Source organism: Bradyrhizobium sp. SZCCHNR3119, from assembly GCF_032487775.1.
Classification (GTDB): domain Bacteria; phylum Pseudomonadota; class Alphaproteobacteria; order Rhizobiales; family Xanthobacteraceae; genus Bradyrhizobium.
On sequence record NZ_JAUEUV010000001.1, the window covers coordinates 227502 to 688874 of the forward strand.

At 64.0% G+C, this 461373-nt stretch carries 414 protein-coding genes, 1 tRNA gene, 3 pseudogenes and 1 riboswitch (2 of these 419 running past the window's edge); of the genes and pseudogenes, 155 read left to right on the top strand and 263 right to left on the bottom strand.

Annotated elements, in window-relative coordinates; genetic code table 11:
- Positions 1 to 52, bottom strand: partial view of a DegQ family serine endoprotease gene (locus QX034_RS01110; RefSeq protein ID WP_315705667.1) — the beginning only. 1343 nt of this gene lie to the left of the window's left edge; only the first 52 of its 1395 coding nucleotides appear in the window; its start codon is at positions 50 to 52; the stop codon falls past the left edge of the window.
- A gap of 59 nt (positions 53 to 111) precedes the next feature.
- Positions 112 to 489 carry a helix-turn-helix domain-containing protein gene (locus QX034_RS01115; RefSeq protein WP_315705666.1) on the bottom strand — a complete coding sequence of 126 codons (378 nt, stop codon included), beginning with the start codon at positions 487 to 489 and terminating at the stop codon, positions 112 to 114.
- Positions 490 to 604: 115 nt separating this feature from the next.
- On the opposite strand from QX034_RS01115, the gene QX034_RS01120 reads away from it, so the two are divergent.
- Positions 605 to 1621 carry a zinc-binding alcohol dehydrogenase family protein gene (locus tag QX034_RS01120; protein WP_315806511.1) on the top strand — a complete coding sequence of 339 codons (1017 nt, stop codon included), beginning with the start codon at positions 605 to 607 and terminating at the stop codon, positions 1619 to 1621.
- A 41-nt stretch (positions 1622 to 1662) separates the two neighbouring features.
- Here the strand turns inward: QX034_RS01120 and QX034_RS01125 are convergent, their stop codons facing one another.
- Positions 1663 to 2973, bottom strand: a complete 1311-nt coding sequence (locus tag QX034_RS01125) for a chloride channel protein (protein ID WP_315705664.1) — start codon at positions 2971 to 2973, stop codon at positions 1663 to 1665.
- 111 nt (positions 2974 to 3084) lie between these two features.
- Positions 3085 to 3879, bottom strand: a complete 795-nt coding sequence (locus tag QX034_RS01130) for an SDR family oxidoreductase (RefSeq protein WP_315705663.1) — start codon at positions 3877 to 3879, stop codon at positions 3085 to 3087.
- Positions 3880 to 4316: 437 nt separating this feature from the next.
- Between QX034_RS01130 and QX034_RS01135 the strand changes: the two genes are divergently transcribed.
- On the top strand, positions 4317 to 6311 hold the full coding sequence (locus tag QX034_RS01135; RefSeq protein WP_315705662.1) for a methyl-accepting chemotaxis protein: 1995 nt from the start codon (positions 4317 to 4319) through the stop codon (positions 6309 to 6311).
- Positions 6312 to 6368: 57 nt separating this feature from the next.
- Here QX034_RS01135 and rplQ read toward each other — a convergent pair whose 3' ends face one another.
- The 43 genes from rplQ to QX034_RS01350 all read right to left on the bottom strand — a co-directional run bounded on the left by rplQ (position 6369) and on the right by QX034_RS01350 (position 45458).
- Positions 6369 to 6782: a 50S ribosomal protein L17 gene (gene rplQ / locus QX034_RS01140; protein ID WP_315705661.1), complete on the bottom strand. Its 414-nt coding sequence runs from the start codon at positions 6780 to 6782 to the stop codon at positions 6369 to 6371.
- A gap of 146 nt (positions 6783 to 6928) precedes the next feature.
- Positions 6929 to 7960 carry a DNA-directed RNA polymerase subunit alpha gene (locus QX034_RS01145; RefSeq protein WP_315705660.1) on the bottom strand — a complete coding sequence of 344 codons (1032 nt, stop codon included), beginning with the start codon at positions 7958 to 7960 and terminating at the stop codon, positions 6929 to 6931.
- A 116-nt stretch (positions 7961 to 8076) separates the two neighbouring features.
- Positions 8077 to 8466, bottom strand: coding sequence for a 30S ribosomal protein S11 (gene rpsK, locus QX034_RS01150; RefSeq protein WP_012045029.1), 390 nt, complete (start codon positions 8464 to 8466; stop codon positions 8077 to 8079).
- A gap of 127 nt (positions 8467 to 8593) precedes the next feature.
- On the bottom strand, positions 8594 to 8962 hold the full coding sequence (rpsM, locus tag QX034_RS01155; protein WP_315705659.1) for a 30S ribosomal protein S13: 369 nt from the start codon (positions 8960 to 8962) through the stop codon (positions 8594 to 8596).
- A 182-nt stretch (positions 8963 to 9144) separates the two neighbouring features.
- A complete protein-coding gene (locus QX034_RS01160) occupies positions 9145 to 10089 on the bottom strand; it encodes an adenylate kinase (RefSeq protein WP_315705658.1) in 945 nt (314 codons plus the stop codon).
- 83 nt (positions 10090 to 10172) lie between these two features.
- Complete coding sequence (secY, locus tag QX034_RS01165; RefSeq protein WP_315705657.1) at positions 10173 to 11507, bottom strand: preprotein translocase subunit SecY; 1335 nt, start codon at positions 11505 to 11507, stop codon at positions 10173 to 10175.
- Between the two features lie 182 nt (positions 11508 to 11689).
- Positions 11690 to 12178, bottom strand: coding sequence for a 50S ribosomal protein L15 (rplO, locus tag QX034_RS01170; RefSeq protein WP_315727913.1), 489 nt, complete (start codon positions 12176 to 12178; stop codon positions 11690 to 11692).
- Between the two features lie 16 nt (positions 12179 to 12194).
- On the bottom strand, positions 12195 to 12386 hold the full coding sequence (gene rpmD / locus QX034_RS01175) for a 50S ribosomal protein L30 (protein WP_315705655.1): 192 nt from the start codon (positions 12384 to 12386) through the stop codon (positions 12195 to 12197).
- A 44-nt stretch (positions 12387 to 12430) separates the two neighbouring features.
- Positions 12431 to 13006, bottom strand: a complete 576-nt coding sequence (gene rpsE / locus QX034_RS01180; RefSeq protein WP_315705654.1) for a 30S ribosomal protein S5 — start codon at positions 13004 to 13006, stop codon at positions 12431 to 12433.
- Positions 13007 to 13059: 53 nt separating this feature from the next.
- Positions 13060 to 13422 (bottom strand): 50S ribosomal protein L18, encoded by a 363-nt coding sequence (gene rplR, locus QX034_RS01185; protein WP_315705653.1) that lies wholly within the window; start codon positions 13420 to 13422, stop codon positions 13060 to 13062.
- A gap of 11 nt (positions 13423 to 13433) precedes the next feature.
- Positions 13434 to 13967 carry a 50S ribosomal protein L6 gene (gene rplF, locus QX034_RS01190; protein WP_315705652.1) on the bottom strand — a complete coding sequence of 178 codons (534 nt, stop codon included), beginning with the start codon at positions 13965 to 13967 and terminating at the stop codon, positions 13434 to 13436.
- Positions 13968 to 13980: 13 nt separating this feature from the next.
- On the bottom strand, positions 13981 to 14379 hold the full coding sequence (rpsH, locus tag QX034_RS01195) for a 30S ribosomal protein S8 (protein ID WP_315705651.1): 399 nt from the start codon (positions 14377 to 14379) through the stop codon (positions 13981 to 13983).
- A gap of 12 nt (positions 14380 to 14391) precedes the next feature.
- Entirely contained in the window at positions 14392 to 14697 is a 306-nt protein-coding gene (gene rpsN, locus QX034_RS01200; protein ID WP_315705650.1) for a 30S ribosomal protein S14, read from the bottom strand.
- A gap of 46 nt (positions 14698 to 14743) precedes the next feature.
- Positions 14744 to 15301 carry a 50S ribosomal protein L5 gene (gene rplE, locus QX034_RS01205; protein ID WP_315705649.1) on the bottom strand — a complete coding sequence of 186 codons (558 nt, stop codon included), beginning with the start codon at positions 15299 to 15301 and terminating at the stop codon, positions 14744 to 14746.
- Positions 15294 to 15608 (bottom strand): 50S ribosomal protein L24, encoded by a 315-nt coding sequence (rplX, locus tag QX034_RS01210; RefSeq protein WP_315705648.1) that lies wholly within the window; start codon positions 15606 to 15608, stop codon positions 15294 to 15296. Before rplX ends, rplE begins: the two co-directional genes overlap by 8 nt.
- Positions 15608 to 15976 (bottom strand): 50S ribosomal protein L14, encoded by a 369-nt coding sequence (gene rplN, locus QX034_RS01215; RefSeq protein ID WP_006611848.1) that lies wholly within the window; start codon positions 15974 to 15976, stop codon positions 15608 to 15610. Before rplN ends, rplX begins: the two co-directional genes overlap by 1 nt.
- A 93-nt stretch (positions 15977 to 16069) precedes the next feature.
- A complete protein-coding gene (gene rpsQ / locus QX034_RS01220; RefSeq protein WP_315705647.1) occupies positions 16070 to 16318 on the bottom strand; it encodes a 30S ribosomal protein S17 in 249 nt (82 codons plus the stop codon).
- Positions 16319 to 16330: 12 nt separating this feature from the next.
- Positions 16331 to 16537: a 50S ribosomal protein L29 gene (rpmC, locus tag QX034_RS01225; RefSeq protein ID WP_315705646.1), complete on the bottom strand. Its 207-nt coding sequence runs from the start codon at positions 16535 to 16537 to the stop codon at positions 16331 to 16333.
- A 5-nt stretch (positions 16538 to 16542) separates the two neighbouring features.
- Complete coding sequence (rplP, locus tag QX034_RS01230) at positions 16543 to 16956, bottom strand: 50S ribosomal protein L16 (RefSeq protein ID WP_315705645.1); 414 nt, start codon at positions 16954 to 16956, stop codon at positions 16543 to 16545.
- A gap of 39 nt (positions 16957 to 16995) precedes the next feature.
- Complete coding sequence (rpsC, locus tag QX034_RS01235) at positions 16996 to 17703, bottom strand: 30S ribosomal protein S3 (protein WP_315705644.1); 708 nt, start codon at positions 17701 to 17703, stop codon at positions 16996 to 16998.
- 18 nt (positions 17704 to 17721) lie between these two features.
- On the bottom strand, positions 17722 to 18102 hold the full coding sequence (rplV, locus tag QX034_RS01240) for a 50S ribosomal protein L22 (RefSeq protein ID WP_315705643.1): 381 nt from the start codon (positions 18100 to 18102) through the stop codon (positions 17722 to 17724).
- 22 nt (positions 18103 to 18124) lie between these two features.
- Positions 18125 to 18403 (bottom strand): 30S ribosomal protein S19, encoded by a 279-nt coding sequence (gene rpsS, locus QX034_RS01245; protein ID WP_008963465.1) that lies wholly within the window; start codon positions 18401 to 18403, stop codon positions 18125 to 18127.
- Between the two features lie 11 nt (positions 18404 to 18414).
- The gene (gene rplB / locus QX034_RS01250; RefSeq protein ID WP_315705642.1) at positions 18415 to 19248 is read right to left on the bottom strand and encodes a 50S ribosomal protein L2; all 834 of its coding nucleotides are present in this window, start codon (positions 19246 to 19248) and stop codon (positions 18415 to 18417) included.
- Between the two features lie 12 nt (positions 19249 to 19260).
- Positions 19261 to 19560: a 50S ribosomal protein L23 gene (locus tag QX034_RS01255; RefSeq protein ID WP_315705641.1), complete on the bottom strand. Its 300-nt coding sequence runs from the start codon at positions 19558 to 19560 to the stop codon at positions 19261 to 19263.
- On the bottom strand, positions 19557 to 20177 hold the full coding sequence (gene rplD / locus QX034_RS01260) for a 50S ribosomal protein L4 (protein ID WP_315705640.1): 621 nt from the start codon (positions 20175 to 20177) through the stop codon (positions 19557 to 19559). The genes QX034_RS01255 and rplD overlap by 4 nt, the downstream gene beginning before the upstream one ends.
- A 1-nt stretch (position 20178) precedes the next feature.
- A complete protein-coding gene (gene rplC / locus QX034_RS01265; RefSeq protein ID WP_315705639.1) occupies positions 20179 to 20898 on the bottom strand; it encodes a 50S ribosomal protein L3 in 720 nt (239 codons plus the stop codon).
- Positions 20899 to 20955: 57 nt separating this feature from the next.
- A complete protein-coding gene (gene rpsJ / locus QX034_RS01270; RefSeq protein WP_002712302.1) occupies positions 20956 to 21264 on the bottom strand; it encodes a 30S ribosomal protein S10 in 309 nt (102 codons plus the stop codon).
- 85 nt (positions 21265 to 21349) lie between these two features.
- Positions 21350 to 22540 carry an elongation factor Tu gene (tuf, locus tag QX034_RS01275; RefSeq protein ID WP_315705638.1) on the bottom strand — a complete coding sequence of 397 codons (1191 nt, stop codon included), beginning with the start codon at positions 22538 to 22540 and terminating at the stop codon, positions 21350 to 21352.
- A gap of 39 nt (positions 22541 to 22579) precedes the next feature.
- Positions 22580 to 24652 carry an elongation factor G gene (gene fusA, locus QX034_RS01280; protein WP_315705636.1) on the bottom strand — a complete coding sequence of 691 codons (2073 nt, stop codon included), beginning with the start codon at positions 24650 to 24652 and terminating at the stop codon, positions 22580 to 22582.
- A gap of 33 nt (positions 24653 to 24685) precedes the next feature.
- The gene (rpsG, locus tag QX034_RS01285) at positions 24686 to 25156 is read right to left on the bottom strand and encodes a 30S ribosomal protein S7 (protein ID WP_315729537.1); all 471 of its coding nucleotides are present in this window, start codon (positions 25154 to 25156) and stop codon (positions 24686 to 24688) included.
- A gap of 29 nt (positions 25157 to 25185) precedes the next feature.
- Entirely contained in the window at positions 25186 to 25557 is a 372-nt protein-coding gene (gene rpsL, locus QX034_RS01290) for a 30S ribosomal protein S12 (protein ID WP_008969396.1), read from the bottom strand.
- A gap of 1043 nt (positions 25558 to 26600) precedes the next feature.
- Complete coding sequence (locus QX034_RS01295) at positions 26601 to 28709, bottom strand: ABC transporter ATP-binding protein (protein ID WP_315705634.1); 2109 nt, start codon at positions 28707 to 28709, stop codon at positions 26601 to 26603.
- Positions 28710 to 28938: 229 nt separating this feature from the next.
- The gene (locus QX034_RS01300; RefSeq protein WP_315705633.1) at positions 28939 to 30993 is read right to left on the bottom strand and encodes an FAD-dependent oxidoreductase; all 2055 of its coding nucleotides are present in this window, start codon (positions 30991 to 30993) and stop codon (positions 28939 to 28941) included.
- Between the two features lie 335 nt (positions 30994 to 31328).
- Positions 31329 to 35528, bottom strand: a complete 4200-nt coding sequence (rpoC, locus tag QX034_RS01305) for a DNA-directed RNA polymerase subunit beta' (RefSeq protein WP_315705632.1) — start codon at positions 35526 to 35528, stop codon at positions 31329 to 31331.
- A 131-nt stretch (positions 35529 to 35659) separates the two neighbouring features.
- Entirely contained in the window at positions 35660 to 39778 is a 4119-nt protein-coding gene (rpoB, locus tag QX034_RS01310) for a DNA-directed RNA polymerase subunit beta (RefSeq protein ID WP_315705631.1), read from the bottom strand.
- A 561-nt stretch (positions 39779 to 40339) separates the two neighbouring features.
- Positions 40340 to 40717, bottom strand: coding sequence for a 50S ribosomal protein L7/L12 (rplL, locus tag QX034_RS01315; protein WP_315705630.1), 378 nt, complete (start codon positions 40715 to 40717; stop codon positions 40340 to 40342).
- Positions 40718 to 40777: 60 nt separating this feature from the next.
- Entirely contained in the window at positions 40778 to 41296 is a 519-nt protein-coding gene (rplJ, locus tag QX034_RS01320; protein ID WP_315705629.1) for a 50S ribosomal protein L10, read from the bottom strand.
- Positions 41297 to 41891: 595 nt separating this feature from the next.
- The gene (locus QX034_RS01325) at positions 41892 to 42842 is read right to left on the bottom strand and encodes a 2-hydroxyacid dehydrogenase (RefSeq protein WP_315705628.1); all 951 of its coding nucleotides are present in this window, start codon (positions 42840 to 42842) and stop codon (positions 41892 to 41894) included.
- 90 nt (positions 42843 to 42932) lie between these two features.
- Complete coding sequence (rplA, locus tag QX034_RS01330) at positions 42933 to 43625, bottom strand: 50S ribosomal protein L1 (RefSeq protein ID WP_315705627.1); 693 nt, start codon at positions 43623 to 43625, stop codon at positions 42933 to 42935.
- 6 nt (positions 43626 to 43631) lie between these two features.
- Positions 43632 to 44060, bottom strand: a complete 429-nt coding sequence (rplK, locus tag QX034_RS01335; protein WP_011088164.1) for a 50S ribosomal protein L11 — start codon at positions 44058 to 44060, stop codon at positions 43632 to 43634.
- A gap of 231 nt (positions 44061 to 44291) precedes the next feature.
- Positions 44292 to 44849: a transcription termination/antitermination protein NusG gene (gene nusG / locus QX034_RS01340; RefSeq protein WP_315705626.1), complete on the bottom strand. Its 558-nt coding sequence runs from the start codon at positions 44847 to 44849 to the stop codon at positions 44292 to 44294.
- The gene (secE, locus tag QX034_RS01345; RefSeq protein WP_315705625.1) at positions 44849 to 45040 is read right to left on the bottom strand and encodes a preprotein translocase subunit SecE; all 192 of its coding nucleotides are present in this window, start codon (positions 45038 to 45040) and stop codon (positions 44849 to 44851) included. The genes nusG and secE overlap by 1 nt, the downstream gene beginning before the upstream one ends.
- A 342-nt stretch (positions 45041 to 45382) precedes the next feature.
- A tRNA-Trp gene (locus QX034_RS01350) sits at positions 45383 to 45458 on the bottom strand.
- A 150-nt stretch (positions 45459 to 45608) separates the two neighbouring features.
- Here QX034_RS01350 and QX034_RS01355 point away from each other — a divergent pair.
- Positions 45609 to 46832: a serine hydrolase gene (locus tag QX034_RS01355; protein WP_316194934.1), complete on the top strand. Its 1224-nt coding sequence runs from the start codon at positions 45609 to 45611 to the stop codon at positions 46830 to 46832.
- Between the two features lie 129 nt (positions 46833 to 46961).
- Here QX034_RS01355 and QX034_RS01360 read toward each other — a convergent pair whose 3' ends face one another.
- Positions 46962 to 47729: an SDR family oxidoreductase gene (locus QX034_RS01360; protein ID WP_315705623.1), complete on the bottom strand. Its 768-nt coding sequence runs from the start codon at positions 47727 to 47729 to the stop codon at positions 46962 to 46964.
- A gap of 125 nt (positions 47730 to 47854) precedes the next feature.
- Positions 47855 to 48562, bottom strand: a complete 708-nt coding sequence (locus QX034_RS01365; RefSeq protein ID WP_315705622.1) for a histidine phosphatase family protein — start codon at positions 48560 to 48562, stop codon at positions 47855 to 47857.
- A 149-nt stretch (positions 48563 to 48711) separates the two neighbouring features.
- On the opposite strand from QX034_RS01365, the gene QX034_RS01370 reads away from it, so the two are divergent.
- The 3 genes from QX034_RS01370 to argE all read left to right on the top strand — a co-directional run bounded on the left by QX034_RS01370 (position 48712) and on the right by argE (position 52993).
- A complete protein-coding gene (locus QX034_RS01370) occupies positions 48712 to 49497 on the top strand; it encodes an SDR family oxidoreductase (RefSeq protein WP_315705621.1) in 786 nt (261 codons plus the stop codon).
- A 377-nt stretch (positions 49498 to 49874) separates the two neighbouring features.
- A complete protein-coding gene (locus QX034_RS01375; RefSeq protein WP_315701243.1) occupies positions 49875 to 50975 on the top strand; it encodes an IS4 family transposase in 1101 nt (366 codons plus the stop codon).
- An 821-nt stretch (positions 50976 to 51796) separates the two neighbouring features.
- Positions 51797 to 52993: an acetylornithine deacetylase gene (gene argE / locus QX034_RS01380; protein ID WP_315705620.1), complete on the top strand. Its 1197-nt coding sequence runs from the start codon at positions 51797 to 51799 to the stop codon at positions 52991 to 52993.
- Between the two features lie 104 nt (positions 52994 to 53097).
- Here the strand turns inward: argE and QX034_RS01385 are convergent, their stop codons facing one another.
- The 3 genes from QX034_RS01385 to QX034_RS01395 all read right to left on the bottom strand — a co-directional run bounded on the left by QX034_RS01385 (position 53098) and on the right by QX034_RS01395 (position 55915).
- Positions 53098 to 53253 carry a hypothetical protein gene (locus QX034_RS01385; protein WP_315705619.1) on the bottom strand — a complete coding sequence of 52 codons (156 nt, stop codon included), beginning with the start codon at positions 53251 to 53253 and terminating at the stop codon, positions 53098 to 53100.
- A 154-nt stretch (positions 53254 to 53407) separates the two neighbouring features.
- Positions 53408 to 54466, bottom strand: coding sequence for a phosphotransferase (locus QX034_RS01390; RefSeq protein ID WP_315727908.1), 1059 nt, complete (start codon positions 54464 to 54466; stop codon positions 53408 to 53410).
- Positions 54467 to 54682: 216 nt separating this feature from the next.
- Complete coding sequence (locus QX034_RS01395; protein ID WP_315705617.1) at positions 54683 to 55915, bottom strand: acyl-CoA dehydrogenase family protein; 1233 nt, start codon at positions 55913 to 55915, stop codon at positions 54683 to 54685.
- Positions 55916 to 56181: 266 nt separating this feature from the next.
- Between QX034_RS01395 and QX034_RS01400 the strand changes: the two genes are divergently transcribed.
- Positions 56182 to 56853, top strand: coding sequence for a TetR/AcrR family transcriptional regulator (locus tag QX034_RS01400; protein WP_315705616.1), 672 nt, complete (start codon positions 56182 to 56184; stop codon positions 56851 to 56853).
- Here the strand turns inward: QX034_RS01400 and QX034_RS01405 are convergent.
- Both QX034_RS01405 and QX034_RS01410 read right to left on the bottom strand, forming a co-directional pair.
- The gene (locus QX034_RS01405; protein ID WP_315705615.1) at positions 56846 to 58075 is read right to left on the bottom strand and encodes a CaiB/BaiF CoA-transferase family protein; all 1230 of its coding nucleotides are present in this window, start codon (positions 58073 to 58075) and stop codon (positions 56846 to 56848) included. The genes QX034_RS01400 and QX034_RS01405 overlap by 8 nt on opposite strands.
- Before the next feature lie 190 nt (positions 58076 to 58265).
- On the bottom strand, positions 58266 to 60365 hold the full coding sequence (locus QX034_RS01410; RefSeq protein WP_315729538.1) for a HAMP domain-containing methyl-accepting chemotaxis protein: 2100 nt from the start codon (positions 60363 to 60365) through the stop codon (positions 58266 to 58268).
- 414 nt (positions 60366 to 60779) lie between these two features.
- Between QX034_RS01410 and QX034_RS01415 the strand changes: the two genes are divergently transcribed.
- Positions 60780 to 61343, top strand: a complete 564-nt coding sequence (locus QX034_RS01415) for a hypothetical protein (RefSeq protein ID WP_315729539.1) — start codon at positions 60780 to 60782, stop codon at positions 61341 to 61343.
- Positions 61344 to 61454: 111 nt separating this feature from the next.
- Here QX034_RS01415 and QX034_RS01420 read toward each other — a convergent pair whose 3' ends face one another.
- Positions 61455 to 62201, bottom strand: coding sequence for an NUDIX hydrolase (locus QX034_RS01420; protein WP_315705612.1), 747 nt, complete (start codon positions 62199 to 62201; stop codon positions 61455 to 61457).
- 94 nt (positions 62202 to 62295) lie between these two features.
- On the opposite strand from QX034_RS01420, the gene QX034_RS01425 reads away from it, so the two are divergent.
- Together QX034_RS01425 and QX034_RS01430 are read left to right on the top strand one after the other, a co-directional pair.
- A complete protein-coding gene (locus QX034_RS01425; RefSeq protein WP_315729540.1) occupies positions 62296 to 63348 on the top strand; it encodes an SPFH domain-containing protein in 1053 nt (350 codons plus the stop codon).
- Positions 63332 to 64267: a sugar kinase gene (locus QX034_RS01430; RefSeq protein ID WP_316194937.1), complete on the top strand. Its 936-nt coding sequence runs from the start codon at positions 63332 to 63334 to the stop codon at positions 64265 to 64267. Before QX034_RS01425 ends, QX034_RS01430 begins: the two co-directional genes overlap by 17 nt.
- A gap of 30 nt (positions 64268 to 64297) precedes the next feature.
- Here QX034_RS01430 and QX034_RS01435 read toward each other — a convergent pair whose 3' ends face one another.
- The 3 genes from QX034_RS01435 to QX034_RS01445 form a co-directional block, all read right to left on the bottom strand.
- Positions 64298 to 66199 carry an alpha amylase C-terminal domain-containing protein gene (locus tag QX034_RS01435; protein ID WP_315768007.1) on the bottom strand — a complete coding sequence of 634 codons (1902 nt, stop codon included), beginning with the start codon at positions 66197 to 66199 and terminating at the stop codon, positions 64298 to 64300.
- An 80-nt stretch (positions 66200 to 66279) separates the two neighbouring features.
- Positions 66280 to 66651 (bottom strand): tRNA-binding protein, encoded by a 372-nt coding sequence (locus QX034_RS01440; RefSeq protein ID WP_315743266.1) that lies wholly within the window; start codon positions 66649 to 66651, stop codon positions 66280 to 66282.
- 234 nt (positions 66652 to 66885) lie between these two features.
- Positions 66886 to 67278, bottom strand: a complete 393-nt coding sequence (locus QX034_RS01445; protein WP_316194939.1) for a hypothetical protein — start codon at positions 67276 to 67278, stop codon at positions 66886 to 66888.
- Between the two features lie 159 nt (positions 67279 to 67437).
- Between QX034_RS01445 and QX034_RS01450 the strand changes: the two genes are divergently transcribed.
- On the top strand, positions 67438 to 68088 hold the full coding sequence (locus QX034_RS01450; protein WP_315705606.1) for a Crp/Fnr family transcriptional regulator: 651 nt from the start codon (positions 67438 to 67440) through the stop codon (positions 68086 to 68088).
- A 64-nt stretch (positions 68089 to 68152) separates the two neighbouring features.
- Here QX034_RS01450 and QX034_RS01455 read toward each other — a convergent pair whose 3' ends face one another.
- Positions 68153 to 68536, bottom strand: a complete 384-nt coding sequence (locus QX034_RS01455) for a DUF302 domain-containing protein (RefSeq protein ID WP_315705605.1) — start codon at positions 68534 to 68536, stop codon at positions 68153 to 68155.
- A 242-nt stretch (positions 68537 to 68778) separates the two neighbouring features.
- Here QX034_RS01455 and QX034_RS01460 point away from each other — a divergent pair, with 242 nt between their 5' ends.
- Positions 68779 to 70500 (top strand): tannase/feruloyl esterase family alpha/beta hydrolase, encoded by a 1722-nt coding sequence (locus QX034_RS01460; RefSeq protein WP_316194941.1) that lies wholly within the window; start codon positions 68779 to 68781, stop codon positions 70498 to 70500.
- Positions 70501 to 70540: 40 nt separating this feature from the next.
- Here the strand turns inward: QX034_RS01460 and QX034_RS01465 are convergent, their stop codons facing one another.
- The gene (locus tag QX034_RS01465) at positions 70541 to 70717 is read right to left on the bottom strand and encodes a hypothetical protein (protein WP_315705603.1); all 177 of its coding nucleotides are present in this window, start codon (positions 70715 to 70717) and stop codon (positions 70541 to 70543) included.
- Positions 70718 to 70846: 129 nt separating this feature from the next.
- Positions 70847 to 70981, bottom strand: a complete 135-nt coding sequence (locus tag QX034_RS01470) for a hypothetical protein (RefSeq protein ID WP_315705602.1) — start codon at positions 70979 to 70981, stop codon at positions 70847 to 70849.
- A 485-nt stretch (positions 70982 to 71466) separates the two neighbouring features.
- On the opposite strand from QX034_RS01470, the gene QX034_RS01475 reads away from it, so the two are divergent.
- Positions 71467 to 72420 carry a proline iminopeptidase-family hydrolase gene (locus QX034_RS01475; protein ID WP_315729544.1) on the top strand — a complete coding sequence of 318 codons (954 nt, stop codon included), beginning with the start codon at positions 71467 to 71469 and terminating at the stop codon, positions 72418 to 72420.
- A gap of 62 nt (positions 72421 to 72482) precedes the next feature.
- On the opposite strand, the gene QX034_RS01480 is transcribed toward QX034_RS01475, so the two are convergent.
- The gene (locus QX034_RS01480; RefSeq protein ID WP_315729545.1) at positions 72483 to 73364 is read right to left on the bottom strand and encodes a winged helix-turn-helix domain-containing protein; all 882 of its coding nucleotides are present in this window, start codon (positions 73362 to 73364) and stop codon (positions 72483 to 72485) included.
- Between the two features lie 284 nt (positions 73365 to 73648).
- On the opposite strand from QX034_RS01480, the gene QX034_RS01485 reads away from it, so the two are divergent.
- Together QX034_RS01485 and QX034_RS01490 are read left to right on the top strand one after the other, a co-directional pair.
- On the top strand, positions 73649 to 74515 hold the full coding sequence (locus tag QX034_RS01485) for an AraC family transcriptional regulator (RefSeq protein ID WP_315705599.1): 867 nt from the start codon (positions 73649 to 73651) through the stop codon (positions 74513 to 74515).
- A gap of 316 nt (positions 74516 to 74831) precedes the next feature.
- On the top strand, positions 74832 to 77210 hold the full coding sequence (locus QX034_RS01490) for a metallophosphoesterase family protein (protein ID WP_316194943.1): 2379 nt from the start codon (positions 74832 to 74834) through the stop codon (positions 77208 to 77210).
- Positions 77211 to 77323: 113 nt separating this feature from the next.
- On the opposite strand, the gene QX034_RS01495 is transcribed toward QX034_RS01490, so the two are convergent.
- The 9 genes from QX034_RS01495 to QX034_RS01535 form a co-directional block, all read right to left on the bottom strand.
- Positions 77324 to 77671, bottom strand: coding sequence for a RidA family protein (locus tag QX034_RS01495; protein WP_315705597.1), 348 nt, complete (start codon positions 77669 to 77671; stop codon positions 77324 to 77326).
- Positions 77672 to 77678: 7 nt separating this feature from the next.
- Positions 77679 to 78812: an FAD-dependent oxidoreductase gene (locus QX034_RS01500; protein WP_315729547.1), complete on the bottom strand. Its 1134-nt coding sequence runs from the start codon at positions 78810 to 78812 to the stop codon at positions 77679 to 77681.
- Positions 78809 to 80224 (bottom strand): NAD(P)/FAD-dependent oxidoreductase, encoded by a 1416-nt coding sequence (locus tag QX034_RS01505; protein ID WP_316190865.1) that lies wholly within the window; start codon positions 80222 to 80224, stop codon positions 78809 to 78811. The genes QX034_RS01500 and QX034_RS01505 overlap by 4 nt, the downstream gene beginning before the upstream one ends.
- Entirely contained in the window at positions 80221 to 80517 is a 297-nt protein-coding gene (locus tag QX034_RS01510; RefSeq protein ID WP_315705594.1) for a (2Fe-2S)-binding protein, read from the bottom strand. Before QX034_RS01510 ends, QX034_RS01505 begins: the two co-directional genes overlap by 4 nt.
- 36 nt (positions 80518 to 80553) lie before the next feature.
- Positions 80554 to 81693 (bottom strand): FAD-dependent oxidoreductase, encoded by a 1140-nt coding sequence (locus QX034_RS01515; RefSeq protein ID WP_315705593.1) that lies wholly within the window; start codon positions 81691 to 81693, stop codon positions 80554 to 80556.
- 8 nt (positions 81694 to 81701) lie between these two features.
- Positions 81702 to 82511 (bottom strand): ABC transporter permease, encoded by an 810-nt coding sequence (locus QX034_RS01520; protein ID WP_315727889.1) that lies wholly within the window; start codon positions 82509 to 82511, stop codon positions 81702 to 81704.
- Entirely contained in the window at positions 82508 to 83401 is an 894-nt protein-coding gene (locus tag QX034_RS01525; RefSeq protein ID WP_315705591.1) for an ABC transporter permease, read from the bottom strand. Before QX034_RS01525 ends, QX034_RS01520 begins: the two co-directional genes overlap by 4 nt.
- The gene (locus tag QX034_RS01530) at positions 83398 to 84441 is read right to left on the bottom strand and encodes an ABC transporter ATP-binding protein (protein WP_315705590.1); all 1044 of its coding nucleotides are present in this window, start codon (positions 84439 to 84441) and stop codon (positions 83398 to 83400) included. The genes QX034_RS01525 and QX034_RS01530 overlap by 4 nt, the downstream gene beginning before the upstream one ends.
- 213 nt (positions 84442 to 84654) lie before the next feature.
- Positions 84655 to 85689: an ABC transporter substrate-binding protein gene (locus QX034_RS01535; RefSeq protein ID WP_315807106.1), complete on the bottom strand. Its 1035-nt coding sequence runs from the start codon at positions 85687 to 85689 to the stop codon at positions 84655 to 84657.
- Between the two features lie 207 nt (positions 85690 to 85896).
- On the opposite strand from QX034_RS01535, the gene QX034_RS01540 reads away from it, so the two are divergent.
- Positions 85897 to 86844 (top strand): LysR substrate-binding domain-containing protein, encoded by a 948-nt coding sequence (locus tag QX034_RS01540; protein WP_315705588.1) that lies wholly within the window; start codon positions 85897 to 85899, stop codon positions 86842 to 86844.
- A gap of 19 nt (positions 86845 to 86863) precedes the next feature.
- Here the strand turns inward: QX034_RS01540 and QX034_RS01545 are convergent, their stop codons facing one another.
- The 4 genes and pseudogenes from QX034_RS01545 to QX034_RS01560 all read right to left on the bottom strand — a co-directional run bounded on the left by QX034_RS01545 (position 86864) and on the right by QX034_RS01560 (position 91917).
- Positions 86864 to 87610: a Crp/Fnr family transcriptional regulator gene (locus tag QX034_RS01545; RefSeq protein ID WP_315705587.1), complete on the bottom strand. Its 747-nt coding sequence runs from the start codon at positions 87608 to 87610 to the stop codon at positions 86864 to 86866.
- Positions 87607 to 90756, bottom strand: coding sequence for a CheR family methyltransferase (locus tag QX034_RS01550; RefSeq protein ID WP_315705586.1), 3150 nt, complete (start codon positions 90754 to 90756; stop codon positions 87607 to 87609). Before QX034_RS01550 ends, QX034_RS01545 begins: the two co-directional genes overlap by 4 nt.
- Before the next feature lie 202 nt (positions 90757 to 90958).
- Entirely contained in the window at positions 90959 to 91210 is a 252-nt protein-coding gene (locus QX034_RS01555; RefSeq protein WP_315705585.1) for a hypothetical protein, read from the bottom strand.
- A 42-nt stretch (positions 91211 to 91252) separates the two neighbouring features.
- Positions 91253 to 91917, bottom strand: a pseudogene (locus QX034_RS01560) (chemotaxis protein CheB).
- 79 nt (positions 91918 to 91996) lie between these two features.
- Between QX034_RS01560 and QX034_RS01565 the strand changes: the two are divergent.
- Positions 91997 to 92392, top strand: coding sequence for a response regulator (locus QX034_RS01565; RefSeq protein WP_315727883.1), 396 nt, complete (start codon positions 91997 to 91999; stop codon positions 92390 to 92392).
- A 324-nt stretch (positions 92393 to 92716) separates the two neighbouring features.
- Here QX034_RS01565 and QX034_RS01570 read toward each other — a convergent pair whose 3' ends face one another.
- Positions 92717 to 92938 (bottom strand): hypothetical protein, encoded by a 222-nt coding sequence (locus QX034_RS01570; RefSeq protein WP_315705583.1) that lies wholly within the window; start codon positions 92936 to 92938, stop codon positions 92717 to 92719.
- An 812-nt stretch (positions 92939 to 93750) separates the two neighbouring features.
- Here QX034_RS01570 and QX034_RS01575 point away from each other — a divergent pair.
- Together QX034_RS01575 and QX034_RS33960 are read left to right on the top strand one after the other, a co-directional pair.
- Complete coding sequence (locus tag QX034_RS01575) at positions 93751 to 96915, top strand: TRCF domain-containing protein (protein WP_315705582.1); 3165 nt, start codon at positions 93751 to 93753, stop codon at positions 96913 to 96915.
- 77 nt (positions 96916 to 96992) lie between these two features.
- Positions 96993 to 97403 carry a hypothetical protein gene (locus QX034_RS33960; protein ID WP_409977829.1) on the top strand — a complete coding sequence of 137 codons (411 nt, stop codon included), beginning with the start codon at positions 96993 to 96995 and terminating at the stop codon, positions 97401 to 97403.
- A 54-nt stretch (positions 97404 to 97457) separates the two neighbouring features.
- Here the strand turns inward: QX034_RS33960 and QX034_RS01585 are convergent, their stop codons facing one another.
- A complete protein-coding gene (locus QX034_RS01585; protein ID WP_315705581.1) occupies positions 97458 to 97760 on the bottom strand; it encodes a hypothetical protein in 303 nt (100 codons plus the stop codon).
- A 756-nt stretch (positions 97761 to 98516) separates the two neighbouring features.
- Here QX034_RS01585 and QX034_RS01590 point away from each other — a divergent pair.
- The 4 genes from QX034_RS01590 to QX034_RS01605 all read left to right on the top strand — a co-directional run bounded on the left by QX034_RS01590 (position 98517) and on the right by QX034_RS01605 (position 102421).
- Positions 98517 to 99521 carry an aliphatic sulfonate ABC transporter substrate-binding protein gene (locus tag QX034_RS01590; protein ID WP_315705580.1) on the top strand — a complete coding sequence of 335 codons (1005 nt, stop codon included), beginning with the start codon at positions 98517 to 98519 and terminating at the stop codon, positions 99519 to 99521.
- A 70-nt stretch (positions 99522 to 99591) separates the two neighbouring features.
- Complete coding sequence (locus tag QX034_RS01595; protein ID WP_315705579.1) at positions 99592 to 100215, top strand: nitroreductase family protein; 624 nt, start codon at positions 99592 to 99594, stop codon at positions 100213 to 100215.
- Positions 100216 to 100318: 103 nt separating this feature from the next.
- The gene (locus QX034_RS01600) at positions 100319 to 101614 is read left to right on the top strand and encodes an O-acetylhomoserine aminocarboxypropyltransferase (RefSeq protein ID WP_315727879.1); all 1296 of its coding nucleotides are present in this window, start codon (positions 100319 to 100321) and stop codon (positions 101612 to 101614) included.
- A gap of 3 nt (positions 101615 to 101617) precedes the next feature.
- On the top strand, positions 101618 to 102421 hold the full coding sequence (locus QX034_RS01605; protein ID WP_315705577.1) for an alpha/beta hydrolase: 804 nt from the start codon (positions 101618 to 101620) through the stop codon (positions 102419 to 102421).
- Here QX034_RS01605 and QX034_RS01610 read toward each other — a convergent pair.
- From QX034_RS01610 to fliD, 24 genes are all read right to left on the bottom strand, one after another.
- On the bottom strand, positions 102390 to 102845 hold the full coding sequence (locus QX034_RS01610; protein WP_315705576.1) for a hypothetical protein: 456 nt from the start codon (positions 102843 to 102845) through the stop codon (positions 102390 to 102392). The genes QX034_RS01605 and QX034_RS01610 overlap by 32 nt on opposite strands.
- A gap of 3 nt (positions 102846 to 102848) precedes the next feature.
- The gene (locus QX034_RS01615; RefSeq protein WP_316168680.1) at positions 102849 to 103622 is read right to left on the bottom strand and encodes a transglycosylase SLT domain-containing protein; all 774 of its coding nucleotides are present in this window, start codon (positions 103620 to 103622) and stop codon (positions 102849 to 102851) included.
- A 30-nt stretch (positions 103623 to 103652) separates the two neighbouring features.
- Positions 103653 to 104192, bottom strand: coding sequence for a YbjN domain-containing protein (locus QX034_RS01620; RefSeq protein WP_316168682.1), 540 nt, complete (start codon positions 104190 to 104192; stop codon positions 103653 to 103655).
- A 68-nt stretch (positions 104193 to 104260) separates the two neighbouring features.
- A complete protein-coding gene (locus QX034_RS01625) occupies positions 104261 to 105016 on the bottom strand; it encodes a hypothetical protein (RefSeq protein ID WP_315705573.1) in 756 nt (251 codons plus the stop codon).
- Positions 105017 to 105023: 7 nt separating this feature from the next.
- Entirely contained in the window at positions 105024 to 106100 is a 1077-nt protein-coding gene (locus tag QX034_RS01630; RefSeq protein ID WP_409977755.1) for a peptidyl-prolyl cis-trans isomerase, read from the bottom strand.
- Positions 106097 to 106696, bottom strand: coding sequence for a hypothetical protein (locus QX034_RS01635; RefSeq protein WP_316194944.1), 600 nt, complete (start codon positions 106694 to 106696; stop codon positions 106097 to 106099). Before QX034_RS01635 ends, QX034_RS01630 begins: the two co-directional genes overlap by 4 nt.
- A 3-nt stretch (positions 106697 to 106699) precedes the next feature.
- On the bottom strand, positions 106700 to 108574 hold the full coding sequence (locus QX034_RS01640; RefSeq protein WP_316194945.1) for a putative porin: 1875 nt from the start codon (positions 108572 to 108574) through the stop codon (positions 106700 to 106702).
- Positions 108575 to 108619: 45 nt separating this feature from the next.
- Positions 108620 to 109363: a TonB family protein gene (locus QX034_RS01645; RefSeq protein WP_315705569.1), complete on the bottom strand. Its 744-nt coding sequence runs from the start codon at positions 109361 to 109363 to the stop codon at positions 108620 to 108622.
- Complete coding sequence (locus tag QX034_RS01650; protein ID WP_315705568.1) at positions 109360 to 109854, bottom strand: hypothetical protein; 495 nt, start codon at positions 109852 to 109854, stop codon at positions 109360 to 109362. The genes QX034_RS01645 and QX034_RS01650 overlap by 4 nt, the downstream gene beginning before the upstream one ends.
- A 20-nt stretch (positions 109855 to 109874) precedes the next feature.
- On the bottom strand, positions 109875 to 110279 hold the full coding sequence (locus QX034_RS01655; RefSeq protein ID WP_008967785.1) for an ExbD/TolR family protein: 405 nt from the start codon (positions 110277 to 110279) through the stop codon (positions 109875 to 109877).
- 4 nt (positions 110280 to 110283) lie between these two features.
- A complete protein-coding gene (locus tag QX034_RS01660; protein ID WP_316194946.1) occupies positions 110284 to 112296 on the bottom strand; it encodes a DUF2341 domain-containing protein in 2013 nt (670 codons plus the stop codon).
- Positions 112296 to 113966 carry a ShlB/FhaC/HecB family hemolysin secretion/activation protein gene (locus QX034_RS01665; protein ID WP_409997821.1) on the bottom strand — a complete coding sequence of 557 codons (1671 nt, stop codon included), beginning with the start codon at positions 113964 to 113966 and terminating at the stop codon, positions 112296 to 112298. Before QX034_RS01665 ends, QX034_RS01660 begins: the two co-directional genes overlap by 1 nt.
- Before the next feature lie 295 nt (positions 113967 to 114261).
- A complete protein-coding gene (locus QX034_RS01670; RefSeq protein WP_315727875.1) occupies positions 114262 to 114705 on the bottom strand; it encodes a hypothetical protein in 444 nt (147 codons plus the stop codon).
- Between the two features lie 46 nt (positions 114706 to 114751).
- Positions 114752 to 115738, bottom strand: coding sequence for a FecR family protein (locus QX034_RS01675; protein ID WP_316194947.1), 987 nt, complete (start codon positions 115736 to 115738; stop codon positions 114752 to 114754).
- Positions 115739 to 116004: 266 nt separating this feature from the next.
- Positions 116005 to 116556 (bottom strand): RNA polymerase sigma factor, encoded by a 552-nt coding sequence (locus QX034_RS01680; RefSeq protein WP_315705563.1) that lies wholly within the window; start codon positions 116554 to 116556, stop codon positions 116005 to 116007.
- A gap of 221 nt (positions 116557 to 116777) precedes the next feature.
- Positions 116778 to 117686 carry a flagellin gene (locus QX034_RS01685; RefSeq protein ID WP_315705562.1) on the bottom strand — a complete coding sequence of 303 codons (909 nt, stop codon included), beginning with the start codon at positions 117684 to 117686 and terminating at the stop codon, positions 116778 to 116780.
- Positions 117687 to 117711: 25 nt separating this feature from the next.
- Entirely contained in the window at positions 117712 to 119469 is a 1758-nt protein-coding gene (flgK, locus tag QX034_RS01690) for a flagellar hook-associated protein FlgK (RefSeq protein ID WP_315727871.1), read from the bottom strand.
- A 27-nt stretch (positions 119470 to 119496) separates the two neighbouring features.
- The gene (locus tag QX034_RS01695; RefSeq protein ID WP_315727869.1) at positions 119497 to 119949 is read right to left on the bottom strand and encodes a flagellar protein FlgN; all 453 of its coding nucleotides are present in this window, start codon (positions 119947 to 119949) and stop codon (positions 119497 to 119499) included.
- A gap of 21 nt (positions 119950 to 119970) precedes the next feature.
- Positions 119971 to 120243 carry a hypothetical protein gene (locus QX034_RS01700; protein WP_315727867.1) on the bottom strand — a complete coding sequence of 91 codons (273 nt, stop codon included), beginning with the start codon at positions 120241 to 120243 and terminating at the stop codon, positions 119971 to 119973.
- Positions 120244 to 120245: 2 nt separating this feature from the next.
- Positions 120246 to 121547 carry a flagellar hook protein FlgE gene (gene flgE / locus QX034_RS01705; RefSeq protein WP_315705558.1) on the bottom strand — a complete coding sequence of 434 codons (1302 nt, stop codon included), beginning with the start codon at positions 121545 to 121547 and terminating at the stop codon, positions 120246 to 120248.
- A 22-nt stretch (positions 121548 to 121569) separates the two neighbouring features.
- A complete protein-coding gene (locus QX034_RS01710; protein ID WP_315727865.1) occupies positions 121570 to 122232 on the bottom strand; it encodes a flagellar hook assembly protein FlgD in 663 nt (220 codons plus the stop codon).
- Between the two features lie 305 nt (positions 122233 to 122537).
- Positions 122538 to 122828, bottom strand: coding sequence for a hypothetical protein (locus tag QX034_RS01715; protein ID WP_315705556.1), 291 nt, complete (start codon positions 122826 to 122828; stop codon positions 122538 to 122540).
- A 256-nt stretch (positions 122829 to 123084) separates the two neighbouring features.
- Positions 123085 to 123513 (bottom strand): flagellar export chaperone FliS, encoded by a 429-nt coding sequence (locus tag QX034_RS01720; RefSeq protein ID WP_315705555.1) that lies wholly within the window; start codon positions 123511 to 123513, stop codon positions 123085 to 123087.
- Positions 123513 to 125072 carry a flagellar filament capping protein FliD gene (gene fliD, locus QX034_RS01725; RefSeq protein ID WP_315705554.1) on the bottom strand — a complete coding sequence of 520 codons (1560 nt, stop codon included), beginning with the start codon at positions 125070 to 125072 and terminating at the stop codon, positions 123513 to 123515. The genes QX034_RS01720 and fliD overlap by 1 nt, the downstream gene beginning before the upstream one ends.
- 1 nt (position 125073) lies before the next feature.
- On the opposite strand from fliD, the gene QX034_RS01730 reads away from it, so the two are divergent.
- On the top strand, positions 125074 to 125241 hold the full coding sequence (locus tag QX034_RS01730; protein ID WP_315705553.1) for a hypothetical protein: 168 nt from the start codon (positions 125074 to 125076) through the stop codon (positions 125239 to 125241).
- Between the two features lie 42 nt (positions 125242 to 125283).
- Here the strand turns inward: QX034_RS01730 and QX034_RS01735 are convergent, their stop codons facing one another.
- Together QX034_RS01735 and QX034_RS01740 are read right to left on the bottom strand one after the other, a co-directional pair.
- Positions 125284 to 126111: a flagellin gene (locus QX034_RS01735; protein ID WP_315705552.1), complete on the bottom strand. Its 828-nt coding sequence runs from the start codon at positions 126109 to 126111 to the stop codon at positions 125284 to 125286.
- 137 nt (positions 126112 to 126248) lie between these two features.
- The gene (locus tag QX034_RS01740; RefSeq protein ID WP_315705551.1) at positions 126249 to 126953 is read right to left on the bottom strand and encodes an RNA polymerase sigma factor; all 705 of its coding nucleotides are present in this window, start codon (positions 126951 to 126953) and stop codon (positions 126249 to 126251) included.
- Between the two features lie 532 nt (positions 126954 to 127485).
- Here QX034_RS01740 and QX034_RS01750 point away from each other — a divergent pair.
- Genes QX034_RS01750 through QX034_RS01760 form a run of 3 tightly spaced genes read left to right on the top strand, consistent with a single transcriptional unit; the run spans position 127486 to position 132109 of the window.
- Complete coding sequence (locus tag QX034_RS01750) at positions 127486 to 129960, top strand: HAD family hydrolase (protein WP_409997634.1); 2475 nt, start codon at positions 127486 to 127488, stop codon at positions 129958 to 129960.
- Between the two features lie 54 nt (positions 129961 to 130014).
- Complete coding sequence (locus QX034_RS01755) at positions 130015 to 131361, top strand: hypothetical protein (RefSeq protein WP_315705548.1); 1347 nt, start codon at positions 130015 to 130017, stop codon at positions 131359 to 131361.
- A gap of 19 nt (positions 131362 to 131380) precedes the next feature.
- Entirely contained in the window at positions 131381 to 132109 is a 729-nt protein-coding gene (locus QX034_RS01760; RefSeq protein WP_315705547.1) for a formyltransferase family protein, read from the top strand.
- A 102-nt stretch (positions 132110 to 132211) separates the two neighbouring features.
- On the opposite strand, the gene bluB is transcribed toward QX034_RS01760, so the two are convergent.
- Together bluB and QX034_RS01770 are read right to left on the bottom strand one after the other, a co-directional pair.
- Positions 132212 to 132868: a 5,6-dimethylbenzimidazole synthase gene (gene bluB / locus QX034_RS01765; protein WP_315705546.1), complete on the bottom strand. Its 657-nt coding sequence runs from the start codon at positions 132866 to 132868 to the stop codon at positions 132212 to 132214.
- On the bottom strand, positions 132865 to 134205 hold the full coding sequence (locus QX034_RS01770) for a cobyrinate a,c-diamide synthase (RefSeq protein ID WP_315745359.1): 1341 nt from the start codon (positions 134203 to 134205) through the stop codon (positions 132865 to 132867). The genes bluB and QX034_RS01770 overlap by 4 nt, the downstream gene beginning before the upstream one ends.
- 35 nt (positions 134206 to 134240) lie before the next feature.
- On the opposite strand from QX034_RS01770, the gene QX034_RS01775 reads away from it, so the two are divergent.
- Positions 134241 to 135380, top strand: coding sequence for a cobalt-precorrin-5B (C(1))-methyltransferase (locus QX034_RS01775; protein WP_316168563.1), 1140 nt, complete (start codon positions 134241 to 134243; stop codon positions 135378 to 135380).
- Here QX034_RS01775 and cobM read toward each other — a convergent pair.
- Genes cobM through cbiE form a run of 3 tightly spaced genes read right to left on the bottom strand, consistent with a single transcriptional unit; the run spans position 135350 to position 137741 of the window.
- Complete coding sequence (gene cobM, locus QX034_RS01780) at positions 135350 to 136111, bottom strand: precorrin-4 C(11)-methyltransferase (RefSeq protein WP_316194949.1); 762 nt, start codon at positions 136109 to 136111, stop codon at positions 135350 to 135352. The genes QX034_RS01775 and cobM overlap by 31 nt on opposite strands.
- A complete protein-coding gene (locus tag QX034_RS01785; protein ID WP_316168694.1) occupies positions 136108 to 136512 on the bottom strand; it encodes a cobalamin biosynthesis protein in 405 nt (134 codons plus the stop codon). The genes cobM and QX034_RS01785 overlap by 4 nt, the downstream gene beginning before the upstream one ends.
- A complete protein-coding gene (cbiE, locus tag QX034_RS01790; RefSeq protein WP_410050926.1) occupies positions 136509 to 137741 on the bottom strand; it encodes a precorrin-6y C5,15-methyltransferase (decarboxylating) subunit CbiE in 1233 nt (410 codons plus the stop codon). The genes QX034_RS01785 and cbiE overlap by 4 nt, the downstream gene beginning before the upstream one ends.
- Before the next feature lie 17 nt (positions 137742 to 137758).
- Here cbiE and QX034_RS01795 point away from each other — a divergent pair, with 17 nt between their 5' ends.
- The gene (locus QX034_RS01795; protein ID WP_315745353.1) at positions 137759 to 138532 is read left to right on the top strand and encodes a cobalt-precorrin-6A reductase; all 774 of its coding nucleotides are present in this window, start codon (positions 137759 to 137761) and stop codon (positions 138530 to 138532) included.
- On the opposite strand, the gene cobJ is transcribed toward QX034_RS01795, so the two are convergent.
- From cobJ to QX034_RS01835, 8 genes are read right to left on the bottom strand one after another with little or no spacing between them, the layout of a single operon-like run.
- Positions 138496 to 139263, bottom strand: a complete 768-nt coding sequence (gene cobJ / locus QX034_RS01800; RefSeq protein WP_316194952.1) for a precorrin-3B C(17)-methyltransferase — start codon at positions 139261 to 139263, stop codon at positions 138496 to 138498. The genes QX034_RS01795 and cobJ overlap by 37 nt on opposite strands.
- Positions 139260 to 140018: a precorrin-2 C(20)-methyltransferase gene (locus tag QX034_RS01805; protein WP_315745351.1), complete on the bottom strand. Its 759-nt coding sequence runs from the start codon at positions 140016 to 140018 to the stop codon at positions 139260 to 139262. Before QX034_RS01805 ends, cobJ begins: the two co-directional genes overlap by 4 nt.
- Positions 140015 to 140647, bottom strand: coding sequence for a precorrin-8X methylmutase (locus QX034_RS01810; protein ID WP_315745350.1), 633 nt, complete (start codon positions 140645 to 140647; stop codon positions 140015 to 140017). The genes QX034_RS01805 and QX034_RS01810 overlap by 4 nt, the downstream gene beginning before the upstream one ends.
- Positions 140640 to 141923 carry a precorrin-3B synthase gene (cobG, locus tag QX034_RS01815; RefSeq protein WP_315705536.1) on the bottom strand — a complete coding sequence of 428 codons (1284 nt, stop codon included), beginning with the start codon at positions 141921 to 141923 and terminating at the stop codon, positions 140640 to 140642. Before cobG ends, QX034_RS01810 begins: the two co-directional genes overlap by 8 nt.
- On the bottom strand, positions 141920 to 145342 hold the full coding sequence (gene cobN / locus QX034_RS01820) for a cobaltochelatase subunit CobN (RefSeq protein WP_315705535.1): 3423 nt from the start codon (positions 145340 to 145342) through the stop codon (positions 141920 to 141922). The genes cobG and cobN overlap by 4 nt, the downstream gene beginning before the upstream one ends.
- Before the next feature lie 9 nt (positions 145343 to 145351).
- A complete protein-coding gene (cobW, locus tag QX034_RS01825; RefSeq protein ID WP_315705534.1) occupies positions 145352 to 146386 on the bottom strand; it encodes a cobalamin biosynthesis protein CobW in 1035 nt (344 codons plus the stop codon).
- Positions 146383 to 146796, bottom strand: a complete 414-nt coding sequence (locus QX034_RS01830; RefSeq protein ID WP_315705533.1) for a DUF1636 domain-containing protein — start codon at positions 146794 to 146796, stop codon at positions 146383 to 146385. The genes cobW and QX034_RS01830 overlap by 4 nt, the downstream gene beginning before the upstream one ends.
- Complete coding sequence (locus tag QX034_RS01835; protein ID WP_315705532.1) at positions 146793 to 147434, bottom strand: HupE/UreJ family protein; 642 nt, start codon at positions 147432 to 147434, stop codon at positions 146793 to 146795. The genes QX034_RS01830 and QX034_RS01835 overlap by 4 nt, the downstream gene beginning before the upstream one ends.
- A gap of 117 nt (positions 147435 to 147551) precedes the next feature.
- Positions 147552 to 147745: riboswitch (cobalamin riboswitch) on the bottom strand.
- A gap of 38 nt (positions 147746 to 147783) precedes the next feature.
- Between QX034_RS01835 and cobU the strand changes: the two genes are divergently transcribed.
- The 3 genes from cobU to QX034_RS01850 are packed head-to-tail and all read left to right on the top strand — an operon-like array spanning position 147784 to position 150444.
- Complete coding sequence (gene cobU / locus QX034_RS01840; RefSeq protein WP_315705531.1) at positions 147784 to 148320, top strand: bifunctional adenosylcobinamide kinase/adenosylcobinamide-phosphate guanylyltransferase; 537 nt, start codon at positions 147784 to 147786, stop codon at positions 148318 to 148320.
- A 23-nt stretch (positions 148321 to 148343) separates the two neighbouring features.
- Entirely contained in the window at positions 148344 to 148952 is a 609-nt protein-coding gene (gene cobO, locus QX034_RS01845; RefSeq protein ID WP_315705530.1) for a cob(I)yrinic acid a,c-diamide adenosyltransferase, read from the top strand.
- A gap of 4 nt (positions 148953 to 148956) precedes the next feature.
- A complete protein-coding gene (locus QX034_RS01850; RefSeq protein ID WP_315705529.1) occupies positions 148957 to 150444 on the top strand; it encodes a cobyric acid synthase in 1488 nt (495 codons plus the stop codon).
- On the opposite strand, the gene cbiB is transcribed toward QX034_RS01850, so the two are convergent.
- Positions 150434 to 151405 carry an adenosylcobinamide-phosphate synthase CbiB gene (gene cbiB, locus QX034_RS01855; RefSeq protein ID WP_315705528.1) on the bottom strand — a complete coding sequence of 324 codons (972 nt, stop codon included), beginning with the start codon at positions 151403 to 151405 and terminating at the stop codon, positions 150434 to 150436. The two genes, QX034_RS01850 and cbiB, sit on opposite strands and share 11 nt — an antisense overlap.
- 23 nt (positions 151406 to 151428) lie before the next feature.
- Between cbiB and cobD the strand changes: the two genes are divergently transcribed.
- The gene (gene cobD, locus QX034_RS01860) at positions 151429 to 152457 is read left to right on the top strand and encodes a threonine-phosphate decarboxylase CobD (RefSeq protein ID WP_315705527.1); all 1029 of its coding nucleotides are present in this window, start codon (positions 151429 to 151431) and stop codon (positions 152455 to 152457) included.
- On the opposite strand, the gene QX034_RS01865 is transcribed toward cobD, so the two are convergent.
- The 3 genes from QX034_RS01865 to cobT are packed head-to-tail and all read right to left on the bottom strand — an operon-like array spanning position 152444 to position 154817.
- Complete coding sequence (locus QX034_RS01865) at positions 152444 to 153169, bottom strand: adenosylcobinamide-GDP ribazoletransferase (RefSeq protein WP_315705526.1); 726 nt, start codon at positions 153167 to 153169, stop codon at positions 152444 to 152446. The two genes, cobD and QX034_RS01865, sit on opposite strands and share 14 nt — an antisense overlap.
- Positions 153166 to 153762 (bottom strand): histidine phosphatase family protein, encoded by a 597-nt coding sequence (locus QX034_RS01870; protein WP_315705525.1) that lies wholly within the window; start codon positions 153760 to 153762, stop codon positions 153166 to 153168. The genes QX034_RS01865 and QX034_RS01870 overlap by 4 nt, the downstream gene beginning before the upstream one ends.
- Positions 153762 to 154817 carry a nicotinate-nucleotide--dimethylbenzimidazole phosphoribosyltransferase gene (gene cobT / locus QX034_RS01875; RefSeq protein ID WP_315705524.1) on the bottom strand — a complete coding sequence of 352 codons (1056 nt, stop codon included), beginning with the start codon at positions 154815 to 154817 and terminating at the stop codon, positions 153762 to 153764. Before cobT ends, QX034_RS01870 begins: the two co-directional genes overlap by 1 nt.
- Positions 154818 to 154992: 175 nt before the next feature.
- Between cobT and QX034_RS01880 the strand changes: the two genes are divergently transcribed.
- Positions 154993 to 157350, top strand: coding sequence for an Orn/Lys/Arg decarboxylase N-terminal domain-containing protein (locus QX034_RS01880; RefSeq protein ID WP_315705523.1), 2358 nt, complete (start codon positions 154993 to 154995; stop codon positions 157348 to 157350).
- 10 nt (positions 157351 to 157360) lie between these two features.
- Positions 157361 to 157930, top strand: coding sequence for a GNAT family N-acetyltransferase (locus tag QX034_RS01885; protein WP_315705522.1), 570 nt, complete (start codon positions 157361 to 157363; stop codon positions 157928 to 157930).
- A gap of 27 nt (positions 157931 to 157957) precedes the next feature.
- On the opposite strand, the gene QX034_RS01890 is transcribed toward QX034_RS01885, so the two are convergent.
- The gene (locus tag QX034_RS01890; protein ID WP_315705521.1) at positions 157958 to 158170 is read right to left on the bottom strand and encodes a hypothetical protein; all 213 of its coding nucleotides are present in this window, start codon (positions 158168 to 158170) and stop codon (positions 157958 to 157960) included.
- A gap of 529 nt (positions 158171 to 158699) precedes the next feature.
- On the opposite strand from QX034_RS01890, the gene QX034_RS01895 reads away from it, so the two are divergent.
- Entirely contained in the window at positions 158700 to 159053 is a 354-nt protein-coding gene (locus tag QX034_RS01895) for a VanZ family protein (RefSeq protein ID WP_315705520.1), read from the top strand.
- Positions 159054 to 159113: 60 nt separating this feature from the next.
- Here QX034_RS01895 and QX034_RS01900 read toward each other — a convergent pair whose 3' ends face one another.
- Positions 159114 to 159503 carry a DUF1236 domain-containing protein gene (locus QX034_RS01900; RefSeq protein WP_315705519.1) on the bottom strand — a complete coding sequence of 130 codons (390 nt, stop codon included), beginning with the start codon at positions 159501 to 159503 and terminating at the stop codon, positions 159114 to 159116.
- 1082 nt (positions 159504 to 160585) lie between these two features.
- Between QX034_RS01900 and QX034_RS01905 the strand changes: the two genes are divergently transcribed.
- From QX034_RS01905 to QX034_RS01920, 4 genes are all read left to right on the top strand, one after another.
- Positions 160586 to 161200 carry a TetR/AcrR family transcriptional regulator gene (locus tag QX034_RS01905; RefSeq protein ID WP_315705939.1) on the top strand — a complete coding sequence of 205 codons (615 nt, stop codon included), beginning with the start codon at positions 160586 to 160588 and terminating at the stop codon, positions 161198 to 161200.
- 67 nt (positions 161201 to 161267) lie between these two features.
- Positions 161268 to 162128, top strand: coding sequence for a DMT family transporter (locus QX034_RS01910; protein WP_315705518.1), 861 nt, complete (start codon positions 161268 to 161270; stop codon positions 162126 to 162128).
- 121 nt (positions 162129 to 162249) lie between these two features.
- Positions 162250 to 162621: an ArsR/SmtB family transcription factor gene (locus tag QX034_RS01915; protein WP_409998215.1), complete on the top strand. Its 372-nt coding sequence runs from the start codon at positions 162250 to 162252 to the stop codon at positions 162619 to 162621.
- Positions 162611 to 163126 (top strand): SRPBCC domain-containing protein, encoded by a 516-nt coding sequence (locus QX034_RS01920; RefSeq protein ID WP_315705516.1) that lies wholly within the window; start codon positions 162611 to 162613, stop codon positions 163124 to 163126. The genes QX034_RS01915 and QX034_RS01920 overlap by 11 nt, the downstream gene beginning before the upstream one ends.
- A 216-nt stretch (positions 163127 to 163342) precedes the next feature.
- On the opposite strand, the gene QX034_RS01925 is transcribed toward QX034_RS01920, so the two are convergent.
- Positions 163343 to 164278 (bottom strand): hypothetical protein, encoded by a 936-nt coding sequence (locus QX034_RS01925; RefSeq protein WP_315765804.1) that lies wholly within the window; start codon positions 164276 to 164278, stop codon positions 163343 to 163345.
- A 293-nt stretch (positions 164279 to 164571) separates the two neighbouring features.
- Here QX034_RS01925 and QX034_RS01930 point away from each other — a divergent pair, with 293 nt between their 5' ends.
- Together QX034_RS01930 and QX034_RS01935 are read left to right on the top strand one after the other, a co-directional pair.
- On the top strand, positions 164572 to 165249 hold the full coding sequence (locus QX034_RS01930; protein ID WP_315705513.1) for a nitroreductase: 678 nt from the start codon (positions 164572 to 164574) through the stop codon (positions 165247 to 165249).
- A 147-nt stretch (positions 165250 to 165396) separates the two neighbouring features.
- Positions 165397 to 169074, top strand: coding sequence for a hypothetical protein (locus QX034_RS01935; protein ID WP_315705512.1), 3678 nt, complete (start codon positions 165397 to 165399; stop codon positions 169072 to 169074).
- 164 nt (positions 169075 to 169238) lie between these two features.
- On the opposite strand, the gene QX034_RS01940 is transcribed toward QX034_RS01935, so the two are convergent.
- Positions 169239 to 171383, bottom strand: coding sequence for an acetate--CoA ligase family protein (locus QX034_RS01940; RefSeq protein WP_316185556.1), 2145 nt, complete (start codon positions 171381 to 171383; stop codon positions 169239 to 169241).
- Between the two features lie 187 nt (positions 171384 to 171570).
- Between QX034_RS01940 and QX034_RS01945 the strand changes: the two genes are divergently transcribed.
- The 13 genes from QX034_RS01945 to QX034_RS02005 all read left to right on the top strand — a co-directional run bounded on the left by QX034_RS01945 (position 171571) and on the right by QX034_RS02005 (position 187587).
- Positions 171571 to 172302 carry a GntR family transcriptional regulator gene (locus tag QX034_RS01945; RefSeq protein ID WP_315705510.1) on the top strand — a complete coding sequence of 244 codons (732 nt, stop codon included), beginning with the start codon at positions 171571 to 171573 and terminating at the stop codon, positions 172300 to 172302.
- A gap of 56 nt (positions 172303 to 172358) precedes the next feature.
- A complete protein-coding gene (gene oxc / locus QX034_RS01950; protein ID WP_315705509.1) occupies positions 172359 to 174089 on the top strand; it encodes an oxalyl-CoA decarboxylase in 1731 nt (576 codons plus the stop codon).
- A gap of 64 nt (positions 174090 to 174153) precedes the next feature.
- A complete protein-coding gene (frc, locus tag QX034_RS01955) occupies positions 174154 to 175431 on the top strand; it encodes a formyl-CoA transferase (protein ID WP_315705508.1) in 1278 nt (425 codons plus the stop codon).
- A gap of 233 nt (positions 175432 to 175664) precedes the next feature.
- On the top strand, positions 175665 to 175802 hold the full coding sequence (locus tag QX034_RS01960) for a hypothetical protein (protein ID WP_315705507.1): 138 nt from the start codon (positions 175665 to 175667) through the stop codon (positions 175800 to 175802).
- Positions 175803 to 176100: 298 nt separating this feature from the next.
- Positions 176101 to 177387: an oxalate/formate MFS antiporter gene (gene oxlT / locus QX034_RS01965; RefSeq protein WP_315705506.1), complete on the top strand. Its 1287-nt coding sequence runs from the start codon at positions 176101 to 176103 to the stop codon at positions 177385 to 177387.
- Between the two features lie 270 nt (positions 177388 to 177657).
- Entirely contained in the window at positions 177658 to 178965 is a 1308-nt protein-coding gene (oxlT, locus tag QX034_RS01970) for an oxalate/formate MFS antiporter (protein WP_315727854.1), read from the top strand.
- Positions 178966 to 179260: 295 nt separating this feature from the next.
- Entirely contained in the window at positions 179261 to 179677 is a 417-nt protein-coding gene (locus QX034_RS01975; RefSeq protein ID WP_315705504.1) for a CBS domain-containing protein, read from the top strand.
- Between the two features lie 132 nt (positions 179678 to 179809).
- Positions 179810 to 180778 (top strand): zinc-binding alcohol dehydrogenase family protein, encoded by a 969-nt coding sequence (locus QX034_RS01980; RefSeq protein ID WP_315705503.1) that lies wholly within the window; start codon positions 179810 to 179812, stop codon positions 180776 to 180778.
- A 111-nt stretch (positions 180779 to 180889) separates the two neighbouring features.
- Complete coding sequence (locus QX034_RS01985) at positions 180890 to 182278, top strand: cation diffusion facilitator family transporter (protein WP_315705502.1); 1389 nt, start codon at positions 180890 to 180892, stop codon at positions 182276 to 182278.
- A gap of 208 nt (positions 182279 to 182486) precedes the next feature.
- A complete protein-coding gene (locus QX034_RS01990) occupies positions 182487 to 184811 on the top strand; it encodes a PAS domain-containing sensor histidine kinase (RefSeq protein WP_315766729.1) in 2325 nt (774 codons plus the stop codon).
- A gap of 297 nt (positions 184812 to 185108) precedes the next feature.
- On the top strand, positions 185109 to 185621 hold the full coding sequence (locus tag QX034_RS01995) for an isoprenylcysteine carboxyl methyltransferase family protein (protein WP_315705500.1): 513 nt from the start codon (positions 185109 to 185111) through the stop codon (positions 185619 to 185621).
- A 169-nt stretch (positions 185622 to 185790) separates the two neighbouring features.
- Entirely contained in the window at positions 185791 to 187092 is a 1302-nt protein-coding gene (locus tag QX034_RS02000; protein WP_315705499.1) for a sorbosone dehydrogenase family protein, read from the top strand.
- A 72-nt stretch (positions 187093 to 187164) separates the two neighbouring features.
- Positions 187165 to 187587 (top strand): ester cyclase, encoded by a 423-nt coding sequence (locus QX034_RS02005; RefSeq protein WP_315705498.1) that lies wholly within the window; start codon positions 187165 to 187167, stop codon positions 187585 to 187587.
- A gap of 26 nt (positions 187588 to 187613) precedes the next feature.
- Here QX034_RS02005 and QX034_RS02010 read toward each other — a convergent pair whose 3' ends face one another.
- Positions 187614 to 188507, bottom strand: coding sequence for a LysR family transcriptional regulator (locus QX034_RS02010; RefSeq protein ID WP_315705497.1), 894 nt, complete (start codon positions 188505 to 188507; stop codon positions 187614 to 187616).
- A gap of 242 nt (positions 188508 to 188749) precedes the next feature.
- Here QX034_RS02010 and QX034_RS02015 point away from each other — a divergent pair, with 242 nt between their 5' ends.
- The 5 genes from QX034_RS02015 to QX034_RS02035 are packed head-to-tail and all read left to right on the top strand — an operon-like array spanning position 188750 to position 194755.
- Positions 188750 to 189226 (top strand): formate dehydrogenase subunit gamma, encoded by a 477-nt coding sequence (locus QX034_RS02015; RefSeq protein ID WP_315705496.1) that lies wholly within the window; start codon positions 188750 to 188752, stop codon positions 189224 to 189226.
- Complete coding sequence (locus QX034_RS02020) at positions 189223 to 190779, top strand: NADH-quinone oxidoreductase subunit NuoF (RefSeq protein ID WP_315705495.1); 1557 nt, start codon at positions 189223 to 189225, stop codon at positions 190777 to 190779. The genes QX034_RS02015 and QX034_RS02020 overlap by 4 nt, the downstream gene beginning before the upstream one ends.
- 10 nt (positions 190780 to 190789) lie before the next feature.
- Entirely contained in the window at positions 190790 to 193669 is a 2880-nt protein-coding gene (fdhF, locus tag QX034_RS02025) for a formate dehydrogenase subunit alpha (protein ID WP_315705494.1), read from the top strand.
- 14 nt (positions 193670 to 193683) lie between these two features.
- Positions 193684 to 194529, top strand: coding sequence for a formate dehydrogenase accessory sulfurtransferase FdhD (gene fdhD, locus QX034_RS02030; protein WP_315705938.1), 846 nt, complete (start codon positions 193684 to 193686; stop codon positions 194527 to 194529).
- Positions 194519 to 194755, top strand: a complete 237-nt coding sequence (locus QX034_RS02035) for a formate dehydrogenase subunit delta (RefSeq protein ID WP_315705493.1) — start codon at positions 194519 to 194521, stop codon at positions 194753 to 194755. The genes fdhD and QX034_RS02035 overlap by 11 nt, the downstream gene beginning before the upstream one ends.
- A gap of 79 nt (positions 194756 to 194834) precedes the next feature.
- Here the strand turns inward: QX034_RS02035 and QX034_RS02040 are convergent, their stop codons facing one another.
- From QX034_RS02040 to QX034_RS02055, 4 genes are all read right to left on the bottom strand, one after another.
- Positions 194835 to 197792 (bottom strand): bifunctional [glutamine synthetase] adenylyltransferase/[glutamine synthetase]-adenylyl-L-tyrosine phosphorylase, encoded by a 2958-nt coding sequence (locus QX034_RS02040; RefSeq protein WP_315705492.1) that lies wholly within the window; start codon positions 197790 to 197792, stop codon positions 194835 to 194837.
- On the bottom strand, positions 197789 to 199249 hold the full coding sequence (locus QX034_RS02045) for an ATP-binding protein (protein WP_315705491.1): 1461 nt from the start codon (positions 199247 to 199249) through the stop codon (positions 197789 to 197791). Before QX034_RS02045 ends, QX034_RS02040 begins: the two co-directional genes overlap by 4 nt.
- On the bottom strand, positions 199233 to 199913 hold the full coding sequence (locus QX034_RS02050; protein WP_315741998.1) for a response regulator transcription factor: 681 nt from the start codon (positions 199911 to 199913) through the stop codon (positions 199233 to 199235). The genes QX034_RS02045 and QX034_RS02050 overlap by 17 nt, the downstream gene beginning before the upstream one ends.
- A 282-nt stretch (positions 199914 to 200195) precedes the next feature.
- Complete coding sequence (locus QX034_RS02055) at positions 200196 to 201776, bottom strand: Do family serine endopeptidase (protein ID WP_316194954.1); 1581 nt, start codon at positions 201774 to 201776, stop codon at positions 200196 to 200198.
- 302 nt (positions 201777 to 202078) lie between these two features.
- On the opposite strand from QX034_RS02055, the gene QX034_RS02060 reads away from it, so the two are divergent.
- Positions 202079 to 202330: a type II toxin-antitoxin system ParD family antitoxin gene (locus tag QX034_RS02060; RefSeq protein WP_316194955.1), complete on the top strand. Its 252-nt coding sequence runs from the start codon at positions 202079 to 202081 to the stop codon at positions 202328 to 202330.
- 994 nt (positions 202331 to 203324) lie between these two features.
- Positions 203325 to 204647, top strand: a complete 1323-nt coding sequence (locus QX034_RS33965; RefSeq protein ID WP_410050928.1) for a phospholipase D family protein — start codon at positions 203325 to 203327, stop codon at positions 204645 to 204647.
- Positions 204648 to 204659: 12 nt separating this feature from the next.
- Here QX034_RS33965 and QX034_RS02065 read toward each other — a convergent pair whose 3' ends face one another.
- The 12 genes from QX034_RS02065 to QX034_RS02120 all read right to left on the bottom strand — a co-directional run bounded on the left by QX034_RS02065 (position 204660) and on the right by QX034_RS02120 (position 218588).
- Positions 204660 to 206144 carry a TRM11 family SAM-dependent methyltransferase gene (locus tag QX034_RS02065; protein WP_316194957.1) on the bottom strand — a complete coding sequence of 495 codons (1485 nt, stop codon included), beginning with the start codon at positions 206142 to 206144 and terminating at the stop codon, positions 204660 to 204662.
- A gap of 2 nt (positions 206145 to 206146) precedes the next feature.
- Positions 206147 to 207295 carry a DNA methyltransferase gene (locus QX034_RS02070; protein ID WP_316194959.1) on the bottom strand — a complete coding sequence of 383 codons (1149 nt, stop codon included), beginning with the start codon at positions 207293 to 207295 and terminating at the stop codon, positions 206147 to 206149.
- 958 nt (positions 207296 to 208253) lie between these two features.
- Positions 208254 to 209597: a methyl-accepting chemotaxis protein gene (locus tag QX034_RS02075; RefSeq protein WP_315807391.1), complete on the bottom strand. Its 1344-nt coding sequence runs from the start codon at positions 209595 to 209597 to the stop codon at positions 208254 to 208256.
- Positions 209598 to 209732: 135 nt separating this feature from the next.
- Complete coding sequence (locus QX034_RS02080) at positions 209733 to 210221, bottom strand: cytochrome c-type biogenesis protein (protein ID WP_315807392.1); 489 nt, start codon at positions 210219 to 210221, stop codon at positions 209733 to 209735.
- A 4-nt stretch (positions 210222 to 210225) separates the two neighbouring features.
- Entirely contained in the window at positions 210226 to 212208 is a 1983-nt protein-coding gene (locus QX034_RS02085) for a heme lyase CcmF/NrfE family subunit (protein WP_315807393.1), read from the bottom strand.
- The gene (gene ccmE, locus QX034_RS02090) at positions 212205 to 212732 is read right to left on the bottom strand and encodes a cytochrome c maturation protein CcmE (RefSeq protein WP_315707369.1); all 528 of its coding nucleotides are present in this window, start codon (positions 212730 to 212732) and stop codon (positions 212205 to 212207) included. The genes QX034_RS02085 and ccmE overlap by 4 nt, the downstream gene beginning before the upstream one ends.
- A 31-nt stretch (positions 212733 to 212763) precedes the next feature.
- On the bottom strand, positions 212764 to 213897 hold the full coding sequence (gene ccmI, locus QX034_RS02095) for a c-type cytochrome biogenesis protein CcmI (RefSeq protein WP_316194961.1): 1134 nt from the start codon (positions 213895 to 213897) through the stop codon (positions 212764 to 212766).
- A 136-nt stretch (positions 213898 to 214033) separates the two neighbouring features.
- Positions 214034 to 214288 (bottom strand): hypothetical protein, encoded by a 255-nt coding sequence (locus QX034_RS02100; protein ID WP_315707367.1) that lies wholly within the window; start codon positions 214286 to 214288, stop codon positions 214034 to 214036.
- Between the two features lie 127 nt (positions 214289 to 214415).
- Positions 214416 to 215837: a hypothetical protein gene (locus QX034_RS02105; protein WP_315707366.1), complete on the bottom strand. Its 1422-nt coding sequence runs from the start codon at positions 215835 to 215837 to the stop codon at positions 214416 to 214418.
- 115 nt (positions 215838 to 215952) lie between these two features.
- Positions 215953 to 217329 carry a sensor histidine kinase gene (locus tag QX034_RS02110; protein ID WP_315707365.1) on the bottom strand — a complete coding sequence of 459 codons (1377 nt, stop codon included), beginning with the start codon at positions 217327 to 217329 and terminating at the stop codon, positions 215953 to 215955.
- A gap of 64 nt (positions 217330 to 217393) precedes the next feature.
- Complete coding sequence (locus tag QX034_RS02115; protein WP_315707364.1) at positions 217394 to 218071, bottom strand: response regulator transcription factor; 678 nt, start codon at positions 218069 to 218071, stop codon at positions 217394 to 217396.
- 364 nt (positions 218072 to 218435) lie between these two features.
- Positions 218436 to 218588 carry a hypothetical protein gene (locus QX034_RS02120; RefSeq protein ID WP_315729552.1) on the bottom strand — a complete coding sequence of 51 codons (153 nt, stop codon included), beginning with the start codon at positions 218586 to 218588 and terminating at the stop codon, positions 218436 to 218438.
- A 249-nt stretch (positions 218589 to 218837) separates the two neighbouring features.
- Between QX034_RS02120 and QX034_RS02125 the strand changes: the two genes are divergently transcribed.
- The gene (locus QX034_RS02125) at positions 218838 to 219827 is read left to right on the top strand and encodes a Ku protein (RefSeq protein WP_315729553.1); all 990 of its coding nucleotides are present in this window, start codon (positions 218838 to 218840) and stop codon (positions 219825 to 219827) included.
- Between the two features lie 31 nt (positions 219828 to 219858).
- On the opposite strand, the gene QX034_RS02130 is transcribed toward QX034_RS02125, so the two are convergent.
- On the bottom strand, positions 219859 to 220023 hold the full coding sequence (locus QX034_RS02130; protein ID WP_315707361.1) for a Flp family type IVb pilin: 165 nt from the start codon (positions 220021 to 220023) through the stop codon (positions 219859 to 219861).
- Positions 220024 to 220265: 242 nt separating this feature from the next.
- Between QX034_RS02130 and QX034_RS02135 the strand changes: the two genes are divergently transcribed.
- A complete protein-coding gene (locus QX034_RS02135; protein ID WP_315729554.1) occupies positions 220266 to 221807 on the top strand; it encodes a thymidine phosphorylase family protein in 1542 nt (513 codons plus the stop codon).
- Between the two features lie 28 nt (positions 221808 to 221835).
- Positions 221836 to 223431, top strand: coding sequence for an MBL fold metallo-hydrolase (locus QX034_RS02140; protein WP_315765776.1), 1596 nt, complete (start codon positions 221836 to 221838; stop codon positions 223429 to 223431).
- A 39-nt stretch (positions 223432 to 223470) separates the two neighbouring features.
- On the opposite strand, the gene QX034_RS02145 is transcribed toward QX034_RS02140, so the two are convergent.
- The 3 genes from QX034_RS02145 to QX034_RS02155 all read right to left on the bottom strand — a co-directional run bounded on the left by QX034_RS02145 (position 223471) and on the right by QX034_RS02155 (position 226272).
- Positions 223471 to 223725 (bottom strand): hypothetical protein, encoded by a 255-nt coding sequence (locus tag QX034_RS02145; RefSeq protein WP_315768048.1) that lies wholly within the window; start codon positions 223723 to 223725, stop codon positions 223471 to 223473.
- 265 nt (positions 223726 to 223990) lie between these two features.
- A complete protein-coding gene (locus QX034_RS02150; RefSeq protein ID WP_315707356.1) occupies positions 223991 to 225577 on the bottom strand; it encodes an MDR family MFS transporter in 1587 nt (528 codons plus the stop codon).
- Positions 225578 to 225756: 179 nt separating this feature from the next.
- The gene (locus QX034_RS02155) at positions 225757 to 226272 is read right to left on the bottom strand and encodes a YcgN family cysteine cluster protein (RefSeq protein ID WP_315729557.1); all 516 of its coding nucleotides are present in this window, start codon (positions 226270 to 226272) and stop codon (positions 225757 to 225759) included.
- Positions 226273 to 226556: 284 nt separating this feature from the next.
- Between QX034_RS02155 and QX034_RS02160 the strand changes: the two genes are divergently transcribed.
- The 5 genes from QX034_RS02160 to QX034_RS02180 all read left to right on the top strand — a co-directional run bounded on the left by QX034_RS02160 (position 226557) and on the right by QX034_RS02180 (position 232227).
- Positions 226557 to 228839 (top strand): PBP1A family penicillin-binding protein, encoded by a 2283-nt coding sequence (locus tag QX034_RS02160; RefSeq protein ID WP_316184305.1) that lies wholly within the window; start codon positions 226557 to 226559, stop codon positions 228837 to 228839.
- 13 nt (positions 228840 to 228852) lie between these two features.
- Entirely contained in the window at positions 228853 to 229431 is a 579-nt protein-coding gene (locus QX034_RS02165; protein ID WP_315707190.1) for a DUF1214 domain-containing protein, read from the top strand.
- On the top strand, positions 229428 to 230012 hold the full coding sequence (locus QX034_RS02170; protein WP_315707194.1) for a DUF1254 domain-containing protein: 585 nt from the start codon (positions 229428 to 229430) through the stop codon (positions 230010 to 230012). Before QX034_RS02165 ends, QX034_RS02170 begins: the two co-directional genes overlap by 4 nt.
- A gap of 113 nt (positions 230013 to 230125) precedes the next feature.
- Positions 230126 to 230626 carry a CYTH domain-containing protein gene (locus QX034_RS02175; protein ID WP_315707193.1) on the top strand — a complete coding sequence of 167 codons (501 nt, stop codon included), beginning with the start codon at positions 230126 to 230128 and terminating at the stop codon, positions 230624 to 230626.
- 110 nt (positions 230627 to 230736) lie between these two features.
- Positions 230737 to 232227, top strand: a complete 1491-nt coding sequence (locus QX034_RS02180; RefSeq protein WP_315707189.1) for an acetyl-CoA hydrolase/transferase family protein — start codon at positions 230737 to 230739, stop codon at positions 232225 to 232227.
- Positions 232228 to 232362: 135 nt separating this feature from the next.
- On the opposite strand, the gene QX034_RS02185 is transcribed toward QX034_RS02180, so the two are convergent.
- Both QX034_RS02185 and QX034_RS02190 read right to left on the bottom strand, forming a co-directional pair.
- Positions 232363 to 233124 (bottom strand): hypothetical protein, encoded by a 762-nt coding sequence (locus tag QX034_RS02185; RefSeq protein WP_315707188.1) that lies wholly within the window; start codon positions 233122 to 233124, stop codon positions 232363 to 232365.
- A gap of 18 nt (positions 233125 to 233142) precedes the next feature.
- The gene (locus QX034_RS02190) at positions 233143 to 233337 is read right to left on the bottom strand and encodes a hypothetical protein (protein ID WP_315707187.1); all 195 of its coding nucleotides are present in this window, start codon (positions 233335 to 233337) and stop codon (positions 233143 to 233145) included.
- Between the two features lie 409 nt (positions 233338 to 233746).
- Here QX034_RS02190 and QX034_RS02195 point away from each other — a divergent pair, with 409 nt between their 5' ends.
- Entirely contained in the window at positions 233747 to 234709 is a 963-nt protein-coding gene (locus tag QX034_RS02195; RefSeq protein ID WP_315707186.1) for a DUF2336 domain-containing protein, read from the top strand.
- A gap of 565 nt (positions 234710 to 235274) precedes the next feature.
- Here QX034_RS02195 and QX034_RS02200 read toward each other — a convergent pair.
- Positions 235275 to 236930 carry a fumarate hydratase gene (locus tag QX034_RS02200; RefSeq protein WP_315707185.1) on the bottom strand — a complete coding sequence of 552 codons (1656 nt, stop codon included), beginning with the start codon at positions 236928 to 236930 and terminating at the stop codon, positions 235275 to 235277.
- Between the two features lie 116 nt (positions 236931 to 237046).
- Between QX034_RS02200 and QX034_RS02205 the strand changes: the two genes are divergently transcribed.
- From QX034_RS02205 to QX034_RS02215, 3 genes are all read left to right on the top strand, one after another.
- Positions 237047 to 237727 (top strand): alpha/beta hydrolase, encoded by a 681-nt coding sequence (locus QX034_RS02205; RefSeq protein WP_315707184.1) that lies wholly within the window; start codon positions 237047 to 237049, stop codon positions 237725 to 237727.
- Between the two features lie 154 nt (positions 237728 to 237881).
- The gene (locus tag QX034_RS02210; protein WP_315707183.1) at positions 237882 to 238355 is read left to right on the top strand and encodes a hypothetical protein; all 474 of its coding nucleotides are present in this window, start codon (positions 237882 to 237884) and stop codon (positions 238353 to 238355) included.
- 101 nt (positions 238356 to 238456) lie between these two features.
- On the top strand, positions 238457 to 238891 hold the full coding sequence (locus QX034_RS02215) for an EF-hand domain-containing protein (RefSeq protein ID WP_316194963.1): 435 nt from the start codon (positions 238457 to 238459) through the stop codon (positions 238889 to 238891).
- 9 nt (positions 238892 to 238900) lie between these two features.
- Here the strand turns inward: QX034_RS02215 and QX034_RS02220 are convergent, their stop codons facing one another.
- Positions 238901 to 239770, bottom strand: a complete 870-nt coding sequence (locus QX034_RS02220) for an FAD:protein FMN transferase (RefSeq protein WP_316194965.1) — start codon at positions 239768 to 239770, stop codon at positions 238901 to 238903.
- A 295-nt stretch (positions 239771 to 240065) separates the two neighbouring features.
- Between QX034_RS02220 and QX034_RS02225 the strand changes: the two genes are divergently transcribed.
- Positions 240066 to 240275 carry a hypothetical protein gene (locus QX034_RS02225; protein ID WP_315707180.1) on the top strand — a complete coding sequence of 70 codons (210 nt, stop codon included), beginning with the start codon at positions 240066 to 240068 and terminating at the stop codon, positions 240273 to 240275.
- A 33-nt stretch (positions 240276 to 240308) separates the two neighbouring features.
- Here the strand turns inward: QX034_RS02225 and QX034_RS02230 are convergent, their stop codons facing one another.
- Together QX034_RS02230 and QX034_RS02235 are read right to left on the bottom strand one after the other, a co-directional pair.
- Positions 240309 to 240749, bottom strand: a complete 441-nt coding sequence (locus tag QX034_RS02230; RefSeq protein WP_315707179.1) for an SRPBCC domain-containing protein — start codon at positions 240747 to 240749, stop codon at positions 240309 to 240311.
- The gene (locus tag QX034_RS02235; protein ID WP_315727838.1) at positions 240749 to 241075 is read right to left on the bottom strand and encodes a metalloregulator ArsR/SmtB family transcription factor; all 327 of its coding nucleotides are present in this window, start codon (positions 241073 to 241075) and stop codon (positions 240749 to 240751) included. The genes QX034_RS02230 and QX034_RS02235 overlap by 1 nt, the downstream gene beginning before the upstream one ends.
- Positions 241076 to 241172: 97 nt before the next feature.
- Here QX034_RS02235 and QX034_RS02240 point away from each other — a divergent pair, with 97 nt between their 5' ends.
- Positions 241173 to 241529 carry a GFA family protein gene (locus QX034_RS02240; RefSeq protein WP_315707177.1) on the top strand — a complete coding sequence of 119 codons (357 nt, stop codon included), beginning with the start codon at positions 241173 to 241175 and terminating at the stop codon, positions 241527 to 241529.
- A gap of 50 nt (positions 241530 to 241579) precedes the next feature.
- Here the strand turns inward: QX034_RS02240 and QX034_RS02245 are convergent, their stop codons facing one another.
- The 9 genes from QX034_RS02245 to flgB all read right to left on the bottom strand — a co-directional run bounded on the left by QX034_RS02245 (position 241580) and on the right by flgB (position 249803).
- Positions 241580 to 242284, bottom strand: a complete 705-nt coding sequence (locus QX034_RS02245; RefSeq protein WP_315707176.1) for a glutathione S-transferase — start codon at positions 242282 to 242284, stop codon at positions 241580 to 241582.
- Between the two features lie 117 nt (positions 242285 to 242401).
- The gene (locus QX034_RS02250) at positions 242402 to 243346 is read right to left on the bottom strand and encodes a Tim44 domain-containing protein (RefSeq protein ID WP_315727992.1); all 945 of its coding nucleotides are present in this window, start codon (positions 243344 to 243346) and stop codon (positions 242402 to 242404) included.
- 140 nt (positions 243347 to 243486) lie between these two features.
- A complete protein-coding gene (cckA, locus tag QX034_RS02255) occupies positions 243487 to 246072 on the bottom strand; it encodes a cell cycle histidine kinase CckA (protein WP_315707175.1) in 2586 nt (861 codons plus the stop codon).
- A gap of 160 nt (positions 246073 to 246232) precedes the next feature.
- Entirely contained in the window at positions 246233 to 247309 is a 1077-nt protein-coding gene (gene flhB / locus QX034_RS02260; RefSeq protein ID WP_315765749.1) for a flagellar biosynthesis protein FlhB, read from the bottom strand.
- An 11-nt stretch (positions 247310 to 247320) separates the two neighbouring features.
- On the bottom strand, positions 247321 to 248088 hold the full coding sequence (fliR, locus tag QX034_RS02265; protein WP_315707173.1) for a flagellar biosynthetic protein FliR: 768 nt from the start codon (positions 248086 to 248088) through the stop codon (positions 247321 to 247323).
- 62 nt (positions 248089 to 248150) lie between these two features.
- Positions 248151 to 248414, bottom strand: a complete 264-nt coding sequence (gene fliQ, locus QX034_RS02270; RefSeq protein ID WP_008974330.1) for a flagellar biosynthesis protein FliQ — start codon at positions 248412 to 248414, stop codon at positions 248151 to 248153.
- 138 nt (positions 248415 to 248552) lie between these two features.
- Complete coding sequence (fliE, locus tag QX034_RS02275; RefSeq protein WP_315707172.1) at positions 248553 to 248909, bottom strand: flagellar hook-basal body complex protein FliE; 357 nt, start codon at positions 248907 to 248909, stop codon at positions 248553 to 248555.
- Positions 248910 to 248925: 16 nt separating this feature from the next.
- Positions 248926 to 249351 carry a flagellar basal body rod protein FlgC gene (gene flgC / locus QX034_RS02280; protein WP_315707171.1) on the bottom strand — a complete coding sequence of 142 codons (426 nt, stop codon included), beginning with the start codon at positions 249349 to 249351 and terminating at the stop codon, positions 248926 to 248928.
- Between the two features lie 44 nt (positions 249352 to 249395).
- Complete coding sequence (gene flgB, locus QX034_RS02285; RefSeq protein ID WP_315707170.1) at positions 249396 to 249803, bottom strand: flagellar basal body rod protein FlgB; 408 nt, start codon at positions 249801 to 249803, stop codon at positions 249396 to 249398.
- 357 nt (positions 249804 to 250160) lie between these two features.
- Here flgB and QX034_RS02290 point away from each other — a divergent pair, with 357 nt between their 5' ends.
- Together QX034_RS02290 and fliP are read left to right on the top strand one after the other, a co-directional pair.
- A complete protein-coding gene (locus tag QX034_RS02290; RefSeq protein WP_316194967.1) occupies positions 250161 to 251333 on the top strand; it encodes a flagellar biosynthetic protein FliO in 1173 nt (390 codons plus the stop codon).
- Complete coding sequence (fliP, locus tag QX034_RS02295; protein WP_315707168.1) at positions 251330 to 252082, top strand: flagellar type III secretion system pore protein FliP; 753 nt, start codon at positions 251330 to 251332, stop codon at positions 252080 to 252082. The genes QX034_RS02290 and fliP overlap by 4 nt, the downstream gene beginning before the upstream one ends.
- Before the next feature lie 120 nt (positions 252083 to 252202).
- On the opposite strand, the gene QX034_RS02300 is transcribed toward fliP, so the two are convergent.
- The 4 genes from QX034_RS02300 to QX034_RS02315 all read right to left on the bottom strand — a co-directional run bounded on the left by QX034_RS02300 (position 252203) and on the right by QX034_RS02315 (position 255870).
- Complete coding sequence (locus tag QX034_RS02300; RefSeq protein ID WP_315707167.1) at positions 252203 to 252796, bottom strand: c-type cytochrome; 594 nt, start codon at positions 252794 to 252796, stop codon at positions 252203 to 252205.
- Positions 252797 to 252854: 58 nt separating this feature from the next.
- Positions 252855 to 253319, bottom strand: a complete 465-nt coding sequence (locus tag QX034_RS02305) for a c-type cytochrome (RefSeq protein WP_315707166.1) — start codon at positions 253317 to 253319, stop codon at positions 252855 to 252857.
- Positions 253320 to 253531: 212 nt separating this feature from the next.
- Complete coding sequence (locus QX034_RS02310) at positions 253532 to 254308, bottom strand: outer membrane protein (RefSeq protein WP_315707165.1); 777 nt, start codon at positions 254306 to 254308, stop codon at positions 253532 to 253534.
- Positions 254309 to 254331: 23 nt separating this feature from the next.
- Positions 254332 to 255870 carry a cytochrome C gene (locus QX034_RS02315; protein ID WP_315707164.1) on the bottom strand — a complete coding sequence of 513 codons (1539 nt, stop codon included), beginning with the start codon at positions 255868 to 255870 and terminating at the stop codon, positions 254332 to 254334.
- Positions 255871 to 256217: 347 nt separating this feature from the next.
- On the opposite strand from QX034_RS02315, the gene QX034_RS02320 reads away from it, so the two are divergent.
- Positions 256218 to 256862, top strand: a complete 645-nt coding sequence (locus tag QX034_RS02320) for a c-type cytochrome (protein ID WP_315707163.1) — start codon at positions 256218 to 256220, stop codon at positions 256860 to 256862.
- A 36-nt stretch (positions 256863 to 256898) separates the two neighbouring features.
- On the opposite strand, the gene QX034_RS02325 is transcribed toward QX034_RS02320, so the two are convergent.
- The 6 genes from QX034_RS02325 to fliL all read right to left on the bottom strand — a co-directional run bounded on the left by QX034_RS02325 (position 256899) and on the right by fliL (position 264220).
- A complete protein-coding gene (locus tag QX034_RS02325) occupies positions 256899 to 257366 on the bottom strand; it encodes an NUDIX hydrolase (RefSeq protein WP_315741850.1) in 468 nt (155 codons plus the stop codon).
- Positions 257367 to 257414: 48 nt separating this feature from the next.
- Positions 257415 to 261149, bottom strand: coding sequence for a tetratricopeptide repeat protein (locus QX034_RS02330; RefSeq protein WP_315766734.1), 3735 nt, complete (start codon positions 261147 to 261149; stop codon positions 257415 to 257417).
- A 104-nt stretch (positions 261150 to 261253) separates the two neighbouring features.
- A complete protein-coding gene (locus QX034_RS02335; protein WP_315741852.1) occupies positions 261254 to 262024 on the bottom strand; it encodes a flagellar protein FlbB in 771 nt (256 codons plus the stop codon).
- Complete coding sequence (locus tag QX034_RS02340; protein ID WP_315707159.1) at positions 262021 to 262506, bottom strand: DUF6468 domain-containing protein; 486 nt, start codon at positions 262504 to 262506, stop codon at positions 262021 to 262023. Before QX034_RS02340 ends, QX034_RS02335 begins: the two co-directional genes overlap by 4 nt.
- A complete protein-coding gene (gene fliM, locus QX034_RS02345; protein ID WP_315707158.1) occupies positions 262503 to 263708 on the bottom strand; it encodes a flagellar motor switch protein FliM in 1206 nt (401 codons plus the stop codon). The genes QX034_RS02340 and fliM overlap by 4 nt, the downstream gene beginning before the upstream one ends.
- 17 nt (positions 263709 to 263725) lie before the next feature.
- Positions 263726 to 264220: a flagellar basal body-associated protein FliL gene (gene fliL / locus QX034_RS02350; RefSeq protein ID WP_315766720.1), complete on the bottom strand. Its 495-nt coding sequence runs from the start codon at positions 264218 to 264220 to the stop codon at positions 263726 to 263728.
- A gap of 384 nt (positions 264221 to 264604) precedes the next feature.
- Between fliL and flgF the strand changes: the two genes are divergently transcribed.
- From flgF to QX034_RS02380, 6 genes are all read left to right on the top strand, one after another.
- On the top strand, positions 264605 to 265369 hold the full coding sequence (gene flgF / locus QX034_RS02355; protein ID WP_315707156.1) for a flagellar basal-body rod protein FlgF: 765 nt from the start codon (positions 264605 to 264607) through the stop codon (positions 265367 to 265369).
- Between the two features lie 28 nt (positions 265370 to 265397).
- Positions 265398 to 266186, top strand: coding sequence for a flagellar basal-body rod protein FlgG (gene flgG, locus QX034_RS02360; RefSeq protein ID WP_315707155.1), 789 nt, complete (start codon positions 265398 to 265400; stop codon positions 266184 to 266186).
- A 17-nt stretch (positions 266187 to 266203) separates the two neighbouring features.
- Positions 266204 to 267271: a flagellar basal body P-ring formation chaperone FlgA gene (gene flgA, locus QX034_RS02365; protein WP_315707154.1), complete on the top strand. Its 1068-nt coding sequence runs from the start codon at positions 266204 to 266206 to the stop codon at positions 267269 to 267271.
- Between the two features lie 5 nt (positions 267272 to 267276).
- Entirely contained in the window at positions 267277 to 268053 is a 777-nt protein-coding gene (gene flgH, locus QX034_RS02370; protein ID WP_315707153.1) for a flagellar basal body L-ring protein FlgH, read from the top strand.
- Positions 268054 to 268813: 760 nt separating this feature from the next.
- On the top strand, positions 268814 to 269230 hold the full coding sequence (locus tag QX034_RS02375; RefSeq protein ID WP_315707152.1) for a type II toxin-antitoxin system RelE/ParE family toxin: 417 nt from the start codon (positions 268814 to 268816) through the stop codon (positions 269228 to 269230).
- A 9-nt stretch (positions 269231 to 269239) separates the two neighbouring features.
- Positions 269240 to 269518: a HigA family addiction module antitoxin gene (locus tag QX034_RS02380; RefSeq protein ID WP_315707151.1), complete on the top strand. Its 279-nt coding sequence runs from the start codon at positions 269240 to 269242 to the stop codon at positions 269516 to 269518.
- A 45-nt stretch (positions 269519 to 269563) separates the two neighbouring features.
- Here the strand turns inward: QX034_RS02380 and QX034_RS02385 are convergent, their stop codons facing one another.
- From QX034_RS02385 to QX034_RS02400, 4 genes are all read right to left on the bottom strand, one after another.
- On the bottom strand, positions 269564 to 270355 hold the full coding sequence (locus QX034_RS02385) for a 2-keto-4-pentenoate hydratase (protein ID WP_315707150.1): 792 nt from the start codon (positions 270353 to 270355) through the stop codon (positions 269564 to 269566).
- A 165-nt stretch (positions 270356 to 270520) separates the two neighbouring features.
- Positions 270521 to 271549, bottom strand: a complete 1029-nt coding sequence (locus tag QX034_RS02390; protein ID WP_316194970.1) for an aldehyde reductase — start codon at positions 271547 to 271549, stop codon at positions 270521 to 270523.
- Positions 271550 to 271737: 188 nt separating this feature from the next.
- Positions 271738 to 272103: an RNA polymerase-binding protein DksA gene (gene dksA, locus QX034_RS02395; protein ID WP_172114412.1), complete on the bottom strand. Its 366-nt coding sequence runs from the start codon at positions 272101 to 272103 to the stop codon at positions 271738 to 271740.
- A 231-nt stretch (positions 272104 to 272334) separates the two neighbouring features.
- On the bottom strand, positions 272335 to 272946 hold the full coding sequence (locus tag QX034_RS02400) for an NAD(P)-dependent oxidoreductase (RefSeq protein ID WP_315707148.1): 612 nt from the start codon (positions 272944 to 272946) through the stop codon (positions 272335 to 272337).
- A gap of 114 nt (positions 272947 to 273060) precedes the next feature.
- On the opposite strand from QX034_RS02400, the gene QX034_RS02405 reads away from it, so the two are divergent.
- Entirely contained in the window at positions 273061 to 273459 is a 399-nt protein-coding gene (locus QX034_RS02405; protein WP_315707147.1) for a helix-turn-helix domain-containing protein, read from the top strand.
- Between the two features lie 12 nt (positions 273460 to 273471).
- On the opposite strand, the gene QX034_RS02410 is transcribed toward QX034_RS02405, so the two are convergent.
- Complete coding sequence (locus QX034_RS02410; protein WP_315707146.1) at positions 273472 to 273885, bottom strand: flagellar assembly protein FliX; 414 nt, start codon at positions 273883 to 273885, stop codon at positions 273472 to 273474.
- Between the two features lie 272 nt (positions 273886 to 274157).
- Between QX034_RS02410 and QX034_RS02415 the strand changes: the two genes are divergently transcribed.
- The 4 genes from QX034_RS02415 (at position 274158) to QX034_RS02430 (ending at position 276762) form a co-directional block, all read left to right on the top strand.
- Positions 274158 to 275282, top strand: a complete 1125-nt coding sequence (locus tag QX034_RS02415; protein ID WP_315707145.1) for a flagellar basal body P-ring protein FlgI — start codon at positions 274158 to 274160, stop codon at positions 275280 to 275282.
- The gene (gene flgJ, locus QX034_RS02420) at positions 275282 to 275659 is read left to right on the top strand and encodes a flagellar assembly peptidoglycan hydrolase FlgJ (RefSeq protein WP_409977567.1); all 378 of its coding nucleotides are present in this window, start codon (positions 275282 to 275284) and stop codon (positions 275657 to 275659) included. The genes QX034_RS02415 and flgJ overlap by 1 nt, the downstream gene beginning before the upstream one ends.
- Positions 275660 to 275708: 49 nt before the next feature.
- Positions 275709 to 276194: a hypothetical protein gene (locus QX034_RS02425; protein WP_315707143.1), complete on the top strand. Its 486-nt coding sequence runs from the start codon at positions 275709 to 275711 to the stop codon at positions 276192 to 276194.
- 181 nt (positions 276195 to 276375) lie between these two features.
- Positions 276376 to 276762: a hypothetical protein gene (locus tag QX034_RS02430; RefSeq protein WP_315707142.1), complete on the top strand. Its 387-nt coding sequence runs from the start codon at positions 276376 to 276378 to the stop codon at positions 276760 to 276762.
- An 83-nt stretch (positions 276763 to 276845) separates the two neighbouring features.
- Here QX034_RS02430 and QX034_RS02435 read toward each other — a convergent pair whose 3' ends face one another.
- From QX034_RS02435 to QX034_RS02450, 4 genes are all read right to left on the bottom strand, one after another.
- A complete protein-coding gene (locus QX034_RS02435; RefSeq protein ID WP_315707141.1) occupies positions 276846 to 277214 on the bottom strand; it encodes a hypothetical protein in 369 nt (122 codons plus the stop codon).
- Between the two features lie 32 nt (positions 277215 to 277246).
- Positions 277247 to 277612: a flagellar biosynthesis regulator FlaF gene (gene flaF / locus QX034_RS02440; RefSeq protein WP_315707140.1), complete on the bottom strand. Its 366-nt coding sequence runs from the start codon at positions 277610 to 277612 to the stop codon at positions 277247 to 277249.
- Positions 277613 to 277966: 354 nt separating this feature from the next.
- Positions 277967 to 279514, bottom strand: a complete 1548-nt coding sequence (locus QX034_RS02445; protein WP_315707139.1) for a flagellin — start codon at positions 279512 to 279514, stop codon at positions 277967 to 277969.
- A 215-nt stretch (positions 279515 to 279729) separates the two neighbouring features.
- Complete coding sequence (locus QX034_RS02450; protein ID WP_315707138.1) at positions 279730 to 281280, bottom strand: flagellin; 1551 nt, start codon at positions 281278 to 281280, stop codon at positions 279730 to 279732.
- Between the two features lie 408 nt (positions 281281 to 281688).
- Here QX034_RS02450 and flbT point away from each other — a divergent pair, with 408 nt between their 5' ends.
- The gene (flbT, locus tag QX034_RS02455; RefSeq protein ID WP_315741854.1) at positions 281689 to 282111 is read left to right on the top strand and encodes a flagellar biosynthesis repressor FlbT; all 423 of its coding nucleotides are present in this window, start codon (positions 281689 to 281691) and stop codon (positions 282109 to 282111) included.
- Positions 282112 to 282179: 68 nt separating this feature from the next.
- Here the strand turns inward: flbT and QX034_RS02460 are convergent, their stop codons facing one another.
- From QX034_RS02460 to QX034_RS02500, 9 genes are all read right to left on the bottom strand, one after another.
- Positions 282180 to 283691: an aspartate aminotransferase family protein gene (locus QX034_RS02460; RefSeq protein WP_315707136.1), complete on the bottom strand. Its 1512-nt coding sequence runs from the start codon at positions 283689 to 283691 to the stop codon at positions 282180 to 282182.
- Entirely contained in the window at positions 283688 to 284935 is a 1248-nt protein-coding gene (locus QX034_RS02465) for a hypothetical protein (protein WP_315707135.1), read from the bottom strand. The genes QX034_RS02460 and QX034_RS02465 overlap by 4 nt, the downstream gene beginning before the upstream one ends.
- Positions 284925 to 286556 carry a hypothetical protein gene (locus QX034_RS02470; protein WP_315707134.1) on the bottom strand — a complete coding sequence of 544 codons (1632 nt, stop codon included), beginning with the start codon at positions 286554 to 286556 and terminating at the stop codon, positions 284925 to 284927. The genes QX034_RS02465 and QX034_RS02470 overlap by 11 nt, the downstream gene beginning before the upstream one ends.
- Positions 286546 to 287325, bottom strand: a complete 780-nt coding sequence (locus QX034_RS02475) for a hypothetical protein (RefSeq protein WP_315707191.1) — start codon at positions 287323 to 287325, stop codon at positions 286546 to 286548. Before QX034_RS02475 ends, QX034_RS02470 begins: the two co-directional genes overlap by 11 nt.
- 106 nt (positions 287326 to 287431) lie before the next feature.
- A complete protein-coding gene (locus QX034_RS02480; RefSeq protein WP_316194972.1) occupies positions 287432 to 289288 on the bottom strand; it encodes a flagellar protein in 1857 nt (618 codons plus the stop codon).
- Between the two features lie 10 nt (positions 289289 to 289298).
- The gene (gene flgK, locus QX034_RS02485) at positions 289299 to 291164 is read right to left on the bottom strand and encodes a flagellar hook-associated protein FlgK (RefSeq protein ID WP_315707132.1); all 1866 of its coding nucleotides are present in this window, start codon (positions 291162 to 291164) and stop codon (positions 289299 to 289301) included.
- A 49-nt stretch (positions 291165 to 291213) separates the two neighbouring features.
- Positions 291214 to 293019 (bottom strand): flagellar hook-basal body complex protein, encoded by a 1806-nt coding sequence (locus QX034_RS02490; protein ID WP_315707131.1) that lies wholly within the window; start codon positions 293017 to 293019, stop codon positions 291214 to 291216.
- A 282-nt stretch (positions 293020 to 293301) separates the two neighbouring features.
- Positions 293302 to 293805 (bottom strand): peptide-methionine (R)-S-oxide reductase MsrB, encoded by a 504-nt coding sequence (gene msrB, locus QX034_RS02495; protein ID WP_315707130.1) that lies wholly within the window; start codon positions 293803 to 293805, stop codon positions 293302 to 293304.
- A 106-nt stretch (positions 293806 to 293911) separates the two neighbouring features.
- Positions 293912 to 295327 carry an FAD-binding oxidoreductase gene (locus QX034_RS02500; RefSeq protein WP_315707129.1) on the bottom strand — a complete coding sequence of 472 codons (1416 nt, stop codon included), beginning with the start codon at positions 295325 to 295327 and terminating at the stop codon, positions 293912 to 293914.
- A gap of 106 nt (positions 295328 to 295433) precedes the next feature.
- On the opposite strand from QX034_RS02500, the gene QX034_RS02505 reads away from it, so the two are divergent.
- Together QX034_RS02505 and QX034_RS02510 are read left to right on the top strand one after the other, a co-directional pair.
- Positions 295434 to 295967 (top strand): histidine phosphatase family protein, encoded by a 534-nt coding sequence (locus QX034_RS02505; RefSeq protein ID WP_315727803.1) that lies wholly within the window; start codon positions 295434 to 295436, stop codon positions 295965 to 295967.
- 77 nt (positions 295968 to 296044) lie between these two features.
- Positions 296045 to 296470 carry a universal stress protein gene (locus QX034_RS02510; protein ID WP_315707127.1) on the top strand — a complete coding sequence of 142 codons (426 nt, stop codon included), beginning with the start codon at positions 296045 to 296047 and terminating at the stop codon, positions 296468 to 296470.
- 114 nt (positions 296471 to 296584) lie between these two features.
- Here the strand turns inward: QX034_RS02510 and QX034_RS02515 are convergent, their stop codons facing one another.
- Positions 296585 to 297172 carry a YdcF family protein gene (locus QX034_RS02515; protein ID WP_315727801.1) on the bottom strand — a complete coding sequence of 196 codons (588 nt, stop codon included), beginning with the start codon at positions 297170 to 297172 and terminating at the stop codon, positions 296585 to 296587.
- Positions 297173 to 297263: 91 nt separating this feature from the next.
- Positions 297264 to 297845 (bottom strand): hypothetical protein, encoded by a 582-nt coding sequence (locus tag QX034_RS02520; protein WP_315727799.1) that lies wholly within the window; start codon positions 297843 to 297845, stop codon positions 297264 to 297266.
- Positions 297846 to 297912: 67 nt separating this feature from the next.
- On the opposite strand from QX034_RS02520, the gene QX034_RS02525 reads away from it, so the two are divergent.
- Positions 297913 to 298347, top strand: coding sequence for a hypothetical protein (locus QX034_RS02525; RefSeq protein WP_315707124.1), 435 nt, complete (start codon positions 297913 to 297915; stop codon positions 298345 to 298347).
- Positions 298348 to 298368: 21 nt separating this feature from the next.
- On the opposite strand, the gene QX034_RS02530 is transcribed toward QX034_RS02525, so the two are convergent.
- Both QX034_RS02530 and QX034_RS02535 read right to left on the bottom strand, forming a co-directional pair.
- Positions 298369 to 299784, bottom strand: a complete 1416-nt coding sequence (locus tag QX034_RS02530) for an MFS transporter (protein ID WP_316189807.1) — start codon at positions 299782 to 299784, stop codon at positions 298369 to 298371.
- A 183-nt stretch (positions 299785 to 299967) separates the two neighbouring features.
- On the bottom strand, positions 299968 to 300474 hold the full coding sequence (locus tag QX034_RS02535; RefSeq protein WP_315727795.1) for a ferritin-like domain-containing protein: 507 nt from the start codon (positions 300472 to 300474) through the stop codon (positions 299968 to 299970).
- Positions 300475 to 300856: 382 nt separating this feature from the next.
- Between QX034_RS02535 and QX034_RS02540 the strand changes: the two genes are divergently transcribed.
- From QX034_RS02540 to QX034_RS02560, 5 genes are all read left to right on the top strand, one after another.
- Positions 300857 to 301951, top strand: coding sequence for a YbhN family protein (locus QX034_RS02540; protein ID WP_315707122.1), 1095 nt, complete (start codon positions 300857 to 300859; stop codon positions 301949 to 301951).
- A 120-nt stretch (positions 301952 to 302071) separates the two neighbouring features.
- A complete protein-coding gene (locus QX034_RS02545) occupies positions 302072 to 304018 on the top strand; it encodes a hypothetical protein (RefSeq protein ID WP_315727793.1) in 1947 nt (648 codons plus the stop codon).
- Between the two features lie 126 nt (positions 304019 to 304144).
- Positions 304145 to 305389 (top strand): ABC transporter substrate-binding protein, encoded by a 1245-nt coding sequence (locus QX034_RS02550; protein ID WP_315727791.1) that lies wholly within the window; start codon positions 304145 to 304147, stop codon positions 305387 to 305389.
- A gap of 264 nt (positions 305390 to 305653) precedes the next feature.
- A complete protein-coding gene (locus tag QX034_RS02555) occupies positions 305654 to 305890 on the top strand; it encodes an antitoxin (RefSeq protein WP_315707119.1) in 237 nt (78 codons plus the stop codon).
- The gene (locus QX034_RS02560) at positions 305887 to 306288 is read left to right on the top strand and encodes a type II toxin-antitoxin system VapC family toxin (RefSeq protein WP_315727789.1); all 402 of its coding nucleotides are present in this window, start codon (positions 305887 to 305889) and stop codon (positions 306286 to 306288) included. Before QX034_RS02555 ends, QX034_RS02560 begins: the two co-directional genes overlap by 4 nt.
- A gap of 149 nt (positions 306289 to 306437) precedes the next feature.
- Here the strand turns inward: QX034_RS02560 and QX034_RS02565 are convergent.
- The 3 genes and pseudogenes from QX034_RS02565 to QX034_RS02575 form a co-directional block, all read right to left on the bottom strand.
- A pseudogene (locus QX034_RS02565) lies at positions 306438 to 306748 on the bottom strand (hypothetical protein).
- A 324-nt stretch (positions 306749 to 307072) separates the two neighbouring features.
- Positions 307073 to 307681, bottom strand: a complete 609-nt coding sequence (locus QX034_RS02570; RefSeq protein WP_315727986.1) for a DUF2147 domain-containing protein — start codon at positions 307679 to 307681, stop codon at positions 307073 to 307075.
- A 162-nt stretch (positions 307682 to 307843) separates the two neighbouring features.
- On the bottom strand, positions 307844 to 308872 hold the full coding sequence (locus tag QX034_RS02575; protein WP_315707116.1) for an NAD(P)/FAD-dependent oxidoreductase: 1029 nt from the start codon (positions 308870 to 308872) through the stop codon (positions 307844 to 307846).
- A 290-nt stretch (positions 308873 to 309162) separates the two neighbouring features.
- Between QX034_RS02575 and QX034_RS02580 the strand changes: the two genes are divergently transcribed.
- Positions 309163 to 309621 carry an acyl-CoA thioesterase gene (locus QX034_RS02580; RefSeq protein ID WP_315729563.1) on the top strand — a complete coding sequence of 153 codons (459 nt, stop codon included), beginning with the start codon at positions 309163 to 309165 and terminating at the stop codon, positions 309619 to 309621.
- A gap of 68 nt (positions 309622 to 309689) precedes the next feature.
- Here QX034_RS02580 and QX034_RS02585 read toward each other — a convergent pair whose 3' ends face one another.
- On the bottom strand, positions 309690 to 310010 hold the full coding sequence (locus QX034_RS02585) for a 2Fe-2S iron-sulfur cluster-binding protein (protein WP_315707114.1): 321 nt from the start codon (positions 310008 to 310010) through the stop codon (positions 309690 to 309692).
- A gap of 118 nt (positions 310011 to 310128) precedes the next feature.
- Positions 310129 to 310515, bottom strand: coding sequence for an Hpt domain-containing protein (locus QX034_RS02590; protein ID WP_315707113.1), 387 nt, complete (start codon positions 310513 to 310515; stop codon positions 310129 to 310131).
- A 398-nt stretch (positions 310516 to 310913) separates the two neighbouring features.
- Between QX034_RS02590 and QX034_RS02595 the strand changes: the two genes are divergently transcribed.
- Entirely contained in the window at positions 310914 to 316445 is a 5532-nt protein-coding gene (locus QX034_RS02595) for a methyl-accepting chemotaxis protein (protein WP_315729564.1), read from the top strand.
- A 100-nt stretch (positions 316446 to 316545) separates the two neighbouring features.
- Here QX034_RS02595 and QX034_RS02600 read toward each other — a convergent pair.
- From QX034_RS02600 to QX034_RS02615, 4 genes are all read right to left on the bottom strand, one after another.
- Positions 316546 to 317492, bottom strand: a protein-coding gene (locus tag QX034_RS02600; protein ID WP_315727984.1) for an IS630 family transposase whose coding sequence is annotated in 2 segments (ribosomal slippage) — positions 316546 to 317144 and positions 317144 to 317492 — 948 coding nt in all. Because the reading frame shifts where the segments join, the coding sequence is not laid out codon by codon here.
- A gap of 193 nt (positions 317493 to 317685) precedes the next feature.
- Positions 317686 to 318561: an MlaD family protein gene (locus QX034_RS02605; protein ID WP_315707111.1), complete on the bottom strand. Its 876-nt coding sequence runs from the start codon at positions 318559 to 318561 to the stop codon at positions 317686 to 317688.
- Between the two features lie 33 nt (positions 318562 to 318594).
- The gene (locus QX034_RS02610) at positions 318595 to 319368 is read right to left on the bottom strand and encodes an ABC transporter ATP-binding protein (RefSeq protein ID WP_315707110.1); all 774 of its coding nucleotides are present in this window, start codon (positions 319366 to 319368) and stop codon (positions 318595 to 318597) included.
- Positions 319369 to 319370: 2 nt separating this feature from the next.
- Positions 319371 to 320504, bottom strand: coding sequence for an ABC transporter permease (locus tag QX034_RS02615; protein WP_315707109.1), 1134 nt, complete (start codon positions 320502 to 320504; stop codon positions 319371 to 319373).
- Between the two features lie 142 nt (positions 320505 to 320646).
- Between QX034_RS02615 and dgcA the strand changes: the two genes are divergently transcribed.
- Complete coding sequence (gene dgcA, locus QX034_RS02620; RefSeq protein ID WP_315727785.1) at positions 320647 to 321642, top strand: N-acetyl-D-Glu racemase DgcA; 996 nt, start codon at positions 320647 to 320649, stop codon at positions 321640 to 321642.
- Here dgcA and QX034_RS02625 read toward each other — a convergent pair.
- A complete protein-coding gene (locus QX034_RS02625) occupies positions 321612 to 322811 on the bottom strand; it encodes an MFS transporter (protein ID WP_315727784.1) in 1200 nt (399 codons plus the stop codon). The two genes, dgcA and QX034_RS02625, sit on opposite strands and share 31 nt — an antisense overlap.
- Before the next feature lie 30 nt (positions 322812 to 322841).
- On the opposite strand from QX034_RS02625, the gene QX034_RS02630 reads away from it, so the two are divergent.
- Positions 322842 to 324425 (top strand): hypothetical protein, encoded by a 1584-nt coding sequence (locus tag QX034_RS02630; protein ID WP_315727782.1) that lies wholly within the window; start codon positions 322842 to 322844, stop codon positions 324423 to 324425.
- Between the two features lie 37 nt (positions 324426 to 324462).
- Here QX034_RS02630 and QX034_RS02635 read toward each other — a convergent pair whose 3' ends face one another.
- Together QX034_RS02635 and QX034_RS02640 are read right to left on the bottom strand one after the other, a co-directional pair.
- On the bottom strand, positions 324463 to 325452 hold the full coding sequence (locus QX034_RS02635; protein WP_315707105.1) for a threonine/serine dehydratase: 990 nt from the start codon (positions 325450 to 325452) through the stop codon (positions 324463 to 324465).
- A 106-nt stretch (positions 325453 to 325558) separates the two neighbouring features.
- Positions 325559 to 326377 (bottom strand): UDP-2,3-diacylglucosamine diphosphatase, encoded by an 819-nt coding sequence (locus QX034_RS02640; protein ID WP_315707104.1) that lies wholly within the window; start codon positions 326375 to 326377, stop codon positions 325559 to 325561.
- Between the two features lie 1034 nt (positions 326378 to 327411).
- Here QX034_RS02640 and QX034_RS02645 point away from each other — a divergent pair.
- Positions 327412 to 327795: a hypothetical protein gene (locus QX034_RS02645; RefSeq protein ID WP_315704308.1), complete on the top strand. Its 384-nt coding sequence runs from the start codon at positions 327412 to 327414 to the stop codon at positions 327793 to 327795.
- A 184-nt stretch (positions 327796 to 327979) separates the two neighbouring features.
- Here QX034_RS02645 and QX034_RS02650 read toward each other — a convergent pair whose 3' ends face one another.
- Positions 327980 to 328672 carry a hypothetical protein gene (locus tag QX034_RS02650; RefSeq protein WP_315704309.1) on the bottom strand — a complete coding sequence of 231 codons (693 nt, stop codon included), beginning with the start codon at positions 328670 to 328672 and terminating at the stop codon, positions 327980 to 327982.
- A 321-nt stretch (positions 328673 to 328993) separates the two neighbouring features.
- On the opposite strand from QX034_RS02650, the gene QX034_RS02655 reads away from it, so the two are divergent.
- A complete protein-coding gene (locus QX034_RS02655; RefSeq protein ID WP_315727780.1) occupies positions 328994 to 329329 on the top strand; it encodes a hypothetical protein in 336 nt (111 codons plus the stop codon).
- A 215-nt stretch (positions 329330 to 329544) separates the two neighbouring features.
- Here the strand turns inward: QX034_RS02655 and QX034_RS02660 are convergent, their stop codons facing one another.
- Positions 329545 to 329778 (bottom strand): hypothetical protein, encoded by a 234-nt coding sequence (locus QX034_RS02660; protein WP_315704311.1) that lies wholly within the window; start codon positions 329776 to 329778, stop codon positions 329545 to 329547.
- A gap of 223 nt (positions 329779 to 330001) precedes the next feature.
- Between QX034_RS02660 and QX034_RS02665 the strand changes: the two are divergent.
- Positions 330002 to 330178 (top strand): annotated as a pseudogene (locus QX034_RS02665) (serine hydrolase); the annotation flags it as partial.
- A gap of 166 nt (positions 330179 to 330344) precedes the next feature.
- Here QX034_RS02665 and QX034_RS02670 read toward each other — a convergent pair.
- Both QX034_RS02670 and QX034_RS02675 read right to left on the bottom strand, forming a co-directional pair.
- A complete protein-coding gene (locus QX034_RS02670) occupies positions 330345 to 331628 on the bottom strand; it encodes an IS701 family transposase (RefSeq protein WP_315727656.1) in 1284 nt (427 codons plus the stop codon).
- A 224-nt stretch (positions 331629 to 331852) separates the two neighbouring features.
- On the bottom strand, positions 331853 to 332599 hold the full coding sequence (locus QX034_RS02675; RefSeq protein WP_315727778.1) for a metallophosphoesterase family protein: 747 nt from the start codon (positions 332597 to 332599) through the stop codon (positions 331853 to 331855).
- A 1359-nt stretch (positions 332600 to 333958) separates the two neighbouring features.
- Between QX034_RS02675 and QX034_RS02680 the strand changes: the two genes are divergently transcribed.
- On the top strand, positions 333959 to 335449 hold the full coding sequence (locus QX034_RS02680; RefSeq protein WP_315727776.1) for a hypothetical protein: 1491 nt from the start codon (positions 333959 to 333961) through the stop codon (positions 335447 to 335449).
- 706 nt (positions 335450 to 336155) lie between these two features.
- Here the strand turns inward: QX034_RS02680 and QX034_RS02685 are convergent.
- The 5 genes from QX034_RS02685 to QX034_RS02705 all read right to left on the bottom strand — a co-directional run bounded on the left by QX034_RS02685 (position 336156) and on the right by QX034_RS02705 (position 342337).
- Positions 336156 to 336962, bottom strand: a complete 807-nt coding sequence (locus QX034_RS02685; RefSeq protein ID WP_315704318.1) for an FkbM family methyltransferase — start codon at positions 336960 to 336962, stop codon at positions 336156 to 336158.
- A gap of 256 nt (positions 336963 to 337218) precedes the next feature.
- On the bottom strand, positions 337219 to 338637 hold the full coding sequence (gene pyk / locus QX034_RS02690; RefSeq protein ID WP_315704319.1) for a pyruvate kinase: 1419 nt from the start codon (positions 338635 to 338637) through the stop codon (positions 337219 to 337221).
- Positions 338615 to 339931 carry a glycerate kinase gene (locus tag QX034_RS02695; RefSeq protein ID WP_315704320.1) on the bottom strand — a complete coding sequence of 439 codons (1317 nt, stop codon included), beginning with the start codon at positions 339929 to 339931 and terminating at the stop codon, positions 338615 to 338617. Before QX034_RS02695 ends, pyk begins: the two co-directional genes overlap by 23 nt.
- A 10-nt stretch (positions 339932 to 339941) precedes the next feature.
- Entirely contained in the window at positions 339942 to 341015 is a 1074-nt protein-coding gene (locus tag QX034_RS02700; protein ID WP_315704321.1) for a tartrate dehydrogenase, read from the bottom strand.
- Positions 341016 to 341038: 23 nt separating this feature from the next.
- Positions 341039 to 342337, bottom strand: coding sequence for an MFS transporter (locus tag QX034_RS02705; RefSeq protein ID WP_315704322.1), 1299 nt, complete (start codon positions 342335 to 342337; stop codon positions 341039 to 341041).
- A 144-nt stretch (positions 342338 to 342481) separates the two neighbouring features.
- Between QX034_RS02705 and QX034_RS02710 the strand changes: the two genes are divergently transcribed.
- The 5 genes from QX034_RS02710 (at position 342482) to QX034_RS02730 (ending at position 348853) form a co-directional block, all read left to right on the top strand.
- On the top strand, positions 342482 to 343399 hold the full coding sequence (locus QX034_RS02710) for a LysR family transcriptional regulator (protein WP_315704323.1): 918 nt from the start codon (positions 342482 to 342484) through the stop codon (positions 343397 to 343399).
- A gap of 113 nt (positions 343400 to 343512) precedes the next feature.
- Positions 343513 to 344292: a formate/nitrite transporter family protein gene (locus QX034_RS02715; RefSeq protein WP_409977716.1), complete on the top strand. Its 780-nt coding sequence runs from the start codon at positions 343513 to 343515 to the stop codon at positions 344290 to 344292.
- Positions 344293 to 344606: 314 nt separating this feature from the next.
- Entirely contained in the window at positions 344607 to 346439 is a 1833-nt protein-coding gene (locus QX034_RS02720; RefSeq protein WP_315704324.1) for an adenylate/guanylate cyclase domain-containing protein, read from the top strand.
- 57 nt (positions 346440 to 346496) lie between these two features.
- On the top strand, positions 346497 to 347441 hold the full coding sequence (locus QX034_RS02725; RefSeq protein WP_315704325.1) for a hypothetical protein: 945 nt from the start codon (positions 346497 to 346499) through the stop codon (positions 347439 to 347441).
- A gap of 2 nt (positions 347442 to 347443) precedes the next feature.
- Entirely contained in the window at positions 347444 to 348853 is a 1410-nt protein-coding gene (locus tag QX034_RS02730; RefSeq protein WP_315727768.1) for a S8 family serine peptidase, read from the top strand.
- A gap of 49 nt (positions 348854 to 348902) precedes the next feature.
- On the opposite strand, the gene QX034_RS02735 is transcribed toward QX034_RS02730, so the two are convergent.
- Positions 348903 to 349838, bottom strand: coding sequence for a helix-turn-helix domain-containing protein (locus QX034_RS02735; protein WP_315704327.1), 936 nt, complete (start codon positions 349836 to 349838; stop codon positions 348903 to 348905).
- 176 nt (positions 349839 to 350014) lie between these two features.
- Here QX034_RS02735 and QX034_RS02740 point away from each other — a divergent pair, with 176 nt between their 5' ends.
- From QX034_RS02740 to QX034_RS02760, 5 genes are read left to right on the top strand one after another with little or no spacing between them, the layout of a single operon-like run.
- Positions 350015 to 351235, top strand: coding sequence for an amino acid ABC transporter substrate-binding protein (locus QX034_RS02740; protein WP_315704328.1), 1221 nt, complete (start codon positions 350015 to 350017; stop codon positions 351233 to 351235).
- Positions 351236 to 351292: 57 nt separating this feature from the next.
- Positions 351293 to 352168 (top strand): branched-chain amino acid ABC transporter permease, encoded by an 876-nt coding sequence (locus QX034_RS02745; RefSeq protein WP_315704329.1) that lies wholly within the window; start codon positions 351293 to 351295, stop codon positions 352166 to 352168.
- Positions 352165 to 353832, top strand: coding sequence for a branched-chain amino acid ABC transporter ATP-binding protein/permease (locus QX034_RS02750; RefSeq protein ID WP_315704330.1), 1668 nt, complete (start codon positions 352165 to 352167; stop codon positions 353830 to 353832). Before QX034_RS02745 ends, QX034_RS02750 begins: the two co-directional genes overlap by 4 nt.
- Positions 353825 to 354559: an ABC transporter ATP-binding protein gene (locus QX034_RS02755; RefSeq protein WP_315704331.1), complete on the top strand. Its 735-nt coding sequence runs from the start codon at positions 353825 to 353827 to the stop codon at positions 354557 to 354559. The genes QX034_RS02750 and QX034_RS02755 overlap by 8 nt, the downstream gene beginning before the upstream one ends.
- Positions 354560 to 354582: 23 nt before the next feature.
- Positions 354583 to 356034: an aldehyde dehydrogenase gene (locus tag QX034_RS02760; RefSeq protein ID WP_316194976.1), complete on the top strand. Its 1452-nt coding sequence runs from the start codon at positions 354583 to 354585 to the stop codon at positions 356032 to 356034.
- A gap of 128 nt (positions 356035 to 356162) precedes the next feature.
- Here the strand turns inward: QX034_RS02760 and glgX are convergent, their stop codons facing one another.
- The 17 genes from glgX to QX034_RS02845 all read right to left on the bottom strand — a co-directional run bounded on the left by glgX (position 356163) and on the right by QX034_RS02845 (position 371266).
- Complete coding sequence (gene glgX, locus QX034_RS02765; RefSeq protein WP_316194977.1) at positions 356163 to 358400, bottom strand: glycogen debranching protein GlgX; 2238 nt, start codon at positions 358398 to 358400, stop codon at positions 356163 to 356165.
- A gap of 28 nt (positions 358401 to 358428) precedes the next feature.
- Complete coding sequence (locus QX034_RS02770) at positions 358429 to 358713, bottom strand: DUF3606 domain-containing protein (RefSeq protein WP_315727760.1); 285 nt, start codon at positions 358711 to 358713, stop codon at positions 358429 to 358431.
- Between the two features lie 54 nt (positions 358714 to 358767).
- Positions 358768 to 359598 carry a carbohydrate ABC transporter permease gene (locus QX034_RS02775; protein ID WP_315704335.1) on the bottom strand — a complete coding sequence of 277 codons (831 nt, stop codon included), beginning with the start codon at positions 359596 to 359598 and terminating at the stop codon, positions 358768 to 358770.
- Complete coding sequence (locus tag QX034_RS02780; protein ID WP_315806745.1) at positions 359595 to 360488, bottom strand: sugar ABC transporter permease; 894 nt, start codon at positions 360486 to 360488, stop codon at positions 359595 to 359597. Before QX034_RS02780 ends, QX034_RS02775 begins: the two co-directional genes overlap by 4 nt.
- 106 nt (positions 360489 to 360594) lie before the next feature.
- Positions 360595 to 361881: an ABC transporter substrate-binding protein gene (locus QX034_RS02785; RefSeq protein WP_315806692.1), complete on the bottom strand. Its 1287-nt coding sequence runs from the start codon at positions 361879 to 361881 to the stop codon at positions 360595 to 360597.
- On the bottom strand, positions 361878 to 362999 hold the full coding sequence (locus tag QX034_RS02790; RefSeq protein WP_315704337.1) for an ABC transporter ATP-binding protein: 1122 nt from the start codon (positions 362997 to 362999) through the stop codon (positions 361878 to 361880). The genes QX034_RS02785 and QX034_RS02790 overlap by 4 nt, the downstream gene beginning before the upstream one ends.
- Before the next feature lie 144 nt (positions 363000 to 363143).
- Complete coding sequence (locus tag QX034_RS02795; protein ID WP_316194979.1) at positions 363144 to 363839, bottom strand: VIT1/CCC1 transporter family protein; 696 nt, start codon at positions 363837 to 363839, stop codon at positions 363144 to 363146.
- Between the two features lie 80 nt (positions 363840 to 363919).
- Positions 363920 to 364483: a cytochrome b gene (locus QX034_RS02800; RefSeq protein WP_315704339.1), complete on the bottom strand. Its 564-nt coding sequence runs from the start codon at positions 364481 to 364483 to the stop codon at positions 363920 to 363922.
- A gap of 138 nt (positions 364484 to 364621) precedes the next feature.
- Positions 364622 to 366025, bottom strand: a complete 1404-nt coding sequence (locus QX034_RS02805) for a HAMP domain-containing sensor histidine kinase (RefSeq protein WP_316194981.1) — start codon at positions 366023 to 366025, stop codon at positions 364622 to 364624.
- Positions 366022 to 366687 carry a response regulator transcription factor gene (locus tag QX034_RS02810; RefSeq protein WP_316168867.1) on the bottom strand — a complete coding sequence of 222 codons (666 nt, stop codon included), beginning with the start codon at positions 366685 to 366687 and terminating at the stop codon, positions 366022 to 366024. Before QX034_RS02810 ends, QX034_RS02805 begins: the two co-directional genes overlap by 4 nt.
- Entirely contained in the window at positions 366687 to 367133 is a 447-nt protein-coding gene (locus QX034_RS02815; protein WP_315704342.1) for a PepSY domain-containing protein, read from the bottom strand. Before QX034_RS02815 ends, QX034_RS02810 begins: the two co-directional genes overlap by 1 nt.
- A gap of 22 nt (positions 367134 to 367155) precedes the next feature.
- Positions 367156 to 367557 (bottom strand): arsenate reductase (glutaredoxin), encoded by a 402-nt coding sequence (gene arsC, locus QX034_RS02820; protein ID WP_316168868.1) that lies wholly within the window; start codon positions 367555 to 367557, stop codon positions 367156 to 367158.
- Positions 367554 to 368609, bottom strand: a complete 1056-nt coding sequence (arsB, locus tag QX034_RS02825) for an ACR3 family arsenite efflux transporter (protein WP_316168869.1) — start codon at positions 368607 to 368609, stop codon at positions 367554 to 367556. Before arsB ends, arsC begins: the two co-directional genes overlap by 4 nt.
- Positions 368610 to 368612: 3 nt before the next feature.
- The gene (locus tag QX034_RS02830) at positions 368613 to 369140 is read right to left on the bottom strand and encodes an arsenate reductase ArsC (protein ID WP_315704345.1); all 528 of its coding nucleotides are present in this window, start codon (positions 369138 to 369140) and stop codon (positions 368613 to 368615) included.
- A complete protein-coding gene (locus QX034_RS02835) occupies positions 369133 to 369495 on the bottom strand; it encodes a metalloregulator ArsR/SmtB family transcription factor (protein ID WP_315704346.1) in 363 nt (120 codons plus the stop codon). Before QX034_RS02835 ends, QX034_RS02830 begins: the two co-directional genes overlap by 8 nt.
- A 183-nt stretch (positions 369496 to 369678) precedes the next feature.
- A complete protein-coding gene (locus QX034_RS02840; RefSeq protein WP_315704347.1) occupies positions 369679 to 370023 on the bottom strand; it encodes a cytochrome c in 345 nt (114 codons plus the stop codon).
- A gap of 10 nt (positions 370024 to 370033) precedes the next feature.
- Positions 370034 to 371266 carry a molybdopterin-dependent oxidoreductase gene (locus QX034_RS02845; RefSeq protein WP_316194983.1) on the bottom strand — a complete coding sequence of 411 codons (1233 nt, stop codon included), beginning with the start codon at positions 371264 to 371266 and terminating at the stop codon, positions 370034 to 370036.
- Positions 371267 to 371524: 258 nt separating this feature from the next.
- On the opposite strand from QX034_RS02845, the gene QX034_RS02850 reads away from it, so the two are divergent.
- The 4 genes from QX034_RS02850 (at position 371525) to QX034_RS02865 (ending at position 375378) form a co-directional block, all read left to right on the top strand.
- Complete coding sequence (locus QX034_RS02850) at positions 371525 to 371842, top strand: metalloregulator ArsR/SmtB family transcription factor (protein ID WP_315704349.1); 318 nt, start codon at positions 371525 to 371527, stop codon at positions 371840 to 371842.
- 47 nt (positions 371843 to 371889) lie between these two features.
- Positions 371890 to 373260: an NAD(P)-binding domain-containing protein gene (locus tag QX034_RS02855; protein ID WP_316184317.1), complete on the top strand. Its 1371-nt coding sequence runs from the start codon at positions 371890 to 371892 to the stop codon at positions 373258 to 373260.
- 15 nt (positions 373261 to 373275) lie between these two features.
- The gene (locus QX034_RS02860; protein ID WP_315704351.1) at positions 373276 to 374463 is read left to right on the top strand and encodes an MFS transporter; all 1188 of its coding nucleotides are present in this window, start codon (positions 373276 to 373278) and stop codon (positions 374461 to 374463) included.
- A gap of 258 nt (positions 374464 to 374721) precedes the next feature.
- On the top strand, positions 374722 to 375378 hold the full coding sequence (locus QX034_RS02865) for a TetR/AcrR family transcriptional regulator (protein ID WP_315729568.1): 657 nt from the start codon (positions 374722 to 374724) through the stop codon (positions 375376 to 375378).
- 11 nt (positions 375379 to 375389) lie between these two features.
- Here QX034_RS02865 and QX034_RS02870 read toward each other — a convergent pair whose 3' ends face one another.
- Positions 375390 to 376112, bottom strand: a complete 723-nt coding sequence (locus QX034_RS02870; protein ID WP_315704353.1) for a GntR family transcriptional regulator — start codon at positions 376110 to 376112, stop codon at positions 375390 to 375392.
- A gap of 191 nt (positions 376113 to 376303) precedes the next feature.
- Between QX034_RS02870 and QX034_RS02875 the strand changes: the two genes are divergently transcribed.
- From QX034_RS02875 to QX034_RS02890, 4 genes are read left to right on the top strand one after another with little or no spacing between them, the layout of a single operon-like run.
- Complete coding sequence (locus tag QX034_RS02875) at positions 376304 to 377197, top strand: VOC family protein (protein WP_315704354.1); 894 nt, start codon at positions 376304 to 376306, stop codon at positions 377195 to 377197.
- 42 nt (positions 377198 to 377239) lie between these two features.
- Positions 377240 to 378790 (top strand): bifunctional 3-(3-hydroxy-phenyl)propionate/3-hydroxycinnamic acid hydroxylase, encoded by a 1551-nt coding sequence (locus QX034_RS02880; RefSeq protein WP_315704355.1) that lies wholly within the window; start codon positions 377240 to 377242, stop codon positions 378788 to 378790.
- 31 nt (positions 378791 to 378821) lie between these two features.
- Positions 378822 to 380147, top strand: coding sequence for an MFS transporter (locus QX034_RS02885; RefSeq protein WP_315704356.1), 1326 nt, complete (start codon positions 378822 to 378824; stop codon positions 380145 to 380147).
- 31 nt (positions 380148 to 380178) lie between these two features.
- Entirely contained in the window at positions 380179 to 381030 is an 852-nt protein-coding gene (locus QX034_RS02890) for a fumarylacetoacetate hydrolase family protein (RefSeq protein WP_316194985.1), read from the top strand.
- 65 nt (positions 381031 to 381095) lie between these two features.
- On the opposite strand, the gene QX034_RS02895 is transcribed toward QX034_RS02890, so the two are convergent.
- The 4 genes from QX034_RS02895 to thiD all read right to left on the bottom strand — a co-directional run bounded on the left by QX034_RS02895 (position 381096) and on the right by thiD (position 385578).
- A complete protein-coding gene (locus QX034_RS02895) occupies positions 381096 to 382691 on the bottom strand; it encodes a DHA2 family efflux MFS transporter permease subunit (RefSeq protein ID WP_315704358.1) in 1596 nt (531 codons plus the stop codon).
- Positions 382688 to 383977 carry an HlyD family secretion protein gene (locus QX034_RS02900; RefSeq protein WP_315729570.1) on the bottom strand — a complete coding sequence of 430 codons (1290 nt, stop codon included), beginning with the start codon at positions 383975 to 383977 and terminating at the stop codon, positions 382688 to 382690. The genes QX034_RS02895 and QX034_RS02900 overlap by 4 nt, the downstream gene beginning before the upstream one ends.
- A gap of 244 nt (positions 383978 to 384221) precedes the next feature.
- The gene (locus tag QX034_RS02905; RefSeq protein ID WP_315704360.1) at positions 384222 to 384677 is read right to left on the bottom strand and encodes an ester cyclase; all 456 of its coding nucleotides are present in this window, start codon (positions 384675 to 384677) and stop codon (positions 384222 to 384224) included.
- 100 nt (positions 384678 to 384777) lie between these two features.
- Positions 384778 to 385578 carry a bifunctional hydroxymethylpyrimidine kinase/phosphomethylpyrimidine kinase gene (gene thiD, locus QX034_RS02910; protein ID WP_315729571.1) on the bottom strand — a complete coding sequence of 267 codons (801 nt, stop codon included), beginning with the start codon at positions 385576 to 385578 and terminating at the stop codon, positions 384778 to 384780.
- Positions 385579 to 385697: 119 nt separating this feature from the next.
- On the opposite strand from thiD, the gene QX034_RS02915 reads away from it, so the two are divergent.
- Entirely contained in the window at positions 385698 to 385943 is a 246-nt protein-coding gene (locus QX034_RS02915; RefSeq protein WP_315704362.1) for an Lrp/AsnC ligand binding domain-containing protein, read from the top strand.
- 541 nt (positions 385944 to 386484) lie between these two features.
- Positions 386485 to 387597: a helix-turn-helix domain-containing protein gene (locus QX034_RS02920; RefSeq protein ID WP_315704363.1), complete on the top strand. Its 1113-nt coding sequence runs from the start codon at positions 386485 to 386487 to the stop codon at positions 387595 to 387597.
- Here the strand turns inward: QX034_RS02920 and QX034_RS02925 are convergent.
- Positions 387554 to 390046 carry an EAL domain-containing protein gene (locus QX034_RS02925; RefSeq protein ID WP_315742000.1) on the bottom strand — a complete coding sequence of 831 codons (2493 nt, stop codon included), beginning with the start codon at positions 390044 to 390046 and terminating at the stop codon, positions 387554 to 387556. The two genes, QX034_RS02920 and QX034_RS02925, sit on opposite strands and share 44 nt — an antisense overlap.
- Positions 390047 to 390310: 264 nt before the next feature.
- Here QX034_RS02925 and QX034_RS02930 point away from each other — a divergent pair, with 264 nt between their 5' ends.
- Complete coding sequence (locus tag QX034_RS02930; protein ID WP_409977717.1) at positions 390311 to 391477, top strand: ABC transporter substrate-binding protein; 1167 nt, start codon at positions 390311 to 390313, stop codon at positions 391475 to 391477.
- A gap of 26 nt (positions 391478 to 391503) precedes the next feature.
- On the opposite strand, the gene QX034_RS02935 is transcribed toward QX034_RS02930, so the two are convergent.
- From QX034_RS02935 to QX034_RS02980, 10 genes are all read right to left on the bottom strand, one after another.
- A complete protein-coding gene (locus tag QX034_RS02935) occupies positions 391504 to 392424 on the bottom strand; it encodes a cytochrome c (protein WP_315704364.1) in 921 nt (306 codons plus the stop codon).
- Positions 392425 to 392559: 135 nt separating this feature from the next.
- On the bottom strand, positions 392560 to 393009 hold the full coding sequence (locus QX034_RS02940) for a c-type cytochrome (protein WP_315704365.1): 450 nt from the start codon (positions 393007 to 393009) through the stop codon (positions 392560 to 392562).
- Positions 393010 to 393126: 117 nt separating this feature from the next.
- A complete protein-coding gene (locus QX034_RS02945; protein ID WP_315704366.1) occupies positions 393127 to 395436 on the bottom strand; it encodes a xanthine dehydrogenase family protein molybdopterin-binding subunit in 2310 nt (769 codons plus the stop codon).
- A 151-nt stretch (positions 395437 to 395587) separates the two neighbouring features.
- A complete protein-coding gene (locus QX034_RS02950) occupies positions 395588 to 396571 on the bottom strand; it encodes a DUF1775 domain-containing protein (RefSeq protein ID WP_315727750.1) in 984 nt (327 codons plus the stop codon).
- 13 nt (positions 396572 to 396584) lie between these two features.
- A complete protein-coding gene (locus QX034_RS02955; protein WP_315729572.1) occupies positions 396585 to 397007 on the bottom strand; it encodes a copper uptake system-associated protein in 423 nt (140 codons plus the stop codon).
- A 2-nt stretch (positions 397008 to 397009) separates the two neighbouring features.
- On the bottom strand, positions 397010 to 399199 hold the full coding sequence (locus QX034_RS02960) for a TonB-dependent receptor family protein (protein ID WP_316194987.1): 2190 nt from the start codon (positions 399197 to 399199) through the stop codon (positions 397010 to 397012).
- A 38-nt stretch (positions 399200 to 399237) separates the two neighbouring features.
- Positions 399238 to 399618, bottom strand: coding sequence for a hypothetical protein (locus tag QX034_RS02965; protein ID WP_315729574.1), 381 nt, complete (start codon positions 399616 to 399618; stop codon positions 399238 to 399240).
- A 182-nt stretch (positions 399619 to 399800) separates the two neighbouring features.
- Positions 399801 to 401333, bottom strand: coding sequence for a murein biosynthesis integral membrane protein MurJ (gene murJ / locus QX034_RS02970; RefSeq protein ID WP_315768513.1), 1533 nt, complete (start codon positions 401331 to 401333; stop codon positions 399801 to 399803).
- 89 nt (positions 401334 to 401422) lie between these two features.
- Complete coding sequence (locus QX034_RS02975) at positions 401423 to 402574, bottom strand: DegT/DnrJ/EryC1/StrS family aminotransferase (protein WP_315751215.1); 1152 nt, start codon at positions 402572 to 402574, stop codon at positions 401423 to 401425.
- A 52-nt stretch (positions 402575 to 402626) separates the two neighbouring features.
- Positions 402627 to 403637: a Gfo/Idh/MocA family oxidoreductase gene (locus tag QX034_RS02980; protein WP_315751216.1), complete on the bottom strand. Its 1011-nt coding sequence runs from the start codon at positions 403635 to 403637 to the stop codon at positions 402627 to 402629.
- A 402-nt stretch (positions 403638 to 404039) separates the two neighbouring features.
- On the opposite strand from QX034_RS02980, the gene QX034_RS02985 reads away from it, so the two are divergent.
- The 6 genes from QX034_RS02985 to QX034_RS03010 all read left to right on the top strand — a co-directional run bounded on the left by QX034_RS02985 (position 404040) and on the right by QX034_RS03010 (position 409243).
- On the top strand, positions 404040 to 405173 hold the full coding sequence (locus QX034_RS02985) for an 8-amino-7-oxononanoate synthase (protein ID WP_315704374.1): 1134 nt from the start codon (positions 404040 to 404042) through the stop codon (positions 405171 to 405173).
- Entirely contained in the window at positions 405170 to 405808 is a 639-nt protein-coding gene (gene bioD, locus QX034_RS02990) for a dethiobiotin synthase (protein WP_316194989.1), read from the top strand. Before QX034_RS02985 ends, bioD begins: the two co-directional genes overlap by 4 nt.
- A complete protein-coding gene (locus tag QX034_RS02995; RefSeq protein ID WP_315741887.1) occupies positions 405805 to 407055 on the top strand; it encodes an adenosylmethionine--8-amino-7-oxononanoate transaminase in 1251 nt (416 codons plus the stop codon). Before bioD ends, QX034_RS02995 begins: the two co-directional genes overlap by 4 nt.
- A gap of 114 nt (positions 407056 to 407169) precedes the next feature.
- Positions 407170 to 407856: a DUF1223 domain-containing protein gene (locus QX034_RS03000; protein ID WP_315741888.1), complete on the top strand. Its 687-nt coding sequence runs from the start codon at positions 407170 to 407172 to the stop codon at positions 407854 to 407856.
- Between the two features lie 800 nt (positions 407857 to 408656).
- A complete protein-coding gene (locus QX034_RS03005; RefSeq protein ID WP_315704378.1) occupies positions 408657 to 408959 on the top strand; it encodes a CopG family ribbon-helix-helix protein in 303 nt (100 codons plus the stop codon).
- Positions 408956 to 409243 (top strand): type II toxin-antitoxin system RelE/ParE family toxin, encoded by a 288-nt coding sequence (locus QX034_RS03010; RefSeq protein WP_315704379.1) that lies wholly within the window; start codon positions 408956 to 408958, stop codon positions 409241 to 409243. The genes QX034_RS03005 and QX034_RS03010 overlap by 4 nt, the downstream gene beginning before the upstream one ends.
- 231 nt (positions 409244 to 409474) lie before the next feature.
- On the opposite strand, the gene QX034_RS03015 is transcribed toward QX034_RS03010, so the two are convergent.
- The 6 genes from QX034_RS03015 to QX034_RS03040 all read right to left on the bottom strand — a co-directional run bounded on the left by QX034_RS03015 (position 409475) and on the right by QX034_RS03040 (position 420247).
- On the bottom strand, positions 409475 to 411700 hold the full coding sequence (locus tag QX034_RS03015) for a tetratricopeptide repeat protein (protein ID WP_315704380.1): 2226 nt from the start codon (positions 411698 to 411700) through the stop codon (positions 409475 to 409477).
- Positions 411701 to 411756: 56 nt separating this feature from the next.
- A complete protein-coding gene (locus QX034_RS03020; RefSeq protein WP_315741889.1) occupies positions 411757 to 413982 on the bottom strand; it encodes a tetratricopeptide repeat protein in 2226 nt (741 codons plus the stop codon).
- 103 nt (positions 413983 to 414085) lie between these two features.
- Entirely contained in the window at positions 414086 to 416308 is a 2223-nt protein-coding gene (locus tag QX034_RS03025; RefSeq protein ID WP_315741890.1) for a tetratricopeptide repeat protein, read from the bottom strand.
- A 72-nt stretch (positions 416309 to 416380) separates the two neighbouring features.
- Positions 416381 to 417793, bottom strand: coding sequence for a mannose-1-phosphate guanylyltransferase/mannose-6-phosphate isomerase (locus tag QX034_RS03030; protein ID WP_315729583.1), 1413 nt, complete (start codon positions 417791 to 417793; stop codon positions 416381 to 416383).
- Positions 417794 to 417820: 27 nt separating this feature from the next.
- Positions 417821 to 418837 carry an NAD-dependent epimerase gene (locus QX034_RS03035; RefSeq protein WP_315704384.1) on the bottom strand — a complete coding sequence of 339 codons (1017 nt, stop codon included), beginning with the start codon at positions 418835 to 418837 and terminating at the stop codon, positions 417821 to 417823.
- Positions 418838 to 418963: 126 nt separating this feature from the next.
- A complete protein-coding gene (locus QX034_RS03040) occupies positions 418964 to 420247 on the bottom strand; it encodes a nucleotide sugar dehydrogenase (RefSeq protein ID WP_315729584.1) in 1284 nt (427 codons plus the stop codon).
- A 209-nt stretch (positions 420248 to 420456) separates the two neighbouring features.
- Here QX034_RS03040 and QX034_RS03045 point away from each other — a divergent pair, with 209 nt between their 5' ends.
- Positions 420457 to 421419, top strand: a complete 963-nt coding sequence (locus QX034_RS03045) for a lysylphosphatidylglycerol synthase transmembrane domain-containing protein (protein WP_315704386.1) — start codon at positions 420457 to 420459, stop codon at positions 421417 to 421419.
- A gap of 19 nt (positions 421420 to 421438) precedes the next feature.
- Here QX034_RS03045 and asnB read toward each other — a convergent pair whose 3' ends face one another.
- The 3 genes from asnB to QX034_RS03060 all read right to left on the bottom strand — a co-directional run bounded on the left by asnB (position 421439) and on the right by QX034_RS03060 (position 426900).
- Entirely contained in the window at positions 421439 to 423409 is a 1971-nt protein-coding gene (gene asnB / locus QX034_RS03050) for an asparagine synthase (glutamine-hydrolyzing) (RefSeq protein WP_316194991.1), read from the bottom strand.
- A 38-nt stretch (positions 423410 to 423447) separates the two neighbouring features.
- Complete coding sequence (locus tag QX034_RS03055; protein WP_315704388.1) at positions 423448 to 425412, bottom strand: TIGR04372 family glycosyltransferase; 1965 nt, start codon at positions 425410 to 425412, stop codon at positions 423448 to 423450.
- A gap of 420 nt (positions 425413 to 425832) precedes the next feature.
- Positions 425833 to 426900 (bottom strand): hypothetical protein, encoded by a 1068-nt coding sequence (locus QX034_RS03060; protein WP_315704389.1) that lies wholly within the window; start codon positions 426898 to 426900, stop codon positions 425833 to 425835.
- Positions 426901 to 427495: 595 nt separating this feature from the next.
- On the opposite strand from QX034_RS03060, the gene QX034_RS03065 reads away from it, so the two are divergent.
- Positions 427496 to 428998 carry an MBOAT family protein gene (locus QX034_RS03065; protein WP_315704390.1) on the top strand — a complete coding sequence of 501 codons (1503 nt, stop codon included), beginning with the start codon at positions 427496 to 427498 and terminating at the stop codon, positions 428996 to 428998.
- 356 nt (positions 428999 to 429354) lie between these two features.
- On the top strand, positions 429355 to 430491 hold the full coding sequence (locus QX034_RS03070; protein WP_315704391.1) for a hypothetical protein: 1137 nt from the start codon (positions 429355 to 429357) through the stop codon (positions 430489 to 430491).
- A 49-nt stretch (positions 430492 to 430540) separates the two neighbouring features.
- On the opposite strand, the gene QX034_RS03075 is transcribed toward QX034_RS03070, so the two are convergent.
- On the bottom strand, positions 430541 to 431650 hold the full coding sequence (locus QX034_RS03075; RefSeq protein ID WP_315704392.1) for a hypothetical protein: 1110 nt from the start codon (positions 431648 to 431650) through the stop codon (positions 430541 to 430543).
- A complete protein-coding gene (locus QX034_RS03080) occupies positions 431572 to 432774 on the bottom strand; it encodes an acyltransferase (protein ID WP_316194993.1) in 1203 nt (400 codons plus the stop codon). The genes QX034_RS03075 and QX034_RS03080 overlap by 79 nt, the downstream gene beginning before the upstream one ends.
- A 309-nt stretch (positions 432775 to 433083) precedes the next feature.
- Here QX034_RS03080 and QX034_RS03085 point away from each other — a divergent pair, with 309 nt between their 5' ends.
- From QX034_RS03085 to QX034_RS03165, 17 genes are all read left to right on the top strand, one after another.
- Positions 433084 to 434625 (top strand): PfkB family carbohydrate kinase, encoded by a 1542-nt coding sequence (locus QX034_RS03085; protein ID WP_410050936.1) that lies wholly within the window; start codon positions 433084 to 433086, stop codon positions 434623 to 434625.
- A gap of 11 nt (positions 434626 to 434636) precedes the next feature.
- The gene (locus QX034_RS03090; RefSeq protein WP_316194996.1) at positions 434637 to 435359 is read left to right on the top strand and encodes a nucleotidyltransferase family protein; all 723 of its coding nucleotides are present in this window, start codon (positions 434637 to 434639) and stop codon (positions 435357 to 435359) included.
- A gap of 104 nt (positions 435360 to 435463) precedes the next feature.
- Positions 435464 to 436402: an SDR family oxidoreductase gene (locus QX034_RS03095; protein WP_315704396.1), complete on the top strand. Its 939-nt coding sequence runs from the start codon at positions 435464 to 435466 to the stop codon at positions 436400 to 436402.
- A complete protein-coding gene (locus QX034_RS03100) occupies positions 436399 to 437007 on the top strand; it encodes an SIS domain-containing protein (RefSeq protein ID WP_315704397.1) in 609 nt (202 codons plus the stop codon). The genes QX034_RS03095 and QX034_RS03100 overlap by 4 nt, the downstream gene beginning before the upstream one ends.
- A gap of 11 nt (positions 437008 to 437018) precedes the next feature.
- Complete coding sequence (locus QX034_RS03105; protein ID WP_315751220.1) at positions 437019 to 438017, top strand: NAD-dependent epimerase/dehydratase family protein; 999 nt, start codon at positions 437019 to 437021, stop codon at positions 438015 to 438017.
- A gap of 50 nt (positions 438018 to 438067) precedes the next feature.
- The gene (locus QX034_RS03110; protein WP_315704399.1) at positions 438068 to 438916 is read left to right on the top strand and encodes a transketolase; all 849 of its coding nucleotides are present in this window, start codon (positions 438068 to 438070) and stop codon (positions 438914 to 438916) included.
- Complete coding sequence (locus tag QX034_RS03115) at positions 438913 to 439836, top strand: transketolase family protein (RefSeq protein WP_315704400.1); 924 nt, start codon at positions 438913 to 438915, stop codon at positions 439834 to 439836. Before QX034_RS03110 ends, QX034_RS03115 begins: the two co-directional genes overlap by 4 nt.
- Positions 439837 to 439844: 8 nt before the next feature.
- A complete protein-coding gene (locus QX034_RS03120; protein ID WP_315704401.1) occupies positions 439845 to 440882 on the top strand; it encodes a zinc-binding dehydrogenase in 1038 nt (345 codons plus the stop codon).
- 9 nt (positions 440883 to 440891) lie between these two features.
- Positions 440892 to 441509 (top strand): hypothetical protein, encoded by a 618-nt coding sequence (locus tag QX034_RS03125; protein WP_315704402.1) that lies wholly within the window; start codon positions 440892 to 440894, stop codon positions 441507 to 441509.
- Positions 441496 to 442542: an aminoglycoside phosphotransferase family protein gene (locus QX034_RS03130; protein WP_315704403.1), complete on the top strand. Its 1047-nt coding sequence runs from the start codon at positions 441496 to 441498 to the stop codon at positions 442540 to 442542. The genes QX034_RS03125 and QX034_RS03130 overlap by 14 nt, the downstream gene beginning before the upstream one ends.
- A gap of 30 nt (positions 442543 to 442572) precedes the next feature.
- The gene (locus QX034_RS03135) at positions 442573 to 443235 is read left to right on the top strand and encodes a class I SAM-dependent methyltransferase (RefSeq protein WP_315704404.1); all 663 of its coding nucleotides are present in this window, start codon (positions 442573 to 442575) and stop codon (positions 443233 to 443235) included.
- A gap of 313 nt (positions 443236 to 443548) precedes the next feature.
- On the top strand, positions 443549 to 443815 hold the full coding sequence (locus QX034_RS03140) for a hypothetical protein (RefSeq protein WP_315732584.1): 267 nt from the start codon (positions 443549 to 443551) through the stop codon (positions 443813 to 443815).
- A gap of 455 nt (positions 443816 to 444270) precedes the next feature.
- Positions 444271 to 445230: a TylF/MycF/NovP-related O-methyltransferase gene (locus QX034_RS03145; protein WP_315704406.1), complete on the top strand. Its 960-nt coding sequence runs from the start codon at positions 444271 to 444273 to the stop codon at positions 445228 to 445230.
- 60 nt (positions 445231 to 445290) lie between these two features.
- Positions 445291 to 446376: a GSCFA domain-containing protein gene (locus tag QX034_RS03150; protein WP_315704407.1), complete on the top strand. Its 1086-nt coding sequence runs from the start codon at positions 445291 to 445293 to the stop codon at positions 446374 to 446376.
- 39 nt (positions 446377 to 446415) lie between these two features.
- A complete protein-coding gene (locus QX034_RS03155) occupies positions 446416 to 447309 on the top strand; it encodes a hypothetical protein (protein ID WP_315704408.1) in 894 nt (297 codons plus the stop codon).
- Between the two features lie 12 nt (positions 447310 to 447321).
- Entirely contained in the window at positions 447322 to 448302 is a 981-nt protein-coding gene (locus QX034_RS03160) for a hypothetical protein (protein WP_315704409.1), read from the top strand.
- Positions 448303 to 448430: 128 nt separating this feature from the next.
- Positions 448431 to 449390: a TylF/MycF/NovP-related O-methyltransferase gene (locus tag QX034_RS03165; RefSeq protein ID WP_316194998.1), complete on the top strand. Its 960-nt coding sequence runs from the start codon at positions 448431 to 448433 to the stop codon at positions 449388 to 449390.
- On the opposite strand, the gene QX034_RS03170 is transcribed toward QX034_RS03165, so the two are convergent.
- The 4 genes from QX034_RS03170 to QX034_RS03185 form a co-directional block, all read right to left on the bottom strand.
- Positions 449360 to 451357 carry an acyltransferase family protein gene (locus QX034_RS03170; RefSeq protein ID WP_316195000.1) on the bottom strand — a complete coding sequence of 666 codons (1998 nt, stop codon included), beginning with the start codon at positions 451355 to 451357 and terminating at the stop codon, positions 449360 to 449362. The genes QX034_RS03165 and QX034_RS03170 overlap by 31 nt on opposite strands.
- Positions 451341 to 452288: a hypothetical protein gene (locus QX034_RS03175; protein ID WP_315747684.1), complete on the bottom strand. Its 948-nt coding sequence runs from the start codon at positions 452286 to 452288 to the stop codon at positions 451341 to 451343. The genes QX034_RS03170 and QX034_RS03175 overlap by 17 nt, the downstream gene beginning before the upstream one ends.
- Positions 452289 to 452629: 341 nt before the next feature.
- Positions 452630 to 454588, bottom strand: a complete 1959-nt coding sequence (locus QX034_RS03180) for an acyltransferase family protein (protein WP_315704413.1) — start codon at positions 454586 to 454588, stop codon at positions 452630 to 452632.
- A 14-nt stretch (positions 454589 to 454602) separates the two neighbouring features.
- Entirely contained in the window at positions 454603 to 456705 is a 2103-nt protein-coding gene (locus QX034_RS03185) for a TIGR04372 family glycosyltransferase (protein ID WP_315704414.1), read from the bottom strand.
- A gap of 851 nt (positions 456706 to 457556) precedes the next feature.
- Here QX034_RS03185 and QX034_RS03190 point away from each other — a divergent pair.
- A complete protein-coding gene (locus QX034_RS03190; RefSeq protein ID WP_315730618.1) occupies positions 457557 to 459500 on the top strand; it encodes a TIGR04372 family glycosyltransferase in 1944 nt (647 codons plus the stop codon).
- A gap of 140 nt (positions 459501 to 459640) precedes the next feature.
- Here the strand turns inward: QX034_RS03190 and QX034_RS03195 are convergent, their stop codons facing one another.
- A protein-coding gene (locus QX034_RS03195) for a TIGR04372 family glycosyltransferase (RefSeq protein WP_315729590.1) crosses the window boundary here: on the bottom strand, positions 459641 to 461373 show its 3' portion. It continues 322 nt past the right edge of the window; 1733 of the gene's 2055 nt are visible here — the last part of the coding sequence; the start codon falls outside the window, past its right edge; the stop codon is at positions 459641 to 459643.

The following is a 461373-nucleotide window of genomic DNA, read 5'->3' on the forward strand; positions in this document are numbered from 1 at the left end:
CCGCAGCCAAGACCGAGAGCAGCAGCGCGGCGAAAGTTCTGATCAACGTCATTCGGCGAATCCTGGAATTGAATGCCTTCGATATAGGCGGAACGTGAGGGACGGCCAAGCTTAGGCCGCGGGATGAGGCGTTTTGACGGTGTCGTGAACGGGCCCGCAGGACAGCCGTTCCTGATGGCTCTCACCCCAGGCCTTGAGGATGTCGATGACCGGCCGCAGGCTCTCGCCGACCTCGGACAGACGGTATTCGACCCGCGGCGGCACCTCCGCATAGACCGTCCGGATGATCAGCTTGTCCTCCTCCAGCGCGCGGAGCTGCTTGGTCAGCATGCGCTGGGTGATCCCAGGCATCCGCCGCCGCAGCTCGCCGAAGCGCTGGCTGCCCTCCTGCAGGTGGTAGAGGATCACCCCCTTCCACTTGCCGTCGATCAGATCGAGCGTAGCCTCCACCGCGCAGCCGGGCCTGCGTTCAAAATCGCGCCGTTTCACCGAGACTTCCCCAATAGTATCCAAACAGGGACTAGTTCCCTATTTTTACAGTACTTGCGTATTCAGCGCCAGCAGGAGAGGAAGCGCGCACGCGCCATTCAAACGGAGGTTCACGATGAAGGCCGTCGGTTACAAGAAATCCCTGCCGATCGAGGATGCGAACGCCCTGATCGATGTCGAAATCGCCAAGCCCGAGCCCAAGGGGCGCGACCTCCGGGTCGCGGTGAAGGCGGTCTCGGTCAATCCGGTCGATACCAAGGTGCGCAAGCGTGCCGCTCCGCCCGAGGGGGAGATCAAGATCCTCGGCTACGACGCGACGGGCGTGGTCGAGGCGGTCGGCCCCGAGGTCACGCTGTTCAAGCCGGGCGACGAGGTGGCCTATGCCGGCTCGATCCAGCGCCAGGGCACCAATTCCGAATTCCACCTGGTCGACGAGCGCATCGTCGGCCGCAAGCCCAAGAGCCTGTCCTTTGCCGAGGCCGCCGCTCTGCCGCTGACCTCGATCACGGCCTGGGAGCTGCTGTTCGACCGGCTCGGCGCCGTCCCTGGCAAGAGCCTGGACCCGCGCACGCTGCTGATCACCGGCGGCGCCGGCGGCGTCGGCTCGATCCTGATCCAGCTCGCGCGCCGTCTCACCGGCCTCACCGTGCTCGCCACCGCGACCCGGCCGGAATCGCGCGACTGGTGCCTGTCGCTCGGCGCGCATGCGGTGATCGATCACAACAAGTCGCTGAAGGAGCAGATCGAGGCCTTGAAGCTGCCGCCGGTCGAACTCGTCGCGAGCCTGACCCACACCGAGCAGCACTACAAGCCAATCGTCGATTTCATGGCCCCGCAGGGCAAGTTCGGCCTGATCGACGATCCGGCCGAGTTTGCCGCCACCACCTTCAAGGGCAAGGCGATCTCGATCCATTGGGAATCGATGTTCACGCGCTCCTCGTTCACGACGCCCGACATCATCGCCCAGCACAACCTGCTGAACGACGTCGCCGACCTGATCGACAAGGGTGTGATCCGCACCACGCTCGGCGAGCATTACGGCACCATCAACGCCGCCAATCTCAAGCGTGCGCACGCCCTGATCGAGAGCAACAAGGCGCGCGGCAAGATCGTGCTGGAGGGGTGGGCGTAAGCCGGCAAAGCTCTGCAGGGTGGGCCGCCCGGCCTGCATCATCACGACTTCGATGCAGCCGCCTCTTCCGCCTTCGCCACGAAGCCCTTGGCGAGCGCGTGATAGAGCCCCTCCTCGCAGATCAGCCGCGAGGTGCCGTAGGCGATCAGCGAGGCCATCATGACCGGCACCACCATCGCGTGGTTGTCGGTCATCTCGGTGACGATGACGAAGGCGGTAATCGGCGCCTGCACGACGCCGGCGAAATAGGACACCATGCCGAGCAGCATGATCGGCGCCAGCGGCGTATCGTGAAACAGCGAGGCGACATTGGCGCCGAGCCCGGCTCCGACCGCCAGCGACGGCGCGAAGATGCCGCCGGGAATGCCGCTGATCGCGGCAAAGGTGGTGGCGAGGAATTTCAACACGCCGAAATTCTGCGGCAGCGGCGTGCCGGTCTCCAGCGCCGACTTCACCTGCGCGTAGCCGGTGCCATAGATCATGTCGCCCGAGACCAGCCCGCACAGCGCAACCGCGAGGCCGCACACCAGCGAGAACGCCAGCGGATAGCCCTTGATCGTTCGACCAACAGCCCCAGGCAGCCCCCGCGCCATCGTGATCAGGATGCGGCTGAACAGCCCGCCCATGGCGCCGCCCACGACTCCGCAAAGCGGGATCGCCAGCCAATCGATGCCCTTGCCGAGCGCGATCGGGGTCGAGCCGAAATAGGTGTAATTGCCCATCAACGCCAGCGAGGTGAGACCGGCGGCAATGACCGTCGCGATGACGAGGCTCGAGGTTCGGGTCTCGTAGGCGCGGCTCATCTCCTCGATCCCGAACACGATGCCGGCGAGCGGGGTGTTGAACGCGGCGGCGACGCCCGCCGCCGCACCCGCCAGGATCAGGCCCGGCTGTCGCCGCGGCGACAACCGGCCGAGTGCGAACATGATGGAGGCGCCGATCTGCACGGTCGGACCTTCACGGCCGACCGAGGCGCCGCATAACAGACCCAACAGCGTCAGAACGATCTTGCCGATCGCGATACGGATCGAGACCAGCGGACTGCGCGCGCTGGTGTCGGACAGGTGCCGTGCCGCGATGGCCTGCGGAATGCCGCTCCCTTGCGCATTGGGGAAGAAGCGCCGGGTGAGATACACCGACAGCGCAAAGCCTGCCGGCGTCACGACCAGCGCGGCGTAGCGAGAGAACGACAGCAGCCAGTTGAAGGCGAGTTGGGCCTGGTCGGCGAGTTTTGCCAGCGCCACCGCCGCGGCGCCGACAACGAGGCCGCCGGCGAGAAAGATCGCGCGCCGCTGCCAGCGCGCCGAGGTCAGCTTCAGCCACCGCTTCCGGCGGCGAGAGATCATGGTCATCAAGCAAGATTCGGTTCAAGGGACGGGTATCCCGGCGCCCTACCCTCGACGAAAATCCGGCGGCGGTCCAGTGCGGCCACGGACCCGACAGGCCGCCGGCGGAAGCATGCGCTATGCGATCGTATCGATGATGCCGCCTTCGACCCGCAGCGCGGCGCCATTGGTCGCGGAGGCTTCTTTCGAGGCCGCATAGACCACCATGTTGGCGACCTCATCGACCCCGGCAAAGCGCTGCAGCAGCGAGCCCGGGCGGTGCTGCTTGACGAAGGAGGATGCGGCCTCGTCTTCCGATTGACCGTTCTGGCGCGCGAGGTCCTTCACGAAGCTCTCGACGCCTTCGGACATCGTGGGTCCGGGGAGAACCGCATTGACGGTCACGCCGGTGCCGCGCGTCAGCTTGGCGAGCCCGCGCGAGATCGCAAGCTGCGCGGTCTTGGTCATGCCGTAATGGACCATCTCGGTCGGGATGTTCAGCGCCGACTCCGAGGAAATGAAAATGACGCGCCCCCAATTGCGCTTCAGCATGCCCTGCATGTAAGCGCGGGCCATCCGCACGCCCGACATCACGTTGACCTCGAAGAAGCGGCTCCAGTCCTCGTCGGGAGTCTCGAAAAAGTCCTTCGGCTCGAAGATGCCGGCATTATTGATGAGAATGTCGACCTCCGGCAGCGCCGTGACGATCTCGTTGCAGCCTGCGACGGTCGCGACGTCGCCAGCGACGCCGCGAACCTTGGCGTCCGAATGCGCGGCCTTGAGCTTGGCAACCGCCGCATCGACGCGATCCCGGCTGCGGCCGTTCAGGACCACCTCCGCGCCCGAACCCGCCAGGCCCTTGGCGATTGCAAAGCCGATGCCGGCAGTGGACCCCGTCACCAGAGCGGTTTTTCCGGAAAGATCGATCTTCATTCAAAATCTCCTCATGTGCGGACGATGTCGGCATCGTGAGATCGAGTCGCAATTACAGCTCACTCATCTGTGAAGCAGGCCTATCGAGACTGACAATCGCACGACGGAAATAACGGCGCGACACCGGCGCGGCGCGTTCATCGCTCTCGGCTCATTGGAGAAACGACGTTCACGACACCTCAATCGCCTTCAACGCGAACGTCGATCCGTCGCGAGCGGCAACTACAAGGACGCGCGCACAGAAGGTCATGAATTCGTCACATGCGACATAGAGCCCTCCCTACCTAATTACTTCACGAATTCTCAACCCCTGCTCGCTAGGCCGTGCGCGCAAAAGGACCGGCGGCTTCAGCGATGCGCATCGCAGACTGCTGCCTCAAACAACAACAAAGTCCCCCACATACTGGCGTCGGACCTTCTCGACAGGAATGCAGGACATGTTTGCGATCGCTCATCCCGACAGCCGAACTTCGAAGATCCTGCGCCGTCTACGCCCAAGTCTGAAGACCCAGATCGCGATGCTCGGCATCTCCGGCGTGCTGGTCGTCAGCGCCACCTGCCTCGGCGGCCTGGATCATGCCGCGCGAATTCAACGCGTGTCGGACGACAGCATGCGATTTGAAGCGGAACTAGCCTCGCTCTCGGATGGATTTCTGGAGTCGCAACAGCTCACCGCGCGCTTTCTTCGCACCCATGACGAAGGACTGATCAAGAAGCACACCGACCGCATCGCGAAGGAACTGCAGGCGCTGGAGACGATCGAGGCTTATGCGGCGGCGGCGCCGGATGGCGATCCCGTCAAGCAGATCGGCGCGCTACGCAGCGGCATCAATCTCTACGCGACGCGCTTCCAGAACATCGTCGGAGCTCAGCGCATCCTTGGATTGAGCGAAAGCGACGGATTGCAGGGCAAGCTGAGCACTGCCGTGCGGCAGCTCGAAGCGAAGCTCGCCGACGTCGACGAGCCGCGGTTGCGCGTGCTGATGCTTTCGATGCGCCAGCACGAAAAGGATTTCATGCTGCGCGGCGAGGAGAAATTCGGCGATCAGCTCAATGAACGCGAGAGCGAGTTCGAGACTGCGCTTGCCGCGACCACCTTAGGCGCCGGCGCCAAGTCCGACATCGTGGCGCTGGCGCGCGGCTACAAATCGGCCTTCGCCGGCGTCATGGTCTCGCGCCAGACGCTTGCCGACCAGGTGGAAGACCTGGAACAGATCTACGACCGCACCCGGCCGGCCTTCGTCAAGGCGGCGGCGGCCGCGTCCGCGCGCTCGCAGGCCGCCGAGCGCAAGGCCGAGGATTTCAGGCAGATGCTGACCTGGGTCACCGCGATCACCGCGTTGACGCTTGCGCTGCTCGCCGTGTTGTTCGGCCGGCGCGTCGCCGGATTGATCAGCCGAATGAGTGCCGCCATGCATGAACTCGCCGCCGGCCGCTTCGATGTGGTCCTGCCCGGACTCGAGCGCAGCGACGAAATCGGCGAGATGGCGCGCGCCGTCGAAACCTTCAAGCGCAAGGCCGAGGAGAAGGCTCGTTTCGAGCTCGAGGCGCGGCTGCAGGAGGACCGTCGCGCCGCCGAGCGGCACAAGGCCGAACTTGCGACGCTGGCGGCCGCTTTCGAAGCCGCGGCAGGCAAGGTGATCGAGCAGGTCTCGTCCGCCTCGGAGCAGCTCGCGACATCAGCGCATAGCCTGACCGATACCGTGCATCACACGCAGGCGCTGTCCACCGCCGTTGCGACCGCGTCCGAGGAAGCCTCGGCCAACGTCCAGCACGTGGCCGCCACGACCGAGCAGATGATGATGTCCGCCTCCGAGATCGGACGGCGGGTCGAGGAGTCCGCTTCGATCGCCCGGGAGGCCGTACAGCAGGCCAAGCAGACTGACGATCATATGGGTCAGCTGGCGTCGGCGGCCGAGCGAATCGGCAGCGTCATCCAGTTGATCGCGGCGATCGCACAGCAGACCAACCTGCTGGCGCTGAATGCGACGATCGAGGCCGCCCGAGCCGGCGAAACCGGCGCCGGCTTCGCCGTTGTTGCGCAGGAGGTGAAGACGCTGGCCAAGCAGACCGCCGATGCGACCGCGGAAATCCGCGAGCAGATCGCCGGCATCCAGACCGCGACCAAGGAATCGGTCGGTGCGATCAGCGGAATCGTCGGCACCATCGGCCGCATCTCCGAGATCGCATCCACGGTCGCGACCGCGATCGAGGAGCAAGGCTGCGCCATCCGCGACATCGCCCGGAACATCCAGGGTGCGTCGGAGCGGACCTCCCAGGTCGCAGGCAGCATCGGCGAAGTGACCAAGGGCGCGTCCAAGACAGGCGAGGCGTCCGCGCACGTCCTCAACGCCGCGACGCTGCTCAGCGAGGGCAACGACCGTCTCCGGCATGAGCTCGACAGCTTCATCGCCACCGTTCGCGCCGGCTGAGGCGCAAAAAAAACGGCGCCCGAAGGCGCCGCTTTGAAACCAGTGATCGGATCAGCCTCAGGCCGCTTCCGAGGTCTCCTGCACCGGACCGGAATCCTGGCCCTTGGCATCGACGTCGCGGTCGACGAACTCGATCACCGCCATCGCGGCATTGTCGCCGTAGCGGAAGCCGGCCTTGATGATGCGGGTGTAGCCGCCGTTGCGGTCCTTGTAGCGGGGCGCCAGCACGTCGAACAGCTTCTTGGCCATCGCCTCGTCGCGCAGCTCCGAGACCGCCTGGCGGCGCATCGAAAGGCCACCCTTCTTGCCGAGCGTGACCAGCTTCTCGACGATCGGACGCAGCTCCTTGGCCTTCGGCAGCGTGGTGACGATCTGCTCGTGCTTGATCAGCGCGGCGCACATGTTCGCGAACATCGCGCGGCGATGCTCGGCGGTGCGGTTGAGCTTCCGATGAACCTTGCCGTGACGCATTGTCTATTCCTTCAGTTTCAATCTGCCGCGACGGTTCGTCGGACATTTGCTCAGGTGGGCTGCCTGCGTTCGCCCGGTAGCAGCAAGTGGCGAATGGAGAATAGCGAGTAGGTCTGCCCTATTCGCTACCCCTACTCGCCATTCGCTCAGTAGTGATCCTCGAAGCGCTTGGCGAGCTCGTCGATGTTCTCCGGCGGCCAGCCCGGCACTTCCATGCCGAGATGCAGGCCCATCTGGGCCAGCACTTCCTTGATCTCGTTCAGCGACTTGCGGCCGAAGTTCGGGGTGCGCAGCATCTCCGCTTCCGACTTCTGCACGAGGTCGCCGATATAGACGATGTTGTCGTTCTTCAGGCAGTTCGCCGAACGGACCGACAGCTCGAGCTCGTCCACCTTCTTGAGGAAGGCCGGGTTGAAAGCGAGATCCGGAATGATCTCCTGCGCGACTTCCTTGCGCGGCTCTTCGAAGTTGACGAAGACGTTGAGCTGGTCCTGCAGGATGCGGGCGGCATAGGCCACCGCGTCCTCCGGCGAGATCGCGCCGTTGGTCTCGATCGTCATCGTGAGCTTGTCGTAGTCGAGGATCTGGCCCTCGCGGGTGTTCTCGACCTTGTAGGAGACCTTGCGGACCGGCGAGAACAGGCTGTCGATCGGGATCAAGCCGATCGGCGCATCCTCAGGACGGTTGCGCTCGGCCGGCACGTAGCCCTTGCCGGTCGTGACCGTGAATTCCATGCGGATCTCGGCGCCCTCGTCCAGCGTGCAGATCTGCAGATCCGGATTGAGCACGACGACGTCGCCGACGGTCTGGATGTCACCGGCGGTGACTACACCCGGCCCCTGCTTCTTCACGACCATCCGCTTCGGGCCTTCGCCCTGCATCTTGATCGAGATGTCCTTGATGTTCAGCACGATGTCGGTGACGTCCTCGCGGACGCCGGCGATCGAGGAGAACTCATGCAGCACGCCGTCGATGTGCACCGACTGCACGGCGGCGCCCTGCAGCGAGGACAGCAGGATGCGGCGCAGGGCATTGCCCAGCGTCTGGCCGAAGCCGCGCTCCAGCGGCTCGGCAACCACGGTGGCGAAACGGGTCGCGTCGGAACCCGGCGTGACCTGGAGCTTGTTCGGCCGAATCAATTCTTGCCAATTTTTCTGGATCGTCACTGTTTCACCCATACGGGCCAGTCTATCCCGGTCTGATCGACTGGCGTTGGAGATCCGCGCATCAGATCGCGGCCATCGAAATATCTCAAAAGCACAAAGAGGCGGACGATGGGCCCGCCTCCGTCACATCACACACGCCGACGCTTGCGCGGACGGCAGCCATTGTGCGGGATCGTCGTCACATCGCGGATCGAGGTAACGGTGAAGCCCGCAGCCTGCAGCGCACGGAGCGCCGATTCACGTCCCGAACCCGGGCCTGCGACCTCGACTTCGAGGGTGCGCATGCCGTGTTCCTGGGCCTTCTTGGACACGTCCTCCGCCGCGACCTGCGCAGCATAAGGAGTCGACTTGCGCGATCCCTTGAACCCCATCGTGCCGGCCGACGACCAGGCAATGGTGTTACCCTGTGCGTCGGTGATGGTGATGGTGGTGTTGTTGAACGACGAGTTCACATGCGCGACGCCGGAGGCGATGTTCTTACGCTCGCGACGACGAACGCGTGTGGCTTCCTTGGCCATATAAGTACCTTTCTTACGATCTCAACGCCGCCGTAGTACCAGCGGCTACACCAAAAAGGCGAATGGTAAACGGCGAAAAGCGAATAGGGCTTCCCCTACTCGCCATTCGCCACCCGCAATCCGCCAATTACTTCTTCTTGCCGGCGATCGCCTTGGCCGGCCCCTTGCGCGTACGCGCATTGGTATGGGTGCGCTGGCCGCGCACCGGCAGGCCGCGACGATGACGCAGGCCGCGGTAGCAGCCGAGATCCATCAGCCGCTTGATATTGATGCCGGTCTCGCGCCGCAGGTCGCCCTCGACCACATAGTCGCGGTCGATCACTTCGCGGATCTGCAAAACTTCCTGGTCGCTCAGCTGATTGACGCGGCGATCCTCGGCAATCTTGACCTTGTCCAGGATGTCGGCCGCGATCTTCGGGCCGATGCCATGGATGTACTGGAGCGCGATCAGAACGCGCTTATTGGTCGGGATGTTGACACCGGCAATACGGGCCACGGACTTCTCTCCTGTCGCCGATCCGTTGCGGAGCGGCTTTCGTTCTCGCTATCTCGGGCAGATGTCCGCAAACGCGAACAAGACGCCCACCCCTCGATTCGTGGGGCCCGGCATCTTTTTGAAAACTATCCGACTTGGATGCGGGCTTATTAATGGATTCATACGCCTGTCGTCAACCGCCCCTAGGCTCTTGACTTCGCTTTTCGCTGCTTTTTTGCAGCCTTTCCAGCGGTCTTACGCGCTCCCTTGGACGCCTTGCTGGCCGCAGCGACGGCGTGCTTGGCCCCCTTCTTGGCGGCCTTTTTCGCCGATTTTCCAGCCTTTTTGGCTTTCGAGGCTGCTTTGGCAGCCTTTTTGGGGGCCGCCTTTGCCGCTTTCTTGGCAACGCCAGCCTTTGCCGCCTTCTTTGCCCCTGCCTTGGCGGTGGTCTTGGCAGCCGCTTTGGCCGTCGTCTTGGCAGCTTTTTTGCCAGCCTTCTTCCCAGCCTTGGGGCCTCGTTTGGCGGCGCTGGCCTTCTTGGCGGCGCGGCTGGTGCCACTGGCGCCGACGGCAGCCAGGATCCGGCTGATTTCCTCCGTCACCTCTTCGACCGACATCATGCCGTCGACCGTGGCGAGCCTGCGATGATCGGAATAGTAATGAACGAGGGGTTCGGTCTGCTCGCGATAGCTCGCCAGCCGCTTGGTCAGCACCTCCGGCGTGTCGTCCGCGCGCACGGCCTCGCCACGCGCCCGGGTTTCCGCGGCCCGCCGCTCCACGCGCTCCAACAGTACGCCCTCATTGACCTTTAGCTCGATCACGGCATCGAGGTTCATCTGCTTCTTCTTGAGCAGCACGTCGAGCGCCTCGGCCTGCGGCACCGTCCGCGGGAAGCCGTCCAGGATGAAGCCGTTGGCAGCATCCGGCTGCTCGATCCGGTCGGCGATGATGCCGACCACGACCTCGTCCGGCACCAAGCCGCCGGCAGCCATGATGTCCTTGGCCTTCAGCCCGATCGGGGTCTGGGCCGCTACCGCGGCGCGGAGCATGTCGCCGGTCGACAGCTGGACGATGCCGTAGCGCTGCACCAAGCGCTGCGCCTGCGTTCCCTTGCCCGATCCCGGCGGTCCCAGAAGAATCAGTCTCATCTCTATTCGCCCCCCGGCACATGGTGAGCGAAGTGACCGCGCACCTTGTTCTTGGCTGTTGGTTTTCCGGGCGCGACCAGCCGCTAGCCGCGGCGCCGCCCCCGCAATTTCGACTTCCTGATCAGGCCCTCATATTGATGGGCCAGCAGATACCCCTGAATCTGCGCCACGGTATCCATCGTCACGCTGACCACGATCAGAAGCGAGGTGCCGCCAAAGTAGAACGGCACGGAAGCGTAGGAAATCAGAATTTCCGGAATCAAACAAACAATTGCCAGATAGATGGCGCCGATGACGGTGATCCGGGACAGCACGTAGTCGATATATTCTGCGGTCCGTTCGCCCGGCCGGATGCCCGGGATGAAGCCGCCATGCTTCTTCAGATTGTCGGCCGTCTCGGTCGGGTTGAACACGATCGCGGTGTAGAAGAAGGCGAAGAACAGGATCAGCGCCAGGTACAGGATCAGGAACAGCGGCCGGCCGTGACCGAGCTGGGTGGTGATCCACTGGAACCACTCCGGTCCCTTGCCCGCGTTGAAGTTGGCGACCGTGGTCGGCAGCAAGAGCAGCGACGAGGCGAAGATCGGCGGAATCACGCCCGAGGTGTTGAGCTTCAGCGGCAGATGCGAAGACTGCCCCTCGAACATCTTATTTCCGACCTGGCGCTTCGGGTACTGGATCAGGAGCCGGCGCTGGGCCCGCTCCATGAAGACGATGAAGGCGATCACGGCGACCGCCATGATGATCACCAGCAGGATCACGCCGGTGGACATGGCGCCCTGACGGCCGAGTTCCAGCATGTTGGCGAGCGCCGACGGCAGCTCGGCCACGATACCAGACAGGATGATCAGCGAAATGCCGTTGCCGATGCCGCGCGAGGTGATCTGCTCGCCCAGCCACATCAGGAACATGGTGCCGCCGGTGAGCGTAATCGCGGTCGACAGCCGGAAGAACAGGCCGGGATCGCTGACGACGTTGCCGGCGCCTTCCAGGCCGACTGCAATGCCGTAGGACTGCACGGCGGCAAGAATCACGGTGAGGTAGCGCGTGTACTGATTCAGCGTCTTGCGGCCCGCCTCGCCTTCCTTCTTCAGGGCTTCCAGCTGCGGCGAGACGGTCGTCAGGAGCTGAATGATGATCGATGCCGAGATATACGGCATGATGTTCAGCGCGAAGATCGCCATGCGGTGAATGCCGCCGCCGGCGAACATGTTGAACATGCCGAGAATGCCGCCGGCCTGGGTACGGAACACCGAATCCCAGATCGCGGGATCAATGCCCGGCAGCGGAATGTAGGTCCCAAGACGATAAACGAGCAGCGCGCCAAGGGTAAACCAGATGCGCTTCTTCAGCTCCTCGTTCTTGGCAAAATCGCCAAGATTGATGTTTGCCGCCAGTTGTTCCGCTGCTGAGACCATCTTTGGCTTTCTCCCGCCGCCCTTCTTGGCCGCCGATTTTGGCCGCATATCCCGCGATGGGCTCGCGGGACGAGTGCTTCGTTTCCGAAGGCGAGCGCCGGATATATTTGGTGCGCGGGTTTAATCTGTCTATCGCCCTGCCCCGCGCCGTTGACGCTTAAGGCAGAGCGATGACGCAGATGTTACGCCGCCTCGCCGCCTTCGACGGGCGCGGGCGCCAGGATCTTCACGGTGCCGCCAGCCTTCTCAACGGCCGCGATCGCCGACTTCGAGGCGCCGTGCACCTCGATATTGACCTTGGCCTTGAGCTCGCCACGGCCAAGCAGCCGCACGCCGTCCTTGGCGCGGCGCAGCGCACCGGACTTCACCAGCGCCTCGGCGTTGATCACGCTGCCGGCGTCAAGCTTCTTGGCATCGATCGCCTGCTGAATGCGGTCGAGATTGATCTCGACGAAATCGAGCCGGAAGATGTTGTTGAAGCCACGCTTCGGCAGACGGCGATGCATCGGCATCTGGCCGCCTTCGAAGCCCTTGATGCGCACGCCCGAACGCGCGGTCTGGCCCTTGCCGCCGCGGCCCGAGGTCTTGCCCTTGCCCGACCCGATGCCACGGCCGACCCGCATGCGCTGCTTGCGCGAGCCGGGATTGTCGGCGATCTCGCTGAGCTTCATCGCCCTTCTCCTTAAATTACTTCTCGTCGACGACGCGGACGAGATGTTGAACCTTGGTGATCATGCCACGAACCTCCGGCGAATCCGGCAGCTCGGCGACCCGGCCAATCTTATTGAGCTTCAACCCGATCAGCGTCGAACGCTGCGAGTGGTGGCGGCGGATCGGGCTGCCGATCTGCTCGACCTTGATCGTCTTGGCGCTAGCCATCGTTTTAACTCCAAGATGCGCTGCGAGCCCCGCAGCGCGAATGATTAGTCGGCCGCGGCCTCGGCATCGCCGCCGACGCGGCGAGCCTGCAGGGTCGACACCTTGATGTTGCGGCGCGCCGCCACCGAGCGCGGCGAGTCCTGGTGCTTCAGCGCGTTGAAGGTCGCCCGCACCATGTTGTACGGATTCGACGAGCCGATCGACTTCGCAACCACGTCCTGGATGCCGAGCGTCTCGAACACCGCGCGCATCGGGCCGCCGGCGATGATGCCGGTACCGGCCGGAGCGGCACGCAGGTAGACGCGGCCGGCGCCGTGGCGGCCGAAGATGTCGTGGTGCAGCGTGCGGCCCTCGCGGAGCGCCACCCGGGTCAGGTTGCGCTTCGCCGAGTCGGTCGCCTTGCGGATCGCCTCCGGCACCTCACGGGCCTTGCCATGGCCGAACCCGACCCGGCCCTTCTGGTCGCCGATCACGACGAGCGCGGCAAAGCCAAAGCGCTTACCACCCTTCACGACCTTCGCGACACGATTGATGTGGACGAGCTTGTCGACGAACTCGCTGTCGCGCTCCTCGCGCTCCCTGCTCCGTTCGCGGCCGCCGCGTTCGCGTTCACCTGCCATGGTGCTATCCAATCTCTAAGGAGGCCCTGAGCCTCTTGATCTATCCGAATAAGTTAGAAGCTCAGCCCGCTCTCGCGCGCCGCATCCGCCAATGCCTTGACGCGGCCGTGATAGAGATAGCTGCCGCGATCGAACACAACTTCCTTGATGCCCGCCTGCACCGCCCGCTCGGCGAGCAGCTTGCCCACCGCCTTGGCGGCATCGATATTGGCGCCGGTGTTGCTGGAAGAACGCATCTCTTTCTCCATCGACGAGGCAGAGGCGAGCGTCTCGCCCTTCTGGTCGTCAATGACCTGCGCATAGATGTGCTTCGACGAACGGAACACCGACAGACGCGGCCGACCGTTCGCGGAGCGGCGCAACGCCAGCCTGACGCGCTGCTTGCGCCGGGCATTCGTAACCTTGGCTCTCGACATGACCGGCTCCGTTACTTCTTCTTGCCTTCCTTGCGGAAGATGAATTCGTTCGCGTACTTCACGCCCTTGCCCTTATAGGGCTCCGGCGGACGATAGGCACGGATCTCGGCCGCGACCTGCCCGACCCGCTGGGAGTCGATGCCCGTGACCGTGATCTCGGTCGGCTTCGGCACGGTGATCGTGATCCCTTCCGGGATCTGATAGACCACGTCGTGGCTGTAGCCGAGCGCGAGCTGCAGGTTCTTGCCCTGCATCGCGGCGCGATAGCCGACGCCGGTGATTTCGAGCTTCTTCTCGAAACCCTTGGTGACGCCTTCGACCAGGTTGGCGATCTGGGCGCGCGCGGTGCCGTAAAGCGAACGCGCACGCTTCGTCTCGGCGCGCGGAGCGACCTTGACCTGGCCGCCCTCGAACTTCACCTCGACATCGTCATGGACGATGAACTGAAGCTGGCCTTTCGGCCCCTTCATCTTGACGGTCTGGCCATCGACGGAGGCCGTCACACCGGACGGCACCGCCACAGGCTTCTTGCCAATACGTGACATTGCTCAATCCTTCTTAGAACACCGTGAAGAGAACTTCACCGCCGACATTCGCGTCCCGCGCGTCATGATCGGCCATGATTCCCTTCGGGGTCGACAACACTGAAATTCCGAGCCCGTTGTTCACGCGCGGCAAATTCTTCACCGAGGTGTAGACGCGCCGGCCGGGCTTCGAAACCCGCTCGATCTCGCGGATCACGGGCTCGCCGTCGAAATATTTCAGCTCGATCTCGATCTCGCTGCGGCCCGACGAATGCTCCACCGTGGCATAGCCGCGAATGTAGCCTTCCGACTTCAGGACCTCGAGCACGCTGGCGCGCATCTTCGAACCCGGGGTCGAGACCTTCGACTTCGAGCGCATCTGCGCGTTGCGGATGCGGGTGATCAGATCGCTGATGGGATCGTGCGTTGACATGAGCGATCCTCCTTACCAGCTCGACTTCACGAGGCCCGGAATCAGGCCCTTCGAGCCGAGCTCGCGCAGCGCGATGCGGCTCAGCTTGTTCTTGCGATAGTTCGAGCGCGGACGCCCGGTCAGCTCGCAGCGGTTGCGGATGCGCGTCGCCGACGAATTGCGCGGCATTTCGGCGAGCTTCAGGGTGGCGGCGAACCGCTCCTCCATCGGCTTTTCCTTGTCGGCGATGATCGCCTTCAACCGCGCGCGCTTCGGGGCGGCGTTCTTCGCCATCCGCTTGCGCCGGTTGTTCTTCTCGATTGAACTCTTCTTTGCCATGCTTGGCTCCTAGGTATCCGCGTTTGAGAGGCTCGAAGTCAGCGTCTCACTGCCGGAACGGGAAATTGAATGCGGTCAGAAGGGCACGCGCCTCTTCGTCGTTGCTCGCCGTGGTGCACACCGTGATGTCCATGCCCCAGCTCTCCCCCGCCTTGTCGAAGTCGATTTCGGGGAAAATGATGTGCTCCTTGATGCCGAGCGAGTAGTTGCCGCGGCCATCGAAGCTCTTCGGGTTCAGGCCGCGGAAGTCGCGGACGCGCGGCAGCGCGACGTTGATCAGGCGGTCGATGAACTCGTACATGCGCGCCTTCCGCAAGGTGACCTTGCAGCCGATCGGCTGGTTCTCGCGCAGCTTGAAGGTCGCGATCGCGTTGCGGGAATAGGTCACAACCGCCTTCTGGCCGGCGATCAGCGACAGGTCGGCCGCCGCCGTCTCCGCCTTCTTGCGGTCGTTCACAGCCTCGCCGACACCCATGTTCAGCACGACCTTCTCGAGCCGCGGCACCTGCATGACGTTGGCGTAGCCGAACTTCTCGGTCAGCTGGCTCTTGATCTTGCGGTCATATTCCGCGCGCAGGCGCGGCACGTAAGCGGTCTCAGCCATCGATCTCTGCTCCCGAGCTCTTGGCGACGCGAACCTTCTTGCCGTCTGCCAGAACCTTGAATCCGACGCGGGTCGGCTTCCCATCCTTGCCGACATACGCGATGTTGGACAGGTGGATCGGCGCTTCCTTGGAGATGATGCCGCCCTCCTGATTGTGGGTCTGCTTCTGGTGGCGCTTCACCATGTTGATGCCGCGCACCAATGCGGTGCTCTCGTCGGGACGCACCTCGAACACCTCGCCGGTGCGACCCTTGTCGCGGCCGGTCAGCACGATCACCTTGTCGCCCTTGCGGATCTTGGCAGCCATCACAGCACCTCCGGCGCAAGCGAAATGATCTTCATGTGGTTCTTGGCGCGCAGCTCGCGCGGCACCGGCCCGAAGATACGGGTGCCGACCGGCTCCGACTGGTTGTTGATCAGAACGGCCGCGTTGCGGTCGAAGCGGATCACCGAGCCGTCGGCGCGGCGGATGTCCTTGCGGACGCGCACCACGACGGCCTTCATGACGTCGCCCTTCTTCACCTTGCCGCGCGGAATGGCTTCCTTGATCGACACCACGATGATGTCGCCCACGGTGGCGTAGCGGCGCTTGGAACCGCCCAGCACCTTGATACACATGACACGGCGTGCGCCAGAATTGTCGGCCACGTCGAGGTTGGTCTGCATCTGAATCATTGATGCACCTCGTCCTCTTTATATGCTCGCGCGAGACAGTCGCGCCTTGATTGCTCCCGAAAGCGAAACCGGCCCCGAAAGGGCCCGCTCGCCTCAGGCGGTTTTCTTGTGTTCGCCCCGGATCACGGTCCAGCGCTTCAACTTCGAGACCGGCCGGCTCTCTTCGATCCAGACCGTGTCGCCCGGCTTGAACTCGTTGTTCTCGTCATGGGCGTGGTAGTTCTTCGAGCGGCGGATCGTCTTCTTGTAGATCGGGTGGGTGAAGCGCCGGTCGACGCGCACTACCACGGTCTTGGCCTGCTTGTCGCTGACGACAACGCCCTGGAGGGTCCGTTTCGGCATGTGTCGAGCCTCTTACTTCGTCTTGGCGCGCTGCTGCGCGGCGATGGTCTTGATGCGGGCGATGTCGCGGCGCGCCTCACGCAGCCGCGAGGTGTTTTCCAGCTGCCCGGTGGCGCGCTGGAAACGCAGGTTGAAGCGCTCCTTCTTCAGGTTGAGGATCGCGTCCTCCATCTGATCGGGGCTCATCGCGCGAATATCGGAAACTTTCATCTCGGCCATGACCGTTACTCCGCAATGCGCTCGACGAAGCGCGTCTTGATCGGCAGCTTGGCGGCCGCCAGCGTCAGCGCCTCGCGCGCGATCTGGTTGCTCACGCCGTCGATCTCGAACATCACGCGGCCCGGCTTCACCCGCGCCACCCACAATTCCGGCGAGCCCTTGCCGGAGCCCATGCGGACTTCGGCCGGCTTCTTCGACACCGGAACGTCCGGGAATATGCGGATCCAGACGCGGCCGGCGCGCTTCATGTGACGGGTCAGCGCACGACGGGCGGCTTCGATCTGGCGCGCGGTGACGCGCTCCGGCTCCATGGCCTTCAGCCCGAACTGGCCGAAGGCCAGCGTCGCGCCCGAGGACGCAACGCCGTGGATACGGCCCTTATGCGCCTTTCGGAACTTGGTTTTCTTTGGTTGCATCATGGCTGTTAGCCCTCAAACCTGTGTTCTCGCGGCGATCGATCAGGCCGCGTCGCGGCGGGAGCGCTGCGAGCCGCCACCGTCGCCTTCTGCCATCCGCTTGTCCTGCGCCATCGGATCGTGCTCGAGGATCTCGCCCTTGAAGATCCAGACCTTCACGCCGCAGGTGCCGAACGTGGTGAATGCGGTCGCCGTGCCGTAGTCGATATCGGCGCGCAACGTGTGCAGCGGCACCCGTCCCTCGCGATACCACTCCATGCGGGCGATTTCCGCGCCGCCCAGACGGCCCGAGCAGTTGATACGGATGCCTTCGGCACCCAGACGCATTGCCGACTGCACCGCCCGCTTCATGGCGCGGCGGAACGCGACGCGGCGCTCGAGCTGCTGCGCGATCGATTCCGCAACCAGGGTCGCATCGAGCTCGGGCTTGCGGATCTCGACAATGTTAATGACGACGTCCGACGAGGTGATGTCGGCGACGCGCTTGCGCAGCTTGTCGATGTCGGCGCCCTTCTTGCCGATCACGACACCCGGACGCGCCGAGTGGATGGTGACGCGGCACTTCTTGTGCGGACGCTCGATGACGATGCGCGCGACGGCCGCCTGCTTGAGCTCCTTGTGCAGGATCTCGCGGATCTTGACGTCCTCATGCAGCAACTTGCCGTATTCGGCCTTGCCCGCGAACCAGCGCGAATCCCAGGTCCGGTTGATGCCGAGACGCAAGCCGATCGGATTGATCTTTTGACCCATCGTATTCTCCCAGCGCCTTTACGCGCTCGCCTCGACCTGACGAACGACGATCGTCAGCTGCGAAAATGGTTTGAAAATCCGGCCCGAGCGGCCGCGGCCGCGCGGCGAAAACCGCTTCATGACGATGCCGTTGCCGACGAAGGCCTCCGACACGACGAGGGCGTCGACGTCGAGGTCATGGTTGTTCTCGGCATTGGCGATCGCCGATTCCAGGCACTTCTTGACGTCGACCGCGATCCGCTTGCGCGAGAACTGCAGGTCGGCGAGCGCAGAAGAGGCCTTCCGGCCGCGGATCATCTGGGCGACCAGGTTGAGCTTCTGCGGGCTCACCCGCAACATCCTGGCGACCGCCTTGGCCTCGTTGTCCGGGAGGCTCCGTTCGCGCTTTGGTTTGCTCATCGCTTAATCCTCAAGCCTACTCTTAGGCCTTCTTGGCTTTCTTGTCGCCGGAATGGCCGTGGAAGGTCCGGGTCGGCGAGAACTCGCCGAACTTGTGACCGACCATCTCCTCGTTGACCGCCACCGGCACATGCTTCTGGCCGTTGTAGACGCCGAACGTCAGCCCGACGAACTGCGGCAGGATGGTCGAACGGCGGCTCCAGATCTTGATCACGTCGTGCCGGCCAGACGCCCGCGCCGCATCTGCCTTCTTGAGCAGCGACGCCTCGACGAACGGGCCCTTCCAGACTGAACGAACCATCTCGGCGTTCCTTACTTCTTCCGCTTGTGGCGGCTCAACAGAATGAATTTATCGGTCGACTTGTTGGTGCGGGTCTTCTTGCCCTTGGTGGGCTTGCCCCACGGCGTGACCGGGTGACGACCGCCGGAAGTACGGCCTTCGCCGCCGCCGTGCGGGTGATCGATCGGGTTCATGGCGACGCCGCGGTTGTGGGGCCGACGGCCCATCCAACGCTTGCGGCCGGCCTTGCCGATCGAGGTGTTCATGTGGTCCGGGTTCGACACCGCGCCGATCGTGCCACGGCAACGGCCGTGCACCAGGCGTTGCTCGCCCGAGTTCAGGCGCAGGATCACGTAGTCCTGGTCGCGGCCGACGATCTGGGCGTAGGTGCCGGCCGAACGCGCCAGCTGACCACCCTTGCCGATCTTGACCTCGATGTTGTGGACGATCGTGCCGACCGGCATGTTGCCGAGCGGCATGACGTTGCCCGGCTTCACGTCGACATAGTTGCCGGCGACGATGGTGTCGCCGACCGCAAGCCGCTGCGGGGCCAGGATGTAGGCCAGCTCGCCGTCCTGATACTTGACCAGGGCGATGAAGGCGGTGCGGTTCGGATCATATTCCAGCCGCTCGACGGTGGCGGGAACGTCGACCTTGTCGCGCTTGAAATCGACCGTGCGGTACGACTGCTTGTGGCCGCCACCAAGAAAGCGGACGGTGATGCGGCCGGTGTTGTTGCGGCCGCCGCTCGACAGCTTGCCTTCGGTCAGAGCCTTGACCGGCTTGCCCTTGTAGAGCGCCGAACGATCGACCATCACCAGCTGGCGCTGGCCCGGCGTCGTGGGGTTGAATGTCTTCAATGCCATGGCAGTACAGCCTTATAGCCCGGTGGTCACGTCGATGCGGTGGCCCTCTTCGAGGGTCACGATCGCGCGCTTGGAGTCCGACTGCGACCCGAAATGGCCGCGGAACATCTTGGTCTTGCCCTTGCGCACGAGCGTGTTGACGCTCTTGACCTTGACGTCGAACAGCTTCTCGATCGCCTCTTTGATCTGCGGCTTGGTCGCCTTGGCGGCCACCTTGAACAGAACCTTGTTGTGCTCGGAGGCGTAGGTCGCCTTCTCGGTCACGACCGGCGAAAGGATGATGTCGTAGTGGCGCGGATCGATGGTCTTCATTTGAAGCGCGCCTCCAGCGCATCGATCGCCGCCTTGGTCAGCACCAGCTTCTGACGGCGCAGAATGTCGTAGACGTTGATGCCCTGGATCGGCAGCACGTCCATGTTCGGGATGTTGCGGGCCGCATTGGCGAACCCGCCGTGCAGCTCGGCGCCGTCGATGATCAGCGCGTTGGTGAGCCCGAGGCCGGAGAAGTGCCCGACCAGCGCCTTGGTCTTGGCGGTCTCGAGCGTCGCGTTCTCCAGCACGACCAGGTCGCCGTCCTTTGCCTTGGCCGACAGCGCATGCTTGAGCGCAAGCGCGCGCACCTTCTTCGGCAGATCAGTGGCGTGCGAACGCACCACCGGACCGAAGGCGCGGCCGCCGCCACGGAACTGCGGCACGCGAGCCGAGCCGTGACGAGCACCGCCGGTGCCCTTCTGCTTGTACATCTTCTTGCCGGTGCGCCAGACTTCGGCGCGGCCCTTGGCCTTGTGAGTGCCGGCCTGGCGCTTGTTCAGCTGCCACTGAACGCAACGCGCGATGATATCCGCGCGCGGCTCAAGACCGAAGATGGCGTCGGACAGCTGGACCGAGCCGGCTTCCTTGCCCTCGAGGGTGGTGACTTTCAGTTCCATGTTATGCGCCCTCCTGCACGGCCGCAGCTTCCGCAGCCTGCTCGGTAGCGACCTTGAACTTGCCGGGCTTCGGCGCTTCCTTCGGCAGCGGCTTCTTCACGGCGTCGCGCACCGAGATCCAGCCGCCCTTGGAACCGGGCACCGCGCCTTCCACCAGGATCAGGCCGCGCTCGACATCCGTCTGCACCACACGCAGGTTCAGCGTGGTGACGCGCTCCACACCCATGTGACCGGGCATCTTCTTGTTCTTCCAGGTCTTGCCGGGGTCCTGACGACCACCGGTCGAACCGATCGAACGATGCGAGATCGACACGCCGTGAGTGGCGCGCAGACCGCCGAAATTCCAGCGCTTCATACCGCCGGCAAACCCCTTACCGATCGAGGTGCCGGTGACGTCGACGAACTGGCCGACAACGAAGTGGTCAGCCTGGATTTCGGCGCCGACCGGAATCAGCGCGTCCTCGCTGACGCGGAATTCGGCGAGCTTGCGCTTCGGCTCGACCTTGGCGACCGCGAACTGACCGCGCTCGGCCTTCGGCATGTACACGGTCTTACGGCTGCCGGCGCCGAGCTGCAGCGCGACGTAGCCGTTCTTGTCTTTGGTGCGGTGACCAACCACCTGGCAGTTGCCGAGCTTCAGCACGGTCACGGGGATATGTTCGCCGGTCTCCGTGAAGACCCGCGTCATCCCGACCTTTTGTGCGATCACTCCGGAGCGCATCGGCGTGCATCCTGTTCTTCTGTGTGTCCGCAACACGCGGACGTGAATCCAAAAATCTTAGAGCTTGATCTCGACGTCGACACCGGCGGCCAGATCGAGCTTCATCAGCGCGTCAACGGTCTGCGGGGTCGGATCGACGATGTCGAGCAGGCGCTTGTGGGTGCGCATCTCGAACTGCTCGCGGCTCTTCTTGTCGACGTGCGGCGAACGGTTGACGGTGAACTTCTCGATGCGGGTCGGCAGCGGAATGGGTCCGCGAACCTGCGCGCCGGTCCGTTTCGCCGTGTTCACGATCTCCCGCGTCGACGTATCGAGGATACGATGGTCGAACGCCTTGAGACGGATGCGAATGTTCTGGCCGTTCATTGCCGTATGCTTTCTCTAGTGAGTGGCGAGTAGCGAGTAGCGAATGGATCTGGTCCACCCGCCACTCGCCATTCCCTATCGCTTGTTACTCGATGATCGCGGCGACGACGCCGGCGCCGACGGTGCGACCACCCTCGCGGATGGCGAAGCGCAGCTTCTCCTCCATCGCGATCGGCACGATCAGGTGCACTTCCATCGCGATGTTGTCGCCCGGCATCACCATCTCGGTGCCTTCCGGCAGATGCACGACACCGGTCACGTCGGTCGTGCGGAAGTAGAACTGCGGACGGTAGTTGGTGAAGAACGGCGTGTGACGGCCGCCCTCTTCCTTGGTGAGGATGTAAGCCTCAGCCTTGAACTTGGTGTGCGGCTTGACCGAACCCGGCTTGCACAGCACCTGGCCGCGCTCGACTTCCTCGCGCTTGGTGCCGCGAAGCAGCGCGCCGATGTTATCGCCCGCCTGACCCTGATCGAGCAGCTTGCGGAACATCTCTACGCCGGTGACCGTGGTCTTCTGGGTCGGACGGATGCCGACGATCTCGATTTCGTCGCCAACCTTGATGATGCCGCGCTCGACACGGCCGGTCACCACGGTGCCGCGGCCCGAGATCGAGAACACGTCTTCCACCGGCATCAGGAACGGCTGGTCGATCGGACGCTCCGGCTGCGGAATGTACTCGTCGACATTGCGCATCAGCTCGAGGATCGCGTCGTGACCGAGCTTCTTGTCCGAATCTTCCAGAGCGGCGAGCGCCGAACCCTTGATGATCGGGATCTTGTCGCCCGGGAATTCGTACTTCGAGAGCAGCTCGCGGACCTCGAGCTCGACGAGCTCGAGCAGCTCCGGATCGTCGACCATGTCGCACTTGTTGAGGAACACGACCAGCGCCGGAACGCCGACCTGGCGGGCGAGCAGGATGTGCTCGCGGGTCTGCGGCATCGGGCCGTCAGCAGCCGACACGACCAGGATCGCACCGTCCATCTGGGCGGCGCCGGTGATCATGTTCTTCACGTAGTCGGCGTGGCCGGGGCAGTCGACGTGCGCGTAGTGGCGGTTCTTGGTCTCGTACTCGACGTGCGCGGTCGAGATGGTGATGCCGCGGGCCTTCTCTTCCGGCGCCTTGTCGATCTGGTCGTATGCAGTGAACGTCGCGCCACCGGTCTCGGCCAGGATCTTGGTGATCGCAGCCGTCAGCGACGTCTTGCCGTGGTCGACGTGACCGATGGTGCCGATGTTGCAGTGCGGTTTGTTACGTTCAAACTTTGCTTTGGCCATTTGACTCTCCGTTCAGTCGCTAACTTGAGCTAACGACAATCAGGCAAACTTCTTCTGGACTTCCGCCGACACGTTGGCCGGCGCTTCCGCGTAGTGGTCGAACTGCATCGTGAAGGTCGCGCGCCCCTGGCTCATCGAGCGCAGGTTATTCACGTAACCGAACATGTTCATGAGCGGCACCATCGCGTTGATGACGTTGGCATTGCCGCGCATGTCCTGGCCCTGGATCTGGCCACGCCGCGAGTTCAAGTCGCCGATGACGGAACCGGTGTAGTCTTCCGGCGTCACCACTTCGACCTTCATGATCGGCTCGAGCAGAACCGATTTGCCCTTCTGCAGCGCCTCGCGGAAGGCCGCGCGCGATGCGATTTCGAAGGCCAGCGCCGAAGAGTCGACGTCGTGATACTTACCGTCGACCAGCGCCACCTTGACGTCGACCACCGGGAAGCCGGCGACCACGCCAGAGCCGAGCACGCTCTCGATGCCCTTCTCAACACCGGGGATGTATTCCTTCGGAACCGCACCACCGACGATCTTGGATTCGAACACATAGCCGCCGCCCGGCTCGTTCGGCTCGACCACCAGCGAGACGGCCGCGAACTGGCCGGTGCCGCCGGTCTGCTTCTTGTGGGTGTAATCCACATTGGCAGGCTTGGTGATGCGCTCACGGAACGCCACCTGCGGCGCGCCGATATTGGCGTCCACCTTGTAGGTCCGCTTCAAGATGTCGACCTTGATGTCGAGATGAAGCTCGCCCATGCCCTTCAGGATGGTCTGGCCGGACTCGTGATCGGTCGACACCCGGAACGACGGATCCTCCGCCGCCAGCTTCGCCAGCGCGATGCCGAGCTTCTCCTGGTCCGCCTTCGATTTCGGCTCGATCGCGATCTCGATCACCGGCTCCGGGAATTCCATCTTTTCCAGGATCACCTGGTGGGTCGGATCGCAGAGCGTATCACCGGTGCGCGCTTCCTTGAGGCCAGCCAGCGCGACGATGTCGCCGGCATAGGCTTCCTTGATGTCCTCGCGATTGTTCGCGTGCATCAAGAGCATGCGGCCGATACGCTCCTTCTTCTCGCGGGTCGAGTTCACGACGCCGGTGCCGCTCTGCAGGATGCCCGAATAGATGCGGCAGAAGGTGATGGTGCCAACGAACGGGTCGTCCATGATCTTGAACGCGAGCAGCGACAGCGGCTCCTTGTCGTCCGCCTTGCGCACGACTTCGTTGCCCTTGTCGTCAGTGCCCTTGATCGCAGGCACGTCGAGCGGCGACGGCAGATAGTCGACAACGGCGTCGAGCAGCGGCTGCACGCCCTTGTTCTTGAAGGCCGAGCCGCATAGCACCGGATAGAAGGCGCCGGTCAGAACCGCTTTGCGGAGCAGCTTCTTCAAGGTCGCCTCGTCCGGCTCCTTGCCGTCGAGATATGCAGCCATGGCGTCGTCGTCGAGCTCGACGGCGGCTTCCACCAGCTTCTCGCGATATTCCTTGGCCTGGTCGGCAAGATCCGCCGGAATGTCGACATAGTCGAACTTCGCACCGAGCGACTCGTCGTTCCAGACGATGCCCTGCATCTTCACGAGGTCGACAACGCCCTTGAAATTGTTCTCAGCACCGATCGGCAGCTGGATCGCAACCGGCTTCGCGCCCAGGCGATCGACGATGTCCGCCAGGCACTTGAAGAAGTCGGCACCGGTCTTGTCCATCTTGTTGGCGAAGACGATGCGCGGCACCTTGTACTTGTCGCCCTGGCGCCACACGGTCTCGGTCTGCGGCTCGACGCCCTGGTTGGAGTCGAGCACGCACACGGCGCCGTCCAGCACGCGCAACGAACGCTCCACCTCGATGGTGAAGTCGACGTGGCCGGGCGTATCGATGATGTTCAGACGCTTGCCGTTCCAGAACGCGGTGGTCGCGGCCGACGTGATCGTGATGCCGCGCTCCTGCTCCTGCTCCATCCAGTCCATCGTCGCGGCACCCTCGTGCACCTCGCCGATTTTGTGGCTCTTGCCGGTGTAATACAGAATGCGCTCGGTGGTCGTGGTCTTACCGGCGTCGATATGCGCCATGATACCGAAGTTACGGTAGTCCTCGATGGCATGTTGGCGGGGCATGGACCTGTTCCTAAATTTCCGTTCGGGTCGCCGTTACCAGCGATAGTGCGAGAAGGCGCGGTTGGCTTCCGCCATGCGATGCACGTCTTCACGCTTCTTGACGGCGTTCCCCCGGTTGTTCGAGGCGTCGAGTAGCTCCGCCGAGAGCCGCTCGGTCATCGTCTTCTCGTTGCGATCGCGCGCCGCGGAGATCAGCCAACGAATTCCCAAAGCCTGCCGACGCGTCGAACGCACTTCGACCGGAACCTGGTAGGTCGCACCGCCGACGCGGCGGGAGCGCACCTCGATGGTCGGCATCACGTTGTCGAGCGCCTGCTCGAACACCGTCAGCGGATTCTGCTTGGTCTTGCTCTCGATGATGCCGAGCGCGCCGTAAACGATGCTTTCGGCGACCGACTTCTTGCCGGCATACATCACCGAGTTCATGAACTTCGTAATGACGACGTTCCCGAACTTCGGATCCGGAAGCACTTCACGCTTTTCGGCAGAGTGGCGACGCGACATGTGTTCTGTTCCCGCTTATCTCGAACGTCTTACTTGGGCCGCTTGGCGCCGTACTTCGAACGGCGCTGCTTACGGTTCTTGACGCCCTGGGTATCCAAGACGCCGCGGAGAATGTGGTAGCGCACGCCCGGCAAGTCCTTGACGCGACCACCGCGGATCATGACCACCGAGTGCTCCTGAAGGTTATGGCCTTCACCCGGGATGTAACCGATCACCTCGAAGCCGTTGGTCAGGCGCACCTTGGCGACCTTACGAAGCGCCGAGTTCGGCTTCTTCGGCGTCGTGGTGTAGACGCGCGTGCAAACACCGCGCTTCTGCGGCGACTGCTGCAGCGCCGGCACCTTCTTGCGCGACTTCTGCACAACGCGCGGATTTGCGATCAGCTGGTTGATCGTCGGCATCTTGGCCTTCACCCTTCTCAACGTTCTTACGAAAACCACGTCGCGTGGCGCCCGCAAATTCCTACTGAGGTTCCCCGCCTCACCGGGCCGCCAGCGCGAAAAACATCTGCGCAAAGCGAAAGCGCGCCAACCGCTCATCGCTGAACGGAAAGCGCTTGACGCCACAGAGGACCGCAGTCAGAGCCGGTCGGCACAGCCGACGGCCACCACCTGAGGTCATGCATCCGAATTCGATCTCAAGAGGACTTGCTCAAGAGAACTAAAATCGTCCTGGCATTGCCTAGCTATAATCGACAGCGTTTGAGCGGCATTCGTCGAGGGTGGTGCCCATCCCTGCCCGTTTCGGGGTGGTCCGGGTGTTCCGTACCGACGCTGGCGAAGCTCACCGCCTGTCGTTAAGTGGGCGCGTTTTATAAGCGGTAAATACCCAAGTCAAGCAAAACGATGCTGCAAGAGACCAGAAGAAAGGCCTCTGGCAGCTGCGCTTTCCGCGGCACCGCAGGCGGCGGCCCGAGCCGGGACGTACCCCCGCGAGGGCGCCTGTCCGCATGTGCATCCGATTGAGAATATACCGATGTTCCAACGAGATAAGTCTTTCTTTGCATTCCGCAAGGCAGCATCGAGCGGCCACCAAAGACAGCGCAGGTGTTGGCATCGAGGACCGTCATCCCTTGGCGGCGGCCGGCCGGCTTGTCCTGTCGGCGTCGCCGCCGAACTGCGCCCCCTCGCCGATCTTGACGGCCAGATCCGCTGGATTTTGCGCTCGCCGGCGCTGCGATTCCAACAGTTCGCGCCCTTTCGCGGTCGATTCGCTTTGCGAGCTTCGGATTGAAGATCTCGGAAAAGTAATTGATTTTATTTGATTTTTTCGAATTCAGATCAGGAGCATGCAGACGGGGCGCCGGGAATCGCAAGTTCGTCAGGGCGCCCGGAGGCGCTTGGCGCCGCAGACAGATCGATTCTGCCGCGATGGGATTCGCCGACCGCCCCGGCCTACGCAACCCACGCAAATGGCCGGCCACCACCCCGCGCGACGATCCCGTTCACGCCGCGTCGTCGTCCTCGTCGTCATCATCATCGTCGGGATCGGTCCGATTGGCCGAATCGGCCGTCTGCGGCATGTGCCCTTGGTCGTCCCAGAGCTTGCGATAGACCCCGTTCTTGGCGAGCAGTTCAGCATGAGTGCCGCGCTCGATCGCGCGGCCGCCGGAGATCACGATGATCTCGTCCATCTCGACGACCGAGGTCAGGCGATGGGTCGACCAGATCATGGTACGGCCCTTGGCGACCTTCAGCAGCGTGTGGTTGATGGCAGCCTCGGTGGTCTGGTCGAGCGCCGAGGTCGCCTCGTCCAGCAGCAGCACCGAGGGATTGCGGATGATCGCCCGCGCAATGGCGATGCGCTGGCGCTGCCCGCCCGACAGCGTGTCGCCGCGTTCACCCACCAACGTATCGTATTTCTGCGGCAGGCTCATGATGTAGCGGTGGATCTCGGCCTTCTTCGCGGCTTCCACGACCTCGGCGTCGGTTGCGCCCTCCTTACCGAGTCGGATGTTCTCCCGCAGCGACATGTTGAACAACATGTTCTCCTGGAACACGACCGCCATGCTCCGGCGCAGCGAGTCGCGGGTCACCTTGCGGATGTCGACGCCGTCGATGGTGACGCGCCCTTCGTCCGGAACATAGAGCCGCAGGATCAGGTTGAGCAGCGTGCTCTTGCCCGAGCCTGACGGGCCGACGATCGCAATCCGCTTGCCGACCTCAAGCTTGAGGCTGAGATTGTCGAGCACCGGCGTCGCGCTGCCCTCGTATTGGAAGGTGACGCGCTCGAAGGTGATGTCGTGGCTGATGCGCGGCAGGTCCGGCGCGCCCGGACGGTCTGCGCCACGGGTCGGCTCGTCCAAAAGCTCCTGCATATGGCGGATGGCCGCGGCGGACGAGATCGACACCGGAATGAAATGCATGACATGGGCGATGTTGTAGGACACCTCCCAGAACGCGCTTTCGAAGGTGACGAAGGTCCCGACCGTGATCTGGCCCTTGGTGGCGAGATAGGCGCCGAGCGCCAGCACCACGAGGTGGAGCAACAGCACCGCGATCGTCACGGTGCGCTCGACCATGGTCGACAGGAACATGGCAGAGGCCATCTTCTGCCGGGCCGCGTCATTGCGCAGGGTGAACCAGCCGAACACCTTGCGGTGCAGACTGAACGCCTTGATCACCGCCTGAGCTGCGATGTTCTCGTGGATCACGCCGAGCAGCGAGGACTCGTTGACCTTCTGCTCGTAATTGGCCACCACCGCCATGGGCGTCAGAATCCGCGGGCCGATCAGCGTGATCGGAAACACCAGGAGCGCCACCACGGCCAGCTGCCAGTTCAGGAAGAGCATCAGGATGATGCCCGCGATCAGTTCCAGAAACGGCAGTGCCGCGCTGTTCGAGAAGCTCTTCACCACCCCTTCGAACGCCGACATGTCGACGGAGAAACGCGACAGGATCTCGCCGCGCTTGGTCCGCTGAAAATAGGCTGCAGGGAGATTCTGGACGTGCTCGAACAGCCGCGTGCGCACATCCGAGATGACGCAGGCGGCGAGCCGCGCGTCCCAGCGCTCGTACAGCACAGCGACGATCGAGGTGAAGATGCCGGCGGCGGCGAGCACGCCTAGGATGCGATAGAGCGCCTCGAAATCCTCCTCGCCGAGCGCGTCGTCGATCAGGAACTTGAGGCTGAGCGGCATGATCACGTTGAACAGCGTCTCGACAAGGACGCCCAAGGTGACGAAGGCCAGCATCTTCTTGTATTTGGCCAGCAGCGGCGCGACGAAGCCATAGACCGTCGCCAACGCACCGGCGGCTTCGCGTGCAGTAAAGACGACGAGGTCTTCGTCGTCGTCATCATCATCGAGGTCGAGGCCCTCCTCCTCCTCGTCCTGCTCGTCTTCGTCTTCGTCCTCGTCATCCTCATCGTCGACCGGAGCCGGCGGTTTGCCGGCGGCCGGCCCTTTGGGCACGGCAGGTTTCGGCGCGCCCGTCTTTGGAGCTTCGGTCTTGAGGGCTTCGGATTTGGCCACAACGAGCTTGGCCGGATCCGAGGCGGGATCGCCTTCGGACGCAGGTTGCCGACCGTCAGACATTGAAGTTTTGGACGCCATTGAACCAACCGATGCTGCACGGCCGGCCTGACCGTAGAAGACTCGAGCGCTCCGGCTTTAACATCTGCGATCCGCCGCAGCCAGCATTCCCACGACAACGCGACGCATCATGGATGACAGAAGACCGTTGCTCGCGGGCCTTCTGCACAGTCGGGCGGGCATTTGCCGTCCGGCTTCCGTTTTTCGGAACATGCCCCCGGCACATAGGGGCACGACAGGCGCGGCCGCCTCAGTCCTCGTCCTTGACCTTGTCAAAGAACGAATAGCGCAGGCTGTCCGCGTCGGCATACCAGTGGCCCGGCCCCTTGTTGGCGGCCAGCGTCGCCGCCCACAATGCGTCGGTACAGTCGTGGCGATGCATCGACAGGTCGAAGCCGTTGCCGAAGAACAGCTCCGACCATTCCCACCAGGTGCCGAGCTTCTTCACGCCCCGCAACAGATCGTAGCGGTCGATCAGCGCCGGCGCCATGTCGGAGGTGATGGAGCCGAACACCAGGCCCGTCTTGACCACGCGGTTGAGTTCGCGGATTGCGCGAGGCACCTGCCTTTCCGCCACATGGCAGAGGCTGGTTTCGAACACGAAGTCGAACTCGCCATCCTTGAACGGCATGTCGGTGACCGAACCGAGCTTGTTGAACTTCTTCAGCGCCTTCGGCGTCTTGCCATGGATGTAGCGGTTGTTCTCGATGCCCCAGGCATCGATACCGCGGTCGCGCAACGCGCCGACCAGTTCGCCGCTCGCCGACCCGGCAACCAGGAGCTTGTAGCCGCGGGCGCGGTTCCAGACGATCTTGATCAGGTCGGTCAGATAGGCCGGATCGGTGAATTGCTGCCAGGCCTCGCTATAAGGCCCTTGCCCGCGATAGTTCTCGAAATACTCGCGATCGATCTTGTCCGAGAGCGGCTTCTCGGACTGCGCCCGGGCGCGACGCAGCCGTATCATCTCGGTCAGGATGATGTCGGTCGCGGCGTCCGACGAATCGAGCAGACCGTTCAAGGTCGAATCGAACAGATAGTCGCCGACCAGCACGATGCCGGGATGCTCCTTCGGATCGGGCCGATGATTGGTCATGACATCGCGCACCGGCAAGCCGCCCGGCAAGGCGTTCACCGACGACAGCCAACGATGGATCTTGCCTTCCATGAAATGCGCGCGGGCGTCGCCAAACGCCGCCGGCAGCGATTTCAGCGCAGCGTCGATCAATTCCTGATCTGACAGATTGGCGAAGGCGAGCGCATCCGAGCCGGCAATCAGCCAGTTCAGGACGCCGTGCCGGCCGACATCATGGCGCGAGCCCTCATTGTAGATGCAGCAGCCGCCGAACGCTTCCGACATGAACCAGGAGCCCGGGATCTTGTCACCCCAGAACGGCTCATCGAACAGGATCGAGACGCGCAAGTAATGCGCAGGACGGTCGAAATAGGCGACGTGCTTGACCATCGACTTACGCAGGCTTTCACCTTCCCAGCCGAGGGTGGCAAGCCAGGAATGCGGCAGGCAGACCAGCACCAAGTCGAACTCCCGCGTCTCCGGCCCCTTGCCGTTCATCATGTTGATCCGGTAGCGGCCGGACGCGGTCTTGCCGACCTTCAGCACACGATGATTGAGCTGGATGTCGGCGTCGACCTCGGAGCGCAAGCCCTCGATCAGCTGCTCATTGCCGTTCTGGATGGAATACAGGCCGATATAGCCGTCGATATCCATCACGAAGTTCTTCAGCGCATTCAGCCCATTGGTGCTGTGGGCCTCGGTCGCGATGTCGGAGCGCGCCATCACCTTGAAGAAGCGCTTGGCGGTGGGATCATCGACTTCCTTGTCGAGCAGCTCCTCGCAGGAGACATAGGCCCAGGGATGCTCGTTATCGTGCGCGCCGACGCCCTCGTAATATTCGACCGGTGACATCACCTCGGTGCAGCGCTGGCGGAACGCCTCGACGGCGGCGGCCGTCTTCGGCCCATATTTGCGGCGCAGGCCGGGAACGTCGTCGAGCAACTCGCCGTCGAGCTGCACCTGGAGCGCATCCATCGGGATGGTCTGCAGGCCGAAATGCTGGATCAGCTCGCGCAGGGGATCCGGCCCGCTCATCGAATAATCGTAGATTTCGGCGACGCCCGCTTCGTAGATCGCAGGCGCGGTATCGAACTTGCGCGTGACGATCTTGCCGCCCAGCCGATCGGACGCTTCGAAGATCGTGACCTTGCAAAGGTCACCCAACTTTTTCCTGAGGTACCAGGCGCTCATCAGCCCGCCGGGGCCACCGCCTACAATCGCAAGGTCAAGCATCTGCGTTCCGCTATCTCCGGACGTCCGTGACGTCGCCGGTCGTCGATCTCAGGGGGTTCTGCCACCCTCGGGGCTCGATCGGCCATAGCGCAGCCAGTCCACACAGGGTTTGCGCTTAAGCAAATCGGCGCGTCGTGATGGCGGTCGGTGGAGATCATTATGGCGGATCAGACGGCACCAGAAGCGCCTCTTTGCCTGAAGGGAAGATGAACAACGGGGATGTGCCCCTGCAACAGGACAAAAAAATGTTAAAAAAAGGCCGGCGACAGCCGGCCTTTTCTCCGTTCGATGAATGAACGCCGGAGCGCGCCGACGCGCGCTCCGTAGATTTACGGCTACTCCGCCGGCGGCAACGCGAGCGGCTGCGGCTCCGGAGTGCTCGGCACGATCGCGGCCTGCTTCTCGCGCTCGTCGAGAATGAGCTTGTCCCGCTTCACGGCGACTTCGCGGATGCGCGCCATGGAGGCGCCGGTGCCGGCCGGGATCAGGCGACCGACGATGACGTTCTCCTTCAGGCCCTCGAGCGGGTCGATCTTGCCGTTGACCGCCGCTTCCGTGAGGACGCGCGTGGTCTCCTGGAACGATGCCGCCGAGAAGAACGAACGGGTCTGCAAGCTCGCCTTGGTGATGCCGAGCAGAACCGGGGTGCCGGTGGCGGGCTTCCTGCCCTCCTCCTTCGCCTTCGCGTTGGTCGCGTCGAACTCGATCTTGTCGACCTGTTCGCCCGAGATCATGTCGGTGTCGCCCTGGTCGGTGATCTCCACCTTCTGCAGCATCTGACGGACAATCACCTCGATGTGCTTGTCGTTGATGAGCACGCCCTGCAGCCGGTAGACCTCCTGGATCTCGTTGACCAGATAGGCCGCGAGTTCCTCGATGCCCTTGATGGCCAGGATGTCGTGCGGTGCCGGATTGCCCTCGACGATGAAATCGCCCTTTTCGACGATATCGCCGTCCTGCAGGTGGATGTGCTTGCCCTTCGGGATCAGGTACTCGCGCGGCTCCTCGGTCTTGTCGACGGGCTCGATCGAGATGCGACGCTTGTTCTTGTAGTCCCGGCCGAAGCGGATGGTGCCTGCGATCTCAGCGATGATCGCTGCGTCCTTCGGCTTGCGCGCTTCGAACAGTTCCGCCACCCGCGGCAGACCGCCGGTGATGTCACGCGTCTTGGCGCTCTCGGTCGAGATACGGGACAGGATGTCGCCCGACTTGACCGTCGATCCGACGTCGACCGACAGGATGGCGTCGACCGGAAGCATGTAGCGGGCGTCGCCGCCGCGGGCGAGCTTCAGCACCTTGCCGTCCTTGCCCTTGACCACGATCGCGGGCCGCAGATCGGCGCCGCCACGCGTCGAGCGCCAATCGATGACGACACGCTTGGCGATACCGGTCGACTCGTCGAGCGTCTCGGAGATCGACTGGCCTTCGAGCAGATCCTCGAAGTCGATGGTGCCCTCGGCTTCCGACAGCACCGGGCGGGTGTAAGGATCCCACTCGGCGATGCGCTGGCCGCGCTTGATCATGTCGCCGTCGTCCACATGCATGCGCGAGCCGTACTGGATACGGTGCGTCGCACGTTCGGTGCCGTCGGGGTCGACGATCGTCACGACCATGTTGCGGACCATCGCGATCAGGTGACCTTCGCTGTTGCGAGCGATCGCCTTGTTCCTGATGACCACCTTGCCTTCGAAGTTCGATTCGACGAAGGACTGCTCGTTCAGCTGCGCAGCGCCACCGATGTGGAAGGTGCGCATCGTCAGCTGGGTGCCGGGCTCACCGATCGACTGCGCGGCGATGACACCGACAGCCTCACCGTGGTTGACCGGCGTACCGCGTGCGAGGTCGCGGCCGTAGCACATCTTGCAGATGCCGTTGACCAGCTCGCAGGTCAGCGCCGAACGGATCTTCACCTCCTGCACGCCCGCCTGCTGGATGGCGTCGATGTGGCTCTCCTCCATCAGCGTGCCGGCTTTGACCAACACGGCGTTGGTGGCGGGATCCCGCACGTCATCGCAGGGCACGCGGCCCAGGATGCGCGAGCCGAGCGAAGCCACCAGGGTGCCGGCGTCGACGATCGCGCGCATCTTGATGCCAAGATGAGTGCCGCAATCGTCCTGCGTGATGATGCAGTCCTGCGCGACGTCGACCAGACGACGGGTCAGGTAACCCGAGTTCGCGGTCTTCAACGCGGTGTCCGCGAGGCCCTTGCGGGCACCGTGGGTCGAGTTGAAGTACTCGAGAACCGAGAGACCTTCCTTGAAGTTCGAGATGATCGGCGTCTCGATGATCTCACCCGACGGCTTGGCCATCAGGCCGCGCATGCCGGCGAGCTGACGCATCTGGGCCGGCGAACCGCGCGCACCGGAATGCGACATCATGTAGATCGAGTTGATGTCGGCATCCGCCCCCGTCGCCGTCTTCTTGGTGACGGAGATCTCCTTCATCATCTCCTTGGCGATCTCTTCGCTGGCCTTCGACCAAGCGTCGACGACCTTGTTGTACTTCTCGCCATGGGTGATCAGACCGTCATTGTACTGCTGCTCGAAATCCTTCGCCAGCGTACGGGTGGTGTCGACGATCTTCCACTTGCCTTGCGGCACGACCATGTCGTCCTTGCCGAACGAGATGCCCGCCTTGAAGGCGTTGTAGAAGCCGAGCGCCATGATGCGGTCGCAGAAGATCACCGTCTCCTTCTGGCCGCAGTGACGATAGACCTGATCGATGACGCCCGAGATTTCGCGCTTGGTCATCAGCTTGTTGATGACCTCGAACGTCACGCGCGGATGCTTCGGCAGGAGATTGCCGAGCATCACGCGGCCCGCGGTGGTTTCGATCCAGCGCTTGGCGACCTTGCCGGTCTCGTCCATGCCCTCCCAGCGATACTTGATCTTGCTGTGGAGATGGATGGCCTTGGCATGCAGCGCATGCTCGAGCTCGGCCATGTTGCCGAACGCCATGCCCTGACCGGCCATGCCTTCGCGCATGATCGAGACGTAGTAGAGGCCGAGCACGATGTCCTGCGACGGCACGATGATCGGCTGACCGTTGGCCGGATGCAGGATGTTGTTGGTCGACATCATCAGGACGCGCGCTTCCAGCTGCGCTTCGAGCGACAGCGGAACGTGCACGGCCATCTGGTCGCCGTCGAAGTCGGCGTTGAACGCCGAGCAGACCAGCGGATGCAGCTGGATCGCCTTGCCCTCGATCAACACCGGCTCGAACGCCTGAATGCCGAGGCGATGCAGGGTCGGCGCGCGGTTCAAGAGCACCGGATGCTCGCGGATGACCTCGTCCAGGATGTCCCAGACCTCGGGCCGCTCCTTCTCGACCAGCTTCTTGGCCTGCTTGACGGTCGTCGACAGGCCCTTCGCGTCAAGCCGCGAATAGATGAACGGCTTGAACAGCTCGAGCGCCATCTTCTTCGGCAGGCCGCACTGATGCAGGCGCAGCTCGGGACCGACCACGATCACCGAACGGCCCGAATAGTCGACGCGCTTGCCGAGCAGGTTCTGACGGAAGCGGCCCTGCTTGCCCTTCAGCATGTCGGCGAGCGATTTCAGCGGCCGCTTGTTGGCGCCGGTGATGACGCGGCCGCGGCGGCCGTTGTCGAACAATGCGTCGACAGCCTCCTGCAGCATGCGCTTTTCGTTGCGGATGATGATGTCAGGAGCGCGCAGCTCCATCAGCCGCTTCAGGCGGTTGTTGCGGTTGATGACGCGGCGGTAGAGGTCGTTGAGGTCCGAAGTCGCGAAACGACCGCCGTCGAGCGGCACCAGCGGCCGCAGATCCGGCGGGATCACCGGAACCACGGTCATGATCATCCATTCCGGCTTGTTACCGGAATGGCGGAACGCTTCCACGATCTTCAGCCGCTTGGCGAGCTTCTTGTGCTTGATGTCGGAGTCGGTCTCCTGCATCTCCACGCGCAAGGTGGCCTCGAGCTTCTCGAGCTCGAGCCCGCGCAACAGCTCGCGGATCGCTTCGGCGCCGATCATGGCGGTGAAGTTGTCCTGGCCGAACTCGTCCTGCGCCTTCAGATACTCGTCTTCCGACAGCAGCTGACGTTCCTTCAGCGTGGTCGTTCCCGGCTCCAGCACGACGTAATATTCGAAGTACAGGATCCGCTCGAGATCCTTCAACGTCATGTCGAGCAGGAGGCCGATGCGCGAGGGCAGCGACTTCAAGAACCAGATGTGGGCGACGGGAGCTGCAAGCTCGATATGGCCCATGCGCTCGCGCCGGACGCGCGACAGCGTCACCTCGACCGAGCACTTTTCGCAGATGATGCCCTTGTACTTCATCCGCTTGTACTTGCCGCACAAGCACTCATAGTCCTTGATCGGCCCGAAGATGCGGGCGCAGAACAATCCGTCGCGCTCGGGCTTGAAGGTGCGGTAGTTGATCGTTTCCGGCTTCTTGATCTCGCCGTAGGACCAGGACAGAATCTTCTCAGGGCTCGCGATCGAGATCCGGATCTGGTCGAAGACCTGAGCCGGCGTCGTCGGATTGAAGAGATTCATAATTTCTTGGTTCATCGTCTTCTCCTCGCATGCCGATCGGGGCCGGCAGCAAATTCGAAAATCTCTTTCATAAAGCGCCCTGCCCTGACCCGTGGGCAAGATGCCGATGCCCGGCCGTCACTCACGGCCGGGCCTGATGACTTGAACTACTCTGCGGCTTCCGATGTCGGCGCCGGTCCCATCTTGGAGTTGTGCAGGTCGACGTTGAGGCCGAGCGAGCGCATTTCCTTGACCAGCACGTTGAACGATTCCGGAATACCGGCTTCGAACGTGTCGTCGCCGCGGACGATCGCCTCGTAGACCTTGGTGCGGCCGGCGACGTCGTCCGACTTCACCGTGAGCATCTCCTGCAGCGTGTAGGCCGCGCCGTAAGCTTCGAGCGCCCACACCTCCATTTCGCCGAAGCGCTGGCCGCCGAACTGGGCCTTGCCGCCCAGCGGCTGCTGGGTGACCAGCGAGTACGGGCCGATCGAGCGCGCATGGATCTTGTCGTCGACCAGATGGTGCAGCTTCAGCATGTAGATGTAGCCGACCGTCACCTTGCGATCGAACGCATCGCCGGTGCGGCCGTCATAGACCGTCGACTGACCGGATGCGTCGAGGCCGGCGAGCTTCAACATCTCCTCGATGTCGGCCTCCTTGGCGCCGTCGAACACCGGCGTGGCGATCGGCACGCCGCGGCTCAGATTGTGACCAAGCTCGATCAACTCGTTGTCGTTGAGCGTCTTGATGGTCTCGTCATCGCCGTAGATCCGCTTCAAGGTCTCCTTCAGCGGCTTGACGTCCTGCTTCGACAGGTAGGCATCGACCGTCTGGGCGATGCGCTTGCCGAGGCCGGCGCAAGCCCAGCCGAGATGGGTCTCGAGGATCTGCCCGACGTTCATGCGCGAGGGCACGCCGAGCGGGTTCAGCACGATGTCCGCATGGGTGCCGTCCTCGAGGAACGGCATGTCCTCGATCGGAACGATCTTGGAGACGACGCCCTTGTTGCCGTGACGGCCGGCCATCTTGTCGCCCGGCTGGATCTTGCGCTTCACCGCGACGAAGACCTTGACCATCTTCATCACGCCCGGCGGCAGCTCGTCGCCACGCTGCAGCTTCTCGACCTTGTCGAGGAAGCGCTGTTCAAGCCCCTTCTTCGACTCGTCGTACTGCTTCCGCATGGCCTCGATCTCGGCCATCAGCTTGTCGTTCGGCGAGGCGAACAGCCACCACTGCGACTTCGGATACTCGTCGAGCACCGCGCGCGTGATCTTGGTGTCCTTCTTGAAGCCCTTCGGACCGGAGATGCCCTGCCGGCCCTCCAGCATGTCGGCGAGACGGCTGTAGACGTTGCGGTCCAGGATCGCCTGCTCGTCGTCGCGGTCCTTGGCCAGACGCTCGATCTCTTCCCGCTCGATCGCCAGAGCACGTTCGTCCTTGTCGACGCCGTGGCGGTTGAACACTCGCACTTCGACAATCGTGCCCTGCACGCCCGGCGGCACCCGCAGCGAGGTGTCGCGCACGTCGGAGGCCTTCTCGCCGAAGATGGCGCGGAGCAGCTTCTCTTCCGGCGTCATCGGGCTTTCGCCCTTCGGCGTGATCTTGCCGACCAGGATGTCGCCGGCACGCACTTCCGCGCCGATATAGACGATGCCGGCTTCGTCGAGGTTCTTCAGCGCTTCTTCCGAGACGTTCGGAATGTCGCGGGTGATTTCCTCAGGACCGAGCTTGGTGTCGCGGGCCATCACCTCGAACTCCTCGATGTGGATCGAGGTGAAGACGTCTTCCTTCACGATCCGCTCGGACAAGAGGATCGAGTCTTCGAAGTTGTAGCCGTTCCACGGCATGAACGCGACCAGCACGTTGCGGCCGAGCGCGAGCTCGCCGAGATCGGTCGACGGACCGTCGGCGATGATGTCGCCCTTCTTGACGATATCGCCGACCTTCACCAGCGGACGCTGGTTGATGCAGGTCGATTGGTTGGAGCGCTGATACTTCATCAGCCGGTAGATATCGACGCCCGACTTGGTCGGATCGAGATCTTCCGTGGCGCGGATGACGACGCGGGTGGCGTCGATCTGGTCGATGACGCCCGAACGGCGGGCCGCGATCGCAGCCCCCGAGTCGCGGGCCACGACACCCTCCATGCCGGTGCCGACGAACGGCGCCTCGGCGCGAACCAGCGGCACCGCCTGGCGCTGCATGTTCGAGCCCATCAGCGCGCGGTTGGCGTCGTCGTTCTCGAGGAACGGGATCAACGCCGCGGCGACGGAGACGAGTTGCTTCGGCGACACGTCCATGTAGTCGACCTTGTCCGGCGTCATCGGCACGACTTCGCCGGCATGACGGCAGACCACGAGGTCTTCGGTGAAGCGCCCCTTCGCATCCAGCGGCACGTTGGCCTGCGCGACGCGATAACGCCCCTCTTCCATGGCCGACAGATAGACCACTTCGTCGGTGACGCGGCCGTCCTTTACCTTGCGATACGGCGTCTCGACGAAGCCGTATTTGTTGACGCGGGCAAAGGTCGCGAGCGAATTGATCAGGCCGATGTTCGGACCTTCCGGCGTCTCGATCGGACAGATACGGCCGTAATGCGTCGGGTGCACGTCGCGCACTTCGAAGCCGGCGCGCTCGCGGGTCAGACCGCCCGGGCCAAGCGCCGACAGGCGGCGCTTGTGGGTGATCTCCGACAGCGGGTTGGTCTGGTCCATGAACTGCGACAGCTGCGACGAGCCGAAGAACTCGCGCACCGCGGCCGCGGCTGGCTTGGCGTTGATCAGGTCCTGCGGCATCACGGTGTCGATGTCGACGCTCGACATGCGCTCCTTGATGGCACGCTCCATGCGGAGCAGGCCGATGCGGTACTGATTCTCCATCAGCTCGCCGACCGAACGGACACGGCGGTTGCCGAGATGGTCGATGTCGTCGATCTCGCCCTTGCCGTCGCGCAGGTCGACCAGGGTCTTGATGACCGCCAGGATGTCTTCCTTGCGCAGCGTGCGCTGGGTATCCGGCGCATCGAGCTCGAGGCGCATGTTCATCTTGACGCGACCGACCGCGGAGAGGTCGTAACGCTCGGCATCGAAGAACAGCGACTGGAACATCGCCTGCGCCGAATCGAGCGTCGGCGGCTCGCCCGGACGCATCACGCGGTAGATGTCGAACAACGCGTCCTCGCGCGTCATGTTCTTGTCGGCCGAAAGTGTGTTGCGGATGTAGGGACCGACATTGACGTGGTCGATGTCGAGCAGCGGCAGGTCCTTGTAGCCCTGCTCGTTCAACACCTTCATGAGCTTGTCGGTGATCTCATCGCCCGCTTCGGCAAAGATCTCGCCGGTCTTCGGGTTGACGAGGTCCTCGGCGATGTAATTGCCGAGCAGTTCCTCGTCGCCCATGCGCAGGGCTTTCAGCCCCTTCTCCTGAAGCTGGCGGGCGGCACGTACGGTGAGCTTCTTGCCGGCTTCGAGCACGACCTTGCCGGTATCGGCATCGATCAGGTCGTTGGCGGTCGAGTAGCCACGGAACCGGTTGGCATCGAACGGCACGCGCCAACCGTCCTTGGCGCGCTTGTAGATGATCTTCTTGTAGAAGGTCGACAGGATCTGCTCGCCATCGAGACCGAGCGCGAACATCAGCGACGTCACCGGAATCTTGCGGCGACGGTCGATGCGCGCGAACACTACGTCCTTGGCGTCGAACTCGATGTCGAGCCAGGAGCCGCGATAGGGAATGACGCGAGCGGCGAACAGGAGCTTGCCCGAGGAGTGGGTCTTACCCTTGTCGTGGTCGAAGAACACGCCCGGCGAACGGTGCATCTGCGAGACGATGACGCGCTCGGTGCCGTTGACGATGAAGGTGCCGTTCATGGTCATGAGCGGAATGTCGCCCATGTACACGTCCTGCTCCTTGATGTCCTTGACCGACTTCGCACCGGTCTCTTCATCGATATCGAACACGATGAGGCGCAGCGTCACCTTGAGCGGCGCAGCAAAGGTCATGCCGCGCTGACGGCACTCGTCGACGTCGTATTTCGGCGGCTCGAACTCGTAGCGAACGAACTCCAGCATCGAGGTGCCCGAGAAATCGGAGATCGGGAACACCGAGCGGAACACCGCCTGCAAGCCTTCGTCCGCCCGGCCGCCTGCCGGCTCGTCCACCATCAGGAACTGGTCATAAGACGCCTTTTGAACCTCGATGAGGTTCGGCATCTCGGCGACTTCCTTGATGTGTCCAAAAAACTTGCGAACGCGTTTGCGACCGGTGAATGTCTGCTGCGCCATCGTGGCCTCTCATTTCGTCGCCCGGAGGGGCGGACCTTCCGAACCTGCGGCTGCCACCGCTATTCGGGTTGAATTTCGATCCATCTCGAAGATCGGAAGCACAAGGTTCGGAACCGAAGCGTCCCAAATTCGTTCTTCAGACCATCAAAACGCAAAACGACGCGCGGGGCGCAAAGACGCACCCGCTCGTCAGAACCATCTCGTTACGGACTGCAAAAGCCCGAAATTGCCTATCTCCCAACGGCCTGCACAGGAAACCTCGCCGCTCCCTGCACGATCGGCTTTTCGTGCTGCCGACCCAATATGGGGCGACAATAACCGAGATTCGAGGGGCAAGCCCCTAGATCCCCACACATTTTCGTGTTTGACGCGCATTGGACGCTCCCTTTGCACGCCTTTTGCACCAGCTCCCGCAGGGCGCCCGATCCAGCACGGGATACCACCACAATCTCTCGTGCGCGATGGCCGGGTGACTTTCGTCCTCCCGACCACCGAAACATTTGGCAAAAGACCCCAACCTCGCCGTCGCTCGGCCAGAATCTCAGCTGAAGCAAGCCGTGCTTACTTGAGCTCGACCTTGGCGCCAGCCTTCTCGAGCTGAGCCTTGATCTTCTCGGCCTCGTCCTTGTTCACGCCTTCCTTCAGCGGCTTCGGCGCACCCTCGACGAGGTCCTTGGCCTCCTTCAGGCCCAGGCCGGTGATGGCGCGGACTTCCTTGATGACCTCGATCTTCTTGTCGCCGGCAGCGGCCAGAACGACCGTGAAGTCGGTCTTCTCTTCGACCGGAGCGGCGGCAGCGCCACCAGCACCCGGAGCAGCGACAGCCACCGCAGCCGCGGCGGACACGCCCCACTTCTCTTCCAGCAGCTTGGCGAGCTCAGCGGCCTCGAGCACGGTGAGGCTCGACAGGTCGTCGACGATTTTCTGCAAGTCAGCCATTGATGTACTTCCTTAATGTGGTTCGGTTCGAAACCAGGTTGTGAGTGTTTGCGAAGGGCGTCAGGCCGCTTCGCCCTTTGAGGCATGAGCCTGAATGACGCGCGCGACCTTGGCCGCGGGTGCATTGGCGAGCTGGGCGAGCTTGGTCGCCGGAGCCTGGATCAGGCCGACGAGCTTGCCGCGCAGTTCGTCCAGCGACGGCAGCGAGGCGAGAGCCTTGACGCTGTCGACATTCAGGACGGTTTTACCCATGGAGCCGCCAAGGATGACGAACTTTTCGTTCGCCTTGGCAAATTCCATGGCAACCTTGGGCGCCGCGACAGGATCGTTCGAAGTTGCGATCACGGTCGGCCCCTTCAACAGGGAACCGATGCCGACGACGTCCGTGCCTTCAAGAGCAATTTTGGCGAGACGGTTCTTCGAGACCTTCACCGACGCGCCCGCCTGCTTCATCTGCTTGCGCAGGGTCTGCATCTGGGCCACGGTGAGGCCGGAATAATGAGCGACGACGGCAACGCCCGTGGTCTTGAAGACCTCGTGCAGCTGCTCGACCGCCTCTTTCTTTGCCGCTCGTTCCACAGCAAGCTCTCTCCGGTTGGCGGCCTTTGCCATAGGCGGGACCGCCGGGTTGCACCCATCGTCCCGCCAAACCTGACCTTCGGTTAAGAACCATTAAGGACACACAGGGCGGCACGACGACTTCAATAGCCTGCCCTTCCGCCCCTTTGAGGAGACGGAGTGTCGAGGTTCGAACCAAACCTGCATCCCAACCGCCGAAAGCGGCGCGATGCGAGAAATCCGGTCTTCACCCGTCTATGCAGGCCATCAGATTAAGCCTTAGAGAATATTCGCATATTCTCGCGGGCGCCTGCAGTCTCGGACAGGATCGGGGCCGCTCGGCAAGCCGAAAGGCCCCTGACTCGCACGCCGCAAAAGAGAACGGCCATCCTTCCTTTCGGGTGATCCGCGAGGGACGTCCTGAAAGGAATGATCTCCTGTTCGTCTCTATTCGGAATGCGAGCATGGACGTGCCAGCCAAGCCAGCACGTCCGGAGCGCGGTATTTAGCCGGTCTCCACCGACTTGCCAAGAGCAAAATTCACACCAGTTCGGGGGCCAGCGGCTCGGGCGCCCAACACGTTCGGACCGCCAGCCTGCGCGCAGGCCGTCTCGTGTCACTTGACCGGGAACGGCAACCTCTCCCCGGCAAAAAACGCCTTCAGATTGGCGACGACACAGCCCTGCATGGCGACATGGGATTCCCGCGTATTGCCGCCGATATGCGGGGTCAGCACCACGTTCGGCAGTCGCGTGAGTTCGTCAGGCGCATGCGGCTCGATTTCGAACACATCCAGCCCGGCGCCGGCGATCGTATGATCGGTCAGGGCAGCAACCAGCGCAGCCTGATCGATCACCGAACCGCGAGAGATGTTGACGACATAGCCATCGGCACCGAGCGCCTTGAGGAGATCCGCATCGACGGCATGATGCGTCTCCGCGCTGGCCCGGACTGCGATCATCAGCACGCTGCACCATTCGGCGAGCGCATCGAGGCTGGGCAAATACCGATACGGCAGGTCGTCGTAGCGGGTACGGCTGAAATAGCCGATGTCGGTCTCGAAAGCCGCGAGGCGCGCCGCGATCTTGCGGCCGATCTCGCCCATGCCGTAAACGCCGACCTTGCGGCCGGACAGGCCTGACGGCGGCCTCATCAGCGGCGACGGCTTGGCCGCAACCCAGTCGCCGCTGCGCACATAGGGATCGATGATCGGAAGCCGCCGCATCGTCGCCAGCAGCAACATCAGCGCGACGTCGGCGACCGACGAGGCGTTGGCGCCCGGGCTATTACCCACCACGATGTTGCGCGCGGCGGCAGCCTTCAAGTCCACGCCATCGTAGCCGGTGCCGTAGCAGATGATCGCCCCGAGCGCCGGCAGCCTGTCCATGTCTGCCGCGCGCAACGGCGTGCCGCCGGCGGTGATCAGCGCGCGAACCTGCGCCAATTCCTCGGCGGCAAACACCTCATTGGCCGGCTTGCCGGCGGTGTCGAGCAGGTCGAAATCCGCAGAGAAACGCTGGGTCAGGGATTTGGGAAGGCGGGAGTAGATCAGGACTTTGTCGGGCATGGCGCTCTCGGGCATCGCGCTCTTCAAAAAGCAAGAGCGGGACCAGTTGCCCGGCCCCGCTCTCAAACTCTCACATGATGTGCCGCCAAATCAGGCGAGCACGGTGCCCGGCTCGACCTTGACGCCCGGGCCCATCGTCGAGGACACCGCGACGCGCTGGACATAAGTGCCCTTGGCACCGGCCGGCTTCGCCTTCACCACCGCGTCCGCGAGCGCCTTGATGTTCTCGACCAGCTTCTCCTCGGAGAACGAGGCCTTGCCGACGCCAGCCTGGATGATGCCGGCCTTCTCGACCCGGAACTCGACAGAGCCGCCCTTGGCCCCCTTGACCGCACCGGTGACGTCCATGGTCACGGTCCCGATCTTCGGGTTTGGCATCATGCCGCGCGGACCGAGCACCTTACCGAGACGGCCGACCAGCGGCATCATGTCGGGGGTGGCGATGCAGCGGTCGAAGTCGATATTGCCGTTCTGCACCTTCTCGACCAGATCCTCGGCGCCGACCACGTCGGCGCCGGCGGCCCTGGCCTCGTCCGCCTTGGCGCCGCGCGCGAACACGCCGACGCGCAGGGTGCGGCCGGTGCCGTTCGGCAGCATGACCACGCCGCGAACCATCTGGTCCGCATGGCGCGGGTCGACGCCGAGATTGATCGCGACCTCGATGGTCTCGTCGAACTTCGAGGTTGCGCGTTCCTTGATCATCTTGATCGCCTCGGGAAGCGCATAGAGCTTCGTGCGGTCAATGCCCTCGCGGGCGGTCTTCAAGCGTTTTCCGATCGCCATGGCGCCTTACCCCGCAACTTCCAGACCCATCGAGCGGGCCGAGCCCTCGACCATCTTCATGGCCGATTCGATGGTGTCGCAATTCAAGTCCTTCATCTTCTTCTCGGCGATCTCGCGCACCTGCGCTTTGGTCACCTTGCCGGCCTTGTCGCGGCCCGGAGCTTTCGAGCCGGACTGGATCTTGGCGGCCTGCTTCAAGAAGTAGGACATCGGCGGGGTCTTCATCTCGAAGGTGAAGGACCGGTCCGCGTAGATGGTGATGATCACCGGAATCGGGGTGTTCTTCTCTTCCTTCTGGGTCTGCGCGTTGAACGCTTTGCAGAACTCCATGATGTTGAGACCGCGCTGACCGAGCGCGGGGCCGATCGGGGGCGACGGGTTCGCCGCCCCGGCCGGGACCTGCAATTTCAGGTATCCCGTTACTTTCTTTGCCATTATTCAATCTCCAATGCGCCCGCGCTTTGCCTGTTACGGACGCCCGCTGCGGGAAAACCCGCGGCGATGGTTTGGGACCGTGGTGCGGCACGCTTGGCTCCGGCTGGCAATGCCGGCCGCGCCTCCCACGAGCGAAATGCCCCCGACACCGGTCGAGAGCGAAGGGCGCCCGATACACGAGATCGGGCGAAAAGGAAAGTCTCAAGCAGGACGGGATGCCCTGCTCCCAGCTTAGCCGGCGATCTTCTCGACCTGGTTGAACTCGAGTTCGACCGGGGTCGCGCGGCCGAAGATCGACACCGCGACCTTCAGGCGCGAACGGGCCTCGTCGATTTCCTCGACCACGCCGGAGAACGAGGCGAACGGGCCGTCGGCGACGCGGACGTTCTCTCCGATCTCGAACGAAACGGTCGATTTCGGCCGCTCCACACCTTCCTGCATCTGGTTCAGGATGCGCATCGCCTCGCCTTCGGAGATCGGCATCGGCTTGTTCTCGGCGCCGAGGAAGCCGGTCACCTTGGGCGTGTTCTTGATCAGGTGGAACGCCTCGTCGGTCAGCTTCATCTTCACCAGCACATAGCCGGGGAAGAACTTGCGCTCGGCATCGAACTTGCGGCCGCGCCGCACCTCGGTGACCTTCTCGATCGGCACCAGCACCTGCTCGAACAGGTCTTCCAGCCCGCGCTGCTTGGCCTGCTCGCGGATCGATTCAGCGACCTTCTTCTCGAAGTTCGAATAGGCGTGGACGATGTACCAGCGCTTGTCGGCGGTTTGCGTTGCGGTTGCCATCAGTGAATGCCCAACACGAGGGTGATGAGATAACGAATGATCTGATCGGCGGCGAAGAAGAAGACCGAGGCCAGCGCCACCATCACGAACACCATGATCGTGGTGATCATCGTCTCGCGACGGCTCGGCCAGGTGACCTTGGCGGTCTCCGAGCGCACTTCCTGCAGGAATTTGAACGGGCTGGTGGCCATCGTGGGGTCCGCGTGGTCTTCAGACGATCAGGTCTTCGGACGATTAAAGAGTTTGCATGGAATCCGAACAGTGCTTTTTGAACAGCCGTCTTTGGCCCACCCTCGTTTCGAGAGATGAGCCGGGAATCGGGCTCGCTTGTTCGGGGAGTGAAAAGCCGCGCCGGAAATCCGCTTTTCTCACGGGCCGGCAGCAGGTTGCGCGATATCTACTGGCAGATGGGCCCAAGGTCAAGATATGGGCATGCGCGAGGCCGCTTGCGCCCGTCTCGTTCACAGCGCGAACCGATCTTTCGCCTGCGCGACCCGATTCTTTGAAAGCTGGGCTTAAGTGCTTGATCTCGCTGGCAGGAGTGGAGAGGCTCGAACTCCCAACCCCCGGTTTTGGAGACCGGTGCTCTACCAATTGAGCTACACTCCTAGCGAACCGGGACTGCGTCGCCGGTTCGCGCTCGTTGAAGCATAGTCGCAGCCCCGAATGCAAGGGTGCAATGGGCCAAATCCGCTGTTCAAACCACAGCATCTCGGCCAGACTTGATGCAAGCCGACAATAATATCCAAGGGAGAGACCATGACTGTGCCCGCCGCCCGCCCCGCTTCGAGTGCCCGCCCGCAGCCACTCCCGGAAGCGCGACCCGAGCAGCTCGGCCTCTCCGCGGCCCGGCTGCAGCGGGCCTCGGATGCCTTCAAGCGCGAGGTCGACAAGGGAACCGTGCCCGGCGTGACCCTGCTGGTTGCCCGCCGCGGCCAGATCGGCTGGTTCGACGCCATCGGCCGGCAGAGTCCGGCTTCCCATGCGCCGATGGCCCGGGATTCGATCTTCCGCATCTTCTCCATGACCAAGCCGATCGTCTCGCTCGCCATCATGATGCTGGTCGAGGACGGCGAACTCCTGCTCAGCGACCCCGTCGCGAAGTTCATTCCCGAATTCGCCGACCAGAAGGTCGGCGTCGAGACCGGCAGCGGTGAGCTGGAACTGGTCCCGCTCGAGCGGCCCATCACGATCCAGGACCTGCTGCGCCACACCTCCGGGATCGCTTACGAGCACACCGGGACCGGCCCGGTGCACCAGCTGTACCAGCAGTCGCGGGTGCGCAGCCGCAAGATCACCAATGCCGAACACGCCTCCATCGTCGCCGGCCTGCCGCTGATCTGCCAGCCCGGCGCCGGCTTCAATTACAGCCGCTCCACCGACATTCTCGGCCGTGTCATCGAGGTCGTCTCCGGCAAGCCGCTCGGCAGCCTTCTCGCCGAGCGCATCCTCGGCCCCCTCGGCATGGCGGATACCGGCTTCTATACCGAGCAGCACAATGCCGGACGTCTGGCCGAGCCGTTCGAGCGCGATCCCTGGACCGGCGAGCAGGTCCAACTCTTCAACATGATCGAGCGCCCGATCATGGAGTCCGGCGGCGGCGGGCTGGTCTCGACCGCCATGGACTATGCCCGCTTCTGCCAGATGCTGCTCAATGGCGGCAGTCTGGACGGCGTCCGCCTGATCGGCCGCAAGACGCTGGAGCTGATGGCCTCCGATCATCTGCCGCACGGCTGCAAGATCGAGGGCACGATCCTCTCCCCCGGTCACGGTTTCGGCCTCGGCTTCGCGGTGCGCAAGGACGCCGGCGTCGCGCCTTTCCCCGGTTCGCCCGGCACATTCTTCTGGAGCGGGATCGCCGGCACCTTCTTCTGGATCGATCCGAAGGAGGAGCTCACTTGCGTCTTCATGGCCCAAGGTCCCGGCCAGCGCGACTACCTGCGCACGCTCGTGCGCGACGTCGTGTATGCGGCGGTGGAGTAGTTTCGCACCTCTCTCCACTCGTCATGCCCGGGCTTGCCCCGGGCATCCAATGCTCTTCCGCGCCCGTCGCTCGACGTGGATGGCCGGGACGAGCCCGGCCATGACGGAGTACTAAGATGATCCCTACCCTCAACTGATCGTCGCGCCGCCGTCGATCACCATGGTCTGGCCGGTCATGAAGTTGCCGGCTGCCGAGCCGAGGAACACCGCGGCGCCCGCGATCTCGTCGGGGATGCCGATCCGAAGCAGCGGCGAGCGCGACGTCGCAGCCTTCAGATTGTCCGGGTTGTCCCACAGCGCCTTCGCGAAGTCGGTCTTGATCAGGCCAGGCGCGATGCAGTTCACGCGCACATTGTGCGGCCCGTACTCGCAGGCGAGATTGCGCGCGAGCTGCATGTCCGCGGCCTTCGAGATCGCGTAGGCGCCGAGGATGGTCGAGCCTTTCAGGCCGCCGATCGAGGACACGATGATCACGGAGCCGTCCTTGCGCTCGATCATCTGCGGCACGACCATGCTGATCAGCCAGTTGTTGGCGACGATGTTGTTGTCGAGGATCTTCCTGAACTGATCGTCGGAGATGCCGGCCAAGGGACCGTAATATGGATTCGAGGCGGCGTTGCAGACCAGCACGTCGATCTTGCCGAAGGCGCGGTTGGCCTCGTCGACAAGGTGCTGCAGGTTCTCCTTGCTGGAGATGTTGGCGGGAACGGCGAGCGCCCTGCCCGCGCCGTACTTGGCGTTGATCTCTTTGGCGACCTGATCGCAAACATCGGCTTTGCGCGATGAGACCACCACCTTGGCGCCGTGCTCGGCCATGCGCTCGGCGATGGCAAGCCCGATGCCGCGGGTGGAGCCGGTGATGACGGCGACCTTGCCGGTCATGTCGAACAGGGTCATGTGTGTTTCCTCCTCGTTTCTGAATGTCGGTCCGGGGCGGCGCACCAGCGACGAACCCGCAGCCTCGAACGTGTGACGCCACTCCGCGTTTAGCCCTGCGGGGCCGCCCCGAATGACGGCTCTCATCAAGCCAGCTTGCTGGTCGTCACCTCCGGCCCCGCCGGCTGATGCATCGCGGCCTGCGCTGAAGCGGCCATCCAGGGCTGCTGGTTCACCATCGGCAAACGCCAGGTGCTCAGGTCTCCGGTCGCGACATGGTCGAGCCGCGTCACCGAGCAATTATCGATATCGAAGGCCAGCGCCTTTTCGACCAAACCGCCGAGCGCAAAGCCGACCGCGGCCTTGATGGTGCCGCCATGGCCAACCGCGATGATGTCGCGGCCCGCCTGCTCGGCGCCGATCCGCACGACCGCTCCCGTGACGCGGCTGTAGAGATCCATGAAGCTCTCGCCGCCGGGCGCGGGTTGATCTATCGCGGCAAACCAGTTGCTGCCGGGCGGCCGGCTCGCCAGGAACGCCGCGCGGTTCATGCCCTGCCATTGCCCGAGATGCTGCTCGGCGAAGGCCGCTTCCTTGATCATCGTCTCAGGTTGCGGAAAGCCGGTGGCCCAGATCGCCTCCGCGGTCTGATGCGTCCGCCTCAGATTGCTCGCATACCAGACCGCGTTGCGCGGCAGGATCTTCGCCACCGCCTCGAACACGATACGGTCGCTGGTGTCGCAGGCAATGTCGGTCTGGCCGTAGATGTTGCCGCCGTCGTTGCGGACCGGAGCGTGGCGCACCCACCACCAGCGCGTGGTGACGACGGCCGGCTTATCCTGATTGTCCGACATCACGATCACTCTTCCCTGTCCAGCATTGTGGCTGTACGTGAGACGCACGGCCGTCTCAAGTGACTTCGCGCGATGGGGCACGTTTGAAACGGCGTTTGAATTCCATCGTGCGGGCAACCCGCCGGGACAACAGCGAGCAGGAGGAAAGCATGGGCCGCCTTCAAGGCAAATCGGTCATTATCACCGGCGCGGGAAGCGGCATCGGCCGCGCCGCCTCGCTGCTGTTCACCCGCGAAGGCGCCAAACTGATCGCGGTCGACCGCACTGACGGCGTCAAGGAGACGGTCGAACTGGTGAAACAACAAGGCGGCGTCGCCGAGGCCGTGCTTGCGGATGCCGGCTCCGAGGCGGACGTGATCGGCTTCGTCGACCGCGCCGTCGCCACTTATGGCCGGCTGGACGTGATCTGGGCCAATGCCGGCATTTCCGGCGGGCTGAAGCCGATCGCCGAGCAGACCGTCGAGCATTGGCAGGAGATCCTGCGCATCAATCTGATCGGGCCGTTCCTGGCGATCAAATATGCGATGCCGCACATGGTGCGGCAGCAGCGCGGCGCGATCGTCTGCACGGCATCGGTCGCCGGCTTGAAGTCGGGCGCCTCGGGCCATCCTTATGCGGCGAGCAAGGCCGGCGTGATCAGCCTGGTGCAGACCACCGCCTATTCGCTGTCCGGCACCGGCGTGCGCATCAACGCGGTGTGCCCCGGCCTGATCGAAACCGGCATGACCAAGCCGATCTTCGACGGCGCCAAGGAGCGCGGCACCGAAGGCAAGATCGGCCAGCTCAATCCGCTCAAGCGCGCCGGCCAGCCGCACGAGATCGCCGCGATGGGCCTGTTCCTCGCCAGCGACGAGGCCTCCTATGTCAACGGCCAGGCGTTCCCGGTCGATGGCGGGCTGACCGCCTCGATGCCCTATGCGGGCAAGCCGATTTAACACCGCAGCAGCTCCCCCTTCTCCAGTCGGCCCACAAAGGGGGGACCTCGGCGCGAGCGCCGTGCGCTCGTCGCCATACCGCGAAGTCTCGCGAGCAACGTAGCCGCGAGACGACAGCCTTTTACTCGCCGCCGCGACGTCATTGCGAGCGATAGCGAAGCAATCCAGACCATCCCCGCATCGGCAGTCTGGATTGCTTCGTCGCTTCGCTCCTCGCAATGACGATCCTGGAACACACACCTTCGCGTTCCCGCGGTACGATTGCGCCCGGGTGATGCTGAATCTGAAACCCTCTTCGATATCGAGGGCGCAGGGAAGACCGCATAGGCGTTAAGTTTATGCTTGAGTGTTGGAATCCGCCGTGATTCGAACAGGGGATGGCAGACGAATCGCTCCTGAACGAGGACTGGACGAGAGTGGTTGCGCAGCTGGGCGGGGCTGCGCAGCTCGAGAAAACTGCGCGCCAGACGAAGGCCTTCGCGCGTCGGCGGCAGATTCCAGATGCGGTGACGTTACTTCGGCTGATGCTGGCCTATTGTTTGGGTGAAAGAGGGCTGAGATCGACAGCCGCATGGGCGGCTTCTGTTGGCCTTGCCGACCTCACCAGCGTGGCGTTGTTCTATCGGCTGCGTCAATGTGGTGATTGGTTTGCGGTGCTGGTGGAGGGCTTGCTCGCTGCGGCAGCTCCGAAGGCGAGCCAAGGCCGCCTGATCCGCATCATCGATGCGACGACAGTGCCTCAGGCGGGACCGGCTGCGCGCAAGAACAGTGAGCTTTGGCGCGTTCATAGCGCATTTGATCTGCCCTATGAGCGCTTTGGTCACTTCGAGCTGACAGATCAGCAAGAGGGCGAAACGTTTGACCGGATACCAGTGGTCAAGAACGAGATCCGCATTGCTGACCGCGCTTATCTGCAACCTGACCGCATTGCGGCCGTCCGCGAAGCCGGGGCCGACGTTTTGATCCGAGCGGGCTGGAAGAACGCACGTTGGCTTGACGCCAAAGGCCTTCCGTTCGATCTGATGGCCCAATTGCGTGCCGCGAAGGCGCGCGGACTGGTCGATCGGGAGATTTGGATCAAGCGCAAGGGCGGCGCGCCTCTGGCTATGCGTCTGGTCGCAATCAAGAAGCCCACCGGTGCGGCTGCTGCTTCTCGGCGTAAAGCCCGGCAAGACGCAAAAGATGAAAACCGCATCATCTCCAAAGAAACTTTGGAGGCTGCGGATTGGGTCATTCTGATCACGTCGCTCGCGCGGGACGAGTTCTCCACCAAAGATGTGCTTGCGCTCTATCGATTGCGATGGCGGATCGAGCTTGGGTTCAAGCGACTGAAGAGTCTGATTGGCCTCAAGACGCCGCCAGGAACCGATCCGCGCTCTGCCAAGCCCTACCTGCTGGCCCACCTCCTGATCATCCTGTTGCTCGAGCCGCTTGCCAGCGACTTCGAGGACTCTCCCCACTGGACGCAGGCCGCTTAACGACGCCTGGCGCTTGGCGGGTCCTGCAGCAGCTCGTTGCATCCTTGCTGCAAGCAATCATTCCACAACCAACCATCCGTTGCTTGCGCCGCAGAAAACGCGCGTTGGGGCGCCACCTTCGCGAGCCTCCTCGAAAACGCAAGTATCAATCGATGCTCGCGCTACCTTAACGCCTATGGGGAAGACCGGGCGCCGGCTGGCGCCCATGGTCCGCGTGCAGCAAAAACGCACGCGGCAGAACCACAGGTGCAGCCGAAATCGCCCGGCCTTCCCTGCGCGATGGTTGGAACGGCTGCTTCGTGCTCTCCCTGGGGACCGGCTTTCTTGCCCCCATGCGACGACGCTTACGCGTCGCGTTGCGCAGGCATCAGCACCGGGATGCCTGGACCACACGACTTGACCGCGCGCATCAACGCTGTTCGTCCGCGTGAGATCACGCTGCAACGTCGATGCGCCCACCGCATCCCGCACCCAACGCTCGTGACGATCGCGAAGCGCCCCTCTCATCGAGGCGGGATGGCGTAAGGAAATCATAATTTCTGAAAAAGAGAAATAGAAATATTTTTCGCGCCGGGACTGGACAGGGGTGATCGCCTTGATCGGGGACGCGAATTTGGCTTCTCGGCGCACGCAGTTTGTGCTGCCCCGTCGGGCACACGAGCACATCGGCGCCACTTTCCCCCGGGAGGTGATTTGCCTAACCCGGCCGTTGGGCCGCGTATCTTTCATTCACATCGTCGATCAGCGATAATGGCGCTTCGCTATTCCTGCTTCCAGTCCTCATTGGGCGAAGGGCATACAGGCCGAGATTCCCGACGATCATGCCAAGTGAACGTACCGACCATATCAAGACACTCCTCGCCGATCTCGTCGGCTTCGACACGGTGAGCGACAAGTCCAATCTGGCGCTGGTCGATTACGTCCAAGATTATCTCGCCGGCTTCGGCCTCACCGCGCAGCGCATCGTCGATGAGACCGGCCGTAAGGCGGCGCTGTGGGTGACGATCGGGCCGGCCGACAGGCCCGGCATCGTGCTGTCGGCCCATACCGATGTGGTGCCGGTCACTGGGCAGGACTGGAGCGCCGATCCGTTCACGCTCGTCGAGCGCGACGGCCGGCTCTACGGCCGCGGCAGCGCCGACATGAAGGGCTTCGTCGCGGTGTGCCTCGCCATGGTACCGGAGATGGCGCGCGCGAAGCTGGCCTCGCCGATTCATCTGGCGCTGTCCTATGACGAGGAGGTCGGCTGCGTCGGCGTGCGCCCGCTGCTCGATGAGATCAACAAGCTCTCGGTCAAGCCGCTCGCCTGCTTCGTCGGCGAGCCGACGCTGATGCAGGTCGCGATCGGACACAAGGGCAAGCATGCGCTGCGTGCGATCTTCCGCGGCCAGGCGTGTCATTCCGCGCTGGCGCCGCACGGGGTCAACGCGGTCGAACATGCCGCCGACCTGATCACCGAGGTGCGCCGCCGCGCGCGAGAGATCGCCGCACATGGCGCACGTGACGAGCTCTATGAGGTCGCCCACACCACCCTGCTCAGCAGTGTCATCCAGGGCGGCACCGCGCTCAACATCGTGCCCGATACATGCGAGCTGCAATTCGAGGCGCGCGGGCTCGGCGTGCACGAGGCCAGGCAACAGACCGGCGAGATCGTCGCGTGGGCCAAACGCGAGATCGAGCCGGCGATGCGGCGCGGCCATGCCGACAGCGGCGTCGAATTCGAAGATATTCTCGAATATCCGGCGCTCGACATGGCGGCCGATCATCCGCTGGTGACGTTTGCCAAAACTCTCGCCGGGCGCAACAGCCACATCAAGGTGTCGTTCGGCACCGAGGCCGGATTGTTCGTGGCGATGGCCGACATCCCGAGCGTGGTGATCGGCCCCGGCGCGATCGCGCAGGCGCACAAGGCCGATGAATACGTCGAGATGGCGGAGCTGGAACGTTGCGCGGGCTTGATCGAGAGATTGATCGCGCAGTGTTCGAAGGCTGATGGACTGGATGTTTTGCGGCAGTAGCCCGGATGAGCGACAAGGACATTCGGGGAATGACCTCGCGGATCGCGCACGCGGGCTACGAACTGAAGCCCGTCATCCGTCCCGACGGGCGGACGGCAAAACCATCAGCCTGACTTGTTCATCTTCTTCACCTTGGCGTCGGTCGCCTCGATCGAGGCCGCCAGTTCCAGCACTGCTTTTGCCAGCAGGTCTGCGGCCTCCTTGGGATCCTGCGACCGTTCGGCGCGCAGCGCGTAGTTCTTGGCTGAGGAGATTGACATTGGCGACCTTTCCCACGGAAAAGCCCGCCGGGTTGAGACGGCGGGCTTCCTTACGCATTACGCTCGCGAGTCGCCCTTGCAGGCCGTCCGCGATTGACATGACCATAGCGGGCACGAGTTAAGAAAATCCTCGTGACCGTGACCGGTCCGCTGCCTATTTCGCGCCCGCCCTCTCGGCGTACTCCCACGCGGTCTTCGTCATCGGCACCATGCGCTTGACGGATTCGATCGCCTTGTCGTTGGCCGCGGTGCCGTCGCGGATGCGGCCGATGATGCCTTGCAGGATGCCGGCCAGGCGGAACAGATTGTAGGCGAAGTACCAGTTCAGGTCGGGCAGCTTCATGCCGGTGGCGCTGCAATAGATCTGCGCCGCTTCTTCCATGGTCGGAATATTGAGCGCGCGATGATCGACGCCGGCCAGACCGGGCATGATCCATTGCATCAACAGATAGGTGAAGTCGGCCATGGGATCGCCGAGCGTCGACAGTTCCCAGTCGAGCACCGCGATGACGCGCGGCTCGGTGGCATGGAAGATCATGTTGTCGAGCCGGTAGTCACCATGCACGATCGAGACGCGCTCCTGCGCGGGCACGGTGCGCGGCAGCCACTCGATCAGCTTCTCCATCTCCGGAATGTGCTGGGTCTCGGAGGCCCGATACTGCTTGGTCCAGCGGTCGACCTGGCGCGCGAAGTAGTTGCCGGGCTTGCCGAACTCGGACAGGCCGATCGCGCTCGGGTCGTACATATGCAGTTTGGCGAGCGTCTTGATCTTGCTCTCGAAGATCGCGGGCCGCTCGGACGGATCGACATGCGGCAGCGTCGGATCCCAGAACACCCGGCCCTCCTCCATCGACATGATGTAGAAGGCGGCGCCGATGACGGAATCGTCCTGGCAGAGCGCATAGGCGTGCGCCACCGGAAATCCCTGCTTGCCGAGTGCGGAAATGACGCGAAACTCGCGATCGACCGCATGCGCCGACGGCAGCAATTTGCCGAACGGCTTGCGGCGCATCACGTAGGAGCGCGCCGGGGTGTTGAGGCGATAGGTCGGGTTCGACTGGCCGCCCTTGAACTGCAGCACGGTCAGAGGGCCGGCAAAGCCCTCGACATGCTCCGCCATCCAGGCGGCGAGTTTCGCCTCGTCGAAGCGATGCCGCTCCTCGACCGGCTTGGTGCCGGAAAAATCTTCGTCCTTCCTCACGGCGTCAGCCAAGACGGGGCTCCCTGTCTCACTTAGTTCTGTGTCTCTTCGTCGATCGTCGTTCCGAGGCAGCAAGCGCAAGGTGGGCAAAGGCGCGTTCATGCATCGCGCGAAGCGCCGTGCCCACCACGGCTTGCGTCCTTGTCACGAAACAGGTGGGCACGCTTCCGCCTACGCCCTTCGGGCTACGGCGGACGGGTCGCTTTGCCCACCCTACATCTTCGTCACTCAGTGGTTCGTGTTTGCATACTTCTTGACTTCGAGCCTGGCAATGGCGCGGTTGTGCACCTCGTCCGGACCGTCGGCCAGCCGCAGCGTGCGGATGTTGGCGTAGTCCTTGGCGAGGCCCGCCTCGTCCGACACGCCGGCGCCGCCGAAGGCCTGGATCGCGTCATCGATGATCTTGAGCGCCATGGTCGGCGCCGCCACCTTGATCATCGCGATCTCGCCCTGCGCGGTCTTGTTGCCGACCTTGTCCATCATGTCGGCGGCCTTGAGGCACAGGAGCCGGGTCATCTCGATATTGGTGCGGGCCTCGCCGATGCGCTGCTCCCACACCGAATGCTCGATGATCTTCTTGCCGAAAGCGGTGCGCGACATCAGCCGCTTGACCATCTTCTCCAGCGCCTCCTCGGCCTTGCCGATGGTGCGCATGCAGTGATGGATGCGGCCCGGACCGAGCCGGCCCTGCGCGATCTCGAAGCCGCGGCCCTCGCCGAGCAGGAGGTTGCTGGCGGGCACGCGGACATTCTCCAGCAGCACCTGGGCGTGGCCGTGCGGCGCATCGTCGAAGCCGAACACCGGCAGCATCTTCTCCACCTTGATGCCGGGCGTATCCAGCGGCACCAGGATCTGCGACTGCTGCTGGTGCTTGGCGGCGGAGGGATCGGTCTTGCCCATCAGGATCGCGATCTTGCAGCGGGGATCGCCGACGCCGGACGACCACCATTTGCGGCCGTTGATCACGTAATGATCGCCGTCGCGGGTGATGCGGGTCTCGATATTGGTCGCATCCGACGAGGCCACCGCCGGCTCCGTCATCAGGAAGGCAGAGCGGATCTCACCGTCCATCAGGGGCCGCAGCCATTGCCGCTTCTGCTCCTTGTTGCCATAGCGCATCAACACTTCCATGTTGCCGGTGTCGGGCGCCGAGCAATTGAACACCTCCGAGGCCCAGGAGATGTGGCCCATCTCTTCCGAGAGCAGCGCATATTCGAGATTGGTGAGGCCGGCGCCGCGGAATTCATCGTCCTCATGCGGCGAGGGCGGCAGGAACATGTTCCAGAGGCCCTCGGCCTTGGCCTTCGCCTTCAGCTCCTCCAGGACCGGGATCACCTTCCAGCGGTCGCCCTGGGCGTCCTGCTGCTTGTAGATCGGCACCGCCGGGCGGACGTGCTTGGTCATGAAGCTGCGAACCCGCTCCAGCCATTCCTGCTGCTTCGCTGACATCGTGAAGTCCATCGGGCCCTCCTTGGGTGTTTCCTTGTCGTCTTTGGCCGCAGTGTTCGCCCGCCCTCGCGCGCCCGCAAGCCTCTATCTTGCCTGCGCCGATCACGATGCGAGCCACCGCAGCGCCGAAATGCCGCCGCGCGAAATCGCTCGCCTTGACATCACGGCCTCCTCAAACGATAGTTTCATACAAGTGTTTGAAAAGCAACTCCCCTGCTCCGCGCCGTTATCGCCTTCTCATGCGCGCGGCGGACTGAGAAAAAAGTGAGGGCTGACCCATGGCCAGCGATCAGACCCGAACCGCCATCATCGCCGCGGCCGAGCGGCTCTATGCCGAGCGCGGTTTCTCCGACGTCACCTTGCGCGACATCGTGGCGGAGGCGAACGTCAACCTCGCGGCGGTGAACTATCATTTCGGCTCGAAGGACGATTTGATCGCGGAATTGTTCGTGACGCATTCGATCGCGCTCAACCGTGCGCGGCTGCGCGAATTGCGGGCGGCGGAGCAGGAAGGCGGCGGGCGGGCCGATATCCACGACATCCTGCGCGCCCTGGTCGGCCCAACCTTGCGCGGCTGCCTGGGGCCGGAGAACCAGCGCTCCACCGCGGCGCGCTTCATGATCCGCGTCAATATCGAGTCGGTGCCGCCGATCCGCCGCATCCGCAACCGCGAGATCGACCATTTGCGCAAATTCATCGCGGCGATGGCGCGCGCCCTGCCCGGCTGCGACGAGGTCGAACTCTATTGGGGGCTGCACTTCGCGCTCGCCATGGCGCAGCAGACCGTGCGCGACAGCGAGCGGCTGACCAAATTGTCCGATGGCAAATGCGACGTCGACGATGTCGAGGCCGTGATCGAGCGCGTGGTCAAAGTCGCCGCGATGGCGCTGACGAGCGCCGCAGCCCCCGGCATGCGTGCCACGGGCCGCGCCGCCGCCAGCGTCAAATAGCGCCGCTCGCCTTCAGCGCGGCGATCCTGTCCGCGTCATAGCCGAGCTTGCCGGACAGGACCTCCTGCGTGTGCTCGCCGAGCAGCGGCGGCGCGCGATAGTCGGTGACCGGAGTCTCCGAGAAGGTCAGCGCGTTGCGGATCAGCGACAGATGCGGCTCGAACGGATGGTTGACCTTCACCTCCATGCCGCGCGAGCGCACATGCGGATCGGCGAAGACATGGGCGAAATCGTTGACCGGCCCGCAGGGGACGCCGGCCTTCTCCAATTCGTCCAGCCAGTGCTGCACGGTGTTCTTCAGGAACAGCCCGGCGAAGATCGCCATGATCTCCTTGCCGTTGACGACGCGGTCGTTGTTCTTGACGAATTTCGGGTTGGTCGCGAGCTCGGGCGCGCCCAGCACGGCGCAGGTGCGCGCGAACTGCGCGTCATTGCCGACCACCAGCATCAACTCGCCGTCCGAACAGCGGAATACGCCGGCCGGCATGCCGCCATTGCCCCAGGTGCCGCGGCGCGGCGGCGACTTGCCGTTGACGAGATAGATCTGCGCGTAATGCGACAGCGAGGCGATCACGGTATCGAACAGGCAGACGTCGATGTGCTGGCCGCCGCCGCCCTTGACGTCCCTGTGGTAGAGCGCGGCGAGAATGCCGATCGAGGTGTTCATGCCGGTCATGTAGTCGACGATCGACGGGCCGACCTTCATCGGCCCCGCGCCGGGCTCGCCGTCCATGTGGCCGGTGACGCTCATCAGCCCGCCCATGGCCTGGAAGATCGCGTCATAGCCGGCGCGCGGCGCGTAAGGGCCGGTCTGGCCGAAACCGGTCACCGAGCAATAGATCACGTCGGGATTGACCGCACGGATCGATTCATAGTCGAGACCATAGCGCTTGAGATCCCCGACCTTGTAGTTCTCCATGAAGACGTCGCAGTCCTTGGCCAGCTCGCGGATGATGTCCTGGCCTTCCTTGCAGGCGATGTTGACCGTGACCGACTTCTTGTTGCGGTTGGCGCAGAGATAGAAGGAATTGTTGTTGTTCGCATTGCCTTCGGGGTCCGGCAGATAAGGCGGGCCGAAGGCGCGGGCGTCGTCGCCGGTGCCCGGCCGCTCGATCTTGATCACCTCGGCGCCGAGATCTGCCAGCATCTGCGCCGACAACGGTCCCGCAAGCACGCGCGTGAGATCGAGAATCTTGATGCCAGAGAGCGGCAGCGCCGACATGAACATTCCTCCGAGAGTCTTATTCCTTGTCGCGGGAACAGCGAGCGTTCTCCGCGAAGCCTCTCGCGATACACTATTTTTGGCGCAAGAGCACTGCGCTGTCGGCATGCCGCCATCCCGCTGTGCGGGACTGACCTCCGGAGCTGGAAGCGCCGAGAGTGCACGCAGGGCGGACGAAGCGCGTCCCGGCTCAGGCCACGCGCAGCTGCCCGACGAACTGATCGACGTCGCGGCGCAGATCCGCCGCCAGCAGCGCCAATGTGCTTGCCGAGTCCAGAACCTCGCCTGCCGCGCGGCCGGTATCGGCAGTGGATTCGGAGACGCCGACGACATGACGCGAAAGCTCGGTCGTGCCTTCGGAGGCCTGCAATACATTGCGCGCAATCTCACGTGTCGCTGCGCCCTGCTCCTCTACGGCGGCCGCGATCGCCGAGGCGATATAATTGACGCGCTGGATCGTACTGCTGATCGCCTGGATCGCTTCGACCGATGAGCGCGTGGCGCCCTGGATATCGGTGACCTGCGCAATGATCTCCTCGGTCGCCTTCGCGGTCTGGTTCGCCAACGTCTTCACCTCGGCCGCCACCACCGCAAAACCCTTGCCGGCTTCGCCCGCACGCGCCGCTTCGATCGTCGCGTTCAACGCGAGCAGGTTGGTCTGCTCGGCAATGCCGCTGATCAAAGCCACGACATCGCCGATGCGCTGCGCGGCGTCCGACAACGCACGAACCTGCTCATTGGTCTTCTCGGCCTGCGTCGCGGCAGCACCGGCGATCGCGGTGGATTCGGAAACCTGGCGGCTGATCTCGTTGATCGAGGCCGAGAGCTCCTCCGTGGCGGCTGCAACCATCTGCACGTTGCCGGACGCCTGTTCCGACACGTTGGCGACCGACGAGGCCTTCGAGCGCCCCTGGTCCGCGATCGCCGACATCGATTGCGCGGTCGCGTTCAACTCGGTCGAAGCCGAGGCGAGCGTCCGCAGCGATGTCGTCACCGTGGATTCGAACGCCTTGATCAGCTTCTCGACCGCACTCTGGCGCCGTTCCTTGCGTTCCTGATCGGCCTCCTTTTCACCGGCCAGACGATCGCCCGCGATCAAGCTCTCCTTGAACACGGCGACGGTGCGCGACATCTCGCCGATCTCGTCGCTGCGATCGAGGCCGACCAACTCGACTGCATAGTCGCGGTCGGCGAGCCGTCGCATCGCAGCCGTCAGGTCCAGGATCGCGGCAGAGATGCGTCGTTGCACGACGAGCAGACCCGTAACCGCCACTGAAATCGCGACCAGCATCGTCACGCTGGCGGCGACGAGGCCCTGGCGCGCCGCACTGATCTGCGCCCCGGCGACAGCGACCATTTCCGCCAGCGCGGCATTGGCTGCTTCGACGCTGTAGTTCAGGATGGCGGTATTGAGTTTCGAGAGGTCGGCGAATGTGACGTCGATCCTCTGGTTGTTACGGAGCGCAGAAACGTAGGCGGCCTGCTGCGCGGCCATCGCCTGCACATTCGGCTGCTTGGAGCGGTTCACCACGTCGAGCAGCGCAGGCGGCGCATCCGGTCGCGCCGCTGCCACCAGCACCTGGCTCCAGGCCTGGGCCTGGCGGCCGACATCCTCGGCGCCCGCCACGATCTCAGCCGGGCTCCACGGCTTGCCGGAGGCGGCTGCGTTCTCGATCCTTACCGCAAACAGGCCGCCGAAATTGCGCGCGGCCCAGGCAGACTGCTTGATGTTGACCATCTGGTCGACCACCGGGTCGACCAGCTTCAGCGTCTCTTCGAGATCAGCGGCGAAGACGAGGATGCCGTCGAGATAATCCTGCGCAGCCTTGCGGAAGGCGTCGGCGGCCTGCATATCGCGCGACGTCTTGGGCAGATGGATGGCTCGCTCGGCATCCGAGCGCAACGCCGCAAGACGGTCATGCGCCGCGCCCAGCGCGCCTAGCCGGTTGGCAAGCCTCGGATCGGCAAGACCGGACAGAGCCTCGAGCACGTTCCTATAAGCGCTCTCCGAAACCTGACGGTTGGCTGCGATCCGCGCATCCGCAGCGGCATCAGCCGCGCCATCGGCGACCAGCGTCGCAAGGAAGGTGCCACGTTCGATGCGGAAGCCGATCAACGTTGCGAACAATTGCTGGTCCGCACCGGCGAGCTGCGCAACGCGCTGGGCAGCGCGATAGCGGCCGAAGGATTCCACCAGGTTCACTCCGAGACACCCGACCAAGAGCAACGCAAGTGCCCCGATGATGAAACCGAGAATGATGCGGATCGAAAGGCCGGCGAGCAGCTTCATGCTTATGTCCATTTGCGGTCAGGATTTTCCGACGGGAAATTAGTTCGCGATCAGTGTTAATTTTCTGTCTGCCGCCATCGTTTCCGCGCGCAAGGGGAGGCGCTTGTTAGTTACAAGGTATCATCATCCTCATATGCCGGGCTCGCAAGAGAGCCGACATGGCTTTGCACGCATGTTCGCGTGCATATCGCGAATCAGTTCGATTCGGCTGATTCGGTCGGCGGATGCAAAACGCCTCGCCGGGAAGGTGCCAGCGCGTCGAGCGGCACGTAAATCCACGGAGGCGCCGGACTTATTGCTTCATTATGTGTGTGACCGGCGCCAGTACATATCGGGAAACACAGCGCAAGAGCCCGTTAATTCCGGGCGATTTTACCTGCTCACAGGTTTTGATGTTTGACCTGGGAGCAAGCCATGACGTCAATCTCTGCAGCCTCTACCACCGCCTATTCGCCGCTCGACCTCTTGAAGCAGGAGCTCGCCAAGGAGGTCTCCTCCGGCAAGGTCAGTTCGTCCGACCAGACCGCGTTGTCCTCGGCGCTCGACGATATCGATTCCGCGCTGAAAAGCGGTGCCGGCAGTTCGTCGTCCAGCACGAGCTCCAGCGCGCCGCCATCGCCGCAGGACATGCAGTCCAAGATCGACAGCCTGATCGACAAAGAGGTATCGAGCGGCAAACTTACCTCCAATCAGGCGAGCGAGCTGAAGAACGTGTTCGCCAGCGCGTTCTCAGCCGGTCCCGGCGGCGCCTCCGCGGCCCAGACGAGTGATAACTCCGCCAGCACCAGCTCGAGCACAGCCTCGACGACCTCGTCGTCATCGTCGAGCACGGATTCGGATATCGCGGATCTGTTGAAGAAGCTGCTGGCTGCCCTGCAGGATGCCAACAAGAACGCCTCCTCGTCATCCTACGGCGCGAACGGCTCGACCTCGTCGAGCACGAGCGGCACCTCGTTGGTGCTGGATTATTCGGCCTGAACCGGCTGGACAGCGATCTCCCCTCTCATGACCTCGCAGGCGTCCGGCCGGATGGTTTGACCTCGGATCGGACGCTCTGTTGCCGAACGATCATCACGCCGCCGGCAAGGATCATTCCGGCGGATTGAACGTCCGCGTGAAGTACACCGGCGTCTTCGCCGCCTTGAGCCGGTAGAGCTGCGCCGGCCGGTTCGGTCCTTTGCGCATTTTCGCGACCGGTTCGATCAGATCCGCCGACAGCATGCGGGTGCGGAATGCGCTCTTCTCCAGCGGCCGGCCGAGCACGATCTCGTAGGTGCGCTGCAGCTCCGGCAAGGTGAACTCCTCCGGCATCAGATAGGCCGGAAGCGAGGTGTATTCGACCTTGTTGCGCAGCCGCTGCACGGCGGCCGCCAGAATCTCGTCGTGATCGAAGGCGAGCTTGACTTTGACTCGCTCTCCGAGAATCTGAAACCATTGCGCATCCGCGGCCAGCGCGCGCTCCGCCACGGAGGCCGGCATCAGCGCATAATAGGCGTGTGTGGCCGACCAGCCGCGCGGATCGCGCGCCGCGCTGCCCCAGCTTCCGAGCTGTTCGAGATAGGGACTGGCGACGCCCGTCTTCTCCTTCAGCTTGCGCGCGGCGCAGGCCTCGAGATCGCGGTCCTTGGCGACATCGACGAAGCCGCCGGGCAGCGCCCAGCCCCCCGGGAACGGCTCGCTGTTGCCCTGTCCCCTCTGAACCAGCAGCACATGCAGCGCGTCCGCCTGGATGGTGAAGATCACGACGTCCACCGTGGTCAGGGGCCGCGGGAAGTCCAAGCCCGCCGCTGTCCGGCCTCTCTCCTGCTGCGCCTTCTGTCCCGGCTTCTCGGCCACGTCTGACTCCCTTCGCTTGCCGCTTGACAATAGCATGCTTAGTTGTACTGTCCAACTTACTTAGTTGGTGTAACGCACTTATAGGAGGCTTGCCATGTTCGGCATTCGTTTCATCAAGGCCCAGCCCACGACTTACCTGCTCAAATACCGCGCCGGCCAGGTGGCCCAGGAAGGCGTCGGCCTCTCCACCTTCTATTACGGCCCGGTCACCTCGCTGGTCGCGATCCCGGTGGGCAGCCGCGACGCCGCCTTCATCTTCCAGGAAACCGCGCGCGACTTTCAGACCCTGACCGTGCAGGGCCATGTCACCTACCGCATCAACGAGCCGAGGAAGGCGGCCGCGATGCTGAACTTCACCCTCAGGGCGGACGGCAAGACCTATGAATCCGACGATCCCGAGAAGCTGCCGCAGCGCATCCTCGGTGCGGTGGAGGTGCTGGCGCAACAGGCGGTGAAGGAGATGACGCTGAAAGAAGCGTTGCGCGCCTCCGACCACATCGCCGATACCATCGCAAACGGCCTCAAGAGCCGCGCCGATGTCGAGGCCCTCGGCCTGGAAATCCTCGGCGTCTCCGTGCGCGCGGTGAAGCCGACGCCCGAAACCGCCAAGGCGCTGGAGGCCGAAGCGCGCGAGGCGATCCTGAAGACCGCCGACGAGGCGATCTTCGCCCGGCGCAATTTTGCCGTCGAACAGGAACGCGCGATCCGCGAAAGCGAGCTCGACACCGAGATTGCAGTCGAGCAGAAAAAGCGCGCGATCCGCGAGACGCAGATGGATGCGGAGGCCAGCGTCGCGGCCAAGCAGAACGAGCTGCGCGAGGCCGGCATGGTCGCCGACATCGCGTTGGAAGGCCGGCGCAGGGATTTCGTCGAACTCAACGCCACCAACACCCGCACCCTCGCCGATGCCGAGGCCTACCGGGTCGGCGCCTTGATGAAGATCTTCGAGGGCGTCGACACCCGGGTCATCCAGGCGCTCGCTGCGAGCGGCATGCAGCCGGGGCAGCTGATCGCGCAGGCGTTCTCTGGCCTTGCCGAAAAGGCCGAAAAGATCGGGCAATTGAACGTCTCGCCGGAGCTTCTGAACGCGCTGATGGACAAGCCCGCCCAGATCGACCGGGAGGCCGCCCGTGTCCGCCGCCAATGACCGCAAGGTGGTGCTGGTCGTCAGAAAGACGCGGCTCGAGGACCTCGTCGCGAGGTTCCTCACCGCCGAGCAGGCGAAGTTCTATGTCGAGCATCTCGGCGCCGATTTCTCCGACTACGAACGCGAGCACGAGGTCTATCGGTCCGCACGGCTCCGTGCGGTGCAGACGCTGGAGCAATGGGGCCGCTACCAGATCATCGACCGCAGCTTCCTGCCCAACTTTCTCTTCGGCCCCCATGACATCGTGGTGGCGCTGGGCCAGGATGGCGTCGTCGCCAACACGATGAAATATCTCGAGGGCCAGCCGCTGATCGGACTGAACCCTGACGCCAGCCGCTATGACGGCATTTTGCTGCCGTTCAAGCCCAACGACCTCCCTACCCTGCTGCCGGAGGTCGCGGCTGACAAGCGCGCGGCGAAGGCAGTGACGATGGCGAAGGCGCGTCTCTCCGACGGCCAGACGCTGTACGCCGTCAACGACCTTTTCATCGGCGCGCGCTCGCATGTCTCTGCCGTTTACGAGATCGCGACCGGGGGCGAGCGCGAGCGTCAATCCTCCAGCGGCCTGATCGTCGCCACCGGCCTCGGCTCGACCGCCTGGTTCAAGAGCATCGTCACCGGTTCGCTGGCGATCGCCGGCAGTTTTGGCGCTCCGTCCGCGAGCGCCCATTATGACGCCCTGCCTTGGGACGCGCGCGAGCTGCGGTTTGCCGTGCGCGAGCCGTTCCCGAGCCGGAGTTCGCAAACGCGCCTGGTCTGCGGCAACCTTGGCGCGGATGAGAGCTTGCGGCTGCGCTCGCTGATGCCGGACAACGGCGTCATCTTCTCGGATGGCATCGAGGCCGACCGGCTCGACTTCAATTCCGGCACCGAGGCCACGATTACGCTTGCCGAACGTCAGGGCCGCCTGATCGTGTGACGGCGGCAAACCACGGACGGCCACGGGCCATCACCCCCGCGCAAACACCAACAGCCCATTGGCGGGAATCGTCAGGTGCGCCGAGCAGGGCCGGCCATGCATCGGCGGGCCTTCCGCCATCACCTCGCGGTTCTCCGCGGGATGGGCGCCCTCTTCATAATCCTCGCTGCAGAACACCAGGTGCCACGCGCCGCCGGCCGGGAAGCCGATCGCATAATCGGTCCACGCGGTCTCGTTCAGGCTCACGACCACCATCAGCGCGTCATCCGAGCCCTCCGCCCAGCGCTCGAAGGCGAGCACGCGGTTGCCATCATGCACATGGACGATCGCGCTGCCCCCACCTGACAAAGCCTTCAGGCTGTGCCGAAGGCCGATCAGTTCGCGGGTGAAGCGCAGGAAATCCAGCGTCGTCTCATCGCCGCCGTCGAGCCGCGCCCAGGCGATCTGGGTGTCGGGATGCGGCGTGTCGCTCCACGGTTTCTCCTCCAGGAGCTCCTGGCCCATGAACAGCATCGGGATGCCCGGCGCGGTCAGGAGCAGGCCCGTGGCGACGCGGCTGCGGCTGCGCGCATACCAGGAGCGCGACGAGAGCGCGTCGGCAAGCCGCGCAATCCGCGGCTCACGGCCGGCATAGACGATGTCGTGGTTCTCGATCGAATGCACCGCGCGGGCCCGTTTGCCAAGACTGTCGTCGGCGATCGCTTCGGCAATCGCCTGCATCGCGACCGGCGCGGTCGCGCCCCCGGCCGCAGCGTAAACAGCCGCGCGCACGCTCTCGCGCAAGCGATCGCTCCAGGTTGCGTCGAAGCCGGCGCCGCCCTCGGCATGGTCCTTCACCACCCAGGGATTGACCGGCCAGTATTCCGCGACCTGGATGGCCTCCGGCCTCTCGGCGCGCAGCGCCGCCGTCAGTTGCTGGCAAGTGGCCCAGCCGCCAAAGCGGTCCATCACGCTGACTTCGTCGAAGCGCAGGCCGTCGATGCGATATTCGCGATAGAGCGACAGCGCATTGTCGACCAGGAACTGCCGGATGTCGGCATTCCAGTAAGCGAACACCTGGCCGCCGGCCCAGCCTTGATCGGTGAAATACAGGCTGTCGTTGGCGTTGCCGTAAGGCTGGCGGTCGAAGAACCAGATGCTGTTCTCGTCGAAGCCGCCACCGGCGTGATTGTAGACCACGTCGAACAGCACGCCGATGCCGTGCACATGGCAGACATCGACCAGCGCGCGGAGCTGGTCGTCGCAATGGCGCAGCACGTCCGCGCTCTCGTAAGGCGCCTGCCCCGCCTTCACCAGGATGTCGTTGGTGCGCGCGAGGTAACCCGCAAGGTGGGCCGGGTCGGCCTCGCCATATTCCGTTTCCGGGCTGAACAGGTCGGTCCCGTTGTAGCCCATGCTGAATGCGGTCGGGAATTCCTGGATCGGCAACAGCTCGATCGCGTTGACGCCGAGCGAAGCGAGATGCGGCACCCGCTCGATCACATCGAGAAAACAGCCGTCGGGATTGCCTGGTTTCATGTCGAAAGTGCCGACATGGAGCTGATAGATCACGAGTTCGTTGAAGGCCGGCGGCTTGAAATCGACCTCATGCCAGGGAAAAGCGTACGGATTGCGCAGCACCGAACGGCAGTACGGAAACGGCGGCTCGACGGTGAGAAGACGCGCATGCGGATCGCGCTTGTAGCCAGCCGAACCCGTCCCCTCGATGAAGTACATATAGGCATCGCCGTCCCTTAAGCCCGGAATGAAGATCGCCCAAAAGCCGGCGCCGATCGGCGCCAGGCGACAGCTGTCGTCCTGGGCCCAATCGTTGAAGTCGCCGGAGACATAGACCGCCTTGGCGTGCGGCGCGAACACGCGGAACGTCGCGCCGCCCGGCACCAAGGTGCCGCCCATCGGGGATTGCAGCAGGTGCAACTGTCTTAGAGACATGCGTGAGCCGACACTGGAGAGCGGCAGGTTAGCACGAGCGACAGTAGTATCCACGATCTTTGTGACTTACGGTTGAAGGATCAGAAAAGGCGGGCGCCGTTGGGGACGCGCTGATCGGGCGCGAACAGCACCACATGGCCCTGCTCGTCCGGAAAGCCCAAGGTCAGCACCTCCGACATGAACTTGCCGATCTGTCGCGGCGGAAAATTGACGACGCCCGCGACCTGCCGGCCGATCAGCGTCGCGGGGTCATAATGCTGCGTGATCTGCGCACTCGAGCGCTTGATGCCGATGGCCGGGCCGAAATCGATCGAGAGCTTCAGGGCCGGCTTGCGGGCTTCCGGGAACGGCTCGGCCGCCACGATGGTGCCGACGCGGATATCGACGGCGAGAAACTGGTCGAAGGAGATCTGTGGCGCCGCGGGCGCGGCGGGATCGTGGGAGAGGTGCATGGCGGACTTCTCGATGGGGGGCGCGACGCAGAACATGTGCCGCTTTGGCTCGGATGACTTTCATAGTGGCCGGCCGAGGATGTGACAATGCGTGTGCCGATGCGATCGTGGCGCCCGCGGTTGCGCAAGACGTATGACGGAGGCAATCCGCTGGCGCGCGGTCTGATCTATGTGCGAGAACGGCACCCAACGCTTGCAAGCGCGTGCCCGCCGCCCGGCCGATAGCGGACTGCGCTATTTCAGGCGATAGCTGGCATGGCAGCTCACACAGGCGGCCATGACCTCGCCGAGCGCTCCGAGGGCGGGCTTCAGGTCGCCTGCCACTGCGGCGTTTTGCGCTTCGATGGCAAAGCGACTGGCCGCCTTATGCATCGCTGTTCCGGCATCCTGCATGCCTTGCGGCATAAACTTCGCAACCTCAGCGGCTCCATGCAGCCGCAACGAACTCATGCCCAGCCTCTCCTCGGCGATCTTTCCCGCCGTCTCCGGCTCGTTGCGGGCCAGCGCGTCGTTGATCTGCTGGAGCGCGAGGAGGTGATCGCGCATGTTCGCGGTGGTGTGGTCGACCAGCTCCGGCGGAAACCTGACGAACTCGCGCGTGTCGGCTTCGGACGAGCCGTGGTGCATATGGTCATGATGCATCTGATGCTGGGCGCCGGCATATCCGACCGACAGAACCAGCGTCCCCGAAACCAGGAGAGCGAGTCTAGCGCGCATGACGAATTTTCCCGATGGACGGCTTGAAGGATAGCAACGAGACGACGCCTCGCATATGATCACGATCATATGCCCATCGAGAAAACCCCGAACGAGACCCGGGCGGCTCCAGTCCTCGATTGGAAGTCCCTGACGCTCGGATCGCCCGTGCTGGCTGCGCTGCCCGGACCTGCCCGGCGGGTGACGCGATTGCTCGATATCCCGCGCCATGCTTCGGTATTCAACCAGGGCGACCATCCCAAGGCCATGTTCTTCGTGCTTTCAGGAGATGTGCGGCTTGTCCGCCGATCAAGCTCCGGCGGAGAGACCATCCTTCAGCGGACGCGACGCGGCTTTCTCGCCGAAGCCAGCATCGATCAGCCGGCCTACCATTGTGGCGCGATTGCCGCGGAGCCCTCGACCGTGCTGGCGATCCCGCGAGGGGCCTTCAGCAAGGCGCTATCCGTCGAGGCGTTCCGCGACGGGTGGATTGCCCATCTGGCGCGCGAGCTTCGCAGGGTGCGCGCTCATTCGGAACGATTAAGCCTCAAGACGGCAAGGGAGCGCATCCTCCATTTCATCGAGACCGAGGGCGAGCGAGGTGCGATCGACCTGAAACAATCCAAGAAGGACTGGGCGGCAGAACTCGGACTGACCCACGAGGCGCTCTATCGCACGCTCGCGCAGATGGAGAAGCGCGGCGAACTAATTGTCGAGCATTCCCGACTGACCGTGCGATGACGCGACGTCGCTGCATGCTGAACAGCGCGGCCGCCCGTCTCGCAACGAGCGACCAGGCCGCAAGCTAGATCGCCTCGATCACAGCCTTCAACTCGCCGGCGACATGACCCGCGATCGTTGCCAGTGCATTGTTCTGGATGGCCTGCATGGACGCCACCGGATCCACGGCGGCGACCTCGGTCTTGCCATCGATCTCCTGCACGACGAGATTGCATGGAAGCATGGTGCCGATCTTGTTTTCGGCCTGCAGCGCCTGATAAGCCATCTTCGGATTGCAGGCGCCCAAAATGACATAAGGTCGCAAGTCGGCACCGATCTTCTCCTTCAGCGTGGCTTGCACATCGATCCGGGTCAGCACGCCAAATCCGCGCGCCTTGAGTTCGGCGATCGCTTTATCGACTGCCTGCTGAAATGGGAGATCGACCGTCTTGGCGAAGTAGTAGCTCATGCTGCTCTCCTGAGGTCGGGCGGCGACGCGATACGATCATGCGTATCATGACCAGCAGGCCCAAGACCTGTCGGGCAGCTGCTGAGCTGACCGGTTGTGATTGTTTACCCCTCGACCCTGCGGGACGGCAAGCGTGGCCGGCGCAGCGTGCCGCATCGCACAACCTCCGATCGTCATCAGCCGGTTATGCGACGCAGCTAGCCTGCGTCCTTAAAACCATAACGAAATCCGGGAGGACGACCATGCATCGACCCGATCTCGTCGCTGCGGCGCTGGGCCTATTCGCCTCAGTCGCGATCATAGCTACGCCCGCCGCTGCCTCGCCCTGCACCAATCTGCAGACGCTCAACCTCATGCACACCACGATCACCTCGGCAACCGATGTCACCGGCGGCACGTTCACGCCGCCGGGTTCCACGCCGATCACCGGACTGCCGCCGTTTTGCCGCGTCACCGCGACGCTGACGCCGACCGCCGATTCCAACATCAAGATCGAGGTCTGGCTGCCGGAGAACAATTGGAACGGACGCTTCCTCGGCACCGGCGGCGGCGGTTATCAGGGCGTCATCACCTATTCCGAGCTCGCCACCAGCATCCAGACCGGCTACGCGGTCGCCAACACCGATCTCGGCACCGGTTCCTCCGGCTGCAATCCGCTGTTCTGCGGCTCCGACGGCAACAAGGGCAACGCCCTCGCCATCGCGTTCGGCGATCCGGCCAACCCGTCGACCGGCCTGTTCGGGCATCCGGAACGGATCAAGGATTTCGGCTACCGCGCGATCCACCTGATGACGGTGAGGGGCAAAGAGATCGTCAAGGCGTTCTATCCGCGGGCTGCGAACAAGGCCTATTTCGCGGGATGCTCGACCGGCGGCCAGAATGCGCTGATGGAAGCGCAGCGCTTCCCGCATGACTACGATGGCATCGTCGCCGGAGCCGCCGCATTCAACCGGACGCATCTCCACATGTGGGCGCTGTCGGTGTGGCAGGACACGCATGCGAGCGCCACGCGCTTCATGCTGCCGGCGCAGATGCCTGTCATCAACAAGGCCGTGCTCGCGCAATGCGCCGGCCAGGACGGCGGCGCCAAGACGGACGCGTTCCTGACCGATCCGCGCGACTGTCGCTTCGATCCCAAGGTGCTGGAATGTAAAGGCGGCGAGGTGCCGCCCGCCTGCCTCACGCCCGACCAGGTGACGACGATGCGCAACTATTATCTCGGCGCCGTCGATCCCGTGACCGGAGAGGTCATCAATCCCGGTCCTGCGCGCGGCAGCGAGACCGACAACGTTCTGGCGCTCGGGCTCGTGTTCGCCGAGCAGCTTCCGGAGCCGGCCTTCGACGGCCTGTTTTATTGGGTCTATGGCGGGAGCTTCGGCATTCCGACCAGCCCGACCAATTTCGCCAATTTCGACTTCCACCACGACATCGGAAGAGTGGACGAGCAGCTCGCGCCCGTCCTGAACGCGACCAGCACGGATCTAAGCGAGTTCCGCGAACATGGCGGCAAGCTGTTGATGTATCACGGCTGGGCCGACCCACTGCTGCCATCGCAAGCCAGCATCAACTATTTCAATGCGCTGGTGCGCAATGGCCGTGCCTTCGCGCAGCCGGCGCATTTGGGGGACGACGACCCTGCCCTCAAGGAGACCCAGAGCTATGCGCGGCTGTTCATGGTCCCCGGCATGTATCACTGCTCGGGAGGCCCGGGACCGAACGTGCTCGACGCGCTGACACCGCTCGTCAATTGGGTCGAGCACGCGGATGCGCCGGAGACGATCCTTGCGACGAAGTTCGTCAACGACACGCCGTCGTCGGGCGTACAGATGACGCGGCCGCTCTGCGTCTATCCCAAGGTCGCGAAATATAATGGCAGCGGCAGCACCAGCATCGCGGCGAATTTCACCTGCGTCCCCGACGGACACGACTTCAACGAGATGCCGGCCCCGCAATACGGACCGTGAGACCCGAACTGCCCCGGCGGGACAGCCGCCGGGGCTGCGCTCAGCATCCCCGGCAGATCCTGAGCTTGCGGTCGAGCGCTGCACTCTCCCTATCGATCGCTTCGATGCCGGACTCGTCGTAGACGACGTCCTTCACGCTCGGCTGGCGGTGGCCAATCGGCGCGGGCAGCGGAGCTACATGCGGCCGCGACGTCGCCGACATCGTCACGGAGGTCACGGGGCAGCACCGGGCACCACGGTCTGAGTCACGGTCTGGGACAGGGCGGCGCGGCCATTGAGCAACGCAGCAAGCAGGAAGGTCTTGACCAGGCTGTGCATGGAATCCTCTCCGTTCGCAGTGCGCGCGCTATCGGTTCGACACGGGCCGCTCGGCTTGGGCCGACAGCTTCCTGGAGGTCGAGGCGAGGTGATACATGAACGGCATGTCGTGCGGCGCGGCCTTGGGCTGGCGGATCGGGATCTCGTGCGGCGTCTGAATCATCGGCTGATCTCGATCGTGCTGGAGCAGCCTTTCCGGATCGCATGGGCTACCGCCAGATTTCAGCGCCCGACAAAACGGTTGCCGGCGTAAAGTGCGGCCATGACATCTGAGGCGCGCGCACGTCGCCTTCCGAGCGCAGCTTTCGGACCGTTGCTCCAAGACATCAGCATGCCGGGAATGCGCGAGATATGTTTCAGCCGTAATTCGATCCGGGTTGCAGGCGGCCAAACGCGCACTAAGTTGCACCTCGCATCGAATCAAATCAGGTCGCGCCGTGTCACGCGCGCCGAGCCAGTTCGCCAGCGGCGACCGCCTCGGCCAGTAAAAACGATGTGATGGAGGCGACGTCCCTCGGTGTAACCCGCCACAACACCCTGAAGACGAACGACACCTGAAGAAGGCATGGCATCCATGCGCAGCAGTTCAAGCCGATTTGCGGCCGCCTTGGCCGCGGATGGCATCCGACATCCGGAGGTCCGCCGGTGATGTCCATGACGCGACGCGAGCTTCTCTGGGGCGCGGCCGGCCTGCCGCTTGCGGCTGCCGTGGCTGCGAGCGTGATCGCGCCTTCGCGCGAGGGCTACACCCAGACCGCCCGCGGCAAGATCTGGTGGAAGATCGAAGGCTCCACCTCGCGCACCCCGTTGCTGTTGCTACACGGCGGCCCCGGCGCCGGACACAATTATCTGGAGCCACTGGCGAGGCTCGCCGATCAGCGTCCCGTGATCTTCTACGACCAGCTGGGATGCGGCCGCTCGGACAAGCCCGATGCGGCCGATCTCTGGCACATCGACCATTTCGTGCAGGAGATCGACCTGTTGCGCGCCGATCTCGGCTTGGATCGCGTCATTCTCTATGGGCATTCCTGGGGTGGATGGCTGGCGCTGGAGTATCTCGCTCGGCACGGCAATCAAGCCAAGGTCGATGCCCTGGTGCTGGCAGGAACATCCGCTTCGGCGCGCCAATTCGCGGATGGCGCCGCGCAGCTGCTCGCGGCCATGCCCGGCGGGCTCGACGCCAGGCGCCGTGAGCTCGAAGCGGCCGGCAAGACCGACACGCTGGAATATCAAGACATCGTGCAGGCCTTTCTCGATGCGCATGTCTATCACGACACCCCGCCCTCTCCCCATTTTGCGAAGACGATCGAGAACATCTCGACCTCGAAAACCTACGCGCCGATGAATGGCCCCAACGAATTCACCATGACCGGCACGTTGCGGGATTGGAACCGGGAGGGCGCGCTCGCCGCGATCGACATCCCGACCCTGGTACTCACCGGTGAATTGGACGAGGTGACGCTCGACTGCCATCTCACGCTTCAACGTGGGATCAGGAATGCGCATCTGGTGGTCATGCCCCATGCGCGACATCTGGCGATGCTGGAGCAGCCGGAAAGCTACAACTGGATCCTGCGAGGCTTCCTGTCGAACAAGGCGTAGTGTTGCGGCGCTACGCTCGTACCTTTTGTCCGAAGTTCACGCCATCGTTGGCGGATGCAGGCTCAGCGCGGCACCTGCAGAAGCTCGTCGTCGCGCCGGACGGACGCGACGAACCGGTAGCCGATGCCGCGTTCCGTCGCGATGATCGGCCCCGCGGAGGATGCTCGCTCAAGGATGCGCCGAAGCCGCAGAACCTGAACGTCGATGCTCCGGTCGGAAATGTCCGCGCGCAGGCGCGTCGCCTGCAAGAGCTGGAGCCGCGTCAAGGTTCGTCCGGGCGCCGCCAGAAACGCCGCAAGCAGCGCGTGCTGGGCGCGATTGAGTTTCACCGCCTTGCCTTCGGGATCGATCAGCGCACGCGTCATGCGGTTCAACGTCCAGCCGTTGAAGCGATCGACACCGCGTTCGCCGGCGGGAACGTGAGCCTGACGCGCCAGGCACTCGCGACGGCACAAGGCGCGCGCGATCGCCCACAATTCCTGTAAGTCGCCGGTCTTCGCAAAGCAGGCATCGGCACCAAGCTTCAGCGCCAGAATGCGATCGGCGGTATCGAGCTCGGTCCCGGTCGCGATGATGGGGATGGCGACTTGCGACCTGATCCAGCGGAGCTGGTCCACCCTGTCCGCAACGACGGGCCAGAGATCGATCAGCAGAAAGCCAAGCAGCGGGCTCTTCAGCAGTGACGCCAGCTGGTCCGACCGCTGTGCCGACCAGACGCTACGGACGCGGCCGTCGAGAAACGAGATGACGCGATCACGGAAATCTCCATCGTCGCTCACGATCACGGCATCGTCGAGCAAATCGGCCCCTGCTTCCGAAGTCCCCCACCCGGCAGCGCGGTCCGGCAGATCCTGCAGGCAACGCCGGTCATGATACATCATCGCCGCCTCTTCGAGGTTGCACTCCGGCGGATTGATCACGGGGCCAGCAAGACCGCTTGTCATCTCGTGCAGCGGATTGTCGAGGCGTGCATTTTTCGACGCCGCGCCACCCCTTCGCGGTCGGGTTCCTTCTGCCCACGCACCTCAGCCTCGCATGGAATTGGCTTGTCGGTTGATCAAAACTGAGGCAACGGTTCGGACCTATGCCGTCATCGACTGCGTGAATCAGGTCGCCTATGCTCGAACAACGTGCCCGCATTTCTGCTGCCGGGTCTGTCTGCTCGCCGTCAAATCGAACGGCACCGGCTGTAACGACCCTGCCCCATGGCGGTCACCAGGTTCGTGACATGCTCGCTGAAGCCTTTCCGAACATATTGTTCGACGCGCCGCCGCGCTCGATCGTCGAGATTGCCTACAGCCGGATCGGCGCCCATCAGATCACCTATATCCGTTCGGGCAAATGGACCGGCGAAACATCGGCTGCGCAGTCGGATGCGCTCGGATTCGGCGAGAGCATCAAGCTGGTCTGGCTGTTGAGCGGATGCATGGCCATTGAAGACCGCGACAGGAGGGTTGCGATCAAGGCCGGCGAGGCCTTGCTGGCGCGCCATTCCTCGGATTGTCTTCTGGCCGGCAGCGACGATTACGAAAGCCTGGTGCTGAGACTCCATCCCAGCGCCGATCCGGCCTGGCGCGACCTCGTCGAGGCCGGCGGGCAGGAGCTGCGCATCGGCTGCAGCAGCGCGGCAGCCGCGGCGCATGCCGGCTTCATGGCCCTGTTGCGCCAGACCAATCACGACAGCACCAGCGAACTCGCGGTGCAGTCCTTGTTCGAGCTGGTCACCCGCTCCGCCAATCGCGGCATCGTGAAGCCGGCGTCGGACCCGGTCGCCCCGAGCCTGTATCGGGCTCGCGAGCTGATCCGGCAGAACATCGCCGACCCCCGCTATACACCGGAGCGGCTGGCGCATGACCTCGGCCTGTCCCGCCGCTCGCTGTATAATCGCTTCGCCGACAACGGAGTGACGCCCGCCGCGTTCATCCGCATGGTCCGGCTCGCGCAGGCGAGACAGGAGATCGAGAACGATCCGTCCGGAGCAACGCCGCTCACCACGATCGCGCTCCGCAACGGCTTTCCCGACAGCTCCAGCCTGTCCCACGCCATCAAGTCGGCCTACGGCGTATCGCCGCGCGCACTGCGCGGCCGTCGATAGGCTTCTCGTCGAAGAGAAGGTCGAGCGCCTCCGCTCGAACCGCGCCAGCCTAAGGTTGCGATCTGCGAACAGGCAGCGGTCGCCGCAGCTCGCCTGCAACCCGTTATCAGACAAGCAGGAAGCGGGCCGGCGCGTCGTCAACCGCCAATTGTCGAACATCTGCGCGTAACGAATCCATCATTAAACGGCCATCCGCAGTTAATGAACTTTTCGTAAGGTCGTCATCGGCCGGTGACGCCGAGCCCCTAGAGCACGCCCGCGATTTCTCGCGCATTCTCATCATCCGATTCCCGTTTTCGCTCCTCAGGAGTTATCGATGCCCGCTCTCGGTTCACGCCGGCGCCTTGCGCTTGCGTCCATCTCGCTCGTCGCGCTCGCCTTCGCGTCTCCTGCGCTCGCGACCACGGTCACCTACGCCCCCTACATCCAGCCCGGCGATCTCGGCCCGCTCGGCAACCGCGACCAGGTGGTCATCGCCTGGCAGACCGACGAGACCGCGCCGAACCCGTCGGCCTACAAGGTCGAGTTCGCCGCCGCGCCGCAGCAGTTCGCGGCCGTGCAGCCTCAGGCGCGCGTCGTCGACAATTACCTCGCCGCCGACCGGGCGCTGCCGGTGCCGCCCGGCGCCTATGGCGCACACTCCAACTACACCGCCGTGCTGCGCAATCTGAAGCCGAACACCACCTACACCTACCGTGTCACCGGCCCCGGCCTGCCCGCCGGCGGCTTCCAGGCGCAATTCCAGACCCGCAAGACCGGCAACAAGTTCTCCTTCACGGTGATGGGCGACGAAGGCTTCTTCCCGGCCCAGGCCAACTCGAGCATGCTCACCGACTATTTCGCCCGCATCGTCCACCTGATGTACAATTCGGGCAAGATCGCGCTGCCGGGCGAGCCGGCCCGACCGGCCGGCGAGTTCGCGCTCAACACCGGCGACAACGTCTACAACACCGGCTCGGAGCAGAGCTACCGCGACTACTGGATGCCGGTCTGGAACAGCGACGTCGATAGCGTCGACCGGGGCGCGCCGTTCATCCGCTCGATGCAGAACTATATCGTCGCCGGTAACCACGACATCGGCGGCAGCGGCGATTACGTCAACCTGCTCGCGACGACCACGAGCGCAGCACGCTATCAGGGCCAGACCGGCGGCGGCGACGCGCTCGCCTACTACAATCTCTATTATTTCCCGCTGAACGGTCCGACCGGTGTCGATCCTGCCTATGTGCTGAACGGCGACACCAACGCCTCGGACATGACCGGCTTCAAGTTCGCCTATAACGGCACCAACTACTCATCGCCGGCGGCAGCGGAAGCTTTCCGTGCCTCGACCGCGGTCGACACCGGTCAGGGCATGAAACGCCAGATCGACCACATGGGCAATTTCTCGTTCGACTATGGCAATGCCCATTTCGTCTTCCTGGATTCCAACCCGCATCTCTTCAATGCCCTGGTCGATTACGCCGCAATCTACGCCAAGGCGCCGTCGGCATTCCCGGCCTACCCGAAGATCCTGCGTGACTGGCTGATCAAGGACCTGGACTCCTCCGACAAGACCTGGAAGATCGTGGTCTACCACCATCCGGCGTTCTCCTCCGGTCATGCGACGCTCCGCAACAACCAGATGCGCCAGATCACCAAGCTGCTCGAGGATCACGCCGTCAACGTCGTGTTCAACGGCCATGAGCACAACTATCAGCGCACACGTCCGCTGCGCGCCGGCGCGACCGTCGCGGCGGTGCCGACGTCAACCGGGCCGGAGGCGGTCTCCGTCGACACCGTGTTCGACGGCGTGAAGAGGCGCGTGCCGGATGGCGTGCTTCACGTGGTCGAGGGCGCCGGCGGCAACCGCGACTTCGACGGCGACGAGGATAGCCCGCGCGGCTCCGGCCGCGGGCTGGACCAGGAAGATTCCGCGACCGGCAGTGTCGTGCTGGGCGACGGCAACAGCTACCCGCAGGGCCAGGCCTCCTGGCTCGACACCCACCTGACCAACGCCGAGATGTCGCCGTTCATCGCCGGCGCCGGCAAGGGAGCGAAGATCACGGTCAACTTCAAGGCCAAGGTGTTCTCGTTCGGCCATGTCGTGGTCGACGGCAACAGGCTGACGCACTATCAGATCAGCGAGCCGCTGCTTGCGACCTCCTCGGCGAGCACGGCGCTGCCGGCCCCTTACGGTCGCGATTATTACGGCAATCCGGTCAAGGATCCGGTGCCGGACACCGTGGTGGATCCCGCGACCGGCAAGGTCGTCACGCCGAGCCAGGACGGCCCGTCCGTTCTGCTCGACAAATGGACGATCGAAAAACCTGATCTCGACGACAAGGTCACGGTGCGGCTGGTCTACCAGAACAGCGGGCTGAAGCTGAAGGTGAAGAACCGTTCGCAATATGCGCTGAACGGCGCGCAGCTCGTGCTGGAAGCCGGCTCCTATTCCGGTCCCATCGACGACACCCACAACGTGATCGGCGACGAGCTGGTCGTGACGCTGGGCCGCATCGCGGCCGGCGACAGCGCGACGCTCGACCTGCCGACGGAGAGCCGTCACATCCACGGCAAGCTGCGCTCGGCGACCGCCCAGCCGATCGAGGTCGATTGCGATCGCAACCGCGACCGTGATTATGACTACGACTCCATCCGCGATCATGTCGAGGATCAGATTCGGGAGCTGCTGGGCAACTATGAGCGCGACTAAATCCCGGTCGCAAGCCGGATAGCAAGCATCGTCGGAGCGGATGGCGCGAACGCCATCCGCTCCCTTGTTTTTCAGCTTCGTGCGTGGCGGTCGTCCCGGCTTCCGAGGGCCTTTCAGCCCTTCAGCGCCGTGACCACGATCTCGATCAGCGCGCCGCCGCCGAGATCGGCGACGCCGACGGTGGCGCGGGTCGGCAGGTCGTCGCCGAAGAACTCGGTCCAGGCCGCGTCCATCTCCTTCTTCTTCGACAGGTCGGTAACGAAGATCTGGCCGCTAACCACGCGCGACTTGTCGGTGCCCGCCTCCTTGAGGAAGCCATCGATCTTGCCGAGAATGTTGCGGGTCTGCTCGCCCATCGACACGGAGGTGTCGTCGGCGATGGTGCCGCCGATGAACACGAAGCCGTTGGCCTCGACGATGCGATGATGGATGGCCGAGCGGATCTTGCGGGTGATGGTCATGATGTCCTCATGCTGTTGTTGAAGGGCTAGAGTTGCGGAACCGCGCGATGCTGAGATCGCCGATGCGGGTTTGCGTGCCGCCATGGACGATCAGCTCCGCCATGACGGCGCCGGCACCCGGGCCGAGCTGAAAGCCATGGGCCGAGAAGCCGAACTGGTGATAGAGGCCTTCGTGAACGGCGCTCGGGCCAAACACCGGGATATCGTCGCGCATCCGTGCCTCGATCCCGGCCCAGGCGCGCACGATGGTGGCGTTGCGCATCACCGCGAACAGCTCGGCGACGGTGCGCGCGCTCTCGGACAGTTTGCGCCAGTCGAGCACGGTCGCGTTGCGGTCCTGATAGGGCGTGGCGAGATGGCCGCCGCCGATCAGCACCGTGCCGTTCTTGAACTGCTTGAAGGAGAGCTTGCGGCCGCGCAGGATCACGACGGGATCGATGAAATGGGCGACGGGTGAGGTGATCATCAACATCGGCGCGATGGTCTCGACCGGCACCGGCTCGCCGAGTGCGGCTGCGATACGGCCGGCCCAGGCGCCGGCGGCGTTGACCAGCACCGGCGCGGCATAGCTCTCGGTCCCAACTTCGACGCGCCAGAGCTTGCCATCCTTGCGGATATTGGTCGCCGGCACGCCTTCATGAACGATTGCGCCAAGCTGCTCGGCCTTGCGGCGGAACGCGGTCGTCGTCCGCGCCGGCTGCGCCGCGCCGTCGCGCCGCGACACCACCCCGCCCGGACAGCTCTCGGCAACCGCCGGCACCAGCCGGCGCAGCTCGGTGCCGTCGATCAATTCCTCATGGATGAAGCCACGCGCATTCAGGTCGGCGACGCGCGCGCGACACGCGGCCAGCTCGGTCTCGTTCTCGGCGACCAACACCTGGCCGTGGCTCTCGAAGCCGCAATCATCGTCGACGAGATCGGCGATGCTTTCCCAAATTCCCATCGAGCGGATCGACAGTGGGATCTCCGCGACATCGCGCGCGAGCTGGCGCACGCCGCCGGCATTGACGCCGGAGGCATGACGGCCGGCATAGTCCTTCTCGATCAGCACCGGCTTCAATCCGGCGAGACAGAGATGCAGCGCGGTGGAGCAGCCATGGATGCCGCCACCGACGATGATGGCATCCTTCCTGACGATCATCCGCGCACCACGGCCTTGGTCGCCTGTTCGTTCTTTGGCAAAGCGGCAAGCTCCGAGAGCATGATCGGCTTCACCGGCGCGCGCAGGCGGTAGTAGCCGATCTCCTGCGGTGTCTTGCCGCGCGCCTCTGCCATCAGCTCGGTGACGGTGAGGCCACAGAGCCGGCCCTGGCACGGCCCCATGCCAGTGCGGCGATAGGCCTTGAGCTGGTTCGGCCCTGTGGCACCGATGGCCACGGAGTCCAGAACATCCTGCGCGGTGACCTCCTCGCAGCGGCACACGATGGTGTCGCCCTTTGGAATGCGAAACTGCTTGGCAGGTTGAAACAGGATGTCGAGGAACCTACGCCCGCGTTCAGCGCGCGCACGCTCGGCGCGCAGATCGGCGACCCCTGCCATCTTCGCTGCGGCCTGCGGCGCCAGCGCCACAACGGCAGCATGGGCCGCGATCCGCCCCCGCCACACCGCCGCTTGCGCACCGCCGATGCCGGCGCCATCACCGGCGATGGCGATGCCGGGAACGGAGCTGTTGCAGTCCTGATCCAGCACCGGCGACCAGCAGAGTTGCAGCTCGTTCCAGCGATGCTCGACACCGGCGGCCATCGCCAGATTGACATTGGGCACCACGCCCTGATGCAACAGCAGGAGATCCGCCGGAATGGTCTCGCGCTTGCCGCCAGCGACATAGCTGACGGTCGCGAGCTTGCCATCGCCGGCGGCGGCAAACTCGGTAACGCCTTTGACCACCGGCACCTTCGCACGCACCTCGCGCATCATCGCCAGGCCCTTCAGGAAATAGGGCGAGGTCATGAAGGCAAAGGCGTGCGGCAGCGCGGCCAGGTAGTTGGCGCGCGGCGTGGTATCGAGCACGCGATCGATGCGGCCGCCGAGGCGCAGGATCTGCGCGGCGAGCAGCCATAGCAGCGGGCCCTGCCCCGCAATGATCGTGCGTCCGTCCGGCACCAGGCCAGAGGATTTCAGCATGGTCTGCGCCGCGCCCGCCGTCATCACTCCCGGCAATGTCCAGCCGGGAATCGGAAACGGCCGCTCCAGCGCGCCGGTCGCGATGATCACGCGCTTGGCCTTGATGAAGGCCGAGCCGCCGCCGACGGAAACGCCGAGCTCGAGATTGCGATCGAGGCTCCACACGGTGGCGCGATGGATGATCTCGGCACCGCTGTCACGCGCGGCCTTCGCGATCTCGGCCCCCGACCAGTAGTCGCTGCCGAGCACGGCCTCGCGCTTCACCGGCGTCGAACCGATCGCGCGCCAGACCTGGCCGCCGGGGCCGGCATTCTCGTCGAGCAGCAACGTCGACAGGCCCGCACCGGCCGCGCTTGCGGTGGCGGCAAGTCCCGCGGGGCCTGCACCGATCACGACGACGTCGTATTGATCCCGTTTCGGCGTGCTCATCGGCCGATCTCCCGCTTGCCCTTCTGGATCTCTATCTTCATCCCCTCCGCGACCTGGACGAGGCAGCCCTGGCGATTGCCGACGCCGTCGATGGTGACGAGACAGTCGAAGCACACGCCCATCATGCAATATGGCAGGCGCTTCGCGCCGCTGACGGCAGTGGCGCGGCGGGCATCAAGGCCCGAGGCAAGCAGCGCAGCGGAGACGCTGTCGCCTTCACGCGCCTCCACAGCCGCGCCTTCGACATAGATCGTCACGGGTGGCCTGCCGTCAGCATCGGTTCGTTTGAACATTCTCAATTCTCCTGGCCGCGCGCGGCCGTATCGATGTCAGTAATAGCCGCTGCCGGTCGCTGCGGTGTCGCCCGAGAAGCGCCGCGCCGAGAACGGCTCGACGAGCTCCGGCTCGAGCGCGCCACGCTGAACCATCCGCGCGATGTCGAAGGCATGGTTCGCGGCCAAGGTCACACCGGAATGGCAGCAGGCGACGAAGGCGCCGGGATGCGTCTCCGACTGGTCGTAGATCGGGAAGCCATCCTTCGGCATCACGCGCAGGCCGGACCAGCTGCGCACCACGTTGAGCCGCGACAGATGCGGAAACATGCGCTGGGCGCGATCGGCCATCACAGCATTGATCGGATGGTTCTGCACGCGATCGTCTAGTTCGTCCTCCTTGCTGTCGCCGATCATCACCGTGCCCTCGTCGGTCTGGCGAATCGTCGTCAGCGCATGCGGCAGGAACGGCATGGTCCGCTCGGTCACGATGATCTGGCCGCGCGTCGGTCCCATCGGCGCGGACAGCCCGACCATCGGCGCCAGCGTCTGGTTGGCGTTGCCGGCGGCGAGCACGACCTTGGCCGCACGCAGCTCGCCTTGCGCGGTCGCCAGGCAGAACTCGCCACCATCGCGCGCGATCGATGAGACCGGCCGTTCCGGAAGATAGTCGACACCGAACTGTTTCATGCCGGTGTGGAAAGCGCGGAAGGTGCGCAGCGAATTCACATGGCCGTCGAACGGACAGAAGCTGCCGCCGGAGACCTCTGGACCGATCAAGGGCAGCATCTTCTTGACCTCGGCGGCAGGCAGCATCTCCATCCGGTAGTCGGCCGCGCTGGCCTGGTTGTGCATGCGTGCCACGAGCTGACTGCGCTGCTCGTATTCGGCATCGCCCAGCGTCAGATGGAAGCCGCCGTTCTGCTGCAACACCACGTCCAGTCCGGTCTGCTGCTTCAGCTCGGCCGCAAGTGTCGGCCAGGCCTGCGAGCCGCGCACGGTCCAGCCGGTATAGGCCGGCATGCCCAGCCCCTTGCTCTGCACCCAGACCAGCGCGAAATTGGCGCGCGAGGCGCGTTTGGCGATGTCGCCTTCGTCGAGCACGGCGACGCGCTGGCCGAGCCGGCCGAGACCCCAGGCGATGGCGGAGCCGAGCAGTCCGCCGCCGACGACGGCGACGTCGTAATCTTTACTCATAGTATCTCCTATCGTCCCGCGTCGCTGCCTTTGGCGGTGAGCACGCGGTCGAGCCCGTAAAAGCGATCGAGCAGGATCAGGATGGTCATGGTGATGGCGATGACGCTGGCCGAGACCGACGTCACCAGCGGATCGATGTTGTCCTGGATGTAGAGGAACATGCGCACCGGCAGCGTCTCGGCGCCGGGCGCCGCCAGGAACACCGTCATGGTCAGATCGTCGAACGACTGGATGAAGGCGAGCATCCAGCCGCTGACCAGGCCCGGCAGGATCGACGGCAGGATCACGCGCCGGAACATGGTCCAGCCGTCGGCGCCGAGCGAAACCGCCGCCATCTCGATCCTGCGATCCATCCCGCTCGCGGCCGCCAGGGTCAGGCGCAGCGCGAACGGAAACACGACGACGATATGCGCGATCAGCAAGGCGATGAACGTGCCGCCGATGCCGGCCGAGGTGAAGAAACGCAGGAAGGCGATGCCGAGCACGACATGCGGAATCATCAGCGGCGACAGGAACAGCGCCGACAGCGCCTCGCGGCCGCGGAAGCGATAGCGGCTGATGGCGAGCGCCGCCGGCACCGCGAACAGCAGGCTCACGAAGGACGAGAGCGCGCCGAGCCACAGACTCGTGCCGAAGGCATGCACGAATTCCGGATAGGCCGCGATCGCCTTGAACCAGCGCAGCGAGAAACTGGTGGTCGGGATCGACAGGAAGCCCTCGGGCGTGAAGGCCACCCAGCACACCACCACGATCGGCGCCAGCATGAAGACGACGAACAGCGCGTGGAAGGTGAGCGCGATCGGTCCGTTCCCCTTCATCGGAACATCTCCTGATAGCGCCGTTCAATCAGCGCATTGCTGCCGACCACGATCAGCACCAGCGCGACGAGCAGGAGCACGGCGACCGCCGCACCGAGCGGCCAATTCAACGTGTTGAGGAACTCGTCATAGGCCAACGTCGCCGCGACCTTCAGCCGGCGGCCACCGATGATCGCCGGCGTGGCGAAGGCGCTCGCGCAAAGCGAGAATACGATGATCGCGCCGGAGAGCACGCCGGGCATGATCTGCGGCAACACGATGCGGCGGATCACCGTCAGCGAGCCCGCGCCGAGCGAGGCCGCCGCATTCTCGATCTGCGGATCAAGGCGCTGCAGCGCGGTCCAGACCGCGAGCACCATGAACGGCATCATCGCGTGCGCCAGCGCCACCACCATGCCGGTCTCGGTGAACATGAAACGCACCGGAGAACTGATCAGGCCGAGCGACATCAGGAGCTTGTTGGCGAGGCCGTTGTTGCCGCCGAACAGCAACGCCCATCCCAGCGTTCGCGCCACCACTGAGATCAGGAGTGGCCCTAAGATGACCAGCAGGAAGATGCCCTTCCAGCGCCCGCTCATGCGATGCAGGATGTAGGCCTCGGGCACGCCGAACACGGCGGTGATCAGCGTGGCGAGCACGGCGACGCGGAAGGTACGCCAGAACATCTCGGCGTAGTAAGGATCGCTGGCGATCTCCTGCCAGTTCTTCAGGACGAAGACCGGCTCGATGCCCTTATACTGTCCCCAGTCGTGGAACGAGAGCATCACCGTCATTGCGAGCGGGATCACGACGACGCCGACGAACAGCATCAAGGCCGGCACGGCCAGCGCCAAGGCGGTGCGCGTCTCGCTCGGCTCTGCCGCAGGGGCTGTGGTGAGGGCCGCGCTCATGCACCGCCTCGCGTCGGGCGAAGGCTCATGTCGTCGGTGCGCCAGGTGAGATGCACCGCCTCTCCCTGCGCGGGCTGCGGCTCGCCGTCGTTCTGGCGGATCACGATCGCGGGGCCGCATTCGGTCTCGCACTGGAATAGCCAATGATTGCCCTGGAAGATGCGGCTCTGAATCCGGCCCGACAATCCGCTCGCGCCGAAACCGATCCTTTCAGGCCGGATGCTGACGGTGACGACGCCCGACAGGCCAGCCGGTGCCGGCGTGCTCCAGGAGCCCGCAACCAGTTTGGCGGTGGAGCCGGAGCGATCGATGCTCGCGGCGAACTCATTGGTCTTGCCGAGAAACTGCGCGACGAAGGCCGACGCCGGGCGTTCATAGACCTCTTGCGGCGTGCCGATCTGCTCGATCCGGCCTTTGCTCATGACCACGATGCGATCGGACAGCGACATCGCCTCGATCTGGTCGTGGGTGACGAGAATGGTGGTGGTGCCGAGATTGCGCTGGATCTGGCGCAGCTCGATCTGCATGTCCTCGCGCAGTCGCGCATCGAGATTGGACAGCGGCTCATCCAGGAGAAGCACGCTCGGACGGATCACCAGCGCCCGCGCCAGCGCGACGCGCTGCTGCTGGCCGCCCGACATCCGCCGCGGATGACGGTCCTCGTAACCGGCCAAGCCGACAAGCGCGAGCGCGGCGCGCACCCGCTCCTCGCGCTCCTTGCGCGCGACCTTGCGCATCTCAAGCCCGAACGCGACGTTCTCGGCCGCCGTCATGTGGGGAAACAGCGCGTAGCTCTGGAACACGATGCCAAGCCCGCGCTTGGCCGGCGGAATTGCAACGAGGTCCTTGCCTTCAAGGTGGATCGTGCCATGCGATGGATCGAGGAAGCCCGCGATCATCTGCAAGGTCGTGGTCTTGCCGCAGCCGGACGGACCCAAGAACGAGACGAACTCGCCCTTGCTCACCGCGAGGCTGAACTCTTCGACGGCCGTGTTCGGACCGAAGGATTTGCCGACGCGGTCAAGTGAGAGGAAGGACATGAAGAATATCCGAGTGGGAAATGAGCACTGTCGCCGAGCGCACAGTGTACTCCCCTCCCCCTTGCGGGGCCGAGACGAGCAGAGCTCGCTCTGAGGGGGTGGGGGTGGGGGTCTTCAGGAACACTGCCGTTGGGGACCCCCCACCCCAACCCTCCCCCGCAAGGGGGGAGGGAGCAGACCGCCGCCGGCGAGAGAGTTGCAACCAGCCACTACTTACCGCTCGACCTCGCGATTCCAGCGCTTGGTCCATTCCTCGCGCTTGTCGTTCACGATGGTCCAATCGGGTGCATAGACCTTGGTGGCACGTTCGCCGATCGGAGCCATCGTGCCGACGCCGGGCGGTACCACGACCGATTTCACCACCGGGCCGTAACCGTATTCCTTCAGCATCACGAGTTGGATCTTCGGGTCGAGCAGCTGCTTGATGAAGGCGGAGGCCAGCGGCGAGACGTTGGGCTTGGCAATCGGACAGGCCGTGGTGAGCAGCATCACCGCGCCCTCCTTCGGATAGACGAAGTCGACCGGGAAGCCGGTATTGGCAAAACTCTGCACGCGGCCTGAGCCCCACACCGCAAGCACCGCCTGCCCGGACTGGAACAGCTCGGTCATCTTGCCCGGCGACGGCTCATAGGCGAGCACGTTCGGATTGATCTCGGTCTTGAAGATCTTGAAACCTGCCTCGACGTTCGACTCGCTGCCGCCGTTCATCTTCGCCAGCATCAACAGCGCATAAAGGCCGTAGGTGTTGTTGATCGGCGGAATGACGAGCTGCTGCTTGTATTTCGGATCCTTCAGGTCGTTCCAGGAGGTCGGCGGTGCCCAGCCCTTCTCGGCGAACACCTTGGTGTTGTACATCAGGCCAGTGGCAACGAGCCCGATCGCGACGGCGCGATCGTCCTTGAAATGCGCGACGTCGTAGAGCTCGGCGCTGGGGACGCCCACGATCTTGTCGCAGAAGCCGAGCTGGATCGCCTGGTACATCGGGCCGTCGTCGAGGATGGCGACGTCGATCTGCTGGTTGCCCTTCTGCGCCTGCAGCTTGGCAAGCGTGTCGGTGGAATTGCCGGCGACGTATTCGACCTTCACGCCATTGGCCTGCTCGAACGGCGGAATCACCTCGTCACGGATCGTCTTCTCGAATGAGCCGCCATAGCCGGCGACATAGAGCGTCTTCTGCTGGGCAAGGCCCGGAGTGGCAGTGGCCAAGACGGCAAGGCTCACCACTGTCAGAAGGCTGAAGGGCTTCATACGGACAGATCTCCCCTATTGGCGCTCATTCGCCGGTATCAAAAGACCACTCGATGAAAGATCCCGCCGGTTCTGCGTTCTTCACGTCACGGCACCGCACAAAAAACGGGCGACCTCTCGATCTGACCAAAAAGATCGCAGCGCACTCTTCCGTCGTCCAATGAATAATGGCACCCTCCTCATGCTAAAATATTATGGAGACACCTGATGGCCCGGATCAACCCGCGGCAGGTCGAAGCCTTCCGGGCGATGATGCTGACCGGCAGCGTGACCGAGGCTGCGAAGCTGATGGCGGTGACACAGCCCGCGGTCAGCCGGCTGCTGCGCGACTTCCAGGCGCTGCTGAAGATGGAGCTGTTCGAGCGGCGCGGCAGCGGGCTGGTGGCGACCGCGGCGGCGACCGCGCTCTACATGGAGGTCGAGCGATCCTTCGTCGGGCTCGACCGCATCACCGCAGCCGCCGAGGAGATCCGCAGCCGCCGCACCGGCACGCTCCGCGTTGCGGCCCTGCCGGCGCTTGCCAACGGCTATCTGCCGCGGCTCGCCGGCACGTTCCTGAGCCAGCGCCCCAATCTCAATCTTTCGTTCTTCGGCGTGATCTCACCGATCGTGGTCGATTGGGTGCTGAACCATCAATGCGATATCGGCTTCGCCGAAGTGCCGATCGCGCATGCAGGTTTGACGAGCATCCGCCTTCCCGCATTGCCGCGCGTCGCCGTGTTGCCGGCGGGACATCGGCTGGCGGCGAAGACGACGCTCGAGCCGCGCGACTTCGAGGGCGAAACGTTCGTGTCACTATCGGCCGGCTCGAGCAGCAGGCACCTGGTCGATCAGGTCTTCAATCGCGTCGATGTTCACCGCGTCCTGCGGGTCGAGACGACGTTATCCGAGATCATGTGCGGAATGGTGTCGTCCGGCCTCGGCGTCGGCATCTGCGATCCGTTCACCGCGCGCGAGTTCGACGGCCGCGGCGTCGTCGCGCGACGCTTCCTGCCGCAGATCGATTTCGAATTCGCCGCCGTGTTCCCGCCGCAGCGCAGCCCCTCCCCGGTCGCGCTCGACCTCGTCGAGACCTTGCGACAGGAGCTGGAGGAGTGGAAACGGCGGCTTGCGAGTGCCGATGCTGCGGCTTCTGATCCCGTCCTCGCCGGCTAGTTTTACCCGGCAAGACTCATCAACCCGGCACACGATAGTGCAGATAGTCCGGGTTGAACAAGGCCGCGTCCTTGAGCGCGTCGAGATCGTGGACCGTCAGCGTCCGCTCCCGCAGCACGATCAGGCCGGACGAGCGCAATTCCTGCAGCGTCCGGTTGACATGAACCACCGATAGCCCGGTCGCGTCGGCAAGGTCGGTCTGCGTGATCGGAAATGCGCAACTGTCGCCATCCAATAGCCCGACCGGCCGCAGCCGCTCGATCACCTCGCACAGGATATGCGCGACCCGCTCGAATGCGTCGCGGCGACCGAGATTGAGCGTCCACTCGCGCTGGATCGCCGCGTCGGACAGCGTCTCGCACCAGAAGGCCTCGCCGAGCACGCGGTCAGCGGCGACCAGAGACTCGAAACGCTCGCGCTCGATCTCCGCATAGACCACCGATGTCAGCGCGGAGATCGAATGGTCCATCCACTCCAGCAAATAGATTTGCGCGTCACAGGTATCACCAGGCAGCGCCAGGTTGACGATCTGTCGCCGCCCGTCTTCGAGCGATTTGTAGCGGGCAGCCCAGCCCGAGAGCATCATTCGAATCCGGTCCGCCGGATCGCCCTCGCAGACCAGCTCCTGTCCGGCCATCGCCGTGATGATGCGGCCGCGAATGGCATCGTCGAGCATGGCCGCCGTCTCCGGCGAAATCTTGCGGAATGCACTCAGGCGACGGATGACGACATCCGCCGTCCGGTCGCTCGTGCGCGCCGTGCTCATGTCACCTGGTCAGGGCCGGGCTTTTGGACGATGACCCGGCTCAGCGGCAACGTGATCGAGAAATGCACGCCGGTCGGGCTGAACATCAACGCGCTTTTGCCCTTGAACTCAAAGCCCAGCGTCCGCTCCAGGATCTCCGTTCCAAAACCCTTCCGCTTCGGCGACTTCACCGGTGGACCTCCCTTCTCGCGCCAATCGAAATTCAGTTCCGGCGGGGTGACGCCCTCGTCGATGCGCCAGCTGATCTCGACGCGTCCGGCAGGTTGGCTGAGGGCGCCGTACTTGACCGCATTTGTCGCCAGCTCGTGAATCGCCAGCGACAGCGTCTCAGCCGCTTTCGGCTGCAACCTTATCGTCGGGCCGGAGATGCGCACCTGTTCGCCTTCGCGTGCATTATAAGCCATCAATTCGTCGGCGAGCAGATATTCCAGATCGACGCCCACCTCGGGATCGCGCGTCACGGCCGCCTGGGTGCGCGCCAAGGCGCCCAGCCGGCCATCGAGATGGGCGGAATATTCTTCGACCGTCGAGCTCGTCTGCGCGGAACGCCGCGCGATCGAGCGCACCACGCCCAACGTGTTCCGCACGCGATGCTGCAGCTCGGCGAGCAGCAGCCGCTGACGTTCTTCCGCCCGCGTGATCGCGGTGACGTCGATGAAGGTGATTACGACGCCGGCGATGAAATTGTCGATGGAGCGATAGGGCAGCATGCGCACGATATAGCGCTTGCCGCTGTCCGGCGCGGTCAGTTCGCGCTCGGCGCTGGCCAGCGTCCGCAGCACCCGACGGATATCGTCGTAGAGGTCCTCGATCGGAATCCTCGCCTTGATGTGGGCAATCGGACGGCCGACGTCCGTCTCCACCAGATGCAGCACCTGCGTGATCGCCGGGGTGAAATTCATCACCCGCATGTCGTTGTCGAGAAACACGGTCGCGATCTGCGTGCTCTCCAGGAAGTTCTTCAGGTCGCTGGTCGCACGCGTCAGCTCCTGGACCCGGTGCGCAAGCTCGCCATTGACCGTGGTGAGCTCCTCGCGCGAGGTCTCGAGCTCCTCATTCGCCGATTGCAGCTCTTCGTTCAGCGACTGATATTCCTCATTGGAGGATTTGAGCTCCTCGTTGGAGCTCTCCAGCTCCTCGATCGTCGCATGCAACCGCTCGCGCGTGGCGCGCAGCTCGCTTTCGATGCGCTCGACATGCTCGCTGCGCACCAGCGAATTCGCGCTTCCGGACGACGCCGAGGACGGCCGCAGCGCGCCGTCCTTGAACAGCACGATGAAGCTGCGCTGCCCTTCCGGCGCGTCGATCGGCTCGACCGTGATGTCGACCCCGACCGTGTGGCCGTTTACCCCGAGCAGCACCTGATCGGTGTGCGACGGTTCGTTGGTGTCCCGCGCGCGGCTCAAGGCGGTTCGCAACTCCAGCCGAAGGTCGCGATGCACGAGGCCGAGCAGATCCAGCGTGGCGGCGCCGGCGGTCGGCTCGATGAAGCGCCCGGTACGGCCGGAGAAATGCAGGATGTGAAAACTATCGTCGGTGATCACATAGGCCGGCGCGTAGCGCTCGGCGATGCGGTGCGCCTTGCGTTCGAGCCCGACATCGGAGCCGAAGCTCCGGGCCGGCGGCAGCTCGACCGAAGTCCGCGCGGCCGTCGTGGTGATAGGGAATTCCGGCGGCAGCCGCGTGCCGTTATCGAGCTTCTTGAAGATCCGGGCGCGGCGGTCGACCGGAGCAAACAGCTTCGGATGCCGCGTCACGTTCTCCGAACTGCCGAGAAACAGAAAGCGCTCAGGCAGCAGCGCGAAATGAAACAGTGGAATCACCAGGTTCTGCAATTCGGCATCCAGATAGATCAGCAGATTGCGGCACGAGACCAGGTCGAGCTTGGAGAACGGCGCATCCTTGATGACGTTGTGCTGGGAGAAGATGCACATCTCCCGCAACTCTTTGACCACGCAATAGGTGTCGCCCTCGCGCACGAACCAGCGCGCCAGCCGTTCCGGCGAGACGTTGGCTTCGATGTCGGTGCGGTAGCGGCCGACCCGGGCGGTGGCGAGTGCCCGGCTGTCGATGTCGGTTGCGAAGATCTGCACCGAAGGCGGCGAATGAAGCTTCGCAAGATGTTCGCACAGCAGGATCGCGATCGAATAGGCCTCCTCGCCAGTGGCGCAGCCGAGCACCCAGACACGGACCTGCTGGCCGGCCTGCTTGCCGTCGAAGATTTGCGGAATGACCTGCTGCTCGAGCACGTCGAACTCCCGCTGGTCGCGGAAGAACTCGGTGACCCCGATCAGAAGATCGTTGAAGAGATGCTGGACCTCGTCCTGGTCGTTGCGCAGGAAATCGACATAGGCCGAGATCTCGTCGATCTGAACCACCTGCATGCGGCGCTGCACCCGGCGCAGGAAGGTGTTCTGCTTGTAGCCGTGGAAGTCATTGCCGGTCTTGTTGCGCAGGATATCGACGATGCGGTTGATCGAGCTGGCGGCGGCCGCAAGCACTTCGTCAAAGCCTTGCCGCTCTTCCAGACGCCGCAGATGGCGGGCATAGACCGTGATGTGATCGGGAATGTCCTCGGCCGGGAGCACGAAATCCGCAATGGCCGCAGGCGTGCTGCCGTCCATCGACCCGTCGCTCTCGTCTCCGGCGACGTGCTCGGCGATGGCAAGCCCGCCATGGTTCTTCAGCGTGGCAACGCCGAGCGTGCCTTCTCCGCCGGTGCCGGACAGGATGACCCCGATCGACTGTTCGGCCCGCCCCTCGGCGAGGGACACCAGGAAGCTGTCGATGGTTGCCCGCTCACCCGGCGCCTGTTCGGCCGGACGTACGCCGAACCGGTCGCCATGCACGGTCGCGATCATGTTGGGGGGACAAAGATAGATCGTCTGCCCCTCGATCTCGGCTCCATCCGCCAGGTTTTTCAGGGTGACGCTCGTGAACGGCCGCAGCACGGCGCGCAGCCATTCCTCATCCAGCGCTTCGCGATGCTGCAGCACGAGCACGACCGCGAGATCATTGCCGAGCGCCAACTTCGACAGGAACCGCTCCAGGCTGCCGGTGTTGCTCGGCGAGGCGCCGACCCCGACGATCAGCGGCCGCCGCCCTCTGGGCGGTTCCACCGACTGAGATTGACCACTATTCGTCATATCTTGCGGTATATACTAATCGTGCCTCAGTCGGACAGAGGTGAAAATCAGCTCGATCAATATGCAAGCGGAATAACGGTTCCGCACTCCAGACGTCGCAACCGGTCGACGCAGGAATTTCGCCAATGGCCGCAACTGCGCCTTTGCCCGGTCGGAGTCGGGCCTGCAATTCCTGAAGCTGGCTCCGCCCGATAGTTGAAGCCTAAGTTGATCCGGCCGCGCGTCGTCGTTTGAGATAGGCGATCCTCTGCTCGATCATGGCGCGGTGCCGCTCCCATTCCGCCAGATTGTCCCGCAGCAAGGCGGCCAACCGCACGGCTTCGGCGTAACCCCGGCCGGACGCCTTCAATTGCAAGACCAAGCCCTCCTGTTTGTGCAAGCGTGTCCAGCCTGAGGCGATATCGGCTTCGCTCTTGCGGAGCTGGTCTTCTTCGCTGCGGATATCGCGGTTCACCTGCCACTCGGCAGGACAAGATGCAGCGCTCGCCATGTTGCATCACCCTGGCCGTCGAAGTGGATCGAGCAACTGCAGCGCCATCTGCCCGATCAAATCGGCATATCCTCGATATTCGATCGCCCCGCGCCGCGTACATCCGCTACCGGGCAGACAGAAATCGATGGAACTCGCCTCCATGGCGTGCCGCGGCATCTCGTCGGCAACCGCATCCGACGGATGCTGCACCACGGCCACCCCGCCACATCGCTTAATTGCGTTGAGGCCCGCCGCACCATCTGATAAAAGTCTGCTGAGGGCCACGCCGATGACGCGAGGTCCGTAATGCAGTGCCGCAGAGCGAAATAGCGGATCGATGGACGGACGGACCAGGTCTCACGCGGACCGCGGCCGGGCATCAGGTGACCGTCTGCAATCAGCAAGTAATGATCCGGCGTAGCCAGATAGACGGTGCCATTCTGAATCGGCAAGTCGTTCGCAGCCTGCGTGACGGGCAGCTTGCCGGCGGCGCGGGCGACGGTCGAGAGAACACCGTTCCCTCGTGCCGGGACGTGCAGCACGACAAACACCGCCGACGGCACATCGACGGGCAAGCGCCCGAGAATGTCTTTCAGGGGCACAGTCGCCCCTGAGGAGCCACTGATGATGACGATGATGTCGCGGTTGGGCACAATCAGGATCCTTCCATGTCGGCTTTCGGAACCCACGGGTTCCTAAGCCGTTTTGCATAAGGTCTGGACCCGGCGGATGTTCCTATTGAGCGCGTGCCGACGACAGGAGAGCCTCATGGGGCAAGGCACACCCATTGCGCCGACGAATCCACTGGCGGGAAAACGCATCCTCATCGTCGAGGACGAGTATTTCCTTGCCGATGACCTCGCCGATGAATTCAGGCGCCTTGGCGCCGACGTGATCGGCCCCGTCTCGGAGGTTGTCGAAGCCCAGAAGGCTCTGCAATTGGGCCGGCCGATCGACGCTGCGCTGCTCGACATCAATCTCAGGAGCGAGATGATCTTTCCTTTCGCCCGCGCACTGCGCGAGCTGGACATCTTCTTCATCTTCACCACTGGTTATGACAAGACATCGATCCGACCTGAGTTCGCCGACGTCCCGCTCTGGGAAAAGCCGCTCGACATCCGCGCCTTCACGGAAGGGGTTGCCGAACTCTTGAAGGGGCGGTGATCCTTTCCTTGTGCTTTCCTTGCGCGAGGACGCGATCTCAGCGCTCCTGCCGGGCCGGCACCGCAAGCGACGGCAGTTCGAAGACGAAGCGGCTATCAGCCCGATGAGCGCCAGCGCCAACATTTGCTTGAACGGCTCCGCAAAGGGAAGCGAAGATGGGCATTGGCTCAGAATCGTCGATCAAACGCTCGTCAACTCGTAACATAAGCCCATCGCGATCAGACGGCCCCGAGAATCCGTCTCAAGATCGCGACACGTCGGCGACGAACCGCCCACCAGCATGGCCGCGACCTCACAGGGGCACGGCCCGAGACGCTGGACTCATCAGCGTCGCGGTGGGTATCGGGTCGGCCCTCGCAAGAACTCCTCGAGTTGCGCAATGGCTTCCGCCTCTCGTGCCCGCCTCAAGAGACGCGCCTGATCGGCGCCTGGCGGCAACTGCTTTGCCGCATCACGTGCTTCACGTGCTGACTTTAGGAGACGCTCTCCGAGGGGAGTCGCCTGTTTGAAGCGACGGCGCCGCTTCTTCTGAGTTTCGATTTCCATCCAAACATGACCACGTTGCGACCTCAACCTGCTCGGAACTTACAGTCCGGCTAACAACCTGCATCAACATAGGTAAATCGGCCCACGATCCTGGTCGGCGCGCGGCTCGTCACCGTGCAGGCAAATGGGTCATCCAGCGGACTAACATCGTCGAGCGTTTTGCCCGCCAGGGGAACGGCCGCAGTGCTCGCAGCCGGCGGACCGATCGACTTGCCGGCTGTGCCCGTCGTTACGCACCCGGATGACGAGATCCTGGCGATCGACGGCCAGCTCCGAACTTTTCGGCATCTGACGATCATTCAATTGACGAACGGTGTCCCAGCGAGCGATCGATGCGAGGCAGTTCGGCTTCGCCGGAAATGCTGCCTATGCGGCTGAGCGCGAGCGGGAGGCGCGGAGCGCCTACGCGCTACTCGGCCTGCATTGCCGGCGTATTCGTCTCGATGCGCCCGATCAGGAGAGCATCTCTTGCGCGCGGCGCTTGACCGACCGCCGTCGGCTTGCGTGACGTCCATACGAACCAAGTGCAAGCCGAAGGCCGGTTCCTATCGAGCAGCGGGGGGCATGCTCTCTGCGGCGGGCTTGCTGCCGGTTGTATTTGCGCCTGGCGGTCAAGACTTGTAGTAGTCGACTCTCACAGCGGGAACTCCGCTGCAACCGCGGTGTTTTCCTTCCAGATGGGCAAGCCTGCACGCGCGCCAAGTTCAAGAAAGGCCGGAAGAGCCGGCAAGCGCGCGCCATCCGCTCAACGGCGCCAGGCACTGTCATCCGCCGCGCCGACCGGACTGATCGCGCTTCATTTGCTGAGGGCGTTGGGAAAATCCGGCGCCCGAGGGCTCGTATTTCTCGCAAAGGACGAAGTGCGCGCCGAGCGCCTTGGCGCGATCCTGCACGCGTTTGACCCGAGCTGCGATGTGTTGGTGCTGCCGTGCTTCGACGCGTTGCTCGTCGACGAGGTCGAGCCGTCGCGGGAGACCACGGGCCGCCGCGCGAGCGTCTTGCGGCGGCTCGCAGCGCGAGCCGCCCCGCCGCTTCTGATAGCCACGGTTGATGCCGTGCTGCCGCGTGTGCCGCAGCCGCAGGCCTGGTCCAAGGCCTGCCTGCGGCTTGCGGTCGGCCAGCCGATCGATGTCGATGAGCTCCGGCGGTTTCTCACAGAGGCGGGCTATGAGCTCGACGAGCCGGCCGATTATCCCGGCGGTGTGTTATGTCACGGCCAGACCATCGAGCTGTTTCCCGCCGGCGCCTTGGGTCCGGTGCGGATCGACCATGACGACGGCTTGATCCGTGCCATCCACACCTTCGATCCGGTGCATCAGACCGACCTCGCCAGCCTCGATGCGCTGGTGCTCGATCCGATGTCGGAGCGCAACCTGCTTGGAAATGGCACGACCGGCGCTGGCATCTTCACCTATCTGGATGGCGTCAGGATCATTGCCGATGCCGAGGTGCCGGTGCGCGCGGCGGCGCGGCTCGCCGCAATCGAGGAGAGCGGCGATGCGCGCAGCCGAGAAGCGACCTTTATCGGCCGACGCGAATGGCAGGAGGTCATGCGTGGTCTGGCGGTGTTACCGGAATCATCGACGCTCGAATCGATCCCCAATTTCTCGCGCGAGACATCGGCGCGCACGGCGCTGCGCCGCTTCATCGCCGCGGCCAAGCGGAGCGGCGCTCGTCTGCTGTTCGCCGCCGCCATCGAGCAGGACCTGCAGCGGATGGAGCGTCTCGCCGGGCTCAAGACGCTACGTCGTGCAGACTGGGCCGGCGCCTCGCGTCCCCCTGCAGGCAAGGTCACATCGCTGCTGGCCGACCTCGATACCGGGTTCAGAACCGGACGCACGCGGCCACTGCTGGTCGTCGCCGCAGCCGATGTGCTCGGCAGCAGGGCGCATCACCTGCAGCCGATGGCGCGGCAGAACCCGACCGCCGCCGACGCCGCAACCCGGCCGGCGCTCGGAAGCGCGGTCGTTCACCTGCAGCGCGGACTTGCGGTGCTGCAAGGTCTCGAGCGGCTGTCGGCGCCCGACCTCAGCGAACGCGAGATGGTACGCCTTGCCTTCGCCGTTGATGAAGCCGTCCTGGTGCCCGTTGGCGAGCTTGCGCTGATCTGGCCTTATGCGAGCGATGCAAGCGGGATCCGGCTTGACGACGCCGATGGGCACTCATGGGCCGCGCGCTGCCTGGAAGCCGAACGCGAGGTCGACCGGACAGCGCAGACGCTGTCCCAGGCGATCCAGGCACGGCGACAAACGAAGGCACCGCGGCTCGTGCCTCCGACCGCCGACTACGAGCGCTTCGTCGCCCGCTTTCCCTATTTCGCAACGCCCGATCAGGCCGCGGCGATCGAGGATGTGCTGAACGACCTCGCCGCCGGCCGTCCGATGGATCGCGTCGTCTGCGGCGATGTCGGCTTCGGCAAGACGGAAGTGGCGTTGCGCGCCGCGGCGGCGACCGTATTCGCCGGCAAACAGGTCGCGCTCGTCGTTCCGACCACGGTGCTCGCCCGCCAGCACGTGCTGACATTCCAAAAGCGCTTCGCCCCGTTCGGGATCGCGGTCGGCCATCTGTCGCGCCTGACTGCCGCCGCCGAAGCGCGATCCGTGAAACAACAGCTGCGCGACGGCTCGCTGCAAATCGTGATCGGCACCCACGCTCTGGCCGGAAAGGATATCGCCTTCGCGGACCTTGGACTCGTCATCATCGACGAGGAGCAGCATTTCGGTGCGGCCGACAAGGACAAGCTGTCGGCGCTGCGTGCCGGCGTCCACACCTTGACAATGAGCGCTACGCCGATCCCCCGCACCATGGCCGCCGCCATGGTGGGCCTGCGCGACTTCAGCGTCATCGCCACCCCGCCGGTGCAGCGGCTGCCCATCGTGACCAAGGTCTCGCCCCTGCTCGATTCGACGCTGACGATGGCGCTGCGGCGCGAACAGCGGCGACACGGCCAGAGCTTTGTGATCTGCCCGCGCATCAGGGATCTCGGTCCCATGCAGGAACGGCTGCATTGTAGCGTACCCGAGTTGCGCGTTGTCGTCGTCCACGGCCGGATGCCGGCGCAGGACATCGACGATCGCATGATGCGGTTCGTCGGCGGTGAGGCCGACGTACTTCTCGCCACCGACATCGTCGAGAACGGCCTGGACATTCCGCGCGCCAATACGATCCTGATCTGCGCACCCGAGCGCTTCGGACTGGCGCAACTGCACCAACTGCGCGGCCGGGTCGGACGCGGGAGCACGCGCGCCTTTGCCTATCTGCTCACCGATGCGCCCGGTGAAGAGGCGCAGAAGCGAATTGCCGCGCTTCAGGAGCTGAGCCGACCGGGAGCCGGATTTCAGATCAGCGCACGCGACCTCGACCTGCGCGGGGCCGGCAATCTGTTATCGGAACAGCAAGCAGGCCACGTCCACGTGTTCGGGCCTGCGCTCTACCATGACCTGCTGGCGCGGGCGCTGCAGGGCCGCCCGCGGCGTGCTTCCGACATGTGGATGCCGGAGCTGCGCATCGAAGTGCCAGCGCTGCTGCCCGCAAGCTATGTGCAGGACGAGGCGACGCGGCTCGACATCTACACCAGGCTGGCGAGGGCGGAGAGCCCGGCCGAGCTCGGCGAGATCGAGGATGAAATCGAGCTTCGCTTCGGGGCGCTGCCGCCGGAGGTTTCGAACCTTCTCGACATCGCCGACATCGGGCTGTCCTGCCGCGCGCTCGGCATCACCAGGATCGATGTCGGGCCGACCGGCATAGCGGCGCAGCTGAGGCCGGATGCGCCGGTTGCGCCGTCATCGCGCCTCATCACGCGCAGCCGCCACCGGCTGGTCTACAAGCACCGGATCAGCAAGAGCCAGATGCTGCAGACCGTGATCCAGTTCATCAACGCGCTCAAGACGCGTCGGGCGCGCGCGCCGCTGCGGCGAACCACCTCCCGCGCGCAAAAGACGGGCCGCCCCGCCACCGCGATCGGCGGGTCATCGTAAGCCGCGCCGCACCGGCGGGTACGCCGTTGGATAAGAACCTTTGCCGGCGGTGGCCGTTGCATCGGCAAATCACGGAGATGGAGACGATCATGGTCGATACTCGCCAGGTACTCGCAGACTTCGTCGTTCGCAAGGCGTTCGATCCGGTGCTGCACGCCAAGCCGAGCGGACGGTCGGCCACCAACCATCATAAGATAAGGCAAGCCAAAAGTATGAGGTGGGCCGAGCAATCTCAGCGCGAGCCCGGAACGCCATCCGCGCCCCCCGCGTTCGATCCAGAACGTTCGACGACGGAGCTGAGCATGGTCAAGGACACGACGAAGAACGATCCCAGAGAAACGCCGAACGACGATCCGAGGGAACGCACGGATTGGCCGAGCAACAAGCAGACCGACAAGCCGTGGCAGGGCAATCCCGAGAAGGACCGGATCGCACCCGATCGCCCCGATATCGATCTGGAGAAGTGGAAGCGCGCGAATACCAGCTGACGGATCGCATGCAGGCTTGCCGCGGCTATGAATGCCGCGACCATTCGATTCGCGTCAGCCCACCGTCTCCGCCAGGACCGATGGCCGCTGCAGCTGCGACGGCGTTGCAGCTTCGATCCATCGCGTCACCGGCGCAAGGTCGTCGCGGGCATTGCGATAGGCTCGGATCTGGGAGTCGGCCGGGCTGCATGACGATCTGGCAGCGCGCGAGCTCGTCCACACAGCCGGGCGCCCTCGGCGTCGAGGCATGATCCGCTCGACCAGCCGGACCAGCATTTCCTGGCCAGTCACGGGTCCGTCCTCGGCCACCAGGATGCAGTCGGCGCCGTAGCGCTGCGCGCGTGATCTGTTCTCCACCGCAATCGCACGTTCGCGCGTTGCCGACGCCTTCGGCGTTCTCAAGGTGGAGATAGAGATGGCGGGCGAGCGCGCTCAACCGGTCTGACGTGCGGCTGCACGAAAGGCGAATATTTCTATTTCTTTTTTTCAGAAATCATGCTATCCATGGCCATCCCGCACCCGGTACAAGGGGCGCTTCGCGATCGTCACGAACGTTGGGCGCGGGACGCGGTGGACGCATCAGGTTGCAGCACGCAAGCAGCGTGCGGACGGAACAACCTTGTTGCGGACGTGAAGTCGTGTGGTCCCGGCATCCCGGTGCTGATGCCCGCGCAACGCGTCAGCGTTGTCGCGACGCGATGATGCTTTGCATCACGCGGATGGGGGCAAGAAAGCCGGTCCCCAGGGAGATCACGTATAAGCGTTAAAACCATCGTGCAGGGAATGCCGGGATGTCTCGGCTGAACCTGTGGTGACTGCCGCCTGCTTTTTTTTCTGCAGGCGGGCCATGGGTGCGGCCAGCGCCCGGCATTCCCTGCGCCCTCGTTTTTCCGAGGGCCGGACGGCAGCAAGACTCGGACGCAAATGGCGCCGCGAGACTGCGAAGCCGTGGCTTCGCGCGGACGCGCAAGAACATAATTCTCGCGCAATCACCCGATGAAGAATTTTACTCTTCCATTGCCCCAATCAGTGAAATTGCACCGGGGGCACTGCTCCTGCAAATGATGCCATGAAAAGGTGGCACGCTGAATTCACCGCCGCCGGGAGACTTTCATGATATTCGCTCTCATATCCATCGGCTCGGCCGCCCTCGCGCGGTCTACCCTCATCCGGCGAGGGCTGCTCGCGGCCGTCTTCGCTTTGCTCGCGATCTCGGCGTTGGCGAACCCCGCCGCGGCCGAGGACATCCGGATCGGCTACCAGAGATCATCGACCCTGACCGCGATCCTCAAGGCCAATGGTGAATTGGACAAGGCGCTGGCGCCGCTCGGCATCAAGGTGACCTGGCACGAATTCTCCAGCGGCCTGCCGCTGCTCGAAGCGATCAACATCGGCAGCATCGATTTCGGCGCCGACGTCGCCGATACCGTGCCCGTCTTCGCCCAGGCCGCGGGCGCCAGGCTCGCTTATGTCGCCGAAGAAGCCGCCTCGCCTTCGGCGCAGGCGATCCTGGTGCCGACTGCTTCCCCCATCAGGTCGCTGGCTGATCTGAAGGGCAAGAAGATCGCGGTCACCAAGGGCGCCGGCAGTCATTATCTGCTGCTCGCGGCGCTCGCACGCGCTGGTCTCAGCTTCAAGGACATCACGCCGGCTTATCTGCCGCCCGCCGACGGCCGCGCCGCTTTTGTCAGCAACAATGTCGATGCCTGGATCGCCTGGGATCCGTTCCTCACCAGCGTGACCAGGCAATCGGGCGCACGCGTGCTCGCCGACGGCTCGGATGGGCTTGCGAGCTACAAGCGCTATTACCTCGCTTCCGCGGATTATGCCGATCGCCGCGCCGATACGCTGAACGTGATCTTCGTCAAGCTGGTCGAGACCGGGCAATGGGTGAAAGCCCACCCGGGTGAAGCCGCAAACCTCTTGGCCGGGCTCTGGGGCATCGATGCGGCCACGGTGGAGGAGGCCAACAGCCATCGCTCCTACCGGGTCGGTGCGGTGACGCCCGCGGGCCTGACCGAACAACAGAAGATTGCCGATGCGTTCTTCGCCGAGCACCTGTTGCCGGCGAAACTCGACACCACTGCGATCAAAATCTGGACACCGAAGGCGCCGTGAGGTTCCGGCGTGATAAGAGGTCCCGTCCCGATCCGGGTGCGGGGCACAGGTAAGAGCAAAGGAGACCACCGTGACTGCCCATCTCATCCCGCCGACCGACCGGACCGCCGACCATCCGGCCCATCGTCTGTTCGTTGACCGCTGGTCACCGCGCGGCTTCAGCGACGAAGCCATTCCGGCGGCGGAATTGTTGACCTTCTTCGAAGCGGCGCGCTGGGCGCCCTCCTCCTACAATTCGCAGCCGTGGCGCTTCCTTTATGCTCTGCGCGGCCAGCCGGAGTTCGACACCTTTCTCGGCCCGCTGGTCGAATTCAATCGTGGCTGGGCGCAGCACGCGGCGGCGCTGGTCTACGTGCTCTCCAAGAAGACGTTCACACCGGCCGGCAAGACCGAGCCGGTGGTCTCGCGCACCCATTCCTTCGATGCCGGCGCCGCCTGGGCCAATTTCGCCCATCAGGCCGCACTCTCCGGCTGGGTCACCCATGGCATGAGCGGCTTCGATGTCGAGGCCGCGCAGAAGGCGCTGCAGGTGCCGGATGATTTCGCGGTCGAAATCGCCGTTGCGGTCGGCCGTCAGGGCGACGGCGCGCAGCTGCCGCCGCAGCTGAAAGAGCGGGAAAAGCCGAGTCCGCGCCAGCCGGTCGCCGCGTTCGCCGCAGCCGGCCTGTTTCCGCAGCGCTTCGCGGGAGGCTGATGAACTTCGGGGCGGCGATGCTCAGCAGCGCCGCCCCTGACGCTCTGCTGCAATTTGTGGCACAAGGGATGCTCCATCCGCCGTTCGAATCCGCGAGTCCAGCATGCCAGCGCCAAAACCACCCGCCTTCGAGACCTTGAGCCTGCATGCAGGCCAGCATCCCGACCCCACCACCGGCGCTCGCGCGGTACCGATCTATCAGACCACGTCCTACGTCTTCGAGGATGCCGAGCACGCGGCCGCGCTGTTCAACCTGGAGCGCGCCGGTCACATCTATACGCGGATCTCAAACCCCACGACGGCCGTCCTCGAAGAGCGGCTGGCCGCGCTCGAAGGCGGCGTCGGCGCGGTCTGCACCGCCAGCGGACAGGCTGCGTTACACCTGGCAATCGCGACACTCTTGAACGCCGGCGACCACATCGTCGCCTCCGCCTCGCTCTATGGCGGCACCATCAACCTGCTCGCGCACACCCTGCCGCGCTTCGGCATCACCACCAGCTTCGTCAAGCCGCGCGATCTCGACGGCTTTCGTGCGGCGATCACGCCGAAGACGCGGCTCGTGCTCGGCGAGACCATCGGCAATCCCGGGCTGGAAGTGCTGGACATCCCGAAAGTGGCTGAGATCGCCCATGCGGCCGGCATTCCGCTCCTGATCGACAACACCTTTGCGACGCCCTATCTCAGCCAGCCGATCGCGCTCGGCGCCGACATCGTCATGCATTCCGTCACCAAATGGCTCGGCGGCCACGGCATCGCGATCGGCGGCGCGATCATCGACGGCGGCAATTTCGATTGGCGAGCCTCCGGCAAGTTTCCGCAGCTGACCGAGCCTTATGCCGGCTACCACGGCATCGTCTTCGACGAACAGTTCGGGCCGGCCGCCTTCATCATGCGCGCCCGCACGGAGGGCTTGCGCGATTTCGGCGCCTGCATGTCGCCGACCAATGCCTTCCATCTTTTGCAGGGCGTCGAGACGCTGCCCGTGCGCATGGAGCGCCACGTGCAGAACACGCAGGCCGTGCTGGAATTCCTGGCGAGCAGCAAGGCAGTCGAATGGGTGCTGCATCCTACGCTGGAAACTCATCCGGACTATCAGCTCGCCAAGAGTCTGCTGCCGCGCGGTGCCGGCTCGATCGTCTCCTTCGGCATCAAGGGTGGCCGCGCTGCCGGCCGCAAGTTCATCGAAAGCTTGAAGCTGATCAGCCATCTGGCCAATGTCGGCGACGCCAAGACCTTGGTGATTCATCCTGCCAGCACCACGCATCAGCAGATGGACGCTGCGCAGCTTGCAGCAGCGGGAATCGGCGAGGAGCTGGTGCGGCTGTCCGTCGGCATCGAAGCGGCCACCGACATCATCGACGATCTCGGACAGGCGCTGCGCGCCTCACAGAAGGTGTGAGCCATGCAGCTCTCCATTGACGGTCATGAGGTGTTCGTCGGAACCGGCGGCCGCAGCTTCGACCCCGCCCTGCCCGCGGTCGTGTTCCTGCACGGCGCGGGCTTCGATCATTCCGCCTGGGCACTGCATGATCGCTGGTTCGCGCATCACGGCTTTGCCGTGCTGGTGCCCGACCTTCCCGGCCATGGCCGCTCGGCCGGGCCTGCGCTCAAGACCATTGCCGCGATGGCGGATTGGGTGGCCGCGCTGCTGGATGCGGCCGGCGCCAAGCCTGCGCATCTCATCGGCCATTCGATGGGTTCGCTGATCGCGCTCGATGCCGCCGCACGCCATCCCGCGCGCGTCACCAAGCTCAGCCTGGTCGGCACGGCAGCGACGATGACGGTCGGGCCCGACCTGCTCAAGGCGGCGGAGGCCAACGATCCCGCGGCGATCGACATGGTATCGATCTGGGGGCTCGGTTATAGCGCCGAGCTCGGCGGCAGCCGCGCGCCGGGCCTGTGGATGCATGGCGCGGCGCAGGCGATCTTGAAGCGCTGTCCGCCGGGTGTGTTGTTCAGCGACCTCTCGGCCTGCAACGCCTATCAGGACGCACTGGGCTCGGCGGGCAAGATCGCGGTGCCGACGACCGTCATCATTGGCGAGAAGGACATGATGACGCCGGCGAAGGCCGGCAAGGCGCTGGCTGCCGCGATCGCAGATGCGCGCACGATCGTGCTGAAGGGTGCGGGACACATGATGATGACTGAGCGGCCCGACGAACTGCTTGCGGCCCTCAGCGGTGCCCCATCCCCGACGGGTAGATGACGGTGGGGCGATACGGCACGGCGGAATGCCCGAAGTTCCTGCCATATTGCTGCTGAACGGCGGGGATGTTCACCGTACCCACCTTGAGATCCGACGACTTCGCGTCGATCGGCGGCAGGTTGAGCACGGGAGGATTGACCTCATCGACCTTGCGCCTCAGCCGCTCGTTGATGCAACCGAACGAGGTGTCGGTTTCGCCCTTGGCCTCGGTGCAACGCCCTTTGTTGCCACCGGCCTGCCCGCCGCCGAGGGCGGGCGCCGCCGTCGCTGCGCCCGGGTTGGAGGGGCTCGGCAGCAGCGGACTTGGCGGCGGCGCATCGACCGTCACCGGCGGCAACGGTCTCGGATCCTGCGCCCGCGCCGGGCTCAACGCCGCGACCAGCGCGACGACGATGATCGCAGGCCTTGCTACGGAGACCAGCATCGCTCACCTCCCACCACGAACCTGCATCACCAGCGTGCTCAGCTTTGTATTCAGCGCGGCGAGGTCCACACGCGCGAGCGCGCCGCCGCCGAGACATTTGCGACCGCAGCCGCCGCCCGCAGCCCTCACCCCGACACTGCCGGGCGCCCCGAAACTCGCAACCGGCACGCTGCCGGTCACCGGAAAGCCGCGCGCCACGAGCTTCGCACGCACGGCCACGCAATAATCGACCGACAGATAGGAGAAGCGCGTCTCGCCATGGCCTGCCCGATATTTCATTGTGGCCGTGCAGAGATCGCCGCCGGCGAGCCGCCACGCCTGCGCCAGATACATCACGCCGTAATGGATATTGGTCTCGGGCACCGCGAGTTCGGCATTGTTACCGTTGAAGCCCAGCATGCGCGCGGTCGAGGGCATGATCTGCATCAGCCCGATCTCGCCGGAGCCGCCGATCGCATTGGGATTGAAGCCGCTCTCGACCGCCATCACGGCCTCGGCGATCGCCGGCGCCAACCCCTGCTGCCCGGCCTCTTTCGTGATCAGCGCCCGATAATACGACAGCGTATCGCCGCGGTTGATCGACTCGTCCGGCTTGGCGGCGGGAACCGATGTCTCGGGCGCAGGGGCGCGCTGGGCAAACGACACCTCGCCCTCGCCCGGCTCGGCGCGCGCCGCGGCGACGATCGTTGCGGCAGTCAATCCGAGCGCCGCAGCCGCACTGCGGCCGTAGGCGCATCGCCTGCCTGTCCCGTACGCTTGCTGCCGCTGCGTCCTCATGAGCCCTCCGCGCGCCCGCTTCTGACGCCGCTACTGAACCGTGCGCGGTGCATCGGATTCGGCAATGCGCGAAGGGATCGTTGCGGTCGGCTGCGCGGGCACCGCATTGCCGGTTTGTGCAGCGGGTGCATTCGCTCTGGCAAGATGCGCCAGCTCCTCGCGCAGGAAACCGACAAGCTGCTGCACAAGATGATCCCAGATTTCGATCTGCGCACGGACATGGGTCTGCGTGACGCCGCCGGCCAGCGAGAAATCGAGCGACAGGGCCAGGAACGGCGGGCTCAACTGCAAGCGCGCGAACCGCCGCGTCGCATTCCAGCGGTTGACCACCTCGATCGGCAATTCGCCCTGGACCTGCAGCACCGCGATCAGCGCGACATCGACGAAGCCCTGCTCGTCACCAGCCGAACGATTGCCAGGACGGATGTCGAAAGCGAGTCCGTTGGTTGCGGATCGCAGGTAGGAAACATTGACAACAGGATCGGTCAAAGTCTCGACACGGTAGCCGGCGAGTTGAAACAGGTCGCGCAGGCCATCGAGCGAGAGCTGGGTGATGGTGGCATCGGACATCGAAAACTCCGTCAGCGTCGTTCAATTACGTCGATCATCGTTGGGCCGGCGAACCTATGTCCCCGGCCTCACTGGAGCGTCTCGCGAAGGGTGACCTGCTCGGGCCAGGCGCGGCGATCGGCATCTTGCTGCGGCGAGAGTCCCGGCGGTCGATCGGGTCCCATCACGGCTCGCACGCCGCGGAGAACATCCGGCAGGATCTGCCCAGCCAGGCAGTCGCAGGTCGCAACCCCCATGCGGATGTGCTGCACCGTGGCCCGCAGCGCGGCCGGTCGCCGCCCGCCTGCGAACGCTTGGACGACACCTGACCGGCCGACAACCATGTCACCGCTGAATCTTGCCTCGATCCGCACCGCCGGTCCTCGTGCATCCGCACCCAGCCGGTCGTTGACCGGCAAATTGCGCAGCGTCGCCTGCGCGTCCGCAATCAACAGCTGCAGATGGCGCAAGGCTTCCTCGCCGCCGACCAGATGGTGGTCGAGATGCACGGTGCCGAGCAGCAGATCGGCATCCACCATGATGCTGAAGCGCTCGTCCTCCACCGCCATCGGGATGGACCTCGATAGCTGCCAACGCGTCACTCTGGCGGCACGCCTGTCGTCGCCGTTGATCACGATGCTGCACTTGACGGTGATGCGCCGGTTACCCGCCTCATCGCGCGTCATCTCATCGCCGAACTGCAGCACGATGCTGCTTCCCACAGGCAGAACATGCCGGCCGGGCGCGACGGCCATCGCGCTGGCAAAACCGCCCGCCGCGAGCAGTGCGCGCATGCGGTCGGCGGTCAGTACCGGCTCGGCTTGTGGTGTCGACGAGACTGACATCGCGCAACTATCTCGCGGCCGGCGACTGTTCGCCGACCAGGCCAGACAGGGCAAGCTCGTTGATGACAGGCGGATGCTGCTTCAGGAGCTCGGCCAGATAAGCGCGCCGCACCGCCGTCGCGCGCTCGTTGCGAATCTGCTGCACCAGCGCATCACGGACTTCCGGCAGCGTCCGTGTGTAGGGCGCCCTGGTATCGATCAGCTTGATCAGGTGCCAACCGTCGTCCAGCTTGATCGGGTCGGCGTACGTGTTCTTGGCGAGCTCCATGACGCGCGGACGGATCTCGGGCCTGATCTGAGCTTCGGCAACCCAGCCGAGCTCGCCGCCGTTCTTGGCCTCATTGACCTCGTCGGCGATAGCTGCAAAATCGGCGCCCGCCGCCTTCAGCTTGCGCTGCACCTCGTCGATGGTTTTCTTCGCTTTGTCCTCAGTCGCCTTATCGGCGTCCTTCGGCACCGGCACGAAGATCTGCGCGAGCTCGAATTGCCGCGGCACCAGGAACGAGGCACGGTTGGCGTCGTAGACCTTCTGCAGATCGTCCTCGTTCGGGAAGTTGGCCGGTGGCGCCGAGACCGACTGCAGATAGAGCTCGACTATCGCGCTCTCGCGCACCCGCTCCAGCTGTTCGGCAATGTTCGGCTGCTGGTCCCACTTCTTCGCCGCGACCTCCTGCAGCACCAGGCGGTTGGCCAGCATCATCCGGACTGCCTGGCTGAGCAGCGCCGGATCCTGGCTGACGGCAGCCCGTTCGCGGGGCGCGAGCGAGGCGACATAGGCGCGGATCTCATCTGTCGAGATGTTGGTCGCGCCGACGCGCGCAATCACATCGTCGCTGGTCTTCGCAGCTGCCGCGCCTTGCGCTCCCGCCGTGGCCGCACCTTGCGTCACCGAAGGCGCAGTTGCCGGCTGCGCAGCGACTGCGGCCGGAGCCGGAGGCTTCGGCTTCACGGCCGGCTGCGCTTGCATCGGGCGGTTCGGGACGGCGCTTTGCGCCGCCACCGCCATCGAAACGCAGCTCAGCGCGCTGGCGACAGCGGCCAAGCGAAGCGGACGGAAAGCACGGACAAGGCAAAAGGAAGTCATTGTGCGGCCTTTTGATCGAGGAACTTGTCGTTGGTGTCTTGGAGGCTGTTCTGGATTTCGACACGGCGCAGCCCGAGCACGGGCTCTCGCGCAACAATTGTGTCGCCGATGGTGACACTTTGATAACGGCCGAGAAGTTCCTGCCCGGCCTTGATCAGCTGCGTATTCTTGGCGACGCAGCCCTGGGTCGACGCCTTGTAGGCGTTGGCCTCAGCCTCGAACTTGGCGCGCGCGGCATCCCGGTCGCGCGCGACATTCGCGGCCTCCTCGTAGGCCGACTTCCATTTCTCCAGAGTTTCGTCCCGCTCGGCGAGCCGCCGGTTGAACTCCTCCACCGCCTCGCGATGCTGCTTCTCGACCTGGCGGACCTCGGCCTTGGCCGCCTCGATCTGCGCTTTCGCCGCCGCCTTCTCGCGCTCCGCCGCGGCAAGCTTGGCCTGCAGCTGCGCGCGCTGGTCTTCCAGCTGGCGCGTCTGCAGCGTCGCCGCGCGCAAGGCCTCCCGCAGCTTGTCGGCTTCGGTTTCCGCGCGCGCCGCTCCGGTCTGCAAGCACAACATAACGGACGCAACGCTCAGGGTGATGATGCGCATGGTCATGGCTCAGAACTTCGCGTTGAGATCGACCAGGAGCACGTCGACCGCGTAAGGCACGCCCCCGATATTGTTGGCGCTCATCCAGCGCACCGAGGCCCAGACGTTCTCGCTCAGGCCGACATTGCCGCCGATGAAATAACCTTTGAGATTGGTGCCGCCGAGACCGAAATCAGGATCGGTGAAGGCATCGAGCGTGGCGTCGGACTCCAGATATTTGTAGCCGACATGCGCGTTCCAATCGCCGAGATGCTTGATCTCCCGGTTGCCGACGGTGACGCGCGCCATCCAGCCCTTATCGCCGCCGTCGAAGGGCCCGTATGTGACCGTCCCGGTCGCGTTGGAGCTGGTTCCGGCGCGATTGTTGATTGCAATGCCCGGCGTGTAGGCCGGCACCGTTCCCGTTCCCGGAAGAGTCAGCGCCCGATTGAACGCCGTATTCCAGACGAATTCGCCATCGATCACGATGTGGTAGGGATGGAAGTCGCCAAGATCGACCGATCCGCCGGCGACCAGCGGTCGATATTTCTGCACCAGGCCCAAATATTGATATTGCAGGATCGCGCCGTTGTTGTTCCAAATTCCGGGCTCGATGTTGCGCAGGTACATATAGGTGTTGCCCTTTTGCGCGAACAGCGGCCGCGACAGATCGGAACTACAGCTATCCGAGCTGACATAGATGACGCAGGATGAAGAAAGCTGTCCCTGCACATTCCCGAAATCGTAATATGCGACGGCGAGACGGAATTCGTGAACCGGATCGAAACGCGACGCGAAGCCCGCCTGAGCTCCGAATAACCATTTGTCGTGGCTCTTATACTTTGAATCGAGAAAGAAGGAATTGTTGCTACTTGCATTGAAGTCGGTGTTGAAGATCGGGAAGGCGCCGATGACGCCGAACGGCGTAAATTCCTCGGAAAGCTGGTGCTTGGCCTGTAACGCAAACCCATCGAAGCCTAGTTCTCGGTACCACACCAAATCGGTCGGCGACCAGAATGGATTATCGAAGCGGCCCACCGACGCCACGAGATCCTGGTTCCAGTTCTGGTAGGTCAGATAACCTCGATCGAGCCAAAGGGAATATTTGGAGAAATTCGAACCGCCACCGCCCAGCGTCTGGTTGGTCGAGACCGGCGAGTTGTCCTGGCCGGTGGCAATTCTGAAACCGGCAGCAAAGCCGTTGGTGAGGTCCGCGTCCATCCCAAGCCGTGCACGCAACCGAACCTGATTTCGATTTTGCGTCGTATTGTAGGTTGGAAAGTTGACGTTACTACTGAGATCGTACGGAGCTCCTGTATTGATCGCCGTTACATTCATCGCATCAAGCTGATCGTTGCCGGTCGGGAAGAAGCTGCCCTGATAGCGGGCGCGGAAGTCGCCGTAGAGGTGGACGCGCTGCGCCCATTCCGGATAGCGGCCGGGCGAAGCCCAATTTTCCTTCTCCGCCTTCGCCATGACCTCCTTCTTGATCTCCTCGCGAAGCTGCCGCTTGACGACCTCCGGCACGTAGGTGACATGGCGAGTGCCCGGCGGCTCGGCTGCGGACGCCGCGGCATTGGCCGCCTTCGCCGCCTCATCTGCCTTGGCAGACGCATTCTTCGCCGCCTGCCGCGATACATAGGCCTCGTCATCGGCCTGCTTGATCAGCGCCGTGGCCTGCTCCTCAGTGAGGACACCCTGCTTCACCAGGAGATTGACCAGATTGATCGTCGCGTTCGGCGAGGTCGGCCTCGCATCCGACAGCTTCGGCCGCTTGGTGTCGGCCTTGCTTGCAGAAGCTTGATTGGCGTCCTGCCCGAAGGCGGGCATACCGGATGCAAGCGCAGCCAGCGAAACGGCGAGCATCAATGTGCGCCGGCGTGCGTTTGAAGTGAAGTCCAACATTGGTCCCCTGTCCTCTTACTCGTCGTCTTGCTTATTCAAATCGTGTCAGGTCGGCCGCCGCGCGGTCACGCGCGTGTCAATCGGCATCGGCATGTCCTTCGGGGGCGGCTCACGCAGGGTCAGGCGCGCCAGCTCGTCGCGGATCGCCGAATCGAGTTCGGCATCGCCGGTCGACGACACGAGCTGAACTCGGCTGACGCGGCCTGTGCTCTCCGCCCACAAGCGGATGCGAACCTGCATGATCGCATTTCGCGTCTTGTTATTGCCGCGCAGCGCAGACTCCATCTGAGCCTGCACCTGCGAGGCGTACCAACCCCAGCGACTGCCACCTCCGCCGCCGCCCCCGAGCGGACTGCCGCCGACCTTGCTGCCGAGATTGAACGAGTCGCCCGGCCCAGTGGCCTTGGCGTCGAGCGCGAGCGGCCCCGGAGGCTCCTCGTTCTTGGCTTCCTTGATCGGCTCCTTTTCCAGCGGCTTCTCGAGCGGCTTCTCCTCCATGAACTTCTGCTCGGCCTCCACCGGCTGCTCGATCATCTTCTGTTCGGGCGGTGGAGGTGGCGGCGGCGGCGGTGGCGTAATGTTGACGATCGTGATCTCATGGATCTGGCGCGGCGGAGGCAGATCGTCCCCACCAAACAGCGAATAGGCTGCGCTACCGACCAACAACACAACGCCGGTTAGCGCTGCACCGTAACGCGAGCCGGGATGTCCAAAATAGGCCCGCAGACCACGGTCCTTGGCCTCCCCTGCTTCGGCATCCTCTTCCCAATCGGTCCTCGGTTGGTTCATGGCGCGCCTCCGCTCTGGTCCAGCTCGCCATGACGCTCGGCGAGATATTGCAGGACGAACTTCACCAGCGTGGCGAACTCGGCCGTCTCCAGCGTCAGTCGCGACGCCGGTACCGCGTCGATTTTCAGGTGAAAGGTCGAGTCCTCGGCGTGAAACTCGACATAAGCATCGCGATCCAGCGACAGCCGCGGCCGGGGGCTGCGCGACATCGTCATCAGGAACGGATCGTCCGCAGCACCGGCCCGCAGCACCCGCTCGCGCAGCGTGCCCGCGAGATTGACCAGCAGCGCCTCGCCGCGAACAGGAAATGCCAGAACCGCCCCCTCACCATGCTCGACATGCGCCTCGGCTGCAGTCGCAATCGCGACGGTGCTCACGACGGCCGGACGAAATCTGGCCAGCGTGCGCAGCAGAGCGTCGCGCATCTGCACGAGGACACCATCATGCGCGTCCTTGTCGCGAACTGGAGTGTGATGGAATGGGCTGCGCATCGGTTCGGATCACCCCCGGCTTATTTCACGAGCGGTTTGGTCGCCAAGCCGACCTGTGTGAGGCCGATGCGGCCGAGCAGATCGAGCACGTCCATCACGCTCTGGTACTGAGCCTGCGCGTCGCCGCGAAGCACCACCGGAAATTCCGGCGTCAGCGCCTTTTGCTGGATCAGTCGCTGCTCGAGCTCGGGCAAAGTCACGGGAATGGTGTCCAGAAAGATCTTGCCATCATTGGCAACCGTGATCGCCTTGGTGGTCTGCGTCGCCAAGCTCGGCGCAGCAGATGCCTTCGGCAGATTGACCTTCTGCCCCTGCACGGTGGCCGTGGTCATGATGATGAAGATCACCAGGAGCACATAGGCGAGGTCCAACATCGGCGTGATGTTGATGTCGTCATAGGGCTTCGAGTCGGATTGGACCTGCATCGCACTACTCCGCGGCCAGCCGGTGATCGACCGGGTCCGGCCGATCGACGGAATAAAGCTCTGCGATGCGGGTAACGAGCTCGTCGACGAAGATCTGCAGGTCGCTGGTCAGGTCCTTGATCCTCGAGATCAAGTAGTTGTAACCGAACAGCGCCGGGATCGCGACGCCGAGGCCCGCCACTGTGGCAACCAGTGCCGCCGCAATGCCGGGCGCGATCGCGTTGACATTGACGTCGCCACTCGCCGCGATCGCCGCAAAGGTGATCATGACGCCGACCACGGTGCCGAGCAGGCCAAGGAACGGACCGCCGGAGATCGCGATCGTCAGGACCACCATCATTCGGTTCAGCCGCTGCATCTCCTTGACGACGGCGCCGTCGAGCGAGGCCCGGATGGCCGCAATCGAGCTCGCCGACAGCACCGGCATTGCCGTGCGGGCGGACCGGCGGCGGACTTCATCGGCGCAGACATGATAGATGCGGTAGAGCGACGACGAGCTTATCCGCGACGCATCGCCGGTCTTGAGCCGTCCCCCGAGCGTTGCGACCTCCTGCTCCGTGCCCCGGCTGAGCAGGGTCAAATCGAAATTGACGTCGCGGTAGCTGCGCAGGAAACGCGCATTGCCGCGGGACTGTCGATTGAGAAACGAGGCGCGGTCAAGCATCACCACCCAACTGATCGCACCCATCACGAGCAGGATGCCGATCACGACCCAGCCGTCGATCGTGACCGACTTCAGGATCACCGCAAAATAGCCTGACAGCCAGCTTGCGGTTTCCTCGTCGACGCTGAACGAGATCAGTTTGCCCTGATCGGGGCCCTGCCCGATCGCTGCAACGCGGATGAAGCCGGCAGGCCGCGCCACTTTGCCGATCTGAAACTCGTCGATGTCGCCGACGAACCCCGCCATCGCTGCCGGCGCCGCCGCTACGGGCGCAGCCGGCGCACTTCCATCCGCAGACGGCGTCGCTGTACTTCCATCGGCGGACGGCGCCGGCGATGAGGATGCCGGCGCCGCCGCGGCAGCCACGGTGGAGGCAGCCGTGTCTCCGCCGACGAAAGCAAGCGTGTTGAGTGCCGGGAGCGGCACGTCGAGCGCGGCATAAGCGCTGCCGTCAAGATAGAGCGTCACCTTGCCGCTGCCGGCGGCCACCGCGATATGATGCCAAGAGTTGACCGCAATCGGCGCAGCCGTGGTGCTGCGCTGCGTAGCTCCCCCGTTGCTGACCTCGACGAACGGCGCGCCGCTGTCGAGGCCGATGACGAAGGCATTCGCACCGTCGCGGCGGCTATACAACGCCGTGTTCGGCTGCAGCGCGGCCGGCTTGACCCATACCGACCACGTCCAGCCGGTGTCGCCAGCGATCGCGAGCGACGACGAGGACGGCAAGGTCAGCGGTGTCACACCGTCAAGCCGCAGCCCCGTGCCGATCAGGGCACCATCGGCCGGCTGGCCCACGCTCTGGGCATTGTTGGCCCAGACCGTCGAATCCAGCGCCGGCGTGCCGCGCTCGGTGAAATGATAGACCAGCGCAGCGTCGGGATCATATGTCCCTTTGGCGTCAGCCGCAGGCACCGCTTTCTTGTTCCCGTAGTAGAGCCAGAACTCGGACTTGGCACCAGGCTGCAAGTTCGGCACCGAAACCCACACCAGGGCCTCGCCGAGCAGCGCATCATATTTTTCGATGTGAAACTTCAGCGGGCTTTTGTCGTCAGCTGCAACGAAGCGCAGATCGCTTCCATCATCCTTGGTGGCGCTGAAGCGGAAATTGCCGGGGTGCAGCCGCACCAAGATGGGTGTGGTGCCGATCGGATCGGTAATATTGGCGCCCGCCGCACTCGCGTCGATCGTGATTTTCTTACGCAGCGGCCATTCGTCGTTCCACCACGCTCGCGCCGGCGAGGCGGACAGGAGCGCCACTCCGACCATGGCGAGCAAGGCCGTGAGCATCACCCTCGTTGCCGCGCCTGCCAGGCGATATCCGGCCCGTAGCATGTCATCCCATCCGAGCGTCATCAGAATTCACCCCAAAGCCGGAAGTTGACGCGCGGATCGCCCGCGCGGGTATAGGTCTGGTTCGCCATCGGCATCGAGACGACGACCACGCCATTGATCGAGTTGAACACCTTGAAGCGCGACCCGAGGCCGTAGCTCCAGAGGTCGAACTGCGAGAATTGCTCGGGCAACGGATGCTGGACGTTGACGTGGCCGATGTCCGAAAAGGCGAACAGCCGCCATTCATTGAAGGTGGTGAATCGCGGCGTACCCTGCCCGGTCTCGTCCTTCATCTGCTTCTGCAGCATTGCGCCGATATCGGGACTGCGAATTTCCACATTGCCGATGACACCGTCATCACCGAGCACCTCGGACTCGAGATAGCCGCGCACGGTGTCGAGACCGCCAGCGCTGAGCTGCTCGCTCGAGACCAGCGGTCCGTCGGCGATCTGGGTCTGCAGCCTGCCCCACAACTGGTAGCCTTCCGGCAGTTCCTGGGTGTGCGAGATATCGACGTTGAAATGCGTGAAGCTCGGCGACGCATGGTAGCGCTTATTGTCGAAGGCGATAAAATCGCTCGACAGCGGCCGCAGATTGTAGGTCAGCGCAGCGTTGAACTGGGTGGTGAACTTCTCGTACTGGAAGGTCGCGCCGTAATTGGCGACCAGCGGATAATACGTCACAGGCGAACCGAAGCTGCCGGAGCCGAGTTGTGTCGTCGTCTGCTCGAAATGCTTGTAGTCGATGCCGGCCGACAGGGTGTGAAAGAAGTTGTCCCGGCTCGGCAAGGTCATCACCGCACGGCCGCCGACGATCTCGCCTGGACCGACGATGTTGGTCCCGCCGACGGTTGCGACGTCGCTGCTCGATTTCACGCCATAGAGCAGTACGCTCAGCCAGTCGATATCCGTACGCGCCAGATATGAGGCCGAGAACACTTCGGCGTCCTGCCGGCGCGCAGGCGCAACCTGATAAGTGAAACTGAAGGAATGGCCGAGCTGCCAGAGATTGTCGTAGTGTACTGTCGCACTGACGCGGGTCGCGGTCGTATTCGGCGACTGCCGATTATTGACTTCGAGACTGCCATGGATAGGCGCCTTGTCCTCGACATTGAGGTCAACGTCCACCGTTCCTGGCGTCACACCCGCGCGCAGCGCCGGCGTCACACGTCGATCCGGCCATTGGTTGAGCGCGACAATGTCCTTGGTGACTTGGTTGAAGTTCGGCACCGTGCCTTCCTTGAGCGACGGCGCCTTGTCCTTGATCTTGTCGAGATCGAAGTAGCGGGAGTTCTTGACGCGCAGTCGCCCGACCTTGAGCTCGGTCACCTTGAGCACGACGACCTTCTGGCTCACATTCTGCTGAGGCACCGCGACGCTGACGGTTTGAAAGCCCTTGTCGTGATAGGCTTTCTCCAGCGCCGCTCGCGCCTTCTCGACATCCTCCGATGTCCTGTTCGGTCCAAGGAACGGATAGATCGCCTCCTCGATCTCGATCTGCGGCAACTTGTCCGCGCCTTGAACGGCGAAGTCGTCGATATCGAAATGCGCAAGCGGCTGCTGCGGTGCCGCTGCGCCCGGCGCAGCAGAACTCGCGGGCTTTTGCTCCGTTGGCTTTTGCTCGCTTTGCGCCGGCGCAGCTTTCTCGGCCGAGGCCTGCCCGATGGCAGCAACGCTGCCGATCACCGCCATCATGGCCAGCCTCAGGCAAAACATCACCGTTCGGGCGGATGCGATTCCGCCACGCCTAAAATCCCGATCAAACTGCACGGACGCTCGCTCGGCCCCCAAACACGCATATGAGCCCGCGGCGGGATGCCGGGTTCATGGTGTCCTTGTTCAAAAGACGATTGAAGCAGGGCGAGACTGAATCGAAATTTTAACGATCATGTGCCCGGCGGCGAAGCGCGAAGCATGACTGTGATATTTGCGCCACGCGCCGATCGCTCCAAGGCGCGACCATCCGAATGGGTCGTGCAAGCAAGATCTAATTTATATTGAGTGAGAGGCGCAGGTTCAGAGGTTGTAGCAGGTCGGGCGGTGGAGACATGCCGACCGTCCCGCGCGCGAGAAGGGTGTGCAGATCCGCATCCGCCTGCACATTCTTCAGCGGCGGAAACGCCACCTTCTCGATCGTGCCTTGCGCACCGACCCAGGTCTGCACCGTGAATGCTTGGGGTGGACCGTCATCCTTGCCGCGGTGCTCGACCAGATAACTCCGAAACCGATTTGCGATTTCATCATCGGCGCTGATGTTCGCTTCGAAATGAGTCGTCACGAGCTTTGCAAAGGCCGCCCAATGCGAAGGCGCGCCGGCGACCGGGCGATAATCCTGCGCCCGTGCTGGGTTGAGCAAGCAGAGCAGCCAGCAGATGATCGCGATCGCAGACGAATATCGATAGCCGACCGATGATCCCGACCTCCATGCCATCTATCGCCTCCCCGCTTTAAGGTCTTCGGGCGCCGCTGTGATGTCCTCAGCTCAACAGGACAAGACCGCCGGGCAGAGTCCGCGCATCGGCACCGAACAGACTCTGCACCTGCGCAATGAAATCATCGAGATGATCGAGATAGAACGTGCCCGATATCATGCGTCGGCCAAGTCCTCCCATCACCACGATCCGGCCCGGCCGATAGCGGTTGATTTCCTGGACCAGCCGTTCCACCGGCCAATCGCGGACGATCAGGAGGCCATTCAACCAGGCCTGTGTCTGCTCGATGTCGGCATCCGAGACCGGCATCAGGCCGGCTTGCGCAGAATAAGAGAGCTTCTGGCGGCCGGCGAGCGCCGCGCGTTGCCCCTTCCATTCGATCTCGACGCTTCCCTCGATGCACGACACCGAAACCCTGCCGTCGAGGCATCTGACGTTGAAGATCGCCTGCTGCGCGCTGATCTGCCCACCGGCTGCACCGATCACAAACGGGACCTCGGCCTCACGTGCGGCCTGAACGGCGGCTTCACCTGAGATCAGCTCGATCGACGGCCGCCCCGGCGTACGCCGAACGGTAACGCTTGTCTGCGTGTTGAGCGTGAGCGAGACGTCCTCCGCCAGAGAAATGCGACGCCGCTCCCCCTTGGCGGTCCGGTAGTCCGCCGACAGTTCCTCCCAAGATGGCCATAAGCCAAATGGCGGTTGCGCAGCCAAATAGATGCCGGCCAAGGACGCAGCAGTTGCCATCCCGCCGCCGATCAGCACGCGGCGGCTCAGGTGTGAATTCGTGGCCAGGCGACGCGCTTCGGTGCGACCGCCACTGTGCGGCTCGGCCTGCGCCGCCAGCGTCCGCGCCGCATCTCCAAGACCACGCCACAGTCTGACGGCGTCGCGAAAAGCGGCATCATGTTCAGGACTGCGCTGCCGCCACAGCGCGAGGGCGGCCGCATCCTCCGATGTTGCCTCTCCCGAATGCAGGCGAATGACCCAAGCGAGGGCTTGGCGCAACAACGGGTCCAGTTCGGAAGGCATTTCGTTGCGTGCAGTCAAAGCCGGTCGCTCTTCTCTCTCCGCCGGAAAGCGGCGGCATTCCCGATCACAGCGCGCAGGTCCTGATCAGTAGACGATCCAGCCCCGACCGGACTGAATCGAAAACATCGCGTCGGCGGGCTTTCAAGCTGTTTGTTGGCTGGAACAATCAATCATTCAAAGCTTTTTGCGTGGAATTTTTCGCGGCCAAGTCCTTCCCGGCCGGCCGCTCCGGCCGAAATCCCAGTGCCGCTTCCCGCGCCAGTCTGTCAGTCGCAGGCTCGCGGCTTGGCTTTCGGTCCAAAACGGCGAAGAACCTTGCGACCGAGGCGCTGGCCGAGGTGCTCCATAGCATATTGCAAATCGAAATCGACCGTCCGAACGTTGATCCCGAGGCGGTCGGCAATCTCGCGATGCGGGAGCTGGTGGACATGGGCTGCGATGAAAACGTCGCGCCGACGGGTCGGCAGTTCCGCCAGCGCCTTCTCGAATTCCTGCATTTCGATGCGCGATTCCGCCGCCGCTGCCGGATCCGGTGCTTCGTCGGCGAGATCGACGATCGTCTCAATCTCCGCCGCGCTCAGGAGCTGCTGATCGCCTCTGCGCCTGTCACGCGCAACGTTGAGCGCGGTCTGAAACAGATAATCGAGCGGGCTGCGGACCTCGACTGCATCACTGACCCGGTCGACACGAAGGAAGGTCTCGTGCAGCGCCTCACGGGCAAAGTCCGCGGAGCCCAGGCGGCGGGCTAAGCGCCTGGTCAGCCCTTCGTAATCGGCCGCAAGGGCCTCTCGCAGCGATTTGCTATTCGAATCGGACACTTACGCTGCCCCATCCCGCTGCCGTTCGGCGCGCAACGGCACTCTGCCCCACCAACGTACCTATCGACCGCGGGTGACAATGGCGTGACGGTGGATGGGGCCGAACAGGCCTCTCACCAACCAGATCGAGCCCGAGCGAGGCTGGCGGACCGGTCGTGCCTCGCCGCGGCCCCCGCTTGTCGATCCCCGTAGTCCCCCGGCGCGAGCAGCGAGCGCGCGACCTATCGCAGATAACTTGCCAGGGTGAGGCTCTGGATCTTCGAAATCGCCGTATAGGATGCAGTAAGCTGGGCCTGATAGGTCGAGAGCTGGGCCGTGATCGACGCCACGTCGACGCTGGTGAGATCGGTGTTGAGGCTCTCGGCGTAGCTCTTGAAATCGCTCTGCAGCGATTTCGCGCTCTCGATCTGCGACGTGGCGTTCGAGAGCTTGGCTTGAACCGTCGCAACATCGTCGACGGCGCTGTCGGCGAGTTTCAGCGCGCTGGTGATGTCGCTGCCCGACAGCGACGAGCTGTTGGCGACGAACTTCAAGACCCGCATCACCTCCTCGACGGCCGAGTTGTCGGCGCTGATTCCATAGGTCACGCTCTGACCGTCCGAGACACGGACGGAGGCGAGCTCGCTGTCGCCCTGGTAGTAACTGGTATCCGTTCCGGTCAGCGAGCCGGTCCCCGAGGCGAAGCTGGACAGATCGACGGCAGCGGTCGAGGTCTTGGCCCCGCTGAAGACATATTGGCCGTCGTATTGCGTGTTGAGAATTCCTCCCATCTGCTGCAACAGCTGTTGCGCGGTGCTGATCGCCGATGCCTGCTCCGTGCTGCTGCCCGTCGTGGCGGCACTGAGCGCGGTCCGCAACTGGCTCACCACGTCCGAGATTTGGCCCACTGCCGAATACAGCACCTGCGCCTTGCTGTCGGCCAGCGTCGCAGCGTCGATGTAGGATTGCGCGCGCGTCACCGAGACCTGGAGATTGACGACGTGCTGGGTGTCGGCGCCGTAGCCGGCGAGATATTCCGACTTCAGACCTGATGCCTCCTGGACCTGCATATTGGCCATGATCGCCTGCGTCCGCAGCGCGCTGGAGACCATCTGGTCGGTATTGGCGAAAGTGGCAATCCGCATGATCATGACACTGTTCTCTCGTCCCGACTAACTAACCCGACTGCATCGCGGTGATGAGCGACGAGAACATGCTGTTGACCGCCGAGATCAGCTGCGAGGCCGCCGCGTATTTGTTTTGCAGCGCGCTGATCCGCGCCGTCTCCTCATCGATATTGACGCCAGTCTCCGAGGATAGCGAACTTGCGTAAGTGGATTGCGCAGTCGTCTTTGCCGTATACGCCGAGGACGCTTGCGACGCCTTACTGGCGACATTGGCCACGATCGCTGCGGCATAGTTGGCGAAAGAGCCGGTGGTGGCGCTCAGCCCACCGGCAGCCGAAAAGCTTCTGGAGCCGGTCAACGCGTTGTAGATACTGTTGATGACGGTCGCCGAACCGGAGGTCAACACCTGACTGCCCGTCGTCAACGTGGCGGAGCCATCGAGCGTATCCGTCGGCAGCCCCGAACTGCCGGACAAGATGCTGCTCCGAACCGCGAAGTCGGAGGCGCCGGTCCCGGTGACCAGATCGTTCATCCCGAAATAGTCGGAGAAGCCTACCCCGCTCACCGAGCTCGTCATGTCGTTGATGGCCACGCCGTCGCCGGACGTGGTCGAACCGATCACCAGATGCCCGCTGGAATCGATCGATGCCGAGACGCCGGAGATGCCGTTCAGCGCCGTCACGAGATCGCCGACCGTCGAGTAGGATGACAGGTCGAGATCTTGATAGGAAACCAGATTGCCGCTCTGGTCGGAGACCGCAATCCGGACCGAACCGGTCGCCGACAAGGCATCCGTGCTCGTGACCGACGCCGTACCGGTCAGACTGGTCGGCGCCGGCACCGAGGATGCCCCGTTGGTGATCGCGTTCAGCGTCGATTTCAACTGCGTCGCAAGTTGGTCGAGCTGCGACTGTTCGGCCGGCAACGTCTGGTCACGCAGCGTGATCAACGCGCCAATCTTGCCTGAAGTGATCTGCGAGGTGATGTCGACCCCGTCGACCGTGATCCCGCTGAAGCCGCCCGAGCTATAGCTGGTCGACGCGGTGACATTTGCCGACGTCGAATAACTCAGTGTATGCGCCGACGAATCCACGAGCGCTCGCCCCGACGACGTGTAGACCTGCAAGTCCCCGTTCGATGCCGTGTAGTAGCTCACGTTCATATAGGACGACAGGTCTTTCAGTGCCGAATTTCGCTGATCCTCAAGATCCGCGGTCGATTGTCCGGCCGCGCCCATCTTCCTGATCTGGACGTTCAGGTCGGCGATCTGCTTCAGGTCGCTATTGATGCTGGTCACCGACGAGCCGATGTCCTGATCCGCGTTTGACCGCAGAGTCTGGATGCCCTGCGAGGTATCGCGCAATTGGGAGGCCACATCGTCGAGCGCGCTCACCACCGCCGACTGCAGCGAGACGCTGCTGGGTGAACTCGCCAGCGACGACAGCGCTGACTCCAACGACGCCAGAGAATTGGCGACCGAAGTGCCCGAGGTCGAGGTACCTGAGCTTGATGCGCGGCCGAACAGCTGCTCGAGCTGCGTCATGTAATTGTTGGTGGTGTCGGCCGAGCCGAGATCGGACGTGGCAGAGATCAACGACTTCAACAACAGCTTGTCGACATTGCTGCTGATCCCGGTGATGGTTACTCCGGTGCCGACACCGCCCGTCACACTGGTGGTCTGATCGGCAGTCTTCTTGGTATAGCCCGCCGTATCTGCGTTCGAGATGTTCGACGACGCCACGCTGATCTGCGTCTCTGTCGCCATGATTCCGCTGAACGCGATCAGCCGTGCAACATCGAGCGACATCGCTTTTGCTCCACTCCTATCCGCGCCTCAGGCTTGAACATTCGTCCCGTAGGATACCGCACGCGCGGTGCGGCGACCGCCCGATCCGTAGGGCGAGACGCTGGCGATCTGCTCACGGATCGCCTGCATGACCGCCTCGATCCGGCGATTGCTCGCCTCGATCGCCGCCCGCAGCCGCATCAGATTCTCGTCCATGGCCACCCGCAGGTTCAGGATCCGCTCCATCAGCTGCTCGCGCAGGACCCGATCCTGGACATGCAGGCTCGCGGTCCTTGCCGCGCATTCGGCGACGCGCTGCTCAAACAGACCCGCAAGACGGTTCTTGTCGTCGAGCTGCTTCGAACGCGACGCCGGCAGGCCTTTGGCAAGCTCCAAGTTCTCCTCGGACACCACCGCCACCAATTCGTCGATCAATGCGATCAACGATTTCACACCATCATCGCCGCCGTGGCCGGGTGCGGCCTGGATTGCTGGATTCATCTTGTCGCTCCCGTATCGTTCTCAATGACCGTTCCGCTGCGGCGAGCCGGCCGTCCGCGCCACACGCGCATAAGTGTTCAATGCCGCGACCCTGACCGCCGCCAGCTTCCGTTCCTCGTCGAGCAGCGCACACTCGCGCAGCAGCTTGCGACGTACCGTCTCGATATCGTCGATCAGCGCGAGCAACTGCATTCGATCCGCACCGTGAACCCCAGCCGCACGGATCTTCAGCCGGCGCAACCGGCGCAGCAATGCCTCGCCCTCACCGAGCCGTTCTTCCTTCAGATCGGCCATGATCACCTCATCGCCGAGATCAGGGTGTCGAACATCTTGTTCACCGACGTGACGACCTGGGATGCCGCCGAATAGGCCTGCTGAGCCGAGATCATGTTGCTGAACTGGCCTGTGGTGTCGGTCGTGCTCGATTCAAGCTCGCTGCCATAGACGGTGCCGGCGCTGCCCTCTCCCGAGGTCTGTAGCTTTGCCGTGCCGGAGTCCGCAGTCGCGGTATACATGCCGTCGCTATGGGCCTGCAGACCATTCGGATCGGCGAAAGTCGCGACGGCCACCTTGTAGATCGGAACGGTCTGGCCGTTCGAATAAGTCGCCTCGACGACGCCTCCCTGGCCGATCGATACGTTGGTCAGCGTACCCAGCGCGGTACCGTCCGAGTTGGCGCTGAAGTCAGTGACGCTCGGCGTGGTGCTGCCCGATGACAGCTGGGTCAGGCCATTCGTGCCGCCGTTCTGCGTACCGAAATTCATCGAGATCGCGCTGCTATTGGCGCCGTCAGTCCACTGGATGTTGAGGGGATCCACCTCACCCGTGGTGGCATCCGTCGGCGAGACGGTGCTGAGGGAGCCGTCACCGTTGAACGTGATCGTATAGGTGGCGGCGCCGCCATTGACTCCGATCGAGCTGACGTCGGAGGCGTTCGCCGGCGCGAAAGTCGCGCTCCACGTGTTACTCGCGGTTTTGGTCCAGGTGACGTCGAGCGTGTGCGCGTCTCCTAAGGAATCGTACACCGTCATCGAGCTGCTGAACGAGCTGCCGTCCGTCGGCGTCGTTGTCGTGGAGGTGTTGACGACCGCATCCGACGGCAAATTGGCGGTAATTGTCGACTTGGTCGTGGCACCGCCGTTCGACTTCGCGATATCGGTCTTGACCGGCTCGAGCCCGCTGCCAACGACGTTGCCGTTGGCGTCGGTGCGATATCCTTCCAGATAGTAACCGTTATTGACGAGATAGCCGCTGTTGTCGGTCGTGAACGCGCCATTTCGCGTATAGGACGTGGATCCCCCTGCATTGAGAGAATTGGTCACGACGAAGAAGCCGGAGCCAGAGATCGCAACGTCCGTGGCATTTGTCGTAGCCGACAACAGTCCTTGTTGCGTGATATTGGAGCGACCGGATACGGCGACGCCGCCGGACGAATAGGCTTTGCCGCTCGTTCCCGTTACCAGCTGATCGAACATCCCCGAGGTGGTCTTGTAGCCCGTCGTATCGGCATTGGCGATGTTGTCGCTGATCATCGCAAGCGACGAGCTCTGCGCATTGAGCGCAGAAATCGCCGAGGAAAGTGCTCCAGAAAGACTCATAATCCAACTCCGAATAATGCTGTCAGGAGGTTACGCCGATGATGTTCGCGGCACTGACCGACGCGCCGCTCACGGTAAGCGAGGGCGTGCTGGTCGAGGTGTCGATACCGGTCACGGTGCCCGTGATCGTCGTGTAGTTGAGGACCGAAGTGCCGGCTGCGTTGGTCGCCGACACCGAGATCGTGTACTGTCCGCCGTCACTGAGCTGATTGCCGGATGAGTCTTTGCCGTCCCAGGTGAACGAGTTAGACCCCGCATTGCCGGTTCCGGTGCCGGTCCAGACAGTGTTGCCGGAGGAGTCCTTGATCGAGATCGACACGTTGGAGGCGACTGAGGACAACGAATAACCGTAGGTCGCCGATCCGTTGGACAGCGTCGCAGTATCGCTCTTCGCCTCGACCGTGTGGCCGATGTAGTTGACCGAATTCAGCGTCACCAGGCTGGAGAATGAGCTCGCCAGCGAGCTCATGCTGGTGTTGGTCGCCGATTGCTCGGTGAAGGTGGCGTAGGACGTCATCTGGTTGACGAAGTCCGTGACGCTCGTCGCATTCAGCGGATCCTGGTTCTGCAGTTCGCTGACGAGCAACTTCAAGAAATCGGTCGAACTCATCGCCGTGCTCGACGACGAACTGGAGGACGACGTTGATGAATTCGAGGTCGTTGAACTCGTTGCCGAAACCGTCATGGCAAACTCCGGACCTGCTCGTGTGGCTCACGCGCCGGGCCACGTCGCAAGCTTGCGATCATGGCGGCGTTTGCAGATCAAACGGACGGCACGCCGAATTCAGGCGGAGAAAGATTGGGCGGAATTATTTGATAAGACGGCAGAATTTGCCGCCGCGCCGCCATGCAGGCGGCAAAAAAACCGATCGACTCGGCCCTGTCGAGACCGGCAGCACGGTGCCCAAACAGAATGGATTAAAATAAGAAACATGGACGCGACGTCGCGTCCGGTAAGGCGCCGGCGAAGCCTATGCGCCCTGGAAGCGATCAGCCCGGATGCGGCGCGTCGACGACGGCCTCAACCGTCCCCTCGTCCGCCGCTGGCGTCACCGCCTCGAGCCGGCCCGCCGCAGCGACGATTCGGTCGGCCAGACCGGCCGGCGCGCGAACCGCTGGCGACGAAAGTGCCTGACGCAACGCGCGCGCCTCTTCGAGCAGCGCGCGTGCTTCCGGCGATGATGCCAATAATTCTGCTGCAATCTGACGCTGCCCTTCGGGCCAGCAGGAGACGTCCTCTCCCAATCGATCGATCAGATCTTCGAATTCCCTGACGTCCATCGTCCGCCCAATCCAGCGTCTCCCGGAGCGTCATAAACCATTCGTGGGCAACACGAAATTGATATCACTTGTCGCAGCAGACCCCCCTAACATGATACCTCAATCCAAGCGAACCGGCAGCATAAATGCACACTACGATGCACAATCGCGACCCAAACCGCGGACGGGGGCGAGCCCCTCCCAGACCCGATTCGCCGAGGTCCGCGAATCAGGCCAGCCGGCCAGAGCGGCGCTCAGTTGCGCCGCAAGGCGACCGTCAACGTCGCGGGATCGAATGCCCGGCAGAGCGTGGCCCACCCTTGGTCGCGGCATCGGTTGCCTCCCAGGCATCCCGCAGTTCGGCAATGCTTGCGATGATGCGTTGGAAGTTTTCCCGCATGTGCGGGCGACCATACGAGCGCAAGGCCGCCAAAATCAGCGAATTGTAGGTCCGGAACAACCGCTCCGCGACCGCACCGCCACGGACCGAATCGAGATGGTGGCTCAAACCACGCAGGATGGCGGTTGCCCGCGTCAAGTGTTCATGCCCTTCCTCGAAACGTCGCGCCTCCTGGGCGTGCAGCGATTTCTGCAAGTACATGGCGGCGCCGTTGAGCAGCATGATCACGGCTTTGAGCGGCGGAACTGCAACGGCTGCACCGCGGTAGGCCTGGTTGGCGCGATAGGCCATCGAACTCTGTGTCATCAGTTACTCGAATTCACATTGAGAAGAGCTTTGAGATAGGTCAGCGTGTTGTTTGCGCTCTGAATCGCGGCTTGATACTTGGCGTATTGCGTCTGGAGCTGGGCCTTATATGTCGACGCAGCACTCTCGATATCGTTGACCTTGCTGGTCATCGTATCGTCCTGGCTCGTCAGATTATCGATCAGCGTCTGCAAGGAGCCACTGGTGCCCGAAGCATCCTTTGCGAGCTGATAGATCTGCGTGGCAAGGCCCTGGGTCGACGTCACCGTGATCGATTGTGAGGTCGAACCGGTATAAGTGAAGGCCATTCCCGCATAGATGGTTCCAGAATTGCCGATAATGGTGTTACCGCTGATCGTGAATAGCGAGCTATCCCCTCCAACCGAGGCCGAGGTGAGATTGCCCGAGGAATCGACGGCCACGTCGAGCGTAAACGATTGCGGCGAGGTTCCGGTGTTGACGACGCTAAGCTGACTGGACGACGTCGTCGTCTGTGCCGACAACAGCGCCGTCACACCACTCAGATTGGTGCTGAGGATCGTCGACAACGTCCCGGTGTCAAGCTGCAGTTCGTTCTTGCTGTTGAAAGAAAGGCCGAGATCAGCCATCGTCATGCCGCCTACCGAAGTGCTCAGCACACTCTGGAGTTGGTTCATGATGTCGCGCATGGTGCCGTCGCCGAACAGCACCGCGCTCGACGAGGCGGTACCGTCTGAATTCGTGGCCTGTTGAGCGATCACAGCGTCCCGAAACGCGTTGTAGTTCGTCACGAAAGTTTGCAGAGCTGACTGAATCTGGCTCGTATCCGTGCCGATGCTGACGTCGATCGAGGTGCCGCTCGGGGTGGCCTGCAGCAGGTTGAAGGTAACCCCGCTCAGCACGTCCGAAACGTCGTTGGTGTCGCGGGTCAATGAGACACCATCGAGGGTGAAATTCGCCGCCTGCGCCGTCTGCAGCACCGTCGAGAACGCCCCCGAGCTGTCGGTTACGCCAAGCTTGTTCAAAATGTCGTCGCCGGACGTGCTCGAATAGGTGATATTGGCGGCATCCTGGGTTCCGGTCAGCACCAATTCGTAGGAGCCGGTCGAAACCTGGAGGATCGATGCCTGTACATTCGTGGTGGAAGTCTGGGCATTGATCGCGTCGGCGACGTCCTGCAGAGTCATGCTGCTCGTCACCGTGATGCTCGTTGTGCTGCCCCCGGAAAGACCGAGCGTAAATGTTCCGGAATAGCCGAGCGCGGTGGTCTGGCTGGACTGGCTGCTGCCGGCGACCTTCTGGGCCGTCGCGATCTGGCTGATCGTCAGCGTGTGATCACCGGTCGCCGCACCACTGTTGACCGACATCGACAGCGCTGACGAGGCGCTCACATCGCCGGTCGAGCTGAGGGTTGCCGCGCGGGTTGCGAAAACGTTGGTCGCGAGCGAATTGACGACCGAGGTGGCCAGCGAGGCCAAGCCGGACGAAAGCGTGCTGAGATTAGTCTGCAGTGTCTGGTAGGCCGAGATTTTCGCCTGGTTGGCGGTGATCTTGGTCTGGATCTGCGTCGCCTGCGTCAACTTGGCATTGACGGCGGAGTCGATCAGACCGGTCCAGTCGATGGAGCTGGTCGTGCTGGTGCCTGATGTCGTGACGGAGCTGGAGCTTGACGAAGATGACGAGGATGACGTCGTACTGCTCGTGCCCGAGGTCGCGCTGCTCACTGTCATGATTTGGGGCCCGCCTTAGCAAGTGCCGGGCCGGCATCGCGCCGGCCCGGAAGATCGCACATCAGCCGAGAAGCTTCAGCAGATATTGCGGCATCTGGTTTGCCGCGGCTTCCGCCGAAACGGCCGCCTGGGTCTTCACCTCGGCGGACGACAGCGTCGCCTGCTCGGCGGCGATATCCACGTCCTTGATCGCCGAGTTGGCGGACTGCAGGTTCTGGGTCTGGGTCGAGATCGAGTCGGCGCTGAAGTTGAAGCGCGATTCCTGCGCGCCGATCTCGGCGCGCGCCTTGGAGACCGTGTCGATCGCGGTGTCGAGCGCCGACAGGGCCGCGGTGGCGCCGCTCTGGGTGCTGACGTCGAGCGAGGTGATCGCGAGAGAGCTCGAGCTCAGGTTGGAGAGCGTGATGTTGATGGTATCGGAGCTGGAAGAGCCGACCATCACGGCGACGCCCGACGTGAAGGTGGCGCTGCTGCCGTCGAGCAGGCTGGTGCCGCTGTAACGGGTACCCGACGCGATCGAGTTGACCTGGCTGATCAACTGCGAGAACTCCGACTGGATGTAGGTGCGGCTGGAGTTGGTCGTGGTGCCCGAATCCGATTCCGAGGCCAGCGACTTCATGCGCGCCAGGATGTCGCTGATGTTGGAGGCCCCGCCGTCGGCGGTCTGCAGGATCGCCGTTGCCTGGGAGACGTTGGTCGCGGCCTGCTGCAGCGTGGTGATGTCCGAGGAAATGCGGGTGGAGATCGCGAGACCGGCAGCGTCGTCGGACGCTGAAGTGATACGCGAGCCGCTCGACAGCTTCGAGAGAGCGCTTGTTTCCTGGTTCGAGTTGATGTTCAGGTAGCGGACGGCCGAGTTGGCCGCAACGTTGGTGGAAATTGCAGGCACAGTGAAGACTCCTGAGTGGTCGGCGCGACAGGCCGGATCGTGGAAGGACTGACGGTGCGGATCAGCCCCGTCTGTTCGATCAAACGGAGAGTCGTGCCGGGATCAGGCGAAAATTCTTTCCGCCGTGGAGCTTATGATTAGCAGTCGGTAAACGCACCGCGGATGTCGCGCTCGTGCCGACGCAGCAATTCACGCAGCTGTTGGCGCCCGCGCTTGAGCAGCGACTCCACCGCGGCGATGGTCGTGTCCATCACGTCGGCGATCTCGCCGTTGCTCATATTCTCATGATAGGACAGGATGACTGCAACGCGCTGCTGCTCAGGCAGCCTCTGCATCGCAGCCTCGAGCAGATCGTTCATCTCGGCGCGTTCGATGACGCTGCTGGCGTCAGGCTTGGAATCCGCAACCTCCGGAACGACGTCGACATTCTCGGTGCGCGGCTTGCGCCGCAGATCGATGCAGCGATTGCTCACCACACGATAGAGCCAGGTCGAGAACTTCGCCCGGCCGTGCTGCCAGCGTCCCCGATGAGTCCAGACCTTCAACATCGTGTCCTGCACGACATCCTCTGCATCGGCTGCGCTGCCGACGATCCGCAACGCGATCGCGTAGGCGCGGTCGATGTGACGCTCGACGAGCTGCCGAAAAGCCGTCTCATCCCCGGTTGCCAGCCGATCGAGCAGATCCTTGTCCTCGTCGAATACGGCATCGCTACAGGGGGGCGCGCCGTCCGGCACGATTGCGGCCGACTCTTGCCAAGGCACCGTCGCAACCTCTTGCTGGGCCGGTTCCTTGACCGCCTCGAACTCGGCGGGAGCCCAGACATCAAGCGCGTAGCTCATTCCTCAATCTCCAACCCCCAGCGCCGAATGCACAGACTCCAAACGGCTTCCACCCCTTGAACGCCGCAGGCGAGCAAGTCAGGCGAACTATTTTCGTTATTTTTCAATAGCTTAGAGGGAATGTTTTGCCCACCTGCAGGCAAAAAATGCCGGACGGAGCGACGCCGCCGTCCAAACAGAGACCAAGTGAAGCATTCAGTCCGCATCGCAGGACATTCATCTGGAAAGGAAAATCAGCAGGAAACGCAGCTGTTACGCGGACTCTACGTGGCTCATGCGGCAGGCGCACGAGGCGGAAGATGATCGGCTCTGCTGAGCAGAGTCTCGCACGAAGCGATCTCAGCACTCGGCAATTTTTTCCGAATCACGAACTCAAAACTATCCGATTTTTCGAATCTGTCAGTCGTCACGCGCGCGTTTTTGAACTGCGCGATGATTTTTTTGAAATTCGAGCGCCTGATTTGGTGCGACCGACCGTTAATAGCATACGGAGCGGGGGATTTTTCAGATGAAGGTCGCAGCGGTCGGCGCAATGCGTCGAGCGAAGCTTGTTGCTGCGTGCTCGTTCGATGTTTTCGATACGTTTGTAGTACGCGCCTGCACTACGCCGGATGGCGTTTTCGAACGGACTTATGAGCTCTCAGGCTTATCTGTCACGCATCCGAATGTTACAGAACATTTCACTCAGCATCGCATTCGCGCGGAAACGCGCGCCCGCGATGAGGCCAAGAAGAAGCGTGGATCGGCCGAAGTCCGGATCACCGACATATATTCTTTCTTTCCTTTCAAGCTGTTTGGACTCGATCGCGACGCTCTGAACGACCTGGCTGTTGCCGAGTTTCGCGCCGAGCTCGATCTCTGCCGCACCAACCCGGACATGCTTCAGCAATATCTGGAAATGAAGCGGCAAGGTTTTCGCGTCGGCTTTATTTCGGACACCTACTGGACCACGAAGCAGCTTGCTCATTTGTTGCGCAACTGCTGTCCCGACTTGAGCTGGGATTTTCTGTACGCCTCATGCGAGCATGGCCACGGCAAGAGCGAAAAGCTGTTCGCCAAATATCTTGCCGAGCAGAAGGTCGACCCGGCGAAGTCGTTTCACATCGGAGACAATGAGCGCGCGGACATCCAGGGTGCGCGCCGGCATGGCATTCGGCCCCGCTACTATCCGCAGGCGAGCGCCCAATTGGCCTCCAAGCTGCAGCGGGAAGCCGCGTTGTTCGAGCTCTTGTCGCCGGGCCGACCGGCCCGACTGGATCATGGGCTGCGCACCTTGCGGCGAATGATCGCCGCCCAGACCGCGGAACGATCTCCCGCGTTCCATCTCGGCATGACGGTGATCGGCCCGGTCATGGCTGCATTCGAGGCCTTTATCGAATCCCGCTGTGCTGCGTTGAGGCAGGCCAGCGGAAAGGTGGCCCTGGGCTTTCTCGGGCGTGACGGCTTTCTCTCGCATCGCGTTTGGCAGAACCGACGTGATGATGCCCACTACATCGAGGTGAACCGCCGCGTGGCCGTGATCGCCGCCGCCGACACGCTCGAGCCGCTGCGCAAACTGCTTGAGACGATTCCCGCACTCGACGCACACAGCTTCTTCGGTATCAGCAAGGTCCTGCCACCGGCTGTGGCCAACTTCTTCGCCACCCATTCCGATGGTGTCGTCAAGGGTTCGGAACTTGCGGACGCCCTTCCCGACCTCATGAGCCGGCGTGAAAGCATGCAACTCGCCTCCGGCATGCGGTCGCGTCTGCTCGATTATCTCCGTGCTGCAATTCCCGAGTTCGACTCCTGCACAGACCTGGTGCTGGTCGATCTCGGCTATTCCGGCAGCGTGCAGAAGGCCTTGCGCCGCGTCTTCGACCGCGAAGGCGTCAAGATCAGGCTGCACGGCACCTATCTGCTCTCCGTCGACGATGCATTTCACGATCTCCCGCGAGGCGACAGCGCCAGCGGCCTGATCTCCGACCTCGTCGTGACGCCGCACATGAAGCGCGCCCTCCTCCGTAACGTCGCGCTGCTCGAACAGCTGTGCAGCTCTGCGGAAGGATCCGTCCGCGACTATTGCGGCAGAGACGTCCTCCACGAAACCAATCCGCTTCCCGCCGCGCAGCTCGCATGCGTGGCCGAAGTCCAGGCCGGCGCCATCGCGTTTGCCTCAGCTGCGCGCGATTTGGCGGCGACCTATCGGCTCCAGCCATTCATCCCGTCGGATGTCTCGGCACGCTGGACCGCGGCGACCTTGGCCCGCCTGCTGTTGCTCCCGGATGACGACGAACTCGCTTTGCTCGGAGGCTTCCAACATGACGTCAATCTCGGGACCGCTACGCTGCAACCGTTGATCGACAGAAGCTTCATCGATAATCAGCTGATCGCCCGTGGCCTTAGCTCTGCGTGCGCCGCCGAGGAGCCGCCGATGTGGCTGGCCGGAAGTCTCGCCTCGATCTCGCCCGCGCATTCCTATCTCTACACGCTGTTCGGCGCCAACCGGCTGCCGCCCGACGTGTTTGGCGAAGCGGCCTGCGACAGGCTCGAGGTTGGCCTATTCAAGGCCGACGGTTCTGCTTCGATGGAACAAATTACCCTATACCGGACGGGGCTCGGCGACATCAGGATCCGCATTCCAGTCTCACGCGGGATGAAGATCGAGATGATCGTGCTGCCGCTCGCCAAATTTGCACGCGCGGGAATTCTGCATGGCATCACCGTTCAGAGCGGCGAGACCGTCGCGGAGGCAGCCAAGTCTGCCGACGTAACAGCCCTTCCCGACGATAGACTGACGTTTGCAAACCTCGAACGTCAGGGCCGCCACTATCACGCCACGAGCGAGGACGGCTGCCTCATCGTTCCAGTGCTGGCCGCCAAGGGCGATGTCAGTGTCTACACCGTCGCTCTCACGTCTCTCAACCATGATCGGATTAGCACCAGCCGACCGGCCGCGTCCGATGAGAACCCCTGGCGAATGATCGCGTCCCAACTCGGCGAACAAGGCACGGCAACGGCGACATGATTAGTCCGCCTGATCCGACGTCGTGATCCGTTCTAGCTCCGAGGAGCCAGGAGCATGATGGGCAGCAACACCGACCGGACCGACGATACCAGCACAGCGCTTGGAGGGGTGTTGAAGTCTCAAGGAGTCAAGCTTGGCGATGCGCAAAATCGCCGGATCGAATGGCTGATACGCAGCTTCGGTCGCGCCGAGATCTGGGGAAGCGGCGCCCGCCCCGGAAGCGGCCGTGTTGTCATCGTGATAGACCCACCGAGCGGCGCAGGCGCGGAGCTATTATACCGCTCGTTGGATCCGACGGCTGCGGTCGTGATCCCGTTCGGCGAAAATCCCGCCTTCGACTTCCTGAAGTCCAAGCTGTCGGAATTCGGAACGGTCGGCACATGCGGTGCCGACGGCCCTCATGAACTCTGGTGGGGCGGCCTCCACTGGAGGTCACCGGCCAGCGCGACACAGGTTAAGGGCCCCCTCGTCGTGTCCTGCTATCCCCGTGCACTCGGCGATATGACGGCCTACCATTTGAAGAGCTCGCTGGAGCGGCTCGGGTTGAGCTTCATTGTCGAGGCTATCGACAGCGTTCACGACGACCGCATGCTCGCATTCGAGAAGGCCGACTTCATTGCCCGCATGTGGGAACGGCACGCTCAGCCGCTACTATTCGTCGATACCGACACGATGCTGCAGTCCGCACCGGAACTGCCGGTCGAAGCGGCCTGCGATTTCGCCGTCCACAAGTGGAACGGCTGGGAGATGTCGGCGCGCACCCTGTATTTCGGGCGCTCGAATGCCGCCGAAGCGATGCTGCGGACATGGCAGACCCTCGCCCATTCCTATCCTGCCGTGTGGGAAGCCTATCTGCTAGACCAGGCCTGGAGCCTGACCTCGTCGCAAATTCCGCTCGACACGCTCTGGCTGCCCCGCGCCTATCACGCCATCGCCGGCGAAGCCGGCGCGAAACTCGCGACGATCGTCCATAATCTCAGACCGACGACTGCAGATCTCGGTCCGGATTCGGACTTTGCCGATAGGGTCCGGGCCGCGCGACGTGCCGGCCGCATCGGCGCACGGGACGCGTTGCTCGTGCTCAATTCGGCGGTCCGATCGAACAAGGCGGTCACCGTGATCCTGCGCGACTTCGAAGCCGCAGGAGCGCGCGCCACCGCAGCCAGCATCCAGGCCGTGACCAGCGCGTTCGCTGCCGACTGCGGCGGCTTCGCGCGGCTCGAGCTGTCGCTCTGCCCCTGGCAGGACGATGTGCAAGTCGCAAAAGAGGCCGCATTCCTCGCCGACAACCGGGTGATCGAGATCGCTCCCACACAGAATCTTCCGAGTGATCTGTTCCGTTCGCTCGCGACCTCCGAGTCCGCGATGCAACCGGCCCGCGTGATGCGCAATCCCCGCTGAATTCAGGACCCGAAGCCACATGCTCAACACGATCATCCTTCTGACCGGCAGCCGCGACCAGCAGATGGCTTTGACCGAACTGCTCAAAGCGCACAATCCGGGCCTGTCGTTCCGCTGCGCCGTCACCCTGGCCGAGCTCGAAGCCATCGACCCCGCGGTGCTCACCAACGCGCGGCTCGTCGCATTTACGACGGGCGTGATCGTCCCGGCACGCATCCTTCGCGCGCTCGGCCATGGCGCCTATAATTTCCATCCAGGTCCGCCGGACTATCCGGGCTGGGCTCCGGCCCATTTCGCACTCTACGACGATGTCAAACGCTTCGGTGCGACCGCGCATGTGATGGAAGCGCGCGTGGATTGCGGCGCTATCGTTGGCCTCGAAGAATTCGACATTCCCGACGGCATCGAAGTCCGCGGCCTGGAACAGATGGCGTTCGTGCGGCTCGCTTATCTGTTCTGGCGCATGGCTCGCGACATCGCCTGCGAAAGCGCGCCGCTGCCGGCGTTGGAGGTTGCGTGGCACGGCATCAAGAGCACGAAGCAGATGTATGCTGCGATGTGCGACATGCCCGCCGGCATCGCGGCGACCGAGATGAAGCGCCGCATCCGAGCCTTCCACGACGACTTCCGCGGCATTCCGCTGACGGTGACGCTGCATGGCATGCGCTTTCAGCTCGTTGGCGCCACCGCACCCCAACCGATTGCAGCGGTGGTCGTGGAAGCGCCGCCGCTCGCGCTCGCGTCCTAGATCATGATGCGATTACAAGGAATCGCATCATGATCTCATCTCTTTGATTGAGTATGATCTTTTCGGAAAACCGGTTTCCACTTTTCCGAATCATGCTCTAACTCAACGTTTGAGCGGCTTGACCGCGGCGTCGCACAGCCGCGCCTCCCAGCCATGACGCTCCAACTCCGGATCGTCATGCTCCTCCTCCGGCCAGCCGACGCAGAGATAGGCTATGAGCGTCCAGTCCGGCGGCAGGTCGAGCGAACTGCAGGCTGCCTGCGGATCGAGGATCGAAACCCAGCCGACCCCAAGTCCTTCTGCGCGGGCCGCAAGCCAGAAGGTCTGGACCGCCGCGACGACGGAATAGCGCAGCATTTCCGGCATCGTCTTGCGACCGAGACCATGGCCGGTCTCGGTCGCTTCGTCGGCGCAGACCACGAGATGCACCGGCGCCTGGGTCAGCCCTTCCAGCTTCAGCCGTGCGTAGATCGCACGCCGCTCGCCGTGATAGCCTTCCAGCGCAGCCTGGTTCGCGGCCTTGAAGTTGGCTACGATGGCGGCACGCCGTCTCGGATCTTCGACCAGCACGAAGCGCCAGGGCTGGCTGAAGCCGACCGAGGGGGCGTAGCACGAGAGCGCCAGCAGCCGCTCGATCAGCTCCGGGCTCACCGGCGCGGACAGGAAGCGGCGGACGTCGCGCCGCCAGCGCACCAGCTGTGCAAAGCGATCCTTGAACGCGGCGTCGAACTTCGGCGGCTCCGGTTTCGGCTCGCTCATGACGCCTCTCCGCTCACGGCGTGAAGAAACGATCCGCTGACCGGACCGCGGCGCGCCCCCGGCTCTGCGATGGCGCCGCCCACTGCATCACAACACTCGATCAGCGGATCGTCGGCTTCCGCCAAGATCGAAGCATAGTGAAATTCGTGGCCGAACACGATCGCATCCCGTGCGCCGAGCGCGCAATCGGCGAGCAGCCGCGCGCGACGGTAGCCGAGATGGAGCCGCCGCTTGGCGAAGGAGGTCTCGAGCGACAGCAGACCCGCCATGGCGTGGCGAGCCCCCTGCGCATCCTCCAGGCCGGTCCCCAACACCATGTAGCCACCGCATTCGCCGTGGATGCGCGCCCCTCTCTCGGCCGCAAGCCGCAAGCCGCCGAGGAAACGATCGGCCGCGGCCAGCCGGCCGGCATGCAGTTCCGGATAGCCGCCCGGCAGCCATACGGCATCGGCCGACCCGTCCGGGGCCTCGTCCGCCAGCGGTGAAAAGGTCACGATCTCGGCACCTGACTCACGCCAATGGCGCGTGAGATGTGGATAGCTGAAGGAGAATGCAGCATCCGAGGCCAGCGCGATCCGTTGCCCCGGTGGCTTGATCCCGAAGCCTGCGGCGCCCGCATCATGTGACCCGCCCGCCATCGGCCGGGCCAACGAACTGATCACGTCGAGATCGGTGGTTTCGCAGATCCGATCCGCTAAACGATCAAGATGCTGCTCGATCGATCCGATCTCCTGGGCCTGAACCAGGCCAAGATGCCGTTCCGGCAGCACGAGCTCTTGGTCGCGGATCAGGGCGCCCAGCAGCTTGATCCCGATCCGCACGAAAGCGGGCTCGATCAACGCGCGATGCCGCGCACTGGCGACGCGATTGAGGATCACGCCGGCAATCTCGATGTCGTCGCGATAGCGTGCGCAGCCGAGCGCGACCGCGGCGGCCGTCTCGGCCTGACCGCTGACGTCGATGACCAGTACGACGGGCCAACCAAGCAGCGCCGCCAAGTCGGCTGCCGAGCCCCTGCCCGCACGACCCGAACCCGGCGCGCCGTCGAACAAGCCCATGACGCCTTCAACGATGGCGAGATCGGCACCGGCCGTCGTGTCGCTCGCCAACCGACGAAGCTGCGGCGCCGACATCGCCCAGCAGTCGAGATTGTAGCTCGTCCGCCGGGCGGCAACCGAATGGAAGGCGAGATCGATGTAATCCGGTCCGCACTTGAACGGTTGGACCCGCGTTCCACGCCGGACCATGGCCCGCATCAGCCCAAGCGCGATCGTGGTCTTGCCGGCGCCGGAACGCGGCGCGGCGATGATCAGCCCTTTTGGTCCGGCCACCGTCATGGCCGTGGTACCGTTCCAACGCAGCAAACTGTGCTATGCGATCGACGATGACTGAAACCGTGGGAGCACCGGAACGTCCCCTGAAGCGTGGCTGGACCACAGGCAGCTGCGCCACTGCTGCTGCCCGCGCGGCTTATGAATTTCTGATCACGAGAACTTGCCCCGCAATGGTCGAGATCACTTTGCCGAGCGGCCAGCGAGTCAGTTTTGCGGTCGCGATGCACGAGGGTGACGCGAGCGCCGCCACCGCTGGTGTCATCAAGGACGCCGGCGACGACCCCGATGTCACCCACGGCGCACTGATCAAGGCGACCGTACGGCGCGGGCCTGATGGTTCGGGTATCGTGTTCCGGGCCGGGCCAGGCGTCGGCACCGTGACCAAGCCGGGACTGCCGCTGCCGCCCGGGGAGCCCGCAATCAATCCGGTGCCGCGACAGATGATCAGCGCGGCGGTCCGCGAGGCAGCCGCCGCATTCGACAGTCCTTCCGACGTAATCGTCGAGATTTCCATTCCCGGCGGCGAGGAGCTTGCAAAGAAAACGCTCAACCCGCGGCTTGGCATTCTCGGCGGTCTGTCGATCCTCGGCACGACGGGAATCGTCATTCCCTTCAGCTGCGCGGCCTGGATTCACTCGATCTATCGCGGCATCGACGTCGCACGCGCGTCCGGGCTTGCGCACATCGCCGGCGCGACCGGATCGACCTCCGAGAAGGCGGTGCAGCACTTGTACGGACTGCCGGATGCGGCCCTGATCGACATGGGCGATTTCGTCGGCGGCATGCTGAAATATCTTCGCCGCCATCCGGTCAAGCGCGTCACGATCGCCGGTGGCTTTGCCAAGATGACGAAGCTCGGCCAGGGCCTGCTCGACCTGCATTCGCGGGCCGGAGAAGTCGATCGCGCCTGGCTCGCGGACGCGCTGTCCGACGCCGGTGCGCCCGATGCGCTTGTGGGTGCCGCGCGCGGCGCCAATACGGCGCTGCAGGTTCTCGACGAAGCCAAGCGGCTGGCTTTTCCGGCCGGCGACGTGGTCGCACGCGCAGCGTGGCGCACCGCAAGGCGTGCGCTTGGCGATGGTATCGCCCTCGACATTGCGGTGTTCGATCGCGTTGGGCAGCTGGTCGGACAGTACGACGGTGCTGATCATTCGCCTCTCCCACGAAAGCGGCGCTGATAATCGGCATCGTAGAGAGCGCTGGCCCGAAAATCCTTTGCAGCGAGTGCCTGCCCGACCAGGATCAATGCCGTACGCTCGATCGGATCGGACTTCGTCGTCGCAACGATCGTGCCCAGCGTTCCGCTGATGATGCGCTGATCCGGCCAGCTTGCGCGATAGACGATCGCGATCGGGCAGTCGGCGCCGTAGTGAGGCACCAGTTCCTCCACCACGCTTTCGAGGACATGGATGGAGAGATGGATCGCGAGCGTCGCCCGGGATTGCGCGAAAGTGGCGAGCGTCTCGGTCTCCGGCATCGCCGAGGCTCGGCCGGAGGTGCGCGTCAGCACCACCGATTGCGCCAGGCCCGGGAGGGTCAGTTCACGCCCCAGCGCCGCGGAAGCCGCGGCAAAGGCCGGCACGCCCGGCGTAACCGTGAATGGGATTCCAAGCTCCTCGAGCCGCCGCAGCTGTTCGCCGAGCGCGCTCCAGATCGACAGATCGCCCGAATGCAGCCGCACGACGTCGTCGCCGGCTGCGGTCGCCCGCGCCATCTCCGCAATGATCTCATCGAGCGCCAATGGTGCGGTGTCGACGATGCGCGCGTCAGGCGGACAATGATCCAACAGCGCCTTTGGCACCAGCGAGCCGGCATAGAGGCACACCGGACAGCGTGCGATCAGGTCGCGGCCGCGGACCGTGATCAGATCAGGCGCACCAGGACCGGCACCGACGAAATGCACGGTCATGCTTGGAACTCCCCGGCAGCCTGCCCCTCTCCTTCCGCGAGCGCGCAGGTCGCCGTCGCATTGGCGATGCGGGGCAGGATCAAACGAGCATGCGCGCCGGCGGCCGCCAGCGCCGCCGTCTCCGCCACCGACGGCACCCCTTTCAGGTGCAGCACGCGATCGCTGTTGGTGACTGCGCTATGCGACACTCTGCCAAGCTCGCTGGCGACGATACCGATGAGCGGACGTCCCAGCCGACGCGCGGCTTCAATGATCCCAGGCTCCTCTGCCTTGGCGCGCTCGGTCGCGACAACGCCAATGGACTCGGCCTGCAACGCTGCCATCGTGAGCGCCTCGGCGATCAGTCTCTCAATATCATCCGCTGATGCGTTGCGGCGGCAGCCGATCCCGAGCGCGATCATGGCTTCGTCACCAGCCATTGCGTGACCGGCATCGCCGGCTTCCAGCCATGCATGGTGCCGATTGGTCTCACATGAGCCACGGCCACACGGACCAATTCGCCGCCATGCTTGTGAAACAACTCAGTCAGCCGCGCCTCGCCTTCGAGCGAGACGGCATTCGCCACCAATCGGCCGGCCGGGTTCAGCCGAGACCAGATTGTTTCGAACACACCTTCATCTGAGATGCCGCCGCCGATGAAAACCACGTCAGGCCACTCCAGATCGTTCAGAGCGGCCGGCGCGGAGCCGACGATGATCCGGAGATCCGGCGTGCCCAGCGCAATGGCATTGCGCGCCGCGCGATCGGCACGATCCTGTCGCGCCTCGATCCCGACGGCACGCAGCGATGGATGTCGCAACAACCACTCGATCGCGATCGACCCGGCCCCAAGACCGACGTCCCAGAGCAATTCGCCCGGCCGCGGCGCCAGCGCTGACAATGTCACGGCGCGAATTTCGCGCTTGGTCAGCTGCCCGTCATGCTCGAACAGGTCATCCGGAAGACCAGGCGCCAAGCTGATGATCGGCGCATCCGGATCGGCAACGACTTCGATCGCGATCGTCGTCAGCGCGCCGATGTCCGTGAGATCGAATTCCTTGGCAATTGCCCGACGCACCCGCTCCTGCGGTCCGCCCATTGCCTCCAGCACGGTCAAGCGCGAGTGGCCCATGCCACGCGACGACAACAGCACCGCGAGCTTCTTCGGCGTCGAACCGTCCCAGCACAGCGCGACGATCCGCGCACGCGGACTGAGATGACGAATGATGCCTTCCAGAGCCCGGCCGTGCAGGCTGATTTGCGCGACGTCCTGCAGCGACCAGCCGAGCCGCGCCGCGGCCAGACTGAACGACGACGGCTGCGGCAGGCACAACATCTCTTCGGCGGCAAACCGCTCGACGAGCTGTTTGCCCACGCCATAGTTGAAGGGATCACCGCTCGCGAGCACAACGACGGCCTTACCGCGTCGCGTAGCGATCTCGTCGAAGGCAAGATGCAACGGGCTCGGCCAAGCCAGCCGCTCGCCGGAGATCAAGGAGCGCGCAAGTTCCAGATGGCGCGCGCCACCAACGACAAGCGATGCGCTTGCAACCAGCCGGCGCGCGAGCGGCGACAATCCGTCCGCGCCATCTTCGCCGATTCCAACGATGGACAGCCAACGTGTCGCGTTGCAAGCTGCGGCCGAACTCATCACGGACCACACCCTTCATGCGCGTTCTCATTCTCGGCGGCACCACGGAAGCCTCGGAGCTGGCGCAACTGCTGGCCGGCGACAACCGATTCCAGCCGACGCTCTCGCTCGCGGGGCGTACGACCTCGCCGAAACCGCAGCCGATTCCGACGCGCATCGGCGGCTTCGGCGGGATCGCCGGACTTGAGGCGTGGCTGCGGGACAACGACATCGCCGCCGTGGTCGATGCCACCCATCCTTACGCCGCGCAGATTTCGGCTCACGCGGTTGCGGCGTGCCAGACGCTGTCCCTCCCGCTCGCCTCTATCGTTCGGCCGCCCTGGATGCGTGCGGACGACGATCGCTGGATTGACGTCGACACGGCGCAGGCCGCAGCGGCCGCGCTCGGCGCCGAGCCCGCCCGCGTCTTTCTCAGTCTCGGCCGTCTCGAACTCGCCGCCTTTAGCGCAGCGCCCCAGCACCACTACATTGCGCGCACGATCGATGCCGCCGGCGACGTGCCGCTGCCGCCCGACATCAGCTTTGTCTACGACCGCGGTCCGTTCGATGAAGCCAAGGAAGAAACCTTTCTGCGGCGCGAACGCATTCAGGCCATCGTATCGAAGAATTCCGGCGGCCCCGCCACCTATCCGAAAATCGCGGCCGCATGCCGACTGCAGATCCCGGTGGCGATGATCGCGCGCCCCGACAAGCCCCGCGGCGTTCCGCTCGACGGTGCGCGCGACGCCCTGCGTTGGCTGGAAGGACTGTCCGCTCACGATGTCGGCTCCATCTCCCGACGCGGCGTGTAGACCCACGGCGCCTTGCCGTCACGCATGATGAGGCGTGTCGCCGACGATCCGATCAGCACCAGCGTTCGCATGTCGGCGTGCGCCGGATCGATCTCGCCGAGCGTCGTCACGATACAGCCGACCTCGCCGGTGCCGGCCGCGCGCACCATCATGGCGACCGTGGAAGCCGGCTTGGTCCGGCGCAGAATATCGAACGCTTCCCCGAGCTGATGCGGCCGCGCCCTCGATAGGGGATTATAGAGCGCGATCACGAAATCGCCGCTGGCTGCGGCCTGCAGTCGCCGCGTGATCGTGCTCCAGCTCTTCAGATTGTCTGAGAGCGAGATCGCACAGAAATCCCCTCCTAACGGAGCACCGACTTCGGCAGCCGCCGCGAGCATGGCAGTCACGCCCGGTTCCACCCTGATGTCGAGCTGGCGCCACTCCGCCGGCCCCATCTCGACTGCCTCGAACACTGCAGCTGCCATCGCGAACACGCCGGGATCGCCGCCCGAAACCACCGCGACGTGCTTGCCATCAGCAGCCAATTCGAGCGCGTGTCGGCCACGATCAAGCTCGACACGATTGTCGCTCGCGTGTCTACGCTGGCCCTCCGGCCGCGCCGCAATGCGATCGAGATATGGGCCATAGCCGACCAGATCAGTCGCGCGCGCGATCGCCTCGGCCGCGGACGGAGTCATGAGCTCCGGCCGCCCCGGGCCGAGGCCGACCACTGTGAGCGTTCCGGTCATAGCTGACGTCCCTGGCCTGGGATCAGAACCATCGAGAAATACGGTCCTCGCTCATCGTCGCAGGCCGACAACGGAACGATGCGTTGGTTGTCCATCGTCCCGCGCTCGACATAGAGCGCGCGCGACAGCAGCCCGGCGCTTGCGACCGCACGTTTGACCTTCGGCAGGTTACGCCCGACCTTCATGATGACAGCCGCTTCGCAATGTTGCAGCCTGTCGCACAGGATTTCTTCCGCCAACGTGCCGGGCAACACGGACAGGATATCGTCTCCCCAGGTGATCGGCACATTGGCGCGGGTCCAGCAACCGGACATGCCGGTCACGCCGGGCACGACTTCGACCGGGAAGTCGCGCTCCAGCCGCCGCCACATATGCATGAAGGAGCCATAGAAGAACGGATCGCCTTCGGAGAGCAGACCAACCGAGCGGCCTGCCCGTAGATGCGCGGCAATGCTCTCGGCGGCGCGCCGATAGAAGGCTGCGATTTCCGTCTGATACGTCGCGTCCGCAACCGGCGCTTCCTCGGTGATGGGATATTCAAGTCGCAACTCGTGCCGCGATGTGTCCATCAACGGCGCCACGGTGCGGCGCGCATTGCCTTCGAGACCACGCTTGGCGAAGAAGGCCACCACATCCACCGCGCGGATCAGTCCTGCCGCGCGCAAGGTCAGATAGCGCACGTCGCCCGGACCGACGCCGATGCCGTAGAGCGTTCCGGCCTGCGCCGTGCCGGCGATGGTGTCGAGCAGGCTCATTCGATGTCGCTCGCAATCGCATTCACGGCGGCGACCGCCATGGCGCTGCCGCCCTTGCGTCCCCTGACGATCAGATACGGGACGCGGCCGTCGGCCGCGAGTGCTTCCTTGGATTCCTTGGCGCCGACGAACCCGACCGCGGTGCCGATGACAGCCGCGGGTCGCGGCGCCCCTTGGTCCAACATATCCAGGAGGTGAAACAGCGAGGTCGGCGCATTGCCGATCGCAACCAGCGCGCCGGCAAGATGTGGGCGCCACAATTCGAGCGCGGCCGCCGAGCGCGTGGTGCCGTGGCGCGCAGCCAACGCTGCGACTTGGGGATCATCGAGCGTGCAGATGATCTCGTTCCTTGCCGGCAGTCGCGCGCGCGTGATCCCCTGCGCCACCATCTTGGCATCGCACAGAACCGGCGCGCCGCGGTTCAACGCGGCCCGCGCTTCTGCCGCAAAGCTCTCCGACATCTCGATGTCGGATGTGATCTCGACCATGCCGCAGGCATGAATGATGCGTACGGCGATCTTCTCTTCCAGCCCCCGGAAGCGCGACAGATCGGCCTCGGCGCGGATGGTGGCAAAGGAGCGTCGATAGATCTCGGCACCGTCGCGAATATAGTCGCGCACATCAGACATGAGTACTGCGCTCCTGGGCCAGCAAGGTCGGGACAACGGTTGAGATCCCAGACGGATCGAGTTCGATGAAGGCGCGATCTCTTACCGTTCCCTGCCGTACCACCCGATAATGGGCCCCGTCCCCGACAAACACCAGATCCGCCGGGGCCGAGCGCGCGCAGCCCTTGGGGCAGCCGGAGACGTGCAGCGTGCCGGCAAAGCCGCTGCGCTCCGCGATATCAGCCAATGCCCTTGCATGGTCACGCGTGGCCAGCGTCGTCGAGCTGCAGCAACCGACGCCCGAACAGGCATCGATACGCGTCAGCGGATCGGAATCATCGACGATGAATCCGAGGCTGCGGGCAAACGCGAGGATCTGCTCAGCGTCCGGGCGGCTCGACGTAGCAACATAGAATGTACGCCACGGCGACAGCCGAACTTCGGTGAGACCAAGTCGGGTTAGCTCGCTCAGCAATGCCGACACGGTCTCGCTATCGAGGCGACCGAAAGCCGCTCCAAGTCCGGCGGCATAGCTCCCACTCGCAAGCGCGATCAGGCCGCGGCGGTGCGAAGCTTCACGCCTTGCTGGCGTGATCGGAAGACCCGACGCTTGCAAGCCGAGCTCGGCGCGGATGGCAACAACCGCATCATCCGGCAGCGCGCGCGCGCGGCTGGTCGGACTATGTTTGAGGATCGCGAGCGCAAGCTGAGCGGCCGCCAAGGCTGCTTGCTCCGCATCCACCGTACCCAGCCATTCAAGCCCGGCCGCAGCTTGAAGTCCGATTGCGACCGAGGCACCGGCGCCGTCGCGATACGCGACGAGACAAACATCAGCCTCAAGGTCCGTCAGCGGAAGTCGCCCTCCCCCGTCGAGCAAGAAGCTGAACTTGCCCGGCAGTTGCCGCAGCGAAGCGACGGCCATCAATTGACGTTCGAGCGCGTGCGCGACCGGACGCATGTCGGCGATCTCAGTCGGGTCGATCCCTGCGAGCGGATTGATGACGATATTCCTGATGGCCTCCAGCTCTGCATCGTCATCAAGCAGATCGAGCGAGGACAGGACCTCCCACAAGGGTGCAAGCGTCTCCGGCTTCACGCCGCGAAGCTGCAGATTGGCGCGCCGCGTCAGATCGATCTGTCCGTTGCCGAACCGGGCGGCGGCCTCGGCCAACGCTTCGAGCGCGCGGACTGGCAGTCTGCCGCCATGCGGCCTGACGCGGACGATCAAACCATCCCCGCTCTGCATCGGGCGTCGTGCGCCAGGACACCATCCCTTGATGTCGAAGGAAGCCGTCATGCCTTCGCCTCCGCAACTCTCACACGCGCTGCGATTGCAGCGAGCTCATCCGCGACGGCGTTGCGGCGCGGCACCCACATCCGGCGCCGCAGTGCATCGTCGAGCCGGGAGATGATGGAAGCCACCGCTGCAGGATTGCGCGCCAGCATCGCGTCGCACACCGATGGATCGAGCAACAGGGCCGAATGTGTCGCATCGAACAGATGGCTGGGTACCGTGTCCGACGTAGCGGCAAAAGCATACAGCGCATCCACGCCTTGGGCGATCTCCGCGATGCCGCGATAGCCATGCGCGAGCATGCCGGAAATCCAGCGTGGATTGGTGAGCCGGCCGCGCACCACCCGTGCGATCTCTTCCGAGAACGCCCGCGCCTTCGGCGCATCGGGACGGCTGGTATCGAGATGCAGAAGCGCTGGCGAGACACCCAGCGCGGACGCTGCCGCAGCGAAGCCGCCGGCGAAATCGGCCACCTCTTCGCCGTCGAGCAGGTCGCGCTCGCGGTCGTCCTGCGGATGCACCAGCGCATCGGCGCTGCGGACGCGCTCGCGGAAGCCAGTCTGGGCCTGTGCGATCTCGGGGGCAGTACCAAAACTGTGACTCGTCGCCGCCAGATAGGCTTCACCCAATTGTTGGCGGCTCTCCCAATCGGAGCCAAGCGCCAGGCTCGCAGCCACCGCGCCATAAGTCCCGGGGGCGCCGCCGAACACGCGCGTCAAGCTCTCGCCGCGACGCTTTGCGGCAGCGAGCGGATTGTCGGCATCGTCCTCCTCACGGGCGGCGACGGTCTGCACCGCGAGGTCGAACAGCGCGATCTGCGCTTCGAAGATATCGCGGAACAGGCCCGAGATGCGCAAGGTCACATCGATGCGTGGACGGTCGAGCGAGGCCAGCGGCAGCACATCGACGCCGATGACACGGTTGGAATTAAAATCCCAGCGCGGCCGCACGCCGAGATAAGCGAGCGCCTGCGCGAGATCGTCGCCGCCGGTGCGCAGCGAGGCGGAGGCCCAGAGATCGAGCACCAGGGTCCGCGGATACTCGCCGTGATCCTGCAGATAGCGGCGGATCACCTCATCGGCGGCGCGGGCACCGACCACGGCAGCGGTGCGGGTCGGGATCGCGCGCGGATCGATTGCGGTGAGATTGCGCCCAGTCGGCAGCACATCGAGCCTGCCGCGGCTCGGCGCTCCGGCCGGTCCAGCCCCGATGCGTCGGCCGTCTAATGCGGCGAGCAGCGCCGCACGTTCGGCCGCGGCGCTGGCGCGGATGCAGGCATCGATCCCGGCACGATCCTTCGCCTCGTTACGGGTACCGCCAGCAGCGGCGATAGCATCGCCGAGCAGTCCGATCGCAACATCATCCGGCGCACGACCGAACACGTGCAGCCGCTCACGAACCGAAAGCTCCTTGATGTCGCAGAGCTGCGCATCGAGCTTGGCGACGGCCTCCCGTCCGCCTGCGCCTTGTTTCAGGCCGCAATCCGCAGCGAGGCCGCTTGCCCAGGCGCGCGCGACGATCTCGTCCTCCAGAAGCTTCAGGCGACGCTTATCGAGCCCATCGGCCTCCGCATATTCCTCGACCAGCCCCTCGAGCTCGAGCAGCGGACCGTGCAAGCCTGCTTGCGACAGTGGCGGCGTCAGATGGCCGAGCGTCACCGCGCCAAGCCGGCGCTTGGCTTGCATGGCCTCGCCCGGATTGTTGACGATGAACGGATAGATCACCGGCAGCGGACCGAGCACGGCCTCCGGCCAGCAATTCTGCGACAAGGCGAGCGCCTTGCCCGGCAGCCATTCCAAGGTGCCGTGGGCGCCGAGATGCACCAGCGCGTCGATCTGCTCCACTTCGCGCAAATGCGCATAGAGCGCGACATAGGCATGACGCGGCGGCACCGTGGTGTCGTGATAACCCGCCTTGCGATCGACATGAGCGCCGCGATCCGGCTGTAGCAGGATCAGCAGATGTCCTGCACGCAGGGCCGGAAAGCGGAATGCGCCGTCAACAAAGGTCGGATCTGCCTCCGCTGCGCCCCAACTCGCCGCAAGCTCGCGCTGCAAATCGTCTGGCAAGGCCGCGAGATGGCTCTGATACGCAGCAAGAGGCACTGCGAGCTCCGACGCTTGACCTCTCAGCAGCGCCTCGATGTCAGCGGCAGTTGGGCTGGACGCACCGAGATCATAGCCCTGCTCGGCGAGCAGCTGCGCGATTTCGGTCGCGCTTTGCGCGGTGTCGAGGCCGACCGCATAGCCGCGACGACCGCCTCGCGCCGGATAATCCGACAGCATCAGCGTGAGGCGGCGGTTCGCCGCTGGCGTCGTCCGCAGGCGGCACCAGCGCGCTGCGAGCCGCGCGACGAAGGCGATGCGATCAGGCTGCGGTACATAACGGACCGCGCCGAATTCGAGCTGGTCATCGAACGGCGCCTCGCCCTTGAACGCGATGGTGCGCGCCAGCAGACGCCCATCCAGCTCCGGCAGCACCACGTTCATGGCGAGATCGGTCGGCGACAGACCGCGCGCGGACGAGGTCCAGGCATCCTCACTGCTTTGGGCCTGCACGATCTGCAGCACCGGCGCGACGGCGAGGTCAAGCACGGTGGTGCCGTCCTCACGCAGGGCCGAGAAGGCCGTGGCGTTAAGGACGACGCTTGGCCGTCGCGCCTTGATCAGCCGTTCCAATCCATCCGCAACGTCAGGATCTTTCAGGCTTGTCACCGCGACGGCGGCGGACGCAAGCCCTTCCCGCTCGAGCGCCGTCTGCAGAACTTCGATCGCCGCTGTATCGGCCGCGAGCAGGCTGGCGCGGTAGAACACGATCAGCGCGCATGGCTTCGTGTCACCCGCAACGCACAACTCCTCGACGGGAACGGCGCCACGCCCGGCCGCGAATCCAACGATAGAGCCAAGCGCAACCGGCTCCGCAAATGTGGCTTCACGCCCCAGCAGCGAATTCAGATAGCGCAGCGCCTCGCGCGCATTGGCGGTGCCGCCCTCGTGCAGGTAGCCATAGAGTCTCGAGGTGACGTCGAGCGGCAGCGTCGAGAGCGCATCGAGCCGCTCGTCGGCGCGGTCGTCGCCCGGCAGCACCGCCAGCAGAATGCCTCGGCTCCGGCACACATCAGCCAGGCGCTCCAGCCCGTAGCGCCAATAATCGAGCCCGCCGAGACAGCGCACGACGACGGCGCGCGCCGAAACGGCGACACGATCGATATAGAGGTCGACCGACATCGGATGCTTCAGCCGCTTCAGGCTGGCGAGACGCAAGCTCGGCAGTTCTGACGGCGATCCTCGCCACGCTTCGGCCAGTGCCGACAGGTCGCTGTCGGAGAACGACAGAACCACGACCTCGGCCGGCGACTGCGCGAGATCGACGGCCTGTTCGAGGTCGTCGAGCGCGGCACCTGATGTCGCCAGGAGATGCATCGGCCCTCGCTAGCCGGCAACCAGGTTCTTGATCGCGGCCACGTCGAGGCCGCGCTCGCCGATGAACACGAGCCGTCCACGCCGCTCCTCGCCGGCGCGCCAGGGCCGCTCGAATTGATGCTGGATGCGGTTGCCGACCGCCTGGATCAGGAGCCGCAGCGGCTTGCCTGCGACTTCCACGAAACCCTTCACCCGCAGCACATCGTGCGCACCGACAGCATCCGCGATGCGGGCCAGGAGCACGTCGGGCGAGGCCTGCGCCGGCACGTCGAGCACAAAGCTTTCGAAATCGTCGTGATCGTGCTCAGCCTCATTGTCGTGATGCGATGGCCGCGCGCCGAGGTCGCCTTCGGCCGCCGCACCCAGCCCGAGCAGCACGGAGGCCGACAGCTTGCCGTGCTCGGACGCGATCACCTTGACGGCACGCTGCACCTTAGCTGCGATCTCGGCAGCGACCGCCTGCCGCTCCGCATCCGTCATGAGATCGCTCTTGTTCACCACGATCAGATCGGCGCAGAGCAGCTGATCCTCGAACACCTCTTCGAGCGGATTGTCGTGATCGAGCGAGCCGTCCGCCGCGCGCTGCGCCGCCAGCGCCTCCGGATCATCGGCGAAGCGGCCGGCGATCACGGCCGGCCCGTCAACGACTGCAACGACTCCGTCAACGGTGACACGGGTTGCGATCTCCGGCCAATTGAACGCCTGCACCAGCGGCTTCGGCAGCGCGAGGCCGGAAGTCTCGATCACGATGTGCTCGGGCGGTTCGTTCTGATTGAGCAGGCTCTTCAGCGCGGGCACAAAGTCGTCGGCGACGGTGCAGCACAGGCAGCCGTTCGACAATTCGACGATGCGATCCTCCGGGCAATCCGGCACGCCGCAGCCTTTCAGGATATCGCCGTCGATCCCGACATCGCCGAACTCATTGACGATGATGGCGAGCCTGCGACCGTTCGCGGTCTCGATCAGGTTGCGCACCAGCGTGGTCTTGCCGGCGCCGAGGAAACCGGTGACGATCGTGCATGGCGTCTTTGCGAAGGATTTCATGGCAGCGAAGCCTCTTTGGATGAGCGCGACGGCAGCGGCGGCACGCGGGCGATCGTGTTTTTTCTCACGTATTCGGGACGCTCCCGCCACGGCGGCAGGCCGGCCTCGTGGACCTGATGCAGCCTGGCAAAAGCGAGCACATCATCGGCATGGACATCCGGATCGAGCGCTCCGACGATATAGGTCCACTTGCCAGGCGCAGTGACCGCAACCGTGCAGGCGCGACTGCAATTCGAGAGGCACTCGACCGGCACCACGGTGACATCGCGATGCTCGGCTGCGACCGCATGGATGGCCTCGAGTAGCCGCGCACCGGCACGCGGCTGCTCGCTGGACGCAGGCTCGGCGCTCTGCATCCGGCAGGTGACGCAGACGAACAACGTCGTCGCGCCCGGGTCTGTGCTGCTCATCCGGCCAGACCAGCCGCCATGGCGGCTGCCGCACCGCCCACCAGCGCAATCGCGGCGCCCGCGATCCGCAGCGCGAAAAGCGAGAAGGAAACGCCGCGCGCAGCAATCATCCGGGTGGCCAGGAACGCACCGGCGGCAATGACGCTCTGGATCACCAGCAGCCCGGCGAGATAGGCGCCCAGCGGCGCGCTTTCAGCACCAACGATCGATTCGCCCAGCGCGTAGCCATGCACTATCCCGGTCAACGCAAACAGGATCGCGACCGGCAGCACACCGAAGCCGGCGCGCAGCAGGATCAGCAGGCCGATTGCGGCCGTCGACAACCCGACGAGAAGCTCTGCGGCGGGAATATCAGCGCGGCCGACATGCAGCATCACGCCGGCGATCATAGCCGTGGTGAAGGCCAACACCGGCGCAAAGCCACGGCCGATCAGCGCAGCGACGATGCCCGCTCCCACAATCGCGGCGAAATGATCGAGCCCGATGACGGGGTGAGCAAGCCCGGAGAGCAGGCCTTGCGCCAAGGTCTGCGGCAGCTTGCCGCCCATCATATGGTGGGCCGATGCAGGATCGGCGAACAGTGCCACGACTGCGACTGCAAACGCGATGCGGGTTGGAAATCTGGTGGGAAATCTCATGGCCGTCTCCGTCGATGCCCGAACCTGTCAGGGTTCGTGCGATACGCTGCGCCCGACGGCATCCCAGACAGTTCCGGGATCAGAACCCTGCATCGCGACTCCCCGCGCGACGGGTCGGCCAACAGCAATGTCGACGGCAGGTCTCCTGGCTCTCGGGTCGCCGCGCGAGACCACCTTCCCGGTTTCCCAGTGGTTCAAAGGCCTCGCACTCACCGATTACAGTTGCGGGGGCAGCCGCGGCCTTGGGAGGAGATCCCGCACCGCGTTCCCTAAATCTCTCCTTTCGGAGAACCGTCATCTGTTAGATACGGGATCGAGCCAAAGCCCGTCAATCGGAAATCCTGCCGTCATGCCACCCGCCCCGCCTAGCCCTGCCCTGCCGCGCCTGACCCTGGTGCTCGGCGGCGCGCGCTCCGGCAAGAGCCGGTACGCGGAGGCGCTGATCACCGCCCTCCCTTCCCCCTGGATCTATCTCGCAACCGCGCAGGCGTTCGACAACGAGATGGCGTCGCGCATCGCCGAACACAAAGCGCGCCGCGCCGATGGATGGCGGACGATCGAGACACCTCTCGATCTTGCAGCTGCCGTGGCGGCGAACGGCGATTCTGCAACACCTGTTCTGGTCGATTGTCTCACGCTCTGGCTCAGCAATATCATGCTGAGCGGCCGCGACGTTGCCGTTGCTTGTCGTGAGCTCGCCGATGCATTAGCTGCCGCCAGGGGCCCAATCGTTGCCGTCTCCAACGAGGTCGGGCTCGGCATCGTGCCGGATAACGCGCTGGCCCGCGCGTTTCGCGATGCGCAGGGCCGCCTCAACCAGGATATTGCAACATCCGCGGATCGCGTGATCCTGATGGCGGCGGGCCTGCCGCTGACGTTGAAATAGCAGCGCATCGAGAGGAAACGAGAATGAGTGACCACAACGAGGATGCGCGCCACAAGGCCAAGATGGAGAACCGCAAAGCGATCCAGGACGCCGAGGTCGCATCGAAGACCGTTGAAAAAGGCCTGCTGATCGTCCACACCGGCAAGGGCAAGGGTAAGTCGACGGCTGCCTGGGGCTTGATGCTGCGCGCCCTCGGCCGCGGCTTCCGCATCGGCGTGGTGCAATTCGGCAAGGGCGCATGGCAAACCGGCGAGCGCAAGGCGATCGAAAAGTTCGGCGACCAGGTCACATGGCACACGCTCGGCGAAGGCTTTACCTGGGAGACTCAGGATCGTGCCCGCGACGTCGCCGCGGCCGAGCGCGCCTGGGCCAAGGCCAAGGAGCTCATGGCCGATCCCTCGATCCGGCTCCTGATTCTCGACGAGCTCAACATCGCGCTGCGCTATGATCACCTGCCGATCACTGATGTCGTCGAAACCTTGCGTGCGCGTCGCCCCGATCTGCATGTCGTCGTCACCGGCCGTAATGCCAAGCCCGAATTGATCGAAGCCGCCGATCTCGTCACAGAGATGAATCTGGTCAAGCATCACTTCACCGCCGGCGTGAAGGCGCAGGAAGGCATCGAGTTTTAACCGCATGGTCGCGCGCGCCATCATGTTCCAGGGCACCGGCTCCGACGTCGGCAAGTCGCTCATCGTTGCCGGGCTCGCGCGGGCGCTGACTTTGCGCGGCCTCAAAGTGGCGCCATTCAAGCCGCAGAACATGTCGAACAATGCGGCCGTGACCGCAGATGGCGGCGAGATCGGCCGCGCTCAGGCGCTGCAGGCGCGCGCGGCGAAGCGGCCGACCTCGGTACACATGAACCCGGTGCTGCTGAAGCCGCAGAGCGAGGTCGGATCGCAAGTCGTCGTGCAAGGCCGCGTGATCGGCAACGCCAAGGCATCGGCCTATCAGGCGATGAAACCACAACTGATGGGCGCGGTGCTCGACAGTCTTTCGCGCCTCGCCGACGACGCAGACGTTGTGCTGGTGGAAGGCGCTGGCTCGGCTTCCGAGATCAATCTTCGCGCCGGCGACATCGCCAATATGGGCTTTGCCCGTGCGACGGACCTGCCGGTGGTCCTGATCGGAGATATCGATCGCGGCGGCGTCATCGCGAGCCTGGTCGGGACCAAGGCCGTGCTGGCGGCGGAGGATGCTGCGCTCATCGCAGGCTTTCTCGTCAACAAGTTCCGCGGCGATCCGGCCCTGTTCGCGGCTGGAATGGCCGAGATCGCGGCGCGGACGAACTGGCAGGCGTTAGGGCTCGTGCCGTATTTCGCCGGCGCGCATCGCTTGCCGGCAGAGGATGCGCTGGGGCTTCCTTCGCGCGGGGCCTCACCTCCAAGCGGCCCGCCTAAGGTCGTCGTACTGGCCTACCCGCGGATTTCCAATTTCGATGAGTTCGATCCGCTACAGCTGGAAGACAGAATCGAATTGCAGTTTCTGCGTCCCGGGACCCCGATCCCCGGTGATGCCGCCGTCGTCATTCTGCCGGGCTCGAAAGCGACCATCGCCGATCTGACCGCGCTGCGGCAAACCGGCTGGGATATCGATCTTGCAGCTCACGTCCGGCGCCGCGGCCGTGTGCTCGGCATCTGCGGCGGCTATCAGATGCTCGGCCGGATCATCAGCGATCCTGATGGCCGCGAAGGTCAGGCCGGCGCGGTCCCCGGCCTCGGCCTGCTCGATGTGACGACCATTCTCACCTCGGACAAGGCGCTGCGTGAGGTCGGCGGTACGCTGCTGAGCGGCGGCGCATCCTTCCGCGGCTATGAAATGCACATCGGGCAGACCACCGGCCCCGATACGACGCAGCCATTTCTCAAGTTCGAGGACGGCCGCAGCGATGGCGCGGCCGTCGCAACCGGCCGCATCGCGGGATGCTATGTGCACGGGCTGTTCAGCGCCGACGGCTTGCGCAGCCAATGGCTGGCTGGCCTCGGCGCGGATTCAACGGTCTCGGACTACGAGGCCGAGGTCGAGACCACGCTGGATGAGCTGGCTGCGCATCTCGAACGACACGTTGATATCGATCGCATTCTGGAGCTGGCACGCACACCGACGCTGCCGGTCATTGGCTGACAGCGATCACCAGCCCGGCAATCACCAGACCTTGAATCATGCAGGCGGCCCGGTAGAGCGACAGCGCGCGCCTGATATCGCGCGCCTCCGCTTCCGCGCGCCCCGCGCCAATCCAGGCATCCTCGACGATTTGGCCGTGATAAACACGCGGGCCCGCCAGTCGCAGGCCAAGCGCACCGGCCATCGCCGCCTCTGGCCAACCGGCATTGGGCGAGCGATGCTTGTGGGCGCCGTGCCAGACTGCACGTATCGCCTCGCGCGGCGCGGCACCAGGGATCACGCAGGCAGCAAGCACCAGCCACACCGCCGAAAGCCGCGATGCCGGCAGATTGACGAGGTCGTCGAGGCGTGCCGCCGCCCAGCCGAAGGCGCGGTGACGCTCTGACAGATGCCCGATCATGCTGTCGGCAGTATTGAGCGCCTTGTAGACCAGCATGCCCGGCAGGCCGGCGACCGCCAGCCAGAACAGCGGCGCGACCACGCCGTCGGAGAAATTTTCAGCCAAGCTCTCGATCGCAGCGCGCGCAACGCCCGCCTGGTCGAGGCTTTCAGGATCGCGGCCGACGATCATCGACACGGCACGGCGGCCGCCGGCGATCCCTTCCTTGTCGAGCGCCGAGGCTACGGCGGACACGTGCTGATCTAGACTGCGCTGCGCCAGCAGACTGCTCGCAACGAGACCTAAGACCAGCGCCGCGAATGGTTCCGGCAATGCCCAATGCGCAGCTGCCGCGAGCGCCAGCCCCACAGACGCGACAGCCATTCCCAGCAGAAGGACCAGCACCACACCCCGGACGCGGCGGGCACGGAAGGAGGCCGATGCGCGGTTCCAGTGAGCATCAGCCCATGCTATCAGCGCGCCGATCCACATCACGGGGTGTCCGATACGGCGGACCAGCGCTTGCGGGTAGCCAAAGAGCGCCTCGATGATGAGCGCGGCAAGCGCGACGGCGAGAAACATCGATCCCCGATCGAAGGACTGGTATGGACCATAAAGCGAGTAGCACGCGGGGCATCCGGCCGGAAGCGGTCGCTCACGGCGGAAATATCGACGAGATCAGCCGCCGCTATCCCGACGCGCCGCAGCCCTGGGTCGACCTGTCGACCGGCATCAATCCGATCGCCTATCCGCTGCCGAGGCTTGCGGCCGAGGCCTGGACGCGGTTGCCGACCAACGCCGACGAACGCACCCTGCTCGCAGCCGCCGCGGCCCGCTGCGGACTTCAAGCCCCTGCTTCCTTGATCGCCGCCCCAGGCACCCAGGCGCTGCTGCAGATCATCCCCCGCCTCCGTTCCCCGGGAACGGTCGCTGTGCTCGGCCTTACTTATGAGGAACATGCGCTGTGCTGGCATCGTTGCGGCCATCGAGTCCGCACGGTCAATGAGGTCGAGGCGCTGGCCGAGGCCGACGTTGCCGTCGTGGTGAATCCCAATAATCCCACCGGTCGTCTACTGCCGCGCGAGACGCTCGTTTCGCTCGGCTCCGAGCTGGCGCGGCGTGACGGCCTCCTGATCGTGGACGAAGCCTTTGCGGATTTTCTACCTGGTGATGCGAGCCTGACGTCTCGGCTGCCGCCAGCAACCATCGTGCTGCGCTCCTTCGGCAAGGCCTATGGTTTCGCGGGCCTGCGGCTCGGCTTCGCCATTGCGGCACCTGAACTCTGCCAACGCTTAAGGGGTGACCTCGGCCCCTGGGCGGTCTCTGGACCTGCGCTCGCGATCGGAGCCGCAGCGTTGCGGGATGATGTGTGGCTGCAGCAGGCGCGGCAACGATTGGCTGCGGATTGCGCACGTCTCGACGCGCTGCTGATGGCCGCCGGCTGCAACATTGTTGGCGGCACCCCGCTGTTCCGTCTTGCCGAGAGCGTGGCCGCCCGACATCTGGCCGATCGCCTCGCGCAGCGAGGCATTCACGTCAGGCGGTTCGCCCATAATGAGACTTGGCTGCGTTTCGGCCTGCCGGGTCGCGAGGAGGAATGGCAACGGCTCGCCGATGCGCTCACTGCAGGCTGAACACGCAGGCGAACAGCAGCAATGTCTCCGTCACCTCGACACTGGCGCCAAGGCCATCGCCGGTAATGCTGCCGAGCCGCGATTGCCAATAAAGCGCAACGGCGGGAATGACGATCAACGCCACGAGCGTCGGGCGCGCGCCGATGAGGGCCAGTAGGAGAAGCGCCAGCGCCCAGCCGCCAATCAGGAGCCAACCGACACTGTTTGCAACGCTGGCCCCGAGCCCCGGCTTCAATGATACGAGCAGCCTGCTCCAAACCAACGTGCCCCAGCGCGCCCAGGCCGGAATGAGCACCAGCGCCCCGATCGCAAGCGACGCCGGCAGATGCGCGATGAGCACGAGCTTCGCCGCGATCTGCAAGGCGATCGCGACCACGGCAAAATTGCCGGCATGAGGATCACCCAGCACCTCGATGAAGCGATCGGGCTTGCCGTGCGAGGCGCCGAATGCGTCGGCCACGTCGCCGAGCCCATCGAGATGCAGCGCGCCGGTGATCCAGATCCAGGCCACGACCACAGCGAGCGCAACGACCCAAGGATTGCTGCCGTGGAGAATGCGCGCGATCAAGGCAAGACATATCCCGACGACGAGTCCGACGGCGGGGAAGAACATCGCGGCGCGCTTGAGATCGCCGGGTCGCATGTCGGCGACACGCGGGGTCGGGAGGCGCGTAAGAAACTGCAGCGCGATCCAGAATTCACGACGACTCATGGCTGGATGATCTCGATGATTTCGCCCCAGAGCGCATCGTCCTCGCCGCGCCCGATCTCGAGCGTGATACGAGTCGCGGGATTGATGCGCAAACTCCACAGCGACCGCAGCGGCCAGTTCAAGATCAACGACAGCGCAGCACGGATGGCCCCGCCGTGCGTCACGATCAGCACGGGAGAGAGCTCAGGTTCTGTCGTCAGCCTGTCGAGGGCTCGACCGACGCGATCGCGCAAAGACACCCAGCTTTCCCCGCCGGGCGCGGTAAAAGCCGTGGGATCGGCGTAGAACGCCTGCAGCAATGCGGCATGATCAGGCCGCGCCGCGATCTCGTCCCGTGATCGCCCGTCCCAACGACCGAAATCGAGTTCGCTCCAGTCGGGGTCGATATGGACCACCGTGCCCGATCGTCGGGCCAAATCGTCGGCAGCAGCCCGCGCCCGCGCCCGCGGCGAGCACACGATGTGCCTCCATGCTCCGTCTTGGGTCTGCTTGGCAAATTGCCGCCACCCCATCTCGCTCAGCGGCGGATCGCTGCGGCCGTCGAGATAGCGCTCGCGCCCGGTGTCGCCGTGCCGCAGCAGATCGATCCGCATCAGCTGTCGCGGCCCGACACCGCGGCTTCGGCAAAAGTCGCCATCTCGTTATGAAGCGCGCATGCCAGCCGCAGCAGGGGCAACGCAGTCGCCGCCCCCGAGGCTTCGCCGAGCCGCAGATCGAGATCGATCAGCGGCCGCGCACCGAGTGCGTCCAGCACGACGCGGTGGCCCAGTTCGGCCGAACGATGCGAGAAGAGGAGCCATGGCCGACACGACGGATTGAGCTTCACGGCAGCAAGGGCGGCGACCGAGACGATGAAGCCGTCGATCAGAACCGGTACACCCATTCGTGCAGCAGCAATGATCGCGCCGGTCATTGCGACGATCTCGAGCCCACCGACCGCGGCGAGCACGGTCTCCACGGGGGTGCCAACTTCCAGTCCATGCAATGCGAGCGCGTCGGCAATCACGCGCGCCTTTCGCGCGCGCCCTTCCCCATCCAGCCCGGTGCCGCTCCCGACGATTTCAGCCGCGGGCCATCCCAGGAGCGCAGCCGCAATCGCCGAGGCGGAGGTCGTATTGCCGATCCCCATCTCACCGAGAATCACCAGCTGCGGCTTGGGCTCCGCCTGGCGCGCGATTGCGCGCTGCCCGCAGGCGAGCGCAAAAGCCACCTCCTCGGATGTCAGAGCCGTCTCGACGCCGAAATCGCGGGTCCCGCGCCGTGGCTTATCGACGATCACACCCGGTATCGGCTGATCGCCCAACGTGCCGGCGTCGACGACTTCGAGCGGACAACCGAGCGTGCGCGCCAGCACCGAGATTGCCGCCCCGCCACCGGCGAAGTTGTGCAACATCTGGACGGTGACCTCGGGCGGATAGGCCGATACACCGCGGGCCGCGATGCCATGATCGCCAGCGAACAGGATGATCGGCGCCCGCTCCGCCCCCGGCCTGTCGGTGGCCTGGAGCGCCGCCAACTCCACTGCGATCTCCTCCAGTCGTCCGAGCGCGCCGAGCGGCTTGGTCAATTGCGCCTGCCGCGCCAGCGCCGACTGGCGGTGACGCTCCGAGGTGGCCGGGCATTCAAGGCTGATCCATTCAGGTAACACACTGAGATCCTTGGCACAGATTCGAACTGGCTCGATTGCCATCGAGCCGGCGGCGTGACAAGCAGCGTCCTACCGTTGATTTGAACGCGCTGGCCCTGACGACACTCTACACTGTCATTGAACTGTCATGGAATGTACCGACAGCTGGCCTCCGACCCAAACTTGGCAGACCCGCATGGACTATTTCCGACGCTTCACCTTCCTGTTCGCCGCTCCGGTCTTTGAGCCCGACGACCTCGCGGGCGTCCGTTTCAACCAGATCATCGAAGAGATCCAGCGTTCCGGGTTCGAGGTGGTGCGGGCCCGCAAGCTCGAAGACGCCGAGATCGCCGTGCAGACCGATGCCGCGATCGGCTGCATGGTGGTCGATTGGGGCAAGAAGGGTCTCGAGGGCAAAACCATGGCCCTGATCAACCTGATGCGCCGGCGCGGCCTCGATTTTCCGATCATCCTCCTGATCCGGCGCAAGCGGTTCGAGGATCTGCCGGTCGAGGTGCTCGACTTCATCGACGGCTATGTGTTCCTGTCGGAGGAAACGCCGCCCTTCATCGCCAAGAACCTGATCAGCCGGCTCAAGCAATATGCCGAGACGTTGAAGACGCCGTTCTTCGGCACGCTCGTCGACTATGCCGAGGAAGGCAATCAGCTCTGGACCTGCCCCGGGCACAATGGCGGCGTGTTCTACAGCCGCAGCCCGATCGGCCGGATCTTCGTCGAGCATCTCGGCGAAGCCGTGTTCCGCGACGACCTCGACAATTCCGTCCTCGACCTCGGCGACCTCCTGACCCATGAGGGACCGGCGCTGCGGGCGCAGAAGGAAGCGGCGCAGATCTTCGGCGCCGAAAAGACCTATTTCGTGCTGAACGGCACCTCCACCTCGAACAAGGTGGTGCTGGGAGCGCTGGTCACCGACGGCGACCTCGTGCTGTTCGACCGGAACAATCACAAGGCCGCCCACCATGGCGCGCTGCTGATCTCCGGCGGCATCCCGATTTATGTCCCGACGGTCCGCAATGCCTGGGGCCTGATCGGCCCGATGCGCTGGGACCTGCTCGACGAGGAGCATCTGCGCCAGCAGATCCGCAACAACCCGCTGGTCAAGGACCCCGACGCCTGGCGCAGGGAGCGCCCGTTCCGCGTCGCCGTGGTCGAGCAGTGCACCTATGACGGCTCGATCCACAGCGCCGAGATGATCCTGAAGCGGATCGGCCACCTCTGCGAGTACATCATGTTCGACGAGGCCTGGGCCGGGTTCATGAAATTCCACCCTCTCTATGCCGGCCGCTTCGCGATGGGGCTTTCGGAACTGGGCCCGAACGCGCCTGGGATCATCGCCACCCAATCCACGCACAAGCAGCTTGCCAGCTTCTCCCAGGCCTCGCAGATCCACGTCAAGGATCGCCACATCAAGGGCCAGCGGCGCCGGATCGAGCATCGGCGCTTCAACGAAAGCTTCATGCAGCACGCCTCGACTTCGCCGTTCTATCCGCTGTTCGCCTCGCTCGATGTCGGCGCGCAGATGATGAAGGGGCGTTCCGGCGAAGTGCTGTGGGATGACACGATCCGGCTCGGCATCGAATTGCGCAAGAAGATCCGGGCGATGCGCCGGGAATTTGAGGAGAAGGAGAAGGATCCGGCGCGGCGCTGGTTCTTCGAGCCGTTCGTGCCGGACCGCGTGGCGATCCCGGATGCCGCAAGCCCGGGCGGGGTCCATGACGTCGCGTGGGAGGCGATCTCGACCGACCAGTTGGCCACCGACGCGTCCCTCTGGCAGCTCGGTCCCAATTCCACCTGGCACGGCTTTCCGAACATGGAGGCCGGTTTCGCCATGACCGATCCGAACAAGCTGACGCTGCTGACCCCCGGCTTCGACCGGGCGACCGGCGGCTATGCCGAGCACGGCATCCCCGCGCCCGTGGTCGCGCAATATCTCCGCGAGAACCGGATCGTGGCCGAGAAGAACGACCTCAACTCGCTCTTGTTTCTGCTGACACCGGGCGTGGAGGCCAGCAAGGCCGGCACGCTGATCAGCGGCCTCGTCGCCTTCAAGAGGCTGCACGACGACAACGTGCTGTTGGAGGATGCGATCCCGGAATTCACCCGCCGCCGCTTTGGCCGTTATGGCAAGGTGCGGCTGCGCGACCTCTGCGCCGAGATGCACCGTTTCTATCGTGCGGCCGACGTGAGTGCGCTGCAGGCCAAGCAGTTCCTGCCCGAGCACATGCCGGAGATTGCGATCTCCCCCCGCGAGGCTGCTCGCGCCCTGATGCGCAATGACGTCGATTATCTGCCGATCGACAAGATCGCCGGCCGGATCGCGACCACGCCGTTCGTGGTCTATCCGCCCGGAATCGCCACCATCGTGCCGGGCGAACGCCTGTCGGAACGGGCCAAGCCGATGATCGATTACCTGAAGATGTTCGAACAGGCCTTCAACACCTTCCCCGGTTTCGACGTCGAGATCCAAGGGCTCTACAAGGAGATCGACGAGGCGGGCCGCATCCGCCTCTACACCTATGTCGCAGCCGAGTGAGTCCGCGCCGATGGAGAATTCGATCGCAGCCGTCCAGAGCGAGCCGCCGGTGCTCGTCCGCCCGTCGCGCGACGAGGACGTCGAGGCCATGCTCGCGATCTATCGCCGGCACATCCGCCGCGGGGTCGAAGACGGCGCCGCCAATTCCGGCGTGCCGGAGCCGGACGATCTCAGGCAACGGCGCAAGAACCTGCGCAACCATCGCATGCCGCATCTGGTCGCGACATTCCGCGCCGAGATCGTAGGCTATGCCTACGTCGTGCCGTTCCGGAAGCGGCCCGCCTATCGCTTCGCCGTGAAGCACTCGATCTATGTGCATCACGAGCATCTCGGCCGCGGCGTCGGCCGGCTGCTGATGCAGGCATTGATCGACGCCTGTGCGGCGGCCGGCTTTCGCCAGATGATCGGCTATATCGACGCCGACAACACCGCCTCGCTCGGCATCCACGAGCGATTTGGCTTTACCCGGGTCGGGCTTCTCCCCGCAGTCGCGTTCCGGTACGGCCGCTGGTCGGACACCGTGATGGTGCAGCGCTCGCTCGGCGCTGGCGGCACTGAGCCACCCACCTCCGGGCGTTGAACGACTTCGGCTGTCTCAAGCCGTCGATCACGACGGGAAATCGGCCGCCCTCACCTGGATGCGATCCGCATGCAGGGACCAGTCGCGTAGCTCCTGCATCTCGCAAAACTTCTTCTTAGCGAGCTCGGCCGCCAGCTTTTCGTCGGCGGCGTCGATTTCGAGCGTGCTCTGGCAGATCTCACATTGCCGGCCGTTTTCGCCGAGCACGTCTTTCATGAAGTTGACGACGTAACGCGACATCGAACCCTCCTCGCCCAGCGCACCTCCATGTTAGCGCGCTTTGCGAGAGACTGTTGAGCGGTATCAAGCCGGCCGCGCAATAATTAATGAAGCAGCGGAAGCCGGACGCTCAGGCGCCGGCCGCCGGAAGGCTGGCCGCCGCGATGGCCACGAACTGCGCCACCACACGCCGAACGCGCTTTCCTGATGCCCACAACATTGAATTGAATCGACGCATCGAACGTCCCTCGCGCGGCGCGAGCACCTCGCTCGCAAACCCTCAGCAAATCCTTGGCGCAAAAGGAAAAATGGCCTCGTCTCAGAGAGCTGTCGATGGCTTGAGAAAAATAGCAAAAGTTACATCGCCGACCGCAGGAGCGGCAGAACGTTCATTACTGCATCGCGGCCGCCGACGATCAAATTCTTCTCATCGCCTGGTCCTGCCGAGCCGGGTCGTGATGCTCTGAAGCGGCAGCGAACCCATTAACGACACGGAGGGCTCAAGGGGGTGTGAGCCCAATCAGTAGCCCGGCTTGTGCTATTCGGAGGGATGACCTTCATCACCCGCTTCGCCGCCTGGCTGCTCGCCGCCGCCGTCACATTCGCAACCCTCGGTCCGGCGCGCGTCCGGCCGCATTCCAATCTGGGCCAGGACGGCGAGCATGCGCTGGCTTTCATCCTTGTCGGGCTTGCCTTCGGCCTCGCCTATCGCGGTCGTCGTATGCTGGCCACGGGACTTGCCGTGGTCTTGATCGGGGCGCTTGAAGTCGCGCAATTGTGGGCGCCAGGGCGGCATGCCCGGCTCGAGGATTTCGTCGTCGACGCCCTCGCGGCCTGTGCGGGATTTCTGCTCGCGGCCATGCTCGACTGGTGCACTCAGCGAGTGCGAAGGCAAGCCGCTTAGCAGACAAAAACCCCGCCGCACGGATGCGGCGAGGCCCTTGCCGGATCATTCGGCGTCAGATCAGTCGATGATCTTGATGACGCGGCGGGTGCGCGGATCGACGATCACGCGACGATCGTTGACGACGGCATAGCGATACTCGGTGTAGCGCGGCACCGGACGCAGCACGACCGTGTCGGGCAGCGGCTCGCCGACCACGACGCGCTCGTGCACGACCACGGATGGCGCACGCTCCTCGTCGATCGAGTGGATGACGGCATTCGGGATTTCGAGGCCGGCGCCCACCGCCGCCCCAACGGTGCCGCCGACCACTGCACCGAGCGGACCTGCCACCGCGCCGCCGGCCTCCGCACCATTATGCGCGCCTTCCACGGTGGTCGACTGCGCGAACGCCGCGCCCGAAGCCAGCAGCGAAGCCGCAATCAGTGAAACAGCAAAACGGGTCCTCATCATTCTCCTCCAGTGTGATTGAAGATGCCGTTCAACAACGGGGGATCGCCCGCGGTTCCGGGTTCCATGCGACCTAAAGTTTGCCAGGCGAGGGAACGAATCCTCCGTTCGAGCTCGTGCTTGCTGTCGGCCGCGCCGCGCCCTCGAGGCGATGAGGCGAACTCTCTCCGCGACGTCATTCCGGGGCGCGCCTGCAAGGCGCGAGCCCGGAATCCATAATCACAGGGCGTGATGCGAGGCACATTCTCCGCCCGACCTTGCTCCCACAGCATCTGCCGAGAGTATGGATTCCCGGTTCACGCTTCGCGTGCCCCGGAATGACGACGGGTAAAGTCGTCGGACTCTTTCCTATCCACGTTTCAAACAGCGCGCTCAAATGCCAGATGCACGTCTGCATTCTCGCGGCGGATCACGCCCGAGTGTTGCGATCGACCTGCCCTTCGAGAATCGAGAGGGCGCGGGGAATGCCGGGCGCTGGCCGCACCCATGGCCCGCCTGCAGAAAGAATGCAGGCGGCAGGTACCACAGGTTCAGCCGAGACATCCCGGCATTCCCCGCGCGATGGTCTTAACGCTTATACGTGATCTCCCCGGGGACCGGCTTGATTGCCCCCGCTGCGCATGACGCTTTCGCGTCAGCACGACCTCAGCACCGGGAGGTCAGGACCACACGATTTCACGTCCGCATCCGCCCTGCTCGTCGGCGTGACGAAGCACGCTTGCCAAGGCGGTCACGGCCACCGCATCCCCGCCTCACGTGTCGTGACGATCGCGCGCAACGCCCCTCTCCTCGAGGCGGGATGCGCCCATGATCCACGATTTCGGTAAAAACGAAAGAGAAATATTCGTCATGGCCTGCCCTGCACGGCGCTTCCTGCTGAATTCGCTTCTGAAATGAATTTTTCCACGCAGGCGGTTTTCACCCTCCGAATGGCGATGCCGTGGAGCAAAATCGCACAAAGCCGCATGGTGATTTGCCCGGCAGGCAGCGAGAACTCGTGCAGGCTTGGACGTGCAGCAACAGCGATCACCTGCGACTTGCGATCACTTGCAATTTAAGACCGATCGGTCCATATATTGACGATGAGCCGCCACATCCGAGTGCAATTGTCCCGTGGCCGCCCCCGAAGTTTCGACGTGAATGCTGCGGTCGAACGCGCGATGGGTGTGTTCTGGTCGCAGGGCTATCACGCCACCGCGCTCCCGGACCTGCTTCATGCAACCAGGCTCTCGCGCGGCAGCCTTTACGCCGCATTCGGCGACAAGCACTCGCTGTTCCTGCGGGCGCTTGATCGCTACATCGCCGATGCCTTGACGCGGATGGATGCCGAGTTCGACTCCCGCCACGATCCGGTCGACGGCCTGCGGACCTTCCTGGCCGGCTATGTCGACCGCGCCAGCGGTGCCAATGGCCAGCGCGGATGCCTGCTGGTGGCTACAGCCATGGAATTGGCCGGCCAGGATGCTGAAGTGAACCGTCGCATCGCGAGCTTTTTCAAAGCCATGGAGGCCAGGGTGGCGGCTGCATTGTCCCGTGCGAAGACGGCGGGCAAGCTGGCCGAAGGTGTCGAGCCTTCGAGTGCCGCCCGGATTCTCGTCTGTTTCGTTGAGGGGCTGCGCGTGGTCGGCAAAACGGCGCCGGCACGGGCCACATCCAAAACCACCGCGGACGCTCTTCTCGACCGCTTCATCAGATAAAGACCAAGGCGCGTTCGCCTTTGGCGCGCCGATATTTAGACCGATTGGTCTTGAAAGGAACGGTGCCGTGTCTGCCATCCAGATCGTCTGCGCAGTCACCGTTCCCCTGCTCTGGGGTTATCAGTTCGTGGCCATCAAGGTGGGCGTTGCGGAGTTTCCGCCGCTGTTCTTCCTCGCCCTGCGCTTCCTGGCGATCGCTCTGCTGCTCATTCCGTTCGTCAAACGGCCAACGCGCCGGCAGGCCGGCCCGATCGCAGCGATTTCGCTGTTCCTGGGCGGACTGAATTTCGGGCTGTTCTATGTTGGCCTTGGGCTCGGCTCCGGCAGCATGTCCGCCGTCGCCTATCAACTCGCCACGCCCTTCACCGTCCTGCTGGCCTGGCCGCTGCTCGCGGAGCGGCCGTCTCTCGCCACATCAGCCGGAGTGGTGCTTGCATTCGTCGGCGTGGTCGTGCTGGCAGCCGAGCCTGGCCGGTCGGCAAACGTGCTGCCGCTGCTGCTTGTGGTCGGGGCGGCCTTCGCATTCGCGGTGTCCAACATCCTGACCAAACGCTACGGCCCCTTTGATCCCCTGATGTTGATGGGGTGGTCGTCGCTGCTCACGGTGCCGCAGGTCATGTTGATGTCGCTGCTGCTTGAATATGGACAAGCGGCGAGCCTCGTCACGGCAGATGAATGGGGCTGGCTGGCACTCGCCTACACGATCTTCGTCGGAGGCATCGTTGGGTTCGGCCTCTGGTTCTGGCTGATCGCCCGCTGCTCCATGAGCCGCGTCGCCCCTTTTGGCCTGCTGCTTCCGGTGTTCGCCCTGATGTCGAGCGTGTTGTTCCTCGGCGACCGCATCAGCGCCAGGCTGATCGTCGGTGGGCTGCTCGCGCTCTCCGGCGTCGCCATGACACAGGTCAGGCCGCGCGCTCGGTCGATTTGAACTCCAGAAGCCGCGTCCCACCGAGATCGGATTTGACCGATCTCGGCCCCTCGGGTCTGCGCTGAGGGCGTGCGCTCATGGGATCCAATCGCCGGCGCACAAAACTTAGCCATTGATCTAAGTGATCGTCACCATTATAGTTAGCCGTATGGCTCACCAAAATACCGCACTGGATTCCGTCTTTCATGCTTTGGCCGACCCGACCCGCAGGGCCGTAATCCAGCGGCTCGGACGTGGCTCTGCAACGATCAGCGAGTTGGCGCAGCCGTTCGAGATGGCTCTGCCGTCGTTCATGAAGCACATCGGCGTGCTCGAGCGGTCACGCCTGATCGTTTCGAAGAAAACGGGTCGAGTCCGGACCTGCTTGCTTAATCGAGACCGCTTGATCGCCGCCGAGCGATGGTTCGGTAAGCAACACGCGCTCTGGGGAAGCCGCTACAGCAATCTTGATGGGCTACTAGCAAAGTTGAATGGAGTAGAAAATGAAGGCTGACCTACGGTTCGATTTCCTCGCCGACAAGGAGAAGCACACGCTTACCATATCAAGGGAGTTTGCCGCAAAGCGTCAGCTCGTCTGGGACTGCCATACCAAAAGCGAACTGCTTGACCAGTGGTTCGCGCCGAAGCCGCTGACGACCAAAACCAAGCATATGGATTTCCGCGAGGGTGGCTACTGGCATTATGCGATGATCACTCCGGATGGACAGCACTACTGGAATCGTCTGGATTACCTGAAGATTGAGCCGATCGACCGTTACACTGCTCGGGACGGCTTTTGCGACGAAGCCGGGATCGTAAGCCCTGAGATGCCGAGATCGAGTTGGGAGGTTACTTTTGACGATGCATCCGACCGTACGCTCGTCACAACGAAAGTTGTGTACGCCTCACCCGAAGACCTGCAGAAGGCCATCGACATGGGTCTGAAGGATGGCTTGGCTTCGACGATGGAGCGCCTCGACGAACTTCTGCAGACCCTCCTGGAACCCTTGGGTCAATAGCAGTCGCCTCCGCAACGCGTTCCGTCGGACGTCATCCGGTCGGAACGCTCGGCTGGCAGCAGCATAGTGGCGCGATGGCGAATAAGTCGTGCCACTTCGAGGCTAAGACCCCCAAGCTGACCTGAGTGGCCTCCCAACGGCATTTAGTTCGGCTTGTGGGCCCCTTAGCTGTTATGGTGACAGTCCAGCACTGTCACCATAATCCGGTGGAACCAATCAGTTCGGTGAACCAGACGGCGGCTGAATTTTCTGGAGCATCGCCGTGCATTCGGCATACAGACCTTCAGCTTCCAATTCGCGAGCGAATGCGACAGCCGTTTCGACGTTTTGCTTGGCTTCACTCGTCGCCTGCTCGACAGATTTGAGAGTAGGCTGTCGATGAAGCCGTGCAGCGGACGATTCGGGGGCGCTCACTAACGCCTGACCGCTCGCGCGGGCTTTGCTCATCAGCAACTCCACGCGTGCGATTTCATCGCGGCACAATTCCGGCCGGGTTGCTGGCGGCTTCCGGCTCATGGGAGCAGCGTCGGAGGACGTGCGCAAGCTCAAAACATAAGCTCCCACTTGCCTCATTTGAAAGTCGCGAAGGTCGGGATTCGGCATACCGGTGGAGTTGCCGATATTGCGGTGCGTTGTGCTCAGAAACGCTCCTAGCGTCTCGGAGCTGGTGCTGCTGCGTCGGGCAATCGATTCGAACGGTGGCGCAGCTGGCTGCAGGGTCGGTTCGATGGCTTGGGCAGAGCTGACAACATGGCAGTTCGAGCACATGAGGACTGCCAAGTAATGGCCTTTCTGGACATCATCAGACGCGCCGCCGGCCTGCTGCGCGTGTACGGGAGCAAGCGCTAAACATCCGACAGTCGCCAAGCTCACAAGAAATCGCGCCCGCACGGCCGAATGAAAGTCGCTGGACCTCGTCGGCTCGCCGATCCTCCCGTCGCTGTGGGCAAAGTTGGCCAGGCCGGCTAATGCGTTCGAGGTGGTGCAGGACGGCCCCATCTGAAGGTCCACGACGATGGACAGTGCGCCCAGCCCCTTGGAATCGGCACTGGCTTTGTCGCGCGCCTTGTTGTCATTGGTCGCATCGACGAGAAAGCGCTCTCGCGAGCGCTCGTCACCGGAGATTCCTTCTGCGGTTACCATGTAGAACATCGGCCTATCCTTACCGTGGGAGAATCATCGTGTAAGGCACATTTCGGAGAAGTGGCCTGGCGAGCCCGTGCAGTCGAACGGAACTACAACCTGAACAATATTCAGCAACCATTAATTGAGCCAGATCAAGCCGCGAGCGTTCAAATCTCTTCTTTCGGGCTTACATCTCGAGGAAGCGCAGGGATTCAAGCAGCGCGTGGGGCGGATCAGCGAAGCGCGATCAATCTTGCACGAAAGCCAGAAAACCTCGTAGACCTCAGCAGATTCAGCTCTCATCCCGGATATCAAGACACATGAAGTTCGATGACGTCATCCTCGGCCGGCGCAGCATCCGCGGCTACAAGCCCGATCCGGTCCCGAAGGAGCTGCTCGAGGAGATCATCGCCTTGGCGATGCGCGCGCCGTCCTCGATGAACAGCCAGCCCTGGAATTTCTACGTCATCACCGGCGAACCGCTCGATCGGATCCGCGCCGGCAACACCGAGCGGATGCTGGCCGGCATCCCGCAATCACGCGAATTCCGTATCGGCGAGCCGTTCGCGGGCCAACACCGCGAGCGGCAGGTGCAGGTGGCCAAGCAATTGTTCTCCGCCATGGGGATCGCGCGCGACGACAAGGACAAGCGCCAGGACTGGGTGCTGCGCGGCTTTCGCCAGTTCGACGCGCCGGTCTGCATCATCGTGACCTATGACCGCGCGCTTGACGGCAGCGACGATACGCCGTTCGATTGCGGTGCCGTGACCACCGCCCTGGTCAATGCCGCCTGGTCGCGCGGGCTCGGCGCCGTGATCAACAGCCAGGGCATCATGCAATCGCCCGTGGTCCGCGAGCACGCCGGGATCGCCGACGATCAGGTCATCATGAAGAGCATCGCGCTCGGCTGGCCGGATCACGATTTCCCGGCCAACGCGGTGGTGTCAGAACGAAAATCGGTCGAGGAAGCGGCGGTGTTCGTCGGCTTCGACGACTGACCTGCGCGCGGATGAGACCGCAGCCCGCCGGCATCCAAGACAATAACATAACGGCTTCCCTTCCCGCTTGATTCACACAAGCACTTTCACGTAGGCGTTGCATTTTACGTCTTGTGTTGCGATCCTCTTCGGCGGGGGGAGGAGTCGATGACATACCTATACGAACAGCTATCGCCGGAAAAGTTCCAAAAGCTCTGCCAATCTATTATTTCGTCCGAGTTTCCTGACACACAGTGCTTTCCGGTGGCTCAACCTGACGGCGGAAGAGATAGCATAGCGTGGACAACCCATATCCCGGGGAAACGGGCAGAGTTCATCGCTTTTCAGGTCAAGTTTTCCAGAGACTCCGATCGAGCCGCTAATCAGTTTCTGGATGATATATTGGAAAACGAACTTCCCAAGATCAGAGGCTTACTCTCACGCGGGCTTAAGGCCTACTATCTCCTTACCAACGTAAGGGGCACAGCGCACCTCGACGCCGGCTCAATTGATCGCATGCAGAGGACTCTGTCGACTTCAATCGAAGTTCCGGCGCTCTGCTGGTGGAGAGACGATCTCGACAGGCGCATCGATTCCAAGTCCGACATCAAATGGAGCTATCCAGAAATTATTCGCGGCACTGATCTTCTCCAATCCCTTATCACAGGACCGATGGGAGAAGAGGGAAGGCGCAGAGATAGTGCGATTAAAGCATATATAACCGAGCAATACCGAGAGGATCGGGAAGTAAAGTTCAAACAGGTCGACCTGTACAACAATTTGTTTGATCTCTTTGTCGACACGAATCTAGCCCCGATCAGCACCTCTGACGAGAGTCACCGGGTCGCCGGACTACATCCCTATTACGAAACCGAGCATTTTCGCGAGAGCGCGCCTCGCGCTGCTAAATTTCTCCTAGATGGCGACACAACGCAGCGGATAGTTCTCGAAGGCGCGCCTGGGCAAGGCAAATCAACGATTACCCAATACATCTGTCAAGTACATCGAGTTCGACTGCTTGACCGAGCACTTGATCGATCAAAAATCCAACCTGATTACTTTAGCGGTACGTTACGCATACCTTTAAGAGTGGACCTGCGGGACTATGCGAGTTGGATATCTGGGCGGAACCCGTTTTCCTCGGACCTCTCTTCAGTTCGCCCCACCGAAATGCCTATATCGTTGGAAAGCTTTCTAGCTTTCCAAATTGGCCACACCTCTGGCGGGCACGCCTTTTCAGTTTCCGACCTGGCGTCACTAGCGCGAGACAGTCATCTCCTGATTGTTCTGGATGGCTTCGACGAGGTCGCCGACATCGCCACTCGAATGCAGGCCGTCAAAGAGATTTCGAAGGCCGCAGGTCGATTAGAGGCGGCGAGCAAATCGTTGCTGATTGTAGTTACGAGTAGACCAGCAGCGTTTGCGAAATCTCCAGGCTTTTCCGATCGCGAGTGGCTCCATATGACATTACTTTCCATGTCATTTCAGCAGATAAATAGTTATGCCGCTAAATGGATGAGTGCAAGATCGCTCCCATCGGCTGATAAGGAAAAATTCAAAGAGGTGCTGAAGGAGAAATTGGACCAGCCACACATGAGAGACCTGGCTCGGAATCCAATGCAACTCGCAATCTTGCTTAGCCTTATCCAGACCAAGGGCCTTTCGTTACCAGACAAGCGCACAGCCCTATACGACAGCTACATTGACCTATTCTTTAGCCGAGAAGCCGAAAAGAGCCCAATTGTTCGCGAGCACAGGGACCTACTAATAGAGCTCCATCGATATCTGGCGTGGATGATCCAGATCGATGCCGAAGACAAACGTGGAGCTGGAAGCATAGCCGACGAGAGATTGAGAGCACTTCTTCGGGATTACCTCGCCAGAGAGGGACATCAAACAAATCTGGTCGACGATCTATTCACAGGAATGACCGAGAGAGTTGTTGCCCTTGTGTCCCGCGTTCAGGGCACCTTTGAGTTCGAGGTTCAGCCACTACGGGAATATTTTGCCGCGAGACATCTGTATGAAACCGCTCCGTACTCACCACCAGGACAAGAAAAATCCGGCACAAAACCAGAACGATTCGATGCTCTAGCGCGCAACTTTTATTGGCTTAACGTCACTCGATTCTACTGCGGCTGCTACAGTCGCGGAGAATTGTCGTCTTTAGCAGACGGACTAATTCAACTTTCAGAACTAGATGGATTTAAAGAGATAGCCTATCCCCGCCTGCTGATACTAATGCTACTTGGTGATTGGGTATTTACCCAGCAACCGCATGTGATTAAGCGGCTTCTCGCGCACCTATCCAAGCACCCGGGCTTCAAGATCATCCTAGCGAACGCTATCCGAGACAGAGCCACCTCTTCTCTTATTCCTCCCGAGCGCTGCGGTCGCAACGACATACTCGAAGCGATAAGCGACTGGTTCTACTCCGGGATCTCCTCAGACGTCTGCGTCGCATTAGCTACATCGGCGCGCGAGAGCTTATCGCAAGAAGTCGCGATAGAGTTCTGGAAATCCTTAAGGCAACCCGGAAAGGAAGCCAGCTGGTTTACCCTCGGACGATTCGTTGGCGCTTTCCACAACATATCGTTCGTAGACGCTCGCGACCTTTTCGAAGAGTTTCCAAAAGAATTGGTTTTCAGTCTGCAATTTGCAAACAGAAGCGATATAATTGAATCTGATATAAAGATGTTTGAGGTAGCTTCCCGTCAAATCCTAGCTGGACATGGCCTAGCTTCGCTTCGCGGCACTGGCTCAGCCATCACTTTTTTATCAGCATTCCGAATCGCGCTGGACCCTTCAACTTACACAATCTTGTTCGAACGTGACCCCAGCGACTTCATTAGGGGCAGCTCTTATCGCTCTCTGATTAGCAGTAGACGTCATATCGAGACCTTCGAAAATTACCCGAGCGACATACCGACCGCTCCCTTTCTAGACAACGACGCAAGTAAACGGTTTCTCCGTACTTTTTACGAGGCAATCGAACTTCCTTGCAAGGATTGGATGAACAGTTTGAGACCGTGGTCTGAAATCGTCGAAGCAGGCGCGAGAGAGTGGGGCAGAACGCCAGCACTGTTGGATATTGCCTTGATCTCCGCGGGCATCAGCGCAAAAGAAGAGCGAGGTGCATTTGGAGCTGGCTTCGACGACAAATCTATCCCACTTTGCGAAACGCTACGATATGCACGCCTAAAGTCAGGAGCCTATCAATGGTGGCTGTCAAATCTAAATAGAGGCTCTGAACATCTGGTCGCTTTAACAACACTGCTATGTTGGGCCACGCCGCGAACAATACTCTTGATAAAAGACTGCGTCGGGCCTCTTGTCGACGCGCTTGAACGGAGAGCATGGCACCGACTGGTGGATCGCATTAAACGCACTGTTTCGATTTGGGGCAGATCTGATGCATCCGGATTAGCGCTTAGAGAGGTTCAATCGGACCGGCTATTTCTGGCTCTCGCCCTACGTCTTTCGCCAGTTGATCGAGACCAATTTATTTGTTCAAAATTTATCCGCTATTCTGGCGACGACCGCAAAATTCTAGAGATGGCATGCGATTCAGCGGTACGCCTTGCCTGTGCGGGCATCCTCCAATGGAGTGATGCCGTAGACATGATAAGGAGGGGCTATATGCTGGACATCGATCCGATAACGCTCCATCGAGCTGTGAGTTCTGAATTTAGAATACCAGAAGAACTAGCAATACAGATCTGCACGACAGCACAGCACTTCCCGCTCGCACTAGTCTACAATGCGCAAAGCGTGCTTCAAGCATCGATAGCAGCGACCGGAAAGCCCGTAGGAGAGATCGCGCTTCGCGATCAGTGGTTTGGATGAAGGGTAAGGCTCTGGCCCACCGTCATCCCGACGGGTGTGAGGAGGACAAGAGTGGATGGCCGGGTCAAACCCGGGCATGACAGAGCATCCTAAATACATCGCTACGACTGCCGCCCCGGTCGTCCCGGAGCGGCGTCGTTGGCCGTCGTTAGCTTAGAGCGAGCTCAGAGCAGCCCTGCCCCGCGCGCCCATTTATACTTGGCGCCCAGCACCTCGACCGGCAGCTCGGTCGAATAGGCGTAGGCGGGGATGCCGTTCTGGTAGAGATATTCGGCGGCCTCCTCGACCTCGACGTCGCCGGCGAGCGAAGCCACGATCGGCTTGACGAAGCCCTTGGCCTCCATCTCCTTCTTCACCTCGACCATGTTGCGGGCGAACACCATCGGCGGGGTCACGATCGTGTGCCAGTAGCCGAGGATCAGCGCGTGGATGCGGTCATCCGACAGGCCGAGCTTGACCGTGTTGACGTAGGTGATCGGCGGCTCGCCGCCGGTGATGTCGACCGGGTTGCCGGCCGCGCCGAACGGCGGGATGAACTTGCGGAACGCCGCATCGAGATCAGCAGGCATCGCCATCAGCGACATGCCGTTGTCGACGACGGCGTCGGACAGCAGCACGCCGGAGCCGCCGGCACCGGTGATGATGACGACGTTCTCGCCCTTCGGCGTCGGCAGCACCGGCACGCCGCGGGCGAATTCGAGCAGCTGACGCAGGCTGCGCGCCCGAATCACGCCGGACTGCTTGAGCACGTCCTCGTAGATCTTGTCGTTGCCGGCAAGCGCGCCGGTGTGCGACGAGGCGGCCTTGGCGCCGGCCGAGGTGCGGCCGGCCTTGAGCACGACGACCGGCTTCTTCTTGGAGACGCGCTTGGCGGCTTCGGCAAAGGCGCGGCCGTCCTTCAGGTCCTCGCAGTGCTGGGCGATCAGGTTGGTGTTCGGGTCCTGCTCGAAGAAGGCGAGCAGATCGTCCTCGTCGATGTCCGACTTGTTGCCGAGGCCGACGATGGCGGAGACGCCCATCTTGGCCGAACGCGAGAAGCCGATGATGGCCATGCCGATGCCGCCCGACTGCGACGACAGCGCCGCGTGGCCCTTGACGTCGTAAGCGGTGCAGAAGGTGGCGCAGAGATTGGCCGGCGTGTAGTAGAATCCGTAGATATTCGGCCCCATCAGGCGGATGTTGTACTTCTTGCCGACCTCGACGATCTCGGCCTGCAGCTCGGGCGCGCCGGCCTCCGCGAAGCCCGACGGGATCAGCACCGCGCCGGGGATCTGCTTCTCGCCGCATTCGGCGAGCGCAGCTGCGACAAACTTCGCAGGGATCGCGAACACCGCGGTGTCGATCACGCCGGGCACGTCCTTGACGCTCTTATAGGCCTTGTAGCCGAGGATCTCGGAGGCCTTGGGGTGGATCGGATAGATCGCGCCCTTGTAGCCGCCGTTGATCAGGTTCTTCATCACCGAATTGCCGATCTTGCCGTCCTCGGCGGAGGCGCCGATCACGGCGACCGCGGAGGGCTTCATGATCCGGTTCATCGCGGTGACGATTTCCTCGTTCGAGCGCGGCGCCGGACGCGGCTTGTAGTCGAAATCGACGACGATGCGGACGTCGGCCGCGATCGCGCCGTTCTTGGTGGCGAAGACCGGGTTGAGGTCGAGCTCGACGATCTCGGGGAAATCACTGACGAGCTGCGAGACCTTGACGATGACGTCGGCGAGCGCCTCGCGGCTGACGGCCTCGCCGCCGCGCACGCCCTTGAGCATTTCATGGGCCTGGATGCCGTCGAGCATCGACAGGGCATCGTCCTTGGTCGCGGGCGCCAGGCGGAAGGTCACGTCCTTCAGGACTTCGACCAGCACGCCGCCGAGGCCGAAGGCGACCAGCTTGCCGAAGGAGCCATCGGTGATCGAGCCGACGATCACCTCGGTGCCGCCGGTCAGCATCTGCTGCACCTGGATGCCTTCGATCTTGGCGTCGGCCTTGTACTTCTTGGCGTTGCCGAGAATGGTCTCATAGGCCTTCTGGGCATCGTCGGCGGTCTTGACCCCGACGATCACACCGCCCGCTTCGGTCTTGTGCAGGATGTCGGGGGAGACGATCTTCATCACCACCGGAAAGCCCATGTCAGACGCCATCTTGGCCGCCTCGGCGGCCGATTTGGCAACGCCTTCCTTCGGCACCGGGATGCCGTAGGCATCGCACACCAATTTGCCTTCCGGCGCGGTCAGGCTGGTGCGCTTGTCGGCCTTCACCCGATCGAGAACCTCGCGGATGGTGGCCTTGGCGTTGGGTATCGCGGCGTCAGACATGGGGCTTCCTCCCTTGGGGGCACGTGTTTATGGCATTTGGTATGCCAGACACAAAGTTTGTCAAGCGCAGCGAAGATGTGGAAACGCTGAAAAATCACTCAGCTTGACAGTCTGGCATCTGGCATGCCAAAAAACTTGACAGTAAATTGCTGTATGAAGACGTCTCCCGCTGGAGAGGAGATTGGTCTTGTCGACGCAGAAACCAACTAAGGCATTGCCGCCGATGGCCGAGGCTGACATCGCGATCGCTCGCATCGCCCCGGAGACGAGCTTCAAGAACAAGGCCTACGAGGCCTTGAAGGAAGCCATCCTCAAGATGGACATCTACGCGAGCCCGGAACCGGTGATGCTCGACGAGCGCGCTTTGTCCGAGCGCCTCGGCGTCAGCCGCACGCCGATCCGCGAAGCGATCGCGATGCTGGAGCAGGACGGTTTCGTGAAGACCGTGCCGCGCCGCGGCATCATCGTGGTCAGGCGGACCAAGAGCGAGATCGTCGACATGATCCGCGCCTGGGCCGCGCTGGAGAGCATGGCCGCGCGCCTGATCACCACCACCGCGCGCAAGAAGGACATCTCGGCGCTGCGCGACTTCTTCAAGGATTTCGGTCCGGACCGCCTGCCGCAGGATCATATCGAGGAATACTCCAAGGCCAACATCGCCTTCCATCAGGCGCTGATCTCGCTGTCGGAGTCGCCGGTTCTGGTCGACATGACCAACGACATTCTGCTCCACGTGCGCGGCTATCGGCAACTCACGATCGGGCGCGTCGACCGCATCGCGGCGTCGCTGCCCGAGCATCTTTCGATCATCGAAGCGCTGGAAGAGCGCAACACCGAGCTCGCCGAGAAGCGCGCCCGCGACCACACGCTTGGCCTTGCGACCTATGTCGAGACGCACGGCCAGGAATTGTTCAGCTGACGTTCAACAAAGAAGACGCGCGAGGCGCCTTCGATAGTACCAGGGAGATGAAGCGCATGGCGCAGACCGCGATCAAGGCCGAGGCACCGGACACCCAAGAAGACCTCACCGACGGTTTCCACCTCGTCATCGACGCCATGAAGCTGAACGGGATCGAGACGGTCTACAACGTACCGGGCATTCCGATCACCGATCTCGGCCGCATGATGCAGGCAGAAGGCATCCGCGTGCTCTCGTTCCGTCATGAGCAGAATGCCGGCTATGCCGCGGCGATCGCCGGCTTCCTCACCAAGAAGCCGGGCATCTGCCTGACCGTCTCGGCGCCCGGCTTCCTGAACGGCCTGACCGCGCTGGCGCACGCCACGACGAACTGCTTCCCGATGATCCTGATCTCGGGCTCCTCCGAGCGCGAGATCGTCGACCTGCAGCAGGGCGACTATGAGGAGATGGATCAGCTCGCGATCGCCAAGCCGCTCTGCAAGGCCGCGTTCCGCGTGCTGCACGCCCAGGACATCGGCATCGGCCTCGCGCGCGCGATCCGTGCCGCTGTCTCCGGCCGTCCCGGCGGCGTCTACCTCGATCTGCCCGCCAAGCTGTTCGGCCAGGTCATGAACGCACAGGCCGGCGCCGCATCGCTGGTCAAGGTGATCGATCCCGCACCGGCCCAGCTCCCTGCCCCATCCGCCGTCAAGCGCGCGCTCGACTTGTTGAAGAATGCAAAGCGCCCGCTGATCATCCTCGGCAAGGGCGCGGCCTATGCGCAGGCCGACGAGGCGATCAAGAATTTCGTCGAAAAGAGCGGCGTGCCGTTCCTGCCGATGAGCATGGCCAAGGGCCTGCTGCCCGACCTGCATCCGCAATGCGCGGGCGCGGCACGTTCGACCGTGCTGAAGGACTCGGATGTCGTCATGCTGATCGGCGCCCGGCTCAACTGGCTGCTGTCGCATGGCAAGGGCAAGAGCTGGGGCGATGCGCCGAAGAAGTTCATCCAGGTCGACATCGAGCCGAAGGAGATGGACTCCAACGTCGAGATCGCGGCCCCCGTGGTCGGCGACATCGGCTCGGTCGTATCAGCATTCACCGAAGCGATGGGCAGCAACTGGCCGGCTCCCCCGGTCGAGTGGACCTCATCGGTGCAGAAGAAGCGCGAGGACAACGTCGCCAAGATGGCGCCGCGCCTGATGAACAACAACTCGCCGATGGACTATCACGGCGCGCTCGGCGTGCTCCGCACCATCATCAAGGAACGCCCCGATGCGATCCTGGTCAACGAAGGCGCCAACACGCTCGACCTCGCCCGCGGTGTGATCGACATGTACCAGCCGCGCAAGCGCCTCGACGTCGGCACCTGGGGCGTGATGGGCATCGGCATGGGCACGGCGATCGCCGCGGCCGTCGAAACCGGCAAGCCGGTGCTGGCCATCGAGGGCGACAGCGCCTTCGGCTTCAGCGGCATGGAGGTCGAGACCATCTGCCGCTACAACCTGCCGGTCTGCGTCGTGATCTTCAACAATGACGGCATCTATCGCGGCACCGACGTCAATGCGGGCGGCAGCGACCCCGCCACCACCGTGTTCGTCAAGGGCGCCCGCTACGACAAGATGATGGAGGCCTTCGGCGGTGTCGGCGTCAACGCGACCAGCCCGGACGAATTGAAGCGCGCCGTCAACGCGGCGATGGATTCGGGCAAGCCGACCTTGATCAACGCTGTGATCGATCCGGCGGCTGGCTCCGAGAGCGGCCGCATCGGCAACCTCAATCCGCAGAGCGTGCTCAAGAAGAAGTAAGGCGACCCGCCGGCCATCAACGCCCGCTCGCGCGGGATGACCATTCAGTTACGGAGAGAAACACATGACCAAGGCGCTCGAGGGCGTTCGCATTCTCGATTTCACCCACGTCCAGTCCGGACCGACCTGCACGCAGTTGCTGGCCTGGTTCGGCGCCGACGTGATCAAGGTTGAGCGCCCCGGCGTGGGCGACATCACCCGCGGGCAATTGCAGGACATCCCGAACGTGGACAGCCTGTATTTCACCATGCTCAACCACAACAAGCGCTCGATCACGCTCGACACCAAGAACCCGAAGGGCAAGGAGGTGCTGACCGAGCTGATCAAGAAGTGCGACGTGCTGGTCGAGAATTTCGGCCCCGGCGTACTCGATCGCATGGGCTTCCCCTGGGAGAAGATCCAGAGCATCAATCCGAAAATGATCGTCGCCTCGATCAAGGGCTTCGGCCCCGGCCCGTACGAAGACTGCAAGGTCTATGAGAACGTCGCGCAGTGCACCGGCGGCGCCGCTTCGACCACCGGCTTCCGCGACGGCCTGCCGCTGGTGACCGGCGCCCAGATCGGCGATTCCGGCACCGGATTGCACCTGGCGCTCGGCATCGTCACCGCGCTGTATCAGCGCACCCACTCCGGCCGCGGCCAGCGCGTGACGGCGGCAATGCAGGACGGCGTGCTCAACCTCTGCCGCGTCAAGCTGCGCGATCAGCAACGCCTCGCCCATGGCCCGTTGAAGGAATACAGCCAGTTCGGCGAGGGCGTTCCGTTCGGCGATGCCGTGCCGCGCGCCGGTAATGATTCCGGTGGCGGCCAGCCCGGCCGCATTCTCAAGTGCAAGGGCTGGGAGACCGATCCGAACGCCTACATCTATTTCATCACCCAGGCTCCGGTCTGGGAGAAGATCTGCGACGTGATCGGCGAGCCGACCTGGAAGACCGATCCGAACTACGCCAAGCCGGCAGCCCGCCTGCCGCGCCTGAACGAGATCTTCGGCCGCATCGAGCAGTGGACCATGACCAAGACCAAGTTCGAGGCCATGGAGATCCTCAACGAGTTCGACATCCCCTGCGGCCCGATCCTGTCGATGAAGGAGATCGCTGAGGACGAGTCGCTGCGCAAGACCGGCACCCTGGTCGAGGTGGATCACCCGACCCGCGGCAAGTACCTGTCGGTCGGCAACCCGATCAAGCTGTCAGACAGCCCGGCGGATGTGAAGCGGTCGCCGTTGCTCGGCGAGCACACCGACGAGATCCTGCGCGAGGTGCTCGGCTTCGGGGATCACCAGGTCGCCGAAATCCACGATTCCGGCGCGCTGGCTCCCCCGCGCAAGGAAGCCGCGGAGTAAGCGGCGACCAAGCCCCCTCCCGAATTACCACTGACCAGCACCGTAATTGCCATAAGCCGCCCTGTTGGGCGGCTTATTTGCATTAAAAGTTCCAGAATCGATTGAAAATCCAAATCGCGGTATATTGTTGCACTGCACAGAGTTCATACCGCTATGCAATAAAACCAATTGTCTCTGGTATCTGGTATACGTAAATTGCTCTCAGAAAGTGACCACGTTGATGAGAGAGAGCCATGGCCAAGACTGCTGCCCTTCCCTTCGTCCAGCCCGTATCCGTGTTCGGCCGTCTCCTGGCCGCGATCGACCGCTGGTTGATGACCTTCGCCGAGATTCAGATCCGCAACGGTGACGTGCCGCGGGTCGGTCTGTAAGATCCTCTAGGCGATCCGGCACGGCGCGAAGTTCTGCGCCCCAAGAACGGCCCCGGCTTCCGGGGCCATTTCTTTTTCCACCGCGATTCTTTTTCCACCGTGATCAATCCCGTTGCGCATTGCCTCTCGAAGGCACGATGCGCTTGGGACACCGCGCCACGCCCGTTAGATCATGCTCGAACTGATCTGCGGCATTTTCGCGCGGCAGTCGTCTGCCGCTTGAACCTTGGCATTGTGAATACAAAGATGCTCTCCGCAGCGTGCCCATACAATCAGAAGGCGCGAATCGGGAGGCGATATGACAGACGTGGTTCAAGCGAGGGCCCCTGCGGCCGGACGGGTCAGCGATACCTATCGCTGGACACAATTGGCGATCGGCGTCGCCGCAATGGTGATGATCGCCAACTACCAATATGGCTGGACATTCTTCGTCCCTGACATTCAGAAAAAATTTGGTTGGGATCGCGCATCGATCCAGTGGGCATTCACGCTGTTCGTGCTGTTCGAGACATGGCTGGTGCCGGTCGAGGGCTGGTTCGTCGACAAATACGGTCCGCGCATCGTGGTCCTCGTCGGCGGAATCCTCTGCGCGATCGGCTGGACGATCAATGCGCATGCGACGACGCTCAATGGCTACTATCTCGGCATGATCGTCGCGGGCATCGGCGCCGGCGGCGTCTACGGCACCTGTGTCGGCAACGCCCTGAAATGGTTTCCCGACAAGCGGGGTCTGGCTGCCGGCATCACGGCAGCCGGCTTCGGCGCCGGCTCTGCGCTCACCGTTGCGCCGATCCAGGCCATGATTCGGGATTCCGGCTTCCAAAGCACATTCCTTTACTTCGGGCTCGGACAAGGAATCATCATCGTCCTCCTCGCCTTCCTGCTGCTCGCACCGAAGTCCGGACAAGTCCCAGCCGTAGTTCAGACCGGCAACCTGGTGCAGACACGACGGAACTACACGCCGCCGGAAGTGATCCGTCACCCGATCTTCTGGTTGATGTATTTCATGTTCGTCATTGTCGGCGCCGGGGGATTGATGGTGACCGCCAATCTGAAACCGATCGGAGTCGACTGGAAGATCGATAGCGTCCCCGTCACGCTCGCCGGCATGACACTGACGGCGGTGACTTTCGCCGCAACCATCGATCGGGTCCTGAACGGCCTGACGCGGCCTTTCTTCGGCTGGGTCTCCGACAAGATCGGGCGTGAGAACACCATGTTCATCGCTTTCGGCATGGAGGGGATCGGGATTTGGGCGCTGTACATGTTCGGCCAGAATCCGGTCTGGTTCGTCATCCTCTCGGGCTTCGTGTTCTTTGCCTGGGGTGAGATCTACTCGCTTTTCCCCTCGACCTGCACCGACACGTTCGGCTCGAAATTCGCGACCACCAATGCGGGCCTGCTCTACACCGCAAAAGGAACCGCGGCGCTCCTGGTGCCGATCGCAAACTATGTGCAGCAATCGGCGGGAAATTGGGACGGGGTGTTCCTGATGGCGGCCGGCGCCAATATCCTGGCGTCGCTATTGGCCATCGCGGTGCTCAAGCCGTGGCGGAGAAATGTGATCGCAAAGGCCAACGTCTAAGACTTTTCACGACCTTTTCTGGAGCGCCCGGCCGCAAGGCCGGGCGTTTTCTTTTGACTCGTGGAGATTGAAAGCGGGCACGGCCGATCGCGTGCTTTTCGACATCTACGACGCGAGCCGGATGACGCGCCGCAACCAAAGCCCACCCGCACAGAAAACGCGCTTGCATCCTGGAATAATATATACCAAGCTACTTCGACGCTTGCGACAATAAACCACAATCTCGCGACACCAAGTCGCGATCAGACAGCGCGTGCGGGAGGAAATGGAATGACCATCAGCGCCGCCACTGGACCCACTCAAGGGTCATCCAACGCTTTCCGATGGATGCAGCTCGTCATTGGCGTTGTCTGCATGGCCATGATCGCCAATCTTCAATACGGATGGACCTACTTCGTCAGCCCGATGGCGAAAGCCCATTCCTGGGACGTCGGAAGCATCCAGATCGCCTTCAGCATCTTCGTCGCGCTGGAAACTTGGCTTACGCCGATCGAAGGATGGATCGTCGACTCGCTCGGCCCGCAACGCGGTCCCAAACTGATGGTCGCCGCGGGTGGTATTTTCGTTGCGCTCGGCTGGCTCATCAACGCCTGGGCCAACTCGCTCGAGATGCTCTATCTCGGCGCCGTCGTCTCCGGTGTCGGAGCCGGCGGCATCTATGCGACCTGTGTCGGCAACGCCGTCAAATGGTTTCCTGATCGGCGGGGGCTCGCCGTAGGCTGTACCGCAGCCGGATTCGGTGCGGGCGCGGCGGTGACGGTCATCCCGATCCAGATGATGATTGCATCCGTCGGCTATGCCGACACCTTCTTCTGGTTTGCGCTGGGTCAGGGCGGCATCATCTTCCTGGTGGCCTGGCTGTTGCGCTCTCCGCTGCCCGGCGAAGCCCCGGCGGCGAGCGCCGTGAAGGTGCTGCAGTCCAAGACCAACAGCACGCCAGGCCAGATGCTTGTATCTCCGCTCTTCTGGGTCCTGTACGTCATGTTCGTACTCGTCTCGGCGAGCGGGTTGATGGTAGCGGCCCAGATCGCGCTGATCGCCAAGGATTACGGCGTTGGCCAGACGGTCCTCCTGTTCGGCGCGACCACGCTGACCGTAGCGGGCATCATCGATAATTTAGCCAATGGCGGCGCACGTCCGTTCTTCGGATGGGTGTCGGACCAGATCGGCCGCGAATATACGATGGCGATCGCATTCACGGCCGGCGGTCTCGCCTATTGGCTGCTCGGCACTGCCGGCACCACGCCCTGGACCTTCGTCATCTGCGCCGCCCTGATCTTCTTCACCTGGGGCGAGATTTTCAGCCTGTTCCCGTCGACCTGCACCGACATGTTCGGGCCGAAATACGCCACGACCAACACCAGCCTGCTCTACACCGCGAAGGGACTGTCCGCCTTTGGCGTCCCGCTCGCCAACGTTCTCAAGACCTACTCCGGCAATTGGCACGCGGTGTTTCTCGTGGCCGCGGTCATGAACTTCATCGTGGTGGGCTTGGCGTTGTTCGTGGTGCGGCCGGTCCGGCAATCGATGAGCGTCTCCGAGAACAAGAACTCCGTCAGCCAGGTTGCAGCCGAATGACGTGACCGCGTCGCCGGCTTTCGGAGAGAACGACAACCATCAACCGTGAAGAGAGGCGCCTCCAGCGGCGCCTCTCTTTTTTTCGTTTGTTTTGCTGTTTCTTGGCATGCCAGATCATTTACCGTCGGTGACTGCTCCTGCCCGCAACCACGGTTCGACCGCAGCAAGCTCCTCAAATACGTAAGTATCACTGTCGGTTAAATCATATCCCGTGACACGCAGGAGGAGCCATCGGCGTTGACAATTGGCATTTTGTATACCAGACTTTCGGGCACAACAAACGAGGGAGGCTGCCGTGAACGTCGGAGACATCCTGCGCAACAAGACAGCGCGTGTGGTCACTGTGCGTATGAACGAAACCGTGGGTGTGGCGGCGCAGTTGATGCGCGCCAGCAACATCAGCGCGCTGGTGGTCAAGGACGTGGTGCGCACCGAGGGCAATACGGCGGTCGGCATGTTCACCGAGCGCGACGTGGTCCGGGCCGTTGCCCAACATGGCGCCGCCGGCGTCAACATGAAGGTGTCGCAGTTGATCTCGGTGCAGCGGCTGATCTCGTGCAGCACCACCGATACGCTCGAGCACGTCCGCCACCTGATGAACGTGCATCATATCCGCCACCTGCCGGTCATCGATGATTTCGCCCTCGCCGGCGTCATCAGCATGCGCGATGTCTCGGCGGTGTTCGACGACGCCGCGGCAGTGGCTGCGTGAGCCGACGCTGAGGCTTTCACGCGGGCTGCATCGATCAACGAACGGTGCAGCCGGGATGCAGTGTTGGCCGATGCACATCATCGACCGACCGAGTAATGTCCCTGCTCCTCTCGCCTGACAGGGACAGTCTCGATGAAGGCCTATGTCTACGGTGCCGACGGCGCCGCCCTTACCGACGTTTCGAAGCCCACGCCGCAAGGCACGCAGGTGCTGATCCGTGTGCGTGCCTGCGGCCTCAATCGCGCCGATCTCGGCATGACCAAGGGTCATGCTCACGGATCGGCCGGTGGCCGCGGCACCGTGCTCGGCATGGAATGGGCCGGCGAAGTTGCCGAACTCGGTCCTGAAGCCAAGGGCGTCAAAGTCGGCGACAAGGTGATGGGATCCGGCACGGCCGCCTTCGCCGAATACACGCTGGCCGATCACGGCCGGCTGTTCCTCGCGCCGTCGAACATGAATTTCGACGAAGCCGCCAGCTTGCCGATCGCACTCACCACCATGCACAACGCCGTCATCACCAACGGCGCGCTGCAGCCGGGTCAGAGCGTGTTGATCCAGGGCGCAAGCTCCGGCGTCGGCCTCATGGCGATGCAGATCGCCAAGCTCAAGGGCGCAGCATTCGTGATCGGCTCCTCGACCGATCCTGCGCGCCGCGGCCGGCTGAAGGAATTCGGCGCCGATCTTGCGATCGATTCCAGCGACCCCGGCTGGGTCGATGAGGTGCTGAAGGCGACCGGCGGTGCGGGCGTCGACCTGATCGTCGACCAGATCTCCGGCAAGGTCGCCAACCAGAATCTCGCAGCCACCAAGGTCAAGGGCCGCATCATCAATGTCGGCCGCCTCGGCGGCACCCACGCCGACTTCAACTTCGACCTGCATGCGGCACGCCGCATCAACTATATCGGCGTCACCTTCCGCACCCGCTCGATCGAGGAGATCCGCGAGATCTTCGCCGCGGTCAGGACGGATATCTGGGGCGCGGTCGAATCGCGGACGCTGCAGCTGCCGATCGATCGCATCTTCAGCTTCGACGATATCGGCGCGGCGTTCGCGCACATGGAGGCCAACAAGCATCTCGGCAAGATCGTCGTGACGCTCTGACGACGTGCTCTTGACTTTTAGACGCAGTAAAATCGGATTGCGCGGTGAATAGAGCGCTTCCCGCGCGATCCCGGCTTTCACGGCCGGGAGCGGGCTGCTAAATCCGCGCCCATGACCGACAGCCTTGTCCACCCTCCCCACGGCAAGACCCGCGTCGCGGCGATCTCGATTGCCGCGAGCGCCAGCATGGCCGCGGCCAAATTCGCCGTTGGCATCATCATCGGCAGTCTCGCGCTGGTCTCGGAGGCGCTGCACAGCGCCGTCGACGTCGTCGCCACCGTGATCACCTGGATGGTGGTCCGCGTCTCCGACCGTCCGGCCGATGACGAGCACCATTACGGGCATGGCAAGCTGGAGAGCCTGTCGGCGCTCGGCGTCATCGCCCTGCTCTATGTCCTGGCTGGCGGCGTGCTGGTCGAATCCTACGGCCGGCTCCGCGAGGCCGCTCCTGCGCCGGCGATCTCGGCGGCTCCGTTCCTGGTGCTCCTGATCGACATCGCCGTGAACTTCTGGCGCGCGCGCGCGCTGCACCGTGCCGCGCACGAGACCCACAGCCAGGCGCTGGCCGCCGATGCCCTGCACTTCGCCTCCGATGTGCTCGGCTCCGTGGCCGTCATCATCGGACTTGTCTTGGCCGGGCTCGGCTTCTGGTGGGGTGATGCAGCGGCTGCCATCGCGGTGGCCGTGATGATCTCCGTCCTCGGATTTCGGCTTGCGCGCTCCACCGTAGAAACACTGCTCGACCGCGCCCCCGAAGGCGCCGCAGAGAAGGCCAGCGCTGCGATCCGTTCCGTGGCGGGCGTGGTCGACATCGAGCGTTTGCGGGTCCGGCTGGTCGGCGCCATCCATTTCGTCGACGTGACCGTCGAGGTGCCTCGCACCTACCCGATCGACCGTGTCGACGAGATCAAGCGCAAGGCGCAGGCCGCTGTCGACGCCAAGCTCGGGGGAGCCGACGTCACCTTCACCACGGTGCCGGTGGCGCTGAGCAATGAGAGCGTGCGGGAACGCATCATGGTGATCGCACGCAACTCCGGCCTCGCCATCCATCACGTGACGGTCCACGACGTCAGCGGTCAGCTGATCGTCGCCATCGATCTCGAGGTCGACGGCAATATGAGCCTGATGACCGCCCACGACATCGCGCATCAACTCGAGGCCAGCATCCGCGACGAATTCGGGGCGGATGTCGAGGTCGACACCCATATCGAGCCGCTGGAGCCGGAATTGCCGTTCGGCACCGATGCCGCGCCCGACCGCGTCGGCCAAATCACCGCCGCGCTGCAGCGCCTCGCCGCGGAGACCGAGGTCTACGACGTCCATCATGTCCGCGTGCGCAACACCGAGGCCGGCGAGATCGTCAACTTCCACTGCCGCGCCGCGCCGTCGATGAGCGTGCTCAAGGTGCATGACAATGTGGATCACATCGAGCGCGGGGTGCGCCGCGCTTTCCCGGGCGTGAAGCGTGTCATCAGTCACGCCGAACCGCCACACGCCTGACACCGGCTTCACACGGTGTTCTCGCTTCGGACTCGTTTGGCCTGCTTTTCGTCACCGCGATTCCTCATTGGATAAGATTTATTCGTCTTAACCAAATCGTTGACTCTCGACAGTCCGCAAAAACTGGATTCAAATCAGGTTGATTCGGAAGCGCTGGGGGCTCTTTCGAAACTTAGGTGTTCACTGAAGTTTTGAGGGGGTCTTCAGCATGGCGCGTGCGCATGCCGCGAACGCGTGCGTCCAATCTTCTGACTCGATCAAAGGGTTGGCGCAATCGATCGCGAAACCGGCCTATCAGAGGCTGTTGACCGCTGAGCCGGTGTTGCGTCGTGCTGTCCCTACTCTGATCATCGCCTTCCTGGTCACGATCTGTCTCGGCGCCTTCGTCCAGGTGCTCGATCAGAGCCGGCAGAAGCGCGCGTCCAACAAGCGCGACCTCGCCGCCCTTGCCGATCTCCTCACCGATCGGATCGGCCATCTCTCGGTCAAGCCCGACAGGCTCGCCAATATCGAGCGTCTGCAGAGCCTGCTGCCCGACCTCATTCCGACCTGGGGCGTTGCCCCGGGCCGCCATGTCATCGTCACCGCCGCCGATCACCGCATTCTCGCCAGGGCGCCGGTCGATGCGAGCCTCGGCGCGAACGACCGCATCCTCGACCTGATCTCGACGGCACAGCTGCTGGCGACGCCGGGCCTGCAGGGCACCGTCACCGAGATCGTCCTGCCGAACGGCCGCGCCGCGCTCGCGATCTCGCAACTCGTCAAGCAGCTGCCCGGCCGGGTCGTCGTGATCCAGGAGAAGCTCGAGCCGATCTGGGGATCGGACGCCGCGCTGTCGGTGACGCTCTCGGCCACTACCGGCTTCGTCGTCCTGATCCTCGGCTTCGCCTTCCACTGGCAGTCCACCCGCGCCCGCGAAGGCGACCTCATCAACGACGCCGTGCGCGGCCGCATCGACACCGCGCTCAACCGCGGCCGCTGCGGACTGTGGGACTGGGACCTGTCGCGCGGCCGCATCTTCTGGTCGAACTCGATGTTTGCGATGCTCGGCCTGGACAATCGCAGCGATCTCCTCACCTTCGGCGAGGTCAATGCGCTGGTGAATTCCGACGATATCGACCTGTTCGCCATCGCCGATCAGCTGGTCGCGAGCGAGATCGACCATATCGACCAGAGCTTCCGGATGCGGCATACCGGCGGCCACTGGATCTGGCTGCGGGTGCGCTGCGAACTCAGCCACGGCGCCACCGAGTCCGGCCTGCACCTGATCGGCATCGCGGTCGACATCACCGAGCAGAAGAGCCTCGCCGAGAAGTCCGTCGAAGCCGATCTGCGGCTGCGCGACGCGATCGAGACCATCCCTGAGGCCTTCGTGCTGTGGGACGCGAGCAACCGGCTCGTGCTCTGCAACTCGCACTTCCAGAGCCTGCACAAGCTGCCGGACTCGGCGGTCATCCCCGGCACCTCCTATGAGACCGTGATCGAGGTCGGCAAGATGCCGGAGGTCCGCACCCGGCTGCACGACAGCGGCCCGCAAGTCCCGGGCGCGCGCACCTTCGAGGCCCAGCTCGATAACGGCAGCTGGCTGCATATCAGCGAACGGCGCACCAAGGACGGCGGCTATGTCTCGGTCGGCACCGACATCACCCGCATCAAGGAGCACGAACAGAGGCTGATCGACAACGATCTGCGGCTGCGGGCGACCGTCATCGACCTGCAGCGCTCGCAGGCCGCGCTGGAGCGCCAGGCGATCGAGCTCGCCGATCTCGCCGAGAAATATTCCAAAGAGAAGACCCGCGCCGAGGAAGCCAACCAGACCAAGTCGAAATTCCTCGCCAATATGAGCCACGAGCTGCGCACGCCGCTCAACGCCATCATCGGCTTCTCCGAGATCATGGGCAGCGGCATGTTCGGCTCGCTCGGCTCGGAGAAATACCAGGAATACTGCCACGACATCCTGACCTCCGGCCAATATCTGCTCGAGGTGATCAACGACATCCTCGACATGTCGAAGATCGAAGCCGGCCGCATGAAGCTCGACATGGAGCCGCTCGATCTCGCCACGACGCTTGCGGAGTCGCTGCGCGTCGTCTCGGGCCGCGCCCACGACAAGGGCCTGGAGCTCGACGCCAAGATCGGCGGCAGCGTTCCGATCGTGGCCGACCGCCGCGCGACCAAGCAGATCATCGTCAACCTGCTCTCCAACGCGGTGAAGTTCACGCCTGACGGCGGCCGCGTCACGGTGCGCAGCCGCGTGTTCGAGGACAGGATCGTCCTCGTCATCGCCGACACCGGCATCGGAATTGCGCCGCAGTCGCTGGCGCGGCTCGGGCGCCCGTTCGAGCAGGTCGAAAGCCAGATGACCAAGACCTATCACGGCTCGGGGCTGGGGCTGGCGATCGCGCGCTCGCTCGCCCAATTGCATGGCGGCTCGATGCGGCTGCGCTCCAAGCTCGAGGCCGGCACTGTGGTGCGCGTGACCCTGCCGCGCGATGCAGTCAAAGACGGTGCGGCGATGCCCGTCGCGGCGTGAGCGCGACCAGGCCGCGTCTGCTACACGTTTCAGGCGGCGGCATTTGGGGATTCCCATCGCCCTATCCGCTCGTCATTGCGAGGAGCGGAGCGACGAAGCAATCCAGACTGCCGGACCGGCAGATCCTGCGGATTGCTTCGCCCGCAATGACAGAGGCATGCATGCTTCCTACTCGCGGCATGCAGTAGCTGAGTCACGGGGCTGTCACGTGCTTTCGTGATGCTTGCACATCATCATGGTTGACGGTTCAACACGCCGGCAACTATGGCTAGCGGCCTCCCGAACAATGGATCTCCCGTGCTGTATCTCTTCATCGTCGCCGCCTTCGCGTATCGCTTCGCGATGCTCGCCGTCTCCATCAGAAACGAGAAGCGCCTGCGCGCGGAAGGCGCGACCGAATATGGCGCGTCGGTCTCGCGCTGGCTCGCGATTGCCCATGTTGCATTCTATCTCGCCGCAACCGCCGAGGGCATCGTCCGCGCCGCGCCGCTCGATGTGATCAGTGCGGTCGGCTTCGTCATCTACCTGTTCGGCGCAGTGATGCTGTTCGTGGTGTCGCGGCTGCTCGGGCGGTTCTGGACGGTGAAACTGTTCATCGCCCGCGATCATCAGCTGGTCACGCATCCGTTGTTCCGGGCCGTGCGCCACCCCAACTACTTCCTCAACATCCTTCCCGAGCTGATCGGCTATGCGCTGACGCTGCACGCCTTCGTGACGCTGGTCGCCGGCCTGATCATCTATGCCGTCCCGCTCACCTTACGCATCCGGCAGGAGGAAGCGGTGATGCGCAAGGCCTTCACGGACTACTGAACGCTCCGCTGCCGCGCAGGGACCACATACTGTCATGACCGTGGCACGCGATGGAGCTATGCGATCGGCGGCGCCGTCGGCCGGTAGACTTGCAGATCGACAATGCGTCTAATCGGGGGCGTTTTGCCGGCTGGGCAGCCGGAGCGCAGAAATTCGACAGGGGAACCCCATGAGCTTTTCCAGCATCGTTGCGCGCGGTGTCGCGCTGGTCGGCGGCGCCGCGCTGCAGTGGCGCCGGCTCCAGGGTGACACGCCGAAGCCGGCCTGGGGCCAGCAGCCGCAGATCCCCGCCGCCAAGCCGCAAGGTGCGCTCCCCACCTTGAAGATGCCGACCGCGCAGGGCTGGAGCGCGGGACACGTCCCCACGGCAGCAGCCGGGCTCAAGGTCAATGCCTTCGCGACCGGCCTGAAGCATCCGCGCTGGATCAACGTGATGCCCAATGGCGACGTGCTCGTCGCCGAGGCGACGCAGGTCGCACGATCGCCCAGGAGCGTCTTTGACTATGCGATGCAGGCCACGATGCGGCGCGCGGCGGCGCTCGGCGTCAGCGCCAACCGCATCACACGTCTGCGCGATGACAATGGCGACGGTGTCGCCGAAATCCAGACGACATTCATGGAGGGCTTGAACCAGCCGTTCGGCATGGCCCAGCTCGGCGACACTTTCTATGTCGGCAACACCGACGGCATCATGGCCTTCCCCTACACCGCCGGGGCGGACCGCATCACCGCGCAAGGGCGGCGGCTCACGACCTTCAAGCCCGGCGGCCATTGGACCCGGAGCCTGCTGCCGAGCGCTGACGGCAGGAAGCTCTATTGCGGTGTCGGCTCGCTCACCAACATCGCCGAGATGGGCTTCGAGGTCGAACAAGGCCGCGCCTGCATTTATGAGCTCGACGTTGCTAGCGGCGAGAGCCGCATCTTCGCCTCAGGCCTGCGCAACCCCGTCGGCCTCGCTTTCGAGCCGACCACCGCCGTGCTGTGGACCGTGGTCAATGAGCGCGACGGCCTCGGCGACGAGACTCCGCCCGACTATCTGACCTCGGTGCGCGAGGGCGGCTTCTATGGCTGGCCCTATTGCTATTGGGGCAAGACGGTCGACGACCGCGTGCCGCAGGACCCGGCCATGGTCGCCACCGCGATCACGCCGGACTACGCGCTCGGCGGCCATACGGCTTCGCTCGGCTTGTGCTGGATGCCGGCCGGCCACTTGCCGGGCTTTCCCCAGGGCATGGTCATCGGCCAGCACGGCTCCTGGAATCGCAGCAAGCTCTCTGGCTACAAGGTCGTCTTCATCCCGTTCGAGAACGGCCGTCCGTCAGGGCCGCCACGCGACATCCTGTCGGACTTCCTCGCCCCGGACGAGCGCGTCTCCTACGGCCGGCCGGTCGGCGTCACGCTCGGCCCCGCCGGCTCGCTGCTGGTGGCCGACGACGTCGGCGATTGCATCTGGCGCGTCACGGGGGCGTGAGCGCCGCGCGACAACTCGCGCAAACCAGCATGACGGCTGCTGGACGGATAGGCTCACCAAAGAGGTTCGATGATGTCCGACAATTCAGCCTTGCGCGACCTGTTCGACCGGTGGGAGCAAGTCTGGCATGACGGCCGCTACGATCTGGTGCCCGACTGCGTCTGCCCTCATTACGTCCGGCATGATGAGGTCGGCGACCGGAGCGTCACCCGGGAAAGCTACGCGGCCGAACTCGCCAGACTGAGGCAGGACAGACCTGACGTCCGGATCATCGTCTACGACCATGCGCTCCACGACAATCGCGCTTGGTATCGCTTCACGATGACATGGACCGACCAGGCGACCGGCAAGGTCTGCACCCGCGCAGGACTGCAGGCCTATCGGATCGAAGGCGGCAAGCTTGCCGAAACATGGGTCACACTGCAGCCGATCGGGTCGGCGTGGAACGACACCGTGGCGCAGGAACATTGGACCAGCCCACCCCCGATAGGCTGATCACGGCCGAACAACGGGCGAGGACATCACGCCTGCAGGCTCGGCGCGACCTCGCGGACGATCTGCACCAGCGCGGCAATGAGGGGGGTCATCGGATCGCGCTGCGGGATCACGAGCCCGATCTGGTAGTTGATCACGGGATCGACGATCGGGATCGAGCGCACCTTGTCGGCGAGCCCCAGGGTCTCCGCGAGCTTGGCCGGCATCACGCTCGCCCAGCGACCGGTCTTCACATGGGTGTAGAGCACCAGCAGTGAATTGGAGGTCAGCGTCGGCGCCACCTCGCTGCCCGCGGCGCGGAGCGCGCGATCGATGATGCGGCGGTTCTGCATGTCGGGCGTCAGCAGGCAGAGCGGCACCTGCCCGACCTCTTTCCACGTCACCTCGTCGCGATCCCCGAACATGGCATCCGGCGCGGTCAGGAGCCGATAGCTCTCGTTGTAAAGCGGGATGGTGCGCACCTTCCCGATCGGCTCGTTCTCGATATAGGTGAGGCCGGCGTCCACCTCGAGATTTTCCAACAGCCCAAGCACGTCGGCCGAGGTGCAGGACATGATGCGGAACCGTACGTCCGGATGACGCGCCCGGAACGGTGTCGTCAAGGACGCAACCATGCCGAGCACGGTCGGCACCGCCGCGATCCGGATTTCGCCGGACAGCTTGTCCTTCAGCCCATTGATTTCCTGCCGCATCGCCCGGAAATCGCCGACAATGCGCCGGGCCCAGTCCAGCGTCCGCTCCCCCTCCGGCGTGAAGCCCTGGAAACGCGAGCCGCGCTGCACCAGCATCACTCCGAGGATCTCCTCGAGCTGCTTGATGCTGGTCGACATGGTCGGCTGGGTGACGCCGCAGGCCTCCGCGGCGCGGCCAAAATGCCGCTCCTTCGCGAGCGCGAGCAGAAGTTCGAGCTTGTCGATCAAAAACGAGGCCTTCCCGGAAGTTGTGCCGCCGGGCGCATGGACGGCATGGGTTTCATTAGCATGGCGAACGCGGTCGCAACATGGCAAAGCTGCGACAACCGGCCGCTAAGCGCCTGTTTTGGGTCCAAATTTAGCGATCCTTCGATTGTCTTTCGCTATCGCAGCACGGGACTGCTTTATTGATATTTGGACCAATTCCAATTCTCATCAAGGCAAGCCAGCAACGTATCGATGGGACAAGAATGACGCCGGTCTACGAACCTTGGGAGGCGGCGCGCGGCGCCGAGATCATCGCCCAGCACAGCCAGATGGAGGGTGCGGCCCTGCCGATCCTTCACGCGCTGCAGGAGGCCTTCGGCTACATTCCGGAGGAGGCGCTGCCGATGATCGCCTCCGCGCTGAACTTGTCGCGCGCGGAAGTTTACGGCGTCTTCACCTTCTACCATGATTTCCGGGCCAAGCCCGCCGGGCGGCATGTGCTGAAACTGTGCCGCGCGGAGGCCTGCCAGGCTGCCGGTGGCGATGCTCTGGCCGCCCGCGCCGAAGCCAAGCTCGGTGTCGCTATCGGCAACACGACGCCGGATGAGCGCGTTACCCTGGAGCCGATCTATTGCCTCGGACTCTGCGCCACCGCACCGTCGGCCATGCTGGACGGGCGCCTGGTCGGACGGCTTGACGAAGCCCGGCTCGATGCCCTCGTGTCGGAGGCCCAACGATGAGCCTGCGTCTGTTCGTTCCCTGCGATGCCGGGGCGCTTGCGGTTGGCGCCGACGAGGTTGTGAGCGCGCTGCATGGTGCGGCGCTCGAGCGCGGCCTCACCATCGAGATCGTTCGTAATGGCTCCCGCGGCCTGTACTGGCTGGAGCCGCTGGTCGAAGTCGCCACGCCCAACGGCCGCCTCGGCTTCGGTCCGGTCACGACTGCCGACGTCCCATCGCTGCTGGACGCCATTGTCGCCGGCAAGGCGCATCCGCTCGCGCTGGGCAAGACGGACGATATCCCCTGGCTGAAGCGGCAGACCCGCCTCACCTTCGCCCGCTGCGGCGTCGTCGATCCGCTCTCGCTCGACGACTACCGCGCCCATGGCGGCTATCGCGGCCTCGCACGCGCGCTCACTCTGAAACCCGATGAGATCATCGCCGAGGTCACGGCCTCCGGCCTGCGCGGCCGCGGCGGCGCCGGCTTCCCCACCGGCATCAAGTGGAAGACGGTGGCGCAGACGGCGGCCGACCGCAAATACGTGATCTGCAACGCCGACGAAGGCGACAGCGGCACCTTCGCCGACCGCATGTTGATGGAAGGCGATCCCTTCGTCCTGATCGAGGGCATGACGATCGCGGGCATCGCGGTGGGCGCCACCAAGGGCTACATCTACACCCGCTCGGAATATCCGCACGCAATCGCGGCGATGACGAAAGCGATCGCCATTGCCAGGAAGGCCGGCCTGCTCGGCGACAAGGTCGCCGGCTCCAACTTCGCGTTCGATCTCGAAGTGCGCTCCGGCGCCGGCGCCTATGTCTGCGGCGAGGAAACCTCGCTGCTCGAGAGCCTGGAAGGCAAGCGCGGCATCGTCCGCGCCAAGCCGCCGCTGCCCGCGCATCACGGCCTGTTCGGCAAGCCGACAGTCATCAACAACCTGCTGTCGTTTTCCGCGATTCCCTACATCCTGGACGAAGGCGCCAAGACCTACGCCGATTTCGGCATGGGACGCTCGCGCGGCACGATGCCGATCCAGCTTGCCGGCAACATCAAGTTCGGCGGGCTGTTCGAGACCTCATTCGGCATCACGCTGGGCGAACTGGTCGACGAGATCGGCGGCGGCACCTTCACCGGGCGCCCGGTGCGGGCGGTACAGGTCGGCGGGCCGCTCGGGGCCTATTTCCCGCGCGCGCTGTTCGACACGCCGTTCGACTACGAAGCCTTCGCCGCCCGCGACGGCCTGATCGGTCACGGCGGCATCGTCGTGTTCGACGACACGGTCGACATGGCCAAGCAGGCGCGGTTCGCGATGGAATTCTGCGCGATCGAGTCTTGCGGCAAATGCACGCCCTGCCGCATCGGCTCGACCCGTGGGGTCGAAACCATCGACAAGATCCGACGCGGCGACCGCGTCTCGGACAACATCGCATTGGTCGAAGACCTCTGCAGCACCATGAAACTCGGCTCGCTCTGCGCGCTCGGAGGCTTCACGCCTTATCCGGTGCTCAGCGCGCTCAAACACTTCCGCGAAGATTTCGGACCGCAGCAGCCGCGCCTGCAAGCGGCGGAGTAAGGACGTCGCCATGTCGCTCATCCAGGAAACCGATTACGGCACCCCACGCTCGAAGTCAGAGACCATGGTGACGCTGACCATCGACGGTCAGAGCATCACCGTCCCTGAGGGCACCTCGATCATGCGCGCGGCGATGGAGGCCGGCACCGAGATCCCGAAACTCTGCGCGACCGACATGGTCGACGCCTTCGGCTCCTGCCGGCTGTGCCTGGTCGAGATCGAAGGTCGCAACGGCACGCCCGCCTCCTGCACTACGCCGGTCGCACCGGGGCTCGTGGTCCACACCCAGAGCGAACGGCTGAAGAAGCTGCGCAAAGGCGTGATGGAGCTCTACATCTCCGACCATCCGCTCGACTGTCTGACCTGCGCGGCGAATGGCGATTGCGAACTGCAGGACATGGCGGGCGCGGTCGGCCTGCGCGACGTCCGCTACGGCTACCAGGGCGAGAACCACGTGTTCGCCGAGGCCTGTGGCGAAGCCAATCCGGCATGGCTGCCCAAGGACGAGTCCAACCCCTATTTCAGCTATGACCCCGCAAAGTGCATCGTCTGCTCGCGCTGCGTCCGCGCCTGCGAGGAAGTGCAAGGCACCTTCGCCCTCACCATCTCCGGCCGCGGCTTCGACAGCCGGGTGTCGCCCGGCATGAGCGAGAGCTTCTTGGGCTCGGAATGCGTCTCCTGCGGCGCCTGCGTACAGGCCTGCCCAACCGCGACGCTGACCGAAAAGTCCGTGATCGAAATCGGCCAGCCCGAGCATTCGGTCGTCACCACCTGCGCCTATTGCGGCGTCGGCTGCGCCTTCAAGGCCGAGATGCGCGGCGAGGAAGTGGTGCGCATGGTGCCGTACAAGGACGGCAAGGCCAATCGCGGCCATTCCTGCGTCAAGGGCCGCTTCGCCTGGGGCTACACCACCCACAAGGAGCGCATCCTGAAGCCCATGATCCGCGAGACCATCGCGGAGCCCTGGCGGGAGGTGTCGTGGGACGAAGCGTTCAACTTCGCCGCACAGAAGCTGCGCGGCATCCAGGCCAAGTATGGCCGCGACGCGATCGGCGGCATCACCTCGTCCCGCTGCACCAACGAAGAGACCTATCTGGTGCAGAAGCTGATCCGCGCCGGCTTCGGCAACAACAATGTCGACACCTGTGCCCGCGTCTGCCACTCGCCGACCGGCTATGGGCTCGCCACCACGTTCGGCACCTCCGCCGGTACCCAGGATTTCGACTCCGTCGAGGACACCGACGTCGTCATGGTGATCGGCGCGAACCCGTCGGATGCGCATCCGGTGTTCGCCTCGCGCATGAAGAAGCGGCTGCGCCAGGGTGCCCACCTGATCGTGATCGACCCGCGCCGCACCGAGCTGGTCAAGTCGGCGCATATCAAGGCCGATCACCATCTACCGCTGATGCCGGGCACCAACGTCGCCGTGCTGACCGCAATGGCGCATGTCATCGTCACGGAAGGGCTGGTCAACGAGGCGTTCGTGCGCGAGCGCTGCGACTGGAGCGAGTTCCAGGACTGGGCGGCTTTCGTCGCGCAGGAGAAGAACAGCCCCGAGGCGGTCGCGGCGATGACCGGGGTCGATCCGCAAGAGCTGCGCGGCGCCGCCCGCCTCTACGCCACCGGCGGCAACGCCGCGATCTACTACGGCCTCGGCGTCACCGAGCACAGCCAGGGCTCGACCACGGTGATCGCGATCGCCAACCTCGCGATGGCGACCGGCAATATCGGCCGCCGCGGTGTCGGCGTGAATCCGCTGCGCGGCCAGAACAACGTGCAGGGCTCCTGCGACATGGGCTCGTTCCCACACGAGCTGCCGGGCTACCGGCACATCTCGGGCGATGCCGTGCGTGACCAGTTCGAGGCGATGTGGAACGTTAAGCTCAACCCTGAGCCGGGCCTGCGCATCCCCAATATGTTCGATTCCGCGATCGACGGCACCTTCAAGGGCCTCTACGTCCAGGGCGAGGACATCCTGCAGTCCGACCCGAACACGACCCACGTCGTTCAGGCACTTTCGGCAATGGAGTGCGTTGTCGTCCAGGATCTGTTCCTGAACGAGACCGCCAACTATGCCCATGTGTTCCTGCCCGGCTCGACCTTCCTGGAGAAGGACGGCACCTTCACCAACGCCGAGCGCCGCATCCAACGGGTTCGCAAGGTGATGAGCCCGCGCAACGGGCTCGCCGACTGGGAGGTCACCATCCGCCTCGCCAAGGCGATGGGCTTCGAGATGAAGTACAATCATCCGTCCGAGATCATGAACGAGATCGCGGCGCTGACGCCGAGCTTCGCGGGGGTCTCCTACGCCAAGCTCGAAGAGCTCGGTTCGGTGCAGTGGCCCTGCAACGAGAAGGCGCCCGAGGGCACGCCGATCATGCATATCGATGGCTTCGTGCGCGGCAAGGGCAAGTTCGTCGTCACCGAATATGTCGCGACCGACGAGCGCACCGGCCCGCGCTTCCCGCTGCTGCTGACCACCGGCCGCATCCTCTCCCAGTACAATGTCGGCGCCCAGACGCGGCGCACCGACAACGTGGTCTGGCACGGCGAGGACCGCCTGGAGATCCATCCGCACGATGCCGAGCAGCGCGGCATCCGCGACGGCGACTGGGTGCGGCTCGCAAGCCGCGCCGGCGAAACGACACTGCGGGCGCTGATCACCGAACGCGTGGCTCCGGGCGTGGTCTACACCACCTTCCACCACCCGATGACGCAAGCCAATGTGATCACCACCGACTATTCGGATTGGGCGACCAACTGCCCGGAATACAAGGTGACCGCGGTGCAGATCTCCCCCTCCAACGGCCCGTCGGATTGGCAGAAGGCCTATGACGAGCAGGCCCGGCAGTCGCGCCGGATCGCGTCGGTGGTGGAAGCGGCGGAGTGAGCTGGAGCGAAGTGATGTCGGATGCGGTGCGCATCGCGAATCGTCTGGTCTGGCGCGACGGGGCCTTCAGCGAAGGTAGCCGTCGCGTGCCGGAGGAAAGCGCGATCGCGCTGACCTATAATGGCGGCACCCATGCCGTCATGATGGGGACGCCACAGGACCTTGCCGATTTCGGCATCGGCTTCAGCCTCAGCGAAGGCATCGTCGACACGGCGGACGAGATCCGTTCGCTCGATGTCGTCGAGCTCGACGATGGCATCGAGATCAGGATGTGGCTCGCGCCCGAGCTTGCCGCGCGCATGGCCGAGCGCCGGCGGCATATCGCCGGCCCCACCGGCTGCGGGCTCTGCGGCATCGATTCGATCGCGGAAGCGGTGCGCGCGCCGTCGCTTGTTTCCGAGGGACGGCGCTTCGCGCCGCGCGACATCATGGCGGCGTTGGCCGCCGTCGAGCCGCTGCAGCAGCTCAACCGCGAGACCCGCGCCGTGCACGCCGCGGCGTTCTGGACGCCGGCGCGCAGCATCGTCGCCTTGCGCGAGGATGTCGGGCGTCACAATGCGCTGGACAAGTTGGCGGGCGCTCTGGCGCAGTCGCACACGGCGGCGCACGAAGGCATCGTGCTCTTGACCAGCCGGGTCTCGGTCGAGATGGTGCAGAAGGCGGCCGCCATGGGCGCGCCGCTCGTGGTTGCAGTATCTGCGCCGACCGCGCTTGCGATCCGCATGGCGGAAGCTGCCGGCATTACGCTGGTCGCGGTTGCCCGCAGCGACGGATTTGAGATTTTCACCCACCCCGAACGGATCATCGGCGCCGACGAGAGCGCCCGATCCAGCCAAGCGGATACGATGCATGTCGCATGATACCCACGACCGCCTGATCTACATGGCCAACCAGATCGGCAAGTTCTTTCATCCCCAGGGCCACGACAAGACTGTTGCCGGCGTCGCCGAGCATATCAAGAAGTTCTGGGACCCGCGCATGCTGAAGTCGATCTTCGCGCATCACGATGCCGGTGGCGCCGGCCTCGATCCCGATGTGTACGAAGCGATCGGAACGCTGAAGCAGGCGGTGAAGGAAAAGGCCTGAAGCCCCCTCGGTGCGCCCCTTCCTTCAAGGGGGGAGTGAAAGGTCATCGGGGCGGCGCCCGAGCCTCTCTCAAGCTTGATCACCCCTCCAGCAGTGCCGTGAAGACCCGCCGCACTTCGCTCTGCGTCTCGCGCACGCGGGCCTCCAGCGCCGAGAAGTCCGGCGCGTCGCCGGCACGGGCCATCACCCGCAACAGATCCTCGCCCGCCTGCTCCGGCTTGAACTTGCCGCTGACGCAGAGCCTTAGGATCTGTGTCAGGTCATGATAGAGCCGCGCCGCCTGGCCCAGGACATCGGCTTCCGCACGCGGCAGCACGTCGAGCCGCTTCGCGTTGTGCAGCACCTGCACGCTGCTGACGTCGAGGATTTCCGGCAGCCTGGCGGCGTGAATGAGCTGCAGATATTGCGCGATGAAATCGATATCGACCATGCCGCCGGCGGCATGTTTGAGGTCCCACAGATCGCTCTCGCCCTTCTCCATCGCGATCGCGCGCCGCATGTCGGCGACGTCGCGGGCAATGGCGGTCGGATCGCGCGGCCTGACCAGCGCCGCCCGGATCATCTGTTCGATCGTGGCACGAAACGCCGGCGAGGCCGAGATCACCCGCGCGCGGGTGAGCGCCATGTGCTCCCAGGTCCAGGCCTCGTGCTCCTGATAATGGGCGAAGGATGAGATGTGCGAGGCCAGCGGCCCGGCGCGGCCCGACGGGCGCAGCCGCATATCGATATCGTAGAGCACGCCGTAATTGGTGCGCGAGGTGAAGGCCGAAATCAGCCGCTGGGTGAAGCGGGCGAAATAATGCGATCCCTGCAGCGGCCGCTCGCCGTCGGAGTCCGGCGCGTCGGGATCGAAATCGTAGAGCAGGATCAGGTCGAGGTCCGAGGACGCCGTCATCTCGCGCGCGCCCAGGCGCCCCATCGCGATGATAGCGGTCTCCTGGCCCTTGATGCGGCCGTGCTGGGCGGCGAAGCGCTCGGTGACCAGGCCATGCACGGTGTGGACGATGCCTTCAGCGACATCGGCGAAGGCGGTGCCGGCCTGCTGCGCCGACACCGTGCCGGAGAGGATGCGCGTGCCGATCAGGAACAGGCTCTCCTGGCCGAACAGGCGGAGACGATCGAGAAACTCTTCGTAGGTGCCGGCATCCTTGAGCGTCGCCGCCAGCCGTTCCGACAATTCGCGCCTGTCCGGCATGGCGCCGAAGAAGCGCGGATCGATCAGCCCGTCCATCAACTGCGGCTTCCGCGCCAGCATGTCGCCGAGCCGGGGCGCGGCGCCGAGTACGAGCGCCACCAGTGCGACCAGATCGCGGTTCTGGCCGAGCAAAGTGATGAGGCGCCCGCCTCGCTGCAGCGCCTGGAGGAAGCGGTCGAAAGCCACGACGGCGCGGTCGGGTTCGTCGGCATGCGCGAGACAATCGATCAGCGTCGGCACGAAATCGGTGAAGGCTGAGCGCGTGGTCTCGGTCCGGAACACGCGGTACTCGCCCGCCATCCATTGCTGCAGCGTCCTGGCCACCATAAGCGGGTCGCGGAATCCGAGCGCAGACAGATGATCGAGCAGCCGCGGCTCGTCCGGCCCCGCGCCGTAATCGACCGGCGGCAGGCTCGCCGTTCCCGTGGGATCGCCCTCGAACAGCTTGGCGTAATGGCCCTGCACGATATTGAGCTGGAACAGCAGGTCCTTGGCGAAGGCGTCGCGGCCCTCATAGCCGAAGAACTGCGCGAAGCGCTCCACCGCCTCCGGATCCTCCGGCAGGCTATGGGTCTGCTCGTCCGCGATCATCTGCAGGCGGTGCTCGACCCGTCGCAGGAACTGATAGGCTGCGCCGAGTTCATCGCGCGCCTGATCGGTGATCCAGTTGCTCGCCGCCAGCACATCGAGTGCCTGCAGGGTCTGGCGCACGCGCAAATCCGCATGCCGGCCGCCGGCGATGAGCTGCTGGGTCTGGGCGAAGAACTCGATCTCGCGGATGCCGCCGCGGCCGACCTTGACGTTATGGCCCTCGACCGAGATCTCGCTCTGGCCGCGATAGACCTGCATCTGCCGCTTCATGTCATGGACATCGGCGAGCGCTTGGAAGTCGAGATGCTTGCGCCAGACAAAGGGCGAGAGCTCTGCGAGCAGCGCCTCGCCGGCCTTGACGTCGCCGGCGCAGACGCGGGCCTTGATCATGGCGGCGCGCTCCCAGGTGCGCCCTTCCCGCTCGTAATAATGCAGGGCCGCATCGGTCGACATCGCCACCTGCGTCGAGGCAGGATCGGGGCGAAGCCGCAGATCGACCCGGAACACATAGCCGTCCGCCGTGCGCTGCTGCAGGAGGCGCGCCATCGCCTGCGTGACCCGCACGAAGAAGGGCTGCGGCTCGATGTCCGGCGCCAAGGTCGACACTTCGGGATCGAAGAACACGATCAGGTCGATGTCGCTGGAATAGTTCAGCTCGCCCGCGCCCATCTTGCCCATCGCGAGCACGAACAGCCCGGTGCCGGCCTCCGGCCGTTCGGCATCGGGAGGCGCAAGCCGACCGCGTACCGCCTCCTGCCGGAGCAGATAACGCAGCGCCATCTCGACCGAGGTGACCGCGATGTCGGTCAGCGCGGCCGTCACCTGCATCACCGGCCAGACACCGCCGATGTCGCAGAGCGCGGTGAGCAGCGCGGCCTCGGATTTCATCCGCCGCAACAGCCGCATCACCTCGGCTTCGTTGCTGGCGGCGAACACCTCGCGCGCGGTGTTTTCAATCAGATCAGCGAGATGCGATTGCGGCTCGCTGCGCAACAGCCGGAGCAGCCGGGCGCCGTCGGCGCGGATGAGGTCGAAAAGATAAGGCGAATGCTCGGCGATGCCGAGCAGGATCGTTCGCGCATATCCCTCGCCAAGCAAGGACCGTAAGCCGGCCGCCTGGGCCGGCTCGAGATCGGCGAGCCAGTCAGTCAGGCGGCGTTCGGCTTCGGCGGGCGTACGGACATGCGGGCCGGTCACGAAACGCGCAGCCAAGCTATGCCCGTCCGCGTGTCCCGGCGCGGATGAGGTCATGCCGCCTTCTGTGGCACATCCGCCGTTTGAGCCGCAAGCCTTGCGGGCAGACCTGCGGCGGCAGGTAGCACCAGGGTTGCGATCAGCCCGGGATTGGCGTCGCCGAGCCGCAGTTCGCCACCATGCAGGGTCGCGACGGCGGAGGCGAGGCTGAGCCCGAGACCGGAACCCGGCAGGGTGCGACTGGCCTCCAGCCGCACGAAGCGCTCGACCGCGTGCTTGCGCTCGGCTTCGGGAATGCCGGGACCATGATCGGTCACGCTCAGGAGCACCTGATCGCCCTGGCGCTTCGCCTCGATCAGGATCTCCTTGGCCAGTCCCGCCGCATCGATGCCGAGCGGCACGACGCCCGGCTTGCCGTATTTGATCGCGTTCTCGACCAGATTGGCGAGCGCCTGGCTGATCAGCTCACGATTGCCATGCAGCGGTGCCGTCGGGGCCTTGACGCGCAGGATCATGCCGTCGTCTTCGGCGAGCGGCTCGTAAAGCTCGTGAATGCCCTTTGCGACCTCCGCAGCGTCGAAATCGATCATGTCGCCGCGCGCCTGCCCCGACTCGGCCCGCGCGATCATCAACAGCGCATTGAAGGTGCGGATCAGGCCGTCGGATTCCTCGATGGTGCGTTCCAGCGCGGCGCGATATTCGCCCTCGGTGCGCGATTTCGCCAGCGCCTCCTCGGCGCGGTTGCGCAGCCGCGTCAGCGGCGTCTTCAGATCGTGGGCGATGTTGTCCGAGACCTCCTTGAGGCCGGTCATCAGCGCCTCGATCCGCTCCAGCATCGCATTGAGGTTTTCGGCCAGGCGATCGATCTCGTCGCCGCTGCGCCCGACCGGCAGGCGGCCCGACAGGTCGCCCGCCATGATGCGGCGGGTGGTGCCGGTCATCGCATCGATCCGGCGCAGCACGCGCCGCGCGACGAAGATGCCGCCGCCGATCCCGAGCACGACCACGACCAGCACCGACCATTGCGCCGCCTTGGCCACGATGCCGAACATCCGCTTGCGCTCTTCGAGGTCACGGCCGATCAGCAGGCGGAAACCGCTGGAAAGCTGGGTGACATAGACCAGCGCGCGGTGCGTCTCCTCACCGCGGTCGTCGAGCCTGCGGTAGAAGGTCTCGGACCAGCCGGATGAGCCCATCACGCCGGGCGCCAGCGAGCCGACATTGCCGGCGATCGCCTGCCCGGTCGGCGTGGTGATGAGGTAGAGATTGGCCCCGGGCCGCAGCGCCCGGCTTTCGATGTTGAAGACGAGACCGCGCAGGCCCCGCCGCGAGAAGATGTCGGTCATCTCGCTGATCTCGGCGGTGACCGTGGTCGAGATCTGCTCGGTGATCAGGCGGCGGGTATTCCAGGCGAAGTAGCCGAGCAGCGAGGCCGCAAACAGCGCAAACAGCGCCAGATAAACCAGCGTCAGCCGGAACGCGGTGGTTCGGATCAGTTTACCGAAGGCCGTCACGGATCATGTATCCCGCGCCGCGGATGGTGTGGAGCAGCGGGCGCTCGAAGCCCTTGTCGATCTTGGAACGCAGCCGCGAGATGTGCACGTCGATGACGTTGGTCTGCGGATCGAAGTGATAATCCCAGACGTTCTCCAGCAGCATGGTGCGCGTCACCACCTGTCCCGCATGCTTCATCAGGTATTCGAGCAGGCGGAATTCGCGCGGCTGCAGGGTCAATTCGTCCTTGCCGCGGTTGACGCGATGGGAGAGCCGGTCGAGCTCGAGATCGCCGACCCGGTAGACCGTCTCCTCGGCCGGGCCGCCATGGCGGCGGGAGAGCACCTCGACCCGGGCCAGCAGCTCGGCGAAGGCGTAGGGCTTTGGCAGATAGTCGTCGCCGCCAGCGCGCAGGCCCTTGATGCGGTCATCGACCTGCCCCAGCGCCGAGAGGATCAGCACCGGCGTCCGGTTGCCCTTCTCGCGCAGCGCGCCGATCAGCGACAGCCCGTCGCGCTTGGGCAGCATGCGATCGACCACGAGCACGTCGTAGTCGCCGCTTTCAGCCATCGCCAGCCCTTCCTCGCCGTCGCTGGCGAGATCGGCGATATGGCCGACCTCGCGAAACGCCTTCACGAGATAATCGGCGGATTCGCGGTCATCTTCGACGATCAAAAGGCGCATTTCGGAAACGGGGGCGGTCACGGTTTCTGCTTCCATCTACATGGCGCGGCCGCCGTTTCGGTGCAAGGCGAACCACGCCAAGGGGTTAAGCAAGGCAAACGCAGTCAACAGAGAGGTGGGCGGTGAAGCTGGGGGGACTTCACCGCCCGAGTTCCTTCCGACGGAGGGGGGCATTGTCCAACGGAAGGTTTTGTGGGAGCGGGCCTAACGCCCGCCCCCAGGAGGAACCACCGACGCGGGGGCAACATGCCGGCGATCCCTCCATCTCGTCAGCGTCCGGTATCAGCCCTTGGCGAGCGGCACCGCGACGAAGCGCGACTGGCCGCCGCTCTTCACCCGCATCAGGACGCTGTTCTTGTTGTCGTTCTTGGCCGCGGCCAGCGCGTCGCGGACGTCGCCCGCGGAGCTGACGTTCTTGCCGGCGACCTCGAGGATGACGTCGCCTTCCTTGAAGCCGCGCTCGGCCGCCGCGCTCTTCGGATCGACCTCGGTCACGACCACGCCTTCCTTGCCGGCGCCGGCCACGCTGTTCGCGGGCGCCACCGTCAGGCCGAGCTTCGGCACGTCGGTGCCGCGGGTCGGAGCGGAATTGTCTCCGCCGATATCGGCCTTCGCCTCGATGTTGTCGGGCAGCTTGCCGAGCGTCAGGTCGAGCGTCTTCTCCTGGCCCTTGTGCAGGACGTTGAGCTTGACCGCGGTGCCCGGTGCGATGCCGCCGATGGTGCGGGCGAGCTCGCGCGCATCCTTCACGGACTCGCCGTTGACCGCGGTGATGACGTCGCCGGACTGGACGCCGGCCTTGGCCGCCGGGCCGTTGGCCTGGGGCTCGGCGACCAGCGCGCCTTCCGCCTTCTTCATGCCGAGGCTGTCGGCGATGTCCTGCGTCACCGGCTGGATCTGGACGCCGATCCAGCCGCGGCTGACCGAGCCCTTGTCCTTCAGCTGGGCGACGACGTTCTTCACGGTCGAGGCCGGGATCGAGAACGCGATGCCGACGCTGCCGCCGGAGGGCGAATAGATCGCGGTGTTCACGCCGACCACGTCGCCGTCGACGTTGAAGGCGGGGCCGCCGGAGTTGCCCTTGTTCACGGGCGCGTCGATCTGGATGAAGTCGTCATACGGACCGTTGCCGATATCGCGGCCCATCGCCGAAACGATACCCGCCGTCACCGTGCCGCCGAGGCCGAAGGGGTTGCCGACCGCCAGCACCCAGTCGCCGATCCGCGGCTTGCCGTCCGCGAGCTTCGCATAGGGGAAGTTCGAGCCGCCCTCGATCTTGATCAAGGCCACATCGGTGCGCTGGTCGGTGCCGATCACCTTGGCGCTGTAGGTCTTGCCGTCGTCGGTCGTGACCTCGACCTTGCTGGCGCCGTCGACCACGTGATTGTTGGTCACGGCATAACCGTCAGCCGAGATGAAGAAGCCGGAGCCCTGCCCCGTGATCTGGCGGCGACCATTGCCGCGCATGCCCGGGAAGCCGTCCGGACCGCCGAAGCGGCGGAAGAAGCGCTCCATCGGCGAGCCCGGCTGGAACGGCGTGTCGTCGTCGCCGCTGCTGCTGTCGTCCTTGGCGACCTTCTCGTTGATGTTGACCTTGACCGAGATCACCGAGGGCTTCACCCGCTCGACGATGTCGGCAAAGCCGATCGGACGGGCGACCTTGCTCACCTCATTGGCGACCTGCGCATGGGCCGGGCTCGAGAACAGGTCCGCCGGACCGCTCGACGGGCTCAGCCCATAGGCGGCGACACCGAGACCCGCCACCACGGACGCCATCAGCGCGAATTTGCGCGCCGAGAACAGCGACCCGCGCTGCTTACGATAGGATGGGAGGGACGAGAGATCGGTCGGACGGTCGGTCATGCGGCTCTTCTCCAGGAAGGGAAACTTTTGACGCGCTGAGATGAAGCAGCGTTCGGGTCTGAAAATGGGGCCTCCCGCCTTACGGCGTGCTGGCGGCCGCGTTAAACTTCTGTAATGGACGGACACAGACCTGCGGCAGAATGGCGCAGGCCGGGAATCCTTGTCCAGCCTGCAGAGGCGGCGATCGCAGATCCAACTAAGCTGCTGATCCGCCAGATATTTTCTGATAGAATTCATAGACATCGGTCGGGCGGATCGCCAAGGCTGACCACCTCTCTCATGCTGACGCACGGGAGGCCCGCATGAGCATGGACGTCACTCTGCCCGACGACTTGGGCGAGTTCATCAAAGCGAAGGTTTCGAGCGGCCGCTATGCTTCGGCAAGCGAGGTGGTGCGAGAAGCACTTCGGCTCATGCAGCAAGCGGAAGAGGCCCGCCTCTCCTTTCTCCGCAATGCATCGGCCGAGGGATTGGCGAGCGGCGATGCCGGAGCCGCCGACTTTGGAAACATCAAGGACGAAGCGCGGCAGTCCTTAAGGGGCCCAGGTAAATAAGTGTGAGAGGTTCGTCTCTCCCAGCTTGCGCACAGAGACCTTGTGGAGATCTGGCGTCGCATTGCCGTGGAAAACGGGCCGGCTACGCCGATCACTGGATTGATCGCATCCAGAGCCGAACACGGCCGCTGACGTCGCGCAAATCCGCCTACCGCACTGGTCCGATTCACATTTCAAACAGCAATGGCTTCAGGACATAGGCCCGCCGCCTCGCGGCGCGTTGCGCGCCCGAGCTTTGCGTCAATGTCGCCCTCTTTGACGCAGAGGGCGCAGGGAAGGCCGGGAGCTCGCCGCCCCCATGGCCCCCGTGCGAATGAAATGCACGGGGCAGGAACCACAGGTTCGGCCGAGACATCCCGGCCTTCCCTGCGCGATGGTGTTAACGTTTATACGTGCTCTCCCCGGGGACCGGCTGTCTTGCCCCCGTCGCCCGCGCGCTCGTCATGAACAGCGCGAACTTGGCATCAGCACCGGGATGCCAGGACCACACGATTTCACGTCCGCGTCCTGCCGTTCGCCCGCGAAGTCAAAACTCCGCTGCGGCCTGCCCGCGTCCATCGCATTCCGTTGCCAACGTCCGTGACGATCGCGATACGTCCCTCAGCGGAACGGAACGGGCGAAGGATACGGCTGATTTGGGGACAGCGCCAAGCGATTTATGTTTTTCCGAAGGGCTTGACGGGATTTGAAAAGGTGGAGGTGGTTTGCCCGGCGGACAGCCGTTAGGGGGCTGTTTTGGCTCGACCTGTCAAATTCCGATACGTACATTTAGATTTGATACAATCGCGGTCTGGGAATCACAGCGATTCGTTTTTGCATAGCGAATAGCAAGCTCGGTTGAGAACGCGCGGAAGGGAGGCGGAAAGCCGGACCGAAAAGAGAGAATCAGGTACCGCTACGTTCTATTACCTCTCTCTAACGAGCACACCCATTGCGATACATCGATTCCGGCGACAGAAATCCGCAGCAGGCGCTTGGGCACTGGCTGCAAGCGGTGTTTAAGGCCGATGTCGTCGAGCTGCGTTGGCAATCAGGCTTCTTTAGTGCGGATGGGCTGCGGCCATTCGTTCCCTGCTTAACCCGACTTGCTGCAAGCAATTCGGTGGTGAGTGCCGTCGTAGGTTCAAACGACGGAGACACCCAGCAGGCCGACGTGGAGACACTCGTCTCCCTCATGGGATTGCCACGCTCAAAAGGTTCTCTGGGAGTTGTCAGCTACTCTGGGGCTTTCTTTCACCCTAAGACTTACCACCTTAAACGGAGTGACGGCAGCCAAGCGGCCTATGTGGGGTCGGCCAACCTTAGCTTGGCAGGTGTTGGTTCATTGCACGTCGAGGCGGGTCTGATCGTGGACACTCGCGACGGCGACGCTGCGGCTGTCCTCGACGAGATTGCGCGCGGGGTTGATGACTGGTTCACGACGGCGCGCGCCGGTTTCGAACGGGTTAAGTCTTCAGCTGACGTAAGCAAATTGGTAGCAGCGGGCGTACTGAGTGTCGCGCCGTCACCCTCCGCGGTTGCTCAAAAAGGTGGAGGCGGTGGCACCAAACCTGGTCGGCCGCGCCTGCAGCCTCTTGTTCGCTTCCCAGCCTTGCCGGGAAGTGCCGGCGCGACCAGCAAAACCACCTCCGCAGCAACCAAATCAGCCGCGCCTTCCTCGCCAGCGGCGCCGACCGGGTTGCCTGCTGTACCCCAAAATCCGCCTTATCCTTCGTACCTCCTCTTCGCGCCAGGGGCTACTGCTCCAACGTCAGGGGCAGCCGCACTATCGGGTGCCTCTTTGCCGGGGGGGTACACTGGCCTCATCGTTCGTCTTAACCGCGACAGCTCCCGTCATTGGAGGGGAGCCGGTGGAACGTCTAACATCAGCATCCCTGTTCCGACTGTCCAAGTGCTCCGCTTTGGTATTTTCCAAGGCAAAAGGCCGCGCCCGCGAGCCGAATTTCAGATTGAAATGCGATACGTTGGGCGCACGATGACGTTGAATGCGGACCCTACCGACACAAACGTAATGGCTTACGGCTTCAGCCCGGGTGACACAGGGCATGGTGATGTGCGGTTGGTCATACCCAAGCCACCTGCCGTGAGGCTCGCTGAACTTGTGCAGAGCAATTCACTGACGTTGCCTGCTGATGGCGACGTTGCATTCTTAGAGTGGCCTACGCAGCAGAGCCCAACATTCAAGCTGAGCTTGCTTCAACGACCCTCGCCCTTGTTTAGGTCCGCTACGCAAGCTTATGAGAAAGCCGCCTCGAACAACCAACTCGTGGGGCAGGGCGCTTGCTGGTTGACTCCAGGTCTTTCCCCGCCGTGGTGAGCTGTCCCAACTCTAGTGCTTCGATAACAAGATAAGCGTTTCAGCTCTGACCGCATTGTTGGCGTGATATCCGTACCGCTGGTAAGTTTGGAGCGGAACGGCCTCGTCGACCTTCCAGCCGACGCTTTGAGCGATGCTTACAAGATGGGCGGGCGTATTGATGTCGCGTTTCACTCCGCCGAGCACCGTATGATTGTGCCCTACGATCAGCCCATACCGGCCTCCACGCTTTAGGGTGCTCAGCACGGTCTGAAAGCTCTTTTGCATGGCCGCGAAATAGCGATACAGCAATATTGGAACTGCCTCCCTGCGAAATCCATCGCTCTTGCCTAAGGCACGTTGCAATTGCAGGCAGAATTCAAGCTCTTCTGCGGGGACATCGGACGCATTTGTCATAAGCACTTCGTGGAGAGTTTTTCGTCCCGTCCCCCGAACCTCTCGGCTGCCAATCAAGTCAGCTTCTAACCGCCCGATTTTATCAGGAGAAAGCAGTTCCAACCACACGAGCGACAGCCGTTGGGTGTCAATGTAAGGGAGCGCCATCGCGTATGGTGGGCTGGTAATGGCGGCGTCAAACTCTCGTCCAAAATCGCGCCGCGACGCAACATTGATGTCGCAGTTCTTCGCTAGTCCGGCTGTCGAACGCACGCCAAGCACCGCTTGCGCTGCCTCAAGCTTTTGAATTGCGCTGTCGCACGCGCTCAGGAACGCGGTCTTTAATGCGGTATCAGGTAGGGGCGATTCCCGCCGTCGTATCCGAAGATCATTGGGGTCTTGAAGGGAGTAGTCTCGCAGCAGATTGCTTGCAATGGTCAAGAAAATGGGAGCGAGCGGCCCAGCCGTGTCTTGGATCTTGGCCCTTAGGACTTCGATTTGCTGAAGCACAGTAGGTGTAAACCAAGATGCCAAGTAACGCTCACGCGCACCATCAGGGATTTTGATGTCCCATTTTTTGGTCTGATTGAGCCTCTTGGTTAGACTCGCTAGAATGTTCCAGAGTTCTGTGCTTGGGCATGCCAATGCTTGGAGTTTTGCGTTTGCAACATAAACAGCAAACGGATTGATGTCGAACCCATAGCCGCGAGCACCCAGGTGGGCACACTCCACCAGCGTAGTGCCGCTGCCACAAAATGGGTCGAGGACAGACGCGCCTGCGCGAACCCTGAAGATATTGAGCAATGCGCGGACAACCTGCGGATTGAACTTCCCCTTGTATTCGTGAAGGCCGTGCACGGAGTAGCGAGTAGCCTGTCGATTTTTGCCGGAACGCGCCGCAGTTTCGAGCTGGTGCTGTACCGTCTCGACATAATCAGGCCCGTGCAGAAACCCGGAGAAATACGTAAGGCGCTTGGCGGGCTCGGTAGCCGCACACTCCGAAAGCAAAACCGGACCATCGGTCTCCGACTTCATCGAGATATTTAGGAGCGCCAACACCTCGCGGGACGCGAGCTCCTTTTCATACGGAAGATATCGATATGAATGCCACGTCAACTGCATGATTAGCTCAGCCGGAACACTAGGATCGCCTCTGTTTTGATGTTTGCGTGTGAAAGATTAAATGATTTTCGACTTGATGAAAGAATTCGTTCAGTCACAAAGGTCTGGCGAAACCCTTTTGCCTCAGCAGCCTCACGTACGATTGCCGCATTGTCGATGATCTTGCCGTGAATCTTAGAGCGGCCCACGACAAAACAGGCATGGCCGCCGGGCACCATCAGCTTTTTGATCAACGCGAAGCTATCTGCCATTTGGCCTTCAAAATGCTCCGCCGTGTGGTGGTTCGTCTTGAAGAAATGAGCGCGAGCGCCAATTTCGCGGGACTTGACTGCGATGGGGTCGAACCCCAGCCACCACATGCGGTACTTGTGATAGAGCCAATACTCGTATGCGTTTGGATACGGTGGGGAAGTGACGACGAGGCCAATCTTCGCGCCAACGCGCTCTGCCGAAAGCGTGATTGTGTCTCCCTCGATCACGGTAGCTGGAGTGAGGGGGTAGTTACGCTGGGACAGCGCATCGATGATCCGAAGCGCGCTTCGATGGAAGCCAAGGAAAACATCCTTCTTACCCACGTCCTTTTCGACTGCGGCGTACCGAGTGTCGCTTTCCTGATTGGAGACGCGCACAATTATGCTGGATAAGGCGAGCCGCAGAAGGTCTCGGCAATCTTCATCTGCCTCGGTGATTGCCCGACCAAGCGCCGATATCGCCTTCTGCACTGGCTTGAGAAACCAGTGATCAAGGTTCGGAATATTCGGGACTGGCGCATCGTCGCCGATCTGAGCGTTTCTGAGCACCGCGTCGAGTACGCCACGTATTGACGGAGGCACGGCCGAAGTCTTCACGCGCGACATGAGACAGGCAATCGGATTTAGGTCCACCCCAAAGGAAGGAATTCCGGCCCTCTGGCTTTCGACCAGAGTGGTTCCACTGCCACAAAAGGGGTCGAGAATGGCGGTCCCCTTGGGAAGGGGCAGGCACTCAATGAGCGTGCGAGGTATCTCGGTTATGAACTTGGCCGGATACGGGTGAAGCCCTTCGATGTCACTATGAGACTTTCGGCTTCCAAAATTCCAATCGACCTGGGTCAGCTCTGGGCTGCCATGATCCTCATCCGAATGCCGCTTGGCAACCTCGATAGCCGACATGTCAAGTACCGCAGCCCGTTCCCCGTTTACCTGCCTGCGTCAGCAAAGCTTGGAATTCTATAGCCCATCCCTCGGATGATGCTGATGTGCCTCGGGAGTTTTCCCCCTTTGAATCAAAGCGCGCCCCCTCGGGTGGAGTAGGGCGCCGCTTCGCACTTATTGCCGTTCCCGGAACATGAGTCCGCCGAATCAGGAAGTCAAGCAAAGGTATTGCGGAAGAAGCAAGACAGTTCGCGTGGCTAGCTATGAGGGGGCTTTGGGTTGAAAGACACCCAGGCAAGTTGGCGCTGAGCTTGCGTCGGCGGTGGACGCAGCCCCGAGCCTATATGAGCGGTTCACGTTGGTCTTGCGCGCGAGGATAGCGCCGCCATCCTCGTTATAAGTCTGTCGGAAGACGCTTGCACACACATGCTCGACCACCGCGCGCAACCCTAAGGAAGCGCTACGTGCTGCCGCGACTATACACAGCGACCCAAAGGAGGCTGCAAGTGGCCATTGTCCGCCTGCCGCATATCCTTTCAGAAATACAAAAACCTGCTACAAAGGCCGTGTAGCGAAATCGAAATTTCGCTGGTTTTTCAGTTAGAAAGCTCAGGTGAGGCGGTTCCCACCCAACTGCACCAGCGGCTATATTCTCAACATGTAGCGCGGCTTAGCCGCAGGCGTAAGCCGCCGCGCGGCAGTCACGGTCGATCATGGCGGATTACGCTGCGCTAATCCGCCCTACTCTCATTTCGCAGATTGCAAGCGACCCGCCTGTCGCAAGTGAAGCTGTCGTGGCCGGCAGAGTCTTTGCGGCCATCCTTCGAGACGCCCGCCTCCGGCGGGCTCCTCGGGATGAGGACTTTCTGCGCGGCGACATCTCAGACCCTCATGGTGAGGAGCGCCGCTTGCGGCGCGTCTCCGGACGATGCTTCGCATCGCCTCGAGAACCATGAGGCCCGGAAGCGCCCGCCCCTCAGCTCGCCTTGACGCTCACGATGAACGCATCCACCTCGCGCTTCAGCGTCTCGGCCTGCTGTGACAGCTCGACCGCCGCGTCGCGGGCGTCGTTGGCCATCTTGCCGGTTTCGGCCGAGGTCGAGGTGATCTGGGCGATGTGGTTGGAGACGTCGAGGGTGCCGCGCGCGGCCTCCTGGACGCTCTTGGAGATGTCCTGGGTGGCGTTGCGCTGCTGCGAGGTGTCGACCTCGATGCCGGACATGATCGCGCTGATCTCCGACAGCGTGGTGGAGATGCCGTCGATGGCGCCGCGGGTCTCGGCGGTGATGCCCTGGATGCTGGCGACATGCGCGGAGATCTCGTCGGTCGCCTTGCTGGTCTGGTCGGCGAGGTTCTTCACCTCGGAGGCCACGACCGAAAAGCCCTTGCCGGCCTCGCCGGCCCGCGCCGCCTCGATGGTGGCGTTGAGCGCCAAAAGGTTGGTCTGCGAGGCGATCGCCTGCACCAGCTGCACCACGGCGCCGATCTTCTCGGCGGCGTCGGAGAGCGAGTGGATCGTGTCCTTGCTCTTCTCGGCCTGGGCGGCGGCGCCTTCGGCGCGCTGGGTGGCATCGGAGACGCGCCGGCTGATCGTGCCGATCGACTGCGTCATCTCCTCGGTCGAGCCCGCGACCGTCTGCACGCTGCGATTGGCGTGGCTGGCCGCAGCGGCCACCGCGTTGGCCTTGGTCGAGGTGTCGTTGGCGGCGCGCGACAGCGTCTCCGCGTTGCTCTTCAGCCTGATCGCCGAGGACGCGACGCTGCCGACGACGCCAGCCACCATGTCGTTGAAGGTCTCGATGCGACCGCCGAGATAGCGGGAGCGCTCGCCCTGGCGCTGCGCCTCCTGGCGTTCGCGCTCGGCCAGGCGCTGCCGCTCCATGCCGTTGGTCTTGAACACTTCCAGCGCACCCGCGAGCAGGCCGATCTCGTTGGACAGGCCGAGGCCGGGAATGCGGGTGTCGAACTTCTGGTCGGCGACGTCACGCATCGCGCTCACCATCGCGGCGAGCGGGCGCAGGATGCCGTTCTGCACGGCCGCATAGGTCGCAAGGCACACGATGCTGGCGAACACGGCGATGACGGCGCAGGCGAGGAGGAAATAGGAGAAGGCCGATTGCGCCTGCTGATAGATCAGCATGGCGTGGTCGCGGGCCGGTCCGCTCAAGGCGGCGAAATCCGACGACAGGCTGGTGATGTGATTGTTGAGGTAGAGCACCGCGATGAAGCCGGTGCCGCCGCCGATCGCCAGCAGGAACAGAAGAGACGCCACGACGCCTCCCACCAGGACGCGGATCGTCAGATTGCTGTTCGAGAACATCGGCTTTGCTCAGTCACCACAGGGAAGGACTGCCAGCAAAGTTTCAGAGAAAGGTAAAATAAGCGGTAAGCTCCATCCCGTGGCGAATGCGGATGGACAGGCTGCAGCGCCGTTATATTTCCACGAAAATACCGTTCAGGCCGCAGGCGGCGGCGGCCCGGCCGACATCAGCGCGGCCAGCCGCGCCTCCTCCTCCGCGCTGAGCCCCGGTGCGGAGGTGCCTGCGCGCCGTCCGCGCCGCCTCACCTGCAGCCACAGCGCGAGGCCGCCACCCAGCAATACCAGCGGCGGCAGCAGCCAGAGCAGCAGCGTCTCCCGCTCGAAGCGCGGCTTCAGCAGGACGAACTGGCCGTAGCGGGCCACCAGGAAATCGATCACCTGGTTGTCGTTGTCGCCGGCGGCGATGCGCTCGCGCACCAGGAGCCTGAGGTCGCGCGCCAGCGGCGCCTCGGAATCGTCGATCGACTGGTTCTGGCAGACCATGCAGCGCAATTCGCGCGACAAATTGCGCGCGCGCGCCTCCTTGGCCGGATCGGCCATGATCTCGTCCGGCTGCACGGCGTGCACCGCCGGCGATATCGCCAGGGCGAGCAACAGAATCGCTGCGCTGAGAAGTCGCCGCATCGCCCTACTCCGCCGGCTGAAGCCCGCGCAGGCTGCGCGCAGGCTGCGGCGCGCCGACGCGCAGGCGGCGGTCGGACAGCGACAACAGGCCGCCGAAGGCCATCAGCACCGGACCGAACCAGATCAGCGCCACGAGCGGCTTGTGATAGGCGCGCACGGCGATGCCGCCGTCGGGGGTGGCATCACCGAGCGAGAGGTAGAGCTGGCTGACGCCGCGCGTCATCAGCGCGGCCTCGCTCGTCGACATCCCGCGCGTGGTGAAGCTGCGCTTGGACGGCGCCATCACGCCGATGGGCTTGCCATCGAGGCTCACCGTGAACTTGCTCACGACCTCGTTGTAGTTCGGCCCCTGCCGCTGCGACATGCCGTCGAATTTGAGCTCGTAGCCCGCCAGCCCCCGGACGTCGCCCGGGCGCAGCGTGCCGATGAATTCGCTGTTCCAGGTGGTCTCGCAGACCACGCCGATCAGCGCGACGCCGAGCCCGGCATGGGCGAAGGCGGTGCCCCACATCGCCCGCGGCAGGCCGCGCGCCCGATGCAGCGAGATCCTTGCCGGCAGCCGGAACAGGCCGAGGCGCTCGGCGAGATCGACCGCGGCGCCGGCGATGACGAAGATCGCAAGCCCGATCGCCAGCGGGGCCAGCGCACTGCCGCCGCGGGCCCAGGCCCAGGCGATGGCGACCGCAACCAGGGCCGCGATGCCGGCCGCCAGCAGGCGCTGGGCGGCGCCGACGAGGTCGCCGCGCTTCCAGGCCAGCATCGGCCCGAACGGGACGGCGACCAGAAGCGGCACGAACAAGGGACCGAAGGTGAGGTTGAAGAACGGCGCACCGACCGAGATCTTCTCGCCGGTGAGCACCTCCAGCGCGAGCGGATAGAGCGTGCCCACGAACACGGTGGCACAGGCCGTGGTCAGCAGCAGGTTGTTGAGCACCAGCGCGCCCTCGCGGGAGATCGGCGCGAACAGCCCGCCCTGCTTCAGCGAGGACGCCCGCCCCGCGAACAGGGTCAGGCTGCCGCCGATGAAGACGCAGAGGATCAGCAGGATGAACACGCCGCGGGTCGGGTCGGTGGCGAAGGCATGCACCGAGGTCAACACGCCCGAGCGCACCAGGAAAGTGCCGAGCAGGGACAGCGAGAAGGTCAGGATCGAGAGCAGGATGGTCCAGACCTTCAGCGCGTTGCGCTTCTCCATCACCAGCGCCGAATGCAACAGCGCGGTGCCGGCCAGCCAGGGCATCAGCGAGGCGTTCTCGACCGGATCCCAGAACCACCAGCCGCCCCAGCCGAGCTCGTAATAGGCCCAATAGGAGCCCATCGCGATGCCGAGGGTGAGGAAGATCCAGGCCAGCAAGGTCCAGGGCCGCACCCAGCGCGCCCAGGCGGCGTCGATCCGGCCCTCGAGCAAGGCGGCGATGGCAAAGGAGAACGAGATCGAGAAGCCGACATAGCCGAGATAGAGCATCGGCGGATGCACGGCGAGGCCGATGTCCTGCAGGATGGGATTGAGATCGCGGCCCTCGAGCGGGGGATTGGCCAGCCGCGCGAACGGGTTCGAGGTGGTCAGGATGAAGAGATAGAAGGCGCTGGCGATCCAGGCCTGCACCGCGAGCGCCCGCGCCCGCAACGACAGCGGCAGATTGTTGCCGAAGGCTGCGACCAGGCCGCCGAACAGCGCCAGGATCGACACCCACAACAGCATCGAGCCCTCGTGGTTGCCCCAGACGCCGGTGATCTTGTAGATCAGCGGCTTCATCGAGTGCGAGTTCTCGAACACGTTGGCGACTGAGAAGTCCGAGATCACGTGCAGCGTGACCAGCGCCACGAACGAGCCGCCGGCAAACACCAACTGCGCCAGGGCGGCGGCGCGCGCGACGTTCATCAGCGCCGGATCGCGCAGGCGCGCCCCGATCAACGGCACGACGGATTGGATCAGGGCAAGGCCCAGCGCCAGCACCAGCGCATAATGTCCGCTCTCGGCGATCACTCCGTCGCTCCCGTCGCCGTGGCCGTCGCGCTGCGCTCGGCGCCGTCGCGCATCGAGACCGGGCCGGGCTTGGCCGGGCGCGGCTTGCCGTAATCGTCCTTCCAGTGCCCCTGCTTCTTCAGGGCATCGGCGACTTCCTTGGGCATGTAGGTCTCGTCATGCTTGGCGAGCACGGTGTCGGCCTTGAACACGCCGCCGGCATCGAGCGCGCCTTCGGCGATCACGCCCTGCCCTTCGCGGAACAGGTCCGGCAGAATGCCTTTGTAGGAGACGGGGAGCTTGGCGCCGCCGTCGGCGACCTCGAAGGTTACCGCGAGGTCCTGACCGCGGACCAGCGAGCCCGGCTGCACCAGGCCGCCGAGCCGGAAACGCGTGCCGGGCGCGACATGCTTTTCCGCGACCATGGTCGGGGTCGAGAAGAACACGATGGAATCGCGCAGCGCGCTGAGCACCAGCGCCGCCGCAACCGCAAGCACGGCGAGCGCGCCGCCGATGATCGTCAACCGCCTTTGTTTCCGCGTCATCCCGTCATCCTGACCGCAGGGAGCCCCCTGCTCATCCATCCAACCCGAACGTCTTGGCGCCCTCGTTGAGCTGCCGCAAACGCGTCTCGTCGTTGGCGACCGCCTGGCGGGCATCCGACAATGCGCTCCTGGCCTTGTCGAGATCGCCCATCACCATATAGGCGCGCACCAGCCGCAACCATCCGTCAACGTCGTCCCCGTTCTGCTTCAAGCGGGTGGCGAGGCGATCCACCATGCCACGGATCATCGCCTCGCGATCGCCCTCTTTCATGTTCTTGGCCGCCGCCATGGCCTCGGCAGGCAGCGCCGGGGCCTCGACGCCCGCAGGAGGTTGGCCCGCCGGAGGCTGGCCGCCGCCGACGCGGCCGAGCGAGGCCGTCACCAAGGGGCGCCACGGCGCATCGGCCGGCGCCTTGGCGAGCATCGCCCGCCAGATCGCGCCGGCATCCGCCTTGCGCCCGTCCTGCTCGGCCGCAAGGCCCAGGAAATAATTCGCCTTCGGCTCGTCGGCGTCGAGCGCATGCGCCCGCTCGAGCTCGGTCTTGGCGTCAGCCGTGACCACTCCGCCGGCGGTCGCGATGAGAACTTCGCCGAGATCGGCCCGGAGCGCGGCCTTGTCGCCGCCGTAAGTGATGGCGTTGCGATAGGCGCGGATTGCGTCGTCAGAGCGGCCGAGTCGGGCCAGCACTGGGGCCAGCACGCTCCAGCCCCGCGCGTCGGTCGGGCTGGACTGCAGATGCTGCTCGACCTGCGCCACCAGCGCCTCCAGCGGCTGGGAGCCGCCCGGCTGGCTGCTGCGGGCGGCCAGCGGAAAATCCGGCAGCTGCGGCGAGCCGAGCGGCAGATAGACCGCGAGCGCGACGATCGGCAGGCCGACCAGCGCCAGCACGGCGGCCGTGCGGCGCATGCCGACGCTCTTGCCGGCCGGCTGTGCCTCGTCCTGGTCTGCGGCCGCAAGCAGGCGGCGGCCGATCTCGACACGGGCCGCCTCCGCCTCGGTCTTGCCGATCAGCCCGGTGGACAGATCGCGCTCGATTTCCGCCAGCTGGTCCTTGTAGACAGCAACCTCCTGCCCGGCGGCGCTGCGCGCGCCGAGCCCCAAAGGCAACAGGACGGCAAAGATCGCCGCGGCCGTCATCAGCGCGAACACGAACCAAGGGGTCATCGGGCAGAGTTCCAGGCGGCGCTCACCGGCAAGCGCCGTGCGCCGCTTTTAGCCAGCGCCGCTCCTTGCGGCAATTCACAATTGGCCGCTTGGTACCCCGGCAGACGGAGGCGAAAAACTCAGGATCACTACGTAGTTAGGCCACCTCGAACGCGCAGCTTTTGGCGACGACGTCGCCCCGCGAGTTCAGCGCCATCAGGCAGTAGGTTCCCGGCCCGACCGACTCGGGGAGCCTCATGCGCACCGCCCCCACCGGCATCCGCGAGGTGATCGTGACGACGGGATCAGCCAGTTGCGCGCCGCTCGCGTCGATCAGCACGACCTTGGCCTTCACCATGAGATTGCGATACGTAGCTGCAACAACTCGATTCTCGAGCTCGACGAAATTCAAAATGGAAATCATGGACGTAATCGAATGAACAAATGAAATGATATAATCGACCGTACGCGCGAAGCTGCGCGACGGTCAACCGGTAATTGTACCAGTCGATCTCGTACTAATTATCGTGGACGAATCCTTAACCGGCGCGTGAAGTCTTGCGCTCACCGCTCGCCGCATTCTCGGCGGCCCGGCTCATCAGCGCGGCATAATCCTGGCCGAACAGCACGCCGCAGAACTTGATCGCGGCGTTGACCTGCGACTGCCTGTAGGCCCGCGCCCTGGCATCGCCGCTGCGCAGCGATTGCACCAGCGCCTCAGTTGCCTTCTCGACATATTGCTGCAGGTCGGAATAGGTGCGCAGCGTCACCTCGTTGATCGCAAGCTCGCTGGCATAGGTGCGGCAGACCGCGACGAACTCGATCAGCGCGGCGACTTCCTCGACCTCGCTGCCATCCACGCCGGCGCCGGGCGGAATGTCCTTGTCGGCGCGCTGGCGCAGGATGCGCCGGACGCGGCCCGGGACACTGTCGATCTCGGACTGCAAGGCGTTGGAGATGTCGGCCCGGATCGCGGTCAGCTGCTTGCCCCAGGTCGATTCGCTGCGCAGATCGAGCTCGGTGCGCAGGCCGCGGACGCCGTCGTGCAAGGTCTTCAACGTGTCGCCGAGATTGGCGAAATGGCCGCGCCTGATATCGGCGCGCAGTCCCGCGGCGAGATTGGCCAGATCGTACAGCGCCATCGTGACGGCAACGCCATAGGGCGTGGCTGCGACCCGGATCTCGTCATCGGAGGCGGCGATCTTGATCGCAAGCCGGATGATCTGCCACGGCGCGACCAGCCGCTGCGTCACCATCGACAGCGCGAAGGGAAGCATCTGCGGGGTCTGCAGCGAGGGCACGTTGATGGCGTCGGTCACCGAGGCGATCTGGGAATCGCCGAGGGCGCGGATCATGCCGGGCAGCCGGCCATTGAGGCCGTCGAGGGCTTCGCGGTTCTGCAGGACGAGCGCGATCGGCAACAGGTCCTCGATCACGGTCGGCGTCCCGATCCGGGCCAGCGCCCGCTGCCGGTCGCCGGTCGCGTTCGGCCCGACCAGCTTCATCAACGCCTCGGCAGCCGCGAGCTGCAGCTTCCGCGCGGCCATGTCGGCCTCGCGTGAATTCTCGCCGTGGGCGGAGATGGCGTCCTCGTAGTCACGGGTCTTGTCCGGCGCGCCTTCGCGCCCCAGCCACAGCCACACCGGCATCAGCGAGGACTTGCGGATCTGTCCGGGCCTGACGGCCCCGCTGGCTTCGGTCAGAAACGGCTCGATCGGCCGGAACAGGCGGCGCGGCGCATCGCCGCTCTCGCGCGGCTCAGCAGCCGGCGCCGGCTTGGCAGACGCGACATGAGCCTCGGTCCGAATCACCTTGCGCAACTGCTCGAGCACCAGTGTCGCGACCGCCACATCCTGGCCACGCTCGATCGCACGCTCGAATTCCCGCATCAGCAGCGCCTGCGCCTGCGGCGGCAGCTGCCCGAGATAGTCCCTTAAGCGTTCGTGAGCTGTCTGACCCATGCGCCGGCATGCATTTCAACGTAGGCGGCGCGCCAAACGCGTCCCCGTCCCGCTCAACATAGGGGGAGCGATGTTAAGAACCCCTTTAGGGTGGCAAATTTCGCCGGCCTCGGCCTCAGATCGCCGGCAGCTTCAACTCGGCCCGCAAGCCGCCGATCGGCGCGTCGGACAGGGTCAGACTCCCGCCATAGAGCGCCGCCAGATCGCTGACGATCGACAGCCCCAGCCCGGAGCCCGGCTTGGACTCGTCCAACCGCTGGCCGCGGCGCGAGACCTGGGCGCGCTCGGCCGCCGACAGCCCGCGCCCGTCATCGTCGACGACGATCCGCAGCATCGGAGCGGCCCCTGCTTGCGCGGGCGGCATGAGCGCGGCTTCGATCGAGACCCGCGAGGTCGCCCATTTGCAGGCATTGTCGACCAGGTTGCCGGCCATCTCTTCGAGGTCCTGCCGTTCGCCGCGAAACCTGGCCTGCGGATCGGCGGTCGCCTCCACGACGATGCCGCGCTCGCGATGGATCTTTTCCATGGTTCGCCTGAGCGCCTCGATCGTCGGCGCCACCTCGGTGACCGTGCCGACGATGGTGACGCGCGCCGCCAGCCGCGCCCGCTCGAGATGATGAGCGACCTGGTCGCGCATCACATCGGCCTGCTCCATCACCTTGGTCGCGAACGGATCGGCACGATGCACGGCGGCTTCGTTTACGATCACCGACAGCGGCGTCTTGATCGCATGGGCGAGATTGCCGACATGGGTGCGGGCACGCTCGACGATCTCCCGGTTGGCGTCCAGCAGCGCATTGGTCTCGCGCGCCAGCGGCGCGATCTCGACCGGAAACTCGCCCTCCAGCCGCTCCGCCCGCCCGGATCGGATGTCCGCGATGCCTTCGGAAATCCGCTTCAAGGGCGCGAGGCCATAACGGACCTGAAACAGCGTGGTGAGCAGCAGCACGATGCCGAGCGCGGTGAACGTGCCGCCGAGGTAATAGTCGAAGCTCCTGGTCTCGTCGAAGATCTCCGAGGCGTCGCCGGCGACGCTGACCAGGAACTTGCCGTCCGCGCCGAGATCGACCGGACGCTCGACCATGCGCAGCTCCTGGTTCTCGGGCCCTTCGACATAGCCGATCCGAATGCCGGCCGCGGACAGCTCAATGCCCTCGTCCTCCAGCTTCGGCAGTTTCTTGTCCCACAGCGAGCGCGAGGCGCGCACGTCCGGCTTGTCGCTATCCGTGCGCGTGATCTGCCAGTACCAGCCGGACAGCGGCAGCTCGAACAGCGGCTCGCCCAAGGACTGGAACTGGCGGTCCGGCGGGTCGTCGGGAGTCGCCACTTCCGCGATCAAGGTGCGGAGATAAAGGTTGAGACGGCGATCGAAGGCCCGTTCGGTGGCGTTGCGGTAGACCGACGACAGCACGATCCCGGTGATCGCGAGGATCACCACGAGCCACGCGGTCGCGGACAGGAACAGCCGGGTGGCGAGCGAACTTTGGCGCATGGCGGCAAATTAGCGGAAGGTCTCGTGTTCGGCCACCCGCGACGGCAGGCCGCTCGCGCCCGGCTCAGCTGCTCGGCGAGGATGGCGGCGGGGTCAGGAGATAGCCGAGACCGCGCACGGTCTGGATCACGTCGACGTCGAGCTTCTTTCTGATGCGGCCGACGAACACCTCGATCGTGTTTGAGTCGCGGTCGAAGTCCTGGTCGTAAAGATGTTCGACCAGCTCGCTGCGCGACACCACGCGGCCGACATGGTGCATCAGATATTGCAACAGGCGGTACTCGTGCGAGGTCATCTTGACCGGATTGCCGGAGACCGTGACCTTGTTGGTGCGGGTGTCGAGGGTCACCGGGCCGCAGGTCAGCTCGCTCTGGGCATGGCCGGCAGAGCGCCGCAACAGCGCGCGGATGCGCGCCAGCACCTCCTCCATATGAAACGGCTTGGCGACATAATCGTCGGCGCCCGCATCGAAGCCCTGGACCTTGTCGCTCCAGCGATCGCGCGCGGTGAGAATCAACACCGGCATCGAGCGACCGTTGCGACGCCAGGCTTCGAGCACCGAAATGCCGTCCATCTTGGGCAGGCCGATATCGAGCACGATGGCATCGTAGGGCTCGCTGTCGCCCAGATAGTGACCTTCTTCACCATCGAAGGCGCGATCGACCACGTAACCCGCATCGGTCAGCGCCGCCGTGAGCTGGCGATTGAGATCCGGGTCGTCCTCGACAACGAGCAGGCGCACGCTTGCCTCCAGAGGTGAACTGCACGATTTCGTGCCTTCAAGATGAGCCGGAACGCCGTGAACCGTCCATGAACGGAACCGTGTCGCCGACCTTACTTTTTGGTCATCAAAGCCGCAGCGCAGGTTCGGCCCGGCCAGCGTGCAAAGATATTGGAGGGTATAGACGTTGGATGAGGCATTGGGGAAGCCCGCACCCTGGGTGAGGTGCCGACGGCGCACTGCGCGACGGGGCTCAGATCGCAAGGGGCGAGGTTCCGGACGCCAACTTGCGCTCTATTGGGCTTGGGCTTGCACCCGCCTCGGCTGCCGGCTGGCGGATGCCACATGCGGCAGCGCCGGTAGCCCGACGCCGCCGCCTGCTCGCTCAGGTGTGGAAGAACACGAACCAGATCAGGCCGAGGATCAACAAAGCCAGTCCAGTCGAAATGGCCAGCATCGCGAAAACCGACGGACCAGGCTCGCCCTGCCAGGCCTCGGTCGGGGTTTCGACGATCTGCGACTGTCGTCTCGTGGCCATGACGCTCAGCTCCATGGTATCTGCAAGGTGTATCAGCAAAAGGCGATTTTCGTCGTTATGCCCGGTGCAACGTCCCATGCCAGACGATGTTCCGGCTCCCCGGCAGCCTGCGACGACCGGTTAACGCCGATGCAAAATTCGGCTTGCCGCGTTGCTTGAATCCGGGAGGCCGGGTGTTATCCTTTCGGACCGTCATTGCTGCGATCGGTCAAATCGTCGAGTTTGGAGTCACCCAGTTCGGAGTAGGTCATGGCCCCGCGCGCCAATTGGAAGGGTTTTCTGCGCCTGTCGCTCGTGACCTGTCCGGTCGCGCTTTATCCGGCGACGTCGGAATCCGAAAAGGTCGCGTTCAACCAGATCAACCGCAAGACCGGCCATCGGATCAAATATTCCAAGGTCGACGCGGAGACCGGCGAAGAGGTCGCCAACGAGGACATCGTCAAGGGCTACAAGGTCGACACCGATACCTATATCGAGGTGACCAAGGACGAGCTCGAGGACGTCGCGCTGGAATCCACCCATACGATCGAGATCGACGAGTTCGTGCCACGCAGCGAGATCGACAATCGCTATCTGATCCGCCCCTATTATCTGGTCCCCGACGGCAAGGTCGGCCATGACGCCTTCGCCGTGATCCGCGAGACCATCAGCAGCATGAACAAGGTTGCAATCGGCCGCATCGTGCTGACCAACCGCGAACACATCATTGCGTTGGAGCCGCTCGGCAAAGGGCTGATGGGGACGCTGCTGCGCTACCCCTACGAGGTTCGCAATGAGCAGGACTATTTCGACGACATCCAGGATGTGAAGATCACCAAGGACATGCTCGATCTCGCCAAGCACATCGTCGAGCGGAAGTCGGCCGATTTCGAACCGGAGAAGTTCGAGGATCATTACGAGACGGCGCTGATCGACCTGATCAACAAGAAGCGCAGCGGTATGACGATCACGGCCAAGGCGGCGCCCAAGACCAGCGGCAATGTCATCAACCTGATGGATGCGCTCAAGCGCAGCCTCGCCGGCACAGACCAAGCGGCGGCGGTCGCAGCGCCCAAGGAAACGCCCGTTGCGAAGTCCAAGGCCAAGCGGACGAAGAAGCGGGTCGAAGGTCAGCGCGAGATGCTGCTGCCGATCAGCGGCAAGAAGGCCAAGGAAACAGAGAAGCAGGCCGAGAAGCAGGAGACGAAGAAGTCCGAAAAACCGGTCCGCAGCACGACGCGAACCAGGAAGGTCAGCTGAGGTCCCTCCTCTCCCCGCGAGCCGCTCGATCTTACTTGAGCGAGCTGTTGACCGAGGAGAACTTGCCGCTCAGCGTCGTGCCCATGCCGTTGACGGCGGCCAGAATGACGATGCTGAGCATCCCAGCAATGATCGCATACTCGATCGAAGTGGCAGCGGCCCGATCCTCGAAGAACTTCGCAATCATCTCGCGCATGCCAGGCTCCGGTCGGCGGGTCAAAATCGTCTTACGTCATTCTGGGACGTACAAATGAAGGGGCTTCGAGTCGATGGACCCTCGGAGATCGGGTTGAAAAATAGGTTAATTCGATCGAATAGACCGGCCAATATTGCCAAGATTCCGCGACATCCGCACGCCGATCGCACCTGCATGATCTGGGTCAAAGGCGTCTCGAACCAGTGGCTTATGGATGACGTTCCCGATCCAATTTGTGGCCCATGACCGCTCCCGATACCTCACGTCCGCAGCTCCGCATCCGAAGCGTCGCCCTGGATACGGGGCGCGAAAACGTCGTGGTGATTTCACGCCGGTCCAGGGCGCTGCGGCCCGAGGTCTTCCGCGGCTTCAGCCGCGTCGAGCTGCGCTGCAATTCGCGCGTCCTGCTCGCCACGCTCCTGATCACGGACGATGACGGCCTGGTCGGGCCCGACGAAATCGGCCTGTCCGAACCAGCGCTGCGCCGCTTTGCCGAGCCGGTCGGCACCCTCGCGAGCGTTTCGCCCGCTACACCTCCCGAGAGCCTGGAAGCCGTCCGCGCCAAGATCCGCGGTGAGACCTTCAGCGACAAGGCCATTGCCTCCGTCATTGAGGACCTCTGCCATTACCGCTACTCGGACATGGAGATCGCAGCCTTCCTGATCGGCTCCGCGAGCTTCATGACCTCGGGCGAACTGCTGGCATTGACCGGCGCCATGGCCAGCGCCGGCACGCAGCTGAAATGGAACGCGCCCATCGTCGTCGACAAGCATTGCATCGGCGGCATTCCGGGCAACCGCACATCGATGGTCGTGGTGCCGATCGTCGCCGCCCATGGCCTCCCGATCCCGAAGACATCATCGCGGGCGATCACATCGCCGGCCGGGACCGCCGACACGATGGAAGTGCTTGCACGGGTCAATGTCAGCGCCGAGGAAATGAAATCGATCGTCGCCGCCTGCAACGGCTGCCTGATCTGGGGCGGTCACGTGAACCTGTCGCCGGCGGATGACATCCTGATCTCGGTCGAGCGTCCGCTTAGCCTGGACACCCGCGAGCAGATGGTCGCCTCGATCATGTCCAAGAAGCTTGCCGCCGGCTCCACGCATCTGTTGGTCGACCTGCCGGTCGGGCCGACCGCCAAGCTGACCAGCGGCGCGGAGGCGATGCGGCTGCGCAAGCTGTTCGAGTTCGTCGGGGGCCGCTTCGGCATCGCGGTCGAGGTGATCACGACCGATGGCCGCCAGCCGATCGGCAACGGGATCGGCCCGGTGCTGGAGGCGAGAGACGTGATGGCCGTGCTGGCCAATGATCCGGCGGCGCCGGCCGATCTCCGGGAGAAGTCGCTGCGGCTCGCCGCGCATCTGCTCGAATACGACCCGCAATTGCGCGGCGGCGCCGGCTACGGTCGCGCGCGCGACCTGCTCGACAGCGGCGCGGCCATGAAGCAGATGCAGAAGATCATCGACGCGCAGGGGCCGCCGGAATGCCAGAGCCGGCTCGGCGATCTTGCCTTCGACGTCAAGGCCGAGCGCGACGGCGTCATCAGCGCGATCGACTGCCTGCAGCTGAACCGGCTGGCGCGCACCGCCGGCGCCCCGATCAACAAGGGCGCCGGCATCCGCCTGTTCAAGAAGATCGGCGACAGTGTCGAGCAGGGCGAGCCGCTTTATCGCGTGTTCACCTGCGATCCCTCGGAGCATGATCTCGCCGCCGCGGCGGCCAAAGCAGCCGACGGCTATACGCTGGGTCCGTCGCCGTTCCTCGACGGCGGCACACGGTGATGGCGAGCGACGATTCGGAGCGCAAATTATGAGCGTCACATTGCGGTTTTGCGGCGCAGCGCACACCGTGACCGGTGCCTGCTATCTCCTGCAAACGGATGCCGGTCGTTTTCTCGTCGATTGCGGCCTGTTCCAGGGCCAGAAAACGCTCAAGGAGTTGAACTACGGCGACTTCCCGTTCCGCCCTTCCGACATCGACGCCGTGCTGCTGACGCACGCCCATATCGACCACAGCGGCCTGGTCCCGAAGCTGGTGAAGGACGGCTTCCGCGGACGCATCCTGGCGACGCGCGGCACCATCGATCTCTGCTCCTACATGCTGCCGGACGCCGGCAACATTCAGGAACAGGAGGTGCTCGCACTCAACCGCCGCAACGCCGCGCGCGGCCGTCCCGAGGTGAGCCCGATCTATACCCAGGCCGACGCGGTGGCTGCGATGCGCGCCTTCCAAGCGGTCGACTATGAAAGCTGGACCGACGTCATCCCCGGTGTGCGAGCCCGCTACTGGAATGCCGGCCACCTGCTCGGCTCCGCCTCGATCGAGATCGAGATTGCGGGTGAAGGCGCTGACGGCTCACCGCTACGGCTGCTCGTGTCAGGCGACATCGGCCCCGATGCCAAGCTGCTGCAGCCCGATCCGCAGGCGCCGGCGGGGTTCGACTACGTCCTCTCGGAATCCACCTATGGCGACCGCACCCGCGAGCGCACGACGCCGGAGCTGCGGCGCGAGCGGCTCGCCGCGGAGGTGCGCGACGCCGCGGCGGCGAAGGGCGCGCTGCTGATCCCGGCCTTCGCGGTCGAGCGCACCCAGGAGCTGATCGTCGATCTCGTCGCGCTCATGGACAGCGGCGCGATCGCGCCGGCTCCAATCTTCCTGGACTCGCCGCTGGCGATCCGTGCCACCGAGGTGTTCCGGCAGCATGCCGCAAGCCTCGACAGCAGCATCGATGTCAGCCGCCTGCTCTCCTCGCCGCATCTGCGCTTCACCGAGACGGTCGACGAAAGCAAGGCGATCGCGAAACTCACCGGCTTCCACATCATCATCGCCGCAAGCGGCATGTGCGATGCGGGCCGCATCCGTCATCACCTGAAGCGCTGGCTCTGGAACAGCCATGCCACCGTGCTCCTGGTCGGCTATCAGGCGCGCGGCACGCTCGGCCGCTTCCTGCAGGACGGCGTCAAGGCGGTACGCATCCAGGGCGAAGAGATCAGGGTCGCCGCGCGCATCCGCATGCTGGACGACTACTCCGGTCACGCCGACAGTGCCGAGGTCGCACGCTGGATCGCAGCGCGCCGTCCCATCGGCCGCGGCCTGTTCCTGGTCCATGGCGAAGACGCCGCGATTTCCGGACTTGCGGCGCGCGTGGCCGAGCGGATCCTTCCCTCGGCAAAACTGTTCGAGCCGCTGCTCGACGACGTCTATGAGCTCACAACCGCGGTGCCGATGCCGCTCGACGTCGCCCACCGCCGCCGGCTCGCGCCGGAGGCGGTCACCCGGCTGGACTGGCACAACGACATGTCGGAGCTCATGCTCGACATCAACGCGCGCATCGAGCAGGCCGCCGACGACCGCGCCCGCGGCGTCATCGTCCGCCGGCTGCGGCGGGCGCTGGAAGGCACCTAATCTTCATCAGGGGTGGTGGCGGTGAAAGCCAATTGGCAGTCAGCCAATCAGCCTGTCGTAGGCGGCATGCGAGCCGATCCAGAACCAGAGCAATCCGTCCTCGACTTCGACTGCGAGCGCCCGGTACTGCAGACCGACACGGACTGACCAGTAGTTACCGACCTTCTTGAGATGCAGGGAGGGATGGCGCGGATCACGTTTGAGGAGGTCGAAATTCTCATCAGCAAGCCGTCGAACTGCTGACGGCAGCGCCTCATACGCCGCCCAGAACCTCTGGGAGGCGCGGTGTTTCACAAGTCCCGGGAGCGGCCAGTGCGGTGCTCCGCAAGCGCGTCCGCCGCCAACGCATCAAGTCTGCCGGCACGGGCGTCGCGCTCGATCCTGGCATCAAAGTTGCGTGCCTCAAACGCCTCAAACCACGCCCGAAACCGTACGAGCTCAGCGGGAGCGAGCTGTTCCACGGCCTTTTCGATCTCTTCAGCGGTTGTCATGCCACATCGATACCACGCAACACCGTGTCAGAGAAGCCCGGCAGCCGCTCGCTGAGCCTGCGCCCCCGCTACTCCGCCATCTCGATGGCCTCCGGCCGCGCGGCTGGCCCGGCGAGCGGCCGCTCTTCCATCAGGATCATGCAGACAGCGGCACAGCCCAGCATGGCAGTGGCCGCACCGAAGACGAAGCGGAAGGCGTGGACCATGTCGGCTTCCGCGATGCCGCTGACCGAGCCGCTCGCGCCCTCGGCCAGCGAGACATCCGCGCCCAACACCGTCAACAGGATGGCGCCGAAGGCCGCCACGGTGAAGGAGCACATCATGGCGCGGAAGAAGTTCATTCCGCCCGTGATGGTGCCGATCTGCGAACGCGGCACCGCATTCTGCAGCGACACGACGCAGATCGGAAACGGCGTACCGAGGCCGATGCCGAACACCGAGAGCAGCAGCAGCAGCATCCAGAGCGATGGGGTCGTGAGCGTCATGACGGCAGCCGCCACGGTCGCGACCAGGGTGCCGAAGATCGCGACGCGCTTATAGTGCTTGACCCGCGCCATGGTGCGGCCGGCAACGGCCGCGCCCAGCGTGGAGATCGCCGCCAGCGGAATGAGCCCGAGCCCGGCTTCGCTGGCGGACAGGTGGTAGACCACTTCGTAATAGAGCGGAAGGTACACCGTGAGCCCGATCATGGCACCGAGCGCGCAGCCGCTCGTCAACAGGCCGTAAGGCACGACCGTGCCGCCGATCAGGGACAAGGGAAGGAACGGCTCGGCCGCGCGGCGCGCATGCCAGACGAAGACGAGCGCCAGCGCCACCGCGGTGCCGATCATGGCCAGGAGGGTCGGCGACAGCCAGGCGAGCTTATGGCCGCCCCAGGTGAGGACCAGCATGAACACCACGGCGGACCCCATCAGCAACAGGCCGCCGGCCCAATCCACCTTACGCATGCGGTGATAGACGGGGATCCGCGCCATGTTCGGCAGCAGCAGCGCGAGCGCCCCGATCGCAAGCGGCAGATTGATCCAGAAGATCATCGACCAGTGCAGGTGGTCGGCGAAGAAGCCGCCGATCACCGGCCCGAGCAGGCCGGCCACCATCCAGACGCTGCTGAAATAGGCCTGGTACTGGCCGCGCTCGCGCGGGCTGACCACGTCCGAAATGACCGTCTGCACCACCGGCATGATGCCGCCGCCACCGAGCCCCTGCAGGCCGCGGGCAAGGATCAGGACCGGCATGCTCGGCGCCAGCGCACAGACCACGGAACCCGCGATGAACAAAGTGAGCGAAGTGATGATCATGGCGCGGCGGCCATAGATATCGCTCAAGGTGCCGAACACCGGGGCCACCGCAGTGGACGCCAGGAGGTAGGCGGTGATGACCCAGGACAGGTTGGCGACGTCCTGGAACTCGCGGCCGATGGTCGGCAGCGCCGTGGCCACGATGGTCTGGTCGAGCGCGGCCAGGAACATCGTGAGCAGCAGGCTCATGATGATGGTGCGAACCTCGGCCCGGGTCAGCGGCGCCTGTGGCGCGATCGACGGCGCGTCCTCGATCGCCTGCATCTGCGGCGGCAACGCCGGCAATTCGGCGGCGATCTCTTCGGGCACGGAAGTGGCGGCGGCAGGATAGCGGCTCTGCCGTTCAAACTTGTTCATGGGAATAATGTTGTCCGGCGCGCGATGGGCACCGCGAAGATTCGCTGAGCAGCCAATGATCTAAGGGATAAGTTTCCCTCGCGGCAGCGGCTCTTGCGCATGGCCGCATGCCTGCACCGGGCAGCGGGTCGCGGCGATGTGAGTTGCTGCGAGCGCGAAGTGAGCGGCCCCTCTGCGCGCTATTTGGTGGGCCGGCGCTTCAGCCTGGCACGCTTGGGCAGCAGCACCGGCCACTGCACGATGTGGTCCTCGAGCTCGTCGACGGGCACGTTGTCCTCACTGCCTTCGACCCGGCCGCGCACGGACACGCCGGCCTCATGTACCGTCTGAGCATCCCCGGAGATCAGCGGGTGCCACCAATAGAGATCGCGCCCTTCGGCCGCCAAGCGGTAGCCGCAGCTCGGCGGCAGCCAGGTAATGGTGCGAACATTCTCAGGTGTCAGACGAACGCAATCCGGTACCGTTTCGGAACGATTTTCATAATTTTTGCAGGCACATAGGCCGGCATCCAGAAGCTTGCAGGCAATGTGGGTGAAATAGATCCTGCCGGTGTCCTCGTCCTCCAGCTTCTCCAGGCAGCAACGTCCGCAGCCATCGCACAGGCTCTCCCATTCGGCCTCGGACATCTCCTCCAAGGTCTTGGTTTTCCAGAAAGATCCTTCCTGGCCGGAGGGACGTTTGAGCGGTGCGGTCATCTTTGGGGTCCGGGTCACAGATGGCCGGCATCTAGGGGTGCGCGGCAGGCCGGCGCAAGGGCCACATCGCGGTTCCATGAGACCAGATGAGGCTTGCCCCATCAATTTGTGAGCATCACCATTGGTTTGTGCCCCCCGCTCGGCTAGATAAGACATCGAGTCATGCCCGGCGCAACCGAAGCGCCATGGGTTTGCCGCAACAGTCCCGCAAGACCATCCGATGGCCCAGCCGGTGGTCGAGCGCATCTTGCAGCTGATCGGCTTTCGTAGAGACCAGGTTTTCCGTGCGCCAGATCATCCCACCAGAGTGGAAGACGAAATTCCGGCATCTGCTGCTGGATTGGGACGCGCGGATCGACTCCACCCTGTTCTCGTCCGGCCGCGGCGTCCGCGAGCTCTACGAGCGCTATTCCGCCTTCATGGACCGCTTCTATGTCGGTGGCTGGAAGCGCTGGGTGTTCGTCGAGCCACTGTCGGAGGCCGCCACCATCGGGCTCGGCGGCCTCGTCCTGCTGCTGGCGCTTGCGATCCCGGCCTTCCGCGAGACCGCGGACGAGGATTGGCTGAAGAAGTCCGACCTCGCCGTCACCTTCCTCGACCGCTACGGCAACCCGATCGGCAGCCGCGGAATCAAGCATAATGATTCGATCCCGCTGGAAGACTTTCCGGACAATCTGATCAAGGCGACGCTCGCCACCGAGGACCGCCGCTTCTACGATCATTTCGGCATCGACGTCGCCGGCACCATCCGCGCGCTGGTCACCAACGCCCAGGCCGGCGGCGTGCGCCAGGGCGGCTCCTCGATCACCCAGCAGCTCGCCAAGAACCTGTTCCTGTCGAACGAGCGCACCATCGAGCGCAAGATCAACGAGGCGTTCCTGGCGATCTGGCTGGAGACCCGGCTCACCAAGAACGAGATCCTGAAGCTCTATCTGGACCGCGCCTATATGGGCGGCGGCACCTTCGGCGTCGACGGCGCGGCGCATTTCTACTTCAACAAGTCGGTGCGCGACATCAACCTCGCGGAAGCGGCGATGCTGGCCGGCCTGTTCAAGGCGCCGACCAAATTCGCCCCCCACATCAACCTGCCGGCCGCCCGCGCCCGCGCCAACCAGGTGCTCGACAACCTCGTCGATGCCGGCTTCATGACCGAGGGCCAGGTGTTCGGCGCCCGCCGCAACCCGGCCTTCGCGGTCGATCGCCGCGACGAAAGCTCGCCAAACTACTTCCTCGACTACGCCTTCGACGAGATGCATAAGCTGGTCGACACGTTCCCGAAATCCTACATCGAGCGCGTGTTCGTCGTCCGCACCTCGATCGACATGAACGTCCAGCACGCCGCGGACGAGGCGATCGAGAACCAGCTGCGCCAGTTCGGCCGCGACTATCACGCGACGCAAGCGGCGACCGTGGTCGCCGATCTCGACGGCGGCGTCCGCGCCATGGTCGGCGGCCGCGACTACGGCGCCAGCCAGTTCAATCGCGCGGTCGACGCCTATCGGCAGCCGGGATCGTCCTTCAAGCCTTACGTCTACACGACGGCGCTGCTCAACGGCTACAAGCCGACCTCGACCATCGTCGACGGGCCGGTCTGCATCGGCAATTGGTGCCCGCAGAACTATGGTCACTCCTACTCCGGCACGGTGACGCTGACCCAGGCGATCACGCGCTCGATCAACGTCGTGCCGGTGAAGCTGTCGATCGCGCTCGGCGGCAAGCAGGGACCCAAGGCCGGCCGGGCCAAGATCATCGAGGTGGCGCGCCGTTTCGGCATCAAGGCGCCGCTGCCGGATACGCCGTCGCTGCCGATCGGCTCCGACGAGGTCACCGTGCTCGAGCACGCGGTCGCCTACGCCACGTTCCCGAACCGGGGCAAGGCGGTGACGCCGCATTCGATCCTCGAAGTGCGCACCGGTACCGGCGATCTGGTCTGGCGCTGGGACCGCGACGGGCCGAAGCCGCGCCAGGCGATTCCGGCTTCCATCGCCGCCGACATGGCGGGCATGATGAGCCACGTGGTCAGCGAGGGCACCGCGCGGCGCGCCGCGCTGGACGGCATTCCGACCGCCGGCAAGACCGGCACCACCAACGCCTATCGCGATGCCTGGTTCGTCGGCTACACCGGCAACTTCACCTGCGCCGTCTGGTACGGCAACGACGATTATTCGCCGACCAACCGCATGACCGGCGGCTCGCTGCCGGCGCAGACCTGGCACGACATCATGACGGTCGCGCATGAGGGCGTCGAGATCAAGGAGCTGCCCGGCGTCGGCATGGGCGAGAAGCTGCCGAAAGAAGGCGCGGCCCAGGCCATGGCGTCGGCCGGCGCGCCGAAGACTCCCGAAATCAAGCCGGGTCCGCCGCCGGTCCTGACCCGGCGCGGCGCCGAGATCCTGGTGCAGGTCGAGAAAATGCTCGACGATGCCGCGCGAACCGCGGACAAGGCTGCCCCTAGCGACGGCCAGAAGCCGGCCAAACCGGTCTCGTCGAGCGCGCTCGCCTTCCCGGAAAATTATGCCGCGGCGGCGCCTTCCGGCGACGCCGACCCTGCTTTGCGCAAAAACTGACTTTAGCGATCCCGTGCGGCTGCTCCTCATCACCTTGCTGGCTCTTCTGATCGCCACCGGCGTCGGCATCGGCGCGACCTGGATGACGACGACGCGCGGCACCGAGTTCAACACGCTGACGATCGGCAGTTGGACCGCCCGCCCCAAGACCGGCACCGCCGACATCGACCCCTATGCGCGCGCCACCATCACGCGGAACGGCGAGCTGCCGATCGGCACCGGCGACGGCATCGCCTTCTCCGCAACGACCGACGACAAGAAGAAGCCGCTCGACGGCCGCTGCGATATCCTCGTCTCCGGCGTCACGCCGCCGGCGCGGTTCTGGACTCTGACGCTCTATGACCGGAAGGGCCATCTCGTCGCCAATGCGCTGCAACGCTATGGCTTCACCAGCCAGGAGATCGTGCGCGCCGCCGACGGCTCGTTCGAGATCCACATCGCCTCGCGCTCGCGCTCCGGGAACTGGCTGCCGACCGGCGGCATCGAGCGCTATGCGCTGATGCTGCGGCTCTACGACACGCCCGTCGGGGTCGCGACGCGCACCCAGCGCGACGCGCCGATGCCCTCGATCAGAACAGTGGGGTGCCCGTGATCCGGCTGCTGTTCACCATCATCGTCGGCGTGCTGCTCGGCGGCGTCGTGCATCTGGTCAGCGTATTGGCGCTGCCGCGGATTGCGACCCAGGACGCCTATTCGCGGCTGACGCCGATGACCGCGCTCAACGCGGTGACGCCGTTGCCGCTCGCCGATCCCAACACCTCGCCGATGCCGTTCATGGATCCGGCATTTGCGGTCGCCGTCTGCCGCTACGATCTCGCTGACGGCCCGCTCAACCTGACGGTGCCGGTGAGCCAAGCCTATACGTCGGTGTCGTTCTACACGCGCAACGAGATCGCCTATTATGCGATCAACGACCGCTCCGCGGGCAAACGCGTCATCGAGCTCGACCTGATGACCGAGGCGCAGCACGGCGACCTGCCGGAGGACGAGGAGATCACCGCGGCCGACCGGCTGATCATCGATTCGCCGACGCCGACCGGCCTGATCGTGTTGAAAGCGCTGGCGCCGGAGCCCGGACTGATGCCGCAGGCCCAGGCCTCGCTCGCGGCGGCCAAATGCGGCATCCAGAGCGAGCCGCCGGCGAAGGTCGAAAAGCCGCGCGGCAAGCGTTGATCTCCCGGTGGAAGCTTCAAGAGCCGGCTCTTCACCCATTGTTGCATAGTGGCTTGCTGCGGTAAGCTGATATGACGTATCAGCGACATCAGCGCATCGCCCCTCATCTGCTCATGCCGGTCGAAATCGAACGAAAGTTTCTCGTCAAGAACGACTCCTGGCGGGACCAGGCGACCCATAGCGAACGATTGCGGGACGGCCTCGTCGCCCGTGAGCACGATCTGAAAGTTCGCATCCGCTGTTACGGGGATCGCACCACGCTGTGCGTGAAAGGCGGCCGTCAGGGGATCTCGCGCGAAGAATTCGAGTATGAGATTCCGCGCGAGCATGCCGCGGCGATCTTTGCCCATTGCGGCGGCCGCATCCTGGAAAAGACCCGCTACTACGTGCCCGGCCAGAGTGGAATCTGGCAGGTCGACGTCTATCAGGACGTTCTCGACGGCGTCGTGATTGCCGAGATCGAGCTGCCGAGCGAATCCGCAACCGTTCACCTGCCCGACTGGGTCGGCGAGGAGATCACCGGCAATCCGCGCTACAGCAAGAGCAACCTGCTGGCGGAAGGCCCGCGCGCCCTGCGCGCCATTGTCCGCCAACCGTCCCTGGCAGGGGCGTGACCCGCCGACGTCCGTAATTTGATGCGGGTCAAATCAGAGGGTTGATGCGGGCCCTAAACAGCCTCGCTGTTATGGCCGCGGACAGCGGCATCGGGAGGAGTGTTGGCATAATGAATTCATCACTGGTGATGTCGCAGGCGCTGCGCGCAAAGTTGATGTCCGCAGACGACGCGGCCGCGCTGGTCCCGGCGGGCGCCAATGTCGGCATGAGCGGCTTCACCGGCTCAGGCTATCCGAAGGCGGTGCCGCAGGCGCTGGCGCGGCGTATCGAAGTGGCGCATGGCCGCGGCGAGCCGTTTCGCATCAGCGTGTGGACCGGCGCCTCGACCGCGCCCGAGCTCGACGGCGCGCTCGCCAAGGCCAACGGCATCGAGCTGCGCCTGCCCTACCAGTCAGATCCGACCACGCGCGAGCGCATCAATGCCGGCAGCATGGAATATCTCGACATCCATCTCAGCCATGTCGCACAGTTCGCCTGGTTCGGCTTCCTCGGCCATCTCGATGTCGCCGTCATCGAATGCGCCGGCATCCTGCCGGATGGACGCCTGATCCCCTCGACCTCGATCGGCAACAACAAGACCTGGCTCGACCAGGCCGACAAGGTCATCCTAGAGGTCAATTCCTGGATGAACCCGGCGCTGCTCGGCATGCATGACATCTATTACGGCACGCGTCTGCCGCCGGACCGCAAGCCGATTCCGATCCTGGCCCCCGGCGACCGCATCGGCGAGACCACCTATCGCTGCAATCCCGACAAGGTCATTGCGATCGTCGAAACCAACGCGCCGGACCGCAACACGACATTTGCGGCGCCCGATGCGACCTCCAAGGCGATCGCCGGCCATATCCTGGAATTCTTCGAGCTCGAGGTGCGGCAGGGACGACTGCCACGCAACCTGCTGCCGCTGCAGTCGGGTGTCGGCAATGTCGCCAACGCCGTGATGGCCGGCCTTGACGACGGCCCCTTCCCGCATCTGACGGCTTATACCGAGGTGCTGCAGGACGGCATGCTGAACCTGATCCGCTCCGGCCGCATGGACCTCGCCTCCGCGACCGCGCTGTCGCTCAGCTCCGAAGCCGCGCTCGAATTCAATCGCGAGATCGAATTCCTGCGCGACCGCATCGTGCTGCGGCCGCAGGAAATCTCCAATCATCCGGAGGTGATCCGCCGGCTCGGCGTCATCGCCATGAACGGACTGATCGAGGCCGACATCTACGGCAACGTCAATTCGACCCATGTGCGCGGCACGGCGATCATGAACGGCATCGGCGGTTCCGGCGACTTCGCCCGCAACGGCTATCTGTCGATCTTCATGACGCCGTCGACGGCGAAGAACGGCACGCTGTCCTGCATCGTGCCGATGGTCACCCATGTCGACCACACCGAGCACGACGTACAGATCCTGGTGACCGAACAGGGCCTCGCCGATCTGCGCGGCCTGTCACCGAAGCAGCGCGCGCGCATCATCATCGACAAGACCGCGCATCCGTCGTTCCGCCCTGCCCTCGCCGATTATTTCGAGCGCGCCTGCCGGCTGTCGCCCGGCAAGCACACGCCGCATCTGCTCGAGGAGGCGTTCAACGTCATTCGGCCCAGCTAAAGAGCGTCGCCCTTGGCGATCTCGTCATTGCGAGGAGCGTAGCGACGAAGCAATCCAGATTTCCTTGGTGGCTCTGGATTGCTTCGTCGCTTCGCTCGCAATGACGGCGGAACACTGTTCCTTATTCCGACTGCATTAGCCTCGCGTCGTCAGCGGACGCTGAATCAGCGGTCGCGCGGCGACCGGCGGGTTTGCGGTCTGTGCCGCGAGTTCGCCGATCAGGCGGTCGGCATCGGCGGCCATTCCGTCGGGCGCCTGCAGCACCAGGCGTTCCAGCGCCCAACGATAGGACGAGACGCGCTGCTCCAGGCTGAGCTGCACCCATTGCACGATCAGCGAATTCTCCTGCATCCGCGCCACCGCATCGGCCTTCTCCCGCGGCGACAGCTCGGCCATGTAGCGCATGCTGGCGTCACGCTTGCGGTCGAGATCGATGACGCGAATCGCGGACGCAAAGAACGGCTCGAAGCGCGTGATGTCGTCGCGGACGTCGTCGATCAGCTGCGCATAGCGCGAGGCGTGCGAGCGGTGCGGCTCGTCGATCAAGGCCCGGCCATAGGCGGTGCGGTCGAACACCACCTTCTGCCGCCACGGCGAGGCTGAGGGCTGGTAGTCACCGAACACGCTCTTCCAGGCGGGGCGGGAATGCGGCGGCTCGATCAGAGGATAAGCGAGATCGCGGAGCTGGCGCTCATTGTCCGTCAGCTGGAACTGAGACGGAGCGACGCCGACGCTGGCGGTGGCTTCCGCTCCGATCCATTTGTGCATGTCGTCATTGCGGAAATCGGCACGGGTCCGGCCGAAATCGCCGCCGCTGCAGGCGGCGAGCGTGCTGCCGGCGGCCAGAAGCGTGACAGCCGGCACGACGCGCCGGACCAGAACCAAGATGTCCGGCATTCCAATTCTCATGATCTCTTACCGACGGCGACGGCGGCGAGTCGGGGCTGCGCCTTCGCGCGGTCCACGATCGTCGTTAGGCTCCGAGGTTTGGCGCTCGATCCGCACAACGGGGAGAATCAGGATCTTCCCCATGCCCTGCTGCGGCGCGCCCGTCGCGGCGGACCGCGCGCGACGCGCGGCGTCAGCCGGAAATTCGATGATGGTCGCCATGTACTTCTCTCTTGCCCCGAAGTTCGTGACCTTGCATCCCCCCATGCATGAACTTCAAAGGCAGAGGGGCACACGCAAACCGACAAACCGATGCCGCATGTCGACTGACACGTTGCGAGACGAGATCGCGCGGCACTCAAGACTTGCAGAGAACCGGCGGCGATCATCGCCGCCAATTGCTCCTCGAACGATTGTGATTAAGATCAGGACGTGGTTAACGGCATCTTAACCGGCAGCTCGGGGAGCTGACGCATCGCTGCGGATCGCAGCCAAGCGTTGCGCCTTTGTCTCACCGCGAGACTTGCACCGGGAAATTTCGGCCGATCTTCACGAATTATTTTCCTTAACGGCCTATTAAAACAACTGGGGATAATTTGACGCAACAATTGCCGAAGTTGCGTACCCCGACATGACGAGATCATCGCTTTTCCTGGGCCTTGATGGGCTGATGACGTTGTCCCGCCGCGACGGGGTCGACATCCGACCCACGCTCTTGCGCGTGTTGACCGATCTCTATGTGCAGGCGAGCGCGCATTCCGCAGACGAGGAACGGCAATTCATCGAGCTCGCCTCGCGACTGATCGACGAGGTCGATGATGCGACCCGCGCCGCGGTGTGCGCGCGCCTTGCGATCTATCCGTCGACGCCGACCGAGATCCTGCGCAAGCTCGGACTGCGTCCGACCCGCGAGAACGAGGCGCTGCCGCAGGCCGCGCCGATTCCGGCATCCATGCTGCCGAGACCTGCGGTCGAGCCTCGCATCGTCGAGCCCTCTCCGACCGGCCTGTCGATGCAGCCGAAGGATGCCGCCGAGCTCTGCGAGATGTTTTTCGGCGCCAGCGCCAGCGAGCGCACCGCCATCCTGCAGAGTCTGGCCGATACGCCGCTCAAGCCGGCCATGAGGATTCCCGAACATCGCGCAAATCGGGCGATCGAAGCGTTGGAGATGGCGGCCTTCGTTTCCGACGTGGAGAATTTCACGGCCGAGCTCGGCGAGAGCCTGCTGCTCTCGGGCCGGATCGCGGCCCAGATCGTCGACGATGCCACGGGCGAACCGCTGGCATGTGCAGCCAAAGCGTTGGGCATGCCGAGCGCGGCGTTCCAGCGCGTGCTGTTGTTTCTGAAGCCGGAGCTCGGCCAGTCCGTCCAGACTGTCTTCAGGCTGTCGCGCCTCTATGAGCGGCTGAGCGAGCGCGCGGCACTGATCATGCTCGCTGCATGGCGCGGCTCCGCCCTCGCCGCAGCGGCGCGGTCCAAGCATCGTCCCACGCTCTACGACGACGAGCGGCAGCGTACCCGCGGCGGCGCGGCGCGACCGCAGGCAGGCACGGCGCCCACCGTGCGCACCGGCACCGATGGGTACAAGCGCTGAGCACAGGTCTCGCAGCTTATTCGCCCCCTGCTGGAAAGGGGCATCGTCATTCGGAGGGCCAGTGACTGTGCCCTCTCCCCTTGCGGGAGAGGGCAGCACCGGCGCCGACGTCATGTTCGCTTGGGTGAGGGGTTCGTCTCCACGAGTTCGACCGTCTCTGCAGAGGCAGACCCCTCACCCGGCATGATCGCGCTTCGCCTGATCATGCCACCCTGCCCACAAGGCAGAGCGATCGCATATGGGGAAAAAACTTGGCCGGCGATCTCTCTCGCGGCCGTCCTTCGAGACGCTCGCCTCCGGCGAGTTCCTCAGGACGAGGGCTTGTTTTGCGGCAAAATGACAGACCTCCATGGTGAGGAGCGCCGCTTGCGGCGCGTCTCTAACCATGAGGCCCCGTCCGGTTTGGGGCCATATGCGGTCGCCCTCTCCCACAGGCAGAGAGGGTGCACCGCTGTCATGGCAAGCGACTCGATGCTTCACGAGAGACGCAATCACATGTTCTCTTCGCCAAACGAAAACGGCCGGGATCGCTCCCGGCCGTTGTCTGTTCGAAACTCAGAGAACCTCAACCGAGGTTGAGCTCCTTGAAGAAGTCGTTGCCCTTGTCATCGATGATGATGAAGGCCGGGAAGTCGACGACCTCGATGCGCCAGATCGCTTCCATGCCGAGCTCGGGATATTCGACCACCTCGACTTTCTTGATGCAGTGCTCGGCGAGGTTCGCCGCCGCACCGCCGATCGAGCCGAGATAGAAGCCGCCATACTTCTTGCACGCCTCGCGAACCGCCGGCGCGCGGTTGCCCTTGGCGACCATCACCATCGAGCCGCCAGCCGCCTGGAACTGATCGACGAAGGAGTCCATGCGGCCCGCTGTGGTCGGGCCGAACGCGCCCGAGGCGTAACCTTCCGGCGTCTTGGCCGGACCGGCGTAATACACCGGGTGGTTCTTGAAGTAGTCCGGCAGCGGCTCGCCTTTGTCGAGCCGCTCGCGCAGCTTGGCATGCGCGGCGTCGCGCGCGACGATCATGGTGCCGGTCAGCGACAGCCTGGTCTTGATCGGATGCTTCGACAAGGTCGCGAGGATATCCTTCATCGGCTGATTGAGGTCGATCTTGACCACCTCGCCGCCGAGCGCCTGCTCGACCTCGGGGAGATATTGCGCCGGATGATGCTCGAGTTCTTCCAGATAGACGCCGTCCTTGGTGATCTTGCCGAGCACCTGTCGGTCGGCCGAGCACGACACGCCGAGACCGATCGGCAAGCTCGCGCCGTGACGCGGCATGCGGATCACGCGCACGTCGTGGCAGAAATACTTGCCGCCGAACTGTGCGCCGACGCCGAGGCTTTGCGTCATCTTGTGGATTTCCCGCTCCATCTCGAGATCGCGGAAGGCGTTGCCGTCGGCCGAGCCGTGGGTCGGCAACGCGTCGAGATAGCGTGCCGAAGCAAGCTTCACCGTCTTCATGCAGAGCTCGGCCGAGGTGCCGCCAATCACGATGGCGAGGTGATAAGGCGGGCACGCCGCGGTGCCGAGGGTGAGGATCTTCTCCTTCAGGAAGGCGAGCAGACGGTCCTTGGTCAGCACCGACGGGGTCGCCTGGAACAGGAAGCTCTTGTTGGCCGAGCCGCCGCCCTTGGCCATGAACATGAACTTGTAGGCGTCGTCGCCTTCGGCGTAGATCTCGGTCTGCGCCGGCATGTTGTTGGCGGTGTTCTTCTCTTCATACATCGACAGCGGCGCGACCTGCGAATAGCGCAGGTTCCGGCGCAAATAAGCGTCGCGCGCCCCCTCCGACAGCGCCGCCTCGTCGTCACCGTCGGTGATGACGTTGCAGCCCTTCTTGCCCATGATGATCGCCGTGCCGGTATCCTGGCACATCGGTAGGACGCCACCGGCGGCGATGTTGGCGTTCTTCAGGAAATCGAGCGCGACGAACTTGTCGTTGGAGCTGGCCTCGGGATCGTCGAGGATCGCGCGCAGCTGCTTCAGATGTCCGGGGCGCAGGTAATGATTGATCTCGCCGAAGGCCGCTTCCGACAGCGCTCGCAACGCCTCGCGCGACACGACCAGCATGTCGCGGCCGAGCACCTTCTCGACCCGCACGCCTTCGCTGGTGATCTTCTTGTAGGGCGTGGTGTCGGCCCCGAGCGGAAACAGCGGCGTATGCTTGTAGGGCGGGACGGGCTTGGACTGGTCGGGGAAAGCGGTGGGCGCGTTCATGGGAAGCTCGTGGGGTTCTAAAGATGGCCGCCCAAAGCGGTCTTGACAGGCCTGATAGACTACCCCCTCGAGCAAGCGCAATACATCTCTCCGCATGGCCGGTCAGGAGGATCGCAATGGCCACTTTCGTCCTCATTCCCGGCGGTTGGCGCGGCGGCTGGTGGTATGCGCCGCTGGCCGCGCGGCTTCGCGCCGCCGGCCATGCCGCCTATGCGGTCACCTTGAGCGGGCTGGAGGAGACGCCCGCCTCCCCCTCCCCCATCAATCTGGAGACCCATATCGCCGACGTAGTGGCGCTATTGTCGGTCGAAGACCTTTCCGATGTCGTTCTCTGCGCGCACAGCTATGGCGGCATGGTCGCGACGGGAGTCGCGGACCGCGCGCCCGAGCGACTCGCAGCCCTGATCTATCTCGATGCATTCGCTCCCGAGCATGGTCAGGCCTGGTGGGATCTCGCCGGCGACGGCTATCGCGAATTGGCGATCGCGGGCGCCGGCCACGACGGGCTGACCGTCATGCCGCGCGACGGGGTCGATCCTCGTTGCCGGCCGCATCCGCTCGGCACTTTTGTGCAGAGGCTGCGCCTCACCCGCCAACCGCCGGAGCTTCCTCGCGTCTTCGTTTATGCCTCCGGCTGGAGCGCCACACCGTTTGCTGCACAATATGAGCGCCTGCGCAACGATCCCGCCTGGGAGGTGCGCGTCATCCATTGTGCCCATGATCTTGTGCAGCACGCCCCGGATGAGACGTTCAAAATTCTGAGCGACACGGCCCGCGAGGTGACCACGGCAGGATGAGGTCAGCTTGCCTCCCGCCTGCAGGCCGCAAGCGCCGCATCACCTGCATGCTCGCGGATCCTGTCTGCCACACTCGCCGCCATCCTTCGCTCACAGCGGCCGCGATGCTTGCATGATCCGCACGTGCGCGCTTCAATGCGCGGGGGTATTCATAATGATGTTGAAGACGATTTTGCGTGCGACCGTATGTTGCGTTCTTTCGGTATTTGCAGCCGTGCTCGCGGCCTCGCCCGCGCGCGCCGACCGTTGTGACGATCTCGCCAAGGAGCTGAAGAATCAGATCGACGGCTTGCGGATCGGCCAGACCGTCGCCGGCACCGTTTACCTCGCCCATCCCAAAGCCCGCGAGATCACGCTCGGCTGTTCGGCCAAGAATTTCAGTGGCCAGCTGTTCGCAAAGTCAGACCGCAAACCGCCGCCGGCTTTCATCGACTTGACTGCGGGCGCCGCCGCGATCGTCTTCACACTGCCGAAGGACGACATGCAACGCGGGATCAGGCGCTGCTTCGGCCGCCTGGGGCTGTTCCGCGGCGATGACGTCACCAGCCGCTATCGCCGGCTCGACATGCGCTGCGTCAGGACGAAGACCGAGTCGACGATCACGATCACGCGCAGCAAGGATCAATAGCCGCGCCGGGTTTTCCCCCCATGGTAAACGGTGTGTTTACCGGCCCTGCTACATGGTGACGCAGGAAGACGGCCAACGGCGGCCGCTCTGGGGGACAATCCATGGACATTTCGGGAATTGGCGCCGCGAACGGCTTGCATGCGATGTCGGGCGCCAGCAGCAGCGGCCCGCCGCGGGAGAAGATGGCGAGCCTGTTCGACTCGATCGACACCTCCGGCTCCGGCAGCATTACCCAGAGCCAATTCGATCAGGCCTTCCAGACCAAGAATCCGCCAGCCGTGTTCCAGAACCAGGGCGCGGATGCGATCTTTGCGACGCTGGATCCCAGCGGCTCCGGCAGCGTGTCGCGGCAAGACTTCGTTAGCGGCATGTCGCAGTTGATGTCCTCGCTGCGGGCCGACAACGCCGAGCAGTCGGGCACGGCAAGCTCGTCGCAGGCCTCGCTGGCCGCGAGCCTGCAGTCGCTCAGCCAGATCGATCCGTCCTCGGTGCCTGCCAACGCCGCGCCCGGCACGCTGGTCGATCAGATCGCGTGAGATCGCAGTTCACTGAGCCAGCAACGGCTCGGTCCCACTGCAGCGGCCCTCGGCGTCCACCACGATGTGACGCACGCCGAGGCCCTGCAACCACGCGATGCCATCACGCCCCTTGAGCATCGCCATGGTCGCCAGGCTTCCAGCCACCAGGCAGCGCGGCGCGAGGACGGTCACGGACGACAATCCCTGCGCCGGCCAGCCGGAACGGGGGTCGAGGATGTGGCAGTAGCGCATGCCGTCGACCTCGACGAAGCGCTCGTAATCGCCGCTGGTCGCCAGCGCTCCCTCAGCCAACGGAATCTCGGCCAAGACTGCGGCAGCGTCGCGCGGATGACGCACGCCGATCCGCCACGCATCGCCGCTCCTCTGCGGGCCGATCACGCGGATGTCGCCGCCGAGATCAACGAACGCGCCCGCCGCTCCCATCTCGCTGCAGATCTCGGCGGCACGGTCGCAGGCATATTCCTTGCCGAGACCACCGAAATCCAACTCGAGGCCCTCCTGCGCAAAGGACAGGCGGCCATCGCCCAAGGTGACCTTGTCCAGGCCGATCAACGGCAGCAACGCTGCAACGGCGCTCGCCTCCGGCAAGCGGCCTTGCGTAAAATCCCAGGCACGCCGGAGCACGCCCGAGGTGATGTCGAAGGTGCCCGCGCTGGCGCGATGGCAGCCCTGGGCGAAGGCGATCAGGCCGGCGGTCTCAGCATCGACGTCGACCGTATCGCCGACGGCCGCGGCCTGATTGATCCGGGCAAGCTCGCTATCCGCGCGGTAGCGCGAATAGCGCGCTTCGATCCTGCGGATTTCCGCCTCCGCGGCGAGCGCGATCGCAGCAGCCCCGGTATCGGCCTCGATGTGAATGGCGCAGGCGGATGCCATCGCCTGAAATCGGTGAACCACAGGGGTCATCGGCTCGCATGGATCGACAGAGTGAGTCGCTGCATTATACCGGCCGGGCCGGCTGCGCAGTCATGCGTGCGCGACGAACTGCCCTGACGCGAGCTTCGGCAGGGCAGCGGGCCGCAACGGCGCCTGGATCTTTCTGTGACCGGGTCAGGCACCCGTTCACCATTGCGGCTGCCACCGCCAGTTGCAGACAATTCGACCGATCGGATTGACGAAACGTTCGTTTGACGCTGGCCACGCTTGGCGCGAGCAAGCGAGGATCTGGACCATGTCCGTATCGACCCTATCACCATCCTCGTCGCCACCGCAGTCGTCGGTGTCGGCCGAGGCGAACAAGCCGCAGACCCAACAGACGGAGGGGACGCAGACTGCGGCCTCGCGGGCGGAGAAGACCGGCGACCAACACGAAGCTGAGAAGCAGGCCTCCCGCCCACCACTGCCGCCGGGACAGGGCACCCGGGTCGACATCCTCGCCTGATCCGCAGCGCCGGACCAGGGACGAGGCTGGCGCTCATGTGTCAGCCGCAGCACGCGCGATGGCGTCCATGACCCGGCCCCAGCCCGGGCTCATCATCTCAAAGGCGAATTTGTTGCCGGGGAATTCGAAGCCATCGTGGACCAGGCGCAGATGCGTGCCGCCCTCGACCGGCGTCAGGGTCCAGGTCACCTCGCTGTCCAGCCGCGAACCATAAGCCGGATTCGAATCCGAGCCGCCCTGCCACGCGTAGCGCAACAATCGCGGCGGCTCGCAGGCGAGCACCTCGCATTGCACAACACCATCCCAATCACCCATCGGCTTGGTGCGAAAAGTGAAGCGGTGGCCGACCACGGCAGCGAAATCGTTCGGCATCAGCCATTTTGCGATCAGTTCGCTGGTCGTCAACACGCGCCAGATCCTATCTGGCGCATACGGCAGCACCTTCTCGACCACGATCGCCTGGGTTTGCCGCATCACTCGCCTTCCTTCAGCAGTTTCTCAAGCTTTTCAAAGCGTTCGCGCCAGAACGTGCGGTAGTGATCGAGCCAGCCGACAAGCGGATCAAGCCCATGCGGCGCGACCCGATAGTGAACGTGGCGACCTTCGCGGCGCTCCGTCACCAGTCCGGCGTCGCGCAGCGCCTTCAGATGGTGCGAGATTGCCGGCTGCGAGACCTCTGATCCCTCCACCAGCCCCGTGGCCGCCACCTCGCCCTCGCGCGCGATCCGCTCGAACACGGCCCGCCGCGTGGGGTCGGCAAGACTCTTCATCACCATCGTGAGTTCGGCTGCTGCGGTCATGATGAATATATAAATGATTGTTTATATATTGTCAAAGACGCTGCATCCCCCGCTCCGCTTGCGCTATCGTTGCGCCGTTCCATCAGGAGGAGCGGCAATGACCGAAAGGACCTTCACCGGAGGCTGTCACTGCGGACAGGTGCGGTTCGAATGCACGACCGATCTTGCGATGGTCACGGCTTGCAACTGCTCGATCTGCACCAAGAAGGGCCTGCACTTCGCCTTCCTGCCGCCGGCCAAATTCCAACTCCGCGCCGGTGAGGAAAACCTGCGCGAATATCTGTTCAACAGACATCTGATCCGGCATCAGCTCTGCATCGACTGCGGCGTCGACGTGTTCGCACGCGGCCGCAAGCCTGACGGCAGCGAGGTCGTCGCGCTGAATGTGAGCTGCATCGACGGCATCGAGCTCTCAAAGCTTGCAATGACGCCGATCGACGGCCGCAACATGTAGCGCGCGATTCCTCTGCGACGGCGTTCGAACCAGACCGGGGCCGGGCAACCTCAGGCGTCGAGCGCCTTGTAGTGGCGGAAGATGCCGTCCTCGTTGAACGGAATGCGGCGCTCGCTCGCGAGATAGGCCGCGATGTTGGGCCGGGCGGCGACGCGGTCGTGCAGTCCGACCAGGCCGGGGATCTTGCGCTCGAACGCTTTCATCCGCTGCGGAAAGGCATAGCGCAGGCCGTCCACGATCTGAAACAGCGACAGATCGATATAGGCGAGCCGGCGGCCGGTGACGTAAGGCCCCTTGTCCTTCAGGATGTCCTCGAAATAGCCGAGGAATTTCGGCACCCGCTCGTTCCAGAATTCCATGGTGCGCTTCTTGGCCGCCGGGCGCTGATCTTCGTAGTAGAGCGTCGGTCCGAGCGGATGATGGGTGTCGTGAATCTCGACGACGAGATCGGTGATCGTGAGCTGGAGCTGATGCACCCACAGCTGCCCGGCCTCCGCCTTGGGCGCGAGATCAAGCCGGCCGCCCAGATAGAACAGGATGTTGGCGACCTGCCCGATCACGAGCTTGCCGGCTTTCAGAAACGGCGGCGCGAAGGGCGGCGTACCGCTCTTGGCGTCGAGCATCTTGGTCATCGCGGCCATGCCGCCGGGTTCGCGGGCGACGTCGCGATAGTCGGCACCTGCCTCTTCGAGCGCGAGCCGCACATATTCACCGCGGCCCTGGATCATGGGCCAGTAATAGAGCTCGTAGCGCATGGATGAATCCTCGCGGGCGGGACAGGCGCAATAGATTTAGCAGGGGTATTCATTTTCCCAAAGCAAAGGCGCCGCGGATGGTTCCGCGGCGCCCTGCCATACAGTCTATTCGTAGGATCAGTTGGCCTGCTGGATCGCCGAGAGCTGCCAGCTGCTGCCGGGATGGCGCGAGAAGGTCCAGATCTCCGTCACCTGCTGCGGCTGATCGCCGCCTTCCACGAGCCGTCCGGTCGCGCGCTCCACCGTCTTGTCGACCAGCGAGAAGCGCAGCGCCACGGTGGCGTAATCGGTGTCGCCCTCGCGCCAAGCCTCCGCCAGGTCGCCCTGCAGCAGCTTGGTCGCGCTGACCTTGTTGACCACGCCGCGCGCCTGATTCTGCTCGAGGTCGCGCTCGAAATAGGAGGCCATCTCAGGCGTCGTCAGCAGCCGCAGACGGCCGACATCCTCGTTCGACCACGCGGCTTGGATGTCGCCAAGCAGCCGTTCGAAAGCCTCATAGTCGGCCGGCAGGATCTCCAACGGGGGCGTGTTCGCGCCGCCAAAGCCGCCGAACCCCATGCCCGACCGGAAGGTCTGGCCGTCAGGCGCCGGGGTTGCGCCGGCATAGGCCGGTTGGTTGCGCCGCTGCCACCAGGCCATCGCCATCCGCGCCAGGAACACGATCAGCAGGATCTGCAGGACGAGACCCAGGATCGAGCCGAAACCGCTGAGGCCGGAGAACAGGCCGCCACCGAACAGCATCCCGAGCAGGCCGGCGCCGAGGAAGCCCGCGGCGAGACCGCCCAGCATGCCGCCGCCACGGTTGAAGAAGCCGCCTCGCGCCGGCGAATTAAAGCCGCTGCTGCCATTGTAGCCCGGCTGCGTGAGCGTGCGGTTGAAGGGGCTCGCAGTCGATGGCGCCGTCGAGGTCGACGGCGGTGCGGAGAAGGTTCGCGAGCCGCGGGAGCCCGAGCTGAAGCCGCCGCCGACGCGGGCGTCGGCCGCCGAAACGACGAGCACCGTCGGCAGCGCGAGCGAAAGGACCAGGGCCATCGCCTTGAGGAGGCCGCTTTTGCGCTGCATGAAACTCATTTGCATTTTCCTAAATCCCCAGGATGGGGATGCCTGTAACATGGGCAAAGCGGCCGAAAAAAGAAGGCGGCACGACGCCGCGCGGCTGCGGCGTGGGGTCGCGGGGAACCGCCGCTTTCGATTGCGGTATCCTATTGTGGCGGCGCCATGGTTTCCTTCACGGCCGCAACCAGCTGGCTGAGCGTAAACGGCTTTGGCAGGAAGGCGAATTGCTGGTTCTCCGGCAGGCTCTTCTCGAAGGCGTCCTCGGCATAGCCGGAGACGAAGATGATCCTCACCTCGGGATTGCGGTCGCGCATCGCCTTCAGCAAGGTCGGTCCGTCCATCTCCGGCATGACGACGTCGGAGACCACCAGATCGACGTTGCCGTCGCGCTCCTCCAGCGCTTCCATCGCCTCGATGCCGTTGGAGGCTTCGATCACGCTGTAGCCGCGTGAGCGCAGGCCCCGTGCATTGAGCGCGCGCAATCCCTCTTCGTCCTCCACCAAGAGAATCGTCCCCTGGCCGGTGAGGTCGGTCCGCGGCTTGGCCTCAGGCTTGGCATCGGTGGCAGGCGCGTCCTTGCCTGCCGCGCCGTTCGTCGCATGCTGCGGCTCGGCATGCACCTCCTGCTCGGCATGATGGCGCGGCAGGAAGATGTGGAACGAGGTCCCCTTGCCGATCTCGCTATCGACATAGATGAAGCCGCCGGTCTGCTTGATGATCCCATACACCGTGGAGAGGCCGAGCCCGGTGCCCTTGCCGACCTCCTTGGTGGAGAAGAACGGCTCGAAGATCTTCTCCCGAATCTCGGCCGGAATGCCGGTGCCGGTATCGGTGATGTCGATCCGCACATAGTCGGCGACCGGCATGCCCTTATAGTTCGCCTGTGCCGCCTCCTCCGCCGCGACATTGGCGGTGCGCACCGTGAGCTTGCCGCCCTCGGGCATCGCGTCGCGCGCATTGACCGCCAGATTGACGATCACCTGCTCGAACTGGGACACGTCGACCTTGACCGGCCAGAGGTCGCGGCCATGGATCAGGTCGAGCTTCACCTTCTCGCCGATCAGCCGGCGCAGCAGCATGGTGAGGTCGGACAGCGCGTCGCCGAGATCGAGCACCTGCGGACGCAGCGTCTGCCGCCGCGAGAACGCGAGCAGCTGCCGCACCAAGGTGGCGGCGCGCGTTGCGTTCTGCTTGATCTGCATGATGTCCTGGAACGACGGATCGGTCGGCTTGTGCGCGTTCAGCAGGAAGTCGTTGGCCATCATGATGGCCGAGAGCACGTTGTTGAAGTCGTGCGCGATGCCGCCGGCGAGCTGGCCGACCATCTCCATCTTCTGCGACTGGTTGATCTGGTTTTCCAGCGCGCGCCGCTCGGTGGTCTCGAGCATGTAGACAATCGCAGCTTCCGTCTCGCGCTCGGGCTCGTCGACGGCGGTGACGAAGAATTGTCCGAACCGCTCCTTCGGACCGTCCAGCATGACCTCCACCGGAGGAATGTCCGCCTGCCCTTCCGCGGCCTGGTTGATCGCGGCGATCAGCAGATGGCGATCGCGCGGGCTGACGGCCCGGAAGATCGACCGCGCCGCGGCGGCATCGGTGCTCAGGCCCTGCGCCAGCTTGGCGTAGCGGGCATTGGCGCGCACCACGGCGCCGCCGCGATCGACGGTGGCGATCGCCATCGGCGTATGGTCGAAGAACCGCATGAAGCGCACTTCGGCCGCGCGCTCGGGGTCGGAACGCTCGTCGCGGGCGCGGCTGATGACCAGCGTCCGCGACGGTCCCGGAGCGCCGTCGGCGCCGAAAGCGAGCTTGTGATAGAGTCGCGCCGGCACGGTCTTGCCGCCGCGCATCTTCAGGTCGATGTCGAACACCTCGGTCCTGACCTCGCCGGGCACGGCCACGATCGAGGTCAGGAGCGAGGCACCGTCGCCGGAGACGACATCCGAAAGCTTCAGCCCGCCAGAGGCGATCTCGGCGAGATCGTAGTCGAGCCAGTTCGCCAGCGTCGCGTTGACGTAGACCAGGCTTCCTTCCGCATTCACCGAGAAGAAGCCGCACGGCGCATGATCGAGATATTCGATCGCGTGCTGCAGCTCCTGGAACACGTCCTCCTGCCGCTCGCGGTCGCGGGTGATGTCGGCGATCGCCCACACCGCATATTTCGATTCGCGCTTGCCGCGGCTGAGCGGGCGCACGCGCATCCGCAGCCAGCGGCCCTGGCCGCCTTCACCGGAGGCGATGCGAACTTCCTCCTGCTGCCGCTTGCCTTCGCGCGCGGCCTTGAGCAGGCGGAAGACGGCCTCGGACACGTCGGGATTGCCGATGAAGACGCGCTCGACCGGACGCGCCTCCTGCGCGCTGGTGGCGCCGGTCATGGCGAGATAGGCGGCGTTGGCATAGACGACGTGCCCGCGCGGATCGGTCACCGCGAGCCCGTCCGGGGCGAGGTCGGGGACGCGTCCCATCACGGGATCGTCGGTGGTGCGGTCGGCGAAGCGGACGATGCCGGCCGCGAAGGCGAACAGGTTGAACAGCCCGACCGTGGCGAGCAGCGCCAACAGGCCGAGGATATAAGGCTGCGCCTGGGCCCGACCGATCGTCATCAGCACCAGCGCGACCGCGACCAGACCGCCTGCGACCAGCAGCACCAAAAGGATGCTGCCGCTGCGGCGTGGCCGGTCCGGCAGGTTCACCTGATCCTGTGACGGATCGTTGTCGGGTTGGGCGCTCATGGCAATAGGACGCAACCTGTCGGCAGGGACGTCACGCGCATTGGCGCGGCTCCCATCCCCACCTGCCTGAATCGGACGCTCAAGCGCAAGCCCGTCAAGCCGATATTCCATGATTTATCCGTATTTTACGTGTTGGGCCGATTCGGAACGCGATGAACTGCTACAGTCGCCCGGACAGGTTGCGCCTGAGACCCATGACGTAGCCGATGATCTCCGCCACCGCGTGATAATGTTCCACAGGAATTTCGTCATCGATCTCCACGGTGGCGTAGAGCGCGCGGGCCAGCGGCACGTTCTCGACGATCGGGATGTCGTGGGCGCGCGCGACCTCGCGGATCTTGAAGGCGATGTTGTCGACGCCCTTGGCGACGCAGATCGGCGCCGACATGCCGCGCTCATAGGCCAGCGCCACCGAATAGTGGGTCGGGTTGGTGATGATCACCGACGCCTTCGGCACCGCCGCCATCATGCGCTTCTTCATGCGCTGCTGGCGCAACTGCCTGATGCGGCCCTTGATGTGAGGATCGCCTTCCGACTGCTTGAACTCCTCCTTCACCTCCTGCACCGACATCTTCTGCCGCTCGTACCATTGCCGGTACTGGAACAGGTAGTCGCCGATCGCGACCAGCGCGAGCAGCGCGACCACCGAGCCCATCAGATGCTTGGTCAGGGAGAGCGTGACGCCGAGCACCGCGCCGGGGTCGAGATGCAGCATGGATTCGAGCCGCATCCGCTCGGGCCAGAGAATCATCACCATCACGGTGCCGAGCAGCACGAGCTTGAAGATGCCCTTGGCGAAGTTGACCGCGGCCTGCTTGCCGAACAGGCGCTTGGCGCCGGAGAACGGCGAGATCTTGCTCAAGGCAGGCTTCAGCGGCTCGCCGGACCAGACCATCCGGTGCTGCAGCATGTTGCCGGCGAGCGCGGCCAGCATGAGCATGAAGATCGGCAGGCCGATCGCAACGACCACCGCATAGGCCAGGCTGCGCCCCAGCGCGAGCAGGCCCGCTCCATCGGTGTGGATCATCCAGGAATTGGCGATCAGGTTGCGCAGCGGCACCATGACGCCGGTGCCGATCGAATCGGAGAAGGTCGTCAGCACGAGCGTCGCCGCCGCGATCACGAACCAGGTGTTGAGCTCCTGGCTCTTGACGACGTCGCCGCGCTCGAGCGCCTGGTCCAGGCGTTTTTGGGTCGGGTCTTCTGTCTTGTCGGAGGTATCGTCCTCGCCGGCCATGCGTCAGGCCCTCATCTTGGGGTGAGGTCGTGCATGACGCCCTCGAAATAGCCGAGGAAGGTCCCCATCATCGCCGCGAGCACCAGCGCGAAGATCAGGAAGCCGATCATGATCGAGAGCGGAGCACCGACGAAATAGACCTGCATCTGCGGCATCAGCCGCGCCAGCACCGCAAGCCCCATATTGAAGACGAGCCCGAAGACCAGAAACGGCGCCGAGAGCTGCAGGCCCAGCTTGAAAGCGGCGGCAAAGGCCCGCGTCGCCAACGAGGCGACGTCGCCGCTCGGCACCAATTCGCCCGGGGCAAAGATGTTGTAGCTGTCGTTCAGCGCCGCGATCACCAGGTGATGGCTGTCGGTCGCGAACAGCAAGGTCACGCCCAGCATGGTGAGGAAATTGCCGACCAGCACGCCCTGCTGGCCCTGGGTCGGATCGATCTCGGTGACGAAGCCGAGCCCCATCTGCTGGGCGATGACGGCGCCCGCGACCTGCAGGGCGGCCAAGGTCACGCGCGCGGTGGCGCCGAGCACGATGCCGATGATGATCTCGTGCAGCATCATCACCAATAGCGGCGTCAGCGCCTGCATATCGACCTGATAGGCCTGCCGGTGCAGCGGCAGGATGATCATCGTGAGCAGCAGCGCAATGGCGAGCTTGATGCGAACGGGAATGTTGCTCTCGCCGAGCCCCGGCAGCAGCATCACCATGGCGCCGATCCGGGCAAAGGCCAGCATGAAGGCTGCGGCCAGCGCCGGCAGGAATGAAATATCGATGCGCATCGCGCGCTGCGTCCGGGCCCCTGACGGCGCAAAGAGACAGTCGCGCCGCGGCGCACATTGCCCTATCCGCCGATGATTCGCGACGAGATCCGCATCATGTGGGAATGCAGCGCGTCGGCCATGAACGGCAATGCCAACAGCAACGTGACGAAGATCGCGATGATCTTCGGCACGAACACCAGGGTCTGCTCCTGGATCTGGGTCAGCGCCTGAAACAGCGAGACGATGACGCCGACGACGAGGCCGACCACCATCAAGGGCGACGAGACCACGACGATGGTCCAGATCGCATCGCGCGCGACATCCAGCGTTTCAGCTCCGGTCATTGGCAACGCCTTCCCCAGTGCATTTCCCGCGCCTCTCGACGGCGATCAGGAGGCCCAATAAACGAGTCTTCACCGATGGCTCGCGCAGCAACCGCACAAGCCTGTCCGATGTCCGAATTCGATGATCCGAACGCGGCGTCAGATCGTCATCTTCATGATGTCTTCGTAGGACTGGATCACGCGGTCGCGCACCGAGACCAGGGTCGACACCGCAACATCGGTCTCCGCCACCGCGGTCACCACGTCCATGACATTGGCCTTGCCGGAAGCCATCGCCACCGTCTGCGCATCGGACTTGCGGCCGGTCTCGACCACGCTCCCGATCGCGTCCTTCAACAGGGCGCTGAACGACGGACCAGAGTTCTCCTGCCCGTTCGCCGACCCGAGAAAGTCGCGCACGCGGGCGAGGCTGCCGAATGTATTGCCCGATCCGGCGGTGTCGAGCACGCGGGCGGAATTCGCATAAGCGTTCGCAGCGGAAATGGGGGAAGCCATGGCTAACGTTCCTATCCTAGGTCTTGAGAATGTCGAGCGTACGTTGGATCATGCGGCGGGTGGCGCCGATGACGTTCAGGTTCGCCTCGTAAGATCGCTGCGCATCGCGCATGTCGGTCATTTCGATCAGCGGGTTGACGTTCGGGTACTTGACATTGCCGGTCGCATCCGCGGCCGGGTTGCTGGGATCGTATTTGACGCGGAACGAAGACTGGTCCGGCACGACCTTGCCGAGGCCGACCACCTTTGCGTCGAGCGCACGGTCGAGCGCCGAGGTGAAGGTCGGGACCTTGCGGCGATAGGGATCGCCGCCGGCGGTCGCAGCCGTGGAGTCGGCATTGGCGATATTTTCCGAGATGACCCGCATCCGCCCCGCCTGCGCGCGCAGGCCCGAGGTCGCGATGCTCATCGATCGCAGAAAATCGCTTGTATCGTTCGACATGCTGGTCGTTCTCCGTGTCTAGCCGCGCGCCTCGACCCTTGCCCTCAGCCCTTGCCGATCGCTGTCTTCAAGAGGTGCAGGCTCTTGCCGTAGAGCGAGGTGACGGCGGCAAAGTCCATCTGGTTCGCCGAGACCTTCAGCATCTCGTCCTCGAGGCTGACGGCGTTGCCGGCCGGCCGGGTCTGGAAGCCCGCCTTGCGATTCTGATCGAAGCCCGTATTCTGGCCAGATGACGGTGCGATATGAGCGGTGCTGGTCAGGCTCAGCGGCAGCGGCGCGAAGGCGTTCGCCGGCGCGCCGGTTGAATCAAACTTCGGCTCAACCAGGTCGCGCGGCTTGAACTTCGGAGTATCCGAATTCGCGACATTTTCGGACAGGACGCGCTGCCGCTCCTGGTGCCATTGCATCTTGGTCCGCAACGCCGACAACACTGGAAGATCGTTGATGGACATTGCGCCGCTCCGCGTCCTTGGGCGTCTTCACCACCCGTTAAACTAGGCACAACTTGCCGTGCGTATGGTTAATGCGAAGTTAACGCGATGTGCGCCGCACCCCGGGAAAGTTCCGGGGCTTTACGATTTTTTTAGGCCTGTGGCAGGAACCGGGGCCCGCTGCACCAAATTGGGACGCGTGACCCCGCCAAGAAGTCGTTTTGGCCCGGCCGATTCATGGGTTATTAAGACCCCGGGCGGCAGTTCCTGCCGTGGGTCGTTAACACGTAGTTCCGCGCCTTCAGGCCCGTTCGCTGCGACCACCCTGCGCTCGAGCGGCGAAATGCGTTGATGGAAGCGGATTTGTAGGGGACCGACATGCCGGCACCACTCACATTTTTCTTTGCGTTCCTGGCCGTGCTGGCGCTGATCGGCCTTGCCGCGTGGCTGGTGCGTCGATTCGCAGGCAGCCGCCTGGGCACCAACACCAGTCGCGGGCGAATGCCGCGCCTCGCGGTGATCGATGCCGCCGCCATCGACGGCCGCCGCAGGCTCGTGCTGGTACGCCGGGACAACATGGAGCACCTGTTGATGATCGGTGGCCCGACCGACATCGTGGTCGAGTCCAATATCGTGCGCGCCATGCCCATGCGCGAGCAGCTGCCGCGGGCCGGCGTCGCGGCCGAATCGCCGCCCCCGCCACGAATCGCTCCGCTGCCGGACGCACCGGTCTGGCCGGAGAGCGAAGCGGCAAAGGCTGAGACGCCGGAGGCCCATGAGCCGCAGATGCCCGAATTGCCGCCGCGTCCGCTGCGGCCGGCCTTCGCCGACGAGCACCGCCGCCCGGCCCCGATCTTGAGCGAGCGGCGCGGTGAGCCTCGCAGCGAGGGGCGCGGCGATCTGGCCGATCGCCGTGAGCCGCTGACGGGGTTTGCGCCCGAGCCAATACCTGGACGTCCGGAGCAGCGACCCGAGCCCCGCCATGAATTGCGCGGCGAGCCGAGGATGGAACCTCGCCCCGAGCGAATGATGCCGCGCAGCGAGCCGGCCGCGCCGCGTCCATTGCGGCCGGCAGAACCTTCGCGTTTGCCGGAACTGCCGAAGGAGCCCGCCAAGGAAGCGCCAAGGGAATTCTCGAGGGAATTGCCGCGGGAACCTTCCAGGGAGTTGCCAAGGGAATTGACGAGGGAGGTGCCGCTGACGAGGGAGGTGCCGCGCCCGGCGCCGCTCCGCGCGGCCGAACGTGCGCCTGAGCGCCCCGCCGTGGCCCCGCCGCCCCCACCACCGTCGCCGCCAACGCCCGCTGCGCCGCCTCAACAGAGCGCCGAGGCCAATCTGGCCGAAATGGCGCAGCGTCTGGAGGCTGCTTTGCGCCGTCCCGCGGGCGAGCCGCCCGCACCGACCGCCGCGGCTCAGGAGCCGCCGGCGAGGCCCGCTGCGCGCAACGAGCCCCCGCCGCCCGTGGCGCCCGCGGCGCCGCCCAAGAGCAGTTTCGAGAACCTCGAGGATGAGATGGCATCCCTGCTCGGCCGTCCGAAATCCAATCAGTGAGGGGCCTGCTCTCCCCGCGTAGAGTTCTGTTCCTTTTCGCCCTGATTGCCGCCGGTTCGCTGGCGGGGAGCGCGGCTGCCCAGGACATCAGCATCAATCTTGGGCCAGGCAATGGGGGCGTCACCGAGCGCGCGATCCAACTGATCGCGCTGCTCACGGTGCTGTCGATCGCACCGTCGATCCTGATCATGATGACGTCGTTCACGCGCATCGTCGTGGTGCTCTCATTGCTGCGCACGGCGATGGGCACCGCGACGGCGCCGCCGAACGCGGTCATCATCGCGCTGGCGATGTTCCTGACCGCCTTCGTGATGGGGCCGGTTCTGCAGAAGTCCTACGACGAGGGCGTCCGTCCGCTGATCGAGAACCAGATCAGCGTGGAGGACGCGCTGCAGCGCGCGGCGGTGCCGCTGCGCGGCTTCATGCAGAAGAACGTGCGCGAGAAGGACCTCAAGCTGTTTATGGATCTCTCAGGCGAGCCGCCGCCGGCGACGCCCGACGAGATGTCGCTGCGCATTCTCGTGCCCGCATTCATGATTTCCGAACTGAAGCGCGCCTTCGAGATCGGCTTCCTGCTGTTCCTGCCGTTCCTGATCATCGACCTCGTGGTCGCATCGGTCCTGATGTCGATGGGCATGATGATGCTGCCCCCCTCGACCATCTCGCTGCCGTTCAAGCTGATCTTCTTCGTGCTCGTCGACGGCTGGTCTCTGGTGGCGGGAAGCTTGGTGCAGAGCTACGGCGGATGAGCGTCGGCAGGCACCAAAGATGCGGCCTTTGTCCGACGCCGCGTTGGCAGCGCTTGAGGCTCAAGCGCCTGAGGCCGAGATCATGTTCCGAAGCCGGTTTCCAGTTTTCCGGATCATGCTCTAGCGAACAAAACTGAGATACGACGCGAGCGCCTCGATTTCATTCGGACCCAGCGCGCGCGCCACAATGGGCATCGGGGTGCTCATCCCCGAATGGTAGCCTTGGCCCCATTGCTCAAGTCGCGCCTTGAGGTAGAAATAGGCGAGCCCGCCAAGGCGTGGAATCTCGCGGATGCCTTCGGCATTCGGTCCGTGACAGGCATAGCATGAGGCGATGTTGGCCTCCGGGATTCCGTCCATGTAGATCGTCTTGCCCTTGGCGATCAGGCTCGGATCGCCGTCGTTGGCGGGCTTGGCCGGAATGGTGGCGAAATAGGCGGCCAGATCCCGTACGGAATCTGGATCGAGCGCGGCCACTGCGCCCCACATGTACTGCTTAGAAAAGGGATTGTCCCGCGAGTGATCGCGAAAGCTTCTGATCTGGCTTTCGAGATAGGCCGGCCGTTGTCCCGCCAATCTCGGCGCCACCATATAGCCTTGCGCGGACGTTCCATGACACCAGGTGCAATTGCGGACATTGGCGTCCCCTGCCGCCGCAGGGCCGATGCAGGACAGGACGAAGAGCAGAGCTACCGTCAATCCGGTGCGCTTCATGACCGCTCACTCTCGTGCATTCTGGTTGATCGGCTCGGCATTGGTCGACTTATGCCCCTTACTGCAAGTAGCTGACATAGGCGGCCACCGCTTCAACCTGCGATCTCGTCAGATTGTGTGCCGTCGGCGCCATCACCGCCGAGGTGTCCACTCCCGATCCCAGCCCCCGCACCTTGGACCAGCCGCTCAACTGGCCGACGGTGTATTCATAGAGTTGGCCCGCCAGCCGCGGGATTTCGTTCTGTCCCTTGCCATCGGGGCCGTGACAGGCCGAACACGCCGGCACATTGGACTCGGGAAGTCCTTCCTCATAGATTCGCTTGCCGACGCCTACGGCTCCTCGGGGCGCACCACCGATCGGCTTCGAATCAAGATTCTTCAGGTGCGTCGCCAGCGCCGAAATCATCGAGGGGCTGAGGGCGTGGGACACATTGGCCATGATGGGATTGGTGCGCCGGCGCTCGCTGAAGGCGCGCAACTGATTCTCGATATATTGCGGCTGCTGTCCCGCCAGCCGCGGCATCGGAAACCACCCCCGATAGCCTTGCGCCGACAGTCCATGGCAGGTCTTGCAGTACTCGAGCTTGGCTTCGAGGCCGCCTGTTGCAACGACTCCCCGCTCCGCGGCGTGCCCGGCGATCGGGAGGCCTACTGCCAGCGTCGAAGCCAGCAAGGTTCGGCGGAGGCCAGCCACGTGCCCTAGAACAACGAGCCATGATGCCGAGGTCGGGGCCATTACAGACCAGCCCCCCACATGTGGAAGTTCAGCCCGACCTTCACCACCTGGATGCTCTGCCCGATGGTCACCGGACCCGAGAAGCCGGTAAGCGGGTCGGTCATGTTCACGGTGCCGTGGCCGAACCCGTAATAGTCATATTCGAAATTGGCGGACCAATGCTGCGCGAAGGCCCAATCCACGCCTGCCCCCGCGGTCCAGCCGAACCTGTTCTCAAGTCCCCGGAAGTCATAGGGCACGCCGCCGAACGTACCGCTGACCTCGTATTTGTCGCCGGCGAGAGCGCCGCCAGCTTTTGCGTATACAAGCACGTTGTCGAAGGCGTATCCGACGCGCGCGGTCACGCTGGACAGAAAGTCCGTATTCGCCTGCACAGTGGCGACGTCGGGAATGCTGAGCGGAAGCGCGACTGTCTTGTTGGCCTTCATCGTCGAGCCAGAGGCCGCGCCCTCGATACCCACAACGACTGACGAGCCGGAAAACTGATAGTCGCAACCGATCTGGCCTCCGATGACCACCCCGCTCGGCCCCGGATTCACCGTGGTGACGCCGACGGTGCTGCCGGGAGCAATGAACGAGTCCTGGACGAGTTGCACGGGGTCGGTGACGTTCTTGGTCGCGAAGCCGCCGCCGAGGTGGAGGCCGCCATAGCAACTTGTCCAGTTGAAGCGCGCGGCGAAGGACGCTGGAGGAGCGACCGCCAGATCGGCCGCCGCAGCTGAACCTGCAGTGGCCATCGCCAGCGCTGCGACATTTGCGAAAAGCAATCTTCTCATCGGACCTCTCCCATGCGACGGAGCTACATCGCAAACCAAGCGTGGAGGAACAGCGAATTGTTGTCTTGGGCCCCGACCGCGGTGCCGTTGAACTTGTTGTAGTAGGTGTATTGCAGCCCGATGCGGGCGTTGAACCACGGCCAGCCAAAGGACTTGCTGGCGCCGAACGGGATGTAGGCAATCTCGGCCTGCCAGCCGTTGCTATTCGGGGTCATCGCCAGTCCGCTGACCGGATCGAGGCCGTAGAGATTGGCGTCGGCGGTGCCGCTGATATCAAAATACTGCCCGGTCAGGACGACACGATTATCGCTCCCGAGAGCGACCGAGCCTTGCAGCTTCAGGCTGTTGACCACGTTGGTCGGATTGGCTGCAGCCAGCATGGCGAAGCTTGCATCGAGCCGTTGGAATTCGCGGATGTAGCTGCCGCGCAGAGTCACCCAGAAATTGTCACCCTGATACTGGTATTGCGCATCGACGCCGACGTCCGTGAACTTGTTCGACAGCGGAAAGACATCCGTCGACCAGCTTGCAAAGCTCGTATCGATCCACGGATGCACGTCGAGATACATTCCGAAGGTGCCGAACATCAGCGAGTGCCGGCCCCAATGCGGCTCGACCGCTGCGCGCCAGTAAGGCGCTACGCCGCCGAGCTGGCCGGGCGCGCCAAATGGATCGGTGCCGAGTGCATTTTGCTGGCTGAAGCCGAGCGTCTTGTAGCCGGTGACCTCGAGATAGAGCAGATCATTGATCATCGCGTAGGCGCCGACGCCGCCGACATGCGCGGAAAACGCGCCTTCGATCATCGTCTTGGTGGCCGGCGTCGATGCAAGCGTCGATGCGGCGTAGGGGAAAGACCAGGCCGGCGTGGTGTTCCACAAGTCCTGCACCGTCGGATTGTTGTTGGCGGTGATGCCGTAGATGACGTCCAATGGACCGAGGCTGGCCTGTCCTGCAAAGCGGACGTCGGTGTTGTCCCACGTCCAGGTGTGTCCGAACGGATCGCCGAAGCCGCCCGCAGGCACCGCGTTGTACGTCACCTGCGCAAAGGCACCGACATTGCTGGTGATCGCCCCGCCCCAGAACATGCTGAACGGCGACAACACCGTGTTGTTGTTCGGACTGTAGGGATCGGTCGGCGGAGGCAGATCCGCTTGCGTGTGAGTGAAGCCGACGATCGCCATCATCGAAACCGGCGGCACCCAGACCTTGCTGTCATCACTTGCGGGCGGCGCATTGTTCGCGGGCGGCGCGCCGTTCACCCCGTTCGCATAGCCACGCAGCTTGTCGTATTCGGCCCGCACATTGATGGCGTCGTTCGAAGAAAACGGCGTCGTGCGAAACTGACCGCCCCCGGCGGTGTAGCCCAACAGCTTGAACCGCCGGCCATATGGAGTAAGCGCGGGAAAGTCGGTGTGACAGGTGCCGCAAGGCTGCCCGGTTTGGCGCGCGAAGCTCGGCAGCGCATTCGCCGGAGAGGTCGATCCGACCATGAGCGCGGCTGTGGCAATGATGGTGAGCCAGAGTGCGACAAAAAGACACCTGCCGCCCCCTGCGCTTGCCATGTATCTTGGTCCAAGCATCGCGTCCGCCCCCGCGGCGCTTTGACAGCGCTTCGGCCATCAGTAGGCCAAGGTTTTGACACTTCGCCAAGCAGTGTTGACTACTGCTCGGCTCTATTTCCGTGTGTCGCGACAATTCTGCCACTCCAGCTGCTTGTGCGACTAAGAAGCATATTCATGTCGCAACTTATCGTGCGTGCGAAGGGTTTGGCTCCTCACCTTCCGTGCACTCGCCGGCAAGACATACCGTCTCAGGTATCCCGCTCCGTGATTGGGGAGCGCGGCTAGAATCAACTGGACCGCGCCGACTTGCTGCGCGTAGCTTGCGCGTGTCAAACGCGGGGGCGTTCATGAACTTGCAATCGGCAAAGCGAGCAGCGGCTATTGTTATCCTCGTGTCCACCTGCACGATGGCACATGCGGAAGACAAAGCCGGTCAGGTGTCGAAGCAGGAACTCAAGGCGAAGACGGACTACTGCAAGACTTGCCACGGGATTGATGGACAAGGGTTTCGCGGGTCATTCCCGATGCCGCGACTGGCCGGTCAGCAGCCGGAATACATTGAAAATCAGCTGAAGGCCTTCATTGAACACCGTCGCAACAACCCGGTGATGTTCAACGTCGCGCACACGCTGAGTCCGGCAATGCTGGAGGCGCTCACGGGCGATTTCAAGGATCTGAATCCAAAGCCGCTCGGTGGCGCGCCGAAAGCACTCGTTTCCGAAGGCAAGAAGATCTACGAAGAGGGCGTTGCGAGCGCAAACGTCCCCCCTTGCGCATCATGTCATGGTCCTGAGGCGAAGGGAGATGGCCAGTTTCCGCGCCTTGCAGGTCAGCTCTACGACTACGTCACGAAGAAGCTGACCAACTGGGACAAGGAGCGCGGGCAGGACAAGGCCAATCCCGACAGCTCGGCCATCATGCAGCCTATCGCCCACGATCTGACCGAATCGCAGATCAAGGCCGTGGCCGCCTATGTCAGCCAATTGGATTAGCTCGGCTGCTGACTGCCCGCCATTTACGAGTGGACCTCACTCGGACAGCGCCGTCCAGACACCGATCCGAATTAGAACATCTGACAGGTTTTCAGGCCAGACCTGTTCGGACGTCGAGAGCAACTCTTCGGCCGACCACCAGTGATGAGTTGCCATCACCTCACGTTCCAGATCGGTCCAGCGTTCGGTTGAAGGCATCTGCGCAGCTTCGACCCTGATGAGGAAGAACCGCTCGTCGGCACGGACCATCTCGCCGTCCGGCATTTGGAAGGTCACGATGCGCTGATCGACGACCGGCCCTGGATCGTCGATGACGAGCCCGGTCTCCTCCAATAGTTCGCGGCGTGCGGCCTCCGTATAACTCTCACCTAGGTCAAGCCCACCGCCGGCCGTTGCCCAGAAGCTATGTCCGGCGAGCGCGCCTTTCGTGTGCTCAAACCTGAACAGGAGAATGCGATCCAACGGATCAAGGACCAGCAGCCGAGATGACGGGCGTTCGCGCATGATGCCGTCATTGTACGAGGTCCGGTGCGCCAAGCCCAGCGCCGGCGATCAACGGCCGGCCACCGCCTGTTTCACGCCCTTGATCTGCGGCAGGCTCCCGGTCGTGTCGGGCTCGGCACGGGCCGAATCCTTGCCGTCAGGCGATTTGCCGGTCGCGTCGGGAAAGCGCGCCCTCATATCGCGCAGGAAGCCGTCGAGCGTATCGACGCCTGCCGCCATCTTGGCGATCTGGGCGAATTCGGCGCTGGAGCCGCTCGCAGGCTTGCTCGCGACGTCGAAGGCCAGCTTGTCCGCCTCGCCGGTCATCAGCGGCGCGTATTTCTCACGGAAGCGCGCCAGGCCGATCGCGTCCTCCGCCAGCGCATAGCCGATCACCGCGCGGAGGATGTCGCCGCGCTCGGCCGGATTGAGTGGCCGGAAGTCGTGCCAGCGATCGCCGTAATAGAGCTCGATCTGTTCGGAGGCCTCGCGCCAGCGCCGCGACGCCCAATAGATGTCGGAGCGCAGCCTGATCGCCTCCCGCCCCGCGATATTGCTGATGATGTCGAGCGCGAGGTCGTGACGGCCGATATCGCTGTTCGCCCTCGCCTCGAGCAGAAGGCGTTGCTGCCGCAACTCGCCGGAGAGATCGGCGATGCGGGTGGTGCGCAGCGCCTCGAGAGCGCGGTCGGGCTTGCGGTTGGTCAGATACACCATCGCAAGCCGGGCCGCGACCTGGGCGCGTGCGGCGCCTTCGAGCCGATGGTCGATCTGATACTGCAACAGCTCGGCCGCCTGATCCAGGAGGTCGATACCGACCAGCCGATCGGCGAGCTTGCGGATCATCTCGTCGCCACGCCGGCCGATCGGGGTGAGCTCGCGGAATTCGTAGAAGATGCTGAGCGCATCGACCGGCGGCAATTCGTCGGCCTTGCCGGCAAGGAACAGCTGCGAGAACAGCGCGGACGCTGCGTCCTGCGCATTGCGCGCAACTTCCGAATTCGGCATCAGCCGCGTCGCCATGCGTGCGGCGCCAAGCGAATCGGCGTAGCGCCCGGCGTCGTTGTAGAGCTGCGCCATCATCTGCAAGGCCTGCACTTCGATCGCGTCGCCCCGCCAGACCGCCTGCAACCCTTCCAGCTCGTTCAGCGCGTCGGCCGGCTTGATCTCGCCGCGCTTCTGCAACAGCTTGATCTCGAGCAGCTTGGCTTCCGCGGCGGAGGCCCGGTCGTTGGATGCGACCGCGAAGCGATATTCGTCCAGCGCGTCCTTCTCCTGCGCCATCGCCTCCGCGAGCCGGCCGCGCAGCACCGCGATGGCGGGCTTCATGTCGGCGGGAACGCCGATCACCTCGAGCTCCGCGCGCCGCTTGGCCGCGCCGGCGTAGTCCTTGATCTCGATCGACGATTTCATCGCATCCGAGGTCACCACGCGCTGCAGTTCGAGCGGCAGCGAGGCGATGGCGAATTCGACATTCTTGAACTTCTCGCGGGCATCGGCAAACTTGCCCTGGCGTGCATAAGCGAGCCCCTTCCACATCTGGGAGTCGAAATTGTTGCCGATCGTCGGGCTCGCCAGATCCTTCAGGCCCTGCTCCGGCCGCCCCATCAGGATGCTCGCCACGGCGTGGATCATCAGCATCCCGGTCTCGTCGGTGCGCGGGTCGGCGTCGGAAATCATCAGATTGGTGATGCCCCTCGCCTCCGGATACATCTCACGCGCCATGTAGAAGCGCGCGAGCGCCAGCCGCGCCTGCGCCCGCTGCTCCGGCTCAGCCGCGGCCGACGCCTTGACGAGCGCATCCAGCCGCGTGTTGAAGGGCTGAGTGCGGTTCTGCCGCCATTCCTCGACGTCGAACAGCGGCCGCATCGCGGTCGCCGCGCGCTCGGGCGCATAGCCGATCGAGGACAGGGTCAGCCCGCCCGGCCGTCCGAGAATGACCTTGTCGGGCGCGATTTCGACCGCGACGTCATCCGAGTTCGGCCGCACGGCAATGCCGTGGATCGAGTCGAGCAGCGACAGGTCGACAAAGTCCTGCCGCTTGATGAAGCCGCGGATCGGCGGCGGCGCGGTGACGACGAGCAGCGTGTCGCCGGCATCCGGATCGGTCAGGCGGTGCAAGAGGCCGGGACCGGGATTTGCGAGCGGCACCATCACATTGGCCAGCGCGGGATCGGTGACGTTGCGCATCACCATCAAGGGCTGCTGCGTAGTCTGTCCCTTGTCGGCAAAGGTGAGCGTCCAGCTCTGGCCCTTGCCATCGTCGCTGCTCAAGGAATGCATCTGCGGCCGGTTAAGGCGAATGCGGATCGCCTGGCCCTTGTCGAGCGGCACCCGGTTCACCTCCCCGATCACGGCACCGCCCTTGGCCCGGATCGGCTCGACATCAAGCGGCTTGGTCGAATCGAATACCATCCACACCGTGTCACCCCGACGGAACAGCGCCGCCGGCGTCACCTGACCGAAATCGAAGGTCACGCGCAGCCCCTCGCTATCGCGCGTGGCCGTGACCGTCGCCGCGCCGGCGCGATCAGCGGGTTGCGCAGTCGTGGCAGCCGGCTTGGCGGCCGCTTGCGTCATCGCTTCCGGCTTGGCCGGCTCCGCTTTTGCCGCGTCAAGCTTCGGCGGATTCGTCTTCTGAGCCTCCGCGCTCGCAAGCTCCGCTTTCGCCGGCTCGGGCTTTGCGACTTCGGTTTTGGCCGGCTCCGGCCTGGTCGCCTCCGCCTGCACGCTCGCCGCGGGCGGCGTCGGCGCCGCGGCGCTTTGCGCAGCCGGTGCGGCGGCCGCAGCGACCGGCATGGCCACCGGTGTCCTTGCTTGCGCGCTCATCTCGCGCGCGATCGTCTCCGAGGTCGGCGGCACGATCTCCGCATGCGGCTCGGCCTTGGGCTTCTCCGCGGGCGCGGCATTCGCTGCCGCGGGTTTGGCGGCCGGCAAGGTCTCGGGCAGCACCGTCGCGGTCTTCGGCTTGTCCGGCTGCACATAGGAGACGTCGATATTGTAGGTCTTGTCATCGCGGAATGCGCGGAGGTCGACATCGCCGATCAGGCCCATCTCCACCGTGGTCTTGGCGATCTCCGTCTTCTGGGTGATCGCCGCGATATTTGGCGGGGCCGCGATCTTGGCGTCGGCCAGGTCGAAGGTCAGCGGCGCGCCGAAGAACAGCGACAGCTTCTGCTCGTTCATCACCGAGGAGACGCCGACGCCATCCGGGATCTCGAACACGAAACGGACGAAGGTCGGCTGCACCAGGGCGCGGACACGGATCGGCGGCCGCTTCTTGGCTTCCAGTTCGGCGCGCTGCAGCCGCAGCGCCCGCTCGGCCGTGCGGGCCCGCTCCGCCAGTTCACGCACCACTTCGGCCGGCAGCGGCGGCGGCGGTCCGGTCCAGCTGTCCGGCAGCAGGTCGATGAACACGCGCTCGCCGGCGGTCATCGTGTTGACCTGAACCTTGCGCGACAGCGACAGGCGGAGCGCCGAACCATCGGGATCGCCGCGCGCCCCGGAGATGTAGTCAGGCGCGGCATCCACCCAGCGGTCGGTCGGGATGTCGGCGGGCCGGTCGAACCGGACCAACAGGATCGAGCCGGCCGTAGTCACCTCGGTGCCGACATCCTCGGCGAATTTGAGCACCAGCCGGGCATAACCGTTGGCCACCGAGAGGCTCGCCTGGCCGGGCACCGGTTCGGCACGGCAGGCCGTCGACAGTGCAAGACCGATGACGAGCGCTAAAACCCAGCCAACTCCGGGCCGCGCGCCAACGCGAGCCTGCGACCACAATCCGATGGAAGCCGTGCGCACCATGGTCAACTACTTTCAGTTCGACATCCGTCACGCGACGGACGAGCCCGGCCGTTGCGCCATATGAGACTAGCGACCGGCGTTTAAGGGCTCATTAAGCATCCAGTTCAATTGGTCTTCGCCGGCAGCACCTTGCCTTCGATCTTCGGCAGCTCGGCACTCACCTCGGCCGGCTTGTCGGCGCCGGCCCGCCGCGCCAGCTCGACCGTCAGCCGCTCGGCGGCTTCAGGCATCATCAATCCCAGAATGTCCGACATCTTGCGCGGCTGGATCTGCGATGCGATCTCGATCAGGACCGACATTTCGAGCCGGTCGAACACCTTGGCGGCATCCTTCGGCTTCATGCCTTCGTACATCGTCACGATGCTCTTGAAGCGCGCGCTGTCCGCCTCGCTCTTCTGGCTGCTCACCGCGGAGATGCGCTGCTCGATCGCCTTCATCTCATCGGTCTTGGTTTGGATGCGCTGCTCGGCCGCGCGCAACAGGCTCTCACGGATGTCGATCTCGCGCGCCCGCGCATCGAGCTCCTGGCGGCGTGACTGCAGCCGCTCGAGGATCGCCTTCTCGGCTGCCGACACGTTCTGCGGATTGTCCTCGGGATGCAGCACCATCCCCTCGGGCTTGGTCTCCGGCGCGGCCGGCTTCGGCGCCTCCTCCTTCTTGGCCTCCTTCGCGCCGTGCGTGGAGCCGGTGATGTCGGTCTCCACACCGCCCGGGAAGTTCAGGTTCTCCTGCGCCCATGACCGTCTGGTCGACTGCGGATCGTAGTCGAACACATAGGCGCCATCGAGCACGAGGCCGGCGACCTTGAGGACCGCGAGGCTTGCGATTGCGATCAGCGCGACGGGAATGACGCGGATATTACGGAACGATTTCATGCGGCAAGGCCACCGGACCTTCGACGTTCAGAGAAAGCCTGCGCCGCGGCAGCAACCGCCCTGGCGCCGGAGACCCTGGCGGGCTCGACTGCGGGCGCAGGCGCGGGCTGGGGCGCGACAACCGGCGCCGGCTCGGGTTCGGCCGATGTGGCCGGCCGCGCGGCGCTCGCGATTCGCGACAGCCTTCGGACCACCGCGTCGCTTTCCGCAAGCTGCCTTCTCAGCTGGTCCGACATCTGCGTCGCCGCTGTGAGCTGGTTGCCGAGATTTTCGTTCACGTCGCGCACCGCAAGCTTGAGGCCGCCGATCGCCCGCTCGGCGATTTCGGTCGCGGTGATCAGTTCCGCGATCACGGCCTTCAACGAGTGCTCATCGGCCTTCAGGCGCTTCAGCCTTGCATTCAACAGCATGCAGTAGCCGATGGTCAGCACCAGGAGAACCGCGACCAGGCTCTCGATGATCAATCCGAGGGAGTGGTTCATTGTGCCTCCATCAACTTGTTCTGTCCTTCCGCCCCTTCGAACATGGCGAGCGTGGTATTCGGCTTGCGCAAATTCTTCGTGACACGGATCGCGACGCGGTCGCCGACCCGGCCCATCCGCCCTTCCGTCAAGGTCGTGCTGCCGCAGCGGATCGCGACCAGCGCATCCGGGCGCATGTCGAGCGGCAAGGTGTCGCCGACCTTCAGCCGCATCAATTGCTTCAGCGGCACGTCGGCCTCGTAGAGCACGGCATCGACGGCGATCTCAGCCTGCGCGATCTCAGTGGCGAAGTGGCCTTCCCAGACCGGGTCACGGCCGAACTTTTCGCCCATGAACATCTGCAACAGCACCGGGCGGATCGGCTCGATGGTCGCATAAGGCAGCAGCAGCTCGACATTGCCGCCACGATCTTCCATGTCGATGCGCAGCTTCACCAGGATCGCTGCGTTGGCCGGACGGCTGATCGCGGCAAAACGCGGATTGGTTTCGAGCCGGTCGATGGTGAAGGTGACCGGTGACAGCGGCCGGAACGCCTGTTCGGCGTCCGCGAGCACCACCTCGATCAGGCGCTTGACGAGGTTGGTCTCGATTGTCGTGTAGGGTCGTCCCTCGACGCGCATCTGGCTGGTGCCGCGCCGGCCGCCCAGGAGCACGTCGATGATCGAATAGATCAGGGTGGAGTCGACGGTGGCGAGCCCGAAATTCTCCCACTCCTCGGCCTTGAAGACCGAGAGCACCGCAGGCAGCGGGATCGAGTTCATGTAGTCGCCGAACCGCACCGAGGTGATGCGGTCGAGCGTGACCTCGACATTGTCGGAGGTGAAATTGCGCAAGCTTGTCGTCATCAGCCGCACCAGGCGGTCGAAGACGATTTCGAGCATCGGCAGACGCTCGTAGGACACCATCGCCGAATCGATGATGGCGCGGATACCGGAATGGTCGTCGAGACTGACCTCGCCGGCGGTGAAGCCGAGCAGATTGTCGATCTCCTCCTGCGACAGCACCCGCTCGCCGCCGCCATTCTTGGTGGCGCCGAACTCGCGGCCGCCGTCCTCGACCATTTTGGCCCATTGCAGGGCCATCGACTCCGTGAGTTCATTGGCTGCTGCGGCTTCCGCGGCCTCGGTGGGATCCTCCGAATCGAGCGAGGCTTCCCATTGCGCGGCTATCGCATCTTGGTCGACTGGATCGTTGCCCGCCATGGCTGCAATTCCGTGCCTTACTGAACCACGATTTCCTTGAACAACACCGCGTTGACCTGGTTGGGTGCCAGCGCGACGTTGACCCGCTTGGTGAGCTCTTCCTTGAGCCGGAACAGGCCGGCGGAGCCGTTGAGGTCGCTCGGCCGCAATTCGCGCAAGTAGGTCTGGAAGATGTCGCTGACGCGCGGCAGGGTCGGCTTGATCGCCTCGACCTGCTTCTCCTCCTTCACTTCCAGCACGACCTTGACCTTGAGATATTGGACGCGGTCGCCGGGATTGCCGACCAGGTTGACCAGGAGATCAGGAACCTCGACGAAGGCCGGCGGCTTCGGCGGCGGCGCCGCTTCCGCATGCTGCTCTTCGCTCTTATGGCCGAAGAAGAAGAAATAGCCGGCACCGCCCATCGCCAGCAGCGCCAGCACGCCGACCGCCATGATGATCAGCTTTAACTTGCTCTTCGGGGCGCCTGCGCCTTGTTCGGCCTCGCCGGCACCGCCTTCATTCTCAGCCATGGCTTTCGGGTCCCCTTACGGAAATCGATCCGATGCCGCCAGAAAGCCCTATGACGCGATACCAACACGCTCCCAGCGCATCTGCGCTTGTTGGCTGAACGCTACGGTAACAATGGTTAATGGAAGCTTTCTTTTACGCGACCGGTGGGAAAAAGTTGCCGGGCAAACATGGTTGATGAGCGGTTATTGCCGGGTGTTTTGATCTGTCTCAAAATGACAATCGTTTGATTTTTCTTATCTTTTTGACTTGGCACGGTCTTCGCTATCCCCACTGCGACCCCCGTAAGGCTTGGGAGAGCCGAACGGGGTTCGATGACCACCCGTTAACGATCGCCTTGGGAGAGGCGCCGCTTGCGGGGTTCGTAAATCAGGGGAGCTTGACCGATGGAGAATTCGCTTCTCGTCGGATTGTCACGGCAGATGGTGCTGGAGCGACAACTCGACGTCGTTGCCAACAACGTCGCCAACGTCAACACCAACGGCTTCAAGGCCGATCAGCAGCTGTTCGAGGAATATCTCACCTCGGGCGCGCATGAAGACAATTTCCGCGGCAACGACCGCCGGGTCTCCTATGTGCAGGACCGCGGCACCTATCGCGACTTTTCGCAGGGCTCGTTTCAGCGCACCGGCAACCCGCTCGACATTGCCGTCCAGGGCGACGGCTTCCTGGTGGTGCAGACTGCCGGCGGCGAGCGCTACACCCGCGACGGCAGCCTGCATGTGAGCAACACCGGCCAGCTCGTCACGGCGGCAGGCGATCTGGTGCTCGGCACCGGCGGACCGATCACGCTGCAGCAGACCGACCACGACATCAACATCTCGCCGGATGGCACGGTCACGGTGGTCGAAGGCACCAATCCCACCGATTCGATCCGCGCCAAGCTGCGCCTGGTCAACTTCGCCGATCCGCAGGCCGCGCAGAAGCAGGGCAACAATCTCTACGCCGCCCAGAACGGCGTCGTGCCGCAGCAGGATACGAAGTCGACCATCCAGCAGGGCTACGTCGAGAAGTCGAACGTGAATGCGGTCGGCGAGATGAGCCGCATGGTCGAAGTGATGCGGTCCTACCAACAGGTCGCCACCATGCTGCAAGGCCAGAGCGACCTGCGCAAGAACGCGATCGAGAAACTCGCCGACGTTCCGGCCTGAACCTCGCAGAACACGAAGGAGACTTGACATGCAGGCGCTTCACACCGCTGCGACCGGAATGGCGGCACAGGAACTGAACGTTCAGGTGATCTCCAACAACATCGCCAACCTGCGCACCACCGGCTTCAAGAAGCAGACGGCGGCGTTCCAGGACCTGATCTACGAGCATGTCCGCCGCGTCGGCGCTCAGTCCTCCGACCAGGGCACGATCCTCCCGGTCGGCATCGATCTCGGCGGCGGCGTCAAGACCGTCGGCACGCCGCGCTCGATGACGCAGGGCACGCTGTCGCAGACCGGCAACGACCTCGACCTCGCCGTCTCGGGCGAAGGCTTCTTCAAGATCCTGATGCCGGATGGCACCAACCAGTACACCCGCGACGGCACGTTCCAGATGGACAATCAGGGCCGCATCGTCACCGCGCAGGGCAATCCGGTGCAGCCGACCATCACCATCCCGCAAAACGCCTCCGGCATCACCGTGAACTCGCAAGGCCAGGTCTCGGTGACGCTGCCGGGCTCGAGCACGTCGCAGATCATCGGCCAGATCCAGCTCACGCGCTTCATCAACAAGGCCGGTCTGCAGCCGGTCGGCAACAACCAGTTCATCGAGACGCCTTCCTCCGGCGCGCCGCAGGACGGCATCGCCAACCAGCAGGGCTACGGCAGCATCACGCAAGGCAGCCTGGAGCAGGCCAATGTCGACGTGGTCAGCGAGATGAGCGAACTGATCGCGGCGCAGCGCGCCTACGAGATGAACGCCAAGGTCATCTCCGCTGCCGACCAGATGATGCAATCCACCACCGCGCTGTTCCGCTGAGGCAATAGGAGCCTGCCATGAAGATCCGCACCGCGCGTCCGCTTCTCATCGCTGCAGCCCTGCTGGTCTCGACCGCGCTTCCCGCCCTGGCCGGCGGCGCCGACGAGCAAATCGCCGCTCCCGTGCTGCGCGCCACCGTCAACGTCACCGGCGATATCGTCCGCGTCGGCGACCTCATCGACAATGCCGGCGCCGCAGCGCAGGTCGCGGTCTACCGAGCACCCGATCTCGGCACCACCGGCATGCTGCCGACCGCCCAGGTGATCTCGGTGCTGCGCGCGCACCAGGTGATCGGGGTCGACACCCGTGACATCAAGGAAGTCGCGGTGACGCGGCTCGCACGCAGCCTCGCGACCAAGGACATCGAGCAAGCGGTGGCGCAGGCGCTCGACCACCGCTCCGGCCTTGGCGATGCCGCCAATATCAGCCTGAGCTTCGACCAGGCGGTGCAAGACCTGAAGTTCGACGCGGCAACCAGCGGCGCGCTGATCCCGACCTCCGTCCGTTTCGATCCGCGCTCCAGCCGCTTCGATGTGGCGTTCGAGATCGGGGCGAACAGCGGTACCGCGCCGGTGCGGCTGCGTTACACCGGTGTCGCGATCGAGACCGCTGAGGTCGCGGTGCTCACCCGCAATGTCGACCGCAACGAGCTGTTGCGCTCGGGCGATCTCGTGATGGAGCGGCGGCCTCGCGCCGAACTCGGCGGGGCAGAACCCGCCTCGCGCGAGTTCGCGGTCGGCATGCAGATGCGTCGTCCGGCGCGCGCCGGCCAGGCGCTGAAGAGCACCGATCTCGCCAAGCCCGACCTGGTGCAGCGCGACCAGAACGTCACGATCGTCTTCCAGACCGCCGGCATCTATCTGACCACGCGCGGCAAGGCGCTGGACAACGGCACGGAGGGCGACGTCGTCAGCGTGCTCAACCTGCAATCCAAACGCACCGTGACCGGTCGCGTCAGCGGCCGCGGCCAGGTTTCGGTCGAGATCGTCGTGCCCAAGCCCGCGCAGACCGCCGAAGCCGAGATTCCTGCTCCTGTATCCGTCGCCGCGCGACTTCCCGCGTCCGCCACCCCGAAAGCCGAGTAAGTTCCATGTCGAAGTTCACGTCTGATGCTCCGTCCTACAACGGCTTGCGGCGGCTCGCGCTGGTGTCGGCCTCGCTCGCGGTCCTGTCGGTGGCAAGCGGCTGCTCCTCGATCGATCGCCTGTCGCAGGTCGGCGAAAGGCCGAAGCTGACGGAGATCGACAATCCGACCACCCAGCCCGGCTACAAGCCGGTGCAGATGCCGATGCCGAAGCCCGAGACGGTGTCCTATGCGCCGAACTCGTTGTGGCGCAACGGCTCGCGCGCTTTTTTCAAGGACCAGCGCGCGCACCAGGTCGGCGACCTCCTCACGGTGACCGTCAACATCACCGATCAGGCGAACTTCGCCAACGAGACCCAGCGCAGCCGCACCGGCAAGGAAGACTCGGGGATCACCGACTTCATCGGCTCGAAGACCATCACGCAGGCCAACAAGATCCTGCCCGGCCGTATCCTCACCGAGGACTCCTCGTCGACCTCGGACGGCAAGGGCTCGATCCAGCGCTCGGAATCGTTGACCACCAGCGTCGCCGCAGTCGTCACCCAGGTATTGCCGAACGGCAATCTCGTGGTCGAGGGCAAGCAGGAGATCCGGGTGAACTACGAGATCCGCGAACTGATCGTGGCCGGCATCGTGCGTCCCGAGGACATCCAGAGCGACAACACCATCGACTCCACCAAGATCGCCCAGGCCCGCATCTCCTATGGCGGCCGCGGCCAGATCACGGACATCCAGCAGCCAAGATACGGCCAGCAGGTGATGGATATCTTGCTACCGTTCTAGCGAGAGCCTGAGGTCCAGGAAACGCAACTAACGGCCTCCTTCCGTCAGAGAGGCAAGACAGCAATGTCCCCTCCCCCGCTTGCGGGGGAGGGTCAGGGTGGGGGCGCCCAGAGCGCGACGTCAGTTCGCAACAAAGGACGACGGCAGCGACGCGCCCCTTCCCTCACAACGAGCTCCCACATCGCTCGCCTGCGAACCTAGGCGCAGAAGAGTGATGGTATACACGGCCTCCGGTAGCTCCCCTGCCGGGGGCCGTGTTTGTTTGTGGGAGCCAAGAACGCCGTTCTACCCAAAGCCGCCCTATCCTCTCGATTCCCATTGGGTGAGTGCCTAGCATTCGTTAAATGCACTGGGAGAACATTGTCCTTGACGCATCGCTCAACCTCCTTTATGTTCTTGTTTTGTTCTAACCTCTAATCGAGGGACGTATCGCGATCGTCACGAACGTTGAGGTTGGAATGCGATGGCTGCGGGCGCGCCGAACAGACGAGCGGCGCGGACGCGGACGGTGAAATCGTGTGGTCCTGGCGTCCCGGTGCTGGCGCCAAGGTCGCGACGAGGGCCTTGGTCCTCGCGCGGGTGACGGGGGCAAGACAGCCGATCCCCGGGGAGATCACGTATAAGCCGTAAGCCCATCGCGCAGGGAAGGCCGGTTGTTCGGCTCGTACCTGTGGTGACTGCCGCCTGCTTTTTTGATGCAGGCGGGCCATGGGTGCGGCCTGCACCCGGCCTTCCCTGCGCCCTCGTGTTGCCGAGGGTGATGACCAGCAAAACCTCGGGCGGATCGGCGCCGCGGGAACGTCGTTGCTTTCGGTCGTTCTCGCGACGGAGGCTTTGCGCCTGTAAAGCAATACTTGACTGTGTAAAGCGTTACTTTACATTCGAATGGCTTAGAGCAGTGATCGAGAGTTTTCGGCACAAGGGCCTGCGACAGCTGTTCGAGGACGACAATGCGCGAGGCGTCCGTCCGGAACATGTCCGCAAGATCAGGCAGGTTCTCGCCGTTCTGGACGTGGCGGAAACGATCGACGCGCTCGATCTGCCAACGTTTCATCTTCATCCCCTGAAGGGCGATCTCAAAAGCTTCTGGGCAGTGACCGTTCGAGCCAACTGGCGGATTGTTTTTCGATTCGAAGACGGGGTGGCCTGGGACGTCGATCTCGTCGACTATCACTGAGGATTCTCCATGGCGATGAAAAGCCCTCCCCACCCCGGCGAACTGCTTGGCGATACGCTGGAGGAGATCGGCGTCTCCATCAGCGCGGCGGCCAAGGGCCTCGGGGTCACGCGCCAGCAACTACATAATGTCATTGCCGGGCGAAGCGGCGTCAGCGCCGAGATGGCGGTGAGGCTGGAGAAAGCAATCGGCAGCACTGCCGATGCCTGGCTCAAGATGCAGATGGCCTATGACCTCGCAGAGGCCCGCAAACGCCCGATCGACGTCAAGCGATTGGCGCCGGCGTGAGCGAGCGAAGGCGAATTTGTAAAGCGCAGCGTGCCCCTCCTACACTCACTCGAACCTCGCCTCCACCGTACCCAGCCCGTCCAGTTCCATCCGCACGCGGTCGCCGGGCTTGAGCCACACCGTCTTGATCAGGCTGCCGGTCAGCACCAGCTGACCGGCCTCGAGCCCGTCGCCGCGAGCGGCAAGATGATTGGCAAGCCAAGCCAACGCGTGCAGCGGATGTCCCAGCACGTCGGATCCGGCCCCCGCGCCGGCCAGCGCATCGTTGATGAAGGCGCGGCCCTGCACTGCGGCGAGGTCCGGCACGGCACCGCGCGCCACCGCCGGACCGAGCACGCAACCGGCGGCAAAGAAATCGTCGGCGATGAGCGTCGGCGCGCCCAGCGTCTCCCACTGCACATAGCGGTCGTCGACGATCTCGATCGCCGCATGGCAGTCGCCGATCGCCTCCGCGACATGCGCGATGGTGAAGGGCGCATCCAGCGGCAGCAGGTCTTGCGCGAGCCGTACCGCGATCTCGCATTCGACGCCGACGCGGACGAAGTCGGCCGCGCGCAACACGGCACCGGACTCGTGAACGCCGCGCGCAAATACGCCACCGGCGCAGGGATGCGGAATGCGAATGTAATCCTGCATCACCTTGCTGGTGCAGCCGATCTTGTAGCCGGCGAAATCGCCGGCGTGCTCGGCAAGCAGCCAGTGAACCTCATGCTGGATCTCATAGCCCGCCGCTTCATCCTGCGGCTGAAGCTGAGCCGGCAGCGCGGCCAACGGCCTCCTCTCCTGGCGGGCGCGCATGATCAGTTGCGCGGCAGCCAAGACCTCGTCTGCTCCCATTGTCGTTCAACTCCCGTTGTCAGCCGCCCCAAGCGGCCGTTCAGGATTGCTGGCGAACGGATTGTTTATAAACGACTTTCATCAGCTCGTCTCATCCTGCATTGCGGCAGCTTCGGACCACGTTCAAAACGCCTGCCGGGCTGTTCAGATGGAGCTTTAGCGCGCTCACGGCTGCACCAGCCCGAGCTTCAGCAGGCTCTCGGCGGTGGCCATAATGATCTCCTCGTTCGGCCGCGGGTTCCAGCCGAGCACATTGCGGGCCTTGTCGCCGCTGGCGGCGCGGCGGAGCCCAAGCAGCGGCTTGACGTCACGCAGTTGCGGCACGGCGAGCGCGACGACGCGCGCCAGCCAGTTCGGCATTTCGAACCGAGGTGCGCGCCGGCCGGCCCGGCCCATCCGTTCCCGCAGTACCGACGCAATGTCGAGGATCGACACCGGCGGGCCGGCCACCGCAAGGAACCGTTCCCTGTTGGCGGCCGGATCGGTCATCGCGCGCAGGTGCAGGTCGGCGACATCGCGAACATCCACCAGGCCGAAATAGATCTTGGGCGCGGCCGGCGCCCTGCCCTGCATCAGCGCCTGCACCACCGCGATCGAGGGCGAGAAGTCCGGACCCAGCACGGGGCCGAGCACGGCGACCGGGTTCACCGCCGCAAGCTTGAGCCCGCCCCCTTCGCGCGCCATGAAATCCCACGCCGCACGCTCCGCCAAGGTCTTGGACTTCGGGTAAGGCTGCACGTCGGGGCCGTTAAGATCGGTCCAATCGGTCTCGTCGAAGGGCTTTTCGCGTGGAGAATGCCCATAGGCGATCGCGGCAAAGGAGGAGGTCAGGACGACGCGCTTCACGCCGGCATCGCGCGCCGCACGCAGCACCCGGAGCGTTCCCTCCCGTGCCGGCACGACCAGCTCGTTCTCGTCCTTCGGCACGTAAGGCGGCAGGGGCGAGGCGACGTGCAGGACATAGTCGCACCCCTTCACGGCGTCGGCCCAGCCGGTATCAGCGGTGAGATCGGCGGCAAAAAAGGACGGATTATCGATCGAAGCCGCGCCGCCCGCCCGCAGCATCGCCAACGCGTCGTCCTTGCGATCGGGATTGCGGACGGTGGTGCGGACCGTGTGGCCGGCGGCCAAGAGCTGCAGGATGCAATGCGCGGCGATGAATCCCGAGCCGCCCGTCACCAGAACCTCGCTCATCGCACACCTCAGTTCGGCAGGCCATTGCCGCCGCAGGGATCATGCGGCGCGCGCCTGCGTTTTGTGGGCGCAGCTTGTGACAAGGAGAAGACGACCGAATACGGCAGGCGGAGGCCCGCAACAGCGAACCAGCCAGAAACGACGACGCCCCGCATTGGTACGGGGCGTCGGACAAAACAAACCGCGAATTATTCGTCGCGGTACACCTTCTCGCGCTTCTCGTGACGCTCCTGCGCTTCCACCGACAGCGTTGCAATCGGACGGGCTTCGAGCCGTTTCAGCGAAATCGGCTCCCCGGTCTCCTCGCAATAGCCGTAGGTGTTGTCCTCGATGCGCTGGAGCGCGGCGTCGATCTTGGAGATCAGCTTGCGCTGGCGGTCTCGGGCCCGAAGCTCGATCGCGCGATCGGTCTCCGACGACGCGCGGTCGGCGAGGTCCGGATGGTTCACGTTCTCCTCCTGCAGAGCCTGCAGGGTGAGCTTCGATTCGCGAAGTATCTCCTCCTTCCATGCCAGCAGCTTGGCGCGGAAATACTCGCGCTGGCGTTCGTTCATGAAAGGCTCTTTTTCGGAAGGCTTGTAGTTTTTCAACTTTTCCAAGGTCGGCCCATCTGTACGTGCTGGCGCCGGTCGTCGCGGCACCGGCGGACGGAATACGCCCGTTCGCGGCCGCCTTATATAGCGACGCCCGGTGCCAGACAACATTCCCGTGGGCGGGGACGGCCCGCCCCCAAACCCTTGCACAGGCAAATCTATCGGGACCGTGCGGGGCGCCCTCGGGAATCCTTAATAGCCGACCGTGAAGCGCTGCCGCAGATGGGCCGGCTGCTCGATCTCGTCGGCCAGCGCGACCGCATAATCCTCAAAGGAGATCCAGCTTTTACCGTCGCTGGCGGTCAGCAGCTGATCCGTTCCGAGCCGGAACTTTCCGGTCCGCTCCCCCGGAACAAACATCGCCGACGGCGACAGGAAGGTCCAGTTCAGCTCCTTTTCCTGCCTCAGGCGATCAAGAAAGGCGGCTCCCTTCTCCGCTTCGGCCTTGTATTGCGGCGGGAACGAGGGGGTCGTGACCAGGCGCACGCCGGGCGCCACCTCCAGCGAGCCGGCGCCGCCGACCACGAGATAACGGCCGACACGTGCATCCTTGGCGGCACCGATCAGCGCCTCGGGATCGCTGACCAGGAAATGGATCGAACTGATCGCGACATCGTGGCCGGTCCACAGTCTGGCCAGCTCGCCGCGATCGTTGGCATCGCCCCTGACCGGGGTGACATTGGGCAGCTCGGCGATCTTCTCCGGGTTCCGGGCGATCGCGGTGATCTGGTGGCCGCGGCCGGCCAGTTCGGCGGTAATCCGCGACCCGGCATTTCCGGACGCGCCGGTGACGGCGATCTTCATTGACAAGCTCCTGTCTGGCATCTGTGACGTGGTAACCAACGGGAACTAGATAGCGGATAGAATGCTGGTGTTAAGAACGCACTTTAAGATCACCTGGTCACGCCGGAGTAACCCATGAGAGCCGCCGACGCCTATTCGGCCGATTGTCCGACCCGGAAGATCCTCGATCGCGTGGGCGACAAATGGGCCGTGCTGATCCTGCTGCTGCTTCGCGACGAGCCTTTGCGCTTCAATCAGTTGCGCCGCGCCATTGAAGGCATCTCGCAGAAGATGTTGTCGCAGGTCTTGAAGAGCCTGGAGCGCGACGGGCTGGTCCGCCGCCGCGCCATCGCGACCGTGCCGGTGACGGTGGAATATTCGATGACGCCGCTGGGACTGACGCTGGCCGCCGCCGTCGATCCTCTGAGGGACTGGGCGGAGAACAATTTGAAGGATGTGCTCGCAGCCCAGCGCCGTTACGACGCACAGCACCGGCCCAAAGCCAGCATCAAGTCGCGGGTCAAGGCCGCGTAAGCGGTGGTGCGCTCAACCCTGCCCCGCTTTGGCGAGCTCGACCTCAACGCGCAGCTCAATTTCTGACAGCACGGCATCGAGCCCGGGATCGCCAGACGACTGCTTCAGCGCGGCAGCGGCATCGCGCAGACGGCTGGCCATGCCGGCGTCGAGCTTGCCGGAGAGCAGCGAGAGCTTGAGTTCGTCGAGTGCATCGAGCGCGCGCCGGCCGCGCTGGACTGAGCGCTTGCGGCGCTCCCGCGGCTCCTCCTCGATTCCCTGCAGCGCCAGCAGCGCGTCGATATTGGCGGTCTGCTTCGGCGCCAGCGTCGCACGCGTCTCCTGCGTCGTTCCGATATCCGGCAGCATGAAGCCGCCGGACGATGTCTTTCGCGTCGAACTGGTGGATGTCGTCGGCGTGGTGCCGTTCGGTCCGATGATGCGCATGGGTCTTTCCCGCGGCTTCGTGTGCAAGGCGAGCTTGGCCGCTGCATGGTTAATGACGCGTAAACGGCCCGGCAAAATCTGCCGGGGCGGCATTTTCGATCGCGCAGAAGACGCGATCCGGAGAAAGGAGCATCGATCAACTTCGTATGATTTCAATCAGTTAAGCCACGGCGTCGAGGTGGCACGGTGCTCGCATAGTTAATGGTGATCATGCGGTCATGGGAGTGGCGGCAGCGATCGCTCAGATTTTGAGAGTTCGAGGGGAGCATAGGATGCGACGCATCCGTTCGACGCGCCTGTTTCAGGTGGCCTGCGCAGCATTGCTTGCGCTGGCGTCATCGACCATATCGGCCACCGCAACGTCGCGGATCAAGGATCTCGCCAATATCGAAGGCGTGCGCCAGAACCAGTTGATCGGTTACGGCCTCGTGGTCGGCCTCAACGGCACCGGCGATACGCTGAACAACATCCCCTTCACCAAGCAGTCGCTGCAGGCGATGCTGGAGCGCATGGGCGTCAACATCCGCGGCGCCACGATCCGCACCGGCAACGTCGCCGCCGTGATGGTGACCGGCAATCTGCCGCCATTCGCCACCCAGGGCACGCGGATGGACGTGACCGTCTCCGCGCTCGGCGACGCCAAGAACCTGCAGGGCGGCACCCTGCTCGTCACCCCGCTGTTAGGCGCCGACGGCAACGTCTACGCAGTGGCGCAAGGCTCGCTCGCCATCTCGGGCTTCCAGGCCGAGGGCGAAGCGGCGAAGATCGTACGCGGTGTGCCGACGGTCGGCCGCATCGCCAACGGCGCCATCATCGAGCGCGAGATCGAGTTCGCACTGAACCGGCTGCCGAATGTGCGGCTGGCGCTGCGCAATGCCGACTTCACCACGGCGAAGCGGATCGCCGCGGCCGTCAACGATTTCCTCGGGGTCAAGTCCGCCGAGCCGATCGACCCGTCGACCGTGCAGCTGACGATCCCGCCCGAATTCAAGGGCAACGTGGTCGCCTTCCTGACCGAGATCGAGCAGTTGCAGGTCGATCCTGACCTCGCCGCCAAGATCGTCATCGACGAGCGCTCCGGCATCATCGTCATGGGCCGCGACGTCCGGGTTGCGACCGTTGCTGTCGCGCAGGGCAATCTCACGGTCACGATCTCCGAAAGCCCGCAGGTGAGCCAGCCCAATCCGCTGTCGCGCGGCCGCACCGTGGTCACACCACGAACCAGCGTCGGCGTAACCGAGGACGGCAAGAAATTCGCGGTCGTCAAGGACGGCGTTTCCCTGCAGCAGCTCGTGGACGGCCTCAACGGGCTTGGCATCGGGCCGCGCGATCTCATCAGCATCCTGCAGGCGATCAAGGCCGCGGGCGCGATCGAAGCCGACATCGAGGTGATGTGATGTCGGCCTATATCGACACCTATAGCGGCCGCGTTCCGCTCAGCCTGCCGAGCCCGGTCGGCCCGACCGAGCCGCGCACCGATCTGGACCTCGCTGAAGCGCTGACCAAGGTCTCGCCGAAAGCGCAGGCCAAGGCGAGGTCAACGGCCACCGATTTCGAGGCGATGTTTCTGAACTCGATGTTTTCGCAGATGACGAGCGGCGTCAAAGGCGAAGGCCCGTTCGGCGATACGCCCGGGACAGGCGTCTGGCGGTCGATGCTGACCGAGCAATACTCCAAGAACTTCGCCAAGGCCGGCGGCGTCGGCATCTCGGACGAGGTGTTTCGTACATTGATCCTGCAGCAGGCGAAAACAACGGGCCAAAGCGCGGCCTGATCAGTTCAGTTGAGTGGCGCGCAAGCGCGCGCAATCGAGGAGTAAAGACATGACGGCACAGGTGCAGGCCAAGCAGACTACCTATCAGGCAGCGACCAACGCCACCGAGGCGCGGGCGCTCGCCGATCAGCTCATGACGGCGATGAGCGATCTGCTGGGAGTCATCGAGCAGGAGACCGAGCTGGTGCGCGCCGGCAAGCTGCGCGAGGCGATGGCCTTCGGCCCCAGGAAGACCGAGCTGTCGCGCCATTACGTCGCCGGCGTTGGCCGCCTGAAAGCCAGCCAGACCTTCATGCAGGCGCAGGCTCCCGAGCTCCTGGCCGCCCTGCACCGCCATCACGACGCGTTCCGCGCCATGCTGAAGGTCAATCTGACCGTACTCGCCACCGCACACTCGATCTCCGAGAAGATCGTGCGTGGCGTCAATGCCGAGGTCCAGCGCCGCAACATTCCCGATACCTACACGGCGAATGGCCGGCGCGCCGCCCCGACTTCGCGCCAGCTGACCCCGCTCACCATCAGCCGCTCGCTCTGACGGACTAACTCCCATTGCCCGCAGGCGCCGCGCCTTGGGCGCCGCCTTAATCTATCTTAAATGCCAGGAATGGTTGAAACGCGCCATTTATTCTATTTCCTAACGTAACTTTGAAACATGACAGACATGGTTGCATCGCGGATTGGTTGAGATTTGACTCGACTGGCACGAGGAGGCTGCCATGAGTACCGACTTCAGCGTCAGGCCGGTGGGGGCTGCATCACCCGCCCCTGTTGTCGCGCCGTCGAGCCCGGCGGTGAGCAATGCTGTTCAGACGGAGCTACCGCCGAGCCAGAGCGTCACCGCGGCCGACCCCAGCGTCATGATCCGCAACGACACGCAGTCTCAGGTCCAAGGCGAGGTGTTCCTGTCGCATCAGGCCTATTACGACCGCGCCGCAGCTGCCATGGTGTTTCAGGTGGTCAACCGCCGAACGGACCAGGTCGTCGACCAATATCCCGACGAGGCAGTGCTGCGCCGGCGCGCCTATTTCCACAGCCTCGATCTGCAGAAGGACTTGCAGAAAGAAGAAGCCCCGCGCGTGCCGCCGACCGACCGGACCGCATGAGCGGCCGCCGAGCGTAGTACGGGCAGCAGGCCCATCCGCCGCCCTCGATCCTACAGGTGCAAAGCGTTTATCTCACGGCCTGCTTAGCCGCTCTGCGTCGCATAGGCCGTATCGAGATAGGTCTGGCCGGAGGCCGGATCGGTCACCACGTTCTTGATCAGCGCCTTGCCCTTGCCGGTCAATGTGAACTTGGTGTCGCCGATCCGAAACGCATTGTCCTTGATCAGGACGTCCTGGTACTTCGACGTCCCCTCGCTCTGATAGCGTACCCTGGCGCGAAAGCCCTGGACGTTCGAGACCGTCACCGTGAACGATTTGTTGTTGGCGTAATTGCCGGTCCAAGTGCCCTGATAGAGGGTCGGATCCACCGCAACATATTTGCTGCTGCTCTGTGCAGTGGTCAGGACGTTGGATTTGTAGGCGGACGACAGGATGCTCATCACATCGGCCATGACGTTCCCTCCTTCGACCGGCAAATGGCCGATCAGCCTCGTCCTGAGAGGCCGGCGGCGATATGGCAGTTGATGTCGATCAGCGATTTGAGTTTTGCCGGGTCGGGATTCAACTGCATCTCGATGGTCTGCTTCATCACGAACACGCCGATATTGGCGATGTTCTGACGGATCTCGAGCGGATTCGGATTGTCATCCATCTCCATGGCGCTCATGAAAATCGTCCAAAGCCGACGATTGAACAGCAGCGCCTTATGCATGTTGCGGTCCGGACCGCTCCAATTGGCCTGCACTTCCTGCAGTTGCCGCGCCGCCTTCAACAGGGCCTGTGCTTCGATCTCCCGGGGTGATGCTGTCGTTTGGGACGTGCGTGCATAGGCTTGAGCGGCATGTGACATCAACTACTCCGGGACTGACGCGAAGGACACGACCAATTGCACAGGTTTTGTACGTTGGGTGCCTTTAAAATATGGTTAGCGGGTATTATCCTATTTGTTCGAGGTTGCCTGACTGGTGCCTCAAAAACGACATCCCCCACCGCGCGCCTTAACGCCAAACAAAGATCGCAAATCAAACTGCAGAAATTTTTCTGCAACTAATAGCGATCCGCCCCGAAGGTCCCGCTCGGGTCACATGAATTGAAAAACTGCCAAAACGGCGCCGCCCAGTCTCGTCCGAAGACACCGATCTTTCAAACGAAAAGCGGCGGGTTTTGCCCGCCGCTTTCGTCGTATCAAAGATGCAGTGATCGCTTAGCGGAGAAGCTGCAGCACGCTTGCCTGCGACTGGTTGGCCAGCGCGAGCGCCGAGACTGCGATCGACTGACGGGTCGACAGCGCCTGGCTGTTGGCCGCTTCCTGGTTGGTGTCGGCCAGCGTCAGGTTGGACGAGCCGGTCTGCAGCACGTTGATCAGGTTCTTGTTGAATTCCTGGCGGACCTGCACGATCGAAAGGTTCGAACCGAGCGCGGACGCTTCCGAACGCAACGTGGTGGATGCGCCCTGCAGCGAGTTCAGGATCTTGTTGGCAGAGCTGGAGTCGAGGAAGTCGACGCCGGATGCCAGCGGGCTCAGTCCGAGTCCGGTGATGTTGAAGGTCACGCCCGTGATCGAGAGCGTCGACTTGCCGGTCTCGTCGAACACCAGCTTCAACGTATCGCCGTTCAACAGGTTGATGCCGTTGAACGAGGCGTCGACCGCAGTGGTGTTGATCTGCGAGAGGATGTTGTTGTACTGCGTGACCAGGTTCGAGCGGATCGCCTGCGAGTTGGTGTCGATCACCGGCGTGGAGCCCGTCAGGCCATTGAACGCCGCACCGGCGGCTGCCGCCGTACCACCGATCGCGCCGATCGTCGAGGACGCCGCATCGTTGATGGTGGTGATCGCGATCTTGCCGGTCGTATCGACAGAGGCCTGCAGGTTGTTGGCTGCGAGCGCCGCGTTCAGGTCGTTCAGCGAGTTGACCTTGCCCGTCCCTATCCCGAACGTGACGCTGGTCGGGGTTCCACCGCCTGTCGCAGCGATCGTGAGCGTCTGGCCGGCCAGACCATCGCCGACTTGGCTGAGGCCGAGCTTTGCCAGAGTGCCGGTCGTGCCTGACAGCGTGAGCCCTGTCGGCGGTGGCGTCAGGGTGATGGCGCCCGAAGCGCTGATGGAGCCGCTGATGCCGGTCGCCGTCTGGATCGCCGACAGCAGGCTGCCGACCGTGTCGCCGATGCCGATCGAGGTGCCCGACGAGGTCGATCCGGCGATGAACGTGAACGTCGTGCCATTCACGGTCAGCGTGTCTGTGGTGGTGAAGCCGGTGGCGAGGTCATTCGAGGTGCTGCTGCCGGTGCCCGACAGCTTGGTCGAGCTGGTGATCGCGGCCGGTGTCGTATTGTCGTTAAGAAGGGCGGTGCCGGTGGTGGGGGTGATGGAGGCCCCGAGCAGGCTGGTCGCGTTGGCGCCGGTCAGCGCAGCCGAGGTGACGGTGGATTTCGTCGCGTAGCCCACCGCTGTCTGCAGCACCTGGTTGGCGATCGACTTGGCGCTGTCGACCAGCTTCTGGAGCGAGGTGATGCCGGTGTTGGCCGCCTGCAGCACCTGAACGCCATTGCCGATACCATCGAGCAGGTTTGCGATATCGCTGGCGCGGTTGTTGAGGCCTTGCGCGGTGAAAAATTCGGTAGGGTTGTCGAGCGCTGTATTGACCTTGTTGCCGGTGGCCAGGTTGTTTTGAGTCGTGGCCAGCAGCTGCGCCGTGTTTTGCAGCGCGAGCAGGTTTTGGCGAGCTGAAGCCGAGAGGACGATACCGGACATTCGTGTGAAACCTTCCTAGTTATTCACTAGCCGGTTTTATGCATTCCCCTTTAAAACATGGTTAATCGCCGTTTAAATTCTTTGATTAACGAATGGTTACCTCCTCCCTGCCTGGGATACCGGTCATCGCATAGCGGCCCGGCAAGCGCGGCCCGAACGCAAAAACGGCGGGGTTTCCCCCGCCGTTTCGCAACGTCGTTTCGCTCGGGTCGAGATCAGCGCAGCAGCTGCAGCACGCTCGCCTGCGACTGGTTGGCGAGCGAGAGCGCGGACACCGCGATCGACTGGCGGGTCGACAGCGCCTGGCTGTTGGCCGCTTCCTGGTTGGTGTCGGCCAGCGTCAGGTTGGACGAGCCGGTCTGCAGCACGTTGATCAGGTTCTTGTTGAAGTCCTGACGGATCTGCACGACTGACAGGTTCGAACCCAGCGTCGAGGCCTCGGACCGCAGGTTGGAGCTGGCGGAGTTGAGGACGTTGAGCACCTTGTTCGCCGACGAGTTGTCGAGGAAGTCAACGCCCGAGGCGAGGTTGGTCAGGCCGAGGCCGGTGGTGTTGAAGTTCACGCCGGTGATCGACAGCGAGGATTTGCCGGTCTCGTTGAAGGTCAGCTTCAGCGTGTCGCCGTTCAACAGGTTGACACCGTTGAAGGAGGCGTCGGCAGCGGTCGTGTTGATCTGCGCGAGCACGTTGTTGTACTGCGCAACCAGGCTGGCCCGGGTGGCCTGCGAGGTCGGATCGGCCACCGGAGCCCCAGCCACCAGACCGTTGAAGGCCTGGCTGGCTGCCGCCGCCGTGCCGCCGACCGCGCCGATCGTGAACGACGCCGCATCGTTGGTCGTGGTGATCGAGATCTTGCCCGTCGAGTCGACCGAGGCCTGCAGGTTGTTGGCGGCAAGGGCTGTGTTGAGGTCGTTCAACGAGTTGACCTTGCCCGTCCCGATACCGAAGGTGATACTCGTCTGAGTACCTCCGCCTGTCGCACCGATCGTCAACGTCTGGCCGGCGAGACCATCGCCGACCTGGGTGAGGCCGAGCTTCGCCAGAGCGCCGGTCGAACCTGACAGCGTGAGACCGGAGGCCGGAGGCGTCAGGGTGACGGCGCCCGTTGCGCTGATCGAGGCGGAGACGCCGGTCGCCGTCTGGATTGCCGACAGCAGGTTGCCGACGGTGTCGCCAACACCGATCGAGGTGCCGGACGAGGTCGAGCCCGCGATGAACGTGAAGGTGGTGCCGTTCACGGTCAGCGTGTCGGCGGTGGTGAAGCCGGTGCCGAGGTCGTTCGAGGACGTACCGGCGGTGCCCGACAGCTTGGTGGAGCTGGTGATCGCGACCGCGCTCGACGTGTTGTCGTTGAGGACGTTCGTGCCGGTGACGGCGCTGGTGGAAGCCCCGAGCAGGGTGCTGGCAGTCGCGCCGGTCAGCGCGGCCGTGGTCACGGTCGACTTGGTGGAGTAGCCGACCGAGGTCTGCAGCACCTGGTTGGCGATCGACTTGGCGCTATCGACCAGCTTCTGCAGCGAAGTGATGCCGGTGTTGGCGGCCTGCAGCACCTGCACGCCGTTGCCGATACCATCGAGCAGATTGGAGATGTCGCTGGCCCGGTTGTTGAGGCCCTGCGCGGTGAAGAAGTTGGTCGGATTGTCGAGAGCCGAGTTGACCTTGTTACCGGTAGCAAGGTTGTTCTGGGTGGTGGCGAGAAGCTGAGCCGTCGACTGCAGCGAGAGCAGGTTCTGGCGCACCGACGCCGAGAGAACGATACCTGACATTAGTCATACCCTTCTGGTGTGAAATGAGATCCTGATCCCTTCGAGACCAGGTGAAGCCTTCGATCGACTTCGCGATCAGGCGACACGGGCAAAGTGAACGGGAGTGGCTAACAAAACCTGAAGCGCCGCGGGTGCCGGATCGATTCCCGTTGCCTCCACAAGGGTTCGATAGGCGCGACTGCGAGTCACGGCCCGGCAAAAGCCCTTTGATAAGTCAGCGTATTTACCATCCGGCCAGCCCGTTTACCGGTCATTAACCTTGTTCGGAAAGGATTTGCCTCGTGCGCCGGCCGACCTTTGCGCGCGCAAAGCGCGAGCGATCTACTTCGCCCCGGACCGCCACCATTGATGACAGGCCTCTCGGAGCCGGCTCATGGACCGGACACGACGCGGCAACGGAGAACAAGGATGGCCCTGAAAGTCGAACTCAAGCCGCACGAGCGGATCATCATCGGCTCATGCGTGATCACCAACACCGATCAACGCGCGCGGCTTCTCATCGACGGGGACAACGTCCCGATCCTGCGCGAGAAAGACATCCTCACTCCGGAAACGGCCGATACGCCCGCGAAGCTCGTCTATCTTGCGGTGCAGCTAATGTACATCTCGCCCGCAGCCGACACCAGTCACGGCACCTACTTCAACCTGCTGCGCGACATCATCACGACGGTGCCGAGTGCCTGGCCGCTGATCGAGGCCATCAACGCCCACATCCTCAATGGCGACCTCTACCAGGCTCTGAAGGAAGCCAAGAAGCTGGTCGCTTATGAAAAGAAGCTCCTGGAGCAGGTCGAGGCCGAACAGGCGAAGTGCGTCAGCAGCGCGGCCTGATCATATGGACCCGGCCAAGCAAGCCGGGCTCCCTCTCCTACGCGCAAACGTAACGCCGCTGCCCTGCGTCACAGCGCCAGCGGCGGCGCTTCGATCTCCATCAGCGGTAGCTGGCCGGCGGCGCGCTGCCGGCCGAACATCAGCACCGCAGCAATCAGCGCATCGACGTCCCGCACCTCGGTGCGGTGATTGACGATGGCTGCGCGGATCGCCAGCCTGCCGTCGAGCATCGTGCTGGACGGTGCGGCGATCCCCGCCTCCTGGATGTCGGCTACGATATCGCCGTTGAGCGCATTGGCATCCGCGGCACGATAGCGGAAGCAGACGATGTTGAGATTGACGGGCGCCAGCAGCTCGAGCTCCGGCTCGGCGCGCACCCGACCTTCGAGATATTTGGCGAGCTCACAGCTGCGCGCGATCATGGCGCCCAGCCTATCTGCGCCGAATGTCTTGATCGTGAACCAGGTCTTCAGCGCGCGAAAGCCGCGCGACAGATCTGGACCGAGATCGCACGGCCATTGCGCGCCTGCGGCAAGCCCGCGCGTCTCCCGCCGCAAATAGGCCGCCGGCGCTGCAAATGCGGCGCTGTGGCGCTCGCCGTCGCGGACCAGCAGGAAGCCCGCGTCGTAAGGTACCTGCCCCCATTTATGGAAGTCGAGCGCGATCGAATCCGCCTGCTCGATCCCGGCCAATCGCGGCGCCAGCGCCGGCGACAGGATCGCCAACGCGCCGAACGCGCCGTCGACGTGAAACCACAGCTTCTCTTCGCGGCAGAGCGCGGCCACCGCGGCAAGATCGTCGATGGCGCCGATGTCGACGGTGCCGACCGACGCCACCACCAGGAACGGACGCAAGCCCGCCTTGCGATCAGCAGCAATGGCGCTGCGTAGCGCCGAAACGTCGATCCGATGGTCGCGGTCGACACCGATACAGCGCAGGGCATCGCTGCCGAAGCCAGCGATATCCATCGCTTTGCTGATGCAACCATGCGCGGCCTTCGACGTGTAGGCCTGCAGCAGCCCTCCCGTCTCTCCGATCCCATATTGCCGCACCCAGGAGCCGAGCGCAGCGCGGCGCGCCACCAGGACCGCCATCAAATTCGCCATCGAGGTGCCGGTCACGAAAAGCCCGCTCGCGCCGGGCGGGAAGCCGAACATCTCGCGCGTCCATGCAACGATCTGCCGTTCGACCTCGATCGGCATGTGGTCGCGCCCGCCGAGATTGGCATTCAGGCCCGCCGCCAGCATCTCCGCCAGCATGCCGACCGCGGATCCGCCGCCATGAACCCAGCCCATGAAGCCCGGATGCACGTTGCCCGTCGCATAAGGAACGACGTAATCGGCAAATTCGCGGTAGACCTCGCCGAGCTCACACGGCGCGTGCGGGAGAGCTTCGCGAAACCGCTCACGCGCCTCCGATGGAATCGGCTGCCAGACCGGCCGCATGCGAATATTGGCGATGTAGTCGATCATGTCATCGAGCATGCGATGACCTTGCGCGCGGATCTCGTCCCAATCCTGCGGGTCCAGCGTCCGACCCTGCTGCTGCTGATGGTCCGTGTCCGGCAACGCGGTGGTCATGCAGCCTGCTCCCGCGAGGCCGCCACCCGGCGTTCGATCATGTCGAGGAAGGCTGCAAAGATCTTCCGCATCTGCGGTTCTTTGTAAGGATACACGTCAGGCTGATCCATATTGTGCACCACCGCGGTGTTGTCGGCCTCGAACACCAGGAACGAACCATCCTTGGTCTCGGCGCAATCGATGATGAAATAGTCGAGCCCAATGCGCTCGGCGATCGCCGCCAGTGCGGCGCGATGGCGCCGGCCGAAGCCGATGTCGAATGTCTGCATGAAGGTCGCCTCTTCGAGGCGCTTGGCTTCGCTCGTCGCCATGCCGGCGTTGAGATACCAGATGTCCCAGCGGCGCGCGATCGCCATGTGGCACGCATAAGGCCGACCGTCGACGAAGACGACGCGATATTTGCGGAACAGCCCGTCTTCACTTGCGTAGTCGACGAAACGCGCCACGAAGAACTCCTCCTCCGCGTGCTCGTCGAGATAGAGCGAAAGCTCGATGGGCTCATCGACCTTGGCGAGACCGACACCGGCATGCGAACCGCGCGGACGGATGATGATTGGAAAAGCGAGATCTGCGGCGATCGCCGTCAGCCATTCCCGCTCTTCGGAGATCTCGATCAGTCGTTCGCGGCCGACGGCCACGGTTTCGGGAATCATGAGCCCGTCAATATCGGCGAGCAGCCGGTGCAGCTTGTCGCGATCGAGATTTGAGATCAGGCGCGGCGGATTGAGCAGCGGCCGCGGCCAACGCGCCGCGACCTGGTCGATCTGTTGCAGCGTATGCTGGCAATCCTCCGAATCCGAGGCGATAACGATAGCGAGATCATGCTCCGGCAGCGGCGACGGCAGCTCTGCCCCGGGGATGACATAGAGCGTCATCAGCTCGACGTCGGCGTCCTCGAGCAGGAATTCGATCGGCGTGTTGCTACCCATGTCGGTCGCGGCGGCGAGCGCAAGCACGCGCAGCCGCGGCGCCGTGCTCCGACACGGTACGCGATACAATTGCTGCGAGAGCAAGATATCCTGCTGGATCGCAAGTCCGGCGGATTTGTCGCCCAGCAGCTGCGCGATCAGCGCGACATCGAGTCCCTCCCCGGCCGTCGCGCTACCATCGAGCAGCTTGGCGATCAGTTCGCTCCACAGCGGCTTGAGATCCTTGCCGTCGAACGCCGCCTTGGCGAGCCTGGCGAGGCCGATGCGGTCGGCGATCTGCGAATGCGCCGATACCGCGAGCACGTCAGATACCATCACACATATCCCTGAGATCCTGGCCGCTCACGTCGGTGACGAGCAGCTCTATTTTGGCAATCACATCGGCGATACGGCCGATTTCCGCATCGATATTGACGCGGGCGGTCGTGAGATCATCGCTCCAGGTTTCAGTCACCTGCCGCGCGCCGAGGCACAGCCGCAGCAGCGCGATCGAGCCGCGCTCGGGCGTGTCCACCCGAACCGGCTGGCCGATCAGACATTGGCGGGCGGCGACATCGGCCGCGCGGCCGCTGAAGTGAGCGCTGAGATCGCGCTGGAGCGCGCGGTGGATCAGTTGAACCTCGCCGGCGCCGACCAGGCTGCCGTCGCGCTGCAGGGCAAACGGAAAGATGGTCGGCTGTCCGAACTCTTCGTCGTCGGCATCGGTCTCGGCGACTGCGAGCGGCCGCAGCATCGGCGACAGCATCAGGAGACTCTCGGTGATCATGCCGAGCTCGCGCAGCACCATGCGACGGTAGCGATCCGGCACCTGGTAATAGGCCGAGATCTCCTCAAGTGCGGCTTCCCAGCGCAGCCACTGACCGATATTCGCCCGCTCCGGAGATGCGGCGCGCAGCGCCGTCCAGCTCATCGGCCAATCGCTGCGGCTGACGTAGTCAGACAACCCCGCTGCAAGCGGACCGCGACCTTCGACCACGCATGCAAGCTGCGGCGGAACCAACATGGCGCCGCTGAAAGCAGGCCCACCGAAAAATTTGGAGCCGGTGACGAGCACAAGATAGCCGCGATCGAGATAGTGGCGGATCCGCCGGCGGCCGAGCCGCATCTGGCAGGCGTCCACCACGACCTGCACCTGCCCCGGCCAGCGCCGCACGATCTCGTCGAGGCAGGACTGATCCGGCGCACGCCAGCCGAGCTTCGATGCGTCCATGACCTGCAACAGCACGGCATGGCCGAACGCGATCGCTGTCTCCACAGCGGCGACAACCGCCGGGCCATAATCCCCGTCTGGCGCGAGGGTTGCACCGTCGAGCAGTGGCACAGCGACGCTGTCGACGGCGAGCCCCTCGATCGGCCCACCCTTCTGAACGGGCGCGCCCTGCGCCGTGGTCACGCAGAAGTGGCGGCCGCGGGCGGTGAACTGCGTTCCACTGCCCGTCTGATCCGACGCCACCACAATGGTGGTCAGCGCATCGCCGCGCAACGCCTGCGACAAGGCCAGCGCATGCAGCTGCGCATCCGTTCCCGACGGCGAGAACACGATGCCCGTCCCGACGTCGAGGCCGAGCAGCGTCTTCAATTCGCCGCGCATCTCCTCGGTACGCCGGTCGAGCGCCTCGCCGACCCCATGATGGATGGCCGCATGCATCAATCGCTCGCGCGCAAGCTCGGCGCGCGCATAGGCGCGTTCCGAGATCGAAGACGCAGTGCTCGAGGCGAAGTTCAGGATATCAGGCGAAGGTGCCGGACCGCAGCCATAGGCATTGCGGCCCCAGGGACGGTCGAGCGCGAGCCGCGCATCACCGCCGTCGATGAGCAGGTCGCCCAACAGCGCGAACAGATCGCGCAGGCTGCCTTGGCGACCGCGATCGGACCTGAATGGAGAGATTTCGGATGAAGACGCGACCGGCGCCATGATGCACGCGTCAGGCCGCATCGGCTGCCACTGCAGCCGGCGCGAATTGAGAGGCTACGTTGCCATGAAACACCGAAGGACCGACGTGATCGAGGCGGCTGTCGAGATCGGCCCAGATCTGGCCGCCGAGATCGGTCCAGCGCTTGCAGAAGGCGAAATCCTCGGACAGATAGGTCCCGGTGTCCGGGTCGATCATGCATTCGAACAGAGCGAACCGGTTCGGACTGCCTGCCAGCGCATCGTGAGAATGCTCGCGGAAGAACTGCAATGGCGCGTAGCCGGGATACCCGCACATCTGCTCCAGCACCTGGCGGCGGATCATCAGAAAACCGGTTCCCGCAAATCGCACGCGGGCAAAGCCGTTCACCACCACGACGTGATCGGGATTTTCAATCTCCAGCACGTAGTCGAGTGCGGCCGAGGGGACGTCGGACCGACCGGCGTCGAGCGCCCGCTTCGCCTTGTTCCAGTTCACGCGCTTGATCGGGTAGACGCCGGCGACGACGTCACCGCCCGATTCGATCAACCGAAACACCTGCTGCGGCGTGAAGCCGATATCGGCATCCACGAACAGAAGATGGGTCGCAGTGGGATCGTTCAAAAACAACGTGACCAGATTGGCCCGTGCCCGCGTGATCAGCGCATCGCCGTCGCGCATGTGGACGGTCAGACTCACATTGGATGTCGCCCGCAGCTCACGCTGAAGCGCGAAGATCGAGCTGGCGTAGATGCTCGACACCTGCCCGCCGAAACAGGGGGTCGCAATCACCAGATGGATCCGCTCGCTCACGTCGGTCACGACTGCCTCCAAACGCAAAGAGACGCACTGCGACGGTTCGCCCCACGCCTGAACAAAGGCTAAACAGACGTGGTTAACGAAACCTGAATGACCGGTCTCAAAGGTACTTGACGAGCGACAGCTGCGACAACATCGAGGTCGTCTGGTAGGACGCCTGCAGATTGGTCTGCAGCTGCAGGATCTGGCTCGCCACCTCGTTCTGCGAGATGCCCTCGGTGCCGTCGATCAGGCTTTGCAGCGCCGCCTTCGACTGTGTCTGTCGGGCGCCGGCATCCTTCATCGCGGTCTGCGCATTGGCGAAGTCGGTCTGGATGTCCGAGATCGTCTGCTGCCCCGGCTGCGAACTCAGATTGGCGGCGATACGCTGCGAGAGCGCCGCGATCTGGGCGCCGGAATTGGGCGCGGTCGGCGACGCCGTGACAGCGGAATAGACTGCAGTTTGCTGGAGCGCCTGGCGGATCGCCTGCTCGTTGGCCTGGGCGCCGAACTGTACCTTCTGGGAGCCGTCGATGCGGACCGTCGAGGTCGAGCGTGCCGCACCGGGCGCATTGTTGCCGGTGTACCAGGCGACGGTGTTCGCGGCGCCTGGGGCCAAGCTGGTGGCCGTCCCAAGCGGGGAGCCCGAGACGCGCAACGGAGACGTCGCGGTCACAGTGCCGTTGAAGCCCAGCGCCTGGAATGCCGCCGCGTTCGAGCTCGATATGCTGAGATCGGGGGCGTCATTGGTGTTGATCCTGATCGCGGCGCCGCTCACCGTCGAAGCCGTCTTGGTGCCCGTGATCTGATCGACCTTGGACAGCAGAGTCTGAACGCTATCGGTCACGTTGAGCTGATTGCCGGTGGCTCCCGACGCGACGAACGTCAGGGTGGTCCCGTTCACGGTGATTGTGTCGCCGGGCACGAAGTTGCTCGCGATCGAATCCGTCGCCGCAGCGCCGGACAGCAGGGTTGCGCCCGTGATCGGCGCCGCAGCCTTGTTGTTGACCGCGCTGCCGGTCGCCACACCGTCGGAGAAGAAATTGTTGCCGGCCGCGACCGCCGAGGCCGCCACCAGCGACGTATTGGCGAGCGTACCGATCGCGCTGTTCATGGCCGCGTTCAGGTTCGCCGATGTGGCCGCCGGGGTCGCGCCGATCGCAAACGTGTTGGGCTGGGCCGGCGTCGTGTTCGACGCGGTCAGCTTGATCGATTCGGTGGTGCCGTCCGGCAGGTTGAACACGACGCTGAGCTGGTCGCCCGGATTCGGATTGCCGGCGGTGAGATCGACCGACACCGATGGCGGCGACCCCGACGGACCGGTGACGGTGGCGTTGGTCAACGACGAGGTGACGGAGTTCAGTTTCAGCCCGAAGGGCGAGCCTGCGACATCCTCTGACAGCGTGATCGGCATCGTCGCCGGGGCCGACAGCACCAGGCGACCCATGCCGGAGGTGCCGACATCGGCCTGCAGCCGTTCGGCGATCACCTGTTTCAAGCCGGCCTGGGTGGCGGTTCCGTTCAGGATGTCGGCGGCGGATGCCACCGCCGGCTTGTCGATGGCCGAACCCGAGAAGATGTAGCGATCGCCGACCTGGGTGTTGAGCATGCCGACCATCGCCGACAGGTTCGACTGCGCGTTCTGCTGCCCGATGCTCTGGCCGGTGCTGGTCAGATTTTGCGGTGTCGCAGCCGCCGCACTTTGAATCTGTCCCGCTGTCTTCGACAGCGACTGCAGGACAGTGTTTGCCGCCTGCACGATGGTGTTGACGTGCGTTATCGTGTCGGTGAAGGCCTGGATGTTCGAAAGCTGCGACCGCGCCGCGACCGCAAATCCCTCGTCCGTACCCATTCCAGCGTAGTTGCTCGACTTCACGCCCGTCGAGAGCTGGGTCGAGAGGTTGGCGAGCTGATCATTGATATTCCGCACGGAAAGCCCGAGCAGAGACGAACCGTAATTGATACTGCTGATCGACATGTGACGCGCCTTACTTGGCCTGGAGCAGGGTTTGCATCATGCTTTGCACGACCGACATGATGTGGGCGTTGGCCGCGTAGGTGTTCTGAACCTGGATCAGGTTCGACATCTCGCTGTCCATGTTGACGCCGGCCGTCGAATTGAATTTCTGCTGCAGGGTGCTGACGATCACGCTCTGCCCCTGCTTCAGCTGGGTCGCCAGCGTGGAAGCATTGCCCTGCTGGCTGATGAACTGCTGCAGATAGCTCGAGACTGTTCCCTGGAACGGCTGGGCCGCCGAACCAAGTCCGGTGGTCGGCGAATAGCTGAACTTGGCGGAGGTCAGCTGCGCGAACAGGAAATCGGGCCGGGTGGAGTCGCCGGCCGGCGTGGCCGGCGATGTTGAATAGGTCGAGAGCTTGGTCGGGTCGTTGACCAGCGCCGGATTGACGGAGATGCGCCCGGCCAACCCGGTCATCTGCGAGCCGGTCCCGGTGATCGCCCCGGTATAGAGCGCGGTGCCGCCGTCCGTGAACACCGGCAGCTGCGCATTGCCCGATGCGAGCGTCTGCACCGTCGTCGTCGCCGACGCAGCATTGACGGTCGCCTGACTGGTTCCGTCGTCGGTGACGCGCAAGGTCGAGCCGGAAGGGTTGGCAAACTGCAAATGCGCGCCGCCGAGCGCGCTGTTGAGCTGGGTCACCACCGAGGCCATGCCAAGCGAGAAGTTCACGCCCACATAGGTCGGATTGGCGCCGACCGCATTCTGCAGCGGCAAGGCGGTCGGATCGGCCACATTGACGATCTTGACCTGACGCTGGACGTTGCTGGAATCCGTGTAGGTCAGATTGATCGTGTTGCCGGGCAACACGCCCGAAGTGGGGACGTCGAAGCCCGAGGGCGGCCCGGCAACTGCGGTGCCAGCCGTGGTCTTATCCGACAACGCCGAAGACATGGTGGCCGCGAGCTGATCGACCTGGGTCTGCGCTTGAACCAACGTCTGGTCGCGCAGTTTCAGGTCGGCCGCGATCTGGCCCGAGCCGAGCAGATTGTTGGCGACGACATCGAGCGAGACGCCGTTGGAAAGCCTGAGGTTGAGCTGGCCGACACCATTCTTGGTCGGATCCGTGTTGTACAGCGAGGTCGCGTCGAGAGAACCCGGCGAAGAAAAGGTGAATTGGGAGGCGAGACCGGCGCCGACGAGCTGGATGCCCGAATTCGTGAACACGCTCACCCCGTTCGTCGAGTCGTTGACGACGCGGATGTCGACATATTTAGCCAGCGTGTTGATGGCGTTGTCCCGCTGGTCCTGCAGCGTCGCCGCAAGCGGGTCGGACGGATCGGTCCCCTGCAGCCGGCTGTTCAGATCCGCAATCTGCGAGATTGCTGCATTGGCTTGGGTCGCCGAATTGCCGATGTCCTGATTAACATTGCTCCGCAGGGTCTGGATGCCCTTGGTGGTCGTGTTCAGGCTCTGGGCCAGCGTCTGTGCCGCCGATAGCGCCACCGACTGGGCGGACTGGCTGTTCGGGCTGTTCGACAGCGACTGCAGCGCGGTCGTAAAATTGTTCAGCGCCGTTTCCAGCGTGCCGCTGCCGCCCGGCGTGCCGTAGACGCTCTGCAACTGAGTGAGGATGTTGGCGACTTGGTTGGCATAGCCTCCGGCCGAGGTCTCGGTGCGGAGCTGGTTCTGCACGAACAGGTCGAGCTGCCGGCTGACGCCGACAGTCTGCACGGTCGAACCGAAGCCGCCGCTGGCGACCTCGATCTGGTTGGGCGTTTGCGCGACATAGCCCGGCGTCTGCGCGTTGGCGACGTTCGACGAGATGATCGAGAGCGCCGCTTGCGTCGACCGCAGACCCGACATTGCGGTGGCGAGCGCTGAACTCAAACCCATGATGTTACCTGCCTCAAATCATGTCAGAACGCGAAAGCCCGGGGAGCGATCAGCGCAGCGTGTTCAGAAGATCCTGAACCATGCTGTTGGCCGTCGTGATCACCTTGGTGTTGGCGGAATAGGCTTGCTGGGTCACGATCAGCTTGGTGAACTGATCGGCGATGTCCGTGTTGGAGCCCTCCAGCGACGATCCTGCGATCTTGCCGGAGGCGCCGATGATCGCCTGCCCCGACTGGTCCGTCACCTCATAGGCGCCGCCGTCCAGCGCCTTCAGATAGTTGGTGCCGTTGAAATGCGAGAGCGTCACCTGGGCGAGGCTGATGGTCTGTCCGTTGGAGAAGGTGCCGACCACGATCCCGTTGTTGTTGACGGCGACCGACTGCAGCTGACCGGCGGCGTAGCCGTTCTGCTGGATCTGGTTGATGGTCGCAGCGCCCGAGGTGCTTGCATATTGGGTCAAGGCGCCCGACGAGATGTTCAGGCTGACCGTGCCGAGCGAAATGCCGTCGACCGTGATATTCGGGATGGAGATCGAGGACGTCGTCGGCGATTTCAGCGAGCCGTCGGCGGCAAAGGTGAAATTGGTGCCGGTGTTGACCCAGGCCACCGCCGAACCCGTAGCCGTGGAGTTGGTCTGGTAGAACAGATTCCAGACGTCCTTGTGTCCGGTGCCGAGCGTTGCGCTGTCGGTCTTGGCCCAGCGCAGTTGCACGTTCACCGGCGTGCCCGCCGAGTTGTAGGTGGTGACCGCGCCGCCGCTGATGGTCTCGTTGGTGAAGTTGGTGATGTCGTTGCCCACCACGATGCCGGTGCCGGGACTGGAGTTGCGGGTCAGCGTCACGGGCGAGGTGAGGCCGAGGGCCGTGAAGCCGCCAGAAGTGCTCGCGATGCTCCAATCCTCGCCGCTGCCGGAATGCAAGGTGATGGCGCCGCCCGCGACCGTCGGCTGCACGCCGGTGACGGCGCCGATCTTGGAGAGCAAGGTGCCTACGGAGTCGGTGACGTTGATCTGATTGCCGCTCGCGCCGGAGGCCACGAAGGTGAAGGTGACGACATCGCCGGCGCTGCCGGTCATGGTGATGGTGTCGCCGGGCGCGAAGTTGGTGCCGATGGAGTCAGTGGCGGCAGCGCCCGACAGCAAGGTATTTGCGGTGATCGCGGTCGCGTTCTTGTTGTTCGCCACGGTGCCGGTGACGGTTTTGTCGCTATAGAAATTGGTGCCGACCGGAAGCGGCACGTTGGACAGATCGGCCGAGTTGAGGCCGCCGGCCGCGGTCAAGGTGCCGGCGGCGGCGTTGGCGCTGGCCTGCGTCTTCGGCTGGGTCGGCAGGTTGGCGCCGTATTGAATGGCCGTCGACGCCTGGGCCGGCACGAAGTTGTTGGCGAATTTGAGAACCTGGGGCACGTTGCCGGTGGGATTGCCAGTCTTGGGATCGACGGTCATGCCCATCAGATAGTAGCCGGCGCCGTTGACTAGGTTGCCGTTGGCGTTGAGCTGGAAGTCGCCGCGACGGGTGTAGTTGGTGACGCCGGAGAACACCGGCGCGTTGTCGACCATCGAGGTCGCCTTCTGCACGGAGAAGAAGCCATCGCCGTTGATCGCCATGTTGGTGGCGACCGTGGAGGTCGAGACCGTGCCCTGGGTGGTGATCGTCGCCTGCGCATAGGCCGTGACGCCGCCGGCGTTCTGCCGGCTCGGGTTGGTCGCGTTGGGGATGAGATCTTCGAAGCTCGTGCCGATGCCCTTGTAGCCGACCGTCGAGGCATTCGCGATGTTGCCCGAGATGTTCTGCAGCGCGAAGGATTGAGACGAGAGGCCGCTGACAGCAGTGTTCAGCGCATCGAAGATACCCATACCATTGGCTCCACGTTGACCAGCGGCGGGCTCACTCCCCGACCGCATTTCGCGGGAAGCGTCGCAATCGCTGTGCCAAATATGAAACCGGCGAACTATCAGTCACTTAGCAAATCGGAACGTTAAAAAAGCAGCGCCAAAAGTGGTGAACAATTGCCGAGCCGGCAAGTCTTGCCGAGCCGGGGCGCGCCGCATCGCGCTCCGGACAGGGCTGTTTTCACAGATGCCGACGCGTCGTTCAGGTCGCAGATGGTCCTTGAACGAACGAGCCCGCAAATTCCGTCACGTTGCGGACGGGCTTGCCGGATGAAAAGTGAGCGCAAGCCCGTCCATGCAGTAGCGCAGGCCGGTCGGCTTCGGGCCGTCGTCAAAGACGTGGCCGAGATGGCCGCCGCAGCGGCGGCAATGCACTTCGCTGCGCAACATGCCGAAGGTCCGATCCTCGCGGGTCGCCACCGCGTTATCCAGCGGCTTGTAGAAGCTCGGCCATCCGGTGCCGCTCTCGAACTTGGTTTCGGACGAGAACAGCGGCAGGTCACAACCGGCGCAGGCAAAGGTGCCCTTACGATGCTCCTTCAGAAGCGGGCTGGTCCAGGGGCGCTCGGTGCCCTCCTGCCGCAGGATCTCATATTGCTCTGGCGAAAGCTGCGCGCGCCATTCGGCATCGGTCTTCTCGATCTCGAATTTCTCGGCCGCGCGCGCCGGCGTGCTGCCGCCGAACCAGCGCAGAGCAGCAAAGCCGAACAGGCCGGCGAGCGAGGTCAGCATCAGGCGACGATCGATCATTGGCGGTCTCCGTAGCGAAGAATGGCTGCCGAAGTTACGGCCGAGGTCGCCGGACGTTACATCGGGGCAAGCTCCGCCCGCTCACTTTATTGCGAGTGAGAGGACCTCACATGTCCTCGCCTTCCCCGCCCCCCATCAGGTCGGACGGCTTCGGGCGAATCGGCAAGCGCCGCGGTGCGGCGGCCCGGCGTCGCGCTTCGGCCGCTCGCGCCGCGCGTGCCCGCTCCTTGACCCGCAAGCGCTCGCGATGCCGGGCGAGACCGCCGGCGAGTGCCGAGCTGCCACGCGCCCACAGGCTCACGGCGTAGCCGGCGACGCGTCCGCTGACCCCGCCGGCCCAGACCAGTTCGAATGGCGAGAACAGCCGCCAGCGGTCGTCGCCGGCCAGGATGCCGCCGGCGATCAGTTGTCCGGCCATGGCGGAGGTATTGAGGCCCTGGCGGCCGAAGCCGCTCGCCACCCACAGGCCTTTGCGCAGTTGGCCGACCTGCGGCATGCCGTGCACGGTCTGGCCCGTCGCCCCGCCAAAGGTCTCCGTGATCTCGCAGCGGCCGAGCTGCGGAAACACGCTGCGAATCCGACGCCCCACGGCCCCGGCGAAGGCGCCCGGCCGCGCCGACCAAGTGGTTTCGGGGCTGACCCACATCAGCCGGTCGCCGTCGACGATGCGGAACTGATCGATGCCGTCGAGATCGTTCACCGAGCCGCCAAAGGCGATCGCCTCGGCGAGGCCTGCGCCGAGCGGCGCCGTGATCCCGCCGTAACGCCAGACCGGCAGCAACGTATCCGACAACCGCCGCAGGGGCGCGCCGAGATGGATGTTGCCGGCCAGCACGATATGGGCGGCACGCAGCCGTGCCGATGGCGTGACGATGCGCTTGCGCACGCCAGTGGCATCGATGCTGACCACCGGCGTGTCCTCGAATATCCGCGCGCCCGCGCGCCGCGCGAGCCGCGCCAGTGCATGGACATAGCTGCGCCCGTCGAGCTGGAACGCCTTCGGATAGTGGATGCCGTGAAAATAACGGTCGGTCTTGAGCACGGAGCGAACGCGCTCGACCTGCCAGCCCTCGGCCTCGGTGGCAAAATCCTCGTTCAGCATTTGCAGGCGGCGCAGCAGAGTGTCACCGGCATCGACATTGGAGACTTCGAGCGCCCCCTCACTCAACGCAATCCCGGGCATCATGTCTTCGCTGGCATTGGCGCGGATGAACTCGGCGCCCTCCCAGGACAACGCCCAGAGCTGCCGCGCATGCTCGACACCGACGCGCTCGATCAGATCCGGCAATGGCAGTGCAAAACCGGGCATGACCGCGCCCATCAACTGGCCAGAAGCGTTCCAGCCGACATGACGGCCCTCGAGCACCACCACGCTGGCGCCCTGCCGGGCGGCGCACAAGGCGACCATCAGCCCGGCAATCCCGCCACCGACCACGCAGATGTCGGCATCGAGATCGAAGGCGAGCCGGGTCCGCCCGATGGCCCGCTCCTCGCTGATCGCGCTTGTGGAAGTCTCACTCATGGCGTTTTCTTAACCAAGCCTGCCGGCGCTTGTCACCTTGCGTCATCATCCTTTTAGTGCCGAGCAGTAGGTGAAGCATAGCCAGACCGAATAGAGACCACAGTTCATGCGCCGATTGATGCTGTTCCGCCACGCCAAGACCGAAAGGGACGCGCCATCCGGCCGCGATCAGGATCGCCGACTCGACGAGCGCGGGCATCAGGATGCCGCGAGACTCGGCGATTTCCTTGCTCGCCATCCCCCCTTCCCCGATCTGGTTCTGGTCTCGACGGCCGTGCGGGCGCGGCAGACCTGGGAGCTCGCCTGGGAAGCCATGCGGGACCGGGTCCCCGAGCCGGTCGTCGAATTGGTGCCGGAACTCTATGCCGCCGAGGTGGTGCAGCTCCTGCACAACATCCGGCTGGCCGAGGCCAGCGATCCCAAACGGCTGATGCTGGTCGGCCACAATCCCGGCATGCACGAGCTGGCGCTCGCCCTGACCGGCGGCGGCGACAAGGCGGCGCGCGAGGAGCTCGCGCACAACCTGCCGACGTCAGGACTTGCCGTCCTCGACTTCGACATCCACGACTGGACCGATGTGTCCTTCGGCCGCGGCAAACTGGTGCAATTCGTCACCCCGAAGCTCCTGAAGCAAGCGTGAGCCAATTGACAGCGCAACACCGGAGGGCGCCTAATCGATCAGCTCCTCATTGAGCATGGGAAGCAGGGAGGCGTGTGATGTTCAAATCCATCCTGGTCCCGATCGATCTCGCCGACACCGACCTTGCCAAGCCCGCGATTGCGACGGCGGCGACGCTCGCCAACACCTGGGACGGCACCGTGCGCCTGCTCAACGTGCTGCCGATGACGCCGGTGATGCTCGCCGAATATGTTCCGGCCGATTTCGACGCGCAGCAGCGCGAGGCGGCGGAAGAAGCCTTGTCGATCGTCGCGCGCGAATCCGGGCTTCCCGAAAACCGCATCTCCTACGCGGTACGTCAGGGGGGCATCTATCACGAAATCCTGGAGGAAGCGGCCGCCGTGAAGGCCGACCTCATCGTGATGACGTCACATCGCCCGGCGATGCGCACCTATTTCCTCGGCTCCAATGCCGGCCACGTCGTGCGCTACGCCAAATGCTCGGTGCTGGTGGTCAGGCATTAGAGCATGATCCGGAAAAGTGGAAAGCGGTTTTCCAAGGAGATCATGCTCAATCAAAGAGATGAGATCGTGATGCGATCCTTCTAATCGCATCACGATCTGGAACCGGTCGGGCCCTCACGGCCATTCGGCAATGAAGCCCTTGGCCTTGTACGGCGCGATCTTGTCCCATTCGGCGAGCACGCGGCGGCGGAATTCGGGATGGGTATGCCAGCGCTCGCGCGGCACGCCGAAACTGTCGATCGTGACCAGCATCTTCGTCACCTCCGGCCAGTAGCGGTGCAACGTCATCGGATAGCGCCGCGCGGTCCAGCTGTTGCCGAGACAGATCACGCTGCCGATGTTTGCGAGCCCGAGCGCGGCCTCGATCACCGGCAGCGAGAGGATCACGTTTTCGCCGGTGTTGGTGGCGCGGTGTTCCTCCAGGATCAGGTCGGCCGGAATGCCGCCGTCGACCATCGCCCGCTTGATCACGGCGCATTCGGATTCATCGCCGCCCGGCGTGACGCCGCCGCTGACGATGGCATGACGGAAATAGCCGTCGCGCCACAGCCGGCAGGCTGCCTGTGCCCGCAGGCTTTCCTCGACGCGCGTGCCGAACACGAACAGCAGATCCGCCGGCTGCAAGGGCGCTTCGATGAAATGCTGCGCGTTGATCGCGGCGATCTCGGCGGCGTCCGGCAGCCTCAGCGATCGGTCCTGCATAGATCCTGTCCTCACCTATCGCGCACAGCATGCCTCCGTTCCCTAGCCGTAGAAGTCACATTTGATTGCGTCCGATGACGTCTCGCCGGGATCACGGCAACAGCCCGGACGGAATGTCCGCGAACGTGTAGCTGCGCGGCTTGTTGCGGACGATGAAGCCGCCGACCTGCCAGGCGAACAGCGCAACGAAGCCGACAAGAAATAGCGCGCCCGACCATTCGCCTGCCAGCAAGGCGCGAACGAACAGTGCGGCGATGGCAAGCCCGAGCAATGCGACAAGCGCCAGCGCTGCAGCATACGTCGTTTGCCCGAGCCCGGCGGTCAGCACCGCCTGGCTGTGATGCGCAGCGAGTTGCGCATGCAGCGCCGTGACGAAACGGCGGTAGCCCTCGCTCTGCGGCGCGACCAGCGTCGCGGTCTGCCAGGAGGTCGAAACCAGGCTGAGCCGCGCACCGCTGCAATGGGTGATGTCGGCGCGAAAGCGCCGTGCCTGCATCGACACCGGCCGATAGGAGAGCCGCACGGCGGCGATCTCGGCATAGGGCCAGAGCCCGGCACGTGCGCCGATGCGCCACGACACCCCCTCGTCGGTCAGCTCGAACCGATGCGCGGTCCCGATCAGCGACGCCTTGAAGGCATAACTGACCGTGGCGTCATCGTCTGCGGACGTCATTTCCTGTGCGTGAATGGATCAGCCTCACTGCTTGCACGAAGCCTGCCGCTTATCCTACACATCGCTCATGACCGAGACGACCCATTTCCCCCGACTGTTGATCCTGGCCGGCGCCATGGCTGCAGGCGTGCTGCTCGCGCTCGCCGTGCACATGATGGGCGCGCGCTATGGGCTGGATCTCGGCGGGCTGTGGCGGACGGACACCGGGGCGTTCATGCCGGCCGGCTCGGCCATCGCCTGGTGGCTGATCGCAACCGTTGCGTTCGCCGGCGGCTATTTCATCGCGAGCCTGATGCATAGTGCCGTTTCCGGAGATATCCCGAAACGAATGCAGCACTTCCTGATCGGCATCGGCGTCCTGCTCCTGATTGGCGCCGGCCAGACGCTGTCTGGACCAAGCCCGACACCTTCGATCGCGGGCGTGCTGGCCGGCATTGCCGCGCTCGGCCTCGGCGCATTGATGGCGTTTTGCGGGGCCAATTTCGCGTTACGGAAGGCGTGATCGCCTCTCCTTCGTCGCGCCTCATCGCCCATGCTGCGCCGACGCGCCCCAGCGGATCACTCCCGCGGCCGTCAAAAGCACCGCGGCAGAAATGACGAGCGACCATCGGAGCCCCGAGATGAAGGCATCCGGCTGCCCGATCAGCGCTCCGAACAAGGCCACTCCGATCACGCTGCCGGTCTGCCGCGTCGCATTCAACACGCCGGCCGCCACGCCGGACCGGGACTTCTCGACACTGCCAAGCAGGGTCGAGGTCAACGGCGGCACGAGCAGACCGAGCCCGCTGCTCACACCGATCAGCTGCAGACCGACCGCCCAATAAGGCGTTCCCGGCGCAGTCCGCAGCAGCGCCAGGCAAGACAGCGCCGACAGCGTTGCACCGAGCGCGATGGTGGCGCGTGGACCGATCCGCTCGGCCAGGCGCGGCGCGGCCAGATTGACCGGGAACACGACGCCGAGCATGGGCACAAAGGCAAGCCCGGTCGCGAACGCCGACAGGTGATTGATCTCCTGGAAATACAGGCTGAACACGAAGATCAGGCCGTAGATCGAGACGTTGGCCAACAGGCCGACCAGCGCGCACAGCGCAAACAGACGGTTGCGAAACAAGATCAAGGGCAGCATCGGCTGCCGGGTGCGTGCCTCCTGCCAGACGAAGACGACGCCTGCGGCGATCGCGATGGCGAAACCCAGCAGGACGGCGCGATCGGTCCAGCCCCGTGCGCCGGCTTCGATCACGGCCGCTGCGAGCGCCCCGAGCGAAGTGATCGCCGCAACCTGCCCGGCCAGGTCGACCGAGCGGTCGGCATGGAGCGGCGTCTCCTGCGCATAGATCTTCGCGAGCCAAAGTCCCGCAAGACCAATGGGCACGTTGACAAAGAAGATGGCGCGCCAGCCGACCAGCGCGATCAAGGTGCCGCCTACGAAGGGGCCGGCAGTCAAAGCGAGGCTCGCGCCGGCGGCCCAGACTCCCACCGCACGCCCTCGTTGCTTGGCATCGGCATAAGTATGGTTCAGCAACGCAAGCGAGTTCGGAACGAGGACGGCTGCCCCCAGGCCCTGGATGCCGCGGAGCGCGATCAGGCTGATGGCGTCGGGCGCGAGGCCGCAGCCGATGGATGCGAGCGTGAACAGCGCAAATCCGCCCATGAAGATACGTCGGGCGCCGAGCCGATCGCCGAGCGCCCCCGCGGTCAGGATGAAGGCGGCAAACGCGATCGTATAGGCGTTCACCACCCATTGCAGCTCAGCCACGCCGCCCCCGAGGGCAGATCGGATGCTGGCGAGCGCGGTGTTGACGATGGTGACGTCGAGCTGGACGACGCCGAAGCCGAGACTCATGGCGGTCAATGTGAGCGCGCTCGCCAGCCGGGATGGCGGAGCTTGCCGCGCCGCGGCTAGCCGTGAGGTATCTGTTGCGAGCGATAAGCGAGTCATGCCGGCACCTCTCATCTTGAGGACGGCCTGTTAATTAGCCCTGGCGCGCACCACGATGCTTCGATATCGGTCGAACCATCGATCACATGCGCCATGGCGGCTGAAGCATGAGGACTGCCTGGCGCCAAAACGCCGCGCGGGGCGCGGCGTTTTGCCTCAGCTGAACCATTTTCGGGCGAGAGATCAGCTCGCCGCGCGCAGGTTCACCGCACCTTCGGCCAGGCTGGTCAGCTTCTTATCCGTCGCCTTCTCCTCGTCGAGCGTCTTCTGCAGGATGGTCGCGCAATCCTTGCGGCCGAGCTGCTTGGCCCAGGCGATCAGGCTGCCGTAACGGACGATTTCGTAATGCTCGGCGGCCTGCGCGGCGTTGATCAAAGCCGCGTCCAGCACGGCCTTGTCGGCAACCTCGCCGGCCACCTCCTCGGCCTCCTCAATGATCCCGTCGATGGCCGGGCAGTCGACAGCGTTGGCTTCGATGCCCTGCATCTTGAACACCTGCTCGAGCCGCTGCACGTGCGTTTTGGTTTCATCCAGGTGGGTCAGGAATCCCTGTTTCAGCCGCTGATCGCTGGCCTTGCTGGCCATCTTCGGCAGCGCTTTGACCAGCTGGTTCTCGGCGTAATAGATGTCCTGCAGCTGGTGAACGAACAGGTCGTTCATGGTTTTGATGTCTTTGGTAAACAGTCCCATTGTCTCGCCTCCTTGCGCTCGGAACGCCGTTGGCTCCCGGCCATCGTTTTCGCGCGTTCATCTGGTGGTCTGCGCTCGGCTAACCGGTGGCTTGGCCCGTTGTTCCGGCACAGCACAAACATCGGAGCGTGCCCCATTTGCGGAACTGCGCGGCGCAATCGGACGTTGGCGGCGACGTGATTGTGACAAATCCAGGGCGTCAACATTATGTGACCAACGTATGACGGGTCAGCACGTTCGAAAGCTGAAGCCGGCCTTGTCAAGGACTGCACAAGAGGCGTGTTTTGCCGTAAGGAACTCTCCGTAATGGAATTCCCGCCCGCCATCGAGTAATGGTTTCGCCCCTCTTCACATCTGTGGTGCCGCCCCGCCGGGAGGATGAATGCAGCGTCTGCTGACTGCGCTCGGGCGCGGTTTCAAGAAATGGATCGGCTGGAAGCGGCTTGGAATCGCAGCAAGCTTCGCCATCATCGCCTTCGCGGTGACCACCCTGGTGCGCACGCTCCGGGGGGTCGACGGCGGCGTGATCCTGACCGCCTTGGCCGACATCCCTCCCGGACACATCGCGCTCGCCGCACTCTGCGTCGTCGGTGCGTTTTGTACCCTGACCTTCTACGATTTCTTCGCCCTGCGGACGATCGGCAAGAAGCACGTGCCCTACCGGATCGCAGCGCTGTCATCCTTCACGAGCTATTCGATCGGCCACAATATCGGCGCGACCGTCTTCACCGGTGGCGCCATTCGCTTCCGGATCTACTCCGACTATGGACTGAGCGCGATCGACGTCGCCAAGATCTGCTTTCTGTCCGGGCTGACCTTCTGGCTCGGTAATATCTTCGTGCTCGGCATCGGCATGATCTTGCACCCGTCCGCCGCCTCCACGATGGACCAGTTGCCGGAGGCGGTGAACCGACTGATCGGCGTCGGGCTCGTTCTGGCGATTTTCGCCTATCTCGGCTGGCTCGCGACCGGCAAGGACCGCCGCAAGCTCGGCCAGAACGGCTGGAAAGTCGTGCTGCCCTCGACCCGGCTGACCTTTGTGCAGATCCTGATCGGCGTGGTCGATCTCGGCTTCTGTGCGCTGGCCATGTATCTGTTGGTGCCCTCCGACCCGCCGATCGATTTCATGTCGCTCTCGGTGGTTTTCATCCTGGCCACCTTGCTGGGTTTCGCCAGCCATGCGCCGGGCAGCATCGGCGTGTTCGACGCGGCGATGCTGGTGGCGCTGCCGCAGTTCGGGCGCGAGCAGCTGCTCGCCACGCTGCTGGTGTTCCGCGTCCTCTATTTCGTCATCCCGTTCGCCACGGCAATCTCGATCATGGGGTTCCGGGAACTCTGGATGAATGTCGTGCAGCCCTGGCAGGAACGGCGCAAGCTCAACGACGTATCCCGCCGCCATGTCACGCCGCCTCAAGCCACGGCAACTCCTGCGCCGGCCCCGCTGCCGCAGCGGCTGAAACAGCACTCGCGGCGCTGATCCGACGCGATGTCGGCGCAGCACCGAGCTGAGGCATGGCTGACTTGTCCCAGGCAATCGGCTTGATCTGACAGGCGGCCCTCTTATTTCCGCCGCATCTTTGCCGTGAAACGTCGCGCCATGATCCCAGATTCCCTTCGCCTGCTGCTGGCGGCCGCATTGCTCGCGCCCGCGCTCTCCGTGATTCCGACCTCGCCGGTCGGCGCCCAGATCACCGCCACCCCGATGCAGATCAGCTGGGAGGTGCGCAACCGTTTCCGCCTGTTCCGCGAGGAGCGCGACTTCCTGCTTCACGTGGACGCTGCGCGCGACCGCAGCATCCTCGCCGCCGAGCAAGGCCTCGAACTGCAGAGCGACGGCCGCGGCTGGGCTCGCAACATCGTCAACCGGCTCTGCATCGATCTGCAGGGCCGCGTCAACGAGCCCTGCACCCGCGACAATGTGAAGGAGAGCTATCTCACCCCGATCGATCACCCGATCACGGTGCGGCTCACCGGCGCGGTCCCGGTCGGCGCCACCTGCGCCTGGTCGTTCGACGATGGTGACGGCCCGCAAAGCTCGACCTTCGACTGTGCCGAGCCGGTCAACCTGCGTGTCCGCTATGGCCGTCAGACCGTCGCCACGGTCGACGTCTCCAGCGCGGACGGCAGCCAGCGGGTATCCGCCGGCATCCAGGTGCGCGACATCTTCATCGCCGGTCTCGGCGACAGCATCGCCTCGGGAGAGGGCAATCCCGACCGCGCGATCGCGTTGGCCGACGAAGGCTTCTGCTTCCGCTCCTATCTCGGCGGCGCGACCGGGCAATATTACCGGCCGAGCCGCGCCGGCTTCAAAGGCGGCCGTGCCTGCGAAGCGCCGGACACGCTGCAGAACTGGCAGCGCCACAGCGCCGTCTGGTTCAATGCAGCCTGCCATCGCTCGCTCTACAGCTATCAGACCCGCACGGCGCTCGCGCTCGCGGTGCGCTATCCGCACATCGCGGTCACTTATCTGCCGCTCGCCTGCACTGGTGCCACCATTGCCGACGGCCTGTTCGGCAGCCAGCGGGCGCGCGAATGCCCGCCCGGCCGCTCGATCGCGACGTGCCAGAGCAGCGTCAACGGCCAGCTTTCCGAATTGCGCGAGGCACTCACGGCGGCCAAGCGGCGCCAGCCGGATCGCCGGCTCGACCTCGTGCTGCTGTCGATCGGCGCCAACGACATCAACTTCTCCGGTCTCGTGTCCGACGTCATCGTGGACACGCCGACCGAGCGCACCCTGTTCAAGCGCATCGGCCTGATCGGCTCGGTGGAGGATTCCCGCGCCGAGCTTGCGCGCGACCTGCCGCAGGGCTTCGCCAAGCTGCGCGAGGCCCTCAAGCCCTTGGTCGGCGACCTCTCGCATGTGATCTACACGTCCTACGGCAATCCGGCGCTCGCCAGTGGCGGTACGCCCTGCCCTGGCGGGCGGGCGGGGTTCGACATCCATCCCGCTTTCTCCGCCGATCCGCAGCGGCTCGCCAATGTCACCGCCTTTGTCGAGAACGAGTTCCTGCCGACCCTGAAGGCACTGGCGCAGTGCCAGGGCGGCGTGCTGTGCCGCGATCCGCGCAGCGACCGCATGACCTTTGTCGATGCGCATCAGGCTGCGTTCGCCGACCACGGTTTTTGCGCGCGCGCCGCGAGCGATCCCGTATTCGACCGCGACTGCTTCTCTGCCAAGGGCGACAGCTTCGATCCCGACATCGTCAATGCCGCCAATGACCCCTTGCGCTGCGGCCGCGGCGCCAGCGAGTACCGGGCCTATCTGCCGCGGGCACGCTGGATCCGCGATGCCAATGACAGCTATTTTGCCGCGATGACCTATCCGCAAGGCCTGCCGGCTGCGATGCAGCCCTCCGATATCCACGATGCGACCTGGGGTGTGCTGTCGGCGGTCTATGGCGGCGCGGTACACCCGTCCGCCGAAGGGCACGCGGCGATGGCGGATGCGGCCTTTCCGGCCGCAGCCCAGGTGCTCAGCCTGGACGCCGCCGAGCCCGACATCAGCGGCGAGCCGCTGCCGCCCGCAAGCGCAGTGCAGCAATAGGCCAAGATCGATCCGAACGCGCTTTCCAAGCCGCGTGAGCGCGGCTTACACTTGACATGCGCGCGACCTATACGCGCGCGGCACAACTAACAAGTTGGCCCAACAAGATCGTCAAGGGAGAAACGCATGCTTCGGTTCGATGCCTGTTCGCCGCCGCTTGCCATGTTGGCCGCGGCCACGACCCTCTGCCTGACCGCGCCTGTATACGCGCAGTCCGGCGATCCTATCAAGATCGGCGTGATCGCCGAAGTGCAGGCGATCGCCGGTGCCGCCACGCCCGGCGGCGCGCAGATCGCGGCCGATGAGATCAACGCCAAAGGCGGCGTGCTCGGGCGCAAGATCGAGATCGTCACCTACGACGACCACTCATCGTCGGCAGATGCCGTGCGCGCCTTCCAGCGCGCCGCCAATGAGGACAAGGTGTCGGCCGTAATCGCCAGCTACATCAGCGAGGTGGTGCTGGCCTTGGAGCCCTGGGCCGCGCGGCTGAAGCTGCCCCTGATCACCCCGGGCGCGGCCTCCAACGAGATCACCAAGGCGATCCACAACGACTATGAGAAAAACAAATACACCTTTCACGGCTACCTGACCTCGGCGGCGCAGGCCCAGCTGGTCTGCGATGCGGCCAAGGACCTGCTGGCCGATCAGCTCAAGTTCAAGACCGCCGCGATCATGAGCGAGGACGCGGCCTGGACCAAGCCGCTGGACGTCGGCTACGAGGCGTGCCTGCCCAAGGCCGGGCTGAAGGTGGTCGAGCACATCCGCTTCTCGCCCGACACCACCGACTTCACGCCGATCTTCAACAATATGGAGGCCAAGAAGCCGGACGTGATCGTCACCGGCATCTCCCACGTCGGCGTACAGCCCACCGTGCAGTGGAAGAACCAACAGGTGCCGGTGCCGATGTTCGGCATCAGCGCGCAGGCGCTCAGCCCGACCTTCTGGAACGATACCAACGGCGCGGCCGAAGGCATTCCGTCGCTGGCCGTCGCGACGCCGGAGGTCGCGGTGACGCCGAAGACCAAGCCGTTCGCGCAGGCCTTCAAGGCCAAGTTCGGCACGCCGCCCGCCTATACCGGCTACACCGGATACGACGACGTTTACATCATCGCGGAAGCGATTAAGCGCGCCGGCTCGACCGATCCGGACAAGATGGTCGCCGAGCTCGAGAAGACGAACTACGAAGGCACGATCGGCCGCCTCGCCTTCTACGGCAAGGACGACGAGTTCACCCACGGGCTCAAGTCGGGTCCCGGCTACATCACCGGTCTCGTCTTCCAATGGCAGAGCGGCAAGCAGGTCACCGTGTGGCCGCCGGCGATCGCGGAAGGGAAACTGAAGTTTCCGGACTTCGTGAAGCTGTCGCAGTAGGGCCGGAGTTGGATCCGCTCTCGGATCTGTATTTGGCTATCTTTACTGCGTCACAAGTACCGTCATTCCGGGACAGCCCGTCAAGGCTGAACCCGGAATCTCGCAATTGCGCACCATAGTTCGATGCTGGCGCATCGCCCCAGAATGAGCGTGAAGCAGGCCATGTCTCGCGCTTGTGACGCAGTAATACTCTTTCCCTTGTATTTGGGGAACTTTCGACATATGTCATCAGCATATGCCGGAAGTTTTCGAGGGCTACCGAGTATGTCCGACGCTAGGCAGGTCAAACTTTTTCGAAACGGCCGCAACCAGGCAGTACGGATTCCGATGGAATTTGAACTCCCTGGGACCGACGCCATCATGCATCGGGAGGGAGACCGGCTCATCATCGAACCCCTACGCAAGCGAGGGCTCCTCGCGCTTCTTAAGACCATGGAGCCGATCCCCGAGGAGCTACCTGAGATCGATGATCCCGCTCCAGCTCCGGAGCGCCTGCTTTGACGCGTTACATGCTGGATACAAATATCATTTCCGACCTACTCAAGAATCCTCGTGGAAAAGCTTACAAGCGATTGAGTATGGTCGGCGATCGGAACGTCTGCACGAGCATCATCGTTGCGGCCGAACTTCGCTACGGATGCGCCAAGAGCGGCTCTGATCGGCTGCGCAAAGCTGTTGAAGAACTATTGAACGAGATTCCTGTGCTCTCCTTCGACGCTCCAGCCGACCGGCATTACGGATCCGCTCGCGCAGAGTTGGAAGCCTCAGGCACTCCGATCGGCGGCAATGATCTATTGATCGCCGCCCATGCTCTTACCACGGACGCCACGATCATCACTGCGAATGATCGGGAGTTCAAACGTGTTCGAGGTCTCAAAGTTGAGAATTGGCTTATCTAAAGGCGTGGCGACAAGGTCCTTGAGATCCTAGCGGTTCAGTGCTCCCTAAAGGCTAGGTGCGACGCCCCTGTCCGATGTATGCCGCGAGCATGCTTGCAAAGGGCGGCGGACTTCTCCGCAGCCCCTTGTATCGGACCTCTTCCTCGACCTCAGTAGCGATCGGTGCCGATGCCGACGCTCACGCCGGGCGCGTCGATACCGACCCCGCCCCGGTCGCGATAGCTGCGGCGCTCGTAATAGCGCTCGCGAGGCGCGTAATCGAGGCATCGCGACCTTCTCGGACGATGACGCGCCGCTCAGTGCGCTGACGCCAGCAACGTCCGTCTTCATTGCAGACCATGCGAACATTTTGGATGTAGCTCGCTGCCGCGGGGGACACCGCTGACAGCGGGGCAGCGGACACAGAGGTCACCACAAACGTACTTGCAGCGGCTGCCAATGCGATTGCGAAAGCCCTCATAGCATTTTCTTCAGTTAATGATTGTGCCGGTGAGCAATGGGCTTGCGACAGAATGGTTCCGGACGACGCAAAATTTTGCGCCGCGTGGCAGCTCCGCTGATGACCGTAGGAGAGACCCGATTTGCTAGCTGGCCCTATGCGGCCGGTTCCTGCGGCTTCTGCTAATCCGACGGACGCCAATCGCGCGCTGAGAAGCTGACGTTCTGAAACCTTGCACGGCAGGAGTTCAGCTCGAGCATCACCGTCTCAGGAATACCACGTCGCCCGGACGAGCCGGGCGGCAACAGGGAGATTGATATGTCGGACGTGACGTCTCGCAGCTGACTACTTCGCCGGCGCGATCTTCTTGCCCGTCGTCGCCGGCTGCTTCGCCGCTGCGGCCTGGGCCGGCAGGTACTTCGCGATCACGGCCGGATCGATCTGCGCCATGGCGCTGTCCGGCAGGCGCACCCAGGTCTCGTCGCGGCCAAGAAACGAGATGCCGATATAGCCGCGCAGCGTCAGCGTCTGTCCATCCGGACTGAGCGTCATCTTGGCGTTGTAGATCTTGCCATCGCGCGGATCGAGCACGTTGCCGTCCTCATAGACCAGCCCCTCGCGCTTCATGTCACGAAGCTTCATGTCGCGAATGAAGGAGATACCGAGCCATGGCGCGTTCTTGCGGTCGTCGGTGCATTTGGAGCAGATCGGATTCGGCGAATCGGTAGGTCTCGGGAACAGCTTCGCCATCACACCCTCGTAGACACCGTTGTGATCGACGACAAGAACGTAGAGCTTCGGCTCCCCGTTCTCGACCTTCTGCCACAGGCCGGCGGCGGACGGTTCGGCGGCTAGCGCAGGCCGAGCAACCAGCGACCCAACAAGCAGGACGGCGAGGGTGGCAAATGTCGCGACACGTGGCATCAGCCGAAGCCGGGGAAACGTTATCAGCATCATCATCTCACCTTGACCAATCCATAAAGCGCATGGACGCAGAGTACGGCCATTTCGAGGACCGTGCCAGCACATAGCAGGTCTTGCGCGGCTGTGGAATCGCAGCCGCCCAGAAACATCCAGTCACATTCCAGTTGGAGCCGGTTCCCTCCAATCCACCGCTTAGTTGACGCCGAGCTTCTTCTGCAGGCTCGATGACGATGTCGTGTATTGGAACACCAGCCGCTTCTCCGGGTAGACGTAGCGGTGCGCCTTCTGCGCCATCAGCGCGCCCTCGTGGAAGCCGCACAGGATCAGTTTGATCTTGCCGGGATAGGTGTTGATGTCGCCGATCGCGAAGATACCGGGCACGCTGGTTTCGAACGCCGAGGTCTCCACCGGAACCAGATTGTTCTCCAGCGCGATGCCCCACTCGGCGACGGGACCGAGCTTCATCGTGAGGCCGAAGAACGGCAGCATCCTATCGCAGGCGATCGTCTCCACCGTGTTGTCGTTGCCCTTGAGGGTGGCTGCCGTGAGCACGCCGCCTCCGCCTTCGAGGCCGGTGACCTGGCCGATCCTCAAGTCCATCTTGCCGGAGGCGACGAGCGCGCGCATCTGCTCGACGCTATGGGGAGCGGCGCGAAAATCGTCGCGCCGGTGCACCAGCGTGATGCGCTTGGCGATCGGATGCAAGTTGAGCGTCCAGTCGAGCGCGGAATCGCCGCCGCCGACGATGACGATGTTCTTGTCGCGGAACTCCTCCATCTTGCGCACCGCATAGAACACCGAGGTGCCTTCATAGGCTTCGATGCCCGGAACCGGCGGCCGCTTGGGCTGGAACGAGCCGCCGCCGGCAGCGATCACTACGACCTTGCATTCGAACACCTTGCCTGCATCCGTGGTGATGCGGAAACCGGGATCGCCGATCTTCTCGACCCTCTCCACCATCTCACCGAGATGGAAGGTTGGATTGAATGGCTTGATCTGCTCCATCAACTGATCGGTCAGGCCCTGCCCCGTGACCATCGGCACGCCGGGAATGTCGTAGATCGGCTTCTCCGGATAGAGTTCGGCGCATTGGCCACCGACCTTGTCGAGGATGTCGATCAGATGTGCCCTGATATCGAGCAGCCCCAGTTCGAATACGGCAAACAGTCCGCAGGGGCCCGCGCCAATGATCAGCACATCGGTCTTGATCGTTTCGCTCATGTCGCTCTTCTCGTTGGGAGGCCGCAGGCAAGATGTCGCGGCAAGTGGCGGTGTCCAAATGTGTAGCCAAGGCGGCTCACCCAGGGAAGCCTCAAAACCGGCTGGCGCCGGGCGGGGCGCATGCTCGTCGGATAGGTCTCAATTCGCATCCGCCGGCCTGGGGTCGACGGCACCTGAAAGTGGTGCACATCAAATACAACGACTCTTGCGCGAACGTGAAATCCGATCGATGATGCCGCCCCATTCATTCAAGACATGCTCTCAAATCATACGTCCATGGAGATGGTCTCGTGAATGTCTCCCCCTCGCATGAGGACGCGCTTCGTCTGGAGGATTTTCCGTACCGGCTCGGCGACAACGTTCGGTTCGGCGATCTCGATCCGAACTGGCACGTCAACAACGCGGTGTTTGCGACTTATTTCGAAAGCGCCCGCGTGATGCTGATGAAGGACCCTAACAACGATCTGATGCCGAAAGGATTGACCTGGATCATGGTGCGGCTCGACATTCAATTTCGCGCCGAGCTGCGCTGGCCAGGAACGATCGAAATCGGGCTTGGCATTGCCAAGCTTGGACGCACCTCGGTGACGTTCGACCAGGTGATCTTCGCGCAAAACACCTGCGTGGCTTCGGCGCAGGCCGTGAACGTGCTGATCGACGAAGCGACACGCATGCCGACACCGCTGACGCCGGAGCTAGTCAGCAATTTCCAGCCCTGGCTGCGGCGCGGAACGGCCGCGTCGGCCTGAGCGTGTCGACACGCGGAAAGGTCGCGAAAGCAAGGCGGCGCGCGCAGGACCGCGCGCGCGGGAGGCGCTTAGGCCTGACGTTCCGGCGTCGAGACGACGAGGCCGTCGAGTTCGTCGGAGACCTTGATCTGGCACGACAGGCGCGAGTTCGGCCGCACGTCGTAGCCGAAGTCGAGCATGTCCTCTTCCATCGGCGTGGGCGGGCCGACCTTCTCGCGCCAGGCTTCGTCGACATAGACATGGCAGGTCGCGCAGGCGCAGGCGCCGCCGCATTCGGCCTCGATCCCGGGAATGGCGTTGCGGATGGCCGCTTCCATCACGGTCGCGCCGTTCTCGATCTCCACGGTTCGGGATTCGCCGGTGTGGTCGACAAAGGTTATCTTGGCCATGTTCGCTCGATGCTGCGGGGGAATGAAGTCGGGCTGTCCTATAACGGGTCGACCCGCCCGGCGCTAGTGCCGCCCGGTGCGCCGTGTTCGGGGCGGTTCGCGTCTCCGGACGAGAGTATCAGGACGCCGCCAGCATCTCCGCAATCGCCATGCGCGCCTCGCCAACGGCCGTGCCGAGTTCGGCCAAGGTAAGGGTCAGGATATGGGCCTGGTCGCGGTCGCGGAGCGCCATCTCCAGCGCTTCGGCGGCTTCTGCGACCCCCAGCGCCCCGATCGCCCGGGCGGAGCCCTTCAGCGTATGCGCAAGCGCCGCGGCATCGCCCGGCAGTCCCATCAGCTGGCCAAGGATACGGCCGGACTGGCTCGCAAACATCCCCAGCACCTCGCGCTCGAGATCGAGGTCGCCAAGCGTCATCCGCCTGAGCTGGTCCAGGCAGATCGGCCCGTCATCGGGAACAAGCGGGGGCGAAGGCATCCATTCGATCCGGTGGAGGTCTGGCGTCATGGCGTACGTCTCGGGGAGTCCATTTCCGCGAACTCTCATCCCGAGGGCCACGGTTGCGCCAGCCAAGCATGGGAATGGTTAATACCTCCTTACCTGTATATTGCCGCGGCTCTGCCTTGTTTCAGGCGCGGGACCGCCCCAATTGCGGCCGAAATCGAATTTTCGGGACTTTCAAATGCGTTACCGGTGGGTCCTGTTAACGATGATTAAGAATCTCTTAACCGCGACCATTTCTTTCACCTCGCCCAGCCAATAGGATGCGCTTTGGATGGAGCGGGCTAGCCGGCAAGTGCCGCGCCTGGGCGCCCGCGGTGGATGAATCCGGTTCCGAGCCCGGCGATGGGGCATTCGTGCGCGGCTCACCGGATCAAAAAAATACGACGAGGCTCGGACTGAACATGGCAAACACCCCAAAAAAGGTCAAAGACCCGACTGAAGTTGCGCTGTCTGCCATTCAGGAGGCTTTGAACATCAGCGATACGGCCGCGCCGGAAGAGGCGCAGGCGCCGAATCGTGCTGACGAGGCGTCGCCGATCATGCCGATCGGCCCTGCCTTTGGGGAAACCACATTCGACGTGCGTCAAGGCGCGGAGCGCCCGGCCTTCGACGACAATGATGCGCCGCCGTTGATCGCCCGTCGCCCCGCCAACGACGATCGCGAGACCATCGGCCAGCTCCTGCAGGCCATTCAGAAGGGCCGCCCCTCGCGCGGCGTCTACACGATCGCGACCGCCTTTGCCGGCGTGTGGATCGTCGGCTGCGGCCTGCTGACGGTCGGCTTCCTGCCCTCGCTGCAATCGGCGATCGGGCAGAGCGGCGGCGTCCTGGTGCTGGCAGGATTGGCAGCGCTGTTTTTCGCCCCCGTGCTGTTGTTCTATTTCCTCGCAAGCCTCACCTGGCGCGGCCAGGAACTGCGCATGATCGCGCAGTCGATGGCCCAGGTTGCGATCCGCTTCTCGGAGCCGGAAGGCGCAGTCAGCGATTCGATCGTCACCGTCGGCCAGGCGATCCGGCGCGAGGTCGCAGCGATGGGCGACGGCGTCGAGCGCGCGATTGCCCGCGCCGGCGAATTGGAGACCCTGGTCGCCAACGAGGTCGCCGCGCTGGAGCGCGCGTATAGCGACAACGAAGTGCGGATCCGGGCGCTTCTGCAGGACATCGCCCATCAGCGCGACAATCTCGTCGGTCAGGCCGAGCAAGTTCGCAGCGCCATTTCCGGGGTGCAGATCGATCTGCGCCACGACATCGCGCTGATCTCGGACGCGATCGCCTCGCGCGTCGACGAGGTCGCCAAGAGCATCACCAGCGCGCTGGAAGAGCGCGGCGCCCACATCACGGCTGCGCTCGGCAATGCCGGCGACAACATGATCCTGGCGCTCGGCGAGCGCGGCGGCGACCTGCTCGATCGGCTCGAGGAGGCCAGTTCCGAGACCACGCGTGCCGTGCTCGACGCCTCCGAGCGCCTGACCACAAGCCTCAACTTCAAGACCGGACACGTCCACGACGAGTTCGCCGATCTCTCCGATCGCGTCCATGAGATGCTCAACGAGCGGATCGACCGCATCACCGCCGAGTTCGAGCAGCGGGCCGCGGTCATCGTCGACGGCATCTCGGTGCGCACCGAGCAGGTCCACGATTCGCTCAAGGCTTCCGGCGACTCGCTCCTGCTCGAGCTCGAGCTGCGCAGCGGCGAACTCGTGCGCAAGATCGACGATGCGAGCCAGCGAATGTCGGGCCATATCGCCTCGAGCGGCGAGAAAGCCAGTGAATCCCTCGATGCGACCGTCAGCTCGCTGGTCGAAAAGGTGGTGAGCCAGACCGAGGCCGCGCACGACACGCTGTCGATGCAGATGAGCGCGTTCGATGAGCTCGTGAAGAACCAGGGCACCGAACTCGCCGAGCGCTTCGCCCGCGACTCGAGCACCCTGGGTGCGCTGATCACCCGGCATATCAGCGAATTCGATCGCACCGTGAAGACGTTCGGCGGCGATATCGTCGAGCGCATGGGCCAGCGGACCCAGGACATCACCGATAATCTGAAGACCTATGTCGACACCTTCGATAGCCGTCTGTCCTCGAACGGCGGGCAGATCACGGCCACGCTGGATCACCGCCTTTCGCAGTTCGAGACCACGCTCGAAGCGCGCATCACCAATCTCGATGCCGCGCTGGAAAACAAGATCAACGCCTTCCACCAGAACCTCGACGGCCGGCTGAAGTCGCTCGAAGAAACCTTCGACTCGCGCGCGACCTCGGTCACGACGACGGTCGAAGGCCGTCTCAACGCCCTCTCCTCGTCGCTGACCGACGGTGCGGCCCAGGTGCTGCATACGATCGACTCCCGCCTCACCGTGCTCACGTCCTCGCTGACCGACGGCGCGGCCCAGGCGATCCATTCGATCGATTCCCGCCTGACCCTTCTCACCTCCTCTCTCAGTGACGGCACGGCGGAGGCGCTCGAAGCCATCGACCAGCGCGTCGCCACCGTCTCGCAGACGATCGACGGCCGCACCACGCAACTGGCCGATACCGTCACGGCGCGTTTCCAACAGATCCACCAGAGCATCGAGACCAGGGTCGGCGGCATCGCCGGCGACATCGACCAGCGCGTCGCCCAATTCGAAGATCTGTTGGGGACCCGCATCGAAGCCGTGGCCGGCCGCATCGAGAGCAGCGGGCGCCAGGCCAGCGACGAACTGATGACGCGCGCGGAGCTGTTGTCCGCCAGCATCAAGTCGCATGTGGAAGACGCCGAGCGTTCCCTGACCAATCTCGTGGTCAACACCAGCGAGACCATCCAGACCGGCGCGCGCGCGGCGCAGCAGGCGCTGCTCACCGTCTCGACCGATGTCGGTGCGCAGCTGAAGACCACCTCGACCGAAGTCGAGCGGGCCCTCACCGGCGCCGGCAGCGGGGCGGCCAATGCCATCCTGTCGAGCGCGCGGGACGCGCAGCTCACCTTGGTGACGGCTTCCGGCGATACCGTCGCCCAGATCAAGTCGCTATCCGCCGATGTCGAGCGCACGCTGGCGGCGGCAGGCTCCGCAACGGCGGCCTCGATCGTGGCCGGTGCGCGCGAAGCACAAAACACCCTGGTCGCGGCGTCATCGGAAGCAGTCGGCCAGGTCAAGTCGCTCACCATCGACGTCGAGCGCTCGCTGTCGAGCGCCGGTGTTTCGACCGCGGAAGCCATCACCGGTAGCGCGAGAGAGGCACAGGCCACCCTGCTTGCCGCCTCCTCCGAAGTGGCCGACGAGGTCAAATCGCTGACCGCCGACGTGCAACGCTCGCTGTCGCTCGCCGGCACCACCACGGCGGAAGCAATCACCAGCGGTGCGCGCGAAGCGCAGACCACACTGATCAGCGCCTCATCGGAAGCCGCCAATCACGTCAAGACGCTCGCCGTCGACGTGGAACGGACCATGTCGGCGGTCGGCACCAGCACGGCAACCACGATCGTGAACAGCGTCCGCGACGTGCAGAGCAAGCTGATCGCCGCTTCCGCCGAAGCCGCCGATCACGTCAAATCGCTGGCATCCGACGTCGAGCGCACCCTCGCCGCAGTCGGCACCAGCACAGCGGCCTCGATCGTGAGCAGTGCACGCGACGTGCAGTCGACCCTGATGGTCACTTCCACCGAGGCGACGGACCACATCAAGTCGCTGGCCTCCGACCTCGAGCGTACGTTGTCGACCGTCGGCGCGGACACGGCGAGCGCCATCCTCAATAGCGCACGTCAGGCCCAGACCTCGCTGACGGCGACCTCTGCCGACACGGCGGCCGCGGTGGTGGGCAGCGCGCGTGAGGCCCAGGCCCTGCTGACCGCAACATCGACCGACACCGCCGGCCAGCTCAAGACGATCTCCTCGGAGATCGAGCAGGCGATCAATGCGGTTGCCGCGAACACCACGGAGAACATCCAGACCAGCGCCGCGAACGCGCAGAATATGCTGCTGGCAGCGGTGAACGAAGTCAGCTCGCGAGTGAAGTCGACCTCCACCGACATCGAGCGCACCGTGCTCGCGGCCGGCAATTCGTTCGGCTCGGCCATGACCGGCAAGACCGACGAGATCGTGACCTATGTTCAGCAGCACACCGAGCGACTGTCGCAAATGCTCGATGGCCGGCGCGGCCAGCTGGTCGAGGCACTCGGCTCCAAGGCGAACCAGCTCACGATCGAGATCGATCGCGTCACTTCGGATGCGTTGAAATCGATCGAATCGCGCGGCCAGGCCTTCGCCAAGACCATGATGGGCAACGGCACCGAGGTCGCGCGCACGATCACCTCGGCCGGCGAGCTCGCGACCACTGCCATCGGCAAATCGCTGAAGGAGCTGGAGCAGGCTTCCCGCGCCGCGATCGAGCAGTCGCGCCAGGTGTCGGTCGCCGCAGTCACCGAGATGCAGGAAACCAGCAAGATCCTCCGCACCGACACGGTCGCCCTGTTCGAGCGGCTGCGCGAAGGCAACATCCTCCTGCAGGAGGTGCTCACCGGCGCCCACGACAACCTCAATTCGCTCGAACGTGCTCTGGTCACGCGCGTGGCCGACTTCGTCACGGCGATGAGCGATTTGACGACGCGCAACGGCGCGGCCACGGAGACGCTGGAGGAGCAGCTCAGCGTCTTCAACGTCAAGACCACGAAGGCGCTGGAAGACCTCGGCTCGCTCGCGGGTCAGTTCGACGCCCATGGCAAGGCGCTGATGGAAGCAGCAGCCGTTGTCGATCAGAGCAACCGCGAGGCCAGCGTCTCGATCGGCGAGCGCAAGGCGACGCTGGAATCGCTGATCACCACGATCGACCTTCGCACGGCCGATCTCGACCAGCGGCTGTCGCGCTTCACCACGCTGCTCGACGAGTCGCTCGCCGCGGCCGAAGAGCGCGCACGCGACATCGCGCGCGTGGTCGCGGAAACCGCGGGCGCCGGCTCGACCGCGATCAGCCGCCAGTTCGAGGCCATCCGGGCCACCGCCGAGGAAGAGCGGCGGGTGACCACAGAATCCATGCACGCGATCTACGAGCAGAGCACGCAGGAAGCGGATGCGATGTTCAAGCAGTCGGCGGAGAAGTTCGCCAGCCTGGTCACGAACATGAAGCAGATGACCGCGGAGATGCAGCGCGAGCTCGAGGCCACGCGCAACGAGCTGCGCCGCGGCGTGCTGGAAATGCCGCAGGAGGCCGCCGAGAGCACCGCACAGATGCGCAAGGTGATCGTCGACCAGATCGAGGCGCTCGCCGAGCTGAACCGGATCGTTGCCCATCACGGCCGCGGCCTCGACGTGGTGAACACGACGAGGACGGCGACCGTGACCACCACGGTCCGCCAGGAGGAACCGGTGGCTGCTGCTGCTGCCGTCGCGGCGGGCGGACGGGGCGACATCCGTATGCGCGAGCCCTCGCCCACGAGCGCCGCCAATCTGCCGCCCCCGGACCTCGGCGTTCAGCCGCCGTCCCGGCGCGTCGAGGCCCCGCCGATGGGACCGGCCGCCGATCCAGGCCGCGACACCTGGCTGTCCGACCTCCTCAACCGTGCCGACAATAGTGCCGCCGGTCGCGAAGCGCCGCGTGGTCGCGGGCCCGTGCCGCAGTCCGGCAATCCGCTGGAGTCGCTATCGCTCGATATCGCTCGCCTGATGGATCGCGCGCTCGCCGCCGAGATGTGGGATCGCTATCAGCGCGGCGAAACCAAGGCCTTCACCAAACGGCTCTACACGCCGGCCGGCCAGAAGGCGTTCGACGAGGTGGCACGCAAGTATCGCGCGGATCGCACCTTCAAGCAGACCGTCGATCGCTACATCACCGAGTTCGAGCGGCTGCTCGACGAGGTGGCGCGCGACGACCGCAATCCGCAGGCGCTGCGCAACCAGCTGACCTCGGAAACCGGGCTCGTCTACACGCTGCTCGCCCATGCCGCCGGACGGCTGGCGTGAGAACAGTGAATGGCTGATCGCAAACGGAAAACGGAGGCCTCACGGCCTCCGTTTTGCTTTACGAGATACTTCGTAGGATGTCGACTAGAGCATTTTTCGATCAAGCTGGTTCGTATCCTGCAGCTTTGAAGTAGTTGGCGCATTCGGCTGGTTTGAAGCAGTCGAGGCAGCGCCCGATGGCGTCCCATAGGCCATCAACAGTCCGTTCTGCGGCCGCCCTGAGAAGCGCTTTGAGCTTGGAGAAGGCATTTTCGATGGGATTGAAGTCCGGACTGTAGGGCGGAAGATAGAGCAAGTGCGCTCCGGCGGCTTCTATCGCCGCTCGTACGCCCGCGCCTTTGTGGCTGCTGAGATTGTCCATCACGACGATGTCGCCTTGCTGCAATTCGGGAACGAGAACATGATCGACATAGGCTTGGAAAGCCTCGCCGTTGATCGGGCCATCGAGCACCATCGGTGCCGTCATTCCCGATTGACGCAGGCCAGCGACGAAGGTCGTCGTCTTCCAATGACCATGTGGAATTGAAGCCCGCAGGCGCTCGCCGCGAGGGGCGCGACCGCGGGTCCGAGCCATATTGGTCGAGGCCCAGGTCTCGTCGATGAAGACAAGCTTGGTGGCGCTCAATTCGGTCTGCTTGCACGCCCACTCTTCCCGCTTGCTCAGGACATCAGGCCGCTCTTGCTCGGCGGCGTGCGCTGTCTTTTTTTAAACGTGATTTTTCGACGGGCGAAGAAGCGGTGCAGTGCAGAGACGCTGAAGCTGTGCCCTTTGGCCACGAGGGCCATCTTCAATTCCTCCAGCGTCATATCGGACTTGTCAGCAACCAGCGCCAGAATGACATCGGCCTGCGCCTCAATCGCCTTCGAACGCTGATCGCCGCCCAGCTTCTTTGGCGCGACATCGCCAGTTTCCTCTCCCTGCGCGACCCACCGGATCGCACTTGATGCGCTCACCTGGTAATGGGCCGCTGCCTGCCGCCGCGACATGCCGCCCTTGACCGCTGCGACAACCCGCTTCCGAAGATCGACCGAGCAAGAGCCTGCCATCGCTTGCCTGCCTCCTTTGCCTGCAAGCAATTTGAAGCAGACCAGAGCCAATTTGGGAATCCCTCTCGATTCAGCTCGATCGCAAACCGCTCTAACGACCAGATCAGCGGTGGGCCTCACATAATCGACCGCGCTTCGTAGCTTACCTCGCGCCCCCCCTACTCGCTTTATTCCCTATTCGCGACTTGCCTTCTCACCGCCGTCGTTCGCTGGCGACGGGCGCCGGCTGCGAGGCCTGGGCGTTGCTGGGACTGGAACTCGAGCTGCTGGCGCCGAACAGCACCCGGGTCGGGTTGCGGTCGAAATTGTTGACGGCCCGGCTGATGTCGCCGAGCGTCCGCCGGCCGTCCACCATGAGCGCACCCGACCGCTTGTCGAAATCCTCCGCCAATTCACGGATCGATTTGACGGTCAGGAGCAACTCGCCGCCGTCCTTGCCGCCGGCGAGCGTGTTGAGCCCGAGCATCAGGCTGTCCGCCTTGCCCATGATGCCGTCGACCCGTGCCATCACGCCGTCGATCCGCTCGGAATTGCGGGCCAGCGATTGGGTGAAGACTTCGAGGTTCTTCAGCGAATTGCGGACAGCTTCCTGGTTGTCGGCGACGACCCGGTTGATGTTCTGCAAGGTGGCGCGGATCGCCTCGGTCACGTCCTGCAGCCGGTTCGGATCGGCACGCAGCACCGGCACGCCGTCTTCATCGAGCGGCGGCGGCGGCGCGGCTTCCTCACCGCCCTTGAGCGAAATGGCGGCAACGCCAGTCAGGCCCTGGAACTCGAGTCCTACCAGGGTGTCTCGGCGGATCGGCGCGCTGTTCTCGACCATGGCGAGCGCGACAACGCGGCGGGGGTTGTCGAGCTTGACCGAAATGACCTCGCCGACCCTGATACCGTTGAAATTCACGCTACCGCCATTGCGCAGTCCTGCGGCTGGACCTTCGAAGATCACCCGCAATGGGCCACGCTGCTTGGTCGTGTGCAGGCTCTGAAACCAAAGGACGAAGCCGACCGCCGCTGCGATCACCGCCAGCGTGAACGACCCGATCAGCACGTAATTCGCCCGCGTTTCCATCAAAAACTCCGGTGCTTGCGTGCAAGCATCGCGCTACGCCATTACGGCGCGGGCGCGTTTGCCGTGGAAATACTGCCGCAGCCAGGGATGCTCCGAGGCCTGCATATCGGCCATCGATCCTGCGGCAATGACCTTACCGTCGCCTAAAACGGCGATGCGATCACAGGCCGTATGCAGGCTATCCAGGTCGTGGGTTACCATGAAAACCGTCAGGCCTAAAGTGCGCTGCAGGGTACGGACCAGTTCGTCGAAGTCGCCTGCGCCGATCGGATCCAGGCCGGACGTCGGCTCATCCAGAAACACCAATTCCGGATCGAGCGCGAGTGCGCGCGCCAGCGCCACGCGCTTGATCATACCGCCCGAAAGCTCGCTGGGGAACCGATCCGCGACCTCCGGCTTCAGCCCGACCATCACCAACTTGGCCACCATGATCTCGTCGAGCAGGCGCTGGGAGACCTTGAGGTACTCGCGCATCGGAAACTGAATGTTCTGGCGCACCGTCAGCGAGGAAAACAAGGCGCCCTGCTGGAACAAAACCCCCCAACGCCGTTCGACGGAACGGCGCATCCCGGAATCGGCAGCGTCCAGGTCGACCCCGAACACCTCGATATGGCCGGAGAGCTTGGGCACGAGCCCGATAATGGTACGAGTGAGCACGGATTTTCCGGCGCCGGACGGACCTACGAAGCCCAAGATTTCACCGCGCTCGACGTCGAGATCGAGCCTGTCGAGCACGCGCGTCTTGCCGAACTGAACGGTCACGTCGCGCACCCGGATGATGGCACCGGACGATTGCTGCACCGTCATGGTCACATTCCGATCGCCGCGAAGAAGATCGCGAACACGCCATCCATCACGATGACGAAGAAGATGCCTTTGACCACCGACGCGGTGGTGTGCCGGCCGAGCGACTCCGCGCTGCCCTGCACCGAGAGCCCCTCGACACAGGCGACGATGCCGATCACCGCCGCCATGACCGGCGCCTTGAGCAGCCCGACCTTGAAGTGATCGATCGAGATCGCGTCGCGAAGGCGCAGCAGGAACGCTTCCGGCTGAACGCCTCCATAAAGCCAGGCCACGAGCCCGCCGCCGTAGAGCGCAGCAATGTCGCCGAGAAACGCCAGGATCGGGAGCGCAATGACCAGGGCCAGCATCCGCGGCAGGATCAGAACCTCGATCGGATCGAATCCCATCGTGCGCAACGCGTCGATCTCCTCGCGCATCTTCATCGAGCCGAGCTCGGCCGTGTAGGCGCTGCCCGAACGACCTGCGATCATGATCGCGACCAGCAGCACGCCGATTTCGCGCAGGACCAGAACGCCGAGCATGTCGACGACGAAGATGTCGGCGCCGAACCGACGAAAATGGAAGATGCCCTGCTGCGCGATGATGCAGCCGATCAGGAAGGTGATCAGCACGATGATCGGGACCGCCCGCCAGCACACTTGCTCCAGATGATGGACGGTCGAGGTCAAGCGGAAGCTGCGCGGGTGGAGAAACACGCGTGCGCTGGCGACGATGACGGCCCCCAGCATATCGACCAACGCGGCGATGGTGCCGAAGATACCGGCGACGGTGCGGCCGATCTGATCCAGCATGCCCACCACGGTCACCGCTCCGGTCTCATCGTCAGGCGCGGGCGTCACGCGACGGACCTCATCAACGAGGCTGGCATAAGTGACGGACAAACCATCCACCTTCGCCTCGATGGCGCCCTGTGTGAAACTGCGCCGCAGCCGCTCGATCAGCCAAGCTCCGAACGTATCGAGCTTGGAGATTTGGGAGACGTCGATCGCGACATCAGGCTTGGTGCCCGCGAGTTTCTCCGCCTCGGCGACCAGTTTTTCGAGAAGCGGCGCGAAGGATGCCGTCCATGTGCCAGCTGCGCGGAGCAGCAACACATCGCCTTGAGCGCTCCGCTCCAGAGTCGGACCGTTGATCATGATGGCCGCCCTGAGCCCAGCCGGCCGCTTTTCGGCAAGAATAGTCTGCGCACGCTGCTATCACCTTGTCGAACCCCGGCCCAACCAGCCATAGTCGGTCGCGCCCCGCAAGCCCACGATTCGAAAATCGCGAACTTTTTAAATGACTTCCACCAATTCTCCAAACCTGATCGGAAACATCGAGCAATGGCCGATCGCCGGCAGCTTCACGATCAGCCGCGGCGCCAAGACCGAAGCGGTGGTCGTGGTGGCCGAACTACGGCAGGACGGCTTCGTCGGACGCGGCGAATGTGTGCCCTACCCTCGCTACGGTGAAACTCCCGATGCGGCCCTCAGCGCTCTGCTGGCAATGCGCGACGCGGTCGCCAATGGCCTCGATCGGACGGCTCTGCAGGCGGCGATGCCGCCTGGCGCAGCGCGCAACGCATTGGATTGTGCGTTGCTGGACCTGGAGGCCAAGCGAAGCGGCCGGCGCATCTGGGACCTGCTCGGCCGACGTGCACCCGAGCCATGTGTCACTGCTTATACGATTTCGCTGGGCTCTCCGCAGGCGATGGCCGGCGCAGCGGCCAAGGTGGCGCATCGGCCGCTGCTGAAGGTCAAGCTCGGCGGTGACGGCGACGGCGAGCGCATCGTCGCGGTGCGCCAAGCGGCGCCGCAATCGCAACTGATCGTCGACGCGAACGAAGCATGGACGGAGAAAAATCTGGAAACAAATCTCGCAGCCTGTGCAGCCGTCGGCGTGACTCTGGTGGAGCAGCCCCTGCCCGCTGGCAACGACCGCGCCTTGGCACGGATCGATCGGCCGCTGAAGGTCTGCGCCGACGAGAGCGTGCACGATCGCACATCGCTGGAGGGTCTCCGCGATCGCTATGACGCCGTCAACATCAAGCTCGACAAAACGGGCGGCCTGACCGAAGCGCTTGCGGCGGCGGATGCCGCCCGCGACCTTGGCTTCGACATCATGGTCGGCTGTATGGTCGCAACCTCGCTGTCCATGGCGCCGGCCATGCTGCTGACGCCTTTCGCCCGATTCGTCGATCTGGACGGCCCGTTGCTGCTCGCCCAGGACCGGGCGAATGGGCTGCATTATGAGGACAGCCTGGTCTACCCGCCCGATGCCGCGTTGTGGGGATGAGGCGTCAATCGCAACCGCACGAGCCACATCAGCGCGCCGCCGAGCGCTGCCATGGTCGCCATAAGGTAATAGACGCCTGGCCCAAACTGGGCATAGACGGGCCCGGACATCACTGACGCGGCCGAACCAACGATGCCCGTCGCCGCCGCGTAATAGCCTTGGCCGCGCGCAGTCATATGCGCAGGCACATGCCGTACCAACAATCCCATCGTGCCCACCAGCGTCAGGCCGAAGGTGAAGCCGTGGCTAAGCTGCACGGCAGCCAGCGCGAACGCATGCGGCTCACGAGCGGCGATGACCCAGCGAAGCACAGCTGCGCCGGCGCCGATCATAAGCAGATTGGCCGGTGCCCAACTGAGGCGCGGAGACACGGCGAACACCACGATCTCGGCGATAACGCCGAGCGCCCAGAGCCCGCCGATGGTCAGGCCACCAAACCCTTGAGCCTGCCAGTCGATGGCGGAGAACGCGTAATAGGCCGCGTGGCTGCCTTGCACCAGCGCGGCCGACAAGACGATACAGATGAAGTCCCGATCACCCAACAGCTTCCTGCCACGCTTCGCTGCCCCCGCTGCGCGTGTCGGCAGATCCAGAGGCGCCAACGCTGCGCTGCTCACCGCACCGAGCAAACCGGCCGCCATGATGACCCAGATGAGTTGGGTCGCCGGGATCACATCGGCCAAGGCACCACATAGCAACGTGCCGATGATGAAGGCTGCCGAACCCCAGAGCCGCAGGCGGCCATAGTCCAAGCCGTAGCTCACGACGCCCCGCAGAGCGTAGGCGTCGGTGAGCGGCACGAGCGGCGTCCACGGGCAGCAGATCGCGACGTACATCAGAAAGATCGACCACGGCAGATGCTGGAGGCCAAGGATCGCGAAACCTGCCGCGGTTGCACCTGCCGAAAGCCTCATCGCACCGCGCAGGGCGTGATGGCGCTCGGCAAATGCGGTGATCAAGGGCAGCACCGTAAAACGCGTCACCGCAGGGACCCCGATGATGAGGCCGATCCACGATGGGTCCAACTCGATGGCCCGCAGCCACACGGGAAAGAATGGCAGGTGGGTGCCCGACAAAAGGAAGATCGCGCCGTAGAACAGTCCCAGCCGCCGAGCGAACGATGGGAACGTCTTACGTGACGCGGTGGGGATTTGTCGGGTGGACTGCATCAATTCAATTGCGATTCGGTCAATATCGTGATGTTCGTTATGCCAACGCGCAGCAATTTGCGCGACGGGTTTGCCATGGTCGATGACGTCTTCGCCCTTTCGCCGATCTCCGCCCGCGCGGCCCAGCCGAGCGAGGCTGACTATGAGGCGATCCGCGATGCCTTCATGGAAACCTCGCGGGGGCGCTGGTTTCTCGGCGAGTATGCCAAGCGCAACCGCAACGCGGACACCAGCATGGTGCTCAACGCGGTTGCCCGCATCGAGCACGCGCTGGCCGCGCAGCGCGAACAGCAGCAGGAGCAGCAGTTCGACGAGCGGGCGCTGCCCGAGGCGCTCGCCGCCATTCGAGGAGCGGTCGAGGACGCCGCTGCAGCCGCGGGCGCGGCGATCGATCGCTTGGCGCTCGAGCACAACTTGGCCCCGGTCCGCAAGGGAACCCGAATCATCAAGGAGATTTCCTGGCGGTGGCGGGAGATCGGGGCGGATTCGCGGATCTGCGATCTGATCGATACCCAGATCGAGGCCATCGAATCAGGCTGCGACCAGCTCATCGGCGCCGATCCAAGGGCTGCGCTCCTGGCCGCATTCGACAGCATCAGGGCTGGGTTGAACGCCTTCGAAACGGCTGACAACGCCGTGCCTGCGGCGGCCGCCGAGGTCGCCACGGCCACCGATGCCCCGCCGGCTGGCGAGATGGCAGTGACGGTAGACCTGCCGACGGCCGAAAGCGCGCTGGCCGAAGCCGCGAGCACGCCGGCGGAGGTGGATTTTGTCCACCCGCTGAAGACCGCCGCGGGTTTGGACGCCGTGGACACTGCGCCCGAGCCGGTGGCGGCCGCTGCTGCCGAGGCGACAGCCGAACCGGCTGCAAGGCAAGCGAGCGAACCGGCCGCTCCCGGTCATGTTGAAGCGCTGTCGCAAGTCGGGCTTAACCGAGAGCCCGTTGCTGAGGAAAATCAGCGCCTTGGCGCGACGGTCGAATCGGCTCACGCAACGCTTGAGCTTGCTGAGATCGAGGTCGAAGCGACCGCGACCGTCAGCGCCGTCGTCGAAACCGCAGACGATGTCGACCCAGCAGCCGCGGACGCCCATGACGAGGAGGTGCTCGAGCTGGTGGCGGCAGAGATGGCCGCGCCGGACCTGATCGAGGATGAAGACCTCGCCCGGGTCCGCACCATCGGCTTCGATATCCAGGAGCCGGCTACGGTCGACGACGACATCGTTGCGACCTTTGCCGACCCCACGGCTCCCGAGCCGGCGACCTTTCCCGCACCGACCGTCTCCGATTCCGAGCCGCCTGTCTCCGTGACGGTCGCCCCCGCCCCGCAACCGTTGCCACTCGTGGTCGCCCCCGAGCCGCAGGTTACGGCGGCGCCTGAGTTCGTTCAGCCTGCTCCGGTCATGCCGGAGCCGCCCGAACCCGCCGCAGCGATTGCGCCCCAGCCGGCGGTCGCAACGGCGGTTCAAGCCATGCCCAAACCGTCTTACGAACCATCGCTGGGCTCGGCGCTGCTCGCCAACGGCCTCCTGCCGCGCAAGCCAATTACCGCCAACGACCCGCTGATGCCGATCCGGCGCATGACGCAACCGGAGAAGGTCGCCTTCTTCTCGTGACGCGGCCGCGTCCGGCTGCGCGCAAGTCCGGCGCGTTTCAGGCGATCAGCCGCGCGTAGAGATCGGCGTCGACATTGCCGCCCGACAGCACGATCACGACGATCTTTCCGCTCACATCCATGTGGCCGGCGAGAAGCGAGGCGAGGCCCACCGATCCGCCCGGCTCGACCACGAGCTTCAACTCGCGGAACGCGAAGCCGATGGCGCGGCCGACCTCCTCGTCCGAGGCCGACACGGCGCCCGACAGCAGCCGTCCGTTGATCGCAAAGGTGATCTCGCCGGGCATCGCCGCCATCAGCGCATCGCAGATGGTACGGCCCTTGGCGTCATGGGCGACGCGCTGTCCGGCGCGCAGCGAGCGGGCGTGGTCGTCAAATCCTTCCGGCTCGGCGACGATCATCTCGGCCTGCGGAAACTTCGCCTTCACCGCAGTCGAGACCCCCGCGACCAGTCCGCCGCCCGAGGCCGGCACCACGACGACGCCTGGCGCGAGGCCGAGCGCAGTCAGATCCTCCGCGATCTCGCGGCCGACGGTGCCCTGACCGGCGATCACCAGCGGATCGTCATAAGGCGGCACCACCGTCGCGCCGCTTTTGCCGGCGATCTCGCGCGCGATCGCCTCGCGGTCCTCGCGATCCCGGTCGTACAGCACGACCTCGGCGCCAAAGGCCTTGGTGCGCTCGCGCTTGGCGGCCGGCGCATCGGTCGGCATCACGATGGTCGCATGCATCTTCAGCAGCTGCGCGGCATGCGCGACTCCCTGGGCATGATTACCCGAGGAGAACGCCACCACGCCATTGCCGCGTGCGCTCTCGGGGATCGACGCCAGTTTATTGTAGGCGCCGCGGAACTTGAACGAGCCGGTCCGCTGCAGCACTTCCGGCTTGACGAAGACGTGCGCGTTCAGCCGCTCGCTGAGCACGGGCGAGGCCAGCAGGGGCGTACGCACCGCGACGGGTGCGAGCACGCGCGCGGCCGCGTCGATGTCGGCCGCAGTGACGGTAGGGATCGAAGCCTGAATGGTCATGCTACGACTTTACCGCGCCCCGGGACCGCCTCGCAAGCCCGCAGGCATCAACCCAGCTCAGGCCACACGGCGGGAGCAGACGGCCCCTGCCCTTGCGGCCCGTTCGTCACGCCGCGGCGCGCGCCGTCACCCGCGGCACGGGGGCCGGTTTGCGCAACTGGTCGGTCCAGGTGATGATCTCGAAGGAACCGTCCTCGTGCTCGGCGAGCGCGGTGCAGCTCTCGACCCAGTCGCCGCAGTTCATGTAGCGGATGCCCTGCTCGTCGCGGATCACGGCGTAATGGATGTGGCCGCAGATCACGCCGTCGCAGCCGTACCGGCGCGCCTCGGCGGCGAGCGCGGTCTCGAACGCGCCGATGTAGTTGACCGCGTTCTTGACCTTCTGCTTGGCCCATTGCGACAGCGACCAATAGGGCACACCGAACATGCGCCGGAAGAAGTTGACGAACCGGTTCATCTGGATGGCGAAGTCGTAGGCCCTGTCGCCGAGATGGGCGAGCCAGCGCGCGTTCTGCACGACGAGGTCGAAGATATCGCCATGGATCACGAGATAGCGGCGACCGTCGGTGCCGGTGTGCACGGTGTTCTCGACCACATCGATGCCGCCGAAATGCGTGCCGTAATAGCCACGCAGGAACTCGTCGTGATTCCCGGGCACATAAACGACCTTGGCGCCCTTGCGCGCCTTGCGCAGCATCTTCTGCACCAGATCGTTATGGGATTGCGGCCAGTGCCAGCTCGACCTCAGCGCCCAGCCATCGACGATGTCGCCGACCAGATAGATCGTATCAGCGTCGTGATGGCGGAGGAAATCGACCAGGAGATTGGCCTGCGAACCGCGGGCCCCAAGATGAACGTCGGAGATGAACAGCGTGCGAAAGCGCCGGTCCGGGCTTTCTTCACCTGCAGCGTTCTCAATTCCCATGCGCGCCCACCTAACAGCTTCTGATGACAAACCAATGACGAGCGACGTCGCTGCTAGCGCGCATCCCCCGTCCGGACCGCTGCTGAAAGCCGCTCGCGTGACGACTCAGGTATCCCTTGCCGTTTACCCGCGATAACAGCGCGATGCGACAATCAGGCGACAGAAGGGGTGCTTTATGGGGGAAATGCCCGCATTGGTTTTGCACAAAGATTCGGCCTTTTTTCCTTGAGCGGCTGACCAAAAGCTTGACTGAGGGTTTCGTTCCATTGCGCCATTTGCGGGCGCAAACGAAGTAACGACGCCACCACATACAATCCCGTTCTCGCGGCGCATGGCGTCCGAGTTTTGCAGCTAGCTCCACCCTCCTATCGATCGGAGGGCACAGGGAAGGCCGGGTATCTGCTGATACCCATGGCCCGCGTGCGAAAGAAAATGCACGCGGCGGTCACCACAGGTCTCAGCCAGATGCTCCGGCCTTCCCTGCGCGATGGCTTTAACGGCTGCTTCATGCTCTCCCCAGGGACCGGCTTTCTTGCCCCTGTAGCGACAACGCGCGTTCCGCGCGTTGCGCAGACATCAGCACCGGGATGTCAGAACCACATGACTTGACCGTGCGCATCAAGCTGTTCGTCGGCGTGGAAGACCACGCTGCAACCCGATGCGCCCACCGCATCCCGCGCTCAACGTTCGTGACGATCGCGAAGCGCCCCTCCTCGTGAGCACGGGACGAGGGAATAGGACACCAATTTCCGAAAAAACGAAAGTCAATTATTTTTCGCGCCGCATCTGGACCAGCCAAATCAGCTTGATCGCTCAGGCGATTTTCGCCCCTGCGCGCGGACGGTTTCGAGGCTTCCGCAGCCTCGCCGAGATACGCTAACCTTATCGTTGCGTCCTGATTTGCCCGACAGACGACGGCCGGGTCGAAACAGATGGCCTCAAGGGTCCCCTTCGGGCTACAGCTTGAATCCAGTTGTGGCGCTTCGGCCGCGCCAGGCCGGCATCGCCAGTGATCATTGGGGGGGGGACTGGTCATGACAAGAACGATAGCTGCGGCGCTCGCTCTGGCGCTGCCGATCTCGGCAGCGTCAGCGCAATCAAATCTTCCCGTCGAGCCGGGAGCGGCCGGTCCCAACCCGCCTCTGCAGATCACGACGACGTTCCAGGCCCGGATCGACGGCGCCGCGGACGCACGCGATGTGCCCTCCGCCACGGCCCAGGACACCGCACGCCGCGCGCTCTACACCATGGCGGCCAATGAGTGCGCCATCCTGTCCGAATATTGGCGGGCCGACTGCCGGCTGAGTTCGTTCTATGTCTCCGGACCGCTCGCGCCGTTCAGCGGCCCTGCCGCGGCGATCCCATCGATGTACGGGACAGCGATCTACGAACTTCGATTGAGATCGCCGGGGCGATAGCGTGGCGGATCTGCCCCTCCGCTCGAAAGCGAACCCGTTGCAAAATGGTATGAACGAGCGTCAGAACTGAGAGACTATTAGGGCTCGGTGCTCGGTGATGTCTGCTGTACCACCGGGAAGGGCGGGAGGCGGCCGTGGCCTAACTTCGCCTACGGGCCAAGAGCGGTCTTCCCGGGCTGCGCGATCATTGAACAGAAGCGCCGGCTGTGCGTCGTGTGAACCGGCGAATCCCATTGACTAGATATCCCGCCCTAAACACTAGAGTTATGACCCATTCTGGCGTTCCCAGGTGACGGAGTATCTCCGCGTTGCCCTGAACAGTTTGCTCCCACATGTTTTGGTTGGTATAGAACACATTGTCTCCGCCGCACTGGTCGAGCCGCCAATTGATCTCTTCTAGCAAGGCGTCGGCGCCTGACAGATGCCGAGCAAAATTCAATTCCCTTAGAGCACAAACCCGCTCGATCCGGTTGCGGACCGCTTCGTCGTAGCGGATGCCCAACTTCTCAAGCCTTGCATGGGTTGCCTCGTGGACAATAGCTGATGCGATCCATTCGACCGTTGCAGTCTGAGAAGCGACGGCACGCTCATCCAGCACGCAGGCGTTCAAGGAGTGCAAATAGCAACCGGCTCCGTGCGGAACTAGGTTCACCCAAATTCTGGTAAGGTTGTTCTTGACGCGCCGATAGTGAAGCGGAGCATTGCGTTCGATCAGCCGAAGCGCGTCTTCAATACGTTGAATGGCTGGCTTGGCGTCCGATCGAAAACTGCCGACCCAAATGCCGTCAACGAGGTGGCCTTTCGAAAACCAGAGGTCGATCCTCTCCTCGAGGGACGGTCTGGTCGCTGGAACAACCCGCGGAGACATTCTGGCCACGCTTCCTTCCTCCGCATAGCATATCCCATGCGCCTGCCTAGGAGGGCTTAAGAATTAAACTCAACGTGTATCGATTGCTCAGCGATGTCCGCCTTGGGTCAAAGGTGGCTGTGGCCGGCACGCGGATGGCACAGCCGATCTACCCCCAGCTTCGGAAATCGCTGCGCGTTTCGGCACTTTCGCTTCGGGCCATTACCGGAAATTCACAATGTTCGGGCTTCCGTGCGCGTCCGATGGCTTTCTGGTCGCGAAATGCAAACCAAATCGTTACTATTCGCCTGAGCGCTACTTCTGCGGTGGCGGCCATTAAGCAGTACCATCATGAGCCTCAAACCAGCTGTCTTGCGCGAGGCTCCGGCCGATGCGCCTTCAATGAAAAAGGCGCTCGGCCCCAAGCTTGCAAAGCAATACGCTGTAAATCCCAATGTAGCGAAATACTCGTTTGTGCTTAAATTTCCCGACGGCGTCGTCACCGGACGCGCGGTGTCTCGTGCGTTAGGAAAAATACCGACGCCACGCGGGCCAACCCTGCTCGCGGGGATGAACTTTACAGTCGAAGCAATGAGCGCCGCCAAGGCAGATGGTTGTGACGTGGTCGCCGTTCACGAGTACTTCTGGACCGACGCCAGCTACGCAGCCATTCGCCAGAGCATCTAGCCCGTAGGGCGGATTAGCGGAGCGTAATCCGCCGCTCTGGATTCAGTTGGCATCACGCATGATGTCCTGAATACAACGGCGGATTACGCCTTCGGCTAACTAATCCGCCCAACGCGCTCTCGACCTCAGGGTGAACGCCGGCAATGTCTGCTGTTGGGGCACAACCCGAGACGTGGGCTTCCGGGCACCAAAAGCCGCGTTTGACCCGAAGGCCGCTAACTCGAATGGAGGTTGATCGAAATCAGCTTTGCTCCCAATTCCATGAGCAAAATCATCGTTAACGACTGAACGTCTGATTTCGGGTTCAAAGTGGTCGTCTTTGATCCATGCGGAGTTTCGAGATGCAGACGGTCACCATCCTTGATCTGGATTGCGCCGTAGTGCGGTGAGCCATCAATCTCATATTTGACGACGTACTTGACCGGCTCGACTGACTTCTTTTTGGCCATCGCGATGGGCTCCTCGTGGTGGCTGGTTCATAGCAGGCAATTCCTGAAATGTCGTCCTTTGGCCTTAAGGCGCTAACGGCCCGATCGCCAAGCGAGGTCCGCTCGCAAGGTCAACCCGGACCTGAATGTCAGGCGCCCCAAACTGCCGCTTTTGACCACAAGCTTAGAGCTCGCAACAGTCAAGGCACCAATGTACCATCGATCGTCTGGTGGGGGGCGATAGATGGATAAACTCGATGTCAAGATAGATGCCGTTTCTGCTGACATGGATATGCCGCAGCATCCTGGCGCTGCGCTCCTCGTCACCGATGATGACAAGATAATCTACCGTAAGTGTTACGGCTTCGCCGATCTGGAAGCGCTTCGGCCGATTACGACGGACACTTCATTTTATTTGGCTTCGGTCTCCAAGCAGCCCGTAGGGCGGATTAGTACTACTGCGTCACAAATTTCTCCGCGTTTTTGGCGCCGAGACAAGGCCGCAACATGGACATCGGGGCAATGTTCTTACCAGGGCTCGGATCAGCCGGACGCGCATGGTTGCGATCGAGTTCGGCACGTGGCGCTCAGGCCGCGTAGGCGGCTCCTCTGGGTCGATAATCGGCGGGTAAGGGAGGCGCCTGGATTCTCGGGGCGCAACGCGGTCCTGAGGGGGGAATCGTCGCCTGCTCGGCGATCAGGAAGCCGTAAGCCGCGATGCAAAGCGTGGCGTGATGATGGAAGCCGCGCCAGCCGCGTCCCTCATAGTGCCCGAGTCCGACTTCCTGCTTAAGCTCCTCATAGTCGCGCTCGACGCGCCAACGCAGCTTGGCAAAGTCGACAAGGTGCCGGAAGCTGGTGTTCGCGGGCAATGTCGAGAGCCAGTATTTGGTGGGTTTCTTTTCCCCTTCAGGCCACTCGATCAGCAGCCATTCCGATTGGAGCTTCTCCGGGATCAGCTTGTTGTGCCCGACACGAACGCGCATACGGGCGAACCGTGATGACAGCCATTCGGCCGACCCCTCCCGCCACCTGATCGTGCGCCAGGCCTCCTTGGGCAGGCCGCGAGCTACTTTCTCGGCCGGTACCAGGTCCGGCTCGTCACGACGACCCGTGTTGTTCAGCGGCTTTCCCTTCCGCCGCGGGCCGCTCCCGGGCCGCCACATCAGGGTGTTCGGCAGAATGCCCGCAACATAGGTCAATCCGAGAGACGTGAGTTCTGTGCGCAGCTCCGAGTCACGGCCATAGCCGGAGTCCATCAAGACTGCCCCACGTGGAAGACCGGCTTCGCATGCACGACGTATCTGCTCGAGCGCGATCTTCGACTTGGTCATGAACTTGATGTCTTTGGGCACACCCGCCTTGTTTCGCCGGACGCGGTTCTTGCTCCAGGCTTCCGGCAGGTACAGCCGATAGGCCACCGGCAGGCTGGCGGCGTGATTGGCAATCGACAGCGATACCGTCACTTGGCAATTGGCCTGCTTGCCGAGCTCGCCACAATATTGGTGGTGCACGCCAACCGAATGCTTTCCCTTCTTGGCAAACGACGTGTCATCGAGAATCCAGGCCTCGATCGGCCCGGCTTTTTCCATCGCCGGCAGCACCATCTCGCGCACCTTGGCCAGCACCTTCTCGTCCGACCAGGAGGAGACACCGACAAAGTGCAGCAGCGACTGATGCTGGGCCGCCGTGCGGGCCGGAGCTGTCCTAGCTGCCATCGGTTCCACGCTCTTGCGCTCCCCGGGCAGCATCAGGCCTGTACAATAGTCGTGCAGCGGGCTTATTCTGTCTGCGTGCCCGATCTCGCTCGCGAGACCTTCGACATAGGACGCAAATCGACGCGCACTGGCTTCTTCAAGCTTGAGATCCATTCGACCCTCCCGCGCGTGAAAGTCTGAATCTCTACAAATACTTGATTCTTAGCCTGACGTACCGGCGGTTTTTGACTCAGTAGTACTAATCCGCCCTACGCGCTAGGTCTGCTTCGGGTCACGCTTCGGAAGAACTCAGGTTGAGCATATGGAGTCCGCTTCCCCCCCAAGGAGGCGGCACCTTGCAGACATGCCGGGTCAGCCGCTTGGGGCCACCTGCGGACCTACTTGTTCTCCCGTTGGACCCAACCAGTTGCAATCGCGTCCGCCCAAGTGCGCATTCCTTTGCTGCGCGCGAGTTCAGCCATAGGTACGTTATCATAGGGGACGTGGCGGATGGTCGCGAGCCAGCCTTTTCCGGCCCGCTCCAAGATTGCGTAGCAAGCATGAGGCGTGCCGACCTCAACCACGTAAGGAACGGTCGTCCTTCCGTCGTAGCCGGGCAATCCAACGCTGCCGGGATTCACGACCAGTCGTCCATCTCTCAGACGAACAACTCTAGAAATGTGGGTGTGTCCGCACAGGATGACTTGGGCGTTGATCCCCTCGGCCTCGGGCTCGATGGCCTCGATTGGACTAGCATGCACATCACCGTCGCAAGTTATGTAGTCGAGCCAAAAGGCAGCGTCGTTCCTTGGCGACGCATGGCATAAGAACACATGGTCTCTGTACACCAGCGTGGGTGGCATGCTCGCCAACCAATCAAAGTGCTGGCGTTCAAGCTGTTGGAAATCGCTGCGAGCCGACGTGCCTGCTTGCCAGAGTTCGATGAGGATTCGATCCTGATCGCCCCGCACTGACGGAAAGCCTCGCTCAATCAGGAGGTCTGCAGTACTGGCCGCTTCCAACGGACCACTGACGTGGTCGCCGAGGTTTACGACCTCGTTGATGCCGAGCGCGGCAATGTCAGCAAGTACGGCTTCAAGCGCCGGACGATTCCCGTGCACATCAGCGATTGCAGCAAATTTCATTTGGCCCTCCCATTCGAGATGGCCGACGATTCACGCGATGCGGGACGGTGCAGGGATAGCGGTTCTCTTTAGCTGCATTTTTAGAAGCGCCCGCAAGCTGAGTATCAAATCGGCGCTGGTGAAAGCATTACACAATCAATGCGGCGCAATCAAGCGATCGCCACGAAGTCCGGTTTGGGTCACGCTCGGAAGAACTCAGGTTGAGCATATGGAATCCGCTTCACCCCCAAGGAGCCGACACCTTGCAGACATGCCGGGTCAGCCGCTTGGGCCCAGAAGCAAACATCCTGCTGGTGCGCTGCGAGGCACACGTTAGTGGCGAGGCGCCGGATATTGGTGCTCTGACCTGCCGCCCCAACATGAGCAAAGGAATCCCGCCGCTGCGCCGGGCAAGCTTCCAAGGAAGAGCCCGGGATCGTGAAGACCAAAGGGCAGCGGCCAAAGCTGAAACGCCACCGTCGAGAGCAGGCCTCCGACAAATAGACATCCTAAAGTTCTTGCGTGGAAGGGCACCAATCGTTTGATCAACGCCTGATCAGCGCAGTATGTAACGACTGCAATGGGCAATCCAAATAGATAGACAAATGGCCATCCGAAGAACGGGCCGGCTATCAATAGACCGCCTTCTCTTTCCATCACGCAAAAGACCACGAAACCGATCCACGGTCCCGCAAAGGCAAAAATGTACTGTCGGCGGACCTGCGCAGCTTCCATGTATCGACTGTGGTCTTATGGAATTTATATTGTATTAGCAGTCGCCGAAGTCTTTATCTGATAAAAATCAACTGGGTTGCGCTTGGTCGCTTCGGGTCAACAGGCGCCCTTTCGTTCGGGGTGCGCTGACTTCCGGTCGAACCCGGCGAGCGGACATCTTCGGCGCAGACCGGAAGGTCGCAGACGGGCCAATAGCGAAAGTCGTCGCTTCGATTCTCACGATCCGTACCGCGCCATGCCTTGCCGGCATAGCTGCGGGTGACATTGGAAAGCTCGCGTTCGAAGGTCCCGGCGGGGGAAACAGCGGATCAAGGAAATCTGCGCGACGTCCGTACAGCTCCCGGCGCGTTCATGTGCTGTTGCGCCGTGAAGCCTGGGCGGGCTTTGCTATGTGGGCAAGGAATCCGCTACTGCTCCTTGCACGATCAAGTAGAGTTGGCATTGACATTAATCAAAAGACATCCACCCCGTCGGAGCATTTTTTTGTTCGTGCGCGAGCGCACGCTGGCTTGAAACCTGAAAAATTCTCTTCACCTACATAGTTCGTTCTATTGTCGATCGCTGGGCGCCGCCTTCGCGGCCAGGAGGTAACTTAGGCGAGGTCCGGAGCTTGGCGCATCGATTTGCGCAAAGGAGGACCTCATCATGAAAATCAATCGTATAGCGCCTCTTACGAGGACAGAAAGCTCCATCATCTCGGCATCTATCGCCGAGGAACATAGGTCGAGCTTCATCGGTGGAAAAATCTCTACAGGTCCGCCGGATTCCCGCTTCAGCATAATCGACCAAGAGGAGTTCGGCTTTGAGACCCGAAGCGAGCAGCTTCGGACAGCTGCGCAGGCTCATGAAACCACAATCGTACCGCGGCGAGGAAACGGCTGGCGACCGTTGTTATACTGGTTGGCTGCGTTTGCCGCGATCGCAGCTCCGGTACCGGCCGTTGGTCAATCCGACGCGCAACCGGGATCGAGACTGGTCGGCACTGGCGCGGTTGGCCCCAGCGAGCAGGGCTGGTCTGTAGCACTGTCCGCCGATGGCAACACCGCCATTGTAGGCGGTAGTGTCGACAACAAGCTCACCGGCGCAGCGTGGGTCTTCACGCGCAGCGACGATGTCTGGACCCAACAGGGCAGCAAGCTGGTGGGCACCAGCGTGGTCGGACAAGCTGGACAAGGCGTCTCCGTCGCGCTGTCCGCTGACGGTGACACCGCCTTGGTCGGTGGGCCTTATGACAACTCACGCACCGGGGCGGCGTGGGTGTTCACGCGCAGCGGCGGTGCCTGGACCCAACAAGGTAGCAAGCTGATCGGAGCTGGCGCGGTTGGAAATGCCGCTCAAGGCGCCGCTCTCGCGCTGTCAGCCGACGGCAACACCGCCATTGTGGGGGGGAGTCAGGACAGCTTGAGGGCCGGCGCGGCGTGGGTCTTCACGCGCAGCGGCGGTGTTTGGACCCAACAGGGTAGCAAGCTGGTTGGCACCGGCGCGGTTGGAAACGCCGCTCAAGGCGCCGCTGTCGCGCTGTCCGCCGACGGCAACACCGCCATCGTGGGTGGCCCCCTGGACGACTCCTACGCCGGGGCAGCCTGGGTCTTTGCCCGCAGCGACGGCGTCTGGAAGCAACTCGGCAGCAAGCTGATTGGCACCGGCGCAGTCGGAAAGGCTGGACAAGGATTCTCCGTTGCGTTGTCCGCTGACGGCAACACCGCAATCGTAGGAGGACTCGGCGACAACAAATACACCGGTGCGGCGTGGGTCTACAGCCGCAGCGGAGCTACGTGGAGCCAGCAGGGCAGCAAGCTGGTCGGCAGCCGCGCGGTTGGAGAAGCCAGGCAAGGCCACTCGGTAGCGATGTCCGCCGATGGCAACACCGCAATCGTAGGAGGGCTCGGCGACAACTCATACAGTGGGGCCGCGTGGATCTACAGCCGCAGCGGAGCTACGTGGAGCCAGCAGGGCGATAAGCTGGTTGGCGTTGGCGCAATGGGACACGCCGAGCAGGGTTTTTCCGCTGCGCTGTCCGCCGACGGCAACACCGCCGTCGTAGGCGGCATTGCCGACAACCGGGTCACCGGTGCGGCGTGGATCCACAACCGCCGCAAAGGTACCTGGACCCAAGGACCATTCCTTGGGTACTGAGCATCATTCGGCCGCTGGCGCCTGGAATGGGTCCAGGCGCCCGGTCTTTCGCCTGGATAGAAAACCAGTGAACTCCGGAACGGCCCAAGGGCAGACCTTGCAGGAGGTCTGCCCTGGGTCAAACGCTACAGGCTAAGTTCAATCGCAGCGCGGGGCGCGGCCTCACCAACCATGATGATGGCCTCGCCCCCGTCCATGACCCCATCCATAATGATGCCCTCGACCACCGCGATGGCCCCAACTTGGGTGGCCGCCGCCGTGCCCGTAGCCCCTTACTTGGATGATTGAGCTGTCAGTATCGGTAAGTGCATGGGAGCTTGCGACCGGCATTGCCGACGCAGACAGGATCGGAGCAAGCGCAAAAGTGCAGGCTGCAAATCCTGTTAACAAAAGCCGTTTCATAACGTACTTGCTCCTTGGATCGCGTCATCGCGAAAATGAATAACGTGTCGTCACGCGGATTGTTCCATAGTGGAACGCGAGCAGATCGCGCGATTTGCTGGAGCCTATGTCGCAGATGGCTCAAAAAGCGGCGATCAGGCGCCGCGCTGTGAAAGTCTGCATTACCGCGGACAGTGGACGGCGGAGCAAGTGTCGCAGTCGAAAATGGCCGATGCACAAAAGACCAAAGAGCGGCTTTGGTCTGAGCGATTCCCCGATACGCTTGCTTCGCGCAGGTCGCACCCGCACCGTGCCTCGCGGCGCCTCAGCCCGGCGTGAAGATGAAGTTGTTGCAGTAGTCCTTGCGCTTCCAGAACCACTCGCCGTCGCGCCGCTGATGGATGGCCACGTCGAACGCCGACAACGGCACGAGGCCCGTGGGCGAGACGAAGCTGCCGCGATACCCGAGCGCAGCGAGATAGGCGAAGACGTCGTCGATTGTCCGGCCGACCATATGCCGGGCTTCGCATTCGAAGACCAGCGCCGGCATGTCCCTTTCGAGCATCCGCCTCGCGCCATGAAAGACATTCAGCTCGCCGCCCTCGACGTCGACCTTGAGGAGAGCCACGCGCTCGTGCGGCTTGAAATAGTCGTCTAAGGCGACCACCGGGACCGTCACTCTGTCGGACCTGCCTGCCGACGACGACGGATTGAGCGAGGCGCCCGGCGCATGCCCGATCGGAATGTGGAGCTCACGCCGGCCCGACGAGGCGTCAACAGCCTTCGCTTCAACGGTCACATTGCGCAATCCGGCCGCGGCGCAGACGGCGGCCAATCGAGCCGCCAGTTCTCGCTGCGGCTCGAACGCGACGACGCGCCCCTGCTCGCCGCACCAGCGCGAAAGCCAGGAGGTGAAGCTGCCCTTGTTGGCGCCGATATCGCACACGATGTCGCCCGGCCGCAGCCGGTGCCTGATCGCGGCAAACTCCGTCTTGTGATCGCGGAAACGCGCCTTCAGGGAGCGAATGTGAAAGCGGGCTATTTCACTGACCGAGACGGCCCCCTGATCGCGGCTTCGGCTCGCCTGCGATCGACCGAGTTCTTCGCCAATTGCAATGTCGCCGTCGTGCATCCGCAAGAGTCTCCGTCCGGCCGTTTCGGCTGGTTGAGGGAGATGATCTCACCCGAGATTTGCGACCGCGGTGGGGCGGCAAAAGATGCAGACGATTGTCCCGGTGCCAGATTGCGGCGCCATTGCGCTATCACGATGACCGGAGAACGGATCGACTGGCGCCGATCGACAGCGACACGCCACGCGAACAGTCGCGCGGAGTGACGGCGACGCGCAGTCTCTCCACCGCCAGTCCGGGGCCTATTCGCATCCGCTCTCAGCGCGGTATCGCCACCACGCGCAGGTTGTTGGTGGTGCCGGCCTGCGCGAAGGGGATGCCGGCGACCACGACCAGAAGATCGCCGCCTTGCGCGAACTCCTCGGAGACCGCGATCGTGGTGGCGCGATCGACCATCTCCTCGTAGCTGCCGACATCCGGCGAGAGCACGCTGTGCGCGCCCCACAACAGGCACATGCGGCGAGAGGTGTCCTCGCTCGGGGTGATGGCCAGGATCGGCAGGCTCGGCCGCTTGCGCGCGACGCGCGAGGCCGTGGTGCCGCTCGAGGTATAGGCCACGATGGTCTTGGCGTGGATCGCGGACGCCAGATCGGCGGCGGCGGTGGCCACCGCATGCGGCGGGGTCTGCTCCTCGCCGGGCTGCGTCGCCTCGATGATCGAGCGGTACATCTTGTGGCCTTCGGTCGCCTTGATGATGCTGTCCATCATCGCGACCGCCTCGCGCGGATATTGTCCGCTCGCCGATTCCGCCGACAGCATCACCGCGTCGGCGCCGTCATAGATCGCGGTGGCGACGTCGGAGACCTCGGCACGGGTCGGCGTCGGCGCCGCCACCATCGAATCCAGCATCTGCGTCGCCACGATCACCGGCTTCACCGCGAGGCGGCAGGCGCGCACCAGCTCCTTCTGCCTGCCCGGCACGTCCTCATGCGGGATTTCCACGCCGAGATCGCCGCGCGCCACCATGATGGCGTCGCAGAGCTGGATGATGTCGTCGATCCGCTCCAGCGCCGCCGGCTTCTCGATCTTGGCCATCACGCCGGCGCGGCCGTTGATCAGGCCCCGCGCCTCGATCACGTCGGAGGGCTTCTGCACGAACGACAGCGCCACCCAATCGACGCCGAGCTTGAGGCCGAAATCGAGATCGGAGCGGTCCTTCGCCGTCAGCGGCGACAGGTCCAGGACCGTGCCCGGCAGGTTGACGCCCTTGTGATTGGAGATCGCGCCGGCGACGATCACCTTGGCCTCGATCCAATCGTCGCCGAGCCCGACGACACGGACCCGAACGCGGCCGTCATCGATCAAGAGATCGTGTCCCGGGGCGACCGCGGCGAAAATCTCCGGATGCGGCAGCGGGATCGACGATTTGTCGCCTTCGGTGCCGTTCAGGACGAAGCGAATGGTCTCGCCGGTCTCGACCGTGATCTTCTTGTCGCGCAAGGTACCGACGCGGATCTTCGGGCCCTGCAGATCCATCAGGATGCCGATCGGACGTCCGACTTCCTTCTCCAGCGCGCGGATGGCGGCATGGACCTTGGCGTGATCGGCCTGCGTGCCGTGGCTGAAATTGAGGCGGAACGTGTCGACGCCGGCCAGGAACAGAGTTTTCAGCATCTCCGGCGAGTTGCTGGCGGGGCCGACGGTCGCGACGATCTTAGCTCGACGATGACGACGCATGAATATGTTGCCCTTTCCGTCCCCCGATCAGGATCGCCCTGATATCGTTGACATTGGTCAGCGTCGGTCCTGTGACAAGGAGATCGCCGACTCGCGCGAACAACGAATAACTGTCGTGCGCGGCAATGCAAGCCAGAGCATCCATGCCACAATCACGGGCACGCGACAGCGTGTCCGGACCGATCACGGCGCCGGCGGCATCTTCGGTTCCATCGATACCGTCGCTGTCGCCGGCGAGCGCCCATATAGCCGCATGACCCGACAATGCAACCGCCAGCGCCAGCAGAAATTCGGTGTTGCGCCCGCCGCGTCCCGCAGCACCGCGCCCGATCGTGACCGTCGTTTCACCGCCCGAGAGCAGCACGGCCGGCGGCGCAACGGGATGACCATGTGCCGCGACAGAGCGGGCGATGCCGGCCATCACGGTGCCGAGCTCGCGCGCTTCGCCCTCGAGCGCATCGCCGAGAATGAGCGGCGTCAGCCCCTCCTCGCGCGCGACCTTCGCCGCGGCTTCCAGCGCAAGTTGCGGGGTTGCGACCAGGCGGACATCGGCCTCGAACTCACCCGGCTTCGGGGTCTCGTCCGCGCTCGCCAGCACAGTCTGCGCCGCGGCCGGCAACGCGATCGCATGGCGCGCAGCGACGGCGCGCGCTTCGGCCAAGCTGCTCGAATCCGGCAAGGTGGGACCGGAGGCGATCGCGGCCGGATCGTCGCCCGGAATGTCCGAGATAACCAGCGTGACGACACGCGCCGGCCGTGCGGCGCGCGCGAGCCGCCCGCCCTTGATCGCCGACAGATGCTTGCGGACGACGTTCATCTCCGCAATCGTCGCACCGCTCGCCAGCAACGCGCGATTCACCGCCTGCTTGTCCGCAAGCGTCATCGGCGGGGCGGGCGCGACCATCAGCGATGAGCCGCCGCCCGACATCAGCGCGATGACGAGATCGTCGGCCGTGAGCCCCTGCACGGCCTGCAGCATGCGCTGCGCGGCGGCCTCGCTGCGAGCGTCCGGCACCGGATGCGACGCCTCCAACACGTCGATCCGGCCGGCCGGCACGGCATGACCGTCGCGCGTGACCACCACGCCGGAGAGCGCGACATCGGGCCAAGCGGCATCGAGGCCGGCCGCCATCGCCGCCGACGCCTTGCCGGCGCCGACGACGATGCAGCGCCCCTTCGGCCTGTCGGGAAGCACGCGCATGATCGAGCGCCGCGGATCGGCGCTCGCCACGGCCGCGTCAAATATCCGCCGCAAGGCGGCGCGCGCTCGCCCGTCGGTCCATTCGGCGGTCATGGCCGGGGGATCAGACGTTGGAGCCGTGGATCGCCTCGATCACGGCATCGGTCACCTCCTTGGTGGTGGCCTTGCCGCCGACATCGGGCGTGAGAATGCCGGCCGCGCAGACCTTCTCCACGGCTGCCATCAATCGTGCCGCGGCATCCTTCTCGCCGAGATGCTCCAGCATCTGCGCACCGGTCCAGAAGGTCGCGACGGGATTGGCGATGCCCTTGCCGGTGATGTCGAAGGCCGAGCCATGGATCGGCTCGAACATCGACGGGAAGCGGCGCTGCGGATCGATGTTGGCGGTCGGCGCCACGCCGAGACTGCCGGCCAGCGCGCCCGCCAGATCGGACAGGATGTCGGCGTGCAGATTGGTCGCCACGATGGTGTCGAGGCTCTTCGGGTTCAGCGTCATGCGCACCGTCATGGCATCGACCAGCATCTTGTCCCAGGTGACATCGGGGAATTCGGCCGCCACCTCGGCGGCGATCTCGTCCCACATCACCATGCCGTGGCGCTGCGCGTTCGACTTGGTGACGACGGTGAGGAATTTTCGCGGCCGCGACTGCGCGAGCTGGAAGGCAAAGCGCATGATTCTGACGACGCCGACACGGGTGAAGATTGCAACTTCCGTACCGACCTCCTCCGGCAGGCCTTTGTGCACGCGGCCGCCGCAGCCGGCATATTCGCCTTCGGAGTTCTCGCGCACGATCACCCAGTCGAGATCGCCGACGCCGACATTGCGCAGCGGCGAGGCCACGCCGGGCAGGATCTTGGTCGGACGCACATTGGCATATTGATCGAACCCCTGGCAGATCGGCAGCCGCAGGCCCCACAGCGTGATGTGATCGGGCACGTCGGGCGCGCCGACCGCACCGAAATAGATCGCGTCGAATGTCTTCAGCTCGGTGAGGCCGTCCGCCGGCATCATCACGCCGTGCTTCTTGTAATAGTCCGAGCCCCAGTCGAAAGTCTTGACGTTGAAGCTGATGTCGCCGCTGCGCTTGGCCAGCGCCTCCAGGACACGGACGCCGGCCGAGATCACCTCGGGCCCGATCCCGTCAGCGGGAATGGCGGCGATAGAATAGTTGCGCATGAGAAAACTCCGTTGACGAGGGATCAGTGGGTTTGCGGGGCCGGCTCGGCCTTCGCACGCTGTGAACGGGACAGCAGCAAGGTGAGCACTGCGGAGATGACGAGCAGCCCCGCGACGAAATAAAGCCCGCCATCGAAGCTGCCGGTCCGATCCTTGATCCAACCGATCACCGCCGGGCCGACGAAGCCGCCAAGATTGCCGATCGAATTGATGGTGGCAATCCCGGCCGCCGCCGCCGAGCCTGACAGGAACATCGTGGGCATGCTCCACAGTGGCGGCTTCGAGGAGGAAATGCCGACGTTGACCAGTGTGAGGGCGGCCAGCACGGCAATCACGCCGGTTGCGAGGCCGGCAAACGCAAGACCCGCGGCTGACAACAGGCAGGCCAGCACCACGTGCCAGGTGCGCTCGCCGGTGCGGTCGGAATGCCGCGCCCACAGGATCATGACGACGACTGCAACGGTCGCTGGCACCGCATTGAGGAAGCCGACCGCGAACGAAGACAGGCCGAACTGCTTGATGATCTGCGGCGCCCACACCCCGAGCGTATAGAGCCCGGCCGAGGTGCCGAAATAGACCAGTGACAGCGCCAGCACCCGGATGTCGGCGAGACCGCGCCAGATGCTGTGGCTGGCGACCGCCGCCTTGCCGGTCCTCTCGGCATTCATCGCCTGCACCAGCCAGTTGCGCTCCTCATCGGCCAGCCAGCGCGCCTGCTCCGGCCGGTCGGTCATATAGCCGAGCACGACGAATCCGAGCAGCACCGCCGGCAAGGCTTCGACCAGGAACAGCCACTGCCACCCCTTCAGGCCGAGCAAACCGTGCATCTGCAGCAAGGCGCCGGAGACCGGCGAGCCCAGCACGGTCGAGAGCGGCGCCGCCGCCATGAACAGCGCCGTGACGGCGGCGCGCTGCCGCGCCGGAAACCAGTAGGACAGGTAGAGGATGATGCCGGGGAAGAACCCGGCCTCGGCGACGCCGAGCAGGAAACGCAGCGCATAGAAGCTGACGGCCCCCTGCACGAACGCCATCGCGCCGGACACGAGGCCCCAGGAGATCATGACCCGCGCGATCCAGATCCGCGCCCCGAATCTGTCGAGCGCGAGGTTGGACGGCACCTCGAACAGGAAATAGCCCCAAAAGAAGATGCCGGCGCCGAAACCGAACACGGAGGGCGACAGGCCGAGATCCTTGTTCATGGTCAGCGCCGCGAAGCCGATATTGACGCGGTCGATGAAGGCCACGAAGTACAGCAGCATGATGAAGGGGACGATGCGCAAGGCGACCTTGCGCAACACACGCGTTTCGAGCTCCGCCGCCATCGTCACCTCCCTGCCCGGTCTTGTTGGTTGTCGGGCAACGCTATGCGGCCGGCGCGCGGCGGGTTCAATGGACCACCATTTATACAAAAAATCGATATAATCCGCGCGCCTCGTCACAGGGATCGCCTCACAGGATCTGCCCCCATGGAATTGCACCAGCTCCGCTGCTTCGTCGCCGCCGCCGAGGAGCTGCATTTCGGCAAGGCCGCGCAACGCCTGCAGATGCTGCCCTCGGCGCTCGGCCGCCACATCAAGCTGCTGGAAGAGGACCTGGCGACACAGCTGTTCGCCCGGACGACGCGCGCGGTCTCGCTCACCGAGCAAGGCGCGGCCCTGCTGCGCGACGCCCGGGCGATCCTGTCCCGGATCGAGGCGGTGGAGGAGAGCTTCCGCCGCCGCACGCGCACCGCCACGGCGCGGCGGCTGCGGGTCGGCGCGATCGACAGTGCGGCAGCCGGATTGCTGCCGGCGCTGCTGCACGATTTTCGTCGCCGGCATCCCGGCATCGCGGTGCAGCTTTCGGAAGAGAAGACGATCCGGCTGCTGCCGAAGATTCTGTCCGGCGCACTCGACCTCGCATTCGTGCGGCCGCCGGAGCGGACCGACAAGCGGCTCGAATTCCGTCCCCTGCTCGATGAGAGCGCGGTGGTGGCGCTGCCGCAGCGGCATGCACTGGCCAGGCGCAAGCTGATTTCGCTCGCGGAGCTAGCCGACCAGCCGCTGATCGTGCCGGACCGCCGCTCGCGGCCGCACAGCCACGACCTCACGATGAAGCTGTTCGAGCAGGCCGGCCTCACGCCGCGCGTGGCCCAGCTCGCCGACGAGAAGCAGACGATCGTCAATCTGGTCGCAGCCCGTCTTGGCATTGCAATCGTGCCGCGCTGGACCTCGAGGCTCGCGATCTCGGGCGTGCGCTTCGTCCCGCTCAAGCTGAAACGTGACAGTGCGGTCGGCCGGTTGCCGCTCGCTGCGGTCTGGCTGCGCGGCTCGCGCGATCCGGCGCGCGAGGCCATGCTCGCCGTCCTCGACGCCAGACTCGGCGCTTACGCGCGAGGGGCATGAGCCGATCCCCACGCCGGCTCAGCTTTGGTCCCTCTGAAGCAGAGGAACCCTTGAACGTCCTTGCGGTTGGCTGTCGAAGCGGCCGGCCGGCGCGGCCCGCAGGAATGCATCGCGTGGACAGCAAGAGCGACAGCCCTACCTTCAACCCGGCCTCGGAGGTCGCCGGCCTGTCTGACCAACAACGGCGCGAGATCCAGTCCCAGAGCCGGCCGAGCGCCGCGCTGATCCACGAGACCATACGCGCCGAAGGCGTGAGCGAGCTCGAGCGGCGCTGGTGGGCGATCCTGATTTCCGCCTTCGCGCCGCTGGGCTACACGGCCGGCTTCCTGGTGGTAGTGCTGGGACGGCAGCAGCTCTTCACAGAGAACACCTTGACGCCGATCCTGCCGCTGCTGCACCACCGCGATCTCGCCACCTTGCTTCGCGTCCTGCGGCTGTGGTCGCTGGTGCTCGTGGCCAATGTCGTCGGCACCTGGGCCGTCGCCTCCGTATTGGCCCACACCGAGATCTTCGAGCCGCGGATCGTCGATGCCTTCCTCGAGCTCAGCCATCGCACCATCGAGGGCAGCTTCGCCTCGACATTCGTGCGGGCGGTGTTCGCCGGCTGGATCATCGCGCTGATGATGTGGTTGTTGCCGGCGCTCAGGGGCGCGGGAGCACATATCATCGTGGCGATGACCTATCTGGTCGCGCTCGGCGAGTTCTCGCATATCATCGCCGACTCGGTGGATTGCGCGTTCCTGATCCAGAGCGGCAAGGCGTCGCTGCAGGACTATGTCGGGACCTTTTTCGTGCCGACGCTGCTCGGCAATGTCGTCGGCGGCACCACCCTGGTCGCGCTGCTCAACTATGGCCAGGTCGCCGCCGAGCTCGAAGGCGGCGGTGCACCATAACGTCACCGGCGCGCCCGGCTCCGGCGTGGAGCGGAACCCGCCTGCGTGCCCAGGAACTGCACCGCCGGATTGCGGGAATGTGATCGGCGATCATCGATTTGCGTGAACTACGCCGACATCCGCCGACACTCAACGATGAAGACGTCGAGGGATACGTCGCGCCGGTCGACGACCCCTGCCCTGCGCCTGGTACCGCGGACTAATCAGCGACGAGGGCGCAACGAGCGCATGCCGTCTTGACGCAACCGGTTGCCCGGTTGGGTGAAAGCTGTCAGTCTACAAGCGGTTGGTGTGCTCGTATGGCCGGAGCAGTAATGTCGCTTCTGGGGTCGGCGCAACAAGAGGTAACAGCGTCCTCCGACCTACTGTTTCGACGGCGCGACGGCGCCGCTCGAACCGGTCGGCGGCTTGCAGCGGTCGCATTTCTCGACATCGTTGGCTACACCACCCTGATGGCGAGCGATGAGACTCGCACTCACCGCCGCTGGATGAAGATCCTTAACGAGATCGTGCAGCCTCGCACGACGGAGTATCATGGCCGGATCGTCAAGTTCACCGGAGATGGCATCCTCGCCGAGTTTACCTGCGCGCTCGACGCGGTGGAATGGGCGCAGGACATTCAGCGAATGGTGCCGTCTGCCCAGGTCGAGGACGGCGAAACATCCCCGACGATCGCGCTGCGGATTGCCATCAATCTCGGCGATATTATTGCAACCGAATTCGACATCTTCGGACATGGCGTCAATGTCGCGGCGCGACTGCAGGAGCACGCGGAGCCAGGCGGCGTGCTGCTGTCGGAATCGGTATACGACGTCGTGCGCGGCGCCCTCGGAAAACTCGTGCGAGAGCTCGGCTACTTCCAGCTCAAGAATGTCGATAAGCCGGTCCGGGCCTATTCCTTGAGCGCCGACGTTCCGGTCGCGGTGGCGCCAAGCGCCGCGCATCGCGAGCGACTGCCCTCCATCGCCGTGCTCCCGCTGCAGAATTTGGGCGGCGATCCGGCCGACGATTATTTTGCGGACGGGATCGTCGAAGACATCATTGTCTCCCTCGCCGGACTACGTGAGCTCTTCGTCATCTCGCGCGCATCGACGATCAAGTACCGCGATCGCTCGCCCGATCCGGCCGAGGTTGGGCGCGCGCTCGGCGCACGGTACGTCGTGTTCGGCACGGTGCGCAGATCCAGTCGCCTGGCGCGAGTATCGACACAGGCATGCGATTCCGAGACCGGCGAGATCCTTTGGGCCGATGCCGTCGAGGTCGCCCCGGGCGAACTGTTCGACCTTCAAGACGAGATCGTTCGAAAGATCGTCACAGGCATTGCGCCCAATGTTCGAAAGTCAGAGCTGCGCGAAGCCCTGAGGAAACGACCCGACAGTTTTACCGCCTATGATCACACCTTGAGGGCGATTCAGCTCATCAACAGTCTCGACAAGCACATCTTTCTGCAGGCCCGCGACTTTCTGAACAGGGCGATGGCGGAGGACCCGAACTTCGCCATGCCGGTGGCATGGGCAGCGCGTTGGCACAGCCTCTATGTGGGTCAGGGCTGGTCTGCCAACCCGAGCGAAGATGCCGTCCGCGCCGTCGAGTTCGCGTCCAGGGCGATCGAGCTCGACGGTCAGAACGCACTTGCACTGGCGACCTTCGGTCATCTCAAGTCGTTTCTGTTTCACGAGTATGACGGCGCTCTGATCTATTTCGATCGTGCGCTCTCGGCCTGCCCCAATCATTCGCTTGCCTGGCTGCTTTCCAGCGCCACCTTGAGCTACATCGGGGATACCGAGCAGGCGGTCAGCAGAGCCGAACACGCCCTCCGCCTGTCGCCTTTCGACCAGAGCCTTTTCAGCTACTACATGTTTCTCAACCTCGCCTACTACGCCAAGGGCGACTATGAGCGCGCGGTGAAATGGGGACGGATGTCCGCAGGCGAGAACGCTCTCTACACGGCAAACCATAGGATCTTGATTGCAGGCCTCGCGGCACTGGGACGTTTCAACGAAGCCCGGGACGTCGCTGCCAAGATGATGAAGCTCGAGCCCGAATTTCGACTGGAAGCCTATGAGCGGACCCGGCAGCCGTTTCGGCATCCGGAGATCCGAGACCGGTACATGAAGCATTTGAGGTTGGCCGGCCTTCCGGAATAGACGCGGAAGCATTCCGGCCTGGGGGCAGTGTCTGTTATTGCCAAAGGGAGGATTGCCATGAGTGGTTTTGGTCTGGCGGACGGAGCAGATGGTGCTGACGGGGCAGATGGCGCAGACGGCGCCGATGGTGCAGCAACCTCGGGAGTAGTCGCCGGCCGCATTTCGCCATTGATCCGGCCGATCGGCATCTCTCCAGCCCTGGAAAAACGTACCAACGAGGATTGGTTCAGGGGTACGCGATGGCCGCCGTTCGATGTTTCGGCAGGCTTTCCCAGGACCACATGCAACAGCTTTCCCGATGGTGCATGGAGCTCATACCACTTCTCGATCGTGGTGCTCGGTGAGTTCGTGAAGGTGCAGGGCTGGGACACGATCGATCTGCAGGCCGTGGCACCTATACCCACGGGCGCCGGCCTAAAGGCAGAACTCGACGAACTGCAGGAACTGGTGGACTACCGAGCCGGCGTCATGGCCGAGGCGCTTGCTCAGATGAACAAGATCGATCTCTATTTCAGCGGCCTTTTGATGTTCAACAGGTCATCGCATCCCGCCACTTACCGTCTCGTCCAGAGCGCGCTCCGCGTCGCCCAGTTTGTGGCCATGCATTACAAGTTCAATCCGGGGCGACAACCCGGTTCAACGTCGCCGATGCCCCCGCGGCCGCGCGCTTCGCAGCTCTCACTCGCACTGATGCCGCCGATCGACGTACCAGGGCATGCGTCATACCCGAGCGGCCATTCCACCGAAGCTAACATGCTTGCAAGCATACTTGCGCAGGTGATGCCGCAGGCTGCTTCGACACCGATCGATGCCGCCGATCCCGAGAGCACGCCGCTGCGGCGTGTCGCGCAAAGGATCGCGCGCAACCGTGAAGTGCTCGGCCTCCATTATCCTTCCGACAGCAAGGCCGGGAAGCACCTGGGCGAGACCGCGGCCACGCTTCTGCTTCCATGCCCGACCGTGACCAAGCTCGTCGCGGCGGCAAAGAGCGAATGGAGCTGAGGATGATTAGACAGTTGATCGTCATGCAGTCCGAAGGGGCTGGCGACATCAGCGACGGACCTCGCCTCCCGACAGCGGGTTTGACCGCCATAGAGGCCCGTCTGCGCGCGTTGCTCGCGGAAGACGATGCGGGCCGATGGCGTGTGCTCAGCGTCCCGGACGAGAGCTGGCGCGTCCGTCTGACACAAAGGCTGCCCGAGCCTCCGCCTCCATTGAATGAACTGGTCGTCTCGATCGAATGCACCGACAGCGCCGATGTGGAGTTGTTCCGCCGCGCAGTCGATCATGCGAACGCCCGTGCGAGGGCGCAAGACAAGACCCAGCCGTTCAAGGCGGTCGGCGCCGACATTGCGCTTTCCCAGTCCGAGTTCTTTTGCCCCACCAATCCGGACCAGCTCTTGTTCGGCGACCGGGATATTGCGAGACGGCTGACGGGTGCCGACGCACTCGGTGAGCAAGGGCTGACCGGACGCGGTGTCAATGTCGTCGTCATCGACCAGGGCTTTGATGCGAGGTTGGTCAAGAATTTCGGCGGCGGCCTTGCCAACGGCGACGTTGAGCCCGGCAGCACGAGGCGAGGTCACGGACCGATGATGGTTCGCAACATCGCCGATGCGGCTCCCGACGCGATGTTCTACGACGTCCCACTGCTCCCAGCCCGCATTGGCGACGTCACGGGCTTCATCAGCACCGCCCTTCATGTATTCTATCTTCTCGATGCCTTGATTGCTTACCTGCGGCAGCTTCCTGTGCCGCAGTGGAAAGGCCCCTGGGTCTTGGTCAATGCGTGGTCGATCTTTGATCGTTCAAGCGAGCACCCGCGCGGCGACTACACCGAACGGCGCGATCATCCGCTCAACGCAATCGTAGGGACCATCGGGGCGGCAGCCGACATCGTTTTCGCCGCCGGCAATTGCGGCCAGTTCTGTCCCGATCGCCGCTGCGGGAAAGCCGACGTGGGACCAGGCAGCAGCATCTTCGGCGCCAATTCGCACCCGGACGTCCTGACCGTAGGAGCGGTCAGAACCGACGCGCGTTGGGCAGGCCGTTCGTCGCAAGGTCCGGGCCAACCACAGCTCTCGAGACACAAGCCAGATCTATGCGCACCCAGCTATTTCCGGGAGGTCGGCGCCGATGCCTTCGCCGGTAATGTCGACGGCGCCTTCCTGAGCAACGACGGCCCACCCTACCTTGCGAGCACGGGAACGTCGGCTGCATGCGGACTCGCGGCGGGCATAGTCGCGGCCATCCGCAGCGGATGCGATCAGACATCGGTGTCACCCGGCCAATTGCGACAGCTCCTGAACGATCACGCCCGCAAGGTGGAGGGCCCGAGTTGGAATGGGCAGCTCGGCCACGGCATCATCAATGTCGAGGATGCGCTTGCAGCGTTGAGCGATACAAGCGCATGAGCAGAGCAGACACGCGTTCGCTTGCGCGCAGGACGAGTCCGACGCGGTTTCACGGCCAGTCGGCGAAATCGAGCGACGGCCGCAGCCGGCCGCTCCGGGCGCGCGCCGCGACGCTGCGCCGCCACGCCCCGGGCGCCTCGCCGGTGTGCCTGGTGAAGAAGCGGCTGAAATAGGCGGTGTCCTTGAAGCCGAGCGCAAAGGCGATCTGTTTCACGGTTGCGCTGCTGGTCTCCAGTCGGCGCGCCGCCTCCTGCACGATGCGCTGCTGGATCAGCTCACTCGGCGAGCGCTGCAAGGCGCGGCTGCACAGCGCATGCAGCCGGTCCGGCGTGACGCCCAACAGCTGCGCATAATCGGCGACGCGCAACTGCTGATGATGCCGCTCCTCCACCAGCCTGCGGAAACGGCGCAGAACGTCGGCGCTGTTGCCTGGCGCAGCGCCATCGGCCTCATCGGCAAACAGCCGCCAGAAGCGCAGCACGCAGAGCGAGAGCTCAGCCGACAGGATCGCAGCGCTCGCGCTGCGCGCGGGAGCGGCGAGCTCGGCGGCGATCGAGGCGATCGAGCGTCCAACCGCTGCAGCCAGATCGGCGTCGACCGGAAAGGCAAGGATGCCGGCCACGCCGGCCAGGTCGAGATAGGCGGTTTCCGCCGATGGCGGCAAATAGCGATGCCAGCTGTCCGCGCGCAACCGCAACAGATGCGCACGCGCTCCCGCCGAAATCTCGAGCCGCTCCGCCGATCCGGCCGGCAACCAGATCAGCGCCGGTCCGAACCAATCGCTGACCTCGCCATTCTCGTGTGCCGCTGCCCTGCCCGAAGCGAGCGACAACAGGTGGATCGAAGGCTGCGCGGCCCGCGAAGTCAGTGCCCATTGCCGCTCGGCTAAATGGGAGGCGATCGCTTCGGCGGCGACGGGATGGACAACCTCGGGGGCGAGCGGCGGCCGCTCCCGGCGGCCCGGGCCGGGCTCCGCAAGGGGCAACCGGGCGCCGGATAAGTGCAATTTTTTGCCGGATCGGTCCATTGCGGGAGGGAACCCCACAGTGCTTGCTTGGTCAAGACCCGGCGGCCGCGACGACAATGCGGACAAGGAGACCGGGAAAGGGAAACGCACATCGGCACGCGGCAAGCCCGCCTGCCCAAGGGAGGAGGCTCGACATGGTTTCGGCACAGCGTCGGACATGGCTGCGCATGGCCAGCCTGACAGCATTGGCCGCGGCACTGGGGACGTTCGCATCCCCTGCCGCCGCGCAGGACAAGATCCGCATCGGCTACACGATCTCGAAGACCGGGCCCTATGCCGGCGGCGCCGGGATCACGACCTTGCCCAACTACCAGCTCTGGGTGAAGGACGTGAACGCGGCGGGCGGCATCAAGCTCGGCGACAAGCGGCTTCCGGTCGAGATCGTCGAATATGACGACCGCAGCTCATCCGAAGAGGCCGTGAAGGCGATCGAGCGCCTGGCCAATCAGGACAAGGTCGATTTCATCCTGCCGCCCTGGGGCACCGGCCTCAATCTCGCGGTCGGCCCGACCTTGAACCGGCTCGGCTATCCGCACCTCGCGGTCACCTCGGTGACCGACAAGGCGCCGGAGCTTGCCAAGCGCTGGTCCAATGCCACCTTCTGGCTCGGGACCTCGGCGCAGATCTCGCAAGGCCTGGCCGACCTGCTCGGCAAGCTGAAGAGCGAGGGCAAGATCGAGGGCACCGTCGCGATGGTCAGCGTGGCCGACCAGTTCGGCATCGAGCTCGCCGCCGCCGGCCGCAACGCCTTCAAGAAGGCCGGCTTGAAGATCGCCTATGACAAGACCTATCCGCTCGGCTCGCAGGACATCCAGCCGCTGCTCAAGGATGCGATCGCTTCCAACGCCGACACCTTCGTCGCCTTCAGCTATCCGCCGGATACGCTGGCGCTGACCGAGCAGGCGCAGCTCCTGAAGTTCAACCCGAAGGTCTTCTATGTCGGCGTCGGCACCGCGTTTCCGCTGTTCAAGGACAAGTTCGCCGGCAACGCCGACGGCGTCATCGGGATCGGTGGCTGGGACGCGGATTCACCGCTGCTGAAGGACTACCTCGCCCGCCACAAGGCCGCGACCGGCCAGGAGCCGGACCGCTGGGCCAGCCCGATCACCTATGCGAGCCTTCAGGTGCTGCAGCAAGCGATCGAAAAGGTCGGCAAGGTCGATCGCGCGGCGGTCGCCAAGGAAATCCGCACCGGCACCTTCGACACGATCATCGGCAAGATCAAACTGAAGGACGGGCTGCTGCAGGAGGTCTGGGCCGTCGGCCAATGGCAGAACGGCGAGTTCTATGGGCTCGCGCCGGCGACGCTGGCCGGCGCCCGCGCCGCCGTGGTTCCGAAGCCCGCGTGGAAGTAAGAGGCGGCTAGGCAGGCGGCCACCGGCCGCCTGCTCCGCCGGCGATGAGGCGCCGCCATGTTGCTGTTCGACATTCTCCTGCCCGGCCTTGTGCTTGGCGGCATGTATGCGCTCATCGCGCTCGGGCTGACGCTGCAATATGGCGTGGCGCGCATCATGAACCTCTCCTATGGCGAGGCGCTGGTGGCCGCGAGCTTTGTAGCGTTCGCGCTCTACAGCGGGCTGTCGCTGAGCCCGCTGCTCGCGCTGCTGCTCGCCGTGCCTGTCGCAGCGGTGCTGAACTGGCTGCTCTACCGGCTGCTGCTGGTGCGGCTGATCCGCCGCAACAAGGACGCCGGCGCCCAGGAGATCGACAGCATCCTCGTCACTTTCGGCGTGCTGTTCGTGATCCAGGGCCTGATGCTGGTCGCGTTCGGCGGCCAATATTACAGCTACAGCTATCTCTCGATCCCGGTCGTCATTCTCGGCTCGACACTGGCGGTGAACCGGCTGGTGGCGCTGGCGTTCGCGGCCGTGATCGGCACCGCCGTCTATCTCGCGCTCACGCGCACGCGGCTCGGCACGGCGATGCGCGCGGTTGCGGTCGATGCCAGAGCGGCCAGCCTGGTCGGCATCGACGTCGCTGCGCTCGCAGGACTCGCCTTCGCCTTCGGCGGCGGACTGGTCGCTGCCGGCGGCGTGCTGGTCAGCATGTTCCTGACCTTCAACGCCGCCATGGGCGTCGTCTTCACCATGAAGGCGCTGGTGGTCGTGATCATGGGCGGCGTCGGCAACGTCATGGGCGCCTTGATCGCGGGCCTGCTGCTCGGCATCGTCGAGACCGCGGTGGCGCGTCTGGTCGATCCGGGTCTCACTCTGGCTGCCACCTATGCGCTGTTCCTCGCCGTGCTGCTGGTGCGGCCGACCGGCCTGTTCGGAAAGGCCGCGCGATGACCGGCCGCAACGCGATCCTCATTGTCGTCGGCCTGCTGACCGGCGCTGCGATCCTCGCCTTCCCGCTCTATGCCAACGGCTATTATCTCGCACTCGGCATCAGCATCCTCTATTTCACGGTGCTTGCGACCGCCTGGGCGATGTTCTCCGGCCCGACCCGCTACATCTCGCTTGCCACTGCTGCATTCTTCGGCATCGGCGCCTACAGCGCGGCTGTTACAGCGGACACCCTGTCCTGGCCGCTGCAGCTCGTGGTCGCAGCCGCCGCCGGCGCGGTGGTCGCCGCGGTCACCGGGCTGTCGACCCTGCGCCTGTCCGGCATCTACTTCGTGATCTTCTCCTTCGGCCTCGCCGAGCTGATCCGGCAGCTCGTGATCTGGTATGAGGTCAACATCTCCAAATCGGTGGGGCGCTATCTGTTCAGCGACATCACCCAGGAGATGCTGTACTGGCAGCTCCTCGCACTTGCCGCCGCCGTCCTGCTCACCGGTTATCTGCTCAGCCGCTCGCGCTATGGACTGGCGATGCGCGCGATCGGGGCGGACGAGACCGCGGCGCGGCACGCCGGCATCAACGCGACGCGCGTGAAGCTCGGGGTCTTCGTAATAAGCGCCGTGTTCATGTCGGTGACCGGCGCGATGATGGCGCCGCGCTGGACCTATATCGATCCGGCGATCGCCTTCAACCCGATGATCTCGTTCCAGGTCGTGATCATGGCCCTGCTCGGCGGCGCCGGCCATCTGCTCGGCCCGCTGCTCGGCGTCGTGCCGCTGGTGCTGCTGTTCGAGGTGCTGACCGCCACACTGCCGAACCATTTCAGCATCGTGGTCGGCCTGATCTTCATCGCGATCGTGATGGCGCTGCCGCAAGGCGTGATCGGGCTGATCGCGCCGCTGCTGCCGCGCTCGCATCCCAAACCGAAAACGGCGCCCCCGATCGTCGATGGCGAGCTGCTTGCGGTCGAGGCCGTGAGCAAATCCTTCGGCGGCCTGCGCGCCGTCGACGCCGTGAGCCTCACCGTCCGGCCGGGCGACATCCTCGGCGTGATCGGTCCGAACGGATCGGGCAAGACCACCCTGCTCAACATGCTCTCGGGCGCGCTGGCCCCCACCGCCGGCACGATCCGGCTCGGTGGTACGGTCATCACCGGCCTGCCCGCGCATAAAATCGCGCGGCTCGGTCTGGCCCGCACCTTCCAGCTCGTGCGGGTGATGCCGGAGCTCTCGATCGCGGAGAATGTTGCCGCGGCCGCGCTGTTCCGTGCCGGTGCAAGCGCGGGCGGCGTGACGGAGATCCACGATCTGCTGCAGCTGGTCGGGCTCGACCGGCCCTCGGACACGCCCGCGGGCGAGCTGACCTATATCGATCAGAAGCGGCTGGAGCTCGCCCGCGCACTCGCACTGAACCCACGGGTCCTCTTGCTCGACGAATGGCTGGCCGGGCTCAATCCAAGCGAACTCGAGACCGGCATCGCACTGATCGCGCGCTTGCGCGATCGCGGAGTGACGATCGTCATGGTGGAGCATGTGATGGACGCGATCCGCGCCCTCTGCAATCGCTGCCTGGTGATGAGCGCGGGCAAGGCGATTGCCAGCGGCACGCCCGCCGACGTGCTCGCCGATCGTGCCGTCATCGCGGCCTATCTGGGAGAAGCCGATGCTTGAGGTCTCGCGTCTGTCGCATTCCTACGGCAAGCATCAGGCGCTCGCCGATATCGCCCTTCGGATCGAGCGTGGCGAAATCGTCGCCATTCTCGGCGCCAACGGCGCCGGCAAGTCGACCTTGCTTCAGGCCATCACCGGGCTGATCAAGCCTGCCGCAGGCTCAGCCATCCAGTTCGACGGCGCGGACATCGCAGGCCTGCCGCCGTATGTGATCGTCGAGCGCGGCATTGCGCTGGTGCCGGAGGGACGCGGCGTGTTCGGCGAGCTGACGGTGGCCGAAAACCTGCAGCTCGGCGCCTTCCCGGCGCGCGCCCGCGAGGGCGAAGCGCAGCGGCGCGCGCATGTCATGCAGTTGTTTCCGCGGCTGGCCGAACGCATGGGCCAGGTGGTGCGGACCATGAGCGGCGGCGAGCAGCAGATGGTCGCAATCGGCCGCGCCCTGATGTCCAATCCGGCGCTCTTGCTGCTCGATGAGCCGTCGCTCGGGCTGTCGCCGCTGCTGAGCCGCGAGGTGTTTCGCGCGCTGGAGCGCATCCGTGCCGACGGTGTCGCCATTCTCCTGGTCGAGCAGAATGCCCGCGCGAGCCTCGACATCGCCGACCGGGTCTATCTGATCGAATCCGGCCGCAACGCCGGACACGGCCCGGCGAACGACATGAAGAACAATCCCGACGTCCAGCGCGCCTATCTCGGCGGAGCGCGCACGGCGTCCGCTGCCCCCCTTTGAATCATGAAACGATGGAGAGACCGATGAATGCGATCAACCTTCTGATCGGCGGCAAGGATCAGGCCGCAGCCAACCAGCGCACCTATCAGCGCCTCAATCCGATCAGCGGTGAGATCGCGAGCATCGTCGCGGCGGCCTCGGTCGAGGACGCGGTGCGCGCAGCCGATGCCGCAGCCGCCGCCTTTCCGGCCTGGTCGCAGCTTGGACCCGGCGAGCGCCGCAAGCGCCTCAGTGCCGCCGCCGACGCGCTGGCCCGCCATGCCGCCGAGTTCACCGCACTGATGATGGCAGAGACCGGCGCGACCGCCGGCTGGGCCGGCTTCAACGTGCATCTCGCCGAAGCCATGCTGCGCGAAGCCGCCGCCATGACCACGCAAATCGCGGGCGAAGTGATCCCGACCGATGTGCCGGACAACCTCGCGCTCGCCTTCCGGCAACCGGTCGGCGTGGTGCTCGGCATCGCACCATGGAACGCGCCGGTCATTCTCGGCGTGCGCTCGGTGGCAATGCCGCTCGCCTGCGGCAACACCGTCGTGCTCAAGGCCTCCGAGATGAGCCCGGGCGTGCACCGCGTGATCGGCAGCTGCCTGGCGGAGGCCGGCCTCGGCGATGGCGTGGTCAATGTCGTCACCAACGCGCCGGAAGATGCGGAAGCCGTGGTCGAGGCGCTGATCGCGCACCCCGCGGTGCGCCGGGTCAACTTCACCGGCTCGACCCGCGTCGGCCGGCTGATTGCGGTTGCCTGCGCCAAGCATCTGAAACGTGCGCTGCTCGAGCTCGGCGGCAAGGCGCCGCTCGTCATTCTTGATGATGCCGATCTCGATGCCGCGGTCGATGCGGCCGCCTTCGGCGCCTTCATGAACCAGGGCCAGATCTGCATGTCGACCGAGCGCATCGTGGTCGACGACAAGGTAGCGGATGCGTTCGTCGCGAAGTTCGCGGCCAAGGCCAACAGCCTGCCCTACGGCGATCCCCGCACGGGCAATGTCGTACTCGGCTCGCTGGTGTCAGGCGCGGCCTGCGACCGGGTCGGTGCGCTGATCGATGACGCGCTCGCCAAGGGCGCGACGCTGGCCGCCGGCGGCCGCGGCACCGGAACGATCATGCCGGCGACCATCGTCGATCACGTCACGCCGGCGATGCGTATCTATGGCGAGGAGAGCTTCGGCCCCGTCGTCACGGTGGTGCGCGTCAGCGGTGTCGACGAAGCCGTACGCGTCGCCAACGACACCGAATACGGCCTCTCCTCCGCCGTGTTCGGCCGCGACATCGCCCGCGCGCTGGGCGTGGCCAAGCGGATCGAGGCAGGCATCTGCCACATCAATGCGCCGACGGTACATGACGAACCGCAGGTTCCGTTCGGCGGCGTCAAGGCGTCGGGTTATGGCCGCTTCGGCGGCAAGGCTGCGATCGACGAATTCACCGAACTGCGCTGGATCACGGTGCAGACCGGCCCCCGGCATTATCCGTTTTGAGAATGAGATCATGATGCGATTGGAAGGAATCGGATCATGATCCCATCATTGATTGAGCATGATCTCCGCGCAAACGCCTATGGCGTTTGTCGCGAGGGAAAAACGGTTCCACTTTTCCGGATCATGCTCTAAGGCGGCAGCGGTGTCTCGGCGATGTCGAGCAGCGCGCCGAGACCGTGGCGCAGGCTGCGCATCCGCACCTGCTCCGAGGACAGGCCGAACGCCAGCAGCGAGCGGCCCGTCGCCTCATAGACATGGCCGAACGGGAACGACGGCAGCGTCGCGTCCGGCTGGTTGGTGTCGATCAGGCCGAGCCAGTTGCGCCCCTCCGGCACCTCCGGCAGCGTGAAGTTCACGACGTCATAATGGGCGTTGTAGATCAGCAGAAGCGTCGCGTCCGAGCCGCGGCGCTTGACGCCGGTCTCCTGCGCCCGGCCGTCGAGCAGCATGCCGAAGCAGCGCGCATTGCCGTCGGTCCACTGCGCCAACGTCATCTCCTCGCCTGATGGCGACAGCCAGGTCACGTCCTTGACGCCGAGCTCCTCGTTGAGAGAACCGACCAGGAAGCGGCTGCGATAGAGGATCGGAAACGCCTTGCGCATCGCGATCAGCTTGCGGGTGAACTCGCGCAAGCTGCGTCCCTGCGGCGTGATCGCCATCCAGTCGAGCCAGGTGGTCGCGTTGTCCTGGGCATAGGCATTGTTGCTGCCGTGCTGGGTGTGGCCGAACTCGTCGCCGGCGAGCAGCATCGGCGTGCCGTGCGACAGCAAAAGGGTCGCCAGCAGATTGCGCTTCTGCCGCTCGCGCAGTTCGATGATCTCGGGATCGTCGGTCGGCCCCTCGGCACCGCAATTCCAGGAATGATTGTTATCGTGGCCGTCGCGATTGTCCTCCCCATTCGCCTCATTGTGCTTGTCGTTGTAGGAGACGAGGTCGTTCAAGTTGAAGCCGTCATGGGCGGTGATGAAGTTCACGCTCGCCCACGGCCGGCGGCCGCGCTTATTGAAGAGATCGCCCGAGCCCGAGATGCGCTTGGCGAAATCGGCCAAGGTGCCTGGATTGCCCTTCCAGAACGCGCGCACGGTGTCGCGGAACTTATCATTCCACTCGGCCCAACCCGGCGGAAACTGCCCGACCTGATAGCCGCCGGGACCGATGTCCCAGGGCTCGGCGATCAGCTTGACGCTGGAGAGCACGGGATCCTGCCGGCAGGCATCGAGGAAGCTGCCGCCCTCGTCGAAGCCGTAGGGCTCGCGCGCCAGGATGGTGGCGAGGTCGAAACGGAAGCCGTCGACCCGCATCTCGGTCGCCCAATAGCGCAGCGAATCCGCAACCAGCTGCAGCACGCGCTGATGCGACAGGTTCACGGTGTTGCCGGTACCGGTGTCGTTGATGTAGTAGCGCTTGTCGTCGGGCAGCAGCCGGTAATAGCTCGCGTTGTCGATGCCCTTGAACGACAGCGTCGGCCCGAGCTCGTTGCCTTCGGCGGTGTGGTTGTAGACCACGTCGAGGATCACCTCGATGCCGTTGGCATGGAACTGGTTGACCATGGTCTTGAATTCGGTCGCGAGGGGCGTCTTCAGGTAGCGCGGCTCGGGCGCGAAGAAGCCGATCGTGTTGTAGCCCCAGTAATTGCGCAGGCCCTTCTCGACCAGATAGCTGTCGTCGATGAAGGCGTGGATCGGCAACAGCTCGGCGGAGGTGATGCCGAGCGAGCGCAGATAGGCCGGGATGTCGTGACGGGCGAGGCCGGCAAAGGTGCCGCGATCGGCGTCCGGCACCATCGGATGCAGCTTGGTGAAGCCCTTCACATGCATCTCATAAGTGACGGTGCGCTCCCACGGAATCTCCGCCTTGCGCGGCACGCCCCAGGTGAAGGCCGGATCGATTACGCGGCACTTCAGCATCAAGGGCGCGCTGTCACGCTCGTCGAAGGAGAGATCCTTGTCGGGATGGTCGAGCTGATAGCCGAACAATTCCGGTCCCCAGCGCAAGCTGCCGACCAGCTGCTTGGCATAGGGATCGATGACGAGCTTGTTCGGATTGAACCTGTGGCCGGCGTCGGGCTCATACGGACCGTACACCCGATAGCCATACACCGTACCGGGACGCGCGGTCGGCAGATAGCCGTGCCAGACTTCGTCAGTATATTCGGGCAGCTCGATGCGCTCGAGCTCGGTTTCGCCGCCGTCGTCGAACAGGCAGAGCTCCACCTTGGTCGCGTGCGCGGAGAAGATCGCAAAATTGACGCCGAGCCCATCCCAGGTGGCGCCGAGCGGAAACGGCCTGCCTTCGCTGATCGGGGCTCTTCTCAAGGTGAACACAGCCTGAGCCAGAGCATCGCTCGGCGCGGTCGGTTGATCCATGATCGCCCCTGCCCGGTTTGGGTCGTCGTTAAGATGATGCCTCAGCCGGCGTGATGACCTCCGCCGCCACGCTCTCGGTCGCGGTGACCGATGCAATCACGGCGGCCGGCGGCACGTCTGCGGGCGCCGACAGCTTGCCGGTGCGCTGCGAATGCACTTCCTTGGAAATAGCAGCGAGGGAATTGCCGATCCGGCCGACCATCTCGGTCAATTCGGCCTGCGATAACCCGAGCCGTCGTGTCACGATACGGACCTGGACCGGATCGGCAAGATCGAGCTTGTTGCGGATCGGTTGGATTTTGGGACGGCGCATCGGTTTCCTCCTGCGGGAAGCTAACCGCCGGTTGTGCGATTGGTTCCCCGCCGGCTATCTGATCCCGGCACGCAGAAAGCTCTGGATGAAGGCGCGCTGGAAGACGAGGAAGGCGAGCATCAGCGGCGCCGACGTCATCAGCGCAGCGGCCGAGATCACCGACCAGTCGACGCCCTGGTCCACCGAGGCGAACACCTGCAGGCCCACCGTCAAAGGCCGCGTCTCGACCGAATTGGTCACGATCAAGGGCCACAGGAAGTTGTTCCAGTGATAGCTGACCGAGACGAGGCCATAGGCGACATAGACCGGCCGCGCCAGCGGCAGGTAGACCCTTAAGATCGTCTGCAGCGTGGTCGCGCCTTCCATGCGCGCGGCATCGTCGAGCTCTTTCGGGATCGACTTGAAGGTCTGGCGCAACAGGAAGATGCCGAACGCCGACGCCACATAGGGCAGCCCGATGCCGGTCAGGGTATCGATCAGGCCGAGCGTCTGCAGGCTGCGATAGTTCTCCATGATCAGGACGTCCGGCGTGACCATCAGCTGCACCAGGATCAGGCCGAACAGCACCTCGCTTCCGACGAAGCGCCAGCGTGCCAGCCCGAAAGCCGCCAGCGTGCAGATCACGAACTGCGCGGCCATGATGCCGAGCACCAGCACCACCGTGTTGAGGAAATAGCGGGCGAACGGCGCAGCGACCCAGGCGTGGCTAAAATTCTCCCACGTCAGCGGCGCGAGCGGATCGAAATGCGTGGCGAAGGCGGAGGGATGGATCGCGGCCCAGATCGCGTAAAGCAAGGGCAGCGCCCAGATCAGGCCGAACAGCCAGGCGGCCGCGATCATACCCGATCTGATCAGCCGCGCGGAGGATGCCGGCCCTTGCGTCATCGGTAATGGATCCTGCGGTCGAGAGCAAAGACCTGCACCAGCGCGACCAGCGCCAAGGCGGCGAGCAGCACCACCGTGAGCGCGGCCGCATAGCCGGTGTCCCAGAAACTGAACGCGACCTGATAGACGTAGAACAGGAGCATCGTGCTGGCGTTGTTGGGTCCGCCGCCGGTCATCGCGATCACCTGATCGACGACGCGGAAGGCGTTGATCAGCGCGTTGACCGCGACGAATAACGTGGTGGGCATCACCAGCGGCCAGGTGATCCGGCGAAACACCAGCCAAGCGCTGGCATTCTCCATCCGTGCCGCCTCATAGAGCACCGGCGGCACCTGCTGCAGCGCCGCCAGATAGAAGATCATGAAGAAGCCGGCCTCCTTCCACACCGTCACCGCCATCAGGGCCGGCAGCGCGGTGGCGGGATCGCCGAGGAAATTGACGCTGGAGAGCCCAAGCCCGTGCAGGAACTGGTTCAGCAGGCCGTAATCCGGCGTGTAGAAGAACAGCCAGATGTTGGCGGCGGCGACCATCGGCAGGATGGTCGGGGTGAAGAAAGCGAGCCGCAATGCTGCACGGCCCGCGATGCGTTCCTTGATCCAGAGTGCCATGGCAAGCGCGAGCGCAATCGACAGTGGCACCGTGATCAGCGCGTAGATCAGATTGTTCTTCAGCGCGAGCCAGAAGATCGGATCGTCCAGCATGTGCCGGTACTGATCGAAGCCGAGAAAGGCCGGCGGCCGCTTGCCGCGGGGCGTCGCGTAGAAACTGTCGACGATGGTGAGCACCGCCGGCACGTGGGTGAAGGCGGCGAGCAGCACGACGGCCGGCAGGGCCAAGAGCCAGCCTTGCACGTGGATGTTGAAATGCGGTGTGCGGCGCTGCTGCTTCATCGACCAGACCGTAGGGCGGGCAAAGGCGCCCAGCGCCGTGCCCACCATCTTTTCTCTACGACGAGCGGTGGGCACGCTTCGCTTTGCCCACCCTACGCTCTAACGATCAGTGCTTATAGGCGGCGAGGATGCGGTCGGCCTCGGCCTGGGCCTGGTCGAACGCGGGCTTGGCCTCCTTGGCTCCGGTCAGGACTGCCTGCAGCGCATCATTGAGCGCCTTGGTGACGCGCTGATTGTCGTGGGTGGAGAGTTCGGCCACGGCATCCTTGAGCTGATCGCGGGCCACCGCAGCGGCCGGGAATTCCGCGACATACTTCTTCATCGCCTCGGTCTCCCAGGCGTCAGGCCGCGTCGCGACATAGCCGGTGGCGATGCCCCAGTCCGCGGCGCGCTCGGGCGTCGACAGGAAGCGGGCAAACTCCAGCGCCGCGGCCTGCTTGGCCTTGTCCGAGGTCTTGAAGATGTAGATGTTGCCGCCGCCGGTCGGCGAGCCGCCGCGCACCTTCGACGGCATCGGCGCCACGCCGAAGGCGAACTTGGCGTTGTTGCGGACGTTGGTCAGGTTGCCGGTGGTGGTCCACATCATCGCCGTCTTGCCTTCGAAGAAGTCCTTCGGCGTCGTGCCCCAATCGATAATGCCCTTCGGCATCACCTCGTCCTTGCGGCTGAGATCGGCGAAGAACTGCGCGGCCTCGATCACCTTGGGATCGTTATAGGCAACCTTGGTGCCGTCCTGGTTGGCGAGGATGGCACCGTTCTGCGTGGTCAGGGCCTGGAACAGCCAATAGGGAAAGCCGGAGGACGGAATCTCGAGACCCCATTGCGTCGTCGTGCCGGAGGCATCGCGCTTGGTCAGCTTCTTGGCCATGGCGACCATCTCGTCCCAGGTCTTGGGCGGCGTCTCGGGATCGAGGCCGGCGGCCTTGAACGCATCCTTGTTCCAGTACTGCACGATCGTGGAGCGCTGGAACGGAATGCCCCAAGTGTGACCGCCCGACTGGCTGTTCTCCATGAAGGCCGGGTAGAACGACTTGATCCAGGCCGCATCGGCCGCCGACGTCGCGATCGCGTCGTACGGTTCGATCATGTCGTCGTCGATCAAGGTGAACATGTCGGTCGAGAGCAGCACGGCCACATCAGGCGCGTTGCCGGCCTTGGCTGCGGTGATCGCCTTGACGATCGAATCCTGGTAGCTGCCGGTATAAACCGGCTTCACGGTGATGTCCGGATGCGCCTTGTGGAAGTCCGCGGCATAGCCGTCGACGATCTTGGTGATCGGGCCGCCGACTGCAATCGGATAATAGAACGTGATCTCGGTAGCGGACGCAGATGCGGCACCGAGAAGAGCGGCCGACAGCATGGCGGCACAGGTGAGCCGTGCGACAATATTCATGAAATCCCCCGGTTGGACAAAGCTCGATGAGGTGGTGAAAGCGGTTCGACAATGGGTTCAAGTGCGAGACGATCGCCCGTCGTTGCGTCGAAGACGTGGGCGGCCGAGTTCTCCCAGGCGAGGCCGACGGCCGCGCCAAGTCCCGGCACCTGATCGCCGCGCGTGCGGGCGACGAGCGGGCGTTCGCCGATCATGCAGGTGACGAGCGCTTCGGCGCCGAGATATTCGACCGCGGTGACAGGTGCATGAAAATGACCGCGGCCGTCTGACGCATCCAGGGCAATGTCCTCCGGACGCAATCCAAGCACCCGCCCTCGCCCTGTGCCGGCGAACAGCGCCGGCCCGGCAGTGCCCGCAATCACGGCCGCACCGTTCGGGCCGTCGTCGAGATCGAGGAAATTCATCTGCGCACCGCCGATGAAGCGCGCGGCGAACAATGTCGCTGGCCGCTGATAGAGATCGGCGGGCCGGCCGTTCTGCTCGATCCGACCCTGGCGCATGAGGATCACCCGATCGGCCATGCTCATGGCCTCGGTCTGGTCATGCGTCACATAGATCATGGTGATGCCGAGCCGCTGCTGCAGGGCGCGGATCTCGCGGCGCAGTTCCTGACGAAGCTGCGCATCCAGATTCGACAGCGGCTCGTCGAGCAGGCAGACCGGAGCATGAGCGATCAAGGCGCGACCGAGTGCGACGCGCTGCTGCTGGCCGCCGGACAGCTGCGTTGGCTTGCGCTTGAGCAACGGCTCCAGACCCAGCAATGCCGCGACCTCACCGAGGCGCCGGGCCCGCTCCTCCTTCGCGACGCCTCGCACCGAGAGCCCGAAGGTAATATTGTCGGCGACCGAAAGGTGCGGAAACAGCGCGTAGGACTGGAACACCATCGCGACGCCCCGCGCCGCTCCGGCGAGGCCGCGCACGTCGCGGCCATCGATCAGGATCGCTCCCGCCGTCGGCTCGTCGAGGCCGGCGATCAGCCGCAGCATGGTCGACTTGCCGCAGCCGGATGGCCCGAGCAGCACGACGAGATCGCCCTGCGCGACTGCAAAGGAAACGTCGTCGAGCGCGACGGCGTCGCCAAACGCCCTGCTCACCGCGCGCACGTCGACACTGGTCATGATGCTAGGCGTCCAAAAGCTCCGGAACATGCGGCTTATGCCGCGTGGTCCCGCTTAAGAAGCTCTGATGAAGGTTATATGACACGCGCTCCGGCTGCAATCGGCCCGCCATGCGCCGCCGAAGCCGGAGGGGAGCCCTATCGGCTAGCCGAACAAATGCGCGAGCCAGAATGCTGCACCGGCGGCGAGGCCACCGACCAGCAGCGTCTGCAGCGCCGACTTGATCTTATTGACGCCGGTGAAGTGGCCCTTGATCGCGCCGAACGCGACCAGGGCAACGCCGGTCGAGACCACGGAAATACGCAACGCCGTGGTGATGTCGTGAGCCAGCATGTAGGGGATCAAGGGAATCAATCCGCCGACGATATAGGAGCCGCCGATGGTCGCTGCGCTGATCGGCGCGCGCTTCGGATCCGGGCGTTCGAGACCGAGCTCAAAGCGCATCATGAAATCGACCCAGTGCTTGCGATCGGAGGCGATGGCATTGACGACGGAGGTCAAGGTGTCGCCCTGAAGGCCATAGTCCCGGAAGATCGCCGCGACCTCCGCGATCTCCCGCTCGCGCAGATGCTCGATCTCGGCATGTTCGCGCGTCTCTTCCGCCGCATAGTGCTCGGCATCGGTCCGGGCCGCGAGAAAGCCGCCGAGGCCCATCGCGATCGCACCCGCGACGACCTCGGCGAGGCCGGCGGTGACGATCACGTCGGTACTGACGACCGCGGCGGACAAGCCTGCGGCAAGGGCAAACGGCACCGTCAAGCCATCGGCCATGCCGATCACGACGTCACGAACGCTCTCCGATGCCGTGAAATGCTTTTCGATATGCGGCGTCGCGGGCATGCGAACCTCCAGCTCTGATTGAGCGCGGCTTTCGAGTTTGAAGTTCCTGACGAGGTTCTATTCCGCCTGCATGACAATAACTAGGACTGCGCGCCCGGCATCATCCGGAGCAGAGTGCGATCGCGCAGCACGTAGTGATGCACCAGTGCGGCGGCCGCATGCAGGCCGACGATGACCATCAATCCGTTGGCGAGCGTCTCATGCAGCTCCTTCATGTTATGCATGAAGGCGCGATCGCCGATCCAGGGCGATGGGATCTCGAACAGCCCGAATACCGGCAAGGGAAAGCCGCGCGCGAATTGGGTCACGATGCCGAGCACGGGAATGGCGAACATCAGCGCGTAAGTCAGGAGATGGACCATCTCGACGACGCGTCCGGCCCAAGCTCCGAATCGTCCACCGAGCTTGCTCGGTTCGAGCGCCGGCGGCGGATCGAAGAGACGCCAGCCGAGGCGCACGAAAGCCGTGCCAAACAGCGCAAGCCCGAGCGAGATGTGAATGAACAGGCCGACCTCATGGGAGGCGCGTGGCATGGAATCGCCGAGCTCGCCGGTGAACCAGGCCGCGAGCACCAGCACGGCCACCAGCCAATGCAGCGCGATTGCGACCGCGCCATAGCCCTTGGCAGAGTTCCGCATGCGCACCGCCAATCCCCCCTTTTGCCAATGTCGATGTATGAGCCGGTGCACGCAGCGATGCAGCTCAAGCATTCCCAGCCGGATAGGCTGCCGGGATAATACGAAGCCCGCGTCGGGGGGCTGACGGCCGATGTCAGCGAATTGTCAGGATATCGGGCGCTGCCGCGAACCAATGCCCACCCCTCCCCCGGGCCGAGGGCATTTCTCGGCAGGCGCGATCTCCACCCTCGCGCCGCCAAGCTCGGAGCGGCCGATCCGAAGCTGCCAGCCATAGGCTTCGAGAACGTCTTGTACGATGGCGAGCCCCAATCCGCTGCCCGGCGCCTGCTGGTCGAGCCGGCCCCCCCGTTCCAGGACGCGAGCGATCTTTCGTTCCGGAATGCCCTGGCCGTCATCCTCGACGATGACGGCCAACGGAGCTGCGCTCGCCACGATGCGCACGGTGCTCTCGGCATGACGCGCGGCGTTCTCCAGCAGATTGCCGAGCACCTCCGCCAGATCGGTGCGGTCCATCGCGATCATCACCTCGTCGCGCACTTGGCTCTCGAAGGCGACACGTGCGCCCGCTGGCGTCCGCGCCAACGTCGCGATCAGTGAAGCCAGCAGCGGCTTCAATTCGGTCGTGGGATTACCGGTCGCGCGTGCCGTGCCGCGCAGGCGCGCCAGCGCGAGTTCACGGTCGACCTGGCGGCTCATGGCTTCGGCAACCGCCTCGATATTCTCTGCAAGCTCCGTTTGGCCGAGCTCCTTCAGGCGCGTCGCATCGGCCGCGAGCGCGGTGAGCGGCGTCTTGAAGCCATGGGCGAGATCGGCGGCGCGGCTCCGCGAGCGCACCATCTCCCGCTCCTGCGCGTCGAGCAGCGCATTGACCTCCTCGACCAAAGGCGCGACTTCCGTCGGCACCGCGACCGGCAGATGTCTGCGCTTTCCGGCGCGGATCTCCGCGATGCCGCGCTGGAGCTCCGCCAGGGGGCGCAGGCCGAGGCTGACCTGAACCGAGGTCGCCAGCGCCAGGACCAGCGCGAGCACGGCCAGCGCAATCGACAAATCCTTGGCGAAGGCCCGGACCGCATCGGTGGAGCGCGCCAGATCCGAGGCAACGGCCGCGCGCACCCGGATGCGGCTCTCGGGATTCATCAATACGCTGCGTTCGGCGACCAGCACGCGGGCGTCGCCGGGGCCGACGATTTCGTGCTGGTGCACTTCGCTCGGTCCTGGCTGGTCGACCGGCAGGACAAGGATCGTGTCCCAGAGCGACCGTGAGCGCAGGAACTGACCGCGATCGTCGCTCACCTGCCAATACAGGCCCGACAGCGGCTCGGCGAAGCGGGGATCCGCCGGCGGCCGCGCCACGATGATGCGGCCATCGGAGCCGACTTCGAGACCGGTCAACAATTGCCGCAGATGGACGTCCAGATCCGCGGCGAGCGTGCGCGCGACATGGCGCTGGAACAGCACCACCAGGCCGGCGCCGGCGACACCCAGCGCGAGCAGAATGGCGACCGTGCCGGCGGTCACCAGCCGCAGCCGCAGCGAGCCCCATCTCATTCCGATGGCCCCTGGATCAGGTAGCCGAAGCCGCGCCGGGTCTCGATGATCTCGCTGCCGAGCTTCTTGCGAACACGGCGGACCAGCACCTCGAGCGCATTGGAATCGTGCTCGTGCCCCAGCCCATAGACGTTCTCCTCGAGTTCGTGCTGGGGCACCACGCGGCCGTTCTGCCGCAACAGATACGCGACCAGACGGTATTCGAGCTGCGACAGCGCCACCGGCACGCCGCGCATGGTGACTTTCATCTGGCGTTCGTCCAACGCCAGATCGCCCGAGGTCAGCACCGACGAGGCATGGCCGGAGGAGCGACGCACGATCGCCCGCAGCCGCGCAAGCAGCTCCTCGTTGCGGAACGGTTTTGGCAGATAGTCATCTGCGCCGGCATCGATGCCGTCGACGCGCTCGGCCCAGCTCGCCCGCGCCGTCAGGATCAGCACCGGCATATGCCGGCCAGCGCTGCGCCAGCGCTTGAGCACCGAAAGCCCATCCATTCCAGGCAGGCCAAGATCGAGGATGACGGCGCCATAGTCTTCGGTATCTCCGCGAAACCAAGCCTCCTCGCCGTCAGCGACGGTTTCGACCAGGTAGCCGGCAGCCTGCAGCGTTCGCGTCACATCGGACGCCAGCCGCGAATCGTCCTCGACCAGCATCACACGCATCACTTTTCCACAATCCACTCGATCTCGCCGCTATGCGGATCGACATGAACCGCAAGCACGCGACCATCACGACCGATGACCCGGAATTCATAGACCCACCGGCCGCGCTCATGCTCGATGTCGATGCCGGTCACGTCGCCGCCTAACCGGCCGCGCAGCTTCGACAGAATCTGCGCCAACGGCAAGGCATCGCCGGACTCGACGGCGCGGCGCATGGCGTCCCAGCGCTCGCGATCGCCGTCGCGCGGAGCGGCCGACGCCACGCTCGCAAGCGAGATCAGCGCGACAAGCAGCGCTGGACGCGTGAGACGTAAAAGACAATGCAGGCGCATGATCATCCCAGCCAGATTAGCACAATGCCAAATCCCGGCTGACAGATCGCTGACAGGGATCAAACCGCGCCCGAAACCAGTGCGGTGGCGGTCTACCTCGCCCGGCCGAAGCATCGCCGCGCTGAGGCGAGCAGCGTTAACGAGGTTCCACCACCTCGCCGTCTTCCTTGACGAAGCGGCCGACCGGCCTGTCCAGGAGATCGATGACCAGCTCCGACGGCCGGCAGAGCCGTACGCCTTTCGGCGTCACCACAATCGGCCGATTGATCAGGATCGGATGCTGCATCATGAACGCTATCAGTTCGTCGTCGGTCCATTTGGGATCGTCCAGCCCGAGCTCCTTGAACGGCGTGCCCTTCTCGCGCAGCAGCGCCCGGACCGGAATGCCCATCGCCGTGATCAGCTCGCGCAGCCGCTCCGGTGACGGCGGAGTTTTCAGATATTCGATGACGGTCGGTTCGACCCCGCTCTGGCGGATCATCGCCAGCGTATTGCGCGAGGTGCCGCAATTGGCGTTGTGATAGATCGTGACGGTCATTGCCGCGCCTCCATGGCCGGTTTCGACTCGGCCGCTCCGGCTTCGTACCAGGCGCGGGTCGCCTTGACGATGCGGACCACCGACAGCATCACCGGCACCTCCACCAGGACCCCCACGACGGTCGCGAGCGCCGCGCCGGACTCGAGGCCGAACAGGCTGATCGCGGCGGCCACCGCAAGTTCGAAGAAATTGCTGGCCCCGATCAGCGCAGCCGGAGCCGCAACGCACCACGCCACACCGAAACGCCGGCTCAGCCAGTAGGCCAGGCCTGCGTTGAGATAGACCTGGATGAGGATCGGCACGGCAAGGATCGCGATGACGGCCGGCTGCCTGACAATCTGCTCGCCTTGGAAGCCGAACAGGAGCACCAAGGTCGCAAGCAGCGCGACGAGAGAGAGCGGTTGTAGCGTCCGCATCGTCCGCTCGAAGGCGCCGCCGCTGGCGTGGAGCAGCATGCTTCGCCAGACCTGAGCCACCGCCACCGGCACCACGATGTACAGGACCACCGAGAGCAGCAGAGTATCCCAGGGAACGGTGATCGAGGCCACGCCGAGCAGGAGGCCCACCAGCGGGGCGAACAAAAACACCATGATGACGTCGTTCAGTGCGACCTGGCTCAGCGTGTAGTGAGGCTCGCCTTCGCAGAGATTGGACCACACAAAGACCATCGCGGTGCAAGGCGCTGCTGCAAGCAGGATCAAGCCGGCGATGTAGGAGGAGATCTGCCCTGCGGGGAGCATCGGCGCGAAGACATGGCCGATGAAGAACGATCCGAGCAGCGCCATCGAGAACGGCTTGACCGCCCAATTGATAAAGAGCGTCACGCCGACGCCGCGCCAGTGTTCGCGCACCTGGCCCAGCGCTCCGAAGTCGATCTTGAGCAGCATCGGCACGATCATGAGCCAGATCAAGACCGCGACCGGCAGATTGACCTTGGCGATCTCGGCCGCAGCGATCGCGCCGAAAAAGCCGGGCATGACGTGCCCCAGCGCGACACCTGCCACGATGCAAAGTGCGACCCAAAGAGTAAGATAACGTTCAAAAATGCTCATGATTCAAGCCACGTCGTTACGGGAAGATGTCGCTCCTTCGGAGCGGCCGATCTCGCGCAGCCTGGTTCCTAGCGCGAGCTTGTCGATGCTCCTGAGCGGCAGGCTGGCGAAGCTGCCGATCCGATTCTTCAGATAGCGGAACGCGGTCGCAAACGCCGCCTGCTTTTCCAGCTCCGTGCCTTGGACTGCGGCCGGATCCTCGATGCCCCAATGTGCCGTCATCGGCTGACCTGGCCAGACAGGACAGGCCTCGCCCGCTGCGTTGTCACAGACGGTAAAGACAAAATCCATCATCGGCGCATCAGCAGCGGCAAACTCCAGCCAGCTCTTCGAACGCAAGCCATCGGTCGGATATTCCAGGCTTTTGAGGGTGTGCAATGTCAACGGATGCACCGTCCCTTTCGGCGCGCTGCCCGCAGAAAAGACTCGGAATCGGCCGGCTCCATCCTTTCGCAGGATCGATTCCGCCAGGATCGAGCGGGCCGAGTTGCCCGTGCACAAGAACAGAACGTTGTAGACATGCTCAGCCACGGCTTCGCTCCCTTCGCTTCGGCGGACAGCAAGGTTGCAAGCTCTCGACGACAGGCGCGCAGACCTCCGGTTTTCCGCCGCAGCAGTCCTGCAGCAGAAACAGCGCGACCTTCTGGAATTCCGCGAGATTGACGCGATAGACGATCGAGCGGCTGCGCCGCTCCGACACGACCAGGGCAGCGCGCGCAAGCACCGCCAGATGGGAGGACAGGGTGTTTTGCGGCACTTCGAGCAGGCGCGCGAGCTCGCCGGCCGGCAGCCCTTCGGGTTCGTGCTGCACGAGGGTGCGAAATGCCTGCAGGCGGGTCGGCTGCGCCAGCGCAGCCAGTGCCAGGACGGCGTCTTCGTTTTCCATATATCCAGAATTATGGATATACTGATCGATGTCAAGCGCTTCCGCGCCTCTCGACCCGAAAGCAGGTTGTCTGCAAGCAGGGAATTCAGGCGCCCGGGATCACGGCGGACCTGACGTTCGCTTCAGCATCGCCGCGATGCGCGGAAGCGAACATCAAGCTCAAGACGCCATCGGGAGACCGCCCTATTCGTGCTCCGTCCCCTTGGTGTGCACGAGATAGTCGACGATCGAGGCGACATCTGCGTCTGCCACCGGTGCCTTGTAAGCGTTCCGCATCTTGTCGACGATGGCGGTCCAGGCCTTGCGCGACATCGGCGGCTGCCGCAGCACCATCCCGACCGAATGGCAGGCCAGGCAATTGTTGTTGATCGCGTCCGCGCTCGCACCGCCGGGGAACGTACGATCCCCGAACGGCAGATCGACGGTCACCGACTTGAACGCCATCCCCGGCGAGGCCGCATCGATGGACGACGTAAGGGCCAGGATGGCGACCGGCGCGACCATGGCGACGATGAAGGATTTCGACATGGCTTGTTCCTCAGACCGCGTTGATACGGATGGTTTCTATGACGTTGCGCATGAAGCCGGAGCCGTTCCAATAGCTCTCCGTCGGCTGCACCTCGCCTTTCTCACTGGTGCAGCGCGCCATGATCCGATGCTGCCCCCGCCCGGGAGTGAATGATGTTGTCCAGCGGCGGAAGCTGTATCTGCCTTCGTCCTTGCCGAGCACTGCAGGCTGCCAGGTCACGCCATCATCGGCGGAGACCTCGACGCTGCGCACGCCGGCATCACCACCGAACGCGATCCCTCGCAATTCGAACGGCGCACCCGCGGCCACCTGCTCGCCATCGCGACGATTGGTGACGAACGAGCGCGGCAGCATGCGGTTGATCGGAATGGACTTGTAGCCGCTCTCGCCGGGCTTCACGGCCGCAAACGGCGTGTCGGGAATGAGATAGGCCTTGGTCATCCAGAAGCCGTCATCGGGCTGCGCCAGCACCTCGATGTCGTTCAGCATCTTGACCCAATAGGTCGAGTACCAGCCGGGCACGATGAGCCGCAGCGGGAAGCCGTTGAGGAGCGGGAGCTGCTCGCCGTTCATCGCATAGGCGATCATCACCTCGCCGTCCCGGGCGTGATCGATGCTGAGCGATTTCATGAAATCCGGCGCTTCCGGCACGACCTGCTGATCGAGGCCATTGAAGCGGACCGACACCGCGCCGGCCTTGACGCCGGCACGATCAAGTACGTCCTTCAACCGGACGCCGGTCCAGCGGGCATTGCCCATCGCGCCGTTTCCCCACTGCGCGCCTGCCACCCGCGGCTGAAACAGGCCGCGCGAATTGCCCGAGCATTGGTTCACCGCGATGATCTCGTAGGGCGGCATCGCCAATAGATCGTTCAGCGACAGGTCGAGGCCAGTAGTGACCTCGCCACGAACCTTGAGGCGGAACGCCGCCGCGTCGATCTCGGTCGGGATATTGGCCCAGTGCCAGCGCACGAAGAACCTGTCGTTGGGCGTCAGCACGCCCTGATCGAACACCTCGAACGGCGTTTCGAGCAGCGGAGGCCGCGTGCGCTGCAGGATCATCCTGCCCTTTTGCGGAAATGCGGCGGTCAGGCTGCGCTCGCCGCCGCCGCCGGGCAGGCCGAGATCGACGCTCTCCTCGGCCAGGGCCGGTGCCGCAAGCAGGGCAAGCCCGGCCGCGCCGATGCCGCTCATGAACTGCCGGCGGCTCTTGAGCATCGGTGTGCGATATTGAACGGACATGGTCATTCCTCCTGAATGTCCTTTTTGGGCTTCAAGAGGGAAGACGCCGGGCATCCGAACCTATTCCATCGTCGCGGCCGATCGATCCGATCGGCCCTGCCGAACAGCATCTGCATGGCAGAACAAAAGGCGCAGTACGCAGCTTCAAAAGGGACGAGGACCCGAACGCATTCGGCGGGCGCCAGCGCGTCCCTATATTTCGAATGTTTTCGAATTAGTGTTGACATCGCTGCTCCGCGAGCGCATCGTACTCCCGCCATGAAAATCGATGACGCCGCCGCCCGACTGGAAGCCCTCGGCAACACCACCCGGCTGAAGATCTACCGGTCGCTGGTGCGCGCCGGGCAAGCCGGCATGCCGGTCGGCCGCCTGCAGGAACGGCTCAAGATCCCCGCCTCGACCCTCTCGCATCACGTCAAGACGCTGGTTGCCGTCGGACTGATCTCGCAGCAGCGCGAAGGCACAAGTCTGGTCTGTCATGCGGAATACGACACGATGCGGGGGCTGGTGGATTTCCTGGTCGCGGAATGTTGCGCCGACGAGACCGGATGTGGAAACGCCAAGACCGCGGCGTAACCTATTTGGCCATTAATTCGATTATGCTAGAATAATGGGAGAAAACAATGTCAACCAACAAGACTGTCGCAATCATCGGCGCCGGCCCCGTCGGACTCGCCGCGGCGGCGCACGTTCTGGAGCGCGGGATGACGCCGATCGTGCTGGAGGCAGGACCTGAAGCAGCACACGCGGTCCGGCAATGGCAGCACGTGCAGCTGTTCTCGCCCTGGCGCTATAACATCGACCGCGCGGCCGCGCGGTTGCTGGCCGACACTGGCTGGAATTCACCGGATCCGGACGTCTATCCGACCGGCGGCGAGCTGATCGAACATTATCTCGACCCGCTCGCGACCAAGACGAAGCTATCCGGCGTCATCCGCGCCGACAATCGCGTCACCGCGATCAGCAGGCGTGGCGTCGACAAGGCCAAGTCGCGAGGACGCGAGCGCGCGCCGTTCGAGATCAGATATCGCAACGGCAAAGGCGAGGAGACATTGCATGCCGATGCCGTGATCGACATCTCCGGCACATGGTTCTCGCCCAACCCGGCCGGCAGCAACGGCCTGCCGGCCCTCGGTGAACAGGCATTTGCCGACCGCATTGCCTACGCCATGCCGGACGTGCGCGGCAGCCGGCGCAGCCGCTATGCCGGCAAGACCGTCGCCGTGCTCGGCGCCGGTCACTCCGCGGTCGGCACGCTGATCGACCTCGTCGCACTTGCCAAGGACGTGCCGGCGACCCAGGCGATCTGGCTGTTGCGCGGCAACGACCCGGCAAGAGCCTTCGGCGGCGGCAGCAGCGACCAGCTTGCCGCGCGCGGCGAGCTCGGCCTCGCCTTTGCTGCGCTGGTGCGTTCCGGACAGATCCGGGTGGAGGCGGAATTCGGCGTAGCGCAGATCACGGAGGCCGATGGCCGTCTTCGGATCAGCACCGGCTCTTCGCCGGATCGCCACGTCATCGCAGATGAGCTGATCGTCGCAACCGGCTTCCGGCCGGACCTGTCTTTCCTGCGCGAGGTACGGCTGCAGCTCGATCCGGCCATCGAAGCGCCGGTCGCGCTGGCGCCGCTGATCGATCCCAACGAGCACTCCTGCGGCACGGTGCGCCCGCACGGTGCGCGCGAACTCGCGCAAGCCCACGAGCCCGGCTTCTATCTCGCGGGCATGAAGAGCTATGGTCGCGCGCCGACCTTCCTGATGATGACCGGCTATGAGCAGGTACGCTCGATTGCGGCCGATATCGCCGGCGACAAAGAGGCTGCGGCACGGGTCGAGCTGGAGCTGCCCGAGACCGGCGTATGTACGCGTGGCGGTGTGGAGAGCATTGCTGCCCTGCCCGGCTGCTGTGGCGGTCCGGCGCCTGCGCGCGTAGACAGTTGCTGTGCCGATGACGCGAACGCGAAGGCGGCCGGCAAATCAGGCTGCGGATGTGCGTGAAGGAGATAACGGGGAATGCAGGCCAGGAGACTGGGCGTCGTCGTCGCCCTGGGGACAGCCCAGACGCTGGCTTGGGGATCGAGCTATTATCTTCCCGCCATCCTCGCCGACCCGATCGCGCATGATCTTGGCCTGTCCCGCAACTGGTTCTTCGCGGCATTCTCCGCATCGCTCGTGATCTCCGGCCTGCTCGGTCCTCGGATCGGCCGGCAGATCGACCGCGTCGGTGGTCGCCAGGTGCTCTGCGCCTCCAATCTGGTGCTGGCCGGCGGCCTTGCTACGCTTGGCGCATCGCATTCGCTTTGGATGATGGCTCTGGCCTGGCTGCTGCTCGGCGTCGGCATGGGATTGGGGCTCTACGATGCAGCTTTCGGCGCGCTCGGCCGCATCTACGGCCGCGACGCCCGCGGCGCGATCACCGGCATCACCCTGCTCGCGGGTTTTGCCAGCACCGTCGGCTGGCCGCTGAGCTCACTCGGATTGGAGACGATCGGCTGGCGCGACACCTGCTTGGCGTGGGCACTCGCGCATCTCGTGATCGGTCTGCCGCTGAACCTGTCGCTGCCGCGCGCGGCGCAGGGCAACGTCGTCGACACCACCGCGGCGAAACCATCGATCCCAATGGATCGTACCATGATGCTGCTCGCCTTCGCGCTGGCGGCCGCCTGGACGGTGACGGCGGCGATGGCCGCGCACCTGCCCCGTATCGTGGAGGCGTTCGGCGCGACACCGGCGCAGGCCGTGTTTGCCGGCATGATGATCGGTCCGGCGCAGGTGGCCGCGCGGGTGTTCGAGGCCGGCTTCCTGAGCCGCTTTCATCCCCTCACCTCGGCGCGGCTCGCCTGCATCACGCATCCGCTCGGCGCCTGCGCCATCGGCCTGTTCGGCGGCGGCGCGGCCGCAGCGTTCGCGCTGCTGCACGGCGCCGGCAACGGCATCCTGACGATCGCGCGCGGCACCTTGCCGCTCGCGATCTTCGGGCCGGACAACTACGCCTATCGCCTCGGGCTGCTCGGCGCTCCCTCGCGGATCTGCCAGGCCATGGCGCCGCTCGCCTTCGGGCTTCTGATCGATTCGCTCGGGCGCGGCGTCGTCATCGTGTCCGCCGGGCTCAGCCTGTCGGCGCTGATCGCGCTGCTGCTGATCTCGGCCTCGTCCGCGGCCGAGCGCGTCAAGAAAGCGCCTGCCAGCGAAGCGGCTTGAGGTCGTCACATTTCGCTAGCGACAACGGCATCGCAGCCGCAACACCGATCAGGGCCAGATATTCAGGCCTCCAGGACAAGTTTCTCCGATCGTTTTTACAAATCGACGGACACCGAATAAAGGCAGGTATTCCCGGAGATCGCACTGCGACCAACAAACAGTTCTGTCGGTTGTATTGATTGAAGACTCGCGGCCGCTGTGCCAAACAGGTACGAATATGGTTAGTCGCGTTCTCATTTCAAAAACATGGCTGGTCGAATGGTTGCTTCCAAGACAGCGCGCGGCAAGGTCGGCAGGCCTCCCCTGGAGCGGGCCGGCGAGGTCGAAGAGCGGATCCTGGACGCAGCGAAGAAGATCTTTCTCGCGCAGGGCTTTGAAGGCGCCAGCGTCGACGAAATCGCGCAACAGGCACGGGCCGGCAAGCCGACGATCTATGCGCGCTTTCCAAACAAGGCTGCCTTGTTTGCCGCGGTGATTGGCCGGCAGGCCGCACGGAATACGCAGTACGAGAACCTCGTCCCCGAGGGCCGCAGCTTTCGCGCCAAGTTGATCAGTGTCGGAACAGCCCTGATCGAGCGCGCTTTCGCCCAGGAGACCGTCGGCCTGATGCGGACCACCATCGCCGAAAGCCCGCGCTTTCCGGAGCTGACGCGCGAGATCAGCGACAAGGCGCGCAAGCGCGCGGCGTTCAACCTGACAAAGATCATGGTCGAACTCGCAAGCCTGGAAGGCCTCGCCGGCAAGGGCGCCTTCAGCCCCGACAGAATCGAGGACACCGCGCGGATCTTTCTCGACATGATCCTGTTCCCGATGCTGGTGCGCTGCCTGCTCGGCGAGGATCTCCGTACGCTGAAGAAGGAGCTTCCCGAACACGTCGAGAAGCGAGTCGATTTCTTTATCGACGCGACCACCTGAGCCGGCGCGCGCTACTCGTGCACGGCGTTCGCGTGCCGCAACTCCGGAAAGATCGTCTCGTCCTGCAGGATCACGTCCGCGGTCCGCTGATAATGCGCGGTCAGCAGCTTCACCGCGAGCTCGACATCAGCGTTCAGGACAGCCGTCACGATCATGGCGTGCTCATCGCCAACCGCACGCGACGGAAACGCCTTGCGGATCGAGAGTCGGCGGTAGCGATAAAGCTGGTCGGCGAGCTGTCCGCAGAACCCGATCAAGGATTGCGAGCCGCAGTTCGAAATCAGGACCCGATGATAGATCCGGTGCAGCCGCTCCCACTCCGGATTGTCCTCGAAGTTGGTGGCATTCAGCGAACGCGGCGCGCGGCTCAGCCGGTGCTGCGCCAGCACCAGCTGTTCCTCCCATTGCGGCGTTGCCGCCGCCATTGACTCGCGCAACGCCAGCGCCTCCACCCAACACCGCGTCTTGGTCAGTTCGGCGAGTTCGGCCCGACTGATGTCCTTCACGTAGAAGCCGCGCTGCTCGCGCACCTCGACCAGTCCATCGGCCGTCAGGCGGTTGAGCGCCTCTCGGAGCGGCGTCTGCCCGGTCTGATAGGCCTCGGTCAGGAAGCGCATCTGCAGCTTGCGCGACGGCGCAAGCCGGCCGGACAGCAGGTCCTCGCGCAGCCGGTCATAGACATGGCTGGCCTGAGTCGAAGGACCCTGTCCCTCGGCCTCCGTCGATGCATCCACTTCCAATCCCCTCAGAATCTCTGGGAAGTAAATATAGACCACAGCAACGAAATCCAATAATTTATAAATTATGTTTGATATTCTGTATTTTTGTAATAAGAGACCGACAGCCGGTCTGGACGCCGGCATCAAAAACGATGCGCTGTCTCCTTCCCTGCCACCGGGATCGAGAGCGGCTGGAGGATGCGTTCATGACCCGGTTCCCGGTTACAGCTCTGCGCAGTGTCGATCTCGGCACGCCGGATCTCGCCCGTTCAGAGGCGTTTTATTGCGAGACCTGGGGCCTGGAGCGCGTCAGCATGGCCGATGGCGTCGTCTATCTGCGCGCGACCGGCAGCGATCATCACGTCGTCGCGCTGCACCGTAGCGAACGCACCGAGCTGAAGGCGGTGACCTTCCGCCTCGCGAGCAGCGACGATTTCGACGCGATCTCCCGAAATGCCATCCGCGAGGGCGCCGTGCTGCTCTCCGCACCTGGGCCAAACATGGCGCCCGACGGCGGCGTGATGATGAGCCTACACGGCCCCGAAGGCGGAGTGCTGCGCTTCGTTCATGGCGACGCGCGTCACGTGCCGAAGCCGCCACGACCGGCCCTTCCTGAGCGCCTCGCCCATGTCAACCTCAACAGCACCGACGTCGACCGCTCCGCCGCCTTCTATGAGAAGGCGCTCGGCTTCCGCCTGACGGACCGCTCCGCAGCGATGGCCTTCGTCCGTTGCAACAGCGACCACCACGCGGTCGTGATCGCCGATGCCAAGGTCAATGGCCTGAACCACGTCGCCTTTCTGATGCCGACCTGGGAAGGCGTGATGCGCGGCGCCGGACGGATGATCGACGCCGGCCATCCGATCGCCTGGGGCGTTGGGCGCCACGGCCCTGGCGACAACGTCTTCGCCTACTTCATCGATCCAGTGGGCACCGTCATCGAATACACGGCCGAGGTGCTGCAGGTCGACGACAGCTATGTCGTGCACGGTCCTGATCATTGGGTCTGGCCGCCCGGCCGCACCGATCAGTGGGGCATCGCGCCACCGAAGGCCGATCACGTGAAAGCCGCGCAGCTCGCGGTCCGCTACGCCGCCTGACCGACTGCAGTTTCTTTGTTCCACAAGCGGGTTTCGACATCCATGTCCGGCAGATCTGGCGCAAACGAATTCGAGGTCGTGGTCATCGGCTTTGGGCCGACCGGCGCAGTCGCAGCGAGCCTGCTCGGAGCACATGGGATCGCGACGCTTGCGATCGACCGTGCGCGCGAGATCTACGACAAGCCGCGCGCGATCGCGCTCGACCACGAGATCATGCGGCTGTTCGACAATCTCGGGATCGCCGACCAGGTCAGTCGCTACGTCGCCCCATTTCCCGCCTCCGAACATTTCGGCGCGCAAGGCCAATTGATCCGCCGCATCGACATGGTGCCCGAGCCCTACCCGCTCGGCTACACGCCGAGCATGGTGTTCACGCAGCCCCCGGTGGAAGAGGTGCTGCGGACCCATGTCCACACCTACCCATCAGTCACGGTCGAGCTCGGCACCACGCTGGTCGACATATGGCAGGACGCCTCGACGGTAACCCTCGTCCTCGCGCGCGAGGATGGCACCACACGCGAGGTCACGGCCGATCATGTGATCGCCTGTGACGGCGCCTCGAGCACGGTACGTCAGCGGCTCGGCATCGCATTCGAGGATCTGGAATTCGACGAGCCGTGGCTCGTCGTCGACCTCCTCGTCAACGAGGCCGCCGCGACGAAACTGCCGGCTACCGCGGCACAGTTCTGCGATCCCGCACGTCCGACGACCTACATCATCGGCCCGGGCAACCACCGCCGTTTCGAGATCATGCTGCGGCCATCCGAAGATCCGCGCGCCATGGAAGAGCCCCAGCAGGTCTGGCGGCTGCTTGCCCCCTGGCTCGCGCCGGACGAAGCCACGCTGTGGCGGGCGGCGAGCTACCGCTTCCACGCGCTGGTCGCGAGCCGCTGGCGGGAGGGGCGCGTTTTCCTGGCCGGTGATGCCGCGCATCAGCAGCCGCCCTTCATCGGCCAAGGCATGTGTCAGGGGCTGCGCGACGCCTGCAATCTGACCTGGAAACTCGTGCGCGTACTGCGTGGACAATCCGGCGAGCGGTTGCTCGACAGCTACGACATCGAGCGCAGCACTCATGTCCGTGAACTCACGACGCGCATCAAGGCGATCGGCCGCGTCATCTGCGAGCAGAACCCGGACGCAGCGTCAGTACGAGATGCCCGGATTCTCGCCGAAGGCGGCGGCGCACCGCGAACCATCACGCGCCAGGAGATCGTGCCGCCGCTCACGCAGGGCCTGCTCGCCGCCCAACCCAGCGACGCAAAGGGCACGTTGTTTCCTCAACCATGGATCCTGCGCGCCGGCGAGCGCGTGCTGCTCGATAGAGCCGCCGGCACGGGATGGCGGCTGGTGCTCGACGGAAGCGGCCCGCCCATTGCGGAGCCGACCGAGGCCCGCGCGCGCGAGGCCGGGATCAGCGTGATCCGAATCGGCGGCGATGGCTGGCACGAGGAAAGCGGGGTCGTTGCGCGCTGGTTCGAGCGACACGGCTGCAGCGCAGCTCTCGTCCGGCCCGATCACTACGTTTACGGCGTCGCCCGCGACGAGACCGAACTCGCGGCGCTACTGTCAGAGCTGAACGAACGACTGCAATAACCACAACAACAACATTCACGGGGAAAACGCCATGCCAACTTCGTCGGCCGAGACGAGCAGGAATGCAGGAGCCCGCGCCATCGCGGTTCTGATTATGCTGTTCCTGTTCCAGACGCTCAACTTCTTCGACAAGCTGGTGTTCGGCCTGTCGGCCGTACCGATGATGAAAGAGCTGGCCTTGAGCCCGAAGGATTTCGGACTGATCGGCAGCAGCTTCTTCCTGTTGTTCTCGCTGTCGGGCATGGCGGTCGGCATGTTCGTGGTCGGCCGCTTTCCGGTAAAATGGCTGCTGCTCATCATGGCAGGCATCTGGTCGGCGACGCAGATCCCGATCTTCTTCTCCAGCTCGGTCGCGGTGCTCGTCCTCTGTCGCATCATCCTCGGCGCCGGCGAGGGACCGGGGCTGCCGACCGCGCTGCATGCCTGCTACAACTGGTTTCCGGCCGACAAGCGCAGCGTGCCGAGCGCGGTCGTGCTGCAGGGCATCAGTGTCGGGCTTCTCGCCGGTGGCCCGATCCTGACAGCCGTCATCGTCAATTATGGCTGGCGCACCGGCTTCCTCGCCTGCGGCCTGCTCGGCCTGGCCTGGATGCTGGCCTGGGCCGTGATCGGCGCCGAGGGGCCGTACGCCGCAACTCATCAGCCCGATGATGCAACGTCGGCAAGCAGGCTCTTGCCTGTGCGCGTGTTGTGGGGCGATCCGACCGTGGTCGGCGTCATCATCATGTCGACCGCGTCCTACTGGATCGTCGGGATGTCCGCGACATGGCTGCCGCCCTTTCTCCAGCTCGGGCTCGGCTACAGGCAGGTCGACGTCGGCTGGATCATCTCGGGCATCTATCTGTTCCAGTCCCCGCTGCTGCTCGGCGGCTCGTGGCTGACGCAATCTCTGCAGCGCCGCGGCTTCAGCCTGCGCGCCTGTCTCGGCCACGCTTCGGGGCTTGCCCTGCTCGCGGCCGGCAGCGCGCTGCTGCTGAGCATCGTGACCTCAGGCCCTCTTCAGCTCGCCTGCGTCGCGATCGCGTTCGCGGCACCGAGCCTCACCACGATCTTCGGGCCGGTCGCTCTCGGCGCGGTTGCGCCTGCAGCCCAGCGCGGCCGCCTGATCGTCGTGATCTATTCCGCAAACGCGGCGTCCGCACTGGTGTCGAACGCGCTCACCGGATGGATCGTGGGCGAGGCTGGCAGCAACGTCCCGCTCGGCTATGCGCACGCGATGACCTTCACGGCCGGCGTGCTGATCGCCGGCGCCGTCTCGGCCTTTGCCATGATCTTCCCTGAACGCACGATCGCGCGCTTCGCGAAATCAGCGCCAGAACAAGCCTCTCCTTCCGCCGTGCCGGCGGTCTCGACCTGACCAGCCGGCTCTTCCTGCTCGAGGACATCAGATGAAATTTGCAAGCTTCACGATCGACAACACGCCGTCCTGGGGACTGGTCGAGGGCGACGGTGTCGCCGATCTCGGGGCCGTCCTGCACGACCGCTTCCCCGACCTGAAATCGGCGATCGCCGCCGACGCGCTGAAGCAGGCGGCCGCTGCTGCGCCCGGCGCGCCGCGGCATCCGCTTGCCGCGATCGGCTTTCTGCCGGTCATTCCCAATCCGGACAAGATCCTCTGCATCGGGCTCAACTACGAGACGCACCGCAAGGAGACCGGCCGCACGGAAGTCGAGAACCCGACCGTGTTCGGACGGTTTGCCAGCAGCCAGACGGGACACCTCACGAACATCGTCCGCCCGCGGGTCTCGACCGACCTCGACTTCGAGGGTGAGCTCGCCATCATCATCGGAAAGCCCGGACGTTACATCACACGCGAAGATGCGTGGCAGCACATCGCAGGCTACGCCTGCTACAATGAAGGCAGCGTGCGCGACTTCCAGCGCCATACCCATCAATTCACGCCGGGCAAGAATTTTCCCGCGACGGGCGCTTTCGGTCCGTGGCTCGTGACATCAGACGAAATCGATGATCTCGGTCCGCTCAAGCTGCAGACCCGGCTCAACGGCCAGATCGTGCAGGAGGCGACGATCAGCCAGATGATCTTCGACATTCCGCGTCAGATCGAATACTGCTCGTCGTTCACGCGGTTGGAGCCTGGCGATGTGATCGCGACGGGTACACCGGGCGGCGTCGGGTCGCGCCGCACGCCCCCGCTCTGGATGAAGCCCGGCGACATTGTCGAGGTCGAGATCGACCGCATCGGGTTGTTGTGCAACGGCATCGCGGACGAGGCGATTTAGCCTAGCGGCTGCGTTCGGCCAGACATCGACGGCGCAGGCAAGCGCTCGCGCCGTCTTCATTCTGCTCAATGCGCCATCGGCGCGGCACCGCCGAGCTTGACGTTGCGAAGGACGAGCGCCAGCGGAATCGCTGCCAGCGAGATCAGCATCAAGGTCCAGTAGACGTCGATATAGGCGAGCAGCGAAGCCTGCGCCTGCACCGTCTGCCCGATCCAGGCGATCGCCTGCTGCTGCGCCTGCAACAGCGAGCTGCCATGGGCGCTGAAATAGTTGGTCACCTGATGCAACGTGTCCTGATAGACTGGGTTCGAAGGAATGGCGGTCTCGACCAGCCGGCTCTGGTGGAACTGCTCGCGATGCGCCAGCACGTTGGCCGCAAGCGAGACGCCGATCGAGCCGCCGGTGTTGCGGGCCGCGTTGATCAGGGCCGAGGCCTGGTCGGTCTTGTCGGGAGGAATGCCGTTATAGGAGGCGGCCGTGATCGACAGAAAGAGCAAGGGCAGGCCGACACCGAGCAGCATGCGTGAGCTTGCGAAGAACCAGAACCCGACATCGGCATAGACCCGCGTCAGATCATACATCGCGAACGCCACGATCGTGGCTCCCGCCATGATCATGTATTTCGGCTGCACCCGGCCGGACAGCCGGCCGACCACGAACATCATCACCATGGTGACGAGGCCGCCCGGCGACAGCACGAGGCCGGCCCAGGTCGCGGTGTAGCCGAAATCCTGCTGCACCATCTGCGGCAGCATCTGCGTGGTGCCGAGCAGGATCGCGCCGGTCGCCAGCATCACCAGGAAGCTGGCGCCGAATTGGCGCGTGCCCACCATCCGCACATCGATCGTCGGATTGCTCCGGCTCATCTCCCAGGGGATCATCAGCACGAACGCCGCGGCGCAGATCGTCGCCGTCGCCACGATGAAGCGGGAATCGAACCAGTCGTCCTCCAGGCCGCGATCCAGCATCAGTTCGAGCGAGCCGAGGAACGTCGCGACCAGCACGAAGCCCACGACATCGAAGCTGTGCCCCTGCGCAAGCAGCTTCCGCCGCTCCGCCACGGCCGAGGCCGGCTCGTGCAGGATCAGCCCGATCAACAGCATCGCCATCAGCCCGACCGGACCATTGATCAGGAAGCACCAGTGCCAGGAGAGGTTGTCGGACAGGTAGCCGCCGAGCGTCGGCCCGACCACTGGGGCAACGACGACCGCTACTCCGAACAGCGCGAAGGCCTGGCCGCGCTTGGCCGGCGGAAACGAGTCGGCCAGAATCGACTGGGACACCGGCACCATGCCGCCGCCACCGATCCCCTGCAGGATGCGAAACAGCAGCAGCGATTGCAGATTCCAAGCGAAGCCGCACAGCACCGAGCTCAAGGTGAACAGCCCCAGGCAAATCAGGAAGAAGGTCTTGCGGCCGAAGCGCTTGGCGAGAAAGCTCGAGGCGGTGAGGATGATGGCGTTGGAGACCAGATAGGTCGTCACCACCCAGGAGGACTCGTCCTGGCTCACGCCCATGCCGCCGGCAATGTACGGCAGGGCGACGTTGGCGATGGTGGTGTCGAGCACCTCCATGAAGGTCGCAAGCGCGACCAGGATGGCAATCAGCCACGGATTCGTGGCTGGCTGCGGCGCAGCTATGAGGGTGGAAGCATCGCTCATAGCACAGCCCTCAGGCGCTCATACAGCGAGGGATGCGGATCGATCCGCACAGTCGGCACCACCGACATGCCCGGACCGAGCGCGACGTCGGCCGGCGGATTATCCATCACGATCTTGACCGGCACGCGCTGCACGATCTTCACATAATTGCCGGTGGCATTCTGCGCCGGCAGCAGCGAAAAGGCCGTGCCTGAGCCGGGCTGCACGCTGGCCACATGGCCGCGGATCTCACGCTCGGGATAGGCGTCGATCTGCAGCGTCACCGGCTGGCCGGATCGCATGTGGTCGAGCTGGGTCTCCTTGAAGTTGGCGGCGACCCACACGTCGTCCGGCACGAACATGGTCAGCGCCGTGCCTTGCGCGGCGAACTGGCCCTCGGCCGCGCCGAGGTTCACGACACGGCCGGGCTGCGCTGCGGTCACGGTCGTGTAAGACAGGTTGAGCGTGGCCTGGTCGCGCTGCGCCTCGGCCTGCGCGAGATTGGCATCCGCGCTTTCACGTTGGGCCTTGAGCGATTCGAGTTGCCGCTGGGCGACCTGAAGATTGGCCTGCGCACTGGTGAGCGCCGCCTTCTGCTGGCGCAGTTGCGAGCTATATTGCTGCTCGTTCTGCACCGTGCCCGAGCCCATCCGGGCGAGATCCTGGTAGCGTTGGGCCTGCTGCTCGGCGAAGGTGAGTCCCGCCTGCGCCTGCTCGACCTGCGCCTGCCCCGCCGTGATCTGCGCCTGCTGCACCTCGACCTGGGCATCGATGTTGCGGATCGCAGCCTGCGCGGCCTTCACCTGCGCCTCGGCCTGCGCCAGCGCGATTCTATAATCGCGATCGTCGATGCGCGCGATCACGTCGCCGGCCTTGACATGCTGGTTGTCGGTGACAGGAACCGCGGTGATATAGCCTGAGACCTTCGGCGCGATGGAGAATTGCCGGGCCGCGATGAACGCATCGTCGGTGGTCTCGAAATGCGCGGCGGCGTCGTAATAGACGTAGCCGCCGGCGCCCGCCGCCAGCAGCAGGACGAGGCCGACAGCGGCGCCGAGCGGGTGGCGCCGCAACAGCCCGCCGCGGGGCTTCTCCTTCGCTGGATCCTGCGGATCGGCGGGCGGCGCTTCCGGTTCCAAGGGGTGCGGAGCCCGCGCCAGATCTCCCCTCGCCTCATCGGAAGGCTGATCTCCGCGCCACTGCTTCAGCGCCCGCTCCCGGGCGGGAACGGACTGATCCGCGCCGCCCCGCGATGCGGGCGCCTCAGTGCCGGGCGCCTTTGTGGTGGTGAATGCTTGATTGGCCATAATTAGGGGTCCATACAAATAGAACGGAACCGTTTCGTTCTATACGTAAGCGGGCCGTGCTTGCGACGCAATGGCAGCGGTTGGACCTGAGACCTAAAATTTCTGTTATCGTGGGAGTTGGTGCCGCAGGCGGAATGGCGGCCCCGGTATTCAGCACCGGGATGCTACCCAGGGCAAATCGTTAACGTCATCTCGGGGCAGGCGCCGAAGCCGGTGCCCCCGGAGATATTCCGCGGCCGAAGCGTCAGAACATGCCGTTCTGATTGGCCGACTGTTCCGGGATCGGCTGCACCGAATCCCAGTGCTCTTCGATCTTGCCATCCTTCAGACGGAAGATGTCGACGATCGCATTGCCGCGGGTGCCGGGCTCGCGAATGGCGTGAACGCGGAGAATGACGAAATCGCCGTCGACCAGCACCTTCGTGATCTCGCTATGCGATTGCGGATACTTGGCCTTGAGGAATTCGATGAACTTGCGGAATCCCTCGGGGCCGTCCTCGGCGTTCGGATTATGCTGAACGTAGCTGCCGAGATATTTCGAGGCTGCCGCAAAGTCCTTGCGGTTCAGGCCCTGCTCATAGAAATCGAGCACGACCGCCTTGTTGCGCTCCTCCTGCGGCGAATAGGCCCGCTGCGCCAGCGCCGGGGCGGAAATCGTCACGACCATCGCCATCATCAGGGGGATCAGGGAGCGCCGCATTAGGTTACGTCCTTCTGCTGGAGGGATAGCGGTCATCACCATCTGCCCGCACTGCATGTCATGGATGTGTCGGCACCATCGTCAAACGCCGGCGATGCCGTCAATAGAACCGATACAGATGATGCACAGGACCGTGGCCGTGACCGACGGTGAAGCGGTCGGCAGCCGCGATGGCGTTGCTGATGAAGGCCTTGGCGTTGCGCACCGCTGTTTGGAGATCTTCCCCCTTCGCAAGCCCCGCCGCGACCGCCGAGGACAGCGAGCAGCCGGTGCCATGGGTATTGCGGGTCGCCGCGCGCGGCGCGGTCAGCCTGAGGCTCGCCTGCCCTGTGACGAGATAGTCCGTGCTCTCGGGTCCCTGGCCGTGGCCGCCCTTGATCAGCACGGCCGGACAGCCGAGCGCGAGCAACCGCCGGCCCTGGGCTTCGATCGCGGCCGCATCGGTCGCCACGGCCTCGTCCAGCAGCGCGGCCGCCTCCGGCAGGTTCGGCGTGATCAAGGTGACCAGCGGGATCAGGAGCCGCCGCAGCGCCGCGACGGCGTCTTCAGGCAGCAGCCGATCGCCCGAGGTTGCGACCATCACCGGGTCGAGCACGACATGGGCAGGCTTCCAGCGGCCCAGACTTGCGGCGATGGCCTCGACGACCGACGCCTGGGCCACCATCCCGATCTTGACCGCGGCAACGTCGAGATCGTCGAACACCGCATCGATCTGAGCGGTCACGAACTCCGGCGGCACCAGATGGACGCTGCTCACGCCGCGCGTATTCTGGGCCGTCAGCGCGGTCAGCACCGAGGCGCCGTAGACGCCGAGCGCGGCAAAGGTCTTCAGGTCGGCCTGGATGCCGGCCCCGCCTGAGGAATCCGAGCCGGCAATGGTGAGCACAACGGGCGTGGTCATAATCCGTCCTAGCGCGGGCTCCCCGCCCTCGGCAAGCGCCGCCGTGGTCCGGATTGCGTCTCGACTCCCCTGCAAAACCCTATATTTAGGTCCGACAAGCCTTTCGGAGACAGCCTGCGATGGTTCCTTTCTTCGTCCAGATCAAGTGCAAGCTCGGCCAGTCCTACGCGGTTGCGAACGCGCTCGCCGAAGCCGAGATCGCCTCCGAGATCTATTCGACCGCGGGCGACTACGACCTGCTGGTGAAGTTCTACGTCGACAGGGACACCGACATCGGCCACTTCATCAACGAGAAGGTCCAGGTGATCCCAGGCATTCAGGACACCCACACGATCATCACCTTCAAGGCCTTCGGCACCGTCTAAGCGGCGCGATGTTCGCAGCGGCCTCTCTCGCAGCCAAGTGCGGCGTCGGACATTTGCGCATCCTGCGCTGGGCGCGCATCCTGGCAGGTTGACGCCAATCCCGTGCGACCTGCTCTTATCGCCCAAATGTACCAGAGGCTCTTGCAAAAGCGCCCGCCGTTTCCGGCGGGCGCATCCTATTGAAAAGGTATGGACTGGATTTTGGTGCTAAAAAAACCGAACCGACACGCCCGCGTGTCCCGGCCGGGTCGCTTCGCGCGCGCCTGACGGCTGCCGAAGGACCCGGCCGTTTCCGGCAACTTGGGTATGAGCGTCTTTAGGCGGGCGCACGCGCCTCCGGTCAAGCCGATTGCGCATGACGGGACAGCCGATCAAGAGATTGAGACAGAAGCGCAAATAGGCTAGCGGTCGGACGCCAGAACTCGCATCCTGCCTGGGGAAAACCTTTGCGACGGCTGGCGCCGGAGCACCGCTCGCCAATTCGTGGTTGCTCGGGATTCTCTTAAGGGGCGGCTCGGAAATCGCACGATGGACGCGGCCCATGAAACGGAAGCGAATTTCGGAACCGCCGCAGCAGCAGGACGTCGTGGAGACTGAGATCAAGACGGTATCGTCGCTAGTGCCGAGCTTCGGCTTTTCGTCCGAGGGGATGGAGACCGAGGCGAACATCGCGGCCTGGCGCGCAGCCGTCTCCACCTTTTTCGAGGTCGACGAACTGGCGGCGAACGAGCCTGGCCCGTTTCGGGCCGACGTCCGCTCTTTCGCGATGGGCTCAGTGCTGTTCGGCCTTGCGCGGGCGAGCGGCCAGCATTTTCGCCGCGATACCCACACCATTGCCCGTAGCGGCGTCGACCACGTCATCATTCAGGCCTATGTCCGTGGCGGCTATCACGGCACGGCGGGCGAGCGCCCAATCCGCGTCACCGCGGGCGACATCTGCGTCCTCGACCTCGCCCAGACGTTCGAGACCTGGGCGAGCCCGTTCGAAAACCTTACCCTGGTGATACCGCGCCCGATGTTCGACGCGCGTCTGCTGCAGATGCAAGGGCTCCATGGCCTTGTGCTGGCCGCGAATAGCCCTCTGACAGCGCTGCTCGCAAGGCATCTCGAAGCCCTGCTCGACTACGCACCGCGCATGAGCTTCGAGGAGTGCCAAGCCGTCGTCGAAGGCACCGTTTCGCTGGTGTCGGCTTGCATCAGGGGCGAAATCGAGCGCCGGGACGCCGAGCGCATCGCGCCCGAGGAAACCTCCTTGTTTCGCATCCGGCAGTACATCGAGACGCAGCTCTCGAGCGCCGATCTCAACACCGAGTCCGTCGCAGCGCATTTTGGCCTGTCGCGCGCATCGCTCTACCGCCTGTTCGCGCCGCTCGGCGGCATCGCGGAATACATCCGCAGCCGCCGCCTGCATCGGGCCTTTTTCGATCTGGTCGGTTCGCGGAATACCCGGATCAGCGAAGTGGCACGGCGCTGGCAGCTCGGGACAGACGCGCATTTCGCGCGCTCATTCAAGGCTGCGTATGGGATCACGCCGCGCGCCGCACGCGAGGCCGCGCTGCTTGGCTCACAGCAACACGCATCCGAGCAGGCCGACGCAGGACTGTCCACCCTCACGCGCTGGATGCGCGGGATAGCGCCGCCACGCGAGGAATGAGCGTCACCACCGAACCGGCGCTGCTCGCTTCGGCGAATACGTCCGCGTCCTGGCCCGGCTCGGGCTGAGGCTCCTCGGCAGGCGGGCTGTCGATCGACCGCACGAATTGCAGATGGTCTTCGAGCTGACTGATCGGCATCGGACGCCCGAGCAGATAGCCTTGCGCAAAGTTGACGCCAAGCAGCTCCAGGCGCGCGAGCTGCTCCTCGGTTTCCACACCCTCGGCGGTGATCTGCATGCCGAGCCCACGCGCCAAGGTCACCACCGAGGAAATGACGGCGACGCTTTCATCGCCCTCGCTCAGTTTGGCAACAAATGATTTGTCGATCTTGATCTTGTCGAACGGGAAGGCCGTGAGCGAGCGCAGCGACGAATAACCAGTGCCGAAATCATCGAGTGCCAGAGAGATCCCGATCCCCTTGAGCTTGTCGATGAAGTTCTCGTTCTCGGCCGCACGCTCCAGGAGCACGGATTCGGTGATCTCGATTTCGAGCCGCTCGGCAGCAAGCCCGGTCCGCGCCAGCGCCGACTGGATGACATCGAACAGTTCCGCCTGCTTGAACTGCACAGGCGAAAGATTGACGGCGACCTTGACGTCATCGGGCCACGATGTCGCATCGTCACAGACACGGCCGATGATCCACTCGCCGAGCGGCACGATCAATCCGGTCGACTCCGCCAGCGGGATGAACTGATCGGGCGGCACGAGACCCTTGACCGGATGTCGCCAGCGGACCAGCGCCTCGACGCCGCATCGCTCGCGGGTCTCGACATCGTAGAAGGGTTGATAGTACACCTCGAACTGGCATTGGGCGATGGCGTCGCGCAGGTCGCCCTCGAGCGTATTGCGCGCCTCGAATTCGGCGTGCATCACGTCGTCATAGACGGTGAAGCAGCTCCGTCCGGCCGACTTCGAACGATAGAGCGCAAGGTCCGCCTTCCTCAGCAGATCTTCGTGGCCGCGGCCATGCTCCGGCGCCAGCGCAATGCCGATGCTGGTGCCGATCTCGACCCGTTGGCCGGACAGCTGGAACGGCTCGGCAATCAGCTTGGTGATGCGCTGCGCCAGGTCGGTCGCCGCGCCCCGCTGCTCGGAACAATTGGCCTGGATCAGCGCGAACTCGTCGCCGCCAAGCCGCGCCAGCACATCGTCGGCGCGCAGTTGCGATCTGAGCCGTTGCGCGACCTGCACGAGCAGGGCGTCGCCGGCCCCGTGGCCGAGCGAATCGTTGACGTTCTTGAAGCGATCGAGGTCGCACAGGAACACCGTGAACCGACCTCCGCTCGCCGCGTTGATGCGCTCCATCTGTTCCAGGAAGAACGCCCGGTTGGCGAGGCCCGTCAGCGCGTCCGTCTGCGCCAATTCCAGCACGCGGCGGTTGGCGAGCGCCAGCTGCAAGGCATTGCGGCTGGAGAGTGCGAGATAGACGGCGAGGAAGATCGTGGTGGCGATTCCGGCGGCATAGATCGCAAGCGCACGGTTGTGGGTTGCGATCAAGCCGCCGTTGCCGGCGGGAGCTGCCTGAAACGCCCAATCCGAATCGCCGATGCGCAACGTCGTCGACCATACGTTTGGGTCGGCCGGCCAGCGCTGCGGATCCACGCCCGACGATTCCAGGCCCTTCTCGGGCGGCAGCACGTTGATGGCGAGCGCCGGGCTGTTGGGGTTGTTCGCACGGATCGACTGCAGCAAGAGCGGCAGGTCGAACAGGCCGACGATGAAGCCGGTCAGATTGCGCCGTCGATCGGCGACCGTGGTCCGCGACGTGCCTTTGACATAAACCGGCACGGCAACCATGACCGCGGCGGAACGGCTGCTCGGTTGTTCCTCGAACAGGCGCGTGCGCAGCGCCGTGATCATGTCATAGTCGCGCGCCTGTTCCAGGACGAAGCGACGGTCGGGAAAGGTCCAGTAGTCGAGCCCGTAGACAATCGAGGTCTTGGGCTCGGTGGAGAAATACACCGGGAAGTACTCATCATGCTCCGGCGCAACCGCCCCATCGGGGTAGGATTTGATGCGATAAGCGGGCACGCCATCGGTGATGGCTGCGGCTTCGTATTCGCCGCGCTCCTTGCGATAGATCCGGGGGAGCCAAGCGATCCGCGTGATACCCGGATGGGCTTCGAACAGCCGGGCGCTGAAGGTCTGGTACTCGCTGCGAGTGATGTCGTCGTTCGCGGTCTCGAACCGCGTCCGCAGCGCGGTCAAGCGGCTCACATATTCGTTGAGGCCGTTCTGGATCAGAATGGCCTGCGCCTCGGCAACGCCTTCCAACTCGGCGCGCGCAAGACGGTTTTCCCAACGGCCAACCGCAACGGTGCCGACCAGCGACAGCACCGTGCCGAGACAGGCGGCTATCAGGGCCGGACGATAAAGACGGTATTTGGATGAGGCGCGCAAAGTCTCGCGCGCGCCGCCCGCACGATCATCGCCGGGCTTCTTCAGCATCCGTCCGCTGCGCACTTCCACCTGCAAATCCCGGCCCCCGTCCACACGGCTGTCCATGTTTACATGCGCTATCGGACACGCCACGGAGTTAAGGACGGTGAAAGAATGCCTGCGACTCCGCGGCGCAGCGGCGGCTTGGTTAACACGCGGCTTTCGCAGGTAGCGAAATACGTCATCATCCTTGCCCGGCCGTCTTAGCGCGGTCTTCACTCGGGCGACCTATGGTCGATGCGGACCATGCTGCAACTCATAAGACGAATGAAAATGGCGCTCTCGGGTTTGCGAACTCCCTTTTGTCTTGCCTTGCTCGGCTGCAGTCTATTCGCCGGCGTCGCAGACGCTGACGAACTGGGCGTGACCAACGATACCATCGTGTTCGGCCAGGTGGCCGCGCTCGAGGGGCCATCTGCCGCGATCGGACAGGCAACCCGGCAGGGCCTGCTCGCAGCCTTCAACGAGATCAACGACAAGGGTGGCGTGCATGGCCGCAAGCTCAAGTTGATCAGCCGCAACGACGGCTACGACCCGGACCGTTCCGTGGTCGAAACCGTGAAGCTGATCTATGAGGACAAGGTGTTCGCATTGATCGGAGCGGTCGGCACACCGACCGTGATGGCGACCGTGCCGATCGCCACCTCCAACGATGTGCCTTTCATCGGCCCGGTATCCGGCGCCGCGTCCTTGCGCGATACCGAGTTTCAGAACGTCATCAACATCCGCGCCAGCCACGCGGCAGAGGCCGAGGTCTGGATCAAATACCTGACCGAGAATCTACACCTGACCCGGATCGGCATCTTCTACCAGGATGATGCCTTCGGCCGCGATGTGCTGAATGGGGTCAAGACCTATCTGGACCGACGCGGGCTGGAGCTCGCCGCGGAAGGCACGTTCGAGCGCAACACGCGTGCGGTCGGCGTCGCGTTCAAGGTCATCAGGCGCGCTGAACCGGAGGCGGTCATCCTGGTCGGGACCTACGGCCCGTGCGCGGAATTCATCAAGATGGCGCACCGCAGCGGCTTCACCCCGACCTTCGTCGCGATATCCTTCGTCGGCGCCAACGCTCTCGCCAAGGAGCTCGGGCCCGACGGCCGCGGCGTGATCGTGTCAGAGGTCGTGCCGTTCCCATGGGACACGCAGAAGAAGCTCGTGGCCGATTATCAGATGGCGCAAAGGGCACTGGACCCGAACCAGCCGCCGGACTTCATCGCCCTCGAAGGCTACCTGACCGGACGACTGGTCGGACAAGCCCTGGAGATGGCCGGCCCCAATCCGACCCGGGCAGACCTGGTGCGGGTCATCAACGAGACCGGCCAGTTCGACATCGGCGGAACGGTCGTCGCATTCGGCGCCGCGCGCCGATCCAATCCGCCCCACGTATCGCTGACCGTCATTCAGGGCGACGGCAGCTTCCAGCTGATCGAAGGCTTCTGATTGAAGCCGCGCTGACCGCCTGCCGTTCAGCCGGCCGGCTTCGCTGGCTTCGGCGGCCCCTCCACCGGCGGCAGTGACTTCAGATAGATCGCCATCGCGGCGCGATCTTCCGCACTGAGCTGCGAGGTGTTGCGGATCACACGCGTCATTGCGCCCCCGACGCTGTCGCCGTCGGGCAATTGTCCGCTTTCGAGGAAATAGCCGAAGTCGCTTTCGCTCCAGTCGGCCAGGCTTTTCTGAGTGATGTTCGGTACGAAGCCATGCCCTTCAGGATCCGGGCCGCCGGCAAAACGCTGCGCTGCGATGAGGCCGCCCAGCAGATTGCGCGGGCTGTGGCACTCGGCGCAATGACCGAACGTGTTGACAAGATAGGCGCCGCGATTCCACTGCGCCGAGCGTGATGGATCGGGCGTGAAGGGCTTGTCGTCGAAGAACAAGAGCTTCCAAACGCCGAGATTGCGGCGGAGGTTGAACGGAAAGGGAAGCTCGTGATCGCGCGATTTGCCGGACACCGGCGGCAGCGTCTTCATATAGGCGAAGAGATCGCGGACGTCCTCCACCTTGGCGTGCGCGTAGGACGTGTAGGGAAATGCCGGGAAATAGTGAGTGCCGGCGGGCGAGACGCCACGGAGCAGCGCATTGACAAAATCGGCTTCGCTCCAGCGCCCGATTCCGTCGGTCGGATCTGGCGAGATGTTCGGCGCATAGAAAGTGCCAAAGGGCGATGCGAGCGGCAGTCCGCCACCAAGCTTCAGCCGGTCGGGCTGGTTCGGCACCGCGTGACAGGACGTGCAACCGCCGGCGTTGAACACCTCCTGGCCATTGGCGAGATCAGGCGTGCGTGGCGCGAGTGCCAGCGACATGGCCCTTGGCAGCGTGAGCCACCAAAAGGCCATGAGCGCGGCAATACCGAGTGTACAGAGCGAAATGAGAACGCGTCGCAGCATCGCTGGTCCGTATTCAGCATGCCCTGGCAGCGTGGCCGCGAGGCGATGTCGGGGCGAGCCAGACCGGGCATCGCCCCGACACGAGAAGATAGGCAGGCCGATGCAGATGCATCCGCCCGTCCTGCAGACTGCCCATCAGCTGTTCTTGAGACGGAAGGTCTCGTGGCAGCCGCCGCATTCCTTGCCGATCGCAGGCGCGACCGCCTTCAGGCTGTCGAGGTCTTTCACCTTGGCCTTGGCTTCGGTGACGACCTTGGCGAAGCTGTCGATCTTGGCTTGGAAGCCGGCCTTGTCTTCCCAGATCTTCGGCGAGGGGCTGTAATCGCCTCCGAATTTCGCCGCCTTCAGGCTGTCCGGAAACATCGTCGGCAGCTTCTTGGCGGTCTCGTCGAGCTGCGCGAGCGCGGCATTGACCGCGGTCTGGTCGTAAGGCTTCTCGCCCTTGACCATCGCGATCATCACGCCGCCAAGATTCTTCGCATTGGCTTTCATGGTCTCCTGGTCATGCTTGACCAGATCCTGCTGTGCCATCACAGCGCCTGCTCCCAGCAGCAATGCTGCAACGGCTACCACAGTCCGCTTCATCAATTCGCTCCATTGTTGTCGCAATCCCACCCAGCCTTCCTGGGCGGGGCAAACCTGTCGTTCAACCCCAGTGCCGGCGGCTTATTCCGGAATTGAGGCGGATGTCGGGGAAGCTACCTACAGACTATGACGCCGATGTTGCTCGCGAATGGCGATCCAGATCCGCTCGGGCGTGGCCGGCATATCGACATGGTCGACCTTGCACTCGCGCCACAGCGCATCGATGATCGCGTTGACCACCGCCGGACATGATCCGATCGCACCGGCTTCACCGGCGCCCTTCACCCCCATCGGGTTGGTCTTGCACGGGACGTTATGGGTCTCGAACACAAAATGCGGCGCATCGGCCGCACGCGGCAGCGCGTAATCCATGTAGCTGCCGGTGACCAGCTGCGCGTCCGCGGCGTTGTAGACCACCTGCTCCATCAGCGCCTGACCGATGCCCTGCACCGCACCCCCGTGCACCTGGCCGGCGAGCAGCAGCGGATTCAGCGTGACACCGAAATCGTCGACGATCACGTAGTTGACGATCCTGGTGATGCCGGTTGCGGGATCGATCTCGACCTCGGCAACATGGGTGCCGTTCGGATAGGTGCCGTCCGCGCTCGCGAAGGTTGCGCTGCCGCTGAGCTTGGCGGGATCGACGCCCGGGCGCTTGGCGAGATCGGCGAAACTGATGGCGCGGTCGGTGCCAGCAACACGCACACGCCCTTCGGAAATTTCGAGATCGCCGACGCCGGCCTCGAGCGCTTCGGCCGCGACCTGCTTCAGCTTGTCGCCGAGTTCATGGGTCGCGCGCTGCACGCTGACGCCGCCCGAAGGAATCGAGGCCGAGCCGCCGGTGCCGAGGCCCGTCGCAACCTCATCGGTGTCGCCCTGATGGATGTGCACGCGCTCCGGCGGCAAGCCGAACTGCTCGGCCACGATCTGCGCATAGGCGGTCTGATGGCCCTGCCCGCTCGACTGGGTGCCGATCAGGATGGTGACGTCGCCATTGGGATCGAGGCGAACGTTGGCAGTCTCCTCGCCCATCGTGCCACAGACCTCGACATAGCTCGCAAGGCCGATGCCCCGGATCAGCTCATGCTTCTTCGCCGCCCTCGCGCGCTTGGGAAACTCCTTCCAGTCGGCGATCTCCATCGCGCGCTTGAGATGGGCGGCAAAGTCGCCGGAATCGTAGACCTTGCCGGTCGCGGTCTTGTAGGGCAGCGCGCGCGGCGGAATGAAGTTCTTCTTGCGGATCGCATCCACGCTCATATCGAGCTTGCGGGCGCAGGCATCGACCAGACGCTCGATCACATAGGCCGCCTCGGGCCGGCCGGCGCCGCGATAGGCGTCCACCGGAACGGTGTGGGTGAAGACGGTGCGGACGCGGCAGTGGAACGCCTGGATATCGTAGAGCCCCGGCAGCATGCCGGCACCGCCATGCGGGATATAGGGCGCAAAGGTCGAGAGGTAGGCACCCATGTCGCCCATCAGGTCGACATCCATTCCCAAGAACTTGCCGTCCTCGGCAAGCGCCATCTTCGCGACGGTCACGTTGTCGCGCCCCTGCGCATCGCCCATGAAATGTTCGGCGCGGTCAGCGGCCCAGCGCACCGACTTGCGCAGGTGGCGAGCGGCGACCGCGAGCAGCGCATATTCCCGATAGGGAAACAGCTTCGTGCCGAAACCGCCGCCGACATCGGGGCAGATCACGCGCATCTTCTCGACCGGGATCTTCAGCACGTTCTGGCACAGGATATCGCGCAAGCGATGGCTGCCCTGGCTGCCGGCCGTGAGCGTCAGATGGTCGCGCTTGACGTCGTATTCGCAGACGGCAGCCCGCGTCTCCATGAAGCTTGCGACCACGCGCGGATTGACGATCCTGACCTCGGCTACAGCATGAGCCTTGGCGAACGCCGCGTCCGCTGCGCTCTTGTCGCCGATCGAGACGTCGAACAGAACATTGCCCGGATGATCGGGCCAGACCTGCGGTGCGCCGGGCTTGACCGCATTGGCGACGCCGGTGACCGCCGGCAAGGTGGTCCAGTTGACCTCGATCGCCTCCAACGCATCGCGGGCGTGATCGAGCGTATCGGCAACCACGAAGGCCACGGCGTCGCCGACATGGCGCACCTCGTCCTTGGCGAGGATCGGGTAAGGCGGCGCGGTGAAGGGGTCGGTTTCCAGATTGAACAGGCAGGGCAGTCCGCCGAGATCCGCGACATCGTCGGCCGTCAGAATCAGGGCTACACCGGGCAACAGCCGCGCCTGGCTGACATTAATCGTGAACTTGGCGTGCGCATGCGGCGAGCGCAGCACCAGCGCATGCAATGCAGCCGATGGCGCGAGATCATCGGTGTAGCGGCCTTTGCCACGGATCAGTGCGTCGTCCTCCTTACGGAGAACGCTCTGACCGACGCCGAATTTGATTGGAGCTGTCATCTTGTTCCACTTCCCGTTGCGTTCCTCGCAATATTGCCAGCATATTGCAGCGGATCGCCGGGCCACGCAAACGCTTCGCGGCATCCACGATTGATGCTGCGTCGCATCCGCGTGGCGGGAGGTGCCCCTCGCCGCCACGCGCACCCGACAATCAGTGCTGGTGCATCTGCTTCATCGCCGAATCGGAGGAAGCGGCCGCTCCCTCCTGCCCGACGGGACCTTGGGCCCCGACCGCGAGGATATCGAGCAGGGTCGCAACCTTGCCCGCGCGCTCGAACTCCAGCACCAAGACCGTCTCCTGTCCCTGCACCAGCGGTGCCTTGAGCCCATTCAACATCAAGTGAATCCCGCCGGGCGCGAGGGTCACCGTCTGTCCGGGAGCAATCGCAAGGCCCTGCTCCAATGATCTCATCGTCATGACGCCATCATGCGTGACCATCTCATGAATCTCGGCCCTCTCGGCGAGGTCTGAACTGACGGCAATCAGACGGTCCGGCTCGGGACCGGCATTGGTGATGGTCAGATAGCCCGCTCCGACCTTGGCACCGGCAGGTGTCGCCCGACACCAGGCCGAGGAGATCGCTATGGCGCCCTTTGAAACTCCAGCCAAGGGGCCGGCAGCCGAGAGACGCAGCAGCGGAGCCGGATATTTCAGCGTGTGCGGGTCCTGCCCGGTCGCAGCCAGCTCGACCCACTTCGTAACCCCGGTCTCGCAATCCTGGACGGCGGGAAAGGCCAGCACGTCGCCGGGCTTGAACGTGTCGGCGATGAAGCCGGAAAACGCAAACTCGTCGTAGAAGGAATCCTCCAGGCGGCCGCCGCTCCAGGTGATTTCCTTGACACCTTCGGCGAGCTGCTGGCCGTGCATGAACGGATAGGCCCGCGCGTAGGCGCCCTTCTTCACTTCGACCGTCCAGCCCGGCTTGGGCATCGGCTTCACCGCGATCATGCCCTCCGGCACCGACACGGTCAGACGAATGGTGGCCGATCCCTCGCAGCCATGCGGCACCGCCAGCACGGCCTTGAAGGATTTTCCGATCCGCGCCTCGGGCTTGTCGAGCACGACATGGGCCGAGGCGGGTTGGCCGACGATGATGGCAAGCAGACCGACTGCTGCAGCTGTGATCGATTTCAAGACATACCTCCGATCATTGACGTAATTCGCCGTCCATGCGGACGACACCTTCGAAGCTCGACAGCAACGCAAGGCGGTCGCGCGTCAGTTGCTGCTCGCTCGCGGCCAGTGCCGCCACGAGTTCGGCGGCGTCGGACGACGACACACCGGCGAGCCTGAGCGCCGCGGAATCCTTGATTCCGTCGCCGGCACACAGAACCAGGCGCCACCCGTTCGCGCCGTGCCTGAGCAGCGCGCGACCGCCGGTGGCGCCTTGTGTCCAATCCGCGATCGCGTGTCCGCCCGACACGACGACGGGATCGACCACAAGACGCGCCTCCGGCTTGTCGAAGGTGGCCATCAGCACGTCACGGACCGCGTCTTGATCCGCACCGGCAACAGCCGCATCGGCCCTCACCAACGAAGCCACGGCCATGAGGGCCTTCAGGATCGTCATCCTCATAGCCTCCACCTCATGCCTGCATAGACCGCCCGACCATTGCCGGGGTTGAACAGGGTCGAGGCCGCAGTAGCGCGGTCGATGATGCTGGTCGCCGCGATATAGGCTTTGTTGCCGAGGTTGCGGCCCTCGACATAGGCGGAAAAGTTCCTGCCGTCGTCATAGGCGGCCTTCAGGCCCCAGATCAGATAGGGCTCGGTCGTCAGCGTGTTGGCGCTGTCGACGTAATAGGCTTGCGGAATCCATTCGATGTTCGGACCGACGGAGAAGCCGCTCGGATGCTTGTAGAGCAATTCCGCGCGCAGGAAATGCGGTGGCGCGCCGGGCAGCCGGTTGTTGCCCCACGTCGCATCGTTGACATAGCGGAAATCGCTGTAAGTGTAGGCCAGGTTGAGCCAGATCCTGTCGGGCTCGCCGGCATGGACCGCGAGCCCTTTGAACAGGCTGACGCCAAGCCCCGCTTCGACGCCCTGGTGCATCGTCCGGTCGGCATTGGTGACGTTGCACGTCCCGAACGACGAATAGAAGCACTGCAGCTCGTTGCGGAGATCGGCATGGTACAGCGCGAGATCCCAGGTCACGTCGGGTCGCCGGCCCCGGGTGCCGATCTCATAGGTCGTCGCCGTCTGCGCCTTGATGTCGAAGAACGGGATGGTCGGAAAGGTCGGATTGAGGAAGTTCGGCGCGACGCTTTCGCCGAAGCTGGGCGCCTCACCGCTGCGGGACACGTTGGCGAACACCTGCCAGGACGGATCGACGTCCCAGAGAACGCCCAGCTTGGGGCTAAGGATGTTGAAAGTGCTGGTGCCGGGCACGTCGCCGTTGAGCGAGAAATTGACCTGCTGCGCCCGGACCGCATGCAGGAACTGTGCGCCCGCGATAAGCGAGACGCTCGGCACCACATACCAGGCGTTCTCCGCGTAGAGTGTGTAGTTCTCCGGCTTCTGCAGCAGCGACGACAGCTGCCCACCCTTGTTGCCGCCGATATTAGCGAACTGATCGGCGTCGATGGTGCCGTTCAGGATGTTGAGGCCGACCGTGAAACGGTTGCGGTGCCCGCCGATGATCCGGTCGTCGACCGCGCGCACGAAGCCGCCATAGTCATGGTAGCGGTAGTCGAGCCACTGATAGATGGGATGCATCAGATGGCGCTCGACCGCGAACACGCCGAAATCGATCTCGGTGTTGTCGAGCCGGATCGTCGATTTGTTGGCGATCCGAACGGTATCGATGTTGCGCTGCCAGTCGTTGACGACGTTGGCGGTCGCGGCGGTCCTCGGCGAATTCAGCGCACTGTCCTTGGTGACCTCGCCCGGAATGCGCTGCCGGACCGTGTTGGCATTCAGATAGAAGCGGGTCTCGAACTCGGGCGAGAACTGATAGCCGAAATTGGCGCTGGCGCGCTCACCGTTGCCCCAGCTGTGATCGCGGTAGCCATCCTGACGCCAGGCCGATCCCGTCACGAAATAGTCGGCCGGACCGCTCGCGCCGCCGGAGGAGACCTGGCTACGCAGATAGCCGAAGGCGCCGGCATCGAGACGCGTGTCGAACCAGGATGCATCGCGTCCCGTCGGCATCACGAAGTTGATCGCGCCGCCGAGCGCATTGGCGCCGAACTGCAGGGCATTGGCGCCCTTGTAGACTTCGACATAACGGTAAGCCGTCGGATCGATTTCCTGGAAGTCGCCGTAACCGTCCGACGTGTTGATCGGGATGCCGTCCATATAGAGCTGGGTCCCGCGCAGGTGATAATTGCGCGACAGGCCCGAACCGCGGATCGCCAGACGGGTGTCGTCGCCCCATTTCGGCTGGGCGAACACGCCGGGAACGTAATCCAGCACGTCCTTGATGGTCTGCGCTGGCGCATTCTTGTAGGCGGTGTCCGGCACGAGGGCGACGGCGCCGGGCGTCTGCTCGATCGCGCGAGTGGCCCGCTGCGTGTCCGGCACGGTCAGGCTGGCGGAAGGCTGGGCGGGTGCGGTCGCCGGCTGGGACGCAGTCGGTTGTGGCGCGCGCCCTGCACGCCGGGCCTGCTCGGTGCTGGACCTCGCGGACCTCGCCTGTTGCGGCTGCGGCGGCTCGACATTGACCGGCGGCAGTTGTGAGCTCTGTTGCGCCTGAGCCGAGGCGTAGGATGACGACGTGACAAGGCACGTCGCCGCGCAAAGCGCGGTTACGAAACGAGACATCATGGGACCTCTGGAGAACGAAAACCTGCAAACGTCGGTTACGTGTTCTCTGGTGGTCCTTGCGAGGTGCGGGGATCGTGCAGACGGTCATCGCGCGCCGGCAGCGCCGCGGCGAGAACCTGATGGGCAGCCGCGGGGACGCGCCGGATGACGCCGGCTTCCGCCTGCGGCAGCGGCGAGGCGTGAGCTGCAAACGCGCAGATGGCGCAAAAGCCGCGATGAGGATCGGGTGACTTCGGCGCGTCGGACCCGTGGGAAATTCCGGTGTCCACGCACAGCGCTTGGGCGACGTCGAGAACCGGTGCCGACATCTGGGCCGAGACGAGGCTCGCCAGAACGACCTGCAAGGCAAAGATATAGGCGGCCGCAATGCTGACCGCCGTCCTCGCGATGCCCCGGATGTGAGTTTTCTTGATCACGCCCAATCCCCGCCTCGAACCTTATCGGCCGAACAGGTCAGGCGCAAGACAGCTCGTGTCCACAGCTCGTGTAGTTGTCCGGAAATTCGCGGAGGATGGGATAGTCCGAGCAGGTCCCATCCGTGCGTCAAAAAGGAAAGCGGGCAGCGCGCCGACTGAATTTCACAAAACCTTCGATTACGTCAGCTTCGCAGAACCAGCGCCTTGAGCCAGCGTAGGCCGAACAGGCCGAGCATCGCAGCGGCATAGATGATGGCGCCGACTACGATCAGCACGGCCAGCACAGCCTCGTCGCGGAAGCTACCGAGACCTGCGAATTGCACCTTGGCGACACCTGCGGTGAACCACAATGCTCCGGCAAGCAGGAGTCCCGTCACGGCAAAGCCGAGCAGCGAGCGGCGGAGCCGGCTATCAAACTCAAGATAGCCCTTGTGCACGGCGAAGCCGAGCACAAGAAGCAGATTGATCCAGGCGCCGATGGCGGTCGCCAGGGCGAGTCCGACTTGCGCCAAGGATCCCATCAGCAGCACCTTGAGCAGCATGTTGGCGGCAAGACCGGTCAAGGATGCCTTGACCGGGGTCGCGGTGTCCTTGCGCGCATAGAAGGTCGAGACCGCGCTGCGGATCAGCACGAACGGAATGAGGCCAACCGCGTAGGCTGCGAGCGTAGCGCCAGCCGCCGCGGCATCCCCCCGCGTGAAGGCTCCGCGCGCGAACATCGCGCGCGTGATGACATCGGGCACCGCGAGGAAGGCGGCAACGAACGGCACCGAGAACAGGAGCGTGAAATCAAAAGCGCGGCGCTGGCTCTCCATCGCCCCCTGGTGGTCATTGGCGGTGAGCCGCCGCGACATTTCCGGCAGCAGCACGGTGCCGACAGCGATCCCGATCACCCCGATCGGCAGCTGATTGAGGCGGTCGGCGTAATACAGCGCCGACAGCGCACCGGCCGGCAGAAAGGTCGCGATGATCGTATCGGCGAACATCGCAACCTGCGTGCCCATTGACCCCAAGGTCGCAGGTCCCAGGGCGCGGAAGAAGGCGCGGATGTCTTCATCGAGCTTCAGCGGCGCAAAGCGCGGCAGGCCGCCATGCCGGGCCAGATCGCCCGCCAGCAGGAAATATTGCAGAAAACCGGAGATCAACACGCCCCAGGCCGCGGCATGGCCGGCGGTCGGGAAAAACGCGACAAGCGCCAAGGTCGCCATCATCGCGAGATTGAGGAAGATGGAGGCGGCTGCGGCGCTCGCGAAGCGCTGCATCACGTTGAGCATGCCGCCGTAAAGCGTCACCAGCGTGATCAGAAGCAAATAAGGGAACGTGATGCGCGTGAGCTCGATGGCGAGTTCACGCTGGGCCGGATCTTCGGTGAAGCCGGGCGCCAGGATCGTCATCGCCTGCGGCATGAACAGCCAGGCGAGGATCAGCAGCACGACCTGCGAGGCAAACAGCAAGGTGAAGATGCGGTCGGCGAACAGGCTGGCCGAGGCCTCCCCCTTCTCGCCGTGCACATGCGCATAGGCCGGCACGAAGGCGGCGTTGAAGGCGCCCTCGGCGAAGATCGCGCGGAAATGGTTCGGCAGGCGGAAGGCGACGAAGAAGGCGTCCGCCACCGGGCCGGCACCAAGGATCGCGGCCAGCATGATGTCGCGGGCGAAACCGGTGAGGCGCGACAGCAGCGTGTAACCGCCGACGGTGAAGATGCGTCCGAGCATGCGCCGCTTCTAAAGCATCGACGGACCACTTTGAAGCGGAGAACGCGAGAGCGTCCCCTCCCCCGCTGCCGGCGGAGGGACGCCCTCGATCAGGCCGACACGGCGCCGTGCACCGCCTCGATGATCCGATCCTGCGTGGCCTCGTCGAGATAGGCGTGCATCGGCAGGCTGATCACGTCGTTCGACAGCCGCTCGCTGACCGGCAGGCCGCCGTCCGCCACCGGGAAGACCCGATACGCGGTCTGCTGATGCATCGACTTCGGATAATAGATGACCGTCGGAATACCCTGCGCCTTCAAGGCGCCCTGGAACTGATCGCGGTCGACGCCCTTCGGCAGGCGGATCGTATATTGCGCCCAGACGGAGGTGCAGCCCTCCGCCAGCTCCGGCACCTTCACGACATCGGCGAGGCCGTTGGAATAGCGCTCCGCGACCTTGTTGCGCGCCGCGATCTCGTCCTCGAAGATCTTCAGCTTCTCGAGCAGGATCGCAGCCTGGATCGTATCCAGCCGCGCGGTCAGCCCGAGCCGTACGTTGTCGTATTTGTCGCTGCCGCCACCATGGACGCGGACGCTGCGCAGCTTCTCCAGGAGCTCCGCATCGTTGGTGAAGATCGCACCACCGTCGCCGAAGGCGCCGAGCGGCTTGGCCGGATAGAAGCTCGTTGCTGTCGCAAGGCCGAAGGTGCCGATGCGACGGCCCTTGTAGCTGGCGCCAAAGCCCTGGGCGGCGTCGTCGAGCACGAACAGGCCTTCGTCCCGCGCCACCGCGGCGATCACATCGTGATCGGCGCTCTGGCCGAACAGGTCGACGGGGATCACCGCTTTCGGCTTGAGCCCGAGCAGCCTGGCGGTCGCGATGCCACGACGGAGCGAGGCCGGATCGATGTTGAAGGTCTCTTCCAGCACGTCGACGAACACCGGGGTCGCGCCGGTCAGCGCGACGGCCTCGCCGGTGGCGCAGAAGGTGAAGGACGGGCACAGCACCGCATCGCCGGGACCGATGCCCTGCGCCATCAGCACCATCAGCAGCGCATCGGTGCCGCTCGAGCAGCTCACCGCATATTTGGCGCCACAGAAAGCGGCAAGCTCGGACTCGAGCTTCGCGATTTCGGCACCGCCGAGGAATTGGCAATGGGCCAGCACCCGCGCAACGGCCTCATCGATCGCCGTACCGAGCCGCTGACGTTGCGCAGCGGTGTCGATGAAGGGAATGGGCTGTTGACGCAAATGCTGGTTCATGGCTGCCGTTACGATATGAGAAACACGATTGGACTGAAGAATGCCGCGGCGACTAGCCGGCTGCACGCAGCTGCTTGCGGGCGGCGGCTTCGGCCGGACGATGGCTCGACCGCTCGAGGCATTGCGTCGCGATCTCGAGGCTCGCAACGCCTTCGTCGCCGGTGACGGCCGGCCCGGTGCCGGAGCGCACCGCGTGCAGGAATGCGAGCAGTTCGGCGCGCAACGGCTCGTCATGGCCGACCGGCAGATGGCGCATCGAGTAGCTGCCGTCCGGCTTGAAGCCGAAGCACTCGGTGACCTGGCGGGTCAACAGATCGCCCATGATGTATTTGCCGCGCGTCGCCACCGTGACGTTGCGCGCCTTGAAGGGCGTCAGCCAATTGGTGTTGATGTGGGCCAGCACGCCCGAGGCGGTGCGGAATTGCAGCAGCGCGATATCCTCGCGCTCCGCCACCGCGCTCGAGAGTTGCGGCTGCACTTCAATAATGTCGGATTCGGTGAACCATCGGATGAGGTCGATGTCGTGCACGGCAAGGTCGATCACGACCCCGACATTCGACATTCGCGGCGGAAACGGACCGACGCGGGTGATCGCGATCGACAGCAGGTCCTCGCCCGCGATCGCCTTCTTGATCGCGGCGACCGCCGGGTTGAAGCGCTCGACATGGCCGATCATCAGCGTGACGTCGGCGCGATGCGCGGCGGCGACGATGTCACGTCCCTCCTCGACGCTGGAGGCGATCGGTTTCTCAACCAAAAGATGCACCTTGCGCGCAATGCAGGCGAGCGCGATCTCGTGATGCAGATGGGTGGGCGCTGCGACGGTTACCGCATCGACACCCTCCTCGACCAGCTGGTCGAGGGTTTCGAAAGTCGCGCAATTCGCAAGATCGGTGACGCGGGCGCGGTGTGCCGGAACAGGATCGACGACGCCGACAAGATGGATATTCGGCAGGCCGGCCAGCACGCGTGCGTGATTGCTTCCCATCACGCCGGCTCCGATCACGCCGACGCGCAGCGCCTGCCTCGGTTCGGCCTTGTGGCCCGCCCCCTTCAAACTCATGTCAACGACCCCATTGATGTCCCCGATCGGCTGGCTTGCAGTGAATCCGCCGCAAATCAGCCGGGCGAAGGCTGTCTAGCACGTCGTCCCAGACGAGGCGAACGCGGAAAAACCTTTCAGGACACGATTTGATTCAAAAAGTTACATCCCGGATGCAAGAAAAACCCAGCAATGTGAAGGGGCTGCGGCAGCTCGCTCACCTGATGCGGGCAAGACCTCATCCCCCTCACCAAGGGCGCCGCGGCGGTGTCCTGCGGCGCCCGCCCCGGATCGCCTGTTCCATGCACGAGCTGTTCCATACACAGAGATGTTAGGGCCATGCGGTTGCAATGATGGCGGTGGCGGGCCATCAAGCCGCGCAACCGACTGCAGCTGAGAGCAGACTGCAGCTTGAGACGATTGATGCCTTACCCTGAGTTTGAGACCCAGCTCGGCGAATTGAATGAGCGGGGCCGGTTCCGTCAGCTCCGCGCCCGCGCAGGCATCGACTTCACCTCGAACGATTATCTCGGCCTCGCCGAATCCGAGGAGCTGCAGCGGGCCGCGACCGAGGCGATCGCGCGCGGCGTGCCGGTCGGCGCCGGCGGGTCCCGGCTCCTGCGCGGCAATCATGCCGAGCATGAGGCGCTGGAGGCCGAGGCCGCACGCCATTTCGGGGCGGAGACCGCGCTCTATTTCGGTGCCGGCTACACCGCCAACCATGCGCTCTTCTCGACGCTCCCCCAGCGCGGCGACATCGTGCTGTACGATGCGCTGGTGCATGCCAGCGTGCACGAGGGCCTGCGCCATTGCCGCGCGGCACATGAGAGCGTCCCGCATAATGATGCGAGCGCCTTCGATGCGAGGCTCACGCAGTGGCGCAAGGCTGGCGGCCGGGGACGGCCATGGATCGCGGTCGAAAGCGTCTACAGCATGGACGGCGACAGTCCCGATCTCGCCGATTTCATGGCTGTCGCCGACCGTCACGATGCGACCCTCGTCATCGACGAGGCGCATGCGACCGGCGTGCTCGGTCCGGACGGACGCGGTCTCGCCGCACGGCTCGAGGGCCGGGACAATGTCATAACGCTCCACACCTGTGGCAAGGCGCTCGGCACCTCCGGCGGCTTCGTGCTCGCGCCTCGAATCGTGCGCGACTTCCTGGTGAACCGCGCCCGGCCCTTCATCTTCGCGACCGCACCTTCGCCACTGATCGCTGCCGTCACGCGTGCCGCGCTGGCGCTGTCGCGCGAGCAGCCGGATCGCCGAGAGCGACTGGCGCAGCTCGTAGTCCATGCGGCGCGCGAGCTGAAAGCACACTGCGGCCTCGACGCATCGCCGTCCCACATCCTGCCGATCATCATCGGCCCGGACGACACGGCCGTAGCAGTCGCAGCGGCGCTGCAGGCGCAGGGCTTCGACATCCGTGCAATCCGACCGCCGACCGTGCCCGAGGGCACCGCAAGGCTGCGCATCGCGCTCACGGCCAATCTCAGCGAGGATGTGATCTCCGAGCTGTTCGACGCGACGGCGCAAGCCTTGAGGCAGCGGTCTTGACGCAGTGCCTCATCGTCACCGGCACCGATACCGGCATCGGCAAGACCGTATTCTCGGCCGGCCTCGCCGGTGCGCTTCATGGCTATTACTGGAAGCCGGTGCAATCGGGCCTCGACGGTGAAACCGATTCCGATACCGTCCGCCGCCTGTCCGGACTTGCCGCGGAACGGATCCTGCCCGAGCGCTACCGGCTGCTCACACCGGCTTCGCCGCGTCTCGCCGCTGAGATCGACGGCGTCACCATCGATCCCGACCGGCTGGAGCCGCCGGCAGCGCCCGCGCCTCTCGTGATCGAAGGCGCCGGCGGCCTGATGGTGCCGCTGACGCGCGAACTCACTTACATCGATCTGTTCGCCCACTGGCGCGCGCCTTTGGTGCTGTGCGCCCGCACCACGCTCGGCACCATCAATCATACGCTGCTGTCGATCGAGGCCATCCGCGCCCGCAACATCGGCCTGATTGGCGTCGCCTTCATCGGCGACGAGAACGCGGATTCCGAGCAGACCATCGTCGCGATGGGCCGCACCCGGCATCTCGGCCGTCTGCCCCATCTGCCGCATCTCACCACCGAGACATTGCGCACCGCCTTCGCCGCACATGTCGATGTCGGCAGCATGCTGGAGCATGTCGCATGAGATCAGCTTCACCGGTCTGGCACCCTTTCACCCAGCACGCGGTGCAGGGCGAGATCCCGACCATCGTCCGCACCGAAGGCGCGTGGCTGGAGGCTGAAGACGGACGCCGCATCTTCGATGCGATCTCGTCCTGGTGGGTGGTGACGCATGGCCATCGCTATCCGCCGATCATGGCCGCGATCAGAGCCGAGACCGAGCGGCTCGACCAGGTGATCTTCGCCGGCTTCACGCATCCTCCGGCGGAAGCGCTCGCCCGCGAGCTGGTCGCGATCACGGCACCGGCGCTGACGCATGTGTTCTACTCCGACAGCGGCTCGACCGCGGTCGAGGTCGCGCTGAAGATGGCGCTCGGCTTCTGGCTGCATTCGGGCGAGAGCCGCCGCCGCATCCTGGCGCTCGAAGGCGCCTATCACGGCGACACCATCGGCGGCATGTCGGTGGGCGAACGCGGCGTCTTCAACGCGCCTTACGAACCGCTGCTGTTCGATGTCGGCCGCCTGCCCTTTCCGCATGATGGCCGCGAGCAGCAGACGCTGGACGCGCTCGAAGCGGCCTGCCGCGACCACGCCGTCGCAGCGCTCATCGTCGAGCCGCTGATCCTCGGCGCCGGCGGCATGCTGATCTACGCACCGGCCGTGCTTGCCGAGATGGCGCGCATCTGCCGGCGTCATGGCGTGCTCCTGATCGCCGACGAGGTGATGACGGGCTGGGGACGCACCGGAACGCTGTTTGCCTGCGAGCAGGCCGGAATCGCCCCCGACATCGCCTGCACGTCCAAGGGACTGACCGGCGGCGTGATGCCGCTCGCGGTCACGTTGTGCAGCGATCCGATCTTTGCAGCTCATTACGACGAGGACCGGCGCAAGACGTTCTTCCACTCGTCCTCCTACACCGCCAATCCGATCGCCTGTGCCGCTGCGCTCGCGAACGTGCAGACGTGGCAGCGCGAGCCGGTGATGCAGCGGATCGCGGCGCTCGCTGCTGTCCATGCCGGGGCGCTCGATCGCTTCCGCGACGACAGGCGGTTTGCGAATATCCGCCAGCTCGGCACCATCGCCGCGCTCGATCTGGTCGTGCCCGACGCCGGCTATCTCGCCGATATCGGCCCCCGCCTCTACCGCCACTTCCTCGCGCGCGACCTTCTGGTCCGCCCGCTCGGGAACACGATCTACCTGATGCCGCCCTATTGCAGCACCGAGGCCGAGATCGGGCGCGTCTACGACGCGATCGCCGCGATCGATCTCTGAACGCGGGCGCGCGTCCGCGGCACCACGGCTCACGAAACCGTGTGCGCGCGTCAGCGTAACGCCTCGGCCGCTTGCGCGAAACGACTGCAGTGAGATTTCACTCAGGAGCATCCCATGCTGTCGCGCGCGTCCGTTCTGTTCGCCCTCGCTTTCGGCCTTGCGCCGCTTGCCGCAGAAGCGGCCGACCGGCCGGTCGTGGTCGAGCTCTTCACCTCGCAGGGCTGCTCGTCCTGCCCGCCGGCCAACGCCTACCTCAACGACCTCGCGCGCGAGCGCCACGACGTGCTGCCGCTCGCGTTCCACGTCACCTATTGGGACCGGCTCGGCTGGAAAGACCCGTTCTCCCTGGAAGCTGCCACCGACCGCCAGGCGCGCTATGGCAACCGCTTCGGCGACGGCTCCTACACGCCGGAGATCGTCGTCGACGGCGTCTCGGGTCACGTCGGCTCTCGCCGGAGCGAAGTCGGTGCGGCGATCGATCGCGCCAAGGCTGCGAACCAGACCGCGACAGACGTGCGTCTCAGCCGCAACTCCGGCAAGCTGCAGATCGAGATCGGCCATGGCGACGGCCGCGGCCGTGTGCTGCTGGTCGGCTTCGATCACTACCACAAGACGGCCATCCGCCGCGGCGAGAACGACGGCCGCACCTTCGAGGAGCTCAACGTGGTGCGCTCGGTTCATCCCCTCGGCGACTGGCAGGGGACGCCGCTGCGTCTCACCGAGCAATTGCCCGAGGGCGAAGATGCCGCGGTGATCGTGGAGGCGCCGGATGGCCGCATCGTCGGTGCGGCCAGGCTCTAAGTTCAGCACCATCTCAACACCGATTGAGGCGTGAGGTCTGAAGCATGAGGTCTGCCGACACCCACTGCGCTGTCGTCCCGGCCTTGCGCCTGGGTCAAGCCCGGGACGACACCGAATTTGCTGAACGATTTTTCCAAACAATAGACTACGTTCCCGCGACGCATGAGGCGCCCGAGTTGTACAGATCGCGTGCCCTCGAAAAACGAGAGGGCGCAGGGAAGGCCGGACCTCGGCTGAGGTCCGTGGCCCGCCTGCTAAAAAAATGCAGGCGGCAGGTACCACGGGTTCAGCCGGACGACCCGGCCTCCCCTGCGCGATGGTTTTAACGGCTGCTTCGCGATCTCCCCGGTGCACGGGCTTTTTGGCCACCGCCGCGCGAGGCAAAGCCTCATGCGCGGGACACCAGCGTCGGGGTATCTGGACGACGCGACTTGACCGTCCGCATCGCGCTTGTTCGTCGGCCTGCAAGCGCAGACCCCAAGCCTGATGCGTCCACCGCTCCCCGCCGCTAACGCCTCGTGACGATCGGCCGAAACGCCCCTCTTCATCGCCGCGGGATGAGCGAGATCATCGTGGTGATTTGCCCGACATGGCAACGCTAGAGGCGTGCGGCAAACTGGCACGACGGGCAGTTTGGACATGAGGGGGATGCTGGGACTGCCCGTCGGGTGGGGCGTGGCGTCGAGGCCGCGAGCACGCCGGCTTGCTCCAATGACGTCGCGAAGTCCCGTCCTCTCCAATTGCGCGCCGCTCACGCCAAGCTTATATTGCTCACACGTCCATTGCAGATGGATCATTCCATGAGATCGACCACCTTGACCCTGCGTGTCGATACCAGCGTGAACGAACGGCTGGAACGTTTGGCCAAGAGCACGGGTCGTAGTCGTGCGGTTCTCGCCGCCGAAGCGATCAACGAATATCTCGACCTCAATGAATCGCAGGTGAGCGGCATCAAGCGCGCCATTGCGTCGCTCGATCGCGGCGAGGCGATCCCGCACGACGAGGTCAGGGATTGGGTTGCCTCCTGGGGGAGCGCGGGCGAGAAGCCTGCTCCCGAGCGCACGTCCAAGAACGGCTCGAAAAGCTCCCCCAAGGGTTCGTGACCCCCGTCTGGTCGCCCGAGGCGATTGCCGACCTCGTCGCTTTGCGGGCTTACATCGCGCAGGACAATCCGACCGCAGCACGACGGGTCGCGCTTCATATTATCCGGAACATCGAGACATTGCTGCCAAGTCGCCCTGAAATGGGACGGCCCGGGCGCGTTCCAGGAACCCGTGAGCTCGTGATTCCGCGAACGCCGTACATCGTGCCGTATCGGCTGGTCGACGACACGATTCAGATTCTCCGCGTCTTCCACAGTGCACGGCAATGGCCTCAGTCCTTATGAGACGGGATCGAACATAGGTCCCAGCCGATCGAGCTTGGTCGAAGAGGTCCCAGTCCTGAGTGCTATGCACTCGTGGTCGATGCAACTCGCGCGTCTCCTAAAGTTCATACAACTACAAAGGTTGTTGTTTGAGAGATTGAATGACTAACCGGGCAGCATGACATCCGCAAACATGGCTGCAATGGGCTTGAGCTTCTTGGTCATTGCGCCCCTTCTCATGATGGTGCGCGATCAGCCCGAAGCCACGGCACAGTACCGACGCCAGAAGGCGCGGTAGCCTTGCTCGACCTTGCGCGTGTAGAGCGCACCATCGCCGGCTGGCGAGCCTGCCACCATCTGCGGCAATTCGGCGCGCAGCTTGGCCAAGGCCTCCGGCTGGGCTGCGAAGTTGAGCGCGGTCGCGATGTAACCGTCGTCATCGGCCCCCACCCAGTCACCAAGGCCCACCGCGGTGACGATGCCGGCCGCGGCGCGCGAGGCCGAGCTGTTGCCGAGCTTTGCGACGACAGGCACGCCCGCCTGCAGCGATTCCCAGGTGCTGACGCCGCCATTCTGCGGGAATGGATCGAGCGAGATGTCGATATTGGCGAACTGCGCAAGGTGCTGATCGCGCGAGGAAAGACCGAGACAGGTGACGCGCTCCGCGGCGACCCCGTGGGCCACGAAGCGGCTGACCAGGCCGTCGCGCAGGAAGGAATCCTCGAGCGCACCGTGCTTGATGACGATCCTGGAGTCCGGCAGCTCCTGCATAAGCTTCGACCACACCGCCAGAGCCGGATCGGAGATCTTGTCGATCCGGTTGAACACGCCGAAGGTCACGTAGCCGTTGCGCAGCATCGGCAGCGGTGTCGGCTGCAGGCCCTGCAGCGGCTCGGTGGTGATGACGGCAGGCAGATCATGGACCTGCTCGGCGAACAGATGGCGCACCTCCGCCGGCACGGTGACCGGATCGGCGAAGAAGTAGTCGATGGTCGGCAGGCCCGTCCCGGTCCCGCTGCCCCAGGCCGTGACCTGAACCGGCGCCGGCTTGCGCGCAAACACGGTGAGGCGGTTGCCCGCTGAATGACCGGACAGATCGACCAGGATATCGACCTGGTCGGCCTCGATGCGCGCGGCAAGCTCTTCGTCCGACATCTGCCAGGCGTCGACCCAGATATCGGCCAGGGATCTGCACTGCGCCGTCATGCCGTCCTGTGTCGGCGAGCACGAATAACAGGCGAGCCGGAATTGTTGCCGGTCATGATTCCGCAGCACGGGCAGAAAGGTCAGCGCGGCCGAATGCGCCCTGAAGTCAGAGGAGACATAGCCGATGGTGAGGCGCCGTTCCGGATCCAGATCACGCAGCGGCCGAGGCCGCTGCTGAATGTGGCTGCCGATCCGCCGCCACCATTCGCGTCTCACCGCCTGGTGCTGGGCGAAGTCGCTGTCGGGCATGAAATCCAGCGCGAAGATCTTTGCGGTGATCGCATCGCCGTAGTCCGGCTTGATCTCGAGGGCCCGCTCGAAATGCCGCAGCGATGTGGCGATGTCACCCTGTTTGGCAAAACACTCGCCGAGCCAGGTCCAGGCGGCCTCGGAGACCGGGTTCTGCTCCAGCACCTTGCGCAGCGCCTCCATGGCGGGGGCGACATTGTCCTTCATCACATGGATCTGGGCCCGCCCGAGCAGCGCCACCTCCTGCAGCGGCTCGATCGCCAGCGCAGCGTCGTAATCCGCCGCCGCCGGATCGAGCCGTCCGACCTGCTGATGCAGGCGGCCGCGATGTGCCAGCACCAGAGCGACAGCTGGCTTGAGCGCGAGCGCGGCATCGAAGGCGGCCAGCGCGGCGTCGTAATGGCGCAGGTTGATGCTGACGAGCCCCTTGCCGAACAGAGCCGCGGCCTGCCGCGGATTGAGGGCGAGCGCGCGGTCGAAGCTCTCGATGGCTTCGACATTGCGGTTGAGCAGGAGTTCTGTCATGCCGCGATTGCAATAGGCGTCCGCGTAGTTCGGCCTGGCCGCGAGCGCGCGATCATGCGCCTGCAACGCCTCTTCCAGCAGGCCCATCTTCATCAGCGTGTTGCCGAGCCCGGTCAGTGCGGCCGCGAAATTGGGCCTGGCCGCGATGGCGCGCTCCTGCACGGCCCGCGCTTCCTGGTAGCGCTTGCGGCCGAACAGAGCGAGTCCAAGATTGGCCAGCGCCTCGGCGTGGCGCGGCTCGGCCGCGATCGCCTGGGTCAGCGCCTGCTCCGCGAGATCAGGCTGGCCGCTTTCCAGCGCCGAGACGCCGAGCAGATGCAGCGCATCGAAATGATCGGGCACCAGCGCCAGCGCCTGGGCACAGACCGCCTGCGCCTCGGCGTGCCGCCCGGCGCGATAGGCCGCGACCGCCTGGGGCAGCAGTGCGTCGGCCTGCTTGCGGTTCTTCTTATTGAGCCGCGCATTCTGGAAGGCGCGCGAACCGACATTGCTGGCCAAGCATGATCTCCAAAGAGGTCAACAGCTGACGCGGGGAACGCGGCGGATGCGGGTCGTCATCGGCAGTTCTCGGCGCAATAGCGCCGCCAGAAGCTGCGATAGCCCTCTTCCACCTTGCGCGTGTAGATCTCGACATTGCCGGCGGCGGAGGCCCCAACCCGCTGCGGGAGTTCAGCGCGCACCGCCGCGAGTGCGGCGGGATCGACCGCGAAACGCCGCGCGATCGCGATGTAGCCCGCATCATCCTCGGCGACCCAATCATCGAGGCCGACCGCCGTGACGATGGCGCCGGCGGCACGGGAGGCCGCGCTCATCCCGAGCTTGGCGATCACGGGCACACCGGCCTGCAACGATTCCCAGGTGCTGACGCCGCCGTTCTGCGGGAACGGATCGAGCGAGATGTCGATCTTGGCAAACTCCGCCAGATGCTGGTCGCGCGCCGAGGCGCCGAGGCAGGTGATCCGCTCCGGCGCCACGCCGTGGGCAGCGAAACGCCCGATGAGCCCGTCGCGGAGGAAGGCGTCGTCGAGCGCGGCGTTCTTGATCACGATTCTCGAGTCCGGCAGCTCCTGCAGCAACCGCGCCCAGAGGGCCAGCGCCGGGTCGGAGAGCTTGTCGATCCGGTTGAACACGCCGAAGGTCACATAGCCGTTGCGCAGCATCGGCAGCGGGCTCGGTGCCAGTCCCGGCAACGGCTCTGTCGTGATCACGGAGGGGAGATCATAGATCTGCTCGGCAAACAGCGGACGCACCGATTGCGGCATCGTGACGGGATCGCCGAAGAAGTAGTCGATGGTCGGCAGGCCCGTGCCCGTGCCGTTGCCCCAGCCCGAGACCTGAACGGGCGCCGGCTTGCGGGCGAACACTGCGAGGCGGTTGCCGACCGAATGGCCGGACAGATCGACCAGGATATCGACCTGATCGGCGTCGATGCGCGCCGCCAGTTCGTCGTCGGACATTTGCGAGGCTTCGACCCAGACATCGGCGGCCGACCGGCACAGGGCGGTCACGCTGTCCTGCTGCGCAAAGCAGGAGTAGCAGTTCACCTGGAACAGGCTGTGGTCGTGATGGCGGAGCACCGGCAGGAAGGCGAACGCCGCGGAGTGGTTGCGAAAATCCGACGACACGTAGCCGACGACGATCCGCCGGTCCGGATCGCGCTGCCGCGGCGACAGGTCGAAACGCGGAATCCTGGCCCCGATCCGCTGCCACCATTCGCGGCGCGTGGCCTGCTGAATGGCGAAATCGGCCTCAGGCAGGAAATCGAGCGTGAAGATCTTGGCGATGAGCGCATCGCTATAATCCGGCTTGATCTCGATCGCCCGGTCGAAGTGCTGGAGCGCGGTGGCGATGTCGCCCTGCTGGGCAAAGCAGGCGCCGAGCCACATCCAGGCGGCTTCGGATACCGGATTCTGCTCCAGCACCTTGCGGCAGGCTTCCATGGCCGGCGCGACGTTGTGCTTGAGCACGCCGATATGCGCCTTGCCGAGCAAGGCGGGCTCGAGGCGCGGATCGCGCGCGAGCGCCGCATCGAAATCGGCGGCCGCCTGATCCAGCCTGCCGGCCTGCAGATGGAGGCGGCCGCGCTGGGCCATGACCACAGCCGCATCCGGCTTGACCGCGAGCGCGGCGTTGAAGGCGGCGAGCGCCGCATCGAAACGGCGGAGGTTAAGGCCGACGAGCCCCTTGCCGAACAGCGCCTGCATGTGACGGGGATCGAAGGACAGCGCGCGATCGAAGCTCTGATCCGCCTCCGCGTTGCGGTCGAGCAGCAGCTGCACCACGCCGCGATTGCAATAGGCGTCGGCATAATCGGGCTTCAGGGCGATCGCCCGGTCGTGCGCCGCGATCGCCTGCTCGAACTCGGACAGCCGCCACAGCGTGTTGCCGAGCGCGGTGATCGCGGCTGCGAAGGTCGGCTTCAGCGCGACCGCGCGCTCCTGGTACTTGCGGGCCTCCTCGAAACGGCCGAGGTTGAACAGTGCGCCGCCGAGGTTGGCCTGCGCATCCACGTCTCGCGGCTCGATCGCGACCGCGCGCGTCAGCGCCGCTTCAGCATCGGCAAAGCGTCCGGTGTCCAGTGCGGACCTGCCGAGCAGTTGGAGTGCCTCGACATGATCCGGCAGCAAGGCAAGAATGTCCCGGCAGAGCGCCTGGGTGTCGGCATGGCGGCCCTGACGATAGGCCGCTGCGGCCGTCGCCAGCAGCGCGTCGGCTTGCTTGCGATGCTTCTTCTGAAGGCGCGCGTTCTGAAAGGCGCGCGAACCGACACTGCCTGCCAAGGATCGTCTCCACCGAGGTGCGATTGCGAAAACCTAACACACATGCCTGATTCGCGCGGCCAGCCCGCAGCCGCAAGCTGCGCCGCCAACGGCCCGTAGCAGCTCAGGTGCCGGCCGCGCAGAAGCGGCGCCAGAAGGTGCGATAGCCCTCCTCGACTTTGCGCGTGTAGAGCTCGACATTGCCGGCGGCCGAACTGAGGACCTGTTGCGGCAGCGTGGCCCGCAGCTGCGCGAGCGCGGCGGGGTCGGCCGCGTGACGGCGCGCGATCGCGATGTAGCCCGCATCGTCCTCGGCCACCCAATCGCTCAAGCCCACCGCCGTCACGATCGCAGCCGCCGCGCGCGAGGCCGAGCTCGAACCGAGCTTGGCGACGACAGGCACGCCCGCCTGCAGCGACTCCCAGGTGCTCACGCCGCCATTCTGCGGGAACGGATCGAGCGAGATATCGACATCGGCGAAGGCGGCAATATGCTCATGACGGATCGAGGCGCCGAGACAGGTGATACGACTCTCGGCGATGCCATGGGCCACGAAGCGCGCGATCAGCCCGTCGCGCAGCAAGGCCTGATCGAGCGCGCCGTTCTTGATCACGATCCGCGCCTCCGGCATCTGGCGCATCAGTTCCGACCACACCACCAGCACCTGATCCGAGATCTTGTCGATCCGGTTGAACACGCCGAAGGTCACATAGCCGTTGCGCAGCATCGGCAGCGGCGTCGGCTGCGCATCAGCCACCGGATCGGTGGTGATCAGGGCCGGCAGGTCATAGACCTCCTCCGCAAACAACGGACGCGCGCTCTGCGGCACCGTCACCGGATCGGCGAAGAAATAGTCGATGGTCGGCAGCCCCGTCCCGGTCGCATTGCCCCAGGCGGTGACCTGGATCGGCGCCGGCTTGCGCGCGAACAGCGACAGCCGGTGGCCGCCCGAATGGCCCGAGAGATCGACCAGGATGTCGACCTGATCGCCCTGGATGCGGTCGGCGAGTTCATCATCCGACATCTGCGAGGCATCGACCCAGATGTCGGCCGCGGCGCGGCATTGCTCGGTGACCTGATCCTTGAGCGGCGAGCAGGAGTAGCAAGCGACCTTGAAGGCTTGGCGATCCTGATGGGTCAGTACCGGCAGGAAGGTCAGCGCCGCCGAATGGCTGCGAAAATCCGAGGAGACATAGCCGATCATGAGCCGCCGCTCCGGATCCAGGTTGGATGGGGCGAGCTGCCGGCGCGCGACGCGCGCGCCGATCCGCTCCCACCACTCCCGCCGCACCGCTTGATGCATGGCGAAGTCGGAACCGGGAAAGAAGTCGAGCGCGAAGATCTTCTTGGTGATCGCCTCCTCGAAGTCAGGCTTGATCTCGAGCGCGCGATCGAAAAGCTGGATCGCACCGGCGATGTCGCCCTGCTCGGCGAGGCAGGCCCCGAGCCAGATCAGCGCCACTTCCGATAACGGGTTCTGCTGCAACACCTTGTTGCAAGCAGCCATGGCCGGGGCGACGTCGCCGTTGAGGACGTTGACATGAGCCTTGCCGAGCAGCGCGGCCTCGAGCATCGGGTCGGCAGCCAGCGCGGCATCGAAGTCGGCCTCGGCCTGATCGAAATGCCCCATCTGCAGGTGCAGGCGGCCGCGCTGCGCCAGGATCGCCGCGTTACGGGGGCTCAGCGCCAGCGCGGCGTTGAAGGAGGTCAGCGCCTGCTCGCAGTGGCGCAGATTGACGGCGACGAGGCCGAGGCCGAACGTCGCCTGCATGTGCCTGGGGTTGAGCGACAGCGCACGGTTGAAGCTCTCATAGGCGTCCTGGTGCCGCTGCATCAGCAGCTGCGTCATGCCACGGTTGCAATAGGCGTCGGCATATTCGGGCTTGGCCGCGATCGCGCGCTGGTGCGCCTCCAGCGCCTGATCGAACAGCCGCATGTTCATCAGCGTGTTGCCGAGCGTGGTGAACGCCACCGGGAAGATCGGCTTCACCGCGGTCGCCCGCTCCTGCACTTTTCGCGCTTCCTCGTAGCGCTTCTGGCTAAAGAACACGAGGCCGAGATTGATGAGCGCTTCGGCATGGCGCGGCTCGATCGCGACGGCCTGCGTCAACGCCTGCTCGGCGACATCGAGGCGACCGCAATCGAGCGCGGAGATGCCGAGCAGGTGGAGCGCCGGGAAATAATCCGGCAGCAGCTCCAGTACCTGCCTGCAGATCGCCTGGGCCTCGGCATGGCGGCCGGCACGATAGGCCGCAACGGCTGTGGGCAGCAGCGCGTCGGCCTGCTTGCGGTTTTTCTTCTGCAGACGCGCATTCTGGAATGCGCGCGAACCAATCGTGCTTTGCAAGGATGCCCCTCCGCCAGAATCTTCTGGCGAATCTAGCACGCGGCGCCTGATTCGAGAGCGGTAACCAAGCCCCTACTCGCGCCGGTAGTCATCCTCGATGCGGATGATATCATCCTCGCCGAGATAAGAGCCGGTCTGGACCTCGATCAGCTCGAGCAAGATCTTGCCGGGATTGTCCAGCCGGTGCACCGCGCCCATCGGGATGTAGATCGATTCGTTCTCGTGCACCATCGTCACCGCTTCGTTCACGGTCACGCGTGCGGTCCCGCGCACCACGATCCAATGTTCGGAGCGATGGTAATGCTTCTGCAATGACAGGCGCTGACCGGGCTTGACCACGATGCGCTTGACCTGGTGACGCTCGCCATTGTCGACCGACTGATAGCTGCCCCAGGGACGATGCACCTTGATGTGCGCCTCGGTCACCTCCGGCGCCACGGTCTTCAGCTTCGCCACCAGCCGCTTCAAGCCGTTGGCGTCCTTCTGCCGCGAGACCAGCACGGCGTCCTGGGTGGCCACCACGACGAGATCGTCCACCCCTTCGAGCGCCACCAGCGCCTTGTCGGTCACCACGTTGCAATTGCGGGAGTCCTCGAACACCGTGCTGCCGCGCGCGGCATTGCCCTGCGCGTCCTTCTCCGACAACTCCCAAACCGCGTGCCAGGAGCCGACATCGGACCAGCCACAGGAGACGGGCACGACGGCGGCCCGCCCCGTCTTCTCCATTACGGCATAGTCGATCGAAATCGGCTTGGCCGCAGCAAACCCATCCGCATCGAGGATGATGAAGCCGAGGTCGTGCCCGGCCTTGGCGACGGAGTCCGTGACCGCCTGCACGCTCGCAGCGTCGAACTTCCTGTATTCGTCGAGCAGCAAGGCGGCGCGAAACATGAAGTTGCCGCTGTTCCAGAGATAGCCATCCCTGATGTACTGCTCGGCGGTCGGCTGATCCGGCTTCTCGACAAATTTCTTCACCGCGCGCACCTGGCCCGACACGATCTCGCCGGGGCAGATATAGCCATATTCGGTGGCGGCGCGCTCGGGCGTGACACCGAAGGTGACGATCCGGCCGCTCTCGGCCGCCGCCAGGCCCTCGCGACAGGCCGCGAGAAACGCCGCAGTGTCCCGCACCACGTGATCGGCGGCGAGCGCCAGCACGATCGCTTCGCTGTCGCGCGCCCGTGCGAATGCGGCGCCGGCCGCGATCGCCGGGCCGGAGTCGCGGCGCATCGGCTCCAGCAACACGTCGGCCTCGATACCGATCTCGGCCAATTGCTCCAGCACCATGAAACGATAGGCAGCGTTGGTGATAATGATCGGCCGCTCGAACAGAGCTGCATCCGAGACCCGCAACAGCGTTTCCTGGAAGGTCGAGCGCGTGCCGAACAGCGGCAGGAACTGCTTGGGGCGTACCTCGCGCGACGCCGGCCAAAGCCGCGTGCCGGCACCGCCGCACATGATGAGAGGGATGATGCGCCTGGCCATGAAATTGCCTATCAGAAAATTTGCCCGTCAGATCCGATGATAATCACGATACCATTTGGCGAAGCGGGCAATGCCCTCTTCGATCGGCGTCGCAGGCCGGAAGCCGATGTCGCGCTCGAGGTCGGCCACATCGGCGTAGGTCGCCTCGACGTCGCCCGGCTGCATCGGAAGCATCTCCTTGATCGCCGGCCGTCCAAACTCCTTTTCCAGGAGTGATATCACGTGGGTGAGCTCTTCGGGGTGATTGTTGCCGATATTGTAAATCATCCAGGGCGCCCTGGAGCTTGCGGGATCGGGCCGGTTCCCATCCCAGTCCGGATTACCTTTCGGCGGCCGGCCGACCAGGCGGACGATCGCCTGGACCACATCGTCGACATAGGTGAAATCGCGCCGCATCCGGCCATGGTTGAACAGCCTGACCGGTTGCCCTGCCAGGATCGCCTTGGCGAAGATGAACATCGCCATGTCCGGCCGGCCCCACGGACCGTAGACCGTGAAGAAGCGCAAGCCGGTCGCCGGCAGCCCGTAGAGATGGCTGTAGGAATGCGCCATCAGCTCATTGGCCTTCTTGGTCGCGGCATACAGGCTGATCGGGTGATCGACGTTGTCCTTGACGGAGAACGGCAGCTTGGTGTTGGCGCCGTAGACCGATGAGGACGAGGCGAACAAGAGATGTTCGCAGCCATGGTGCCTGCAGCCCTCGAGGATATTGATGAAGCCCTCGAGATTGGCATCGACATAAGCGTGCGGATTTTCCAGCGAGTAGCGAACGCCTGCCTGCGCCGCGAGATGAATGACGGCCGGGAAGCGATGCTGCGCGAACAGCGCCTTGATCCCGGCGCGGTCGGCCAGATCGAGCTTGACGAAGCTGAATCCGCGCTGAGTTCTGAGGATCTCGAGCCGCGCCTCCTTCAGGCGCGGATCGTAGTAGCTGTTGACGTTATCGATGCCGACAACCCGTCGGCCGTCGGCGAGCAGGCGCTGCGCGACGTGGAAACCGATGAAGCCGGCCACTCCGGTCACAAGGACGATGTCGTCTGCCATTGTCGCTCCATCATGTGCTCCGTTCCGAAGAGCACCGGCAAGTGTCTAACTATCGTGCGGCTTTCGATCTGGCCTTCGCCCAGACAACTCGCGGCGATACTGATCGAATTGTCAGGGCCACAGTCCTTACGGCCGCCACAGCTCGATCACGGCCGGCTTGGCGGAACGATCGAGCCTCATCTTGACGTCGAGGACAAGCCCGCTGCCGTCGCGCAACAGCCGCTGCACCAGCGCCCAACCGTCGCCAATATAAGCATCATGCGCCACCGCCAGCACCACGGCATCGGCCGGGCGCAGCTTGTCGAGCGCCGTCAGCGCCACGCCATATTCGTCTTCGACCGTCCGTTCATCGGCCAACGGATCGGCGATCTGCACGTCGACGCCGAACGACTGCAATTCCCTGACGATATCGATGACCCGCGAATTCCGGATGTCGGGCACGTTCTCCTTGAACGTCATGCCGAGAATCGTCACCGTGCCGCTCTGGCCCTTGCGACGTAACAGCCCGCGGATGCATTCGCGCGCGATCCGCCGTCCCATCTCATCGTTGATGCGGCGTCCGGCCAATATCACTTCGGGATGATAGCCGGCCTTCTCGGCGCGATAGGTGAGATAATAGGGATCGACACCGATACAGTGGCCGCCGACCAGCCCCGGTGAGAACGGCAGGAAATTCCATTTGGTGGCGGCGGCCGCCAGCACATCACCGGTATCGATCTCGAGCGCCTGGAAGATCAGCGACAGCTCGTTCATGAAGGCGATGTTGAGGTCACGCTGGGTGTTCTCGATCACCTTGGCCGCTTCCGCCACCTTGATCGACGGCGCGCGATGGATGCCGGCCGTGACCACCGAGCCATAGACGCCGGCGACGATGTCGAGCGTCGCGGCGTTCTGCGCCGAGACCACCTTGGTGATGGTTTCGAAGCGATGCGTCTTGTCGCCGGGATTGATGCGTTCGGGCGAGTAGCCGACATTGAAATCCACGCCCGCTTTCAGGCCGGAGCCGCCTTCGAGGATCGGGACGCAATCCTCCTCGACTGCGCCGGGATAGACGGTTGACTCATAGACCACGATGTCGCCGCGCTTGAGCACCGCGCCGACCGTGCGCGTCGCCGCGAGCATCGCCGACAGATCCGGCCGGCTGGCTTCATCGATCGGGGTCGGCACGGTGACAATGAAGAAGTCCGCGCCACGCAGGTCGCTCGGCTCGCTGGTGAAGCTCAAGCCCGGCCGTTTGAGATCGGCGCTTTCGACCTCGCGCGTGCGATCGAAGCCGTCGCGCAGCTCCGCGACACGGCCGGCGTCGATGTCAAAGCCGGTGACCGGGCAGCCCCCGCGCGCAAAGGCTGCAGCGACCGGAAGGCCCACATAACCGAGGCCAATCACCGCAATCTTCCGGCCATGAGACATAAATTGATTTTCCAGACGTTTTCGAGGCCATTGACGCCACCCCGGCGACTGTTTAGCCACCGTAGCAACGGGACCGCAAGGGGTGCACCGCTGGAACGGTGAAAGCCTCTCGTGACGGGTCCGATAACCACACTCCGAGAGCCACGCCGAGACGAATTGGGCGTCTCACCCGGCTTGGACGGACCGAATCAGGGGCAAAGCCGGCCTGAATGCGTGCCTTTCTCATCCTTTTGCTTCGGATCGCGGTATCCCTGGCCCTGCTCTATCTTGCCCTGCGCGGGATCAATTTCGCCGCCATCCGGGAGCGACTGAGCCAGATCAGCCTCGGCTGGATCGTGCTCGCCGTTCTCATCACCTTGGTGCAGATCTTCATCGGCGCGCTCCGGTGGCGGGAGATTTCCGCGCTTTGCGGCGCGCCGCTGACCGATCTGCAGGCGTTCCGCTACAACATGATCGGCGCGTTCTTCAACCAGACCCTGCCGTCGTCGATCGGGGGCGATGCCGTGCGGTTGTGGCTGATCGGCCGCACCGGCGCCGGCTGGCGCGCGGCGAGCTATTCGATCCTCACCGACCGTGCGGTTGGGTTCATCGCGCTGGCGCTGATCATCGTCGCGAGCCTGCCTTGGAGCTATGGCATGATCGCGGACGAGAAGGGCCGCCTCGCATTGGTCCTAGTCGACATGGCGGCCCTGGCCGCCGGTGCAGGCTTCCTGATCTTCGGATATCTGCCGGGTGCCTGGATCAAGGCATGGTGGCCGACCCGGCACGTTCATGCCTGCTCCGTGATCACCAACAAGGTGATCTTCGGCAAGACGACGGGCGTGAAGGTCGCGGTGCTCTCCTTGTCGATCCACGTGCTTGCGGTCGTGATCGCCTGGTGCGCGGTGCGCTCGATCGCAGCACCTGCCGACTTCGAGCAGTTGTTCATGCTGACGCCGCCGATCATGCTGATCACGATGCTGCCGATCTCGATTGCCGGCTGGGGCGTACGCGAGGCAACGATGATGGTCGCGTTCGGCTACGCCGGGCTGGCTCCGGCCGACGGCACCGTGGTCTCGATCCTGTTCGGGGCCGTCTATTTCATCGTCGGCGGCATGGGCGGACTGGTCTGGATCTTCAGCGCGGAGAAAGGCGCGGGCGCGATGAGCATTCCGGCCGCCGCCCAGGACTGAACCGTCCGTATCGAACCGGCTAGCGCGCCGTCACCCAGGCGTCGTGCCAAGCTTCGGCCATCAGCACGTTCCACAGCCAGTAGGCATGATTGTGCCGGCCGCTGAGGTGTTCGCCGAACATGCGCGACACCCGCTTGGGCTCAAACAAGCCCTGCCGCTGCAGCCGCGCCGGCGACAAGAGATCGCCGGCCCAGGATTTGAGCGGCCCGCGTAGCCACGCATCGAGCGGAATGCTGAAACCTGTCTTGGGACGATCGATCAGCTCGGAGGGAACGTGGCGGTACAGCACCTGCCGGAGCAGCCATTTGCCGCGTCCCTCCCGCACCTTCATGCTCGGCGGAACCCGCGCAGCGAATTCGACGACATCCTTGTCCAGGAACGGCACCCGGGTCTCGAGCGCCACCGCCATTGCGGCGCGATCGACCTTCTGCAGGACATCGTCGCTGAGATAGCTCAAGGAATCGGCCAGCGTCATCCGATCGAGCGGATCGAGCGGCGCATCGATCCGCATCATCTCTTCCGCCGCCCAGCTTGCCCTCTCCTCGCCGTGCAGAACGCTTACAGCCGGCTCGCCATCGATCGAACACAGCGAGCGATACATCTCGTCGAACGAGTCGGCCGCGATGATGCGGGCGAGCTTGGCGACCTGATCGCCGGCGTGGCGCACGTTCAACCGCGCCGGCAAAAGCGGCTGCAGCAGCTTCAGGATCGTATCAGCCGGCTCCGGCGCAACGGCGCCGAGTAGCGTACCAGCCGCTCGGCGCAAGGTCACCGGCAGGCGGCCCAAGCGCGCCTGCAGCGCCCCGCCCCAGACATGCCGGTTGTATCCGCCGAACAGTTCGTCGCCAGCGTCTCCCGATAGCGCCACCGTCACATGCCGGCGTGTCATCTGAGACACCAGATGGGTCGGAATCTGGGAGGAGTCCGCGAACGGCTCGTCATACATGCGCGGCAAACCGGGGATCACGTCCATCGCGGTCTTAGCATCGACGTAGATCTCAGTATGCGCGGTGCCGAGATGGGCTGCGACCTTGCGGGCATCCTCCGCCTCGTTATAGGCACCTTCGGCAAAGCCGATGCTGAACGTGCGGACCGGCTGGCTGGCCTGGGCCTGCATCAGGGCGACGACGGTCGAGGAATCGATGCCGCCGGACAGGAACGCGCCCAGTGGCACGTCGGATAGGCATTGCCGCTTGACCGCAATGGACAACAACCGTTCGAGTTCGTCGATCGCCTCGCGCTCGTCGATCAGGCGCCGGCGCTGCGCGGCCACGACCTGATCACGCAGCGACCAATAGGCTTGCGGCTGCGGCAAGCTGCCGGACCTTGCATCGGCCGCGAAGGTAACAAAGGATGCCGGCGGCAGCTTTCGGATTCCATTCCAGATCGAAGCCGGTGCAGGCACATAGGAATAGCGCATGAAAGCGGTGAGCGCCGAACGATCCAGCACGGGCGCCCAATCCGGGTGCGCCGCGAGCGCCTTCAATTCGGAGCCGAAGACGAGATCCGCGCCGCTCCAGCCATAATAGAGCGGCTTTTCGCCGAAGCGGTCACGGGCCAAGGTCAGCGTACGCGCATCGGCATCCCAGAGCCCGAACGCGAACATCCCGATCATCCGTTGCAGCGTTGCCGGGATGCCCCATTGCCTCACGGCCGCGAGCAGCGTTTCGGTGTCCGAATGGCCGCGCCAGTTGGGCGCGGCGCCGGCTACCTCCAACTCCGCACGAATGTCGAGATGATTGTAGATCTCGCCGTTGAAGGTCACCGTGAAGCGGCCGCATGCGCTGCGCATCGGCTGCGCGCCGGCCTCGGACAGGTCGAGGATCGACAACCGCCGATGCCCGAACGCAACGCCCGCCTCTGCCTGGGTCCAGAGTCCCGAGGCATCGGGGCCGCGATGCGCCAGCGCTTCGGTCATCCGGCCGGCATAACCGGCTAACAGGTTTTCATCACCACCGCCGGGGCGGAGCAGGCCTGCTATGCCGCACATGGCGTACCACCCAAGCTGCGTGCACTGCGCCGCATCGTTCAGCCTTCCGTCGGTGGGCCGGCCAGGAACTCGTCGCGGTATCGGGCGAGAAAGTCGAGGCTCGGCCGGCTGGTGCCATAATAATACGCTGAGCTCAGCTGACTTTGCCAGCGCGACAACAGCGCCTCCGTGTCATATCCGGCCTCGAATTCCGCGGCGCGTCCGCTTGCCAACTCCACCACCTCCTTGGCGGTCTGCAGGATCTCCTCCGTCGAATTATTCCCGGGGTGTGCGCCGCTGCGGCCGAGCACAGCCGCATCGAACACGCGCCAGCGCCAGGGCGAGGATGTGAGCTGGCGCTGGGTGAGCATGGTCCCATCGCGCAAGCGAACCGGTTTCAGCGCGAACCGAACATTCTTGTTCCAGAGCTGCGCGTCTGTCGTGATCGCATTGACGATGGCGCAGGGCACCCCGAAGCTGATCGCGACATTGGTCAATCCGGAGGTCGTCCCGATGAACGCCCGCGCGTGCCGGATCAGATGGATGTCCATCAGTTCCGAGCGGAAATCGCTCAATGCATAGTCGATGGTCCGTTCCAGGGGCGGCAGCTTCGGCGAGTTCGGACCGCCGAGTTTGATGACCCAGCCGCCTTGAGCCGTGACGTACCGGATCGCATCCAAGGACGTCTCGATCGGCGCGTTCCGATGGCTCTGCCCGGTACCGTTGAACTCCAGATAATGGGCGGCGTCACGGGTATGCAGGCACACATACCAATCCTCGGGCCCCATGCCCCAAGCCTGGCGCATCTGCCGAAAGGCTGCGTCTGCAGTGCCCGCTGAGCCGTAAACGCGATCATAGGCCTCGCGCAACGGATGCCCGCGCCCCTGCCGCTCCCACTCGGCAATCGCAAGCGCGCCGGCGTCCTGCCAAGGCACGACGCGTCCATCCGGCAGACGGAAGGCATTGAAATTCAGCCCGTACCAGCGCTGCAGCGAAAGCAGCTCCTCGCCGAGCTGTTCAGACACGGTCTCTCCGATCACGACCACCTTGCCGAGCTCTTCGAACAGGCGAAAGAAGGCCGGATTGGCAATCAGCTCGGGACGCGCCACCAGCACCGCCCTGCCCGACCACCATCCGAGCTCACGCATCCGAAACAGGATGTCGAGCATTCCGAGATGGCCGATCTGGGTCGACCACTCCTCCGGAATCAACCAGAACTCGCCAAGCGAAACCCCGAGTTTCGCGAGCTGAGTCTCCAGCGCCGACGACAGCTGCGGCGGCATCTGCCCCTGCAGCTCGGATTGCGCATCCAAAGCGCGTTCATAGAGCCGCACACCGACCTCGCCGCGGCCGACATGGGTGACGCGCTGACCGGCGAAGTTGCAAAGATCGAACAGTCGCCCGGGCTCGCGGCAAAGAAAATCGAGAGGATTCGGAAGATATGTATTTGATGGGCGTGCCGCGATGTTCTGATGCGGGCGCAGCAAGGACAGATCGTTGCGGCATGCCCAGAACATGCTCTCGAGCGCCGCAGCCTCGTCGCCGACAATCATGTCAAATGCAGCCTTCAGAAACGCCAGTCTCGCCAGGGACTGCACGTGTTCCTGCTTGATCTGCGGCACGATCTCGCGGGCTTTTTCAAACTCGCCAAGCTCAAATATCGATCGAAGCAGCGCATAAGAGAGATCCGCCGAAACCGAAACGAGCCCGGCCGCGATGATCCGCTCGTACGCTTCCGCATAGGCCCCGATTCCAACGAGCACCCGGCCCGCCGATTTGCTGAAGGGACGGCAAGGTGCGCTCCAAAACCGAAAGTCGGGGCGATCGGCGAGATAAGATACGACATAGGGAAAATAGGCCTGACACAGACGCCCGCGCCCCCGAAGCTGCAAGGCATCGCATCCCACGAGGATCAGAAAGACGGCACGATGAGGTAGCAGATTGAGCAGCTTTCCGACGATCAGGAAAGCCAGATAAATCGAACGCCGGGACCGCAGGCCACCGACCGCTTTTCGGAATGCCATGCCGCTATGCCTTCCAAATCGACGAATCCATCGTGCCCGCCTCTCTTCCGACGGGCGAAGAACCGACCGTGCGCTCACTGCTCATGTCAGATGAAACGCTGGCTCCGGCTCCCAGGTTTAAAAAATCGATGCTGCCAAGAGCGGTTCGGCCGCCTCAGCCCGCAGACCAATACTGAGAATTGATCACCTTCAGTTGAAGCAACTATCATAGAGCGTGGCTCGATCAAAGCGGAAGATGTTGAGTTCGTTGCAGATGGCCAAGTAACAACCAACGTGCCGCATATCCGCGCAGATGTGTAGATGGCCATTGAATAGAGACCCAGATATCCGGCACAGGCCCAGGCATCATTGATCACAACTGGGCCACAAGAATTCGATTGCCGGTTACCTTGAGCGACCGATGGCCGGCCAAGGCAGGCGTTAGCGACTCGCTCGAGGCTGCCGCGAACTGATGTCGCCGAATGCCTGCTTGAACGCTTCGGTCTTGACGAGCTCCGCCGCAAGGCGCTTGGTAAACTTCTCGGCTCCTTTTTTATCGAGATGACCGCCTCCGTCGACGGTCGTAAGACCATCAAATGACGGCGAGATGAACTCGACATTCAACGCCTTGGCCAATTGCACCGCCTGCTGCACGCAAGCCTGGCTATGCGGCACCAGCATGAAGACCACGTGGCCGCCGACCTCCCGCAGAAAAACCCTCGCGTAGTTGACGATCTCAGGCGTCGTCTGACAATTCGGATCGCGAGCCAAAAGCATCGGCTTGTTACCGTCGGCAACATAGGCCGGATTGGCATCCAGCGTCATGTCTCCATTCGAGACATTGCGATACAGGCCCGTCGGCGCAAACTGGCCATTCTGCCAGGCCGCAACGATATCCTCGATGCGCCATCGCGTGTTGCGGCCGACGACGGTGCGATAGCCGGTTATTCGATTACGCCTGACGGCCTCGACCGGTATCTTCTCGGGTCCCAAGGTCACATTGAGATCGCTGCTGAAGAAATGCACAAACTGATCATCGACATTGATCACCCAGAGCGGGACCCGGATGTTCCAGCGATTGATCACCTGTCGGGAAAACTCGCCGCCACGGATACCGACGAAGCCCATGTTATAGATCTTCAGCCGGTCCAGCAGAGGAGCAGACTGCAATGTCCCGCGGTCGATCGCGTAATTTACGAAAGACGGCCCTAAAAACACGATATCCGAGGCCTTCACCGCGGCGACCGAAGAGCCGACATTGCTATAAAAAACATCTTGATCCTGAATTTGGGGAATTTTTCTGCCCCCGAAATCGCGATACCAGTTCGCGTCCGCGGGGCGCGCGATTTGAGAGAAGTAGTCCGGAACGGCTCCGCCGCTGGACGGCAATATAAAGCCCGAGAAAATGAACCCCACGACGAGGAACGGGCAGACCAAAATGCCCAGATATCTCCGCGCGGCACGCTTGAACGTGAAGCTTTGAGGCGTCAATTCAGCGCTTTTGATCATGAGCAACCGAGATTAAGGGCAAGGAGGACGGCCCGTCTGAGTTGTGCCCCCCGCAGAAACCTGATGTCCGTGGAACACGGGACGCGAGCTCTTGCTCGCAACTTGATTGCCCTTCGACGAAGCGATCTGCAGATCGGCCGCGCCTCATATCGTCGACCACGACGACGGTACGGCCCGATTCGCACCTGAAACCGAATCCAGACTGGGTGACATCACAGGCGCGAAGGTGGCCATGTCGGAACGGCTCGATCTCTGAACGACATGGATTGCAGCAGCAGCGATCAGACGTGGAGGAGTCAGAAGCTAATGGGTTGGAATGAGGAAGACCGACAGAGAAGACCGACAGACAAGGGTTCCGCAACGGGCTGCGCAGGCCCTCAACCTGTCCATACGTAGCTATAACAGAGCGGCTGTGAGGCGCAAGACGAGAACCTGCGGGTTTCCTCTGGAATCTTGATGACCGATATGTCCACGCGTCCAACCACAATTTCACCCCCGCGCGTGTCGGCCGACGAGAAGATTCCACCCAAACTTGGCAGACGTGCCAATCATTGATAAATCGCAGTCACATTAAGCAACGCGGGGAAACACTCACATGCTCTTCACGCAGTTTGAGTTTTTGTTCCTGTTTCTCCCTGCAACCTTGGCGGGTTATTTTCTTCTGGCCCGGTTCGTCGAGGCGCCCGTTGCGCGGCTGAGCTGGCTCGCCCTCGCCTCCCTGACCTTCTACGGCTACTGGGATGTTCACTTCGTTCCGATCATCGTGGTGTCCATCGTCTTCAACTACGCGATGGGGCTGCTGATCGCGCAGCAAAAGGGTAAGCCCCGCGGCTGGCTGTTCGCGGTCGCGATCGCCGCCAATCTCGGCGCGCTCGCCTTCTACAAATACACCAATTTCGGCATCCAGATCTTCAACGCGATTACCGCATCCAAACATCCTGCGCTTGCGATCGTGTTGCCGCTCGGCATCTCGTTTTTTACGTTCACACAGATCGCCTATCTGGCTGACGTCTATGGCGGCTATCCGCACGAAGGAAGCTTCGTGAAATACGGCCTGTTCGTCACCTATTTTCCCCACCTGATCGCCGGGCCGATCCTGCATCACCGCGAGATGATGCCCCAGTTCGGGTCCGACGAAAGCCGCAGAATATCGGCCGAGAAGATCGCGATCGGCCTCACCATCCTGACGATCGGGCTGTTCAAGAAGTCCTTCATCGCCGACAGCTTCGGCCTGATGGCCAGTCCTGTGTTCCAGGCCGCCAACTCGAATCACCTGCAGATGGCCGACGCCTGGGGTGGAGCGCTGGCGTATTCGCTGCAGATCTATTTCGATTTCTCCGGCTATTCCGACATGGCGATCGGCATCTCCACCATGTTCGGTATCAGGCTGCCGTTCAATTTCGATTCGCCCTACAAGTCGCAAAGCATCATCGAGTTCTGGCGCCGTTGGCACATCTCCCTGTCCCGCTTCTTGCGCGACTATCTCTACATTCCATTGGGAGGAAACCGCCACGGCGAGCAGCGCCGCTACTGGAATCTGTTCTTGACGATGCTGCTCGGCGGCCTCTGGCACGGCGCGGGCTTCACCTTCGTGATCTGGGGCGCGCTGCACGGACTGTTCCTGATCATCAACCATCGCTGGACCGCGCTGACGCAGAAGCGTCCCGCGCTCGAACGCTTGAGCCGTTCCTTCTGGTACCCTGTTGCAAGCCTCTGCCTCACCCAGATCGCGGTCGTCCTCGCCTGGGTGTTCTTCCGTGCCGACAATCCGAATGCCGCGATCCGGGTGATCAAGGGCATGATCGGACTGTCCAACCCGCAAAAGATCGGCCCGACGTCACTGGTCGATCACCGGGAGATGCTGATGATCTTGGCGGGCTATCTCGCCTGTCTCGCGCTCCCGAACGTGAACGCCATGTTCGCGCAGTGGAAGGTCGGTATCGAGACCTACCACAATCCCCGCCCGTGGAGCCTGCTGAACGTGAGCTGGCGCCCATCCGTCGTCTGGGCGGTGGGAACATCGCTTGGCCTCGTCGCGGCCATTTTGATGAACATCATCGCCGGGGATAACTCGCAGTTCCTGTATTTCCAGTTCTAATGCCTGGCCAGGTCGCGCGGAGCCCGAGCTAGTAGCACTCACCAATCAACATCGCAGCTCCAAGCTCGCGGTGTTGGGAGCTCATTCCGCACGCACCTTCGGAGCCATAGTATCGCAACACGCACATGATACCCACGAGACCCGCCGCCAACGCGAACACGGCGGCCCCCACCAAAATTGTCCTCAGCATTCCAGCACTCGATACAAATCGGGTTCCATAATACCGGAACCGTGGTGCAATACCAGCGGGTTCCCGACCGCAGTTGTCCCCAACCCCGAAATTACACGGATTGTGGAACCATTAGCCTCCTAGATAGTTGCCTTGCGCCTTCGCAACTTGCGGGAGAATCATACCGTTGCTGCCCTATTCCGCTGTTGTCTTGGCGCTATACGCCGTCCTGTTCCTTCCGCTGGTTGGTACGCTCGAATGGGCCGGCTGGCGCCTGGGCGCCACAGTTCCACTTTCGACCATTGCCGGGGAACAGCAGGCCGACCACAAGGTGCTGTGGCTCGGTAACTTCAAGGACTACGCCCCCTATAAGCTCGAGCGGATCAAGCTGGTCCGGCCCGAGGTGCTCCTGGTCGGAAGCTCGCGTTGCGGCCAAGCCCGTGCGCAGATGTTTCGTCCCTATAACGCGTATAATGCATGCCTGACGGCGTGGCCACTCGAGCATATCGTCGACTTCGTCGATCGGGCGACGTCGGATCGCAGGCCCCGTGTGGTGATCGTGGCGCTCGATTACTTCCTGTTCGGCGACTGGCTGGCCAGCGTCTGGCGCAAGGAGCGAACCATGGACTATCGCCAGGGCATCGACTCCTACCAGCGCAAGCTGCACGACGTAGTAGATTTCGGCGTGCGTACGAATTGGCGCTGGGACACCATCAAAGCCGCCGTTACCGGGGATGAGTACGAACCGATCGACCACAACCGACTGATCGGAACCGAGGCCATCCGTGGTCAGTTCGGCTTCCGTGACGACGGATCGATCTTCGTTGCTCCAGGCTATCGGCTGACATCCTCCGAGACTCTGGCCAAGGGCGCCGAATACGTCACATCGTCATTCCCTGGTGCTCAGCATCTGAGCGATTTGCAGTTCCGGCAACTCGCGCGCCTCTCGGAGCTGGCGCGGCAACGCGACTTTAGCGTCGTGGCCGTCCAGTACCCCTTTCTGAAGAGCGCGACTGACTTCCTCGACAATGACGAAACCTACCGGCCCTATTCAGGCCTGTGGCGCGAGTTGCGGAGCGAAGCGACGGTCCAGCGGCTATCCGAGCTTGGCATTCGTTTCTTTGATATGAGCCGTGCGCCGTTCGCGGCGGATGCCGGCAATTTCTTCGATCCGGCCCATCCATCGGAACGTGGCATGCTCCGCACCTTCCTCGCCTTGCTCGATCATAAGGATTTCCAGGAACTCTTTCCCAAGATCGACAAGAAAGCCCTCGCGGCCGACCTCGAACGGTCCGCCGGCGAACCGTTCGATCTCTATCATTGAGAATTCGCCGCCCGCATCGGGAGCGATAGGTGCGGAGCAGTCCGACAATTCACATTGCCGGCCTTGCCCGCACAGCCTGCCTGAAGGCATTTGTCTTGATCAGTTGCGCGGCGAGTTCGCGTGTAAATCGCTGCGCTCCATTCCTGTCGAGGTGACCGCCGCCGTCGACAGTCGTCAGCCCGTCGAACGAGGGCGCGATGAATTCCACTCCGAGCGCGTCGGCCAGTTCACGTGCCTGCTGCACGCAGGCCTGGCTGTGCGGCACCAGCATCAGCACGGCACGACCGCCGATCTCACTCAGAAACCGCTTGCCGTAAGCAACGATATCCGCGTTGGTATGACAGTCCGGATCGCGCGCAAGCCGCATCGGCCCGTTACCGGCGGCGAGATAGGCGGGATTGACGTCAAGGGCCATATCGCCATTGGCGACGTTGCGATAGATCCCGATCGGCGAAAAATGGCCGGTCTCGAGGGCAGCGATCGCATCCTCGACCCGCCAGCGGAGATTGCGTCCCACCACCGTCATAAAGCCGCGGATCCGGTCACGTTGGACCGCCGCGATCGGCACCTTTTGCGGCCCAAGGGTGACATTCAGGTCATCGCTGAAGAAATGCACGAACTGATCGTCCACATTAATGACCCAGAGCGGCGCGCGGATCTTCCAGCGTTCGATGATCCGGCGAGAGAATTCGCCGCCACGCAGACCGACAAAAGCAAGATTGTAAATCTTGAGCCGATCGAGCTCCGGAGACGACTGGAGGGTTTGGCGATCGATGGCGTAGCTGACGAACGATGGGCCGAGGAATACGATATCCGCATTCTTGACCGACGCCACGGAAGATCCGATATTGCTGTAGAAGATATCCTGATCCTGAATCTGGGGTACGCTGCGCCCACCGAAATTGCGATACCAGTTGGCATCGCCGTCGCGTGCGATCTGCGAAATAAAATCGTGCGCGGTACCTCCATCGTAGGACAGCCACGACGCCGTAAGCGCGATAAGCAGCGCAACGGCGGAACAGCTCCCCGCCAATGCGACCAGGTAGACGCGTAGATTGCGGCTCCTGGGCGGGAGCTCATTCAGGGTGCGAGCGGTAGTCGCCATCTTGCAGGTAGGACCTCCCGCGGCGCGCTGGTGCCGAGCGCGCTCCGCAGCCAAGCGCGACAGGGTGCTTCGATCATCGTGTATGTCACCCACGCCACTGCGGTTATGATCGCGACATACAGGCCGAGGCGCAACACAAATTCTACAACCGACGGTGTGTCCGGGTTTCCGATCATCGCGGGCCGAATGAGAAATGGATGCAGAAGATAGATCGAATAGCTGCATTCCCCGCCGACAACCACGGCCCGCGTCGCGAGAAAGCCGGCATGGCCATATCGGCTCGCCGCAACGAGAATGACCGAGAAGCAGATGACCTCGACGAGCCGCACGGAGATTTCGATCCAGACCGCGAAGTCGCCCCATCCGGGTTGGAGGAACAACGCCACCGGCACGGCTAGCAGCCCGGCCACGGCCAACCAGAACAAGACAGCGACGACGGCCTGCTCTCGTTCGCCGATCTTCCTCGTTTCCAGCTGCATATAAGCCATTGCCGCAAAGCAGCCCGCCAGAAACTGAGAGATGTGCAGATACGGTGAATAATAGGTCAGCCACTGCATCCCGCCATCGCCGAGACTCGGGGCGATCGCTCTCAGCAAAGCTGTCCCATGACTAAAGGACGCCCAGATCGCGACCGCAAAGACCAGAAGATTGAGCAGCGCAAGCAATGCGATCATCGGCGGCCGATCGACCCTCCGGAGGCCAAAGCACGCTAACGGGAATAAAAGATAGAAGAAGAGTTCGACGCTGATCGACCAGAGGTGCCGCAGCGAGGCGACCACAGCGACCATCATGGTTGCTCCGAGCGCCGGAAACCAAGCCTGGGTCATCGTCAGGATGAATCCGAGCGAGCGAAGGTCGACACCGCGCGACACCATGAGGTAGCCGACGATGCCGAGTACGACGACCGCATACATCGGATAAAGGCGCGCAAACCTCGCCACGGCAAACTCGCGCAATGCGCCGCTGAGCGGCATCGTTCGGAAGCTCGCCGCATAATTCAACCACAGCACGAACCCGCTCAGCACGAAAAACAGCGTCATGCCGACGCTGCTGATTTGCGCCACCAATTGCGACAGCCAGTCCTGCCGCAGCGACAGTGCCCCGTGCCCCACCGCCACCGTCGCCGCTGCAACAAAACGCAGGCCGGTCAATGAGCCGATGAATTGTCTCTGCCCCACTCCCACTCCGGACACCTCGAATCTGACCTTCGCCAATCGCTCATAACGGCATGGTTAAGGCCTCGCGCCAGGATTGTGTCGAACGCAAGACCAAGTTATGTATTGGCCGGCGCCAGCCACGATAAACGCGTCGGCATTGCGAACGGAACCCCTTGATGGTGCGACCCGGAGGAATTCCTTTGATTTTTCGGGGTAGAGAGGAATCCGGGGATTCGCCTCATAAACGCGCTTCTCTGAACCGATCAGTTGAGGTATCGGTCCGGCTTCGCCGTCGAATCGGCGGGACTGATAGCGCGCTTGCCGGCTATTATGCGTCGGAATTCGAGTAAGCCGGAGACGAAATCCTTGGACCACCTGATCGATACATCACGTGCGGACCAGGTCTGTCAGACGATCCGCGCCTCGTGCCAGCCCGACCAGACCATTGCGTTTGTCTCGGGTAATTTCAATGTCGTGCATCCCGGGCATCTGCGGCTTCTGAAATTTGCGGCTGAGCAGGCCGACGTCCTGGTGGTCGGCGTCAATCCGGATTCCACGCCCGGCGTGACCTTGGCGCAGGATATGCGGCTCGACAACGTGCGCTCGATCTCGTTCGTGCACCACGCGGTTCGCCTGGAGGATTCCGCGACAGCCTTCATCCGCCAGCTCCAGCCGACCATCGTGGTCAAGGGGAAGGAGTTCGAGGATCGCGCCAATCCGGAGCAGGAGGCGGTGGACGCCTACGGCGGCAGGCTGCTGTTCTCCTCCGGCGAGTTGCGTTTCACCTCGCTGGCGCTTTTGGAACGCGATGCCAATATCGACATCTCCACGGTCAGGAAGCCGCTCGAATTTCCCAAGCGCCACGGCTTCGACATCTCGCAGCTGAAGGGCCTGCTCAGTAAGCTCGCCGGCATGCGGGTTGCCGTGATCGGCGACCTGATCGTCGATGAATACGTCACCTGCGATGCCGTCGGCATGTCGCAGGAAGATCCGACCATCGTGGTGACCCCGCTGATGACGCGTACCTTCGTCGGGGGCGCCGGTGCCGTCGCGGCCCATGCGCACGGCCTCGGCGCCGACGTCAGCTTTTTCACGCTGGTCGGCGAGGATGAAGCCGCACATTTTGCCCGCAATACGCTCGAACAGCACGGCGTCAATTTCCAACATTTCACCGATCAGAGCCGTCCGACCACGCGCAAACAGCGTTTTCGCGCACTGAACAAGACGCTGCTACGGGTCAATCATCTGCGCCAGCATGCGGCCGATGCCGACATCCAGAAGCAGATGCTGACCGCCGTGGAGCGGGCGCTCAAGACCAGCGATCTGTTGCTGTTCTCCTGCTTCAATTATGGCTGCCTGCCGCAGGATTTGGTGGATGCGATCGCCGACCTGGCACGGGCGAAGGGGGTCATGATGGCGGCCGACAGCCAGGTCTCCTCGCAAACCGGCGATGTATCGCGCTTCAAGGGCATGACCCTGCTGACGCCGACCGAACGCGAGGCCCGCGTCGCGCTCAACGACTTCATCTCCGGACTTGCGGTCATCAGCGAGCGGCTGGTCGAGCGCGCGCGAACCAAGAATCTCGTGATTACGCTCGGCGCGGAAGGCGCACTGATCAACACGATGGCAGACGGTACATTCACCTCCGATCGCCTGCCCGCCTTCAATCCCTCGCCCAAGGACGTGTCCGGCGCCGGCGATAGTTTCTTCATGGCCTCCTCGATGGGCTTGCGCGCCGGCGCCGATGTCTGGCAGGCTTCCTATCTCGGCTCGCTCGCCGCGGCGTTGCAGGTGTCGCGGGTCGGCAATCTGCCGCTGACCACCGCGGAGCTGGTCAGGGAAATCGACGAGACCGGCTTCAGCCAAGAGTAACGGATGCTTTGATGCGCGCGCTGCTTCTCGCGGCTGGAATTGGCAGTCGGTTGCGCCCGCTGACCGATACGACGCCGAAATGCCTGGTCCATATCCATGGTCGCCCGCTGCTGGATTACTGGCTGGACCTGGTCTTTGAGGGCGGCGTCGAACGCGCCTTGCTGAACACCCATTGGCTTGCCGATCAAGTGCGCGCCCACGTGGCGGAATCCCCTTGGCGCTCCCGCATCGACCTCGTTCATGAGGATGAATTGCTGGGGACCGGCGGCACCGTCCTCGCCAACCGAGACTGGTTTGGTCGCGAGCCGTTCCTCGTCGCCCATGCCGACAACCTGACCGACTTCGATGTGGCCGCCCTGATCGCCGCTCATCGCGGGCGACCGGCCGGGTGCATCATGACGATGCTCGCGTTCCGCACCGACGATCCGAGTTCATGCGGCATCCTGGAATTGGATCGTGAAAACAGGGTCATCGCCTTTCATGAGAAGGTCCAGAACCCGCCCGGGAACCTCGCCAACGGCGCCGTCTACATTTTCGAACCGGAGGTGATCGAGGACGTTGCGGCGCTCGGAAAACCGATCGTCGATCTCTCCACCGAAATCATCCCGAACTATTTGGGGCGAATTTTATGCGTGGAAACTGCAGGTTATCATCGGGATATCGGCAACCCGGAAAGCTTGCGCCGGGCGCATTTGGAGTTTAAGCACAAGCCGCGCCATGGTGGGGGCGCTTGAGGGCGGCTAACGTCGCTGGGGCTGATCGCGTTTTCCTGCCATAATTGATAGGGTGCGCCCGACCGAGGTCGGGAGGCGGCAGCGAGCGACGGGGAAATCGGCAAATGAAGATATTCGTGACCGGTGCATGCGGCTACAAGGGGAGCGTGCTGGTTCCCAAGCTCCTGAAAGCCGGCCATCAGGTGGTCGCCTTCGACATCATGTGGTTCGGCAACTTCCTCGATCCGCATCCCGACCTTACGGTTGTCCAAGGGGACGTTCGCAACCCCGATCAGATCGATCTCAACGGCGTTGATGCGATCATTCACCTGTCCAGCGTCGCGAACGACCCTTGCGGCGATCTCGATCCCAAGCTGACATGGGAGATCTCCTGCCTCGCCACGATGCAGCTCGCCGACCGTGCCTACCGCCACGGCATCAAGCGTTTCATCTACGCATCGTCGGGCAGCGTGTATGGCGTGAAGGAAGAAGAGCAGGTCACCGAGGATCTCGAACTGCTGCCGATCTCCGAATACAACAAGACCAAGATGTGCGGTGAGCGTATCGTGCTGTCCTACAAGGACGACATGGTCGTGCAGATCGTGCGCCCCGCCACGGTCTGCGGCTACTCCCCCCGGCAGCGCCTGGACGTCTCGGTCAATATGCTAACGATGCAGGCCTTGATGAACGGCCGCATCACCGTATTCGGCGGCGATCAGACCCGGCCCAACATCCACATCGACGATATCACCGACCTCTATCTCTTCCTGCTCGATCACCCAGAGCACACCGGCGTCTACAATGCCGGGTTCGAGAACATTTCGATCCTCGACATCGCCAGGCTCGTCACCAAGCACGTGCCGGCGGAGGTCGTGGTGACGCCGTCCAACGACCCTCGCAGCTACCGCGTCAATTCCGACCGCCTCCTGGCAACCGGCTTCCGCCCGAAAAAAACGGTGGAAGACGCGATCAAGGAGATCATCGGGATGTACTCGCAAGGTCAGCTCAAGAACGACGATCGCTGGTACAATCTCAAATGGATGGAAAAGGAAGTCGTGAAATGAACGTCCTCGCTTTCCAGACACCCGGCAAGCTGTTCGCCGACTACACCAGCCGTTTCAGCACCGTTCTACAGGACTTCGACTGGAGCCCGGTCGAGCGTCTCGCCTATGAGCTACGCGATTGCTGGCAGACCGGCCGCCAAGTGTTCTTCTGCGGCAATGGCGGCAGCGGCGGCAACGCCAACCATCTCGCCAACGATTATCTCTATGCACTGTCGAAGACGCCCGGTTCGGGCCTGCGCGTGCACTCGCTGGCGGCCAATCCTTCCGTCATCACCTGCCTCGCCAATGACGAAGGCTATGACCAGGTGTTCTCGCTGCAGCTCGCGGTGCTCGCGCGCAAGGGCGACGTGCTGATCACCTTCTCCGGCTCCGGGAATTCGCCGAATATTCTGAAGGCCCTGGAAGAGGCGAAGAAGCTCGGCATGACCAGCTATGCCGTGCTCGGTTTCTCCGGCGGGAAGGCCAAGGCGCTCGCCGACGTGCCGATCCACTTCGCGGTCAACGACATGCAGATCGCCGAGGACGCCCAGATGGTGATCGGCCACATGATCATGCAATGGCTATACGCCCAGCGTGGCGACATCACCCCTGCACGTGAGGGCTGACGGACCAAACGATGGCGGGACACGAAAAGTATCTGATCCTGGGCTCGAACTCGTTCTCGGGCGCGACCTTCGTCGACTTCCTCGCGGCAGCCGGTCACGACGTGATCGCGACCAGCCGCTCCGACGAGCCGCACGACGCTTTCCTGCCGTACAAATGGCAGAAGCGGCCGGGCAGCGTGCGATTCAAGCGGATCGACCTCAACCATGATCTCGACGCGCTGAAGGCGCTGCTGGCGGCCGAGCGGCCGACCCACGTGGTGAATTTTGCAGCACAGAGCATGGTCGGCGAGAGCTGGCTCTATCCCGACCATTGGATGATGACCAACGTCGTCTCTGCGGTGCGGCTGCACGACCTGCTGCGCAACTATGACGGGCTCGAGCGCTACGTTCACGTCACCACGCCCGAGGTCTACGGCTCGACCGAGGGCTGGGTGCGCGAGGACGCGCCGTTCAACCCCTCGACCCCCTATGCGGTGTCGCGCGCCGCTGGCGACATGAGCCTGCGCACCTATTTCGCCAACTACCAGTTCCCGGTGGTGTTCACCCGCGCGGCCAATGTCTATGGCCCGGGGCAACAGCTCTACCGGATCGTGCCCCGCACCATCGTGGCGGCGATGACCGGCCAGAAGCTGCGCCTCGACGGCGGCGGCAAGTCGGTGCGCGTGTTCATCCACATGACCGACGTGTCGGACGCTACCGTGAAGATCGGGCGCAAGGGCACGCTCGGCGAGACCTATCACATCTCCGGCTATGAGCTGGTCTCGATCCGCACCCTGGTCGAGATGATCCTGGCTCGCCTCGGCAAGAAGTTCGAGGACTGTGTCGAGATCGGACCGGAGCGTCCCGGCAAGGACACCGCCTACACGCTCGACAGCTTCAAGCTGCGCACCGAGCTCGGCTGGCGCGACACGTTCTCGCTTGAACAAGGCATCGACGACGTAATCGCCTGGGCACGCCGGTTCGAGTCCGATATGGCCAAGCTGCCGACCAAGTACGACCACAAACCCTGACGCCCCCGACGACCCCGCGCTTCGTTTGCGAAGCGCCACTGGAGAGCACGATGAACGTTGCAGTCCGGAGCACCGCGAGCAGTCCTGATACGGCTGCGCTGAAGGCGCAGGCCGCCAGGCTGCGCGGCAAGATCATCGAGATGTCGCACAAGGCGCAAGCCGCCCATCTCGCCTCGTCGCTGTCCTGCACCGACGTCCTGACCGCGGCCTATTGGCACGTGCTCAACATCGATCCCGCCAAGCCGAGCGATCCCTTGCGCGACCGCTTCATCCTCTCGAAGGGCCACGCCGCCGCGGCGCTGTTCGCGACCCTGGCGATGAAGGGTTACTTCCCGATCGAAGAGCTCGACACCTATTGCCAGGACGGCGGCCGGCTGGCCGAACATCCGCCCGCGAACCTGTTGCCCGGCGTCGAGGCCGCCACCGGCTCGCTCGGCCACGGCCTGCCGCTCGGCTGCGGCATGGCGCTGGCCGGCCGGATCAAGGGCGAGAGCTACCGCGTCTTCGCCCTGCTGTCCGACGGCGAGAACAACGAGGGCTCGGTGTGGGAAGCGGCGATGTTCGCCGCCGCCCAGAAGCTCGAAAACGTCTGCGTCGTCGTCGACTACAACAAGTGGCAGGCGACCGCGCGCTCCAACGAGACGCTGATGCTGGCGCCTTTGCGCGACAAATGGGCCGCCTTCGGCTGGGATGCCCATGAGATCGACGGCCACGACGTCGGCGCACTGGCGGAAGCCATGCAGAACATCCCGAACGGCTCCGGCAAGCCGGTGGCGCTGATCGCGCATACCGTGAAGGGCAAGGGCGTGTCGTTCATGGAGGACGACAACAACTGGCATTATCGCGCGCCGACTGCGGACGAGGTGGTGAAGGCGTTCAAGGAGCTTGGCCTGTCATGAGAAACGCATTCGCTGACGAACTGACCAAGCTCGGCAACGAGGACAGCCGCGTCGTCATGCTGTCGGGCGACATCGGCAACCGCCTGTTCGACAAGTTCAAGGACAAGCACCCGTCGCGTTTCTTCAACTGCGGCGTGGCCGAAGCGAACATGATGGGCGTTGCCGCCGGCATGGCGATGAACGGCCTGCGCCCGGTCGCCTACACCATCACCCCGTTCGTGACGACGCGCTGCCTGGAGCAGATCCGCACCGACGTCTGCTATCACGAAGTACCGGTGACGATCGTTGCGGTCGGCGCCGGCCTCGCCTATTCCGGCCTGGGCCCGACCCATCACGCCTGCGAGGACATCTCGTTCCTGCGCTCGATCCCGAACATGGTCGTGATCTGCCCGGGCGACGCCTTCGAAGTACGCGGCGCGCTGCGCGCGGCCATGCAGCAGGACCGCCCGGTCTATATCCGCATGGGCAAGAAGGGTGAGCCGGTCGTTCACAAGGGCCCCATTGCGGATTTCAAGATCGGCAAGGCCATCACGATCGAGGAAGGCTCCGACGTCTGCCTGCTCTCGACGGGCAACATGTTGCCCGAGGCGATCGAGGCCGCGCACAAGCTGAAGGATAAGGGCATCTCGGCCGAGGTCGTCAGCTTCCACACCGTCAAGCCGCTGGACGACGAGAAGCTCAAGCAAGCCTTCGCCCGCTTCAAGCTGGTCGCGACCATCGAGGAGCATTCGCTGATCGGCGGCTTCGGCGCCGCCGTGTCCGAGTGGCTCGCCGACAGCGAAACGCAGCACAAGAAGTTCCTGCGCTTCGGCACGCCCGACGCCTTCTTCAAGAAGTCCGGCGAGCAGGAATATGCCCGCGAGGTGCTCGGGCTCACCGGCCACCAGATCGCCGACAAGATCGCCCACGCGTTGAACTGAGAAATGTCATGAAGACCCAAGCTGCGCTCCTGGTCCAGACCGGCCAACCCTTGGTCCTGGCCGACATCGAGACCCCGGCCTTGAAGCCCGGGCAGGTGTTGGTCGAGATCGCCTATTCCGGTGCCTGCGGCACCCAGGTGATGGAATGGCGCGGCGACAAGGGCGAGGACAAATGGGTCCCGCACTGCCTGGGTCACGAAGGCACCGGTACGGTGCTCGAGATCGGCAGCGCCGTCACCAAGGTCAAGGTCGGCGACAAGGTCGTGCTGTCCTGGATCAAGGGCAGCGGCATCGAGGCCGGCGGCGCCGTCTATGACTGGGACGGCAAGAAGGTCAACGCTGGCGGCGTCACCACCTTCCAGCGCCATTCGGTCGTCAGCGAGAACCGCCTGACCCTGCTGCCGCCGGACCTGCCGATGGATGTCGCCGTGCTGCTCGGCTGCGCGGCGCCGACCGGCATGGGCGCGGTCTACAACGTGCTCAAGGTCCAGCCCGGCGATGCGGTGGCCGTGTTCGGCACCGGCGGCATCGGCCTGAACGCGCTGATGGCGGCGGCGCTCGCCGGCGCCATGCCGGTGATCGGCATCGACCCCAACCCGACACGCCGGGCCTTGGCCCAGCTCTATGGCGCGACCCATGTGATCGACGCCTCCGGCGACGTGCTCTCCGAGATCAAAAAGATCGTGCCGCAGGGCGTTGATCTCGCGGTCGAATCCTCCGGCATCCCCGCCGTCATGGAGCAGGCGATCAATTCGACCCGCCAGCAGGGTGGCCGCGCGGTGGTGATCGGCAATGCCAAGCATGGCGCGGTGCTGCCGCTCAATCCCGGCGTTTTCAACCAGGGCAAGAGCCTGCTGGGCACCTGGGGTGGCGACAGCGTCCCGGATCGCGATTACGGCCGCTACGGACGGCTTCTGAGCTCCGGCCGCTTCCCGGTGCGGGATCTCCTGTCCAAGCCCTACAGCCTCGCCCAGGCCGACCAGGCGCTGCAGGACCTTGCCGCCGGCAAGGTCGGCCGGCCGCTGATCGACATGTCGCTGGCTTAAGTCCAGGCCATGCGGATCGGGATCGACTTCGACAACACGATCGCCTGCTACGACGGCGTGTTCCACGCCGCCGCGCTGGAGCGCGGCCTGATCCCGGCCGACCTCGGCCGAGACAAGAACAGCGTGCGCGACCACCTCAACGGCTCCGGCCGCAAGGACGACTTCACGGAGCTGCAGGGCTATGTCTACGGCGCCCGCATGGACCTGGTATCGCCCTACCCCGGCTTCGCCGAGTTCGTCGCCGCGGCCCGGGCCGCGGGCCATGACCTGTTCATCGTCAGTCACAAGACCAGGCACCCCATTCTCGGGCCGAAGCACGACATGCACGCCGCCGCGCGCGGCTTCCTGACCGATCGCGGCCTGATGGGCTCGGGGGCGGCGCAGATCGATCCGGCGCGAGTATTCTTCGAGCTGACCAAGGACGACAAGGTCGCCCGCGCGCATGCGCTCTCCTGCGAGGTGTTCGTCGACGACCTGCCGGAAATCCTGGGCATGAGCGGCTTTCCGGACGGTACGCGCAAGATCCTGTTCGATCCGGAAGGCCAGTTCGCAAGCCAGGCCACGCCGTATGAGCGCCGCGGCTCCTGGGCGGAAATCGCGGCGGATTTCGCCCGTGAACGCGCCTGAGGCGGTCAACGAAACCGATGCCGCGCTGCTGGCGCTCGCGCAGCGCCTGACGGCGCAGGCCGGCCGGCCTGCCCCCAAGGCGCTGACCCGGCTTGCCGGCGGCCGCAACAACCAGGTCTACCGTCTCGAGGCCGACGACGGCCCGCTGGTGCTGAAGCGCTATTTCACCGACGCCCGCGACAGCCGCGACCGGCTCGGCGCCGAATGGAGCTTCATCAGCCACGCCTGGTCGCGCGGCATCCGCGCCGTGCCCGAGCCGCTGGCCTGCGACCGTGCCGAGCAGGCCGGGCTGTACAGTTTTATCGAAGGGCGCAAGCTCACCGCAGCCGAGCTGACGCCTGGTCATGTCGAGGCCGCGATCGAATTCGTGCTCGCGGTGAATGCCCGGCCCCGCCCCGCTTTGGCGCCGGGATCGGAGGCGTGCTTCTCGCTCGCCGAGCACATTGCGACCGTTGAGCGGCGCGTGGCGCGACTCGCGACGCTCGATTCCGAGGTGCCGCATGTCGCGGAGGCCCGGCAGTTGGTGTCGGCGCAGCTGCAGCCGACCTGGGCGGCCGTGAAGGCGGGCATTCTGAGCGGCGCCTCCGCCGAAGGGCTTGCCTTGGACGCAGCCATTTCCGCCGATCAAAACTGCCTCTCGCCGTCCGATTTCGGCTTCCACAACGCGCTGATCGACGATGCCGGCAAGCTCACCTTCCTCGATTTCGAATATGCCGGCCGCGACGATCCGGCCAAGCTGGTCTCGGACTTCTTTTGCCAGCCGGAGGTGCCGGTGCCGCTTGCAGTGCACGAGCATTTCATAGAGCGCCTGACCCAGGGACTCGGGCTCGATGCCGCGAGTGTGGCGCGCTGCCGCCTGCTGCTCGATGCCTACCAGATCAAGTGGACCTGCATCATCCTCAACGACTTCCTGCCGCTCGGCGCGGCTCGCCGCGCCTTCGCTGACACCGGCGCCTGGGCCGAGCGCTGTGCCGCGCAGCTCGCCAAGGCGGAGGCGAAGCTCGAGCTGGTCGGCGCCGACGACACCCCGTAATCGAACATCCCCACCTCTCCGGAGAAATTCATGGCCTATCGCGAGTTCGTCAGTCTCGTCCACAAATCGACCAAGCGCGATTACCTCGCCCGCGTCACCCAGCGCGACAAGGCGGACGTCGCGGAAATGGCGATCAAGTACGACTACGACTATTGGGACGGCAGCCGCGAGACCGGCTATGGCGGCTACAAATATGACGGCCGCTGGCGCAAGGTGGCCGATGCGATGATCGCGACCTACGGCATCAAGCCTGGCATGCGCGTGCTCGACGTCGGCTCCGGCAAGGGCTTCATCCTGCACGATTTCCGCGAGGCCATTCCGGATCTCGAGGTCGCCGGCATCGACGTCTCCTCCTATGGCGTCGAGCACACGATGGAAAGCGTGAAGCCGTTCTGCCAGGTCGGCACCGCGGCCAAGCTGCCGTTTCCCGACAAGCATTTCGACCTCGTCATCTCGATCAACACGCTGCACAATCTCTACAACTACGATCTCGACGCAGCGCTGCGCGAGATGGAGCGCGTCAGCCGCGGCGCCAAATATCTCTGCGTCGAGGGCTACCGCAACGAGCGCGAGAAGGTGAACCTGATGTACTGGCAGCTCACCTGCCGCATCTTCCACACCCCCGAGGAATGGGCCTTCGAGTTCAAGCGCTCCGGCTACACCGGCGACCACGAGTTCATCTTCTTCGAATGAGCTGAGGTACAGACGTCAGCCGGCCTTCTCGCGGCGCATTCGGCGCCCGAGTTCTGCGACCGTACTCCCCTCTCGATCGAGAGGGCGCAGGAAAGGCCGGGAGCTGGCCGCCCCCATGGCCCCCGTGCAGACAAGAATGCACGGGGCAGGAACCACAGGTTCAGCCGAAACATCCCGGCCTTCCCTGCGCGGTGGGTTGACGGCTTACTTCGCGCTCTCCCTGGTGCACCGGGCTTTTTGGCCACCATATCGCGACAACGCGCTGACGCGCGTTGCGCTGGACACCAGCGTCGGGGTGTCAGGACCACGCGACTTGACCGTGCGTCTCGCCGTTGTCGTCTGCATGATGATCATGCTCAACGCCGATCCGCCCACCGCCGCCCACCTCCACGTTCGTGACGATCGCGATCCGCCCCTCTTCATGAGGTGGGTTGCGCAAGAGAATGCTGGTGATTTGCCCGACACGCCAAGCGAAATCTTTTTGCGCGACATCTGGACAGAGGTGATCGTTTTGAACGTGCTGGCGAAATCGCTTTTTGGGCGCAGTATGCACTCAAGAGATTGCTTGAGCCGTTGGTGATGAGCCTCCAAGGCTGCCATGCAACTCCGGGTAAGCAACACGAATTCGGCCTGTGGCCGTGATCCACCTGTAGCGTCCCTCTACGAAGGGGTCCGGTTCGGATCCGGACCACGTCAACCTGGAGCCCGGGCTGCAGCGTTCCACCATTGCAGCGAGTGGTTGATCAACGGTCAATTGCAGGATATGGCTGGCCTATCTGCGAAGCGGCATCGTCGGAATCGACATCTTCTTCGTTGTCTCGGGTGACCTGATCACATCGATCATCGTCATGAAATACATGCGCGACGAGCGTCTCGATCTGCCCCACTCGCACTCACAATAGGACGCCCTGAGGCAACGTAGGAGAGAGGGAGCGGCCAAAAAGAAAGCTACAAAACATCCGGCCGATTTTGCGAATTTCGCAAAAAAACTCTATAGAGAGCGGGCGCTTGCGACAAGGGTGGAGGGGACAACCGATGACCAAATCGTTGAAGGTGGCGATCGCCGAGGGCCTGCCGCCCCAGACCCTCTTCCGCCTGCGTTCCATCAAGCGCGCACTGATGGGCCAAGCGCCGCTGGAGCCGCCTCAAGCCGGTCCCAGTCGCCAGCCTGAACCGACACCACCGAAGCCTGAGCCGGGACCGCCGGCCGTCGAACTTCCGCCCCAGCCCGAGCCACGCACCAAGCAGACCGAGGCGCTCGAGCGGCTCGACGCGCACAAGATCAGCGCCCCCTATCTATTTTTCGACGTTGACGACGTGCTGATCCTGCCGGCCAAGGAGATCGCGCGCACGCTGACCCTGAGCGTGATGTACATCAATAGTGCCGACGTGAGGGGCGACATCGCTGAGTTTGGCACCATGGGCGGCTTCACAGCGCGTACGCTCGCCAATGCGATGGTCTTTGACCCGCGCTACCAGCCAAATCAACCGCTACGGAAACTTCGTCTCTTCGACAGTTTCGAAGGCCTGCCGGAAATCACCGCGACGGTCGACCTCGAGTCGCAGCACGTGAAGTCCGGAACCTGGTCCAGGGGCGGCTGCCGGATCCTTAGTGCCGCCGAGTTGCAAACGATGGTCGAGGCGATCATTCCGCCGAGCCGGGTCCAGATCTACGAGGGTTGGTTTGCCGATACCGTCAAGACGCTGCCCGACGACACTCGACTTGCCTTGATCCACTTCGACGGCGATCTCTACTCGTCGACCATGGATGCGCTGGTTCCTTGTTTCGAGCGCGGCTTTGTCTCCAAGGGAGCAGTGATCTGCTTCGATGACTGGAATTGCAACGAGGCCGATCCGGAAGCCGGTGAACGGAAGGCTTGGGCAGACCTCGTCAACCGGTTCAAGATCGTCGCCAGCCACTCCGGCGACTATTCGATCCAGGGCACGAAGTTCATTATTCATTCCTACCGCGGGATGAAGCCACGGTCGGCTTGATCGTTCGGCTTGAGTTCGCGACCTACTTGCAGACACCAGCGCTCCCGGGGCCAGAACGAGATGAGCTGTCCGTATTACGCGCTTCCGCCGACCAGCTTTTGGCGTCAGGCCGTCGCCGATCGCTCGAGCTCGGATCTAAATCCTCATTTGGAGTCCACCTTTCGGTTCGAGCACGACGCGCGCATTGCGTCGGCAGGCAGTTGCTTTGCACAACACATTTCTCGTGCGCTGCAGGACCGCGACTACAATTACTATGTGACCGAAAAAGCGCCCGGATACCTGACGCCCGAGCAGGAGGAGCGCTTCGGTTTTGGCGTGTTCTCTGCTCGTTACGGCAACATCTACACGACATTGCAGCTTCTGCAGCTGCTCCAGCGAGCGTTCGGCGCATTCAAGCCGGCAGATCAATTCTGGACCAACAGCGAGGGTCGCGTCTTCGATCTGCTACGGCCCCGCATTGCCCCCAAGGGGTTCGCCTCGATGATCGAGGCGGAGGCGGATCTCAAGCAGCACCTCAAAGCGGTGCGTCAGCTGATCGAGACTGCCGACGTCTTTATCTTCACGCTCGGATTGACGGAATGCTGGGTATCCAGAGTGGACGGCACCGCGTATCCGACCTGCCCGGGTTGTGGCAGCGCGGGCGACTACGACGATTCAAAATACGCGTTTACAAACCTCTCTGTCGCTGAGACCACGGCCTATCTTACCGAAGCCGTCAACCTGATGACGGCGGCCAATCCCAAGCTGCAGATCATCCTCACCGTGTCACCGGTGCCGCTCGTGGCGACGATGGAGCCGCGCCACGTTCTGCAAGCGACGACCTATTCCAAGAGCGTGCTTCGTGTGACCGCGGAGGAGATGGTGCGGCGCCACGAAAATGTGCACTATTTCGCGTCTTATGAGATCATCACGACGGCAAAGAACGCCAGCGTATATTTTGCCGAAGATGCACGCTCGATAACCGCGGACGGCGTGGCACGCGCGATGCAGGTGTTTTTCGCACAATTTGCCGCTGAGCGCGACAAAACGGTGCCTTCCGGGCGTACCGTAGACTTCCGCGAGGCAGCATCACATGGGCCACCCTCTCATATCGTTTGCGACGAAGACGATTTTTACCGTGCTCTTGCGGCCAGCCAGTCGCGTTGAGACAGGGGCCCTTCAGGACCGATAGAAGGAAGCTGCAGCGTGGAAACCGAAATCGAGACCGTTCTACCGGTCTACATCGTGGGGGACAGCCACTCGCTTCCATACCGCAACATGGTCTTCCGCGAGAGATGGACCGGTTCATGGGTGATGGCCCGAACGCGATATGTTCCGGGCCTGACCGCCCACGACTTCTTCAATCCGGCGACCGGAGAGTTTCATCCGGAATTCATCGCATTCCTGGAATATGAAGGGCTCGTACGCGCGGGCCGCGCCACTCACCTGTCCACGGACGAGGTCGATTTCGCCATCGCAAAGGCTGCAGGACAGCCCATGCGCCCGCCCTTGATCATGATCACGCTCGGCGAGATCGACGTGAGGGGGCCGATCCTGCAGCTGTTGAAGGATACGCACGACTTTGTGCCTCCTTTCCCGACGACGATGCCCTTGCTGGATAAGCCGCTTGTTCCCTGGGACCTTATCGAGGAAGCGATTGAAGCGCGCCTCGGGCCCTTTATTGCCGGGCTGCAGCAACTTGTCGCGGCCGGCTTCAGGCGCGTCTATGTCCAAAGCGTCGTTCCTCCGACGCGCCAGGAAGCGCGGGTCAGGCAGTTGCAGAGCTACGATTGCCCGGTCACCGTCCGCACCAAGCTGGTCCAGGCATTCAACTGGAAGCTCGGTTCGAAAGTGAGATCACTCAACCTCGTCATGCTGGATCGCTGGTCCGACCTGACGGAAAATGATCTGCTGCGTCCCGAATACGATTTCGACGGGGTGCATCTGCCTCCCAAAGGCGCACGCCTCCTACTCGAGGCGCTGATCGATGATGCTATCGACAGCCGAGGCCTGCTCGCCAATCATCCGCGTTATGAGCTTTACTACCGAATGGCGTGCGGACTCGACCCTTTTGCCTCGAACACCCCGGACGCCGCGTAAGGATATCTGGCTATGACTTCGATGATCAGCGTCGCCAAGCAGAGGCTCAAAGGCGGTCTCAACCAGGCTCTTAGCAGCCTCGGCTACAGACTGGTACGCGCCGAAACACTTGACCGTCTGACGGCCGCCCACTCCCCTTCCGAGGAAGCACGAGAGGTGCAGCCGGTCATCAAAGCCGCGGCAGATGCGCGCAGGCTGACGCTGCTCCCGGCAGCCAACAAGCCGCCGGCCATGTGTACTGCGCTCGCTCCCAAATTCGATCCGCAGAGGACACCCAGTCAACTCGCGGACAAGGTGCTTGCCTTCCAGCAGGATGGGGTGACGGTGATCAGCACCAACCCGGAAAAGGCAGCCAATTTTCGTGAAACCGAACGCTTCGACAGGGGAGTGGGCAACCTCCATTCGTCGTGGGACTGGGCCGGCAACAGCGTTGCTCCGTATACCACCGACCTGCAAACAGGCCTGCCCTCCCCGGCGCTTCTCGACTATCTCCACTCTCTGTTCAGTGGCGGCGATTTCGAGTCGTTTTTCCGGGGCGTCCTCGGGTGCCCGGCAAAGGTCGCCAACGTCCGTCTGGTGCGCTCTCTGCCGCACCTGACCGATGGGGTGGGTCCGCAGGAATGGCATAGCGACGGCTGTCCGGCCGGCGTCATTCGCGGCGTTCTCTATCTCTGTGACGTCGACGAGCAGACCGGGCCGTTCCAGTATAAGGATGCGGCCGGCCGAGAGCACACGGTGCTGGGGAAAACCGGCGACCTTCTCGTGTTCGATGCGACCCGCTTGATGCACCGCGGCAGTCCGCCGAAGCACAAGACCCGTTCGGCAATCGATCTGGTGTTCATGCCACGGATGCCCGACGAGGAGATGAAGGTCATGGTCGTCGGCATGAACCACTGGCCCGCGGATCCGTTCTTCTACAAGATGCCGAAAGAGCGGACGCAGGACCCCGGTAATACCGGTCCCGATCAGCGCAAGATCGCCAGCCTATATTGACCGCGCCCGCTTGCCGAGCTTCCCTCGGACCGTTAAGCGGATGGTCATGACGCGGATTGGGCGGCTCGACCACCACGACGGGCGTCTACTTGAGTTTGACTGAGTTGCACCGCGTCGGAGAATTACGCATGCTCACTTCCTTCAAATCAGCGCTTGCAAATACGCTTCCACCGGAAGCGCTCTACTGGCTGCGATCGGTCAAACGCGCCGTCATGTCCGAGCCGCCGCTGCCCTGGCCGTATGTGACGACCACGGAGATCACCAAGGTCGAGACGGTGGCACCTCCGCCTCCGCCTGTCGACGATGGACGGCCGATCCAGGACATCGCGCTCGAGAAGTACAGAGCCAGACAACTACCTTCGCCGGCGTCCTACTATACTTATGAGGACGTTCTTATCCTTCCCGCGAAGGAGATCGCGAAGACTCTGACCCTTTGCGTGCAATACATCAATAGCTCCCATGTCAACGGCGACGTTGCCGAATTCGGCACCATGGGAGGCTTCAGCGCGAGGGCGCTTGCCACATCGATGGTCTTCGATCTTCAACGGCAGCCGCTTGCCAAGAGCGCGTCCGGCGAAAACCCCTTCCGCGTGCTGCGGCTGTTCGACAGCTTCGAAGGCCTGCCGGAAATCACCTCTCCTATCGACCAGGTCTCGCCGCATGTCGTCTCCGGCGCTTGGGCCAAAGGCGGCTGCAAGGTGCTCGCCGCGCCCGAGCTCCGTGCCGTCATCGGCAAGATTCTCCCGCCGCATCGCTTCGAACTCTACGAGGGCTGGTTTGCCGACACCGTCAAGACGCTGCCGCCGGAGACTCGCTTCGCGATGATCCATTTCGATGGCGATCTTTATCAGTCCACCATGGATGCGCTGGTGCCGCTGTTCGAGCGAGGAATGATCTCGACCGGTGCGGTTCTCTGTTTCGACGATTGGAACGCCAATCGCGCGCTTCCCAACGTCGGCGAACGACAGGCTTGGAAGGAACTGGTCGAGATGTTCAATATCGAGGCCACCAGCGGCGGCGATTACTCAGTCGGAGGAACGAGGTTCATCATCCATTCCTATCGCGGCGTGCCGGTCGACCCGGTCTGAGGACGCCCTCCATCAGGGCCGAGGATGCGGTCCAGCGACCGAGACGCCAGGAAGATCGCGCCGGGCACCGTCAGGTGTCCGGGATCGAACGCAGTCAGTTCCGAGTCGTTCGGGCCGATCCGGGTCAGACAACCGTCGTTGTTGCAGAAGACGTCCCGGACGGAAATGTACTCGATGCCGAGTTCTCGTGACATCTCCTGCAGCAGCCGATCGCGCCCCCGCGTCCATTCGTCGGTCGAGCGATAGAAGCTTCGGGCCGGCAGTACCTCGCCAGTCTGCCGGTAATAGTCGAGGACGTTGCGCGACAAGCCTGCGCCCTGCCAGCTTGGCGGAGGTCCCATCAGCACGATCCTGCCGACGCTCAGGGCTTTGAGCATCGCCACGGTACGCGGCAAGTCCTCGCGCAGCACGGGCTCCGCGTGCCCCCAGGTCGCATCAAGAACGACCACATCGGGCCGCAGACGGCCAATGCGTGACAAAACGTCATCATTGATGCTCTTGCAGAACGGCCGCTCCGGCAGACTGTAACCGATCAGAGGCGGACAGGCCGAGGCCGTATACTGGGCGACCTCATAGCCGCGCTCGGCGGCGAAATGGAGCAAGCCGGGATAAAGGGCCGCGCCATAGGAATCGCCCCAGACCAGTACCAGCGGGTGACCACCATGCCCTGCGCATTCCGAGGCGAACTCCGAGGCAGGCTGAAGCAGCAAGAGGCATTTGGCACGGCGCCAATGCACGGAGGTTTCGGTGCCCGATAGCATCAAGCCTTGGATCTGCCGAGGGAAGCGCATCGGAAGGCCTCGGGTATCCACAGCGGTCATTCCGACCAGCCAGATTGCCGCCATGGCCGCAACCAGTGGAGCAACTCGCCACCCCGCCGGCGCCGATCCAAACCTGATCGGCCGCTCGATAAAACGGTAGGTCAACCACGCCAGCGAGACGCTCACGGCCAGAAGGCTGAACGTCAACGATATCGGCAGCGGCCCGTCCCACTGCAACTTCGCGAATGCAATCAGTGGAAAATGCCAGAGGTACAACGGATAGCTGATCAGTCCCACAAAGACGAACCAACGCGCCGACAACAGCCGATGTACAGGCGTATCGTCCGTCCCAAGCAAAGCCGCCGTTGCAAGGACGGGAAGCATCGTCCGGATGCCCGGCCAGGGTGAGCGGGCGCCAAACATCCAGAACGTGAGTATGATCGCGGCCACCCCGGCGATCGCAAGCGGCGATCGAATCCTTCTCGTCGCGCCGACGGATCTCGCCGGGACCCACAAGGCCAATCCAGATCCGACGAGAAGCTCCCATCCTCTGGTCGTCGGCGAATAGAATGCCCAGGCGGCGTCGCTCGCGGGCGTCCAGAGACAAGCCGCAAACGAGCAGACACCCAATAGGATCACGATCTTTAGCCGTTGTGTCGGCCAAGCCGAGATCAGCAGCAGGGTGAGCGGCCATACGATGTAGTATTGCTCCTCGATCCCGAGCGACCAAAGATGGAGCAGCGGCAGGCGCTCCGCGCCAGGGTCGAAATATCCGACGATCTGGCCATACAGGACGAAGTTTTCAATGAAGACCGCAGCGCCCTTAACGTTTGCGCCGAGCGCTTCCATCTCGTTGACCGGAAGCAGGAACCAGCCCGCCGCGAAGGTGGCGATCACCACGATCATCAGCGCCGGAAAGATCCGCAGGACACGGCGAGCATAGAACTCCAGGATACTGAAGCGTTTCGCGCGCAGTTGCCGGTCGATGATCCCGGTGATCAGATAACCGGAGATGACAAAGAAGATGTCGACACCGGCAAAGCCGCCCGGCGCCAGCTTCGGAAAGGCGTGATAGATGACCACCGCGATCACCGCGAGCGCGCGCAGCCCATCGATGTCCGGCCGATAGGCCACACCGTGCATCGGGTTGGCGCCGAGCGAATGATCGGCCCGCAAGGCCAGCTTCGGATCAGCGTGGTTGAGCATCGTGCGTACTCAGCCCCTGAAACGCGCTGGTCCTTTCCAAAGCGCCGACGAGGTCGCGCGTGAAGTCGGTCGCACCGTTGCGATCGAGATGACCGCCGCCGTCCCAGCTCGAATAATTCGTTCTTGGCGGCAACGCGGTCTCGACCCCGATGGCCTGCGCGATCTCTTTCACCTGGGTCAGGCAACCGTGGAAGTTCGGCACCAAGGTCAGAACGACCGGCGCTCCCAACGACGCAACGAAGGCCCGCGCGTTGGCAATGACATCGGGCGTGGTGTGACAATCGGGATCCCGGGTCATCTTCACGCCGGGATTGCCATCAGCAAGAAAGCGCGGAAACGAGCTCATGTCGGCGGCGCCCGTCTCGTCGCTACGATCGAATTTCGGGATCACGCTCGCTTTGGGCGGGACGAGCTCGCGGCGCAATTCTGCCGTGGCACGCTCAAACCTCCAGCGCAGGTCCCGGCGTATGACCTGATGGTACGCCTCGAAATAGCTGAGCCGGGTCGCCGGGATCGGCCGAACATCCGCGCCGAAGGCGCGCGTCAGGTTGCGGCTGAAGAAATTACCCCCGCCCCCGCCATCATCGGCATTGAGAATCCATAACCTTGGATGAAGACCGTACTTTTGAATGATCTGCCGCGAGAACTCGCCGCTCGCGACTCCGACAAACGCCATGTTGTAGAACTTCAAACCATGGGGCTTTTCAAGGCGCTCGCGAACGACGTCCCCGTCCAGCGCGAAAGATACCAGCGACGACCCTAGGATCACGACATCCGCCTGGCGGACATGCTCGATCGAGCCGCCGATGTCATGAAAGAAAAGATCCTGGTCCTGGATCTCCGTGACGTACTCGCCCGCAAGATTCTGATACCAGGCGGGCTTGCCGGTCGGGCTGATCGCCGCGAAATGATCGCCGGGTTGAGCAGCCAAATATAGGCAGCTTCCACCCGCGATGAGGCCGATCAAGGCCAGGACGCAGATGACGTAGAGCGCAAAGCTTCTAGCCGAGACGTGAGTACTCGCTTTCCGAAGTTCGTGAATCACCCCAGCCCCCACCTTTCACGAACCTCGGAAAGCCACGGGTACTAACAGCAATATGATCTCAATACCGTCTTTCGATCTGAAGTCCCTCAGACGAATTTGCCGCCCATGATGCAGAGGCTTCAGATCGGCGGTAAGGGGAGCCAGAACCGGACCGCGCAAACCATCCAAAACTATCGCGCCTTTCCTTGCTCGATGCACGCACAGCTCCATCGCGAGCCGCAAGACACCTAGCGTCCGAGATCCGGCAAGGCATCCAGCACCTGCCGGGCGACGAAGATCGAAGCGGGATAGGTCAGATGCCCCGAATCGAACGTTGTGATCTCGGACGCGTTCGGCCCGATCCGAGTCAGGCAGCCGTTCTCGTTGCACATCAGCCCGCGAACCGAAACATAGTCAGCCCCCAATCGTCTTGCCTGCGCAGCGAGGAATGCATCGAACGGCTTCGTCCATTCATCGACGGTGCGAAACCAGGTCCGCTCCGGAAGAATGGTCCGGGTCAGGAAATAATAGTCCAGCAGGTTCGCGGGCAGCCCGTCGCCCTGCCAAGTCGGCGGTGGCCCCACGATCACGATGGTCGACACCCCCGCCTCCCTCACGAGCGGAATGGTGCGCTCCAGACCGAGACGGACATCGTCGTCGCTGGCCCTCCATGTGCCATAGAAAATCACCACGTCGGGCTTCAACTCGGTCAGATGCCGCAACACCGCATCGTTCGCGGGCTTGCAGAGCGGCCGTTGGGCATTGACGTAGCCGATCAGCGGGGCGCAGGCCGAGATGGCGAACTCGGCGACGTCGAAGCCGCGCTCGGCGCCGAAATGAGCCAGTCCGGGATATAGCGAGGCGGCATAAGAATCGCCCCACACCGCGACCAGCGGGCGGCGGCCTGCGCCCATGCATTCCGGAGCGAACTCGCTCTGATCGGCCATCAGCAGGCACTTGCCGTTCCGCCAGCGGAACGCAGTCTCGCTGCCGTCGAGCATGAATCCGCGAACTTCGGCCGGGATACGCGCTGGCAAGCCATTGGTCCTGTCGGCCACCACGCCGACGACCCCCAGCGCGATCATGCCGCCAACCAGGCCGCCGACCTTGAGCGGCACCAGCCGTCGCCCGAAACGAATCGGTCGCTCAATGAGCTGGTAGGTGAGCCATGCCAGCATCACGCTGCCGATCAGTATGCTCCACATCACCAAGGGAGCGACACCATCGACGAAGTGGATGCGGGCATAAGCCATCAAGGGGTAATGCCAGAGGTAAAGCGGGTAGCTGATCAGACCGATGAAGACGACCGGCGCGGCCGAGAGGATGTAGCGGTGCGTGTGCGTGCCACTGGTTGCGATCAACGCCGCGGCAGCCAGGACCGGCGCCAACGTGTACCAGCCCGGATGCGGGATCTGGCGGTTATAAAGCCAGAATGCGGCCAGAAGCGTCAGCAAAGCCGCAGCGGCGATCAGCTCCCGCCCGAGCCTGGCCGGGAACGCCGTGGAGAACCCGGCGGTCGCCTGCCGTCCATTGATCCACAACGCGAGCCCCGATCCGACGAGCAGTTCCCAGGCCCGGGTCACCGGCAGATAGAAGGCGTAGTCGGGCGAATATCGTCGCACGATCACGCACGCCAGGAACGATGCCGCAGCAAGTGTGACGGTGATCAGCAAGCTTCTGCTCCGCCGCGAGCCGATCAACATCAGCAGCAACGGCCAGACGATGTAGTACTGCTCCTCGATGCCGAGCGACCACAGATGCAGCAGCGGCTTCTTCTCGGCGGCGAGATCGAAATAGCCGACCTGCCCGAGCAGGACGAAATTCTGCGCGAATATGGCGCCGCCTGCGATGTTGGTGCCCAGTGACTTCAATTCGCGCGGCGGCAGGATGTACCAGGCGATCAGGAAGGTGACCAAGACCACTGTGATCAGTGCCGGAAAGATGCGTCGGATACGACGGGCATAGAAATCGGCAATGCTGAACGTCTTCGACAGCATCTGCTTATGGATGATGCCGGTGATCAGGTAGCCGGAGATCACGAAGAAGATGTCGACGCCGTAGAATCCGCCCGGAACCGAGCCGGGGAAGGCGTGATACAGCAGGACCGGCAGCACCGCTATCGCGCGAAGGCCATCGATGTCCCGGCGATAGCGAAGCGGCGTGGCGTGGGCCTCGTCGGAGGCAAGGATCGAAGGCACGATATTCATCGGCGCGCGAACTCTTAGGAATCAGCCAGCAGCGAAGCGGAATATTTTTCCAGGAAGTAGCGCGAGGGACGCGAACTGCCGAAGAATCCCGGAACATGTACCCGCGTTTCCCAGGCATCATCGACAGGCTGAATGGCCGGACGCCCGGACGAGAGATCGAGAACCTCCTTGGTCGTCTCGAGAATCTCATCGGAGCTGCTTTCGCTTACCGTGAGGCCTGCGCTCCTGACCGTCTCGTAGGTCGGGAATGTCCATCGCCACTGCTCTGACGTGACGTCGCTCAACGACAACATCCGCCCCTCCGCGGTATGGACCGGCTTCAAGGCAAAGCGTGTGTCCTTCGACCATAGCAGCCCGACCGAACTCAGCGCATTGACCATCGCGGTCGGAATCCCGAAGCTGGATGCCACATAGGCAAAGCCGGACGTCGTTCCGATGAACATGCGCGCACGCCGCATCAGGTGGATATCAATTTCCGGCACCTGATCTTCGGAGCGGGCATAGTCGATCACCCGCGGCATTTCGGGCATCGGCGGCGCTTTACGACCGCCCATGCGGATGACCCAACCGCCGATCGACGTGATGTAGCGGACGGTATCGAAATAATTGCCGATGTTCGAACTGCGGATCGATTCACCGACGCCGAGCGTTTCTCCGCGCGCTTCGGCATCACGCATATGCAGACAAACGAACCAATCGTCGGGAGCAAGCCCCCATTTCTCGCGGAGCGATTGATATAGAATCTCGATCCGATCATCAGCCTGCATACGCGCGTCGTAGATGTCACGAAGCGGGAATCCCCTGCCTTCGCGCTCCCATTTCTGAAGGGCCATCGCGCCTGCATCGTTCCAATACACGCAGCGGCCGTCCTGGAATTCGAAGGCCTGATGGGAGTCGCCCAGGAACGGTGTCAAACTCGCAAGCTCGAACCAGACACCGGCAGATACGTTTTCGCCGAGCGTAAGCGTTGGACAGATCTCCGAAAACAAGGAGAGGAACGGCTTGTTGGCAATCCTGTCCTTGTAGGCGAGCAGGACCGGCTGTCCTTTCCACCATCCCATGCTCCGCATCATCAGGTGCACGTTGAGGTGACCGTTATGACCGATCAGTGCGCTCCAGTCCGGGGATAGCAATCTCACATCGCCGAGCTCCGCTCCGATCCCGTCCAGCACGCGCTTCAATTCGGGGGATGGCTTGGGAAGATGACGGCGAAGGCGACGTTGGGTGTCCAGACCACGCCGGTACACAAGGGGCACCTTATCCCCTTCCCCATTGTGGTAGGTTCTGAGCAGGAGTTCGCGATAGGCATAGAACAGATAGACATCGAGACAGAGGGCGCGATCCGGAAAATACGCAGGAAAATGCTCCCAATACTGTCCAGCCTCGTCCAACTTTCCGAGCACGCCGGCCGTATCGGAAAGACCAAGGTCCTTCATCAGACGCTCGATCACCTCCCGGTCGCGAAAGAAATAAGGAATGAATTGCTCGACCGGAACGTCCCTCGGAACTTGATCGAATTCGACGTGCCCCCGAAAAGCGCGCTCCTCGTATTGGAAGTTGCGATGCTCCAACATCAGCCGAACGAATGTACGCAACGAATGCGACCTCTCGGCGGCCCGAGGCCAATCCAAAAAATGCATCTGCGTCAGCAGATCCATCGAGTAACCATCCCCGACCGCACCCGTGGCTTGCAGTGCGATTTCGGCGATCGAATCATCGCTGTCCCACTTCAGCCGGCGGAAAAGGGGCAGCGCTTCTCTCCGGTAGCCGGAGAGCAGGAGATAGAAGGCAACCTCGTTCGGGTATCGTTTCCAAACACGACTGCGAAAGATCCAACTCAGACGGCTGCCGAGAAAGGGACCGCAGAAAAAGACGAAATGCCGGTCCAATGCCGGATGCTGGAAGAAGTGACGAAACAGCATCGTCAGACGAAATCGGGCCCCGAAAGGCAAGAGCGTAAAAGCCAGATTACGCAAAAAATGCCGGGCCGGAACCCGCCTGAGAAGGCCGAGCAGAATGGGATAAAGTCTGCCGAATGTTCGTTCCGCGGGCGTCCGACGGAGGACCAGGGAGCTGTCGACGGACAGGCTCTCGGTCGAGATTGTATCGAGCGGCAATCGCACCTCCAGCGCGTTCACAGAACAGCGAGCAACGATTACTGTGAAGCCCCCACCCGATCAACCCGAATCCGCCCAATATGCCATCGCTCCCGTGTCTGAGAGCCGCCGCCTTTGATAAATGCCTCACGTAACATGAGTTGCGCTTGTATCGAGAACAACGTAACATAGTGACCTGAGATTTCCCTCAGTTTTGCAGAAGCAGCCAGTTTGGGGCGTGCCGCAAGTCCATCCGACTTCAATGAATTCGCTCGCCGGTGTCGTGGGCCTTTCCACGACATTCCGATGTCGCCGCCTTTGCTTGTGTAGCGGTTTCGGCAACAGCGGACAGGCTGACGGCTTGTTCAAGCGCGATGTCATCGAGTGCAATGCCTGCCAATTGGTTCAATTGAGCGAAGCACCGCCGCCGGACTTGCTTGCGCCCCAGGTGCCCCGGATCCGCCACAGCGAGCCGTGGCACAGGACCGTTCGCATCCCCTTTCCTGTTACGGCTGCAAGCGCCCGGACTGGCAGCAGACGCAGTCGCGCTCTATGCTCCTGCCAGGCTCGGGCGCTATCCCCATCCGGAAGCCCGACGGGCCTGTCTCAATGCGAGGCGGTTGGCTACAGAAGCAGCGCTGCACGGAACCTTCGATATCGTCAGGGGCCCTAGAATGTTCTCCGAGTCCATTCATCCCAATCCGCCCGGGCGTTCCGCGCCACGCCTGCGTGATCTCCGACGATCGTTGAAATCGAACCTGGCCGCGCATGCTGTGAAGGCAATCGGCAGGTTTCTCAATGCAGCCGGTCGGGAACGGGCGGAATCTTTGAAGGACCTGATCTTTGCCCTGATGACGTTCAAACAGGCATTCATGGTCACACTCATTTTTCACCGCTATGCGCACCGGAATGAATTTGACCGGCAGTTTCGGTATTTCTGCGGTCCCGACCTGGATAAGGAGATGCAATGGGTGCTCGCCAGCGGCCGCTCGGATCTGTACAGCAATGAGCTGATCCTCTTCCTCCTCATGTGCGAGAAGGAGAAACGCGTTCTGGAGCTGTTTCCCAACATCGATTGGGATCGGGTCGACGACGAGTTCATGGACGCGATCGGCAAGCTGACGAAGAAGCTGACGTCCGGCTATTTCATGGAATTGCTGGCGCAGGCCCACACGATCAATTGGACTGTGCTCCGACCGCAGCACCTCCGCCTGTTTGCCGAGCTGATCAAGATCATGCTGGAGCATCGAACCTTCCGTTTCGAGCAGATGTCCTTCGAAGGAAGGCAACGCGATGCACGCAGAGACGGTGATCCCGAGCTGTTCGAAGCTCCCCTCGACCGCTATGTCCCGGAATTCTTCTGCGACAAAGAACTGATCGAGACCCTCGTCATTCAGCTCGGCCTTCCCAGGCACGACGATATTCTCACCGCACGCGAGGACCGCGGCCAATATTGGGAGCGTTTTCCCGCCGACCATCCGCAGCGGAAGGTGTTGTCGGAAATCAACCTCTTCTACGCCTATCGCAATCTTCTGCTGACAACATATCACAGCGGGGAGGGTTTCCACGTACCGCAGGTCTATATCAAGCTGAGGGAGACGCAGCAGCGGCTGCGCCGTCATCTTCCGGCTCCCAGCCCTCAGCTCAAGGCCATTCTGAAGAAGCTCGACACCGATTTGTCGGACGTCAAGCTTCTCTCTCCGGACTGGAGCGCGTTGATCGGCCACAACGGCCACCTCAACGTTCATCTGATGATGCGGGAGATGGGGTGGTGGCAAGGCCAGCCGATGCTCCTGGCCTACAAGGACCGGATCGCCAACAAGCCGTTCCTATCGTTGTTCTCGGATATCTGTCCAACGCTGACCTTGGGCGAGAACGTCAGCGCCGGAGTGTGGCACGAACTCGCCAGCCTCACGCCGTTCATCGGCGATTCCCATCAGGCATTCCAGTTCGAGGACGGACGGGCCGTGTACTGGAACGATGCCGGATCACTTGCCCTCCAGCAATGGGAAAGCCGGCAACGGACCTTTCCGCTGCGCGACATCTACGATCGCCGCCTGCTCGCCGACGATCGCGTCGAGCAGACTTACCAGGAATATCGGCGCAGATGGGGTATGGCCGACGGCGACTGGTTCGTCTGCCTGCACGTGCGGGATGCCCAGGCGCGGAACGATACCGAGGGTGTCGGCGAATCCATCCGCAACGCCTCGCTCGCGACTTATCTCGATGCGGTACGCCACATCACCGAGTGCGGTGGCTGGGTCGTGCGGATGGGCGGTCGCAGGGTGCCACCATTTCCCATGATGGACCGGGTGATCGACTACGCCCGCAGCGACGATCAGTTTCCGGAAATGGACATCCATCTGATGCGTCGCGCCCGCATGTTCATCGGCACGACCTCCGGCTTTGCCTATGTGGCAAGTAGCTTTGGCATCCCGACGGCTATGGTGAATGCGTTGAGCTCGATCGGTCTGTTGTGGTCGAGGGACACCCGCTTTGCGCTGAAGCCGGTGCACAGGGCGGACGGAACCATGCTTTCGCTAAGCGAGTGGACGTCGGAGCAATATCGCTGGGCTTACCCGACACATGAATCCATGGCGCGTGCTAGACTCGCCGTGGGCGAGAGCAGTTCGGACGAGATTCTGGAAACCGTGCGCGAGGTCCTCGACATCTCCGATCCCCGGCGGAAAGGACCTCCCCCCGGCGTCGACGGCAGCTGGGAGCGTCACGTTCAAGTGCCGGGCTTCTTCGGCAGCTCGCGGCCGAGCAAGTATTTCTTGGAAAAGCATGCACAAAACCTGCTGAGAGAGTCCTGAGGAACAGCGCGATGTATGAAGAACGTCGCGAGGCCGCTCACCATGGCCAACGCCGCTGTGGATAGGCTTGATACGCGCCCCTGCCGGCCCATTCTCCACTATCGACCTTGACGATCAAGGAACGCAGATGGCCGCTGTCGCTATCGAGCTAATGGTCGTGGTATGGCCGCCCGAGGAACATTTGTCGGCGGCGAGGTCAGTCCAGGCGCCAAGAAGGCGTCTTCGTACTTGCAGAGATAGTAATAGCTGATCGTACTCGCGCCATAATAATGTGGCATCGTGAGTTGCTCGTCCCAACGCGACAGGAGACGTTGCGAGTCAGCCTTCGTCGCATGTCTGGATGCCGGATTGACGACCTCCTCGGTGACCGCGCGGATTTCATCGGACGTGTTGTTGAGCGGCTGCGCTCCGTTGCGACGGAGAACGCAGGCGTCGAACAAGCGCCAGCGCCAGGGAGTCGACGTGAGCTGCGCTTGTGTCAGCATCGTTCCGTCCGCCAGGCGCACCGGTTTCAGCGCAAACCGAACGCGGCTGTTCCACAACTGCGCATCCGTCGTGATACAATTGACGAGGGCGCTTGGGATCCCGAAGCTGATCGCGACATTCGTCAATCCCGAGGTCGTGCCAATGAACGCCCTGGCGTTCCGGATAAGACAAATGTCCATCAAATCGGATCGGAAGTCGCTCAACGCATAGTCGATTGCACGGTCGAGCGAGGGAAGTCTGGGTGAATTCGGACCGCCGAGCTTGATCACCCAGCCGCCCCTCCCGGTGATCGCGCGGATCGCATCCAAATAGGTATTGATCGTCGAATTGCGATGCGTCTGGCCGGTCCCATCGACCTCGGAATAATGGGAAGCATCGCGGGCGTGCAGGCACACGTACCAGTCGTCCGGATTCATGCCCCAGGATTCGCGCATCCGCCGAAAATCGTCCTGCACTTTCGGCATCGCTCCGAAGATGCGGTCATACTCGTCGCGCAAGGGATGGCCCCGGACCTCCTTCTCCCATTGCACGATGGCAAGCGCCCCAGCTTCCTGCCACGGCACGATCTCGCCGTTCGGCAGTTGGAACACATTGAAATTCATGCCGTACCAGCGCTGCAGAGACAGGAGTTCTTCGCCGACCGCCTGGGACACGGTTTCCCCGATCACGACGACATCGGCAAAGCGTTCGAACAGCCGAAAAAACGTCCTGTTGGCCACCAGGTTCGGTCGCGCGACGATCAGCGGCTTTCCCGCCCACCACCCCAGGTCACGCATCCGGAACAGGATGTCGAGCATGCCGAGATGACCGATCTGGGCCGTCCATTCCTCCGGAAGGATCCGCAATTGGTCCAGCGGGATCCCCAACCTGCCTAACAAGTGACTGACTTCTGCGGACACGGCCGGCGTTGCCTTGCGCAGTTCCGACTGCGCCGCAAGCGCTCTCGCGAACAGGCGGATGCCGAGATCGCCCCGGCCGACATGGGTCACGCGCTGGCCCGTGAAGTTGCAGAGATCGAATAGCCTGCCCGCGGAGCCGCAAGCGAAGTCGAGAGGATTAGGACGGTAGTTCTGCGCCGGACGCGACGCCATGTTTTGGTGAGGACGCATGTAATCGGGGACACCACGACACGCGACTGACATGCTTTCGATCGCGCCGGCTTCGCTGCCCGCTATGATCTCGATCATGCCTTTGAGAAAGACGAGATGACACTCCAGTTCCGAACCTGATCTCAGAGACAATTGCGAGGTCAGCCGATACGCCTTGTCGAACTCTCCAAGCTCGAAGAGCGAGCGAACCATCATGTTCGCCAAGTCCGGCGAACGGGCTGCCAGCCGATCCTGCACGACCAGATCATAGGCTTCCCGATTGGCCCCAATCCGGACCA

Bases quoted from the DNA above. Each gene is read 5' to 3' on its own strand.
- QX034_RS03125 (WP_315704402.1), top strand. From the start codon at position 440,892: ATGCGGATCGGGATCGACTTCGACAACACGATCGCCTGCTACGACGGC.
- QX034_RS01405 (WP_315705615.1), bottom strand. From the start codon at position 58,075: ATGTCGGCGCTGCCGCTCTCTGGCATCAAGATTCTCGATCTCACGCGC.
- QX034_RS01980 (WP_315705503.1), top strand. From the start codon at position 179,810: ATGAAGGCCTATGTCTACGGTGCCGACGGCGCCGCCCTTACCGACGTT.
- QX034_RS02545 (WP_315727793.1), top strand. From the start codon at position 302,072: ATGATCCCAGATTCCCTTCGCCTGCTGCTGGCGGCCGCATTGCTCGCG.
- QX034_RS01750 (WP_409997634.1), top strand. From the start codon at position 127,486: ATGCGTCGAGCGAAGCTTGTTGCTGCGTGCTCGTTCGATGTTTTCGAT.
- QX034_RS01700 (WP_315727867.1), bottom strand. From the start codon at position 120,243: ATGGCCGATCTGAAGGAAGAACGGCTCGGTGAGGGCGAGGCATTGCTG.
- QX034_RS01865 (WP_315705526.1), bottom strand. From the start codon at position 153,169: ATGAGTCGTCGTGAATTCTGGATCGCGCTGCAGTTTCTTACGCGCCTC.
- QX034_RS02855 (WP_316184317.1), top strand. From the start codon at position 371,890: ATGTCAACCAACAAGACTGTCGCAATCATCGGCGCCGGCCCCGTCGGA.
- flgK (WP_315727871.1), bottom strand. From the start codon at position 119,469: ATGTCGCTCGATGTTGCACGGCTGATCGCGTTCAGCGGAATCATGGCG.
- QX034_RS01685 (WP_315705562.1), bottom strand. From the start codon at position 117,686: ATGATCATGCGGATTGCCACTTTCGCCAATACCGACCAGATGGTCTCC.
- rpmC (WP_315705646.1), bottom strand. From the start codon at position 16,537: ATGGCCGAGATGAAAGTTTCCGATATTCGCGCGATGAGCCCCGATCAG.
- QX034_RS02535 (WP_315727795.1), bottom strand. From the start codon at position 300,474: ATGGGACTGTTTACCAAAGACATCAAAACCATGAACGACCTGTTCGTT.
- QX034_RS02810 (WP_316168867.1), bottom strand. From the start codon at position 366,687: ATGCGTGTGATGCTGGTCGAGGACGATTCGCGGCTGGCGTCCGATGTG.
- QX034_RS02060 (WP_316194955.1), top strand. From the start codon at position 202,079: ATGAGCATGGACGTCACTCTGCCCGACGACTTGGGCGAGTTCATCAAA.
- QX034_RS02220 (WP_316194965.1), bottom strand. From the start codon at position 239,770: ATGGCATCCGCCTGCGCCATTCACATCGAGGCCGATACCGGGGCTGCT.
- QX034_RS02720 (WP_315704324.1), top strand. From the start codon at position 344,607: ATGTCGCTTCTGGGGTCGGCGCAACAAGAGGTAACAGCGTCCTCCGAC.
- QX034_RS01870 (WP_315705525.1), bottom strand. From the start codon at position 153,762: ATGCGGATCGATCTGCTGCGGCACGGCGACACCGGGCGCGAGCGCTAT.
- QX034_RS02465 (WP_315707135.1), bottom strand. From the start codon at position 284,935: ATGGTATCTGACGTGCTCGCGGTATCGGCGCATTCGCAGATCGCCGAC.
- QX034_RS01425 (WP_315729540.1), top strand. From the start codon at position 62,296: ATGTTCGGCATTCGTTTCATCAAGGCCCAGCCCACGACTTACCTGCTC.
- QX034_RS01385 (WP_315705619.1), bottom strand. From the start codon at position 53,253: ATGTCAATCTCCTCAGCCAAGAACTACGCGCTGCGCGCCGAACGGTCG.
- cbiE (WP_410050926.1), bottom strand. From the start codon at position 137,741: ATGAGTTCGGCCGCAGCTTGCAACGCGACACGTTGGCTGTCCATCGTT.
- QX034_RS01635 (WP_316194944.1), bottom strand. From the start codon at position 106,696: ATGACCATGCGCATCATCACCCTGAGCGTTGCGTCCGTTATGTTGTGC.
- QX034_RS01920 (WP_315705516.1), top strand. From the start codon at position 162,611: ATGAAGGCTGACCTACGGTTCGATTTCCTCGCCGACAAGGAGAAGCAC.
- QX034_RS02760 (WP_316194976.1), top strand. From the start codon at position 354,583: ATGAATGCGATCAACCTTCTGATCGGCGGCAAGGATCAGGCCGCAGCC.
- QX034_RS02540 (WP_315707122.1), top strand. From the start codon at position 300,857: ATGCAGCGTCTGCTGACTGCGCTCGGGCGCGGTTTCAAGAAATGGATC.
- QX034_RS01300 (WP_315705633.1), bottom strand. From the start codon at position 30,993: ATGCTTGACCTTGCGATTGTAGGCGGTGGCCCCGGCGGGCTGATGAGC.
- QX034_RS03045 (WP_315704386.1), top strand. From the start codon at position 420,457: ATGCGTGCCTTTCTCATCCTTTTGCTTCGGATCGCGGTATCCCTGGCC.
- QX034_RS02055 (WP_316194954.1), bottom strand. From the start codon at position 201,776: ATGACCGACCGTCCGACCGATCTCTCGTCCCTCCCATCCTATCGTAAG.
- QX034_RS02795 (WP_316194979.1), bottom strand. From the start codon at position 363,839: ATGCCCGCGACGCCGCATATCGAAAAGCATTTCACGGCATCGGAGAGC.
- QX034_RS02520 (WP_315727799.1), bottom strand. From the start codon at position 297,845: ATGACGTCCGCAGACGATGACGCCACGGTCAGTTATGCCTTCAAGGCG.
- QX034_RS01710 (WP_315727865.1), bottom strand. From the start codon at position 122,232: ATGACGGTTTCGGCAACGAGTTCAACGACCTCGAATTCATCAACGTCG.
- QX034_RS02655 (WP_315727780.1), top strand. From the start codon at position 328,994: ATGAGCCTCAAACCAGCTGTCTTGCGCGAGGCTCCGGCCGATGCGCCT.
- QX034_RS01445 (WP_316194939.1), bottom strand. From the start codon at position 67,278: ATGCACCACGGCTCGTCCGAAGCCGACACGCGCGAGTTCGTCAGGTTT.
- QX034_RS02940 (WP_315704365.1), bottom strand. From the start codon at position 393,009: ATGAAGCGGACTGTGGTAGCCGTTGCAGCATTGCTGCTGGGAGCAGGC.
- QX034_RS02210 (WP_315707183.1), top strand. From the start codon at position 237,882: ATGATGTTGAAGACGATTTTGCGTGCGACCGTATGTTGCGTTCTTTCG.
- QX034_RS01605 (WP_315705577.1), top strand. From the start codon at position 101,618: ATGCAGCTCTCCATTGACGGTCATGAGGTGTTCGTCGGAACCGGCGGC.
- argE (WP_315705620.1), top strand. From the start codon at position 51,797: ATGCCAAGTGAACGTACCGACCATATCAAGACACTCCTCGCCGATCTC.
- QX034_RS01830 (WP_315705533.1), bottom strand. From the start codon at position 146,796: ATGAGCAGCACAGACCCGGGCGCGACGACGTTGTTCGTCTGCGTCACC.
- fdhF (WP_315705494.1), top strand. From the start codon at position 190,790: ATGTCGCTCATCCAGGAAACCGATTACGGCACCCCACGCTCGAAGTCA.
- QX034_RS02300 (WP_315707167.1), bottom strand. From the start codon at position 252,796: ATGAAGCGCACCGGATTGACGGTAGCTCTGCTCTTCGTCCTGTCCTGC.
- QX034_RS02245 (WP_315707176.1), bottom strand. From the start codon at position 242,284: ATGCGCTACGAGCTCTATTACTGGCCCATGATCCAGGGCCGCGGTGAA.
- QX034_RS01125 (WP_315705664.1), bottom strand. From the start codon at position 2,973: ATGACCATGATCTCTCGCCGCCGGAAGCGGTGGCTGAAGCTGACCTCG.
- rpsG (WP_315729537.1), bottom strand. From the start codon at position 25,156: ATGTCGCGTCGCCACTCTGCCGAAAAGCGTGAAGTGCTTCCGGATCCG.
- QX034_RS01695 (WP_315727869.1), bottom strand. From the start codon at position 119,949: ATGAATCCAGCAATCCAGGCCGCACCCGGCCACGGCGGCGATGATGGT.
- fliR (WP_315707173.1), bottom strand. From the start codon at position 248,088: ATGCGCATCGATATTTCATTCCTGCCGGCGCTGGCCGCAGCCTTCATG.
- QX034_RS02750 (WP_315704330.1), top strand. From the start codon at position 352,165: ATGACCGGCCGCAACGCGATCCTCATTGTCGTCGGCCTGCTGACCGGC.
- oxlT (WP_315727854.1), top strand. From the start codon at position 177,658: ATGACCATCAGCGCCGCCACTGGACCCACTCAAGGGTCATCCAACGCT.
- QX034_RS02840 (WP_315704347.1), bottom strand. From the start codon at position 370,023: ATGTCGAAATCCTTCATCGTCGCCATGGTCGCGCCGGTCGCCATCCTG.
- QX034_RS02630 (WP_315727782.1), top strand. From the start codon at position 322,842: ATGTTCGTTATGCCAACGCGCAGCAATTTGCGCGACGGGTTTGCCATG.
- QX034_RS01640 (WP_316194945.1), bottom strand. From the start codon at position 108,574: ATGTTGGACTTCACTTCAAACGCACGCCGGCGCACATTGATGCTCGCC.
- QX034_RS02980 (WP_315751216.1), bottom strand. From the start codon at position 403,637: ATGAGTTTGAAGGGGGCGGGCCACAAGGCCGAACCGAGGCAGGCGCTG.
- QX034_RS01355 (WP_316194934.1), top strand. From the start codon at position 45,609: ATGACTGTGCCCGCCGCCCGCCCCGCTTCGAGTGCCCGCCCGCAGCCA.
- QX034_RS02175 (WP_315707193.1), top strand. From the start codon at position 230,126: ATGCCGGTCGAAATCGAACGAAAGTTTCTCGTCAAGAACGACTCCTGG.
- glgX (WP_316194977.1), bottom strand. From the start codon at position 358,400: ATGGATCAACCGACCGCGCCGAGCGATGCTCTGGCTCAGGCTGTGTTC.
- QX034_RS02745 (WP_315704329.1), top strand. From the start codon at position 351,293: ATGTTGCTGTTCGACATTCTCCTGCCCGGCCTTGTGCTTGGCGGCATG.
- flgG (WP_315707155.1), top strand. From the start codon at position 265,398: ATGCAGGCGCTTCACACCGCTGCGACCGGAATGGCGGCACAGGAACTG.
- QX034_RS01905 (WP_315705939.1), top strand. From the start codon at position 160,586: ATGAGCCGCCACATCCGAGTGCAATTGTCCCGTGGCCGCCCCCGAAGT.
- QX034_RS02425 (WP_315707143.1), top strand. From the start codon at position 275,709: ATGACGGCACAGGTGCAGGCCAAGCAGACTACCTATCAGGCAGCGACC.
- QX034_RS03145 (WP_315704406.1), top strand. From the start codon at position 444,271: ATGACCAAATCGTTGAAGGTGGCGATCGCCGAGGGCCTGCCGCCCCAG.
- QX034_RS01715 (WP_315705556.1), bottom strand. From the start codon at position 122,828: ATGGACGTCAGGGAATTCGAAGATCTGATCGATCGATTGGGAGAGGAC.
- QX034_RS01410 (WP_315729538.1), bottom strand. From the start codon at position 60,365: ATGAAGCTGCTCGCCGGCCTTTCGATCCGCATCATTCTCGGTTTCATC.
- QX034_RS01600 (WP_315727879.1), top strand. From the start codon at position 100,319: ATGCCAGCGCCAAAACCACCCGCCTTCGAGACCTTGAGCCTGCATGCA.
- QX034_RS01850 (WP_315705529.1), top strand. From the start codon at position 148,957: ATGGTCGCGCGCGCCATCATGTTCCAGGGCACCGGCTCCGACGTCGGC.
- QX034_RS02000 (WP_315705499.1), top strand. From the start codon at position 185,791: ATGAGCTTTTCCAGCATCGTTGCGCGCGGTGTCGCGCTGGTCGGCGGC.
- QX034_RS02120 (WP_315729552.1), bottom strand. From the start codon at position 218,588: ATGGCCACGAGACGACAGTCGCAGATCGTCGAAACCCCGACCGAGGCC.
- QX034_RS02610 (WP_315707110.1), bottom strand. From the start codon at position 319,368: ATGACGGTGCAGCAATCGTCCGGTGCCATCATCCGGGTGCGCGACGTG.
- QX034_RS02725 (WP_315704325.1), top strand. From the start codon at position 346,497: ATGAGTGGTTTTGGTCTGGCGGACGGAGCAGATGGTGCTGACGGGGCA.
- QX034_RS01520 (WP_315727889.1), bottom strand. From the start codon at position 82,511: ATGAAGGGGAACGGACCGATCGCGCTCACCTTCCACGCGCTGTTCGTC.
- QX034_RS02415 (WP_315707145.1), top strand. From the start codon at position 274,158: ATGCGACGCATCCGTTCGACGCGCCTGTTTCAGGTGGCCTGCGCAGCA.
- dgcA (WP_315727785.1), top strand. From the start codon at position 320,647: ATGACTTCCACCAATTCTCCAAACCTGATCGGAAACATCGAGCAATGG.
- QX034_RS02125 (WP_315729553.1), top strand. From the start codon at position 218,838: ATGGCCCCGCGCGCCAATTGGAAGGGTTTTCTGCGCCTGTCGCTCGTG.
- QX034_RS02200 (WP_315707185.1), bottom strand. From the start codon at position 236,930: ATGAACGCGCCCACCGCTTTCCCCGACCAGTCCAAGCCCGTCCCGCCC.
- QX034_RS02515 (WP_315727801.1), bottom strand. From the start codon at position 297,172: ATGCAGGACCGATCGCTGAGGCTGCCGGACGCCGCCGAGATCGCCGCG.
- QX034_RS03165 (WP_316194998.1), top strand. From the start codon at position 448,431: ATGCTCACTTCCTTCAAATCAGCGCTTGCAAATACGCTTCCACCGGAA.
- QX034_RS01990 (WP_315766729.1), top strand. From the start codon at position 182,487: ATGGCGCGTGCGCATGCCGCGAACGCGTGCGTCCAATCTTCTGACTCG.
- rplV (WP_315705643.1), bottom strand. From the start codon at position 18,102: ATGAGCAAACCAAAGCGCGAACGGAGCCTCCCGGACAACGAGGCCAAG.
- tuf (WP_315705638.1), bottom strand. From the start codon at position 22,540: ATGGCCAAAGCAAAGTTTGAACGTAACAAACCGCACTGCAACATCGGC.
- rpsH (WP_315705651.1), bottom strand. From the start codon at position 14,379: ATGTCAACGCACGATCCCATCAGCGATCTGATCACCCGCATCCGCAAC.
- QX034_RS01670 (WP_315727875.1), bottom strand. From the start codon at position 114,705: ATGGCATGGAGGTCGGGATCATCGGTCGGCTATCGATATTCGTCTGCG.
- rplA (WP_315705627.1), bottom strand. From the start codon at position 43,625: ATGGCGATCGGAAAACGCTTGAAGACCGCCCGCGAGGGCATTGACCGC.
- asnB (WP_316194991.1), bottom strand. From the start codon at position 423,409: ATGTGCGGCATAGCAGGCCTGCTCCGCCCCGGCGGTGGTGATGAAAAC.
- QX034_RS01785 (WP_316168694.1), bottom strand. From the start codon at position 136,512: ATGATCGCGCTCGGGATCGGCTGCCGCCGCAACGCATCAGCGGATGAT.
- QX034_RS02390 (WP_316194970.1), bottom strand. From the start codon at position 271,549: ATGAGCGAGGTTCTGGTGACGGGCGGCTCGGGATTCATCGCCGCGCAT.
- QX034_RS02900 (WP_315729570.1), bottom strand. From the start codon at position 383,977: ATGGCCAATCAAGCATTCACCACCACAAAGGCGCCCGGCACTGAGGCG.
- rpsQ (WP_315705647.1), bottom strand. From the start codon at position 16,318: ATGCCGAAACGGACCCTCCAGGGCGTTGTCGTCAGCGACAAGCAGGCC.
- QX034_RS02405 (WP_315707147.1), top strand. From the start codon at position 273,061: ATGAGAGCCGCCGACGCCTATTCGGCCGATTGTCCGACCCGGAAGATC.
- secY (WP_315705657.1), bottom strand. From the start codon at position 11,507: ATGGTCTCAGCAGCGGAACAACTGGCGGCAAACATCAATCTTGGCGAT.
- QX034_RS01940 (WP_316185556.1), bottom strand. From the start codon at position 171,383: ATGTCTGACGCCGCGATACCCAACGCCAAGGCCACCATCCGCGAGGTT.
- QX034_RS03170 (WP_316195000.1), bottom strand. From the start codon at position 451,357: ATGCTCAACCACGCTGATCCGAAGCTGGCCTTGCGGGCCGATCATTCG.
- QX034_RS01500 (WP_315729547.1), bottom strand. From the start codon at position 78,812: ATGATCGTCAGGAAGGATGCCATCATCGTCGGTGGCGGCATCCATGGC.
- QX034_RS02235 (WP_315727838.1), bottom strand. From the start codon at position 241,075: ATGACCGCAGCAGCCGAACTCACGATGGTGATGAAGAGTCTTGCCGAC.
- QX034_RS02230 (WP_315707179.1), bottom strand. From the start codon at position 240,749: ATGCGGCAAACCCAGGCGATCGTGGTCGAGAAGGTGCTGCCGTATGCG.
- QX034_RS01395 (WP_315705617.1), bottom strand. From the start codon at position 55,915: ATGGACTTCACGATGTCAGCGAAGCAGCAGGAATGGCTGGAGCGGGTT.
- QX034_RS02960 (WP_316194987.1), bottom strand. From the start codon at position 399,199: ATGTCTCGTTTCGTAACCGCGCTTTGCGCGGCGACGTGCCTTGTCACG.
- QX034_RS01295 (WP_315705634.1), bottom strand. From the start codon at position 28,709: ATGGCGTCCAAAACTTCAATGTCTGACGGTCGGCAACCTGCGTCCGAA.
- QX034_RS01615 (WP_316168680.1), bottom strand. From the start codon at position 103,622: ATGAGGACGCAGCGGCAGCAAGCGTACGGGACAGGCAGGCGATGCGCC.
- rplE (WP_315705649.1), bottom strand. From the start codon at position 15,301: ATGGCTGAGACCGCTTACGTGCCGCGCCTGCGCGCGGAATATGACCGC.
- flgB (WP_315707170.1), bottom strand. From the start codon at position 249,803: ATGTCCATCAACGATCTTCCAGTGTTGTCGGCGTTGCGGACCAAGATG.
- rplD (WP_315705640.1), bottom strand. From the start codon at position 20,177: ATGGAACTGAAAGTCACCACCCTCGAGGGCAAGGAAGCCGGCTCGGTC.
- QX034_RS02310 (WP_315707165.1), bottom strand. From the start codon at position 254,308: ATGAGAAGATTGCTTTTCGCAAATGTCGCAGCGCTGGCGATGGCCACT.
- QX034_RS01805 (WP_315745351.1), bottom strand. From the start codon at position 140,018: ATGAGCCTGCTCGACACCATCGCCGGCACGGCGCAGGCCGGAACGCTC.
- QX034_RS02675 (WP_315727778.1), bottom strand. From the start codon at position 332,599: ATGAAATTTGCTGCAATCGCTGATGTGCACGGGAATCGTCCGGCGCTT.
- QX034_RS01530 (WP_315705590.1), bottom strand. From the start codon at position 84,441: ATGTCCTTCCTCTCACTTGACCGCGTCGGCAAATCCTTCGGTCCGAAC.
- QX034_RS01135 (WP_315705662.1), top strand. From the start codon at position 4,317: ATGTTTGCGATCGCTCATCCCGACAGCCGAACTTCGAAGATCCTGCGC.
- QX034_RS01255 (WP_315705641.1), bottom strand. From the start codon at position 19,560: ATGAAGACCATCGATCCGCGCCACTACGACATCATCCTTTCGCCGGTC.
- fliM (WP_315707158.1), bottom strand. From the start codon at position 263,708: ATGGCGGGCAACGATCCAGTCGACCAAGATGCGATAGCCGCGCAATGG.
- QX034_RS02730 (WP_315727768.1), top strand. From the start codon at position 347,444: ATGATTAGACAGTTGATCGTCATGCAGTCCGAAGGGGCTGGCGACATC.
- cobD (WP_315705527.1), top strand. From the start codon at position 151,429: ATGGACCATAAAGCGAGTAGCACGCGGGGCATCCGGCCGGAAGCGGTC.
- QX034_RS02480 (WP_316194972.1), bottom strand. From the start codon at position 289,288: ATGTCGATCAGCAGTATCAATTACGGTTCGTCTCTGCTCGGGCTTTCC.
- QX034_RS01130 (WP_315705663.1), bottom strand. From the start codon at position 3,879: ATGAAGATCGATCTTTCCGGAAAAACCGCTCTGGTGACGGGGTCCACT.
- QX034_RS01365 (WP_315705622.1), bottom strand. From the start codon at position 48,562: ATGTCGGACAATCAGGATAAGCCGGCCGTCGTCACCACGCGCTGGTGG.
- QX034_RS02885 (WP_315704356.1), top strand. From the start codon at position 378,822: ATGCCAACTTCGTCGGCCGAGACGAGCAGGAATGCAGGAGCCCGCGCC.
- QX034_RS02050 (WP_315741998.1), bottom strand. From the start codon at position 199,913: ATGCGCCTTTTGATCGTCGAAGATGACCGCGAATCCGCCGATTATCTC.
- QX034_RS01720 (WP_315705555.1), bottom strand. From the start codon at position 123,513: ATGACACAGAGTTCGATGGCCTATCGCGCCAACCAGGCCTACCGCGGT.
- QX034_RS01775 (WP_316168563.1), top strand. From the start codon at position 134,241: ATGCGATCGACGATGACTGAAACCGTGGGAGCACCGGAACGTCCCCTG.
- QX034_RS01625 (WP_315705573.1), bottom strand. From the start codon at position 105,016: ATGTCAGTCTCGTCGACACCACAAGCCGAGCCGGTACTGACCGCCGAC.
- cckA (WP_315707175.1), bottom strand. From the start codon at position 246,072: ATGAGCGCCCAACCCGACAACGATCCGTCACAGGATCAGGTGAACCTG.
- rplN (WP_006611848.1), bottom strand. From the start codon at position 15,976: ATGATTCAGATGCAGACCAACCTCGACGTGGCCGACAATTCTGGCGCA.
- QX034_RS02130 (WP_315707361.1), bottom strand. From the start codon at position 220,023: ATGCGCGAGATGATTGCGAAGTTCTTCGAGGATCGGGCCGCTGCCACT.
- QX034_RS01145 (WP_315705660.1), bottom strand. From the start codon at position 7,960: ATGGGTGAAACAGTGACGATCCAGAAAAATTGGCAAGAATTGATTCGG.
- rpsC (WP_315705644.1), bottom strand. From the start codon at position 17,703: ATGGGTCAAAAGATCAATCCGATCGGCTTGCGTCTCGGCATCAACCGG.
- rplX (WP_315705648.1), bottom strand. From the start codon at position 15,608: ATGGCTGCCAAGATCCGCAAGGGCGACAAGGTGATCGTGCTGACCGGC.
- QX034_RS02505 (WP_315727803.1), top strand. From the start codon at position 295,434: ATGCGCCGATTGATGCTGTTCCGCCACGCCAAGACCGAAAGGGACGCG.
- QX034_RS02450 (WP_315707138.1), bottom strand. From the start codon at position 281,280: ATGTCAGGTATCGTTCTCTCGGCGTCGGTGCGCCAGAACCTGCTCTCG.
- QX034_RS02575 (WP_315707116.1), bottom strand. From the start codon at position 308,872: ATGAGCGAAACGATCAAGACCGATGTGCTGATCATTGGCGCGGGCCCC.
- ccmI (WP_316194961.1), bottom strand. From the start codon at position 213,897: ATGACCCCTTGGTTCGTGTTCGCGCTGATGACGGCCGCGGCGATCTTT.
- murJ (WP_315768513.1), bottom strand. From the start codon at position 401,333: ATGCTCGGACGCATCTTCACCGTCGGCGGTTACACGCTGCTGTCGCGC.
- QX034_RS01510 (WP_315705594.1), bottom strand. From the start codon at position 80,517: ATGTTCAAACGAACCGATGCTGACGGCAGGCCACCCGTGACGATCTAT.
- QX034_RS02105 (WP_315707366.1), bottom strand. From the start codon at position 215,837: ATGGGTCAGACAGCTCACGAACGCTTAAGGGACTATCTCGGGCAGCTG.
- QX034_RS02110 (WP_315707365.1), bottom strand. From the start codon at position 217,329: ATGCGCCAAAGTTCGCTCGCCACCCGGCTGTTCCTGTCCGCGACCGCG.
- QX034_RS02445 (WP_315707139.1), bottom strand. From the start codon at position 279,514: ATGTCCGGTATCGTCCTCTCGGCTTCAGCTCGCCAAAACCTGCTCGCG.
- QX034_RS01960 (WP_315705507.1), top strand. From the start codon at position 175,665: ATGGCCAAGACTGCTGCCCTTCCCTTCGTCCAGCCCGTATCCGTGTTC.
- QX034_RS02500 (WP_315707129.1), bottom strand. From the start codon at position 295,327: ATGAGTGAGACTTCCACAAGCGCGATCAGCGAGGAGCGGGCCATCGGG.
- secE (WP_315705625.1), bottom strand. From the start codon at position 45,040: ATGGCCACCAGCCCGTTCAAATTCCTGCAGGAAGTGCGCTCGGAGACC.
- msrB (WP_315707130.1), bottom strand. From the start codon at position 293,805: ATGATCGATCGTCGCCTGATGCTGACCTCGCTCGCCGGCCTGTTCGGC.
- QX034_RS01160 (WP_315705658.1), bottom strand. From the start codon at position 10,089: ATGAGACTGATTCTTCTGGGACCGCCGGGATCGGGCAAGGGAACGCAG.
- QX034_RS02915 (WP_315704362.1), top strand. From the start codon at position 385,698: ATGGTTCCTTTCTTCGTCCAGATCAAGTGCAAGCTCGGCCAGTCCTAC.
- QX034_RS02195 (WP_315707186.1), top strand. From the start codon at position 233,747: ATGACGAGATCATCGCTTTTCCTGGGCCTTGATGGGCTGATGACGTTG.
- QX034_RS02705 (WP_315704322.1), bottom strand. From the start codon at position 342,337: ATGGCGGCGGAGCTCGAAACGCGTGTGTTGCGCAAGGTCGCCTTGCGC.
- QX034_RS02340 (WP_315707159.1), bottom strand. From the start codon at position 262,506: ATGAACCACTCCCTCGGATTGATCATCGAGAGCCTGGTCGCGGTTCTC.
- QX034_RS01535 (WP_315807106.1), bottom strand. From the start codon at position 85,689: ATGAAGCCCTTCAGCCTTCTGACAGTGGTGAGCCTTGCCGTCTTGGCC.
- QX034_RS02020 (WP_315705495.1), top strand. From the start codon at position 189,223: ATGAGCCTGCGTCTGTTCGTTCCCTGCGATGCCGGGGCGCTTGCGGTT.
- flgC (WP_315707171.1), bottom strand. From the start codon at position 249,351: ATGTCGAACGATACAAGCGATTTTCTGCGATCGATGAGCATCGCGACC.
- QX034_RS01835 (WP_315705532.1), bottom strand. From the start codon at position 147,434: ATGAGATTTCCCACCAGATTTCCAACCCGCATCGCGTTTGCAGTCGCA.
- QX034_RS02460 (WP_315707136.1), bottom strand. From the start codon at position 283,691: ATGACCACCGCGTTGCCGGACACGGACCATCAGCAGCAGCAGGGTCGG.
- QX034_RS01810 (WP_315745350.1), bottom strand. From the start codon at position 140,647: ATGTCTGATGTGCGCGACTATATTCGCGACGGTGCCGAGATCTATCGA.
- QX034_RS02335 (WP_315741852.1), bottom strand. From the start codon at position 262,024: ATGAAATCGTTCCGTAATATCCGCGTCATTCCCGTCGCGCTGATCGCA.
- fdhD (WP_315705938.1), top strand. From the start codon at position 193,684: ATGTCGGATGCGGTGCGCATCGCGAATCGTCTGGTCTGGCGCGACGGG.
- QX034_RS02775 (WP_315704335.1), bottom strand. From the start codon at position 359,598: ATGACGCAAGGGCCGGCATCCTCCGCGCGGCTGATCAGATCGGGTATG.
- QX034_RS01760 (WP_315705547.1), top strand. From the start codon at position 131,381: ATGCTCAACACGATCATCCTTCTGACCGGCAGCCGCGACCAGCAGATG.
- QX034_RS03035 (WP_315704384.1), bottom strand. From the start codon at position 418,837: ATGGCAGACGACATCGTCCTTGTGACCGGAGTGGCCGGCTTCATCGGT.
- QX034_RS03135 (WP_315704404.1), top strand. From the start codon at position 442,573: ATGGCCTATCGCGAGTTCGTCAGTCTCGTCCACAAATCGACCAAGCGC.
- QX034_RS02860 (WP_315704351.1), top strand. From the start codon at position 373,276: ATGCAGGCCAGGAGACTGGGCGTCGTCGTCGCCCTGGGGACAGCCCAG.
- flgK (WP_315707132.1), bottom strand. From the start codon at position 291,164: ATGGGTTTGAGTTCAGCGCTCGCCACCGCAATGTCGGGTCTGCGGTCG.
- QX034_RS01620 (WP_316168682.1), bottom strand. From the start codon at position 104,192: ATGTCCGATGCCACCATCACCCAGCTCTCGCTCGATGGCCTGCGCGAC.
- QX034_RS01930 (WP_315705513.1), top strand. From the start codon at position 164,572: ATGAAGTTCGATGACGTCATCCTCGGCCGGCGCAGCATCCGCGGCTAC.
- cobO (WP_315705530.1), top strand. From the start codon at position 148,344: ATGAGTGACCACAACGAGGATGCGCGCCACAAGGCCAAGATGGAGAAC.
- QX034_RS02890 (WP_316194985.1), top strand. From the start codon at position 380,179: ATGAAATTTGCAAGCTTCACGATCGACAACACGCCGTCCTGGGGACTG.
- fliL (WP_315766720.1), bottom strand. From the start codon at position 264,220: ATGGCTGAGAATGAAGGCGGTGCCGGCGAGGCCGAACAAGGCGCAGGC.
- rpsL (WP_008969396.1), bottom strand. From the start codon at position 25,557: ATGCCGACGATCAACCAGCTGATCGCAAATCCGCGCGTTGTGCAGAAG.
- QX034_RS02625 (WP_315727784.1), bottom strand. From the start codon at position 322,811: ATGCAGTCCACCCGACAAATCCCCACCGCGTCACGTAAGACGTTCCCA.
- QX034_RS02945 (WP_315704366.1), bottom strand. From the start codon at position 395,436: ATGACAGCTCCAATCAAATTCGGCGTCGGTCAGAGCGTTCTCCGTAAG.
- QX034_RS02865 (WP_315729568.1), top strand. From the start codon at position 374,722: ATGGTTGCTTCCAAGACAGCGCGCGGCAAGGTCGGCAGGCCTCCCCTG.
- cobN (WP_315705535.1), bottom strand. From the start codon at position 145,342: ATGCATCTCCTGGCGACATCAGGTGCCGCGCTCGACGACCTCGAACAG.
- QX034_RS03085 (WP_410050936.1), top strand. From the start codon at position 433,084: ATGCGTCGGAATTCGAGTAAGCCGGAGACGAAATCCTTGGACCACCTG.
- ccmE (WP_315707369.1), bottom strand. From the start codon at position 212,732: ATGACGCGGAAACAAAGGCGGTTGACGATCATCGGCGGCGCGCTCGCC.
- QX034_RS02695 (WP_315704320.1), bottom strand. From the start codon at position 339,931: ATGACCGCCGAATGGACCGACGGGCGAGCGCGCGCCGCCTTGCGGCGG.
- oxlT (WP_315705506.1), top strand. From the start codon at position 176,101: ATGACAGACGTGGTTCAAGCGAGGGCCCCTGCGGCCGGACGGGTCAGC.
- rplQ (WP_315705661.1), bottom strand. From the start codon at position 6,782: ATGCGTCACGGCAAGGTTCATCGGAAGCTCAACCGCACCGCCGAGCAT.
- flgE (WP_315705558.1), bottom strand. From the start codon at position 121,547: ATGAGTCTTTCTGGAGCACTTTCCTCGGCGATTTCTGCGCTCAATGCG.
- QX034_RS02080 (WP_315807392.1), bottom strand. From the start codon at position 210,221: ATGCGGCGACTTCTCAGCGCAGCGATTCTGTTGCTCGCCCTGGCGATA.
- QX034_RS02585 (WP_315707114.1), bottom strand. From the start codon at position 310,010: ATGGCCAAGATAACCTTTGTCGACCACACCGGCGAATCCCGAACCGTG.
- rpoC (WP_315705632.1), bottom strand. From the start codon at position 35,528: ATGAACCAAGAAATTATGAATCTCTTCAATCCGACGACGCCGGCTCAG.
- QX034_RS02015 (WP_315705496.1), top strand. From the start codon at position 188,750: ATGACGCCGGTCTACGAACCTTGGGAGGCGGCGCGCGGCGCCGAGATC.
- QX034_RS02590 (WP_315707113.1), bottom strand. From the start codon at position 310,515: ATGACGCCAGACCTCCACCGGATCGAATGGATGCCTTCGCCCCCGCTT.
- QX034_RS01665 (WP_409997821.1), bottom strand. From the start codon at position 113,966: ATGGCGGTGATCGGCAGCGTTGCTGCCATCGGGCAGGCCTCGGCCGAG.
- QX034_RS03150 (WP_315704407.1), top strand. From the start codon at position 445,291: ATGAGCTGTCCGTATTACGCGCTTCCGCCGACCAGCTTTTGGCGTCAG.
- rplR (WP_315705653.1), bottom strand. From the start codon at position 13,422: ATGTCGAGAGCCAAGGTTACGAATGCCCGGCGCAAGCAGCGCGTCAGG.
- QX034_RS01370 (WP_315705621.1), top strand. From the start codon at position 48,712: ATGGGCCGCCTTCAAGGCAAATCGGTCATTATCACCGGCGCGGGAAGC.
- QX034_RS03055 (WP_315704388.1), bottom strand. From the start codon at position 425,412: ATGGCATTCCGAAAAGCGGTCGGTGGCCTGCGGTCCCGGCGTTCGATT.
- rpsE (WP_315705654.1), bottom strand. From the start codon at position 13,006: ATGGCAGGTGAACGCGAACGCGGCGGCCGCGAACGGAGCAGGGAGCGC.
- QX034_RS01455 (WP_315705605.1), bottom strand. From the start codon at position 68,536: ATGAGCTACTACTTCGCCAAGACGGTCGATCTCCCATTTCAGCAGGCA.
- QX034_RS02185 (WP_315707188.1), bottom strand. From the start codon at position 233,124: ATGCCGGACATCTTGGTTCTGGTCCGGCGCGTCGTGCCGGCTGTCACG.
- pyk (WP_315704319.1), bottom strand. From the start codon at position 338,637: ATGCGTCGTCATCGTCGAGCTAAGATCGTCGCGACCGTCGGCCCCGCC.
- QX034_RS01755 (WP_315705548.1), top strand. From the start codon at position 130,015: ATGATGGGCAGCAACACCGACCGGACCGACGATACCAGCACAGCGCTT.
- flaF (WP_315707140.1), bottom strand. From the start codon at position 277,612: ATGTCACATGCCGCTCAAGCCTATGCACGCACGTCCCAAACGACAGCA.
- QX034_RS02325 (WP_315741850.1), bottom strand. From the start codon at position 257,366: ATGCGCGAACGCCCGTCATCTCGGCTGCTGGTCCTTGATCCGTTGGAT.
- QX034_RS01505 (WP_316190865.1), bottom strand. From the start codon at position 80,224: ATGAGCACGCCGAAACGGGATCAATACGACGTCGTCGTGATCGGTGCA.
- QX034_RS33960 (WP_409977829.1), top strand. From the start codon at position 96,993: ATGGAGACGATCATGGTCGATACTCGCCAGGTACTCGCAGACTTCGTC.
- QX034_RS01360 (WP_315705623.1), bottom strand. From the start codon at position 47,729: ATGACCCTGTTCGACATGACCGGCAAGGTCGCCGTCATCACCGGCTCC.
- QX034_RS01480 (WP_315729545.1), bottom strand. From the start codon at position 73,364: ATGACAAGCGGTCTTGCTGGCCCCGTGATCAATCCGCCGGAGTGCAAC.
- QX034_RS02005 (WP_315705498.1), top strand. From the start codon at position 187,165: ATGTCCGACAATTCAGCCTTGCGCGACCTGTTCGACCGGTGGGAGCAA.
- QX034_RS01475 (WP_315729544.1), top strand. From the start codon at position 71,467: ATGTCCATGACGCGACGCGAGCTTCTCTGGGGCGCGGCCGGCCTGCCG.
- QX034_RS02895 (WP_315704358.1), bottom strand. From the start codon at position 382,691: ATGAGCGATGCTTCCACCCTCATAGCTGCGCCGCAGCCAGCCACGAAT.
- rpsN (WP_315705650.1), bottom strand. From the start codon at position 14,697: ATGGCAAAGAAGAGTTCAATCGAGAAGAACAACCGGCGCAAGCGGATG.
- rpmD (WP_315705655.1), bottom strand. From the start codon at position 12,386: ATGGCTAGCGCCAAGACGATCAAGGTCGAGCAGATCGGCAGCCCGATC.
- QX034_RS02835 (WP_315704346.1), bottom strand. From the start codon at position 369,495: ATGGAAAACGAAGACGCCGTCCTGGCACTGGCTGCGCTGGCGCAGCCG.
- QX034_RS02490 (WP_315707131.1), bottom strand. From the start codon at position 293,019: ATGGGTATCTTCGATGCGCTGAACACTGCTGTCAGCGGCCTCTCGTCT.
- QX034_RS01630 (WP_409977755.1), bottom strand. From the start codon at position 106,100: ATGACTTCCTTTTGCCTTGTCCGTGCTTTCCGTCCGCTTCGCTTGGCC.
- QX034_RS02850 (WP_315704349.1), top strand. From the start codon at position 371,525: ATGAAAATCGATGACGCCGCCGCCCGACTGGAAGCCCTCGGCAACACC.
- QX034_RS01740 (WP_315705551.1), bottom strand. From the start codon at position 126,953: ATGAGCTACGCGCTTGATGTCTGGGCTCCCGCCGAGTTCGAGGCGGTC.
- QX034_RS03065 (WP_315704390.1), top strand. From the start codon at position 427,496: ATGCTCTTCACGCAGTTTGAGTTTTTGTTCCTGTTTCTCCCTGCAACC.
- QX034_RS02320 (WP_315707163.1), top strand. From the start codon at position 256,218: ATGAACTTGCAATCGGCAAAGCGAGCAGCGGCTATTGTTATCCTCGTG.
- QX034_RS02875 (WP_315704354.1), top strand. From the start codon at position 376,304: ATGACCCGGTTCCCGGTTACAGCTCTGCGCAGTGTCGATCTCGGCACG.
- QX034_RS01400 (WP_315705616.1), top strand. From the start codon at position 56,182: ATGGCCAGCGATCAGACCCGAACCGCCATCATCGCCGCGGCCGAGCGG.
- cobJ (WP_316194952.1), bottom strand. From the start codon at position 139,263: ATGACCGGAACGCTCACAGTGGTCGGCCTCGGCCCGGGGCGGCCGGAG.
- QX034_RS03105 (WP_315751220.1), top strand. From the start codon at position 437,019: ATGGCGGGACACGAAAAGTATCTGATCCTGGGCTCGAACTCGTTCTCG.
- QX034_RS02525 (WP_315707124.1), top strand. From the start codon at position 297,913: ATGACCGAGACGACCCATTTCCCCCGACTGTTGATCCTGGCCGGCGCC.
- QX034_RS03000 (WP_315741888.1), top strand. From the start codon at position 407,170: ATGCTGTCGCGCGCGTCCGTTCTGTTCGCCCTCGCTTTCGGCCTTGCG.
- QX034_RS02140 (WP_315765776.1), top strand. From the start codon at position 221,836: ATGAGCGTCACATTGCGGTTTTGCGGCGCAGCGCACACCGTGACCGGT.
- QX034_RS02530 (WP_316189807.1), bottom strand. From the start codon at position 299,784: ATGACTCGCTTATCGCTCGCAACAGATACCTCACGGCTAGCCGCGGCG.
- QX034_RS02290 (WP_316194967.1), top strand. From the start codon at position 250,161: ATGCCGGCACCACTCACATTTTTCTTTGCGTTCCTGGCCGTGCTGGCG.
- QX034_RS01545 (WP_315705587.1), bottom strand. From the start codon at position 87,610: ATGAGCACGGCGCGCACGAGCGACCGGACGGCGGATGTCGTCATCCGT.
- QX034_RS02075 (WP_315807391.1), bottom strand. From the start codon at position 209,597: ATGTTCTCGAACAGCAATCTGACGATCCGCGTCCTGGTGGGAGGCGTC.
- QX034_RS03040 (WP_315729584.1), bottom strand. From the start codon at position 420,247: ATGTCTCATGGCCGGAAGATTGCGGTGATTGGCCTCGGTTATGTGGGC.
- QX034_RS02180 (WP_315707189.1), top strand. From the start codon at position 230,737: ATGAATTCATCACTGGTGATGTCGCAGGCGCTGCGCGCAAAGTTGATG.
- QX034_RS02250 (WP_315727992.1), bottom strand. From the start codon at position 243,346: ATGCAGCGCAAAAGCGGCCTCCTCAAGGCGATGGCCCTGGTCCTTTCG.
- QX034_RS02430 (WP_315707142.1), top strand. From the start codon at position 276,376: ATGAGTACCGACTTCAGCGTCAGGCCGGTGGGGGCTGCATCACCCGCC.
- QX034_RS01610 (WP_315705576.1), bottom strand. From the start codon at position 102,845: ATGCTGGTCTCCGTAGCAAGGCCTGCGATCATCGTCGTCGCGCTGGTC.
- QX034_RS01450 (WP_315705606.1), top strand. From the start codon at position 67,438: ATGCCCATCGAGAAAACCCCGAACGAGACCCGGGCGGCTCCAGTCCTC.
- QX034_RS02315 (WP_315707164.1), bottom strand. From the start codon at position 255,870: ATGGCAAGCGCAGGGGGCGGCAGGTGTCTTTTTGTCGCACTCTGGCTC.
- QX034_RS02640 (WP_315707104.1), bottom strand. From the start codon at position 326,377: ATGGGAATTGAGAACGCTGCAGGTGAAGAAAGCCCGGACCGGCGCTTT.
- QX034_RS02755 (WP_315704331.1), top strand. From the start codon at position 353,825: ATGCTTGAGGTCTCGCGTCTGTCGCATTCCTACGGCAAGCATCAGGCG.
- QX034_RS02190 (WP_315707187.1), bottom strand. From the start codon at position 233,337: ATGGCGACCATCATCGAATTTCCGGCTGACGCCGCGCGTCGCGCGCGG.
- QX034_RS02660 (WP_315704311.1), bottom strand. From the start codon at position 329,778: ATGGCCAAAAAGAAGTCAGTCGAGCCGGTCAAGTACGTCGTCAAATAT.
- QX034_RS02780 (WP_315806745.1), bottom strand. From the start codon at position 360,488: ATGAAGCAGCAGCGCCGCACACCGCATTTCAACATCCACGTGCAAGGC.
- QX034_RS01565 (WP_315727883.1), top strand. From the start codon at position 91,997: ATGGGGCAAGGCACACCCATTGCGCCGACGAATCCACTGGCGGGAAAA.
- QX034_RS03160 (WP_315704409.1), top strand. From the start codon at position 447,322: ATGACTTCGATGATCAGCGTCGCCAAGCAGAGGCTCAAAGGCGGTCTC.
- QX034_RS02635 (WP_315707105.1), bottom strand. From the start codon at position 325,452: ATGACCATTCAGGCTTCGATCCCTACCGTCACTGCGGCCGACATCGAC.
- flhB (WP_315765749.1), bottom strand. From the start codon at position 247,309: ATGGCCGGCGAGGACGATACCTCCGACAAGACAGAAGACCCGACCCAA.
- QX034_RS01645 (WP_315705569.1), bottom strand. From the start codon at position 109,363: ATGAACCAACCGAGGACCGATTGGGAAGAGGATGCCGAAGCAGGGGAG.
- bluB (WP_315705546.1), bottom strand. From the start codon at position 132,868: ATGAGCGAGCCGAAACCGGAGCCGCCGAAGTTCGACGCCGCGTTCAAG.
- rpsS (WP_008963465.1), bottom strand. From the start codon at position 18,403: ATGGTTCGTTCAGTCTGGAAGGGCCCGTTCGTCGAGGCGTCGCTGCTC.
- QX034_RS02680 (WP_315727776.1), top strand. From the start codon at position 333,959: ATGAAAATCAATCGTATAGCGCCTCTTACGAGGACAGAAAGCTCCATC.
- QX034_RS02470 (WP_315707134.1), bottom strand. From the start codon at position 286,556: ATGCGGCCTGACGCGTGCATCATGGCGCCGGTCGCGTCTTCATCCGAA.
- QX034_RS02605 (WP_315707111.1), bottom strand. From the start codon at position 318,561: ATGGAAACGCGGGCGAATTACGTGCTGATCGGGTCGTTCACGCTGGCG.
- QX034_RS02040 (WP_315705492.1), bottom strand. From the start codon at position 197,792: ATGACCTCATCCGCGCCGGGACACGCGGACGGGCATAGCTTGGCTGCG.
- QX034_RS01495 (WP_315705597.1), bottom strand. From the start codon at position 77,671: ATGACCATCACCCGCAAGATCCGCTCGGCCATCCATCATCGCATCGTC.
- QX034_RS02035 (WP_315705493.1), top strand. From the start codon at position 194,519: ATGTCGCATGATACCCACGACCGCCTGATCTACATGGCCAACCAGATC.
- QX034_RS02205 (WP_315707184.1), top strand. From the start codon at position 237,047: ATGGCCACTTTCGTCCTCATTCCCGGCGGTTGGCGCGGCGGCTGGTGG.
- dksA (WP_172114412.1), bottom strand. From the start codon at position 272,103: ATGAACGAACGCCAGCGCGAGTATTTCCGCGCCAAGCTGCTGGCATGG.
- QX034_RS01490 (WP_316194943.1), top strand. From the start codon at position 74,832: ATGCCCGCTCTCGGTTCACGCCGGCGCCTTGCGCTTGCGTCCATCTCG.
- QX034_RS01675 (WP_316194947.1), bottom strand. From the start codon at position 115,738: ATGCCTTCCGAACTGGACCCGTTGTTGCGCCAAGCCCTCGCTTGGGTC.
- QX034_RS02555 (WP_315707119.1), top strand. From the start codon at position 305,654: ATGTCCGACGCTAGGCAGGTCAAACTTTTTCGAAACGGCCGCAACCAG.
- cobW (WP_315705534.1), bottom strand. From the start codon at position 146,386: ATGAAATCCTTCGCAAAGACGCCATGCACGATCGTCACCGGTTTCCTC.
- QX034_RS02385 (WP_315707150.1), bottom strand. From the start codon at position 270,355: ATGGGAGCAGACGAGGTCTTGGCTGCCGCGCAACTGATCATGCGCGCC.
- QX034_RS02685 (WP_315704318.1), bottom strand. From the start codon at position 336,962: ATGCACGACGGCGACATTGCAATTGGCGAAGAACTCGGTCGATCGCAG.
- QX034_RS01325 (WP_315705628.1), bottom strand. From the start codon at position 42,842: ATGCCCGACAAAGTCCTGATCTACTCCCGCCTTCCCAAATCCCTGACC.
- QX034_RS02070 (WP_316194959.1), bottom strand. From the start codon at position 207,295: ATGTCGGCTATCGAGGTTGCCAAGCGGCATTCGGATGAGGATCATGGC.
- QX034_RS02905 (WP_315704360.1), bottom strand. From the start codon at position 384,677: ATGCGGCGCTCCCTGATCCCCCTGATGATGGCGATGGTCGTGACGATT.
- QX034_RS02975 (WP_315751215.1), bottom strand. From the start codon at position 402,574: ATGAACCAGCATTTGCGTCAACAGCCCATTCCCTTCATCGACACCGCT.
- QX034_RS02770 (WP_315727760.1), bottom strand. From the start codon at position 358,713: ATGCGCCGTCCCAAAATCCAACCGATCCGCAACAAGCTCGATCTTGCC.
- rplL (WP_315705630.1), bottom strand. From the start codon at position 40,717: ATGGCTGACTTGCAGAAAATCGTCGACGACCTGTCGAGCCTCACCGTG.
- QX034_RS02955 (WP_315729572.1), bottom strand. From the start codon at position 397,007: ATGACGATCCTGAAGGCCCTCATGGCCGTGGCTTCGTTGGTGAGGGCC.
- QX034_RS02570 (WP_315727986.1), bottom strand. From the start codon at position 307,681: ATGCTGATAACGTTTCCCCGGCTTCGGCTGATGCCACGTGTCGCGACA.
- QX034_RS02925 (WP_315742000.1), bottom strand. From the start codon at position 390,046: ATGCTGAAGAAGCCCGGCGATGATCGTGCGGGCGGCGCGCGCGAGACT.
- QX034_RS01770 (WP_315745359.1), bottom strand. From the start codon at position 134,205: ATGACGGTGGCCGGACCAAAAGGGCTGATCATCGCCGCGCCGCGTTCC.
- QX034_RS01375 (WP_315701243.1), top strand. From the start codon at position 49,875: ATGGCAGACGAATCGCTCCTGAACGAGGACTGGACGAGAGTGGTTGCG.
- QX034_RS02400 (WP_315707148.1), bottom strand. From the start codon at position 272,946: ATGAAGATCGCCGTCACCGGCGCGTCCGGAAATGCCGGGTCGCGGATT.
- QX034_RS02645 (WP_315704308.1), top strand. From the start codon at position 327,412: ATGACAAGAACGATAGCTGCGGCGCTCGCTCTGGCGCTGCCGATCTCG.
- QX034_RS03095 (WP_315704396.1), top strand. From the start codon at position 435,464: ATGAAGATATTCGTGACCGGTGCATGCGGCTACAAGGGGAGCGTGCTG.
- fliE (WP_315707172.1), bottom strand. From the start codon at position 248,909: ATGGCTTCCCCCATTTCCGCTGCGAACGCTTATGCGAATTCCGCCCGC.
- QX034_RS02740 (WP_315704328.1), top strand. From the start codon at position 350,015: ATGGTTTCGGCACAGCGTCGGACATGGCTGCGCATGGCCAGCCTGACA.
- QX034_RS01550 (WP_315705586.1), bottom strand. From the start codon at position 90,756: ATGACGAATAGTGGTCAATCTCAGTCGGTGGAACCGCCCAGAGGGCGG.
- QX034_RS02985 (WP_315704374.1), top strand. From the start codon at position 404,040: ATGCCTTACCCTGAGTTTGAGACCCAGCTCGGCGAATTGAATGAGCGG.
- QX034_RS02785 (WP_315806692.1), bottom strand. From the start codon at position 361,881: ATGAATATTGTCGCACGGCTCACCTGTGCCGCCATGCTGTCGGCCGCT.
- rplK (WP_011088164.1), bottom strand. From the start codon at position 44,060: ATGGCAAAGAAAGTAACGGGATACCTGAAATTGCAGGTCCCGGCCGGG.
- rplC (WP_315705639.1), bottom strand. From the start codon at position 20,898: ATGCGCTCCGGAGTGATCGCACAAAAGGTCGGGATGACGCGGGTCTTC.
- QX034_RS02240 (WP_315707177.1), top strand. From the start codon at position 241,173: ATGACCGAAAGGACCTTCACCGGAGGCTGTCACTGCGGACAGGTGCGG.
- flbT (WP_315741854.1), top strand. From the start codon at position 281,689: ATGGCCCTGAAAGTCGAACTCAAGCCGCACGAGCGGATCATCATCGGC.
- QX034_RS02435 (WP_315707141.1), bottom strand. From the start codon at position 277,214: ATGGCCGATGTGATGAGCATCCTGTCGTCCGCCTACAAATCCAACGTC.
- QX034_RS01925 (WP_315765804.1), bottom strand. From the start codon at position 164,278: ATGTTCTACATGGTAACCGCAGAAGGAATCTCCGGTGACGAGCGCTCG.
- QX034_RS01570 (WP_315705583.1), bottom strand. From the start codon at position 92,938: ATGGAAATCGAAACTCAGAAGAAGCGGCGCCGTCGCTTCAAACAGGCG.
- QX034_RS01590 (WP_315705580.1), top strand. From the start codon at position 98,517: ATGATATTCGCTCTCATATCCATCGGCTCGGCCGCCCTCGCGCGGTCT.
- cbiB (WP_315705528.1), bottom strand. From the start codon at position 151,405: ATGTTTCTCGCCGTCGCGCTTGCCGCGCTCATCATCGAGGCGCTCTTT.
- QX034_RS02880 (WP_315704355.1), top strand. From the start codon at position 377,240: ATGTCCGGCAGATCTGGCGCAAACGAATTCGAGGTCGTGGTCATCGGC.
- QX034_RS01985 (WP_315705502.1), top strand. From the start codon at position 180,890: ATGACCGACAGCCTTGTCCACCCTCCCCACGGCAAGACCCGCGTCGCG.
- oxc (WP_315705509.1), top strand. From the start codon at position 172,359: ATGGCGCAGACCGCGATCAAGGCCGAGGCACCGGACACCCAAGAAGAC.
- QX034_RS02805 (WP_316194981.1), bottom strand. From the start codon at position 366,025: ATGAGATGGGGCTCGCTGCGGCTGCGGCTGGTGACCGCCGGCACGGTC.
- QX034_RS02935 (WP_315704364.1), bottom strand. From the start codon at position 392,424: ATGCTGCGACGCGTTCTCATTTCGCTCTGTACACTCGGTATTGCCGCG.
- QX034_RS01485 (WP_315705599.1), top strand. From the start codon at position 73,649: ATGCTCGCTGAAGCCTTTCCGAACATATTGTTCGACGCGCCGCCGCGC.
- QX034_RS02375 (WP_315707152.1), top strand. From the start codon at position 268,814: ATGACCAGCAAAACCTCGGGCGGATCGGCGCCGCGGGAACGTCGTTGC.
- QX034_RS03100 (WP_315704397.1), top strand. From the start codon at position 436,399: ATGAACGTCCTCGCTTTCCAGACACCCGGCAAGCTGTTCGCCGACTAC.
- QX034_RS02995 (WP_315741887.1), top strand. From the start codon at position 405,805: ATGAGATCAGCTTCACCGGTCTGGCACCCTTTCACCCAGCACGCGGTG.
- QX034_RS01470 (WP_315705602.1), bottom strand. From the start codon at position 70,981: ATGATTCAGACGCCGCACGAGATCCCGATCCGCCAGCCCAAGGCCGCG.
- QX034_RS02155 (WP_315729557.1), bottom strand. From the start codon at position 226,272: ATGACCGCACCGCTCAAACGTCCCTCCGGCCAGGAAGGATCTTTCTGG.
- flgH (WP_315707153.1), top strand. From the start codon at position 267,277: ATGTCGAAGTTCACGTCTGATGCTCCGTCCTACAACGGCTTGCGGCGG.
- QX034_RS01540 (WP_315705588.1), top strand. From the start codon at position 85,897: ATGGCCCGGATCAACCCGCGGCAGGTCGAAGCCTTCCGGGCGATGATG.
- cobM (WP_316194949.1), bottom strand. From the start codon at position 136,111: ATGACCGTGCATTTCGTCGGTGCCGGTCCTGGTGCGCCTGATCTGATC.
- rpoB (WP_315705631.1), bottom strand. From the start codon at position 39,778: ATGGCGCAGCAGACATTCACCGGTCGCAAACGCGTTCGCAAGTTTTTT.
- QX034_RS01660 (WP_316194946.1), bottom strand. From the start codon at position 112,296: ATGACGCTCGGATGGGATGACATGCTACGGGCCGGATATCGCCTGGCA.
- QX034_RS02380 (WP_315707151.1), top strand. From the start codon at position 269,240: ATGGCGATGAAAAGCCCTCCCCACCCCGGCGAACTGCTTGGCGATACG.
- QX034_RS02150 (WP_315707356.1), bottom strand. From the start codon at position 225,577: ATGAACAAGTTTGAACGGCAGAGCCGCTATCCTGCCGCCGCCACTTCC.
- QX034_RS03060 (WP_315704389.1), bottom strand. From the start codon at position 426,900: ATGATCAAAAGCGCTGAATTGACGCCTCAAAGCTTCACGTTCAAGCGT.
- flgJ (WP_409977567.1), top strand. From the start codon at position 275,282: ATGTCGGCCTATATCGACACCTATAGCGGCCGCGTTCCGCTCAGCCTG.
- rplO (WP_315727913.1), bottom strand. From the start codon at position 12,178: ATGAAGCTCAGCGAGATCGCCGACAATCCCGGCTCGCGCAAGCAGCGC.
- QX034_RS01655 (WP_008967785.1), bottom strand. From the start codon at position 110,279: ATGCAGGTCCAATCCGACTCGAAGCCCTATGACGACATCAACATCACG.
- QX034_RS02815 (WP_315704342.1), bottom strand. From the start codon at position 367,133: ATGCTTCGGCCGGGCGAGGTAGACCGCCACCGCACTGGTTTCGGGCGC.
- QX034_RS02510 (WP_315707127.1), top strand. From the start codon at position 296,045: ATGTTCAAATCCATCCTGGTCCCGATCGATCTCGCCGACACCGACCTT.
- QX034_RS03090 (WP_316194996.1), top strand. From the start codon at position 434,637: ATGCGCGCGCTGCTTCTCGCGGCTGGAATTGGCAGTCGGTTGCGCCCG.
- QX034_RS01435 (WP_315768007.1), bottom strand. From the start codon at position 66,199: ATGTCTCTAAGACAGTTGCACCTGCTGCAATCCCCGATGGGCGGCACC.
- QX034_RS01890 (WP_315705521.1), bottom strand. From the start codon at position 158,170: ATGTCGCGTTACGTCGTCAACTTCATGAAAGACGTGCTCGGCGAAAAC.
- QX034_RS01120 (WP_315806511.1), top strand. From the start codon at position 605: ATGAAGGCCGTCGGTTACAAGAAATCCCTGCCGATCGAGGATGCGAAC.
- QX034_RS02595 (WP_315729564.1), top strand. From the start codon at position 310,914: ATGGCAAACACCCCAAAAAAGGTCAAAGACCCGACTGAAGTTGCGCTG.
- QX034_RS02700 (WP_315704321.1), bottom strand. From the start codon at position 341,015: ATGCGCAACTATTCTATCGCCGCCATTCCCGCTGACGGGATCGGGCCC.
- QX034_RS03005 (WP_315704378.1), top strand. From the start codon at position 408,657: ATGAGATCGACCACCTTGACCCTGCGTGTCGATACCAGCGTGAACGAA.
- QX034_RS01880 (WP_315705523.1), top strand. From the start codon at position 154,993: ATGGACTATTTCCGACGCTTCACCTTCCTGTTCGCCGCTCCGGTCTTT.
- QX034_RS02410 (WP_315707146.1), bottom strand. From the start codon at position 273,885: ATGCGCATCATCGGACCGAACGGCACCACGCCGACGACATCCACCAGT.
- arsC (WP_316168868.1), bottom strand. From the start codon at position 367,557: ATGACCGTCACGATCTATCACAACGCCAATTGCGGCACCTCGCGCAAT.
- rplB (WP_315705642.1), bottom strand. From the start codon at position 19,248: ATGGCATTGAAGACATTCAACCCCACGACGCCGGGCCAGCGCCAGCTG.
- QX034_RS02930 (WP_409977717.1), top strand. From the start codon at position 390,311: ATGGCGCTCTCGGGTTTGCGAACTCCCTTTTGTCTTGCCTTGCTCGGC.
- QX034_RS01900 (WP_315705519.1), bottom strand. From the start codon at position 159,503: ATGAGGACCCGTTTTGCTGTTTCACTGATTGCGGCTTCGCTGCTGGCT.
- QX034_RS02225 (WP_315707180.1), top strand. From the start codon at position 240,066: ATGTCCGTATCGACCCTATCACCATCCTCGTCGCCACCGCAGTCGTCG.
- cobU (WP_315705531.1), top strand. From the start codon at position 147,784: ATGCCACCCGCCCCGCCTAGCCCTGCCCTGCCGCGCCTGACCCTGGTG.
- flgA (WP_315707154.1), top strand. From the start codon at position 266,204: ATGAAGATCCGCACCGCGCGTCCGCTTCTCATCGCTGCAGCCCTGCTG.
- QX034_RS01795 (WP_315745353.1), top strand. From the start codon at position 137,759: ATGCGCGTTCTCATTCTCGGCGGCACCACGGAAGCCTCGGAGCTGGCG.
- QX034_RS01895 (WP_315705520.1), top strand. From the start codon at position 158,700: ATGACCTTCATCACCCGCTTCGCCGCCTGGCTGCTCGCCGCCGCCGTC.
- QX034_RS02670 (WP_315727656.1), bottom strand. From the start codon at position 331,628: ATGGATCTCAAGCTTGAAGAAGCCAGTGCGCGTCGATTTGCGTCCTAT.
- QX034_RS02615 (WP_315707109.1), bottom strand. From the start codon at position 320,504: ATGATCAACGGTCCGACTCTGGAGCGGAGCGCTCAAGGCGATGTGTTG.
- QX034_RS03110 (WP_315704399.1), top strand. From the start codon at position 438,068: ATGAACGTTGCAGTCCGGAGCACCGCGAGCAGTCCTGATACGGCTGCG.
- QX034_RS01440 (WP_315743266.1), bottom strand. From the start codon at position 66,651: ATGCACCTCTCCCACGATCCCGCCGCGCCCGCGGCGCCACAGATCTCC.
- QX034_RS02550 (WP_315727791.1), top strand. From the start codon at position 304,145: ATGCTTCGGTTCGATGCCTGTTCGCCGCCGCTTGCCATGTTGGCCGCG.
- QX034_RS01885 (WP_315705522.1), top strand. From the start codon at position 157,361: ATGGAGAATTCGATCGCAGCCGTCCAGAGCGAGCCGCCGGTGCTCGTC.
- thiD (WP_315729571.1), bottom strand. From the start codon at position 385,578: ATGACCACGCCCGTTGTGCTCACCATTGCCGGCTCGGATTCCTCAGGC.
- rplF (WP_315705652.1), bottom strand. From the start codon at position 13,967: ATGTCACGTATTGGCAAGAAGCCTGTGGCGGTGCCGTCCGGTGTGACG.
- QX034_RS01650 (WP_315705568.1), bottom strand. From the start codon at position 109,854: ATGCGCAGCCCATTCCATCACACTCCAGTTCGCGACAAGGACGCGCAT.
- cobG (WP_315705536.1), bottom strand. From the start codon at position 141,923: ATGACGGCTTCCTTCGACATCAAGGGATGGTGTCCTGGCGCACGACGC.
- QX034_RS02920 (WP_315704363.1), top strand. From the start codon at position 386,485: ATGAAACGGAAGCGAATTTCGGAACCGCCGCAGCAGCAGGACGTCGTG.
- nusG (WP_315705626.1), bottom strand. From the start codon at position 44,849: ATGGCAACCGCAACGCAAACCGCCGACAAGCGCTGGTACATCGTCCAC.
- rplP (WP_315705645.1), bottom strand. From the start codon at position 16,956: ATGATGCAACCAAAGAAAACCAAGTTCCGAAAGGCGCATAAGGGCCGT.
- QX034_RS03180 (WP_315704413.1), bottom strand. From the start codon at position 454,588: ATGAATATCGTGCCTTCGATCCTTGCCTCCGACGAGGCCCACGCCACG.
- fliQ (WP_008974330.1), bottom strand. From the start codon at position 248,414: ATGACCGGAGCTGAAACGCTGGATGTCGCGCGCGATGCGATCTGGACC.
- QX034_RS01460 (WP_316194941.1), top strand. From the start codon at position 68,779: ATGCATCGACCCGATCTCGTCGCTGCGGCGCTGGGCCTATTCGCCTCA.
- QX034_RS02305 (WP_315707166.1), bottom strand. From the start codon at position 253,319: ATGCCGCGGCTGGCGGGACAGCAGCCGCAATATATCGAGAATCAGTTG.
- QX034_RS02135 (WP_315729554.1), top strand. From the start codon at position 220,266: ATGACCGCTCCCGATACCTCACGTCCGCAGCTCCGCATCCGAAGCGTC.
- QX034_RS02845 (WP_316194983.1), bottom strand. From the start codon at position 371,266: ATGTCCGTTCAATATCGCACACCGATGCTCAAGAGCCGCCGGCAGTTC.
- QX034_RS03030 (WP_315729583.1), bottom strand. From the start codon at position 417,793: ATGGCCAGGCGCATCATCCCTCTCATCATGTGCGGCGGTGCCGGCACG.
- arsB (WP_316168869.1), bottom strand. From the start codon at position 368,609: ATGAGCATTTTTGAACGTTATCTTACTCTTTGGGTCGCACTTTGCATC.
- QX034_RS02065 (WP_316194957.1), bottom strand. From the start codon at position 206,144: ATGCAGTTGACGTGGCATTCATATCGATATCTTCCGTATGAAAAGGAG.
- QX034_RS02215 (WP_316194963.1), top strand. From the start codon at position 238,457: ATGGACATTTCGGGAATTGGCGCCGCGAACGGCTTGCATGCGATGTCG.
- fusA (WP_315705636.1), bottom strand. From the start codon at position 24,652: ATGCCCCGCCAACATGCCATCGAGGACTACCGTAACTTCGGTATCATG.
- frc (WP_315705508.1), top strand. From the start codon at position 174,154: ATGACCAAGGCGCTCGAGGGCGTTCGCATTCTCGATTTCACCCACGTC.
- QX034_RS01515 (WP_315705593.1), bottom strand. From the start codon at position 81,693: ATGAGTAAAGATTACGACGTCGCCGTCGTCGGCGGCGGACTGCTCGGC.
- rpsK (WP_012045029.1), bottom strand. From the start codon at position 8,466: ATGGCCAAGGAAGCCACACGCGTTCGTCGTCGCGAGCGTAAGAACATC.
- QX034_RS03120 (WP_315704401.1), top strand. From the start codon at position 439,845: ATGAAGACCCAAGCTGCGCTCCTGGTCCAGACCGGCCAACCCTTGGTC.
- QX034_RS01935 (WP_315705512.1), top strand. From the start codon at position 165,397: ATGACATACCTATACGAACAGCTATCGCCGGAAAAGTTCCAAAAGCTC.
- QX034_RS01415 (WP_315729539.1), top strand. From the start codon at position 60,780: ATGACGTCAATCTCTGCAGCCTCTACCACCGCCTATTCGCCGCTCGAC.
- QX034_RS02330 (WP_315766734.1), bottom strand. From the start codon at position 261,149: ATGGTGCGCACGGCTTCCATCGGATTGTGGTCGCAGGCTCGCGTTGGC.
- QX034_RS02710 (WP_315704323.1), top strand. From the start codon at position 342,482: ATGGAATTGCACCAGCTCCGCTGCTTCGTCGCCGCCGCCGAGGAGCTG.
- QX034_RS03190 (WP_315730618.1), top strand. From the start codon at position 457,557: ATGGTCACACTCATTTTTCACCGCTATGCGCACCGGAATGAATTTGAC.
- QX034_RS03115 (WP_315704400.1), top strand. From the start codon at position 438,913: ATGAGAAACGCATTCGCTGACGAACTGACCAAGCTCGGCAACGAGGAC.
- rpsJ (WP_002712302.1), bottom strand. From the start codon at position 21,264: ATGAACGGCCAGAACATTCGCATCCGTCTCAAGGCGTTCGACCATCGT.
- QX034_RS01525 (WP_315705591.1), bottom strand. From the start codon at position 83,401: ATGAGCGCGGCCCTCACCACAGCCCCTGCGGCAGAGCCGAGCGAGACG.
- flgF (WP_315707156.1), top strand. From the start codon at position 264,605: ATGGAGAATTCGCTTCTCGTCGGATTGTCACGGCAGATGGTGCTGGAG.
- QX034_RS02790 (WP_315704337.1), bottom strand. From the start codon at position 362,999: ATGACCAGTGTCGACGTGCGCGCGGTGAGCAGGGCGTTTGGCGACGCC.